The sequence below is a fragment of the Paenibacillus agilis genome (genome assembly GCF_007786455.1).
Lineage (GTDB): Bacteria > Bacillota > Bacilli > Paenibacillales > Paenibacillaceae > Paenibacillus_B > Paenibacillus_B agilis.
The window spans coordinates 2,233,832-2,573,667 of sequence record NZ_VNJK01000001.1 but is presented as its reverse complement, the minus strand read 5'-3'; the positions used below and the strand labels follow the sequence as shown (position 1 = coordinate 2,573,667).

The following is a 339,836-nucleotide window of genomic DNA, read 5'->3' as shown; positions in this document are numbered from 1 at the left end:
AATCAAAGCCAAGTAATACGATTCAAATGAACGCAACACCAGCTCCGCAAAATCTAGTCGTGACGAAGCAAAACAAGAGAGATGCAGAGTTTGCATGGGAAGCGGTACAATCGCCTAAACTAGCTCACTATTCCATCTACGTAAATGGCAAGAAAAATAATAAGGTAGCTAATAAAACGACGATTGCGCTGTCTGGTTTCCAGCCGGGCAAGCACAGCATTTATGTAACGGCGACGTACAAAAATGGGGATGTTTCTGGTGTAAGCAACGTGGTAACGATAACTATAGAGGGAAATACCAATACATCTATTACTTCTTATCCATATTCACAGAATCAAAATTCAGTCGAGAGTGGTCAAATGGAGAAAGAGCTCTTAGTGCGGGAGGCCTTCAAATCAATTAATTTTGAATCCATGTACACTAATTTCAAAAAAATAATATGGAATATGATGAAGATCAAATTTTTTAAGTAAATGAACATCGTTAATTGACACGCTACCTTTGAGGCTGCTTCAATCCCAGATGACTTGGGATGGCCATTATTAAAAGTATTGGCATATGACGTTGCATGGAAAATCAATTTTGTGTTATATTGGAAATAATTCATGTAAAGGGGGTGAGGTAGGTGAATCACGAAATGGTCAACAACCGTATTAGCCAGCTGCCGATGGCTATGGCTGGCATTGTTCATGTATTTTCTGCGAACGGGATAAGTCTGTCCAAATTCGACTATACGTTTGAACCATTCGCGAGAAGACGCCTACCTTAACCACAAGGGATAGCATAATTATCCTAAGGGTCGCGGGCTTGTTGCCGCGGCTCTTTTTGTGCATTCAAGATAGGGTCTTTATCTAACAGGAGGCACCTAAAATGACAATTGTAAATATTCAAGAAATAAAGAAATACCATGCAGCAAACCTTATCCTAGACGGGTTGACATTTCAGATTCAGGCTGGTGAAAAAGTAGGGCTCATCGGTCGGAATGGCAGTGGAAAATCCACGTTGCTCCAGTTAATTGCAGGTCATGAGCATATAGATGAGGGCATGCTAACTATAAAGAAGGACCTACGGATTGGCTATTTGCCGCAAATTCCTGCAGAGTTTGAATCACTGACGGTATATGATGTCTTGGCTTATGGTTACAGAGATCTAATGCTTACGAAGCAGGAAATGACGAAGATTGAGCAGCAAATGTCCACACCGGAAGCAGCCGCTAATTCTGAAAAGATGGAGCAATTGCTTGAGGCGTATGCAGCTATACAAGAGAAGTTCGAGCAGGGCGGCGGCTATGAGATGGACACAGCTATCGAACAAGTAGCGAACGGGATACAAATTAACCGCAGCAGTTATGAACGAGACTTTTCCAGCTTGTCTGGTGGCGAGAAAACACGGGTGGTTTTGGCGTCTCAGCTAGTTGTAGCGCCAGATTTGCTCCTGCTAGATGAGCCGACCAATCATTTAGATTTAAAAGGAATAGAATGGCTGGAGCTATTCATTAAACGCTATGACGGTGCATGTGTGATCGTCTCGCATGATCGATATTTCTTGGATGCTGTCGGTACGAAAATGATTGAATTAGAAGACGGCGAAGCACAAGTGTACCACTGCAATTACAGCGGCTATATGAAAGAGAAGGAAGAACGACTGCTGCAGCAATTTGCACAATATAAAGAACAGCAAAAGGTCATTAAAAAAATGAAGGAAACGATACGTCAACTAGAGGAGTGGGGGCGTATCGCAGGGGATGAAAAATTTTTTAAACGGGCATTTTCTATTCGAAAAGCGTTGGAAAGAATGGAAATTGTAAAACGTCCGGTGTTAGAGCGAAAAGCAGCAGAGTTTGATTTGGTACCTCTTGATCGTTCTGGACGACAGGTTATCTTTTTTGAAGGATTGACAAAGAAATTTGAAGGACGTGCGATACTTGATCAAGCTGAGGGAAGTCTTTTCTATGGTGAGAAAGTTGTGCTTCTGGGAGAGAACGGATCAGGTAAGACAACCCTTTTCAAGCTGCTTCAAGGCATGATTGCACCAGATGAAGGTCAGGTTCATCTAGGAGCGCGTGTAGAAGTAGGTTATTTAGCTCAGCAAGAACCTGTGTCAGATAGCAAGATGACGGTTCTGGAATTCTTTCGTACAGAGGGTAATCTGGAAGAAGGAGTGGCGCGTGGCGTCTTGGCGAAATATCTCTTTTACGGAGCTGATGTATTTAAGCCGCTGCAAATGCTTTCAGGAGGTGAGTGGTCACGTTTGCGACTCGCCTTGCTAGTGAGAAAGAAGCCCAATCTATTACTGCTAGATGAACCGACGAACCATCTTGATATCGCATCACGAGAAGCTTTGGAGGAAGCCCTGGATGATTTTCCTGGAACTGTACTAGCGATTTCACATGATAGATACTTTGTTAATCGTTTGGCGAAGCGTGTTTGGAAGATGAACGAGGGGACGCTTGCCAGCTATGAGGGAAATTACGATGATTTTAAGGCGAAGCGTGCGGAACTGCTTGCAATTAATCATAATTTAGAAAATAGTCATGTATTAGATTTACACGTGACACCCACTAAGCGGGAGAAAGCGAAAAAAACGGCTGCTGACGAAAGAATTAAACAGGTACGTACGAATGAACGACGACTTGAGCAGTTAGAGAGCGAGATTGCGGCTCTTGAATCAGACATGGCCTGTGTAGATGAGGAAATGCTTCAATTGAATCAAAGCGGGGATGCTGCCCAGCTCGAAAGCATATGGCGGAAAAAGGAAGAGCTTCAGATGAATCTTGATGAACGCTTAGAAAAATGGATAGAATTATCAAACGAATAATTAATTTGTAAGAGGGGTGCGAGAGAATCGCACCTCTCTATTATTTTAGAGGGTATTTTTGATGTAAAGGGTGTTATAGTGAGAAGGAGATAAATGATTTCATTAAGCATTACCATGAAGATTTCGCGACTATACGCAGGGAATTCGTTATGCATCAGTTCATGTTCCGAGAAAATGAAATATATGTGCTGAATCCTCAAGAAATGTGGGCAAGATGGGAAAATCTTTCGTAACCGAGGACGGAAAGTAGACAAGGTAGTGTTTCGTTTTAGTTTCTTTTAAAAATTTTTTGAAACTATTAGCCTCTTTAAAACGTCTTTATCATAAAAGGGGGCCATGCGATGAAAAAGATAGCAGTCATCGTCTTCATACTAAGCTTTATTTTAATGGCATGCACCGACGAGAAAATAAGACTTACAGCGGATCAGCTGAAAGCTACCTTAGCTGATCATGGAATTGTACTGCCTGATAAGCTCTCTTATAAGCATTCTGTTTTTACAGAAAGATATAATCAAATTTTGCCGGAGCATTATGTGATCGATGAGCATCAATCTATTAGTATTTATGTCTATCCATCCTGTGAGGCAGCTAAAGAAGGATATGAAGATTTTACAAATAAGACAGCAACGAAGAAGCTAGTACCGCATAGTACGTTCCAAGTTGCTAATGTATTGATATTTTATGTGGCGAAATACGAATATATGGACAAACGAATAAAAGACGCTGTTGAGAATTTGCCTGTAACAAAATAAGGTTTAATCCTCTAAAGTAAGTATAATCATGCGAAATGATAAGAAATCACTTGAAAAGAGAGCATTATCTCTAAATATCTCGTTCCCAGATACATAAATGGAGTTTGTACGTGGAATTCACTCATGTATACAATAGAAGCATAATGATGTATACGCTAACACAAGGGCTATGCCTTATTTAGTGTTGTGAGATTGTACGATCGACAACACCAGATAACAACCCCGTTTTCTTCGGAGAACGGGGTTGTTTGCGTTCTTGTAGTGGCACAATATGGATGGAAAGAAGGCTGAGTGAATATGCAATTAGAAGCAATTTATCACCGTTCAAAACAAGGTTGGTCCTATGCTTATGACCATGAGACGGTCCATATTCGGATTCGTACAAAGAAAAATGATGTTGCAGCAGTTGATCTGATCGCTGTTGATAAATATGCGTTTGAGCGTATGACGGAATATGTGCCAATGCGCAAGTTTACATCGGATGCATTATTTGACTATTGGGAAGCGGCGTATAAACCGCCATTCCGCCGTCTTCGTTATGCGTTTCGTTTCGTGGATGATCAGGAACAATGGTTTTTGACCGAGCGTGGTTTCCGCAAAGAGCTGTCAAAAGAATATTTTGAATCTTTCGAGTATCCGTACTTGAATAAAGTTGATATTTTCGAGCCGCCTGCTTGGGTAAAAGAAGCTGTGTTCTATCAGATCTTCCCTGAGCGTTTTGCTAACGGGGATACGTCGAATGATCCTGAAAATGTACTGCCATGGGGTGGAGAGCCTACACCGACGAATTTCTTCGGTGGAGATTTGGAAGGTGTTATTCAGCATCTCGATCATTTGAATGAATTGGGCATTACGGCGATTTATTTCACACCTGTGTTCGAGGCAACGACGAACCATAAATATGATACACGTGATTATATGAAAATAGATCCTCAATTTGGTTCTAATGAGAAGCTGAAGGAATTGGTTGAGGCTTGTCATGCTCGTGGGATCCGCGTATTGCTTGATGCTGTATTCAATCATGCAGGCAAAACATTCCCGCCGTTTGTGGATGTGTTGGAAAAAGGAGATCAGTCCGCGTATAAAGATTGGTTCTATGTACGTGAATATCCATTGCGAGTGGAGGAAGGTATTCCAACTTACGAAACGTTTGCTTTTGAACCTATAATGCCGAAGCTTAATACGGAGCATCCAGAAGTGAAGGAGTATTTGCTTGAGGCAGCTCGTTATTGGATTGAGGAAATCGGAATTGACGGGTGGCGCTTGGATGTAGCTAATGAAGTCGATCATCAGTTCTGGCGCGAGTTCCGTCAAGTTGTGAAGAAAGCAAATCCGCAAGCCTATATTTTGGGTGAAATTTGGCATGATTCGATGGCTTGGCTGCAAGGTGACCAATTCGATGCTGTAATGAACTATCCATTTACGGATGCAGTGAATGATTTCTTTGCAAAACAATTAGGAGATGCTGCAGAATTCGCAAGTGCTATCGGAACACAACTTGCTAACTACCCACAGCAAGCGACGGAAGCTGCGTTTAACTTGTTGGACAGTCATGATACGCCGCGCCTATTAACGCTATGTGATGATGATAAACGTCGGATGAAGCTAACGTCTCTATTCCAATTCACACATCCAGGTGTTCCTTGTATTTATTACGGGGATGAAGTTGGATTGGCTGGTAAAGGTGACCCAGATTGCCGTCGCTGTATGGAATGGGATGTGGAGAAGCAGGATCGAGAATTATTTGAGTTTTATCGTGATCTAATCGCATTACGCCGCAATTATGAAGCGATGCGTTCTGTAAATATACGCTTTTTGCAAGCTGAATCCGATTCGCGTGTATTGTTGTATGAGCGCCGGAGCGAATCTGGTGAACGCTTCCTAATTGCTATTAATGCTTCATCCGAGGGTACTTCCATACGTGCTGGTGAGCAGTTTGATGGTAGATCGTGGCAGACAAAATTGTCTTCAGATGCTACAATTGCACATGTTGGCGATGCATTGACCATTCAACTTGAAGCATATGGCTTTGCTGTACTGAAGCAGATTAATTAAGCAGGTGGAGCAGCGGTTGTTGGCATGCAACGTCCATTCGAACTTTATTTTATAAAACGTTCTGTATGTCTAGGGGGAAATACCTATGAAAATGTTTTCTCGTTGGAGTGCGTGGCTCTTAACGATTTCTACACTTCTATTTGTGTGGACACCACAACCGCTGCAGGCTGCACCTGACACATCCGTGACGAACCGAGCTAATTTTAGTACAGATGTGATTTATCAGATTGTGACTGACAGATTTCAGGATGGCAATCCTCGCAATAACCCGAAAGGCTCATTATTCGATGGGACTTGCAAAAACTTGAAAAAGTATTGTGGGGGAGATTGGCAAGGAATAATCAACAATATTAACGATGGCTATTTTACTGGAATGGGCGTTACTGCGTTATGGATCTCTCAGCCTGTAGAAAATATTTATGATGTCATCAACAACGCTGGTGTTCAAAATACATCGTACCATGGATACTGGGCGCGTGATTTTAAGAAGACAAACCCTGCTCATGGTACGATGGAACAATTTAAACAATTGGTTACAGCGGCACATGCGAAAAATATTAAGATTATCATTGATTTCGCACCGAATCATACCTCGCCTGCAATGGAGACAGACTCTAACTTTGGCGACAATGGAAGACTGTACGATAATGGTACATTGGTTGCGGGCTACACGAACGATACGTCCCGTATTTTTCATCATAACTTAGGCACCGATTTCTCGTCGATTGAGGACGGGATTTATCGCAATCTTTACGATCTTGCAGATTTGAACCATAACAACACGGTCGTAGATAAATATTTTAAGGATGCCATTCAACTTTGGCTTGATATGGGTGTGGACGGCATTCGAGTGGATGCGGTGAAGCACATGCCGTTCGGTTGGCAGAAAAACTGGATGTCCTCGATTAACAGTAAAGCGCCAGTGTTTACATTCGGCGAATGGTTCCTCGGGAAAAATGAGGTAAGTGCTGAGAATCATGCCTTTGCAAATGAAAGCGGAATGAGCTTGCTCGATTTCCGCTTCGCTCAAACGGTTCGCCAAGTATTTCGTGACCAAACTCAAACGATGCAAAGCTTGAATAATATGATCGTTAGTACGGCTAAAGATTATAAATATGTGAATGATCAGGTTACATTTTTAGACAATCATGATATGGAGAGATTCCATGTCAACAAAGCGAATAAACGTATGCTTGAGCAAGCATTGGCATTCACATTAACATCACGTGGTGTACCAGCAGTCTACTACGGGACCGAGCAATATATGACCGGGGGCAATGATCCGGACAACCGCGCACGTATGTCATCTTTCTCGACTAATACGACAGCTTATAAAGTTATGGGCAAGTTAGGGCCGCTTCGAAAAGTAAATCCCGCATTTGCCTATGGCACGACAAAAGAGCGTTGGGTCAATAATGATGTATATATTTATGAGCGCAAGTTTGGTAATAGTGTTGCCTTGGTTGCTATAAATCGTAACTTAAGCAGTGCTGCGCACATTAGTGGATTGGTTACAGCATTGCCAAGTGGCCAGTATCAGGATATGCTCAGCGGTTTGCTTAATGGATCAGATCTGACGATAACAAATGGATCTGTTGCACCATTCAAATTGGATGCTGGGGCTGTTGCGGTATGGCACTACACAGCGGAAGAAATAAGCCCTGTCATTGGGCATGTTGGACCAACGATGGTAGTCCCAGGGAATAAGGTAACTATAGATGGGCGTGGATTTGGTTCAGAAAAAGGAACGGTATATATTGGTGGTGTAAGGGTATTAGGGGCAGATATACTATCTTGGGAAGATACACATATTGAAGTTAAAGTTCCTCCCATTCGTCTCATTCAACCAGCGCATCGTCCGGGACATTATGACGTGGTAGTAGAAACTGCAAAACGTACGAAGAGTAGTGCTTATTCGTCGATTCAAGTGCTCACAGCACCTCAAGTGAATGTTCGTTTTGTCATTCAAGGCGCGAATACAGTTGCAGGGGAAAATGTATATCTATCAGGAAATATATTTGAGTTGGGGTCCTGGAATATTGAGAGTGCTATTGGTCCGATGTATAATCAAGTCGTGTACAAATACCCCAATTGGTATATAGATGTTAGTGTTCCTGCGGATACACAAATTCAATATAAGTTCTTGAAAAAGAATGGCAGCCATCTTTTCTGGGAAGGTGGAAAAAATCGTACCTATACGACACCAAGCAGTGGGACGGATACGGTTATTGTGAATTGGCAGCATCAGTGAATAACACTATGCATCCCTGCTATAGGGATTCGATGAAGCATAAGTGTAACTAATATCACTAGTAACATTTAAATCTTCGATCGTTGATAATCGTAAAATGAAGTAACTTGTTAACAGTAAGAGCCGGGGGAATTCCACGGCTTTTTTTGTTGTGTATAATACAATTTGACGATTCAATTCGGTATAACGATTTGTTTTACCCCTCTTCCACAATGATATTTCCGCTCAAGGTCTGCGTTTGCTAAGCTTTTGTTATAAGGATAATTTGTACCTATACTAGGAGGAATGCCATATGAGCCATGAAGATTGTGGTTTGCAAACAGCTTGGCAGGAAAGTGTGAGGGCAATTGTGCATAAGCAGGTGAATGGTTCAGAAGGGCTTTGTATGCATACGGTTGCGAATAGGCGGCCAAATGCAGGTGAAGTAAGTGTACGGATTCAAGCAGCTGGATTAAATCATCGCGATCTATTTATTATGAAAGAGCGGGGAGACCTTGATAAGTCTGTTGTGCTTGGTTCGGATGGTGCGGGTATCGTTGCTGCTGTAGGGAAGGGCGTGGAACATATTCAAGTTGGAGATGAGGTCATTATCCATCCGACTTTGAATTGGACTCGTACAAATGAGATGCCTGAGATTCTTGATATACTAGGATATCCATCGGATGGCACATTTGGGGAGTATGTCATCGTACCTTTCACAAGCATAGAGAAAAAGCCCGCCTATCTGACTTGGGAAGAAGCAGGTGTGCTGCCATTAGCCGCTCTCACTGCCTATCGCGCTTTGTTTACACGGGGACAGTTGAAATCAGGAGAGCATGTACTCATAACGGGAATTGGCGGAGGGGTAGCAACTTATGCCTTAATGATGGCTAAAGCTGCAGGGGCGAAGGTAACGGTTACTTCACGCAGCGAAGAGAAGCGATTGCAAGCGCTGAGGCTAGGGGCAGATCATGTTTTGGCTAGTGATAGCGCTTGGAGCAAGAGCTTACAGGGTGGAAAGGTCAACTTGATCATTGATAGTATTGGGACTGCGGTCTTTTCGCAATTTTTACAGGTGCTAGCATCTGCTGGGCGGATCGTTCAATTCGGCAGATCTTCAGGAGATAAGGTTGAGATTTCTCTGTCTACGATGTTCCGTAATCAATTCAGCATGTTAGCAACTTCGATGGGAAGTGCGGAAGAGTTTCGTGCAATGCTTCAGTTTGTAGAAAGGCATCGTATTCGTCCTGTGATTGATCGAATATATCCATTTGAACAAGCTGTCCAAGCTTTTAAACGAATGGAAGCAGGAGAGCAGTTCGGGAATATTGGATTGAAAATGTAGACAAATGTTGTATGCATACAGAAGGCTCCGTCCAGTAAATATGGACGGAGCCTTCAGATTTACCTGTACAAGTTTGAAATTGTATTAATATACTTCTAACTCATTAATTCGAACATAACCTTGTTGGTGGCTTGGTCCAAGAAGAGCAGAAACACGGATTTTGGTCGTATTAACAGCGTTAAAGGTATGTGTACGATTAGCAGCTGTATTTCCTGTAACCGTTGCTAGCTGCACCCAAGTAGAACCATTCCAATATTGTAGGTCGTATTTGGATATTGCATAGGTAGCTGTTGTATAGAGATCAATTCGATTAATGTTTCGGGATTGGCCGAAATCGACGTATACATATTGTGGGAGAGGTGTATGCTGGTTATTAGCCCAGCTATGGCTCTGCCCGAGAGCAGTATTACGATCACCATCCTTTATTTTAAGAACAGAGTATCCAGGGAAGGTCGAATCAGCAGAAACGGTTGCAGTTAAAGCGTAGTTTGTATTGTTTGTAGGCGGTTTTTTCTCCAGCTTAACTAGATTCCAACGGAATTCGAACAGTTTGAAGTATTTGTTGAGTACGGTGGCTTCCCCTTTTACGAGCGCATCGATGGTGAGAGAGAAGTGAGAGGACACATTCGTGTTACTTGTCCATTTCCCCTGACCTTCTATCCCGGCAAAGACACTAACCGCTATGACTTTTAACTTCGCAATTTTCAAGCTGACTTCAGCTTTTACTCCAGCCCAAGCTTTAATCTGCCCTTCAATATTGTGGGTGATATTTAGATATCTCGTGGTATTTGCATATGGTTTAAATGAAACGGGTATCCAGAAGAAGTTCTTGCCTCGAATGCCTGCTTCCACGAAGTAGCCTTGATCGACGACAAACTCAAATTTAACGCTGCCATCGACACCAATAACTAAAAATACGCCTACAGAAGCACTTGCTAGTTTTCCTGCATTAATGTTGAAGCCGAAAATAGGTACTTTTACTTCTTTGTGGAATTTGGCTTCACCCTTGAGGGTAACTTTTGCTTTTTCACCTGCAGTAAACTTCACATCGTATTTTTTGCGGTTATATACAGCAGATACTTTAGGGAATTGTAGTGTGATGCTGCCGCTAGCTTCTACATACACTTTGCCGTTAGTGCCGGTTTGGTTCACGAGTACTTTGTTGAAGTTACAAGTGAAATCATTGCCGACTTTACCACAGCCTGTGGAGGTTGGGGATAGAACAGTGAGATCGTGTTCTGCTAAGGACATTTTTTCGGCAGGCAACACGATGTTGGATTCAGCTAATTCTACCGTTTGCTCTGGAATATCGTAATATTCGAGCAGTTCATCAAGTGCAGGAGCTACATAGTCAATTCTGAAGCTCGTTCCATCTTGTATCACTTGTGAAACTTTGATTGTTTTATTGCTTGCTTCATCGAAATAAATTTTCCCTGCAGCAAGGCTCGGGTTAATTTGTCTAAACTCTTCTTGAGTCAGGACAAAGCTTCCAGATTCAGCTTCGTCTTCGAAAATATTCTCCTTGATATCTAAGCGGTTTTTGACACTAGCAGGCATTGTTACTGTCGTGCTCTTTAGTTGATGAGTAACGTTGCTGAATGAGCCTACGCTTGTAATTGGATTACCTACACCTGATGAACCGTCTGGATTGATTATGAATTCGAAGCGGAAATAAGCTTCCTTCACAGGAGACCAGTAGTTGGTGTCTCCTGGCCAAATCCACTTAGCAGCTGTATCAACTGGCATACCTTGAACAGACTTGTCCCACGGAGTTATACCGTATGATCCGAAGTCTTTCGCTCGCTGCCATGCAGCGTCGTTGAAATCGCTCAAATGCCATCCTTCAGTAAACGTGCTTGTCGACTTCCAGTTAAAATCCGTTGTGAAAATATCATCTGGCCCTGCATTAATCTCAGCAAGAAGACCTGCGTAAATTCCGTTGTCTTTCGCTTTTACTGCGATGACGTTTTTACCAGTAGTAACTTTAAGAGGGAATGTCCCAGCTTGTTTCCAGTTGGTACTTGCACCAATTCTGACCCCGTTATGATATACCTCGTATTCATCATCAGCCGTCAACGTAATACTTGGCTCATTCGGAGAAACAGCAGCAGGAGCAATAAGTGCATCTGGACCAGTAGGAATAAGAGTGCCATCAGGAAGATAGGTAGCATCGGTTACACTTGTGGGAGGAGCAACATAGGCTAGAACTTGCCCGCCAACCATCGTGATAATTAGCGTGACGAGCATAAAGGACATTAACCATTTTTTAAATACGGACTTCGTTTGTTCCACTATCATTACCTCCTAAGAATATGGTGCGTCTGAGCTTCACATGCATCATGTTCGTATTGAAGGGGTATGTAGGCATCTTGAAGAAGCATCAGTCTACTTGAAAATAGAAGATGAGCAGATTGCCATGACTGTAAATGATAGATATAACATGGAGTTTGAATGATTAGTTAAGTGAAGTGAGCTTGACCTGTACTAGTATTCGTGGTTGTTTAGACAGGTTGAATATATTGATGGAAGGGGGTGGGAAATAGCTGTGCAGTTTGTTAATAAATGATCGTTGGATTATTTTCAACATCCAATTTAGAAATTGATATAATAAAGAATTGTTTTCATATGGACTTACATGGTTATTGGAAAAGACTTTGGCCAAGGATGCAGTAATCGTTGAAGCTATGTGGAGCGGAGTAAATAAATCATAAAATGAAAGATTTGTTTAAATAGATGAGCAACTGTAGGGAATCGTACATTCCATTTGTGTAGACAAGCTATGCATATCTGGCAGTGGAGTTTCCTTGACTGAAATTGGAGTATGTTGAAGAGGTAATAGGTTTATTTACTGAAGAATGATGTTTTGTAAATCATGGGGCAATAAATCGTTGAATAGGAACAGAACTTAGTCCAGGGAGAGTACACTTTTACTGTCAGAATACGTAGTAGATTCTTTGACTCTAGACTATAAGTGCAGTTGAACTGGATCTGCTCCTGATATAAACAGTTTCACCTCCCAGCTTGATAGATTAGCCAACTTTCGACAAAGTGGAAAATTTCTGTGACCATCCACTATGTCTGTCCACTCTATAGGATGCCGGAACGCAATGAAGTTCATTGCAACATTCACTTAAGAGATAAGTTGTTCCAAGCAGTGGCTTTAATTATGGAATCGCTTACATATGTCATTGTTCAACAATTGCGTTCTTTATGATGCTTGCAAACAGCATAGCATATGGATAGATAGATGTGCTAGATCAAAAATAGTAAAAAATCACTAGAATGAGTGATTTTTAAATGAAAAAGGAATGAAACTATCGTGATACTTATGGCACAAATTGAATAGTTAAAACGATAATAAACATAATTGTCATAAGCGTATTCATAGAGATATGGAGCATTTATTTTAAAGACAATACTAGTGAGGATGGTTTTGAACTCAGTACTATAGTAGGGGAGGATGTGATATACCAATTACGTTCAACAGGACTATTTAGATATGAAGAGGCTAGGGTGGCTATATCAGTGAATAGAAACTTAAGTTTTTTGTCACTTTTTGTCGTAGTTATAGACTTATTATGACTGTTTTCCACAATTTACGCTAAGATTTCTTACTCATTTTACATATACTGTTTTGCGGAAAGCATAGTTCCAAAGTATGATAGTGTAAATGAATGTAGCTTTTTCCTTGTTTTCTGAGCAAAATATTCTAGAAAACGGTGTCATACAAAATAATTATGATAGCTCGTTGGTTATTGTCGAAAATTGTCGTATTTTATGTTGGTGCAACAAGGATGTTAGACAATATAGCACAACAATTATGGGGAAGCTAGTAAACAAAATTAGATTCAACAACACGAGCTTTATATGAATACATTCTCATATGAGTCTAATTTGGTATATCAAAGGGGTTGAACGCTTTGCCGGTTGTGGACTTAACGGTTGAAAGGCTGTACGGATACGAGGCGTATACTTTTACAATTTCCGAAATGGCTGCTGAAGCCATACGTTCGATTAGAAGCAAGCAGGACTTATCACCAGAATCTGTTGCATGTACGGCCTGGGGGATATTGTTAACACGGTATTTCAATTTGAATGAGATAAGTTTGTATATTGCAGCATGCAAGAAACCAAATCTCGCTAAAGTCATTGTTAACGAAGATAGAATAACAAGAAATATGTTAGCGGAGATGGAAGTCGGAATTCAATGTTGTGTTCAAGATCAGTACATTCATCATGTACCTGTTATGGATTCAACCTATACCTACTGTTGGATTAGTGATTATAGTAATAAACCTTCCAGTTTGGTTGCGGCCGAACTAGAAGGTGAGCTACACTGCCAATTTTTATACAACTACGGTGCTGCGGTACCACAGCAGCTTCGGGTGTATTGTAGATTAAATTATTTACAATATACAAATATGGAGCAACTGAAAAACCATTGGGAACAGCTCCTTATACAGATGGAAAGGCTTCCTAATAAGCATCTTGGTGAGCTGAAAGTGTTGACTCCAGCAGATGAACATCAAATAGTGACATTGTGGAATGATACATCGGCTGCTTTTCCGAGATTTCAAACCATTCCGGCGTTGTTCGAAGAACAGGTTATGAAGTCGCCGAACCAAGTTGCAGTCATGGAAGATGGGGAAGAGATATCCTATTTGATGCTTAATGAAAAGGCTAATCAATTGGCTCATCGACTTCGTCGTCTAGGTGTGCAAAGAGAACAAACGGTTGCCATCGTAGCTGAGCGTACAGCACATATGATCATTGGCATTTTAGCTATCCTGAAAGCAGGTGGGGTGTATGTGCCAATCGATCCCGATCATCCATTGGACAGAATCGAATACATACTGCAGGATAGCGGAGCACAGCATGTGCTGACAAGCGGACATTATGCTAGACTGCTATCCATGGAAAATAAGGCAGTAATGATCGATGCTTCCGATTTAGAAGTTGAACCAACAAGCAATCCTGAGCCGATAAATGAAGCGAAGGATCTCATTTATTTGATGTACACATCTGGCTCTACTGGGATGCCCAAAGGGGTTATGGTTACACATCGCAATGTGGCTCGACTTGTAAAGAACACGAACTTTGTAGCATTTGGACCGGAAGATCGTATTTTGCAGACAGGCTCGCTTGTTTTTGATGCATCGACTTTTGAAATTTGGGGAGCCTTATTGAACGGATTGCAGTTGGTGCTTGTAGACAAGAGCGTTATTTTGGATCCTGTTCAGTTGGATGCCGCCATTCGTAGACACAAGGTGACGACGATGTTTCTCACTACCGCGTTGTTTATTCAATTGGCAGATCGCGACCCGAGTCTTTTTTTGCCGATTAAGCAATTATTCGTCGGTGGAGAGCTTATGAGTCCTAAGCATATGCTGAGGGTAGCACAAGAGAGTGCGCCAATTGTGCTGGCTAACATTTATGGACCGACTGAAAATACGACTTTCTCGACTTGGTATGAACTCGAAAGCAGCATAGAGGGGCCAATTCCTATTGGCAAACCTATTGCGAACTCAACTGCCTATGTTGTAAATAAGTACGGTCAACTTCAGCCTGTTGGTGCAATTGGTGAACTGTGGGTTGGAGGCGAAGGTGTTGCCCGAGGATATGCAAACCGTGCTGATCTGACGGCTGAGAAGTTTATAGATAGTCCATTTGTATCCGGCGAGCGGCTATATAAAACGGGAGATCTGGTGAGACTGCTTCCAAGTGGTAATTTGGAATTCGTAGGCAGGGTTGATCATCAGGTGAAAATCCGTGGCTATCGGATGGAATTAGGAGAAATTGAAGCGCAAATTCAAGCACATGAGTCAGTAGTAGAAACGCTTGTAATCGATTTCGAAGAAACGTCAGGTCAAAAAGCTCTGTGTGCCTATATCGTTGCACAGGCTAATATATCCGAAAATGAGATGCGTTCATACTTGGCTAGCCACTTACCTGGTTACATGATCCCAACTTGCTATATGTTCTTGGAGCAAATGCCACTGACGATTAACGGCAAGATCGACCGTCAGAAGCTGCCGCATCCTATCAAACAAGACTGGATGTCAAACAACTATATAGCTCCGCACACTGAGACAGAGCGAAAGTTAGTTGGTATTTGGGAAGAGGTTCTAGGTTTTGGTCCTATCGGGGCAGGGGATCACTTCTTCTACTTAGGTGGTCATTCGCTGCAAGTTTCACGCATGCAGGGGCTAATCGCGAAAGCCTGTGGACTGACGCTTACAATTAAGCAGTTCTTTGAATCGCCTATACTTCGGGAGCTGGCGCTTCAACTGGATCAGCAGGGGCAGCGAGCTGACAATGAGATTCAAGCAGCTGATGAAAAGTCAATATATACACTCGGGCCTGCTCAGCGTCGCATGTTTGCTTTGGAGCAGCGTGAAGCCGTTGGTGCAGCTTATCATATTCCATTCCTGTATCGAATTAAAGGCAAGCTTGACCGAACATTCCTGTTGAATGCGTTAAAGAAGCTTATAAGTAGACATGAAGCTCTGCGTACATCATTCCATTATGTGGATGGGGGAATTGGTCAGCGAATAGCGGCCATAACAGATGTTGTATTTGAAATGGATTACGTTGATCGTGTGAATAAACAGTTCCATGAAGAGTCGGTTAATGAATTTGCACAATGGTTCAAACATCGATTTAAGCTTGAGGAAGCACCATTGATGAAAGCAGCGGTTGTGTCATTTGCAGGAGAAGAGCATCTTTTCTTGTTGGATATTCATCATATTGTATTCGATGGTGCTTCATTGCGCATATTTTCGGAAGAGTTGTGTGCCTTATACGCTGGCAAAGAACTAATCCCCCCGAGCCTGCAATTCAAAGATTATGCTGAGTGGCAAGCCCAAAAAGTTAACTTTGATGAACGAGCAGAACAGTATTGGTCAAATGTTCTTAATGGAGAACTACCAGAGCTGAGCTTGCCGCTGGATTTTTATCGACCGAGCATGCAATCGTTCGAAGGTGGGGTTGTTCACGCTCGAATGTCAGTTGAACAGACCGCTTCATTGCGACAGTTTGCTAAGGAACGCGGTTGCACGATATACATGGTATTGCTGTCCGTCTACCATGTGCTGTTGGCACGATATGCGGATAAAGAAGATGTCATCGTAGGTTGTCCGGCAGCGGCTCGTACACATGCGGAATGGAATGACATGATTGGGATGTTCGTTAATACGCTGCCGATACGTTCTTATCCAGAGGCATCCAAATCGTTTTCTCGTTTCTTAGAAGAAATGAAGGATACGCTGCTGCATGCTTATGAATATCAGGACTATCCTTTAGAGCGGTTAATTGAAAAAAAGCAGCTTAAACCTGATTTGAGCCGCAATCCGCTGTTCGACACTGTATTCGTTATGCAGAACATGGGTGGCATAGACATTCAGCTGCCAGGCGTAAGTTGTACAAAAGTACCTGTTCATAATGGAACGTCTAAGTTCGACTTAACCCTTGAGGCGATAGAGCAAGCTGAAACGGTGTCCCTTACGTTCGAATATGATACAAACCTGTTTAAGCGTGAAAAAATGACCCGACTTGCGGGGCATTTCGTTCAGCTCGTTCAAGAAGTAGTCGCCAATTCGCAAATAGCGATTGCGCAATTGAATATTTTAACTGCGTCGGAACGTCAGCAAATTATGCAGCAGTTTAATGATACGGCTAGAGCGTATCCACGTGATGCTTCCGTCGTTGAGTTATTTGAGCAGCAAGTGCTGAGAACGCCTAATAAAGTGGCTGTCGAGACTTACGATCGCCAGCTTACCTATACGGAGTTGAATCAGGTAGCAAATCGTATGGCACATTACTTGCGTAGTAACGGTGTTGTAGAGGAGCAAGCTGTAATCTTGTTAGCGGAGCGCTCGGCTGATATGATCGTAGGCGTTCTTGCGATTTTAAAGGCAGGCGGTGTCTATGTACCAATTGATCCTGATTATCCTGCGGAACGCATTCAATATATGATCGAAGACAGCGGGGCATCACTGGCGTTGTCTAGTAGGCAGCTAGCTCATCGCTTGCCTGTTACGGTGAACACGATTGTATTGGATGATCTCAAGCTTAATGATTATTCAAAAGAGAACGTTGGCGAAGTGCCGAGTCCTAATCACTTAATTTACATCATGTATACTTCTGGCTCGACAGGTAAACCAAAAGGGGTAATGATAACCCATCGCAACGTGATTCGTCTCGTACAAAACACAGACTTTGTTCAGTTTCAACCAGATGATTGCCTATTACAAACGGGTTCACTTGTGTTTGATGCGTCTACGTTTGAGATATGGGGAGCATTATTGAATGGGTTGCGTCTCGTGCTTGTTGACAAGACAACGATTTTAGATGCTGTACAACTAGGAGCTGCCATTCAGCGGTATGGCATCACGATGATGTGGTTGACTTCACCGTTATTTACACAATTGGCAGAGCAAGATGCCCATATTTTCAAGCCCATACGAGTATTGCTCGTTGGAGGTGACGTTTTGTCACCAAAGCATATCTCTTGCGTGCGAAATAGTTGTAAACCCATTATGATTATCAATGGCTATGGACCTACGGAAAACACAACATTTTCGACTTGCTTCTCCATTGAAGAGGAGAGAGAAAGCTCGCTACCGATAGGTAAACCCATTGCCAACTCGACCGCGTATGTGGTTAATGGTGCTGGTACACTGCAGCCGATCGGTGTTCCAGGCGAGCTTTGGGTAGGTGGAGATGGAGTGGGCCGAGGATATTTAAATAGAGATGACCTGACCGAGGCTGCATTTATCAATCGTGCATTCGGGGCTCCTGAGAAGCTTTACAGAACAGGCGATCTTGTTCGTTGGTTGTCGGATGGTAACTTGGAGTTTCTCGGTCGTAAAGACCATCAGGTGAAAATCCGTGGTTATCGGATGGAATTAGGAGAGATTGAAGCCCATATTCGCAATCATGCATGGGTGAAGGATGTACTTGTTATCGATATGGAAGAAGAATCTGATGTAAAGGCCCTTTGTGCTTACATCGTGGCAGACCGCGTGATGACGAGTAAAGATGTCCGTGACTATGCGATTGAACGAATGCCAGATTACATGATTCCAACTTACTATGTGTTCTTGGAGCAAATGCCATTGACGACAAATGGCAAGGTAGATCGTGCCAAGCTGCCAACACCCGAAAAGCAAGAATCTATGGCTTCTGGCAACTTTGTTGCACCAGCTAACGAAACAGAGCAGAAATTGGCGATGTTGTGGAAAGACCTGCTTGGTTTGGTTGAAGTGAGCGTAGAAGACAACTTCTTTGAGTTGGGGGGCCATTCTCTAAAAGCTATTTCTTTAATTGCATGGCTGAAACGTGAATATGAAGTAGAAGTGAGAGACGTATTCCAATATCCTACGATTCGCCAACTTGCACAGCATATGAAATTCCATCCCAATCATTTAAAGGACAAGCTGTCCCAATTGCGTGATCGAATGCAAGTCGGTCGGGATGAGAAAAAGCAAGGAAATGAGAGGTTAGAGGAAGAACGTCAGCAATATCAGAAAAGCATTTCTACTTATATGGCACATATTAAGCACACTTTGCAAGAAGAGAATGCTTATAGCTATATTTTGCTAACAGGAAGTACGGGTTATTTGGGAGCCTACTTGCTGCGTGATCTTCTTGAACAACAAAAGAGTTGTCAAGTTACAGTAATTGTGCGAGGCGATTCTCAAGAGCAGGCTAAGGAACGGTTGCTTCATAAACTAACCAACTATTTTGGTTTCGATTGGGTCAAGCATAATAGCGATCGAATTCGTATCGTGCATGGTAACTTGTCAGATGTAAAGCTTGGTTTGGATCATCAACAATATGCGCGATTAGCTTCGGAAGTAGATTGTATTATCCATTGCGCTGCAAATGTGAAGCATTATGGCCCTTACGAAGAATTTGTAAGCAACAATGTTACAGCTACCGAACATTTGATTCAATTTGCCATGGATGTGAAGGCTAAGGCGTTCCATCATGTATCGACGATGTCAGTTGGGATGGGAACGATAGATGATATAGAATCTGTATTCTTTACAGAATACGATCTTGATTTTGGTCAACAGCATAATAACTATTATATAGAAACAAAGTTTGAAGCTGAAAAACTTGTCCATTCAGCAAGAAAGCAAGGGCTTATTGCAAACATTTATCGTATTGGAAATATTGTATTTGATTCCGTGAGCGGAAAGTTTCAAGAGAACATAAAGGATAACGCGTTTTACAATCGGATGAAGTCATTTATCCAGCTCGGTGCCGTACCCATAACAGAGGCAGATATCGACCTGTCATATGTCGATCAGGTTAGTGGCGCTCTCCTTACATTATTCAATAAACCAGTGCTTCATCAACATACATTCCATTTATACAATCCGAATTTCGTTAGTATGTCTGATATACTCGCGGATCGAGAGGAATGTAGAGTAGAGGAGCAGTCAATTGAAGAATTTTTTGACATGCTCTATACCGCATATAATCAAGGCGATAACACGAATGCTGTTGAAAATATGCTTTTACACAGCGGATGGATGGATGAGAATGTTGACAGTAATCATTTCGAGCTGACAGCAGAACTTACACTGAACCTATTGAAGCAACTAGGCTTCGATTGGGACGTACCAGAGAACAGACATATATCAGCAATGCTTGGCCATTGCCGAAGAGTGGGCTTTTTGGAATAAGTCGAGCAGAGCGTATACATAGATGGAGTTTCAACGGACAGTACTACTTTATGCTTTATAAAAACTACCATTTTAAACCCATTTGTTTTCAGGAGGAATCTATATTATGTACGAAGTTAAATACAGAGAAGATAAAAATCGCATTTATGTAAAATTAGAAGGTCTTATGACATTAGAAGAGGCTAAAGAATACGATATAGCAGTACGTGGATGTGTAGACCAAGCTACATTAGGCTACACGTTCTGTATTGATATGTCCAAAGCTCAACCAGCACCTCCTGAAGTAAACGACTATCTTGCTAGTCTTCGTTCCTACATGGCTGCCAAGCAGCTTAATGGTTCCTCGATGATCGTTAGCTCCGTACTTACAAAGCTTCAATTGTCCCGTTTGATCAAAGAAATCGGTGGTATTTTCAATGTGTCTCAAACCTACGAGGAAGCAGATAAATATTTGGATACGATATAAAAGAGCATACTTTACGCAATCCCATTGAAAACTAAATGGTGATATTGAAAGAATTGCTCGTTCAAATAGAACGGGCCCATAGAAAAGACGGAACAGAAACTAATTTCTGTTCCGTCTTTTTGTTTACATATAAACCGTTATAACTTCTACGAGCTTATACTCACGGAATTGGCACGTATGCTTCTCAAACCAAGTCTATTCAGCGCGAACGTTAGACAGAAGTTCATACGAACGAAGCCTTGCGCCATGATCGTAAATTTGACTGTTGAGCATAATTTCATTCGCATTTGTTGCTTCTACCAGCTCGGTCAGTTTGCGCTTGACGGTAGTTGGGCTACCGATTATCGATGTTGAGAGTGTTCGCTGCACAAGCATTTTCTCATACTCGCTCCAATGCTCATCCATGCTGTCCACAGGAGGCTGCAGCTTCTGCGGCCTATTGCGTATGATGCTCAGGAATTGCTGCTGTGCTGAGGTCGCCAATCGTTCTGCTTCTTCATCGGTATCCGCTGCTATGGCATTAACCGTTACAATAACGTACGGTGCATCCAACACTTCTGATGGTTGGAAGTGATTCCGATACACTTCCAGTGCTGGGCGTGTATTCTCAGGCGAGAAATGGCTAGCGAATGCAAAGGGGAGTCCTAGATCCCCAGCTAATCGTGCGCTGAAGCCACTAGAGCCAAGCAGCCAGATCGGTATACGAAGGCCCTCGCCAGGTACGGCGCGAACACGATTTTCAAGTGGTGAAGCAGGTCGCAAATAATTGCGAAGCTCATCCAATAACTCAGGAAACTCTTGTCCATTGCGGCCTGTATCGCGACGAAGTGCTTGTGCTGTAAGTTGATCGCTGCCAGGCGCTCTACCTAAGCCAAGATCAATTCGGTCCGGGTAGAGAGATTCTAGCGTGCCGAATTGTTCTGCAATAACAAGTGGAGCATGATTTGGCAGCATGATACCGCCTGATCCTACACGAATGGTCGTCGTATTCGCAGCCACATGTCCAATAAGCACAGAAGTTGCTGAGCTTGCTATGCCAGGCATATTGTGATGTTCCGCCAACCAGTACCTTTGGTAACCCCATGCTTCCGCATGGCGTGCTAAGTCTGCAGTTCGCCGAAAGGATTCGGCAGCCGTACTGCCTTCAACGATAGGAGATAGATCCAATACGGACAACGGGATATTAGTGAGTGATTGGTTAGAAGAATGTGATGGTTGTTCCATATTTTATAGGTCACCTGCTCTCTAGGTAATCGCTTTATGGCATGTTAATAACGAAATCGTAAATGTAAGGAATGAATCCATACTCAATAACATTTTAGCTTAATACCAGTAATGTACTAACAATTATAAAGTAAACATAGGGGCATGACAACATAACTGCGCCAAACAATAAATCCCGCACGCTATAGTGTGAATATTTTTCCGTAGGACTGCAATCCAAAATCATAAAGGAGAAACCTTGTCTATATACATAACTAAACAGTAGATTCGTCGGTGAGGAGAGTCAGGAAGGCAATGATTGATATACATACACATATTCTTCCGTGCCTTGATGATGGAGCACCTTCGCTTGAAGTCGCTGTATTAATGGCACGAATTGCATATGCACAAGGTATACGCGGAATGATTGCAACTCCTCATCATCGTAACGGGAGATACCGTAACGAAGCCGCTGACATCTATATAGTTACAGCACTTTTAAACGAAGCGCTTCAGCAGCAAGGCGTCGATGTTACGGTGTATGCAGGGCAAGAAATTCACATGTACGACAGTCTGTTATTGGATTGGATCGAAGGAAAGACGCTTCTCTCATTGCATCGTTCCAAATACGTATTGATTGAGCTCCCTGCCACACATATACCGACCTCTTGTCGGGATTTGTTCTATGAGCTGAGGCTGCTTGGCATGGTCCCGATTATTGCTCATCCTGAACGTAATGCTGAAGTGATGAAGGATGTGGGACTATTGGCGGAGCTTGTTCGTGAGGGTGCATTATGTCAAGTAACGGCCAGTTCGTTAACAGGCAGATTTGGTTCGAAAGTTAGGAAATTGGCATGGAAATTGTGCAAACAGAACTTCATTCATTTTATTGCGTCAGATTGCCACAATTGTCGTTCAAGGCCGCCCGATCTTGCAAATTCCTATCAACAGATTGGAGAAGTGCTAGGCGAGCGTCACGTTCAAAATTACATGCTGAACGCGAGTAACGTCTTGCAAAACAAAGACATCGCGGTTCAAGAGCCTGTGCTATCCGGCTCGATATGGCGTATGTCCCGGTATTAGGGCATCTAACTCAAATTCAAAAATAGATGCCTCATGGGTCAAAATCATATTGGAGGGCTCAATCGACGTGATAGGAGGGTCAAAATGGAGTTGGGCGTCAAAGAGATATTACAAGTTATCCGCAAAAGAAGCTGGTGGTTGGTTACGATTGTCGTACTTGCATCCATATGTGCAGGGATAGCTAGCCTTTATTTATTACAGCCCAAGTATGAAGCCTCCGGTCAAATCATTATTAGTTCAGCTAATTCTACGGGTCAGTCTTTGATGAGTATAAATGAAGTGAATATGGATTTAAGGCTTATTGATACTTACAAAGAAATTATAAAGACAGTTGCGATGATGAAAAAGGTGACGGCGTCGAATCCTGATATTGAACATACTCCTGAAGAATTATCCCGTCGAGTGGAAGTTAACTCCACAAGTTCAACACAAGTAATAACACTCTCTTATCAGCATGAAAATTACAGCCAAGCAGCGAAGACGGTGAACGCCATTGTGCTCGCATTTCAACGTGAAATACCTTCTCTGATGAATATCGATAATGTATCCATACTAGGTCTTGCCAATGAAGAAGCAGTTCCGGCACCAGTTAGTCCGAATATTGTATTCAATGTAGCAGTTACCTTTATGATCGCATTGGTAGGTGGAATTGGGCTGTTTGTACTGCTTGAGATGCTGGATGACACCATTAAAAGTGAGGAGGAGTTGGCACGATTGCTTAACTTGCCAGTACTAGCAACTGTAAACATCATTCGAGATACAAAATTTATTAAATCGAACTCAGCAACTATCCATGGGGAAGGAACGGGGAGCGATGTCACGATTGACGCGAAAGTCTAAATTGATTACGGCATACAGTCCGTTGTCTCCGATCGCGGAAATATATCGGACGCTGCGAACGAATATCCAATTCTCCTCGATTGACTGTCCGATGAAGTCGATAATGATTACGTCCGCTCGAGAGGGGGAAGGGAAATCTACAACACTTGTAAATGCAGCGGTCGCCTATGCGCAGTCCAATATGAAAGTCGTTATTGTTGATGCGGATTTGAGAAAGCCGACGATTCATGAATTTTTCCAGTTATCCAATCGAGTCGGTGTAACGAATGTGTTAGCTCAGCAAGCTAGTTTGGAAGACGTCATTTTAGAGAGTGGCATTCCGAATTTGAAGGTAATACCCGCAGGGACGATTCCTCCAAATCCATCGGAGCTGCTGTCTTCTCCAAGTATGACGAATCTCCTGACGGAACTTAGTGAGCAATACGATCTTATCTTTGTCGATACTCCGCCAGTTCTGCTTGTAGCTGACGCTCAAATTATGGCTGCTAAATGCGATGGCGTACTGCTTGTCGTTCAATATGGCAGGATAAAGCGTGAAGAGATAAAAAAAGCTAAAGCTAATCTTGAACTAGTCAATGCGAATTTACTAGGAACGGTTCTTAACCAATATAAAGCGAAAGTGAGCAGCCGGTATCACTATTATAGGGAGTCATAAGCGAGCACACTGTGAATTGTGTGAGGTGGAACCAATGAAAGTGTTATTGATATCCAGCCTAGCTCCCTCGCTGTTAACTTTCAGGCTGGACATGATCAGAGCGTTACAGAGGAATGGTCATGAAGTTATTGCAATAGCTCCTGAGCATGGGCAGAAATGGGAATCAGAATTCAAAGCGCTTGGAATCGCTTATTACGCAGTACCCATTGCTCGCACCGGCATGAACCCCCTTCAAGACATACGAACCTTTCTTCGCCTGATTAAGTACATACATAAAATCAAGCCTGACCTTGTATTTGCCTATCAAGCCAAATCAATCGTATACGGATGTGTAGCAGCAAAATTAACAGGAGTAAATCGTATTTATGCCTTGGTTGCTGGCCTCGGGTCTATTTTGCACAGCAATCGTAAATCCTCGATAAAAGCTGTTATCGTCAAACTTATTTTAAAGCTCCAGTACAAACTTGCGCTAGCTTGCTGTAAACGGGTATTTTTTCAAAACCCAGATGATAGGAAAGCAATGCGCAGTATGAATCTTATTCGTGCGGATCAGCCTGCACTTATTAACGGCTCTGGGGTTAATTTGAGTGTTTTCACAGAACAGCCTTTGCCTGATCAAGATGTATTTTTGTTTGTTGGCAGACTTCTTAAAGATAAAGGAATTCGTGAGTATATGGAGGCAGCTAGGCTCGTAAGACAGCAGTATCCGCAAGCTCGCTGTCTTGTTCTCGGGCCGTTCGATACGAATCCCACTGCTATTCAGCAGCAGGAGCTGCAGTGCTTCGTAGAAGATGGCTCTATTGAATATATGGGTGCAACCGATGATGTACGTCCTTACTTGAAGCAATGTTCGGTGCTCGTTTTGCCTTCCTATCACGAAGGAACGCCTCGTTGTGTGCTTGAAGCAATGGCAACAGGTCGCCCCATCATTACGACAGATGCTCCAGGTTGCCGTGAAACGGTAGTCGATCAAATTAACGGCTTTCTCGTTCCACCTAAGGATACGGCGGCAATTGCTGAGAAAATGATTTGGATGATCGAGAATAGAGAGCAGCTAAGATGGATGTCACAGCAGAGCTTGCGAATGGTTCGAGATAAATACGATGTCAACAAAGTGAATCAAGTGATTATGGAAACGATGCAAATCCAACCGATGGAGGCTGTCAAATATGTTGGAGGCGATCAAAGATTATAAGAGGTCGATAGCGGTTGTCGGACTTGGTTATGTGGGCTTGCCGTTGGCAGTGGCCTTTTCCAAACACGCGAGTGTGATCGGATATGATAGCAGTGAGGCTAAAATTAGCCTTTATCATCAGGGAATTGATCCGACGAATGAGGTAGGGGGCGACTCCATTCGAGTGAGCAAAATTCGGTTTACGAGCAACTCCGTTCATCTACGCGAGGCCTCTTTTATTATTATAGCGGTGCCAACACCTGTTGATAAGCACAATAAGCCTGATTTGAGCGCCTTAATAAGCGCTAGTTCTATCGTAGGAAGTCATTTGCAAACAGGATCAATTGTCGTATACGAATCTACGGTATATCCAGGTGTGACAGAGGACATATGCGTGCCTATTTTGGAACAGCAGTCTGGTTTAAAAGCTGGCATAGACTTTCAAGTAGGCTACTCGCCTGAACGAATTAATCCTGGTGATAACGTTCACCGGCTTGAAACAGTTGTCAAAATCGTTGCTGGGCCCGATGAGGCAACATTGGAGACGATTGCTGGCGTGTATGAATTGATCGTCAAAGCTGAAGTATATCGGGCTCCTTCTATTAAAGTGGCAGAAGCAGCTAAAGTTATTGAGAATGCACAGCGCGATATCAATATTGCGTTTATGAATGAACTCTCGATTATTTTTAATCGACTTGGGATTGATACGCTGGATGTACTGAAGGCAGCGGGTACGAAATGGAACTTTCTGAACTTTCAACCGGGATTAGTCGGTGGGCATTGCATCGGTGTTGATCCTTATTACTTAACGTACAAAGCAGAGGAAATTGGTTATCATCCTGAGGTCATTACAGCTGGCAGACGAATCAATGACAATATGAGCAAGTACGTAGCGGATAGTCTTGTTAAGCAGCTGATTTATGATAATTGTTCGATTAAAGGGGCTAAAGTGCTGGTTATGGGCGTGACCTTCAAAGAAAATGTTCCCGATGTTCGCAATTCCAAAGTTGTTGCGATGATTCGGGAACTGGAACAGTATCATATCGATGTTGTGGCCGTAGATCCGCATGCAGATCATGAAGTACTAAACAACGAGTACGGGATTGAGCTGGCTAACGAAATACCGCTAGTTGATGCTGTAATTGTCGCGGTAAATCATAAGGAGTATAAGAACCTTGCCTTGGATGAGCTTCGTTCTTTGTATAAACCTCATCGTACGGTATTAATCGATATAAAAGGAATCTATGATCGACGTGAGGCTGAATCCAAAGGATTTACCTATTGGAGGCTGTAATAGGATGGGATATCGTGATGTTGCTTTTCAAGCGGGTACGCAGTTCCTTGTAACTGGAGCAGCTGGTTTCATTGGCTCCAATCTTGTAGAGGCCCTTCTCCAGATGGGGATGAAGGTGCGAGGACTTGATAATTTTTCAACAGGAAAAAAGGAGCATGTTACATCCTTCTTAAACAATCCCAACTATACATTTATAGAAGGCGATATACGTGATGCAGCTGTTTGTCGTGAAGCTTGCGAACAGGTCGATTATGTTCTTCATCAGGCAGCACTCGGATCTGTACCACGTTCCGTTAGAGAACCCATTCTCTATGATCACAATAATATTGTTGGAACGCTTCATATGTTGGAGGCAGCGCGCTTATCAGGTTCGGTGAAAAGAGTTGTCTATGCTTCCTCTTCATCGGTGTATGGAGATGCAGAGCATCTACCTAAGGTTGAAGGGCAAGAAGGGAAGCTATTGTCTCCTTATGCGGTTACGAAGGCGGTTAATGAATATTACGGCTCTTTGTACACACGACTGTATCAGCTGCCTTGTGTGGGGCTTCGCTATTTTAACGTATTTGGCAGAAGACAAGATCCTTACTCTACTTATGCGGCAGTCATTCCTTTGTTTGCAAAGCTTTTATTGGAAGGACAGCAGCCTACGATAAATGGAGATGGAAAGCAGACAAGGGACTTCACTTATATTGACAACGTTATCGAGGCCAATCTGAAAGCTTGTGTGGCTGGGGATGAGGCAAATGGCGAGGTATTCAATATTGCATGCGCTGAATCATTCACTATCGCTGATATGCTTCGCATGATGTGCGAGCAGCTGTCTATTCCGTATCGTCCGAACTTTGGACCTGATAGGGAGGGGGATATTAAGCATAGTCTTGCGGATATTTCCAAAGCCCGTTCGTTATTGAACTATACGGCGGAGTGGAATTTCCATCGGGGGTTTGACGCAGCTGCTGCATGGTATCGTGCCTATTTCAATCGCCAATTAGAAAGGGAGGTTTGATGAATGACTCATGCTCCTTATCGCGTTCTGCATGTATTTGCAAGAATGGACAAAGGCGGTGCGGAATCTCGCATTATGGATTTGTACCGCTATATGGATCGAAGTCACATTCAATTCGACTTCCTTAGTTTAGAGGGCGGGAAGCATTATTTTGATGAAGAAATTGCACAGCTCGGGGGAAGGAGATTTGTAGTTCGTCACCCAAGGGAGAGTCTGGTTGGCCATATGCAGGATCTGTATCACTTAATGAAAACAAAGGGACCATTTCAAGCCGTGCATGCTCATACGGCTCATCATGAGGGGGCGGTGGCGCTAGCAGCTCGGATGGCAGGCATTCCGCACCGAGTATGTCATGCACGAACAACGGGCACAGCACGCTCTGCATCACTGCATAAACGAGTTGGTCTTTTGTTTGGCAGATTGCTTATCGCATCTTGTGCAACACGTCTACTCGCAATAAGCCAGGCGGCAGGGAAGTATTTGTATGGCGAGCATGTCATGAAGCAGGGAAAGGTAGAGATCGTTCCCGACGCGATAGACTTGTCTGCCTATGAACAAGTGAATCAGATCGATCCGTTCGTTCTGCGACAGCAGGCAGGAATTCCGCCATGCGGTATTTTGCTAGGGCATATTGGAAGTTTTCGCACCGTGAAAAATCAAACCTTTTTAGTTCGACTACTAGGAAATTTACGAAAAACTGGCATTGATGCAAGGCTTGTTCTCATTGGAAGTGGGGATCAGCGATTAGAGATTGAACGGCAAGTCATTGAAGCTGGACTTGCTGCTTATGTTCACTTTCTCGGTGTCAGGGATGATATTCCGAGGCTCGTTCGCATGTTTGATGTTTTTGTTATGCCATCCCTTTATGAGGGATTAGGAGGAGCAGCCATAGAGGCGCAGGCTGCAGGCACAGCTTGTGTGCTGTCATCTGCACTGCCTAAAGAAGCGGATATGGGACTTGGCACGGTGCGATTTGTAGACTTGAGTGAACCAATGCCTTTCTGGATGCAGGCCATTTTCAAGCAAGCAAATGCAGTACGACCGAGTCCTGATGCGATTCGAGCGGCTTTCTTAGAAAGGGGATTTATGCTCGAACATGCTGCTGACAGTATTCAACGTGCGTATGGCTTATCAGGCAGCAGCTGTGCAATCAATGATAGTGGAAGGATGTACGAAGGATGAACAAAGAGTTGAAGCGAGTGTTGCACGTTATACCGTCAACAGGATTCGGTGGCATTACGTCTATGGTGATGAATCTGTATCGTGCGCTTGATAAAGAACGAGTACAGTTTGACTTTGCATCGTTTAATCGTGGACATTTGCATGATGATATTTTATCTATGGGCGGGCGCGTATTTTATTTTGATTATATGAAGAAGCAGGGTATTTTTCGATACATGCATGCACTTAAGAAATTAATTCATGAGCAGGGTCCTTATCACGCGATACATGTTCACAACGGCTATAAAGGTGGATTTGCTTTATTAGCCGCTCGCATGGCGGGAATCGACACGCGTATTTGCCATATTCATACGAGCAATGTTGAAGAGCGCTGGCAGAAGGCCATACTGCCCTTGCTAAAGTCAGTGTCGATAGGTCAAGCTACCGAACTGATCGCTTGCGGACAAGATGCAGGCACATTTATGTATGGAGAACGTTCATTTTCTATACTAATGAATGCGATCCAGCCCGAGCAGTATGCCAACCGTTCACCGTGGGAGCGTGAGCAGCTGAGACGAGAGCTAAATATTCCAAGCGATTGTCTTGTCATTGGTCATGTAGGCAGATTATCGCCTGTGAAAAATCATCATTTCATGCTGGAAATTGCAGAGCAATTGAAGAACCATCATACAAATGTACCGTTTCGCTTCGTATTCGTAGGAGATGGACCGCTGCATTCCGAGCTGGAGGAAACCATTCACAAGAAGGGGCTGGAGAAGTATGTCTTCATGATTGGTTCCCGTGAAGATATACCTGCATTAATGAATGTATTCGACTTATATTTGCTGCCATCTCACTTTGAAGGATTGCCTGTTACGCTATTAGAAGCACAAGCCGCTGCGATCCCATGCCTTGTATCCACAGGGGTAACTCGGGAGTCAGATATAGGCGCGGAAATGGTCACCTTTATGGATTTATCCGCTGGAGCGCAGGCATGGGCTTATGAATTACTGAACTGCATCGATAGGGGCCAAGGTAATCAACAGGAAGCCGGAGCTAAGCTGACTGAGCGGGGTTATGATGTGAACAGCAGCCTGACCAGACTTTTACAGATCTATAATGTATAAGGGCATTAGCGTGTATTGCATAAATATCGCGCTATGCGCTCGCGTCAGAAGGGAAGATGTGCAGTGTCGCAACGTTCCGTAAAGGGCAGTCACGAGCTAAGAGGAACAGAACTACGCAATCGCACGATGTCAATTGCAGGCCGGTTTCCTCTACTAGGTTGGTTCTATCCTAGCATTACAATGCTGCTAATGCTCTACGCCGGCACTCAACAAACCTCGCTGCTTCTTGTGGCCATGTTGTGCATGGGCATTTACATAGCTATCTCTTCCGCTGAATCTAACTTCTACTTACTCGTATTTCTGCTTCCATCATTAAGCTTGTTTGTAACGGAGCAGGCAGATTCCTCTTATGCAACCATGCTGTTTTTAGCTGCTCTAGTGAAACATGTCGCTTCGAGAATAAGCAGCATGAAGCTGCATGTAGCCGGATTGCTGGGCGTGCTGGGCATTATAGTGCTCGAATTACTGCATTTGTTCACTTATTTATCGGATTGGCTGAGTCCGACTGTAAGATGGATCGCGTTGATGCTGTATGCAAGTTTGCTAATTATCGATATGAGCTTCAAACCAAGTTTCAAGCGTGCTGTCTACACGTTTACTTGCGGTATTTTCGTATCAAGTGCTTGCGGTTTGGTAATGAGTGTAACAAGTGAGCTGACTTCCGCACCATTTCGCAGGTTTGAAGGTGTAGGTGGTGATCCAAACGGTTTCGGTATGATGGTGTTAATGGCGGCTTTTTTCCTCTTACATCTGTACAAGCAAGCACGACAGCCGAATACACTTTTAGTTTATAGTTCACTTGGGTTGTTGTTGCTGGGATTAACGACATTATCTCGGACCTATTTTCTTACCATGGGATTTATGGTGCTCTTATTGCTCGGTTATATGGCAGTTACTGCCGATCGGAACAGTATAAGGATGCGTTCGAAGATGATCGCGGCAGTAGCAATTTTAGGAGCTGTATTTGCCATTCCTGTTATGAATTTGGTGCAATCCATTATTGAGCGGATGTCCATTGGAAGCAGCTTGGATAAAATGACAGGTTCCCGTTCCTTTCTTGCTGAGCAGTATTGGACGGTCTTCAGGGATTCTTCTTTGTGGGAATTGTTAGTTGGGAGAGGGATTATTGGTTATTTGCCGCAGAGCCGTATTTCCGTTCATGGTCAGCAAATGGGTCCACACAATACCTATTTAGAGTCACTTGTTGCATGGGGCTTGGTGGGGACAGTTATCTTTATTGCATTTGTATTGCTGTTGGCTTATGTACAGCGGATTAAGTCTGGGACAGTAGTTGTACGCACAGAAACATGGTTGGAGAGTTCACGATCAAAGCCAAGCTTTCTCGCGTTTCTTCCCATCATCTCCACGATGATTTTTTTGCTGTCTCTGCATTCGCTAGGAATGTATACAACCTACTTCTATATCGTGCTGCTTATTATGAATTTGTACTATACAGAACCGGAAAGCGTTGAACGGATGGAAGGTATCGGCAGCAGTGGTACTGTGCCAGCTGAGCGAGGGAGCGGGAGAATATGAGAAGCAAGCTGGCGCTGTACAATCTTTCGGCGAGTCTAGCTTTGCAATTCGTTACGGCACTTGTCGGTATTTTGCTGCCGCGCTTTATCATTGAGGCATATGGTTCGTCTATGAATGGGATGATTGCTTCCATTACGCAGGTGATGCGTTATTTATCTATGGTGGAAGCTGGCCTTGGAGCTGCATGTATTGCGGCTTTATATCGTCCGCTAGCGATCAATGACACGAACCAGGTGAGTGCCGTTCTGTCGGCGGCGCGAGTGCTCTATAACAGAACGGGCAAGGTGTTTGCTATTTTTGCTGTAGGGGCGGTGCTTGTTTATCCTTTTCTCGTCTACGCTCAAATTTCTGTATTTACGGCAGGGGCGATGGTGTTCATTATGGCGGGAAGTGGCTTGACAGAGTATTATTTAATCGGCAAATATCGTGTGCTTCTTATCGCGGATCAGAAAAGCTATATTCTCTCACTGATTCAAACTGCCGGAGTTATACTTAATGCTGTCGTATGCATTTTACTGATTACATTTGGCTTTGATGCGCTTACGATGCAGGCCGCTGCGACATTTATTTTCGCCTCAAGGGCTATGTTTATTAAGTGGTATATTACTCGAAAATATAAGCAGATCGACTATCGAGCCATACCTGACATGAAGGCGCTGAATCAGCGAAAGAATGTATTTATTCATCAGCTTAATGGAATCGTTGTATTTGGCTTAGCGCCTATTATTATCACGATATTTTGCAATCTAAAAGAAGTAAGCGTCTATTCGATATACAGTATGGTTCTTGTCGCTGTGAATATGTTTATCTCCTCTTTCTCTTCTGGATTAATGGCGTCATTTGGGCAAGTGCATGCTAAAGGCGAGACAGCGGTGTTGAGGCAGAGCTTCAAAAGCTTTGAGTATTTGTACGGTATTGTGCTCACTTGGGTGTACACATGCACGGCACTGCTCCTTATTCCCTTTATACAAATATATACCGTCGGCATTCAGGATACGGACTATCTCCGACCAGATCTTGCTGTCTTATTTATTGCGGTTGGGATCGTAAGCAATCTGCGCACGCCGCATCATATGCTCATTCAAGCGGCAGGTCATTTTAAAGAAACGAGAATTCCTTCTATTATTGAGGCTGCGATCAGTCTGGCTGCTTCTATTTTATTCGTGCAATGGTTTGGCGCGGCAGGGGTATTATTAGGAATGTTCTGTGCTCATCTGTATCGAACACCAGAGCTTATTTGGTACACGTCAAAAACGATCTTAGAGCAATCTCCAAGGTATGGATGCATTCGAAGTATTCGCAACATGGGGCTGGGGGCTGCTGCTATCCTAGTGTGTACGTTCTTTTTTGCAATGGGAGTAAGCTCGTTAGGGGAATGGTTCGTCTCGGCGGTCATTACAGCACTTGTCGTACTTATTATCGTGGTAGCAGGGAATCTTGTTTGTGAACCGAGTTCAGCTAGAACGGTGTTGGCGAGAGGAATGGCCGTGTATCGAGGGATACGAAGTAAATCGGAATGAGCTAGTGCTGTTTGGCTTTTAGAGTCATGCATAACTTTTTATAGGTATTGAGATATGAAAAAAAACATGCGTAAGAAGGTTTGGGAGTATTGCGAAAACAAGCTTTCTAATGTATGTTTTTCGTGTATATTGATCGATATGTAGCCAACACAAGCTGGATAATGGTACAATAACTTAAACGTTTAAGTTGCGAAGAGGATTGGAAAGTTAGGCTGGAATATAAGAACTAGGAGATGAGTAGGTGATTGCTTGAAGAAAGTGACGATTAAAGATATCGCGAAGGAAGCAAATGTGTCCACAGCAACCGTAAGCTACATATTGAACAACGTCCCGAAGCAGACGATTACAGATGAAACACGCTGTCGGGTGCTGACAGCAGCAGAGCGCTTGAACTATGTACCCAATCTCGCGGCTCGATCTCTTGTAAAGCGCAAGACGGGTTTAATCGGTATTTTGATTAATCGAGCTGCAAATGAACCGTGGTGGAGACAGCTTCGTTATGCTGACATGGTCAATCAATTGGAGCAGTTGTTAACCGAGCGGGGTTATCACGTTGTGCTATCTAGCATAGAGGCAGAGAAACCCAAAGTGGGGATTATTGCTGAGCGTAAGCTGGATGGTGTGTTCTTAATCGATGTAAAAGAGGAACATTTTTATTCCATTTCGTTTCATTTTCCTGCTGGTGTGCCTTTGGTCGTGGTTGATAGTTTGGTAGAGGATTCGTTGTTTTATAAAGTCATTCATGACTATGAGTTAGCGCTCCAAACCGCACAATCATGGAATGTGGGTCATGCTTGTTATTATGTTATAGAACCTTATTACAATGAGCCTTATGTGCAGGCCATCAAAGATGCAATTGGTGTCGAGGATAGTCAACTGTATGTGATGGAGGATGAGGCGCAGTTAACTGAATTTATAAGCAGACAGCCTGCCGGGAGCAAAGGTATTATTTTCAATGAATTTATAGGAACGCTTGCCGCCAAATATGCTGACCCAGCTGATTTGACGATTGTTTGCACATCAGGTTGCCCTGAGATGGTTCCTGCACGAGCCAAGCGAGTGTCTGCGATAGAGAATAAATCACAAATTAGCTTTGAATTGATGATACAGCTGCTGAAGCTGGATGGGGAGCTTCCTATCGATAAATATATAAAAGTGAAATGAGGATGAACAAAAAAGCAGAGTGACATCTGTTTTTTATTTCTAAGCTTAAACGTTTAAGTGTCATGTAGGGGAGACTTGATGATGGAATTAGCAAGAGAAGAAGTAGGTATTCGTCAGGCGAATACATCGTTATGGCGCAATCGTACGTTTATTGGATTGTTTGCTAGTTATGCGGTTTCTTTGTTTGGAAATATGTTTCACAATATTGCATTAAACTTATGGGTGCTGCAGACTACAGGCAGTGCAAAGCAAATGTCTGTCATTGTCATTTCACATTTAATCGTGGGTGTATTATTCGGCTCTTTCGCGGGAACTTTTGCGGATCGAATCGATCGTCGCGCACTAATGATGATCTCGAATGTATGCCGTTTAGTGCTTGTGTTAGGGATTGCTTTTGTCATGACGCAGCCAGATGTACCTTTCTATGTACTTGTCATACTGACGACATTAGTTGCATTTGCTGGCGTGTTCCACGGACCGGCATTTCATTCATCACTTGCCGATATTGTTGGCAAGGAACAGATTCCACAGGCAATAGGGATTATTAATATTGCGGATAACATTATTCGAGTATCTGGGTTTGCTTTTGGTGGAATGGCCGTTGCGTTGTTCGGCGGCGTTGTCGCGATATTAATTGATGCGGGGGCATTTCTCATATCTACGTTATGCTTGTTGGCGGCAGGTCAGTTCCCTCGTAAAATGGAGCGCAGTACAGGGCAGAAATCCAGCTTTATTGAAGATTTCCGTGAAGGATTCAAGGTTGTCTTGCACAATCCGTATGCCAAAGCAGGTCTCATTCTAATGCCTGTATTGTCTTGCAGCTTCATGTCATCCTTTATGATTATTCAAGTTATGGCTGTGCAGGTATGGCATGCGGATGGATTTGTATTTGGGCTGATTGAAGCATCTATTCCGTTAGGTTATTTAATAGGTTCTATCGGTATTATGTCGTTTAGTGAACGGCTTGGTCGAAGAGGCTACTGGGTGATTGCGGGAGCAGTTGGGATGGGCCCGATCTTCTACTTAATTGCACAAGCTGATTCAGCGGCCGCAGCTCTGCCTTTAATTTTGATAATAGGGTGTTTGTTTGCGTTTAGTACGCTCATTATCAATATTATGCTGCGGGTTGAGATCGATACAGCGGTGCAGGGGCGTGTATTTGGCATTCTTGGTTCGATTATTGGTGTTACGCCACCAGTTGGGATTGCAATTTGTTCGGCGATTTCGGATAGTTACGGTCCAGAGACAGCGCTTACGGTTAGTGCGATTGCGACGCTGGTGGTGAGTCTTGCTGCGGTAGCTTGGAATAAGCCGATGAGGGAATATCGCTAGAAGAGATAAAGAGAGTGACGATGTAAGTTCAGAATAATTCATGTTTAAAACTAGATTATTTTGGACTATCATCGCAAAATCCTAGCTCCTGACTATTGGTTTTGAGGCATTGCTTTTTGTGAGGCTGAGTTCCTGATATGAGATTATGGGATCTTGAAACATCCAGCAGGCAGATAAACGACCACTACAAGCAATTGCAATCTGAGTCACTCCAAATTTTAAAATATAAACTGTAGAAACGTGCTGTTTGCTGATCCAGATCTACCCGATAGTGAATTTGCTTTAGTTATTTTAGGAGGAGTTCCGTTCATGGATGAAAGGAATGAAAGCGCAGGGATATTAGTTCCCTGCGCTTTTTTAAATCGTTTCTTATATTTATGTTTAATTTATGCCTTGCTTTGAAAGGTATCGTATGTACGGATATAGCTTGAGCAAAGAAGTAAAGAAAAGGAGTCACAACTCATTTGAAATTCAAGAAGGAACGCTGTATTTATCGTTCAAACGACTCGAAAAAAACGGATATGTTACTAGCCATACATGCACATTCTGCCGTATGATCGGACAAACAGATATAGAAATAAATCGTGTGAAGAGTGGTTCCGTCAATGACGATACCATGAAATGGTATACAAATAGTGTCGCTTTTGTCATAATGAAAAAGGCTATGTCAGGGTAATAGGTATAAATCTACATATGTTACAAAAATAAATAAGCAGAAGAGTGGACTCTTCTACAAATATGATACAAGGGTGAACAAATGGAAACAGAAACGATAGAGAAAAAGATAGAAGGCTTAAAGAAATTTGAGTACAAGATACAAGGTTTGGGTGGCTGGCTCGTTGTTGTACAAATTATGATTTATCTCAATCTAGTGCTTATTCCGATTGGATTGCTGGCATTAATGTCAGATACGATGCAAGAACAAATGGAATATATTAAGTTAGCATTTCCTGAATACATGTGGCTCATCTGGTTTGGGACCGTATTCAGTATTATTATGATCGTAGTATTAATTTGGGCGCTAATTTGTATGTATCGTAAAAAGAAAATTTTCCCTAAATTGATGATCGCTATTAATATTGCAACTTTTGTAGTTGATTTCTTAGAGCCGATCGCGATAATTTCTCTTATGAATACTAACGGTGATTTTGAGATTTGGAAAGACACGATACGAAGCGGTATTTATTGTGCCATTATTATTCCCTACTTCTTGAAATCAACACGTGTTAAAAATACGTTCGTAAATTAATTCAGTACATCCTGACATAGCCTGCACAAAAATAAATATGACAACAGAACAGGTGTTAATACCAGAGTAATTCTACGTAAGTATTGCCTATTGTCGAAATATCGGTGATAATGAAACATGTTGGAAAAAGGGTTTAACTGGAAATTTTTCATGTGGAAGGGGAAAGATCAATGAGTATTACTTGTTCGAATTGTCAACATACGACGGACGAAGGCGTGTTCTGCATCCATTGTGGTGCTAAATTGCCAGAAAAGATACAAGGGGAAGCGCATTCGTCTCAACCATTATCGTCATCACAGCGAGTTTCTTATGGTGAAGCGCAGTTAAACCAAGGGACAGAACCAACCTCTAATTCCATGCTGACGAAAGAGCGTATGCAGAAGGCCAGCGAATCCTCAAAAATGTATGCTAGTTACGTTATGGATAACATCCGTTCACCTTATCAGCGATTGCAAACGATATCCCAATCACATCTTATTCAAGCACTTGTTACGATGGGCATCTATGCTTTACTTATCCCGTTAATTTTGTATATTCAACTCCAGTCGAGCATCGGTTTGTTTGGTGATGTGCCGTTTTTTGAAACAGTAGTGAAGCCATTTCTTGGTTATATTGTATTTTTGCTTTTGATTGGAGCGATTACGTTTGGTGTTATTGTGCTGAATCGTTATCAAGCGAGTTATACAGAGGTTATTGCGCGTTTTGGTACGATACTGCTGCCGTTTGTGGGGTTGCTTATTCTTGCAATATTGATGTCACTTTTAAATATTGGTATGTTTATACTTCCTCTCTTAATCGCTTTTACAGGTGCAATTTTTGTAGCACCGTTGCTTGTATTGCTAAGTTACCATGAGCCCGGTTGTGAGCGGATTGACTTGATGTATAGCATTTTACTTATTATTGTCGGCGCTTATGTGACGATTCGTATCATGTCAGAGGTTCTGCTGTCATTTGTTAGTCAACTATTTAGATTTTAATGAGCGTTCAGTGTTCATAGTTCACTATCAAGTTTTAGCATTGAAATAACGTTATCACCATCTCGTGCTTGGTAGCGTGCCGAGTAATACTATATTAAAATGACTTGCTCATAATCCAACAAAAAACGAAGCTGGAGACGGGATGTACTACATCCAAGTCCCAACTTCGTTTTTTCGTTTATATTATGCAGAACTAGGTTAACCTACGAACTGAATGGTTTTCCAGTAAGAGCTCTGACTAATGATAACCCAGCCAGCTGATATTGAAGAAAGACCATGAATCTGTTCTGTTTGTCCATAGAGTAATTTCTCCAATGAACCAATCATTAGGAACAAGGCGACTAGAAGTAAGGATACCTTTTTAACATAGAGAGTCTCCTTTCCATTCTAGTTTTGTAGATGATTAATCTGCTAGATACTATTACATAGTAAATTTATATTTTGGTCCTACAGGACTTTTTTTAAAATAAGAAATCATAAAGATGGATAATTCTCTAAAGAATGGGTCAGTTTCTTTCTTTACAGAGAATTTCGGTGGTACAAATATAAGCTAGCTGTAATATAACTCTATATGGATAGATTAAGCCCTGTTCTCAAATAGTAAATACTAACAAGAAAACAAACTTAATTGAAGCAGATGAACAGGGAGGATTTGAGAACGAATGGAACAGCATATTCCACAGCCGAAGTCGTTTGGTCCATTAGGCAACTTGCCACAATTGGATTTGGAAGCACCTGTGCAGTCTCTAATGCGACTAGCGGAGGAATTAGGGCCTATTTTCCGTTTGGAATTGCCAGGGGGAAGAAAAGAATTATACATATCTGGTCATGAGCTTGTTGAGGATGCTTGTGATGAGACACGTTTTGATAAAAGAGTGTGGGCTCCGCTGCAAAAAGTAAGAGCGTTTACCGGCGACGGATTGTTTACAAGTGCGACGACAGAACCGAACTGGCAGAGAGCCCATAACATTTTGCTGCCGAGCTTTAGCCAAATGGCGATGCGTGGTTATCATGAGATGATGGTGGACATTGCTGTGCAGTTGATTCAAAAATGGCTGCGGCTGAATCCAGATGAGAGCGTAGAGGTTGCTGAAGATATGACTCGACTTACGCTGGATACGATCGGGCTGTGCGGGTTTGACTATCGTTTCAATAGCTTCTACCGGGAGCAGTCACATCCATTTATTACGAGCATGACTCGCGCATTGGATGAGGCAATGGGTCAGCTGCAGCGACTTAACATTCAACAGAAGTTGATGGTCGTTACAAAGCGCCAATTTCAGCATGATATCCAAGCTATGTACGCGTTAGTGGACAAAATCATTGCAGAGCGCAAAGCACATGGACAGGCAAGTGGAAATGATCTGCTTGCTCATATGTTGAACGGTCGGGATCCTGAAACGGGCGAGCGATTGGATGATGAAAATATTCGGTTTCAAATTATTACGTTTCTGATTGCAGGGCACGAGACCACCAGTGGATTATTATCCTTTGCCCTATATTATTTACTGAAAAATCCAGATAAGCTGCAAAAGGCGTATGAAGAAGTCGACCGCGTATTGGTCGATGCGGTTCCATCCTATACGCAAGTGCGAGAGCTATCTTACATACGCATGATTCTAAATGAATCGTTACGCTTATGGCCTACCGCTCCAGCGTTTGCACTCTTTGCGAAAGAGGACACGATACTGGCTGGAAAGTATCCAATGAAAAAAGGGGATAGTGTCAACGTATTAGTTCCAATTGTTCATCGTGATAAGGCTGTATGGGGGGAGGATGTTGAGGCATTTCGCCCAGAACGCTTTGAGGATATTAGCAAAGTACCGCATCATGCTTTTAAGCCATTTGGTAACGGACAGCGAGCTTGTATTGGGCAGCAGTTTGCGATGCAAGAGGCCGTGCTAGTGTTAGGTATGGTGCTGAAGCATTTTGAGATTATTGATCATACAAATTATCAGTTAAAAGTAAAGGAATCGCTGACATTGAAGCCAGATGGCTTTACGATGCGGGTCCATCCTCGAAGCGAGCAAGGCTTTACGATAGCCGGGGTTGACGAATCTGCTCAACCAAAACAAGCCGATACGGCAGTAGCAGCTAAAAATCGAGTAGAGGGCCACAACACGCCATTGCTTGTTTTATATGGATCGAATCTCGGCACAGCCGAAGGAATTGCACGTGAACTAGCAGACATGGCGCGTAATCAAGGTTTTCGTACGGAAGTGTCGCCCCTGAATAATTGGGCTGGTAAGCTGCCTAAAGAAGGTGCTGTCTTTATCGTTACTGCTTCGTATAATGGCAAGCCGCCGAGCAATGCGAGTGAGTTTGTAAAATGGATTCAGGAAGCTGACCCATCTGAATGCGAAGGTGTGCGATATGGGGTATTTGGCTGCGGTGATCATAACTGGGCAAGTACGTATCAAGAAGTACCTAGACTTATCGATGAACAGCTAGCTGCAAGAGGGGCAGTGCGTCTTACTTCGCTTGGTGAAGGGGATGCAAGCGGTGACTTTGAAATACAAGTCGAGACTTGGCGCGAGCAAATGTGGCAGGATGTGATGTCTGCTCTAGGATTGCAACTAAATGAGGAGACAGCTAAGGAAACGAACAACCTCACTGTTCAGTTTGTTAGCGGTATTGTAGGTACACCGCTTGCAGAATCGTATGAAGCGTTTCATGCCAAGATCGTAGATAACCGTGAGCTGCAAGGTCCAGATAGCGAACGAAGTACTCGTCATATCGAAATTTCGCTTCCAGAGGGAGTTACCTATAGCGAAGGGGATCATATTGGAGTGCTACCTGTAAACCGCAAAGAATTAATTCTACGAGTATTGCGCCGTTTTAAGCTGGAGGCTACTGATCATCTAATATTAAGCGCAACAGGGCGCAGTGCTGCTCATTTGCCGTTAGAGCGACCTGTCAGCTTGCTCGATCTGCTTAGTCACAGTGTTGAATTGCAGGAGGCTGCTACACGTGCGCAGCTTCGTGAACTTGCTTCTTCTACCGTCTGTCCGCCGCATCGTCGAGAGTTGGAAGTGTTATTGGAGGAAGAGGCATATAAGTCGCAAATTAAGCAGAAGCGGGTAACGATGTTAGATCTGCTGGAGCGCTATGAAGCTTGTGAAATGTCATTTGACCGATTTCTAGAGTTGCTGCCGCCGCTTAAGGCAAGATACTACTCGATATCCAGCTCACCGCGTGTTCATGCTAATCAGGCGAGCATCACCGTTGGTGTTGTTCGTGAAGCTGCATACAGCGGAGAAGGTGAGTACAGAGGAGTCGCGTCAAACTATTTGGCGGAACGCCAGGCGGGAGATTCGATCGTTATTTTCGTGCGCACACCGGAAACTGAATTCCAACTGCCGAACAATACAGAAACACCAATCATTATGGTTGGCCCAGGTACAGGCCTTGCTCCTTTCCGAGGGTTTTTGCAAGCACGGAGTGCTCTCAAGAAGGAAGGTCATCCGTTGGGGCCCGCTCATTTGTACTTTGGCTGCCGTAGTGAAAGCGACTTTATTTATCACGATGAACTGAAGCAATATGAGGAAGAGGAGATTGTTACTCTACATACCGCAATGTCCCGCAAAGAAGGCGAGCCAAAGACGTATGTTCAGCATTTAATGGCTCGTGATGCAGAGCAGCTAATCCGTATTCTCGATGAGGGCGGACACTTGTATATATGTGGAGACGGCAGCAAGATGGCACCAGATGTGGAGGCGACGCTGCAGCGTGCATGGGAGGAAGTGCATGGGGAGAATGATCGTGAATCAGCGGCTTGGCTTGAAAAACTGCTGGAAGAAGGACGATATGCAAAGGATGTATGGTCTGGGATTTAAGTGATACAAGGGTTGTAAATGTAAGGTTTATTAGTGAGCACCTTCCATGTTCGTTATGGAGGGTGCTATTTAAGCGTTCTTTAATCAAATGACATGTTGTAAAAATAGCAGTGATACTAGATGATTTCATAACTGCTTTAGGGTAATGAGTAAATTGAATATTCTAGCTCACTATTTATGAATATAATATCATATAATCATATTTATAATATTTTACAAAAGGGGCTCCAGCATGAATAACTACGATGTTATTTTAAGTAGAGTGATTAAAGGAATTCGGAACGTAAATGAATTTTACGTAATAGTTACAGAAGATAATGAAGTTTTTCGCTGCAATCAACTACCCGCTTCAGTACCCAGTATTACTTTAGATAAAATGGCTGATGCTTTCTATGAATCGTGCCGAGATCATCTCACTAAATTTGCTGCATCTGAAGATAACAAAGATGTGTATGCGATATCCGTGTATACAGATTATAATCATTTATTTGCCTTCTATGTAAATACGCTTGAAGGTTTGGGAGAGACGTATAAAAATAACTCTGACGTTAAGTATGATGAAGCATCTTTTGAGTATATTTTTGAGATTTTCAATGATGAATTTGAACTTATGCGTGAAGGATATATTACCGCATATCATACGGTATTTGACAGTAATTTGGGATATCATCTACCAGAGTACGTGGGGGACTTTAAAGATATTAAGTGTGCATTAGAGAACATTATATTTCAAGAACAAAGCTATTTCATCGCCCTAGAAACTGCCAAGCGACTTAAAGAATTTGATATTGAGCAACTGAACACAACAGAAGATTTCGTTATTTATGCAAAAACTGGACAGAACGAGGGTTTAGATTACAGTTTGACAATGAGACAAACCGTACCGCTTTCGCTTCTTTATCGTATTTTTCCGGAAATTCAAACTGGTGATGAACAATTTGAGCAATTAAAAGCAGAGGCTAGAGCTCTTCCATTAAAAAAGCAAATTGAATATTGGCTAAAAGAATTCAACAAAGAAAGGCATGGAATGAATCATAACAGCAAAATAGTTCGATGTTTGAAATCCGATTATGAAGCAGTTCTAGCACTTGTTGAAAATGGAGTGGCCATTATTCCAGAATTATATGAAGAATTTAAAACCGCGTTTATCGAATCGGATGATTCAAAAGAAAGTAATAATCGAATTTATTTCCTGAACTACACGTTAGGGGAGTTTACTTTATATCCCAAAGAAATGGTTGATGATTTCCGTGCATTGCTAAGTAGTGAGGAAGTTCAAAAAATAAACGAATACACGGTGGAGGATATTAAGCAAACCTTCTATTATATGCAGCGAAATCAAGATTTCTAGGATTTATATATTTCTAGATCGGGCGAAACATCAATAGAGCACTTATTTATGGATAATCCTGTTCATGTTGGTCAACAGTAAGAAATGGAGTTTGACGATATGAACGGAGGTCTTAGGCAATGCCCGGTGAATTAGAAATATTATTAAGAACGCTATCTGCTGTCGTGGTGCTGTTTTTAATGACGAAGCTGTTGGGTAAACGACAAATTTCTCAGCTATCTTTATTCGAATACATAACGGGGATTACGATTGGTAACTTGGCAGCATACATATCTTTAGACTTGGATGCACAGTGGTATTACGGTCTTATTTCCATTGTCGTGTGGGTGGGGATATCCTTGCTTGTTGACTACCTCCAGTTAAAGAGCAAAACAGCGAGGGACTTTATTGATACGAAAACGACGGTTCTCGTAAGAAGTGGAAAAATTTTAGAGCATAATTTGCGTAAAGAAAGAATCACTGCGGACGAGCTTATGCAGCAATTGCGCAAAAATAATGCCTTTAGTCTTGCTGATGTGGAATTTGCGAGTATAGAGCCGAGCGGGGAGATTAACGTACTCCTTACAAAAGAGAATCAACCACTAACGGCTAAAGATCTTGGGCTATCTATCCAAAATGAACATGTGCCGCAAATTGTCATTATGGATGGAGAAATATTGGACAAGCCACTTAAGGAAATGGGACTGGATCGTAACTGGCTTAAAAAGAAGCTGGATGAATACAGCGTCAAACAAGATGAAATTTATATTGCGCAAGTGGACTCCAAGCAAGAGATGTACTTGGATCTGTACGCCGATCATATAAACGTCAACAAGAAAAAGACATCGCCGCCAGGTGAATTACTTGCATTGCTGAAAAAATGCGAGGCAGATTTGAAATTGTATGCGGACAAAACAAAAGACAAAGAGATTAAACAGCTTCATGAGCGCTTCTCCACGGATTTGGAGAATGTGCTATCTGATATGAACCCTATGGCAAAATAGGCAAGGGAATATAGACATAACTATGTACCCCCGGTCAATTGTTAAGCAATTGTCTGAGGGGTATTTCATTTCAATGGAGTCGTTTATCGTCTTCCATACAATATGCTGCTGTGCAAGCTTTAAGTAGTTTATCAATGCCAATACTGTGACTCGCACCATCTATTTTTCTCTGATTTGCAGACATGTTATGATGTTATTTATACATATATCAAGCTAATAGTATTTATTTAATATTTGGCATGTAAGGAGTGAAGCAAATGATTCTAAAAGAGAAAACAGCATTGCTTGTAGGCGCAACAGGATTAGTCGGAGGACATTTACTGCATATATTGTTGGAGCAGCCAGCTTATGACAAAGTCAAGATTTTTACACGAAGAAATATACAGCTCGATCATCCGAAGCTGGAGCAGATCGTGGTTGACTTTGATCATTTGGAGCAATATGTCGATCATATGCATGTAGATGATGTATACTGCTGCCTGGGTACAACAATCAAGAAGGCAGGCTCAAAAGAAGCATTTCGTAAGGTGGATTTTGAATATCCGCTAGTGATGGCAAAAATGGCGAAGCAATGCGGAGCGAGCAAATTTTTAATGGTTACTTCTATTGGTGCAGACTCGAAATCTTCTTTTTTCTATGTTCAAGTTAAGGGGGATGTGGAGGAAGAAGTTAAGAAAGTAGGCTTGTCATCTGTTCATGTATTCCAACCGTCGCTATTGCTTGGGTCACGGAGTGAATCACGACCTAGGGAACGTGCGATTATGATGGTAAGCCCGCTAATTAAGCTGATTGCACGTGGAAAATGGAGCCAATATAGCCCGATTCAGGCTAAAGATGTGGCTGAAGCTATGTACCGGGTGGGTCAAAGCCAAAGGCAGGGGAACCATGTTTATCATTATGAGCAAATCATGAGCAAGTAAGTGGTGAAGTCGTTTCGTTCGAATATCCTAGACACTTCGTTTATGAAATGAATTGGAACGGTTCATAAAAGTAACTATATACATACGGGGAAGGGCTTGTTCTGTGCATGGAACAAGTCTTTTTTGTATTGAATGAGAAGGGGAATCTATCCAATGTTACCAATAGTAACAATTAATTAATTGTTATGAAACCATGTTGTCATTCATTTGCAGATCAAATTATATATATTCATATCCGGATTGAAAATCGGAGTGAAGAGGTTGTCACATTTGAGTATAGGGGAGAAATCATGGGACAAATTCAACAAGGAAAGACTACACGCAAAAAATACATGTTCATGCTGCTAATGGTATCTTCATTGGCGATGACCAATGGGTTGAGCATTTCGGCGCTCAACGACAGTAAACAGAGAGAAATAAGTACGAATGCAGCAGCGATACAAACAAAAAACCAATCGAAGACCAAATCCAAGTCTGCGACGGTAGCTCCTGCCAAAGTCATAGCCAGCTTCTCCACCAAAATTGCACCGGGCCACAGAGGGCGCACACATAACATTAAATCAAGTACAAAAGCGCTAAATAACATCGTGCTGCAACCGGGAGAATCATTAAACTACAGCGATGTGGTCCAAAAGACGAAGAAGTCATATGGTTTGAAAAAAGCACCAGTTATCGTGAATGGCAAATTCGTTGAAGGGTATGGGGGAGGGATTTGCCAGACGTCATCAACGTTATACAATGCAGCTCTTCTCAGTGGACTTGAAATTGTAGAACGTCGCAGTCATTCGCTCCCAGTAGGCTACGTTGCGCTAGGGCGGGATGCGACTTACGCAGATAACAGCATCGAATTTACCATTCGAAATAATACCGAAGCTAATGTTACGATCCAAACGAAGACTGACAACAGCAAAATCACAATCAGCATCCTTGGTCAAAAAGAAGAAGGGGTCACGTATGAAATAAAAACGCGAGTTTTGAAAAAGATACAGCCTAAGACTGTGTATAAGAGCAATAGTATTTCACGTTCGAAGCAAACAAAAACGATTCAAAAAGGAAAACCTGGCTATGTCGTGGAAACGAAGCGCGTAAAGAAGAAGAATGGAGTTGTCGTTGAGGAAGAACTGATGAGCAAATCCAATTATCGCGTTCAGAACACGATTAAAGGCAGACCGTAAGCGGGAATAAAGTGAAACATAGTTAATAATCGAATCTTGTACAGTTGTTCCGTAGTCGGCTTAGGTTGTTTGCATGCAGTGCAGCGTTTGCATATAACCCTATAAGCTACTATTTTATACGGCTATCCATAGTGATGTTGGCCTCATCTCCTGTTCGTATACGCTTGCATAGAATAACATATAGAGCTTATCGGAAGGGAGCCAGCCGGGTGCGGAACATGCTGGATATTTTTATACACATTCCTAAGACAGGCGGTACATCATTTAACAGACTAATCCAAGATCACTATAGCGCGAACCGGATTGCATTTCTGCACGATGACCCGGAATGGTCTTTTGAACGGTTAATTGAGAAATGCAAAGATAAAAATCAAAAAATAAAAATTGTATCGGGTCATTTTCCTTATGGTATTCATGAGTGGATTGGACGTCCTTATCGATACATTACAATTCTTCGTAATCCGGTCGAATTAGTTATCTCTTTATATGACTACATTAGAAGCATTCCTCTGCATCAATATTATCATTTGGTAGTGGACAAAAGTTTGCATGAATTTATTTCAGACCAGCAATTTGATCTATTTACTAGCAATTTGCAATCCAAGTTATTGGGGTTGGCAACGGTATTTCCTTATTTTCCAGCACTTCATAATGAGGTGGGGGTAGAAAATGCGATCTTTCCCGATCATGCAAGTGTGCAGCAGCATTTGAGGCGTCATTTTGCATGTGTTGGTGTCACGGATAAGTATAAGGAGTGTTTGCAACCGATGCGCGATGCGCTCGGCTGGAAGAGAAGCCCGAAGTTATATCGGGAAAATAGCAACCCGAATCGGACTTCCTTGGACACGTTAGATAGAGATACCATCGAAAAGATTGCACGCAAAAATTCATTGGATATACAATTATATTCAATAGTAGTTGAGCGATGGTATTCATCAAAAGGAAAATAATGAGTAGTTATTTTTAAATAGTATGTGAATGAGCGGCATGTCCATCATGCAGAATCCCCTTTCTGTAGTGAATGAAGTAACTTAATCTACTAAGAGAGGATTCTGTTCTTTAGTTTTCAGAGTATTTACTCATTATTAATTACTCTATCAAATTCAACTTTTTGCATAGACGATATAAATAATGAGTGCCTCGAAGCTGATCTTTGTTCAACTTATGTAAATGCTGCAGTGAATCATAGGCGATCTTTCTCGCTTGCTCAATATTGTTATGATCCAATCCTTGAAGTGCTTCTTTAATAGTATCTAGTGAGTATATCGCAGTTCGCAAAGAGCGAATAAGCAGTACGCGCTTAATATGAGAACGATTGTACCTGCGATAACCATTTTGTGGGTCACGTTCTACGGTTATAAGTCCTTCTTGTTCCCAATGTCGAAGTACAGAAGTTGGGATCGATGTTTCTTCTGCAATTTCCCCAATTGTCATCCACTTCGTTCTGCCTTTCGTATTCCATTCATCCATTTCCAATTCATCCAACAGTTGAATTGTTTTCTCAGCCATCAATTTGTCTTGATATAGGGATGCTTGACGCTCATTAACCATCCATAGTGCAGCATCCATTTCTTCTGCTTGTAACTTTCGCATGACATCTGCTGTGAGCTGCATACCGAATCCAGCAGACAAAGCTCGTATACATTCGAAGTAAGCGACATGCACTTCGGTATAGATCCGATAACCATTTGCTCCGCGCTCGATGGGCGGAACAATGCCCCAATCCTCATAATGCCGCAAAGCACTTGTACTAATATTTAGCTTTCTAGCAATATCGATAGGTCTTAATTTCATCCTACACCTCTTTGGACAAAGTTCTAAGTTGGTCGTCTGATCGTAAACCCAATGCTAAAGTTTTGTCAATTAACCTGTATCAATTCCATTTTATTAACGAAGTAGTCCAATCACACAAATATTCAAATAATCGTTTGATTTTTGATATGTACTGCGATAAAATACATACATTAGAATAATCATTTGAATATGCAGATGAGAATGTAATAGGCGGGTAATCATCGCAGCATACTATACAGGTTTCTTATAAGGAGTTGATGAAAGTGGGTCGGTCACAAGCAGGCTCCATCGCGCAAACTCAACTAGAGCTTGAAGGCGTGCACTGTGCAGGTTGTGTAGCTAAGATTGAGAATGGACTGCGTCAGATTGAAGGAGTGACGAGCTGTAATCTTAATTTTGTGAATCAGACGTTAGTGATTGAATCCTCTCAATCCGTATCGAATATGGTGGAAACAGCGAAGAAGGTCATTCGTGATATCGATCCATCGATCAAGGTAAAAGAAAAGGTACCATTGCAGAAGATGAAGCTCACCATCGAAGGGATGGATTGTGCGGGTTGTGTGGCGAAGATTGAAAAGGGTGTAGCGACGATCCCCGGTGTACAATCTGCAAGTGTTAACTTTGTAGCGAAGCAGCTAACGATAGAGGCCAATGCTGAACAATTGCATCATGTTGCTGTGCAAACTGAGCAATTTATTAGGCAGCTCGATTCCAAATTCACGGTTCATAGAGAAGGAGATAGCAGCGCTGAGAGGCAGTCCCAGTCTGTGTCTGAAGGAAAGAGCAAGCTTCCTTATGTAAGGTTAGCAGTGTCCATTGGCTTGACCTTTGTGGCTGTATGGGGTGGACTATCCAGCAATATTTCGCTTGCTTTGTTCCTCATTGCTTATGTGCTGGCGGGTGGCGACGTTCTATATAAAGCATTGCGAAATATTACGCGTGGACGTGTATTTGATGAGAACTTCTTGATGAGTATTGCTACAATCGGGGCGTTTATTATTGGAGAGTACCCTGAGGGTGTAGCGGTTATGATCTTTTATCAAATAGGCGAGCTATTCCAAAGCATTGCAGTTAATCGTTCTCGCAAATCTATACGTGCGTTAATGGATATTCGTCCAGACTACGCTAACTTGAAAGTAAATGGTGAACTTCGCAAAGTATCACCAGAAGATGTACAGATTGGTGATGTTATTGTCGTTAAGCCAGGTGAGAAGGTGCCGTTGGATGGTAAAGTGATTGACGGTATATCCATGCTCGATACTTCTGCACTTACGGGTGAATCCATTCCAAGGGAAGTGGAAGCGGGTAGTGAAATTCTTAGCGGCTCTATAAATAAGAATGGTGTGTTAACCGTAGCTGTAACGAAAGCTTACAAAGATTCAACCGTGTCAAAAATATTGGATTTGGTGCAAAATGCGAGCAGCCGCAAAGCGCCGACCGAAAATTATATTACGAAATTCGCTCGCTATTATACACCTGTTGTCGTGATTACAGCAGCGCTAATTGCTCTACTACCGCCATTATTTTTCGCAGGTGAGGCATTTTCAGATTGGTTTTATCGGGCACTTGTCTTTCTTGTTATTTCTTGTCCATGTGCATTAGTAGTGTCGATTCCATTAGGATTTTTCGGAGGAATTGGCGGAGCTTCCAAAAACGGCATTCTCGTGAAAGGAAGCAACTATCTTGAAGCGTTAAACGATGTGAAGTATGTCGTATTCGATAAAACAGGTACGTTGACAAAGGGAATTTTCGTCGTAACCGATATTCAGCCGCATGGTGACTTAACGAAAGAAGAGCTTATGCGCTATGCTGCTTATGCAGAAGTGTATTCCAACCATCCGATAGCCGCCTCTATACTGAATGCATACGCGCAGTCTGTCAATAAAGATGAACTGAGCGAGTACGAGGAAATATCCGGACACGGCATATCTGTGAACGTGTGCGGGCAGCATGTGTTAGCTGGAAACGCAAAGCTAATGAGAAGAGAAGGGATTTCCTTTGCGGAGCCTGAATCGGCAGGTACACTTGTCCATGTTGCGGTCGATCAGCGCTATGCAGGATATATCGTTATTGCGGATGAAGTCAAGGAGGATGCAGCAGCAGCCATCCAGGAATTGAAATTACTTGGCATCAAGAAGACAATTATGCTGACAGGGGATGTAAAGCGTGTAGGAGATGCTGTGGGGCAGAAGCTAGGATTGGATGAGATTTATTCTGAGCTCTTGCCACAGCATAAGGTAGAGCAGTTGGAGCATATTGATGCACAGAAGCTGCCTAAGGAAAAAGTCATTTTCGTAGGCGATGGAATTAATGACACGCCAGTGCTTGCACGAGCGGATGTCGGTGTTGCAATGGGTGGATTGGGTTCGGATGTAGCGATTGAAGCTGCAGATATCGTCATTATGACGGATGAGCCATCCAAAATTCCAGCAGCCATTCGTATGGCGAAGCGTACGAGAAAGATCGTATACCAAAATATATTCTTTGCCTTAGGTGTAAAGGCGTTATTCCTATTGTTAGGCGCATTTGGTATCGCAACGATGTGGGAAGCTGTGTTCGCTGACGTGGGTGTTACGTTGTTGGCCGTATTGAATGCGATGCGCGCGATGAAGCCGATTTGAATGGATAGAATTGCGTAACAAACAATAAAAATATACTGGCTTGCTTGCACATAGTTTTGGTGTTGTTCAGCAAGAAATATTTAAGGGCACCCAATGGGTGCCCTTAATCATGTCCATTGAGTATCGTAGGAAATATTCGCTGTAACGAGGATATGCTCGATAATTGACTCTATTCCGATAAGGACTTCTCATCGTCCCGTTTTCTAACACGCTTCTCAATTAACGTTAACCCTTCATAAATATGAAGAATGTATTTCAGTGACTTCATCAATCCAACGAGGATGAACAGGAAGGCATAGGTCGCCACTTCATCCACATTTTTCGTCACGAATCCTTCTATAATTTCATACACACCCGTGCCAATAAATAACACAGCTGCCACAAGCTCGAAATAGTGATTTTCCAGTTTCACAAACCATCTGGGAAGCTTATTGTGATTGGACTTTGCCAAATGGTGAACCCCTGAATAAATAAGTGGGAGTGTCTTCGCTACAAGTAAAAAACCATACAACATAAATCCGTGATGGATGTCGACATCTTTCTGGGACCATTCATATAACACGCTGTGCTCTGCCTCCATAAAGGCGGTGACGATATAGATGATGCCGATGATGCATTCAGATAGCGTATGTGAAGTAATATGATGCAGGGAATGAAGCCATCGAGTCAACTTGGAATCGCTGGTGCTGGCTTTGTGCAAATGATGAATCCCGCTAATGAAAAGGGGAAGTATTTTCAGAACATTCCATATGCCGAACAGAAGCAAGCCATGATGCACGCCGAACTGATTGATTTCTTCAAGTTCAATGATAGCAGTCAAAATAAAGCTAATCCCTACAATGACAGAGATGTAAGGATTATGAAGGAGTTGAAGTAAGATGAGAGTCGCCTGCTTGGTCATCTATGCACCGTCCTTATAAAAGAAGCCCCCTCTTTTGCAAAAGGGGACTTATCGTATCGTTTAGACAAATGTAGCGGAATCTGCGAAATGATTGTTCTCAAACTTGCCGCTAATTGCAGCGTTGGCGCCTGATATGGTGATCTTACAGTTGCTGGATAGCTTCTGGAACTCAAAAATGATGGTTCGAATACCGGCATCGTCTGCCTCTTTAAGATTGGAAACATCCAATGTTACGGCTGCTGGATGACAGTTTAGCAATTCATCTAAAGCTTTTTTGAGCGATGGAAGAGATGATTGATCGATTTCTCCTGCTAAATAGAGTGTTGTACGCTGATTATCAACATCCAGACGGGTTAACAATCGCTGTGCGGCATCAACAGGGGTTAGAATGACACATACTTTCACATGATGCTTCACATCGGGCAGTTCAATCGTTAGTGCTTCTGCATCGAACTTATCATATGCTTTTCCATCGATCGTAACCGCTGTAATCTGAACGCTGCCTGCTGGCAGAATGTCTGGCTGTACGCGGAGAATTCGATTCTCAAGTCCAGCTGGATTTGGCTTGAAGAAGAACTGCATCGGCTGCTTCGTTACAAGCAAATTACTGTATACACTAGCCAAATACGTTAACTCAAAGGAATGATAGCCGCTCATGGAATGGCTGCCTTTGTTTCTTTCCGTGCCAAGCAAATAAGGGAGACCGTTCGCCAACACGTTAAAGTACACGCCACCAGACTCATGATCAAGGAACCAAGCGTTATAGAACGAGGAGGATTCTCTTGCTAGTTTTAAGTACTCCTCTTTATTTAAAATTCCAGCGAGTATCAGGTAAGCCAAAATGCCTTGCTCCTGCTGCCACCAAGCTTTGCGGTCATGCCATGCAAATCGGTGATAGGTCTCGCCTTCAGCCAATGTTCTCTCCACTACGTCATACCAACCGCCACGCTGCTGATCGCCTCCGGCTTCAGGCATGAGTTCGGCAATTTTCTCCGCCAAGGCCACATATTCATCTTTGTCAAACATACTGTGCATCCGCATCAGGTTCCATGCAATCTTGAGATTATGGCCGACGACAGCGCGATTTTGCTGCCAGCCCCATGTTTGGTCATGGCTCCAATCTTCATGGAATTTCTCTTGTACAAATGGGCTATTCGCGTAATCAGGAAAATACTTTGTAATCGTATCGGCTGTATACTCCAACATTTGTTTGTAACGATCGTTGTCGGTTGCGAGTACGAGATTAATCAAATAGGCAGGAGCATGATCGCCTACCGAGTTCCAGTTTTTTCGCGCACGGTTATGGCCTAGTGTCTCATTTCTCGGATCAAAGTTGATTGGATCAATATGTGAGAAATAGCCTTCACGCTCTTTATCTAAAAAGTATTTATCGAATAAGTTAATTGTCTTTTCAATGACATCTAGAATTTGAGGATTCCCTGTAATCCGGTACGTTTGAGTTGGACCTGCTAGTGCATAGATTTGCTCATAGGCAGGAATTGCATCATAATCATCACCGAATTCCGAAGCAAATATTTTCTTTTCCTTATCCGGTGCCTGATCCAAAGCATGATACCAAAATGCCGTATTATCATCCGGTTTACTATTGCACAGATGTTTGATCAAGTACTCCGTTCCTTTGTCTGCCGCTTCCAAATAACATTCTTCACCAGTCATCATGTAGGCCGTTGCAAAACCGTAGACTAGCCTAGAAATCGTATCTGTCTCTTGCCGAAAATTCGTTGTATGCTGGCCCTCTAAATTAAGCGAAGTACGGTAATTTTTATAATCAATTTCATCCGTGCCGAACTGTGCATGCAAGTAAAAGTCCCCGAGTTCTTTAATTTGCTGAATCCACCAATCCTGCTGCTCAAATCGATATTCAGCGGCATCATTACCGACAAATACGATATGTTTTGCTTCAAATGACAAACTGTCGTTAGGACCATCCGTATAAAAAATGCCGTAAGCGTACAAGTATCGTCCTTTTTCAATCTTATTTCTAAGCTCGCTAGTATTGTCCAAGAAGGGTTCACCCAGATTACGAAGCAGCTCTGCATATACGTTCGCGGAAAGCTTCACTTGGAAGGAGCGTCCGTCGGACGTTTCCAACGTAAACACATCATCTTTCAACTCCGTACTAGTTACATAACCTGCAATTAAATCCGAAAACGTAAATTTAGGATTTTTCATATAAAACCTCCTATATCTTTTCAAGGGTTAAGATGAGCACACTATGATATTGAACCTCGATTTCTTGTGCGTGTATGATCTCTCCATCTTCATGCAGAAAGGAAGAATCACTGTAAACTTTCCACGCACTTCCTGCCGGGGCAGGAGGAACTTCAAATGCTAATAGTTGCTGCTCCATATTGAGCGCTACGTATAGATCGGGCTCATCTGACACAAAGGAACCAAGCGTTAATGCCAATACACGAGATGACGGATTGTTCCAACCTGGACTGTACAGCTTACAGCCATGCCAATCTAAATCTTTAAATCCGCGATCATTGACAGCTCCGGTAAAGAACGTCTTTCTGCGCAGGCTCTTTACTGATTTGCGTAGATTTATTAGCTTCTTGCAGAAATGAATGAGACTCTCGTTCGTCTCTGTGAGGGTCCAGTCGATCCAACTAATCTCATTATCCTGACAATAGGCGTTGTTATTGCCATACTGGGAATTTCCCATCTCATCACCTGCGAGCAGCATGGGAACACCTTGGGAAATCATGAGGATCGAAATGAAGTTTCTTACTTGTTGCAAACGAAAAGCTTGAATGCCTTCGTCCGAAGTGTCGCCTTCATATCCATAATTGGCGCTGTAGTTTTCATTAATTCCGTCTTGATTGGACTCGCCATTGGCCCAGTTATGCTTCTCGTTGTAAGATACAAGGTCCATCATCGTGAATCCGTCATGGCAGGTAATGAAATTTAAACTGTTGATAGGTCCGTGCAAGTGGTGGTTATACAAATCGGAACTGCCGGAGATGCGGGTTGCGACGTCATTAACTATGCCAGCATCTCCGCGCACGAATCGGCGTATGTCATCGCGGTAACGCCCATTCCATTCTGCCCAGCTGTAGCCTGGGAAGGAGCCGATCTGATATAGGCCTGCTGCATCCCATGCCTCTGTAAATAGCTTTGTATTGGCAAGTGAGTCACTAAGCTCGATGTTCCACAGAACAGGGGGATGTTGAGTTGGAATGCCATTTTCATCTCGGGTCAACACGGAGCCTTCATCGAATCGGAATCCGTCGACATGCATTTCTTTGACCCAAAACTCTAGACTGTCGAGAATCAGCTTCTCAACTACAGGATGATTGACATTGAAGGTGTTGCCGCAGCCGGTGTAGTCCATATAGTAGTATTTATTTTGCGAGGAGAGGTAGTAGTAGGTAAGATTGTCGAAGCCCTTGAAGCTAATAGCAGGGCCTTCGTGATTGCCTTCGTTCGTATGATTATAGACGACATCGAGGATGACTTCGATTCCTGCTTGATGCAGTGCCTTGACCATGTCACGAAACTCATTAATATGTGATCCAAGCTGAGGATCTACGCAATATCTAGAGTCCGGTGCAAAATATCCAATTGTACTGTAACCCCAATAATTGTAGAGCTCATGCCCGTCAACGACGCGAACAATTTCTTTATCATCGAATTCAAACACAGGGAGCAGCTCTACTGCGGTTACACCTAGTTGTTGAAGATAGGGTATTTTCTCAATCACACTACGGAATGTACCCGGATGCGTGACGTTGGAGGTAGGTGAGGCAGTGAAGCCTCTAACATGCATTTCATAAATGATACAATCTTGAATCGGACGCTGCAGCGGTTTATCGTCTTCCCAATCGTAATCTTGGTAATCGATGACTACGCTGCGCATAGAAGTATGTAAATTATCTTCTGCATGGCAGGCGTCCACTCGTTCCCATAACGTATCAGAGTTCCCTTTCGCATAGGGGTCAATCAGTACTTTATTGGGGTTGTAACGCAATCCAGCTTCGGGTAGATTCGGACCGTCCACTCGATATGCATATTGAACTCCCGGCTTAAGATAGTCAACAAACACATGCCAAAAACAAGACGTTCGGTTCGTTATTGGGTCCAAGCGAATTTCCTGTATGGGCTCCAAGTCACCGTCTTGCTGAAATAGGAGTAGCGTTACCGATGTGGCATGTTCGGAATATACAGAAAAATTGACGCCGTCGTTGGTGACGGTTGAACCCAGCGGATGAGCGTTTCCTTCACGAACACGATAGGGCAGAGGAGCTAACGTCTTAAACTCGCTCATTTTCCAACGCCTTCATCGTTTCTGCCATTATGAACTGAACCACTCCGCCAGGTGTCAGTAACTTATCGGAAGCATCTCGAAGATAAGGCTCGAATAAGTCTTTCGGAAGCGTCATGTCGACTTCGCCTTCAATGACATCAACGAATAGATGGACGGGTTTGCCACTTGATTTCAGTATAGGAAGAATGACTTCTTTAACTTTCTGCGCAACTTCTTGACGGTAAGGGGTGTATACGGCATTCGCCAACAGTAGTACATGAACTCTTGCCGTTACCGCATCCGAATCGACACGGCCTCTGACAGCCCAGCGAGCTTCCTCCAGTGTGATCCAAGTCCAGCCCGGCATAATGTTATGCGCAATCTGTCGACAAACCTCGAATTCTTTAGAGCCTTCAGTGAAGCCAAGCTCTATCGGAAAGACGTGGGAAATTTCTTCTTGCAAGGCTGAGGTTAATGACGATTCCACAAGTGTATGGAACTCTTCTGTAAGTTCGATTCCGCTAATTTTAATTTCTACACATGGCATAGGATATGCTCCTTTATTTATGATTTTGAAATATACTCGAGCAGTTCCGGTGGGGCAAATACATCCCGATAGAACGTCAATTGTTCACTCTTGTAGTAACAAGCGCCGCGATGTCCTCTGCGCACCCAGTTGACTGTACCTTTAGCAATCGTTTCATTCGTTTCAAGATCAATGCAGTTCCACTCAAAATGAACAAACTCACCGTGGAACATGACGATCGGCCAGGTCATTTCAACGCCAGGTTGTGCCAGCAGCGCCCACCAGTGCTTCTCTCTTTCTTTCTGCTGATCCAGTCCATAAAAAGGACCATCCTGACAAAAATAAACCAGATCCTCTCGGTATTCTTCTGTCAATATATCGCCGCGCCCTTGTCGAAGCGCCTCACAATGTGTTGGCCACCAATCTTTATTCTCTTTTTCAATCTGTTCAAGGGTATAATCCTTATCGACAACAGGAAGCACTGCTTCTTTGAGAGCGGCATATTGTAAGGCAAAATGTATGAGCTCATCCTGCTGCTCGATAGATACGAGTCCAGGTTTGGAGTAATTCGCTGCCAATCCTTGATAATAATTCACTCTCTTTTTCATGGCGTGATTACTCTTCCTTCCTGTTTTAAGATGCTGCTTGCGAACTTTTCTACAAATTCACTAACCACTTCCGGGTGCTTTCCAGTAATGAAATGACCCTCTTGAATAAGCTCACTGGTCTGATTGCCATCGAAAACTACAGTTGCTCCTGCATTTTGCACATCGTACAAAATGTTATGGGAACAGGTAACTCTTCTTCCGCGCAGCAAGGCAGGATCCGCACAAAATAACCATAAGCTATGGCAAATGGTACCTACAAAAACTTTTCCCTCATCCATGACTTTCACGGCTTCACGCAGAAATTGTACAGCAGGTGCTTGGTTGCTCTGCCCTTGAACGGGGTTCGCTTCATAGCGGAGTCGGTCCATTGCATATCCACCAATAAGAATAATTCCGTCATAGTCAGTTGGCTTACGTGCTGAAACATCGACTTGTACGGCAACCTGACTTGTCATATCATTACCTGTGAAGATGAGCTGTCCATTCCCCCACAGGTTACTAATGTACTCGACCTCAAAGCCTTGAGATGGAAAGTACGCATTAAATACTCGGAATTCGGTTTCGTCATAATGGGACTCGATAAGTACTCCGATTTTGCCTTTTACTTTTCCTTCAGCATGATAAAAACCAGGTTGCACGTTAATGGATCATCATCTCCTTCTCATGATTAGAACAGCCGCTCGCCATTTTTCTAGGTAAAAAGTTGCGTGCTTTCTTATGAGGATTTGAAATAGTTGGACGACCACTATGTTAGAAGAAGCGTTGGGTAGATGAATGCAGACAATATAACAAACTATGGACCCATCTTTTCAGTTCATATACCTTAAGAGAGTGTCTCATTCCAAAAGGCTGCGGGCAAAATTACTGTTCAAGTATATTCTAGACAAAGGTGATTAGAACGGCGTGTTTAAAGGGGAATTACGGCCAAGCTTTAGCTCTGCTTGCTTGCTCGAAGTGACTCGGAAAGTGATCCGTCAAATGCGAATATTGGCATAGTAAGGTTGAGTGGTGTGTGCAACAAACGGAGGCGTGATTTTACAAATAGGAACAAAAAAAGCCCCGTCCGTTTCACTTAAGGGTACCGGACAGGGCTAGTGTTTGCGTTAACACTTATTTATCATTTTTCTTCAACAAAGGAGGAAGCTGCATGTATGTGACTGCTCGCCACAGCCATTCCATCGGTCCCATTTTGAAGAATCGTAGCCAAGCCATGCTCAACATAATCAAAATAAAATGGATCGCGAGACAAATATAAAATGTTTCCATGTACGTGATGGTGCCAGATTGCTGAAACCATTGAGTAGCCAAAAGAATGAGAGCAGTTTGGCTTAAATAGTTCGTTAACGCCATACGGCCATAATACTTTAACGGTGCCAGCAACGTTTGAACAGCTTTCATTTGCAGCAATAGGATCAACATACCTACAAATGCTGCAGATACGAGGGGACCAATCATAATTCCTATGGTTAAAAATTGATTCACTTGTATAAGAAAAGGATCGAGGTCGCCTGCTATCACGTAAGGGATGAACGGTTCGCTAGGAAGATATTGAACCTGATACCATAGGCCAGCTGCTGAAAGCAGCATCATGATGATCGTAAAGCCCCAGACTTGCTTCTGTAAGCTAGCCAGCCGCTCAAAGATACGATACTGGCCTACTGCGAGTCCTAATAAAATCAACGGGAACGTTAGCAATAACTTATCGCCCAAGTAACCGAATAGGCTAATGCCAGCAAGGGCAATTAATAAGTTAATGTGCTTAGACAGTTTGTAAAAAGGAATGAGAAGCAGCCCACAAATGGCATATAGAGCTAAGGCTTCACCAGGTTGAAACATTTGATGAATAAATCCAATTGCAAATAATGCGACGATACGACGAAGGAACAAGATGTAACCGTTGTTGCCCTTTGCTAATGCACGAGTCATAAAAATATAAAAGCCAATGCCGAATAGAAAGGAGAATATCGAGTAGAATCGTCCCTCTACAAATAAATAAAGAAATCGCTGATAAGCTGCATCCATCGTATTTACGGCAGGAAGATCAGGGGATATCAGACCAATGATATTCATAAAGATGATGCCGAGTAAAGCAAAACCGCGTAAATAATCAAGGGTATCAATTCTGTGCTGTAATTGTGTTTTTTCCATAAGACAACTCCTAACATGCATGAATTACTTGGTTTATTATAGAAAAGTTATCTTATCGTTCCCATTCATTTTACTTTCAATAAGGTGACAACCTTGTAAGGAAACAAAAAACGAGAGTGCCACACATCGTTTATGTGCGGCACTCTCGTATCTTTTGAAAAGGGACGGGAACTAATTGCTGCAACCTATTAGTTAAATAGGTTTTCTGACACTGTAATATCTCATTGCTCGTGGTATTCCCTTAATCTCAAGCTTGCCAGCGTATATGAGCTCGCGCAATCGATATTCGAAATAACAGTCGCTTACATATTGTTGTGCCGAGCTTAATGCTTGACCGATAACGCGGGCAGATTTTATAAAATTATATTCTTCTTGCTGTTGATGCAGTTGTTCTACCGTTTGAAGCAAGTAGGCATCATAGGAGTCCGCTGGCACATTTGCCACTTTTCCGTCTTGGATAACACGTAAACTTCCGGTATCTTCTGCGAGTACCAGCCACTCTTGCTCCAACCCCAGTCTTTCCTCAACATCAATAGGCGTATAGGCCTGGCTAAGTTCCAAAATAGGTACTAACTTCTCCGTGTTCAATTCTCCAGAAGTATACCATTGCTGAGTAGGGGGAGGCGTATGAAATAGCTGCTGCTCGGCATCAACGGCGTCACATACAAATATCTTGTTTGATTTATCGCGCAGCATATAGATCGCATATCGTAATCCACTTTGCTCGTGTGCATTGTTTGCTCCCCACACATAGATGGAGGCAGAGGGTGGAATGCTATCAAATTGCTGCGCTAATTGTTCATTTGAACGGAAAATAGTATCTCTATCATCATCATCAGATTGGATATGATTTTGCAGCCATTCCTGCCTTCGAAGCAGTCCTTCTTTTTCATGAAAGTGCCACAATGGACCATACGCGTAATGATCCCGCAAGCAAATGAATGTATCACTGTGCTCTCGCCCTAACTTGCGTAATGCATTTTTCATACTCCCAGCAAATGAGTCGCCAACAACGATATGTACACGTGCACAGTTCTCCGTTGGTTCCCAACGATGTGTCACTCTTGGAGCCGTCATTTTTTCATAGATTTGAATGAGCCAATCATAGCCTTGTTCTTGTACATCTTTATTTTCTTTCATCGTCTCTACAATACTCATCACATGCATCAGGTGAAGTTTGCTTTCTTTCTCCGTTTGAGCTCTGATCATATCGATTATTGCTTTTTTCGGCAGCTGAATGATAGACACTTCCTTTAGATTTTACAAATTTGAGAGATTAACTAATATAACCATATTATAAAATAACATACAAATTACAAAACAACATACTACTAATTTCGAACGGTTATGTTCTGCTTTATATAAAGCTATGTATGGAATTATGTATTAAAAAGTTATCAAAGTCTATAGTAACAAAGTGTTTATCGTATAAAAAGCGTACGTTTATACATTTTGATGTCATTAATATTAAGATTTGATTAAATATTGATTTTCAAGAAAAAAGGATCTTGAGGAAGAAAATGCCTGAAAAATGGGGATGTATTCGTTTTCTTCAAAATTAATGCGGTTTTACTTTCGGAAATCAAAAAAGTAGTTTGATAGTAGTAGTGAAAATTACCTAATTCTTGGTAGGGAGAGGTGGGCGAGCCCGAGCAACAAGTATTCGCAGCACGTGAGGTTATCGTTTTATCGTAAAAATAGAGAAAAGGAGTGAGAGACATGTCATATTTTCTTTATGTAACAACAATTACCTTTTTAGTCTTTCAAACGCTCTATACATTCATTCCCCTTTTTGCAAGCAAAGTGAAGAAACTGAAGCCTAAACTTGCGGAAAAGTCGATATCTGTACTCGTGCCTGCCTATAACGAGGAGCTTACGATTAAGAACTGTATCGATGCGGCGCAAGGAATACGTTATAAAAACTACGAACTTATCATCATTAATGATGGCTCAACAGATGGTACTTTATCGAAGCTCGATGAGTTGTTGGATTTGCAAATATATCGTCGTAAAGCAGACGAACGACTAGCCTATCAGCCGATTAAACAATTATATCGCTCGAAGAAACACCGTAATATTTATGTCATTGATAAACATAATGGTGGTAAAGCCGACTCTCTTAACGCGGGAATTGATTGTGCCCATGCTGATATTGTTATCACCTTGGATGCAGACAGCATGCTGGAAGTAAACTCGCTTAAATATATTAATCAGTATTTTCATGATCAAGTTGTAGTCGCTGTGGGCGGTACAGTCAAGATCGTACAGGGTGCTGAGAAGAAAAACGGCGTCATCTTTGAGAAGTTTACAGGGAAAGGCATAATTAAAAGCCAGATTATAAGCTATATTCATGGTTTCTATGTACGGAAGTTAACGCAGTCTGCCTTTAATTCGATTGTTGTCATTTCCGGTGCATTTGGGGCTTTTTATAAAGATCTCTTAATGGAGGTTAATGGATTCCGCAGCACAGTAGGCGAGGATATCGATATTACACTCAAAATTCACGAGTATTTGAAAGCGAACAACCTCAAAAAACGTCTTGTCTACGCACCTGAGGCGGTGTGCTATACGGAATGCCCTGAAAATATTAAAAACTTCTATAAGCAAAGAATTCGATGGCAAAAAGCTTTTATCGATTGCATCTTAATTTATTGGTCGAAGCTGTCCCAGAAGTTCAGCTTTGGCGTAAGTATCTTTTTTGCTATCGATGGTTTTATTTTAGGAACCTTAACGGCGTTTACAACGATCTTCTTTATTTTACAAACGCTGCTTATTGGCGGTAATTTATTCGTCGCGTTCCTATTGTTTTTCATGTCTATATTTGTAAATGCGATCCAAATCATTATCTCGCTATATTTATGCAAAAAATATGGAAGCAATTATACGTGGAAAGATTACATTCACATGTTTATATTCAGCCAGGTCGAAATCTTTACGTATCGTAATCTGTTAACGTACTTAACAATCGTTGGAACGTTCAAATACTTCGACAACGATGAAGGCTGGGGCTATGTAGAACGAAAAGGTGTAGCTTCTATTAGCTAAAATACCAACACGAGACTGTTATATGAGCAACTAGGAGGAAAGAACAATGGAGCCCGCTGCAAAACCGAATCGAATTATTTATATAGATATACTCAGGATTTTGTCGATTGTTGCGGTTATCGCACTGCATACGACTGCAGATTTATTAATACGATCAACTGACTTTAATTCTTCATCATGGTGGTTCAGTAATATATTGAACTCGATTGCAAGATTTGCAGTACCCGTATTTTTTATGATTAGTGGGGCGATGATGCTTAAGGTTAATGTCACATCCTATCGTTCCTTTTATATCAAAAGAATCTTGCCGCTATTTCTCGCATTGGTGAGTTGGTCAATCATATATGACCTTTACAATCAATTTTACATATTAAAATATGAGCTAACATTGTGGCAGTATGTTCCAGGATTCGGCTATCGATTGATTATGAATCAGAACTATGTCCATCTATGGTTTCTTTATGTGATTATTGCCATCTATATGACGGTTCCATTAATAAGTAAATTGGTAAAAGTATGCGGCGAAAAAGATTTAAGATATTTCATTATTGGCTGGTTTACGATTAGTATCGTTTATCAGCTTATCTCTGATACTGTAGTTCGAGTAACAGGCCAATCTCTTTATATTATTAGTATGAATATTCCTCTTTTCACGGGTTTCCTCGGATATTTTGTCCTCGGTTACTACTTATTCCATTATGAACTGCCCCAACGGGTAAAACATGTGTTGTTTAACATCGGTGTTGCCTCATTTTTTATTACTCCAATAGCAACTTATTTTGTATCCCAATACAAAGGTTCATTGGATGAAATGTTCTATGGTAATTTTTCGATAACGACATTTTTTATGGCTGTGGCGGTTTATCTATACTATCAGGAAAAGGAAACCTCCATGCATGAGAATCTCAATCATAAAATTCATATTGTAATCGGTTCTTTATCCAAAGCAAGCTTTAGTATTTACTTAATTCACTTGCTCGTGGAACTGGCCATTTCTCGAAGAGTCGAAGTGGATGCTTCCTTCTTGCGTGTAAGTGTTAGTTTGGTATTCAATGTTGTGGCTATATTCTTAATCAGTTACGTAACTGTCAAAGTCCTGCATCTCAATAAATACGTAACCAAGCTGCTGTTTGGTGGAAGAGGGTAATCAAGCATGAAGGTTAGTATTTTTACGAAAATTTTTATCGCCTTATTAGTAATTGGGATGAGTGCTTACATGTATATAACTAACACGAAAGATGAAAAGGTGACTGCAGCCTATATCCCGATTTATAAGACGATTGATGAAACACAGTTGGATTACGTCGACATTGCTTATATTTCCTTTGCGAATATTGATAAAAATGAAATTTATTTTAGCAAAGACAAAAATGCCGACGAGGAGATAAAAAACACGATTAAAAGATTGAAGCAGGAACATCAAAAGACACGGTTTGTGCTTGGAGTAGGTGGTTATGCAGTTGACGGATTTTCTGATGCATCGCTCGATGAGAACCGTGGTGAGTTTACTGATAATATTATTAATATGGTTAAAGAACTCGGTCTGGACGGGGTTGAAATTGATTGGGAGTACCCGGCGTACGATGCCTGGAACACGCAAAAGGCTCGTGACATTGATACGGTGAACTTTACAAGTCTGATGAAAGAACTTAGAGAGAAGCTGGACAAGCTCCCGAAGAAGAATAAGAACTATTTGCTCAGCTTTGCCGCTGGTACACAAGAATGGTACTTTACCAATGTAGAGGTTAAAAAGGTAGAGCCGTATGTCGACTATATCAATGTGATGAGCTATGACTTAACAGGGGAATGGTCAGACACAACCGCCTATAATGCCAATCTCTACGTTGACTCCAAAGGAATAGCAACGAACAGTGTCGATGAAATCATGAATCGTTATTTATCACGTCAAATTGACAGTAAGAAAATACTCATGGGCATTCCCGCTTATTCCTACGGATGGAAAAATGTACACCGAGATAAGGAGAAACAGCTACAGGGACTATATACGGTTGGGTATCCAATCGATATCGACAAGTTCGATATAAGCTACAAGTCTCTTGTCTCCACATTTATGGATAAGCAAGGATATAAGCGTTACTACGATGATAAAGCCAAAGCAGCTTATTTATACAATGGGGATATATTTATTACGTACGAGGATAAGCAAGCACTGGAAGCAAAAGTAAAATATATCAAGGAGAAAAACTTAGGCGGCGCAATGGTGTGGGAATACTCTCATGATACCAAAGACGGAATTATGAAATACTTGTTCGATCATTTAAACTAAAATGTGAAAAAAGGATGAACATTGGTGGCTGTTTCCTTGAGCGGAAATGGCCACTTTTTTTGCCGGACGTGGATTTATTGGGATTGGTGCTGTAGCTACACTCGATGATATTCCTCGTCAGTATGTTGATTTTAAAGTCGTATTTACAAGCTGGTAATTCCAACATGAATAGGAAAATTTTTAAGATAGCTACATCTTCACCGGACCTTCAACTACGCCGCGCCCTGATGCTCCATCTTTTCCATTTGATCAACTTCGCTCGCAATATAACAAAGTCGTCTATATTTCCACGGGCAGATTTTGAACAAAGATATCGAATTCTATAAACTTTGATTTGAGGCATTTAAAGATATACCAGCCCAATTTGTACTTGTTAGTGGCAGAGATACGGATATTACATCACTCGGGGATAGCATTCCAAACAATTTCATCATACAGTCTTGAGTTCCACTATTAGAGATTCTACAACGAGCAATTGCTTTTACGACACATACGGGTATGAAGAAACATCTAGAGCTGAAAAAGTCAAAACAATGTTTACGTTCCTCCAATATAAACAAGTCTTGCAAGGTAATAGGTGCTCATGTCGAATGTAGGACATAGGGAGTTCGTCTCGTAATTGTTGGTCTGGTTTAGTTGCTTAACCAATTCGAGATTTGGGGAGGTACTCCTTTTTTTGTGCTTGAAGACCTTATTACATCAAGGGTTGAAATTTGAAATAGATTCAAATAGTGTTAAAATATCAAAAATTGTTGTTTTGTCATATGTTGTTGTGTTAAAGATAGAGGTATAATTATTGAAAAGGATATATTTACATTAAAAACCCTAATACTTCCTTGTATATCACATCCTGTAATAACTTCCTAATTTGTTCTGCCACTATTAATTATTTCATAGATTTTAATTAAAGACTCACTTTGATTTGCATACGTTACAAATTTTCGAATTAGCCAGCTTTCTTTCTTCATTAATCTCGTTCGACCCTTTACATAATTAATAAGACTTTTTAAGTAATCAGCCCTATCAGTATCAATAATCTGTACTTAAGAATTCTCTCATCTTTTCGTGTATTAGTTCAGCTCCTTCTTTCTAGCAAAGAAAACACCACTGCATTTACAATCAAATTAAACTTATTTTCATCTCGTTAAACTTTATAGGTGTTTGTCCCTATGGCCACGTGATCAATATCAGACTTGACGATGTTCGAAGCAAACTCCTTGATCGATTGTAGATATCCTTGCGGATTTAATGATGTGATTCGTCTTTAAGCCAATGATGGTGTGAAAGCGCTTTATGAGGCGCAGTTATTAAAGAAGGAAATAGATAGTTAGCATGCAATTATGATTATATGAGCTAGATACCGTATTGAACTTGGAACTGCCGTCTTAACTAAGCAACCTTCGCGATTTCACTTAGACGATTTGGGTCACGCTCTAAAGCTAATGAATACGATATCACCGAAACGGAGCATAGTACTGACAAGCACATGACCACAGACTATTTTCAGAAGAGAGTGATGATAGCTGGCTCATTGCATCGAGCACGTTGCATGTGACAAAGGCTTTGTTTTTACGCATACCGTATCATCTGCAACTCGTCTGCAAAGTGAATGATATGATTACATACAGTTATGAATAATACGAGGGTAGCTTCTATTGTACAAAGATATTGTTCCAACTGCGTTGTTCTGCGTGAAGTTGTCGGTTGAGCTTCTATTTTACACAGAGGATTAAGGATATCTCTTTTTCAATTTAATTTAGAAAGGAATTGTATCTCTATGCAAAATCATAATCTAGAAATTAAGGACCTGCTAATAGATATACTTGAATCCGATCAAACGGATATTCAATCAATTGAAGCGGATGAAAACTTAGTGGAATCAGGTTTAACTTCACTTAAAGCCATTTCTTTGGTGATTCTCATTGAAGAAAAATTCAATATTGTTTTGGAAGATGAAGATTTATTGTTCGAGAACATAAATTCTATATCTAAAATAAATATTATTATCAATAAATATCTGGTAAATACCTAAAGATACTGTATTGAGTTTTGAGCATGATATGGAGGAGATCGAGTGTGCTAAAAATTGAACCAATTTATGAGTATTTACTAAGAAAGCAGGATAAATCTACAGTTGAAAGAAATCAGATGTGGTATGAGCAACTGACTCCATTCTTTCAAGATATGCTTGAAGTTCCTTATGCAGTACTAAAAGGTGATGTCTTATCTATATTTGCTTATGGGGGTTCAGGTTTCAGAAATTCTCATGACATAGATATCCTTGTATCAAGAAAAGATTTGACAAAACTTCATGAAATATGCGATAAACACGATTTTAAACAAATTGTTCTTGATGATAACGGAAATCCAAGACCATTATCCCGTCAAGAAAAGATTATGTTTAAAAATTCTCATCAAGTTGTGCCATATTTCAAAAAGTTGGAGAACGGAACAACTATTGAATTGGATATTAACTGTGACTTCTTTTGGGCTGAATTTAAAGGCACTAGAATAAAGGTTGATAAAATTCTTGAAGAAGCAATTGATTTTAACTTACATGATTGTCATGTAAGAGTGTTGACACCTTTAACAGCATTTGTTCAAATGTGTTTACATCACTACAGAGAAATGAATTCTATCTACATCTATAAGCTCAAAAATCCTATTACAGTAGCAATGTTTCAAGATATTTATATGTTTTATAAAAATCATTATAAATTTAACATTACACAGCTATTAGATTATACCAAGGAACATCGTATTGAACCTTATATGTATTATCTTCTTTTTTATTCAAATTTGATATTTGAAGATGAAGCTCTCTCTGAACATGTAGAGTTGTTTCGAACTCCAGAAGGAGAATACCTTTTGAACTGTTACGGCCTCACTGAGACTGAACGGAAAAAATGGAAGTGTGATTTCATAAATAGGCTGAATAGGATCGATTTATTTGAGCTTGTTGAAAATGATTTAAATGAAGACGATAAGAAAAAGATAGAGCTGAGTTTGAGTATAAAGTAAAGGTCAGGTGGTATCTAGCAATGATGGTAGGTTCAAAGGCAGATACATTAAAACGACTTGCTGACCAAGTTCACAGGGCTGTAATTTTGCCGCAATATGTTTTTACTGTCGGAGAGTGGACTTTAGATAGAAATGAAATTCTTGAACGGTTACTGAAACTTGAATGGATTACTAAACCAGTAATCGTCAGGAGTAGCGCTTTAAATGAAGATACTATTCAGGCTTCAATGGCAGGAAAGTATATTTCATTACCAAATGTTTTTGGAGTTGATGCTATTGAGCAGGCTATAGGAGATGTCATTTGTGCCTATGATCTTATAAACACAAAAAATCAAATTCTTATTCAACCCTATTTACAAGATTTGCTTATGAGTGGTGTTGCTTTCAGTATGAATCCCAATACGGGTGGCAATTATTATGTCATTAACTTCGATGATTATTCAGGCAAGTCATCGTCTGTCACATCTGGAACATCTAATCACAAAACGTTATATCACTTTAAAAAGTCTCCTGTACCTGCTGTAGGATCATTATCTAAAATAGTTAACTTGATTGAAGAGCTGGAAAGTATATTCTCTATTCCGATTGATATAGAGTTTGCAATAGATAAGGAACAAAATCTTTATTTGCTGCAAGCAAGGCCTCTTGTGATGCAGTACAAGTTGTTTGATCCTGATTCGCAGTATCAAACTTTACTCGATATTTCTAATAAATTCAGTGCAGCACAGAACAAAAAACCATATTTGTATGGAAAAGAGACAATTTTCGGTATAATGCCGGATTGGAACCCAGGTGAATTAATCGGTATTAGACCAAGACCACTTGCACTTTCCCTCTATAAAGAGCTGATAACTGATAGCATATGGGCGTATCAAAGAGACTACTATGGTTATAAGAACTTGAGGAGTTTCCCGCTACTTATCAGTTTTTGTGGAAGCCCTTACATTGATGTTAGAATAAGTTTCAACTCTTTTTTACCAAAATCGATTAATTCAGAAATATGTGAAAAACTCACTAACTATTATATTCAGAGATTAAAAGAAAATCCTACGCTGCACGACAAGGTTGAGTTTGAAATTGTCTTCTCCTGCTTTACATTCGATTTACCTGAACGGATTCAGTTATTATTACAGTATGGATTTACAGAAGAAGAAATTGATTCTATTTGTAAAGGGCTGCAGTCATTAACCAACCGTATAATATGTATGGAAGATGGATTACTTTTAACTGACTATAAAAAGGTAGAGGAATTAGAAATAAGAAGGGAAGAGATCCTGAAAAGTGATCTAGACAAAATATCAAAAATTTATTGGTTGCTTGAAGACTGTAAGCGTTATGGAACATTGCCATTTGCAGGTCTTGCACGCGGAGCCTTTATCGCTGTTCAGATGCTGCAGTCATTAGTGAATAAGGGAATTATTTCTCATGAAGATTACCAAAATTTCATGTCAGAACTCGATACGGTTAATTCTCAGATGCAACGTGATTTTTTCGATCTAGATCAAGCTTCTTTTTTGAAGAAGTATGGACATCTTAGACCTGGTACATACGATATATTATCAAAACGGTATGATGAAGATCCATCAAGATATTTTGATTTTGAGAGTGTGATCGCGAAGAATAAAAAAAGAAATCCTCCATTCTCATTATCGCTTGCTCAGTTAAATGCAATTAGTGAATTAATGAAGGATTTCGAGATGTCCGGCAGTGTATTACAACTTTTTGATTTTATAAAGAAGGCTGTTGAAGGAAGGGAATATTCCAAATTTATTTTTACGAAAAGCGTAAGCTATATTTTAAAACTGCTTACAGAAATTGCACAAGAACAACATTATACAATAGACGAAATTTCTTATTTAAACATCAGTGTCATTAAACAGTTTTATGATTCTGAAAAAAGAATGGATGAATTATTTTTGAACAGTATTAAGGAAGGTAAAAATACTTATAAAAAATTGCTAGGGATCAACCTTCCTCCATTAATTACTTCAGCAAATGACATTTGGAGTTTTTGTCTACAACAAGGAGAACCAAACTATATCACAATTGAATCAGTATGTGGTCGAACAGTTAAAGTAGAGGATTCAAATAAAAATTATGAAGGGAAGATATTATTAATTCCAAATGCTGATCCAGGATATGATTGGATATTTTCTCGGAATATCGCTGGTTTTATTACGATGTATGGAGGAGTTAATTCACATATGGCCATTAGAGCTAATGAATTATCAATACCAGCTGTTATAGGTACAGGTGAACAATTGTTTGCTCAACTTGAAAAAGCAGAAGTTTTGGATATTAACTGTGCTCAAGGTCAAATAAGGGTTATTCAATGAAACTAGCCTTTATGACTCAACGAACGGATTCTTCAAACACCTATCTTGAAAAACGAGATGTGCTAGATCAGAGATGGATTGATTTTGTTCTTCAATGCGGTCTTATACCGGTTATTGTTCCTAATAACTATCTTGCTGCCAGTAAGCTGCTAAAACATTTTGGGGATAACAATCATATTGGCGGCATTATATTAACAGGTGGAGGTCATCTGAGTCGGTATGGTGGAGATGCTCCTGAAAGAGAAGAAGTTGAGCACTTCTTAATAGAGTATGCGATAATTACAGACACACCTTTACTTGGAGTTTGTAGAGGTATGCAAGCTATTCAGCATTTTTTTGGGCAAAAGCTTATTGAAGTAGACGGGCATGTAAGCTTGCAACATCATGTGATTGATAATAATGGATATTGTAACTACAAAAATAGTTATCATCACTGGGGAACAAAGATATCTGTTCAGACTTTAGTACCGACTTTTAAGTGTATAGATGGAGTAATCGAAGCGATTGAGCACCTGCAGTATAAGATAAAAGGAATTATGTGGCATCCTGAGAGAAATTATCCATTTGATCCATCTGATATCGATCTTTTTAAACGGTTTTTAAATCCACAATGGGTAGAAAGGAGGAGCGATGAACCATAAACCTCTTTACTTAAAAGCGATCAATAGTATTGCGCATATGGAGGAAATTTTAAAGTGCAATAAAGTTGTGATATTAGGTACTGGATATTCTGGACGAGTTATTGGTTATATGATATCCGAGAGTTTGAAAAACGGATGTTTTGAATCTGAACTTACTGACATCTGTTACCTAGAGCGAACACAACTGAGCAGATCGTGTGAGGATCTACTTTATCCGGTTATTCACGAAATCCCGGTTAATAACGAAGAATCTATTCTGATCACAGCGGATGAATTTCAGGTAATGGATCGAGATGTGGTCAAAATTTACAGGTCTGGTTTTAAGAAAATTATTGATGGTACTTCTCTTGCTAACTGTGGCTATCATCCTGTGTTTTTTAATATAGGTGATATCGGTACAAAAAATCTGGATTTACAAGTAGTCGCGAAGAAATTTGATAAACAACTGGAATTAGAAGGAATACCGACATCATTGGCTGAAGTTTTATCAAGAAGACCAGACGATAAAGATGTCATTATTAAAATGGTTGAAACCTACCATCAGCATGGGAAGGAACTGCTGGCCAAAGATTACTGCAACCGAATTCAGAAAAGAGAAAATGAAACAGTTAGATCGCAGCAATGTGAAAAGCTAATTACCGATCCTCCAGAAGCTGATGAAGAATGTCCATTGACAATAATAGACTCAATGGAGAAAGCGTTATCCTTAAATTATTTAGGGAGAAGTGGATCAATTTATTTCGGAAGTTTGCTTGATAGTCATGATGAGATTATCGTATTGCCACCGGGCATCTTATATGATCCATTTCCATATTTGTATACTCAATTCATTTCAAGAAAAGCTGAAGTTACACTTGATCAACTGATGTCTTGTTTTAGCTTCAACCAACCTTTATTCGGAAACTACGACGAATGGATAAAAATGAAATATTCTGATGGTAATAAGTTTTATGATGATGATTATAACAATCATTTTGTAAGTATAATGAAACGAGTTCTGTCCTTGAAAATAAAGCAAAGTAAAGGATTTGTTTCTGAAAAATTTTTGATCAAAGCGATGTATTACGCACATCATAAAGTCTCTGGAAAAGAACAAATATTTAAAAAAAGAGTTCCTTACATTCTTAATCAATTTCATACATCTGATGCAATGAGCATAAAAAAATTTTCTGCATTATTTCCTACTACAGTAATCTTAATGACAATACGAAATATTATCCAGTCAATGGGAAGTGCTATGGCTGCTTTACAAAGGGAAAATAAAGGTGAATTACATGGGAGATCAGTCATTAATTTACTATACTACTTCTCTGAAAACATAATCCTCAGAGAATTATCTAAAACGAATCGCGTAATTCTCGTTCAGATTGAGAATCTCAATATCTGTCCTGTCGATACGATGCGTGATATTGTTAAAAAATTATGTATTGATTGGCAAGATTGTTTGCTTCAAAGCACAATTTTAGGAAGAACATTGTATGATGGCTACGTTGATACTTCAAATGTCCAATATGAAAATGGTCCTCGGTTGACTGGGATATCAAAACATTATGACGAGTATTTTAATCCGTTCGATCGATATCGTCTGGAGTCCTTATTTCTGCCTTTACTCAAGCAATGGGGTTACACAGTGAAAGAACGAAGGGATGATAATGATTGGGAGGAACTCAGTAAGATTCCATTTAAATTTGAAGAGTATTTAGCAATTAGTTCGGATAAGTGTCATATATTTCGTGAGCAATTTTCTAAAGCATACTGCAAGGTTATGGATGAATTGAAGCTAGAACCAGACTACTTAAAAAGGCTTGAGCTAGCGCTGGGTGATATTTCTTGATTCATGTTGCTTTTATTGGAATAGATGGTTCAGGAAAATCTTCTCTTTCAGCAGTAGTAGCTCAGGAGCTCGAAAGACAGGGAGTACAAACTAAAGTCATCCATATGAAAAAAAACAATAATGAGGTTATCTTGAACTTAGAGAAAATGAATCCATCTATTGTTTCGGAAGAGATGAAGCTACTTGGATATACTTTTGATTTGTTAAGTCAGTACATCGATACGAGTCATATGAATGAAGAAGTTATTGTATGGGATCGTTATTCTTATTGTTTAAAAGCGTATTTTTCTGAACTAAATATCGTATTACCGTGGCAGCAAAAAATGCTTCTTGCCATGGAAAAGCCAGACCTCACCTTTTTATTAGATATTGATTCTCAAACTGCTGTTAAACGAATATTAAAGGGTAACCGACTTCTCAAACCACTCGAAAACGAACAATATCTCGGTTCGGTACGCGAGCATTATTTGAAATTGCATCGAGAGAATGACTTTATACTAATGGACGCACATAAGCCATTACATATATTGAGAGATGAAGTTCTTCGACGTTTGTACGGTTGCATGCGATAGGAGGAATAGAATGAAGAATCATAACGGGGTCGTATTAATTATTTCAGGGCCGTCGTCAGTTGGTAAATCCAAAGTTATTACCAAGATTATTGAAAGTGATATTAGATACATAAAAGCAATATCCTGTACCTCCCGAACTAGAAGGGTGGAGGAGAAGGAAGGCGAAGATTATTATTTTATTTCCGAGCAGGAGTTTCATCGCAGGATTAAGGCGAGTGAATTTTTGCAGTGGAAAAAAAGTAAATACGGTTATTATGGTACCCCATTGGCTAGTCTTCAATTGGAAATAGGTCAGATTTGTATTGTTGATGCGGATCCTGATAGCTACTATGTGTTCAAGGCGATGGGGTATGAGGTTATAAGTATTTATTTATTACCAAACTCATTAGAGACTATAAAAAAACGCCTATATTCTAGAGGCCCTGACAGGGGAATAAAAACAAGTGAAGATGCAAGATTACGCTTTAATTCTTCTGTTGAGTCAATAAAATCATGCTACACATATGATTATCTAATTGTAAATGACGATGAAACGACAACTACTGATACCATCACTCGTATAGTCGATACCGAAATATTAAAACTAGAAAAGGATAACTTGTATAAAAAATGGTTTTCTCTAATTCAAAATTATTACACAGAGGAGGGGGAAGATGGCAAACTTATTGTATGAGAACCCTGATAATTCAAGCTATATTAAAAAATCAATGAGAAGTGGTCTTGAATTTATTGAGTACTATAAAAATGGATTGTTTTATTCAGGGATATATCCTGAGGCTCCTCTCAAAATAAGTTTTACGCTGATTCCTACAATATACAGCCTTATCCATACAAGCAAAAGAGTGCTGATTTTAGGTACTGGTACGGGTGGGCTGGCAATTCAATTAAAAGAATTAAACTCCGATTGCATGATTACGACGGTTGATATAGATGAAAATGTTGAGCATTTGGCCAAAACATATTTTGGATTGGAGCGTTATCCTGATGTACACTTTGTGTCGGAGAATGCTATTACATACGTAGCGCAATCTGACCAAAAATTCGATTATATTATAATTGATATATTTGACGGAGATAAGATACCTGCAGGCATTATATCACAGAATTTTATTAATCAATTAGAAGGTCTTTTAGAACAGGATGGAATGATCGCAATAAACACGAATATGAGAGAGCTCCGTATGCTTACACCGTACGCTATTGGTGTGAATCCTATGAAATATATATACAATCTTGTTTTTAATTCTGGTTTTAAAGCGATTTTTCAAAATGATTTTCATAATAGTGGTTGGCTATTTGCATTTAAACAAGGTAAAAATTTGAAAGATCTAAAGGATATATTTTTTGAAAAATTTCTTGAGGTTCAAGACATTTTTCAAAAATGTGGAATAGCTATACAACTTCTTTTTCTCTCTCAGATTGATAGAGAAGAAGTTCGTAACACAGAATTTGTTCATACGGCTGAGTATAAATCTGACATTATATCACAGTACAGACAATATATTTTCAAGTCAGTTATCAGTCTTTCTCGAATAAAAGTGAACAACAACATTTCTGAGCAGGAGCTTAGAGAAGCGACTGTTCGCAGTCTAATCCGAAGGATTAAAGATACATTATCTAGCGAAGCAGGAAAAGATTTTTTTAAAAGCAAAGATGAGGTTTATTACCAGGAATTGAATGATATTGGGATGAAAATGACGAATAAACAGCAAATTTCGTTATATTTGAAGGAAATATTACTACCAAATGATGTTGAGTTGGCTATTTTTAGTCTACCAACAGAAAAGTCCTTTTTTCTAAAACTAGTATATGCGCTAGGTTGGTATTTAAGAGATGACTGTGAACAGGCTGCTATAATCATTGAAGCTGTTCATACTCTATATGATCCTAGTTGTCAGGCGGTGAACAACTGAAGAGATGATGTATTGTGAATTAACGGATAAAAGTACGATGTTACCTGGCAAGGAAAGATTACTTGAAGTGTTAAATAAACATTTAAGATTTGTTCCCGGTTTCAGTATTGGCATTATAAATGGTGATGACTACTATTTTTATAGCGCTGGCGAAACTATATCTGGCTCCAAGCAGAATGTGGGTATTGATACAGGTTTCTCGATTTCATCCTTGACTAAAGTTGTTACTGCACTATTAACAATTAAATTGTTTGATGAGGGGAGACTAGACTTATTTCGTTCTGTTTATGATTATTTACCCGATTTTACATTCAGAAACCACGCACACGGCGATGAAGTTACATTGTTTCATTTATTAACACATACAAGTGGGATGGCAGCGATTTTCCCCAATTTTTATATATCAGATGATAGCTCGTTAGAACAGCATGTATACCAAGAAGTATCACAAGTAAAAATGATAAATAATAATAATCGCATTTTTAATTATAGCAGCGCCAACTATAATTTATTGGGGTACATTTGTGAGAGAGTGACAGGTTTATCATTTGATCAATTAATCAAACAGTTTACATGCAAAGTCCAAATGGAAAAAACGGTATTTAATCTAGAAACAGCCTATAGTCTTAATAACTTTGCATCTGGACACATGGTTAATATGAAGTTGTTCACACCGACTCCTAAGATTGCATTTGTACCAAGCTACCATCCATCAACTCAACTCATTTCAAATGTTCGAGACCTAGCGAATATTGCACATATTTTACTCAATGAAGGAAATTTGAATGGTGAAAGATTGATAAGTCAATATCTATGGAAAGAGATGTTAACACCCAAAGTAAGTATGTATTCTGAAAGAGGAGACTTTTTCGGAATGGGACTTGGTTTTAAGGGGAAACATGCAGATCGTGTCGTTCATGAGGGAATCGGACTTGGTTATTTCAGCCGATTGTATTTACGCCCAGAAAAAAGATCAGGTGTTATATTGCTTGCAAATTCGCAACTGTATGGGCATACAAGTAAAATCACTCATTTAATTATTGATGAAATGTTAGAAGACAATAAAAGAGTATTTATCCCACAACCTCCATGTGTATACACTGACAATACTGATATTCGGAAGATTTCATTTTCGGACAGTTATTACTCCATGTCAGGCAAACCATCCAAAATTGAAATTACTAAGGAACAAAATCAATTAACACTATTATATACTGATCTTTCCAGTGGAGTCTGCACAAAGTCTGAAATTCGCCAAAAACAGCTAGGATTAGCCGTTATTATTTCTAACGAATGCAAAAAAATTGGATTCGTAGGCCAAAAAGACGACGATCATATTATTGAGACCGTCATCATTGGGAATACACTGTATACTGCCACCGCACAATGGGCAGCTACTTACTGTCCAGATCGATTTGTAGGGACTTTTGTTGGTTTTCTTGAAACCAGTGAGCAGCTAGAAACGATTTATATTACTCTAACAAGCGAGAGTGAATTAATCCTAAAAAGCTATGAAAAGAGTTATAAACTATTTAGTCTGCAAAATGATAATAAAAGTTTCAGCTGTGGAATTGGTCACATTGAGTTCTATAAAGCAGATAATGTCGTTAATGGTTTTTCGTTGAACTACTGTTTGAGATTTATAAAAGTGAACGATGATTTTATTCCGTGTTCGGAGTGATTGAATGAACAATAATTTCGAGTTTTATACTGATGTAGATGTTACATTGTATGGTTCCAATGCAATGGAGTCTGATATAAAAACAATATTAAAAAATCATGTTTGTATGGCAGAAAAATTCAATTACAAAGGAACCTTGATTACAACAAGCTCTACTACACTTGATCCATGGATGATTGCCAGTCATATACTTGAAAACACACAGGATTTTACGCCGTTATTAGCGTTACAACCCTATACGATGCCGCCTATCACGGCAGTAAAAATGGTACAAACGCTTGAAGTACTTTATGGCAGAAGAATTGGTATTAACTTCGTTACGGGTATCAGCACTAAAGGTTTAAGTGAAGCGGGAGTTACATTGAGTCACGATGAGCTGTATATAAGGTTACAAGAGTATATAAGCTTATATGATACCCTCATCCGCTCTGGGAATGATTCAGTCACATTTAGCGGTAAGTATTATGAATTAAAGGACTATAGAGCCAAGCCCAATATTCCATTTACGTTGTTTAACGAAAATGATAGAGTTCCAGAAATTTTTGTGTCTGGATCTTCAGATAACGCTATTAAAACTGCAATCAAATATGGAAATGTATATCTAACGCATCCAGGCCCTATTGAGCGATATCGTGATAAAATACTAGAAATTAATGGTGATGAAACGAAGCTTGCTATTGGAATAGGTGTTATTGCACAAGCTGAAGAGAGTAAAGCTTGGAGTTACGCTCGCTCTGTATTTAAGCCAAATCGAAAAAGCATTATAGAAGCAGCAATGAAACGAAGTTCGCATTCGCAATGGATTAAAGATCAAGCCGATCTCTCAGTTGAAAAAGACGTATTTGACCACGTTTATTGGACAGGGGCATTTAAAAGCAACTCTTTATATCCCTATATAGTAGGGGACTATGATCAGGTTGCAAGCTATTTACAACAATACGTTGATATTGGTGTCCAAACCTTCATCATTGGTGGACCATACACGGAAGAAGATTATGTTCATCGTCAAAGAGTATTCCAACGCCTAAAGAAAAAAGAAGGGAGTTGATATTGTTTTGTGACACAACATACGAGTAGCTAACGCTCAGATTGTTTATAGCGGTGCCATTAACTAATGATTGGAGATGTCATATTGGATCTTTTAATGAAAAGAGAAGATTTTACAACGTCATATCCTCCATTTAATGTACTAAACATTAAAGACACTTCAGCACTTTGGGAGAAAAAAAGAGTAAATGTTTACGTCCATCTTCCATTTTGTCCGACAAGATGTGATTTTTGCTATTACCGTGTAGAAGAGCCAAAAGGTAGAGATGAGATCTCAGATTACGTCGAGCTATTGCTGAAAGAGATTGAAATCATGTCCCAGCGACCAGAATTTAATACATATACCATGGAATCGATGTATTTTGGCGGGGGCACACCAACGATGCTGTCAGCTGACCAAATCGTGACGATCACAGAGGCGATAAAAAAAGTATTCCCTGTAACCGATGATTTTGAGTTTTGCGTAGAGGTTAGGCCTGGCGGCGAAGCAACAACACCTAAACTGGAATCGATGAAGAAACTCGGTGTTCATAGGGTAAGTATGGGAGTGCAAAGTTTGGATGAGAAGGTGCTGGAACTTAACGGACGAAATCACTCCAAACCTCTGTTCTATAGTACTTATGAACGGGTTCGTAAAGCCGGTTTTGATTGGGTGAGCTGTGACATCATGTCGGGAATGGTAGGAGCGACTGATGAGAATTGGATAAATACCATTAATGAGATGGTTCAACTGAAACCAGAAAACATTGCCTTGTACAAAATGGAGGTTTATTACAACACAAAATTATTCCGAAAGGTGAGAAAGGACCCGGATTTGTTGATTTCGAATGCAAAGGAAGTACAACATTTTGAGTATGCTCGTGAAACTTTCGGGCGTAATGGGTATTCGATGTGGGATTGCTTCAGTTTCACTAACAACGATCGTTATATTCATCGTCATCGTCTAAATGTACAAAGTGGTGGTGAAATGATTGGAATTGGTCTATCCTCACATTCCTATGTGAACGGTTATATCTATCAAAATGCATCTCAACTAAATGAGTATAGGGATTTTGTAAACAATAATAAATTGCCAATCAATCGAGCATACAAAATGAGTCAGCAGGATGAAATTATACGTTTTATTACGATGGGATTGAAAAATTTATCTTTCAGCGCTAGCGATTTTTTAAATCGATTTGGTTTTGAGGTTCAGGATTTGTATGGCAAGCAGATGAGCTATTTAATGGAAAAGGGAATAGTAATTAAGAATGGGGACAATTTTATTGTTACTTCTTCTTACTACGGCTATGCTGATGACATTGGAAGATATTTCTATCCCGAAAACAAAAAAGAATCTATGCTTGCACATATTTCTAGAGGAGGCTAACGATTATGGAAAAAGAGATGATTATAGAGGAAATTAAGGAGATGTTACGTTCAGGACTCGCATCTTCGACCATAACAGATGAAATTCATGAGGATACTTCCTTATTAAGGGATGTAGGACTAGATTCAGTTCAACTAATCGAATTGGTCGTTGTTATTGAAGCTAAATTAGATCTACCGATCTTTAATGAGGATTTAAATGCGAGTCTTTTTGATCGTTTTGGTAGTTTGGTAGACTTTATTCACTCCAAACTATTGCAAAGGCAGGTGTAAGGGAATATGAAAAGCACATACACAGGTGTGGCCGTTAATCCTGGCTATGTAAAAGCAAGGGCATATGTGGTGTCCGATGAAAATACTCGCCCTTTTACTAAAGGCGATATATTAGTCGTCCCATACAGTCATCCTCGATACTCCTTGATGCTCTTTGATGCAGGGGGACTTGTATGTGAGACTGGTGCTGTAATGGCACACATCTGTATTATTGCAGGTGAGATCGGTTTACCTTGTTTGACTCAGGTTGCTGATGCCACTCGTATTGCAGATGGTAGTTTAATTGAGGTTGATTCAGAAAAAGGAGAAGTGAGGATCGTTGAATGATTCGATTCTATTGGAAAAGTATCGGGATTCTTTGAAGGTAGCATGGGGTTACAATGATTATAATGATTGGCCGATCAGGATTTCGTCAATTATGCATTTGTTCGCCGATGCATTTGCAGAAGAGTTTGTTAGTGACCTTAATATGATCTGGGATCGTACTGAGGATGCTGCTGAAATAATTGGTAAGGCGTTTAAGTTCCCTGGAAGAATTTTTAGACTAATTGATGTCGTATTGTTTGGCCTACGTAGAAAGCGAATCCCATTAAGTGAACAACATCAATTTATTTTTAAAATGATCAAAATCGCTGAAACTTTAAAATTGAGTGATACATTCAGCGAACTTGGAACAAATCTTCTAAAGGGTACACACATTCCAACTGAATTAGATAGGATAAATTCAAATGTTGTTCATCGACTGCAAGCTGCACTATTCGCCTATACTGAAGCGACATTATTTAGAGGACATGATGCAACTAAATCGGTCCATGGTCCATATACAGACGATAACAGTTGCTTTATATTCCGAGAATATTACAATCTAAGACCAACGGAACTATGGGAGAGAAAATTATTATTGCCTGTCGAAAGTATTCGAACGATTTGTAACTATAACTCAGATGTTGAAGTTAGGGTAGATAATTTTGATCATATTTATCATGAGGGAATTCTAGGTAAGAGCCTTATCGGGAGTGTTATAGAGATAAACGGTGTAAGAGAGAAAAATGATCAGGTTATTATTGAACTGACTGATGAAATTATTCAAAAGGCACGAGCAGTTGCCGCTATTGTGGATAGATGGGAATGGAGACAAAAGGCAGAAAAGTATGCTGAAATTTTTTGGATTAGAAAATATCCATTGAGTAATTTATGTGGAAGGACCAAATCGCCTCCGTCGCATGTGTATCACCAAATTTTACAAGGGAATATTAACAAAGTCAGACAAAAGTGTTTATCTCCTGATGAAGTAGCTAAGCTGATTCGACTTGTATTGTAACACTGATGACAATTTGCAAGGAGGTAATAAGCGTTGAATAACTTAACCATACAACTTGCTGATGTTATCCAAGAATTTTCTAAAGAACAGATTGGTGGTAAGGTTTGGCGACTAAGCGCTGCTCTTGCAAAAGGAATGTCGGTGCCTAATGGCATCGTCATTCCTCATTGGGTAATTGAAAATGTTGCTATAACCGATCGTAGAATCTTCTTAAAAGATATTTTAGAAATGCTAAATGAAATTAATTGTTATGCTGTAAGATCAAGTTCTACTTTCGAAGATAATCCAATCGCTAGTGGTGCGGGTATTTTTAAAAGTATTTTAGCTGTAAAGGGCAAAGATCAGATAGTTGAAGCAGTGTTAGAATGTTGGAATGAGCTTTGTTCTCCATTAGTCCTTCGATATACAGAGCGTTTGGGAGCTTCAAACCTGATGCTTCATATTTTTATTCAAGAAATGGTAATGCCAAAACGTTCAGGAGTTGCTATCATTGGTCGTCCTGAGCCTAATCAGTGCATGATAGAAGGAGTTTGGGGATTAGGCGCGGGTGTTGTTTCAGGTGAGGTAAGTCCTGATTTTGTGTCCGCTCAGTTAAAGGATGCAAACATTATAACTTTGCGCAGAGGTAATCAACAAACCGTTATGTCCGCTTCTTCAGAAGGCGGAATTTACTATAAATCAATAGTGAAAGAGAACGAAGCTCCCGTATTTGATCAAAAATTTGTAAACGAATTATCGCATTTTTTGAGAGAGCTAGTATCATTCTTTGGAAGCGAACAAGAAGTAGAATGGGCTGAAGATGGGCAAGGGAAGATCCGACTACTACAAATACGTCCTTTAACAAGCAAAACCGCATTCAAGTCATGCTGATTTAATGTTTTCATCTAAAGTTTATTTATTCCCATTTCTTTTTAGTTGTATTTACTCTAACTATAGGAAGAAGGATTATCAATGGATGCCCGTCGATTAGGTCATTCGGGACTTAAAATATCGCAGATTGGTATTGGTACATGGATCAATTTTTCATCAGTGGAAGAGAATCATCGATCGTTAATCGCTTCAGCCATGAAAGAAAATATATTTCACTTTGATACAGCGGATCTTTATGGTGCTATGCCTGGCTGGTCAGAGGAGCTATTAGGAAAAACATTAAAAGATATTCGGAGATCCTCATACGTACTAGCAACGAAAGTTTGCACGAAGGTAGGAGAAATGCCCAACGATAAAGGTCTCTCACGTAAACATATAATGGAGAGCTGCGATCGCAGCCTGAGGAGACTCCAAACAGACTATATAGATATTTATTATTGTCATCGATTCGATCCAGAAACCTCACTTCACGAAACGATGGATGCATTTTCTACTTTGAAAAAACAAGGGAAAATTTTATATGCAGGAATTAGCATGTGGAAAGCTGACCAAATAAAAGAATTTTGCGAACTGGCTAAGGAATATAAGGTACAAGTGATTGCGAATCAGTTGCTATACAATGTATTACAACGCCCATCGAAAGAAGTGTTAGAAGTTTGTGAGCAATACGGTGTTGGGCTAGTACCTTATTCACCTCTTGCTCAAGGATTACTAAGTGGAAAATACATGAATGGCTTGCCAGAATCATCAAGAGGGGCAAAACCTTATCGTAATAAATGGATTCTCAAGTTGCTTGAGGATGATCAACTAAAGGTAGGTATGCAGCAATTTCACAAGATATGTAATGAGGCTAATATTCCGCTAATTGCAGCCGCATATGGATGGTTACTTTCTCAACCTAACGTCTCAGGAACCGTCAGCGGATTTAGCAGCAAGGAGCAGCTGGATGAATTATTGAGCTATTCTTTTGAATTATCTGAAAACGTCATACATGAGTTGAACGAAATATCCTATCAGATTAAATGAAAGGATGAGAACTATTATTAAAAAAAAAATACTCCATGTCTTGGAGTCGAATAAGTTCCGATTTTCAAATAACTTGGACATATGGTTAGACACTCATGATTTACATATAAGTATTCAGAGAATTAAACAAATGCTTTCGATAATACCCAAAGGACCAATTGGAATCGTATGCTCTGACCGGATTGTCTTCTTGAGCCTTGTAATAGCTGCTACCTTAGACGATAGAGGTATCGTTCTGTTTGGTGACAAGTGGACACCCGCAGAACTTGAAGGTCATTTTCAGAAGAGTCCGTGTTGTGCATTAATCTCGGATAAACCTTTTAAAGCGTGCCGCATGATGGATCCTCATGATCCTATTTATGTATTGGAAAAGGATCAGTTGCATACTGCATCTAGCGGAAGCTGGATCGGACAATATACATCAGGGACCACTGGTAGAAGTAGATTAGTGATCCGAGACTGGGAGGCAGTTTCAGAAGAAATATCGGCTTTACAACAGTCAATGGCTGTATGCGAGGGCGCAATTTTCCTGAATATGACTCCTCTTCACCATTCATATGGTTTTTGTGGTGGGATGATGTGGCCATTCTTTCAACAATACAGAGTTTTCTTAATTCAGTCATTTTATCCATCCTACGCTAGAAAAATATGGAGTGTTCTAGAGCCGGATGTGGTATATGGTATTCCTTATCAGTATCATTTTATAGCAGATGCTCCAGGTCCAGATATCACACAACCACAATATGCGTTTTCTGCTGGGGCGCCACTTACTAGGGATGTTAGACAGTTGGTACAGGATAAACTTTCTTTAAAACTTACAAATAATTACGGGAGTACTGAAACAGGTACTCTAGCGATTTATCCGAACATGACACCAGAAACTAATAACCATGTTGTAGGTTGGCCTTTGCAAGGGAGAACATTTTCGACAGATGAAAAGAAGCAGCTTCACGTGTGTTCAAAAGGAAATATGAAAGGTTATTATGACGGATTGGAGCAAGACGGGCCGTTTGCTACAGGAGACTTTGGTGAGATAAGGGAAGATGGGTGTGTCGTTGTCTTAGGAAGGATAAAGCCTGTTATAACAATTGGTGGTATAAAAGTAAGCATTGAGAAGGTTGAAAACGTTTTGAAAAGCATACAAGGAGTAAAAGATGTTGTTGTTATCCCAGAATCGGCTGAAGGATTTTATGAGCTCATTAAGGCATTTATCGTGTTAGAAGAGCCATCGATTCATATTACAGATAAATATATTAAAGAGTACTGTAAATTAAATCTACAGCCTGTGGAAATACCAAGAAGGTTGATATTCTTAGATAAGCTGCCGACCTCGGATACTGGAAAAATTCAAGGGAAATATCTTGTAGAGATGTAAAACTACAGGAACGAGGAGAGAGGCTTTTATGAATGAAATAATAGGGTATAGCGATATATTGTTGGCGTTAAAGCGAATTACGGATGCAGAATCTGCGACAATGTTGTTAATAAGCGACCTTTCACTTGAACCTATTTTAAGCCAGACTCTGAAGGTGACAATTTATGATGCGTTGTCTGTAAATATGAAGATGAAACATATTGGCCTAGATGATTTTTTTCAGCATAATCATACTGAAATATTATCAGAAGCAGATTACATTGTGATGCACATTGATATGAAAAGCTTACTAAGCTCGGTTATGGGAAACGAAGACTTCTTAGATCTGAAGCTATGTTTTTGGAATTCTGTTATGGAGAAAATAAGAGAATTAACCCAAGCACCTGTTTTGGTGCTGATTCCTGAACAAAGTTATCGAGATATAGAGAAGACTCAAGTTGAATATTTACGAGAGAAATTAAGGATATTTTGTTCAAGACAAGGTGGTTACGCTATCGATTTAACGAGTGCCTTAACCCAAGTTGGTACTAAATTATTTTACGATTACCGAGCATTATATGCCTATCATCTACCTTATTCATTCACAGGATGCTTGGCTATTGCACAAGTGATTGTAAAGGAAGTGAAGAAAATTCAGGGGAAATATAAGAAGTGCATCGTTCTTGATTGCGATAATGTTTTATGGGGCGGCATTCTTGATGAAGTTTCAATAAACGGTATTAGTCTAGACACAACTTATCCAGGAAATCAGTATCTACACTTTCAAGAATACTTATTGAAATTGCACGCCTGCGGGGTCATATTAACAATATGCAGCAAAAACAATGAAGAGGATGTACTGCAGGTATTGCGAAGTCATCCATTTATGCTAATCAATGAATCTCACTTAGCCACTTTTCGGATTAATTGGTTTAACAAAGCTGATAATATCATAGCAATTGTAAATGAAATAAATATATCTATGGATAGTGTTGTTTTTATTGATGACTCGTCTTTTGAAATAAATCTTATCAGAGAGGCTGTACCAGAGGTGATTCCAATTCAATTTGACATGAAAAGGCCGTATGAAATGACAAACCTTCTGGAACGGCTCGATTTATTTAAAACTGATCGTCTGACAAATGACGACTTAACAAGAAACGCAAGTTACATTGCGGAAAGAAAAAGAAAAGAGGAGAAAGAGAATTACATTGATTATGAGCAATATATAAAATCACTTCAAATTCGTATAGAAACAGAAACACTAAATACTTTTAATGTGTCCAGAATGTCACAATTGACGATACGGACAAACAAATGCAACTTATCTATTCGTAAATATCAAGTTTCAGAGTTATTGGAAATGACCGAAGACGAAAATTATTGGATAAGATGTTTTAAGCTATCTGATAGGTTTGGGGATTATGGATATATCGGTTTTTTGATCGTACATATTAAAAATTGTCAACATCTTCATGTAGACGGATTTTACTTGTCTTGTCGAGCCTTTGGTCGGAACGTTGAACATTATATGGTGGATTTTATGAAGGACTCATTTCAAAGTGAAGATGTAAACATCACTTATAGCTATGTGTCGAATGGGAAAAATGAAGAATTCAGCTGGTTTATGCAAGAATATTTGAATAGTAAGTCGGAGAGGGGGTTACATGTTGTGGAATAATCAAAAATATCGTATACATATTGTCTCATTTTTGAAGCATTATTTGAACAATGTCAAACGTTATGTAGTGGGTCTCTTTTTGCTAAGTATTATCAGCGTGATGGTTACCTTCTTGCCACCCGTGATCTATCGAATTTTTATTGATGATATTATCGTCGGAGGTCAGTTCTCTAAATTTTTTTCAGTGGTGTTGATTGGATACTTAGGGATACAACTTGTGAAAACAATTTCTAGCTACCTACATCTCTACTGCAATAACCGTTTAAGTTACCATTTGTTATTCAATATTAAAAGCAAAATTTTCAGTGACTTTGTGCGAAAAGACCTTAATGGTGCGTGTGATGACAGCATTGCGAATGTGAAAATGAATATTGAAGATGACACTGCATTTATTAGGGGATTTGTTGAAAAACAAATAATTCACTATATTATTTCTGCCATTTCGATTCTTATTTCTTGCAGTCTGTTGTTCTCGATTTCATGGAAACTTGCTGTTATTGCTGTACTTATGATTCCATTGACGTTGTATTTTGATCTATTTATTAGTAATAAAGAAAAAAATATTGTGGAGCTTAACCGAAAAAACGATGAGCAAATGATCTCGTGGTTTTATGCATCTCTTAGCGGCTGGAAAGAAATCAAGGCGCTTAATTTAGAAAAATACGAGAAACGAAAATATGTTAGATTCTTGAATAAGTTTGCTAAATTGCACACGCTCAGAATTCAATTTTTTGTAATACGTAGTTTAGTAATGCCATGGGTGAAAGATAAGTTTGTAATGCAGTTGTTATTGTACTTTATTGGTGGTTTATTCGTAATTCAAAGTGATTTGACCATAGGGTTATTGGTCATGTTCATTCAATACAATACGGTTTTAGCAGATTCGGTTAAGGAGTTGTCTACAGCCGATGGAGAGCTAAGAAACCAAAAGTCGATTATTGATCGAGTTATAAAGCTTCTTACTCAAAAAACCTTGCAACGTCAAAGTACCAAGTGGAGAAAAAAAACAACGATAGAGCTAAGTAATGTAAGTTTCAGATACCCTGATCAGGGTCGTTTAATATTGAATAACATCAATTTAACAATCCAGCCTGGGGATCGTGTTGTCATTTCTGGAAAAAGCGGGGAAGGAAAGTCCACACTTCTAAAAATGATAACGGGAATGATAGAACCTGTTGAAGGAAGTGTAGCAATTGCAGGCATATCTATTCAAAATATTAACAAGCGCTCGTTATACAAAAAACTGGGATATGTAATGCAGGAAACGTCACTATTCCATATGACGATTCGTGAATACTTTTTGTTTATTAAACCACATGCAACGGAAGAAGAAATCACTATGGCATGTAAGAAAGCACAAATTTACAATGACATACAGCTAATGTCGGATAAATTAGATTCTAATATGGGTGAGGGCGGAAGCAAACTTTCTGGCGGTCAAAAACAACGGATTATTTTAGCGGGGCAACTTCTAAAAGATGCGGAAATTATTGTTTTAGATGAAGCTACTAAACATCTTGATCAGCAAACCGAGGATTTACTTTATACTGCTTTAAATGAACTCTCACAAGATAAAATTATCATTTACATTACACACCGTAAATCCGTAGTTCCTTTTGGAAATCGTTTTTTATACGTTAAAGATGGCAATGTGATAGAAAATGCTTTGTTGATGAATACATAGCACAGGGGGTTTGGTATGGTTATTGTTATTGATAACTACGATTCCTTTACTTATAACATCGTTGATTACTTGAAACAATTATCTGCTAATGTCAATGTCATAAAAAATGACTCAGTTACTATTCAAGAACTGCAAAATTTACGGCCGAAATATGTTGTTGTTTCACCTGGACCACATTCCCCTGAGCGGGCAGGAATTAGTGTGGAGGTTATAAGAAAATTAGGTCACACCATCCCTACTCTGGGTATATGTTTAGGACATCAAGCAATAGGTTATGCCTTTGGAGCAACGATTGCTAAGGCAACTAAGCCTATGCATGGAATGCAGTCGAAATTGTACCATGATGGCAGAACTATATTTAATCAAATTCCGTATCCTTATACGATTGGGAGGTATCACTCTTTAATTGTAGATAGACTAAACCTTCCAGAAGAACTTGAAATATCTGCATATTCTGAGGATGGAGAAATAATGGCCATACGACATAAGATATATCCAATTGAAGGGATACAGTTTCATCCTGAATCTTTTCTGAGTGGTTATGGCTTACAGTTGCTTAATAATTTTATGGAGTACTATGCCTAAATAAAGGGTGAGTTTATGAGTGAATTTTCTTTGAATGAAATAATGCTTTTTGATTTTGCGAACAACCAAGGGAAGCGTGAGCGACTTGTTTTTACGGAACCTCTTAGGATTTTTGAAGCATACACATATGAAGAAGTTTCTAATGCATGGGATGAAATCAATGTATATGTTAATAAAGGTTATTACGCTGCCGGTTATGTAGCCTATGAAGCTGCACCTTTCTTTGATCAAAAATTGAAAATCAAAGATAATATTGAAATTCCTCTTTTATATTTCGGTATTTATACTGCTCCTTTAAATACATGCAAACCAAAAGTATGTTTTAACGAAACTGAAGCAATAAATTGGTCTATGAGTTTAAATGAAGATCAGTATTATAATTCTATAAAGCGTATTAAAGAGCATATAGCTGAAGGAGACACATATCAGGTTAATTATTCGATGAGACTGTACAGTGATTTTAATCAGAACGATTTAAAATTTTATGAGCAATTGATGGAATCACAAAATTCTAAATATAGTGCTTATTTAAACCTTGGGCGTTATCGAATTTTGTCAGCTTCTCCAGAACTATTTTTTGAACTAGATGAAGGGGTTATTACAACTCGACCCATGAAAGGAACATGCAAAAGAGGGCGCTGGAATGAAGAGGATACAGCACAGAAGGCTCTATTAAAAAATTCTCTTAAAGATCGTGCAGAAAATGCAATGATCGTCGACTTACTTCGAAATGATCTATCTAAGATAGCTAAAGCAGGTTCAGTTACAGTAACAGAAAAATTTACGATTGAAAAGTATCCTACTGTATATCAAATGACATCTACTATAACTGCCTCAATCTTGGATGGACTTACGACAGAAGACGTATTTCATGCATTGTTTCCATGTGGATCTATCACTGGGGCTCCAAAAAAAAGTACCATGGATATTATTGCGGAGATAGAAGATAGCCCAAGAGGTATTTATTGCGGTTCTATTGGGTACATAACTCCTGATCGTCGCTCTATTTTTAATGTAGCAATACGCACTGTTATGATTGACACTTGGAAAAGGAAAGCGGAGTATGGGATTGGTGGCGGAATTACATGGAATTCGGATAGGAAGAATGAGTATGAAGAAGCACTCATAAAGGCAGTTATTCTGCAAGAGAAACCCCTGCGGTTTGAACTTCTCGAAATAGTAAAGTTGGAGCAAGGACAGTTTATACAATTGGAATTACACTTGAAAAGGTTGGAGCAAACCGCAGATTTTTTTGATTATCTTTTTGATCACGATAATGTAATTTCTGAGCTGTTGTCATATTCTTTTACGTTAGCACATGATAAATCATGGGAGATAACCATTTACATAAACGAAAGTGGTGTAACAAGGTTAGCCTCATCACTATTTAAAGAACTTGATAGTATTCAAACTGGAAAACTGGCTCTTCGAGCAGTTTGCAGAAAATCTAAACACCTATTTCATAATACAACGATTCGTTTGAAAAACGAGCAAATTCAAATCGAAGATGAAAATTGTTTTGAAACTTTGCTATGGAACGAAGAAGATGAGTTAACTGAATTTACTTCTGGGAATCTTGTCGTTAAGTTTGAAGGACAGTATTACACGCCTCCCGTGGATTGTGGATTGCTTCCTGATATCATGAGAGCAGAGCTTCTAGCTACTGGAAAAATATCTGAGCGAATTTTTCTAAAAGACAAAATTCTCGAGCTAGATGAAATATGGATGGTTAATAGTTTAAGAGGTTGGGTTCGAATTCAGTTATTAATATCTAGCGAGGAGGGAGCTTTTGGCTAAGAAGATGCGTTTAGGTCAGCGATATGCTCGTATAATGACGAGAACATATACTCCATTTGCAATGTACGTGACATTCTTTATCGCATTAATTATTTGGTCCAGCTCCTCTGTAGATACGAATGTATTTCAAACATACAAATCATCCATACACGAAACAAAAGCATCCATTTTTATTGATGACGAAATTAAACCTTCATCAGACATTATTTATATTTACACCGATAAGAATCAAAATCTATACAAGTTTCAAATTAAAGATGTGACACAAGTAGATGGTGCCACATATGTGAGTGTGCATGAAATTGATAAGTTGCTCAGCTTGACATCGGAATTTATGAACAAACAATTGTATGCTGAAATACCAAGCGGCAAAGTATCTTTACTAAGAAGAATGGTTCCGTTAGGAGAATGAATCCATGAAGAAGGATGACAATCATTTTGGTATCTTAGATAGTATCCGATTTTTGCGAGTGTACCTTAAAAATTATAAAATAAGTTTTGTTTTATTTGCAATAGGATGGATGCTTGAAGGTTTGCTACAGTTGCTTCTCCCAGTATTATTTGGTGTCTTAATTGATGAAATGGTCTATTACAAAAATATCGATGTGTTTTTAGACATTAGTCTAGTCATTATGATTTTTTCTCTCTTTTTATGTACATTATATTTTGTTATTTACACTTACTTTAATCAGATAGTTGGAAAATATACATTTGATATCAAAATGGATTTATACGATCACTTGCTTTCAGTTAAAAATAATTATGTTGATGATTCGAGGGCAGGCGATATTATTACTACAATTCAAAATTACACACATGAATGTGTCTTGATCATTACCCGTAATCTTGTATATACGATTTATTGCACGTTGATGATCCTATTGTTTAGTACGTATATATTTTTTGTGAATTGGAAAATTGGTGTACTGTTTATGGTCTTTGCTCCTATTTCAACCTACATAACATTAAAAAGTGGAAAAAAAATAAGGGGTTATTCCAATCAGTATCGTTCCGTTTATGGAAGTTACATTGGATGGTTGTTTGAAATGCTGAATGGAAAAAAAGATGTTAGGTTACTGGGAGCACAAAATATTGTTCGAAAAATGTTTACGCGCCGCCACAAAGAGTTGTTCAGCCTAGAAATAAAAAAGAATATGTATAGTTTAAATTTAACTAATTCAATTGAAATTGTAAATGTTCTAATGCAAGTGTCAATATTTGGTTTTGGGGCGTACCTTGCCAGTAAAGGAGATTTAACAGTCGGTGCACTTATAGTTATTATCGCTTTTTTTGCTGAAATCAATAGTAATATCCTTTTCCTACATGGTTACTATGTTGATTTGCAAGATAGGCTGACAGCGGTGAAATATATTAAAAACTTTAAGGACTTACCAACGGAGTCCGAAGCAGGAGAACGTTCACTTGTTGTTCACGACGGTGAAATCGAATTTCAAGACGTTCAATTTACTTACTCCAGCGAAAACATTTTAAATAATTTATCGTTACATATTAAAGCAGGTGAAAAGGTTGCTATAGTTGGGAAAAGCGGAAGTGGAAAGTCAACTTTGGCCAATATGCTGATTGCTTTTTTAAAGCCTAGTAAAGGTAATATTTTAATTGATGGACAACAATTATCTGATTGTTCTCATAAATCTATTCGCAGTTGTGTTGGTGTAGTACAGCAGAGTGTTTTAATGTTTGACGGAACAATTCGAGAGAACATCCGATTAGGAAATTTAAAAGCAACGGATATAGAACTCTTAGAAGTTTGTGAAAAAACGGGCATTATGGAATTTGTCAACAGTCTCGAAAAGGGGCTTGATACTGTAATTGGATCGAAAGGAGTATCATTATCTGGCGGGCAAAAGCAGATGATTGCAATTACGAGAATTTTTTTGAAAAATCCGAAAATTATAATTTTTGATGAAGCCACAAGCTCTTTGGATATGGAAACTGAAAGCAGATTACATGAGTCTTGGAGTAAGGCGTTTACAGACCGAACAATTATTGTAATTTCCCACAACTTAGCCTCTGTTAAGCTTTGCGATCGCGTTATTTTATGTGAGGGTGGGCAAGTTATTGAAGAAGGAGAGCCTAACGAGATGCATCGAACCAGCCAACGATATAGAGAATTATTCTCCTTAAATATGTAGTGTGAGGGTGTTTTACATGTCAGTATATTGGATAACGGGTTTATCTGGGGCAGGTAAGTCGACAGTAGCTGCAGCTCTCTATGAGCGACTGAAATGTATTGAAAGCGTAGTACTTTTAGATGGAGATTCGCTTCGTGAAGTTTTTGGTGATGATATTGGTTATACTTACGTGGATAGAAAGAAAAGCGCTATGCGCAATTCTCGATTGTGTAAATTGATTTCGGATCAAAACATAAGTGTTATTTGTGCAACAATATCGATGTTTGATGTGGTCAGAGCTTGGAACAGGGAAAATATTCTTGATTATTGTGAAATTTATTTAAATACTCCAATGGAATTGCTCTACAGACGTGATCAAAAAAAATTGTACAGTAGAGCTCTACTAGGACAGATTACTAACGTTCTTGGTGTGGATATGCCTTTTGAGGAGCCCAAGAAGCCAGATGTCGTAATCCTTAATGATGGAGTCTTAACACCTGAAGCTATAGTAGAGCAAATAATAGCTAATCGCGTTTTATATGAGAGAAACTAAATATCTCAAAGGAGGAAAAAAATGAAAACAGAGTGGGATTACACAGAAATGGCACGCACTTACTTGAAACGTCCGGATTATGCGAAAGATGCTATTCAAAAAATGATTCAGATTTCGAACGTTAAAAAAAGTGATTTGATATGTGATATTGGTGCAGGTGCAGGCCATCTTACCGTGATGCTTACTGAAAGGGGGTTCCAAGTCTGTGCAGTTGAGCCAAACGAAAGTATGGCTACTCACGGAAAACGACGAACGCAACTGTATAATCCAAAAGTATTATGGATTAATGCTATTGCTGAGAATACGAGTTTAAGTAATGATCAATTTCAGTTGGTAACATTCGGTTCTTCTTTTAATGTAACTAATCAAAGTGAGTCATTAGTGGAAACAAACAGAATATTGAAGCGGGATGGTTGGTTCGCGTGTATGTGGAATCACCGTAATTTAGAAGATGAAATACAACAACAAATAGAGAAAATAATTAAAACTCATATATCTGAGTATGATTATGGATCTCGTAGGCAGGATCAGACAAACACGATCAATGAAAGTAAATTGTTTGATAATGTGACGCTTATTGAAGGTGCTGTGGAGCATACGATTTCAGTCAGTAACTGTATTGATGCTTGGAAATCTCATGCAACACTTCATCGTCAAGCTGGTGCCAAATTCGAAGAGATTATTGCTCATATTGAAGATTTCTTATGTAGTTTAAACCTTGAAGAGCTTGTTGTGCCATATACAACCAAGATATGGATGGCTAGGACGAAGAAAGGATAGTGCTAATTTGTGAGAGCAATAATATTAGCAGCAGGCAGAGGCAGTCGTATGAAAGAATTAACAAATGATATGCCAAAGTCTTGTTTAGAACTTTGGGGTAAACGTTTGATAGATTGGCAGCTCGAAGCAATAAGGAATGTAGGGATAAGAGAAATTGCTATAGTTACTGGCTATCGGAGAGAGTTTCTGCAATTAGAAGGTGTGACAGAATTCTATAATTCGAATTGGTCTAAAACAAATATGGTAAGTTCTTTAATGATGGCCAAACCGTGGTTGGAATCAGATGATTGTATTATCTCTTATTCTGATATTTTTTATACTGAAAGAGCAGTTTCAGCTTTACTTAATGATAATTACTCCTTTTCAGTCGCGTATACTACTCATTTTATGGATCTGTGGAGTCAACGCTTCTCAGATCCGTTGGTTGATTTAGAGACATTTAAGCTCAGCGAAAATAATTTAATTAAAGAGATAGGTGGGATTCCAACAGTCACCTCAGAAATCGAAGGGCAGTTTGCTGGACTCTTTAAAGTGAACCCGAAAAGTTGGAATAAAATTAAACAATTTTTAAATATGCAGCTCGAAAGCTACATTGCTAAGTTAGATGTTACCTCATTATTAAGTTTGTTGATTAAAAATCACTTTGACATTTCTGGCGTTCCCATTGAGGAAACATGGTTAGAAGTAGATACTCCTCTAGATCTAACGTTGTACAATAGCTGGACCAATAACCATTAAAGGGGTGTGTTCATGGAAATCATAGAAAAGCCAATTTTTTATAATTATCTGGCCTGCTCGAAGTCACAAGCATTAAAATATTTGGCACTCAGAGTAGATATTACTCCACTAATGTGGAACGCTTATGAACCGGTCACCTCTATTTATGAAGAAATGGTGGTTAATAGACTTACCCCTTGGGAATATAATTGGGAGCTCAAGCCATTTAATGATGAGGTGGGTATTTTTAAAGAAGATATAGTTGTTGAGAATTTTCAAAATGGAAAAGCAGACATTATTCAATTATTGAACGAAGGGTATACTGTTCAACTTAGCGTTTTAAATCGCTTTATTCCACATATGGTGCAAAGTCCACAAGATGGTAATCATTCTCTAGCTATTATCTCTTATGATAAGCATAAAGACACGTTTAAATTATTCGATTATCCATATGAGTATGAGTATGATGCGAAAATTATTCAAGATGGTTACAATCATGTCGAAGATAACTACTATTTATATTATCGAATTCAGGAAACTGGTCGAAGGCCAACATTAAAACATCTATTCCAAGAGAGAATGTTACAAATGTCTGATGACTTTAGTTGCTATGCACATTTAAAACGGCAGATACTAGATCGTTCTATTGCAACTGATAATCTAATCTTTTTCTTTGGAGTAGCATCTTTATCTAGAGAATTAACTTCTACGTTTATCAGTAATAATCAGTACTCCAACTACCTTGTAGAGATTTCTAATAAAATATATAGGCAGATGGAAGTGCTAAAGCAGCTCTATTTAAAAATGTACTTGAAAACGAGTGTTTCAAACCAAGAACTCTCTAGCATTGCTCAAAAGATAGATACGCTTATCACATTAGAAGTTGAATTTTTGAATGGGATTAAAAATGAAATATTAAGCGGTAATAAAATTGACTCTCTGATTATGAATCCTGACCCGCCATCAGAAGTTTATATAAAGTATAGGACTGACACTAGTGCATGGTTAGTATGGAGTGATCTTGAAGTTGAGAAACTTGAGAACATGACATATGAAATTTATATTAACTCAGAATTAATAGATGTTTGTAAACAAAACACTTATATTATTAGTGAATTACTTCCTGAAACGAACTATGTCGTACGTATTAAAAGTGTAAATAAATATGGTCTGAAGAGCTTAGTTGACAAGGAAGTGTCGTTTAGAACAACTGCGAAAAAAACATTTGGTAATTTGTCGTATGGTAAACCTGTTATAGCTTCTTCTTTTGAAGATTTAGATCGGCTTCATTATCATATCGTTGATGAAGATACGAGTACAAGATGGGGTAGTTTATACAACGATCATGAATGGATTGTTATTGACTTAGGATTTCCAAAAGAATTTAATCGAATTAGGCTGCATTGGGAAGCGGCACATGCCATTAAATATCGTATCCAAATTTCGAATGATTTTGAAAACTGGATAGATTTACATTATGCAGAGACATGTAAAGGAAAAGAGGAAGAGATAACTAAAATACCGAATCAGGCACAATACATTAGAATTTATTGTGAAAAGAGGGCCACGAAGTTTGGCTACTCTCTTTGGGAGTTTTCTGTATATAACGATAAATAAGGCTTGGGGTGGTAAAATGAACTGCGAAAAACCAGACAAACTATCTTGGAATCTAGTTGATGATTTGGAAAAATTTCATATCGGCACTTCTGGAGCAGTTAAATCATCGTTTAAAGGAAAAGAGGCGCTTTACTTTGAAGAAGGCGGAACTGCTGTTTTGCTAAAGGAAGAGATTAACTATCATTCATTTTTACTTCAAGCAGAAGTTGCTATTCCAGAAGATGTCGTAGCATTTATCGGCTTAGTTTTTGGTGCTAAAGATCAATCTAATTATGAACTTATTTATGTTTCTCCAGGAAACAAAGGAATTGGTGAAATTCAGTATGATCCTTATATGAATGGATCTTCTACTTGGCAAATTTATAATGGACCACATTATCAAATTGATATCCCTTTTTTTACTGGTGAATGGACCAAGCTAACACTTAAAGTAGATCCCGACACCGTGAGTGTATTTGTCGGTGAAACAACTTCACCGCAGCTTATTATTCCTAAGGTTCAACTAGGCAGTTCTATTGGGAAAATAGGAGTATGGGGCTATTTACCGTGTTATATCCGTAATCTGTCTATTTTAGAAATCCCCACTGAAAATAATATTTCGTGCGCAGTAAGGAAAAATGAACTGGATATTGATTTTTTAACTGAATGGTCAGTATCACAACCCTACTTTAATCAAGATGATGCAGCTAATTTTGAGGAACTTGCTTGGACTAAAGTAGTTGTTGAGGATAATGGAACGATTAACTTTAACAGGCTCTACTCTTGCGAGAAAAACAATGTAATACAAGCCATAAGTTCATTCTATCTGCCTGAAGCAACTCAATCAGACATGTCCTTTGGATATAGTGATGTACTCCGGTTGTGGGTAAATGAAAATGAAATTTTTAAAGGTACTTGGAAGTGGGATCCACCTAATTATGATGGTCGAATCCGTGCAAATCATACTTCAATACGAGTAAAATGGAAATCTGGTATAAATGTGGTCAGAGCAGAAGTGAAAAATGAAGAAACTGTCTTTGGATGGGGGCTAGCCCTTCGGACAGGAATTATTACTGATATTAATTTAAGTTAGGATTTTAGAGGGTTTGAGTCCTACTAATGTTCGACCGATATCCCTTCTCACGAGATGTGCCCACAAGCGAGCTGTACAAATTGATTAAAAAGTATTGACTAGGTCTGTTGTTTCTGTGAAAGTAGCTGATAACCTCAAGCTAAGAAATAATGGTAACGAAAAAAACTAATTAGATTCTTCCAGTTTTGTTTCGTAGCTTGAACAGATCAAATAGGTACAAAAATGATTGGTTTCAATAGCTGGATGAGCTAGGAATGTTCCATACAATACTACCATATCTTCATTGAACAAGTGAAACAGAGGCTAGGCGGGCTGCATTACGCAAAGTGTATAATGCACAGTGTTGATTTTGATGAAATTGCACGTTTTAAGACATAGGATGACTGGGAAGGTGCGGGGGAGTGTTTAGACGAAACAGCCAGAGCTCAACGGCGGGCAGGGGCGGCTTTATTTTAATCGTAGCCGATACCATGCACCAGGCCAACGAAGCAGTTGTGGAGAAGATTACAATTCTTGTCCTCCAAATTGCAGATGCAACTGCCAATCAGATTAAAAAGGCGGGTCTACAAAAGCTATGTTACTAGACACTATTTATGCGATGGAAGAAGATTTTTTGTTATCAGGGGAAGAGTTTTATGAAATAAACATTATCGTAACTGAAAAAGAAGACAGGGAAAGGTTCACCACATTATTTATAAAGAGTTATGCCGTGGTCAATTCAACACGTTGTTGAGGGACTGTAACCATTTCAACCAGATTATTTTCGGTCTGTACGGTGATAACAAAACCAATTCTAGCCGATTCTGGTTCTCACCCTGAAAGGCTGCAGCAAAAACGAGTATGATGAATCCGGACGTTATCCAACACCATCACGATTTTTCTGATTAGTTAGGCACAAAGGATCTATCGGAAAAAAGTTGAAAAAGTCTCGGCATTATATTGCTCATCTTCGGTCCAAAGAATCTAACCCGTTTCATAATTGTGTGTAGCCAGTAGTTTCACGCCCCGATAGTTTGCTGGTCGAGGGAATGATTCGCTATTCAGTCGGTTTGCCCAATTGGCAGCACCTTGAAGCGAGTATGTCAATTGAAATTCGCATTTGATGTACCTTCAAATGCAGCGTCCAGTTAAATTTGGAGGTAAACCGATCTCATGCGGAGAAATGCTTGATCACCGTATGTTTGAATTGCTCTTCCTGCTCGAACGTCAGCTGCCGCGGCGTATCAAGACTATCTTTTCATTTTTACCAATAATAGATGCATTTTTTCTATGTTTTACTCGCGAGTATATAGGATACGGCCTGGCAGGCTCAAACCTCTTCATTTGGTGTTTCGATAAATTCTTCCCCCGTCGGTTTCGGCTATCTACTACATTTCCACAACCGCTGGAGTTGTTTCCCTCCATTGTCGTGGGGGAGGCGATCTGAAGTTATATTGAAGTGGATTTTTCTGTAAATGGAGATTTGTGTTTTCGATTATTGGAAAGCTTGAACATATGCCCGAACTGATATATGCTCTAGGAGCGTCTTCAACATTGCTTATGGAAACGGGGTCTTGCTCACGTTATAGGATGCTCCTCAACTAGAATTACATAGTGAACTTGCCCCATAAATTAATGGAGGTGGAGTAAGTGGCACGGGTGTTATACGTAACTATTCCAGCAGAAGGTCATGTGAATCCAACATTAGGATTGGTGAAGCAGCTAGTCGACAACGGAGAAGAAGTTGTTTACATGAACGTAGAACCATTTCGACATAGGCTGGCCCAGACAGGGGCGGAATTCCGAGCCTATCCAATCAATGAACAACTATTTGTAGAACTTGGCCTTAGTCCAACCGAATATACACATCCACATCACCTCACCGAATTTGTACTCCGAGGCATGATTGAACCCATTATTCCAGAAGTGTTACGATTAATTGAAAATGATTCCTTTGATTACGTCATTGTTGATTCCTTATTTGGGTGGGGTGGGGCTATATTAGGAGAGAAGCTAGGTATCCCACTTATTTGCTCCGCTACAAACTTTGTATTTGATAAGCCTGTATCCCATGTTATTAAAATGAAAGAAGCAGACGATAACCTTGATGTTGAAGCTCTATGCGAGAGATTAACGGATACAGCGGAAAGGGTAGCGTTAGCATGCAATGTGGCTGTACCTACGTTAGATGATATTACTCGTCAGTATGGTCAACTGAAAGTCGTATTTACAAGCCGCTATTTCCAACCCGAATCGGAAAAGTATGACGATAGCTACATCTTTACCGGCCCTTCCATTTCACCGCGCCCTGATGATCCATTGTTTCCACTTGAACAACTTCGCTCGCAATATAATAAAGTCGTTTATATTTCCATGGGCAGCATTTTGAATAAAGATATCGAATTCTATAAACTTTGCTTTGAAGCATTTAAAGACATCCCGGCTCAATTTGTTTTAGCTTGCGGAAGAGATACAGATTTGTCCACGCTCGGAGAGGATATCCCTCATAATTTTATGATTAAGCCTTACGTTCCTCAGTTGGATATTCTTCAGCGAGCAGATGCTTTCATTACCCATGCAGGCATGAACAGTGCAAGCGAAGCTTTGTATTATAGTGTGCCGCTTGTCGCGATTCCACTAAGCTCAGATCAGCCAGCTGTAGCACAGCAGGCAGAGAAGTTAGGAGCCGCTATTACGTTAGACAAAGAGAAACTTACAACTGAAATGCTTAAATTGGCAGTGCTGAAAGTGTTAAATACTCCAATTTATAAACAGCGTGCGAAGATGGTTGCAGATTCTTTCCGAAGTGCTGGTGGATATCAAGAGGCTGCTGATCGTATTATGTCTCTATTTTCGAAAGTGTAACAAATAGAATCTTGTAAGCTACTATGAACCATTATTACTACTTCATGTCCAAGATAAAATAACAAGAAATGCTATATTTGATCATAACGGTGGCTGTCCCCTAATTGGGATGGCTATTCTATCTGTCAACAATTCCCATGCTAGAAAATGGAGCATGGAGAGCAATTCATAGTGATAAGCTTGATCATCGTTACAACCTGATCTATCATAATATGGTGACTATTTACATTGAAGTGCTAGAAAGATGGGAGACTTGCTCACGAATAGAATTGGTATTACAACATGATATGCAAAAGTGAACTTGCCCCATACATTGATGGAGGTGGAGTAAGTGGCACGCATACTGTATGTAAACATTCCTTCAGAAGGTCATGTTAATCCGACAATCGGATTAGTGAAGGAGCTAGTCGACAACGGAGAAGAAGTTGTTTATCTGTGCACGGAAGGTTATAGGAAGAGGATTCAACAGACTGGGGCGGAGTTTCGAACCTATCAAGTAAATGAAAATTTATTTGATGAACTTGGTTTTACGCCTACAGAAGCGAGGCATCCGCTTCAATTCGTCGATTTTATTCTCCGTGGCATTATTGAACCCCATGTCCCTGAAATATTGAGGCTTGTGCAGAATGAATCATTTGATTACTTTATTTATGATTCGATGTTCGGCTGGGGTGGATCTATTTTAGAAGAGAAACTTGGAATTCCAGCCATATGCTCAATTACACATTTTGTTTTTACGGAACCGCTGGAACTCGAAGAATCCGCAGATGCTCATGGCGACTTGGATATTGAAGCGCTGCATAAACAGACAACAAGTACGTTAGAGAGAATTGCCAATACGTATCAAGTTACCATTCCAGCAATTGAAGATGTATTTTTCCATCATGGCGTAAGTAAGCTAGTGTTTACGAGCCGCTATTTCCATCCAGATGCAGATAAGCTAGATGATAGCTTTATATTACCTGGACCTTCCCTTACTCCTCGTCATGACGCTCCTGAATTTCCATTTGAACTGCTTCGATCCCGATATGAGCAAGTCGCATACATTTCCATGGGCACTATAGTGAATAAAGATGTGGAATTTTACAAGCTCTGCTTCGAAGCCTTTCAGGATATTCCGGTTCAATTTGTATTATCTTGTGGCAAGGAGACTGACCTAGATCCAATCGGAGATTGTATCCCATCTAACTTCATTATCGAACCTTATGTTCCCCAATTAGAAATTTTGCAACGAGTGGATGCTTTTATCACTCATGCTGGTATGAATAGTACTAGTGAAGCGCTCTATTATGATGTGCCGCTTGTCACAATACCACTAACTTCGGATCAACCCATAGTGGCTAAGCGGGTAGAGGAGTTAGGAGCGGGAATTTATTTGGACAAGAATAGCCTTACTCCTGAAGGATTAAGATCCGCTTTGCTACAAGTGCTTCAAGAGGAGTCGTATAAAAAGCAGGCTAAACAAATCGGGGATTCCTTCCGCGAGGCTGGTGGCTATAAAGAAGCTGCCAATCGTTTGATGTCTTTATTTTTGAAAGTATAGCTGCACATCGTGAACATCTATGGCTGTCTCCTATTAAAAGGGAGATAGCCATTTTGCTTATATTCCTTTACATAAATGAGGCAATGACAGTGAGGAGCGTGATGAGGTTGATCGTTCCTTCAAGCTGATCTATCATAGTATGGTGGTCATTGCCATAATTGTATCTAGAAGCTGGGGACTTGCTCACGCATAGATTGAGAATTACAACTTCATAGGTAGAAGTGAACTTGCCCCGAAAATAATCGGAGGTGGAGTAAGTGGCACGCATACTGTATGTAAACGTTCCCTCAGAAGGTCACGTAAATCCGACATTAGGATTAGTGAAGCAGTTAGTTGAGAATGGTGAAGAAGTTGTCTACATGTGTACGGAGGAATATCGGAACAAGCTAGCGCAGACCGGAGCCCAATTCCTGCCGTATCAATTGAATGAGGAAATATTTAAAGAACTAGGTTTTAGTCCTACAGAAGTCAAACATCCACTGCAGTTCACTGAATTTATGTTACGCGGCATTATTCAGCCTCATATTCCTGAAATATTAAGGCTTGTAAAGAACGAATCTTTTGACTTCGTCCTATTTGACTCCATGTTTGGCTGGGGAGGTCATATTTTAGCAGAAAAGCTCGGTATTCCATCGATTTGCTCGATCACACATTTTGTTATCGCGAATGTACCAGATTTCGAAATGCCGTCTGATGCTATTGATTTGGACATGGATGCTTTACGTGACCGAATTACAAATGCTGCACAAGAAATAGGGGCCGAATACAACGTTGATGTTCCTTCTTTCGAAGAGGTCTCACGCCAAATCGGGCAATATAAGCTCATATTTACCAGCCGATATTTCCAACCTGACGCGGATAAGCTTGATAATAGCTTTATATTTACGGGCCCTTCCATTATACCTCGTCAAGATGCTCCTGATTTTCCTTTTGAGCAGCTTCGCTCCCGTTATGAGCAAGTCGTATACATTTCGATGGGTACGATTTTGAACAAAGACGTGGAATTTTACAAACTTTGCTTTGAAGCCTTTAAAGACATTCCAGCTCAATTTGTGTTGTCCTGTGGCAAAGACACGGATTTAGATCCGCTAGGCGATTGCATTCCTCATCATTTCATCATTGAGCCTTATGTTCCACAGTTGGAAATTTTACAGCGAGTGGATGCTTTTATTACACATGCGGGTATGAATAGTACAAGTGAGGCTTTGTATTATAATGTCCCACTTGTTATGATCCCATTAAGCTCCGATCAACCGGTTGTAGCGAAACGGGTAGAGGAGCTAGGAGCAGGGATTGCACTTGATAAAAATAACCTTACTCCTGAATTGTTGAAGGCTGCTTTGCTGAAAGTGCTAAATGAAGCTTCTTATAAAGAGAGCGCTAATCGAATCGGAGACTCTTTCCGGGATGCAGGTGGCTATCAAGAAGCTGCGAATCGCATTGTGTCATTGTTCTCAAAAGTTTAAAAGGTCTAATACTTTAAACGAAGGCTGCCTTCTAAGCGAGGGTGGCCGTTTTTAATTGCTAGATTGTGAACATTTTCGCAATATAACATAAATCAGTGCGCAAAATGGGGGTGATCATATTGCTTCATATATTCAACATCATTTATCATTGACATATGGAGATATTATCCAATGCAAGCATTTGAATGGTGGGGGCTTGATCACGTTATTAATGAAAGTTCAATAGGATGTGCAGATGTGAGCTTGCCTCATCAAAATTATGGAGGTGGAGTAAATGGCACGCATACTTTATGTTAACATTGCAGCAGAAGGTCACGTTAATCCTACATTAGGGCTTGTAAAGCAGCTTGTTGAAAACGGAGAAGAAGTCGTGTACATGTGTACAGAGGAGTTTCGCAATAAGATTACCTCTACTGGGGCCAAGTTTCTGCCGTACAAGTTAAATGAGCAGGCCCTTGCGGAGCTAGGATTTAGTCTGACAGATGTTAAGCACCCGCTCCAATTCACGGAATTTATGCTGCGTGGCTTTATCGAGCACAGTGTTCCGGATATTTTGAGGCTAACGAAAGATGAGTCCTTTGACTTCCTTATGTTTGACTCCATGTTCGGCTGGGGTGGTCATATTTTATCCGAGAAGCTGGGCATCCCATCCATTTGCTCACTTACACATTTTGTTGTTCCTACATTAGCAGTTCAAGAAATGCCGCCAATAGACCCAGGTGATTATGATGTTGCCGCTCTATGCGAAAGAATTATGAATGCTGCCCAGCAAGTCGCTGCGGAACTTCATGTTGATGTACCATCCTTTGAAGATATAGCTGGAATGATCGGTCAGCATAAAATTGTGTTCACAAGCCGTTACTTCCAACCCTACGCAGATTTGATTGACGATAGCTATGTATATACGGGCCCTTCCATTGCATCTCGTGAAGATGCTCCTCATTTCCCGCTCGAACAACTTCATTCCAACTATGAACAAGTCGTCTATATTTCCATGGGTACCATTTTAAATAAAGATATAGAGTTTTATAAACTTTGTTTTGAAGCCTTTAAAGATATCCCCGCTCAATTTGTACTGTCTTGCGGCAAAGATACCGATTTAAGCGAGATAAGCGACAGCATACCTCCTCAATTTATAATTGAACCGTATGTCCCGCAATTGGAAGTTCTTCAGCATGCAGATGCTTTTATTACACATGCTGGCATGAATAGTACAAGTGAAGGGCTCTATTACAATGTTCCACTTGTTATGCTTCCCTTAAGTGCAGATCAGCCATATGTGGCAGCTCGGGTTCAAGAATTAGGAGCAGGAATCATGCTAGACAAGGGCAGTCTTACACCTGAGATCTTAAAGTCCGCTTTGCTCCAAGTACTAAACGATGCGTCTTATAAAGAGAACGCTAAGAAGATCGGGGATTCTTTCCGTGAAGCTGGTGGTCACCATGCAGCTGCGAAGCATGTCATGTCTTTATTTTCTAAAGTATAAATAGGAGCAAGGAGTCCATCCTAATGTACGGAATCTAATTTACTTCATGGAAGGATGGATCTGCGAATATGACACAAACACATTCCAGCAATCAAGTATCCAAAGCAGAAGTACAATCTACGAAATTAAATAAGTTTCCAGGCGTAAATATTGAAGAGACACAATCCGAGTTTGCTTCGGAATTGTCTGCACAGGGTACAGCTCAAGGCATTTCTCAGGGTGCACAAGGGGCATCCGCTCATATTGCACCTGCGACAGCAGACGAGGATTGAGCTGTTCATTGCAGTTAATTAGAAATAAAGTTAGCAATTAAACGTCGACAACCTGAATAGGCATTAATCATTTTCATGAGCAAAGGGCTTTCCCATGTGGGAGAGCCCTTTTTAGAAATTTCAGAATATAGAAATATAGTGTTTCTTTTGTCTAGTGCTTGGCTTGCTATTGAAGATTGATCCACACTGTTTTGACTTCGGTGTAGTTATCTAAAGCATAGGAGCCCATTTCACGACCTAAGCCTGACTGCTTGTAGCCTCCAAATGGAGCAGCAGCATCGAAAACATTGTAGCAGTTTACCCATACGGTACCGACTTTTAGCTTAGCGGCCATTTCATGTGCGCGCTTAAGATCTTGTGTCCATACACCTGCCGCCAGACCATAGTCAGAGCGATTTGCTTGCTCAACTAAGTCATCCAGTGTATCGTATGGCATCGCTGCAACTACAGGACCGAATATTTCTTCACGAGCGATTGTCATAGATGGATCTACATTTGCAAAAATAGTAGGTTCCACAAAGTATCCGTGCTCATACGGAACTCTTCCTCCTGTAAGCAACTCCGCACCTTCAGAACGCCCCTTATCAATAAAGTGCTGAACCGTTGCGTGCTGCTCTGCCGAGACGAGCGGCCCCATCTCCGTCTTTACATTCAGCCCTGAGCCTAGCTTGATTTTCCTTGCAGCAGTTACCAGTTCAGACACAACGTTGTCATATTGCTTCTTCTGAACAAAGAGCCGGGACCCTGCCGAACAAACTTGGCCTTGGTTGAACATAATGCCTTGTAAGGCGCCTGGAATTGCTTTTGTGAGATCAGCATCTGGGAAAATAATATTAGGTGATTTACCACCAAGTTCAAGCGTAACTTTTTTTACTGTATCTGCCGCACTTCTCATAATGAGCTTGCCTACAGAAGTGGATCCTGTAAATGCGATCTTATCGACTTGTGGGTGACGAACCAGCGGAGCTCCAGCCGTCTCTCCAAAGCCTGGAATGACGTTGATAACGCCTTTAGGAAAGCCAGCTTCATGCGCCAAGTGTGCTAAGTACAGCGCGGATAACGGTGTCTGCTCAGCAGGCTTTAATACAACCGTACAGCCAGTTGCAAGCGCAGCTCCTAACTTCCAAGCAGCCATGAGGAGCGGGAAGTTCCACGGAATAATTTGCCCAACAACCCCAACCGCCTCATGTCTAGTATACGTATGGAATTGGTTACTTGTTGGTATCGTTTGACCAGTCATTTTCGTTGCCCAGCCTGCGTAGTAACGGAAATGCTCAATCGTGAGCGGAATATCTGCAGCCGTTGTTTCACGAATCGGCTTACCGTTATCCAACGTTTCTAATTGAGCGAGTTCTTGCTTATTTTCCTCAATTAAATCCGCAAGCTTATAAATCAAGCGGCTGCGATCAGCAGGCTTCAGGCGGGACCATTCACCGTGATCGAATGCTTCTCGCGCTGCCTTTACCGCTCTGTCCACGTCTTCTTCTTGAGCTTCGTAAATTGTAGCGAGAACATCGCCAGTAGCGGGGTTTACAGAGGTAAATGTTTTTTGTTGTGCAGATTCCACCCATTCACCGTTTATGTAGAGCTTCTTCGTGCCTTGTAAAAAGGATTGCAGTTTTGGACTGATTGTCAGTTGTTCCATAATATCCTTCGCTCCTTATCAAAAAGAATTCATTCGAACGAATAGGCTTGTTTTCAGGAAAGACCTACATCCATACTTATTAATTGTTCAAATGAATTTAGAACGAAAATAACGTAATATTTTACTAAATCATGGACATACGAATTACGTTTACATAAAAATTGACCAAGAGTTACCCATGCATGTGCTTCGACTTAAACCTGCTTTCTTGGCATACATATGTAGGCAAGGAGCGTGAATATAGTGGACCAGAAAGTACAGCGATATTATGAATTGAAGCAGCAGCAGAAGGAAATCGAACAACAATTGTCGGAATTACGAAGTGAAATCGTAAGCCACTGCTCGGAACGGCATGCTTCCGAATTGGAATTCGATCAGTACAAGGTGAAGATCGTTCACCAAGAAAGAAAAGAATATGATGATAACAAGCTTTATACAGCAGTTGTTGATCCTAGTGTTTGGCGTATGCTATCAAAAGCCGATCCTTCCAAAATTGCAAGTCTCATTAAACTAAACTTTATTTCAGAAGATAAGATCAAAGATACGTATTCGATTAAAAAGATCTCGCTGCTCCAAGTGGATAAAAAGTAGGCTAACGTGATGATAATGTAGCTCCCTTTCCGCTAAAGAGTGGATAGGGATTTTTTTGTTTGCGGCTAGCTACTTGTTTTTTTTTCAGTTGAGGACATATGTCCTACCTCCTTTGCGCCGATCTCCTTTTAAATAGAATCAAAACCAAGTGGGGGAAATGGAGCATGCGAGGGATCATATTTGCAATTGCAGGGGGAGCTTTAATTACGCTGCAAGGTGTGGCTAATGCTCGTATTAGCCAAGACATTGGCAGTTGGCAAGCGGCTAGCATTACGCAGCTTACAGGATTTATAACGGCATTGCTTATTTTCCTTATTGTCCGTGATGGGAAATGGCAGAACTTTAAACAAGTAAAGCCTCTATATGTAACAGGCGGTGCTTTAGCAGCACTTATCATTTTCGGAAATATTACGGCGATGGAGCAAATTGGCGTTACGATGACGGTATCCGCCGTTCTCATCGCACAGCTTGGTATAACTTTTCTAATCGATAGTACAGGGGCGTTCGGTGTAGTGAAGCAGAAAATGAGGCTGCCGCAGTTTATCGGAATCGGCATGATGATAACGGGCGTTATTCTTCTCGGAATTTGATAAAATAAAGGAGACGACATTGATAGATAAGGGTGGGGGCGGATTAACACGATGCAAGAGGCGAAGGATCGAGAGCAGCTTGAGCATTATTTGCAGGCATATCAATTGAAAGCTATTTTTAATGAATCGTTACTGCCGCATTTATCGCTGTTTCATTTTAAACAAGGCGAGTCTATTTGCACTCAAGGGGAATCCTCGCACTATTTGTATATCCTTGTTAAAGGAAAAATAAAAGTATATACGACCTCAGCAGAAGGGAAAGCGCTTATTCTGTCTTTCAAAACACCGCTGGAAGTGATCGGGGATATTGAATATTTGCGTAATATTGATTTTATCAATACGGTCGAGGCAGTTTCTCCGGTCAGTATGATTGCTATCCATCATCGTTGGCTGCGAAAATATGGGCAGGATTATGCGCCGCTGCTGAATTTTTTACTCGACATTATTACGAAAAAGTTTTGCGTGAAATCGAATTCGATGAGTTTTAATTTGATGTATCCAGTTGAAGTGAGATTGGCCAGTTATTTGTTGTCCATTTCTTCTGATGAATCTGGCTATCTGTTTAATGGTCAACTGGGAACGATCAGTTTAAAAGATGCTGCGAACTTGGTAGGAACAAGTTACCGCCATTTGAATCGGGTCATTCAGCAGTTTTGTGCGGAAGGGTTAGTGGAGCGGAATAAGGGTGGCATTTTGATAAAAAATCGTGATGGACTGCGTGCGCTAGCAAGCGAGAGTATTTATGAGTAACCTGTTTTTATTTGATAGAAAAATAGGTTGAAAGCAGGAGGGTTGTACCATGATCGTAGGAATCATACTGGCATTGTTTGCTGGTTCATTGGTTGGTCTGCAAACTATATTTAATAATAAAGTGAATGAACATATGGGCTCATGGGCTACGACAACGTTAGTATTGGGTATGGGGTTTCTTGCTTCCTTCTTGATCGGCCTATTCGTTGAAGGTACGGGTCTGTTTACCTTGCACAATATGCAGCGATGGTACTGGTTTAGCGGTATGATAGGAGTAGGTGTTGTTATTAGTATCGTGAAAGGAGTTAAGCAGCTTGGGCCGACGTATGCGATCTCGATCGTATTAACTTCACAATTGGCATTTGCGTTATTATTTGATTCACTTGGCTGGTTCGGACTTGAGCAAGTTCCTTTTACCTTTAAACAGCTGCTCGGCGTGTTGATTATCGTTGGTGGCATTTTAGTATTTAAATTAAGCGGTGGGACGGAAAAGGATCAGAAACAGGTTGCCAAAGCGGTCTAACCCCATTTTTATAGAAATAGTTTGTAATTGTTTATAGCCAGTGGGAGATGGAGAGATCATGTTGAAAATGTATAGGACTTTATTATTTGATGTAGATGATACGTTGTTGGATTTCGGTGCAGCTGAAAGATTAGCGCTTCGCTTACTGTTTGAAGGGCAGAACGTTGTGTTAACGAATGAAATCGAAGCGAAGTATAAAGTAATGAATCAGCAATTGTGGCGTTCTTTTGAGGAAGGGAAAATAGATCGAGATGAGGTTGTAAATACTCGATTCTCGCGCTTATTTCAGGAATGCGGGCAGGAAGTAGATGGGGCTTTGTTAGAACAAAAATATCGCGGATACCTGGAAGAAGGACATCAGCTTATTGACGGGGCGCTAGCGTTGATAACCAATTTGCACCGTACATTTGACCTTTATATTGTGACGAACGGAGTATCTAAAACGCAGTATAGACGGTTGCATGATTCGGGGCTGCTGCCTTATTTCAAATCTATTTTTGTATCTGAGGACACAGGATACCAGAAGCCAATGAAGGAATACTTCAAATTTGTGCACGATCGAATCCCTGAATTTGATAGAGAGCACACTTTAATCATTGGAGATTCGTTAAGCGCGGACATAAGAGGCGGGCAGCTTGCAGGTTTGGACACATGCTGGTTCAATCCAAGTATGAAGCCGATTGAGATGGATATGGTACCTACTTATCAGATCCAGAAACTAGAAGAGCTCTATTCTATTTTGCGTGTAGAAAGAGATTCGGCAGTTGGCATTTAGTTCAGTGAATGGAATAATATTTTTTATAATTCGAGGAGGAAACGTATGGGAAATAATCTAGTTACTGTTACATTAGATGAGGTTGAATTTCAATTACAGAACGAGCATGATTTTGGGTGGTTAAGTAAACTGGGGCGAGTATTTAAGGTGTTCGATAAACAGGATTCTGGCAATATTAGCTTTGGCGTTGAACGGAACGGTGAAAAAATATTCGTTAAATATGCGGGTGCCCAGACTGAGCATTATTCGGGGATTACAGATACGGCAGTAGCTAGTTTGAAGGCAGCCATTCATTTGTACGAGAAATTGCGTCATCCGACCTTGATTAGACTAATCGATCATTTTGAAGTGGGTTCAGGCTATGCGGCCATATTCGAATGGGTCGAAGGCGAATCGCTGCATCCGCATTGGGCTTTTCCTCCGCCTGCAAAATACACGCATCCAGACTCGCCGTGCTATCGATTTAAGCAGCTGCCAGTAGAAACGAGACTAGCTTCATTAGAACGAATCTTTGATTTCCATGTTCATGTGGAGGCAAGCGGATATGTAGCTGTGGATTTCTATGACGGAAGCCTTCTCTATAACTTTACAACGAACGAGATGAAAATTTGCGATATTGATTATTATCAAAAGAAGCCTTTAATCAATAAGATGGGCAAGTTCTACGGTTCGAAACGATTTATGTCACCTGAGGAATTTACATTAGGGGCACCTATTGATGAACGCACGAATGTGTTTACGATGGGAGCAATGGCATTCGCGTTACTTGGTGGTGAACTAGATCGTTCTTTCTCAAAGTGGGATGCTGGAAAACTGCTGCATGAGGTTGCAGTTCGTGCTGTAAATGAGGATCGGGAGCTTAGATTTGCTAGTGTTGCGGCGTTCAAGGCAGCTTGGGATCATGCGATAAAATACGTTGACTAGTCCAGAATTTTCTGTAATAGTAACGAAAACCACCTAGATTAGATTTGGTTGTAGAACGAATGCTCAGAGTGGATGGAGGGGCTATACATGAAAACGATTGGACTCATTGGCGGGATGAGCTGGGAGTCTTCCGCGCTTTATTACCGTATCTTTAATGAAGAAGTAAAGGTACGGCTAGGCGGATTACACTCAGCAAAATGTTTGATGTACAGCGTTGATTTTGATGAAATTGCTCGTTTTCAAGTAAACGGTGATTGGGAAGGAGCAGGCGAGCTTTTAGGAAATGCCGCACAAGGATTGGAGCGAGCAGGCGCAGATTTTATTGTAATCGGTGCCAATACGATGCACAAAGTTATTGCCTCAGTAGAAGCCAAACTGTCTATTCCTGTCTTACATATTGCCGATGCAACCGCTAATCAAATTCAACAAGCCAACTTCCAGACTGTAGGCTTACTCGGTACCATGTATACGATGGAGCAAGATTTTGTGAAATCACGGGTAGAGTCGCATGGAATTAAAGTTATCGTACCTGAGAAAGAAGAGCGGGAAGCTGTTCATCGCGTTATTTATGAAGAACTGTGCCGTGGGGAATTTAAGGAGTCGTCAAAGCAGTACTATATCGATGTGATGAAACAGCTAATCGAAGACGGCGCAGAGGGAATTATATTGGGCTGTACAGAAATTGGATTGCTAGTAAAGGCCGATGATATAGATATTCCACTATTTGACACTGCGATTATACATGCTTTAGAATCTGTAAAAATGGCATTGGAAGTAGAATAGAAAGGCAGCTAGTACTGGATGAAAATGATGCTCATTTTATACGGAAGTCGCCGTTCATTTCAAATTAGCCTTACTATATTGAGCTATGTTATACATAAATACAAAATCAAATACGGGACTCCTTTCTAGTGAAGAGGAATCCCGTTATTTTTCTATAGTTGAAGTGAATTACCTCGATTTACGCTCGTTGCGAAGTGGAACAACGAAACTAACTTCAGTTCCTTCCCCAAGTCTGCTGTGTATATGCAATCCATTTCCATAAGCTTGCTTTAATCTGCGATCTGTATTTATAAGCCCGATTCCTGTTGATCTGTTCCCAGCAGGTTCGAACAACATACGCACGTTTTCTTCCTCCATACCGATTCCATCGTCGATGATGGATATGTTTACGCCATCTGGACAACTCGCAATTCGAATCGTAATCGTTCCGCCTTTCATACGTTTCATAATCCCATGTCGAACTGCATTTTCAACAAGAGGCTGAATCGATAAAGGAGGAATATGAATATTCACAGTATCATCAACTTCCCATTGGATATGCAACCTGTCTTCGAACCGTTCCTTTTCAATGTACAAATAAGAATGTACGAGTGAAATTTCATGCTCCAGTGGCACAAGTCGCTTTGCATTACGAGAATCGTAGCTGGCACGCAAGTAATGGCCGAATTCCTCCAATAGTGCTCGCATACGATCGATGTCAATATCGCTAAGCGCGGCAATGGAATTCAACGTGTTGAATAAGAAATGAGGCTGGATTTGCGCTTGCAGCCAAGCTGCCTCCATCTTCAATCTTTCATTCACAGAATGCTTGAAATCAGTTAAAGCACGTACTCTTGAGCGCAATTCCATCGAATCCATCGGCTTAATGACATAATCATTGGCTCCAGCTAGGAAGCCAGTCTCGATATCGATGTGCGTGCTGCGTGCCGTAAGCAGTAGGATAGGAAGCTCTGAAATAGAATAATGCTGGCGAATGTTTCGAGTTAGCTCATAGCCTGAAATCCCCGGCATCATGACATCAGCAATAACAAGATCAACATCATTCTCTTGTATCATCGTCAACGCTTCATTACCGTTTGTTGCTGTGATGACTTGATAATGTTCTGCTCTTAAAATTCTAGAAAGGATATCTAAATTCACCGAATCATCGTCAACGGCAAGCACCGTAATACCGACACCTATGTGAGTAGGCCTATCTGTATTATCAATCGAAGCAGCGATCTCATGGTCAGAATCTACTGAAGCTGGCAAGCGTACAGTACTTGCAAGTGGTCTTGATGACTCAAATGGAACAAGATTGGCTTCTACATGATCACTGCTATTTACGAATTCCGCTAGCGGTAACGTGAAGGTGAATGTAGAGCCTTTCTCTGGGACAGAGCTGCAGGAAATCGTTCCGCCGTGCAGCTCAACTAGCTGTTTGCTTATATGCAGGCCTAATCCTAGTCCGCTGGAAGAACTGTTTTCTCCCTGTTCGTAGGGTAGAAATAGCAGATGCTGCATACCGTCTTCTATTCCTATGCCTGTATCTACAACATGAATGTACGCGGTGTTGTTCCGCACTTCTGCTCGGATAGAGATGGTACCTGCACTTGTATGCTTAATTGCATTATGGAGCAGGTTAAACAAAATTTGAATGACGCGCTCCTCGTCCGCCTGCACTTCAGGAAAGTCAAACGGGATCTCATTAATGAGACGAACAGGCTTGCCTGCTGTCATGTGCTTCAGCATATCCAACACACCTGTGGCAACCGTCTGAACTGCAATCGGCGATGCATGGAGCTGAACTCGGTTCTCTCTCAGACGGGCTACATCAAGCAGGTCTGTGAGCATGTTTGACATTCGGCGTCCGACGGTAACAACCAGCTCTAAATGTTTCTTGCTTTCATCGCTAAGCGTTTCCTTATCTGAATCAAGTACATCCTGAGATAGGTTGATAATACTATGCAGTGGATTTCGCAGTTCATGCGACGTATTGGCCAAAAACTCGTCCTTTAGCGTGTGCTCCTTTGTTAGCTGTTCTGTCGTATGCGCGAGTTGTACAGTAGTGCTAAAATATTTTTTAATCCAGAAGCCGACAAAAGCCAGGAACGAAATAATAATGTCGATCGGATAATAATACATGTCGACGTAACCTTCATTTTTTGCTATTCCCCATAGCAAGTTGGCTGCTACACAAACGATCCCTATAGCTAAATATATGGCATCTTCTTTGTCTAAAAAAACGTCCTTCAACGCTGCCCATACCGTAATAAGAAACGGGGTATACAAAATGAGTGTGTATACCGGAATGATCGGTGTGATCAAATCGATTGGAGCAATAAAAATATATAAACACATAAGGAGACACATCAAGGTAAACCATCGGATTAAAGTTGGTCGTTTGAAGCTGGTAAATAAAGACTTGGACATTTGCAGCAACGCTATCGATGAACCCAAATAACCCAAAAACTGTATTTTGATAGACCACCAATAATCGATATTTACAAACTGAAGCAGAAGCCTGTGATCGTCTACTAATATCGAAATACTTGTGCTAAACGACAAGAGTGCGAAATACACTAGGCCCTTAATCCGTATGCCAATCCAATAGACAAGTACAACATAGATGGTATGGATGATCATAATGATGAACACCGTCATCTCAGTTCCAAGGGCGATCCACATTCTTTTCTGAATCGCATCGCTTAGTCCAAGTGTAATTCCTTGCGTTATCCCGCCTGAATATGCATTTTCATAGTTTGCTATATGTATGACAATATCCACTACTTTACTATCCGTTTGAAAGTTTGCGATATAAGGGACACCCCACGGCTTATACAAATGAGCGGAGGCAGCTGGTTTTCCCGAGTGTGCGATTTGTTTACCGTCTACATACACCTCTGAAGAGGTGGGTAAGGCAGGAACGTGCAGTGCAAGCATTTGATTATCGCTGTCGTTCAATTTGATGCGTAATCGATAACTGCCATATCCTTGCGGGCTTCCTTTTGGCGGTGTATGTGCATCGCTCCAATTACCTGGCACATCAATATATTCCGCTTCAGGTGCATGGTTAGAGTGTGGATCTAGCAACTCGTTTGGATGCCACTCCCATTCTCCGTTTAATTTTAAGTTCCCGTCTTGCTCAAAATTCCAATCTGTTAAATCAAACTGCCCATGAGCCGCTATCGGCTGGTTCGGGGTGGAGAGGGCATACAGCCACAATAGACGGATACCAGTAATTACGACTAAAAATAACAAAAGAATAAATAATTTTTTTCTAATTTTCATCATAATTCTTCCTATTCGACAGAAACATAACGGTTCCTGCCATCGTATTCACTATAAGATAGGTAGATGGTCCTTATATCTTTGGAAGGAGTTCTCGTTCACATGAAAGTTTTACTGGTAGACGATGAGAAGTTAGCATTGCATAGCTTCAACCGTCTTTTGAAGGATTATAACGATATTGATATTGTAGCCATGACTCAAGATCCACGAGAGGCGTTAATTCTGGCTGAGCATGGGGCAATTGATGTTGTTTTTTTAGATATTGAAATGCCTGAAATGAATGGGATGGTTTTGGCTGAGAAGCTGATGGAAATAAAGCCTGAGCTGCGGATTGTATTTGTGACAGCGTACAATGAATATGCGATTCAAGCTTTTGAGGTAAATGCGTTGGACTATTTACTAAAGCCTGTACAGCGCAATCGCCTTGCAGTAACCATACAAAGACTTCATAAGCAGTTTTTATCTGTGACCGAAGATAACAAGACTCCGCAGTATGTGTTATGCTGCATGCAAAGCCTTTATTTGCGAGACGATCAGAATCAAGTACAGTCCTTTCAATGGCGTACACTAAAAGCGCAGGAATTATTTGCATACTTGCTGCATTATCGCGGTCAAACGGTGCAAAAGGATTCGATCCTAGAAGTGCTGTGGTTTGATAGTGATCTAGAAAAAGCTTCAAATTTGCTGCACACAACGATGTATCAAGTGCGAAGAACATTGAAGCGGCTCAATGTGGATATTCAAATTAAATATATAGACAATGGCTATCGACTAGAAATAGGCACCGTTTCATTAGATATGGATCAATGGGAGCAAGCTCTGGTAGAGTCTTTGCCTGTTCGTACAGATACGATTGATCGCCATCATAGGCTGTTTGCTCAATACAATGGAGATTATTTAGAAGCTTATGATTACATATGGGCGGAAAGCGAACGTGAACGGTTGCGAGCCCTATGGCTTATACTTGCTAAGCAGCTCGCGCAATATCATGTTCAGACAGGACAGCTTCTCGAAGCATTTCATTTCTATGTAATCGCGTTGGAGCGTTTTCCGTTTAATGAGGAAATTGCATGGGAAGCGATGAAGCTGCAGGCAGAGTTAGGAAATACATATGAAGTGAAAAAGTTGTTTGATAAGCTATGTGAAAATCTTTCGAATGAGCTTGGGATTGTGCCTAACGCCAATATCCAGCAATGGTATGATCAACTTATAATGCGTACATAATTTGAAAAACCGCTCTTAATATGAACGATGGTCCTTATTGTTGATGATGTCTAACATTTGGAGGTGCAGTTCAAACCTAGAGCGGTTTTCGTTTTTATTTTTACGAAATGGAAACATCGTTTAGAAATTGTCCAGACCGATTGTATACAATAAGAGCAGGCTTGCATAATAGGAGGGAGAACATTGAATATAGGCCAACTTGTACTTGGCTTGATCTCCATAGGTATCGTTACAGCGTTCAACTTATATTTATTTGCAATCGATCGTCTTTCTAGCTCTTTTGCTATTGTCTCAGGTATTTGGATTGTCATGTCTTGGGCTCTAGGCAAGTATATTGATCTGCTTCGTTATACAATTACGTACGATTCTTTAACAAGCGCTTATAGTCGGACAGTTGCAGTCAAACAATATCGCAGGCTTTTGCATCGAGCGAAACGAAAGAATGGGGCAGTCGCCATTTATTTCATTGATGTTGATAATTTTAAACAGATTAACGATAACTATGGTCACAACATAGGTGATAAGATGCTGTCTAAGATAGCAGACCAATTGTTACAACTTCGTATTCCAGAAAAAGTTGTTGTTCGCTGGGGAGGGGATGAGTTTGTTGTCATGGTTCCTTGCCAGAGTGAACATGAAGTAGAGGCCGCACTTCACCTGATGAATAAGTCTATCCAATCGATAAATCAACAAGGTACTATAAGTTTATCGATATCTCTAGGAACTGCCGTTTATTCTCATAGAGGTTCTCATCAGGGTGCTAGACCGAAACAATTAGAACAGCTAGTAGATATGGCTGATAAGCAGATGCTGTGGAATAAGCAGCGGAAGAAAATGAATATGACCGTGATATCCAAGCATACTGGAACGGGTAGGTATTATCCAAATCTATGTAGAAAAATGTTTTAGAGCGCGACTACTTGCAAGGATATTTTATAAATAAATGGATCTATTATTTCCTCTTTTAATTATGAACATATGTTGTTAATATAGATAAGCTGGACAAGTAGAAGAGCTGCCTTCCATGATAAATCATCACTAGATAATGGAAGGGGCTTTTTTGATGTGAAAAGAGATTGTACAGTAATTGTTCAGTCATGAATGTTACTATATGTGTCGCTACCAGCATTACTATACGAGGGAGTAGAGTCTATGACAGAAAAGCAACAAAGCAAGTCAACTCTAAAAAGAAAGGGGGCGTTGGGAAAACGGATCGGGGCACTATTAATGACTTTTGTACTCCTCTGCGCTCAGTTAATGGTTCCGCTAGGACCAGTTAAGGCAGCGGTTCCAACTTCAGTTGACGGTGGCACGTTCTTCGTAGATTCCGATAACTGGGGCGGCGGAGCAAGTAACTCTGCGGCTGACGGGGATTTGGATCTTGGCTTGAAGAATCAAAATAAAACCGGTGATAACTATAGCAAGTATCCAGTCGAGTTTAAAATTCCAAACGTCAATAAAATTCCTACGAAAAGTGCACAACTGCTCATTCGAGCATTGGATGTGGATGAATATAATGCAGCCGCGAATAATAACGGGGAATGGGACCGCGTCTATTTCTCTTCAAGTGCTAGCGATATCGCATTAGGTAGTCCATATACGCCTTGGAAAACGACCGCTGACTGGAATAACAGTATTGCGGGATCGGGTATCTCTCCAAATGGGACGGGCTACAAAAAAGAGATTACCGAGGGAGCATATCTAGGTACACTGTCAGGTCAAAATGCTAAATGGAATACGACCGTATTGAATTTCAAACCGAATGAATTTCATCGCATCACTCAGGGCGATAACTATGTAGGGATTACGATTCACCATTATTATCAAGATGTGCGCCCGGATGCACCTAACACGAACTGGCAGATGACAGTTGACTGGGCACAGCTTATTATTGATGGCGGTTCCCGTAAATCCGGTGAAATTGATAAGGCTGACTTAAAAGTAGAGCCAGGTAAAGTGACAATTGACACGGGCTTTATTCCAAAAGTGCCCGGAAATTATGCGATGGAAGTCAATGTCATTGAGAAATCAAAAGTAGGTAATCAAGAGGTAGAACGAAATCTAGGTCTTTCCCAGAAGCTGTTTCCAGGAGCAGATACAGGCAAGACAGAGAACTGGAACAACATCGTAATTACTGATGGAACCATAGACCCTTCGAAAGAATATGTCGTCAATGTAATTTTGTTCGAAGACAGAGGCAATGGGCGTCAGCAAGAGGGTAACACAAATGCAGGCGAGGCGCAGCATGTCGTAACCTTCTCCACACATGATCCACTCGTGGCAGATATCGCAAAGTCCGCTTATCGCTCTGTCCCGACAGCGTTCTCCGCAAATGACTTCAAGTCAAAGTACTTCAAAATAAACGGTGGCGCTCCTAACGGGGACAACTTGCAAAGCGTTAAGATTGTAACGCTGCCAGATTCGACAAAAGGGCAGCTGCAATTAAACGGTGTAGCGGTAACAGCTAATCAACTTATCCCTGTAAATGAGTTGGACAAACTCGCATTTGTGCCGGTAGCAGCTGGGTTCGACGGTACAGTTGATTTCCTATGGAACGGATACAACGGGACAAAGTTTGCTGTAGATGATGCCAAAGTTACGGTCAATAGTTCACCTGAAGTAAAGGATATTCGCAAAGTTATGAAAGCAGGAGATGCGGAGCTTCCATTTACGAACGCGGGGGATTTTGCACCGAATTATATCGATCCAGGTAATGAGCCGCTAGAAAAAGTGCGCATCGACACACTGCCTGATCCTACAAAAGGGAAGCTAGTTCTAGTTCCTTCATCTGGTCCAGCAGTAGATGTAACGGTAGGACAAGAGATTGCTGCGGCTGATATTGATCGGCTGAAGTTCATTCCAGCCCCAGATGCTGCAGGTACTGTTGATTTCAAGTGGAGCGGTTCTGATGGACTGCAATATTCACTCGAATCGAAGACGGTAACGATTGTAATAAATACACCTCCTGTTATCGGACAAGTGAACAAGTCTGGCACGATAGGGGCAACGATTGATTTTGCAACTGCAGATTTTTCAGCAGCTCCTGCCTATAACGATAAAGATGGTGACTTGCTAGAGAAAGTTCAAATTCTGGTTCCGACTGATTTGGCGAGCAAGGGAAGATTGAAATACATGTCCAGCGTAACCGGTGCGGTATACCTCAATCCGGGCAGTACGGTAACTTTGACAACGGCAGAGGTAGGCAGCTTGCAATTCGAAACATCTCCTACATTGCCGGAGGGCAGTATCGTATCCATCCCTTGGCATGGATTTGATGGTATGCACCAATCAGAGCAATCAGGAAGCATCAACATTTCTTACAACGGTATTCCTGTTGCGGAGTCCGTAACGGTTGAAGCAAATGAAGGCCAACCTTCCGTTTCTATCGTCCTGCGTGGAACGGATCGTGAGAGCGTAACAGGAATTACGTACGGGATTATCACTAACCCGATAAACGGAACACTCACGAAAGACCCAGCAGATCCGACAGGTGCGACTTGGATTTATACACCAAACGTTGGTTTCACATTTGGCCAAGATAGCTTTACATACGGAGTGACTGACCAAGATGGAAACACGAGCGTATCACCTGGAATGGTAGCAATTACACTCCATAAAGCACTGAATGGATGGACAGGAAATAAGCAAGAAGGCGATGCGGAACCAGCTAGAGCGATTCCTAATCAGCCATTGAAACTTTCTGCTGTTAGCTCCATTGCAGCGGAAGGTGTAACAGCCACTGTGAATGGTACTTCCGTTCCACTCACACTCAGTAATGCAGCTACATGGGCTGCAGACGGATTTAAGAAGTGGGAGAGCACTGATTATATCGTTCCTGCAAACTTAATTGGAGGCAAGCATACGGTTACGTATGTAGCGATTAATGGAGCAGGCGCTGTAGTGCAGACAGAAGCAGTGGACAAGCTTGCTGATAATGACTATAAGGTAGCAACATCGAGCCTGTCGCTTATAGCTAATCCAGCTAGCATTTTGGGAGATGGTAAGTCTTCCACGGTGTTAACAGCGAAGCTGCAAGATGAGAGCGGTAAACCTATCGCAGGTGTTGAAGTTGTATTTAGCGCTCCATCGAATACAGGTCAATTTGTTGGAGGAAATAAAGCGGTAACGAATGCAGAAGGTATTGCGCAAGTAACGTATCAATCAGGAAAGATTACTGGCGTAGCATCACAAGAGATCCCGCTTAAAGCGGTGGTAAATGACACGAAACTTGGATTATCTGCTGAAAAGGAAATTAAGATCACGTTCCTGCCAGCTTCTATTAAAGGAGTTGTGACATCAGGTGACAGCAATAAGCCAGTGGCAGGGGCAAGTGTTAGAGTGACACTTGATCTGAACGGCGATGGCGTAATTACACCAGGTGTTGACTTTGATGAAACCGTAGTAACGGATCAACATGGTGCGTACAGCGTCGTAGTTCCTAAAGGCGATGTGACCTATGATTTAACGGTCACACAGCATGTCATGATCGGCGGCGTATCAACGCCAGTTAGCTACAAGCAAAAGGCAGCAGTTGGCGAGGTAACTGGAGCAGGCAATCAAAGCTTTGATTCGGATAGAACAGCGACAGGTATCGTTTTGTTCAAGCAGCCGAATGGCAGCACGTCTTTACTTGCTCCAGAAGTACTAAACAAAGCTAGTGTTTATCTGAAGAAACAGGATGGCACATACGTGATGCACAATGGGGCGCCAAAAGCGTTTCCACTGCAAGGACAGGGCGTATTTAGTGCTGATGGCATTGCAATCGGTGAATATGAGCTAGAGGTGCGCTACGAAGTGGCTCCTGGCCAATCTATCATTGTGAGCCGTGGTCCTGTTAAAGTAACGGCATCAGGAGAAATGAATATTTCAACTGAATTGATCGATCCATACGGCACGATCACAGATGCGGTTACGAATAAAGTAATTGAAGGTGCAAAAGTCACTCTTCAATATGCGAACACACCTAGAAACATCGCGAAAGGGCTTGTTCCAGGACAAGGTGTCAAGCTGCCTGCTATTGCAGGATTTGCACCTAATGATAACGCGAGTCCTGAGCAATTGAGCGATGCAAATGGCTTCTATGCTTACATGGTATATCCAGAAACCGATTATGTTCTTGTCGTTACGAAGAGCGGTTATGAATCGTATACGAGTCCGGTATTGTCGGTCGAACGTGAAATCGTGAGGCATGATCTAAAGCTAAAGCCGATCAACAGCGGCAATAATAGTAATGGCAGTGACAACAGTAATAATAACGGTGGCAATCCGGTATCACCTGTGCCGACACCGGATCCAACTACGAAGCTCGCGCTTCAAATGGAGATCGACAAGAACAAAGTCAAAGAAGGGGAGAAATCCCATCTGACGATTAGTTATAAGAACGCATCTACAAGCCCTGTTTCTTCCGCGGAAGTTCGCATTACGCTTCCAGAAGGTGTTGTAGTTGTAGATGCTGCTGGTGGAGTAGTGACTGGAAATACAATTGTATGGAAAGTATCTAATATTGCTAGCGGCAAAGGCGACAGCTTCAAACCAGTGATTCAATGGCCGCAAATGAAAGCAGCGGACACGATCTTCGACATTCACGGTGAGTTTGCTGTTAACGGCAATAACGACTCAAAAGCCAAAGCAGTAATTAAAGTGAACGTGTTCTCTGATCGCTTCGGCACACTTAAGCATCCACGTTATATCGTTGGTTTCCCGGACAAAGAGTTTAAACCGAATGGATATTTGACTCGTGCGGAGCTTGCTGCTATCGTAGCACGCCTCACTGAGCCAGGTGGTGTTAGTAACGACAAACTATCTTATACCGATATTCGTTCAGGACACTGGGCAACCAACTCGATAAAAATTGCAACGAAGCATGGCTATTTCAGCGGCTACAAGGACAACACATTCCGTCCGGACGCGCCAGTAACACGCGGTGAGCTTGCTTCGGTTATGTCTCGTTTCTTGAAGCTTGACGTGTATGCACCTGTATCGCATCACTTTACAGATTCGTCCGAGCATTGGTCAGGCAATACGATCGAAGCGCTATATCGCGGTAAATTCCTAGGTGGATATACAGATGGTACGTTTAAACCATCTCAGCATATTAATCGCGTTGAAGCTGTTACGATGATTAACCGCATGCTGTTCCGCGGACCGTTGAAAGGACTTGATCCTTTGTTCCCTGATATGCCAATAAGCCATTGGGGCTTTGGAGATGTTCAAGAAGCAACCGTATCACATGAATCGACACGCAACGAAGATGGCAGCGAAACGTGGAAAAGCACGTTGAGCAGTCCAATCAAGTAAAAACGTAATACAAGATTATAACTTGAGAATGATAACACATCCGGCAGCGATTGGAATGAAATCGCAGTGCTTCATTCTTGAATGAAATGGAAAGGACGTCCCTTAAGGAAAGGAGGGGCGTCCTTTTTATGTACAAGTAATGCATTTAATTTGTTCAAATATGCACTCAAATTGGAAATGAAGCTAAAATAACTACATTTTTGCGGATCATATCTTGCATAGGCACATTTTTAGGTTAAATAACTGCATAATTGTCTCTATTTTCAACTGGGAGCTCCCCATTAGTGATTTGTGAAGCTTAGGTTACTCCCGGTTTACCGTCGGAACACATAATGTCCATGTAGTACGTCATAATTTGTATAAATAGTTGATTGTGAGAGGAGTGGATGCCTCATGAATGATATCCCCCATCAACATAGGAAGATACCAATCCCACAACCGATTCGCAGCGATGGAGCGGGGGCTACCGACTTAGGACCTCGCAATATTATGCTTGATATGCAAAATCCAGATATGCTAGTGCCGCCAGCAACCGATGCGGGAACCATGCCTAATATGAGGTTTTCTTTCTCAGATGCACCCATGCAGCTGAATCATGGAGGTTGGTCGCGGCAGGTCACGATTCGAGAGCTGCCAATCGCAACGACGATAGCAGGCGTAAATATGCGTCTGACCCCAGGAGGTGTGCGTGAGCTGCATTGGCATACGCAGGCGGAATGGTCCTTTATGATTTTAGGAAGAGCTCGAATTACAGCAGTCGATCAAGACGGGCGCAATTTTATCGCGGACGTTGGTCCAGGTGATTTGTGGTATTTCCCACCTGGAATTCCCCATTCCATTCAAGGATTAGAGGAGGGCTGCGAATTTCTGCTTGTTTTTGATGACGGGCATTTTTCTGATTTTGATACGTTATCGATTTCGGATTGGTTTGCTCATACACCGAAAGATGTCCTATCCGCTAATTTTGGTGTGCCGGAAAGTGCCTTTGCCAATATTCCTAAGGAGCAAAGATACATTTTCCAAGCAGAGGTGCCTGGGCCAATCGAATCACAAGAAGTGCCTGATCCATTTGGCACGGTACCAAAAACGTTTGCTCATCGGCTGCTAGCCCAAAAGCCATTAGTTACTCCTGGTGGCAGCGTTCGTATCGTCGATTCGAGTAATTTTCCGATATCCCGTGAGATTGCAGCGGCTTTGGTAGAAGTGAAACCAGGAGCAATGCGTGAATTGCATTGGCATCCAAATAATGATGAATGGCAATATTACCTGTCAGGAACGGGGCGTATGACCGTATTTGCAGCAAATGGGGTTGCACGCACTTTTAATGTGAGGGCTGGCGATGTGGGGTATGTGCCATTTGCTAATGGCCACTATGTGCAGAATACTGGTGAACAGAGCCTTTGGTTTCTTGAAATATTTAAGAGCGACCGTTTCGCGGATGTGTCATTGAACCAATGGATGGCGTTAACACCGCATCAACTTGTAGAGGATAATTTACATGTAGGGCCTGAGTTAATCAATGCTTTGCGCAAAGAGAAGTATCCTGTTGTTAAGTATCCTGGATTTTCGTATTATCCAAAGAAAGGGGAATGAAAATATTCATTTTTAAGGGGCCGTAGGGAACGCTGCGGCTTATTTTGCATGTGTATAAAGAAGTATTTCAGCCTCACTATGTTATTTATAAGGTAATTGTATTGACGTATTTAGGTAAATTCTGTAATGATAAAATGAAATACTTATATAGGACTATGGGACAATAAATAATGGGAGGACACCATTTGCAAATTACGTGGAATGAAGAAACCAAGCACTTATCCGATGTATTGAAAAATGAAAAGATTCATAGTTGTTTGATTAGTAGAGACGGCACGCTCGTATTTCAGCATTTTAAAAATAGCAAGTCTGAGAAGAAGCTTCATAAGATCAATTCATGCACAAAAAGCTTTACTTCTTGCTTGATTGGCATTGCAAAAGATAAGGGATTGCTTCCCGAACTTTCTACTCCTATCATTGAATTATTTCCTGAATTGAGACGTAGCAGCGATTCTAGAAAGCAATTGATCACGATCGATCATCTTCTTACGATGAGTGCGGGCTTCGATTGGCCAGAGCTGAGTGAATGGGATGGCTGGCCAGAAATGATTCATAGCCCGAACTGGGTTAAGTTTGTGCTGGAGCGACCACTGATAAGTAATCCCGGTGAATCTATGAATTATAACTCAGGATGCAGCCAGCTGTTGACGGCAATTTTACATAAAGTAACGAATGTGCGTGCGAATGAATTTGCTGATAAGCATTTGTTTTCTCATTTGCAGTTTAACAATTACATTTGGCATGATGATCCGCGAGGAGTCAATATCGGGGGATTCGGCTTGCATCTATCCGTACAAGATATGCTCAAATTTGGACAGCTGTATCTGAACAAGGGAAGATGGGGCAAGAAGCGGCTTATAAGTGAAAACTGGATTTCGTTGACGACACGACCTGAATATTTAACTTACAAGAGTTTTGGCTATTACGGTCGGCACTGGTGGATTTCAGAGACTGTGGCTGGTGAGCCATTTTATTTTGCAATGGGGATGGGCGGCAATTATATTTGTATCGCACCAATGAAAAATATTGTAATTGCGATTACGAATGATACCTATGGAAATACGTTGGTGCCGCTCGATATCATTAAAAGTGTATTGTCCCTAGAAGGATGTTAAAGTAGTACATACAGAAATCCGTTTAACGATATGGAAAGCTAACAATGATTCGATTATGTACCATGTCTAAGCCCCGTTCCTTGATAGGAACAGGGCTTTATTATTTTTATAAACGGCATTACGGCATTAAATAATAGTTTGTCGAATGTTCTCCGCGTGTAGTTGAAATACGATGTTATATAATATAAAATACGATCATATGATAGAATGATCTATCATTTTTAAACAACTCGTACGAAAGAAGGGAACAAAGTGAGCGATAGCAGGTCTGTCACTAAGGAGAATAAGCTGAATGCGATACTGGATGCGGCAACGGAAATTTTGGTCAACAAGCCTACCGCGTCTATGAATGATATTGCTGATTACGCAGGTATTGGAATTGCTACACTGCACCGTTATGTAGAAAGCAGGGAACAGCTGTTTGTGCAGTTGGCTTTACGTTCGATCAAGGTAGTTGGAGAAATCCTAAGCCAAATTCCGAAAGATGATGAACATATTGAAACCTACATTCCAACCGTGGTTGAGGAGCTTATTCCATATGGAGATAAGATATATTTTCTTATTCAGGACCACCAGCATTTTTGCAATGAAGAAATACTTGAAGCTGAAGCTATAATATTGGAGCCAATACGAGAAGTGATAGAAACCTTACAGCAGCGTGGAAGTATTCGGCAGGATATGAGCAGCGATTGGATATTAAATGTGTTCTATTCCATACTCATTTTGACGTGGCAGCAAGTACAAAATGGGCATGTTGCGAAGCGATCAGCGGCAAAGCTGGTCATAGATACATTATTTCATGGTGTAAAAGCAACTGGATCGAGCAGTTAATGTAATGAAATAAATTGATTTAAGTTTACCATCAGACCATTTGTGAATTACTCAAATGATTTCCTACCTTCATAGTAAGTCACCAGCGTATATCAAACGAATCTTGTACGTAAACCATTCGGAAAGGATGTTTATGATGATAAGAGAAGCCGGATATATTCCTCAACCAAAATCATACGGACCCCTTGGTAACTTGCCTTTAATTAATAAAGATACTCCTATATTATCTCTCGGAGAGCTAGCGGAGAAATACGGGCCCATCTATCGCTTTAAAGCGCCGGGATTGAATACGTTAATGGTGTCTGGTCATAAGCTAGTAGCTGAATTATGTGATATTACGCGATTTGATAAACATCTCGGTAAAGAACTGTTAAATGTCCGTGCTTTTGGTGGCGATGGTCTATTTACAAGCTGGACGACTGAGCCGAACTGGAGAAAGGCCCACAATATTCTGCTTCCTACGTTCAGTCAGCAAGCGATGAAAGGTTATCACACGATGATGGTCGACATTGCTTCACAGCTTGTTCAGAAATGGGCACGGTTGAATCCGAATGACACGATTGATGTAGCGGATGACATGACTAGGCTTACGCTCGATACGATTGGGCTGTGCGGATTCAATTACCGCTTTAACAGTTTCTATAGAGAAGAGCATAGTCCGTTTATTTTAAGTATGGTGAGTGCACTGAATGAAGCGATGCGAAGAAGCAATCGGATAGAGCTTCAGAACATGCTGATGGTGAAGACAAGGAAGCAATACGAAGTAGATATACAAACGATGTTTAATTTAGTAGACACCATTATTGAAGAACGAAAGACAAGTGGAGGATCTGGGGAAATTGACTTGCTCGCACGTATGCTGGAAGGAAGAGATCCTGATACAGGTGAACAACTGGATGATGAAAATATTCGCTATCAGATTATTACCTTCCTTATTGCAGGGCATGAGACGACGAGTGGCTTATTATCGTTTGCTATTTATTATTTGCTCAAAAATCCAGATGCACTAAAAAAGGCGTATCAAGAAGTTGATCAGGTGCTCACGAGCCCAACTCCGACTTATGAGCAAGTTCTTCAATTGAAATATATCCGTATGATTCTTAATGAAGCTTTACGTTTATGGCCTACAGCACCAGGTTTCGAGGTTTCGGCTAGAGAAGATACCGTATTAGGCGGCGAATATCCGTTAAAAAAAGGGGACAATCTCGTCGTACTGCTGCCTCAGCTTCATCGGGACAAAGATGCATGGGGAGAGGACGCAGAACAGTTTCGTCCAGAGCGCTTTGAGTATCCGGATAAAGTGCCGAGTCATGCTTTCAAGCCATTTGGCAATGGTGAGCGGGCATGCATAGGCATGCAGTTTGCACTTTATGAAGCTACGTTAGCGCTGGGCATGATTCTCAAACATTTTGAACTGATTGATTATCGTAATTACCAGTTGAAAATAAAAGAGACGTTAACGCTTAAGCCAGACGATTTTAGTATTCGAGTGAAGCAGCGGGAGCGTATACAGGATGCAAGCATATCTTCTCAGCAACGGATAGTAGGAAATGAGACGGTGAGTACTAGCGAAAACATAGCTGCGAATCTCCAAACAAGGGCTGTTACTCGAACAGACGTCAATTCGTCCTCCTTACTTGTGCTTTACGGCTCCAATTTAGGCACGGCAGAAGGGATAGCGCGAGAGCTAGCAAATACGGCACGCTCATTTGGAATAAGTAGTGAGGTTGCTTCCTTAAATGAATCAATTGGCAAGCTTCCGCAAGATGGTGCTGTTGTCATCGTTACCGCTTCTTATAATGGGAAACCGCCAAGAAATGCAGCACAGTTTGTGAAATGGCTGGAAGAAGTAGAAGATGGTAAACTCGATGGTGTTCAATATGCTGTATTTGGCTGTGGTGACCGCAATTGGTCCAATACTTATCAGGATGTGCCTCGATTTATCGATGAGCAGCTTGCGCGAAAAGGTGGGGTAAGACTCTCGTCTCGTGGTGAGGCAGATGCCGGCGGTGATTTTGAACTGCAATTGGAGCAATGGCGTGAAACGCTATGGGTGGATGTCAGGAATGCTTTAGGAATCAATGTAGTGTCTGAAGCGGAGTCTGTACAACCTGCTCTTCATGCCCAGTTTATTAATAGGCCAGTTGCCGAGCCACTTGTGCGAGCGTACGATGCTTTTTATGCAATTGTATTGGATAATCGTGAACTTCAATCCACAACTAGCGAACGGAGTACAAGACATATTGAGATTCAATTGCCACAAGGGATGGCGTATCGTGAAGGGGATCAATTAGGGGTACTGCCGCGTAATAGTAAAGAAAATGTGGATCGGGTGCTGCGGAGATTCCGACTCCAGGGGGACGATCAACTCATACTAACTGCAACCGGCTTAGACATGGCTCATCTTCCTATGGATCATCCGGTAAATATTCGTGATTTGCTTTGCCATAGCGTTGAAATGCAAGAGCCTGCTACTCGGGCTCAAATACATGAGCTCGCAGCTCATACCGTATGCCCCCCGCACCAACGGGAGTTGGAAGCTTTGTTAGAGGAGGGTGTCTATCAGGAACAAGTGCTGAGCAAGCGACTCTCCATGCTAACGTTATTAGAAAAATATGAAGCCTGTGAGCTTCCATTCGTGAAATTTCTGGAGCTGCTTCCACCTCTACAGCCGAGATATTATTCCATATCAAGTTCACCACGAAAATATCGGGATAAAACGAGTATAACCATAGCGGTCGTGAACGGGCCAGCAAAGTGCGGCAATGGTGAATACAAAGGCGTTTCTTCGACTAGCTTAGCTTCAAGTAAGCCTGGAGAGGAATTACTCATATTCGTTCGGACGCCTGAATCTGGCTTCCAGGGGTTAGTAACACCTATGTACAGCATTTGATGGAACGGAACGCAGCTGAAATCATTCATAACAATCTAGGTTTCTAGATTATTTCTCAAGAAGATTCCTAATGAAGCAGGCTGTCAAATCGCAGACAGCCTGCTTTGTTTAATGTGTGAATAAATGGACAGACTAAGCGCGGGACAATAGCTACATATACAGTAGTAAAAATATGAATAGAATTATTCGAAATTTTGTAAATTGTTAATATGTAAGCGTTATCATATAATAAAGGTAGTTGACGATGAGGAGTGAATTCACCATGCATATTCAAGCAGCAATTGTAAACGAAAAAGGCGGCAATATTACTATTCAGAATGTTCAACTCCAACCGCCGAAATCCAACGAAGTGCTCATAAAATTAGTGGGCACAGGCATATGCCACACGGATATCGGCGTCCAGCTTCAGCATACTCCCACTCCGATGCCAATTGCTCTCGGTCATGAGGGTGCAGGTATTATTGAGCAGCTTGGACCGGATGTGACTGACTTTGAAGTGGGTGACCATGTCGTTATTTCTTTCGCTTATTGTGCAAAATGCAAAAACTGTCTCGAAGGCCATCCAGCGAGCTGCAATCATTTTGGTGAGCTTAACTTTGGCGGTCATTTGCTAGATGGAACGAGTCGTCTTACAAAAGAAAATGAAGAAATTGCTACGCTTTTTGGTCAATCCTCCTTTGCAACATATGCAGTTGCGCATGTAAACAATGTCGTAAAGGTCGACAAAGAACTGGATTTATCGCTTCTCGGTCCTCTCGGGTGTGGAATTCAAACAGGGGCAGGAACCGTGCTAAACAAGCTAAAGCCTGAGATTGGTGATTCCATCGTGATCTTTGGCTGTGGCGGGGTCGGATTAAGTGGAGTAATGGGAGCAGCGATTACAGGTGCAAAGACGATTATTGCGGTTGATATAGTACCAAGTCGATTAGAACTAGCCAAGGAATTAGGTGCAACGCATGTCATTAACGGCAAGGAGCAGGATGCTAAAGAAGAAATTATACGAATCACAGGCGGCGGAGCAGATTACGTTCTGGAATCGACAGGTGTTCCGGCCTTAATTCTTCAAGCGATCCGCAGTCTTCGTGCACGTGGGACAATGGCATCAGTGGGGGTAGGTCCTGACGTAACATTAAACATACTTGAAGAATTAATTATGTACAATCGAACATTGACAGGAGTAGTGGAGGGAGATTCGATTCCGAAGCTGTTTATCCCTCAATTGATTGACTATTATAAGCAGGGCAGATTCCCATTTGATAAATTGATAAATAAATATAAATTTGAAGAAATCAATGAAGCTATCGCAGATATGAAGAGCGGCAAGACGGTGAAGCCAGTTATTTTATTTGAGTAAAAAAGATATTGATTTACGATGGTTCGGCCATTGACGTCTATGAAATCAAGCCCCAAGTTACCACTATTCGAAGTGGAACTGGGGCTTTTTATAGTGTGAATGTATAAGAAACGGGTAGTAGTTCTCCTCGAATTATAGTTCTTCCTAAAGCTAAAATTAAATCCAGGTCATCTAAGAGATAGTTATCATTCAAGCAGGTTAAGAAATAACACTAGCGTATCCAAGGAAAAAACGGTCTAAGAAAGGCTTTTTTTGATCATTCGTAACAGTATCAAACAAAACAAAAAAAATATTTTTCACATCATGTCACAAAATGAAAGGCTGTGATTGTTATATCGGTAAACAACAGGACAGGAGGTGATTTCTTGCAGACAGCTAGCCCAGGGGATATAGATAGCTTGCGAAAAAGGGAGGCAATCGAAGCGATTGTTGACCAAGTCAAGGCAGGAGATGTACAAGCATACAGAACGATTATGATTCAATTTGACAGGCAGATGTATACATATTGCTATTATATTTTGAAAAATCATACCGAGACCGAGGACGCGGTACAGGAAATCTTTATTCGTGCTTATGAACATCTTCACCAGTATACGAGACAAGTCTCATTCTCGGCTTGGCTGTACAAGATGGCTTATCATCATTTAATGAATATAAAGAAAAAGCAAAGCCGCTGGTTCAAGCTGATTGAACGTTGTAAAGAACAGGTTCAGCCTATGCCGGGACAGTCATTCTCTCAACATGAACCCGTTATCCATGAGCTGCTTACTCATCTTACTTCTGAAGAGCGTCACATTTTACTACTGAAAGGCGTCGAAAAGTATACCTTCGATGAAATCAGTGAAATCATGGAACTTAAGCCTGCCACGGTACGGAAAAAATATGAGCGGCTACGTCGCAAGCTACTCGAGCGTAACGGTAAGAAAGGAGAGGTGGTACATGGCACATTTACGGCGACAAACGGAATGCACTGAGATGGAAGCGATTGAAAACATGATCGGGGATTCGAAGTTACCTAACGAACAGCTGCGTGATCGGATTATGAGCCAAATAGAGGAGAGATCGATTCCACAACGATCCAGAAGACGATCAAAATCGAAGCCTAGTTTGCTCAAACGAACGGCCATAGCTCTATCAGCTGCGAGCTTACTCGGTATCGGAATCATTTTCTCAGGCTATGTATCTCCGGTAATGGCTGCTACTTTAAAAAACATTCCCGTTATCGGGGTACTCTTCAAAGGGACTAGTGAAGAAGCAGTTCGAACTGCCATTGATCAAGGCATTGTATCTCAGCCAAACTTACGTGTAACCCATGATGGCGTTACACTAACATTGACGAATTTGCTCTATGATGGAACGCGCTTATCCTTTTTGGTCGAACGTGAAGGCAAGGATTTACCTTTTAATACTACCTCTCCGTACGATAAGGAAGATACGAAGATCGTCTACGCTGCTAGCAAGGAGTATGAAAAACCAAACATTGTACCGGAAAACGAGAAGCTTAAGGGATATATTGAAAAGCCAATTTTACTTGTTAATGGTCAAGAATTGCAATTAAGTACAGGGAGTCATGGGGATCGTCCTTTAGATGGGGGGCTAACTGCGTTTGCCGTTCAATACACTCGTCTTGAACATTTACCAGACGAATTTGAACTCACGGTCCAACTGAAAGTTACTAGAGTAAAGGAAATCTTTGAATTTAAAATCCCTGTGAAGGTAGAAAACAAGTCTTTTGTGTTAAAGCCGGGCGTTACCCAATCAAACGGAACGTTCAGTTATACTGTGAAAGAGCTGACGCTGTCACCCGTGTCCACTCGGCTTGTATTAGACAGCAAAGGCCCGGTTCCAAATTCATCAGAACAAACAGGAAAGTATCATGCAAGTAAGGTGTACTATGAACTTGTGGACGACAAAGGCAAAGTTGTGGAACAAAGTATGTTTGGGTATTTCCATCGTTTGCCTGAATCTGAATACAAAAATGATGATTTGTATAGTCCATTTGAAGGTACACCAAAATCAATTACGATCAGGCCGTTTACGCTTACCGTAAAAACAAAAGATTGGGCTGTCATGGATCTGGATCAGGATGGAGAACATGATAGAACTTATCTAACAGATCTGGAGCTGACCATCCCGATTAAGAAGCAATAATTATATATAGAGAACCTAATGTTACAGCGTATAGTCGACACATTCAATACACGGTCAATGGAAAGCTTACAGCCGTGCTTGTAGATTATTATGATGTGTTTCTCTTGGAACATGTGACGGATGACTATCAACTTGCGGCGCGAGTAGTTGGAGCAGTCATGGGAGATAGCAATCTTGTTGTTGGTGATATGTATTTAGCATTCGGTGTACGTCAGTTGATCGATGAGGGCAAGCTGGATTATAGAGGCGAGTTAGGGTCACTAAGAGACTATGAAATTCGATTAAAATAAAGCTAACTAACATTTCTAATGTTAATATGAAAAAAAGCAAGTCCATAACGGACCTGCTTTTTTTCTTTTTTACTCATTGATAATAAACGATTGTCAAGTCTATAGATGAAGTTGCTGTCGCTGAATTGTATCTGCATTAACATAGAACTTCGACGGTAAATCCACCTGGTGCTGTTACATAAAAGGTCCAAGCGTGCCATCTTTGTGGTGGCTCCACCTCAAATCCATCTTCCTTTAAACGCTGATTAATCTCATTTACCCTTTCCTCGCTGTCTTGGATAAAGCCGACATGAAATGTACTAGGGTAATTTACTTGTGCACCTTTCATCAAGGTAAGAACGAATCCATCTTTGTCCGAAAGAACAGCAAATCCGTTACCGCGTGTACCCTCCGTTTTTAGATTGAAATATTTTTCTAAAAACGCTCTCGCTGCCTTTACGTCAGTGACCGTGAGATTAAGGTGATTAATTTTCACAGACGACACGTCCTTTCCAGCATTATTAATGATTTTCATTTCTTGCTTCTTGATCATAGCAAGTTCATGCAAGTGCTAACGTTTTGTCTTAAAGGAGCTGTTATATGGAATCTAACACGAGACACTGGTTGAAGCTTTCGTGATAAGCACTCTTATATAAAAAGCCTCCAGATCCCAATTATCCAGTGGATATTGAGTATTGGAGGCTTGCTCGTACATGTGCAGAGTGTGGAGAGAGCGGGAAATAGGGAGGCGCATTTTTATGAACGTCTTCTTGTGCTTACCTTAACGGGATCAATTGGAAATCGCCCTTCCAAATCAATGACCTGCTTCGAGTCAAATAAATCAAAAAATAGATTGCGTTGACGACTTAGGGATATCCCATCAATATGTCTGCGATCTTGAATGATTTTATTTTCAAGACGTCGTTCATAGGTTACATTGCCTACATGACTGAATACGGTGTAGCCTTGCTGCTCAAGCCATTCAAGTCGAGGATCTCCCAACTCATATCCTTCTCCAAATGGATATATGTAAATGTTCGTATCGCCAACAAGTGTTCCGACTTCTCGCTTCCACTTTCGTTCATCTCTTTTTAATCTTTCTAAATCCATTTTCAAATGATGACGATGACCATAACTATGTGATGCAAACTTCCAACCAGTTGCTTTTAACTGTGCCACGACTTTTTTTGCTTCATAACGCTCCCTGGACCAAGTCGGTGAGGTAGATTGTGTACGCCAACCCAATATCCCTTCAAACCCAGTCACGGCCAGCGTACCTTTAGCACCCTGGTAGGAGAAATCCGGATGCTGCTCGACAAATCGATCAAGAATAGGGACGATATCCAAATCGTCTGACCACACAACATTGCCTTTTAAATCGTGAGATTCCGATACCACTTTACCTTCGTCATTCAAGCGAAGCTTATTTACTGTGCCGTATTTTCGCATGTATGTATAATAGTTCGGATCATCAATCGATATGACCAGCGGTTTTTTGCCTGCTGTTAGAGGAAAGTGGCGGCGGACAGCCTGTTTTTTACCGTTTATCATTTTAAACTCATATACATCCTCCAAATGAACCAACATATAGTTATTGTCATATAACGATTGAAGAATGCGTTTGAACTCCAGAACGGTTACAAACCAATCAAACATTTCTTTTGATTGTCTGTCGCCGATAAAGGCGCGCTGCGGATATGCAACTAGTGGATGAAAGAAGATATGTTCCACTAGAGGTGGACGAGCAGAGCTATTCTGCTTCATAGATCTTCTATCGGATGCTGTGCGATCAACAGGTTCAGCAGCAGCCAGCTTAATGCTGCTTAGCGAATTGAATCCAATAAGAACGAAACAAAGTACCAAAATGATGATATTTCTCAGCTTTTGCTTATGCACGGTGCAGTACCTCCGATCATTCAATATTACCGTTTTGAATAAGCGTACATTTTGTTTTGTTAGTATTGGTTAATGTCAGGAAAAAAATGAAATGTTAATTTCCAAATTATGATATTGGATGTATCATAGAAGGGTGAATAAGTCCGGAAGGAATTAAGGAGTTTTTAAATGAATATTCGGAATGTCCTTGAGTCTGATTATATCCCTATCGTAGCTGTTATCGATGAATGGTGGGGCGGTAGGAAAATGGCAGATATGCTGCCGAAACTATTTTTTCAACATTTTACGCATACGAGCTTTATTGTGGAGCAAGGCAAGGAGAGGATTGGCTTTTTAATTGGGTTCGTTTCACAAACGGATATGAATCAAGCCTATATACACTTTGTCGGCGTTCATCCATCGTATAGGAAAGCTACAATTGCCACACAGCTATATGAAAAATTTTTCGATAAGGTACGAGAGCTTGGTTGCACAGAGGTTCGCTGCGTAACTTCTCCTGTTAACCGTACATCGATTGCTTTCCACACTCGCCTCGGCTTTCGAATGGAAGCGGGGGATCGACTAGTCGACGGTATTTCCGTCACGACGAACTATGATGGAAAGGGGCAAGATCGAGTTCTATTTGTAAAGAAGTTTTCATTGCTTGATAAGTAAAGAAAAGAAATAGGTTCAAAAGACTCATAAAAAAGGACCCCTCGGGAGAAGTCCTTTCCAGTCCTTACAATCAGATCAATACCGATGTTTTTATCAACTATAGTATCTGAACTTATATTCCATTTCACCAGCTAAAGCAGCAGGGGTATCCCCGGTTTTTCTAAAGTCATGCGTATAGATCGTTTCATATGGGCCAAAGTTGGATTGCTTATAAAACTCAAAGCAGGGGAATCCATCATGCTCACCAGTCATGGATACCGTGCCTTCGCGAGTTATATTTACCCTTAGTAAGTAGTCGACTGGAGGTGCTGAATCGTTCAAGGGATTACTGGCACTAGCGCGCATTTTAAAGCACACATCGTCCTCTCTCCATTCAATATCTGTACATTGGATACCATCAGTACTAGCTTTGCCTTGTCTTCGTTGAATAGAACCATTTGAATGAGTGATTTTCTCCGTTGTAATACCTGTGTTTTTGTAGGAAAACACGTCTCTTTTATAAAAATCTACAGTGACTTCTTGCTCCACTCTAGAGCGCATTGTGTTTACGGCGTAGGGGGTGAATTCACGTGAATCCCCTTCAAACTGTTTAACGATTCCGGTCTCCATATCCTTTACGGGATCAGTCCAGGACATTGGAATAAACACACTTGCTCTAATCTTGATAATCATATTGAACCTCCAGAGGTGTTTTTATCTGGCTGAATAAATTGAATGGCAATGAAAAACAAAAAAAGTCAACTTGATTGACTATATATCAGACTGTACAATGATAATCAGAGAAAGTCAACTTGATTGACTATATATGAGGGAGAGAGCGTATATGAATGAGCAAACAAATGCGGAGTCCGACCTTACTGCATTATTAGCAGGAAGTATTAGTATATTGATCCGGGAACTTCATGAACAACTGCATGAAATAGGATATGAACATATTAGGCCTGCACACGGCTTTTTGTTTAAACGCATCACGCCTGATGGTGCAACAGGAATCGAGATCGCAGAGTACTTAGGAATTACAAAGCAAGCTGTTAGCAAAATGGTTGATCACCTTGAAGAAAACGGCTATGTGCAGCGGACCAATCATCCCACCGATATGAGAGGGAAATTAATAGTGCTCACTGAACACGGCAAGTTAGCCATTCAAGCAAAAGAAAAGATTGTTGCAGAGATCGAGCAGCGTTGGGCGGAACGAATAGGTGTGGAAAGAATGAATATGCTCAAGAGGGATTTAATAACGTTAGTGGGTGAATCTACTGGAGGGCAAGTTCCATTTAGAGCAAGGCCTGTGTGGTGAATGGATAGTCGATTCGTGTGCTAACATCATCCTAGCTTATATGCATATTTGATAACTATTTTAGAACCCTCTAAATCCTCAGCAACTGATGAGGTTAGAGGGTTCTATTTGTTCAATCATCTTACTTATATGCTCTTTCCTCGATAATTCGTGCCGACTCAAATTCATAAATAGAGCGTAATTGTTTTGCTATCTCTTCAGGGGAAAGTGGTGGGTCTTGATCGAGCCAGTATTTTAAAATGCCCATAAAAGAAAATAGTCCGTAGTGGACAACAAGGTCTTTGTTAATATGATTGGTCGTCTTGGAGGTCAGCTTCATTTCTTCAATGCTTTGTTCGAAATGATTCTTCAATAGCTCTATAAATCGGGTATGAAAATAAGGGTTTGTAGCATCCTCAAACATCAGTTTGTAGAAGTCACGATATTTTTGAAAGTGAGAGAAGGATTGGATGATTCGTGGTTCCATACATGTAAATGATGTTTGGTTTATCGCATAGTCAAGGGGGACTGAAGCAATCAGCTCCGCGAGTATATCATCTACTTTACGCTCGAATAGATCATATTTATCTAAAAAGTGCAAATAGAATGTTCCACGGTTAATATCGGCCCGATCTGCAATATCTTGTACCGTTATTGCCTCAAACCCTTTCTCCTTCAACAATTCGCTAAACGCTCGCTTTATATTTTTCTTTGTTCTTATAACCCGCCGATCCGTCGTATTGGCCATCATCCATCACCTTCTTATCAACGAATAATAACACGTTCCTCAACAATTTAGCTTCTTCTGTCTGATAACGAACGAAACGCAACAAGCTGCTTATTGAACAGATTCCAGTACTTAGTAAAATTATAAGCATCCAATTGGAGATTTATCAATTATTTAGCTACTAACTGGTAATATCGTGTGTGTAACCATGATGAGGGGGTTGAGAACATTGTCTTATGTTTTGCATTTGGAAAAAGTGAACCGAGCCCATATTCATAAGGTTGGCGGTAAGGGATCTAATTTGGGTGAGCTGCTGCAAGCTGGTTTTCCTGTTCCGCCAGGATACTGCATTACGACGTCTGCTTATGAGAAGATTGTAGGGCAATCTCCTGCAATGGCTTCCTTTTACGAACAACTCAACCGTCTAAACGCATCTGACATCGAAGAAGTCAGGCGTATTAGCAAGGAAATAAGAGAACACATCATTGGACTGACTGTTCCAAGTGACGTAGAAGAAGCAATTTTGAGCGCATGGACAGAATTAGGCCCAGGTCATCGATATGCTGTTCGTTCCAGTGCGACGGCAGAGGACTTGGCGACAGCTTCCTTTGCAGGGCAACAAGATACCTTTTTAAATGTAAAAGGTGAGCAGCAATTGCTAGATGCAATCCGTAAATGTTGGGCATCCCTATTCTCTGAACGTGCCGTCGTATACCGCATGAAGCATGGCTACGATCATCAAGCTGTTCAACTGGCTGTTGTTATTCAGCAGATGATTGAGCCAGATGTATCTGGGGTGATGTTTACAGCTGATCCGGTTACAGGAAACCGAACGATTACTTCGATAGATGCGAGCTTTGGCTTGGGTGAAGCACTCGTGTCAGGCATCGTCAATCCTGATATGTATCAGGTTAGAAAGGGCGAGATCGTAAAGAAACTAGTAGCGGATAAGCAAAAGGCTGTACGATCACTCACTGATGGTGGTACCGTTGTTGAAGCTATTTCAGCGCAACAGCAAAATCAACAAGCTTTGTCGGATGAAGAAGTTATTGCTTTGGTTCAAATAGGTGAGCGAATTCAAGCTCATTATGGAACTGAGCAGGACATTGAATGGTGTCTAGTTAACCGGCAATTTTATATCGTACAGGCTAGACCGATTACTTCACTCTTTCCCATACCAGAAGCGCCTGATGATGAGCTGCATGTGTATATTTCTAGCGGGCATATGCAGATGATGACCGATGCAATGACGCCAGCTGGGATATCGATGTGGAAGCATCTTACGCCAGCTGATCAGGGTGCGAATGTTGAATCGCAAATAGAACTTGCCGGTAGATTGTATGCCGATGTAACTAACGTTCTTCAGTCTAACATAGCACGCAAAGTATTTCTGTTTATTATTGATAAATTTGAGCCTTTAATAAGCAGTGCGACCCGTCAGGTTCTGCCTCGCTTTCCGATCAAAGAAGGTCCTCTTCCAGGCATGGAGCAGTTCAATCAAATGATTCCTTTCCTTGCAACAAAGGTCATGAAAGACATGCTTGAAGGAGATGGTGAGACGGCTTATACAGAAGTGAAAACATATGCAAGTCAATGCTTAGAGCTGTGTCGACAGGCACTGAATGGATGCAACGGTGCAGAAAGAATTTCCTATATCCAGAAAAACTGCGGTTCGCTCATGCAAGGTTTAATGGCAATAGATATGCATTATATGGCAGCTGCTTCTGTTGCAAAGGAAATGCTTACATTACTTTCGAAGTGGTGGACATTCGATGAGAACGATCTCCTCACCTTAAATAAATCATTACCTTATAATGTCACGGGAGAAATGGGATTGCAACTAGGGGACTTGGCGGATCTCGCTCGCGAGCATCCAGAGCTAGTAGCTTACCTAAGAAATGCAGGCGAAGATGGGTTCATGGAAGGGTTGAACGCGATAGCTGGGGGCAAGGAGTTCAAAGCTGCATTTGAACAGTGGCTGGACAAATATGGAGCCCGTTGTCCAGGCGAGATTGATACGGCTAGAACGCGTTGGTCGGAGCGTCCGTATATGTTGATTTCATCTATTGTGGGGCACTTGGACAGTGTGAAGCAAGGAGAGCATCGTGAGAGATTCCGTCAAGGGGAGCTTGAGGCTGAAGCAGCAGCGGAACGTATTCAAGCACAGGTTCGTGCAGCAGACGATGGTGCGTTTAAAGAGAAGGTTGTGTCACGACTAATGACCGTTTATCGCAGCTTTATGGGCTTGCGTGAGCATCACAAGTTTGTACTAGTGCGTCATTTTGCGCTTTATAAGCAAGCATTGCTGGAAGAAGCTGATGGCTTGGTGGCGAAAGGAGTTCTATATGAACGTGACGACATTTTCTTCTTGAGCTTGCCTGACATGCTTGAAGTCATCAACGAGTCATTTGATCAGGATGTTCAGCAACTGATCGCAAGCAGAAAAGAGGACTTTGAGTACTATAAGCGATTAACGCCACCGAGGGTAATGACGAGTGAAGGAGAAATTATCGAAGGCAGCATTAAGGGAGGAGATGCGCCTGAAGGAGCGCTGATTGGCACGCCGGTTTCTCCCGGAATCATTGAAGGAAGAGCCAAAGTCGTGCTTGATCCAACTACAGCTGCATTAAAAGAAGGTGAGATTCTAGTTGCACCGTACACGGATCCAGGCTGGACGCCATTATTCCAGCAAGCGAAAGGACTTATTACAGAGATGGGCGGGTTAATGACACATGGTGCGGTTGTTGCCCGAGAATACGGGTTACCTGCTGTTGTCGGAATTGAGCGTGCAACGAAGATTATTAAAGATGGCGATCTGCTTCGACTTGACGGCAGTAAAGGATATGTAGAGGTGCTGAAAGAAGCGAGCTTAGTAGAGTGAACCTATTTATTCAATAAATAAAATCATCATAAATAACAAATAAAAAAGAAAGGGTCAACAAATTGGTACTAAGATTTGTTGACCCTTTAAATAAATCGATCACAAAGTGCTCTATGTGGATTGGTATACAAATCCCGAGGGGAACTTTGTTTTTTATTGTCGGACTAAAAATTCATGGATAGGACTTGCAGGTAATGATTGACAATTGGATAGATTTGGTTTACTCTAAATGCGACCAAGTGGTCATATTTTGAATCGACAGGTCAATCATTTGTTTAAAGAAGCGTTTATTTCATGAAGAGGAGTTGGTTTGTTGTGAAAATTAAGGCTTGCCGCAACAGCATTTCATGGGTGTTAGCTATCGTTTTCATTATCGGTTTATTTGGTAATGCAGGACTGTCTCATGCCAGTTTGGAACCGTCAACGAAGAGCAAGCATTCGCTAGTTATTCAACATGCAACAGTAGTTGATGTACGCAGCGGGAAATTGATTCAGAATCAGACCATCATTGTAAATGGAAATAAGATTAGCTATATCGGTAATGGTGAAGATGTTACATTGCCTAAAAATGCGAAAGTCAGGGATGCGACTGGTCAATATGTAATTCCGGGTTTATGGGATATGCATGTCCATTTGCTAAAAGACTATAAGCATGCTTTTCCGCTATTTCTCGCTCATGGGGTCACGGGAATAAGAGATTTAGGAACGGATATGAGTCATATCGAGTTGTGGAAGAAGGCTATCCAGAACGGAATGCCAGCCCCAAGGACCGTGTACACAGGGGCCATTTTAAATCAAGGAGTACATGTGCCGTTTCATTTTGATTTGAAAACGGAACAAGAAGCACGTAAAGCAGTGCGCAGCATTGCTGAAAAAGGAGGGGATTTTGTAAAAGTATATTCCGGTCTGCCACGTTCTATTTATAATGTGGTCATTGATGAAGCGCGTAAGTACAGACTTCCTGTTACGGGGCATTTGCCTTTCCAAGTTAGAGCCATTGATGGGGTTCGAATGGGCCAAAAGAGTATGGAGCATCTAAATGGCTTATTTATTGCTACTTCAAGCAAGGAAGCTGAGCTGCTAAAGAAACCAGATCTTCCTAAACGATATTTTGAATATGAAATGATAGCTAACAAACATTATGATTCTAAGGTCGCAGCGAAGTTATTTAATGAGTTTGCTGAGAATGAAGTGTGGCAAGTTCCTACTTTAATCACCCCCATAAACATGGCGAAACTAGAGATTGATCCACGTGCCAAATATGTGCCGCCCGCAATTCAAAAAGAATGGATTACTTTTATAAAAACAATGAAAGATACAAAAGAATTAAAATTAAATGTAGAATACGCTAAAATGATGGGCGGATTGGTCGAGAAAATGAACGATGCAGGTGTTCCTATCATGGCTGGTACAGATTCTGCGACCTTAATTCCTAACTCTATATTTGGTAGTTCCTTGCATGACGAGCTACAGCTGCTTGTGAAGAACGGATTAAGCCCGCTGCAAGCATTGCAGACAGCAACAATCAATCCTGCTCGTTATTTCGAAAGAGTATATGAACTAGGAACGGTAGAAGAGGGGAAGCTCGCTGATCTTGTAGTGCTGGAAGCAAACCCATTGGAGGATATTCGAAACACAGCGCGTATCTCCGCAGTTGTTTTCAACGGAAAGCTGATGGAGAAAAAGGAACTTGCGAAAGCAATAAAGACGTACGATCTTGTCAAAATGGAAGATGTAAAACTTGAACCTAAACAGACTAAGCCATCGAACTCATCTCTGCATCATCATGGATTGCATGCGCATTAAAGAAGGAATCGGAGATTGCTCACACATTCATTTATTTGTATAATGATGGATGAATGTCACAACTTTGTCAGAGGTACGATATGAATATCGAGATGTTTGAGCGATTGCCACAAGAGAAGCAGGATAAAATTTTTCAAGCTGCGTTGTCCGAGTTTGCTGCTTATGGATTCGACGCTGCTTCTACGAACCGGATCGTGAAGCAGGCAGGAATACCAAAGGGCTCGTTGTTTCAATATTTTGGTGATAAAGAGTCGTTGTTCTTTTATGTATATGGAAAAATAGAGCGCGATGTTGAGGAACAGCAGGATTACACGAAAAGAAACTTGCCTTCTGATTTTGTTGAAGCCACTGTCTATCTACTTGAGAGAGACCTTGATTATATGAAATCCAAACCTAAATACCTTCAATTTATTCATATTATAGTAAGTCAACCGCTCCATCCTGTCTATCAAAAGCTTGAGGAACGGACCCAAGGTAAAGAGCCGGCTGTTGAGATTCAGAAATTTATTTCTAGCATCCCCCGAGAGCAGCTTCGTGAAGATATACATTTTGAGGATATTTTACAAGCGGTTACTTTTATTATTAGTTCAGCTGCTCAAAAGATTGAGAAGCTTATTATTGCAAGTGATGCTAATCTAGGTAGTATAGATGCGGAACTAAGTGTAGTCATTCAAGAGCTAAGAACGTGTTTAGACTTGTTCCGCTACGGGATTTACAAACCATGATCCAGCGACGATGCTGGCTCACAGATCTATATAAGCCTCCAATGTTTTATAACGTTGGAGGTTGTTTTGTGCTGTAATAAGATTGTTATGTAGACCATATCAATGGAGGAACTTCCATGTATCGCATTTTTATTGTCGAGGATGATAACCAGATTGGTAATGTACTGAGCAGGACAATGGAGAAGTATGGCTTTGATGCGAAATGTGCAGCAGACTATAGGGATATTGTAACTGAATGGGAAGCGTACGAACCGAATCTCGTGCTGCTAGATATTAACTTACCATACTTCGATGGCTATTACTGGTGCAGGCAAATCCGTAAGAGCTCAAATGTTCCGATCCTATTTATATCTGCTAGAGAAGGCGAGATGGATCAAGTTATGGCAATTGAGCATGGCGGGGACGATTACATTACAAAGCCTATACCCCTCGATCTGTTAATGGCAAAAATAAAAGGTGTGTTGCGGAGGGTGTACGGGGAATATGCGGATACTTCAACGCTTGCTCCTCCTGATTCCGAATTAAACTTGGAAGGTTTGCGCCTTAATCTTAGTCGAAATGAATGGATTTGGAAGAAGGAAAAGGTAGTGCTTACGAAGAATGAGCAATTGTTGGCGGAATGCTTTATGCAGCATCATGGCAGGACGATTACACGTGATCGATTGCTAGAAGTATTATGGGATAAAGCACAATTTGTAGATGATAATACGTTGACGGTGAATGTGACTAGGTTGAGGAAAAAGCTAGAGCAGTTAGGACTGCCACAGGTCATTGTAACGGTACGTGGTCTAGGTTATAAAATGGTGCTCGAAACAGAGAATGAGAATAAGTTGGAGGCGCAGGAGTTACATTTATGATGAAAAAGGTAAAACGAAACACAGCAGTTCTCTTTATACGTGATCGGTTGCCTTATCTTGTAACGGGCATCGTCATTATTGTGTTTGGCGCAGCGCTAATGATAATAGACAAAGCGCGCTTACGTAAGGGAATCAATGATACCGATACCACAATGTATTTTATTATTGTAGCCCTCTTCTTTATTTGTGTATGGCTAGTGGTAGACTACATACGACAGCGTATTTATTATCAGCAAGTAAGCATGGCAATCGAATGTTCAGGCGAACTGCAAGCAGCTGCAATTGTACAATCTACCGTGACACAGGAACAGCGGCTTGCTGTCCGTTTGTTAGAACAACAGCAAACAACTTACTTGAATGAGCTTCGCAACTTTCGCCGTCAACAAGAGATACATAATCATTTTGTATTGCAATGGGTTCACCATATGAAGACGCCCGTTTCCGTCATGGATTTACTTATGCAGGAAGCATTGCAACAGATGCCTTATACCGAGCAAGAGCAGCACCAGTTTGTTTCAAATATGAAGGATGAGGCCGAGCGGATGACGAAAGGTCTAGAAATGCTGCTATATTCAGCGCGGATTGATAAATTCGAGTTCGATTTACATATTAAACGGATAGCGATACATGATTTGATTCGTGATGTAATTATTGCTCACAAACGTCTCTGTATCCGTCATTCCATCACCCCTCAAATAGACGGCGAGGCATGGGTAGAAACAGATATAAAGTGGATGACGTTTGTGCTCAATCAATTGGTAAGCAATGCAATCAAATACAGTAAGGGCATATCAGGCTCGAAACGTCTAACCTTTCAAATGAAGCAGACAGCAAATGAGGTAAAGTTGAGTGTAATAGATGAAGGTATTGGCATACCTTCGCATGATTTGCCGCGAGTATTTGATCCGTTCTTTACTGGTGAAAATGGGCGAGCTGCCGAAGAATCTACAGGGATGGGATTATATTTGGCACAGCAGGTATGCCATAGGCTTGGTCATCGCCTGAATGTACGTTCCGAAGAAGGCAGCGGAACAACCTTTACGGTTTCATTCGAGACCAAGAGCATTCAGCGACTCGATTAAGAAGTAAAAATGAGCAGCTTCTATCTGTCCGTGATCCACAGTAAAGTGACAAATTTGTAAGGTTCGTTTTGATTCTTTTGTCATCTAAATCGATGGGACCTGCACTTTCGGAAGCCTATACTTACGTAGTAACCGTACCCGATACGAATATAGCGCAGGGAGAGGGACTAGAGGATGACCGTACTAAAAGCGCAGGGGCTTGGAAAAATATACAGTTCCAAGGGCAACATCTTGACTACTGCACTAACAGATATTGATTTAGAAATAGCGGAAGGGGAGTTCGTCGGCATTATGGGACCATCGGGAAGCGGCAAAACGACTCTTCTTCATTTATTGGCTACCATTGATAGGCCAACGTCGGGAAGCATCGAAATTAATGGAGTTAACCCTGTTGGCTTTGACGATAAAGAACTGTCTTTATTTCGCCGTCGTCAGCTGGGCTTTATTTTTCAGGACTTTAATCTCGTACAGACTCTATCGATAAAAGAAAATATTATTCTTCCTCTTGTGTTGGAAGGAATGGTACCTGAACAAATAGAGCAGCGATTACGACCATTAGCTGAAAAACTCCAAATCGCCCATCTCCTGAATAAGCGGACCTATGAGCTATCTGGTGGTCAGATGCAGCGGACAGCCATTGCGCGTGCTTTTATTCATAAGCCTTCCATCTTACTTGCCGATGAGCTGAGCGGAAATCTGGATTCCAAATCAGCAAAGGACGTAATGGGTTCACTTCAGCTCATGAACGAAATGGATCGAGCTACCGTACTGATGGTAACGCATGATCCATTTGCAGCAAGTTATTGCAAACGAATCGTGTTCATAAGAGATGGGAAAATGTTTATGGAAATAAGGCGGAAAAATTCAAACCGTCAAGCCTTTTTCCAACAAATATTGGACGCACAGAGCGTGCTGGGAGGAAATTTCAATGACGTTCCGTTCGCTCGCAATTAGCAATATACGCGGTAAATGGCGGGCGTACAGCGCATTTTTTATGAGCTGCGTATTTTCTGTCATGATTTTTTACATGTACACGGCATTTATCGTTCATCCTGACATGTTGAAAGGTCAAATGATTGAAGCTTTAGAAGTTAGACAGGGGCTCATATTTTGCCAGTATATCGTTATTATTTTCTCACTGCTGTTTGTACTCTATTCCAATGCGGCATTTTTGAGGACAAGGAAGCAAGAGTTTGGTCTTTTCAAGATGTTTGGTATGACGAGTATGCAGCTTCGCAAATTAATTGTTTTTGAAAATGCTATCATTGCAGCTTTGGCTGTAGGAGTTGGTATTGGTCTAGGCATCATGTTTAGTAAACTATTTTTTATGATGCTTGAAGTGTTGCTGGAGATGAATGATCCTATCCCATTTACTGTCCCGCTCCGTGCGATTTGGCAGACGGCAGGAAGTTTCTTTATCTTGTTTGGATTGATCACGCTGTGGACTGCCTATCAAGTTGGGCAAACGGAAATTATCCATATGCTTAAAGCGCAAATGCAGTCCAAGCAGCAGCTTATTCAATCACGGTCACTCTCTATACTTGCTGCCGTCTGTTTAGGGCTCGCGTATGGTCAGGCACTTATTGTTGATGCATTCAATTTTGCGCTGCTAGCACCGATTATTATGGTAACGGTTATTATCGGAACATATTTTTTGTTTACTCAACTTAGCATTTACATACTGCAGCTCGCTCAAGGAAATTCTCGCTTCTATTATAATCGTACCAATATGATTATTATTGCTCAGTTAGCTCACAAATTGAAAGACAATGCGCGTATGCTATTTATCGTGTCGATACTGAGTGCGGTTATCCTTACTGCATCAGGTGCGGTTTATACGCTATTACGAAGCGTGCAGTTGGATGGTGCACAAACGCAATATGAAGATCCTGAAGGGCTATTTGCGCTGATTTTATTTATAGGGATGTTTATCAGTGTACTGTTCTTCATAGCAGCAGGCAGTATGATTTATTTCAAACTGTTTACAGAATTGCGTGAGGATCAGGAGCAGTATAAAGCGTTGACTCGTATCGGCATGACCCAAGACGAAATAAGAAAGATAATCGTAACCCAATTGGGAATTATCTTTTACGTGCCTTGCATTGTCGGAATTATTCATGCTTCGTTTGCGATGAAAGCGATGGATAATGTCCTTCAGCTCGCACATTGGAGTTATTCTTTTGGAGTTATCTGTATTTATGTTGCGATGCAGACGATATATTTCCTAGTGACTTGTCATGATTATATGAACAACGTTTTGCGCAGTAATGAAATCTAATAGATGACGAGGAGTAGGGATATGACCATTAAACCGACTAGTAACTTAGTTAAGAGCGTTGCGAAAAGGAATACCCGAATTATGACTCACAATCTAGCCGTAACTGCATTGAAGAAGCCTTTCTTTATATTAATGGCGATAGCGTTTATTGGTGGTATGCTGCCGCAGTCTGTTACGGCACAAGATTTCTTATCTAAGAAAGAGAAGACGAAACAAATAGAGCAGTTTATACAGAATCGGATGCAAGAAAGCCGTATTCCAGGTGTTTCATTGGTTATTGTAGAGAAGGGTACTATCGCATATCAAAATGGCTTTGGATATGCGGATGTTGCAGCGAAGAAACCGGTGACTGGTGAAACGTTGTTCGAGCTCGCTTCTACAAGTAAAGCCTTTACCGGATTAGCCATTTTACAGCTGGAGAAGGAAGGGAAGCTGAAGCGAACGGATCCTATTACAAAGTTCGTCCCTTGGCTGCAATTATCGTACAACGGAAACCCAGCTTCGATCACAATCCAAGATTTGCTTTATCATACTAGCGGAATCCCATCAACATCGATTCAGTATTATCCCGAGAGCGATGCTGATGATGCGCTTGAACAAACCGCAAGAACGTTACTTAACCAACCTTTGAACCGTGAACCAGGGAGTTCCTTTGAATATGCGACTATTAATTATGATATTTTGGGCCTTATCATAGAAAAAGTGACGGGACAGTCCTATGAAGCGTATATGCAGCAGCATATTTTACAGCCGCTTGGCATGAACGACTCGAAAGTTGGCGTAGCGCAAATCCCTCCAGCTCATATGGCTACGGGTTATCGACTGCAATTCACGGTGCCTACTCCACATACGCCAGCGATCTATCGTGGCAATACACCAGCTGGATACGTTATAAGTAATGCGAACGATGCTGCGAAATGGATGAATGTGCAGCTTGGAAATGTACAGCTTCACGGTATTGATCAGCAGCTTATAAGGGATTCGCATATGCCCGATCAATCCGTTAAGCCATTTGACGAGCATACATACTATGGGGCTGGCTGGGCTGTACAGGAAGGAGACGATAAATTCGTCTATCATGCAGGTACAAATCCAACCTTCTCTTCTTATATCACATTGCTGCCGAAAGAACAGATAGGAGTAGCGGTTTTATCGAATATGAGCAGCATTACAACGACAACGATGGCTCAGGGCGTTATGGATATATGGAATGGTAAGGAGCCAGAAGCGAATAGTCAACCAGACGGCATGCTAGTGGTGGAGCAAATTGCAACCTACGTGTTTATTTTGATGAGCTGCCTTGGATTTGTCGGACTGATATTAATCGTTGTATGCATGAAAAAATTAATTAAACAGCAGAGAAGTTGGGCTGCTCTTAAAGGGAAAAGGCCGCTATTTCTCGTGCTGCTCATTGTACTTTCTGCCGCAGCCATGTTCCTTATTGTGAACCTTCCGAGTATATTGCTTGATGGTATGTCATGGTCGTTTGTTGCTAGATGGGCACCGGCTACAATTATGCTTACGATTTATAGTCTTATTGCCACATTAAGCGTGTATTCTGTTTATGGGCTGATGCTAGTCTTGTCTAAGAAACGATCAGTCTTACAAAAAGAGTTGAAGGTTCAGTAAATGTATAAGTGATAAGACGTGATAGGAGTGAAGTAGAAAGCAGCTGGGTTATTAAAAACTCAGTTGCTTTTTTTATGAATTAGGATAAAGATCTTGAATAGAAAAGATCATCTAAATCTTCTATATGTGAGGTGTAATGAGTATGGAAAGCAATAAATCGTCTATACGAACGATTGCGCTTGAAGAACACTTTGTAACGGCGGCGTTTATGGAGGGGCCAGGGTGGATTATTAAGGATCAAGCCCAAGCGGCTCGTGCACATCCCCAAGTCGCAGCGGGGATCACGAAGCTTATCGAAATGCTGTCTGACATAGGTGAAGGCAGAATTACACATATGGATGCAGCTGGTATCGACATGCAAATATTGTCGCTAACATCTCCAGGGGTAGAGCAGCTAGACGCCATGGAAGCTGAAACACTTGCCCGTGAAGTAAACGATTGGCTTGCTGATGCGGTGCGGCGATATCCGGATCGCTTTGCTGGCTTTGCAGCACTCCCAACTTCTTCTCCCAGCAAAGCGGCGGATGAACTGGAGCGTATGGTCCGTACACATGGATTCAAAGGAGCATTAATTAATGGTCACACCCAAGGCCGTTACTTAGACGATGAATTTTTCTGGCCTATACTTGAACGTGCTGAAGCTCTGCAAGTCCCACTATACCTTCATCCAACTTTACCTTCACAATCCGTAATGAAGGAAGTTTATACAGGAAATTATAGCCCGGAAATAGCAGGAGTATTTGCAACCGCAGCATGGGGCTGGCATATTGACACAGCGAATCATGTACTTCGACTTATACTTAGTGGCGCTTTAGATCAATATCCGAAATTACAAATTATCGTTGGTCATTTAGGAGAAACCCTTCCCTTTATGCTGCCGAGACTTAATCGAAGTTTGCCTCCAGAAATGACAAAGCTGAAAAAGAGCGTAGGGGCTTATTTGCGTGAAAATGTTTATTACACGGTATCAGGATTCAATTGGACGCCAGCATTCCTTGACCTCTTCCTCCAAGTCGGCGCTGAAAAAATAATGTTTTCTACCGACTATCCATACTCATCCATGCACGAAGCTCGTGCATTTCTCGATCAGCTCCCAGTGAGCCCCGCAGATAGAGCACGCATCGCACATCGCAATGCCGAACAATTATTGAGGATTTGAGTTATCTATATTCTATAAGGTCATGCAATTCATCTTAGGAAATCGGATGTTCTAACATGTACAAATAGGTGCTTATGCTGTGATAGTCCTTTAAGGAATGACCAATTGTGGGATAGTCAAGCGAGTTTAATGGAGTTCCGGGCCCTTCTTGTACGAAACCGAATAACTCGCCAGGGAGTTTTGGTACAATATCAGGTTCATTGTACACCCGATAATTGGCTGAGACGGACTGACAGTAAGCGGCGGAAAATGCAGAGTCTCCCGCCATAGGCGCAGCATAAGTAAAGACCTCCGTTTGAGTTGAGTTTGCACTGCATATTCCCGCTAAAATAGCCAGTGCACCACCTAAGCTATGACCTGCGATGGTAACCCTAGCACCACTTGAAGTGAGTTGAGCAAGAACATCTGCGAACGGAGTTTCGTTGGAGCCGTCTGTGTTTGTTCCATATAACGAGCGATAACATTCGGTAAATCCGACTTCTGTTTCCCCTGCATTCGGCACTTCGCAAAAATTAACCAAGCCAAACTCGGCATCGAGCACCCATTCCAACTCGGTTTTTGTTCCTCGGAATATGATGGCAACAAGGGTAGGGTCAGTTTTGGAGCGGGCTATATACCCGATGAATTTAGTTTCGGTGAAGAATACGACAACGGGATGGACAATCAATAGACTTTCGATCTCCCAATCAACGGGGAAATCAGCTGGTGGCTTAGGAGTAAGGTTAGAAGGACACGCATCATACATCTCATAAGCCCAATTCACCATGTTGCACCAAAACAAAGCTTCCGTCCAATTGATGTCTGTTGCTGTTCCAGCGGATGAGGAGCTCATTACTATACCTCCTTTTAAATTGGAATCTATTTTCAATCTATTGCTGGCACACTGGTTTATGTCAGTTTTTAAGCGGCTGCTTATATCCCTCCCGCCGATTAAACCGAATGAAAAAATATCGTTAAGGAAAACGTAACAAATATGTAAATGGTGATTCGGAGGGTTCAGGATGAAGCAAAACGATGAGAAGCGGCTAGTAATTGCAGCATTAGGCGGAGTTAATGAGATAGGCAAAAATATGTATCTGGTACAGTATGGGGATGATATTGTCGTCATCGATTGTGGATCGAAATTTCCAGATGAAAGCCTACTGGGTATTGATCTGATTATCCCTGATATTAGCTACTTACTATCAAATAAAGATAAAGTCCGCGCACTAGTGGTTACACACGGACATGAAGATCATATCGGGGGAATCCCTTATTTTTTAAAACAAATGCCGGTGCCAATTTACGGCTCAAGGTTAACGCTGGGGCTTATTGAAATTAAGCTGCGAGAGCATGGGATTCTTCATGAAACGAGCATGACATGCATCAATGCAGATTCACAAATTGAACTGGGCACGATAATATGTTCTTTTTTTCCGACCAATCACAGTATCCCGGACTGCCTTGGTGTCGTATTCGACACACCTGAAGGAACGATCGTACATACAGGTGACTTTAAATTCGACATGACACCCGTCAATAAGCAATATCCTGATCTTCACCGGATGGCTGAAATCGGAAAGAAGGGTGTGCGTGTGCTTTTGTCCGAAAGCACGAACGCCGAGCGGCCGGGCTTCACAGCATCGGAAAGTACCGTCGGGGCACATCTGCTAGAAGCATTCAACAAAGCAGAAGGTCGAGTGTTTGTTTCGACATTTGCCTCGAATGTGTACCGGCTTCAGCAGGTTATCGACGCTGCTGTTCAAACGAACCGTAAGCTAAGCTTGCTAGGGCGTACTATGGTTAACGTTGTGTCAGTTGCACAAGAACTTGGGTATTTGTCAGTACCGTCAGGAATGATTATCGATGTACAAGAGGCTGCTAAACTTCCACCTGAACAATGCACGGTACTATGTACAGGCAGTCAAGGTGAGCCCATGGCTGCGCTTGCTCGATTAGCCGCTTCTTCCCATCGCCAAATGAAAGTGGATATTGGAGATACAGTGATCATTGCAGCTAACCCGATACCAGGAAATGAGCGTAATGTTGCTCGCATCATAGATAATTTGTACGCATTAGGCGCTAAGATCATCTATGGTTCTCGCAGTGAATTGCATGTTTCCGGGCATGGCAATCAAGAAGAATTGAAACTTATGCTCACCTTGATGAAGCCTGAGTATTTTATTCCTATCCATGGTGAATACCGCATGTTGTATTTGCATCGTGAGCTTGCTGAATCTGTGGGAGTGCAGCGGGAAAACGTATTTATTTTAAAAAATGGCGAAGTTGTCGAATCTGTTAATGGAGTTGTTCGTCAATCCGGCCATATTTCAGCTGGTCAAACGTTAGTGGATGGCTTTGGCATAGGTGACATCGGCAATATTGTGCTGCGTGATCGCCGCCAGTTGTCGGATGACGGTATTCTAATCGTTGTTATTACAGTAAGTAAAGCAGAGGGCAAGCTGTTAACGGACCCGGATACGATCTCAAGAGGCTTTGTTTATGTCCGTAACTCCGAAGAGCTTATTGAAGATATTAACCAGCTCGTCATTGGAACCGTTGAAAAAATGCAGCACGAAAAAATCAATCAATGGAGTGTAATGAAGAAGACATTAAAGGATACACTAGGACAGTTTCTGTACGCTCGTACCCAAAGACGTCCGATTATTTTGCCTATTATCATTGAGGTGTAGGTTTCCGGTTTTTATGAAACAACGAATCATTTGACTTTAAAATCTGATGATGGAACTGCCCACAAGCAGCCTCAGTGAACAAGTTGGGGCTGCTTTTATTTGTAGTTCAAATATTTGGAACGAATTTGACTCTTGTGCTCAATATACAGATTGACTTCATAAAAGGGTGTCCATATAATTGTCATAACAACTATATTGGATGTTAAAAAATGGAGGTTAATCTTTGGAGTTAGAAAAGTATATAGGTGTCATCGTTCACCGGGCAGACTTGAAGCTTAATCAGTATTATCAGAAAGTATGTGACCCATTTGATATTACAGTGGATCAGTGGGAAATTCTCGTTATTTTGTGGGAGAAGGAGGGCATAACTCAGAAGGAATTGGCAGAAAGATTGTATAAAGACCAAGCCAACATCGCCCGTATGCTTTTCAAGCTCGAAAAGAAGGGATTTATCCACCGCGTTACTCATGAGACGGATAGGCGCTCATTACGAGTGTTCTTAACGGATAAGGGACGTTCGATAAAAGAAGATATTATGGAGCCGTCGATTGAGGCTTTTAACAAAACCATTGCAGGGCTAACGGAAGAGGAAGTCGAAAATTTCCGAAGAATGCTGGCGATTATGTACAACAATGTAAAGGATCTATAACTACGTGACGTTGTTATTGATCCTCCATTTTTTAGACATATAGTTGTTATGACAATTACCGTTACGACAAGTATAAAGGGAGCGATCGGATATGACATCGACATCGGAAGCGATAAAACCAAGTATCTTTGGTGCTCCATACCGCGCATTGACGATTGGCATTATATTAGCCATTTCAACTGTAGCCTTTGAAGGATTAGCGATCACGACAGTTGCACCGACGATAGCACAAGAGCTAGAGGGTCTTCATTTATATGGTTGGATATTTAGTGCTTTTCTGTTGAATCAGATCATCGGCACGATTGTTATGGGCAAACGGATCGATAAGCACGGGGTCTTCAAAAGTATGATCTTATCATTTGTCATTTTTGTGATAGGGATACTGGTGGCGGCTTTATCTTCCCATATGTTCATTCTCATTATCGGGAGGGCATTGCAAGGTTTTGGAGCTGGCGCCCTTATTACGTGTGTATATTACAGTGCTGCTGTTCATTATCCAGACGCACTTCGAACGAAAATTCTTGCCTCTTTTTCCATGGCATTTGTGCTGCCCGCATTAATCGGACCGTACATTGCTGGATATGTAGCTGCACATGTATCGTGGAGGTTTGTATTTTTAATGGTACTCCCCATCATTGTACTCGCTCTATTATTAACGCTTCCCACTTTTCGCACGTTACCCTCACCTAGACCTTCATCATCGAGTAAACAAAATTATAAAGAAGTACATGCGATCTTACTCGCCATTGGAACAGGCGCATTATTAACTGGATTGGGCTGGATACCAGATTGGAAAGGCATATTGCTTGCCATGATTGGCGTGCTTATTATGATGAAGCCTTTGCGCAAGCTGCTTCCAGAAGGTACATTTTCAGTAGCAGCTGGTTTGCCTGCAACCATTGCTACACGAGGAATGTATGTGGCCTGTTACTTTGCTACAGAAAGCTTTGTCGTATTGGCCCTTGTTGAAGTGAAAGGTTTATCTGAAGATCTGGCAGGTTTAATCGTAGCTGCAGGTGCATTAAGTTGGTCTGGCGCAGCTTGGCTGCTGTCTGTGCTTGATGCAAGAGATGATGGCAAAGGCAGGAAGGTAAGGATCCACGTTGGCGTCAGCTTTATTATTGCTGGTGTAGCGCTCGTTATTGCAGCTATCGCTTCTACAGGCGGTGGAATCGTTATTGCAGTTATTTCACAAATCATTATCGGCTTCGGCGCAGGCTTGGCCAATCCAACTACAGCAGCGATTGCCTTGCAGTACACAAAAGCTGGGGAAGAAGGGGAGGTTTCCGCTATTCTTCAATTTATAGATTCATTTAGCATTGGATTAAGTATTGGAATTAGCGGAGCTTTAGTAGCAATAAGTGATACATTCGACTGGGGCATAACCACAGGGATTGTTATGGTGCTATCTCTTCAGCTTCTGTTTGCTGTTGTAAGCTTCATTACGTCTTTCCGGATTACAAAGAAGAATGGAGTTGCTCCCACTGGAATCCCCCACAACATGTCCTAACATTCTTCGTTACGGAAATATTCTAGTCTAGCTCAGGTTCTACTATCAATCAACGTAGTCAGCATATCAAACTTAATCCTATATTGGAGGCGACGTTCATATGGCACGCGTGTTAATTGTTAATATCCCTGCTGAAGGACATGTTAATCCTACTCTTGGTTTAGTAAAGCAGTTGATAGACCGGGGTGAAGAGGTCGTATATGTGTGTACAGAGGAGTATCGAAATAAAGTGCTTCAAACCGGAGCAGAATTTCGATCATATCCATTTCAAGTAGACCCGTTTTCCTATGATCCTGACTTGAAGCCTGCTCCCTATAAACACCCTTCCCAGTTTGCTAACATGGTCGTTCGCGGCATTATTCAGAAAATTGTTCCTGAAATCCTACAAGTTATCGAAGGTGATAAGTATGATTACTTTATCTTTGACTCGCTGATGGGTTGGGGAGGTACGATAATTGCTCAGAGGCTTGGAATTCCTGCTGTATGTTCCATTGCTTCCTTTGCTTTCGTAGACCCGCTTGGTTCAGAACAAGGACTGATTGATGATGATATTGAAAATGTGTATGAATCAACGCTGGAATTGGCACAGCAGCTAGCCACTCAGTTTAACGTTCCAGCTCCATCGATACAGGAACTTACGAAGCATGCCGGCCAACTTAAGCTTGTATATACAAGCCGCTATTTGCAGCCTAAAGCGGATCAGCTGGATGACAGCTTCTACTTCGCAGGAACTTCCGTTGTACCGCGTAAAGATGCGCCCAACCTTCCATTGGCACAGCTCCTAGACCCACACAAACAGACCGTTTACATTGCTATGGGGACGATTCTGAATCGAGATCTGGCTTTCTATAAGCTGTGTTTTGATGCATTCCAACATTTGCCGATCCAATTTATCCTGTCTTCAGGGAAAGATACAGATATGGGGTCTTTGGCTGATTGTATTCCTTCCAACTTTATTGTTCGTCCTTATATTCCACAGCTTGAGGTACTTGAACGTGCAGACGCGTTTGTCACGCATGCAGGGATGAACAGTGTGAGCGAAGCTCTATATTATAATGTTCCGATGGTTATGATTCCGTTAACATCAGATCAACCACTTGTCTCGAATCGAGTACAGGAGCTTGGAGCGGGTATCACACTCGACCATCATACACTTACCGCTGAAGTCCTGAGAGAAACATTAATGCAGGTATTGGGCGATTCGAGCTACAGACAGCAAGCTGGCCATATTGGCGAATCATTGCGACAGGCAGGGGGATATATTCAAGCGGCAGATACGATTATCCGTCAATTCTCCAAAATAAAACAGCAAATATGATTGTTCGTCATTAAATAAACAAGCATGGAAATCATCCATCGACGCCGGAAAACCGTTCTGGCGTTTTTTGTTTGTTTTATCATTGGAACTTTGTGGCATATTAATAAAGGTAAAAGATACTTATTGCTTATTAGAAATAAACTATATGAAGTTCATCGGGAAAGTGTTAAGATTAAAGATAGCCTTTTCTTAATAACCAGGTACAGCGAGAGAAGCTGCTATAAATACAAATTTGGTTGAATAGAAGGGGAGAATGAAAACATGAGAGTTGAATTGACATTTACGAACAAGGGAAAGTTAGCAATCGCTAATTTTAGCAATGAGGAACTGCTTGAAATCTTTTCAAGATACATGAACACATTAAAGAAAAAATATGATATTGAGGTAGCTGTTGATCATGAGTCCAACCAAAATATCATTACTGATAACGTTCTATTCGTTAATGCGAGCAATGTAAATTGTGATGCAGAAACATTCTTCAAAGAACTGAGCAGAGATGTAAAAGTTCCGTTGAAGAAAAGACTTGATGGGAACTTAGACAATGTATTTAAAATAAAAATCAGTGAATAAGACAAATGAAACAAACAATAGAGCATCTTCAAAAGGCCTTGTGCTTACGAAGATGCTCTTTAGCTTTATATTAGGAAGGGGGTGAAACGGGGATAGCACTCTGTTCTACGGAAACCATCCATGTCTCGCTGTAATAATAGGTGAACTTAGCCGCAGTCCTCTTCACTACGAAGATTGAACTGCCACTCAATGCCAAACTTATCCGTTAAGCTGCCGTAACACTTACTCCAGAAAGTTTCTTGAAGTTCCATCGCTACCTTGCCGCCTTCTTTAAGCTTATGGAATGCAGATTGAATTTCTTCGATATGATCTCCGACAAAGGTAAGGCTGACGTTGTTACCAACTACGAACGGCATACCAGGGAACACATCGGAGAACATAACCGTGCTGCCTTTAATGTTAATGCGAGTGTGCATGACTAGATCCTTTGCTTCTTCTGGAAGCGTAAAGTCAGGGGATGGTGGGGCATCACCAAAAGCCATAATTTCAGGTTGTTCTGTTCCAAATACCTCTGCATAAAACGTTACTGCTTCACGACAATTTCCATTAAAATTAAGATATACCTCGATTGACATCACATTCACTCCTCAAATTAATATGTAGTGCTTCATTTCGAATTTCGATCATATTGTATCACGTAAATTCAAAAATGCAAATATATGTTCGCATTTAGATAAATTCCAAACCTCTCCTCCAAGTTATAGTTTTATCCGATCCGACCGTAAAAATACCGTTGCAAAAAAGGGCGAAGGAAGAAATAGAGCGTACTTTGGCAACTTCTACGGCATCCTTTCAAACGTCATGGGCGTGAATAAAATATGCTGTGCCTGCTCTTATGGAATTATCGATTTCATGCGAGCGAAGAGAGCTTCCATGTCTTTCTGGAGGAGTTCAAACAGTTATTGGACAAGCATTTTACCATGCAAGGAGCTGAATCCAATATCGACTTACAGTCAGATGAAGAGAAGAGCTACTATATGTCTTTAGTTGCATTTCAAGATGACAATGGAAACATTAGCATTCAATAATTATGCAGCCGTGGAGGGAATACATATGCAAAGCACTCAGTATCCTATCGTGATTGATGATCCGTGGTTTACGGTTTCGAAGCTGGATGAGACGACATTCGCAATTAGTGAATATGGACATTGGGAAAAAGTCCATTCGTTCTTACTTATTGGTCAGGAGCGTGCAGCTCTTATTGATACCGGACTTGGGATCGATAACATGAAGCGGATGACTGATCAACTGACGGACTTGCCTATTATCGTGCTGACAACACATGTTCACGCCGATCATATCGGTAGTCACGGGCAGTATGAAGAGATTTATGTACATGAGGCAGAAGAAGATTGGTTAGTTAGTGGCATTAAAAAATTGTCAATTGAGCAAATTCGCAAAGATATATCACGTGATATTACAAGACCAGTTCCAGCTTCGTTTGATCCAGAAACATACACACCCTTTCAAGGAAAACCGACAGGGCTGCTGCGTGACGGGGACGTTATAGAGCTAGGGGAGCGAGCATTGAATTTATATCATACACCCGGCCATTCTCCTGGCCATATTTCTATCTATGATACGAGCAGAGGATATTTATTTACTGGGGATTTGCTGTATGATGAGACACCTGTCTATGCATTTTTTCCAACAACAAGCCCAGAGGATCTCGTAAACTCGCTGGAGAGAATTGCAACGAAGATTACTGGGATTCAAAAAATATTTGGCGCTCATAACCGAATTGGGTTGGAACCTGAATTGCTTGAAACGGTGAAAGAAGCGGTGGGCGAGTTACGGGGAAAAAAGCTAGTTCGCTTCGGTACCGGCGTTCATCAATTCGATGGATTTTCGGTGAGGTTTTAAGTTTGAATTAAGCGATAAAGGACTTTGTTATGTAATTTGAAAAATCATCCAAATAGATGAAGGTCTGTTCCCGTGCGCCTGCGTCTTATTTTCGATCTTACATTTCCAAACACCTACCATCAGGAGGTAAGCACGATATGTATATTCGGACAAGAATGATGCTCACTTTGACAGTCTTAGTAACGAGCGCACTATTGGTTTCAACTGGTAAAGGCCTAGCGCAGGCAACAGTGGGAGCAGAGGCAAGTGTACATGCAAAATCGAGTAAATCAACTGTTCAGAGCAGTCATCAAGATAGTAAAAAGAATTTCTTCATTGTTGAGGCTATGGAAGAGGGGGTTGCTAAGGGGATACCCGGAATTCTCTTGCAGACACGTAAAGATGGGGTCGTGCAGCACTATACAGCTGGAAAAGCGAGCATTTATGCAGAACGGAGCATGCAGTCTAATTTTCATTTCCGAATTGGAAGTGTAACAAAAACGTTTGTTTCTGTCACAATGCTGCAGCTCGTAGGTGAAGGCAAGGTGAGCTTGAATGATACCGTTGATAAATGGCTGCCTGGACTTGTCCAAGGAAACGGATATGATGGGCAGCAAATTACGATAAGACAACTGCTCAATCACACGAGCGGAATCGCTAGCTACACGGACGATGTTTTTTTACAGAAAGTATATGAAAACCGTTTTAAAAGCTTCTCGTCTGAGGAGCTTGTACAAGAAGGATTACGGCAAAAGCCCCTATTTACACCAGGCACCCAAGCTTCCTATTCCAATACGAATTATATTATTGCAGCCATGATTATCGAAAAAGTAACGGGAGATACATACGCGAAGCAAATCGAAGAGCGTATTATTAAGCCGTTGAAATTGAACAACACGTTTATACCAGGGACTTCTACAAAGCTGCCTAAGCCGCATGCAAGAGGCTACTATCAGTTAAAGCTAGGTGGACCGCTTCAAGACTTCACAGAGTTGAATGCAACTTCAGCTCATGCATCAGGCGGAATGATTTCGACTGCAGATGACTTGAACCGCTTCATATCGGCACTACTCTCCGGCAAGCTGCTGAAGCATGAACAAATGAAGCAGCTATTAGACACGGTGGAATTTCAAGATCAATCTAAGTACGGTTTAGGTCTTTTGCAAGTTACATTGTCGAATGGAGTTCAACTATGGGGACATACGGGCGGTGTTCATGGATTTAAAACGTTTACTTTTGCGACGAGTGACGGAAAGCATGCGGCGACACTCAGCATGAACTATCACGGAAAAGATTTGGAGAACATCATTTTTGAGATGATTATGAAAGTGTATGAAGCTGAGTTTCCAGCTAGCGTTTAAATCCGTCAAAGTCTATCCATTGTATTTTCCTATGATAACAATAGGGAATTTGTAATTGATGCTTCTTACTCGCGCTCCTATAATCATAAGTGTAGCAATGCTACATAATATAAAAATTAGGAGTGGTTGAGAATGTCTAAAGCGGTATACTATCATGCAGGTTGTGCTATTTGTGTAGAAGGAGAAAGATTCGTACTACAATTCCTTGATACAACAAAAGTGGATCTTGAAATTGTTCATCTTGGTACAGATCGTAATCGCATTGAAGAGGCAGAGCAAGCTGGAGTCAAATCCGTTCCTGCGCTAGTTATTGATGGCGGCGTGTATCACATTAATTTCGGCGCTAGTATGGAAGATGTAAAACAAGGATAAGTTGTACCTGAAGGGGGCGCCTGCAATTTGGCTCCTCCTTTTCCTTTTAAGCAGCCATGTTTGGATGTAAAATAGATAAGAATAAACATGGAAGGTACGAACTCAATGATCTTTGATCCCAACCAACGACAAAACAATCGCTCTGCCCGTATAAGTATGGCTTTATTTCGCATGACGCAAGCCATTAAGAAGATGACACAGTTAGAAAGCGACGCCGCAGGCTTTACCCCGATACAAATACAAGCTTTATTGTTCTGCTTGCATACACGTAGTGATGCAGCAACGGTGGGCAATTTTGCGCATGCCATCGGAACGACTCATGTGACTGCGGTTAAGGTCATAAACGGACTTGTTCAAAAAGAACTGATTAACAAAGCTGCGAAGCTCGAAGATCGTAGAGTTACATTGCTTCAGCTTACATCAGAAGGGCAGCTAGCAGCAGCTAAACTCGAACAGTGGGGTCAGTCGCTTGAGGACCTACTTCTTACCATCCCAGAAGAGACATTAGCCAGTTTAGAACTAGGTCTTGGCTCTGTGATTGCTGCTATGCAGCAGGAAGGTCATGTCGTCGTCGCGGAACCTTGTTTAGGTTGTATTCATTTTCATCCAAATGCTAGAGAAGGATCTGAGCCGCATTATTGCGGACTGGTGCAAAAACACCTTTCAAACGAAGCTTCTTTAAAAGAATGCCCTGAGCATACTTCCTCTGAAGGCGTCTAACGTTGACGTCTTATTTGGCTGTATAAATGATACTTGTAACTGCATGCACATGAATGGCTGTCGTGCACTCCGCATCATATAGCGTAACAGCTCCCCTTATTTATCCATAGGAAAAACCTATCGTTATCATATAAATAATAGTATTGAATGATTAATCATTGGATTTTATACTGAACCCAAATCTGAGATTTATGAATGAATAGAAGAGTATGGGTAGGGGGAATCTTCTGTGAAATCGAAACTTAAGCGAAATGATACCAATGCCAAAGCGGCATATGAACGTGCAATACGAGTTATTCCCGGTGGAGTAAACAGTCCGGTACGTGCCTTTTCTTCTGTAGATATGACCCCGATTATCGTCGCAAGTGGTCAAGGATCGCGAGTGTTAGATGTCGATGGCAATTCATATATAGACTACATTGGCTCGTGGGGCCCACTAATATTGGGGCATGCCCATCAGGAGATGGTTGAAGCCATTTGGAAAGCTGCAATACGAGGAACGAGCTTTGGGCTATCTACAGAGATCGAGACGAAAATGGCAGAGCTAATCTGTGAGGCCGTACCGTCTGTGGAAATGGTACGGATGGTGAACTCCGGTACGGAAGCAACGATGAGTGCTTTACGCTTGGCGAGAGGATATACGAATCGAGCCAAGATTATTAAGTTCCAAGGCGGCTATCACGGTCATGCCGATGCGATGCTAATTAAATCGGGTTCTGGTGTAGCAACATTAGGTTTGCCAGATAGCCCAGGAGTGCCTAAGAGTGTTGCAGAAAATACAATCACCGTACCGTATAATTCTTTGGATAGCGTGCGAATGGTATTCGAACAGCTTGGCGAACAAATTGCAGCCGTCATTGTCGAGCCTGTTGCAGGGAATATGGGAGTTGTACCGCCGTTGCCGGGTTTTTTACAAGGATTGCGGGACATTACGATCCAATACGGCAGCTTGCTCATATTCGATGAAGTAATGACGGGTTTCCGTGTGGGCTATAATGGAGCGCAGGGCTTGTACGGGATTAAGCCTGATCTCACATGCCTCGGTAAAGTCATTGGCGGTGGACTTCCTGTAGGAGCGTATGGTGGAAGCCGTGAAATTATGGAGCAGATTGCACCAGTTGGACCTATTTATCAGGCGGGAACTTTATCTGGGAACCCGCTCGCTATGGCGGCTGGTTACGCAGCTCTAAGCATACTTGGAAATGATCCGACAATTTATACAGAATTGGAACGCAAATCAGCGCGGCTGGCAGAAGGTTTTTTGCAAAATGCGAAGCAGACAGGAGTTCCACTGAAGGTCAATCGGGTTGGCTCAATGCTTTGTTCTTATTTTATGGAGCATGATGTTGTTGATTACGAAACTGCCCAATTATCCAATATGGCGTTATTTAAAAAGTACTATGCAGCCATGATTGAGCGAGGGATTTTGACGGCCCCGACACCGTATGAAGTGATGTTCGTTTCCAACGCACATTCGGATGAAGATATTGAAACAACGATTGAAGCTCATTATGAAGCTTTGAAACAGTGTGGCGGCAGGCTGCAATAATTCCATACTGCTGCTCACTTAAGCAGCTACAAGCGAAGTGTGTCATCGATAATACGAAGGTACTTAGGATGTGGCGATTAGGTATGTCGTATATGCCTCCACATCCTAAATACGTTGCCGCTAATGATTATTTTAGATTAAATGTTCATTTTTAATGGTTGCGAGCAATTGCTCCATAAATACGCGGCTTGCTGCGCATAAATATTTGTTTTTCCGATATACAAGACCTATTTCAGTTGTCAGCGCAGGCTCTTGAATGGGAATCGTTCGAATATGCGGATTGGCGATATAGTCGAGATAGCCTTTCGGCAAAATGGTAACGCCAACACCTTGGCTAACCATGTTAATGATGGACTCCATCGTGGTCATTTCAATGACTTGCTTAGGTATGCAATCAAGTGCGCGGCATTGCTCATTAATTAGCTGACGTAAAAAGTAGGTATCGGGCAGCAGCACACTCGTCGTTTCTTTTAAACATTCAAGTGTCACAAATGGCTGCTGCGAGATGGGATGATCGATTGGCGCTGCTAATGCAAGATTCTCCTTAAACAGCGGAATCGTTTCCAAATCATCATGTTCCATGGGAAGGAATACAATGCCTAGATCTAGCTCGTTTTGCAAAATAGCCTCAAAAATATCACCTGTGCGCATCCCCAATACGGACAGTTCAACATTCGGATAATTGTTATGAAACCCAATGACAGTAGGCGGAAGTAAGTAATTTACAACGGTTAGGAGTGCGCCGATTTTTAACGTTCCACGTTTCAATCCTTGCAGTTCGCTAATGGCGGCACGTGCTTGAGACAATTCGTGAAACACATTGTAGCTGTGATGCAGCAGTGTTTTGCCTGCCTCTGTAATAACCGTTCGTTTACCGATGCGATCAAATAAAGGCATGCCGATCTCATGCTCAAGTAAACGAATCTGCTGGCTTAGAGAAGGCTGTGCAATGCCGAGTTTTTCCGCGGCACGAGTAAAGTTTAGCTCTCGGCATAAGGCCATAAAGTATTCTAATTGCTTTAGTTCCATAGGTTTTCCTCTCTGTCCATCCATGATCGAATTCCACGTAAAGAAAATTACTATCATTATGAGTGATATTTCTATAAATAGCTATTAGATATGAATGGAATGCGTAGATCGACACAAACGATAGGTAATACCTATCGTTTCTATATCAATAATTGAATTGTTAATCGAAATAAGCATCTTTATACTCAGTTCATAGGATGGTTAAGTAATGGGGGAGTCAAACATGAGAATACATTATTTGCAGCACGTTCCCTTTGAATCGATCGAGCAAATAGGAGTTTGGGCAGAGGAAAAGGGACATACCATAACAAGTACGATGGTGTATGAAAATCAACATTTTCCGTCCGCAGCGGAGTTTGATTTGCTTGTCATTCTCGGCGGTCCGATGGGGGTATATGATGAATCGTCGTTTCCGTGGATTGTTGAAGAAAAACAATTTATTCAAGAAGCGATTCAGCAGCGCAAGTTCGTGCTTGGAATATGCTTGGGCGCACAATTGATTGCGGAAGTAATCGGTGGTCAGGTGTACAAAAATGAACATAAAGAAATCGGATGGTTCCCCGTAAAGCTGACTGAAGAGGCGAAGCAGTCTACAATTTTTAAATACTTTCCTGATGAATTTGTACCTTTTCATTGGCATGGGGATACGTTCAGCCTTCCAGACAAAGCGAAGAAAATGGCTTTTAGCAAAGGCTGCATAAATCAAGCATTTGTATATGAGGATCATGTCATTGGTCTGCAGTTTCATTTGGAATCCAGTGACAGAAGCATTCAGAAGTTGATTGAAAATTGTGCTGACGAAATTGAAGCGGGGATGTATGTCCAAGCTGCACATGAAATGGCTGCACAGCCACGATTGTTAATTTTATCGAATGCCGTATTGTTCACTTTGCTAGATACACTGGAAAGTAGCTGGAAAGTAATAAAAGGCACAACAAATACGTATAACAACGTATAGGCATGCCTTACTAACATTTATGTATGGTATAGACCGCGATTATCGCGGTTTTTTTATTTTGGAAGCAGTCTTATTTCAATAAAACTCGCATAAGAAATGTAGCATTGGGAAGACCGTAGCCATCACTTTCCTGAACTTGCAGCATTAGACCGCTAATGAGGGCGAAGTACCAGAACAACAGCTGCTGAGGATCGCCAGCGATAAACTCTCCTGCATCCTGTCCTTTTATGAAAATAGAAACTAATTGATCGATAATAGCTTGATTCGAATACTGTTCAAAAATCTGTTTCACACGCTCAGGCATATTTTCGGACGTACGTGCTTGCTGAACCAACATAAAATAATACTTGTTATTTTCTTCGAGCATTCCCTCTGTAATCATAGCCATTAACTCCGTCGGTGTTCCTGGTTGCTCGCTAACATATTTGACCGCTTCCAATGCTTCTCTCATCGCTTCTTCAATCAATTCAACGAACAGCTCATCTTTTGACTTAAAATAGCGGTAGGAGAGCCCTTGGCTTACGCCGGCTTCGCAAGCAATCATACTCATTTTTGTACCACAGAGGCCATAACAGGCAAATACTCGTAGCGCTGCATATTTAATTTGCTCTCTACGTTCATCGCGGAGCTGGTCTAATTGTTCTTCATTTAATGGGGGCATCCATTCTCACACTCCGGTTCACAGGTCATGTTGAGGTAATTTAAACATATTTGGATCATCAAATCAATCTGTGTAACAGGATAAAAAAGGATTGACGGATAGAAAATAATGCCTATACTTAAAAATGAATGAATTGTTCATTCATAAATTAAAAGGTCTGAGCACAGGTCAGTCACACTTTCTTCAACTTCAATCTACATGTTCAGATTGTCGAAATGGAGTGGGCCTAGTTATGAGTCAAGAAGGATTAAAGAAAGCTGCACGAGGGGCGGTAGCACAGCATGAACGTTCAATCGCACCTGATTTGGCGAGAGGAATGATGCTCTTACTAATTTGCATTGCCCATGTACCTTTGTACATTTCAAACAATGCGGAATATCGAACTTTGAATCATCCATCAGGAGGAGACCTGCTGGATAATATCATCCAATTTGCAACGATGATGATTGTGGATCTTCGCTCTTATCCGATGTTTGCTGTGCTCTTTGGATATGGTCTCGCGATGATTGTAACTCGTCAGTTAGCTGCAGGTACTTCGCAGCAAACCACTCGCAAACTGATACGCCGTCGATGTTTGTACATGATATTGTTTGGAGCTATACATGCTTTGATCGTATTTTCATTTGATATTCTTACCGTGTATGGACTCGTTGGATTACTATTCGGATTTTTGCTGTTTGCCCCGAAAAGAAAACTGCTTCGTGTTATTGGCTGGTTAAGCCTCATTATGGTTAGCCTTTTACTCACTCAAGCCTGGTTATTATCAGGAGGAGCTGGAGCTCCGATGTTGGATTATTCTACACTAGCAACTTCGTATGGAGGGGCTATTGAGAAGCGCTTATTTGAATACCCATTCTGGGTCGTCTATTCATTGATAGCTATGCCGCTTATCATTCCGGTGCTGATAGGAGTTTGGGCAGGCAACAAACGCTTGCTTGAAGCTCCGCAACAGAACCAGCGTTTGCTTAAGAAAATAAGTATTATAGGTATCACGGTATCAATATTAGGTGCATTACCATTGGCGTTAACGGTATTTGGTTTCTGGCAGAAATCCACTTATCTCACAGCTTTGCACTCCATTAGTGGAATATTCGGGGGAATCGGATATATAGCTTTGTTCGGTTTGATCAGTGCCCGCATCAGCGCAGCTGGCAGTCGCGGAAAGATTGTTCAGGCATTAGTTGCAACAGGTCAGCGTTCGCTTACAAGTTATTTGCTTCATTCCATTATACTTGCCTTATTACTTTCTAGCTGGGGTTTTGGATTAGGTAAGTACTTTCACAGCTTCGAAATCTTTTTCATTGGCATTTTAACTTGGCTGATTCTTGTAGTTATTTCTGTCTTGTTAGAAAGAAAAGGGCACCGAGGGCCTGCTGAAGTGCTGCTTCGCAAACTCGTTTATCGTAAATCCTATTAAACGATAGCAGGACCTACGTGTATGAATGGTCATGAATTCCTTCAACTCATTTAGGGCAACCTATGCCGTGGAACTACGATGCCAAGCATGAGTATCGTAATTCTTCAAATGATAACAATGGAGGATGAAAGGAATGTCTAAGAAACACGAGCATAATCATAACCACAACAACCATAACCACAACCACAATAATAATCATGTTTCTGATCGTGATGCGGCCGATGCAGCTGATATGAATGCAGGAGAAGTTGCAGGAACGGTTGGCGGTGGTGCGATAGGCGCCGTAGTAGGCTCTGTACTAGGTCCTGTAGGTACAGTTATAGGCGGCGTTGCAGGTGCAGCTATTGGTAATATGGCTGGCGAAAGTATGGAAGATGCTGTAGACGATACTGTATAATCGGCGCTAGAATTTATCATCCAGCGAAACTAAGGTGTATTTGAAGGGAGGCTCTTGGGCCCCATTCAAATACACCTTTTTTAAACGGAATTTAAATTTGCTTGAGCCTTCTCTTAACCTTGGCTGACTATGATAGGTATAGAGGTGAGAGAAACATGGAACATATCGTACAAACAAAAAAGAAGAAAAATAAAGCATGGACTATAACTAGAAATACGTTGCTTGTAATTGCTGCATTCCTGTTAGGCTGGGTTGGTTTTCATCATGCAATGACTGCTTATGAGCAAAGTAAGCATCCAGCCCCAGGCCATCTTGTTGAAGTAGATGGGAAGAACATGCATGTTTACACAAAAGGGAAAGGTGAACATACTATCGTATTGTTGCCGGGCCTAGGAACATCGGCACCTGTATTGGACTTTGAGCCGTTAATAAATGAACTGGCAAGGAGCAATCAAGTGGTTGTTGTAGAGCCCTTCGGATATGGTTGGAGTGATCAAACGAATAAGGAACGAAGTGTGGACAATATTGTAGAGGAACTAAGAATGGCTTTGCAGAAAGCTAATATTGTAGGGCCCTATATTTTAATGCCTCATTCCGTATCTGGCATATATAGTATGTACTATGCGAATCAATACCCTGAAGAAGTCGAAGCCATTATCGGGAATGATATTACTTTACCACAAGCGCTGGAGTATTTTAATGAACCTGCTCCAACTATGCCTTCGTATATGGGTATGCTTGCTCCAGCTGGGGTTACAAGATTGCTATCCTATACTTCGCCTGATCAGTTTCTGCCAGAAGCAGAGCAAGGAACGTATTCGGATGAGAATCTTAATATGACGACACTCCTTTCTGCATGGAAAGGTGCTAATAATAATGTGGTCAATGAAGCAAACGAAATGCAAAATACCATTGTAAAGACGAAAGGCATGTCATTTTCTCCAGATCTACCTGTTATGCTCTTCGCAAGGGAGAGAAAAGACAAGGTAAGCGTGGAAGGGAAAACAAATCTGACCTTCTATGAATCACAACTAAGTCATGTGAAAACGAGCAAACTGATCCCGCTAGAAGGGCATCATTATTTGCACTGGACGCAATATAAAGAAATGTCTGACCAGATTAATCGTTTCATAGACTCGATCGAGCATAATTAATCAATGTATACCTCCTTTCCGATGACTGGAATAGGAGGTTTTTTCTCTAGAAAGATAGGAATTTTTATTGAAATTATTACATATAGAGGTTACTATTTTTAGATATGCCTATATAACTAAATAGAGATCATGAGAATTTGGGGGATTTTTGGAGTGGAGCAGCATTTGAAGAAGCATAAGAGGATCTATGCTATGCAGTTGGCTACGATCTTTCTAGGCTTCATTATATTTGGCATTTCAGAAAATATTAAAGGACCGGCAATACCACGTATTCAATTCGACTTCATGCTTAATGAAGCGCAGTTGGGCACATTATTGTCACTCAATGCATTAGGTTACTTGCTAGCTTGTTCGTTCACAGCATTTTTAACAAGAATATGGGGTATTAAAATTGTAAGTATTACTGCCTTTGGCGCGATGCTTCTGTCGGGAGTTTGTATTTATTTTTCGCATAGTTATCCGTTGTTCGCCTCATCATATTTTCTAATGTATATTGGGAATGGCATGCTGGAGATTGCGCTGGCGATACTTGGTGCACGCATTTTCGTTAAAAATACAGGCATGATGATGAATTTATCACATGGTTTCTATGGGCTTAGCTCTACGGTGGCGCCATTGATGGCTACTGGACTTATGTCAGTAACGGTGTTCGGTCATACGCTTGATTGGCGTGGCATGTACCTGATCATGCTGTCGTTATCTATTCTGCCGATTATATTAGCATGGCGGAGCTCATTTCCGGGAGATGATCTCTCACAAGAGGAGCGGGTACCGTTTAAACAGTTAATGCGAGATCCGGTGTTGTGGTTTATGGTGCTGATCTTGTCCTTTGGCGTTGTGTCTGAGCTTGCGGTAGGAGGCTGGCTGGTTAATTTCCTAGAGAAAGCATATCAGTGGGATACCGTGGCTGCTTCAGGCTTGCTTTCTGCCTTTTTCTTATGTTTTGCACTGGCGAGAATTGTGTTGGGTCCCGTGACAGATAAAATAGGGTTCAATTTATCGTTGATCATCTTTTCGGCATTTTCGGCCATCTGTACGTTTTTGGCAATTTGGGGAGGAGAGAAGTTTGCGTTCTTATTTGCTGCTGCTGGCATAGGAATCGCGATGATTTACCCAACCGTTATGGCGTTTATTGCAAAACGATATCCGAATGAAAGTGATACAGCGATTACGTTTACCGTCACGTTGATGGGAATCGGATGCGTCATCGGCAATTACATGATTGGCGGTATTATTGAGCTTGTTAAACAGTTGTATGGTGCCGATACTCAAATTGGCTTAATTCGTGGCTTGCAGGCTGGCTATGGCTTTATTGGATTATGTGCTGCGATTTGCGCAGTATTCAGCTTCATTTTGTACGTACGATTAAAACAGCGAAAAGAACTGATATAAGCTGTATTGAGGTACAGTTGGGGAGCGGGCTTTGTGAAGACGGAACCTTTATGGTGGCTAAAAGGGCTCGCGATGTACAATTTTATACTGTGGTACGTCATTCCGTTGGCGATTATTATCTTTGCTTAAACGTGATAGGGTTGCTTCCAATTGAATAAGTAGAGAAAAAGGTTGGCGCTTAATTGTGCCGGCTTTTTTGTTTGGTGGCGATTATCAAACAAGGTTCAATATGCGAAATGAAGTAATCAGCATCCCTTTAATGGGATTTAGTTCAATATTACTGAACGTAGTAATTCCAACTGTAGCGCCTGCATTGAGTACACCTTGTTTTCCAATATAATTTATTTTTTCTTTGAAGTATATTTATTATAGTGCTATAGTAGTAATTGATTGAATCATATGGATTAACTTACTATTACTAGGAGGTGCTTCTCGTATTAAAAAGGAGCATGTAAACAAGCTTATCGTTTTGTTTGCGATTCTTATTTTGGTAGCAAGTGCAACTTGGTTTGCAAAACTATTGTTTGATCTACGAAACACCAACCCGTTAACCCCACAAGAAGTGAACCCTAATCACCAATCTGCATCAATTGTTATACATAGTTTAAACTTTACTTTTCCTAAAGGAATGGACGAAAACAACAATCCATACTTACATTATATCGAGGACAAAACTAACATCGACATTCGGGTTAAAATGCCGCCTGTAACTACGTATGAAGATACCCTTAAAGTGGAATTATCCAATGCAACTCCTCCTGATATGCTTACTACATATGTCCCTAAAACCTTTTATGATTTAGTAGAACGTGGCGAGCTAGCGCCATTAGATGAGCTTATTGCGTCGTATGGAGCTGATCTGCAAAAGTATATTCCAGAAGAGGCATGGGCTACCGTTCGTGTTAATGGTCACATTTATGCAATCCCAACTTCGAATGATGCAAGTGGTGAAGAGGTGATTTATGTTAGAAAAGATTGGCTTGATAACCTCAATTTAGACATTCCGACAACGATAGATGAGATTGCACATGTCATTCATGCTTTTACGAGGCAAGACCCTGATCGCAACGGGAAGGCGGATACCTACGGTATAACGTGGATGCCACATTTAAATCAAACTAGTCCGTTATTAGGCGCTTTTGGTGTTCAATTTGACCACTGGATAAACATTGATGGTCAATTAGCATATGCGAATATTTTGCCAGGAATGAAAGAAGCCATATCCTTTCTTGCAGCATTAAATAAAGAGAAATTGGTAAAACCGTTTATATCATTTTCGTCAACAAGAACAGACTGGCTGCATCATACGATCGTTGATAATAACGTTGGTATGTTTTCTGGCTCGTGGGATCACCGAATATTAATTCATGATCTTCAACGTAAAAACGGAGTTGAAGCGGAGTGGATAGCAATTGATGCTCCGATTGGAAGGAATGGAGAACGGAGCACGAAGGCGCTCCCTTTAGTCAAAGGATATCAACTTGTACCTAAAAATAGTGCCAATAAGGCCGAAGTTATAAAATTGTTAAATTTTATCGTTGAAGAAGGCAGAGAAACTTTAGATATGGGCTTTGAGCATCAAGTGTGGCAGCGACAGGGTGAAGAGATTGTTTACGATTCAAATGAAAATAAAAAAGCAGGATATCGCGGCATGTATGCCATCCTTGCTAATGTACAAAATCGAGAAGTATACGAAGTGAGCTTTAAGAAGAACAAAGCGCTGGTTGAAAATTTACGTAAGGCGGAACGTTTCGCTGTTGAAAGTGAATTTACATCCTATCAGACACCGACGATGAAGTCGCAACATAAACAGCTTGAGCAGTTGAAAGATGTATTCGATGAAATGATTAGTGGACAAGCTTCAATGGATGAGTTCGATCGTTACGTTAACGAGTGGAAAGCGCTTGGTGGCGACCAAATTACGAAGGAAGTGAACGAATGGTATGCATCAAATCGTGCAAACAAAAAGTAACGCGATTGTGGTGCAAAGCGAGACAACAATATTTAAAACGGACACAATTGCGCCTAACCGTTTATTTTTTAATCGTAATTGTACCGTTAATCGTTGTAAGTTTATATACTAATTTTCGCACACAGCAAATTGTAAACGATGAAACAGATGCAACAACGAGCATCCAACTTGATATGCTAGCTATGTCTATCGACGATGTGGTGGAATCAATAGAAAGTTTGTCATTCGATTTTGCAAGAGATGAAGACACGATTGCGAAGCTTAAAATGATGAAGCTTCAACCATCATCATCTCCTGTTGATGAGAGAGATCTGCTCGATCATTTAGAAAAAGAATTGTCTCCGCATGCTATTTTTTCGCACATATCCATCATTGATGTTCAATTGGAAACGATTTTTTCAACTAAATTTGGCGCGCGGCGAGAAAGTAGGTGGAAGATACAGCTAAAAGCTTCCGAAATTTATAAAATGATAAATCGTGGTCCTATATTTATAGATAACACAGAAAGTCTTCTATACGGATCTCCAGCACGTGTATCTGATGTAGAGGGCGTTTCAATTATTCGAAAAATGACCGATTACGATGAGGAAAATGCGGAACGTTATTTGTTTGCGACTATAAAAGAGAGCGTGTTAAATGAGAAATTAAGGCCACTTCAACGACATGAATCTGTGCGCATTGATTTGTATTCAAAGCAGGGTATCCTTATTACAGGTGTTGGACCTGAACCACCTCCAGGTCATTTCAATGAAGAATGCGATGAAGTGGTATACACCGATAATTATCATTGGCGCATCGTATATCACGATCCAACGAAGCAATCGTTAGCTCAAACCGAGCATATAAACTTTTTCACAGTACTCATTATTATCGTTAGCGTTATATTGGCAATCTTGATTGCTTGGGGAGTGTATACACGTATTGTTGCACCGTTAGATAAATTAACGCGCGCGATGCGTAACATGATGCGTGGCAATTACGACGTTCGACTAGAGAGTGATCGCGAAGATGAGTTTGGTTTTCTCATGGTAGCTTATAACCAGATGGCGGCGCATCAGAAAGAGCTTATTGAAGGTCATTATGAGCAGCAATTGCAGCTTACACAGGCAGAGCTCAAATTCTTACAATCACAAATTAATCCTCACTTTATGTACAACACACTCGATTCGATCTATTGGATGGCTAAACATTACGATGCAGACGAAATTGGGGACATGGTACTAAACTTGGCGGCTTTTTATCGTGCTAGTCTACATAAAGGCGCGAGTACATGTACAGTCGAAGAAACGATGACACAGTTGAATTATTACGTTCGTGTACAGCAAATCCGATTTTTGGACAAATTTGAAGTGGAGTACGATATTTCGGATGACAGTAAATCCATTCCTCTATTAAAACTGCTGCTGCAACCTCTAGTTGAAAATGCAATCCTACACGGTCTAAACTCTAAAATTTCAGATGGTAAGTTAACGATTTCTGGTTACACGATAGACGATCGTCTCATCCTGCGAGTAGAGGATAATGGTAAAGGGATAACACCAAACAACCTTGCGATGATTCAAGATGTGCTACATACGATACAAACGCCAACATGTGCTGCAAGCATGAAGCAAGTGGACGATGGGCAATTTTATGGATTAAGAAACGTGATGTCACGGCTTAAAATGGTTTATGGTAATGATGCGACGATGAACGTCCATAGTGAAGAGAATCAAGGTACATCCATTACGATTGAACTTCCGCTCAAGCAATGTTGGGCTGCTGTTCATTACAAATAACGGGTTCTATTTATATGATTTGCGTTAAACATAGAAAATGGGGGCGCATGTATGAACTTGCTTATCGTAGAAGATGAAGAGCGACTTCGCAACAGTCTAGTTTATTACATTCCGTGGGAAGAGCATGGTATTCAAATTGTAGGCGCAGCCGAAACAGGTGCACAAGCGCTCCAATTAATCGAACGAAGACAGCCAGATATCGTGCTGCTCGATATTGAGATGCCAGATTTAAGTGGATTGGTCGTTGCAAAACATGTGTGTAAGCATCATGAGCATATTAAAATGATCGTACTGAGCGGGCATGACGATTTTCAATCTGCTCAGAAAGCGATGGAGTTCGGTGTTAGTTTGTACTTGCTTAAGCCGGCAGGTGCAGAGCAAATATTAGACTACGTGTTACATGTCGCTAATCAATTAAGAGAGACGTGGGCGCAGCAGCGTGAGCAGTTGTTGCTTCGAGAAAAATGGGAATATTACTTGCCTAGTGTGCGAGATCGTGCGATTTGCGACATTTTAAATGGAAAGTATGAGCGTGAACGATTAGGAGTGTTAAATAATGACCTGCAGCTTGGGTTCATGATGGATTGTTATTACGCGGTTGCTACGATTGAATTGGACGATCCATTTACGGAACGTAGTGACGTTGGGTTGCGTTCACAGCTAACATTTGTGCTTTCTTCGATGATGCAGACTTGGCTTGCGGGGCATCAATGTTGGGTTTATGCGGAGCAGAATGGCAAGGTTGACATTATTTTTTTGTTACAAAATAATGTTGTAGACGGCCTCATTCAAGTTCATGCTTTATTGGAAAAATTGTTAGGTCACATCCGTGTATGCTTACAGTTGTCGGCAAGCGCAGGTATTTGCGGAAGTGTTGGTACGGTTGAAACGATTTGTGCACAGTATAATGAAGCGCGAGCCGCTTTGAAGCAGCGCCATATTTATGGCAGCGGGATCGCCATACCGTACCAAGCGGCATACTGTGCGGGACAAGGTGTTCGAAATAAGACAGTGCAATGCATTGTCCAAATTGTAAATGAAGAGATGGAGCAGGAAGTGACGCTGCACGGGGTCGCTGAACGTTTATTTGTTAACGCTTCCTATTTGAGCAGATTGTTTAAGCAGGAAATGGGTACCTCGTTCTCGACCTATGTTATTGAGCGTAAAATGGAGCGGGCGAAGCATATCTTGTTAGAAGGCGCTAAAGTTTATGACGCTGCCTACCGCGTCGGTTACCGCGACGTTAGTTACTTCACCAAAGTGTTCCGCAAACATTGGGGCGTAACCCCAGGCAACGTGAAGCAAAATCAAGGCAACGGCGTGGGGGCACGGTAGCTGCGTTGTGGGACTTACTATTAAACAATATCCTTCCCAAAACAGCCCAAAAGTCCATTTAACGGATCACATATCCGTATGCTAGCAGATAATGACACGTACAATTATAGCTTGTACTCACAAAGAGGTAATCAAACTACCAAATAAGGTCATATTAGTCTACTAATCTATTTAGTGGATCTATATTAATATAAAGCCAAGGAGCAATCCTTAATCTTAGTGAAAATGATCAGGAGGTCTTGGCAATGAAAAAAATGTTATTAAGCGTGTTAGGTGCAGTGATGATTGTGGGTTCAGCAAGTACGGCGTTTGCGGATTATAATTTTGGGAGAGCTGTACAAATTCACTTAGGCTCTGAAGTGGCACGGTCGATTTATGATACACAGGAGCAATATTTTTATTTTATTCCTTCTGAAAGTGGTAGGTATCGTATTACACTGTCTGGAATATCTGCTAGTGAGGACGCTGACCTGTTTCTTTACAATGAAAGCGAAGTTCTACTGGACAGCTCAAGGAATGGTAAGGGCCAAGATGATCAAATTAGTGCAGACCTGATTGCTAATCAAAAATACTATGTTAAAGCTAAGGGTTATGTTAACGATACAAGCTATAGATTATTGATTGTTAAACGTTCATAATGACAAAGAAAGAGCCAATTTTTGCGAAAATCAAAGATTGGCTCTTTGACTTTTGAAAGTAACCTTTTTAGTAATGCCTGAAGCGTTTCGCTCTCCACAATCGTAGACAATCTGAATACAATCCGACTGAACGTAGCCTCCATGAGGTGGACAAAAGATGGATAACCTATCAAAGATTATTGCCGAGTCAATCATCCATGACCTATAATTACCTAATTGAGGGAAAGTAAGGATGACGAAGGAGGCAGCCTATGCGCTCGTATTGGATATGGCTCTTATTTCTAATGGCGACTTGGCTGTGCGCCTGGTTAAGCATGCCGATCGAAGAGGCGATGATGCCTTGGAGGCTCGCTGTAATTGCAGCATTTTTCACTTGTTACTTCTTGGCTGCGCTGCTGCGCAAGCATCCATATGGATTAACTGCGATGCTAATTGCGGCTTCTCTTTTATCTACAGTGGGGTTATGGAAGGGGCAGTCTGGAGAGCAAGTACTCTACTTGCTATTAATTTATTCCTTGCTTGCAGGGAAGGCCGTCTATCAATTGCCGCCACTATATGCGAGCATCGTTGGAATGGTGCTAGCAGGAAATCTACTAGTTCTCGGATGGATAGGCTACTCTGCTTATCCTACGATGTTTGCTGTACTGTATACGGGTATGCATGCAGCTGGACTTGCCGTATATCATGTGGTGAAAACAAAAATGGAAGAGCTGGAACAGCGCAATGATGCGCTGCTCAGTGAATATCGTAGAATGAAACGGCGCCTTGCCACGGATGAGGAAGTGGCAAGGCAAGAAGAACGCACACAGATCGCGAGAGATATTCATGACTCCGTCGGGCACAAGCTGACCGCTTTGCTGATGCAGCTGGAAGTATTTCGATTACAGAATACGGATAGTCAACTCGTCCCACGGGTTAATGAGCTCAAGGAGCTTGCCAAAGAGAGTCTGGAGGAGACGAGAAGCGCGGTCAAATCACTGAAGCAGCAGGAGACAGGGGGACTCACAGCGATTCTTAATATGATTCGGCGCTTGGAAGCCGAGCAATTTATGCGGGTCAATTTTACCGTAAAGCATGGTGCTTTATCCGCTCCGTTAAATGCTGCGCAGTCGTTTGCTGTGTACAGGGCAGTGCAGGAGGCCTTGACGAATCTGATGAAGCACAGCGAGGCAAGAGAAGCAACGATTACTTTCGAAGCTCCTGGCGGCGGGATTTTCCGATTTGAAGTAATGAATCGTCTGAAAAGTAAAGTCGTCGTTCGTGAAGGATTTGGTCTAAGAGCGATGCGGGAGCGAATGGAAGAAGTGGGCGGTACATTGGAGGCAATTGCTTATCCAGATTCTTTCATCATACGTGGTGTCATTCCTATCCTAAAAGAGAGAGGTGGAGTCGAGTGATCCGAATTTTATTGGCAGAAGACCAAGCAATGGTAAGGCATGGCTTGAAAATGATGATTGAAACGGACAAGGAACTGTGTGTTACCGGTGAAGCAGCGAATGGCAGAGAAGCAATTTCACTTTGTGAAACGCACTCGTTCGAAGTCATCGTGATGGATATTCGCATGCCGGAAATGAACGGGCTGGAAGCAACACGAATTATCCATTCGCGCTGGCCTAACAGCAAAGTACTCATCCTAACAACATTTAATGATGATGAATATGCGCTCGAAGCGCTTAAAAGCGGTGCGAGCGGTTATATGCTCAAGGACGCAGACCCTTCGGAATTAATACGTTCGATTCGTAGCTGTCTATCTGGAGGTATGGCTTTGCAGGATGATGTCGCCGCTAAAGTAATCCCGAGACTACTGCAATCTGAGCGCGAGCAGCGTAAGGTAGATTCGTCGATTACACCGCGAGAACTGACAATCCTTCGTCTTATTGGCGAGGGGCGCAGCAACAAAGAGATTGCGGAACAGCTGGCATTATCTATCGGTACGGTGAAAAATCATGTCAGTCAGATTATGGAGAAGCTGGAGCTTCGAGATCGGACGCAGCTAGCGATTTACGCCATTAGGCATAATGTTGTCTGAACGACCATGACTAAGGTCATGGTTCTACATAAATGTAATGACGGGAGACAGTGGGAGCACTGTCTTTTTATTTATAAACTTGATTCATAAAGCGGTACAACATCATTTTTAAAAGGAGGATGTCATGTGTTAGAAACGGTTGAGCTGAGTAAAAGCTTCAAAGGTAAAAAGGTAGTAGACAATGTAAATCTCTATTTGGAACGGGGAGAGTCGATTGGATTATTAGGCCCTAACGGAGCGGGGAAGTCTACTACCATTTCTATGATTTCGTCCCTGCTAGTTCCCACACATGGGGATGTACGTCTGCATGGCAAGAGCATTGTTAAAAATCCTCAAGAAATTCGCAAAGTGCTTGGTGTAGTTCCGCAAGATATTGCACTGTATGAGGAGCTAAGTGCATATGAGAACTTGGTCTTTTTCGGCCGGATATACAGACTGCCCAAATCCATGCTGGAACACAAAATTCAGGAGGTACTAGAAATCGTAGGGCTTCGGGAGCGGCAGAAAGAGCTTATTAAGACGTATTCTGGCGGCATGAAGCGGCGAATAAACATCGCTGCGGCATTGCTGCACAATCCGCAAATTGTCATTATGGATGAACCAACGGTAGGTATTGATCCTCAGTCTCGCAATCATATTTTAGAAACGGTCAAATTGTTGAATCGAGAAAAAGGTACGACGGTTCTGTACACGAGCCACTATATGGAGGAAGTCGAACAACTATGTAATCGTATGTACATCATGGATCATGGCAAAGTAATCGCGTCTGGTACAAAAGAAGAACTGGGTCGCATCTTGTCCAGCGAGGATACCATTTTGCTTCAATTGGACGGATACAATGAAGCCGTTATAGCTGGGATACAAGCCATTGATTCCGTGCGTCACGTCGAAGAAACCGTGCAGGGTCTAAAGCTAATCGTCACGAAACAAAGCCGAGTTCTTAGTGCGATTGTACAGTGTACAGAACGTCATGGTGTACAGATCAACAATATGCATGTGCAGACGCCGAGCTTGGAAGATGTATTCCTTCATTTGACCGGCCGAACCCTGCGCGACTAGAGGGGGATACAGATGAATGCATTTTTCAAGAAAGATATACTTGTCTTTTGCCGGGATCGTAAGCAAATACTGATTCCACTTATCCTGCCTATTATTATGATTGTAGTTATGGGATTTCTATTACCTAACTGGATGGGAAATGCAACATCATCGATAAAAGTGAAGGTTGGATATGTTGTAAAGGATGACGTGGAAAATGGACTGAGGCAATTTCAAGATTCACTAGCAGCTAGAGGGATATCAGAAGAGAAAGCGGTTCAGCTAATCGGCGTTGCGAAAGAGATTCATCCTGCCAATCTCCTAAAGTACGTGTTTGCAAATGAACAAGTTGCAGAAATAATCGAACTGACCCAGTTAAATGAAGAGGAAGCGCTGTTGAAGCTGAAGGCAGAAGAGATTCATGCCATTGTTACTTTACCGGAAGGCTTCACAAGAAATGTATTGGATAAGATGCTTCTCGGCGCAGGAGAAGGTGCGGCGATCAGCCTCATAGCTGAAGATCCTACTAAAGAGGTAAGTGTTCTACAAGGTATGATTGAAGGCTTTATGCGTCAGGTGAATGCTGATGCGGCGATTGCCAACGTTGGATCTGAGGCTGTAAAGCAAGGTCAGATGGCTTGGAAACCCGTTATCGCAGCAGTAGGTGGTGTGGAGCAAATTGAGGGAATAGACACTGTAACAACCTCGCAATATTTCACCCTTTCTATTACCCTCATATTTACGTTGTTCGGTGCTGTAGCGATTGCAAGTAAAGTAATAACCGAAAAGAGAGAGCAAGTGTTTCAGCGAATTTTGCTGTCAGGTAGTCATCCGCTATCCTATTTAATGGGTAAAATAAGTGCGACATTTATTTTTGCCTTTTTGCAGCTGCTGCTTGTCTTCACTGTATCTCATTTCACTCTGAATGTATTTCCAGATTTTCCTCTGCAATTTTGGATCGGATTCATCTTGCTAACGGTCATGCTGTGCGTATTTATTGCCGCGATGTCGGGGTTATTTACAGCTCTCATGCTGCGCATGAATGCCGATATAGCATATGGAATTATTAATACATTTATAATTGTCCTTGGGATGGTAGGTGGAAATTTCGTTCCCGTATATATTCTGCCAGATAGCATGCAGCAATTGTGGGGATGGACACCGAATGGACTTTGGCTGTCGACGATGGTCCAGTGGATTCAAGAACAGTCGTGGGCAATAGCGGTAGAAGGCATAATGGGTCTAGTCGCATTCACGACTGTAACGGTTGCACTTAGCGTCTGGATATTTCCAAAAAGGGGGCGAATCTAGATGGTACCCGTATTTTTGGCGCAATGGATGAAGGAAAAACGCTCCCCTTATATCGTACTAATCTTCTGCGTACTTTCGATTGTGGCGTCATTACTATTTGGCTCCAGTACAGGTATGCAAATAAAGATCGATGCGTTTACCGGGGAAGGATTGACAGAAGTTGAAGCAAAGCAGTGGGTGGATCGTTTAAATGAAAAAGGATCATTTGACTTCACACTGCGAAGTGAAGAAAAGGCGCTGGCCGATGTCAAACAAGGTCGCTCGGATATGGCGGTTAAATTGCTAAAAAACGACTATCGCATCATTTCGATTGTGGAGGGCGGAAATGCAAATTTGGTGCAGCAGCATCTGCAGGTCATCTATACAGAGGAGCTTAAGTTCAATGCAGTTACGCAGCATTCAAATGATGCAGTACAGTTCCGTGAGTCGATGAAGGTATATCTGGAACAACCGCCTTTAACATTGCATTCCAGCAATCCAACTGGCGAAGAGTTAAAGAGCTACAATATGCGTTTGCAGCTGCTGTTTGGATTCACGTTATTCCTCGTCATGTTCACAGTAGGATTTAAGGTGAATGCGGTAACGGCCGAAAGAGTATCCGGTATTTGGAATCGGGTTATCTTGTCGCCTGTAACAAAGACAGAAATGTATCTTGGTCATTTGACGTACAGTACAATTATAGGGATTATTCAAATTGCGATTATATTCGTCATATACAAATACGTGCTAGGATACGATCTTGGAGTAAACTTTGTGTTTTTATCAACGATAAGTGTACTGTATATTCTTAGCGTAGTTGCCATGAGTATGCTGTTTACGGCTATGTTTAGGAAACCTGAACAGTTTAAAGCATTCTTCTCGTCCGTCATCCCGATTATGCCCCCGCTGAGTGGGGTCTACATGCCTCCAGGCACGATTACAAGCGAGATTATGCTCTTAATTAGTGAACTATTCCCAATCAAACATGCAATGGATGCTTTTATCGGCGTATCTATGTATCAGCAAGGTTGGGAGGATATCTACTTGCCGTTGGCGAAACTGCTGCTGATGACCGTGATTTTCTTCGGAGTAGGTATAAATTTAGTGGAACGCAGGAATGCGTGAATGTGAAATAGGATTAAGTTGAACCTTTAATAACGGAACTAACAAAATTAAATAACAATGCTGACTAAGCAATCTTATTCCTGTTCTAGCGGGGATAAGGTTGCTTTTGTTTGATTTGCAGCAGTTTCCAAATATAATCCACGAAAAGGAAAAAAACATATTGACCGACTGGTTATCATAGAATACAATCATGTTGACCGATTGGTTAGTAAAAATGATTTCTCAGTAACGAAGTTCCCATTTGAGGAAGGAGAAATGATAATGACTTACAACGGAAAAATTGGTGACGGTGCTGCTGCGTTTGATCTTACTCATTGGCAGCAGCGATTGGATGAACTGCGTATTGCGTATCGCGTTCCTGGAGCGACATTGGCTGTGCTTACAGGTGGGAACATTTATGAACTGGCAAGCGGTGTGCTGCACCGTGGGACTGGGGTCGAAGCAACAACGGATTCGGTATTTCAGCTCGGTTCAATTGCTAAGATCTATACGGCTACACTCGTGATGAAATTAGTTGATTCCGGTGCTTTGGATTTAGATGTACCAGTAAAAAAGGTGCTGCCTGAATTTGAGGTTGCGGATGAAGAGGCAACAAATACGATCACGGTTCGTCAGTTACTGAGTCATACCAGCGGGTTGACCTGTGACTTCAACTATAACAGCGGACGTGGAGATGATTGCTTAGCGCGCTATGTTGAGGCTTGTAAAGGCGTGGCTTTAGATTGCCCGCCAGGAACGGCTACCTCATACAGCGGAATAGGATATACCGTATTAGGGCGCATAGCAGAAGTGTTAACGGGTCTAACTTGGGACGAAGCACTGAAAAAGCTGCTGCTTAGCCCGCTTGGACTTACGAGGACAATGACTTTGCCTGAGGAAGTATTGCGTTTTCGAGCGGCAATGGGTCATTTAGGCAAGGCGGGAGAGGAGCCAGAGCCTGCATTCTCATGGGACCCTATGCCGCGTTCGCAAGGTCCAGGAGGTAGGGTTTGTGCAACCGCAGCAGACGTGGTAAGGCTCGCACAAATGCATATGAACAGCGGTATTGCGCCAGATGGTACACGCGTGCTAAGAGCTGAAACAGTTGCGGCGATGCAGCAATGTGAAGTCATAGTGCCTGATAAGTGGACAGTTAGTTCCGATGGATGGGGGCTTGGTTGGACCTTATATGATTGGGACGGTATTAGGGGATTTGGACATGATGGCGCATCGATTGGACAGTACGGATATTTACGTGCGGTACCAGAAGCAGGTGTGGCTATCGCCTTGTTGACGAACGGTGGAGGAGCACGTATGCTTTATGCGGCATTGTTCCGAGAATTGCTTGACGAGCTGGCTGGCGTGAAAATGCCGGAAGCTTTCGCCCCAGCAGCACAACCACCAGTAGTGGACTTTACGCCGTATATCGGTACTTATAAACGTGAAGGTGTAATTATCACAGTTACAGAACGAGAAGGTAAACCGCATCTTGTATACGAATTTGTCGATGGGATGAAGGACCTTTCACCACCGTTAGAGATGGAGCTAGTACCCGTGTCAGATACGGTCTTTGCGGGTGCAGGCGCAGGTCCTTCCTTCAATGAAGCGTGGATGCCTGTCATCTTCTCGAAGCTGCCAGATGGCACGTTATATTGCTACATCGGTTTGCGCGTAGCTCCAAAGGCTTCATAAGCCAGTCACTCGCAGCATTCCTAGTATTGGTACGAAATATATGCTCTCCTTGATCAGTTGTCGTATACTGGTAGATAGATTGACCAATCGATCATCTTTGTTTACAATGCTATCGAATGATCGGTCAGTACATGAAGTAGGAGATGAAGCACTTGCCAGTACAGCTCTATGAACGGGATAAAATCTTGGAAGCGTGTCTGTCTGTATTTGCTCGTCATGGGTATAAACATACATCGACTGGAATGTTGGCAGAGGCAGCTGGTATTTCTAAAGCGTTAATATTTCATCACTTTCAAAATAAAAAAAAGCTCTATTTAAGCCTGCTGGAGCATTGCTATGAAAAGGTAGGCACTTCGCTCGATACGGGTTCGATTTCTGAACAAGAAGATTTTTTCGCGGCTCTTCATCTGTATATGAGCAGAAAGTTCGAGTATTATCGCAAGCATCCGGATGAATCCAAGCTCGTATATGAAGCGTTTTATACGATACCTGATGAGTTAAAGGCAGATATGGAAGAAAAGTTTGGTGATGTGCTCGCGAATAAAGATCAAGTCTGGGATCAGTTGTTTGAAAAAGTCCCTCTACAAGAAGGGATACCGAGAAAGTATGCGCTCGATCTCATCCGAATCACATTTGAACATTTAGATACTGCCTTTTTTGCGGATTTAACGAATGGGATTATCATAGATGAGCCGTACATGGACAATTTGTTCGAGAAGATAAAACATTTCTGCAGCATCATTAGAGATGGAATGGAAAAGGAGCCCTCGTGAATCTTATCATGAGGGTTTTTGCCATGCTTCGTTAATAACGTAAGGTATATGTTGACAACTTTAATTGGTGAGTGTAATCTTGGAAAAAATAAACTATTACACTTGTAATAAAAGTTGGGGAGGCAGCGAAGTGAAGGAAATACCACGAATTTCAGAAGCGGAATGGGAAATTATGAAGATACTATGGTCTAAGGCGCCAACGACGGCAAATGAGGTGATCGAAGTACTAGCAGACAATAAGGAATGGAAGCCTGCAACGATTCGTTCCTTAATCAGTCGACTGCTCAAAAAGAATGCGCTTGGATTTCATCAAGACGGGAAGACCTATCTCTATTATCCTTTAGTGAGTGAAGAGGAGTGCATCAAAGCGGAAAGCAGTTCATTTTTACGTCGGTTGTATGGCGGGGCTTTAAAACCGATGTTTGTCAATTTCTTAAACCAGGAAAAGTTAACGGAGGATGAAGTTGAAGAGCTGAAAAAGCTGCTCGATGAGAGGAAGAAGAAAGAATGAATGTTCATTTATTTGTTGACTGATCAGTACAAAATGTGTATGATCTCTGTACTACCTTGAAATGGAAGGAGAATACCATTGAGTAAACGCGGCAGACCTCGAGATTTTGAGCACACCTCCATTGTAGATATTGCTATGAAGACATTTTGGACAAAAGGTTATGAAGGTTGTTCTACGCAAGATTTATGCAATGATACGGGGCTTGGCAAAGGCAGTTTGTACAACACGTTTGGCAGCAAGCAGGAGCTGTATAAGCAAGCAGTTGAGCGTTATCATGAAACCGGGATTAAAGAGCAAACGGCGATCTTAGAGAGTACAGGTTCTGTTAAAGAAAGACTACGCTATTTTTTGAATTGGGGAATGGTAGAGGATTTTGAATCAACAAGTCCTAAGGGCTGTTTGTTGATTAATGCCGGTTTGGAACGTGCCAACGAGGACCCGATAGTTGAGGGCATTGTTTCTAGGCATATTGAATTACTTAAAGCAGCGATGGAAAAAATCATGGAAGAAGGATTGCGAACGGGTGAAATTCCAAGGCAACGATCTGCAGTTGATCTGGCAAGCTTATTTTTAAGCAGCTACTACGGATTCCGTGTTCTGAACACATCTACACAAAATCGAACATTGGCGGAACAAATTATGAATGGAACTATGGAATCGATATTTGGCGCGTAAAGCGCTCTTTTTTCGCACTATTTTTGTACCGAACGTTACAATATTAAGTGGGGAGTGTATGAAATGCCATCGATAATTTATTTGTTAGCTTTAGTGATATTTGCGATGACAACATCTGAATTTATGGTTGCAGGGATGATGAATGAGCTCGCCAATGAATTTAAAGCTTCGATCTCATCCATTGGGTATTTAATTACAGGCTATGCGGGTGCCATGGTGGTGGGTGGTCCTATTTTAACGGCAACGCTGCTGCAAATACGAAGAAAGCAAGCACTATTGGCTTTAATTGTCGTCTTTTTCCTTGGTCAATCGTTAGGGGCATTAGCTTGGAATTATGATTCTATGATGATCGCTCGAATAATTACGGGAATTGCATCATCCGCAGCTTTTGGAGTCTCGGTAAGCATTTCGGCAACGTTAGTTCAACCGAACGCGAGGGGAAAAGCAGCTTCGATCGTGCTTGCAGGCTTAATGATCGCCACCGTGCTAGGATTGCCGATGACAACGATAATCTCTCAACATGTAGGTTGGCGGAGCAGTTTTTGGGCCGTCGCATTTCTTGTCCTTCTTTCTGGAATTATGATTCAATGGTTGCTTCCTTCCTCCTCTAGAACTAATCAAATGAATCTGAAACAAGAATTAGCTGGTTTTAAAAATCCTCACCTATGGTCCGCCTATGCGACGAGCATGCTAATTATTGGCGGTACATTTGCAGCATTTAGCTACTTTACTCCTATTCTAACCGATGTGACGGGGTTTACAGATGCAAGTATTCCATATTTGCTTGCTCTTTATGGATTAGCTACGGTAATTGGCAATATCGTAATCGGCAAATTTGCTGATCAATATACGATGCCAATTCTATTGTTAGGATTAGTCTTATTATTGGCTTCATTAGTTCTATTTGCTGCAGGTGCAGAAAATCAATTGGTGGCTGTTATTTCAATCCTATTCATTGGTGTGACTGGGGTGGCGATGAACCCAGCGATGATTACACGCGTTATGAAAACGGCGGGCAGTGGAACGATGGTAAATACGGTGCATACTTCGTTTATTACTTTTGGTGTTGCGGTCGGTTCTTCATTGGGCGGCATTGGGATTAGTGCTGGCTATGGGCTGACATCGCCATTATGGGTAGGTGCTGGTTTGTCCGTACTAGGTATTGTTTCTTTAATACCTTATTTACGAATAGGAAAGAGAAGCAGGACGACGGATGAAGAAGTTACTTTATAGTAGTTTTATTGTAAGAAAATTGTCAGCATTGGAGAATAAGTTTTAGACTGACTCATGATTATGTTTCGTAAAGATGTAAACAGAAAATAGACTATTAAACTGAACTTGTTTAACATGGTTTTCAGTCTTGACACAAATAAACGGTGGGCTATATCATAAAACCAGTAAGTATATCCATGTGAAGGGTGTGGTACTTTTGAAAAGTTCAAACTCCCAATCTTTTTCCACAAGCTTATTGTTAAGTGCCTTAGTATTTGTGATAATTTCTATGGGTATCATCTTTACTTCAGATGCGGGAGTGAAGCATACTGACACTGGCAATCAATTATTTATTGCATCAGATAGACAAACGGGTACAGTTAAAGTCTAATATACTTATTTAAAAAGAGGGACTCAGTCCCTCTTTTTGTATTTCAAACAAAATACATATCATTTATGTGATAATATGAGTGCCAAATCGTATAGATAGTTCGTAGAATTATTATTTTTATAAAAGAGTATCTCATATATTGGTAGCTCACCAAATAGAAACTATTTTGCTCTCGTAAATAAGCAGGGTATCCGTATCGTACGAGGATTGAAACGTAATAATATAAAGGGGAAGCAGAAGTCTGCTTTTACTAAAGAACAAAGAGCACGAATTCAAGGGTATCGGTAACTCATCATGAAGGACGATTAGCCGTAGCGCTAATAAACACAATGAAGTAGGGAAATTGATAATGGAATTCGATATAAGAATTCTGTAATCTGGCAAAAATATAGTTGTATTGATCGTTGGTGTATGAAGATATACAGAGGAAGGTGAATATGAACATTACATCTTGGATGCTTGGGCTCATCATTTTATTAAATATTATATTTGCTTTTATCGTTATTTTTCAGGGAAGAAGAAAAGATATAGGTTCAACATGGGCATGGCTCATGGTGCTGTTGTTAATTCCTATCGTTGGTTTTGTGCTCTATATATTCTTTGCCCAGAACTTCAAACGCACGAAATTGTTTTATTGGGATGATATTAAAAAAAGAGGCTTGGATCAGGGATTGCAGTCCCAAGTCTTACAATTTCGAGCACAGCAATTTCAATTCCGTAATTCCACATCAGCTGAGTATAGAGACTTAATTACGATGAATTTGCTTAACAATCAAGCGGTTCTTACAGAAGACAATCAAGTGGAAGTGTATACGGACGGCAAGGAGAAGTTTGCTGCCTTGTTCAAAGATATTGAGCAGGCCACAGAGTCTATTCATGTTCAATATTATATTATCCAGAAAGATAATTTGGGCAAGCAGTTGATGGAGCTGTTGACCAAAAAAGCTAAAGAAGGAGTTATGGTTCGAGTACTGTACGATGATCTGGGATCGAGACAGCTCACTAAGAAGTTTCTGAGCAATCTACGTGCTGCTGGCGGACAAGTTGAAGCCTTTTTCCCATCCCGGTTTAGACTGATTAATCTTCGCTTGAATTATCGGAACCATCGCAAACTGGTCATTATAGATGGAAAAATCGGTTATGTGGGAGGATTCAATGTAGGTGATGAATATCTCGGGCTAAGCCCCAAATTCGGTTATTGGCGAGATACGCATCTTAGAATTGAAGGAGCGGCGGTATACTCGATCCAGACGCGATTTATACTTGATTGGAATCAAGCTTCCGAGCATCATGATATTACGTACGTTCCCAGCTTGTTTCCTCCTATCCCTTCCAAAGGAGAAAAGGGTATACAAATTGTTTCAAGTGGACCTGAATCGGAGTATGAGCATATTAAAAACACGTATTTGAAAATGATCACATCAGCTCGTTCGTCCATCTATATTCAAACACCGTACTTTATTCCAGATTCAAGCGTGCTTGACGCATTAAGGATTGCTGCTTTATCTGGGGTAGAAGTAAATATAATGATTCCAGATAAGCCGGATCATATGTTTGTCTATTGGGCTACGCTTTCGTATATTGGTGAGATGCTAAAGACGGGTACAAATGTATACTTGTACAGCAATGGTTTTGTACATGCTAAGACGCTTGTTGTTGATGATCAGGTTGCATCGGTTGGAACAGCCAATTTTGACTTCCGCAGCTTCAAGCTCAATTTCGAAGTTAATGCGTTTGTCTATGATAAAGGAATCGCACAGCAGTTAAGTCATGCGTTCAAAGAAGATATTAACGTCTCCACATTGCTGACGATGGAGAAATACCAGCAGCGCTCGCGCTGGGTGCGGATGAAAGAGTCTATATCCCGTCTGCTGTCACCAATCTTATAACTTGTAACGGGCTCGCTTTGGAGATAGTTGACATTTTATCCGCTCAACTATATACTAATGACATTTCAAATGGACATGCGAAGAAGCACCTCGCAGGATAGGCCAATCGGTCTTTCTTGTGAGGTGCTTTTTTGTTTCGTTTGAAGAAAATTTGAATAAGGAGATGGTATTGTTGTTTGAACGAAGAGGTTACGTAAAGAGGTTAGTCGTTGTAGGTTTGTCATGCTTGATGTTGTTGTTCAGTCCTGCACATGCATCAGCTTCTAGTGTCGGTTGGGAAGCTGCATTGAGTACCGTTGAGCAATTACATGACAGCTTGAGTGCCTTGGAGTTAGCTAATCAACTAGACAAACAGAAGATCCAACTGCAGCGTAAGCAAAATAATGAAAAGCGTAAAGAAGTGGACAGGAAAATTCAACTTATCGACAAGGTAAAGGTAGATCATTTAAAGACAGAAGCAGAACGCACCGAGAACAAACATGCTCCTCTACTCGCAAAATATAAGGAGCTCGGCAAGAAAGCGTCAGAGGCTAGGAAGCGCAAAGATAAAAAGGCTGCACTGCGATATGACCTTGAAAGGAATCGTATAAAGGCCTCTGCAAATACGGCACGCCAAGAGATTAAGATGAGAAAAGATACGTTAACAGCTGCCAAGAAGCAGGTGCATACAAAGGCCAAACTAGTTAGGGAAGCTCTAGAGCCGATACAAACGATAAAGAAGCAGATCACGGCCGAGAACAAAAAAATGACAGATATATTCAGTAAAAATAAGACCGCAGCGAATAAACGCTACCGAACTGCTATTAAGCAAGGGGATGCTGTAACAGCAGCTGTAGAATTGAACATCATTGTCGCAGAACTTGCCCGAATCCATGCTTCACAGAAGAAAATTTATGAATGGGAAGGGAACATCCATAATATGATTCGTGCTGCCGATGCCAAGCTGTAATACACTCTAAAATTACCTATTTCAAACCGATGATCGTTGAATGATCTGATAAGGTATTTGTAACTTTTGATTGGATTTACAAATAATTAGTTCACATGCCTGCTCCCCAACTTTGGTCAGCTGATGATCGACAGTCGTAATTCCTAAGCCTACACCAATCGGTTGATTTTCTTGACCAATAACCGCTAAATCACTAGGTATATCCAGATTTATTGACTTTGCGTACATATGAATGCCGCCAGCCACTTCATCTCCGTTGGCAAAAATAGCGGTAGGTCTATTAGGTAGATGCAGCAGCTTCTTAGCTGCTGCCACACCATCATCCAGACAATTGCACCCGGTCAAATAATATTCGGGTATAAATGTGCCAAATACCTCTTTGTATGCCGTTATCAAATGTTGTGTACTCATACTTTCCGTTTCTCTCGCTGTCGTAAAAGCAACATGTTCATGTCCTTTATCTTTCAATAGTTGAAATGCCTCAACGTAGGATGAATACCTATCGATATAAGAACATCCGATTGCAGGATGGGAAGTGAAATCGTACGATACGATTAAACCATAGTCCGAATACGGAATAATCGTATCCCAATCATTTGCTCTAGAGGTAATAATGATGCCATCGAGCTGTTTGTTTTTTAATTTTGAAAGATATTCAATTTCTTTTTCTTTATTATATTGAGTAGGTAGAACGATAACCGTATAATCCTTTTCAACAGCTTTGTTAAGCACTCCATTTAACAATTGATCAAAACAAGCATTGTTGTTGTAAGGGATAATTAGGCCAATCATCTTTGTTTCGCCCCGAGTTAAGTCAATAGCACTTTGGTTAGGAGCATAATTTAGCTCATCAATAATCGTAAGTACTTTAGTCCTCTTATCAGCTGAAACATATTTATGGTTGTTTAGAACTCTAGAAACGGTGGTAACCGAAACACCAGCCAGTTTAGCTATATCATGAATATTCGCCATGGGAGTGAGCTCCTGTAACATTATGATGTGGTTGATTCGCATTTCATTCAATCAAGGATAGGATCGATTGTTGAAGAAGGGATCACCTACATCAATTGTAAAATATGAAATGGGTTTCAGGTCAAGGACTTGGAGACTATGAGTGATTTCATTTACTTTGTAGTTCGTGATTAATCAACCACTCCTTTCGTGACAGTCCGCCTCCGTAACCGCCAAGATCTCCATTGGCATTAATTATGCGATGACAAGGGACGATAATGGCAAGCTGGTTAGCGCCATTTGCTCGAGCCACAGCGCGATAAGCCGTTGGATGGCCGATCAACGATGCTAATTCAGAGTAGGATTGTGTTTCACCATGAGGAATTTTTCTTAAATGCTCCCATACTTTTTGCTGAAAAGCTGATCCAAGATAACGAATTGGTGTTTGAAATTCGATGAGTTTTCCGTCAAAATATTGATTAAGCTCCATTTCGATAGAGTGTATGGGCGATGCAGCTCCTGGGATAATCGCAGACTTTGTTCGCTGCCTAAGTCGTTCAACCTCTCGTTCCAAACCCCGACGATCCACAAATTCCAACAGATACAGTGCTTCGTCATCGGCAATAGCAATCATGGGCCCTAAAATTGTATCTAACCAAGCTGCTTTCAGAATGCGAATGTTGCCGAGCGAGCTAGGGGCGGTACCCATAATTCGTGAAAATGCATCTCTAAACCCGCTACTTGATTCATAACCAACCGAAAGTTGTGCATCTATGACATGTTCGCCTTCTCTTATTTGCTTCATGGCAATTCCCATGCGTCTTGCACGTGCGTATTCCACAAATGTCATTCCGAATCGCTTTTTAAATTGACGACGAGCTGTAGAGGCATCGATAGATATCTGCTGAAAGTCTGCATCTTTCCATCTTTTTTCAGGATTCGTCTCAACAGCCTCAACAAGAGTACGAACGATTTCTGAGACATGGTTAGGATGGGAAAGAGGGCGACATCTTTTGCAAGGGCGAAAAGAGGCCAGCAGCGCTTGTTTCGCTGTCTCAAAAAACTCACAATTTTCAAATTTAGGTTTTCTAGCGGGACAAGTTGGACGGCAAAATACGCCTGTTGTCTTCACTCCCACATAAAATAGACCTTCGTATTCCGTTTCTTTATCAATCAACGCTTGATAATACTCCTGTTTACGCTCAATTTTAAATGTCATTTCGTTCACCCTTATTTCAAATTGACTAGCTTTATTTATGATCATTATAGCCATCCAACTAAAGACTGTCCGCCGAAAATCAGGCATTGATTTTAGTTTACATAATAAAATTTCCGTAAACAAATAAAAGGTTTGTAAATGAACGACATAATCAAGTGAACAAAGGAGTTCATCCTATTGGCAATAAGCAAAGAGCAAATCATAGAAAAAATGCAGCAGCAAGCTATTCAAAGAGAGCATATTATCGGTGTCGCTGTGGGAGCGGGAATATCAGCCAAATACGCGGTAAAAGGCGGAGCATCCAGTATCGAGCGTTTTGCAGCGGAGGTTGGTATTAAGCAGCAAACGGAAGCTTTTAAAAATATATTGAGATAGGAAAATAGATGTACAATTAAGATATAATCACATAAACAAACCAAATATAAGCCATGACTATAGAGATTACTCGTGATAAGTGATATCTCAAGGTAGAGTAGCTATGGCTTTTTTTGTGCTTATTAAAGGAGATTACTATTATCGATGACTAAGAGAGAACTAGGGCAGGTACTGAAATCCTAATAAATTATTTCTATATATTCAACAAAAAGTATTAAATATTATTTATCGAAATAAGGTGATGAAATACCAATAAATAGGTGATAAGGAGTGTGTGTGAATGACTTCTTCTTTATCCAAACATTTTATGGTATTCGCAGCGAGGGAATGCAAGGGATCGAGCAGCTTGTACGAACACTTGTCTGAAAAAATAGCGATTGATGATGAATTGCTCAAATTGGCTGCTCATGCAAGACAAGGGCAACCTGTACCCAATCTTTTCTTTGGGGCGGTTCATTATCTATTGCTGAAAGGTTACGGTCATGAATTAAGAGAATTTTATGCAAGCCTTGTCAACTATCCTAGAAAGGTCACAGAGGCATTTCCTCACTTCAAGGAATTCTGCTTAACGAATCAGCTCGATATGATACCGTTATTACAGAACAAGCTTGTACAGACAAATGAAGTTAGACGCTGTTCTTATCTGTATCCGGCTTTTTGTTATATGTATGAGAAAACGAAGCGACCATTAGCATTAATTGAAATGGGGACAAGCGCGGGTTTGCAACTGCTGTGGGATAAATATAGTTACTCCTATAACTCAGATAATGAGATTTATGGTGGTGCACGTTCTGAGTTGCACATTCATGCCGAAATAAAAGGAGCTCGACGTCCTGTTATTTTTGAACAAAGTCCTCCAGTTACGAGTAGAATAGGACTAGATTTACATATTAATGATCTAAATGATCCAGAAGATTATTTATGGCTAAACGCATTGATATGGCCAGAGCATCTGGAACGGAGAATCCATTTTGCAAAAGCTGCGCAATGTGCAAAAGAGCAAACGCTTCAATTCATCGAAGGTGATGGTGTGAAGCTGCTTCCGGAGATTGCTTTGCAAATACCTAAAGAGTCTGTGCTTTGTGTGTTCCACACGCATGTAGCCAATCAAATACCAACAGAAGGTAAGCAAGAACTGGAAAGGTGTATTAAGAAGCTTAGCGAAGAGAGGGATGTTTTTCATCTTTACAATAATATGTGGGATTCGGGACTACTCCATCTTGATTATTATGTCGGAGGAAAGGAGTATAAGGAAACGTTAGCCGAAACGGAAGGACATGCTCGTTGGTTCCAATGGAAGCTTTGAGATTTAAGATTGAATAGGAGCAACCTATGTTCGAGGCCAGTAGAGATACTTGTTTGAGCCGAACCTAAAACAAGTAAGGTTCGGCTCATATTGTGCAGATTATGTATCGCATTTCTATTAAATAGTGGAATTTTAAGATTTAATTATTTTCTTTTTTGTATTTTTAGACAAAAGCCAACCTGCAACTCCGGATATCGCTATCACTCCCAAAACAATGGATTTTTCGAATGTATCAAAATGAAAATAGGAAGTGAGTGAATTTTGAGCAGCGCGCATACCAATCACAGCAGCGTAGGTCACGACCCAACCGATAGCCATTCCGAGTAATGTAAACTTTACTTTGTTGTCTGACAGCTTGTGTGTTACGAATTTGTAGCCAATAATAATGAGAAGCAGCGGAATACAGTCTAACATTATTTGTATAAAAGCTGAATACGGAACAAATCTAAAAAGATACTCATTTACTAATGTATACAGCCATAATCCAAGCACACCTCCGACTGCAATCCCACGCACATTAATGTTCCCATACCATTTGAAATAAATAATGCTCACTAAAATAGTAAGCACGGGAAATGCGATAATTCCTGTGGCGTACACTAGAAATCCAGGTGAAAACGTCTCTTGCGGACTAAATTTACTAAAATAAAATATTCCTATTAAAATATAAACGACTAGATAACTAGCTATTATCGTAACGACGCTTCCGAGCATAGCATATAAACTTCTCATAAGCTCCTCCTTATATAATATGATAGATGTATCATAAGCTGAGAATCTTTGGAAAATGAATTCTTAATAATTATGTAACCATGTCAGTGATCCATGCTGGCGATATGTAGTTCTAAGTATCACTAATAAAATACATAGTTACACATTGAGTTATAGACCCGATAACGTTTATAATAAGTCGAGTAAAAAGTATATTAGAAAAGGTGTCATGGATGAGCATATTAAACGTAGAGAAATTAAGCCACGGCTTTGGAGATCGTGCGATCTTTAAAGACGTTTCCTTCCGCCTGCTTAAAGGCGAACACATTGGACTAATCGGTGCAAACGGTGAAGGTAAGTCCACTTTTATGAACATTATCACAGGCAAGCTTCAACCAGATGAAGGTAAAGTCGAATGGTCCAAACGCATGCGTGTTGGATATTTGGATCAGCATGCTGTACTTACAAAGGGATCGTCCATTCGTGATATCTTAAGAAGTGCTTTCCAATATCTATTTGATATGGAACAAGAAATGAATGATATGTACGGCAAGATGGGGGATGTAACGCCCGAAGAGCTGGAGAAGCTTCTTGAAGATGTCGGTACGATTCAAGATACGTTGACGAATCAAGACTTCTACTTGATCGATGCTAAAGTCGAAGAAACCGCTCGCGGACTTGGACTTAATGATATCGGACTGGATAAAGACGTTCATGACCTCAGCGGCGGACAACGTACGAAAGTATTGTTGGCGAAGCTATTGCTTGAGAAGCCGGACATCTTGCTATTGGACGAGCCGACGAACTATTTGGATGAGCAGCATATCGAATGGTTAAAACGCTACTTACTGGCGTATGAGAATGCATTCATTTTGATTTCACATGATATCCCGTTCCTTAACAGTGTAATTAATATGATTTATCATATGGAAAATCAAGAGTTGAACCGCTATGTTGGTGACTATGATAAATTCCAACAAGTGTACGAAATGAAAAAGCAGCAGCTTGAATCTGCTTATAAGCGTCAACAGCAGGAGATTGCTGAATTGAAAGACTTCGTTGCCCGTAACAAGGCAAGTGTAGCGACTCGTAACATGGCGATGTCCAGACAAAAGAAGCTGGATAAAATGGATGTTATCGAGCTTGCTCAAGAAAAACCGAAGCCACAATTCAACTTCAAGGATGCTAGAGCTTCCAGCAAGCTTATTTTCGAAACAAAAGATCTTGTTATCGGCTATGATGAGCCGTTGTCTCGTCCGCTTAACCTGCGTATGGAACGCGGTCAAAAGATTGCTTTTGTGGGTGCGAACGGTATCGGTAAGACTACCTTGCTGCGCAGTATCTTGGGTGAAATCAAAGCGATTTCTGGTTCTGTCGAGCTTGGTGAAAACTTAGCAATCGGCTATTTCCAACAGGAAATGAAAGAAGCAAACACAAACACTTGTATCGAAGAGATTTGGGGCGAATTCCCATCCTTCTCTCAATTCGAGGTGCGTGCAGCGTTAGCGAAGTGCGGACTTACGACGAAGCATATTGAGAGCAAGATCCAAGTTCTCAGCGGTGGCGAGAAGGCAAAGGTACGTCTATGTAAGCTTATTAATAACGAGACAAACTTGCTCGTACTCGATGAGCCGACGAACCACTTGGACGTTGATGCGAAGGATGAACTGAAGCGTGCGTTGAAAGCATACAAAGGCAGCATTCTGCTCATTTCCCACGAACCAGAATTCTATCGTGATGTTGTTACAGAAACATGGAACTGTGAATCCTGGACGACAAAAGTATTTTAATACATGTTAACAGAGCCGGTTCTGTCGCATTAGCTGTGATAGAGCCGGCTTATACTATCTACATACATTTCTGGATCAAGAACTCAACTCATATGTAGGAAAAAATACCACCTCTTAGAAACCACAAACACTACTATTTTGCCATCATGGAAAAACATATAGACTCGAAGCAAGAAGCTTTTGATATATACGGAAACCATTGTGAATATACTAGAGATGTAGCTTTTTGCATCTATGGAAATGAGAGATATAATAATCTTAGCTTTGTTTCATTAACCAAAGAACATGGCCAAGCTCTGTTCAATTTACCTCTTAAAGATCTCGTAAGAAGTATGAAAGAAGTTTTACTATCTCACATTATTGGGTATCAAATGAACAGAGTACCGTCTAATTTAGCAACATCCAAATGAGGTGGCTTATGAATAGTGAGCAATGGAGGAGGGCTGAACACGCCCTGTCTCGAATGGAAGTCATTAAGCAAGGTGTCAATGATCCGGTGACGATTGAAGGGGAATCGGATGAATTGCACTGTATAGGGATCGGTACGGATGCTGCTGTATTTGTCCATAAACAGATGCCGCAATACGCATATAAGCTCTACGCAACTGAGGCACTTCCTAAGAAGGAAGCGGAGATAAGCGTGTATGAAGCGTTGAAGGGCAGTCCGTATTTTCCTGTCTATTTCGGCGCTGGGGATCGATATGTAGTTATTAGCCATGAACGAGGAATAACACTGTACGATTGCTTGCTCCTGGGAGTTCCTATACCTAGACAAGTTGTAGATGACGTAGAAGCAGCACGAGCATTTGTCCGGGAACGAGGATTGAACCCACGAGATATCCATTTGAAAAATATATTGCTGCAGGACGGTCGAGGAAAGGTACTCGATGTATCCGAATATATACAGCCTGGCAACGACAAGCGTTGGGAGCATCTCGTCTGGGCTTACGATAATGTCTATCCTTTGCTAGAAGGTGAGAAAGTATCGAGCTGGCTGCTCGAAGCGGTGAAAAACGGATATTACCGTTTTGATCCGGCAAGTGGAAGCCTGCAGGATTTTGCAGAGCGCATTAGAAGGCTGTTTTTTGGAAAATAGGATAGCTTTATGTTGACCCTAAAGAGGTCGGTCTCCTGTACGTGAAGGGAACCGACCTTTTGTTCGTTGTACAAAGATTTATCTGAGGCTGCCGAAAATTACGGGTCTCTAACATGAAACTTGAATGATTAGTTATCTTGGTACATCATCAAAATTCCTTCCGCATGTTTGCGCATGCCATCTATTAATTCCTGCGGTTCTATAACACGTGCATGAGGACCAAGTCTATAAAATAGGGGCATTGAAAAGTCAATCTCACCTTTGTCTATAGGTGAATCAATATATCCCGTTCCATCTTCATGAATGATGACAATCCCCTCTAAGCTAGGGACGCTTTTGCACTGCCGCACGCCTTCTTGCGTCAATTGGACATGGAGCCGAACAGGTTGCTTTATTTCATAGGAGCCAAACCATTGTTCTAAATTCATATATTCATCTTTGTTTTCTTCCGTCGAAATGATGGAAAGAATTCGATCGATACGATAAAGCAGTACTTTTTGCTTCGTATAATCAAATGCAGGCAAATACCATAAACCATCATGCGCGTACACCCCAATAGGTCGAATGTGCTTGGTCTTTGTTCCTCCTTTTGATTCATAGTGCATATGTATATTTTTATTTTCAATGGCAGCTTCTAACGTGTCTTTTAAAAAAGGAGTATCAATCGTCCGTTTAGGATTCCAAAAAGCGATGTAGGAGCATACTTTATCTACTTTACCTTTGGCATCAACTTGTAAGGAACGATATAGCTTTTGGGCAACGGAGCTGATTTCAGCATCAAATGGCAAATCACGATAGTAGCTTAAAGATTGAAAGGCAAAAAAGATGGCAACCGCTTCTTCTTCCGTAAATAAAATAGGCGGCAGCATCTTGCTCGAAAGTACGGTATAGCCTCCGTTCCGGCCCTGCTCCGCGTAAACGGGTAGACCCATATCGCTCAAATCCAATATATATCGGTGTACCGTGCGAACAGATATGCGGAATTCATCTGCGATTTCCTGTGCAGTAAACTTCTTTTTCGCGCTGGCAAACAAGAGAATATCTAATAATCGTTTTGCTTTAGACAAGTCCTTCACCTTTTCTTTTTTATCATGACATTAGTTGTCATGTTTTATGGTTAGTATAGAGGATACCTAATGCGGTTATCAATTAGGATGATGCAAAGATTCAATTAAAGATGGATGATTTGAAAAGCGAAAAGGAGATGGATGATTTGTCACGTGAAGTTATTTTGTTTATTGCAGCTAGTTTAGATGGTTTCATTGCGAAAGAAAATGATGATTTGCAATGGTTAATGGAAACAGAAGGCGAAGGCGACAATGGATATAGCGAGATGTATCAATCGATAGATACGACGATTATGGGGAAACGAACCTATGACTGGGTAATGAAAAATATCGAAACGTTTCCTTATGCGGATAAAAAGAACTACGTATTTTCGACGACGGAGACAGGTTCCAATGAATATGTGGAGTTTGTAAATGAAGATGTAGTCGAGTTTACGAAGAAGCTTAAAGCGCAAGAAGGCTCGAAAATATGGATGGTAGGCGGAGGGGTAATCCTCGATGCTTTCATCAAAGAAAACTTAATTGACGAGTATATGATTACGATCACGCCTCACATATTAGGCTCAGGCATTCCATTGTTTAAAGAAAAGAATCCACAAATCGACTTGCAATTAATGAGTACGCGACGGTTTGGGCAGTTTGTAGAAATGCATTATAAGGTGAAATAGGGCGCTCTTCATGAGCGTCCTTTTAATTTTTCCTTTTTAGGGAAAAGTAACATTAACACTTGCTATGTACGGGTCATCAACGAGGAGGTGACAGATGATATGGTATTTTCAAGTATTCCATTTTTGTTTTTATTTTTGCCGGGTGTATTGGCTATTTACTATGGATTGTTGAGAAAGCGTCAAGCGCGCAACGTATTTCTGCTTATAGCAAGCTTGGTATTCTATGCATGGGGAGAACCCGTCTATGTACTGCTGATGATTGTGAGCTTCATGGGTAACTATTTATTTGGCTTATGGGTGCACAAGTACAGAGATCACTTGAAAATGAGCCATATCATCATTACGGCAATGTTAATATTTAACCTCGGAATCCTCGGTTTTTTTAAATATTTGGGGTTTTTAGTTGGCATTATTAACAACCTGTTGAATGTGCAGTTGGATGTACCTCATTTAACGCTGCCTATAGGGATTTCATTTTACACCTTCCAAGGGATATCCTATGTCATCGACATTTATCGACGGGACGCACAGCCATTAACCAATCCATTGGATGTCGGATTATATATTGCTTTATTTATGCAGCTTGTTGCGGGACCGATTGTTCGGTTTAAGACCGTTGCCAAGCAAATTTATGAAAGGCAGGAGAACGAGAGTGATTTTGTAAGCGGAATCTCCCGTTTTATAGAAGGATTGGCTGTTAAGGTACTGCTAGCCAATAACTTTGCGCTTCTCGCGGATACAGCTTTTAGTCTTGAAGGATATGAGCTATCCGTTATGCTAGCATGGATGGGAGCAGTAGCATACGGTCTGCAAATCTTTTTCGATTTCTCCGGCTATTCTGCAATGGCGATCGGACTTGCCAAAATGTTCGGTTTCCACTTTGAAGAGAACTTTAATGCTCCGTATATTTCACGCACCGTGTCAGAGTTTTGGCGCAGATGGCATATTTCCTTAGGCACTTGGTTTCGAGACAATGTATACATTCCGTTGGGCGGCAGTCGAGTATCCAAGTGGAAAGTCGTACGCAATTTGTTTGTTGTGTGGTTGTTAACGGGGCTATGGCATGGCGCAGATTGGACGTTTATTGCATGGGGAATTCAATTTTTCCTGTTTATTATGCTGGAGAAGCTGCTAGCTTTGGAAAGCTTCTTTGCTAAAAACAAAGTATTGGGGCATATGTACGTTATATTCGTTGTCCTATTTGGTTGGGTATTATTTAGATCTCATAACATTGCACATGCTTTTGAATATATGCGTTCTATGTTTGGACTAAATAGTAATGCTGCTATTGGAGACAAAGCCATGTTCTATGCTAGCGAATATATGCTTCTGTTCATCATCGGTATTATTAGCTGCTTGCCATTGAAGAAGTGGATACTCAAACGCCACGCTAACCTGTTAAGTAGACCTGTAACCTATACGTATCAAGTCGTCATGGCAGCTCTCTTTATTTTCTCAATCGCTTATTTAGTGAAAGGGAGCTACAATCCGTTTATTTATTTTAACTTCTAACTGAAGGAGGGCATACCATTGATTATGGAAGATGAACAGCAGACAAAAGATCGTAATAATGAGAGTAGTGGCAGAAATAAAGTTATCATTGCCGTGTTCTGTCTGTTCCTATTTCTCAGTGGTGTGCTGACCTTGGTATTGAACTCGACGAAAATAAGTGCAACCTTAACAAGGATCATCAAGGATAACGATAAGCAAGATGGTGGAATAGAGCGAGGCATTCGAGGACTTACGAAAGGGCTCGAAGAAACGATTTCAAGCGGATTTATTGCGAAAGAGAAGTATATTGACCTTGTCGGATTAGCAGATCGTATGTTAGGAAGGCAATACATTAACGATGTTGATCCAAAGAGGGACGTTGTGAAGGACAATCATGAATTATTACATTTTTTAACACGTAGGATGAAGACGAGAGAAGTTACCGATCAGCTTATTCAGCTAAATGAAATTTTGAAGGACAAGCGTATTCCACTCCTATATGTACAAACTCCGATTAAAGTTATGCCTGGATTTACAGAGCTGCCTCCTTCCATTGAGGATTACTCGAATTCCAATTCGAATACGTTCCTCGCTGGATTATCGATTGGAGGCGTGGATTACTTTGATTTACGGAGTGAAGCTAGCAAAGTACAAATGAACCCATCATCGATGTTTTATCATACCGATCATCATTGGACGAATCAAACGGCATTCTGGGCAGTAAGGGAAGTGGTTAAGAAGCTGGATGCAGATTACAGTTTACGTTTAGATCCTGACCTTTTTTATACAGATTCAGCGAATTACTCCTTTATTACTTACGAAAATGTATTTTTAGGGTCGCAGGGAAGACGCGTTGGCAGATATTATGCGGGAGTCGATGATTATACATTGATAGTGCCTGAATTTACGACTCAGTACAAGATTGGCATTAATAAAAATGGCCGATCTTTATCTATGAGGGAAGGGACTTTCGAAAATACGATACTACATAAAGAGCTATTAGATATGTCTAGTTCCGTTTACAAGAACCGTTACGCAGCATATTTTGGTGCAGATTACCGCGAAGTACAAATAACGAACAAGAAAGCACAAAATTTGTATAAAATTCTCGTTGTAAAAGATTCTTTTGGGCTTCCATTTACAGCTTTTTTGTCAACGATGGTAAGCGATATTCGCATGATTGATTTGCGATATTTTTCTCATGAGCATGTAGTAGCCTATATCGAGGAGTTTAAGCCTGATGCTGTCCTGTTTGTGTATAAAGGATTAGGAATACGTTATAATTTGATCAGCGAAATATTGAGGCTATCGCGTAATCTTGTTCAGGAAGAAAGCGATTCGAGGTGACTTGGTTGAGAAGTAAACGAGAAATGATGGCGTTAGGAATGAATTTTGCACGTAGCTGTGAACAAATTAGAATATTCACGCTTGAAGGTTCATTGACAAATGTGAACATTCCGAATGACGAATTTCAAGATTATGATTTTAGTTATTTTGTTACAGATATGGAACACTTCAAGCAGAACGATGAATGGCTGGACTACTTTGGCAAAAGGATCATGATGCAAAAGCCAGAGGCGATGGAGTTATTCCCGCCTGAGCTAGGGAATTGGTTCTCTTATCTTATGATTTTTGAAGACGGTACGAAAATAGACCTGACTCTCATCCCACTGCATGAGTATGAAGACTATTTTGCGAACAGCGATGGGCTAGTTGAAGTACTATTGGACAAAGATAATCTCATTCATGAGCCTGTTATAGCTACGGATAAGATGTATCATATTGCCAAGCCTAGTCAACAATCATTCGATGACTGCTGCAATGAGTTCTGGATGTCATCCACTTATGTGGCAAAAGGACTGGCGAGAAATGAATTTTTATTTGCTGCGGATATGATGAACCAAGTATTTCGTCCAAATTTGCTGACGATGCTGCGCTGGAGAGTGGGTATCGAAACGGAATTTTCGTTAAGTATCGGAAAGTCGGATAAATTTTTAGAGAAATATGTGTCAAGCGAAACATGGACTACTTTACTTGCTACATATGATATGGGTTCCAAGCAGAACATGTGGGAAGCACTATATACGAGTTATTCCTTGTTCAGAACAACTGCTCAATTTGTTGCAGAACAGCTAGGTTACACCTATCCTAATTATGATGAAAACGTAAGCCCTTATATCGGTTCAATACGTCAAAGATACGCACCATGTAACATATAACAATGCTCCGAACATCTATCATCAAAAGTATCTCTGGGAGTCGGGGGTGCTTTTTTTATTTTTAGCCCACTGTAATACATGTTTCCAAGCTTGATTGCTAAAGTTAAAGAGCAAGGTGTTGACATGAGCAAAAAAGCACATTATATTAAATGCATGCACATGCATGTAAATAATTATTGACTATACATTGATACCAAATAAAAGGAGAGTTATCATGGAACATTTATTTAGCCCTTATGAAATGATGGATTTGAAGTTGAAAAATCGTGTTGTTATGCCCCCAATGTGCCAATATTCCGTCACGAACAAAGATGGGATTGCAACCGACTGGCATTATACACACTATGTAAGCCGAGCGATTGGTGGGGCAGGTTTAATCATTATTGAAATGACCGATGTAGAGCCAGACGGTAGAATTTCAGATTATGATCTTGGTATATGGTCTGACGAACATATCGCGCCATTGGCAAAAATCGTTGAGGCTTGCCATGCTTATGGTGCCAAGGTTGGGATTCAAATTGCTCATGCAGGACGCAAAGCAGAGGATGCAGAGGTCCCTGTCGCTCCATCAGCCATTCCGTTCGGTCCCGAGTCTAAAACACCTAGGGAATTGACGACGGTAGAAGTGAAGGAAATGGTCGAGAAATTCCGACAAGGTGTAGCGCGAGCTGTCAAAGCCGGAGTAGATGTCATCGAGCTGCATGGCGCGCATGGTTACTTGATTCATCAATTCCACTCCCCGTTGTCCAACAAGAGAACGGATGAGTACGGACAAGAGCGGACGCTCTTCGGAACGGAAGTTATACGTGCTTCCAAGAGTGTAATGCCAGCTGGCATGCCGTTGATCATGCGTATTTCCGCTAGGGAATATGTAGAGGGCGGATACGGTATTCAGGAGAGCTTAGCCTTTAGCAAGGCGTATAAAGAAGCAGGAGTGGACATTTTCCATATTAGTACAGGTGGCGAAGGAGCAATTGGAGTTGGACCTATCGCTATGAATGATAAGCCAGGGTCTCACGCCGCATATCAAGTACCTCTGGCGAGAGCAATCAAGCAAAGCTTAGATGTTCCTGTTATTGCAGTTGGAAGGCTGGATGAGCCAGCACTTGCTGATGCGGTTATTGGCAATGAAGATGCTGACCTCGTTGCAGTAGGCCGAGGAATGTTGCGAAATCCATATTGGGCGTTGGAGGCTGCTGCCCAGCTTCATAAACATACGGATGTCCCTCGGCAATATCAATTTAGCTTCCCTAGAAAGAACAAATAACGTAGTATTTAGAAATCTAAATTAGAGGCCTGTCAATCATGTTGACGGTCTCTTTTTATCCCATGGAATACTATATTCGCAATTAAAAATTGTTCTTTCCATAGTATCGACTGCTCGTTTCTACTTGACGGTTAATGTTATAATTTTATCATGTAAGGATAGAGTAATGTATGATAATGCTCAGCAACTTGACCTTCAGGAAGGAACTGTGAGATGGACAACGTTCTTAATAATGATCCCAACCTAATATCGAATTGGTTGACTTTAACACATATACAGATGACCGTAGCCAATGAATTAGAAGCGAATCTACTAGAGAATTATCAGTTGTCGTTAAAAGAATTTTATTTGCTGTTATCATTGTCTGAAGCTCCAGACAAAAAACTTAAGCTGCAACAATTGGAATCGATGGTTGGTTTAAGTCAAAGTGCGGTATCAAGGCTTGTTAGCCGTTTTGAAGCGAAAGGCTGCGGGGCTTTACAACGGATTTCCTGTAATGATGATCGCAGAAGTATTTACACTTCACTTACACCTTATGGACAAGATAAGGTAGACAGGGCATTAGTGACGTTTGAAGAAGTTTTGTCAGCAGCTTTCCCCGAACAGCAAGTAGAGCAGTTACTGCAACAAATGCTGCGCCTCAAACAGACAGATTCGAAATAAGCCCGCTTTGGGCTTTTTTTGATTGACAAAGTGATAAATCATTTTAACAGTTAAATATATGATAAGGAGGAATGAGATGAGTAACATCGATAACTACCACATCCTAGTTGCTGATGATGACGATGAGATTTGTGAGGTAATCGAGCTGCTGTTAAGCGGTGAGGGCTTTCGCGTATCTAGGGCCTCCAATGGGATACAGTCTATTGAAAAAGTAGATCAAACGGTAGATTTAATTATTCTTGACGTAATGATGCCTGAGAAATCTGGTCTATTTGCATGCGTAGAAATAAGAAAAAAGACATCTGCGCCAATTTTATTTCTAACTGCGAAAACGCAAGATTCTGATAAGGTACTCGGATTCTCCGCTGGAGCAGACGACTATCTTTCAAAACCATTTTCAAATGTAGAATTGCTTTCTCGTGTGAAGTCGTTGCTGCGAAGATACTATATTTATCAGGGCAAGAACGATATATTCCGGAATCAAGCGTTGGTTCTTAAAGATTTGACACTCGATTCTGATTTCAAAGTAATATTGAGGAATGGGAATCCGATTCATCTAACAGAAACCGAATATCAAATTTTATATTTAATGATGAATCATCGAAATAAAATATTCTCCGCTGAAAACCTTTATGAAAGCATCTGGAACGAACCGTATTTTTATGACGCGAACCAAACCGTAATGGTACATATACGAAACATTAGAAAAAAGCTTGGTGACGATCCAAAGCGCCCTCGATATATCAAAACTGCATGGGGGAAAGGCTATTATGTTGATTAAAAAGAAACACACCTCTAAGTTGAGCACTACGCTAGCCCTCTATATGCTTCTCTCTGCGGCAATCACAATGGTTTTCGTGTTACCTATTATCGCATTCATTTCTTCATTGGAATTAGAAGCTGTTTCAATTGCATTTATCACAAATTTAGATGCGTTGAAATGGTTTGTTACAATTATCGCCTACGTGATATTTTCCTTTATCCTATTCGCACTAATCGGGAACAAAATACGCTATATCGTGAACATAGAAGAACGAATCAGTAAAATAGAAACAGGCGATTTGCACACCAGTATTCCCGTCCACGGCAATGATGAGCTTAGCTCTCTCGCAGCCCATGTAAATACTATGACAAACATACTGCGAGAGCGATTTGAGATAGAAGAGCAGTTAAAGCAGGAAAAAAGTGAACTAATTAGTGCGCTTTCTCATGATATACGTACTCCTTTATCTATAGCGATTAGCTATTTAGATCTTCTAACGGAGAGCAACGTGGAAAGCGAAGAAAAGCGACAACAATACATCCATCATATTCGCAGCAAAGCTTACTTGATTAAAGAGCTCACAGACGAGTTGTTTTATCATTCTCTATCTTCTCATTCAAGTGCTCCGCATAGTTTCGCGATCGTAGATGGAAGGGTACTGTTCGGACAACTGTTGTCTGAATTTATTTTCATTTTGGAAAATGAAAATTTCGCGGTACAACTAGACGAGCATATGCCAGAAGCGTTCTTAATCCGCGCTGACATTAACCAATTACTGCGTGTTTTAGACAACCTATGCTCAAATGTTATCAAGTACGCCGATTTCCATACGCCCATCCAACTTTCTGTTAAGTTACACGAAAATAGCTTTGAGCTTAAACAAATCAATACTGTTCGAAACCAACAGATTGATAGTACCGGTCATGGTCTAGGTATCAATACCTGTAAAAAAATTATTACAAGACATGAGGGAATGATGAGCACACAAATGGTTGACGCTCTGTTTTCTCTTCATATTGTTTTGCCTCTCTATAAGAGCGAAGAGTAAATGAAAGGGAAATTTGCAACGGTCCTTCGCCACTTTTGTGTGCTTATCTTTAGAAACCTTAAGATTTGATTTAGATTCTATTTACATTTCCTTTTTATGCTGTTGATGTCTAACGACAATGACGTGCAGAAAAGGAGAATATGAAAATGAATATGAGAAAGAGAGTTATGGCAGTTGGCGTGACACTGTGCTTATGGATTGTAATGGGAAGTATGAATCACGCTAAGGCGACGGAGAGGATACCGAGTCACGATCGAGCTGTCGTGCAAACAGATGTGGGTCCTGTTAAAGGTAACGTATTGAAAGGCTACCGCCTGTTTCAAGGCATTCCGTATGCGGCAGCTCCGGCAGGTGAACTGCGTTGGCAATCACCGCAGCCAGTGAAGGCATGGACAAATCTGTTCGATGCTACAAAGCCGGGTAACCTATGTCCGCAGGAAAGTGCCATTTATTCTGGAGTTGCAAGTTTAACGGAGGATTGTCTGAACCTTAACGTCACCGTGCCGAATTCATTGGATAATAAGAAGCTCAAGCCAGTCATGGTATGGCTGCACGGTGGAGGCGGCTTCAACGGAGCCGGAAGCCTGTACAATGCGAGGCGATCAGCTGTTGATGGAGACGTTATGGTTGTGACGATAAACTTCCGATTGGGTATATTTAGTGGCTTCGCGTATGATGGGCTGCAAGGCTCAGGTACTTTCGGCCTGCAGGATCAACAGGCTGCTTTGCAATGGGTAAAGCGTAATGCAGCTGCATTTGGAGGCGATCCGAACAATGTGACGTTATTCGGAGAGTCTATCGGCGCAGTTTCCGTTGCAGCGCATCTGGTCTCACCAGCCGCTAAAGGTCTGTTCCACCGAGCTGCGATACAAAGCGGATTCCCATTAATGGATGTACCAACAGGCACGTTATATCCCAATGTGCCGTTCTTGTTTCCGTCGCTGGCATGGATGACGAAGGAAGAGGGGAAGGTCATGGGCTCCCAAGCTGCAACGGATCTTGGCTGTAATGATCCGAAGACTGCATTGCTATGTATGCGTAAGCTTCCTGTGAAAGCTTTGCTTGCCAAATCGCCGCAGTTCACCAGATTCGAATTCGGAAATAATGTCCTTCCGGAAGATCCCGTGCAGGCATTACGGGGAGGAAGGTTTCACCGCGTGCCTGTCATAAATGGAGGAACACGAGACGAAGCTAGACTGTTCGTCGCTCTTTTCTTTGATTTGGCTGGCCAACCGGTGACAGAAAGAGCATATCCAGATATGCTGAAGAAAGCTTTCGGAGCAGCAGCAGATAAGATTGAAGTGGAGTATTCGCTCGACGATTATGCAACACCTAGCATAGCGTGGGCATCTGTCGTGACCGATAGACTGTGGTCGCTAAGAACGATGCAGCTCAACGAATATTTTGCGAAGCATGTCCCGACCTATGCTTATGAATTCGCGGACCGAAATGCGCCAGCGGTTACTCCGTTTCCCGAAGGATTTCCACCGGGAGCGTTCCACTCTTCAGAATTGGCCTATCAGTTTGATATTGCTGATACGGCAATTAATTTTAGTAAGGCACAACGCCAGCTTGCCAAACAAATGAACCGATACTGGGCGAACTTTGCACATAGTGGCAATCCGAACGATGAGCATTCTCCGAGATGGAAGAAGTTTGACACGAATGCAGTTATACCGTTTGTACTGTCTCTAGCCCCAGGAGAAGGCGGAATCGGTCCTGTTAATTACAGTGACGAGCATCGCCTCGATTTTTGGAGAAGTATCAAAGCAGACGATAGAGTAGCGATGCTAAACATATTAAATAAAGAACTTGTTCACATGTAAATGCATGTTTTGAGATAGTGCGATAACTATATTTTTCACAGAAGTAGTTCATCATTAATATCTATGAATGAGCGGTACCTGTACAGGTACGTAATTGGATGGTTAGGATGAAGGGAGGAAGACGCGAATGACGATTGTCCATTCAACGGATACTACCTTTAAAAAAGACTTGAAGAGCAAGGGCTATACGCTGGTTAATTTCTGGGCACCTTGGTGTGGGCCTTGTCGATCACTGGCGCCTATTCTTGAATCATTTGCTCGGGAAAATAGCAGCGAAGTAAAGGTGCTCAAAGTAAATGCAGATGAGCAATCCGAAATTGCAAACCGATTTGCAATTAAAGGTTTACCCACAACAATCCTATTCAAGAACGGTAAACAAGTCGAGAAATTAGTTGGACTAGTAACACTAGATAAGCTGGAGCAATTTATAACGGCTCATAAAAAGTAGTACCATCGAATCTCGTCTGTATGGATCTTCACCCATCAGGCGGGATTTTTATTTTTACTATCTTGACTACTGGTAAAAATTGATCTATATTCTTACTGACCAATTGGTTAGCAAGAAATGGGAAGTAAGTGGGAGGTGGGAGATTGCCTTTACAACTGTATGACAAAGCGAAAGTATTAGAGGCTTGTATGTCTGTGTTTGCGCAGCATGGATATAAAAATACCTCAACTATCATGTTGGCGGAGGCAGCCGATATTTCGAAAGCTTTGATCTTTCATCATTTCAAGAGCAAAAAGAATTTGTATCTTAACTTGTTAGAGCATTGTATTACAAAAATACGATTTGAGCTCGGTGTAGACGCTATTATCGAACAAGGTGATTTTTTTGAAGTAATCGAAAAGATTACGCTTTTAAAATTCGACTATTTTCGAAAGTATCCAACTGAATATAAGTTTGTATTTGAGGCGCTTTATACTGTACCTGAGGAAATAAAGGAAGAGATTGCAGAGAAATACGGCAAAGGATCTGCTGAAAGGCATCAACTATTAGAGCAGTTATTTGATAAGGTTGTCCTCAAAGAAGGTGTGGACCGTAACTATGCTTTTGAACTTGTCTTGATTACAATGGGGCATTTTGAGAAGAAGTTTATAGCGGAAGTCACAGATATTGAAACCATGAATGAAGATTATGGTCAACATTTTTTTAAGGAAATGAACCTTTTTCACCGCATGATTCGCCTAGGAATTGCAAAGTAATACTAGCTCTAGTGTACTTATCCTTATTGTATGAAAGGGGTATTCCCATGAGACAGTTTACAAGCTCCGAATTTATCTCTCCTGAAAATATGCGTGATTTTAGTTCTCTGTACAAAAAACTTTCTGAATCAGATGAACCGCTCCATCGAATGGATGACTTTTTTGGCATGGGAGCAGCGTGGGTCGCGTATAGACATGATGATGTAGCTATGATTCTCAAAGATCATCGTTTTGTAAAAAATATGAAGCATCTCGCTTCAAAAGGTCAAAATACAGCAAGTCCAACGGTACAATCACTATTGCAAAGATTTATAAGCATGCCAAACATGGTTACTGTAGATCCTCCCGATCATACACGCTTGCGTAGGTTAGCTTCCAAAGCATTTACTCCCCGTATGATCGAAGAATTACGACCTCGTATTCAACAAATCGCAGACGAGTTATTGGATGCTGTACAGGCGCAAGGGAAGATGGATATTGTTGAAGATTATGCTTATCCGCTTCCAATTAAGGTCATATCCGAGATGTTGGGCGTCCCTGCCGCTGATCATATTCGATTCCGTGAATGGACAAAAACGATTAGCAATTCTACTTTGGACCCGAGCAAATTAGTAGAAGTCGAAAGCGCTTTGGAATCTTTTATGGACTACATCAGATCATTACTGGAAGAGAAACGAAAACAACCTTGCAATGATGTAATAAGCAGCTTGATTCAAGCATACGACGAGGGGGATCAATTCACCGAAAATGAAATTATATCGACGGTATGGCTTCTCATTACCGCTGGGCACGAAACGACAGTTCATCTCATTACAAATGGTACGTTAGCTCTTATGCAGCATCCCGAACAAATGAAGCAGCTTCGTAATGATCCTTCTTTATTGCCAAGTGCTGTTGAGGAAATGCTGCGTTATGCCGGTCCTGTCCTGTTTGGTATGAGGATTGCGGGTGAGGATTTGATCCTTCATGGTCAGGAAGTTTGCAAAGGTGAAGTCGTTGTAGTATCTGTAGCAGCAGCCCATTTGGAAGCGAGTAAGTTTGAAAATGCTGAAGCCTTCAACATTACACGTGAAGAGAACGATCATCTTGCATTCGGAAAAGGGATTCACTTCTGTCTCGGTGCACCTCTAGCTCGTTTGGAAGGTCAAATTGCTTTTGGTACATTGCTGCGGAAATTTCCTAATTTGCGCTTAGCCGTCGAACCGGAACAGTTAGTTTTTAAACAAAATTCAATGCGTGCTCTTGAAAGCCTGCCGGTCGAATTTTAATGCTATGCTTTTGTGGCATTTGCTGCTTGACTTGATAGGATCATCAATACCGATGTCTTAACAGAGTAGACTATACAATTGAACTGACGATATGGGTTAACAATCATATGAAGAGGGTCGGATGACGATGAGTCGTTCGACCTTTTTTGGTGACTCTTGTAATTTCATTGCATTTTCTTTGAAAAGTATTCCAGTATCACCCGTTCTCTACTATACTGAATTCACTAGGCATATCGTTCTACTTGGATTTATAAGGCTAGGGGGGATGGCAGTTCTTACATACGATTTGCAAGAAGTTGCTAGTGCTAAAGGTAAACTTAAAAATGAGGTGAGCGGATTGTATGATTAGAAAATGTTCGATGGTGTTGGTATTTTTGCTTGTTTTTCAGTTGGTTCCAGTGGGGAGCGTTACCAGAGAAGTACAGGCAGCTGGGGGAAGTGTGACTTATACGTTAAGACCTGTGGCTGCGGGGTTTAAAGATATCAGTGGTTATTATCCTGATGGTTTTGGTGGTACACATTATATTGGTTATAATGGTTCCCAAGGTTTGGGTAAAAGTGTTGGAGCCTTACGCTTTGATTTGTCCAGTGTTAGTGGAAAGGTTATCGATGTTCGATTGAGACTTAAAGTAGATAATATTTTGACTTCAGGTTGGCCAGTCCATGTTGATCTGAAAGTGGCTTCAGATGATCGGTGGTTTCGCGATCTGCCACAAACACATACATGGACACCCATTTACAGAGAAAGTAATTTCTATAATCCGGGGCCACACGTGTTTGAGTTTCTCAACTCTGCAGCACTGATACCACATGTGCAGAAAGAAGTAGCCGGGGACGGGATCATTTCAATTGTGTTAGACAATGATTTAAGGGTTAATCCGCCGAACTTTGATTCAGAGATTCAATATTCGGGAGCCGAATTGCTTATCGTTTCTGAACCACTAGTGAACCATGCACCAGTCGCAAATAATGGAAGTCATACACTTCATGAGGATACGATGGCAAACGGTGTGTTGTCTGCAACAGATCCTGATGGTGACCCACTTACATATAGTGTCATTACACAGCCGTCTCAAGGCGCGGTCACGATCAGTAATGCATCCACAGGTCAATTTATATATACGCCTTACGCGAACGTATCAGGTAGCGATTCATTTACCTTTAAGGTAAATGACGGTTCACTGGATTCTGCGCCAGCAACGGTAAATATAACGATAAATCCAGTGAATGACGCGCCGGTTGCAATTAATGGGACTCTGTCAGCAATTAGTGGTTCTCCTGTTAACGGAACGGTCACAGGCAGCGATGTCGAAGGGGATAGCTTGAGATTTATTTTAATTACAGGTGCGAGTAAAGGTACAATTGTTTTAAATGCACAGGGAACCTTCACATACACACCGAATTCAAATGCAACAGGTACGGACTCATTTACCTTTAGAGCAAACGATGGAATGTTGAACTCGGCTATAGGGACAGTGATGATAACGCTCAATCCTCCAGCAAACACGATTCCTGTGGCTGTTGCAAGTACAATAAGCACAACAAAAAATACAGCAGTAACTGGTACGTTGTTGGGTACTGATGCTGATGGTGATAATTTGACGTACAGCATCGTACAGCCACCAGGTAAAGGAACTACAACTCTTAATACAAGAACAGGATCGTACACCTATATACCGAACAATAATGCAACAGGAAGCGATACAATCATCTTTAAAGTGAACGATGGTACGGTTGATTCACTTCCGGCAATAGTCACGGTGACGATTGTAGCAGTCAACAGTGCGCCTGTAGCTGATGATGATACACTGTCGGTTACTGAGGATACGCCGAAAGCAGGTAAAGTAACTGCCACGGATATCGATGGAGATAGCTTAATTTACAGCGTGCTTGATAATCCAAAGAAGGGTACAGTCACCTTCGATGCGTCGGGAGCATTTACGTATACACCACATACAAATGCAACGGGAACGGACTCCTTCATGTTTAAAGCCAATGACGGCACGGTTGATTCTAATCCAGCTACGATTGCAGTAGCTATTGTACCGGTTAACGACACACCCGTTTCTGTGAACAGTACATTGTCAGTAACGGAAGATACGTATGCAGAAGGAATATTGTCAGCAGCAGATGTTGATGTAGATGTATTGCAGTACAGCATCGTGACACAACCTGCAAAAGGTACAGTAACCATTATCGACTCAGCAACAGGAGCATACAAGTATGTGCCTAATGCTAATGTCACAGGAATAGACAGTTTCACCTTCAAAGCCAATGATGGAGCAGTCGATTCAAATACTGCATCGGTAGCGGTTACAATTACAGAAGTGAATGATGCTCCGATTGTTAACCATGTGACGGTTACAGGAACGGCTCAGGTAGGGAAGACATTGGCTGGTAATTATAGCTATGCAGATGTAGAAAATGATCGTGAGGGCACTTCTATATTCCGTTGGTATGCAGCAGATGCAGGCGGAGTCAACAAAGTCGTCATTCCAAATGCAACAGAAACAACATTCACATTAACATCAGCACAGAAAGGCAAGTATATTACGTTCGAAGTGACACCAGTAGCAGCCTTTGGATCCGAAAAGGGAACAGCTGTGGAGAGTTCGGCAACAAGTATAGTAGCAGCAGCTCCTAGCATCCCAAGTGGATTTATTCCTGTTACTGCTCCAGGATCTGTCATCGATAAAAATGGTGAGACCCTTTATCCGGAAAATATCGACACAACGAAATCGTCTATCACGCTTGAAGTAGCTCCAAAAGATGGTGGCGCTTATGTCACGATTCCTACGAGCATTTTAAAACGTCTCGAGCAAAAAAATAATCGCTTTATGATCGAGATAAAAGCTCCTTACGGCAGCTATAGAGTTCCTGTTAACGCAGCATCGCTCATTCCCAATCTTCAGGAATTACTGAAAGCAAATAAGCTGAAAGAAGAGGATGTCAGCTTCAAATTCATATTGAAAGATAAATCCATAGACAAGGCTGTACAAGCAGCACTGTATGCAGAACTACCTGATAGTAAAGTTTTAGGTATACTCGTGGACTTTTCGATGCATGTCGTTAACAATCATACAGGGAAAATGGTTGGCAGCGTCGATCAGTTTAGCCAGTCATTGACCAGATTAATCCCGGTACCGAAAGATATTGCGAGCCTGCCAGCACAATGGGGCGTCTTCCGTTACGAGGAATCAACAAAGAAATTTGAGTTTGTCCCTGCCAAAAAGGTACAGATCGATGGTGTATGGCATGCATCCATTCACTCCTATTCAAACAGCGTTTATGCTGTGGTTGAAAATGCGGTTAGCTTTGCCGATATGCACAAGCATTGGGCAAACTCTTTTGTTCAAATTGCTGCATCGAAAGGACTTATAGATGGTATTGGGAACGGCCAATACGCTCCTGAGAAAGCGGTAACGAGAGCGGAATTTGCTGCTATGGTCGTTCGAGCACTTGGGCGCGGCGCAACTATGGAAGATCGTACTGGACCCTACAATGATGTTAGATCTGATGCGTGGTATTTTAACGCAGTAGCGCTTGCAAAAGAGTATGGATTGTTGGGCTTTGCAGAGGGTAAATCATTTAAACCTAATCAGCCAATTACGCGTGAAGAAATGGCAAGTATGCTGTCTGCCGTCATTTCTTTAGAAAAATTACCTATGACAACGGAGTATGTCAACTTGGATGGCTTCAAAGATATCGGCAGTGTAGATGCAGCTTTCCTGGAGGATGTTCGAATGATGGTGAAGTTGAACATTATGTCAGGCAAAGATAAGCATACATTTAGTCCTAAAAGTGAAACGACACGCGCGCAAGCTGCAGTTGTTCTAGTGAAGACATTGCGAGCGCTAGGATCATTAGAATAAAACAATAGACTAAAGTGGATAAGTAAAACGAAATCTATTTAATTATTCTGTTTGGATTTGAGATGTTGCTGATCAGCTTGTTATTCGAACATTAATGGTAGGTTTTTTACTATAGTTGAATTTTTCTATTACCTTTTCTATTACCAGTGAGATCGTTTTGTTATTTCATTATGAATAAGGAGATGTGTCCAATATGAAAACTGAACAAGTCCAAACCCTGAACATCAATGAAAAAAAGCTGGTTGGTTTCTCTGTCACGGTGTCATTAAATCAAGATTTAGAAAATGGGATTGTCATAAATTTGCGTGAACAACTCATTTCTAAGCGTTCTGAAATTATAAATCGAGTGAATGACGGGATATACTTAGTTCAAGTTTATCCGGATTGTGAATGGACAGAGGATGTTCCGTTTGAAAGTATTGTTGCAGTCGAAGTTACTGAATATTCCGGTACGCCAGAAGGATTCATTCAGTATACGATACCGTCTGGAGACTATGCAAAGTTTACACATAAAGGACCAGAATCCGAATTAGGAGAAACCTACGATACCATTCGTGAGACAGGTATTGCAGCGCTTCGTCCATTTGATTTCGAATATTGGGCAGATAGTAGTGTGCTAGAGCAGGAAGAGAGTACAATCGATATTTACTTGCCTTTGGAAGCTTAGAGAGCAAGACCTCACCAGCGCAGTGAGTGAGTCTCAGCTTTGAACGTTTAATCATACGAAAACCAGTCTAACACCCGATTGTGGTGTGGAGACTGGTTTTTTTCTGTTGCGATTATGTACGAAAATACGCGTCCAATCAGCAGATAGCGGCTTCGGATGTATGCTGTAGCTGAAGTATTTTCGCTATTTTGAGTTGAGCGATTGTTTTTTATCCAACGCAATGATGCTAGCTGGTGATTTCTCTTTTAAACGAAGCGCGACTAATTTAGCGCCTGCCGTTTGCCAATTATAATAAGTTCTCTCTGGTACATACGTGCGAAACCATGCTAACGCTTCCAATGCTGAAGCATCCAGCTTATCCGATGAATACCGCATACTGTATGGCTTAATTCCGACAATGTAAGGAAAATAAAGTGCGTTATAATAACGCCATTCATCTGAAGTGCCAAAATCCTCATCTTGTCTAGGCTTTAAATATCCGATGCTTTCAAGGAGGATGGATTTCAGCTCAATGGCTCTTTCCACAACGTCATCATCAGCGCCGCGATCGTGCAGTCGGGTATCAATTAGCTTTAGCTTCGTAAGTGGACTGGCCGCGAGACGCTGTAGATCACCGAATTGGCTTAATGCACGTCGTGTATGGCGATAAAGCTCCTCTTCATCCATTTCTTCTGGCTCTGCTTCATCATCTAATCTCGTTTGAACATCTTCAACCATACGTAAGTGGGCACGTTCTTCACGAAGCTTTGGAAACATGAAAAATGCAATGCTGTCCAAGATTGCGCGAAGTGGATACACAAATACTTGGAAGGTAATCGATATGCAAATGCTTATTAGCAATAGAAATATTGTCATGCTGTTCCAAGAAGAACTGAGTTGGATAAGCAGGGCAATTTGCCCAGAGAAAATGGTGGTGAATATGACCGAGTAATCCAAGGACCGAAGAAAATCGGGTAGGTACGCTTCGCCTTGTGCTGCTAGTTCTTTTATCAATAGACGAACCGCGAATAAAAGGAGTGCAGCTCCAAATAAAATCCAGTTCCATTCAAAAGAATAATCCCATGACAGAAATCTTCCTTTAAGTGATATAAGTATATAAATAAAAATAGGGAATATCGTGATTATTCGATCAATGACAAGCATGTTATTCCATTGAAAGACGCGTTTCTGGGTTTCATCTTCAATTTCAGTGGTAGCTCCTAGGGCAGCAATCATCCATGTTATAAATGTAACGTGCAGAAATAGTGCGGAAAATAGCTGGGTCTGATCAAGTAAATCAGTGACAGAAAGCACTAAGGAAGCGCCGAGTCCTAAGGCAGCTAATAGCAAGCTTAAGCCAGTAGTTAAAAATAGTTTGTTGTATTTATCGCGGTTACAAATATATAATCCTAGCCAAAAAAGAAGACCGAACATAATATAGGTTAATACCATCCGACCGTATCACCTCGTCATCATTTTCCCCTGAGCTAACAGAATGGAGTACAAACTAACAGTTTTCACGTCCAAATTATACCATGAACCTGCCGTGTATAATTCATATTCGTGGGACAACGAAAGATATTTTTTATCAACAGCTCTTCAACGAATTGTAACGCAGAAGATTCCTTTACGTATTAAAATATGAGAAAGTATATATAACGCAGTAAATTTGTTGAAGCACATAAAAAGACGATTCCATGTAATTGCGTATTCTCGTTCATCCTTATGGATGTATGTTAAATAATAAATAGAAGCTGAGGTAATCCATCATATGCGTGAGGAATTTACAGATCATGCCGATACTTGGTATCGACCGCATGAGCAGAAGGCAGCTCAATATTTTGCATCACTTCATGCTCAAATAAAGGAAAAAACATATGTAGCATCATTGATTGACGATTTTCATTTGTGGAAAAAGAATCATATTCATCATTATTCCTTGCTTTCTTTATTGTCACGAGGGAAAAGAAAACCCGATTCCAAGGACTATCATCGCTATATCCAATGGTTGAATCATATGGGAAAGTTGGATGATTACTTAGATCGAAGCATCTCTTATATTTACATGAGGGATTTAGGCAAAGCGCTGCATTCTCCCGATACACAGGTTAGCATTCAACGCCTGGTGACGAATATCAAAGATCATTTAATTCGTACTACTTCTAGCAGTGATCATAATCAATCTGAGTTTATGAGTATAGCAGGTGTATACCGTTGGGGGCAGAAGGAAAACGTTGAGCACGCAGTGATCTGGGTGTTAGATAAAATTAAGGCAGTTTCCGCTCATATTCCGAAAGAGATGAATGCAGAACATGCTATTCGCAAGCTAATCAAAATTATTTTAGGCGTTATTCTTCATGTACTTGATGAGATGGACGATACCACACCGCCTGTCGAGCGTGCACGTTCACTGGATGAAGCGATTCGACTCGGTTATTGTTACGGATTGACGTATCCCTTTATCGATGATCTGCTGGATTCAGACGCCTTAAATGGATATGAGAAAGAGCAATATTCTAATATGATTCGTACAGCGATCATGAGTGGAACCGTACCGGAGCTAGGGGAATGGACGGGAAATAACGCGGACATTATCCCTTTCATACATGCGGAGCTACGCGAAGCTTTTGAGTATATTAAGAACCATCAACGATCTGAAACGTTAAATACGTTTTTTGAGCAATCTTATGTGTTTTTTCATTCACAGGACATAGACAGAGTTAAGGTGCTTACGAATACAAGCTACACAAATGAAGATCTGTATGTGCCTATCATTTTAAAATCAGCTTCTTCTCGGTTGATTGTCCGTTCTGTTCTAAGTGCGGCAATAGATGACGGCTTCGATAATCGAACGTTCTATTATGGCATTTACAATCAGCTTGCTGATGACTTTGCAGATATGTTTGATGATATGAAAGAGGGAGCGGTAACACCGTACACGTATTATTTAACATATAGGAATCAGCGACCTGATTTGATTAATCCATTTGAAATGTATTGGGCAGTCATTTCGAATTTGATACACAACGTCTATCAGTCTGATGCCAAGACACGAGAGGTAATACTGGATCGTGCCATCAATGGCTTAAAGCGCTGTAAAGAACGTGTTGGGCTCGAAAAATACAATGAAATTATGGATATATTCGCCTCTGGAATGCCAGAACTCAATCAGTTGATTCAACATATGGTTCGAAAAGCGGATGATGTTGATTTCTTTGATAAACTAGTTCGTGATCAGATGGTAACCACACTGAGAAATAATCGAACAGAGAAGGATCACTTTTTCAATACGATCAAATCAGTTCGTAATCAAATTAACACGCTGCTGCACATTCCCAAGCATAACGGGATACCAGAGATGAAAGAATCAATTATCGATGCTGCCAATTACAGCCTTGAAAGTGGAGGCAAACGGTTAAGACCGATTATGGCTTGGGTGATGGGTGTAAATGAATATGGGCTTCCATCTACAGCAATTATGCCCTTGCTGCGATCATTGGAGTATATGCATACGGCATCTTTGATTTTTGATGACTTGCCGTCTCAGGATAATGCTTCTACGCGTAGAGGACGTCCAACGTTGCATCATATGCATAATAGCGCTATTGCTGAACTAACCGGACTATTTTTGAACCAGAAAGCAATGGGAGAGCAAGCATCGCTAAACGATTTTGATGCAAAAGCCGTGCTCACATTGATTCAATATTCGTCTGAGCGGGCAGCAGATATGTGTGCAGGTCAGGCGATGGATCTGCAGTCTAAAGGAAAAGCGCTCACGCTAGAGCAGTTGAATACAATATGCTTCTACAAAACGGGAATTGCATTCGAGGCATCACTTGTCATGCCTGCCATTCTGGCTCAAGCGCAAGAAACAGAAATTAGCACGCTGAAAAAGTTTGCTTATCATGCGGGCATTGCTTTTCAAATCAAGGATGATTTGCTTGATCTTGAAGGGGAGCAGCACTTGCTTGGTAAGCCGGTGGGTCAAGATGCACACAATAACACTTCGACATTCGTAACGATCCTTGGTAAAGAGGGCGCTAGGAAAGAGATGTGGGAGCATTTCTGCTTGGCTACAGAAGCTTTGAAAGATATGCCGCGCAACACTACATTTTTAAAGCATTTATTGAATTATATGATTCATAGGGAATCTTAAAGGTAACGGATGTTGGCATACAACATTCTAATGGCTGCGAACGAATTTGTTCGCAGCTTTTGCTGTAAAAACAACTACACGATCTGAAATCACATTTTAGTAGAAGTAGAATAAGCGGAAATCATAGATAAGAGAGCCCAACCTATAAAATGGTCAGACTCTCTTTATTTGTTTATGAATAATAACTGCTAATTTTTACAAGTGTTTGATAATATGGAAATATGATGATAATATTTAATTCGGAGCTAGAATCATATCTTTACAATAAATGGTTAGATGTATAGCTCTGATGCTCAAATTGAACTTGATAAAATGAGCTATTGAGGTATTTTAACAGGTGAGAGTAAGCTTTTGTTTATAGGAGTTGAAATACTAGCGATTGTAAAATTGTACGTAGCTTCCGTTTCGTGTGAAGTTCCCCAGAAAGCCCCAGTTAATCCAACCACCATCACCTTTGTTTCTAAACGTCCCACTCTCAAATACCCAAACGTAGTAATTAATAGAACCATAGTTTACGATAGCAGATTCTTTCACACCATGAAAACTACGCTCATAACCTAGTTGTGAATTAAACACTAACACATTATAACGGTTTCCCCATTTATTATTGTAGAAATAAAGCGTATCTTTCACAAATTGCTCACGAGCGTTCATCGTTGTAATGTCACCATCAACTAAATTGGACACATTCGATATTGTCGATTGTGCAGCAGGAGTTGGTGCGACATCGGATTTGGCAAAAGCGGCGGTCACTCCAGATGATAACATGAGCGTTAAGCTCAAACTGGATAGTAGCATCAGGCGACTAATTTTTTTCATTTTAATACCTCCTAAATTGTTTTTTGTGATATCCACATGTTCATATTAAATCTAGTATGTGTCTGGCGTGTGTTCAATTTAACAAAATGTGTACACATAGCAGACATAAAGGAGTGTTTGTAGTGAGCTATAGCGTGCTTTTAATAGAAGATGATGCTAATATTCGCAATATAATGTGCCTATATTTCGAGAAGGAGCAATGGCAGGTACATGAAGCAGAAGACGGAGAAACGGCACTAGATATGATAAGAACTTGCTGTGTTGATTTGATCATTCTTGATATTATGTTGCCAAAGCGGGATGGCTGGAGTATTTGTAGATGGATTCGAGGATTTTCTTGTGTGCCTATTATAATTGTAACGGCGTATTGTAATGATGATGCTCAATTAATGGGATATGAATTTGGTGCGGATGATTACATAACGAAGCCATTTAGTCCTAAAATATTAGTTGCACGCTCTACGATGTTAGTAAAGCGCGCGGAAGGAACAGTAGGGTTGGATCAGCAGATCATTTCATTTGGCCATGTGACTATTCATAAACAAAGAAAGTACGTCGAAGTGAATCGTTCCGAAGTAGGATTAGCGCCAAAAGAATATGAATTACTAGAATACTTGGTGAGAAACAAAGGGATTATTTTGTCGCGAGAAGCGATACTTGATCATGTATGGGGATTTGATTTTTATGGAGATCATCGTGTTGTAGACACACATATTCGCAAGATTAGAGCAAAGCTAGGAGTGGAAGCTCGACATATTCATACCGTGAAGGGGGTCGGGTATATGTTGGAAGTCAAAAATATGGAGTAGTCCCACAACTACATTGTTACATGCGTATGTATAAGCTAATAGCGGAGGGGTAGCTCGGAGGTTATCGCGTTTTTCGAATTATTTTACGATTCCATTTCATAAATTTCTTCACTTGTAGTGGCATTGTTTTTCAGATCAAAAGCCACCAGTTGGGTGGCTTCGTTCATAAATGGAACGGATCAGATGGAGCTGAGCACCTTATCGATAATCCCGTACTCTAGAGCTTCTTCCGCAGACATAAAGTAATCTCGATCCATATCCTTTTCTACCCTTTCCATGGACTGTCCCGTCCGATCAGCGGTGATCTGGATCAACTTTTCGCGAGTCCTAAGAATTCGTTTTGCACTGATTGCAATATCACTTGCTTGCCCTTGTGCTCCTCCATGAGGCTGATGAATCATGATTTCACTGTTGGGCAAAGCGAAGCGTTTGCCCTTAGCTCCAGCGAGCAGCAGCATAGCCCCGAAAGATGCTGCAAAGCCGGTACAAATCGTATGGATTTGCGGCTTAATGTACTGCATCGTATCATAGATACCGAATCCAGCACTTACCGAGCCTCCAGGGCTATTGATGTACATATAAATATCTTTATCAGAATCTTCGGCCGCGAGTAGAAGCAGCTGTGCAATAATGCTGTTAGCAAGCGGATCGTTAATTTCTGAACCGACAAATACAATTCGATCCTTAAGCAATCTTGAGTAAATATCGTATGATCTTTCACCGCGATTGGTTTGTTCCACCACATATGGGATAAAACTAGACATGGCATTACCTCCGTGTTTAAGTTTAAGTCATGTAACAACAGGTAAACGAATCCACGCTGTCAAAAGGTACGGAGGTAGTGTAAATAAATGATGTAAGAACAGCGTAACGTAACACATACGTTATTCGTTTACATATAAGATAATCTAAACAACGTAACGGATAAGGAGATGACTGTGAAGATGAGCCATTCATTGATGACATCGCATGAGACGTTGAGCAACGAACTGGAACAGCTGAATGCTTTGCTCAACCGATACTGTCTTTCTATAACCCATTCTGTGTGGGATTCCGAAGATCTTGTGCAAGATACATGGGTGAAGGTTTTGGATAGAAAGCGGGAGCTAGATCTGGATCATAACAATCCTGAAGCGCTATTGCTGCGAACAGCTAAAAATACGTGGATCGATCAAGTGCGCCGCAGAAAAGTACTGGATCGAATTTTGAATCAGGAAAGAGATCAATTAGCAGAAGGTGAGAAGCATCTTACTGGAGAGAGTAGTAAAGTTGACATCGAAATCGCTTTTTATTATTTGATGAAATACTTGTCTCCACTGCAAAGAACCGTCTTCCTGTTACGAGGGACGCTTGGTTATTCTGTTGCAGACACTGCTAGCAAGCTTCAGACGACAGAGGGGGCAGTCAAGGCAGCTTATCATCGTGCGCGAAAAGAGCTGCAATCATTGAAGAACGATGATCATGCTTTAGATGAAATAGTTATCAATGACGAAGAGAACGCCGAATGGAATCTAAGTGCTATGGTTAGGGCTTACATTAATGGTGAAGTAGAAGAGGTATTACGACTTGTCCAAGGAGATCAAGGGATGCATTATGTATGTAATGTTTACTCCATGGCCTCGATTCGTGCACAAATGAAAAATAAAACCCATCATAAATGTTTATCAAACGTATATGCATCAATGGCTGCGTAGTTATATAACTACGCAGCTTCTTTAATTGCTCCATCATAAAAGGAGATAGTTGTCAGCCTCTATACATTGACAGGTAAGAGCAGCAAATGTTACGATTTCCATACTAACAGTAAGGAGGCTCGTTATCTATGACTCATTCTATACGATTAAGATAAGCTGGCAATAAAAAAGCGGGGTTTCCATCCACTTTGGTGGGCTTTTTTTGAGCTGCTTATTTTTACGTATGATGACATGGATTGTGGGCTAATCGGGATCTATTTTATGTACCTACTATCTACCATGTTTCTTTCGTAATCGTTGCAGATCTGTGCCCACATGCCGGCTTGGATCTGTATTTTTTATTGCCTAAAGCAAATAAACAATAAAAAATACGGGGAGAAAATGAAACATGAATAAACAACATTGGAAACGAAGTTTCTTTACGATTTGGGCAGGGCAGGCAGTTTCACTTATTACTAGTGCAGTTGTACAAATGGCCATTATATTGCATCTTACCGATACAACAGGGTCTGCTATGGTACTTTCAATGGCTACGATGGTAGGTTTTTTACCACAAGCTGTATTGGGGACGATGATTGGCGTGCTTGTAGATCGCTGGAATAGAAAATTGGTTATGATTGGTGCAGATCTATTTATTGCAGCAGCAGGTGCTGTCTTAGCACTTGTAGCACTTACGGTAGACTTGCCAATCTGGGTCGTCATGGTCGTTCTATTTGTACGCAGTGTCGGCACCGCTTTTCATACACCTGCATTAAGTGCTGCAACACCATTGTTAGTACCGGAAAATCAACTAACCAAATGCGCTGGGTATAGCCAATCCGTTCAATCGATCAGCTATATTCTAAGTCCTGCAATCGGTGCTGTTCTATATGCAACATGGGAATTAGGTGCAATTATTGCGCTTGATGTAATTGGTGCGATCATTGCTTGTATAACCGTAGCGTTGATTAAAATCCCAAATCCAGACTCACAAGGTGAAAACGCAAAAAGCAACTTTATTGCGGAAACAAAAGAAGGTTACCGTGTATTCAAACAATCAAAGGGACTATTTGCTTTACTTTGGATTGGTGCTTTATATGCACTTGTTATTATGCCGATCAATGCTTTGTTCCCACTAATGAGTATGGGGCATTTCGGAGGAACATCTGTGCATGTCTCGATTGTTGAAATTGTATTCGCAGTAGGTATGCTTGTAGGTGGCTTGTTGCTGGGAGCTTGGGGTGGTTTTGAAAAGCGTGCATGGAGTATCATTTTCTCTATTGCATTAATGGGGATCAGCTTATTGATTTCTGGTCTGCTGCCGATAGATGGCTTTGTTGTTTTTGTATTATGTAGTGCTTTGATGGGCTTTTCTAGCCCATTCTACAGTGGAGTGCAGATGGCACTCATTCAAGAGAAGATTGAGCCAGAATATTTAGGTCGAGTATTTGGTCTCTTAGGCAGTATTATGTCCTTTGCTATGCCATTCGGATTAATCTTGTCGGGTATTTTCGCAGATCAAATTGGCATTGCGACGTGGTTTGCGTTATCAGGTGTAGGCGTATTGGGGATTGCAGTACTATGTGTTTTGATTCCATCTATTCGAGAGTTGTAAGACGATTTTATGAGTTGTTTTTTTATTATAGTTGCAGTAGAAGTGACCGCGATTTATTACTGCAAGGAATAAATGATAGAGGATCATCCGTTTAAACGGGTGATCTTTTTTATACAAATAAAATGGAATTGCTTTACAACCAAAACGATACTTAGTATAATTATTATGTAATTACGTAATATCGTAATACATAGTTACATAAATTCGGAGGTGGTCCACATTAGCGAAGAATTGCGCAGCGAGATTGATACGTTAAAGACACAGATGTCCGAGCTTCAAGCTCTTGTTAGGAGCATCGTTACCAATCAGTCATCTGTTGAGTTACCGATTCAACTAAAAGGTCCACAAGTCTTGCGAACAGATGAAGAGAACTTTTCAGAGTCAGCAGGCCACGTTTATTATGCTGGCCAATATCAAGCAAATGGACAGTTACTTCGTTGGGAACCTAAGGATAAACAGCTGGAGCAATTACTGCAAATAAGCACGGAAAAAAGCTCGAAAATATTAGCTGCCCTAGGCAGCAAGCCCCGTCTCGATATTATAATAGCCATTTTAAATGAATCCCTTACAGGGGCTGAAATTGTTGAAAAGTTAAACATGGGTACGACGGGGCAGCTGTATCATCATTTAAAAGCTTTGAATGGTGCTAACTTGATAGAACAAGATAAGAGTGGGCGTTATACAGTGCCAGATCATCGCAAGCTGCCCCTTCTTTTGTTGTTGTCAGCTGCTGCTGATATGATCGATACGAGCGATTATTTAGATATGGTTCAGGTAAGAGATTCCGCTGGAACTTATTTGGGGAATGCTAATACAGAGTGTTATGACGCCAATTTGCTGTTATGGGCAGTCGTTGAAAATTCAATTCTCGAACACACGGCAGGCTATACGACGGAAGTGCATATGTTCTTGCATCAAGATGGCAGCGCAACCGTGAGTGATAATGGTAGAGGGATTCCGATCCAAGCCTTTCAAAATAGCAATTCATCGCATGTACAAACCATATTGACAGATATTCATAGATTTCGAAATGAAGCACCTTATCAAGTACCTGGGGCAGAGCAAGGAATAAGTATTGCAGTCGTTAATGCGCTAACCCATAGCCTCACCGTTGAAGTGCAGCGAGAAGGATACACGTATCGTCAGCAATATAAGCATGGAATCCCACAAACCGATCTTCTAACAGTAGGTAAAACTTCATTAACGGGCACAAGCATAACGTTTAAAGCGGATCTGGAATTATTTAGTCAAGACTTTAACAGGAATGCAATTCAACAACAAATAGAACAATTAGCCTTTTCTTATCCAAACTTGCTCATTAGCCTGCATTAGCACATATTCTTCAAAAAGGGGACGTTACGGTGGAGACGATTCATAATCATGATGATATCCTTAGCATGCTTGATACTTTTTTAAGAGAGCAATCTAGTTTTACTTGGGATACTTTTTACTCGGATCGAAATAAAGCGATTCCATTTTTCGTGAATGCACCAGATGAGAACTTAGTTCAATATGTGAAGCAGCAGCAGTTACCAACAGCAGGCAGGGTTCTTGAATTGGGATGCGGACCTGGAAGAAATGCTATTTATTTAGCCAAGCAGGGGTACCAAGTTGATGCTGTAGATCTATCGAGTGAAGCATTGCAATGGGCAAAGGATAGAGCGAAACAACAGGAAGCTGATGTCAATTTTATTTATAGAAATATATTTGATTTGGACATTGAAAATGCTGCCTATGATATCATTTATGACTCAGGATGCATGCATCATATACCCCCTCACCGTAGAATCGATTACGTACGTCTAGTGAACAAAGCTCTGAAACCAGGAGGGATGTTTGCTCTTACTTGTTTTGTTGAAAATGGTGTACTCGGTGGAGCTGATATAAGTGATTGGGAGGTTTACCGTCAACATTCGCTTAGAGGTGGTCTTGGATTTAATCCTGATAAATTAAAAATGATCTTTAAGGATCTTCATGCCGTCGAAATTCGAAAAATGCTAGATATGGAGCAGTCTAGTGATTGCTTTGGCAATTCAGGTTTATGGGCGGCATTGTTTCAAAAGAAAGAATGATACTGCAGCCAACCAAGCTGGTAAAAATCTTGAATATAGGTATAGACAGGATAAAATGAAAATGGCCTCTTCTGAGGTCATTTTTTAATATGATGCACCATCTACTAGGTACAATTGTAAAGAAATATTCTTTCTGCTTACTTCTAGAAAAACCCGTTGCAGGATAGGCTGTAGCGGGTTCTTTGTTGTTCTACAGGTTACAGAGCAAGACGAGATTAGAGGTTTCGCCGACTTCGTAATTATGTGTTTTTAATCCTTACCACTTTTATATTGACTAAACGTTCATTCAATAATAAACTGTGATCATCTTCTCATTACCAATTTGTGGAGGTTTGCCGGGTGGATTTGTATTATGAAGTACATGGTGAAGGAGAGCCTGTTGTCCTTGTACACAGCGGTGCTGCTGATGTGAGAGATTGGGCCTTTGTCACGCCAATTTTGGCAAGAAAATATCAGGTCATTGTCTTCGACGGTCGCGGATGCGGCCAATCGCCTTCACCAACAGAACCAGCTAACTACGTGGAAGATTTGCTTGCCATATTAAATCATCTGCAACTTGAGCAGGCAACGATTGTAGGGCACTCAATAGGAGGTCGGATTGCTACCGATTTTGCCTTAACTTATCCGCAGCGCGTTACTAAACTTGTGCTCATAGCTCCAGCCTTGTCCGGGTTTCAACATAGTGAGGTATTCACGAGAAACATGCTGGACATACAAGGGGCAGCTCCTGATGTCGATAAAATGATTGAGATATCCTTGAACAATTGTATGTACCGTCTTGTATTGGCTAGCCCGCAACGAGAATACTTCATAGATATGCACAAATTCAATATGTTAAAAATGTTCCACTGGAAGACTTGGGAGTCCATATGGCCGCAGCCTCCGGCGATAGAACGCCTGGAGCAGCTTACAGCTCCAGCTTGCTTTATTATTGGTACAGAAGATTCTTCAGATCTACATCGAATTGCGGATCATTTTCAAGTTGTCCCAGATATACGATTTGTTGAAATGAACGGAGTCGATCATAAGCCGACGCTGACTCATCCGGAAGAACTTAGCCGTCACATACTTGAATTTTTGGAGGATTGATTGCAGCCGTGCCTCGTACCCCAGAAGAAAATGAACGCATCCGACAAGCTGCTAAAGAAAAAATTCACGCAGCGGCGATGACGCTTTTTGTTAAAAAAGGTTACCATGCTACCTCGGTTGAAGATGTAGCCAAACAAGCTAACATATCAAAGGGCTTACTTTACAACTATTACAAAGGTAAAGAAGATCTCCTCGCAGCTATGATCCAAGTTCGGATCGAAGAAATTTCCGAAGTGATAGAAACAGCCGCTGCGATAAAGACACCGATTGAACAGCTCCGCTATATCGTAGATGGTGCACTAGATAACGTGTATCAGCGCCCTGAAGTATATCGATTTTACTTAAACCTACAAACACAGCCGGAAGACGATCGGGTGCTTGCCATCTATAGACAGCAGCTGAATGAGGAATCTCGTAAGCAATTTGAAGTACAGTGTCAAATCTTTGAGGGACTTGGGGTAAAGGAACCGAGAATGAGATCGCTCTTCTTCTCGTCTGCGCTGCATGGCACCATGTTGATGATGGCTACTTATACGAAGGGATTTCCTGTAGAGAAGATGAAACAGCAATTGATGCGAGAATATGGAAGCTGCAAGGGAGAGTAAGAGTTTGCTGTATAGGCAGGTACGAACTCATTAAACCATATAATGCGGCAGTTAAAGTATATTTCCCGTACTCTAATCTGCCGCTATTTTATGTGAAATACTCTATTTTTGCTTGTGGAAAATAGGTGTTAATTAAACTCCCTAACGTATCTTTTATTTCTTCTTGCTCCGTATCGGTATAAACGTATTTTCCAATCCCATAGCGACCCCATTTCCATTTTCGCTTTGACTCTTCTAGCTCTAATTTTGTCATAGGATAATTTTGCTGGATTACACGTTTGGCTGGCTTGGTAAAGCGATGCTGAATCATTTCAAAAGTTACATTGTTTTTTGCAGAAGCAGGGAGAGAGGACTCAAGATTTTGGATTAGCTCTGTATAACCTTCCTTCCAGCCTTCATGCAAATAGATCGGAGCAATAATAAATCCTAATGGATACCCAGCACCAGCAACCTTGGCTGAAGCTTCAATTCGTTCTTGAAGTCTGGACGTTCCAGGTTCAAAATTTTTAATGATGTAGTCAGCATTGATGCTAAATCGAAAACGCGTTCTTCCATTATGCTTGGCATCAAGCAAATGATCCACATGCGCAAACTTCGTCACAAACCGAAGCTGACCATGCTCAGACTGACCAAAATGCTCAATCGTTTTTTTCAATGTATGTGTCAAATGATCTACACCTACAATATCTGACGTACACGACGCTTCAAAGCGAGTTGGCTGTGGGGCACGCTCCAGCATATACTTGTCAGCTGCTTCTAATATATCCTCTACGTTCACATAGGTTCGAATGTATGGTTTACTTCCCATTGTAGTTTGCAAGTAGCAATAGTGGCAGTGGCCCATACAGCCGGTTACTAATGGAATCGCATACTCTGCAGATGGCTTGGATGTATCAAATTTTAATGTTTTACGAACACCAAGCACGAGTGTTGATTTCGCAATACGGTATCGTTGAAAGTCATTTTCTCCAGGCAAGTTACGAATTTGGTTATGGGAAGTCGTTTGTCTAATTTCTACACCCATCTGTTCAAATTTGTGGACCAATTGTTTGCCTAAAGGATAATCCAATGCATTAGGCTCCACATAAACAAGCTGCGGTACAAACGGCTTAACCATAGTAATTCCCCGTGTCTCCGATACCAAAGGCCTCTTGATATGCCAGTTCAGCATCTTCCATAGAAGAATATACAGCAACTTCATTTGTTAGCGGATAATAGGTTTCATATAAAAAGAGGGCCAGTCCGCTCGGTACTTCAGGATTGTGGACAACAGCGGCTTGCTGCACGTTAGCTACATCTTGAGAATGGGGGTTCCGAATAATGACATATACAATCTGACCAGGTGAAAAAGGGATGCTTTGTTCCATATTTATCTTACCTTTCTAAAATCAAATTCAGTTTCTATATTTTACTTACCAGTATTAGTGTCCTAATCCACATCATTTATGCTTGCAGCGCAATTCGATTTCATTTTCAGATGAATTTTTTGCAGGTGAATAACACCATAAACGAGAACAATAAATGGAAGTTATACATGCTCTATGAGGTTCAGTAGATGCAAAAGGAAGGTGCGTAAAATGTCGAAGCAAGTATGGTCACAAGCAGGACTTGAGCGATTACAAGCAGTGGTTGCTGCACAGGTAGAGCAAGGGGCGCTTCCGGGCGTCGTCTACGCGGTAAGCCGTCAAGGTGAATCCCACTTTGAAGCGATCGGCACGATGGAAGTAGCAGGTGAGCGACCGATGACGAGGGATGCGATATTTCGCTTGGCTTCGCTTACGAAGCCAGTGTCTGCCGTCGCGACGATGATTTTAGTTGAACAGGGGAGATTGAAGCTTGATGATGCTATCGATCGTTGGCTTCCCGAGTTGTCAGAACGTCGTGTTCTGGTTCATCCCGATGGGCCAATTGACCAAACTGTACCTGCCAAACGCTCGATCACCGTACGCGATTTATTAACACTAAGACTCGGAATTGGTCTTGTCTTGAAAGCACCAGGCAGCACGCCAATTCAACGTGCGATGGAGGAGGCTGGCATTGCACCAGGCCCACATCGTCCTGTGTTACCGCCTGATGAGTGGTTAATGCGGCTTGGCAGCTTGCCGCTCATTTATCATCCTGGGGATGAGTGGATGTATGAAACAGGAAGCGAGATCCTTGGGATATTGATTGCACGAGCATCTGGCCGCTCGCTAGAGGGATTTATGCGCGAACAGATCTTTGAGCCGCTTCAAATGAAGGATACCGCATTCGGTGTGTCTGCTGAGCAAGTACATCGTCTGCCCACCAGCTATATGACGAATTGGGAAACAGGTGGATTAGCGATTCACGACGAACCAAGCAGCAGCCGTTGGCTCGCACCTTCTATTTTTAATTCGGGGGCTTCTGGACTTGTATCTACAGTAGATGACTATTTCGCGTTCTATCATATGCTGATGAACAAAGGGGACTTTGAAGGAGAGCGTATTTTGTCTGCTTCATCGGTAGAGATGATGACTTCTGACCAGTTGACCTTATCTCAAAGGGTAGCCAACCGATTCATACTAAATGAAGGGGGAAGTTGGGGCTTGGGCGTAGGAATCGCGGTTGAGAGCACACGTTGGTTTGAAAAAGGCAGCTTTGGATGGAATGGTGGCACTGGTACGAGTGCTTATATCGATCCTGAAAATGAAATGATCGGCATTTTGCTTACACAACGAATGATGGATTCCGCCGAACCAACACCTATATTTGATGATTTCTGGACTCATGTTTATAAAGCTATTCCTAACTAAACGATTAATAAAAGAACCGTCCTTATAATAGGAGGTTCTTTTTTTGTAAGAGAGGGTGGGGAGTTGAGATAATCTCAAATCGAAATTGAATAGTTCGAATTTTAATAAAAAGCGACACTCTAAAGGGTAATTATGGTAATCTATTTGTCATATGTACAAGGAAAGGGACGACTAGCATCATGACAAATGACACACTTCATACGATTTTGAATAAATTCGACATCTGCGAGTCAACTATTACGTTTTTAAGACATAACGAGAATAGAACGTATAGAGTGGATGACGCTCACGGTACTTCCTATTTGCTGCGCATTCATCAGCCAGTGAAGGAAAGCATGGCAGGCATGCAGCATACCTATGATGGATTGCTTGCCGAGCTGAAAATGCTAGATGCACTCGCAAATCAGAACCATCTCATTGTTCAGGCCCCGCTTCGTAATCGTGAAGGGGAGTTGATTACGGTATTGGAGCACGAAGGCCAACAGCTAAACTGCTCTATACTAACATGGCTTGAAGGTAGAGATCTCCAGAAGGAGGATGTCACGAACCGTGAAGTCGTACAGCAGCTAGGTTTCCAGCTTGCTGAGCTTCATTCGTTCTTTCGTCAATATCCACATGAAGGTATGGAGACGCGTCCTAGCCAGGGAATTGCCTATAATACTGGAATGATTGACACGATTAAGAAGGGCCTGGTACTAGAATTGTTCACGGCTACTGATGTCTCCATAATAGAAAAAACAATTTTGCTCATTAATTCTCGCTTAGAGGGCAACGGGTTAACACCGGAATCGTGGGGATTGATTCACGGGGATTTAGGTTTAGGCAATATTATCGTCACGCCAGAAGGAAAGTTGAGCTTTATTGATTTTGGCTTTTTCGGGCCGGGGTATTATTTGACGGATGTGGCTATGGGAGCTTCTATGATTCCCGTAGAGCACCGAAATCTATTTTTAGAAGCTTATTATGGGCACAAGCATGTGCATGAAAATGAACTACTTTTAATAGAGGGCTTCATGCTACTTTCAATTATTGGCTTTTATGCTTTTATGATGGGGAATGAGTCTGTCCATGATTGGATGCGTGAACATATGCCGCAGCTCTGCACCAAGCAGTGCCTTCCGTATTTGTCAGGTGAACGGATATTTTATACCAGCTAGCAGAGCGTATTCTAACGAATTCAACACAGATTCTTGTAAACTAACATAGTGAAACAACAAGTTGGTTGAAACGATTCATTTAGTTCTTATCTATAAAAAAACGAACTATTCTAGCAGCTTAATCTGTGAATAAAGAGAGGTTAGAAAAAGGAAGACCCCGGAGCTGGCTTGAGGTCTTCCTTTTTTCTGCCGTCTATTTTATGCGTATAGTCCTATCATGTATCAGCGTATGATCTTATTTAACGAATATACGAACCGTTGATTCATCTATTCGCTCCATGACACGATAGCCATCGCTTGCGGACGTCGCTATGCCTTGATCATTCGATTTACAATATCCATCAACTGCGCAAGTACCGTCATCATAAACAACGAGCTTGCCTAACATTCCCACGGCTACCCATTCCGGTCGTTCTCTGCGGGGGACATAGGTAAGAGTAGGATTGTACTTAGGATTCAAGATGCGTTCCCCGTTCTCATCTCCTAGAACTCTCCCTAATTTATCTCTTACAAATAAATCATGCCAACGCAACTCGGAGCAATCTGCAATAATAGCGGGGGCCGCACTGGTAACGCCTAGTATATACGTATCATTAGCGTTAGCTAGTCTAATTTTTTTGCCTTGTAAAGTGACAAAATAGGCGGGTTCAATGGATTGACCATCAATCGTCTCAAACATTTCCGCATAATCTGCTAATGCCGGACTCATTACGGTTCCATCCAAAAATAAATTCCCACCTGGACCGTCTAAAATGACCGAGTTCAGGGTTGGGCCAACTGCCATGCCATTTGCAACATGGAACGAATTTGCGAAACGAGCGGTCCCATTTTGACCCATAATGTAAGCTCCTGTTAATCCGCCCGTGTTCGTATTAAGACCTCCTGCAAATGAGTTTAAGGCATCAGCAGCGGTACTATTGCCTGTAGTAAATGAATTCATTCCACTTGCTCTTGTAATTTGCCCTTGGGCGTGGCTGTTTTCTCCGCTTGCGACACAGCCGTTGCCTTCTGCATGCGAGTTAGCGGCGCTAGCGACACTCGAAATTCCTTCCGCGTGCGAATTATCCCCATTGGCAAAGGTGCCACTGCCTTCGGCATGTGAATTGTTACCATTCGCTTGTGTGCCAAAGCCTTCCGCATGCGAGTTCGTGCCTGTTGCGTTCGTACTTTGACCTTCCGCATGCGCACTCGTTCCGTTGGCTACGGAATTGGAACCTTCCGTGTGTGAATTGTCACCATTGGCAACCGTTATGTTGCCTTCTGCATGGGAGCTTACGCCATTTGCCTCGGAGCCAAACCCTTCGGCATGGGCATTCATACCACTAGCAATGGCGCTGGCACCTTCCGCATGCGAATTATCTCCATGTGCCCCGGTCGAGCTGCCTTCCGCGTGAGCATTATTACCAAGGGCAGTAGCCGAGCTTCCTTCTGTATGTGAATTAGCTCCGAATGCGCTAGTCATGTTGCCTTCGGCATGAGAATTATTACCGGATGCAACGCAAAAGTTACCTTCCGCATGACCATTTACACCAAGTGCTTGCGTGGCGAAGCCCTCTGCATGCGAATTAATCCCATTCGCAACTGTAAAGTTACCTTCTGCATGGGCATTGGCTCCTGCGGTGACCGTGCCAAATCCCTCGACATGGCTATTAAGGCCACCTGCGAGGGAGCCAAAGCCTTCGGCATGCGAGAAATCGCCATTGGCTTGCGTTAAAAATCCTTCTGTATGCGAGCCGATGCCATTGGCCTTGCTTCCGAATCCTTCCGCATGGGAAGCATTGCCCGTTGCTAGAGTATCCTGTCCCTCCGCATGTGAATACAGGCCGGATGCGATCGTGCCGCCACCCTCGGCATGAGATGTGGTACCGCTAGCTGTAGTAAAGTATCCCTCCGCATGCGAAGCAATTCCGCTAGCGGTTGTAGAAATTCCTTCCGCATGAGCAGTGTCTAGACTCGCAACGGTTTTGTATCCTTCCGCATGCGAGGCTGGCCCGCTAGCCTGCGTACTTCCGCCTTCCGCATGAGAGGCGACTCCATTAGCCGTAGTAAGAAGGCCTTCCGCATGCGAAGCAATTCCACTGGCTGTAGTAGCAACTCCCTCCGCATGGGCCGCAGCATTACTAGCAGTTGTTATATATCCTTCGGCATGAGAGGCAACACCGCTTGCAGTAGTAGAAGTTCCCTCTGCGTGTGCCGTATCTGTATTTGCTACCGTTAAGTATCCTTCCGCATGGGAAGCAGATCCAGATGCTAGAGTCGTGCTTCCTTCTGCATGTGCAGCATCTAGGCTCGCAAGGGATTGATAGCCTTCCGCATGAGAAGCGGGTCCACTGGCCGACGTATTCAATCCTTCTGCATGGGATGCCGTTCCGCTGGCTGTTGTGTTCTGTCCTTCAGCTGTAGAACAAGCTCCTGTCGCATTTGTATTACACGGGCCCGCCATAAGATCACCCATCCTTTTAAAAGTCTCTCTTCTCAATCATATGAACATTTTTCTTGCATGCACATAATGAAGTGGCACATTCTATAAGCCTTATTTTTGATAGGAGAGAATTCAAGTACTCTAGCTACCCATTCATTTTTTAGATTACTAAATATATATTTGAGTATAAAAAATATATTTATTGACGATGAGGTTCATTTGGGTTAGCATTTGCTCAAGAACATATTATACCTTTTGGTATAAATAATGAGTTAATCTTCTATTTATGAGGTGAATACGATGATCGAAATTAGTGATAATGCTGCTGCCCAAATTAACGAAATGCTTAGCAGTTTGGATTGGCAGAACGTATTTTTACGTGTTGGAGTCGTCGATGGAGGGTGTAGCGGTTTGTCCTATGACTTGCGCCCAGACGATACAAAGACGGAAGACGATCTTACATTTGAGGAAAAAGGGGTGCCAGTTATTATGGATGCCAAGAGCGCCGAGTTCCTCGTCGGATTGAAAATTGACTATAAAGTGCAAGGTATGACAGGGGGATTCACCATGGATAACCCAAACGTGAGAGCGAGCTGTGGATGTGGGGCAAGCTTTAGAACAGCTACATATCGAGGCAATGTGAACAAATGCTAAAGTCTACTCAGAACGAACGTGCCTTCACTTAGAGATAGATGGTTGTATCCATATGTAATCTAGTCTTTTATACGGAAATTTTTTAATGGAGCCGAAGTGAAAAACTGAGGTTCTTTTTTTCGTTCATTACAATACAAAATCGTCATGAAGGATAAATACCATTCTGAGTCGTCCATTATAAGCAGCACATCTACGTGCATGAACATGAACAACGATTAGACTCTCTTCATTTGCCTCAGCACTACGATTCTTCTACATCTTCTGTATGATCTTACACATCAGTCACATCAAGAAAGCAGCTGCATGACATAGATGTTAGGTCTCAACATTTCTAGCAGTTACTTTATTAAAATGATTCTCTATCCTTGAAACAACCTAAAAGAAATGGGGTACTCACGTTGCGCACCAAGGCAGAAACATTTCATAAAGCTTTTTTATGCGCTCTAATCGTAAGCGTTATTGCCGCACTAATTCCTAACGGACTTACAAATTCGGCATTTGCAAAATCAGCGGCCTTCAGGGAGGAGAGAGTTACTTTCGTGAGTGGCACAGGGGAATTCGAAGAAGTCATCGAAGGAACCATTTTAATCCCTAATCATACATCTTCCGCCTATCCAGGTATTGTACTTGCGCATGGCTCTGGTATCAACAAAGAGGGGGGAGGAGGAAATCAAACAGCAGTCCGCAAAGAAGCCGAGGTATTTGCTAAAGCAGGATTAATCACTTTACTATACAACAAACGCAGCAAAGGCTACTCCAAAACGAATCGATCCTATGAGCTGCTAGCGCAGGATTTAATAGCAGGGGTCCGGGCTTTACAAAAGAGATCAGATGTGATCAAGAACAAAGTTGGCGTTTGGGGGCTTAGTGAAGGAGCCTGGGTAGCTCCGATTGCAGCAACGAAGTCTACAGACATTGCTTTTGTCATTACGAGTGGAGGACCAGGAATTTCTCCGATACAGCAGCAGACATGGAATGTGGAAAATCGCCTACGCCATCAAGGAATAACGAATCAATCTGCCATTCAAGCCCTAGTACGCAATGGGGCTGGTATTATGCTGTCATTATCTCGATCCGAATCAGATAGGCATGATCCCGTACCGGTGCTCCAGAACGTTCATCAACCTTTTCTAGCGCTATGGGGCAGCATTGATCGGCAGGTCCCGCCTGCAGAAAGTGCACAAATTTTTAAAGATGCTTTTGAGAGCTCTGGAAATCGGTATTACACGCTGCAATTTATTGAGGGAGCCGATCATTCGATTTACAACAATACAGATGATGGATTTCGGACACTAAAGACACTGTATCCTGGCTATGCAGAGGCAATGACATCTTGGATACAACAAGTAGTTGAAGATAAACCTCCTGTGGCTAAAATGATAGGGAAAACACCCGTGCAGATGAGCTCAAGTCCGGAAGAAGTAGTGAAAATAGACTGGTATGATTTATATTGGCTGCATTTAAGCGTTTCAGCATTTATATTGATCATTTGCTTGTTTGCACTCAGTGTATCTCTTGTAAATAAAATTCGAAATCATAAGCCGCTGCTCATTAAAGGGTATAGCAATTGGATCTGCTTGTCAGCTATGATTTCAATCATTGGCTTCTGGCTGTATCTTGTATCGATTTGGATGAACGGTGGAAGAGATGTCGGATGGGTTGTGTTCGGAACCCCATTCCTGTGGCTGCTTCTCCAAACCGTATCTACGGCAGCTGTTATTCTAACTGTTATATCAATTGTGCATACTCTACGAAAAAGGGAACGGCAAGGAAGGAATAAGATGGAGCTTCTTGTTATTGGGACAGGTATCATCTATATACCATGGGCCTTGTACTGGCATCTTTGTTTCTTTTAAGGGAATAGGGCAATAAGCTAAATAAGTTGAGGCGCTTCCAACAGATGGAGCGCCTTGTTTCGTTTACTTTTCATGTTCTTCTAATTTAATAACAACGATATTCGAACGAATACTTAATGTGTCCGTAGAGCCAACAGGTCGATAGCTTACGGTGGCATGATTGCGTAGCTTGTGATTTTTAGGCAAGCTAATTTGCTTTACGCAGTAGGAAATCTCAACGGATTGCCCCGATTCAAGGTTGAGCAGCGAGATACCAGCTGCTGGCTTTGACTTAGGGTTGGACTTGCCATTGATGTTCACACTTCTAGGAATGAATTTCGTTCCGTCTTCAAAATTATTGGTGAATATGACATGTTCGAGAGGTGAGTCGCTCGCGTTAGTCACTTTGAATGTGAAGTATAAAGTGTCTCCTAAATATGCGGATTTGTTCGCTATTTTCTGTTTAACTTTAAGTGGAATAGGGCTACCTTTTACTACTGCCTGCGCTTTTTGCGGCGCTTGTATCACGAAGAATACTTCATTAGATGAAATATTTCCTTCTACGATAGGGCCATCTGCTACACTGCGATATTGAAACTTGGCGAATGCTTTATTAGAAATAGAAATCGTGTCACTATGCTGAGAATGTGCTGGCATTTTTACTTTATAGATGACAGTAATCGATTGTTCTGGAACTAATGTGCCGACAAAAATACCGTCCGTAGGATTCATGTCAGGCGGAGCAAGCTTTCTATTGATACATACACTTTCAGGTATGAGTAGCGTGTGATCAGCTAAAGAGTCGGTAATGATTACGGATTCGACTGAGGTCATGCCTGTATTTTGGACAACGATGGAATAGGTTAAGGCTTGCTCTTCTAGTTTATCTGATCGATTTACACGCATAGTAACTTCTAGTTGAGGTTGGTTAATATCAATACTGATTCCGGCAGCGTATAAGTTGTAAAAATCGCCTGTAGTGCGGAATTGAAACATGGCAGATGTCTGACTGTTTGATAGGGATTGAGAAATATCTATATTGGAAATGTCCCAGCGGCGACTACTGACGATCTTTGTACCTGTTTCATTTTTATAGTTATAGGGCATAGCCAATGTGCTGTGTGTAGTTAGGGCGTTGCTATTTTCCACTTGCAAAGAATTGAAGAAATGAGCAAAAACATCGTTAGGGTTGGTAAGATCGATTGGATTCGCTGTAGCAATTTCAAGAAGATCTGAATGGTGCTCATCTCTTTCCCCAATACACATGGCTAATTTCCCAGCTACTGGACCGCTAAGGGGTGTACCGAAACCGCTAATTGTTGTCGTCACGGATGATGAAGGATTAACGCGAACTCCGCCCACATTTAAGCTTAAGTTTCTTAACGGTAAAGTAGTGTGTTCATAAATAACACAAAGTGTCCATCCGATTAACTTACATGATGTATCTTTATGACGCATACTCGTAGAGGTACTGTTTACAATGTACGCTCCTGCGCCTCCTACTTGAATAATATCGGTGACGTTAGCAGATCGAAAATACTCATTTTCTCCGATATAAGAAGCCGTTTCTGGATCGGCTTGAATACGGAATTTAGTTCCCTCTGGAGTTGTTAAATGAATAGGCGCTTCTTTGGAAATATGTAAGTTACTTCTAATATGGGTAAGTGATCCTGCCCAAACAAGTTCTGCGTACAGCACACGGCTCTCTGGAGGTAGAAGCAGCTCAGCAATGGAGCTCACACCTAATGCATTGCCTGCAAAGGTAAGGTCTCCTGAAGCATTACCCGAAAATCGAAGCATTAATGTCATAGTCACACCTCCTTATAATGCTGCACGTAGCCTGCTTTCTGTTACATACGTATGCAGCTAGATCGTGTAGATGCATGATTGCAACGCGCTTATTTCATTTATATGCCTTTCATTGTAATACGAATACGATCATGAATTTAGCAGCATAATGAATAATGTTCATGTTCTGTTAAGCGTACCCAAACTGAAAAAGGTTCTCATTTTATAATCATTATAAATAGCTTGACAGATTGCATCGTCTAGTAAATAATAATGATTATAAAGTGAGTTCGACAGCTATTTTTTAGCATGTCCTGAACTTGCTCTATATTTAATAAAAATAAATTGAGAAGTCAAAGGAGATATAAACATGTCACTAATCGGAACAGAAGTACAACCATTTAAAGCACAAGCATTCCAAAACGGTAAATTCCTTGAAGTTTCTGAGCAAAACTTCAAAGGTCAATGGAGCGTAGTTTGCTTCTACCCAGCTGACTTCACGTTCGTTTGCCCAACAGAGCTAGAAGATTTGCAAAACCAATACGCAGAGTTGAAACAACTTGGCGTTGAAGTATATTCCGTATCTACAGATACTCATTTCACACATAAAGCTTGGCATGCAAGCTCTCCTGCAATCGGTAAGGTTGAGTACATTATGATCGGCGATCCATCCCATGTGATCTCCCGTAACTTCGATGTATTGATCGAGTCCGCTGGTCTTGCAGATCGCGGAACGTTCATCATCGACCCAGACGGTGTTATCCAAACAGTTGAAATCACTGCTGGTGGTATCGGCCGTGATGCAAGTGCACTTATCAGCAAAATCAAAGCAGCACAATACGTGCGCAACAACCCAGGTGAAGTTTGCCCAGCGAAATGGCAAGAAGGCAGCGAAACGCTTAAGCCTAGCCTTGATCTTGTAGGCAAAATCTAAGGTGGGATAATAAATGGCACTCGATCATGACATCAAACAACAGCTAGTACAATATCTTCAACTCTTAGAAGGGGATATCGTTCTGAAAGTTAGTGCGGGCAATGATCCTGCATCTATGGAGATGATGTCTCTAATAGATGAGCTTGCCAGTATGTCCACGATGATCACAGTCGAAACAGCACAATTACCTCGAACACCAAGCTTTAGTGTGAACCGTGTAGGTGAAGAGACGGGCGTATCCTTTGCAGGTACGCCGCTCGGGCATGAGTTTACTTCTTTAGTATTGGCTTTGCTACAGGTAAGTGGAAGAGCTCCTAAAGTAGATCAAAGTATCATCGATCAAATTAAGAGCATTGAAGGCGAGTATAAGTTTGAATCTTATATTAGTCTCAGCTGTCATAACTGTCCTGATGTGGTACAAGCACTAAACTTGATGAGTATCTTTAATTCTGGCATTTCGCATACGATGATTGACGGTGCAGTATTCAAAGAAGAGGTAGAAACAAAGAACGTAATGGCGGTTCCAAGCGTCTACCTCAACGGCGAGTTTTTCGAAAGCGGTCGTACGACAGTCGAAGAAATTCTTGCGAAGTTGGGTACGGCTCCAGATGCATCTGAGTTTGATAAGAAGGAACCGTATGATGTACTCGTTGTCGGCGGCGGCCCAGCAGGTGCAAGTGCAGCGATTTACGCGGCTCGCAAAGGGATTCGCACGGGTATTGTTGCTGATCGTTTCGGTGGTCAGGTCAATGATACGTTGGGCATCGAGAATTTCATTAGTGTGAAATACACAGAAGGTCCTAAGCTTGTCGCTAGTATCGAAGAGCAAGTGAAAGAGTATGGTATTGATGTTATGAAAACACAACGTGCGACACGTCTAGACAAGAATGATTTCATTGAAATTGAGCTTGAAAATGGTGCTGTTCTTAAGAGTAAGACGGTTATCATTTCGACGGGTGCTCGTTGGCGTAATATCGGTGTTCCTGGGGAAACAGAATTCAAGAACAAAGGGGTAGCTTACTGCCCGCATTGTGACGGTCCTCTGTTCGCAGGCAAAGATGTTGCGGTTGTTGGCGGTGGCAACTCTGGTGTTGAAGCAGCGATTGATCTCGCTGGTATTGTAAGACATGTAACGGTACTTGAGTTCGCTCCAGAACTCAAAGCCGATGCTGTGTTGCAAGATCGCCTGTACAGCTTACCGAATGTAACGGTTCTGAAAAACGTTCAAACGAAGGAACTAACGGGAACTGATAAGTTAAACGGGATTTCTTATATTGAACGTGATTCAGGAGAAGTGAAACATATCGAGCTGCAAGGTGTCTTTGTCCAGATTGGTCTTGTGCCAAATACAGATTGGTTAGCGGATACGGTTGAACGTACGCGTATGGGTGAAATCGTTGTAAACAGCCATGGAGCAACAAATATACCTGGTGTATTTGCTGCTGGTGATTGCACGAACAGTCCATACAAGCAGATCATCATTTCAATGGGATCTGGTGCGACTGCCGCTCTAGGTGCGTTTGATTACTTAATTCGCAATTAGTCTGTATTAAATGAAAATGACAGCCCTCACTTATTATGAAGTGGGGGCTGTTGCTCTATAAATGAATCACTATTGAATAACATTTTAAAATGTAAAGAAGACGCGTCCCTTTCTGTAAAAAAGCAGGAAAGAGAAGCGTCTTTTACTATTTGTGCACTATTCTTTATCAAATGTCACGACAAATTTGCAGAAGTTATCTCCATCTGTGCGACAGCAGGTTCTCGATATATCATCAGCGTCTAGTACATGCTTCAACATATCGGTTTCGCAATGACAAGCAGTCTTATATTCTCTTGCAACAGAAAGAATAGGGCAGTTGTATTCCACTAATTCATAGGTGTTGTCATCAATTTGCGAATACCCAGCCATATATCCTTTTTCATTTTGAATGTGAACCATCTCTGTCATTTTCTCGGAAGCGGTCTTGCTATGCATTCTTGTATGATACTCATTCGTCAGCCGCTCCTGTCTCTTGTCAAAGAGGCGCTGAATGGCTTCGTTACCATACAGCTCTTTAATATCATGAAGAAATTCAATACTAATTCCATCATAATTTTTAGGGAATAATGCCTCCGCCTTTTCCGATAAGGAGTAGGTTTGAATTGGTCTCCCCATTGGCTGCCTGACCTCATTCGTTACAAGCAGTCCGTCTTTTTCCAGAACAATTAAATGCTTTCTTACAGCCATATGGGTTATATCTAGAAGTTCTTTAAGTTCATTTACAGTTAAGACGACTTCTTTTTTTAACAAGTTCACAATTTTATCTTTTGTACTTTTTTTTGTAATATCCATGCAACTATCCCTCCAATAAACAGGTGGAGTTAACTATCAATAAACACCGTAGTTTTCACTCAAATTTTAATTTTATAATTATACTATAAAGTATAAAATATGAATAGATAGCTGAAAATATAAGAGGCAGTCGGTATATATTCACATAGAAGTTTATTGACTATTTTAATTAAAAGATATTATACTTAAAAATATAAAAAGTATAGCATAATCATAGAATAGTGAGAAGATACACAATAAATGAACGAGCCATTTGTAAGGATGGCGTGGATAAACAAGAAATGGAGTGAAATCACCATGGAAATCATTGTGTCTGAAAATGCGATCCGTTCTTTCCAACAGGAATGGGGGCTGGCAGATGGCCAGTATGTGAGAGTATATGCAAAATACGTCGGTGCAAGCGATGATGCGTTCTCTATTGGAATAAATGCGAGTGCAGACCCCATTGATCCTGCTCTTGTGAAATCTATTGGTGGTTATCAATTTTTTATTGAGCATAGTGACGCATGGAAGTTTAAAAATAGAGTGTTGAACATAGACAGTAACGAAGATGGGATCTTCTTTCAGTAAGAGCATTTCGTGTCTGTAAGTATGTATGCTTTGCTAATAAAAAATATATAAGGTATACATATTGATTACATGAAGTGAAGAGAAACCATTTTGTGTTACTGTGAGAGGAGAAACATCATGCAGGAGCAAAAAACAAATGAAATCGTGGATATGATTATTATCGGTGGAGGTCCAGCAGGTATGTTTGCCGGGTTCTATGCGGGCATGCGAAGTGCAAGTGCGCGAATTATTGATAGTATGCCGCAATTAGGAGGCCAACTGGCAGCTCTATATCCGGAAAAATATATTTATGATGTTGCAGGGTTTCCTAAGGTTACAGCCCAGGAGCTTGTAGATCGGTTAAAAGATCAAATGAGTGCTTTCCCTGTTGATGTAAAGCTGGAGGAGAAAGTGCTGCAAGTCATAAAGGAAGATGAACGTCAATTCAAAGTGGTTACGAATAAAGGGGAACACATTGGTCGTTCTGTTATTATTGCAGGAGGTGTGGGCTCTTTTGAGCCAAGAAAGCTTGATCTTCCTGAAGCAGCTACGTTTGAAGGAAAAGGACTTCACTATTTCATTGGTGACTTACAGTCCTTTGCTGGACAAGACGTAGTCGTATGTGGAGGGGGAGACTCTGCTGTCGACTGGTCCCTAATGCTTGAAGGCGTTGCTAATAGCGTAACGATTATTCATCGTAGAGACAAATTCAGAGCTCATGAACATAGTGTTGAGAATTTGATGAAATCGAGCGTTAACGTTCTGACTTTCATGGACGTCAAACAGCTTGGTGGCGATGATCGCTTAAAAGAGATTACGATCGCAAACAATCGTACGGGTGAAGAAAAGCGCATTGCTTGTGATGCGTTAATCGTGAATTACGGCTTTGTTTCTTCCCTAGGCCCTGTCTCTGAATGGGGATTAGATATCGAAAAAGGTTCCATCTGTGTCGATACGAAAATGCAGACAAATATACCAGGTATTTTTGCTGCAGGAGATATTACGACATACCCTGGTAAATTGAAGCTTATTGCTGTTGGGCTAGGTGAAGCGCCAACGGCGATTAACAACGCTAAAGTGTATATTGATCCAAGCGCAAAACTATCACCAGGTCACAGCAGCAATATGAAGTTTTAACGATTAGGTAAATACGTCGTCAAATAGCTTAAATTTGCAAAAGCCCGCAAGCATCTTGCGGGCTTTTTTATATGCGTATGCGAAAGCGGGTTACCCTTCCATTGCAGTTCCAGCTGGATTCCAATCGAATGGCAGGCCGTTCGGTGTTACGTTTGCCGGAACGGCCTTTAGCGAACCAACACTCATTCGTATTGCTTATGCGTTCGAACAGAAAACGAAACATAGAAGAATGCCAGAGCTAAAGTGCTGAAAATTTCTATGTTATCGCAAGGGGTGCTGGAAGTAGGCTGGTTCATTTATGTATGTATTAATCGTAAAGCATTCCATTTGACAGCTCGTCCAATCGTTCCCAATCCAACACGTATAGCTTTTTCTTTTCTTTACGAATAATATTCATCTCATTCAGCTTTACAATTACACGATTTAGATGTCGTGGCGTCGTTCCTATTAAAGATGCAATCTCAGAGATATGTGGCGTGAGCATCTCCTTGCCGAACTCATTTTTAAGACGAGTCGTTAATAGGTAGCTTGCAAAGCGCTCTTCAACCGAGGCTAGCAAATTTATTCTTGAAGCGGTCGTACAAGTTTGAAGTTTATAGGAAAGATGCTTAAGCAGCTCATGTAAAAAGGTATAGCTTGTCATCAGTTCTGTTTCGACGGTACGCTTGTTAATGAATAAAAAAGTTGTCATTTCAACCGCTTCCACCTGAGACTGAATCACTACCTGTTGAATTAATTCAATATCACCGAATACAGATAATGGGTGGCAGAACCGCAGCAGCAACGCTTTCCCTGTCTCTACACTGGATGACACTTTTGTTTTTCCTGCAACTTGAAAATATATTCCGTCAAGCTCTTCGCCTTCTCTGAGTATGAGCTCATTGGGCTCATATATGCGAAGTTGTAGTGGCACGGAGTTGGGTTGTGATTGCATGAATAGATTATCGAGCTGGTATTTCACAAGATAATGCTGAATTGTATCTCCATCATGAATGATTTTCATCGTTTTCTCCTCATTTGAGACATCTGTCCTTTTTATTATACAAGCAATTGCTATGATAAATATCAGAAAAGGAAGGAGAATAAACGATGAAAATTGTTTTTGATTTGGACGGGACGATCTGTTTTTCAGGAAAGCCGCTAAGCGAGAAAATGATTAAAGCTCTCGATCTCCTCGTGAATAAAGGTCATGAAATTATTTTTGCCTCAGCAAGACCGATTCGTGATCTGTTGCCCGTCATTCCTGAGCATATGCATCATTATCCGATGGTTGGTGGGAATGGGGCATTTGTGGCAGCAGGAGGAGAGATTCTTTCTGCCGTTCATTTTGATAAGGATACAACGGACAGTCTGCTTCAGTTAATAAAGAAATACGAGGCAACTTATTTAATAGATAGCAAATGGGACTATGCATATACAGGCGCCGAGGATCATCCGATTAGGAGAAATGTGGACCCAGAGCAGCGGGCACAACTTAGACGTTTAGAAGAGCTAGAGGAGATTGTGAAAATAGTCATTTTACATAGCCTTGATCAGCAAAGTTTACTAAGTAAGCTGCAGCAGCTTCCGATCGTTATTCATATGCACGGATCTGAAGACATCATAGATATTAGCCCCGTAGGTGTTGATAAATGGGCAGGGCTACAAGCATTGGGACTGCGGTCACAAGAATTTATTGCGTTTGGCAACGATGCCAATGACATGTCCATGTTCAAGCACGCTCAACGCTCCATTTGTGTAGGGAATCATCCTGAGCTTGCGAGCATGGCAACCGAAAAGATCATTAATGAGGAAGAACGAGTGGTCGACAAAGTTATACACTTATTTCACGAACGTGTAGCTGTGGAGTAGATGGTAAGTTGCCTCTTCTTTTGTACGATGATGTACTTCACTTTCTTTAGGATGAATTACTGTTATGATGATGGTTGTTGTTATCTAAAATCAATCGTTCATGTTATGCTTTTAGGCATAATTCGCTATAATGGATACATGGATTTAGGAAAGGAATGCAATCATAATGAAAGTCATCATAGTAGGAGCAGGAATTCTAGGGGCATCTACCGCATACCACTTAGCAAAAATGGGTGCAGAGGTTCTGGTCGTAGACCGTAAAGATAAAGGACAAGCTACGGATGCAGCAGCAGGTATTATTTGCCCATGGTTAACTCAACGACGTAATCAAGCTTGGTACCGTCTAGCGAAGGCTGGTGCACGTTTTTACCCTGAATTGATTGAACAACTCGAGAGCGAGGGGGAAAGCGAAACGGGCTATGCTCAAGTTGGATCGCTAAGTCTTCATCATGATTTGGACAAAATCAACAAGATGGAAGAGCGAGCACATCTCAGAAGAGCAGATGCACCAGAAATCGGTGAGATTACCCTGCTTGATGAAAATGAAAGCCGTGAGCAGTTTCCTCTGTTAGCAGAAGGGTATCATGCTGTGCATATTAGTGGTGCTGCCCGTGTAGATGGTCGTGCACTGCGAGATGCTCTTATGCAATCTGCACAAAGAAACGGGGCTGTCCTCATCCACGGGGATGCCACGCTGCAATATCAGTTGAACTGTGTAACCGGAGTAACAGTTGGTGCAGAAAGCCACTCTGCTGACGTAGTCGTCGTTTGTGCGGGGGCGTGGGCCAAACCACTTCTACAACCTTTAGGCATTAACTTTAAGGTAAGTTATCAAAAAGCGCAAATTATGCATGTACAAGTTCAAGACGGACAAGATACGAGCACGTGGCCTGTCGTTATGCCTCCTTCTGATCAATATCTGTTAGCATTTGATAATCAGAAGATTGTAATTGGGGCAACACATGAAGATGATATAGAAGGCTACGATACAAGAGTAACACCTGGTGGCATGCAGGAAGTTCTGAACAAAGGATTAACTTTGGCGCCTGGGCTAGCTAGCAGTACATTTGAAGAGGTACGTGTTGGTTTTCGACCGTTTACACCCGGCTTTCTTCCAGTTATCGGGGCATTTCCAGCGTGGGAAGGTCTTATCGCTGCGAATGGTCTTGGTTCGTCTGGATTAACAATGGGGCCTTATATAGGAAGCCAGCTAGCAAAATTAGCACTTGGATTGGAACTAGATATCGATATAAATGATTACGATATTAGTAAAGCAATAGAAGAAGGTTGAAGTTGTGAAAAGCAGGAGAAGATCTTCTGCTTTTTTTCATTTTTTTCTCTTTAAAGCAAATTACGTCACAATTGCACTAGTTGATGGTGTTATACATCATGAGACCCTACTGAAGAGAGGAAAAACAACCATGAAAACGACAATGAAATTAGCAATTGCGACGCTTAGCGGATTACTGCTGTTCAGCTCTATGAATCTAGCTGCGGAGGCGGCAACCTCGTCAACGTCAGGAAGCAATGTAAAGTGGAAGGAAATAGCGTCCAAGCCAAAATCTGAATCCAAAGCAGATAAGTTAGTAAAAGAAGAGTTGGACAAAATTGAGGAACTAGTCAAGAAAAATCCTAATGATATGTATATCGTATATGTCAGCAACGATTTAACGAAAAAGAAAACGAACGAGGTTTTCTCGATGGGAGGTTCAGTATTAGAGTTTTCTACATACAAAGATTATTGGAACAAAGCTTCTACGTTGAAAGATATCGTGCTGCAGCAGCCTGCTGATCTTCCAGAAGGATATAATTTTACGCATGGAGAAATTTGGGGACCGTACAGTACGGAATTAAGTGCTGAATTGAAGGCAGAAGCCAAAAAGCTGGGAAAACAGATTCACTGGAAAAAAGTAAACTGGACGCGTGCGAACTCAATCGAGTTAGAGTATAAGAGTGAAGAGCATTATATTAAATTTAGATACATTCTGGAAGATAAGAAGGATGCTAAAGCTTCTAAAGGTTTCACTTATGAATCAGCGGATGAGGCTATGAAGAAATTTCCTAAACTGAGCAAAAATCATGAATATATAGTTAACACTCTTTATTGGACTGAAAAAGGGAAGTATTATTCCATCACAACAAATCCAGACAGTCCATTAACAAAGGAAGATTTAATAAAATTGGCTAAAACGATGGTTAAAAAGTAGATCTTAGTCATTCATTACGGCTTCATTTTCATTGTATACAAATATAATCTCATGCGACGGATACTCAGGCTTATCAGGAGTATCCGTCTTTTCGCACCTATTCAATGATCTAGCCTAATCATCCAGCTTTGGATTATTTCTTCTTTTTTCTTCGTTTGTTTACCCACTTGTTCTTAGCTGTTCCACCTCCACCGACAGCATGCTGTTGTTTCGTTCCTGCACTCTCAATGGCAGAGTTCGTCCCGCCAGTGCTGTATTTTCCAGCGCCGCTTGCCACTTGTGTAGCAGAAGCATTAACAGCATTGGCAGGTAGCTTCACAATTTGATCGTTGAGCACGACAACAATTTCTTTGAAGGGACGACGTGTTTTTCCTCTATTGTTTATACGGTATGGTTTGAGGTCAGCAGCCTTCAACCATTCATTCGTGGCCGTTCCTCCAGCGCCGACACTTTGCTGCTGCTGTGTATAGGGTGACTTGATAGCAGCATTGTTCCCAGCGGCGCTGCTGCGGCCTGCACCGCTTGCGATTTGAGTTGTATTGGGTGCGTTCGTAAACTGATGATTTACAACGAATACCAACCTATCAACCCCGGCCAAGGGTGTTCTAGTAATAATACGCTTTTTTCCTTTTTCTATAATAATAGTGAGTCGATCTGTTTTCCTAACCACGGAACATCCTCCTTATCACTATAGATTTTTAAGTTTTTAATAAGTATATGTCCTTATGATGAAACGGTAAGGGATAGGTGCCAAGTAGGTTATGGTATACTTTTAAAATATAGATGAGATAATCCCTGTTCTGATAAGCTAACCCTTATTGGACGGGGATTTTTAGTGGATAGCAAAGAGTGCTCAATTACAGCATTTAGCAGAGGGCTGATTGAAATATGGCGGATAACTTCATTTGAATTTTGGTGTTGACCTTGCCCTTAGGAGAAGGTGTACAGTGAAATGGAAGCAAGTTCCGGTAGGAAGATGTATCATGCAGCTTACATTACATGACAACGTAGAATGGAGGCGATTTAGTGCTATCGATAGGCGAATTCTCAAAAATTTGTGAAGTATCTACAAAAACGCTGCGCTATTATGCCGAAATTGGCTTAATTCAACCTGAAGAGATTAACCCTGAGAATGGTTATAGATATTATTCCATCAACCAGCTCAAGAAGATGCTCTTCATTAATCGATTGAAATCTTATCAATTTTCGCTGGAAGAAATAAAAGCTATTTTGGAGTTGGAAGAGGATCAAGCAGAAGAGGAGCTCTGTTCTGTCCTTAATCGCAAACGAAGAGAGATAGACGACAAGCTAAGTACTTTGAAATATACCCTAAAACAAATGACCCATGATATTTCAAATTTAGAAAAAGGTATTCCGATTATGTCTTACTTTGACCAAATAGACGTACAGCTTGTTGAGATACAACCGTTGAATATTTTGTATATACGCAAAATGATGAGCAAGGATGACTATGCTGCTGGATATGGAATGTATTTTAACAACCTGTACGAAAAGATTTCGACCGGACGATTAACGATTCTAGGTGCACCGATGACGATTTATCACAGTCCAGACTATAACCCTGCAGGCAATGATACGGAGTTTGCTATTCCAATAAAAGAGGCGGTAAAGGGAACAAGAGATTTCTCTGGTGGTCTCTGTGCAAAGACGATACTAAACGGTCCTTATTCAGAGTTGACATCGGTTTATGCAAAGTTAAGAGAATGGGTGGAAGATGAAGGCTATGAATTGGTGTATTCACCTTATGAGATATACGCAACTGATCCTAAACAAGGCGCAGCACCTGAAGATATGGTCACTGAGGTGTATTTCCCTGTAAAGAAAAAGTAGTCGCAATATTTGATAGAAGATCAGCACTACTATCGTCACTCTAGGAGGTATGCACACATGGAGAGAAACAATTGGCCAACGACAGAATGGCAAACCGAAGACCCGACCGCTTTGAAGATGGACGCCAACAAGTTTATAGACCTTGAACGTTTGATCAAAACCAATCACCAGAACATAAACGGTATCGTTGTCGTGAGAAATGGTTATATCGCTTTCGAAAACTATTTTAATGGCTATGGCCAGAATGATACGCATCATGTAGCATCTGTGACGAAAAGTATCGTATCTGCGCTCGTTGGTATTGCTGTAGATCAGGGTTACATTAAAAATGTAGACCAAAAGGTTTTGGATTTCTTCCCTGAATATGTACCTGATCCAGCAGATAGGCAAAAACGAGAAATCACGATACGACATCTTCTTACGATGACAGCTCCGTATCCATTTGAGGATTGGCGTGAACCGCTGGATAAGTTATGCATGCAGCCTGATTGGGTATCTTATACGTTGAATATGCTTGGCCAAAATGGTGCAATCGGCGCCTTTAAGTATTCTACCGCCGGAGCGCATTTGCTCTCAGCTATCCTTACACGCAGTACAGGAAAAAGTGCTCGTGAATTTGCCAACAAGCATTTATTTTGCCCCATCGGCATGAAAGAAATTCCGCAGTATGAAATGGAGTCATTTGGCTTTGAGGACTTATTTGGGAATAAGGTGAAAGGGTGGGTTCATGACCCCAATGGCTATTCCACAGGAGGTTGGGGGCTTACACTAACTCCACGTGATATGGCACGTTTCGGATGGTTGTATTTGAATAGCGGCAGGTGGGACAATCAATCGCTCATTTCGGAAAAATGGATAGATGAATCAACAGTGATGAACCCTAATCATTACGGCTATCTATGGTGGCTACGAGAAGAGGATGGTGTTCGTGCATACTTAGCACTTGGGGATGGAGGCAATGTCATTTGCTGCATGCCAGAACTAGACATAGTCGTAACTATAGCATCATCATTTATGATGAATTCGAGCGATAGGTGGGCATTGATTAAAGAATGCATTCTTCCGGCAGTTATAGCGTAAATTCAAGTATATAAGCGTAGAAGTTTAGTAAATCCATCCTAAAGGAATCATCACAGGATGGATTTTTTTGTCGTGTCTATGCTTGAATGAATATTCCATGCATCTATAATCCATATTTTATGAGATTGACTATTTTAAATTAGCGTACTATGATTTATGTGTAAACGGTTACACAAAGTAAAGCACATTTTGATATAGACAAGGGGTGCAAGCATGAAGAAGCCCAAAATTACAGTTGTGGGAAGTTTAAATATAGACATGGTCACGGAAACAAACCAATTTCCGAATCAAGGTGAAACCGTAATTGGAACCGCTTTCTATAGCTTTTTTGGCGGGAAAGGTGCGAATCAAGCAGTAGCGTGTGCACGTCTTGGCGCGCAGGTAACCATGATTGGCGCAGTTGGTGAAGATCTTTTTGCGAAACAGCTTTTAGAAACATTAGATAAAGAAGGCATTCATACGAAATGTGTGAAAACGGTTCCACATCAAACAACAGGTGTTGCAACGATTACTTTATATGATAACGATAACCGAATTATTGTTACACCTGGTGCCAATCACAGCTTGCTACCTGAAGATGTAGTGTCCCTAAAGGAAGTTATCGCTGATTCCGATATGGTGCTGTTGCAGCAGGAAATTCCTTTTGAAACCGTAGAAGCAACGATAAGGCTTGCGAATGAATTACAAGTCCCGGTAATGTTGAATCCCGCACCAGCGATTGAGCTGCCTAGTGAGCTGCTGAAGCAGGTGGATGTCATTACGCCTAATGAATATGAGCTTGCTGTATTGCTGGGACTCGATGAAAAGCAGGTCCAATCGTTCGAGTACATTATTAAGTGGTATCCGTATCGCATCGTAATGACAGGTGGAAGCAGCGGAGCTTTTTATAAATCGTCTACTGGTGAGATTAAGCATGAACCAGGAAGACAAGTAGAGGTCATTGATACAACTGGTGCAGGCGATACCTTCAATGGGGCATTGGCGGTAAGACTTAGCGAAGGCTCGACGCTAGATGAGGCAGTAAAGTTTGCTGTAGCGGCCAGTGCATTATCCGTTACTAAGCTTGGCGCACAGAGTGGTATGCCTACACGCTCTGAAGTAACGCAGTTTATGGCAGAATAAGCTTACGAAATGACGTGGAGAGGGACTTAACGATGAAAAAAACTGGCATATTAAATAGTGACATTGCAGCAGTGATTGCCAAAATGGGCCATACCGACTGTATTGTAATTGGCGATTGCGGACTTCCTATTCCAGATACGGTTCAACGAATTGATTTGGCTGTAAAGCCTGGACTCCCATCCTATCTAGACACATTGGAAGCAGTACTTGCAGATATGGAAGTTGAAGCGGTTACCATTGCAAGTGAAATGACAGAGCAAAATGAAAAAATATATGAGGGCACAAAGCGACTCCTAGGCGATATTATAGTCAAGCAAGTGACTCATGAGGAATTTAAAGCATTAACCTTTCAAGCTAAGGCGGTCATTCGCACAGGCGAAGCAACACCATATGCGAACATTATTCTTCAATCGGGTGTGTTCTTTTCATAGGAGCTTTTGTTGAGCAAAGGGGTGATAAAGATGGAAGCATTATTCGAAATGAGAGGCATTCATAAATCCTTTTCTTCCGTGCAAGTATTAAAGGGAGCTGCATTTCAGCTCAAGCCAGGCGAGATTCACGCACTAATGGGTGAGAATGGTGCAGGTAAATCGACTTTAATGAAGATACTAACAGGCGTGTACAAAGCTGACTCCGGTTCAATTAAAGTTAAGGGCAAAGAGGTCATGTTCACAGACCCGAAGCAAGCTGAGGAAATGGGTGTAGCGATTATTCATCAAGAGCTGAACATTATTCCTAAGCTGACCGTTACGGAAAACATGTTTCTCGGTAGACAACTTACTTACGGCAAAACAGGGTTTGTACGAGATAAAGAGATGAAGCGCAGAACTCGCGAATATTTGCAGCGATTAGGTGTTGATATCGATCCAGATGCGTCTGCAGATACACTATCAATTGGTCAGCAGCAAATGATCGAAATTGCGAAAGCGCTATCAAAAAATGCCGAGGTCCTTATTATGGACGAGCCTACTGCGGCATTAACGGATCGTGAAATTGAAGCACTGTTTAAAATTATGAACCAGCTCCGCAGTGAAGGAGTCGGCATCGTCTACATTTCACATCGAATGGAAGAAATTTTTCTCATGTGCGACCGCATTTCTGTTCTACGAGATGGCTCGTTTATTGGAACGGAGGACATTTCTGAAACGACGATTGAGCATATCGTTCATATGATGGTCGGTCGTGAGATTGGTGAGCGGTACCCAGAGCGCAGTAGCAAGATTGGCGATGAGCGTCTTCGGGTGGAGGATTTAAGCGATGGCAAGAAGGTAAATGGCATTAGCTTTTCAGCGAGGGCTGGAGAAATCGTAGGTGTTGCGGGGCTAATGGGTGCAGGACGAACGGAAATCGCACGTATGCTGTTCGGAGCCAATAAGAAAAAGCAAGGTAAAATTTTTATTGATGGACAAGAGGTAGCGATAACGAGCCCGTCAAAAGCGATTGAATCAGGAATCGTGTTCGTAACCGAGGATCGCAAGCATCAAGGGTTAGTGTTGGGGATGTCTGTCCGTGAAAATTTATCGCTAACTAATTACAAGCATATTTCAAACTATGGGGTTATTTCGTCCAAAAAGGAAGAAGAGCTGTCTGAGAAAATGATTAAGCGCTTCCATATACGGACGCGTGATCCCGAACAGACTGTAAAATCGCTAAGCGGCGGCAATCAGCAGAAGGTAGCCATTGGTAAATGGCTCGGCGAACTGCCTAAAGTGTTTATTCTGGATGAGCCAACAAGAGGGGTAGACGTTGGAGCGAAAAAGGAAATTTATACGATGATGAACGAGCTGAGCGAACAAGGCGTCACCATCATTATGATTTCATCGGATTTGCCAGAGGTTTTAGGTGTCAGCGACCGTGTCATCGTTGTTCATGAAGGACGCATCGCTTCTATTTTGGACAAATCAGAAATGAATCAAGAAACCATTATGCACGCAGCGACAGGGGGAAGCAGCAATGGCCACTGACAAAAAACAGCTATCATCGACATTGCAAAAGCTAGGTCCACTCATCGGACTCCTTATTATTATAGCCATTTTAATTATCGCAAGCCCAAACTTTTTGACGCTCAATAACATATTGAATGTGTTCCGCCAAGTATCTATTAATGCGCTAATCGCGTTCGGTATGACCTTCGTCATCCTTACAGGGGGCATCGACTTATCCGTAGGTGCAACGCTTGCATTATCCGGAGCGCTGACCGCAGGGTTGCTGAATGGGGGGATGGACCCAGTAACCGCCATTATGATTGGACTCGCTTCCGGTGCTGTGATGGGTACAATTAACGGTGTTCTCGTTACGAAGGCTAAGATTGCTCCATTTATCGCAACGTTGGCGACAATGACTATCTACCGCGGCTTGGCACTTGTTTACACGGATGGTAGACCGATAACAGGATTTAATAGTGAATTTTTCACAATGGTGGGTGGCGGTTACTTCTTCGGGGTTCCAGTTCCAGTCATTATTATGATTATCATTTTCGCGGTATTATTCTTCCTCCTTCGCAAAACGACTTTCGGCAGAAACGTATACGCAATTGGGGGAAATGAAGAAGCTTCACTTCTTTCCGGTATCAAGACGGGCCGTGTGAAAATTTATGTCTATGCCCTGACTGGTTTGTTGGCATCGCTTGCAGGGATTATTCTAACATCTCGTCTGAACTCCGCTCAGGCAAATGCCGGTATGGGCTATGAACTTGATGCAATAGCAGCGGTCGTACTGGGAGGAACCAGCTTATCAGGAGGTAAAGGGTGGATTGTAGGTACATTAATAGGGGCACTCATCATAGGCGTCTTGAATAATGGCTTGAATTTACTAGGAGTCTCCTCCTTCTATCAACAGGTTGTGAAAGGGTTGGTTATTCTGTTGGCGGTCTTGCTGGACCGTAAGAAAGCAAATAGTTAACGTACCATACTAACAATGAAAAGGGTGGTTCAACATGAGAAAATCAACTAAACTACTAAGCATCGGTTTGACAGCAGTCCTGCTCCTTGCAGGCTGTTCTACTACGGCACCCGGATCAGGAAACAAGGAAGCTGCACCAGGCGGGAATAAAACAGATGGTTTTAAAATTGGACTAGCGGTATCGACACAAAGCAATCCGTTCTTCGTAACGTTAAGGGAAGGTGCCGAGAAAGCTGCAGCAGCAGGTTCAGCACAATTGATTACGGTTGATGCACAAGATGATGCAGCTAAACAAGCTTCTTCCATCGAAGACTTAATTCAACAACAAGTAGATGTTATTATTATTAACCCTACAGATTCAGGGGCTGTTGTTCCTGCCGTTGAATCTGCTAACGCAGCGGGCATTCCGGTTATTACGGTCGATCGAACTTCCGACGGTGGTAACGTAACGACGCATATCGCATCCGATAACAAAGCAGGCGGTGTACTTGCTGCTAAGCATATCGCGGAGCAGTTAGGCGGAACGGGTAAAATTGTGGAGCTTGAAGGGATTCCGGGATCTTCCGCAGCACGAGAGCGCGGTGCCGGCTTTAATGAAGAAATCGCCAAATCGAGCGGCATCCAAGTTGCTGCCAAACAGCCTGCTGATTTTGACCGTGCAAAAGGTTTGACGGTAACGGAGAACATTTTACAAGGAAACAAAGATATTAAAGCAATCTTTGCACACAATGATGAAATGGCGCTAGGCGCGCTTAAAGCTATTGAAGCATCAGGTGCCACTGGTATTACCGTAGTTGGCTTTGATGCAACTGATGATGCAGTGAAGCAAGTAGCTGATGGGAAATTGAGCGCGACGGTAGCTCAGAAACCGGAGAAGATAGGGACGTTGGCTGTCGAAACAGCAATCAAAATCGCGAAAGGCGAAACGGTAGAGGCCTCGATTCCTGTCGAGCTTGAACTCATTACAAAAGATACAGCTAACAAGTAATAGCAAGCAGCCAAATAAGTATGCATCCAACAAACAAGTGTGTTTATGTTCTTTGAGCGTAGCACACTTGTTTTTGTTAAGTGTCTTTCCGTATACTTTATAGGAAGGTTATTCGTGAAAGGTTTTGTTATAAATGACGACAATTAGAGATGTTAGCAAACTAGCAGGTGTATCTGTAGCAACAGTATCCCGTCTTCTTAATCAAAGCGGTTATGTAAGTAAGGAAGCTGAGATTGCAATTATGGCAGCGGTACAAAAACTAAATTATAAACCAAACAACATTGCTCGGAGCTTGGCGGGTAAAAAAACAGCTGCGGTTGCCTTGATGGTGCCGGATATTTTAAACCCCTTTTTCCCGGAAATTGCACGCGCAGCCGAAGATGCGGCAGCGGCTGAAGGCTACACGCTTGTACTATGCAATACGGACAATAGTCCTGTTAAAGAAAAGCAGTATATTGAAACACTGATCAACAAGCAAATTGATGGCATCATTATATCTTCCTATACCATTCAGCCAGAGCAGATCATTGCCTTGCAGGATCGGTCTATTCCAGTTGTAGCTATCGATAAACCTTTTCCCAATTATCCCATCGTTACGATTACAGCGGCGAATAGGCATGGAGGTGAATTGGCAGTTAGCCATCTGCAAGCGGCTGGATGCAGCAAGATTGCTCATATTTCTGGTCCAACGCATGTACATGCATCAAGAGAACGGACTATAGCCTATGAAGAAATTTGCAAGGAGCTTCCTTGGTTTACTCCAACCCTGATTGGTTATGGCAACTTTACGGTAGCAGGTGGCTATCAAGCGATGAAGGACATTTATAAGAAGCATCCTGATGTTGATGGTGTATTTGCAGGGAATGATCTAATGGCTGCTGGAGCATTGAAGGCGCTTATAGAGCTAGGTGTTAAGGTTCCTGAACAGGTGAAGGTAATCGGCTTCGATGGTGTTCGTATGGACATGGTCTATCCTGAGATCACGACTATCTCCCAGCAGATTTACTCCTTCGGTGAAACAGCAATGAACTACTTAATCCGTTTAATCAACAATGAACCAGTCGAGCGTAAAAATTACGAGTTTGATGTAGAGCTTCTGCACAAAGGAACCACTTAGTGTTACGTTAAACTTTATCGCGGAAACAGCCTCCACTGTTAGTAGGGGCTGTTTTTTGATCGATTTAAACATTTATACTGGAGTATAATGCCCCTGTATAAACGCTCGAAACGCCTGTGCGGCAAGCGACTGATAGTGTTTTTCATGCCATACTAAATGTGGAGTCCACTGACAAACTGGATTTTCAATATGAAGCAAATGAAGAGGTGGCAGTTCTCGCTTCGCAGCAGCGGGTAAAAATGCGACACCGAGGCCAGCGCGAACTAAACTACTAATTGCTGCGGGTTCGTCACCTTCGCATATGATATTCGGCACAAATCCCGCACTCTTGCAAAATTCATCTGTAATTTTCCGGAAGCTATATCCTTCTTTCAAATTGATGAACGGATCATCGGCTACCTCTCTGAGCTGAATACTATCACGATCTAGAAAGCGATGCGAATAGGGCACAGTGAGTACAATTTCTTCTGTCTGTAATGGCATATAACAAATGTCAGGTCGATGAATGAATGATGTAGCGATACAAAAATCAATTTCCCCTTTTTCCAGCAATTCAACCATTTCTTCCTCTGTAATCGCTTGAGTAATGCGAAAGTTAACATGCGGGTACATCGATATAAAAGGACCTAAAAACTCTGCGACTCGGTGTAAAGTTGTTGTAGCTAATAAAATACTGCCTTGCTCCAATCCCGCCATGTCTTTCATTTCACGACGACCATTTTCCAGTGCATCTAGCGCCTTATCCACGTTCTTGAGAAAAGCTTTACCAAATACATTGAGCCGAATTTGTCGCCCGACCCGATCAAACAACTGCACGCCCAAATCCTCTTCCAAACGGGAAATCATGACACTAAGCGCGGGTTGGGCAATATGCAGCTCTCTAGCTGCTTTCGTCATATGTTCGGTGCGAGCAACGGTTTGAAAATATTTGAGTTGCTGCAAGTCCATGCTGTTTTACCACCTTAATCCATAATAATTTCATTATTAATATGATTAACATTTATATATTTTTTATTATGTAGTTTTCATTTTACAATAATAAATGTAAGGTCACCATTAAAGTAGTAAGGAATAATGAGAAAGGGATAGGTGATAGGCATGGACGTACAAAAATACTTGGATCGCATTCAAGCTGAGAAGAGAGAGGGGCAGAGTCTTGATTATTTGGCTCACCTTCAAAAACAGCATGTACTTAACATACACTTTGAAAATTTAGACATCCTAACAAAAAAACCACTATCTTTAAAGGTTGAGAATCTTTATCAAAAAATGGTTCATGATCAACACGGGGGCGTCTGTTACGAGTTAAACGGATTATTTTATCATTTGCTAAATGAGCTTGGCTTTAAGCCTTATCTAATGGCCGGAACCGTATATGTCGGTAATGGAGTTTGGGCACTTGAAAATGCACACATGTTCACCATCGTGCCAATAGAAGGTAAAGAATATTTGGTAGATGTAGGGTTTGGAGGTAACTGTCCGCGATTACCTGTCCCGTTAAGTGGGGAAGAGGTTATTGATAGTGATGGGGTTTACCGAGTTATTAAGGATGAATCCCAGTCTTGGTTCTATCTGCAAAAGAAGAGTGACGATGAATATGAAACGCTGTATCGATTTGAAACTCCTTCGAACCGATGGAGTTTGGAGAAGATACACCCAATATGTGTGCTGACCGAAACGGCATCTGACTCTATGTTCAACAAGATGTTTTTCCTTTCTCGGGTTACAGAAAAGGGGCGAATAACTTTGTTAGGCAATACGCTCATTATTGTCAACGGAAAAGAAAAGTTAAAACAGAAACTTGAAGAACATGAGATTGCAAAGGTCGCTCGTCTCCATTTTCAGCTTACAATTTGACCTGACTACTAGTAGTTGACTTTGACACTATGTCAATGCTTATTCTATCTTCACGGGCAGTTTATTTTAATAAAGGAGTAACAACACATGAAAAAATTTCCCTTGAAAACAATAATGACTGTTGGTGTCATTTTCAGCATGGTATTCGTTTCAGCATGCAAACCTGAAGTAGGCGAGGCCCATTATGATAGTAAGGTCCCAGTAAGCAAGTTATCCAACCATGTTGTCATTAAAAATGGCACCATTTATACAGCCAACCAAGATCAAGATATGGCAGAAGCGGTAGCCATGAAAGATGGTAAAATTACATTTATTGGTACTAACAAGGATGTAGAAAAATTTATTACTGAGGATACTCAAGTTATTGATGCAGAAGGGCAGCTTGTTCTTCCTGGTTTTGTAGATAATCATAATCATATATTTGAAGCACAATCACCAGCTGCAGGGAATTGCAGTGTATCACCAGAGAATTCCTTACAAGAACAACGTCCCTATTTAAAAGCATGTCAAAAAAGCGTAAAGCAAGGAGAATGGATTAGCGGAACAGGATTTAGCATAGAAAATTTATTGCAAGATTCGGATGAAGATTCAGAAGAACAAACACCATTACAGCTCCTTGACGAGCTGTTTCCGAACAATCCTGTCGTAATTATGGAGAGAACGTCGCACTCTGTATTGGTTAACTCTAAAGCACTTGAGGAAGTCGGGATGAATACAGATGCGGAAGATCCTCAGGGGGGAAGAATTATTCGAGACCCGGAAACAGGTGAGCCTTTCGGTATTCTTTATGATGCTGCTGGTGATATTGTTATGGAAAAAGCGTGGAGTTCACAGCCAGATCTATTTGAGAAAAATGTTGAAGGTTTATTGGCTGGTCTAGATGAAGTCGCAAAAAATGGGATTACAACCGTTGGTGATGGTCGTCTCTATTGGAAACGTGGCTGGTTAGATGTGTGGGACAAAGTATATGACGATGGGAAGTTAACATCACGAGTAGTTCTTCGTCCATGGGTATACCCCAATGTAAATGAAGCAGAACAACTCGAGTATTTCAAAAAAATTAAACATCATGACACATCGTCTAGAATGCTTATTAATCAGGTGAAAATGTATAATGATGGTATTAGTATTAATAGCACAGCCAAAACATTAGACAAATACAAATTTGAATGGTTCCCAGGAACTCCATATGGTCTAAATTATATACCAGAACAAAAAATGAAATGGTGGTTGACGGAATTAAATAAAATCGGCTATGGTGCCTTTATTCATACGATTGGTGATGGCGGAGTAAGAGAAAGTTTGAATGCAATAGAGGCAGCAAAACATAATGGATCGCAGCAGCCATATACACTTACTCACGTGGAAATGGTTGAAGAGAGTGATATTCAACGTTTTGCTGAATTAGGTGTTAGTGCCGATTTTCAGGTAGGACAAGATTTTGCAGAAGATCCTAATCAAAGCTGGGCAAGTGCCTATTTTTCAAATGAGCAAATGAAGCGTATGATGCCGTTAGGGCAGATATGGAAAACAGGTGCAAATGTATCTCTTAGTAGTGATTGGGATGTAAATGAACTGAATCCACTCGTTACGATTTCTAACTCATTGAGTCTCGGCAAAAAGGGGTTGCCTAATGTATTGGCAGCCATTGACGCTTACACAATTAAACCCGCCAAATCATTGGGCCTTGATAAAGTTACTGGCTCAATTGAGATTGGTAAATCTGCGGATATTATCATATTAGATGATGATATCACTGAGATGAAAGAACAAGGAATTCCTAATACCAATGTTTTAATGACCGTGTTACAAGGAGAAGTCGTTTACTACAAAAAATAAATAGCCGTAGGTGAAAAAGAATGCAGACCTACTATCTGCATTCTTTTTTTGTCAATTTTCTCTTTATCACTTATCGATTGTTGGTTGAAATATCACTTATGTCAAATGCTCAATGATCGTACGGTATGCAGTAACTGCCTCATAATCATGAATGTTAAATACGGTAGGATCAACCCCAGATTTAACGATAACCGTTCGTTCCTTCTGATTTACATAAATATGCTGTCCATATATGCCGCGCGCCATAAACTCAGTCCCGTCACTGCCTAATGGTGCCCACCATTGATAGCCATAACCAAAGAAATCATTAGCTACCCCAGGCATCAAATCCGCTCGGTCGGGTGTAACCGATTCCTTAATCCACTTCTCAGATATGATTTGACGGCCATTCCAATTCCCATTATGCAAATACAGTCTTCCGAACTTGGCGTAATCTCGAAGTGTCGCGTTAATAAAGGTGAATGCTATTTCATTGCCATGCAGATCGGTGCTCCAATAAGCATTTTGCTCCATGCCTAGCGGCTTCCAAAGCTTTTCCTCTAAATAAGCAGATACTTTTTTGCCTGTCGTTCTTTCAAGCAGCATCCAGAGCACTTGCGTGTCCACGCTCTTATATTCAAACTGGCCTGGCTCCTGCAATTTTGTCAGCTGTTGCACATATTTGGAGATGGGCACAGCTTTTTCACCGAACACGTCACTTAAGAAGGTGTGGATTTCCGCATCCTTATCATTGTAATCCTCATTGAAGCGTACGCCAGATGACATTTGGAGTATATCTTTAATACTAGCCCCATCAAAGCCGCTCCCTATTAGTTCAGGCAAATAGGACGTTACCGAATCATGAACATCTTTCATAGCACCTTCATCAAAGGCAATGCCAACTAAGGCAGAAACGATTGATTTCGCTACAGACATGGACATCGCTGTCGACTGTTGATCGTAGCCGTTGTAATACTGCTCTGTCACAATCGTATCGTCATGAATAACGAGAAACCCTGTAGCAGAAACCTTCTGCAAGTAATCGGCTACCTTCATGCTGCGACCATTAAATTCATAATTGATTCTCGATAATGGCAGCTCATTTTTTTGAAACAAAAATGTATGCTCAGGCGCGTGAATATCGTTTCTCGGCATAATCTTGTCCATATTTCGAAAGCTCCACGCGATGTGATCCTCGTGCAGCATCGTGGCTAATTTGCTTAAATCATACTGCTGATTGTGCTCATTATTCAATGTCATCGTAACCTCCTGCTGCGAAAATATATCGAGTAAATTCTATAGTTTTCATTGTACCTTACGATTAGTGAGTATACAAATTTATAAGAAATATCTAATTTGATCAGGACAAATTTTCAAATATGCGAAATAATTCAGAGATATTAAAGTACGTTAAATAGCTGTATACTAATAGTAAGTATGTATAAGGAGAAATGATTGTATGCCATTTTTGAGGTTCAAGGGATTTAATAAAAGCATTATTGAGCAAGTGTCACCATCTATCATTGAACAGTTTTCCAATATTGTTGATATTCCAAAAGAGATTGTAAAAATAGAGCTTCTTCATGTTGATCAAATCGCCAATTCACCGTTATCAGTAGAAATTTATATGTTTCAACGCGAACAAGAAATTCATGATGCGGTTGCTGCTATGATACATGCAAAGGTGAGTGAGTACGGATGTCATCGTGTACACATCTTTTATGTAATCTTATCACCTTCGCTTTACTATAAAGAAGGAAAGCCATTAAACGCTTTACCGAAAACAGCGTCATCAGCCAAATGAGTGGAGCAGCATTGCATTGATATAAGAAGCAAGGCGGTTTTTAAAAAAATGAGCATTGAAATCATTAGATTTAAGAACTCCGATATGAAAGAAATAATTGAGCTATTTTATGAGACGGTACATTCCATCAATGCTCGAGATTATTCGCCAGCACAATTAGACGTATGGGCACCCAAAGACGAACAAGTACGTAAAGAACAGCTCTGGTTGGAGTCTTTACGTAACAACATCTCATATGTTGCTCGTATGAACGGTATAATTGTAGGCTTTGTTGATATGTCCCATAGTGGGTACTTGGATAGACTGTATATTCATAAAGACTTTCAGCGGCAAGGAATAGCGTCTGCTTTAGTTAATGCGATTGAGTCTGAGGCACAGAAACTTACCCTCAAGGAACTAAGTGTGGAAGCGAGTATTACAGCGAAGTCCTTTTTTATGAATCGAGGATACCAGATTGTTCAACAACAGAATATGGAGCGAAAAGGCGTTACACTAGTAAACTTTAAAATGATAAAACAATTAAGGTAATAAATGATTAGGAGAAATTATACATGAACGTAAAAGAGTTCGATACGATCTTTGAGATTATGCAAGACTCATTTCCTGCATATGAGCGGAGAACATATGATGGACAAAAGGAACTGCTAAACGATCCCTATTATCGTATTATTTCAAAAGTTAATGACACTAATCAAGTGGTTGCTTTTATAGCCGTATGGGAATTTCCTTTGTTCCGCTTCGTTGAACATATAGCTGTCTCGCCAGCTGGACGGGGAAGTGGTATCGGTGGAAAGTTAATGAGCGATTATATCGAAGAGTCACAAAAGCCTATCATATTGGAAGTAGAGCTGCCTGATACGAACTTGGCTGAGAGAAGAATAGGTTTTTATGAGCGTTTAGGTTTTAAGCTCAATCATTTCAAATATATACAGCCTTCACTTCAGAAAGGGCAGCCTGATGTTCCGTTAAAGGTGATGAGCTATCCTCAAATGCTTACGGAAGAGGAGTTTACTCTGTATGAAGATATTTTGTATACAAATGTATATAAGATACATCGTGTACAGGATTGAATCGAGCATGTAGGAAGCATAGAATCTGGAACGCGTAGAAAACCGTCCTTCCATTAGGACGGTTTCTTTATGTTTCTATGTCACGTTTCTTCTTAAGTGTTTGATTTCAATCTAATTTGGATCTTTTGTCAATTGAAGTAATGGATACAAGTAGGATATACCGCGCATCTGGGACTCAATGATTGTATCGAAATAAGAACGGATATTTTCGGCAAGCTTTAGGATTCGGGTGAAATCCGTATGATCGATTGAGACAATCGTTTGTTTGAAATAAACGGTATCCTCTGAATAAACGGTGTTTTGCAGTACTTGCAGTAACCTGATTTTTAGCATATGTGACCCGGTATATTGACGATATCGGTTAGTGGGGTCTCTGTCTGCCGTCACATAGCCAGCTTGCTCCCAATAACGGATCGCTGTTTTGGAAACCTGCGTCATTTCTGACACTTCTTTAATGGTGAACCACTTGTCATTAAGGTGAATTTGACTTTTTTTAGCGTACCTCCTAATATCCTCGATCAATTTTTCCAATCTCGCTTTTTCAGCATACAAAGCGACCTCTTGTGCCCGCACAATCCACAAAGCCTCGGAAGGCTTTCCTTGATGGAGTTCATTCAGAACTTCCGTTGTTACTTCCATCCCGAAAGCTGGAGCCATTGCTTGAATACATGCCAAGTAGGTCTCATGTAAATCGGTGTAAACACGATAGCCGTTTGCAGAGCGTACTGCAGGGGGAATGAGGCCATTAGCTTCATAATTCCGCAAGGTGCTGGTGCTTATCATGAATTTAGATGCAAGTTTCTTAGGACGCATCGTCAATTTGTGCCTCTCCCTTTAATATAATCCTAAAATTAAAACTATTTATAAGGTTTTCGAGAAATACCCCTAACTATCCTGCTCCTTGACGGGTGTACGAATTGGCGATGGGGCCATTATTAGCGTGGGAGCAGTGGTAGTAAAGGATGTTGACTCGCATACGATTGGAGGGAATAAGACTTCTTACTTGAATAGATATAGCATCGTACCTTAAGCGGTATCATATAATCCTTCGTGAGTTACTCTCATACAGTCCCATTAAAGGTACATAAAGGAGGAGAATGATGGCATCCATTCGTACAGACTTGAAATTAACCAACAATACTCCCTTAAACATCGCACGAATCTGGGTAAACGAAACAGATAACTATGATTGGGATGGGGGATCACGGCCTGATCATAATTTTCAAAATGTAAACCTCGGATCTTACGCAAGCCGTGCGGAGCGAGAAGAGCTTAACTATTGGGCTAGCTCAGCTTGGTATAGACTTCATATCGAATTCCAGAATGGCGATACAATCTCATTTAGAAACGATCAGTACGATGCCCGCCATGATCATAAACGCGAGATAGGGCTGGATGGTGCAAGTGCGGACAAGTATTTAGCGACTCAAATTTCTGGAGATGATTGGAACAAGATTACGATTTCTTTGCGGATGCCAACGAACGGTTGGATGGACAAAATAGCCGGCGATCGAAAGTTATTTGAGCTTAACATTCCTGGTACGCATGATACTTGTGCATTATACGGTGGAGATTTGGCGATATGTCAAACACAAACGCTTCGAGAACAATTGGATTCAGGTATTCGTTTTGTTGACATACGATGTCGACATATAGAGAACCGATTTGCGATCCACCACGGCATCATGTACCAGCACTTAATGTTCGGTGGTGGAGTTAGGGATGTATGTTTGAAATTTTTAGAAGATCATCCACGAGAGACGATTATTATGTCTGTTAAACATGAATACGATGATGCGGATAATACTAGAAGCTTTGAAGATACGTTTAGATGGTATCTTGAGGGCAATGAATCTATGTGGTATCTAGACGAAACGTTTCCGAGTTTGGATGAGGTACGGGGAAAAATTGTACTGTTGCGCCGATTTAAGGCGAATACTACTCTAGGTATAGATGCAACTGCTTGGAAGGATAATGCTACGTTCTCCATCGTAAATACTCATGAAAAACTGTGCATTCAGGACGAGTACAAAGTACCTACTGTGTTTCATATCGGAAGAAAATGGGATCGTGTGAAATCTCTATTAGAGCAAGCTCAAGAGGAAAAAGTAAACGAGTGGTATTTAAACTTTACATCTGGAACATCTGCTGGTGCGTATCCGTATACCGTTGCAGAAGGTAGCCCAGGTATTGAAGGACTTAATTCACATCTGTACAGTTACTTGGATCAGCTTGCAACGAAGAGGATAGGCACTATTATTATGGATTTCCCGAACAAACCGATCCCGAGCTTAGTTGAGAGGATTATTGCATCCAACAAATTTTCGTTCTAGCTAGTCATAGGAAAGAAGGACATTTTAGAGAGCGTATTACTTGAGCAAAAATGCCTATACGTAGTAGAAGCCGCCCTATTGGCGGCTTTTTTTCGTTTTAAGTCATTAAATAAGAGGTATCGCTGTCATCATTGGTTAATTTCTTACAGCATGATGATAGATAACGCTTCATGATAAGGAGAACTTGTTCATTATAGTGAAGAAAAACATCCTACCTTTATTGTTGAATATGCCGATTTTCAGTCGAGCACTTCACTATAAAGGAAGGATGTGGGACAGATTAGGGGTTACTGGTTTACATGCTTGCGCTACTTGAACGTTTTTTGAATAGCAGGATCGCAAGAAGTAAAGCTATGGATACAGCAGCAAGACCGAGCCAATTTAAATACAGGACGGTTGTACGGCTAATGACAAGCCCGCCTAATCCAGATCCCAGCGCGAAACCAAATTGGATGAAGGAAGTATTTACGCTTAGGGCAATGTCTGGATTTCGAGGTACCAGCGTGACCAAATATAGCTGTTGGGCAGGGGAGATGCTCCAGGTTGCCAACATGAAAACCATAAGAACCAATATCAAGATCATAAGATTAGCACCGGAAAGAGCTAATAAAATGAGCGTTATTCCTTGTAACAAGAGTCCGAGGCAAATTGTAAATTTTGATCCCTTTGCATCTGCTAATTGTCCGCCCATTTTTGAACCAACAAAGCTGCAAATTCCCGCTAGGAATAGAATGACGCTAATTTCGGTTATGGAAAGAGAGGATATGGCTTGCAAGTAAGGCGTAATATATGTAAATAGTGTAGAGTATCCTCCGATATAAAATAAAGTAATAGCCAAAGCAGTCAAAATTTTTGAATCTTTTAAAATGGAGAGCTGCATCCTGAGGCTAACCGCTTCTTCTTCTTCTTTGATTGCCGGAACCTTTTTATAGACGATAAGCAACGGAAGAATGGTTAATAAACCGATCAAAATAAACAAAACTCTCCATCCAAACATCTCGCTAAAAAACGTACCAATGGGAACTCCCAGCACGAGCGAGCTGCTGAGGCCCATCAAAATAATGCCGATAGCACGGCCTCTTCTTTCTTTTTCAACGAGTCGTGTCGCTACTGCCATGGCTACTACGGTAGCAATACCTCCGCTAACCCCTTGAATAATTCGTATCCATAGTGCTGTTTCATAAGAAGGGCTTATAAACATCAGTCCGTTGCTGGCAATGAACACACCAAGGGAAACCATGAGCAGCTTCTTGCGATCCATATTTATCGTTATAGCAATCAGAATTGGAGCGACGATGGCTGCCGCGAGAGCAAATACAGTTACCAATAACCCAACTTTGGATGTAGATACGCCCAAATCCACGGCGATCATTTCAATAACTCCTGTAATAATATATTCAACCGTTCCGATTAGAAAAACAGCAAGTGCTAGAACATAGATGATCAGGTTATTTTTCAATTCAATCTGCTCCTTTTCCAGTTATACTTCATTCAAGTAAGAAATTTTGTAGCCTGCGATCTATAAATTCAGAATCTGGTTCATGTTGTCCAATACCTGCGCAATGCCCCCACTTCGATTCTATTGGGATGAATAGCGCATTGGGCATATGTTGTGCCTCATACTTGTTGTCTTGGGGAGGAAAGAAAAGATCTGTACTTCCGGGCATGACCAGTGCATGTGCTGTAATTTTGCTTAATGCAAGTTCAAAATCGCCGTCATACACCGGATTTGAGCTAATATCACTGCTGATTCCGGTATGCAGCATGGTGATCAGGTCATTGGCATCGAAGGTCAAAAACACTTGATCCCAGTAATCCACTAGATATTCCTCCAGTGTGTGGTAACCCTCTTGCTGATAGAGATGCTCCAGATAATAAGCCTGAGAGAAACCCCAAGCTGCATAGACTCGACCCATGGCTGCCAGTCCCGTTTTGGGCTGCTGCGTATAATAGCCATTCTTCCAAACAGAGTCAGCCTGAAGGGCAGCGATCATTCCTTCAAATACAACCTTTGCATGCGGCCGAAACTTGGCTGTCCCTCCGAATGGAGCGATTCGTTCGACCATATCCGGGTAGCTTGCTCCCCACTGAAAGGTCTGCACGGCTCCCAGTGACCAGCCTACGACGAGGGCGATTTTCGTAATACCGAACTTTTGGGTAACCAGTTGATGCTGCAGCCGCACATTATCATATATCGAAATCTGTGGAAAATTAGCTTGGTGATAGGGCGGAGGCGTATTGCTTGGCGAAGAGGATAGCCCATTGCCCAACATATTAGGGATGATGATAAAATACTTTTCCGGGTCCAGCGCCTTACCAGTTCCAATTAACCATTCATTATCGGTATGCTGACCTGCAAACCAAGTGGGGTACACAATAACATTATTTTTCGCTGCATTTAGCGTTCCGTAAGTTTTATAGGCGAGAACGGCATGTGGCAGGGTGTCACCGGATTGCAGCAGAATATCTCCCAGTTCATAAATTTCATAATCTCTCATGTGAATCTCTCCTTTTTATAGCTAAAGATGAATTGTGTCTTTCTTGTCATCACTCTACGACGATGTTATTGTTAAGTCAAAGAAACGTTTATGAATAAAACGTTCAATTTTTTTGAATTAAGGGGTGGGAAGTACCATGGATTTGCGCCAACTAAAGACCTTTCATACGCTTGCTTCCACACTCAACTTTAGCCGCGCTGCAGAAGTGCAAAACTATGTACCCTCCACGGTTACGATGCAGATGAAGGCATTGGAGGAAGAGCTGGGTGTCAAGCTGGTGGATAGATTGGGTAAAAAAGTAATCCTGACCGATGCGGGGAGAAGCTTTCTAGGCTATGTAAATAATATATTATGCGAGCTTGAAGAAGCACGCCATGCAGTCAAGCAATCCGGCGAGGTGACGGGTACGGTGGTCATTAGTGCGGATGAAACGTTGTGCACGTACCGACTCCCGGCTGTACTGCGCCGATTCCGCTTGCGCTATCCAGGGATTCGGCTGATGTTTCGGCCGCTCGCTAGTCCGAACCTCAAACAGAGCTTGCGGGAAGGGGGCGCGGACATTATTTTTATGCTGGATGAGGATAAGGGCGAGACAGGATATTGCGGAGAAAAATTACGGGATGAGCCCTTTTATGTATTGGCAGCACCCGACCATCCATTGGCTGCACGTAGTGCGTTGACCATTGAAGATTTTAATGGCGAGACTTTTTTGTTGACGGAGAAAGGATGTTCCTATCGCACGTTTTTTGAGCGGAGTCTTTCACAGAAGGGCATGGGTGGAATTACTGAATTGGAATTTAACAGCGCAGAAGCTATTAAACAATGTGCAAAAATAGGAATGGGTATCGCCATATTACCAGAAATGGCCGTGACAGCAGAAGTGAATCGAGGAGAACTGGTTCCGTTGCCGTGGGATCTGATGGCCACATCATTTGCGACTCAAATGTTTTGGCATGAAGAGAAGTGGATCTCGCCAGCGATCGAAGCCTTTTTGGGCTTGACTAGAGATACATTTTTGAAAAACAGCACCCTGTAAAGTTCTACTGAATTTCACATAGTATTACATAGTAAGCATTGGTTAAAAAATGAGTTTGAGAAGTTACAACAAAAGAAAATAAATTTGAAGGAGAGTGTAACTAGTGCGCGACACCTGTGTTCCTACTGGCGTGGGGCTGAAAGACACTGGCTTTGGATATACGTTGTCCTTAATAGGCGGTAAATATAAAATGATCATTATGTATTGGCTGTCTGAAAATAAGGTTATGCGGCATAATGAGCTGAAGCGAAGTATCGGTTCCATTTCCTTCAAAACACTAAGCATCATGTTAAAAGAGCTAGAGTCCGATGGCCTTATCATACGCACAGAATTTCCCCAAGTACCACCAAAAGTTGAATATACATTATCTGAACGCGGTCTTTCTCTCGTTCCAGTGCTAAATATGATGTGCGAGTGGGGAGAGAAAAATAGTTTGCCAGCTATGGAGCCTGTACAGCGGTAAGCATAGCTATTTTGTTTAAAGCAAAAGAAGTATCTCCTGAGCAAGGAAATACTTCTTTTTTAGCTAAAAAGTTATCTATTACATGTTGTCAATAAAATTCACATAATCTTGTGCACTTGTTTCCAAATCACTTGCAGACGTTCCACTTTCTGCGCCATACAACGCATAGAATGAACGGTAATCTGCATTGCAGTATAGGAAGGAAGTTTCAAAAGGAGATAATAAATGTTCAAGCGTGTAGCGATATCTTCCTTCTTCCGTATAATCTTCTTTTTTAATTCCTGCAGATACAGCTAAAGCAATTTTGCGATTTTTTAACTTATCACCTCCATTTGAACCATAAGCCCAACCATAAGCAAAAACATCGTCAAGCCATTTTTTAAGAAGAGGTGGACAATTAAACCAGTAGAAAGGGAATTGAAGAACGAGATTACTATGCGATTCAATTAATCGCTGTTCTTTGGCCACATCAATGTTCCCGTCAGGGTATACCTTATGCAATTCGTGTACCGTATACTTTTCCGGATCGTTTTTCAGTTCTTCTACCCATCGTTTATTTATGACGGAAGTTTCTATGCTGGGGTGCGTAACGATAACAAGAGTTTTCAAAGATTTGTCCTCCTAAAAGTAATGTTTATCATTTATGTCTTGAGTATAAAGTGCATACTAAAAAAATGTAAGTATGCACTTTTAGTACAGGTACTTACATAAAGGTTAGTGTTAAATCAGTCATGGAGTAAAAAATTCAGTTATCTAAAACATACAGTACCAGTACCTCTACAGAGATGCTGGTACTTTTTTTCTTAAAATAGAGGACAACGACACAATCATTTACGGATACTCTTTCGCTTAAAAATATGTTGGGGAACAAGGTAAGTAAGTTGCTAAAAGGATCTTTAATACAAAATAAAGGAATAGATATATTGACTCACAAGTGAATAGTGTATATATTGTATATACACGGTAGTTAATCGATTAACATAAGCCAGGGGATGGAACATGAATATTATCATATCCAACGCATCAAGCGATCCGATCTACACTCAGATCATGAACCAGATTAGACAGAGTATTCTGAGCGGTGAATTGCAAGCAGGAGATAGCCTTCCGTCGATTAGACAGCTAGCTAAAGATTTGCAAGTAAGTGTCATTACAACGAAACGTGCCTACGAAGAGTTGGAGAAAGAGCAGCTCATCGATTCTGTCGTAGGAAAAGGTTGTTTCGTATCAGGAGCCAATAAAGACTTTATTCGGGAGCAGCGAATGAAACGACTAGAAGAGAAGCTATTAGAAGTCATCCAAGACAGCAAAGAATTAAGCATGAGTCAGCAAGATGTAATTGAGCATTTGACAATTTTGTTCGAGGAGGATCAGACATCATGAATGCAATCGAATTACGTAATTTAACGAAAACATATCCTCAATTTACAGTTAATAATGTATCTTTGGATGTGAAGCGAGGGTATATTACCGGACTTATTGGTCCGAATGGAGTTGGTAAAAGTACTTTAATCAAGATGATACTCGGAATGGTTCGTCCCGACTCTGGCAGCGTAAAAATATTAGGCTGCGATATGCCTAAACATGAAGTGGACATTAAGCAGCGCATTGGCATCGTGTCGGATGATTGCTTTTATTATGAAGATGTTTCGATTCGTGATATGAAGCGGATAATCGCGCCTTTCTATAAGAAGTGGAATGAACAGAAGTTTAACAGCTATTTGGAACAATTTGAGTTGTCACCCAAAAAGAAGATTGGACAATTGTCTAAAGGGATGAAGATTAAGTTTGCCCTGGCTGTTGCTTTATCTCACGAGGCGGAGTTGCTCATCATGGATGAGCCGACTTCTGGGCTTGATCCTGTGTTTAGAAGAGAATTGCTTGATCTGCTTGCGGATATGATGCAGGACGAGCAAAATACGATTATTTTCTCGACCCATATTACAACCGATTTAGATCGTATTGCTGATTACATTAGCTTTGTCAACCGTGGGCAGCTCGTATTTAGTGAACCGAAAGATGAAGTGCTCGATAGGTACGCAATTGTGAAAGGTGATAGGCAGCTGCTTGATTCGGACATTCGCAAAAAGTTTGCGGGAGTGCGTGAGACTGCTTTTGGGTTTGAGGGATTAGTTGAGGATAGGCAGGAAGCTGAACGATTATTCGGCAATCTCGCTGTATTTGAAAAAGCATCCTTAGAAGACATCATCTATTACAACGCCAAGGGAGGCCGCGTTCATGCTTAACTTGCTTCGTAAAGACTTAATAGCGGCAAAGATATCTTTAGTAATGAGCGTCGGGATTTTTGCTGTATTTTGTATCTTCTTTATGAAAAAAGAAATGTCTATGCATCTTGTCGGTATCATTACAGCTTTCGCCACAATTAGCAGCCTTACTCTCAACGATACTAAAAATCATAATCATCAATTTCTAGTTACATTACCTGTTAGTCGCAAGCATATTGTGCAGGCCAAATATGTGCTATCTCTCATTTGTATAATTATTGCAGTCCTTGCTTCGTATGGGGTTCACTCGCTTGTGAAAATAGCCGTTCCAGGGTACATCCCCGTAGGTTATACCATTATAGACATTTTGGTCCCTATCGCTATTATGCTTGTTCTAACTTCCATATACTTGCCGTTTTTTTACTCGCTCAGTGAGAAAGGGGCACCTGTTTTAAATGTTATATTTTTGTTCCTATTTCTTATAATGGGGGACCCAGTAGCTCGTCTTATTCATATGGCATCTTTAAATGGAATTAATTATCCACTCTTATATGGTGCTCTGCTTAGTACCGTGTTGTTATATGTTGCATCGTGTTACTTAACGGTATATCTGTTTACGAAGAAAGACTTATAGCAGAAGCCATTCAAAACTTGTCTGGCTGAAGCAAATAAATTGAAAAGGAGAGTTAGCTATATGAAAAAGATGAAATCGATACATTTACTGCTCGCGGGGTGGGCGACATTAGTCTTTGGCCTGTTCCTTGCTATTTTTTTCACCGATATTGCTGGGCAGTTGTTCGGCTTATCAAGACAGTCTGAAAAATGGATTTCTGCTATTTTGATGACTGCGCTGGTCGTTCCTACTATTTTGTATTTGTATCGATATGTTTATCAAATGACCGGAGTTTCACCTAAGACGCCAGAATATTCGTGGAAAAAGCTATATCACTTTTTTACGGGGATGTTCTTTGCAATAGCACTAGCTTCATTAGGTTTCTTTATTGCTAATTCGCAAGGGTTATTATCCATTACACAATGGCATGCACCTGATCAGTGGTTTGCTGCGCTGTTCATAAATATTATCATTGCTTTCTTATACGAAGCTTTCCCAGAGGAATTAGCTTTGCGGGGACTGTTATATGATGTGCTGCGTCATCGATTCAAGGCATGGCTCGCCGTACCATTGCAAATGCTTCTATTTATCTCTGTTCCTATTTCGGTTTCTCTGCTTCAAGAACTTTTTGGAATGGCTCCGGGCAACATCATTAACATGGGGTACGTCATCACGATAATAAGCTTTGGATTCGTTTTGCAGTTGGTCCGTCTATGGAGCGGAAATATATGGGCATCAATGGGTTTTCATATTGCATATTTAGAAATCATGAGATTTGTTGTTGTAGCAAAAGGGTATGGAGCTTCACCGATCCTGACTTATCATGAATCCGTACCAGGGATTATAATCATCATTCCTGCTGTGGTGATTTTGGGAGGCGGTGTTGCATCCCTCGTTATATTAGGAGTTAAGCATCTCGTACAGAAAAGGAAAATGAAGCGAGCTGCTTCTCTTACAAACTAAATTAATGAATATATGATCATTAATAAATAAATTAGTCTTCAGAGTCGATTGCTAAAGCTTTTTAGTAGTCGGCTTTTTTTATAGCGTCAAGCAAAGTCATTGTACGTCATTGGCGCTTTCGATACGTTTCATTCTGATATTGTTCATTAGAATTATTTGTAACTTGGTGATAAACTCTAAGTGCTGGCTATACGAATCGCATCTTGCTGCTGCATACAGATTTTCTTATTGAAAAATAATTCTCTATTGAGGTGATCTGTAATGATTGAAAAACTTTATTGGCTTCCAGCAGGCAAACTTTCCATGGATAGTTCCGCATTTAATAAAAGTGTACAGAAAGGACAGATGATATCCATCCAAATCTGGTCTTATCTACTTGAGACCAAGGCTGGGCCGATCCTCCTTGATACTGGCATGCCTGAATCCTTCATCCATAACCCAGATTATTTTAAAGGTACTCCATACGAGGGAATAATAATCCCACTCATGGAGCCAGAGGATCACATCGTCTCCATTCTAAAACAAGTAGGATATTCTCCTAACGATATGATTGCTGTCATAAACTCGCATCTTCACCTGGATCATGCTGGAGGAAATCCTTATTTCCCTGATACCCCAATCTATATTCAAGAGAAAGAATGGGAGATTGTAAATAAGGGGGATACTTCCTATGCTCCTCCAGAATGTTTGCTGCCAAACCTGAATTACAAAGTCGTGGAAGGTGATGTTGAGCCTTTTCCAGGGATACAGCTGCTCTCTACGCCTGGACACTCGCCCGGGCATCAATCCGTACTTGTGACTACGGAGAAAACGGGTCCGATTCTAATAACCGTTGATATGGCTTATACGCGGAGCAATTACGAAGACAAAGTTCCATTTTTTACATTCGATAGCGTGCAAGCGGATCAGTCTATTGAACGAATCAAACAAAAAATGGAGGAGATTCAGCCGAACATTATTTTCTTCGGACACGATAATGAGCAGGGGATGAAGCAAGAGGTATATCCGCAGTTCTTTTAATTAACATAAATTTGCGTTTCTTTATTTTTATCGTTAGCCGATCCTGTGTGAATAGGGGTCGGCTATTTATGCATGATGGTGCATTTATCTTCGTATGAACAAAACCTATTTATAATTATTCTATAAATTTTTAGCATTGAAATTAATAAAGTGTGTAATTATCATTCCTTTTTGTGAAATTGGTCTCTGTCGCGTTATTATTTTTTAAGTGTATTATGAAGATGACGGAGGTGCTAATTGTGTGTACAGGCATTGCGCTATACGGCACAGAAAAGTTTACGCCGGCTGAAGCTTTTGATATCGGAAGCTTTCCGCATTTGAACGCTCTTTGTGAGTTTTCACTTTATGAGGTGTACCTCCCAGTTAAAGCATGGCTTACAAATTTGACGCAGCAGTAGCCTCAGTTTTCATATGGTATTGTTTACGCTGCCCATCAAATGACAAAAACCCATTCTTATGCGGCAGGTAATAATGGAGTTACTATGTTTCCATATGAAGCTGGTTTTGCCTTCAATAAAGAAACTCCTGGCAAGTTTGAAGGTAAGGGGCGATATACGAGTAAAATGCTTCGTATGGTCTATCCCTTAAATATAATGAACAGTCAACATTTGAAAATGGAAGTGAACGGAGTCAATCTGAAAGAATGGATTACAGATAGTGAAAAGCGTGGCCAGCTAACGGATATCGGTAACGATCTTTGGCTATGGGAAGTGGAAATGGAACAGCTTGAACAAGTAAATCAAGTGTGCGGAGAAGCTGGGGTGCTGGTGGCCTGGTCACCTCGTATCCCGAAAAAAGCGCCTAAAAGGCTGCCTTGATAAAATAGTTGCGATAAAAAAGCAAGACATTTAAATAAATAGGAGGCGTATTTCGATGGATGCGAAAGCAAAGAAAATATTGATAAATACGTTTTGGAGCTCTGGCGGATGGAGGTCGGGCGGTTACTCCTGTGCGGATGAAGATCTCCAATATGCGAAAAGCAAGGGGCTTATGTTCGACCCGATAACCTTGTCACACGAGGAATGCGTTCTTAAAGTAAGAGAGCTACACGAGCAAAAAATAACAAAAGAAACAGCAGTTCGTGCCTTTCTGCACAGTTTGTCCACACGCAAGGTTTATTTGCGCAGTGCTTTGTCCAGCTATGCATTAACGTATGATATACCAATACATACTTTTGCAGAGCGGCCGGCAGAACAAATAAGCTACTGTGCTTGCGGGGATTGTAATGACAGAAAGCTGATGGCGAAGGAACATTATGCCGATGAAAACTTAAATGTACTTAACTTTGAGCGAATCAAATGGGGCGGCGTCCGGTTGAACTGGCTGATCTATTGCATGATGGACTTGGATCTCCTCAGTAAGGACATGGAGTTTGAGGTTAGAAGTGAGGATATTGACATCCTCAAGCAAATGATTGAAGCCGTAGAGGCGTGCGAGGAAAAGGATGCAGCCCGACAGCTGGAGAAGCGTTGGAAAGAGATTTTCCCTAGCAACCAGCATGAACGGGACTGCGTGATGGAAATATGGGGCTACGCTGGTCTGCTGCAGTCTCAGAATGATTACCGCAAGGAGCGCGGTCGTGGAACCGACTTTATGTCGATGGCAACTTGGAGAGGCGAGGATAGGTATTGTGCTGATAGGCTGAAATACTATTTTGGGGAGTATTTGTAGTCTACTAAATATTATGTTATTACGAAGTTAACGAGAGTTTAAAAAATGTAAGAGGCGGGATTCCATTGATAACCATTAATGAAATTGTTGCAATCATCCGCACAGACAGCTTCTTTGAAAATGTCTTCGATAAAGAAGTAGACTGGGACGCAGAGTTAGACGCGAGAGATGCTGATGAATTTGATAGAGAATGGCGTTCTAGCTATGAAAAATTATATCAACTCGTTCCCGATGAAAATGAGATGATTCAAGATATTAGGGAATTTACGTTCAAGCAAACGTTTCGGATAACGAAAAATCCAGAGCTGGCAGGGTATACGTCGGACGATTTAGGCCTAATTTCTCAAGCATTTGACAACAAGATCGATATTCCATTTATTCATGACTTATGGAAGAGCTACATCCAAGGGAAATTTCCAACCTGAACCTATTTCAGATGAAATTTGTATAATTTTGGAGGGGGAGAAACCGTTGAATCAGGCTGTAGAAGCTTTTTTGAACGATGTATGGCAGGAAGTTACGTCAATATATGCAAAAGAAAGCAAAAGGATCAATGAATTAAAAGACCAAAGCAGGCTGCAAGCGGGAATCATGGACTATATTCAGGTTGCGTGGCGCAAGGGTAAGTTTGCATGGGCAAATGGAAAGGTTCATATCGATGTCTATGAACCATTTTCTTGGAGTGACAGCTCGTATAAAATCGAAGCTGGCTCCTATATCACGGAGTTAACCGACGAGCTTTTGACCGAACAGTTTTTCCCTGCTTTGTGCGGACGTATAGAGCAATTATTTCTTTCAGAGAAATTAGGACCCCGGTTCTTTGATTACAAGTTTGAAGTCGTATTTGAATTTGAGTGGGAGCAGTCGAAAGTTACACTAAAAAAGAAGCTGCTGCATAAGCCTAAGTTGATTCAACTCCAAAAAACCTTGGATCAATTTATCCAAACGAAGATTTTTCCCGATCCGCCTGTGCTGCCAAAAGAAAATGACCTGTTCTTCTTTGCCTATCATCTAGTCAATCCAGATATTATGCAGCAAAAAGTAGAAAAGATTGAGCCTCTGATTCGTCGGCTCTCTGACAAGCTTAAGACGAATCAAGATCGAAAAAATGATTGGCTCAGGCAATATACAAGAGCCTTCATCCAATGGTCTGAGAAGTGTTTTTTATCGCAGTATTTTAATCGTTCTGAAGATTACGGATCCAATTGGGTCATGAAGGAAGAAGACGATCATCCTTCTGTGGACATAGGAGAACTGGATTTCTTTTTATATGCAGCCTTGCAGATTGGCTTTACCGAACCGGATACTCGGCAGAAGTATCTGGAGCTTGCTGTCCTTTTAGGTTCCAAGCAAGCAGCTGACTATTTAAAAATAGGCAGCGGAAAATTTGAGAGTACCTATCGGGGAGGAAGGATAGAGGCTCGAAACAATGACGTCATGCAGACGATCGAAATCCGAATCCTTTCAGAAGAAGAGACGGCTTACGAGGAAGCACTCGATTATATCATCCAACTTTTGCGACAGGATTTTCCGAGGGGCTATAATTTAAAGTTAAAAAGCAGTCAAAAGCATTTTTTACCGTTGAAAAAATTGGCGAAGTCCAAGCTCCATCAGTTTTTTGCCAATGCGCTCAGCTATCCAAACCTATTCCCTAAGCTTGCGGAATATGCGGATACCGCGATGGAGAAGTTCGCATGGTACAACGATGTGGAGCCAGGAGAGAGATCAGTCATGCCGGGCACCTACGCCGTTTTGGGCCTCGGATTGTACAGCGAAGCTCATTTTTCGTTAGTAGGCCGTTATATGGAGCTGGTGGATACGGAGCATCAAATGGTGCAGGATAGTTATGCGCAGGCATTTATTGAAGCACATGGTGTAAAGGCGGAACATATGCCAGTGCTTGTATCCATTTTATTAGGAGGCAATGAAGAAGGAAAGCAGGTCAAAAATCTGACCATCGACCGTCCTGAGCTTGCCGATGCACTTGTCCAAGCTCTGAAGGGCAAAGAGATTTATGAAATGGAGCTCGTCGTGTGCCGGATTTTCGGAAGTGTGAAGAAACTGACCGCAGCAGCCAAAAAAGCAGATCCGCCTCTAAACGAAAGGCTGGAAGAACTGTTGGGACAACTCTAAAGTTAGCCCTTTTGGAATAATTGATGTTGAGCCTATAGAACCTCATAGAACTATGAAGAAGAGCCTGCTTCAAATGTGGGCTCTTCTCTTTTATACACAAGCACACGATTATCTGCAAATATAGTAGCAAAATCTAAGCACGAGCGTGCGGTTCGGTATGCGAAATAAGTCCGTAACGATTAACAGGCCTTCCGACATTACCATAACGTATGTCAAGGCGAACACTGCCCGATTGAACCAAGTAGTCTAAATAACGGCGGGCCGTTACCCGCGCTAGGCCAACGCCGTCCGCTACTTCCTCGGCCGTCAAACATGATCGCTGCTGAAGCAGCAATTGTACAATTTGCCGCATCGTATTCGATTGCAAGCCTTTCGGCAGCGCAGATGCTGCACCTAATGCAAGAGCGGAAGTCATGTCCATGGCGGTGTCGACAGATGAACTGGTTGTTTCACCTGTAGAGCAACTTGCTGGAGTTGGAGCCACCGTCGATATTTTCGTAGAAGCTTTTCCTAGATCGCCACCACCACTGGCAGCTTGCAAATAGTTGGCAGTACTTGCTTCAACAAATGTTGGGTTCGAGTCTGGCGCCGCCAATCCAGCTTCATGATTGTGTCCCACAGACATGCTGGATGAGCTTTGTGAAGGTGAAGGCGTGCTGCGCAAAATAACATCCAGCTCGTCCTGTGTTACATGGCGCTCTTCATTCAGTGCCTGCCGATACGCTCGATATTGCTCCAGTGCTGCCGCTATTCGCTCGAATTTAAACGGCTTTATAATATAGTCGAAGACACCTTTTTGCATAGTCTGCTTCACAGTAGGTAAGTCTTTAGCTGCTGTCACGACGATGACATCGACATGAAGTGCCTCCGCCCGTATTTGCCGCAGCGTTTCGGCACCATCCTGCACAGGCATGAACATATCAAGAAATACGAGATCCGGCTTCAGCTCCCGTGCCAATTTCAAACCCTCCATACCGTTGCCAGCTATCCCTTTAACATGAAACCCAGTCACATTTTCGATAAACTGCCGATTCACTTCTTGGACCATCGGATCATCTTCAATTAATAAGACGCGGTACCCATTTGCTTGAGCTTGCTTCGCATCCATCCCATTTGACTCCTTTCACATGTACATCGTTTAGACAGCTATATATGGTCGTGAATTGCAGATAATGATGCCATTTCTTGCATAGGGAAGGTGATAATCATCGTTGTTCCATTGCCAAGAGACGTGTGGCAGATGAGCTCTCCACATCCTTTTTCAATGATGTTGCCAATTAAGTACAGACCGATGCCGCGCCCGTCGGCAGCCTTGGTGGAAAAGCCATTCTCCAGCATATGCTGCTGTGTAATTTCGTCCATTCCATTCGCATTGTCCTCAACCATAATTGACAGAACCTCATCATCTTGCTCAATGCTAATTACAATTTCTTTGTCTTCACGATCTGAGATCTCCAACGCATCGAAAGCGTTTTCAATTAAGTTTCCGAGCAGTAACACGAAGTCGTGCCGATCTAACTTCGGTGGAAAATGCGTCAATCCGCTGCGCTTGTCTAATTCTACGTGAATACCGAGTTCTTGACCACGTGAAACTTTACTGAACAGCAGCCCGCCAATCCCTTCATCTGAGAAGCGCTCTTTGACAAAGGAGAGCAATTCTTCCTGTCGTTCAGACACCTCAAATAAATAATCGAGCGCTTGCTCATAATGTTCCAATTGAATAAGGCCTGCTATGGTATGCAGCTTGTTCATATATTCATGATTTTGAACACGCAGTGCATCTACAAATGCTTTAACACCTGTTAGTTCTTCAGCCATGTGTGCTAACTCAGTTCGGTCTTGGAAAATGGCGATCGCTCCGACGGTTTGCCCCTGAACGGTAATCGGAATACGATTGCTCCATATAACCGCATTGCGCACAATTAGCTCTCGATTATATATCGGCTGCTGCAGTGTCAAAATTTCTGGCAGTCGCGTATCCGGAATCACATCGCGAATTGGCAGCCCAACGGGATTGCCTTCAATATCAAAAATTTGCTTCGCGCGCTCATTAAAAATCGTAATGCGTTCCTTGTTATCTACCGCAATAACGCCTTCGTGCATCGCTTGAAAAGCAGCTGTGCGCTCTAATAAGATGCGCGCAATTTCTTGCGGCTCCAAATTGTACATTTGCCGCTTAATATTTCGGGACAGCTGCCATGCTCCGAGCAATCCGAATAAGAGCGCGAGCATTAGCGTTGCCGCAATGGGCCCACGCTGATCCCAAATCATTTGGCCAATGCTTGGCAGCAGCATGCCAGCCATAACAACACCTACTTGATGATGCTGCTCATTCATAATCGGTACATAAGCACGCAGCGCGGAGCCTACTTCGCCTTTTACTTTAGATAAGTATGAATGCTCCGCGAACGCGGGCTCCACATCTTTATCCGCGATCGGCTTGCCGATCCGATCGGTAATTGGATGCGAATAGCGAATTCGCTCCATATTGAGCACGACGATATAGGATACATCATTGATAACTCGAATATTTTCGGTTTCGTAGGCGATGTCTTGAGCATTTGCTACGGGAAGTTGTACCTGCTCGCGAATATGCGGCTGTTCAGCTACGGTCCGTGCCGTCGTCATTAATCGGCGTCCGAGCTCATCCTCGGTCATGCGTGTCATAATGCCAAGAACAATGATTCCGCCTATTAAGAGCGAGAACGATGTTAAGCCAAATGCAAGCAGCGCAATTTTACCGTACACGGGCAAATTGCGGATATGGCGCAAGTGGCGAATGCTGATTTGAGGCATGACTAGTTTCGCTCCCTACCATTTACGTCGTGATACCATTGTGAAATAATGGGTGAAAAGAATCAACAGGAAAGGAGCAAATAAATGAAATCTTTCATCAGCATTGGATTATTTGTTCTTGTTGGTCTCATTACCGCGATTTTGATCGGGTTTCCGCCAAATATGTCGAAACCGTTGCCCTTTGATGCGGAACAAACAGGGCTAAAAGATCGCATCGTCATCAAATTCAGCCACGTTGTTGCTGAGAACACGCCCAAAGGACTGGCGGCTGAACGCTTTGCTAAGCTCGTGCGCGAGCGATTGAGTGATCGCGTCGAAGTGCAAGTGTACCCGAATGGCATCTTATATTCGGATAAACATGAATTGGACGCCCTTAGCCGGGGAGACATCCAAATGGTTGCACCGTCGTTTTCGAATCTAACGAATGCATTTCCCAGTTGGGGAGTTTTAGACTTGCCGTTCGCTTTTCCTAGTCAGCAAGCGGTAGATGAAGCGCTTCAAGGCGAAATTGGTGAGCAGTTGCTTGCTGAATTGACTGATGCAAACATGGCGGGTATATCCTTCTGGCATAACGGATTCAAGCAGATGACGAGTGCGCAGAGACCGTTAATTCACCCATCCGATTTCACGGGTCAGACGTTTCGTATTTTACCGAGCAAAGTAGTGGAGGAGCAGTTTCATGCACTAGGCGCACAAACTGCTATGATGCCCTTCACGGAAGTGTATCGAAGTGTAGTGAATGGGGATGTCGAGGGGCAGGAAAATACAATTTCGAACATATATAGTAAGCGTATTTATCAGGTGCAGCGGTATATGACAATTAGTAACCACGGTTATTTAGGCTATACCGTTATCGTCAATCAGTCATTCTGGGAGGGGCTGCCGGCTGATATTCGCAGCGAACTGGAGCAGATATTAGCAGAGACAGCACAATGGAATCGAGGACTTGCACAGCAACTGAATCATGAACAGCTCGACGAAATTAAGAAGAGCGGGATAGTGAATATTCATCAGCTTAGTGCCGAGGAAAGAGATGAGTGGATAAAGGCGTTAGCGCAAGTTTACATACAAATGGAGCAAGAGATCGGAGCACCATTACTCGCGCAAATTAAGGAACTTGGACAAAAATATGACGCTTATCGTTACTAGCAATTAAAATCATATAACCGTTAGTCAGCATAAAGAAGCGTAAGACCAAAAAGACCAATATGACCATATTATTGAATGGAACCGCTTTCTTTTCTACAATGAGGACACAATTTCACAATCCCTTCACATTGTAGACCTTGACAAGAAAGGATGTTCCCAATGAGAATCAATTTTAAAAACTTAACAGTACAAGTTGTAATCGCAATTATTCTCGGTATTTTGGTCGGTCATTTCTTCCCAGCCTTCGGCGAGAAGCTTAAGGTGCTCGGAGATGTCTTTATTAAGCTGATTAAGATGGTTATTGCACCAATTGTCTTGTTCACGGTTGTAAATGGTATCGCCAGCATGGGGGATATGAAGAAGGTTGGCCGCATCGGGGGTAAAGCGCTGCTTTATTTCGAAATCGTTACGACAATTGCGTTGGCGATCGGACTTATCGTGGTCAACGTTATCAAGCCAGGTGAAGGTTTCGATACGGCAGCTGTGCAAGGTGACGTAAGTACGTATGTGCAAAAGGCAGAGGAAGGTAATCAGACCATGATGGAATTCGTCGTTTCTATCGTGCCTGAAAATGTAGTAGGAGCTTTGGCAAAAGGGGACTTGCTGCCGATCTTGTTCTTCGCGGTATTGTTCGGCTTGGCATTAACAGCGATGGGCGAGAAAGCAAAGCCAGTCATCGACTTATTTGAACGGCTTTCACACGCGTTTTTCAATGTTGTAAATATGATTATGAAAGTGTCTCCTATAGCTGCATTTGGTGCAATGGCGTACACGATTGGCAAGTTCGGTATTGGCTCCTTAACTAAGCTAGGTTTGTTGATGACTTGCGTGTACATCACAATGTTTTTGTTTGTCGTATTTGTTTTGGGTGGTATAGCACGACTGTACGGCTTCCGTCTTTTCAAATTTATTCGCTACATCAAAGATGAAGTATTACTCGTACTCGGTACATCTTCCTCCGAGTCGGCACTGCCTCGCATGATGGATAAACTGGAGAAGTATGGTTGTTCGAAGTCCGTTGTCGGTCTAGTTATTCCAACCGGATATTCTTTTAACTTGGACGGGACATCCATTTACTTGTCCATGGCTGCAATCTTTATTGCACAAGCGTACGGTGTTGATCTCACTGTATGGGAGCAGCTCGTGTTGCTCGGCATTTTGATGCTGACGTCTAAAGGTGCAGCGGGTGTAACGGGTTCAGGGTTTATTACACTTGCAGCAACGCTTGCAGCGTTCCCGACGATCCCAATTGCGGGTCTAGCAATCTTGATTGGTGTAGATCGCTTTATGTCAGAAGCACGTTCGATTACGAACTTAATCGGAAATGGTGTAGCTACGGTTGTAGTCGCGAAAATGGAAAAAGAATTTCATCCACCTGCGGAATATGCAGCCGATAGTGATTTTAGAAATCACGCTACTATCGCCAAAACCCCAATAACGGAAGCGAAATAGGCGACATATTGCCCCCCCATTACCACGTTGCAGTGGAATGGGGGTCTTTTGACGAAGTAAGAGGAACAATCCTTTAACTAGCCCTTAACTTCTAAATTAAATTTCTCTAATTCTATTAATTAATTCAAGCGTGAATTGATCCGCTAATCGCAAGCGTCCATCTTCCTGTAGGATCCGGCCTTCATTTATACGATGTTCCAGCCATTCAGTAATCCATGCTGGAGCGTAACCGCCTTGACCAAATTCGCCGCCGAAGGCGATCATTTTATCATACATATTCAAGTACTGCTCGCGATTCGTGTTTGGATGAGACTTTGTATATAGCCAAAACTGCACATCATACATCAGATACGATAATTCATCAGCATGAAAGGAAAAATGGCCTTTTTCTTCAACAACTTTTGTACAGACAGCGCGAATTTTCATTTCAACCTGGTCAACCTCTGTTACTTGAGAGCAAAGCTCCTCCAATAAGGGCGAAAATTTTCCGTGGGCTATTTTATAAAGATCCTCTGCCTTATCCTCCTCAGAAGTATCATATTCCTCTTCGCTCACAAGTCCGCTAATAAAGGTCTCAAAGTTTTCAGCCAGGAACGTAATTTCATAATCGTTCTCTTGATCGACGTGAATTACTTCTGGTTCGCCATCTCTCCCGCATGCTCGGTAGTCTAACATCACGACGTCATGTCCTGCCGAAGGACAGTCGCATATGACTACGCCTATGTCGGGATACCCCCATTCCTCGATCATAAACGGACTGCCAAACTCCCCACAAAGGGAATAGCTTTTCTCACGGCCAATACCCATGATACCTGTAATTGCAATATGATCCTCAGCCCAGGAAGTGGGTTCCTCTGTTGGGAAGGAGGTATTTTTCGGGATACCTCCATTCTGTTGCTTCATCAACGCGATGTAAGAGGAGGGGAGCTTATATCCAAGCTCTTCCTCGATCGAGACGATCATTTCATCAGTCGGCGGCTCGGAAAGATAAGATTTCTTCGCATACTCGCTGTCTTCCCAAAAATCATCCAAGGACATGTTTGCGAAAGGAACATAATCACCTGTCGATCGGTTCGATTCCATAGCATTTTTCCTTTTCGCGGCAATCCGAAGCTCTTGTCTATGCTGTTTTTCGGCTTTTTGCAAACTCAAGGTTAACAAGTATTCGATATTCGGATCGCCGGGTTCTAGCATGTCAGCGGTACGCAGTACCTGAGACGCATCTTCATATTTTTTCAGATGAAATAGCGCAAAACCTACCCGATAATGCCAGAGTGGATCTTGTTGGCCTTGTTCAGCTATTTTTTCAAAATGGTGGAGTGCCTCTTCATAAAGCCCTAGATTGTTATAGGCTCTTCCTAGTCGGATGAGCGCCTCATAGTCCCATTCATCCTTGGGGATGGCTAGCAGTGTGTCCACGATATACTGATGTTTGTCATCCTCATGCCATAAGTTTAATTGTTCAATAAGGGATTGGTTCATTTCTTCCTCCAGTCTGTTATATGAGACTTGTCTTTCTATCTTAGCCATAACGTATATCTTCAGCCGAAATAGTACCTTGGCACAGCTCTATAAATGTCTCGGCTATGTGTACTGCATCTTCGTATCCTAAATTTCCTGAGTGCGAGACGAGAATAGGATACTCATCTTGATCCTTGTTGCTTCTCATGTCCCATGCATAATGATGGCCGCATCCATCCATGGCGAATGGTACGGCTCCAGGCATATATTCGGGAAATTCATAGGCAAGCATCATAGCTCTGAACTCAGCTGTGCTAAAAAATTGAAAATACCGTTCACCATTGCCGAATTCACCGCCGTTGGAATAACGAAGCAATTCTACGTAGGTAGCTGGTAAGCGTTTATTCGGGATGATCCATTTTGCTGGATCAAACGGCTGGTATTGCTTATGTAAAGGGTCTGACACAGGGAAGGGATTGCGCTGTCTTTCCACGATCTCCTTGATTTCATGCTCGGATAGAGGTCGATGCCAATCATTTATCAACATATCTAACTCTTGTTCTGTCGCTTCAGGACACTTTTCGTAACACACTTCGAAAACAGCTTTCCAATTCATGTTACTGCTCCTCCTTTGGCTTACTACAAAAATATGTACAAAATTCTATATCATTTTAACGTAAAGTGATTGACGATTAAATCCCACTATTATACTATAGCAAGAATACTTTTTTATCGGCGCTGAAAAAATGTGTAACATATAGAGGAGAAAGAGCTATGTACAATGAAAAGAAAAGAACAATCACAACTGAGAGATTGCTGATAAGACCGTTTGAATTATCGGATGCACAACGTGTCTCAGAGCTATGCAATAATTATAATGTTTACAAAAGTACATTGACGCTGCCTTATCCCTATCCGATAGAGAGTGCGAGAATATGGATTCAAACGCATGAAGAAAATTTTAATAATAATCGATATTATGAATTTGCCATTACGGATAAACATACACACGAGCTTTATGGAGCAATAGGCCTGTCAAACCACCCAATACATAGAAATGGTGAGTTTGGGTACTGGATCGGTGAGGAATATTGGGGCAGGGGATATGCAACAGAAGCCACCAAAGCGCTTATTTCATTTGCCTTTTCAGAAAAACATTATCACAAAGTATACGCGAGATTCTTTGCTTCCAATCCTGCCTCTGGACGTGTAATGCAGAAAGTTGGCATGGTGGAGGAAGGTAGACTCGTACATCATGTTTATAAGGAAAATAAATATGAGGACCTCATTCATTATGGAATCTTGAATACTGGAGTCTGAAAATGAAAACGGTAGAGGTAGACAATCAAACAACTTAGTTATACGATTATCGTATGGAAAATAAATATCTTTGTTGTGCGACATGCCAAAACTTTAGAGTCATCAAAAAAATTGGAGCTAGAGTTACATACAAATGCGAAAGACTAGGGTATGAAACCCATCCAAAATATCAATTTAATTGCTGGCAGCCCAAACCTGCTATCATAAGCAAATGCCAAAAAAATTAGATCATGATCCTCAGTAACTAAATTTAACGCAAAGAAAAGCCCTCATTCCCTGAGGGCTTTTCTTTGCAGCCACATTCAACAGCACTATTAATTGCTCGAATTTTCTCTCCAAAGCCTTGATTATTGATGATAGCATGATGAGCTGTCATGTTCCTGCACCAGTGGGGGGGAACCAGCATTAAAAACCCCATAACAATCGTCAGCATAAATGAAATCTTACTCATTTTTCCGCAAGATCTACTAGACTTTCAATAGAATTGGGGGTATATTAATCCCGAGCGAAATGATAATTCACAAAAATAGCCCCGAAGTAAATTTTTTCTGCAAAACTCCCTCAAATAAACTGCGAAAGATGAGGTGAATACGAGGAACAACCAACTTTCCTGAAGCACAGCACTCAACATGTTATTTATGAATTGGAAACATTCAGAACGTATTTTTATCTTTGAAAAGTGGCCAAGCTCTATTTTGCTATGCCTAGAGTAGGTTTGAAAGCTTATTCAAATTGTATTAACCACATAAAATGAATAATGGAGGTAACATGTATGAAAAGTATGTTGACCTTGAAACCTAGAAAGCCTCTCATCCTCTTTGTTGTTTTTCTCCTCTGTACTACGGTAATGATACCACTTACAGCCAGTGCGGCTTATTTCAACACTTACACCACAGTTGCAACACTTGAAAATGCTAATGGAGGTAACTCCGCACAAGGATTTGATGTGGGATCAACTTATGCCTACAGTGTAAAAGTCAGTAATGGCGATCAAAAGCAGGTCATTTACCGGACGAACATGAACACAGGAGCTACAGAGCTCATGAAAAACGGTGATAACGGAACTACCTACAGAACCGATCTGGGCCATGCAAACGATATCGTGCTCAGCACAATTGACGGAACGCATTATATGTTTGTAGCTACTATGAAGGACAGTAGTGCAGGCGTGATGAGCCTCGTAAAACTGAAATATGTTGGAGCAACCTATTACAAAGTTGGCAGCTACACAATCAAAAGGGGTGGCGCAAACGAATCGGTTTCAGGTGTGAAAATACTTAGCAAAGACGCAAATAATATAAACTTTCTATTCAAAAAGGGAGTAAACTTTTATAAGGGTACACTTCCACTGACCGCAAATAGCGGCACTATTAATATTTCCCCTGCCTTTAGCATTAATGTTCAAGGATCATTGGTCAATGGCAGCCCAATACCTGATATCACGTATACACACCAAAGCTTCGCTATTTATAAAAATACTATTTTTGTACCCATAACAAATAAAAACGTCAGCATCGTACTTGTGTATCGTAATGTATCTACTGCATCGGGGACTATAACGTCAGATCCTAATCTGTCATTCCGTATAACATCCGCTGCATACCCTGAGCTTTTTGAGATTGAAGGCGTGGGCGTCGCTCATGGGGATAAACTCTGGTTCAATACGAATCGCAAAAAAACAACGACTGATCTCCTGCATGACGGTGTGCACTATTTCAATGATTTCAATGCTTCTCAATTCATCCAATAGTTTATCGAAATTGCTAATTGGCTTGAGATGGTTAGTGGCGAGGCATCCTTATAACGATTCTACAATCTTTACTCCTCATACACATGTATGGGGAGTTTTTTCGGTTTTGAGGCGTAGGGAATTAATAATACAGATAGGAAAATTACATGCATAAAGTAAAGTAAATTTTTCTAGAAAATAGGTTGACATATTAAAACTACAGTTGTAGTATTGTCATTACAACTACATTTGTAGTTTTAAATTAAACAGATTAAGGAAGGAGAATTTTCAACATGAAAGCAGCATCAAAAGCAGCAATCGCAGTATTTAGTGGAGTCTTATTACTAGGTTCGACCGCTTACTTTACAGCAGAGGTGTCAGCTAATGATGTCACTCAACAAAAGCCTGCCAAAAAAGCATCAAATGCATCTAAGTCGACGAAAGCTATACCTGAAAAGGACAAAGAATTTATCGAAAAAGAAATGAAAAGAGTGAAGGAATTAGCTGAGAAGTCTGGTGATATGTACATTTTGTATCACAAATACAAGCAGCTAAATAGCGGGCTCGATATTAGCTATTGGGGAGGTATTCATCATTACAAAACCTATGAGGAATACTTGAAAAAAGCTTCTACGTTGAAGGGCTCCATTTTGCAGCAACCTGCTAAACTTCCAAAGGGTTATTCGCTTTCTGAAGCAAAAATTGAAGGTCCAACGGAAGGGAAGTTCGTTGCTGATGTGAGAGCCGAAGGTAAAAAAAGTGAAAAGCCTCTTTACATTAAAAAGATAGATTGGAAAGAGGCAGCCACGATTCGTTTAAAATATACAAGTGGAAAAGAGACCATTACATTTTCTAAGTATATGTTAGACGCAGATTCAACGAAGAAAAAAGGGTTTTATGAAGATGAGCTTCCTGCCCATATTTACCCTAAATATATATATTGGCAGGATGATAAATTCGGATACAGTATTTCTACGACCTTTGCTATGCCAAAAAAGCAAAAAATTGAGTTGTTGAAAGCGGCGATTAAAAAATAAGTTCAAATTTGGCTGTATGAGACTACATATACGGGAGTTTACTCTACTAAATAGGTTGACATTACCAAACTACAAATGTAGTATTTAATTATAACTACATACGTAGTCAGAGTAAATTGACGGTGGAGGTTTCATACATGCATCATATACCATCCATTACCGATGCTGAACTAGAAATTATGCGTATCTTGTGGGCAAATCCAGATTTCCTTTCCAGCGAAATTGTGAAGATAATGGCAGAGCGGATGGGTTGGAGCCCAAATACAACCCGAACGCTTCTCAATCGATTGGTGCAAAAGAGCGCTGTAGGTGTGAAAGTTGAAGCCAATGCGACACGGTTTCAACTGTTTTACCCGCTCATAAGTGAACAGGAGTATTTACAATTCGAAACAAGATCATTTGTAAAAAGGCTTTATGGAGGATCATGGAGACCAATGCTGGCCCATTTTTTAGAGGATGAAAAGCTGAATGCCAAAGAAATCGAGGCTCTGAAGTCTTTATTTGACGATAACGACAGTGACAAACAACAAGAAAAGAGAGATACGTGATGAGTCCTTCCATATATGTAAGTCTTTTATCCATTTTCGAGTGGGTCATTCAGACATCTTTCATGGCCAGCATATTAGTTGTCATTGTTCTGATGTTGCAATTTGTAATGAAAAACAAACTTGAGGCAAGATGGCACTATTTACTTTGGATGCCTGTCGTAATTCGTTTGCTGCTCCCTTGGGCGCCAGAGTCTTCGCTTAGTCTGTACAATATGTTTTCACTGGATGGCATAGCGCCTAGTATTCATGAGCAAGTCCAAGACTCAGCTGCTTGGCATAGTTGGAGCAAGGAAGCGAGAGGCATAACGGAAAATCCCGCTCATTCTCAAGGGCTTTCTTATTGGGAAGTGGCGAATGCAATTAAGCAGCCTCATTTATCAGAATTTGAGCCTAAAGATAAGCCATGGTGGAGCACGATCAAACAATGGAGCTTCACGAATATATTCATATTCGTATGGCTTGTAGGTATGCTGCTGTTAACGCTAAAGACGTTGTATGATTACCTTCGCTTAAAGCAAATGCTGCGTGCAAGTCGAGCCATTGAGATGCCTTATTTATCATCTCTGTTTCAAGAAACAAAGCAGCTATTCGATTTTAAACGAAATATTCGCTTTGTCGCATCTGAACAAATACCAGGACCAGCTGTGGTTGGATTACGAAACCCTGTAATCGTTATCGCACCTAGCCTGCTTGCTACCCTACAAAAGGATCAGCTTAGGTATATTCTCGTGCATGAATTTGCACATATTAAGCGCTGGGATGTGGCAGTAAATTGGATCATGCACATTCTTGTTATTGTCCATTGGTTTAATCCTTTATTATGGTTTGCTGTACAAAAGGCTAGGCAGCATCAAGAAATCGCATGCGATGCTTGTGCACTGGATCGACTGAGCCCGAAGCAAAACTATGCATACGGACAAACCATTTTACACGTGTTGGAACATTTTTCGGCAATCCATCATCAGCCGGGGCTTGCCGCCCTGTCCGCTACCCATAAACAAATGAAAAGGAGACTTATCATGATTAAACATTTTCAAAAGAAATCATACAAATTATCCATTTTAGGATTAACGATGCTTCTTGCTCTCGGCAGTGTGTCGCTAGTAAATGCCAAAGAAAGTGAAGCAGTGAAGGCATCTCAAATAGAAATTGCTTACCCAGAAGGGATAGATTCTGCGGAGGAGCGCGCTAGCTATAAGAAAGGAATAGAGGAAGCGCAAAGAAAATACGATGAAGCAGCCAAATCTATACCTGCAGCGGATCTAAAGTTTATTGAAAACGAACAAAACAGAGTGAAGCAATTGCATAAGGAAACAGGCGGCATGTATATTTTGTACCATAAGTACAAGGGCATTAATAACGGGCTCGACTTAAGCTATTGGGGTGGAATCGATCATTACAGCAGTTACGAGGACTACTTGAAAAAGGCTTCTACGCTGGAAGGCTCCATCTTGCTTCAGCCGTCGAATTTACCCAAAGGCTTTACGTTCTCAAAAGCTAGAGTTGAAGGTCCCATTCAAGGGAAGTTCGTCGAGGAAGTAAGGAGCGAAGGCAAGGAGAGCGGCAAACCTCTCTATGTGAAAGAAATTGATTGGAAAGAGGCAGCAACGATTCGTTTGGAGTACACGAACGGCAAAGACACGATTGCGATTTCTAAACATTCTCTAGATTCAGAAACTCTTAAGAAAAAAGGATTTTTTGAGGATGATCTCCCAGCACATATTTACCCAAAATATATGTTCTGGCATGATGATAATTATGAATACAGCGTTTCAGCCACATTTGACATGTCTAAGGAAGACAAGATTAAAATTTTAAAAGAAGCGGTTAAAAAATAAGTTATGGCTTAAGTCATAACTATGGCGAGATGAGCCCATGCAATCTAGGTGATAAGATTGCATGGGTTCTTTTATTTGTTTATCAGAATGAATCTTAAGGCACGGTGATTGGTGTCGTAGCTCACTTATGGGTTACGCTCTCGATAGGCATCCTACATGAAACTGTTGTGTACGATGAGCATAAGCTGCTCGTTAGCATAATTTTCTCATTAGCAGCTCGATAGGGCCTCTTGATATCTGTTTTCTCCACATGTACGAGAAGGCAATGGCCATAACAAAATATAAGCTTCCGTATGCCACAGCAAATGCAAGACTGCCATTTTCCAAATAGCCTATTAGTTGCAGCAGTCCCAATCCGATTACTACATGTCCGTAATAATGAGTGAACGATAACTGACCGGTATAAATAATCGCCTGCGTCAGCGCAAATTTCTCCCATTTATCGACGATATACAGACTGACCGCTATAATTGCCAAAGCCGAACTTATACCAGAAAGAACATACAGCATGGTAGGTGGCATCGGTTTTGTTCCAAACAAATAAAGTGCAGCTTCACTACCCAGTGATGGGGAAGTCCATTTGACCAAAATATAGGACATCGATTCAAAAATAACCGTTCCAAGCAAGGCGTTTAACAAGAGCTTTGATCGGTTTTTATTCGTTATCCAACCCTTTCTACCAATCCACAAACCGATGAGGAAGAAGCATAGCCACGGAAAGAGTGGATGGAATCCGTTAAATAATAGATTGCGAGCGAACCCTTCTAGTGTCCAAAAATCTGTGTATACGGTGAAGTTCGAATTCCACCCTTTACTGTAGTCGAATAGCAGTAAAAATACCTGAGATAATGACAGGATCGTTAAGAACAATACGATGATAAGACGATCTGACACCGTGATCAATACAGCTGCAACAAGCATAAATACCGCGTAGTAATGCAAAATGTCGGCACTCCATTCCATGAACAACAAAAGTACACCAGCAATAAAGAGGAATGCCGCTCTCTTGTATAAGCCCATTCGGGATTGACGAATCAGCTCCCTGCTCATGGAGCTTCGGGCCTTTGAGGTCATTAACGCAACTCCGATGCCAGCTAGTAGGACGAACAATGCAGATGCTCGACCCTCAAATAGACCTGCAATCGATTGTAACCATTTCGGACCGCTATGCTCTGCCTGCATAGCTATTTTATAATTCACGATAATCATTCCGAAGATCGCCAATGCTCTTGCAAAATCAAAGGCAGTGATGCGCGTTTTCGATTGATTCATTAGACTTCAACCTTTCGCTGTTCTATACAAACTTGCAGCTCATAATGAAGCTTTTGTTCGCTAAATAAGGATAAATAAGATTTCTCAGTTAGGAGCAGGGGTCCTGATGTAACAAATGATTGTGATGCTGCATAGGCATATAACTGCTCAATTGCTTGCTCAAGCTCATCATCTGCATTGATTAGAGTTTGCATCGAAAGATAGTTACCTTGAGGCAAAGAATGATCGGCAGGCTCTTTTGTTTCCAAGGACAGGCTAATTGTATTGGAGCCATCATAGATACAATGAAAATCCATTTCGAACAAGTTTGGAATGCGGTTCGCTTGTGCAGCCAAGTGTCTGGCAGTCAGCTGTTCACTGACGTCCATTTTAATCCAAGTTGTAAAATAAGTAGTGTCTCGCCATTTTATTTGAAATTGCTTGGACTTTGTCGTTGCGTCCTGCTGTTCCTGCAGCACCTTTTTGATGAAATGCTGTGTTTCCTTGAGACGTCTAAGCTCTGCTTCTATTTCTTGTAGGGAAGTATGAAATAGATCTCGATATTGATCAGCAGAATAGGAGGTCATACATTCCTTAATCGTTTGAACAGACACGCCCAGTTTACGGAGTAGTAGAATATGTGACAGCTTGTAAACTTCCTCTATTCCGTACATTCTATATTGATTCTCATCGGTGTAAGCGGGTTGAAGAACTCCCTTCTCTTCAAAATAGCGAATTTGGTGTACCGATACGTTCATAAGCTTGGCTAGCTCACTAATTGTAATTTCATTTTGCATAACGTTCACTCCTGATGATCATCTGGAATATCTCAACGATACACCTTAGGTCGGACCTAAGGTCAAGTGTTTGCGAGAAAATGATTTATTAGACCCCTAATAGTGAATAAATGTTGGAATATAAGGACTCTTATGGTGTATTGTCTAATGTAGAGTTACAATTTTCCAAGTAAGTTGAACTCTTCCGTCATAAAATAAGTGTACTATATATGGGAGTGAACATAATGACAATGGAATCCATTCAAGCACATAGCATGCCTTTATTTTCTCAGGCGATAAGCGACTTTTGGTTGTCTCCCTTTATGAAAGGAAACGTTCTCTATAGCGATGAAGTCTTTATGGTAATCATTAATCCTGAACTGAATGAAGACAGTCGAGTTATGGTAGTGGAAACCTTCGATGGGGGAGTTATGGCAGTGTTGACACCTGCTATGGCTACTAAGGCGGGTTTCTTTGAGAAAGAAGAATTGTCAGAGTCAACCTTTCGCCAGAAGTTAAATAAAGCAGGAATCACGCTGCATGGTGCAGACTATCTTTTTTATTTTTCGGAAGCGGAAAAGAAAGTACTGATGCAAGAAAGTCTGGATGGTGTGGTGCGTCCGTTAACAGAGCAGGATGAAGTGAGGTTCTCAGAATTCCAATCCTCCGCCTCGGAACAAGATTTGGATGACGCTTATGTAGAACTGGATCATTGGGCGGTGTTCGGCTCATTTGATCAAAATCGTTTAGTGAGTGCTGCCAGCATGTACCCATGGCAAGCTTCGAAAATGGCAGATCTCGGAGTACTCACTTTGACATCTTATCGAGGAAAAGGTCATGCCCGAAAAGTAGTTCGTTCCATTAGCAAATACGCGTACGAGCAGGGGTACGAACCCCAGTATCGTTGCCAGCTCGACAATCTTACATCTGTATCATTGGCTAAGGCAGCAGGTTTAACGTTGTTTGGAAAGTGGGAGGTCATTTCCCCTAACTCAGCAAACTAAATATGATCCCAAATGAAAAAGGACCGGTTAAGGTCCTTTTCTGATTGTATTAAACAGCTTATTTGTATAATAGAGAAGGTGCTTTAATTATTTGTACTCGAGCCCTAGCTGATAAGCGCGATCCAGCAAACTTTCAATATGTTGCTTGGATTCTGAAAGGGTATCGTGCAACAGCTCAACCTTGGATTCCTTCACTCGAGCGTAGCCGGAAACCAACACATTAAGATAATGCGTAAGTATTTCTTCCCGCTTATATTTCAACATATGGGCTTGATCTCCTCCGGTAAGGCAGATCCATAGCACCTTTTTCTCACCCATTTTTCCAAAGAGTCCCATGTTCCATATTTTGTCCAAATACGCTTTAAGCATCGAAGGTACGCTGTACTGCCATAACGGGAATACGTAAATAAGTGTGTCTGCTGCTGCAATTCGGTCCATTTCCTTTCGAACCTCAGGAGAATAAATTTTGTCAGGACTCATCCAATCTTTCTCATCATTAACGGTATAAATAGGATCGAAGCCATCGTGGTCTAAGTGCAACAAATCGATTTCGTGATTGTTTTGTTTCAGACCTTCGACAAAACGATCCATCACTGCATACGTAAGGGAATCTTTGCGAGGGTGAGTGACGGTAACAAGAGCTTTCATAGGTTAACAACCTTCCTTTGCATCATATTACCGGCGGATTTTTATGATTGATTGTATGAAGCGGTATTCATTGGCCGGTTATAGATGCTATTGTGCGGGATATTGGATTTATTGTGAAGTACGTACTTAAAAGTGCTGTAGGCACTTCTAGGTGCTATAGGTACTTTAAAGTTCTATAAGGTTATATTTATATATCCAAAATCTACTTTGGGGTGCATTGTGACTCGATTATAGTCAAGAAGGGTTGCCAGTCTCAGCAAGATTGTATACAGGAAGCGGATATTCTTTGTGACATTCCTAATGCATAGAAACTTTCATGAACGATGATGCGTCTATATATATAAATACATATAAAACACTAACCCGGAGGTACGTTATGAAGAAAAGATTTCTAGCTATTATGGCAGCAGCGCTTGTCTCGGGAACGATTTCAACGGGAGGGGCTGTACAAGCATCTGGTGCACAACCTTCTCCACAAGTTTTTATCGACAGTACTTGGCAAAACGATATTTTGACCCTAGAAGGCCGAACGCTGGTGCAATTGGTTGCGTTTAATGATCCTACGTGGGCTAACTATTCTTATGATAAACAGAAAAAGACGATAAATATTACGAATAAAGCTAAGTCAATAGACATCCAGCTTACTGCTGGTAAGAAAGAGGCCCTAGTCAATGGAAGTAAAAAAACATTGGATGTTCCTGTAACGATCCGTAATGGTCGCACTTATGTACCACTTCGTTTTCTGTCTGAACAACTAGGGGCTAGCGTTTATTACCATAAGCCGAGCAAAAATACGATCGTTCAAACACCTTCCCGCATGAAGCAACTCGAAACGTTAGTGAACGGGAACTTGGCTGATGCTCGAAAGATCGCGACTTCGTTACCCGTTTTTCGTGAGAAGGGCGCCTTAGAATCGACTGGTGAAGGGTTCACCATCCGTTATATTTTCCCAGAGGGTGAGTCTCTGCGCTTCATCAGAGAGCATAAAGGTCTTAGAGAATATATTGAAATCAGTGAACATGGATTTTCTGAAGTAGAATGGGCGGAAGATATTTACGATTCGTCAGACACTAAAAAACGTGAGTGGGGTACGAAGCCTGCTGCGTTTGGAAATGCTGTTTACTTTACAGATATTGTAATGATGGACACTACCGAATTCGGCAAAATTGACAGCTCTGGTGCCGAGACGCAGCTTGGACGGATTGATAGGTCACAACCTGAAAATAAAAATAAGATTATCGTCTCTATTGAAGGTGAAAAACGAAAGGATGCCAAGTAAATATCGGACAACCAAAAGTCGATTTCCTTTACAAGGAATCGACTTTTTTATATTTTCGCTTTCATTTTGTATCACGACAAATGTAATAATAGTGTATCTTGAAGTCTCCTTGAGTAGGTAATTTTCCTACGAGGGGGAAAATTTTCGCAAGTTAATATAATCATATAGACGAAAGTATAAATTTATCGTTATATAATAACACGGTACTGATCATGCAGCTAAGCCTGCCATTTTTATCGTCTTAGCAAAATCGTTGTACAAATTCGTAGAGAAAATTTAAAACTGCTGTAAATATAATCGCTAACATACTTATAGCTTTAATTGGACTTATCAAAAGGGGAGAAACCTATGAATGTTGTACAGCTTCCGGTGTTTAATCCACCACTTAAAGGGTTTTTACGGTGGGCCTATACGCTTTCAATTACGAGTGGTCATGAAGAATCGATGCCTTGGTATTACAGCAATTTTATTCAATGGTCCTGCACAAGCAAAATTCTAGATGGCGATAGGCAATTCTATGTCGATTTTTTCAGGGGGAAGCCCAACGAGCTCAATTTTAATAACCCATTTCTACTCACATGCTCCGTCAATTATTCGATTTTGGACAGTTTAGCAGTGGACGCTTGGCCCAAATTTTTCGCGGATCAAATCCGCAACGGCTATTACTGTGTCGTGTTTTTAGACGAATCTAAGCTCTCGACAGCGGCCTGCTATCAAAAGCATCATTTCCCTCATCATCTTTTTATATATGGTTTCGATTGGGACCAACGTATCTTTTATGTCTCCATGTTCGATAATAAAGAAGTTTACCGCAATTTACAAATCTCGTTCCAAGAGTTTCAGGATGCTATCCACTCCATGCGACATCTTCTCAAGGAAAAGTATACAGATGATCACCATACGTATTTTTACAAATACGAGCCGCATTTTCCTTATCCTTTTGATACAACATCTGTGATCGATCAACTTCAAGATTATTTAGACGGAGAGACCCATTTAAACCGAATCAATTACATTTATGACAATGAACAAGCGTTCGGAATTAAAGTATACGATTATTTGCAAATGTACTTTGATGCCGCTGAGAAAAACGATCCTCGGCTCAAAGACCGAAACGATTTGAGGAACCTTCATGTAATTTGGGAGCACAAAAAAATGATGAGTGATCGGATCGGATACATGGTAGAAAAGGGGATCATCCCGTACGACGAAGAGCTTGTGGAGGGATGTAAGGATATAGCGAAAAGAGCAATGAAGCTGCGGGATCAATACATTCGTCACAAAATTCGCGAAGACAAAAAAATGTTCGAAATGGTGAAGATTCGGCTCGACCAATTTAAAAATGAAGAATTAGTTCTATTGCAAAAACTAATTAACATGCTTGATAAAAAATTAGTCGTCATCTGATTGACGATGTACAGTAAACAGCCCGAACCATTTCAGGCTGTTTTTTATCTTTGTTATGCCTGCTCAGTATTCCAATATTACTATCATTAATCACGTAGATGTGGAAAAATAATAAGTAGCACGTGGTAACCTTTTAAATCATTAACAGCACTTTACTTATAGATACACCGTTAAAGGAGGTTCGTAAAAAGTGCTTCAGTGGATGGAAGAGGCCAAGCGAGGCAATGTGGAAGCCTATGACGAATTGGTTAAGCATTACAGCGGTATGGCTGTAGCTGTCGCTTATGAAAAATTACACGATCTCCATTTGGCAGAAGATGCGGTTCAAGAAGCATTCGTTGAAGCCTTCGCCAATCTGCAAAAGCTCCAGGATCCCAGACGTTTTCCGGGGTGGTTCAAAGTAATCGTAGAGCGCCAGTGTTATCGCTATTTGCGACGCAAGTCATTTCAAACGTCTCCGCTTCATGAGCTTGAGCTGCCAAGCGATAATCAGGGAAGCCTGGAGACGATTATCGAGAGAAGAGAGTTATTCCAGACTCTTCATGCAACTGTTGCACAACTGCCGTCACATTTGCGTATTGCGGTACAGCTTTATTATTTTCAAGGCTACAGCATCCGGGAAATATCAGAGACGTTGGAGATATCCTCGACAGCATTGAAGAAGAGACTCTTTGATGCGCGGAAGAAGCTAAAAAGCACTTTGCATGTAGCCGATTTTGTTTCGGTATTTACTGATTTGTATGAAGGAGGCACACGAATGCTTCATATTGTTAATGGAGATGTAGTAGCAGATAAGCTGCGCAAGGGAAATATTCAAGGGGAGATATTAGTATGGCGAGAGCTCTATCCGTTCGGCCCGGTATTTAAAGAAATGGACGCGTTCACTAACAGAGAGCTGCGGGCGAAGTACCTAGAGCGCACACTTGGGATCCCGGAGTCCGAATATATCCGGATCGGCAAAGAGCAGGAGCAGAAGCTTCACCAATTTCACAATTATGATGAAGTCGTGCTTTGGTTTGAGCATGATCTTTTCGATCAGACCATGCTAAGTTATTTGCTCAATTGGTTTAACGGAAGGCCGCTCGGCAATACAAAACTTAATTTGCTGTGCATCGGATCTTATCCGGGAATCCAACTATTTCGTGGATTAGGCCAGCTGAGCACAGAGCAGCTTGAAACGTTATCCGGAACATGGACTCCTATTGGAACTGCTGAGTTAGAACTGGGCAGTAAAGCATGGGAGGCATACGCAGCGGAAGATCCTAATAACATGATGGAGCTGCTAGTACAGGACACTTCGGCTCTGCCTTTTCTACACCATGCTTTCGAGGCACACTTGGCACGTCTGCCTTCGGTGTTGAATGGTCTAGGAATCATTGAGCAGGTTACATTGGAAACGATAGCAAGTGGAATTCACACACCTATTGAGGTGTTTCAACATGTCGGTGACCGGCTTCATGAGCTTGGGATGGGCGATCTGGAGTTTTGGTACCTACTAAACTCACTTATTGAAGTATCGAATCCCTTGTTGGAAGTTAAGAAGGGGATTGTGCCGTTTGCTGATTTGAAGCAGTCTTCGCTGCCGTTTCGAGAAAGTGTGCTGCAGGTAACGGCACTGGGACAGGACATGCTAGATGGGAAAACAGAATATGCAGAAATAGAGCAGTTGGATAGGTGGGTAGGCGGCATTCATTTGCAAGGGACTCCGTCTTGGCGCTGGGATTCGAAACTGAAGATTGTGGTAGAAGCATAGAACTGGTGAATTACATAAGTACAGCCAATAAGAAAGCCTCAATTTACAAAGTTAACTGTGCGTAGGTATTCGTCCAATCGGATGCATTCACTCCAACATACATTGTTTTAGCCTATCTTTAAAAGGAGTGAAATCAAATGGCATTTGTACCATTGCCAGGACCAGGTCCATCTGGACCGTTAATGCCTCCACCAGGCCCGCCACCAGGTCTAGGACCTGGACCGTCATTCCCACCACCTGGACCAGGACCTGGACCCGGAGGCGGAGGACATCAGGGACCAACGGCGCCACCTCCACCATTTGTCCCTCAAATGTCTCCCTTGGCTGTTGACCCCGGAGCTATTTCTAGATGTTTGTTTCGGAATACGTATGTTTGGCTGAGAAATGGAGATAGCTTCTGGTTCTTTCCAACCTTTGTAGGACGAACTTCAGTGTCAGGATTTAGATTTTTCCGTGGAAGGTGGATGTTTTTCGGCGTTGACTTGAGGCAAATTGTTTCATTTACTTGTTTTTAACTTCATCTCATCATATATTCAAAAAGGCTGCCTTTATATGAAGGGCAGCCTTTTATTATTAGGGGCGTGCTAACTAGATAGGATGTTACTTATAAACCTGAATCCCTGCTACTAGAAGGGTTCACCTATATGAAAACTTACAATAAAAAAATATCGATTCCTATTAAAAAATAGAATTGTCCTGGAACTCAAACAAAAACCACATTTTGGATGAAAAAATGTAGCTAAAGCCTTTCGTATCCTGTACAATGAAACTATCTTTATACATGAAGGGACTGAACTATGCGCAGATGGTCAATATTCCAACACCAACTATTTTAATATAAGGGAGGTGAAAATATTGATTGTAGAGTTATATACAGATCGCTTGCATTTGAGAAAAATGAAAGTATCCGATTCGTCTAGTTTATTTAGCATTTGGTCTGATCCGGATGTCACCAAATTTATGAATGTCACTTCCTTTACGGATGAAGATCAGGCTAAGGATATGATTAAACTACTGGATGAACTTTCTCAGAATAACAAAGCCATTCGTTTCTCTATCATTGAGATGGAGTCGAATGAAATTATAGGTTCATGTGGTTTCAACTACTTAGATTTTGAGCATGCAAAAGCAGAAATCGGCTATGATATTGCTAAAGCATATTGGGGAAAAGGATACGCTTCCGAAGCTGTCCGCTCGTTGCTAGATTACGGCTTCTCAGATCTACAACTGAATCGAATTGAAGCCAAAGTAGAACTAGACAACGTGAGCTCCATAAAACTTCTTCAAAAGTTAAACTTTACGTTTGAGGGAACACTCAGACAATATGAAAGAGTAAATGGAAGATTTAACGATCTCCACATGTATTCCAAATTAATATCCGATTGATAGGACGAAGGCAGTAGAACCACCGTAGGATGAAAAATCCAATGCGGTGGTTCTTTTTTTCTCTCGCTTCGTATGCCATCATTGTAGATGGGGGCGATGAAGGATGTTCCAAGATTTTAAAGTCGTTCGTGACCGTCCGGTCTCGATACAAGTGAAAGAATACGTCAAACGTTTAATTATAAAAGGGGCATATCAATCCGATCAGAAGCTGCCCGCTACAAGAGAAATGAGCGATTTGCTAAAGGTGAGCCGCAACACAGTCATTGCAGCCTATGAAGGTCTAGAAGATGACGGATTTACATATACGATTCCCGGCAAAGGCAGTTATGTGGCTGCAATGGTACGTCATTCGAATGCAGATAACGAAGCAACTGCCAGTAATCCTACCTGGCAGATCGACTGGAAAGCACGAATAAACGAGTACGCAGCATCGGCTGTGGAGCTGGATTTGATGAAACAGGGGATTCGCGCCCAAAAGGGTACGATCTCATTTACAAGCATTGCTCCAGATGAGCAGTTGTTTGACTTGGGTGATGTACGGCGAGCCTTTATGGATCGAATGGCCATCGAAGGGCAGGTACTGCTCAATTACGGCTATGCGAAAGGCTACAAGCCGCTGATCGATTATTTGATGCGATACATGGAGAATAAAGGTGTCGATATAACCGGCAAGGATATGCTGATTACAAATGGATTTACGGAGGGTTTTGATATTGTTCTGTCTGCACTACGTCCTTCGGGGCGCCAAGGTAGAGCCATTTGTGAAAATCCAACCCATCATACAGCGATCAAAAATTTGAAGCTGCAAGGATTTGAGATTACAGGTATTCCGATGGAGCGTGACGGTATTGATGTGGAGCAGCTGGAATCCGTATTGAAACAGCAGTCAGCCAGCTTTGATCTAGCTTATTTGACTCCTTCTTATCATAATCCTACAGGCGTCGTGATGTCGCCGGCGAAGCGCAGCGCCGTAATGAAATTAATGAGGCGCTATCAGATTCCCGTAATTGAGGATGGATTCAATGAGGAGCTGCGTTATTCGGGAGCGCATGTTGCGCCTTTAATCGCGACAGCAGGGCAAGGGAACGGAGTCATCTATATTGGCAGTCACTCTAAGGTGCTGTTTCCTGGCTTGCGTGTAGGGTGGGTACTTGGAGATAGGGCGCTCATCGATCATTTAGAAAGTATAAAGCGCGCTCGTACCATTCATACCTCAACATTCGATCAGGCTATATTGTATCAATATTTGCTCAATGGAAATTTCGATAAATATGTAAAAAAAGCGCGCATGGAATATAAGCGTAAATACGAGCTGACGAAGGCATGCTGTGAAGCCTATCTCCCTGAAGCACAGCTATCTGGTGACGGGGGATTACATTTGTTTCTTACTTTCCCGCCCAGCGTAAATACACGTCAATTGCTAGAAGCTTGCACAGAACAAGGCGTTATTTTTACACCAGGAGATAAATTTTTTATTCAAGAAGGTGAAGGAACGAATACATTGCGGCTGGGGTTCTCGCGAGTGTCAGATGAAGATATTAAGCAAGGTATTCAAATCATCGGCGAACAGGTACGAAGACTTTTAAAGTAATTACGATAATTAAGATCATTAATTAAACGGTTTAGAAACACGTACAATAAAAAAACGAGGTGTCATCATGAGAATCGGCGTCATTATGGGTGGTATTTCTTCTGAGCGTGAGGTTTCTTTACAGACAGGTCAAGAGATGATTAAGCATTTGGATCGCAATCGATACGAGGTTATTGCAATCGTGATCGATCAGCGAGCAGATTTAATCGGTCAAGTGCAGCAGGCTGGCATCGATCTCGCACTATTAGCGCTGCATGGTCAATATGGAGAAGATGGCACGGTTCAGGGAGCACTAGATATACTGGGCGTTCCTTATACAGGCAGCGGTGTTCTAGCAAGCAGCTTATGTATGAATAAGCAGTTGTCAAAAATGCTGCTGAAGGCAGGAGGCGTAAACACTCCTGCAGGTCTGTGCTGGCAGGGGATGGACGATTATAATCCGCAAGCTGTGGCAGCACTGGATTTCCCTGTTATCGCAAAGCCTAACATGGGAGGGTCCAGCATTGGCATCCAGCTTGTGCATAATGAGCAGGAGCTGTTGCCAGCTGTTCAGGAGGCTAGTCGTTTGGACCAAGCGATCTTAATTGAGCCATACATTAGAGGAACGGAGCTTACCTGCTCGATCGTGGATGGCGAGGTATTCCCGATTATTGGTATTCGTTCCGTACATTCGGAGTGGTTCGACTATAAAGCGAAATATGAGACTGGTGGTGCTGAGGAAACAGTGATTCAGCTTCCTCCTCATGTTGAGCAGCGAGTACGCGATGCGGCGCTAGCCAGTTATCGGATGCTGCAGTGTAAAGTATATGCCAGGGTCGATATGATTTTGTATCAAGATATACCGTACGTACTGGAGGTCAATACGTTACCTGGAATGACCGCCAACAGCCTGCTTCCGAAGAGCGCAGCTGCAGCTGGTTTGAGCTTTACTCAGCTGCTGGATCGTATTATTTCTAGCTCGCTTCATGAACGGAAACAGGAATGGGAGATGGTGCAGTATGTATAGGGAAGAGGGATCAGAGCGTTTTTTATCCTCGCGCGTACGAGATATTCGTCCATCAGGAATTCGCGCATTTTTCGATCTAAATACAGCAGGCGGAGATACCATTGCACTAGGTATCGGAGAGCCAGATTTCATTACACCAGAAAGGGTACGCGAAGCATGTATTCAAGCTTTGCATGAAGGGCAGACGAAATACACTTCAAATGCTGGTTTGATGGAGCTGCGGGAGGAAATCTCAACTTATCTCTCCAACAGCTTTGAACTATGCTACGATCCAGTACAGGAGATTATGGTAACGGTAGGGAGTAGTGAGGCCGTTGATTTAGCACTGCGAGCAGTAATTAATTCCGGTGATGAGGTACTGATTCCCGCGCCTAGCTATATCGCTTATGAGCCGATTTCCCACTTACATGGCGGTAAAGTTGTAGAGGTGCCCACTACTGTAAAAGAGCAATTTAAACTAACCACTCAAGCACTGAGCAGGGTGATTACGCCTCGTTCGAAGGTTTTGATGATTAATTATCCGTGTAATCCGACCGGAAATGTCATGACTGAGCAAGACTGGCTGCCGATAACAGAGCTTATAATCAAGCATAATCTGGTGGTTATATCGGACGAAGTTTATGCCGAATTGACTTATGGAAAAAAGCATGCTAGTATCGCATCGCTGCCAGGCATGAAGGAGCGGACGATTGTTATCAGTGGTTTTTCCAAAGCGTTCGCAATGACAGGCTGGCGGGTAGGTTATGCTTGCGGACCAAGTGAGTTGATAGCTGCTATGCTAAAAATCCACCAGTATACAGCGATGAGCGCTCCTACCATTTCCCAAATTGCTGCACTCGAATCATTGCGTCATGGCTTAGCAGCTAAAGATGAGATGATGGCGAGTTACAATGAACGTCGCAAGCTGTTTGTAGCTGGATTGAATACAATTGGACTAACTTGCCACGTGCCAGAGGGGGCATTCTATGCCTTTCCTTCCATAGCTTCAACAGGCATGTCATCTGAGCAGTTTGCTCTTCGGCTACTAGAGGAAGCGAAGGTGGCGGTCGTTCCAGGACATGTATTTGGTTCGGGAGGAGAGGGCTTTATTCGCTGCTCCTATGCAACATCGCTCGTTGATTTGGAAAGAGCGTTGGAACGGATGGGGAAATTTATGCGAGTCATGCAAGCTGTGTGATGAATACGAGAATTATTCCTGTGACATTTAAAATTCAAAATTATATTGAATTTTTTATATAACCTTATCCGAAACGAAAGCAGGCGATCTTTGTCTAATGATCGCCTGCAAACAGATTAACTTGTTCCAAAAGTTTATTTTTTAGAACGTAAACTGATGTCACATAAATTGATGTAGGAATTATACTATATAAACAAATGTTAATACCCGTGGTAGCCATCCTTATGGCAAAATGGACATAATATATTGCAGGTGCCGCTCAAAGTATTCTGAATATATTGTACGTGAGGAGGTTTGTAGGATGAGTACAGTTATTTCTCATTTTTATAATGAAGAATATTTACTGCCATGGTGGTTAAAGCATCATGTCCCGTTGTTTGAGCATGGTATTCTCATTAATCGGGGTTCTAAAGATCGTTCAGTTGAAATTTGTAAAAAACTTGCTCCTCACTGGGAAATTCGAGATTCAAAAGTCGAAGAGTTTGATGCTTTGCTCGTAGATCGTGAAGTGATGGAAATTGAAGCAGAATGCAAAGGCTGGAAAATGACGCTGAATACAACGGAATTTCTTTGTTCCCCTAATATAAATCAATTTTTTTCAAAACTTAAAAATTTAGACAATAATATGTATCATCTCCGAACGATATTTCTTGTCGACGATCCCACCTTTGGGTATACAGCACCTGACCCTGATATCCCTCTAGTTAAACAACGTCATCATGGCTTTATACTTCCACACGCCGGAAGGTTGATTCACCGCCATACACATGGAAATTACACGATTGGCAGGCATTCGACGAATTATGAGTTTGCCTATTTTCCGTTCATTGATGTTCCCGATCCTGCTTTTATCATTAAGTTTTACTTCAGTCCATGGACTGAGGAAATGAAGCTCCGCAAACTTCAAATTGGACCTACGATGTCAGCTAATAGTATTCACAGCAGGCTAGGGTTCCAACATCTTGTAAATCGCGAAGAACTTGATCAGGCATATTTGCATTATGTTCAGCAAGCAAGCGATTTGCGACTTCATGCAGTGTATAATTGGCTGTGGGAGCTAGCATAACAGAGACAGGATAATAATAATTTAAAATAGGCAATTTCCTGGCTAGCCAATGGGTAATTGCCTATTTTAATCTAAAGGAATTGTGTTCTATGAATTATTACGATAAAAAAATAATGCAGTAGTTTATATGCAAAATAATTTACATAATAAAAGTTTGTATACTAGTAAAAACAGTGTGTATGTTATCACAGCCCTATGTGTCGATCTATACCAACATAAACCTGAAAAGTTGCGAGAAAAAGAAAAAAAAGTGTCGGTTGACATTGCTAAGCATGGTTTATATAATTTACATTATCTAGGACATGACTTCATAACAAAGGCATAGATTGGAAAACTAGATCGCAGCTATTTTATAGTACATCGCATAAATTCCCCTTTCTGTTCCTCGAAAGGAAGCAGGTAGAACGAATCCATTCAGGCTATAGAAGCCATCTAATCAAAGTAGAACTACATCAATTAACCAGAGCAGCAAACAGAAAAAAACGATTTTTAATGCGGATTATGAACAGGAAATTGCTGTTCCTTACAAGCTACTATTCCAACCAATCATTCTGAAAAAACTAATCGTTGTTTAGGCACGTTAGTTTTTCTTAGTGAAAATAGTTATCGTTCGCAGAGGCCTATCTTTATATACGATAGATCAGTGGCGAAGCTATGTCTTTTTAAGTAAAAAAACGGAATTCTATTAAATATTTATAAAGAGGATGAGGGATAGATCATTATTTCCTTATCCTTTTTTATTTAGTATGAATGTTCAACTGCATAAATTATTAATTTCATCAAGAACAATCATGGTTAAACTTCGAGGTAGAACTGAATATTTAAATACCGTTCACAAAGGAGCTATAGTATGAGCTGGTATGCACTTTTTGTTGAAACTGGCAGTGAAGACATTGTTCAGAAATGCTTGAGGATACAATTCTGCCAAAAAGATTTATACTCATGTGTTCCGAAGCGACTAGTCCCTGAAAAAAAAGGAGGGGAATTTTACAGCGTCGTTAAAACGTTGTTTCCAGGTTACCTTTTGATTAATACGAAGATGACCCCAACAATGTATTATGATCTTAAAAAACTACCTAGATATTATCGATTGCTTCGTAATTCAACATTTTTACTGGACAAATTATATCGACGCTCTCAAACATTGAGTGATCCACGCATCATAGAAGGAACAGATATTTATAATTATGACGATTTTTTCAACAAAATAGAGGAGGATGAAATACGACAAATCCTACAGCTTTGTAATCATGAAAATATTATTGAGTACTCCAATGTAATTGTGGAAAATTCTAAAGTTACCGTTCAATCAGGACCGTTATTTGGCCTAGAAGGTATCATCAAAAAACTTGACAAGAGGAAGAGAAGAGCTCAAATTGCAATCAATTTTTTTGGTGGAGAGAAATTAATTGAAGTAGGGATCGAAGTACTTGTACCGGACAGCCAAGGTATGAGCGAGATTCGTGAAAACTTCGGTTGATTTTAAATTACATACACTGCTAAGAAATGGGGTTATATTTTGTATACTGAATGTATTGCACTTACAGCTGAGCAATTGGAGAAGCAAGAAGAATTCAAAGCATTTGTCGATTCTGAAATTGTGCCCGTGGCAGGACACATTGATCAAGAAGCGTATGTGCCAGATTCTGTCCTGCAAAAGATTGTTGATAAAGGGTATTGGGGAGCCGCCTTACCTGCTGAATATGGTGGAGCCAATATGGATTATGTTACTTATGGACTTTGGAATGAAGAAATAGGTCGAGGCTGTGCAAATTTGCGAAATATTATTGGTGTTCAAGGAATGGTAACATCATCTATTCTTCGCTGGGGATCTCAGGAACAAAAGCAGTATTGGCTTCCTAAAATGAGTTCTGGTGAACTAAAGACCGCTTTTGCAATAACGGAATCTCAAATTGGTAGTGACATAAAAAATCTTCAAACCAAAGCTATACAAGTAGGTGCTGAGTATGTAATATCGGGACAAAAAAAATGGATAACGTTCGGTCAAGGAGCTGATGTCTTTTTAGTATTTGCTCAATGCGAAGGTCAGGGCATTGCCTTATTAGTAGATCGAAATACTCCAGGCCTAACTATTCGTCCGATATCAGGTTTAGTAGGATTCAGGGGTTCTATGTTAGCAGAACTCATTTTTGAAGATTGCAGAGTGCCTACAGACAATTTAATTGGTAGAGTTGGTTTCGGAATCGCACTTGTAGCGAACAACGGTTTGACTCATGGGCGATACAGTACAGCCTGGGGAGCCGTAGGCTTGGCCCAAGCTTGCCTAAATGCGAGCTTAGACTATATTAGTGAAAGAAAACAATTTGAACATTATTTAAAAGATCATCAATTGATTCAACAAATGATTGCAAATATGGTAACCAATACGGTAGCAGCAAAACAACTATGTTTTCGAGCAGGTCAGTTATGGGACCAAAATGAGGTAAACGCTACATTTGCTACTTCATTAGCTAAATATTTTTCTTCCGTTCATGCCTTTAAAGCTGCTACAGATGCGGTTCAAATTCATGGAGCTAACGGCTGCAGCAGTAATTATCCTGTTGAAAGACATATGAGAGATGCCAAGATTATGGAGGTCGTAGAAGGTAGCACTCAAATTCAACAGGTATTAATTGCGCAGGATGCTCTGAACATAATGAAAAATTAAGTACCAAGAAATAGGTTCCCTATATGTCCATTTTAAACATAAAAAAAGCCGCTCAGGTCAATGACATGATGTTGTGTTATACCCGTGAGCGAAGCGAAAAGGAATGGTTAAAACGATGGAGAACGTACATTACATTCAGCTAGAGCAACCGATTCCAATTAAACATGATGAGGAATTGGAGAAAAGGATTTATTTTATATCAGCCAGCATTCAACAGTTTAAATTGATAAAAGATGAAAGCACGATCAAAGGTTTAGAAGTTAGTCTATTACCAGGAACTGATCCTTCAGAAATTAAAGAAAAACTAGTATCTGTAATTGATAATGAAATATTGCTCCAATTTGTTGTACCAGCGCGAGTCATTTGGAAATCAGAGAACATTCACAGCAATTATCAAGACGACCTTTTTGATCAATTACTTGAAAAAGAAATGGTTTATGAAATGGGAGAAGGTCAAGTATGCTTTGGTGATAAATTAATTTTCTTAATGGACGCCTTAGATAAAATATTTAAAGAGATGACAATTTCCCATTTTGGTGCAGTCGAATATCGATATCCTACTTTAATACCTACCAAAACTTTAGAGAAATGCGGTTACTTTAATTCGTTCCCACATTTCTTAATGTTCGTCACGAGATTGCATAATGATATTGATAACTATCGCAACTTTCTCGAAGAATATAAATCTAATGATAAAATAGATTCTTACTTACTTCACAACTGCCACAATGTGGATTACTGTTTACCCCCAACTATGTGTTACCACACTTATCATCAATTCCAAAATACTCAACATGATGAAACACAAAATCGAGTCATAACATCAATCGGCAAATCATTTCGTTATGAATCGAAATATCACCGCACTTTGGAAAGGCTGTGGGACTTTTCTATTCGCGAAATAGTTTTTATGGGATCAAAAGATTTCGTTTTGGAAAGTCGTCAAAAATTTATGGAAGCATCCTTTTCTATTTTTCAGAGATTGGGTCTGCAAGGACACTGCGAAGTCGCAAGCGATCCGTTTTTTTGCAATGAAGATACGGCCGCAAAAATATTTAATCAAAGAATGCAAGAATTAAAATACGAGCTTCGGTTAAACGTTGCAAGTGATCGTACGATTGCGGCAGCATCTTTTAATTTTCACGAGCACTTTTTTGGCGAACAATTCAATATAAAACGCGGCGAAACAGAATGGATGGCAACTGGTTGTGTCGGGTTTGGTATTGAAAGGTTAGCATATGCGTTTATTAGCCAGCACGGTTTGGATGAAAAAGATTGGGCGAAGGTTTTATCAAACGGATATCCAGAAGCTGTCTTCGCCGAACAAATCTAAACTTACTTATCATTCTAAAATTATGGGGGACTAGATGGAACAACAACGTCTATTTCAAATCTTAGAACTCGATGGCACATTGCGTGATGATAGTATGGTTATAAATGAAAAACTAGCCATAGAAATGTACAAGCTTCTTGTGCTCAATCGGGTGTTTGATCGAAAGTTAGTGAATATGCAGCGTAAGGGTCAAATTGGCACGTACGCTCCGTTCGAAGGACAAGAAGCGAGCCAAGTTGGCAGTGCTCTTGCTCTTTCAAAGCAGGATTGGATGTTTCCTACCTATCGGGATCATGCAGCAATGCTGACATTTGGATATGAGATGGTAAAAATTATTTGGTATTGGATGGGCAGAATTGAGGGATGTATTCCTCCTGATAACCGAAATATTATGCCGCCATATGTGCCAATAGCTACACAAATTCCTCAAGCAGCAGGGGCTGCCTGGGCTAGTAAATATAAAAATGAAACGGCTTGTTCTATTGCCTATTTTGGCGATGGAGCCACTTCAGAAGGAGACTTTCACGAAGGCTTAAATATGGCCTCTGTATTCAAGGCTCCGGTGGTGTTTTTCTGTCAGAACAATGGTTACGCAATTAGTGTACCGCTATCTCGTCAAACATCCAGTGAAACTATTGCTCAAAAAGCGATAGCTTATAATATGGAAAATGTTCGAGTGGACGGAAATGATGTGTTCGCTGTTTATGTGGCAACCAAAAATGCATTGGAAGCCGCAAGAAGCGGTAAGGGGCCAACTTTAATAGAAGCAGTAACTTATCGATATGGTGCACATACAACAGCTGATGATCCAAGCCGCTATAGAAGCATTGAAGAGAGCGAATCTTGGAGACCACGAGATCCTATTTTGCGCTTAGAAGCTTATTTGTTCAAACAAGGTATGTTAGATAAAGACATACAAACAAGAATTGTTGGAGAAGCAGAGCGGCTAGTTAATGATGGCATCAAATTTGCTCTTACTATTTCCAAACCTGATCCAACTATCATGTTTCAGAACGTGCTTGCTAATAAACCATGGAATATTCAAGAGCAGGAGAGCAACTTTAATAGCTTTATAGAACGTTATCATCATCAATAGATTTCACGGAGGGACTTGGTATGCATAGAGAGTTAAACCTGGTTCAAGCGTTAAATGAAACGTTAGATATGTTATTGACCGATGATGACAAGGTTCTTCTTTTAGGACAGGATATCGGTAAAAACGGCGGTGTTTTCCGTGTTACTGAGAACTTATATCATAAGTTTGGTGACGAACGTGTAGTAGATACCCCCTTGTCAGAAGCAGGTATTGTAGGCTGCGGAATTGGGTTAGCGCTGAACGGTCTTAAGCCTATTGTTGAAATTGAGTTTTTTGGATTTATTTATCCTGCACTTGAGCAAATCTTGTCGCATTTAGCAAGATTGCGGATGCGGACACAAGGTAAATATGAAGTGCCGTTAATTATAAGAGCTCCTTATGGAGCTGGTGTTCGTGCACCTGAGCTGCATTCGGAGAGCATAGAGGCCCTGCTGTTTCAATCGCCAGGCTTAAAAGTTGTTATACCGAGTAATCCCTATGATGCCAAAGGTCTTCTCACTGCAGCGTCAGAAGGCAGCGATCCTGTTATTTTCCTTGAACCTATGAGAGTTTATCGTAGCATGCGTCAACCTGTACCACAGCATCGATATACGGTACCACTAGGTAAAGCAAATGTAATGAAGGAAGGAAAAGATATTACCGTAATCGCGTGGGGCGCTATGATAGGGAATGTAGTTAAAGCCGCAGAACAGCTTGAAAAGACCCAGGGAATTAGCCTGGAAATTGTAGATCTTCGTACGCTGTATCCATTTGATATAGAGACTATTCAGGAATCTGTAAGTAAAACACACCGAGCCGTAATTGTACACGAGGCTCCATTAACAGGCGGAGTAGGGGCAGAGCTTGCTGCTGTGATTCAAGAGCGCATGTTTGGTGATTTGAAATCTCCAGTAAAACGAATTACGGGTTTTGATGTTCCCGTACCGCAGTTTTCTATAGAAGATTACTATCTTCCTTCTCAAGACAGAATTGTGCATGAAATAGAGCAGATGTTAGTTTCTCTTACGAGGTGAGTGATTATGAAATATGAATTTCTTTTTCCGGAACTTGGTGAAGGATTAATTGAAGGGTTTATTGTTGCTTATCTAGTCAAAGAAGGAGAACGTGTTGTTGAAGATCAACCGATTGTAGAAGTTCAGACGGATAAGGTAACAACCGTGCTTCCTTCGCCGATAGAAGGGGTAATTGATAAACTGCCTTATAATCCTGGGGATGTCATTCATGTAAACGATGTAATCATCGTTATTAATCAGAGAAAAGGAGATGAGTCGGACGGATTCAAGCATGAATGGTTGAATGAGGATGTATCCAAGGATAGCCAGCACTTATTGAATGACTTTGGCATAAACCTTGGTACCTATCCAAGCACAGCAACAGACAACTCCAACGATGATACGATTGTAAAACTGACCTCTATGCGCAAAGAAATTGCAAACATCGTAACAAAGTCGGCTCAAACCATTCCTCATGTAACGGCATATGCTGAGGCAGATATAACAAATCTGCTGCTGTATAAAGAAAAATTAAAAATGAATCAGGGCTTAAGCTTGACCTTAACACCTGTATTCGTTAAAGCATTGTCTCAAACACTCAAACAACACCCACTATTTAACTCCAATGAGATCAATGGTTCATTAAAGCTATTTTCAGCCCACAATATCGGAATTGCTGTAGATACGAACGATGGAGTCGTTATACCCAACGTTAAACAAGTAAATGAAAAACCACTTGATGCATTGTCCAATGAGATCACTGATCTCATTGACAGAGCAAGGTCAAAAAAGTTGTCATTTACAGATACACGCGAGGGTACGATTACGATAAGTAATGTAGGGGCCATTGGCGGGGGATTCGCTACACCTATTATTTTTTGTCCCCAAGTCGCAATAATTGCCTTGTATCGTGCAGATAAGAAAGTGGTCGTTACAGAGAATGATGAGCTTGTCATTAGAAAAATGCTCCCAATCACCTTAACATTTGATCATCGTTTCTTCGATGGTGCAGATGGGCTGCGCTTTATTAACACTTTTAAAACAAATCTAGAAAATCATTATGAAGAATATTTTTCTTAACACAACTTACGCAATATGATATCTAAATCCAAGTAATAAAAAATCAAGATGCTTAGTAATATAATATATTGTCCCTTGATTATATCCCTGAACTATCAATTAATGGATCAATTACCCTGCTGAGAATGCCTGAGGGGTTCTCCCTCGGGCTGCTTACCTAATTTCTCATGCATCCTGAACGGAGCCAATGTTCTTTGATAACGGAAGATCTTCAGTAATCCCCGTATCCGTTTACACAATTTTGTTCCAACTATCATGGTACATAGCGATCTATCCCTTTCCAATACGGGCGGGGATTATATAAATACGCTCATTCATTAATTTAGCAAATAGATAGCATAAAATTAAGTTTGACTTTTTTCATCTCCCAAGAAACGGGAAGTCGAGTCAAACCCAGTTCAGAAATATTTTACGAGGAGATGTAAGAAGTGAAAAAGCTAATCGAGTTTAAAAACGTAATGAAAGAATACAAAATAGGTGAAGTGCCGATCAAGGCTCTTGCTGGTGTTGATTTTTCCATATCAGAGGGAGAGTTTGTTGTAGTTCTAGGTGCTAGTGGCGCAGGAAAAAGTACAATTTTAAATATTCTTGGCGGTATGGATACAGCTACTTCAGGAAACGTACTAGTTGGTGATCAAGAGATTACGAAGTTTAATGAAAAAAAATTAACCGAGTACCGTGCTCAAAAAGTTGGATTTGTATTTCAATTCTATAATTTGATTCCGAATCTAAACGCGCTGGAGAATGTCGAATTTGCAACGGAAGTGTGTAAAAACCACTTGGATGCTAAAGACATTTTGTATAAGGTCGGATTAAAGGAACGTATTAAAAATTTCCCTTCTCAGCTTTCTGGAGGAGAACAACAACGCGTTGCGATCGCGAGAGCTGTTGCCAAAAATCCTCTGCTTTTACTCTGTGATGAACCTACTGGAGCATTAGATTATGTGACAGGTAAATCTGTTTTAAAACTTCTTCAAGATTTGAACAAGGAAACGAAGAAGTGCGTGATATTGGTCACTCATAATACAGCGATTGCTCCTATGGCAGATAAAATCATCAAAGTTAAGAGCGGGATGATCGAAAGTGTGACGATCAATCATGACAAACAGAATGTCGAAGGGATCGAGTGGTAATTATGAAGTTATTTTCAAAATCTTTAAGGGATATTAAACAATCAATCGGGCAATTTATTGCTTTTGTATTAGTTATCGCAGTAGGAGCTTTTTTCTATGCGGGACTGGTTACATTAAGCAGTAATCTCGATGCATATACGAAAGCTTACTTTAAAGAGCATAATTTAAGTGATTTACATGTAAATTACGAGCAAATTTCTCCTCAGGATGTGGAAAGGCTAAGGCAGGTCGATGGGATTAATAAACTCGAAGGTCGCTATACTCTTCATGCCACGCAAACTTTTGAGGGGTTGAAATCTACGTTAAAGATTCATTCTATTCCTGTAGACAATGCAATCAATACGTCTAAATTGATTGAGGGAAGCATTCCAACACAAAAAGATGAAATTTTACTTGATTCTCATTATGCCAAGGAGCATCAGTACAAAGTCGGTGATCAAATTCAAATAAATGTGAATGACAAAAATATGACGTTCACGATTAGCGGCTTGGGTGAGAATGTAGAATATGCGAAAAAGAATGCCATCCAAGATCATAAATCATTCGGTGTAGCGTATTTGACCGAAATGGCTATCCCTCAAATCGCTGGCGGCTTTTACTATAATGAAATTTTGATTGATGCCGAGGAAGGGTATGATATTGAAAAATTAAGCCAATCCATTGAAGCACAATCAAAAGAACTATCCTACGTTAGCCAAATGAGTAAAGAGCGGATGTTCAGTTATTCACAGCTTCAACAAACGATCCATAACAACAACTTAATGAGCAAAGTTATCCCGTTGGTTCTATTTATCATCGAAGCGATTATTCTATTTCTTACAATGTCGCGGATTATTGATTCTCAACGAAATCAAGTAGGTATTATGAAAGCGCTGGGTATTAAAAATAGAAATATCATGCTTCATTATATGGGATATCCTGTTCTGGTAGGGATTATAGGCTCCATTTTAGGTTGTATCCTTGCTGCGAATGTATTTATTCCAATGATTAGAGCATCAAATGCGAAAGCCTATGCTTTGCCGGACATTATGTTCTCCCTATCCTTTACTTCTGTGATTCCACCTATCCTTTTCTCAAGCGCATTCGGCATATTGTCCTGCTACCTAAGTGGTAGAGCCATCCTAAAAGAACGTGCAGCTCAGGCGATGCGTCCTAAACCACCTAAGAAGATGAAGAAGCTGCTCATCGAAAGAATTCCAGGTCTCTGGAGTCATATTTCCTACAACTACAAAATCATTTTGAGAAATATATTTTTAAATAAATCTAAAGCGATAGCAAGCTCCGTAGGTGTTATTGTTAGTACCGTTTTATTGATTACTGCTTTTGGTACGATGACATCCTTGCAAAAAGTAGCTGACCAGATTGAAGAGGTAAATACTTATGAGCTGAGAGTTGACTATAAGAAAGGCTCATCTCTAGATACGTTGCAACTACCTGCTGGTATCAAGAGTAGTTATGATTTATCCAATATTCCTGTCGAATTTATCAAAGGTGATACTAAGCAAAATGCCGCGTTAGTTGTTACTGAAAAAGATAACAATCTCATTCATTTCTTTGATGAAAATGCCAAACGGATTGTATTGGAAGACGGTGGTGTTCTTGTACCAAAATCCTATGCTGACAATTATAAAATTGCACTGGGGGATACAATCCAAATCAAGTTCACCGAGCCTGAGTATGCAAATAAAACGATCGAAATGAAAGTGGTGCAAATATCCAACCAGTATTCGAATCCATCGTTTTATAGCACACCAGCGTATCTGGATAGTTTTGGCGTCAAGTACAATCCAAGCTCGCTTGTAGTAGAGACCAGTGGCACTGCTGAACTTGCCAGTGTCCGTACTTTCTTTGAACAAGATCAGCAGGTGGATGCCATCGCAGACAAGGAAGATTTAAAGGCGTCGGCACAATATATTTTGAAACAGAATAGTTTTATCTTTATTATGTTTATCATCTGTGCGGTCGTACTTTCCTTTGGTGCCATTTATACGATATCCTCCATAAATATTTATGAAAGAAATCGTGAGCTGGCGACACTGAAAGTATTAGGATATCCGAAGTTTAAAATTAACCGGCTGATTTTCTTTGAGAACATTATACTCACTAGTTTCGCTATTATTATTGCATTACCGATAAGTGGTTATATGTACTCATTAGTAGTTAAGTCACTATCAAGCGCCCATCAGCAAATTCCAAATCAGTTAAGTCTGTTTGTCATGTTGATAGCTGTTATTCTTGCTTTCGTGCTCACCATTCTCTCAAGCTTAATGCTTCGAAGAAAAGTGACACGAATAAATATGATTGAATCGTTAAAAAGTGTAGAGTAGTGAAAAACAGCCTTTGGTTCATTTGAACCTAGGGCTGTTTTTTATATAGTAAGGTACCCTGAAGGAGATGAGACAAAATGAATTCAGAAAAAACGTTCACAAAGCCTGAAATTATCGCGTTTTTAGCAGACTTGGTGGAAGATATTTTGGATGAAACAGTTGTCGATTATAATGAGCCATTTATCAGCTTAGGATTAGTATCGGTTGACATACCATTATTTACAAAGAGAGTATCGAACCAATTTGGAATCGATGTTGAAGTAGCATCGATATTTGAAAATTCAAATATCAACTTGTATGCAGACTTTCTATTCAATACATTAAACCATGTAATAGTATCAAGTGATGAAAGTACGGATAGTAACAAAGAAGTAAGTCATGCGCAAGAAGATATAGCGATTGTAGGGATTAGCTGTCGTTTCCCAGGAGGAGCTAATAGTCCCGATGAATATTGGGAAGTTTTAATGAAAGGCATTAATGGGATTTGTGAAATGCCAGCGGATCGATGGGATGTTGATAGCTATTTTAGTGATGATAAAGAAGAGCCTGGAAAAATGTATTCTAAAAAAGGCGGATTTTTAAACGTACCTATCGATCGCTTTGACCAGAAATTTTTTAATATTTCCCCCAAAGAAGCCAAATCACTAGATCCACAGCAGCGATTACTGCTTGAGCTGACTTGGGAAGCTTTTGAAAATGGCGGCATCAACATTGCGCAGCATTATGGAAGCAACACAGGTGTTTATATTGGTATAGCAGGGGAAGAATATTCGTTCGCCCACTATAAATCAGGAGATTTAAGTAAAGTAGACGCTTATTCGCTTACAGGAACAACATTTAGTACGGCTTGTGGCCGAATCTCTTATACTTTTGGCTTTGAAGGTCCATCCTTTTGTGTCGATACGGCATGCTCTTCCTCCCTTACAGCCTTACATTTAGCTAGCAGAGCTATTAAATCTGGTGAGGTTGACACTGCGGTCGTAGGAGCCGTGAATTTGATGATTTCACCAGCCGTTCATGTGTGCTTCTCAAAGTTAGAGGCCATATCCGTCGATGGGCAAAGCAAAAGCTTTGATGCGTCAGCAAATGGGTATGGGCGAGGTGAAGGCGGTGGGGTGCTAATCCTAAAACGTCTAAGCGATGCAATAAAGAATAACGATAACATACTAGGTATCGTTAAAGGAACCGCGATCAATCAGGATGGCAAGAGCAACGGATTAACAGCTCCTAATGGATTAGCTCAAGAGAAAGTAATCACCAAGGCACTTAAGGATGCTGGACTAAATTATTCTGATATTGATTATATGGAAATGCATGGTACAGGTACAAAGCTGGGTGATCCTATTGAGGTAAAGGCTGTTGTAAATACTTATGGCAAAGACAGAGCTATGGATCATCCTCTGCAAATTGGTTCTGTTAAATCGAATATTGGCCACTTAGAGGCAGCAGCAGGAGTAGCCAGCATAATTAAGGTACTGTTAGCATTCAAACACGAAATGATACCTGCGAATTTGAACTTTAATGAGCCGAACCCTTTTATTCCTTGGGAAAAATCACCTGTATCCGTCATTGCAGAACATACAGCTTGGAGCAGCGATGGCAGATTAAGAAGAGTGGGCGTAAACGGATTTGGCTTTGGAGGCTCAAATGCCCATATCATCTTGGAAGAGCCGCCAAAAAGACAAAAGCCACATACAAAGGATATAGATCCAATTTCTATCGTTAAAATATCAGCCAAAAATGATAAGTCATTACATGAAAATATTAAAAATAATCTTGAATATTTAAAGAAAAATTCTCAAATTCCTATTAAAGATTATGTTCATACGAATAACTTGGCCAAGGTTGATTTTCCACACAGGTTTACTGTATCTGCTAGAAATCAAGAGGAACTAGTAAATAGACTTCAGGCCTATTTGGATACGAACAACAAAGCTGGAATTTCTAAGCGGCATAATGAAAAAATCGATATGCATCAAGAAACGAAATTGGTGTTTTTATTTACAGGACAAGGGTCCCAATATTTAGGGATGGGAAAAGAATTATATGATTATAATCCTTCGTTTAAATTAGCATTTGACGAGTGTGATCAATTATTTACGCCATATGTAGATAAATCATTAGTAGAAATGATTTATAGCGATAAATATTCTAGCAAGGATATTGAAAGAACTCGCTATGCACAGCCTTTAATATTTTCCATCGAATATGCGTTATTAAAATTCTGGGAAAGCGTAGGGGTTACTCCTGAGGTCGTTCTAGGACACAGTATTGGGGAGTTCGCGGCTGCTGTCGCAGCAGACATTATGAGTCTTGAGGATGCTGTAAAGCTAGTTGCACTTCGTGGCAGATTAATGGATTCAGCTCCGGGAACAGGTGCGATGTCTGCTATTTATACAAATCAGGCAACGATTGAAGCGCTAATAAAGGGTTATGAGGACAAGCTATCGATTGCTCTTCATAATGCAGAGGAAAGTATCGTAATATCCGGAGATTTGGATGCGGTTGAGGAAGTTTCCAAAGAAGCGGAAAATAGAAAGATAAAAGTAAATCGACTGCATGTATCCCATGCTTTCCATTCTCATTTAATGCTTCCGATATTGGAACCATTTAGAGAGGTTGCAAAAAATGAAGTTGAATTTAAAACCAGCAAGCTGAACTATATATCGGCTACCCTTGGAAGAGCTGTGGATAAAGACGAATTATTAGACGCTGACTATTGGACAAATCATATTAAGGATAGAGTTAATTTTTATCATGCTCTTTCCCAATTAAAAGATGTTCAAAATACGATTTTCCTCGAAATTGGAGCAAACAAAACGTTATGCTCACTTGGCAAACTCATTCTTAATGAAGAAAAAATGCTTTTAAATTCGCTGGATATGAAAAAAGATGCATGGGAGCAAATTGCGCATTGCCTAGGAGAACTATACTGCCATGGTGTAACCATTCATTGGGCAGGGCTTGAGACCAGCTTTGAACAAGATTACAATCGTGTGACATTACCAACGTATGCCTTTGATCGAGAATCATATTGGATGCAGCCCGTTTGTTCTCATGAAGATAATGTGTCTTCTATTTTGAACAAGGATTTTCATCCGCTCATTGGCCAAAGAATCAATACACCTTATTTTAAAAATGGAACCATCTATCAGAGCACTTATAGCGTAGATACTCCTTACTTTATGCATGAACATATTATTTTCGATACGGCGATAGCTCCTGCTGCGGCCCACATGTCCATGCTTTTATCGATCGCTAAAGATTTCCGTAATCCGCGAAGATGCATAATATCCAATGTGGAATTTCATGCCCCTCTAACGGCTGTAGAAGACGAAAAGCGGGTTGTTCAGTTTCTTATTGAAGATACAAATCAAGAGCAAATGAAATTTGAACTTGTAAGTACAGACAAGCAGTTACAGCATGAAAATTGGATGAAGCACTGCAAAGGCAATATTACTATGTCCCAGCAAGAACGAGAACATGAGAAGCATGTATCGATTGATGAGATAAAAGACAGATACCCTGAAGTGACCTCGGGATTCAGTGCTTATGATGTGATGAAGAAATTTGGGTTCAAATTAGGAGATGGCTTCACACGAATTTCGAAAGTATGGAAAGGTGATGCTGAAGGGCTCTGCTATATTGATCCTAAAAAGGATATTCCAGGTGGCAAGGATTATATCGTTTATGCTGGTACGATAGATTCTATCTTCCAATCTATATTTTTTGTATCCGAATTGAGTATGAGAATGAATTCACAGAGTGAAGAGTATGCACTAAAAACGGCCATTCCTATATCATTGGGTAAATTAACATATCACTATAGGGATGCTGAAAGCTTCTGGTGCCATATTAAGGTCGATGATTCTCAGCAATCTGGAGTTGTAGGCGATATCGATGTGTACAACGAAAAGGGAGAAATCGTATTTGAGATTGAACGGCTAATGGCGAAAATAACTGAGCGTGATACCTTACTTAAAGAGTTAAATAGTAATGGTGATCGCATGCTGTATAACGTGGATTGGATTGAAGAGGCGAGAATTAGCAAAGATGTAAAAGTTAATGGAAATGAAAAAGTCGTGTTATTCGGAAATGATCCAGATGTAGTTGATCGATTCCATGAAAGCTTGAATCGCAATGGTGTATCCTCCATACGAGTTATACAAGCTGATAAATACGTTGAGCATGAACAGGATTTATTTTTTATGTCGTATACGAATAAAAATGATGTTAAGAAACTTATAGAAAATATCGGAAGTCGATTTGAAAAAGAAAAATGCAAACTAATCTATATAAGTACAACCGATGAAACGAAGCTAAATCGTCTACATGCAGAAGATTTACTAACTACAGTGGAAAAGGAATGCAGTGGTCTATTGTACCTCGTGCAATCCATAACAGAATTAAATTACTCTCATAAAATGATGATCAAAGTCGTAACGAATAATGTGCATCAGGTAGATGGCGCGGCTACATCAACTTCCCTCTATCAGGCCCCAATATGGGGATTTAGCGAGGTCATTCGACTCGAGCATACTCCGTTGTGGGATGGCATTATAGATGCAGATCTTCATGTGTTGGAACACCATATGGATAAAATTATTAATGAAATCATCTATGGAGAAGATAAACAGGTTGTGCTCAGGGATTATCATAAGCGATATATTCCTAGACTAATAAGAAACTCCAAAAGCCGTACTAGCAAGGAAGATCTCGCAATTCAGATCGATGATGAAGCCGCCTATGTAATTAGCGGAGGAACAGGAACAATCGGTCAAATCTATGCAGATTATTTGATCCAGCAAGGTGCTAAAAACATCGTACTTCTAAGTAGAAGCGATGCTTCGAACGAATTACTTGAAACGGTGAGCTTGTGGAGTGAAAAAGGTGCCCGGATTATCGTTGAAAAGGCTGACGTGAGCAATCAAGCTGATGTAATTTCAGTGGTACAAAAACTGAAAAAGAACAACATGAAGATTAAAGGTGTCGTCCATGCCGCTGGAATTATTGAAGATAAGATGATTAAAGATCAAACGTGGACCAGCTTTGAAAACGTACTTAAGACTAAGGTGGGAGGAACTTACCACTTACATCATGCATTAAAGGATGAGAGCTTGGATTTCTTCATAATGATGTCATCTATTTCCTCTGTAGTAGGAAATATGGGGCAAGCCAATTATGCGGCAGCTAATTATTTTATGAATATGTTTGCAGAATATAGAAGAAGCCTCGGTATGCCAGCAATGTCAATCTGTTGGGGGCCATGGGAAGAAGCTGGAATGGCCACGAGTAACAGCAATATTTTAAAGAACATCGAGAATAAAGGACTTTATGGAATGTCTAAAGAGATTGGAAAGAAAATGATAGACAGAGTATTTCAAAAAGATCATTCTTCAATTGTCGTTGTCGATGCGAATTGGGAGTTATTTAGTCAAAGAACAGGTGTAGATGAAGTAACTGCGTTTTTGACAAATTTCATTTCAAACGATTCTGATTTTGGAGGACAAAGTGTAAATACGGCTTTGAAGGAAGATGTTATCGCCAAATTGCAAAGTTTAAGCAAAACAGAGCGAAGTGAGTATTTATTAGCTCTATTGCATAAATCAGCAGCTGACATTATTGGGTTTAATGACGCCAGTCAATTATCTGTCGATAGTTCATTTACCGAACAAGGGGTTGATTCCTTAATGATCTTCTCCTTAAGGAATGAAATAAAATCTTTACTAGATGTGCAAGTCGATATTTCTGTGTTCTTCAACTACCCGTCTTTACGAAAATTAAATGGTTATTTATTGACGGCAGCTATGAGCTTTGAAGAGGACGAAGAGAATGTCATCGTTGACAGTAATACACAATCCGTAGATGATATTTTGTCTGAAATTAATTCCTTAATTAATTAAACAATGATTATTTACTTGCTACTTTGAAGGAGCACATGCCAATGAGATTGTATTGTTTGCCGTTTGCAGGTGGATCCAAGCGTGCATATTCACATTGGAACACATATACTAGTCACGCTTTGGAAATAGAAGGTGTTGAACTAAAGGGAAGGGGGGAGAAATTCGGCCAAGGCTTTTATCATGATATATCAGAAGCTGTGGATGATATATATTCGATGATAAAAGATAAAATTAGGGATGAAAAATATGCCCTATTCGGTCATAGTATGGGGACGCTGTTGGCTTATGAGCTGTACTATAAAATTATAGAAGAAGGACATCCGAGGCCACAGCATATCTTTTTCTCAGGGAGACAATCACCCATTGTGCACAATAATATGTATGTCAACTTTACCATGTCAGATGATGAATTTATTTCAAAAATAATTGCACTAGGTGGTATTCATGAAGAGCTGACACAGAGTAAAGAACTAATGAGATTTTATTTACCAATTCTTAAAAATGATATTAGAATCATGGAAACTTATGAGTTTAAAGAACGACCAGAACGATTAAAATGTAAAATTACAGTATTAAATGGACTAGAAGATAAAATTGATACCATTCAAAAGATTACCTGGGATGATTTATGCGAACAAAAAAGCAAGTCTTATTATTTTACGGGCAGCCACTTTTTTATTAATGATCATGTCGAGCAAATCGTAAAACTGTTTGAAGGCGTATTATGCCAAGATAATGAGGTTGGTGAACATGTTAAGCAATAAAAAACGGGCCTTTCTTTTTCAGGGTGTTGGAGCAGACTATCGTAATTTTTTGGATAAGTTTGATGATGATCAACTTCATACCCTTGAACAATACTGTTCCACTGTAAATGAACAAATTGGAATTGATTTGCATGGTTATTTATTTACATCTCATGAACTGAAACATACGGAATACGACCAGATGTTCTACGATTGGATTGCCATTTATACGTGTGATTATATCGTTTACCAGCAATATGTTAATTCCGGCATAAAACCTGCGATGATGGTAGGTTATAGTATGGGCTTGATCACCGCTATGGCGTGTGGCAAGTCCATTTCTTTTGCCGCTGGACTACAAATGCTGCAAATAATTTACGAATATCCTAAGAGTTCCGCAGATTCATGCGGTATGGGGGTCATCGTAGGCAAGACCTATAGCGAGGTTTACGATATGATAGCCAATTGCAAGGCGGAAAATGATGTTTTTATCGCAAGTGAAAATAATGAAACATGTCTCGTTATTTCAGGAATCAAAGACAGCGTGATTCAAGTCTTGAACACTGCTGAACTACAGGGAGCAATAAAAGCATCAACGATCCATACACCATATGCGTTTCATTCACCATATGCAGCAAAAGGCATTGAGATGTTCGTCAATCTGGTTGAGGACACTCCTATTTATGATGGAGAAGTACCCATTATATCCGTCTTTACTCAGACTATCATCCAAAGTGCTTCTGATTTAAAGAATGAGCTGATCAAAAATATGGCTAGTCCCATGAATTGGAATGCCTCCATTCTAAAATTAGGCGAGTGGGGGATAGACAGTTTTGTTGAAGTTAGCTTGGATGATTCCCTTACGAAAATATCTAGAATCATCAATTTGGATTATGAGTTTGTAACGTATAAAAAATTTATACGTTTAAAAAGCGCCATGAGCGCTCTATAACTAAAAAACTATTAAATAGAGGTGTATATCCATGGAAGAAATAAAAAACCGTACACGTGCATTTTTAAGTAAATATATTAAAAGTAAGCAGCTAGAGGATCACGATGATATTTTCGCTATTGGAGAAGTCAATTCTCTCTTTGCTATGCAGTTGGTTATGTTTATGGAAAAAGATTTTGGCGTCCAAATCGATAATAATGACTTAGACTTGAACAATTTCAGGTCCATTCAAGCTATTTCTTCGCTTATTGAGCGTAAAAGCGCTCCAGTCGGCCAATAAAATAAAGATAGAAGCGACAATAGAGCAGTACAATTTAACGTAGCGTAAGGAGAGAAGATATATGAAGGTCATTGGAGTCATTGGTGCAGGTGTAATGGGGACTGGAGTTGCACATAATTTTGCACTAGCTGGGTATGATGTTGTACTCGTTGATATTTCAGAGGAGATTCTTACAAAAGCCAAAGCGCAAATCGCGAACAACATTCGTTTCCAAGGCTTGTACAATAAAGATTTCACAGCTGAGAAGCCTGAAGCCATTCTCAATCGTATCAGCTTTACCGCTGATTATGGTTTATTAAAAAATGCAGACTATGTTATTGAGAATGTGCCAGAGAAATGGGAGATTAAAAAAGAAGTATATATAACGCTTGATAGCGTATGCCCAGAGCATTGTATCTTTTCTGTCAACACTTCATGTATTTCAATCACCAAAGTCGCTGCACTAACAAATCGACCAACTAAAGTTATCGGTGCGCATTATATGAATCCAGTCATTATGAAACCAGTAGTAGAGGTTATCAAAGGTTTCCATACTTCGGAGGAAACCATAGAAGCTACTATTAATCTACTTGCTACTTTGAATAAAGAGGCTATCATTGTTAACGACTTACCAGGTTTTGTGTCCAATCGTATTTCTCATTTAATGATGAATGAGGCTGCATTCGTCGTTCAAGACCAGATTGCAGAACCAAAAGACGTTGACGATATATTCAAAAAATGCTTTGGTCACAAAATGGGGCCACTTGAAACAGCTGACTTGATAGGCCTGGATACTGTCGTACATTCACTAGATATTTTATACGATAGCTATCAGGATCCAAAGTTCCGCGTATGCCCTCTTCTTAGGAAAATGGTAGAGGCAGGAACACATGGCAGGAAGACCGGACAAGGATTTTATTCGTACCCGATATACGAACAGAGCTTGGTGAAAAGTTAAGAACGGTTAATGTGACTTGGATTTAAATCATTTAAAGGCAAGCATGGAAAACAGAAATGAATAGATCTTGAACAAGAGAATCGTGTTCGGCGAGTGAGCGGGTTACAGCTCCGAACTGAGCGCGATTCTTTTTGTTTTAGCTCTCGACTGGAGGAAAAATGGAAAACACAAGCGAACCAAAACAGCGATTATGGTCCAAAAATTTCTTTTTGCTCTGGCAAGGACAGCTGGTTTCTGCTTTAGGCGATTCCATTTATGAAATCGCATTAACCTTTTGGATACTGTACGAAACAGGCTCACCTGGTTTGATGGGTGCACTGTTAGCGGCATCTTTGCTTCCTAAAGTCCTCATATCTCCTTTTGCAGGCGTAATCGTAGATCGTACCGACAGAAAGAAAATGATTTTGTTAATGGATTTCATTCGAGGGGTTTGTATTACTTTTGTTGGTGTTGCAGCTATTTTTGGTTTTCTTGAAATTTGGATGGCTTTTGTTGCCGGGATTACGCTTGGCATATGCGCCGCATTCTTTAATCCTGCAGTAACATCCACGATCCCAGATATTGTTCCTTCGTCTCGAATTGTACAGGCCAGTGCCAACTTAAGTATGTTACGTGCCGTTTCTCAGATTATAGGACCTTCATCCGGCGGTGTACTGTACCATCTCGTAGGTCCGCCAATTTTATTCTTATGTAATGGCATTTCCTATATTATTTCATTTATTCTCGCATTGTTTATGAAAATTCCTAAGTCAACAAGTCAGGATCAACAATATAATTTCTGGGAAGATATGAAAGACGGGTTTGCGTACGTCTGGAAGATGAAAGGGCTTAGAGACTTAATTATATTAGCTGGTATTTTAAACTTTTTTGCCACAATAAGTATTGTATTGCTCGCACCGATGTTTAAAAATGCTGAACATCTGGGAGAAGTAAAATACGGAATCGCTTTGGCTATTTTTACATTAGGTATGCTTGCGGGAATGATTTTTACTTCTGTATTTCGTATCAAGCCTGAACACAAAAGTATGATTCTTACGGCTTCAGGGCTGCTGCAAGGGATTATTTTATCAACGGCAGTCTTGATGAATGATTTCATATTTATGGCCATTTTGTTGTTTTTCGGTGGTATATGCAATGCGATCGTAAATGTATTGATTGAATCGACGATACAACTAACGGTGACTCAGGAAATGAGGGGGAAGGTATCGTCACTTAAGGGAACGCTCACAATGGGGCTTGCGCCGCTGGCTATGTTCTTAGGAGGTATTTTAGGCGAGTTTTTACCGATACAATACATTGTATATTCAGGTTTCATGGCCATTACCGTATTGTTTATACCTCTAATCTTCTTAAAATCATTTAAAACCTTTATACAGTACAATCCAGAACAACAAAAAGTGGAATTGTAATCAGTAGTGGAAAAGGGAGTGAGTGTATGGAGCAAGAGATTGATAAATATAAACTGGCATTAAAAAAAGCGGCGACCAAAATAGAAGAACTGTCTACGATCATACATGATCAAAAAAGCAATGAAGAGGTTGCTGTAATCGGTTATTCGTGTCGATTTCCAGGTGACGCTTGGAATATTGAAGGCTTTTGGCATGTATTGGTTAACGGTAAAGATAGCGTCACTGAAATAAAACCGGATCGTTTTGATTACAACGACTATTACAGCGACAATCCTGATGCTGAAGGAAAAATGGTTACCAAAAACGCATCATTTTTGCGTAATGACATAAAAGATTTTGATAATCTCCATTTTGGCTTATCTGCCATTGAGGCTGCATCGATAGACCCCCAGCAAAGGCTTTTGCTGGAGGTTAGCTGGGAAGCTATGGAGAATTCAGCTCTAAATATAGAGAAGCTGAAAGGAAGCAGAACAGGTGTATTTATAGGAATGAGCGCGTATGAATATGCCAATGCCGAATTGTTTTCAGGTGATGCATGCGATATAACACCGTACTCCACAGTAGGCGTCTCCATTGGTTCGGCAGCAGGAAGGTTATCGTATTTTTATGATTTCAAAGGGCCAGCGGTAACGTGTGATACGGCATGCTCGTCGTCCATTTCAGCCTTAAATATGGCCGTGGATAGCTTGAGAAATAACCAGTGCGACATGGCTATAGTTGGAGGTTCCAATCTGTTGCTTACACCAGAGCCGTTTATAGGACTTTCCAAATTCAATGGTTTATCTAAAGATGGACAATGCCGAGCGTTTGATAATGACGCAGATGGTTTTGGGAGAGGTGAGGGCTGCGGCGTCATCATCCTCAAAAGGTTAAAAGACGCTAAGAGTGATGGAAATAAAGTTGCAGCTCTAGTAAAAAGTGTTGCTATTGGTCAAGATGGCAAGTCCAACGGTTTTACGGCTCCTAACGGCCTATCACAACAAAGCGTAATTAGACAAGCACTACATAATGCAAAGTTAACAATCGATGATATCGATTATATTGAAACACATGGAACGGGAACTCCATTAGGTGACTTAATTGAAGTTCAATCACTAGCTGAGGTATTTAAGAACAAAAAAGATACGCTCCTGATCGGATCTGTTAAACCTAATATCGGCCATTTGGAAGCTGCTTCTGGGATGGCGAGTTTGATTAAAGTCATTTCGTCTATAGAAAACAAGAAAATTCTGCCCAACATCTACTCTAAAAATCCTAATCAGAACATTTCATGGGAAAAAGTCAAAATTGCAGATGAATTTAAGGACTGGCATAAGTCAGACGGAGTCAGAAGAGCAGGCATTAGTTCTTTTGGGTTTAGTGGAACCTTGGCGCATGTCATCCTTGAGGAACCTCCTCAGGAGAAGGAAGAGCAATTCGATGAATTGCCAACTCATTTGTTGACTTTGTCTGCTAAAAATGAAAAAGCATTAAAAGAATATGTAGGCTCCGTCAAAGAGCAGCTGTTAAAGGAAGAGAGCTCTATCGCAGATATCTCGTATACGGCCAATATTAGCCGCTCATTTTTAAACTACAGATTCTCTGCAGTCGGAAAAAGCAAAGAGGACTTGTTAGATACGATGGAAGAGGTTCTCAACCATACCAACCTTGAGTTTCTCATTCAAAAGAGTACAACCAAAGATAAAAAAATCGCCTTTCTATTTACAGGCCAAGGATCAATCTATGAAGATATTGCTAGAGACCTATACACAACATCAACTACATTTAGAGAAACAATGAATCTCTGTAATGAAAAGTTTAACGAGATACTTGGCCTTTCAATACTTGATGGCATTTATGGGGAAGACAAGACGCTGCTCAGCAGACCGTTATATTCACAAGCTGCCATATTCTCGATTGAGTACGCTTTAACCAAGCTTTGGGATTCGCTTGGCGTTAAACCGACCATAATTATTGGTCATAGTATAGGTGAGTATGCTGCTGCATGTTATGCAGGACTAATAAGCTTAGATGATGTCATCCTGATGATTGCACAGCGTGGAAGAATGATGGAATCCATTGATGTGGAAGGCAAGATGGTCGTCATCCTTACGAATGTGGAATACGTGAAAGCTGCCTTAGAGGAAAGCGGATGCAAAAATGTTTCCATTGCTGCAGTAAACGCTCCAGACAATGTTACGATATCAGGCCGAAGCGATGAAGTGGATATTGTTATTGATACACTACAAGCCAAACAAAGAATCTTTTTTAATAAGCTCAATATTCCTCATCCTTATCATTCCTTATTGATGAAGGATTACGAAAGCATGTATGAGAAAAGTATCGGTGATATTACATTCTCAAAGCTGCAAGTAGCGATGATATCCAGCATTACGGGAAAATTGGAAAATGAAGAGGTGCTGGGCAATAGCAAGTATTGGGTTGAGCATTTATCAAATACAGTTGATTTCCAAAGTGCCGTTCAAGAAGCGAAACGACTCGGCGTAGATATTTTTATTGAAATTGGTGGAGATGCGACCCTAAGTGGGTTGGCAAACCAATGTATCGATGATGAAGACATCTTGTTTTTACCTTCTATGAGAAGAGAAGCGGACAACTATACACAATTTTTCAACTCTGTTTCTGCTCTATTTATGAAAGGAATGGATTTGGATTGGCATTCATTTTATAAATCCTATAGCAAAAGAAGAGTAACCCTACCTAATTATCCATTTCAAAAGAAGGAACTGTGGAGAGAGGTAAAAAGAATGGATCGTAATGCTGTCAATCAAGAGCAACCTTCAGCATCAATCATCGAGATGAAAGAAACTACTCAAGACAGACAACTGCCTCAAAAGACGCAAACTCGCAGTAGTCACTCCCGCACAAACTATAAAGAGAAAATCAAATCTGAATTAAAAGAAATGATAAAAATCTTAACTGGATTAAAGATCGAAGAAATCGAAGATGACCTCAATCTGCTAACGCTTGGTTTTGACTCTTTAGTACTCATACAGCTTAACAAACAAATTACGAATAAATTTAACCTATCGATCACATTGAATGAGTTTTTTATAAGCTTGGATACCGTCGAAAAAATAACCGAGCATATTTATACTCATATGGATTGGTCTGAAGAAATAGAAGAAGCAGAAGAGAGTGATGTTGTATCTGAGCCGCAAACTAATGGCTCTGAGCATACGCTCACAAATAGTGTGCAGGTAAATAGCTTGCCAGTCGTTAGTCAGGTACAGAGTTCCTCATTAGGCTCGCTCGATGGTATGGGCACCATGCAGAGTATTTTTACTGCACAGATGAAAATCATGGAGGAACAGCTTGGAATACTAAAAAATCTAACGAATCCCAGTAACTCCAGTAGTAGTCCCAGTAGTATTCAAACAGTAGCTAAAGATAATAAGCTGCCAGCCGCAACAAATAATCAAGTCAATGTAAGCAGCTTGAAGGCCGCTCCTTTAACGGTGGACACGAAAAACCACTATGTTCCCTACAAAAAACTGGATTTAATCGATAATGAAAATTTCGATGAATTGCAGTTGACCTATATTCGAAATATCGAAAAAAAATATACAAACTACACTAAAAAATCAAAATCGAATATTCAAAAATATAGAAAAGTGTATGCGAATAATCGTAATGTCGCGGGATTCCGGCCTGTAATGAAGGAAATGATTTATCAGATTGTAGCTGATACTGGACAGGGATCGAAGCTCCGCGACATAGACGGTAATAACATTGTAGATTTAACAATGGGATTTGGGGTTAACTTACTTGGTCATAATCCGAGCTTTATCAATCAGGCATTGACAGAGGAGCTTGGCCGAGGAATGCCTTTAGGTCCAATGGGGAGACTCGCTGGAACCGTTGCAGAACAGATCAGCCAATTAACTGGCGTTGAGCGGGTAGCTTTCTACAACTCGGGTACAGAAGCCAATATGGTGGCTGTGCGAATAGCTCGGGCAAGTACAGGCAAGAAGAAAATTGTTACGTTTGCTGGCTCCTATCATGGTACCTATGATGGGCTGCTTGGCTTGTCTTCCATTGGAGATGATGGAAACCTGACGACGATTCCATTAGCACCAGGCATTATGGATAGCGTAGTAAGTGACTTAGTTATGTTAAATTACAATCAAGAGGCTTCTCTAGAGTTCATTAGAAATAACGCGCATGATATAGCTGGTGTCTTAGTAGAGACGGTTCAAAGCAGAAGACCTGATGTTCAGCCTAAGGAATTCCTCAAGACATTAAGACAAATTACCGAGGATAATGGAATTGCGCTTATATTCGACGAGATCATTACTGGCTTTAGAATAGGTCCAGGAGGAGCTCAAGAGTATTTTGATATTAAGGCAGATATCGTTACTTATGGAAAAGTGCTTGGGGGCGGAATGCCAATTGGGGTTGTATCTGGAAAGTCAGAGTTTATGGACTGCATTGATGGAGGAATGTGGAGCTTTGGTGATACCTCGGTTCCACCTTGTGAAAATAAGAGAACATTTGTAGCAGGAACCTTCTCTCATCATCCGTTGGCCATGGCTGCAGCTCACGCCTCATTAACGTATATAACGGAGAATAAAGATACACTTTATGACAAGCTGAATCGTAGAACCACAGATTTTGCGTATCGAGTAAACGCTTATTTTGAAGCTAATCATGTTCCAATAAAAGTTGTGCACTTCGGTTCATTATTCCGTTTTGTGTTTCGAGGTGATTTTGAAATATTCTTCTTTGGCTTATTGGAGAAGGGTGTTTATGTTTGGGAGGGAAGGAACTGTTTCTTCTCTACCGAGCATACGGATGAGGATATCGAATATATATTTAATGCCATTAAGAAAACGATAGAAGAGATGGCTCATTTCGGATATTTAAGCGATTCACCATTGAGTCAGCACACAGATCTTGTAACGAACTTCAACCAAATTGAATTGCAGGAACCTATACTTCCCATGTCCATGATTCAACAGCGATTGTTCACCTTAAGTTCAATCAGTAAAGATGACCCCTACAATATGGTGACGGTTCTGAAGGTAAAGGGGATATTGGATCGACCAAAATTTGAGTCCGTACTTAATGAAATGGTTAGGCGTCATGAGAGCTTACGAACACGCCTTTTTCTTGAGGATGGGGAGTTTAAGCAAGAGGTGCTTGAGCATGTGGAATTTAAAATTGACATTGTCAAAAAAGGTTCCCAAGAGGATTTAGATGAATTAATAGACAAATTAGTAACACCGTTTGACTTAACGGAAGCTCCTTTATTTAAGGTCATCTTGATTGATGAGCAAGAAAATGAAGGCATGCTTATTTTTAATTTCCACCATACGATCGCAGATGGAATTTCGATGAGCATATTTGTGCAAGAGTTTATGCAATTGTATGCAAATGAACGTCTATTGCCTGTCAACAAGCAGTATAGAGATTTTGTTGAATGGGAAACGCAGTATCTGATGTCGAACGAGAAGAAACTAAGCGAGCAATATTGGCTAAGTAAGCTATCGGGAGATATGAACGTATTGAAGCTGCCATCTGACTTTCCAGCACCTGCAGAATCAGATTTTACGGCAAACACGGTCCATATGAAAATTGATTCAGGGCTGGTGCACAACTTGAAATCAGTCTCAATGCGTAATAAATGCTCTTTATTTATGCTGCTAGCTGCAGGGTTTAATCTTTTGCTAAAACAGTTAACCGGCAATGAGGAGATATGCATAGGTACCCCTGTGACCAATCGAGCGGATGGATCTTTTAATGAGAGTATTGGCATGTTTACAAATACGATGGTTCTTAAAAACAATCTAGCAGATGAGAAAACATTTGAGGCATTTTTAAATGAAGTGAAACAAAATTGTTTAGAAGCATATTCTCATATGTATTATCCTTTTAACTTTTTGGCGAACCACATGAAAAAAGAAAGAAATAGTAGAGAAGGCTTTCTCAATGTGAGATTTGTCTATGAGAAAATAGATGAAAGAGTATTAACGATAGATAACTTGGAAATTGAGACTTATGAATATAAGAGTAAGTTATCCGATTTTGATTTTGTCATTGAAATTCTCGAGGAAAATGGCGTGTTTCATATTGGTATGACCTATAAAACAAGTCTATTTAAAGAAACAACAATCGAGAGATGGGGACAAAGCTACAAAGAGATTTTAGAGTTTATAACCCATAATGATAATGACGATAACCGAAAGCTAAAACTAAAAGATTTTTCGCTGATCGAAATAGGGGAAGCGAATAAATTAACTTCGGATGGAAAAGGTGAGCGTGATGTTTTGCCGGTGCCTACAGCTCATGCCGGAACAGGTATAAGTTACGAAGCTCCACGAAATGAAATCGAAGAAGTGCTGATCAAAATATGGGAAGTTACTTTGGGCTCAAACCCTATCGGAATCAACGATGACTTCTTTAAAATGGGAGGAGACTCGATTAAAGCCATCCAGCTTATTTCACGAGCCAGAGCCAAGGGCTACAGCTTTGAAGTTGATCATTTATACAAGAACCCTACTATTAAGCAGCTAGTAACCTTAGTGGAGCAGCAGCATGCAAAGAACTCACAGGAACCGCTAGCTGGAGAAGTAACGTTAACGCCCATTCAAAGATTGTTCTTTGATCAACAATCTATGGAACAGCATCAATGGGGTCAATCAAGAATGTTATATAAGGCAGATGGCTTTAAGACTGACACCGTAAAAGAAGTGTTTAATAAACTAGTCGCTCACCATGACGCATTAAGAATCGTGTATAAGCATAACAACGGCAATGTCATTCAAATCAATCGCGGGATCGATCACAGCCTGTATGATTTGAGTGTATATCAGTATGCAACTGATCAAGAAGTGTTAGAAGCTTGCAATGAGATTCAAAGCCGCATAGATCTTGAAACAGGACCATTGGTCAAGCTTGGATTATTCAAAATGGACGGAGGAGATCAACTGTTCATCGTAATCCATGGACTTGTTATCGATGAAGTGTCTTGGAGAATCCTGCTTGAAGATTTCTCACATGCATACGATCAGGCCGAGAAAGGATTGGACATTGTTTTTTCAGAAAAAACGTTATCTTTCAAAGAATGGTCTGAGAAGTTGGAGAAACACGCGGATTCTTATGCTATTAAAAAGCAAGCCGACTATTGGAAAGGTTTACGCGAAATGAACATCAAAAAATTGCCAAGGGAAAGAGGTAAGCTTGCATGGATTTGAACAAACAAGTTCTAGAGCTTGGTGAGCAATTTACCGAAGCTGCACTTGAAGAGATAAATAGAGCATTTTGTACAAATATTCTTGATATTTTATTATCTGCCCTGGCTTTGACGATCCGTGATTGGACGAAAGATGAAAATACGCTTATTACTTTGATTGGCCATAGTAGGGAAGAGTCAACCAAAATGATGGACATTAGCAGAACCGTGGGGTGCTTTAGCGCCCCTTTTCCGGTTGTTCTAAAAGCTTTCGATGATCTTGGCGACACGATTAAATATACGAAAGACATGCTGCGTCGAATTCCGAACCAGGGTAGATTTTATGGAATGATTAAACTTTTATCTAGTGAAGAACTGAACGATGTAGAACCGGAGATTTGTTTTAATTATACAGGTAAATTGGATAAAGCTACTCGAGAAAATGGCTTTGAAATTACGAGCCATGGATATAGGCAGAACACGATTAAACATTTTTCTGGTATACATCCTCTAGACATCGAAGCTGTTCTCATTGACGAAAAATTAACAATTTCAATCGCTTACCAGCAGGATGAATTTTATGTTGAAACCATTGAGAAATTGCAGGCCACGTATCAAGAGCATTTGCTTCGTTTGTTCCATTATTGTACAACCAAAGAGGAAACTGAAATCACCGTAACGGATATAACGCTAGAAAATATAAGTATGGATGAGCTGGTCGCATACAAAGATGTACTCTCCAATTTGAAAAACATATACCCTCTTGCTCCTATGCAAGAGGGTATGCTTTATCATGCCTTAACGGATGAGCTGGATACGTATATTAAACTCTCGTGTTTCCAGATTGAAGGGCAAATTGATTTGGAGCTGTTAGATAAGGCTTTTAACACGGTTATAGAACGACATGATATTTTAAGAACCGTTTTTGATTACTCTTCATTTAAGCAAAATATGCAAGTGGTTTATAAACAACGAAAAGCAGCAGTAGAGTACATCGATATTACGGATCAAGGTGATAATAGCGATGCTTATTTAAAGCAATTAATGAGGCAGTATCGCAAGGAACGATTCGACTTAAATAAAGATGTGCTGCTGCGAATTGTGCTCGTTCGAATGAATGATAATACATACAGCATGATATTCCATCTTCATCATATTCTTATGGATGGTTGGTGTAATAGCTTAATATTAATTGAATTATTCAAAATTTATAATGAACTAAAGCACGGCATAAAAGTGAGTCTAAACGAGGTAGTGCCTTATTCTACCTATATAGACTGGTTGAAAAACAAAGATAGAGATGAATCAATCGCATATTGGAATGATTACTTGCTGGAATGTAATGAGGTTACAAAAATACCTTACGAAAAAGAACAGATTACGAATGATGCATTCATCAATAAAGAAATGAAGTTGGTTCTGGAGGAGGAAAAAACATCATCGATAGCTCGCATCGCTCAGAAATGCCAAGTCACCGTGAATACAGTGATACAAAGTATTTGGGCTACACTACTTAGCAAATATAATAATTCAGATGACATTGTTTATGGATACGTTGTGTCAGGAAGAAATGCTGAGATTGCAGGTGTTGAGGTAATTCCGGGACTATTTATTAACACGATACCGCTTCGAGTGAAATTTACAGAAAGTATGTTGTATCCAGACTTACTGGAGCGTATAAGCAACATCACTTTGCAAAATACGAAGCATGATTATGTTAGTCTGACAGAAATCCAGAACTTGAGCGAGATTAAAAATGATTTGATCAGCAGCCTTCTAGTATTTGAAAATTATCCGATTGATGAGAAGCAATTAAACGAAGAAATTTTGAAAAATAACGATTTGAAAATACTTAATTCTGTCTTTGTTTTACCTCATCAGCTTATAGAGGGCTCAAACTATAACTTAACGCTGGTTGTTAATCAAGATAACAAAACATTGATCAATTTCATTTATAACGGAAACGTTTATGCTGAAGAGGGGATATCCAAAATAGTCAATGGGTTTGAGGCGATTGTTAATCAAATCATTGAAAACGAACAAATAAACATTGAACATCTAGAAATCCTTGGTGATAACGATAAGAATCAAATTCTCTATCAATTTAATCAGACGAAAAGCCTTTATCCCAAAGATAAATCCATTGTTCAGCTGTTTGAGGAACAAGTAAACAAAGTGCCTAATCATACAGCATTAATCCATCAAAATGAATACGTAACCTATCAAGAACTGAATGAAAAAGCCAATCGTCTGGCGCATCATTTAAAGCAAAAGGCTGTAGGAAAAAATGTTTTAGTCGGTATTATGGGCGAACGATCTGTGGAGACGATCATTGGTATTTTGGCAATTTTGAAGGCTGGTGGAGCTTATTTGCCTATAGATCCTAAATATCCGACAGAACGTATAAATAATTTGCTGAACGACTCCAACGCGAAATTGCTGCTTGCCCGATCCACCTATACAGAAGCTTTAGGATATGATATCGACAGTGAGATTGAAATCTTACATATAGATCAAGTTACTGAAGAGATGTCGGTAGAAAACTCAAATAATCCGCAATGGATAAACAATTCCTCAGATTTGGCCTATGTTATGTATACATCAGGTTCCACAGGAAAACCAAAAGGGGTCATGGTCGAACATCAGAGTATTGTGCGTCTTGTGAAAAACACTAATTATGTAGAGTTTGAGGAAGGTGATCGGATTTTACAAACGGGAACCATGGTTTTTGACGCTTCTACATTCGAACTGTGGGGAGCCCTTCTAAATGGAATTGGGCTGGTTTTGGTTGAGGAGTATACTCTTTTGCATGCAGAAAAGTTAGGGCAAGAGATTAGAGAGAACCAAATTACAACGATGTGGCTAACTTCGCCATTATTTAATCAACTTGTTCAACAAGATGTGACAATATTTGCAGGACTAAAAACGCTAATTGTAGGTGGAGATGCACTTTCTTGGGAACACATTAACCAGGTAAGGAAATCGCATAAGTCGTTGAAGCTTATTAATGGATACGGACCAACGGAGAACACAACCTTCTCGACTTATTATGCTATTGAAGAGGAATTTGACAAAGCGATCCCAATTGGAAAAGCAATTAGCAATTCAAACGTGTATATCGTTGATCGTCACAATCATCTCCAGCCTATTGGTGTTGCTGGTGAACTATGCGTTGCGGGAGACGGTTTGGCTCGTGGCTACCTGAACAATGAGGAATTAACTGCAGCGAAATTTGTACCAAACCCGTTCGAACCTGGCACAAAAATGTATAAAACAGGTGATTTAGCTCGTTGGTTACCTGATGGGAATATCGAATATATGGGGCGAATTGATGAACAGGTCAAAATTCGGGGATTCCGCATAGAACCAAATGAAATTGCACAGCATTTAATGCTTCACCAGCAGATTCAAGATGCCGTTGTAGTGGCTCGTAAAGGTGAAGATGGACAGGCATATTTGTGCGCGTATGTTGTAGGCGAAGCTATACTATCGCCATCAGTACTGCGTGAACATGTATCTGCATCGCTACCAAGCTATATGATACCGTCGTACTTCATACAGCTGGACAGATTGCCATTAACCCTCAACGGTAAAGTAGACCGTAAAGTGCTGCCAGAACCTGACGGTGAAAGACACACTGGTGTGCAATATGAATCACCTCGCAATGAAATGGAGCAAGCCATAGCACAGGTGTGGGAAAAAGTACTTGGCATTAAAAATGTTGGGATCAATGACGAATTCTTTTCCTTGGGCGGAGATTCAATTAAAGCCATTCAAGCTATCGCTCAAATGAACAACAAAGGATATACGTTTGAGATTAAAGATTTAATGAATAGTCCAAGAATTAAAGACTTGATCGTTCATCTCAAATTCGCGAAAAATATTGTGGATCAGAGGGAAGTATCAGGTGAAATCGAACTGACGCCTATCCAAAGATGGTTTTTGGAGCATGAAGATATAATGAAGGATCAGTTTAACCAGGATTTAATGCTGTTCAGTGAAAATGGGTTTAGAGAAGACTGGATTGAGCGAGCTTTTGATCGTATTGTACAGCATCATGATGTACTAAGAGCGGTCTTAGTTGACCAACATTTGATAAATAGAGAAGTAAATAATAAATTATATGATTTTCGAATTTATGACCTTAGAGGAAAGCAGATTGCAAACGAATATATAACAAGTTTATGCTCTGAATTCCAAGCAAGTATGAAATTAGAAAAAGGCCCGTTGGTCAAATTGGGGTTGTTTAAAACAGACAATGGGGACTATTTACTTATTGCTATCCATCATATGGTTGTAGACGCCGTATCTTGGCGAATTATTATGGAAGATTTCGAGACGCTTTATCACAATCGGGAATCGAAATTACCTTTAAAAACGACTTCCTTCCAGGAATGGGCTTCTAAACAAAAACAATATGCTAGTGGTTCTATAGTAAATAATGAAATAGCTTACTGGAATCGTATCAGTCAATGGGAAATTAAAGATCTTAACAAAGACCATGTACCTATGCGTATACAGGGTGCTGAGATTGTTAAAAAGACGATTGTATTAGACCAGACCTATACCGAGAATCTATTAATGAAAGTAAATAAGGCGTACTCCACGGAAATTAATGATATCCTTCTATCTGCTTTGACTACAGCGATGAGTATCTTCAACCAAAGCGAACGAATACTTATAAATTTGGAATCGCACGGCAGAGAGCAAATCGTAGAGAATATTGACATAACAAGAACCGTTGGTTGGTTTACTAGCCAATATCCAGTGGTATTGCATAACAAAGGCTGTGTATCCAATCTGATTAAAAATACGAAAGATACCCTTAGAAGGATTCCTCGTAAAGGTATTGGTTATGGGATCTTAAAATATTTATCACCTTTTGAATGGAAAGATACACGCAAACCAGAAATCAGTTTTAATTATTTGGGACAGTTTGACGAGAATATTTCAGGTGACCACTTTACGCTATCCGATATTTCACCAGGAGATTCGGTAAGCAAAGACAGTGGTGGATTGTATCCGTTGAATATTTCAGCAATGGTACTCCACAAGCAATTTCATTTGACATTGAGCTATATTAGGGAAGAATTTAATGATGACACGATTGATAATCTGCTAGCAAGCTATATCGAAAGCTTACAACAAATTATTGATCATTGCATATCCAAGAAGTTTGTGGAAGTAACTGCTTCGGATCTTACAGATGAAGACATATCATTGGATGACTTAGCTCCATACAACGAGCAAATCGACAATGTAAAGCGTATTTATCCACTCACTCCGATGCAGGAAGGACTGCTATTCCATTCAATGGCAGATAAAGGCGAATACTATCATGTAAATATGGAACTTAGGGTGAAAGGTGAACTCAATAAAGAGTTATTTAACAAAAGCTTTAAGGAGCTCGTCGCTAGCCATGACGTCTTAAGAACCAATTTTGACAGTGATCGTTTTAAAAATAATATGCAGATTGTTTACAAAACTAAAGAAACGGATATTACCTATCTCGATATAAGAGACTTGCAGGAAAGAAAAGAGGCATATATCGAGCAGCTTGTCAAAGAGGATAGGAAAAGAGGCTTTGACCTACTAGAAGATAACCTAATTAGACTGTTTGTGGTGAGAACTGACGAGCAAGAATATAGCTTGATGTTAAGCAATCATCATATTATTTTGGACGGATGGTCTTTTGGAATCATTAGTAGTGAATTATTCGATATTTATAGACGTCTTTTGCAAAATTCTCCTGTAGAAGTGAAGAAAGTTAAACCTTACGAAGAATATATCAAGTGGATAGGTTCGCAAGATAAAATGGCAGCGCTGAGCTATTGGTCGACGTACTTGAAGGGCTACAATACGACGATCGAAATTCCGTTTAAAAAAGTTGTAGAAACCGATGGTAAACCACAAGAAGTCACTCTAAACTTTGGTCAAAGTCTGACCAAACAAATTGAGATACTGGCTAAAAATAATAACGTTACTATTAATACGGTCTTCCAAAGTGTATGGGCGATCCAACTTCAGAGATACAATAATGTGGATGATGTCGTATTCGGGTTTATTGTATCTGGTAGAACAACGAAAGTAAGTGGAATTGATGAAATGGTAGGATTGTTTATCAATACCATTCCATTGCGAGTAAATACATCTCATGAGAAGAAATATAGCGAAGTACTGCAAAAAATAAAATCAGATTTCCATGAGAGTGAGCCTTACCAATATTGCTCGATAGCTGAAGTGCAAAAGCATACAGAGGTTGGTAATGGTCTCATCAATGGACTAATGGTATTTGAAAATTATCCGATCGATCAAGATATGATCAATAAGGATATTCAAAATCAGGTCAATCTTCACATTCGTTCTGCTCGAATGTTTGATGAAACGAATTATAGCTTTAATATCAAAGTCATTCCAGGGGATGAACTGGTTGTTAAATTTGATTTTAATGATGGAATTTACGAACAAGCAGCAGTCAATAAAATCAAAGGCCACTTCATTCACATACTAAACCAGGTTATTGCTAATCCCGATATTCGTATCGACGATATTGAGATTGTAGGAACCGATGAGCGAAACGAACTATTAGTCGACTTTAACGACACTTATATGGATTATCCAAGAGAAGAAACCATTCAGCAGCTTTTTGAAAATCAAGCTATAAAAAAACCAGATACAACTGCGGTTATTTGTGGTGAAGCAGCAATAAGCTATGGTGAATTAAATAAAAGAGCCAATGCATTAGCCAAGCATCTTAGAAGTAAAGGCATACGTGCAGAGTCTATTGTACCAATTATGATCGATCGGTCCATCGATATGGCTGTCGCTGTACTTGCGACTTTAAAAGCAGGCGCTGCCTATCTACCTATTGATACGGGCTATCCTGAAGATCGAATCAATTATATTTTACGAGATAGTAAAGCTGAGTTTATGCTTTCTACTCATAAACTCATGCAAATGAGAACACTTGAAATTAAAGAGGTTATTGATTTAGATAATAAGGAGTTATATACGCACTCTGTTGAACAAATCGATAACATTAACTGTTCCTCTGACTTAGCTTATGTTATTTACACTTCAGGCACTACCGGAAAGCCTAAAGGAGTTATGGTAGAGCATAAAGGAGTCATTAACTTAAAACATTGGTTTGAGCATGATCTTGGAATCGGAAATGATGAGAAGATTTTGCAGTTTGCAAGCATTGCGTTTGATGCATTCTCATGGGAGCTGTATATGGCGTTATTGCTTGGTAATACGCTCTGTATACCTGATAAAGATACTCTACTTAACGCAGAATTGTTAAACGAGTACATGAGAGCACACGGCATCACTACGATAACGCTACCTCCATTTGTAGCCGCCAATTTGGAAGCAGGTAACAGATTGAAGCGGGTAATTACGGCAGGTAGTGAACTCAAGTACGAACAAATCTCTCATCTACTTGGAAAAGTAGAAGTTATAAACGCATATGGTCCGACAGAAGACACCGTTTGTACGACAACATGCAAGCTAACCCAAGACCATGAAGCGAAAATATCAATTGGAACTCCGATCAAAAACCATCGAGTCTTAATTCTGGATATCCAGAATAAAGTAGTTCCAGCAGGTGTAAGCGGTGAATTATGCATTGCAGGTGTGGGATTAGCAAGAGGCTATTTAAACAATGAGGCATTAACGAAAGAAAAATTTATTAATAATCCGTATAAGCAAGGTGAGATCCTTTACAAAACAGGGGATATAGCAAGATGGTTGCCGGATGGAAATATAGAATATATTGGAAGAATTGACCATCAGGTTAAAATTAGGGGCTATCGAATTGAAATAGGCGAGATTGAACAAAATCTATTACAGCGGCCTGAAATAACGCAGGTAGGCGTTGTTGATAAGGAAAAGGATGGAGTTAAGTTCCTCTGTGCTTATTATGTATCAGAAAAAGAATTATCCATTCAGCTATTGCGGGAGTCTTTAAGCAAGCAGTTGCCCGCCTATATGATACCTGCATATTTCATGAGAATGGATTCGTTGCCTTTTAATTTAAATGGTAAAGTTGATCGCAAGTTATTACCTGAGATGGAGGGCATTATTAATACGGGTACTCATTATGAAGAAGCGGAGCATGAAATTGAATCTGTGATGATAGACATTTGTAAAAATGTATTAGGGTTGCAGCAATTAGGCGTAAGAGATAACTTGTTTGAAGTTGGTGGAGATTCGATACGAATTGCAAAAATATATACAGAGCTAAAAAAGGTGAATATTCATATTTCTATTAAGGATATTTTCTATTATGAAAATATTCGTGATATATATCAACATTGCGTAAGTAAACAAACAAATTTCCAGGAAGAAAGCCATGAAAGCAGCGAATTTAATTTTTCAAGCTTAACCGAATGGAAGCAAGCACTTACGGACCAGCTCAACGAATTTAGCAGTACAATAATTAATCGTAAGGAGATTGCGAGCGTTTATTCATTATCAGCAATGCAGAAAATCATGTTGGATACGAACCAAACATATAGTGGAGCAACTATAGATTTTAATCATCACGTCAATGTTCAGCTGCTGAAAAATAGCATAAAGCAAGTCATTAATGAGCAAGGCTTATTAAGAAGCATT

The 339,836-nt window shown here is 41.1% G+C and carries 274 protein-coding genes and 4 pseudogenes (1 of these 278 cut by a window edge); 229 read left to right on the top strand and 49 right to left on the bottom strand.

The features are described 5' to 3' along the window. The 8 genes and pseudogenes from FPZ44_RS11455 to FPZ44_RS11425 form a co-directional block, all read left to right on the top strand. The coding region (locus FPZ44_RS11455; RefSeq protein WP_186786011.1) for a fibronectin type III domain-containing protein at window positions 1–473 on the top strand (473 nt) is incomplete at its 5' end. A 152-nt stretch (window positions 474–625) separates the two neighbouring features. Further along, window positions 626–769: an RAxF-45 family protein gene (locus FPZ44_RS26455; protein WP_186786010.1), complete on the top strand. Its 144-nt coding sequence runs from the start codon at window positions 626–628 to the stop codon at window positions 767–769. A 101-nt stretch (window positions 770–870) separates the two neighbouring features. Next, window positions 871–2,817, top strand: a complete 1,947-nt coding sequence (abc-f, locus tag FPZ44_RS11450; protein ID WP_144990275.1) for a ribosomal protection-like ABC-F family protein — start codon at window positions 871–873, stop codon at window positions 2,815–2,817. A gap of 74 nt (window positions 2,818–2,891) precedes the next feature. Next, window positions 2,892–3,050, top strand: a pseudogene (locus FPZ44_RS11445) (DUF2087 domain-containing protein); the annotation flags it as partial. A gap of 108 nt (window positions 3,051–3,158) precedes the next feature. Further along, complete coding sequence (locus tag FPZ44_RS11440) at window positions 3,159–3,569, top strand: hypothetical protein (RefSeq protein WP_144990273.1); 411 nt, start codon at window positions 3,159–3,161, stop codon at window positions 3,567–3,569. A 297-nt stretch (window positions 3,570–3,866) separates the two neighbouring features. After that, window positions 3,867–5,624, top strand: coding sequence for a glycoside hydrolase family 13 protein (locus FPZ44_RS11435; RefSeq protein ID WP_144990271.1), 1,758 nt, complete (start codon window positions 3,867–3,869; stop codon window positions 5,622–5,624). Window positions 5,625–5,709: 85 nt separating this feature from the next. After that, on the top strand, window positions 5,710–7,875 hold the full coding sequence (locus tag FPZ44_RS11430; RefSeq protein WP_144990269.1) for an alpha-amylase family glycosyl hydrolase: 2,166 nt from the start codon (window positions 5,710–5,712) through the stop codon (window positions 7,873–7,875). 337 nt (window positions 7,876–8,212) lie between these two features. Continuing rightward, on the top strand, window positions 8,213–9,199 hold the full coding sequence (locus FPZ44_RS11425; protein ID WP_144991798.1) for a zinc-binding dehydrogenase: 987 nt from the start codon (window positions 8,213–8,215) through the stop codon (window positions 9,197–9,199). Between the two features lie 84 nt (window positions 9,200–9,283). Here the strand turns inward: FPZ44_RS11425 and FPZ44_RS11420 are convergent, their stop codons facing one another. After that, window positions 9,284–11,491, bottom strand: a complete 2,208-nt coding sequence (locus tag FPZ44_RS11420; protein WP_186786009.1) for a discoidin domain-containing protein — start codon at window positions 11,489–11,491, stop codon at window positions 9,284–9,286. Window positions 11,492–13,128: 1,637 nt separating this feature from the next. Between FPZ44_RS11420 and FPZ44_RS11415 the strand changes: the two genes are divergently transcribed. Together FPZ44_RS11415 and FPZ44_RS11410 are read left to right on the top strand one after the other, a co-directional pair. Continuing rightward, entirely contained in the window at window positions 13,129–19,893 is a 6,765-nt protein-coding gene (locus FPZ44_RS11415) for a non-ribosomal peptide synthetase (RefSeq protein WP_261378382.1), read from the top strand. Between the two features lie 106 nt (window positions 19,894–19,999). Beyond that, window positions 20,000–20,359 (top strand): protein kinase, encoded by a 360-nt coding sequence (locus FPZ44_RS11410; protein WP_144990263.1) that lies wholly within the window; start codon window positions 20,000–20,002, stop codon window positions 20,357–20,359. Between the two features lie 195 nt (window positions 20,360–20,554). On the opposite strand, the gene FPZ44_RS11405 is transcribed toward FPZ44_RS11410, so the two are convergent. Beyond that, window positions 20,555–21,583 (bottom strand): LLM class flavin-dependent oxidoreductase, encoded by a 1,029-nt coding sequence (locus tag FPZ44_RS11405; protein ID WP_144990261.1) that lies wholly within the window; start codon window positions 21,581–21,583, stop codon window positions 20,555–20,557. 294 nt (window positions 21,584–21,877) lie between these two features. Here FPZ44_RS11405 and FPZ44_RS11400 point away from each other — a divergent pair, with 294 nt between their 5' ends. The 21 genes from FPZ44_RS11400 to FPZ44_RS11300 all read left to right on the top strand — a co-directional run bounded on the left by FPZ44_RS11400 (window position 21,878) and on the right by FPZ44_RS11300 (window position 46,895). Beyond that, entirely contained in the window at window positions 21,878–22,645 is a 768-nt protein-coding gene (locus tag FPZ44_RS11400) for a tyrosine-protein phosphatase (RefSeq protein ID WP_144990259.1), read from the top strand. An 84-nt stretch (window positions 22,646–22,729) separates the two neighbouring features. Further along, window positions 22,730–23,485, top strand: coding sequence for a YveK family protein (locus tag FPZ44_RS11395; protein WP_186786008.1), 756 nt, complete (start codon window positions 22,730–22,732; stop codon window positions 23,483–23,485). Next, complete coding sequence (locus FPZ44_RS11390) at window positions 23,460–24,140, top strand: CpsD/CapB family tyrosine-protein kinase (RefSeq protein WP_144990255.1); 681 nt, start codon at window positions 23,460–23,462, stop codon at window positions 24,138–24,140. The genes FPZ44_RS11395 and FPZ44_RS11390 overlap by 26 nt, the downstream gene beginning before the upstream one ends. A 34-nt stretch (window positions 24,141–24,174) precedes the next feature. Further along, the gene (locus tag FPZ44_RS11385; RefSeq protein WP_144990253.1) at window positions 24,175–25,335 is read left to right on the top strand and encodes a glycosyltransferase family 4 protein; all 1,161 of its coding nucleotides are present in this window, start codon (window positions 24,175–24,177) and stop codon (window positions 25,333–25,335) included. Beyond that, the gene (locus FPZ44_RS11380; protein WP_144990252.1) at window positions 25,310–26,608 is read left to right on the top strand and encodes a nucleotide sugar dehydrogenase; all 1,299 of its coding nucleotides are present in this window, start codon (window positions 25,310–25,312) and stop codon (window positions 26,606–26,608) included. The genes FPZ44_RS11385 and FPZ44_RS11380 overlap by 26 nt, the downstream gene beginning before the upstream one ends. Before the next feature lie 4 nt (window positions 26,609–26,612). Next, window positions 26,613–27,614, top strand: coding sequence for an SDR family oxidoreductase (locus FPZ44_RS11375; RefSeq protein WP_144990250.1), 1,002 nt, complete (start codon window positions 26,613–26,615; stop codon window positions 27,612–27,614). 3 nt (window positions 27,615–27,617) lie between these two features. Further along, complete coding sequence (locus FPZ44_RS11370; RefSeq protein ID WP_144990247.1) at window positions 27,618–28,796, top strand: glycosyltransferase family 1 protein; 1,179 nt, start codon at window positions 27,618–27,620, stop codon at window positions 28,794–28,796. Then, a complete protein-coding gene (locus tag FPZ44_RS11365) occupies window positions 28,793–29,902 on the top strand; it encodes a glycosyltransferase family 1 protein (RefSeq protein ID WP_144990245.1) in 1,110 nt (369 codons plus the stop codon). Before FPZ44_RS11370 ends, FPZ44_RS11365 begins: the two co-directional genes overlap by 4 nt. A gap of 63 nt (window positions 29,903–29,965) precedes the next feature. Further along, a complete protein-coding gene (locus FPZ44_RS11360) occupies window positions 29,966–31,438 on the top strand; it encodes an O-antigen ligase family protein (RefSeq protein ID WP_186786007.1) in 1,473 nt (490 codons plus the stop codon). Then, the gene (locus tag FPZ44_RS11355; RefSeq protein WP_144990241.1) at window positions 31,435–32,958 is read left to right on the top strand and encodes a lipopolysaccharide biosynthesis protein; all 1,524 of its coding nucleotides are present in this window, start codon (window positions 31,435–31,437) and stop codon (window positions 32,956–32,958) included. The genes FPZ44_RS11360 and FPZ44_RS11355 overlap by 4 nt, the downstream gene beginning before the upstream one ends. A 258-nt stretch (window positions 32,959–33,216) precedes the next feature. After that, entirely contained in the window at window positions 33,217–34,122 is a 906-nt protein-coding gene (locus FPZ44_RS11350) for a LacI family DNA-binding transcriptional regulator (protein WP_261378381.1), read from the top strand. Window positions 34,123–34,200: 78 nt separating this feature from the next. Beyond that, window positions 34,201–35,454, top strand: a complete 1,254-nt coding sequence (locus FPZ44_RS11345) for an MFS transporter (protein WP_144990237.1) — start codon at window positions 34,201–34,203, stop codon at window positions 35,452–35,454. Window positions 35,455–35,842: 388 nt separating this feature from the next. Next, on the top strand, window positions 35,843–36,130 hold the full coding sequence (locus tag FPZ44_RS11340) for a helix-turn-helix transcriptional regulator (RefSeq protein ID WP_144990235.1): 288 nt from the start codon (window positions 35,843–35,845) through the stop codon (window positions 36,128–36,130). 81 nt (window positions 36,131–36,211) lie between these two features. Continuing rightward, window positions 36,212–36,703, top strand: a complete 492-nt coding sequence (locus FPZ44_RS11335) for a DUF2569 domain-containing protein (protein ID WP_144990233.1) — start codon at window positions 36,212–36,214, stop codon at window positions 36,701–36,703. A 170-nt stretch (window positions 36,704–36,873) separates the two neighbouring features. Next, window positions 36,874–37,680, top strand: coding sequence for a zinc ribbon domain-containing protein (locus FPZ44_RS11330; RefSeq protein WP_144990231.1), 807 nt, complete (start codon window positions 36,874–36,876; stop codon window positions 37,678–37,680). Window positions 37,681–38,342: 662 nt separating this feature from the next. Further along, window positions 38,343–41,516 carry a bifunctional cytochrome P450/NADPH--P450 reductase gene (locus FPZ44_RS11325; protein WP_144990229.1) on the top strand — a complete coding sequence of 1,058 codons (3,174 nt, stop codon included), beginning with the start codon at window positions 38,343–38,345 and terminating at the stop codon, window positions 41,514–41,516. 232 nt (window positions 41,517–41,748) lie between these two features. Beyond that, window positions 41,749–42,867 (top strand): hypothetical protein, encoded by a 1,119-nt coding sequence (locus FPZ44_RS11320; protein ID WP_144990227.1) that lies wholly within the window; start codon window positions 41,749–41,751, stop codon window positions 42,865–42,867. Between the two features lie 119 nt (window positions 42,868–42,986). After that, window positions 42,987–43,850 carry a DUF421 domain-containing protein gene (locus tag FPZ44_RS11315; RefSeq protein ID WP_144990225.1) on the top strand — a complete coding sequence of 288 codons (864 nt, stop codon included), beginning with the start codon at window positions 42,987–42,989 and terminating at the stop codon, window positions 43,848–43,850. Between the two features lie 257 nt (window positions 43,851–44,107). Continuing rightward, a complete protein-coding gene (locus tag FPZ44_RS11310) occupies window positions 44,108–44,770 on the top strand; it encodes an oxidoreductase (RefSeq protein ID WP_144990223.1) in 663 nt (220 codons plus the stop codon). A 290-nt stretch (window positions 44,771–45,060) separates the two neighbouring features. Then, window positions 45,061–45,945 (top strand): VanW family protein, encoded by an 885-nt coding sequence (locus FPZ44_RS11305; protein ID WP_186786006.1) that lies wholly within the window; start codon window positions 45,061–45,063, stop codon window positions 45,943–45,945. Between the two features lie 218 nt (window positions 45,946–46,163). Further along, window positions 46,164–46,895 (top strand): sulfotransferase family 2 domain-containing protein, encoded by a 732-nt coding sequence (locus FPZ44_RS11300; protein WP_261378380.1) that lies wholly within the window; start codon window positions 46,164–46,166, stop codon window positions 46,893–46,895. 139 nt (window positions 46,896–47,034) lie between these two features. Here FPZ44_RS11300 and FPZ44_RS11295 read toward each other — a convergent pair whose 3' ends face one another. Next, window positions 47,035–47,739, bottom strand: a complete 705-nt coding sequence (locus FPZ44_RS11295) for a MerR family transcriptional regulator (RefSeq protein WP_144990217.1) — start codon at window positions 47,737–47,739, stop codon at window positions 47,035–47,037. Window positions 47,740–48,002: 263 nt separating this feature from the next. Here FPZ44_RS11295 and FPZ44_RS11290 point away from each other — a divergent pair, with 263 nt between their 5' ends. Continuing rightward, window positions 48,003–50,360, top strand: coding sequence for a heavy metal translocating P-type ATPase (locus FPZ44_RS11290; protein ID WP_261378294.1), 2,358 nt, complete (start codon window positions 48,003–48,005; stop codon window positions 50,358–50,360). Window positions 50,361–50,529: 169 nt separating this feature from the next. Here FPZ44_RS11290 and FPZ44_RS11285 read toward each other — a convergent pair whose 3' ends face one another. From FPZ44_RS11285 to FPZ44_RS11250, 8 genes are all read right to left on the bottom strand, one after another. Next, the gene (locus FPZ44_RS11285) at window positions 50,530–51,261 is read right to left on the bottom strand and encodes a hypothetical protein (protein WP_144990213.1); all 732 of its coding nucleotides are present in this window, start codon (window positions 51,259–51,261) and stop codon (window positions 50,530–50,532) included. A 60-nt stretch (window positions 51,262–51,321) separates the two neighbouring features. Continuing rightward, window positions 51,322–53,454, bottom strand: coding sequence for an AGE family epimerase/isomerase (locus tag FPZ44_RS11280; protein WP_144990211.1), 2,133 nt, complete (start codon window positions 53,452–53,454; stop codon window positions 51,322–51,324). A gap of 10 nt (window positions 53,455–53,464) precedes the next feature. Next, window positions 53,465–55,552: a glycogen debranching protein GlgX gene (gene glgX / locus FPZ44_RS11275; RefSeq protein ID WP_144990209.1), complete on the bottom strand. Its 2,088-nt coding sequence runs from the start codon at window positions 55,550–55,552 to the stop codon at window positions 53,465–53,467. Continuing rightward, window positions 55,539–56,078 (bottom strand): hypothetical protein, encoded by a 540-nt coding sequence (locus tag FPZ44_RS11270; RefSeq protein WP_144990207.1) that lies wholly within the window; start codon window positions 56,076–56,078, stop codon window positions 55,539–55,541. The genes glgX and FPZ44_RS11270 overlap by 14 nt, the downstream gene beginning before the upstream one ends. Before the next feature lie 17 nt (window positions 56,079–56,095). After that, window positions 56,096–56,665, bottom strand: coding sequence for a hypothetical protein (locus tag FPZ44_RS11265; RefSeq protein ID WP_144990205.1), 570 nt, complete (start codon window positions 56,663–56,665; stop codon window positions 56,096–56,098). Further along, a complete protein-coding gene (locus FPZ44_RS11260; RefSeq protein WP_144990203.1) occupies window positions 56,662–57,303 on the bottom strand; it encodes a DJ-1/PfpI family protein in 642 nt (213 codons plus the stop codon). The genes FPZ44_RS11265 and FPZ44_RS11260 overlap by 4 nt, the downstream gene beginning before the upstream one ends. Before the next feature lie 472 nt (window positions 57,304–57,775). Continuing rightward, window positions 57,776–58,813 (bottom strand): DUF418 domain-containing protein, encoded by a 1,038-nt coding sequence (locus FPZ44_RS11255; RefSeq protein WP_144990202.1) that lies wholly within the window; start codon window positions 58,811–58,813, stop codon window positions 57,776–57,778. 192 nt (window positions 58,814–59,005) lie between these two features. After that, complete coding sequence (locus FPZ44_RS11250) at window positions 59,006–60,022, bottom strand: DUF1835 domain-containing protein (RefSeq protein ID WP_144990200.1); 1,017 nt, start codon at window positions 60,020–60,022, stop codon at window positions 59,006–59,008. 510 nt (window positions 60,023–60,532) lie between these two features. On the opposite strand from FPZ44_RS11250, the gene FPZ44_RS11245 reads away from it, so the two are divergent. The 37 genes from FPZ44_RS11245 (at window position 60,533) to FPZ44_RS11065 (ending at window position 103,631) form a co-directional block, all read left to right on the top strand. Continuing rightward, a complete protein-coding gene (locus FPZ44_RS11245) occupies window positions 60,533–61,858 on the top strand; it encodes a glycosyltransferase family 2 protein (RefSeq protein ID WP_144990198.1) in 1,326 nt (441 codons plus the stop codon). Between the two features lie 46 nt (window positions 61,859–61,904). Then, complete coding sequence (locus FPZ44_RS11240) at window positions 61,905–63,005, top strand: acyltransferase (protein ID WP_144990196.1); 1,101 nt, start codon at window positions 61,905–61,907, stop codon at window positions 63,003–63,005. A gap of 6 nt (window positions 63,006–63,011) precedes the next feature. After that, window positions 63,012–64,145, top strand: a complete 1,134-nt coding sequence (locus tag FPZ44_RS11235) for a glycoside hydrolase family 18 protein (protein ID WP_144990194.1) — start codon at window positions 63,012–63,014, stop codon at window positions 64,143–64,145. Window positions 64,146–65,922: 1,777 nt separating this feature from the next. Then, complete coding sequence (locus tag FPZ44_RS11230) at window positions 65,923–66,177, top strand: acyl carrier protein (RefSeq protein ID WP_144990192.1); 255 nt, start codon at window positions 65,923–65,925, stop codon at window positions 66,175–66,177. Window positions 66,178–66,221: 44 nt separating this feature from the next. Beyond that, complete coding sequence (locus FPZ44_RS11225) at window positions 66,222–67,166, top strand: nucleotidyltransferase family protein (RefSeq protein WP_186786004.1); 945 nt, start codon at window positions 66,222–66,224, stop codon at window positions 67,164–67,166. 20 nt (window positions 67,167–67,186) lie between these two features. Next, window positions 67,187–69,502, top strand: coding sequence for a PEP/pyruvate-binding domain-containing protein (locus FPZ44_RS11220; protein ID WP_144990188.1), 2,316 nt, complete (start codon window positions 67,187–67,189; stop codon window positions 69,500–69,502). Continuing rightward, window positions 69,499–70,143 (top strand): gamma-glutamyl-gamma-aminobutyrate hydrolase family protein, encoded by a 645-nt coding sequence (locus tag FPZ44_RS11215; protein WP_144990186.1) that lies wholly within the window; start codon window positions 69,499–69,501, stop codon window positions 70,141–70,143. The genes FPZ44_RS11220 and FPZ44_RS11215 overlap by 4 nt, the downstream gene beginning before the upstream one ends. Beyond that, window positions 70,133–71,977, top strand: a complete 1,845-nt coding sequence (locus FPZ44_RS11210; RefSeq protein WP_144990184.1) for a hypothetical protein — start codon at window positions 70,133–70,135, stop codon at window positions 71,975–71,977. The genes FPZ44_RS11215 and FPZ44_RS11210 overlap by 11 nt, the downstream gene beginning before the upstream one ends. Further along, window positions 71,974–72,549: a nucleoside/nucleotide kinase family protein gene (locus tag FPZ44_RS11205; RefSeq protein ID WP_144990182.1), complete on the top strand. Its 576-nt coding sequence runs from the start codon at window positions 71,974–71,976 to the stop codon at window positions 72,547–72,549. Before FPZ44_RS11210 ends, FPZ44_RS11205 begins: the two co-directional genes overlap by 4 nt. 10 nt (window positions 72,550–72,559) lie before the next feature. Next, a complete protein-coding gene (locus FPZ44_RS11200) occupies window positions 72,560–73,222 on the top strand; it encodes a guanylate kinase (protein WP_186786003.1) in 663 nt (220 codons plus the stop codon). After that, complete coding sequence (locus tag FPZ44_RS11195; RefSeq protein WP_144990178.1) at window positions 73,203–74,462, top strand: spermidine synthase; 1,260 nt, start codon at window positions 73,203–73,205, stop codon at window positions 74,460–74,462. The genes FPZ44_RS11200 and FPZ44_RS11195 overlap by 20 nt, the downstream gene beginning before the upstream one ends. A gap of 37 nt (window positions 74,463–74,499) precedes the next feature. Next, a complete protein-coding gene (locus FPZ44_RS11190) occupies window positions 74,500–76,143 on the top strand; it encodes a serine hydrolase domain-containing protein (protein ID WP_186786002.1) in 1,644 nt (547 codons plus the stop codon). 4 nt (window positions 76,144–76,147) lie between these two features. After that, window positions 76,148–77,191, top strand: a complete 1,044-nt coding sequence (locus tag FPZ44_RS11185; RefSeq protein ID WP_144990174.1) for an LLM class flavin-dependent oxidoreductase — start codon at window positions 76,148–76,150, stop codon at window positions 77,189–77,191. A gap of 84 nt (window positions 77,192–77,275) precedes the next feature. Further along, the gene (locus FPZ44_RS11180; protein ID WP_186786001.1) at window positions 77,276–78,559 is read left to right on the top strand and encodes a coproporphyrinogen-III oxidase family protein; all 1,284 of its coding nucleotides are present in this window, start codon (window positions 77,276–77,278) and stop codon (window positions 78,557–78,559) included. Between the two features lie 5 nt (window positions 78,560–78,564). Beyond that, on the top strand, window positions 78,565–78,831 hold the full coding sequence (locus tag FPZ44_RS11175) for an acyl carrier protein (RefSeq protein ID WP_144990170.1): 267 nt from the start codon (window positions 78,565–78,567) through the stop codon (window positions 78,829–78,831). A gap of 6 nt (window positions 78,832–78,837) precedes the next feature. Continuing rightward, window positions 78,838–79,158: a PEP-utilizing enzyme gene (locus FPZ44_RS11170; RefSeq protein ID WP_144990168.1), complete on the top strand. Its 321-nt coding sequence runs from the start codon at window positions 78,838–78,840 to the stop codon at window positions 79,156–79,158. Next, entirely contained in the window at window positions 79,151–80,152 is a 1,002-nt protein-coding gene (locus FPZ44_RS11165) for a hypothetical protein (RefSeq protein WP_144990166.1), read from the top strand. Before FPZ44_RS11170 ends, FPZ44_RS11165 begins: the two co-directional genes overlap by 8 nt. Window positions 80,153–80,185: 33 nt before the next feature. Then, window positions 80,186–81,022, top strand: coding sequence for a PEP/pyruvate-binding domain-containing protein (locus tag FPZ44_RS11160; protein WP_144990164.1), 837 nt, complete (start codon window positions 80,186–80,188; stop codon window positions 81,020–81,022). An 81-nt stretch (window positions 81,023–81,103) separates the two neighbouring features. Beyond that, the gene (locus FPZ44_RS11155; RefSeq protein WP_144990162.1) at window positions 81,104–82,048 is read left to right on the top strand and encodes an aldo/keto reductase; all 945 of its coding nucleotides are present in this window, start codon (window positions 81,104–81,106) and stop codon (window positions 82,046–82,048) included. Between the two features lie 4 nt (window positions 82,049–82,052). Then, the gene (locus FPZ44_RS11150) at window positions 82,053–83,423 is read left to right on the top strand and encodes a class I adenylate-forming enzyme family protein (protein WP_144990160.1); all 1,371 of its coding nucleotides are present in this window, start codon (window positions 82,053–82,055) and stop codon (window positions 83,421–83,423) included. 28 nt (window positions 83,424–83,451) lie between these two features. Continuing rightward, complete coding sequence (locus tag FPZ44_RS11145; RefSeq protein ID WP_144990158.1) at window positions 83,452–85,083, top strand: HAD-IIIC family phosphatase; 1,632 nt, start codon at window positions 83,452–83,454, stop codon at window positions 85,081–85,083. Beyond that, complete coding sequence (locus FPZ44_RS11140) at window positions 85,070–86,767, top strand: ABC transporter ATP-binding protein (RefSeq protein WP_144990156.1); 1,698 nt, start codon at window positions 85,070–85,072, stop codon at window positions 86,765–86,767. Before FPZ44_RS11145 ends, FPZ44_RS11140 begins: the two co-directional genes overlap by 14 nt. Window positions 86,768–86,782: 15 nt before the next feature. Further along, entirely contained in the window at window positions 86,783–87,352 is a 570-nt protein-coding gene (locus tag FPZ44_RS11135; RefSeq protein WP_144990154.1) for an anthranilate synthase component II, read from the top strand. Window positions 87,353–87,367: 15 nt separating this feature from the next. Then, complete coding sequence (gene pabB / locus FPZ44_RS11130) at window positions 87,368–89,149, top strand: aminodeoxychorismate synthase component I (RefSeq protein ID WP_144990152.1); 1,782 nt, start codon at window positions 87,368–87,370, stop codon at window positions 89,147–89,149. Beyond that, a complete protein-coding gene (locus tag FPZ44_RS11125) occupies window positions 89,142–89,561 on the top strand; it encodes a hypothetical protein (protein ID WP_144990150.1) in 420 nt (139 codons plus the stop codon). The genes pabB and FPZ44_RS11125 overlap by 8 nt, the downstream gene beginning before the upstream one ends. Before the next feature lie 4 nt (window positions 89,562–89,565). After that, window positions 89,566–91,302 (top strand): ABC transporter ATP-binding protein, encoded by a 1,737-nt coding sequence (locus tag FPZ44_RS11120; RefSeq protein ID WP_144990148.1) that lies wholly within the window; start codon window positions 89,566–89,568, stop codon window positions 91,300–91,302. 16 nt (window positions 91,303–91,318) lie between these two features. Beyond that, entirely contained in the window at window positions 91,319–91,834 is a 516-nt protein-coding gene (locus FPZ44_RS11115) for an adenylyl-sulfate kinase (protein WP_144990146.1), read from the top strand. Window positions 91,835–91,855: 21 nt separating this feature from the next. Further along, window positions 91,856–92,614: a class I SAM-dependent methyltransferase gene (locus FPZ44_RS11110; RefSeq protein WP_144990144.1), complete on the top strand. Its 759-nt coding sequence runs from the start codon at window positions 91,856–91,858 to the stop codon at window positions 92,612–92,614. Between the two features lie 9 nt (window positions 92,615–92,623). After that, window positions 92,624–93,352: a phosphocholine cytidylyltransferase family protein gene (locus FPZ44_RS11105; protein WP_144990142.1), complete on the top strand. Its 729-nt coding sequence runs from the start codon at window positions 92,624–92,626 to the stop codon at window positions 93,350–93,352. A 12-nt stretch (window positions 93,353–93,364) separates the two neighbouring features. Beyond that, complete coding sequence (locus tag FPZ44_RS11100; RefSeq protein WP_144990140.1) at window positions 93,365–94,948, top strand: discoidin domain-containing protein; 1,584 nt, start codon at window positions 93,365–93,367, stop codon at window positions 94,946–94,948. 16 nt (window positions 94,949–94,964) lie between these two features. After that, entirely contained in the window at window positions 94,965–96,020 is a 1,056-nt protein-coding gene (locus tag FPZ44_RS11095; protein WP_144990138.1) for a hypothetical protein, read from the top strand. Window positions 96,021–96,421: 401 nt separating this feature from the next. Continuing rightward, window positions 96,422–96,604 (top strand): hypothetical protein, encoded by a 183-nt coding sequence (locus FPZ44_RS11090; protein WP_144990136.1) that lies wholly within the window; start codon window positions 96,422–96,424, stop codon window positions 96,602–96,604. Between the two features lie 1,045 nt (window positions 96,605–97,649). Then, the gene (locus tag FPZ44_RS11085) at window positions 97,650–98,864 is read left to right on the top strand and encodes a macrolide family glycosyltransferase (RefSeq protein WP_144990134.1); all 1,215 of its coding nucleotides are present in this window, start codon (window positions 97,650–97,652) and stop codon (window positions 98,862–98,864) included. Window positions 98,865–99,195: 331 nt separating this feature from the next. After that, window positions 99,196–100,407, top strand: coding sequence for a macrolide family glycosyltransferase (locus tag FPZ44_RS11080; RefSeq protein WP_144990132.1), 1,212 nt, complete (start codon window positions 99,196–99,198; stop codon window positions 100,405–100,407). Window positions 100,408–100,664: 257 nt separating this feature from the next. Continuing rightward, entirely contained in the window at window positions 100,665–101,873 is a 1,209-nt protein-coding gene (locus FPZ44_RS11075) for a macrolide family glycosyltransferase (protein ID WP_144990130.1), read from the top strand. A 274-nt stretch (window positions 101,874–102,147) separates the two neighbouring features. After that, complete coding sequence (locus FPZ44_RS11070) at window positions 102,148–103,359, top strand: macrolide family glycosyltransferase (protein ID WP_144990128.1); 1,212 nt, start codon at window positions 102,148–102,150, stop codon at window positions 103,357–103,359. A 68-nt stretch (window positions 103,360–103,427) separates the two neighbouring features. Continuing rightward, window positions 103,428–103,631, top strand: a complete 204-nt coding sequence (locus tag FPZ44_RS11065) for a hypothetical protein (protein WP_144990126.1) — start codon at window positions 103,428–103,430, stop codon at window positions 103,629–103,631. A gap of 166 nt (window positions 103,632–103,797) precedes the next feature. Here FPZ44_RS11065 and FPZ44_RS11060 read toward each other — a convergent pair whose 3' ends face one another. Then, on the bottom strand, window positions 103,798–105,276 hold the full coding sequence (locus FPZ44_RS11060) for an aldehyde dehydrogenase family protein (protein WP_144990124.1): 1,479 nt from the start codon (window positions 105,274–105,276) through the stop codon (window positions 103,798–103,800). A gap of 243 nt (window positions 105,277–105,519) precedes the next feature. On the opposite strand from FPZ44_RS11060, the gene FPZ44_RS11055 reads away from it, so the two are divergent. From FPZ44_RS11055 to FPZ44_RS11025, 7 genes are all read left to right on the top strand, one after another. Next, complete coding sequence (locus FPZ44_RS11055) at window positions 105,520–105,867, top strand: hypothetical protein (protein WP_144990122.1); 348 nt, start codon at window positions 105,520–105,522, stop codon at window positions 105,865–105,867. Window positions 105,868–106,031: 164 nt separating this feature from the next. Next, window positions 106,032–106,457, top strand: a complete 426-nt coding sequence (locus FPZ44_RS11050; protein ID WP_144990120.1) for a DMT family transporter — start codon at window positions 106,032–106,034, stop codon at window positions 106,455–106,457. 51 nt (window positions 106,458–106,508) lie between these two features. Further along, window positions 106,509–107,207, top strand: coding sequence for a Crp/Fnr family transcriptional regulator (locus tag FPZ44_RS11045; RefSeq protein WP_144990118.1), 699 nt, complete (start codon window positions 106,509–106,511; stop codon window positions 107,205–107,207). Window positions 107,208–107,256: 49 nt separating this feature from the next. Then, window positions 107,257–107,730, top strand: a complete 474-nt coding sequence (locus tag FPZ44_RS11040; RefSeq protein ID WP_144990116.1) for a DMT family transporter — start codon at window positions 107,257–107,259, stop codon at window positions 107,728–107,730. 61 nt (window positions 107,731–107,791) lie between these two features. Then, window positions 107,792–108,505, top strand: coding sequence for a YjjG family noncanonical pyrimidine nucleotidase (locus FPZ44_RS11035; protein ID WP_144991797.1), 714 nt, complete (start codon window positions 107,792–107,794; stop codon window positions 108,503–108,505). A 45-nt stretch (window positions 108,506–108,550) separates the two neighbouring features. Further along, window positions 108,551–109,429, top strand: coding sequence for a protein kinase family protein (locus FPZ44_RS11030; protein ID WP_144990114.1), 879 nt, complete (start codon window positions 108,551–108,553; stop codon window positions 109,427–109,429). 87 nt (window positions 109,430–109,516) lie between these two features. Beyond that, window positions 109,517–110,212, top strand: coding sequence for an aspartate/glutamate racemase family protein (locus FPZ44_RS11025; RefSeq protein WP_144990112.1), 696 nt, complete (start codon window positions 109,517–109,519; stop codon window positions 110,210–110,212). A gap of 168 nt (window positions 110,213–110,380) precedes the next feature. On the opposite strand, the gene FPZ44_RS11020 is transcribed toward FPZ44_RS11025, so the two are convergent. Next, window positions 110,381–113,485: an ATP-binding protein gene (locus FPZ44_RS11020; RefSeq protein WP_144990110.1), complete on the bottom strand. Its 3,105-nt coding sequence runs from the start codon at window positions 113,483–113,485 to the stop codon at window positions 110,381–110,383. A 99-nt stretch (window positions 113,486–113,584) separates the two neighbouring features. On the opposite strand from FPZ44_RS11020, the gene FPZ44_RS11015 reads away from it, so the two are divergent. The 11 genes from FPZ44_RS11015 (at window position 113,585) to FPZ44_RS10965 (ending at window position 131,230) form a co-directional block, all read left to right on the top strand. Then, entirely contained in the window at window positions 113,585–114,706 is a 1,122-nt protein-coding gene (locus FPZ44_RS11015) for a response regulator (RefSeq protein ID WP_261378292.1), read from the top strand. Between the two features lie 183 nt (window positions 114,707–114,889). Beyond that, window positions 114,890–115,615: a GGDEF domain-containing protein gene (locus FPZ44_RS11010; RefSeq protein ID WP_144990108.1), complete on the top strand. Its 726-nt coding sequence runs from the start codon at window positions 114,890–114,892 to the stop codon at window positions 115,613–115,615. Window positions 115,616–115,858: 243 nt separating this feature from the next. Beyond that, a complete protein-coding gene (locus FPZ44_RS11005) occupies window positions 115,859–121,003 on the top strand; it encodes an S-layer homology domain-containing protein (RefSeq protein ID WP_186786000.1) in 5,145 nt (1,714 codons plus the stop codon). A 393-nt stretch (window positions 121,004–121,396) separates the two neighbouring features. Continuing rightward, a complete protein-coding gene (locus FPZ44_RS11000) occupies window positions 121,397–122,596 on the top strand; it encodes an oxalate decarboxylase family bicupin (RefSeq protein ID WP_144990104.1) in 1,200 nt (399 codons plus the stop codon). 185 nt (window positions 122,597–122,781) lie between these two features. Continuing rightward, window positions 122,782–123,711 carry a serine hydrolase domain-containing protein gene (locus tag FPZ44_RS10995; protein WP_261378291.1) on the top strand — a complete coding sequence of 310 codons (930 nt, stop codon included), beginning with the start codon at window positions 122,782–122,784 and terminating at the stop codon, window positions 123,709–123,711. 252 nt (window positions 123,712–123,963) lie between these two features. Further along, the gene (locus FPZ44_RS10990) at window positions 123,964–124,542 is read left to right on the top strand and encodes a TetR/AcrR family transcriptional regulator (protein ID WP_144990100.1); all 579 of its coding nucleotides are present in this window, start codon (window positions 123,964–123,966) and stop codon (window positions 124,540–124,542) included. 136 nt (window positions 124,543–124,678) lie between these two features. Continuing rightward, window positions 124,679–127,435, top strand: coding sequence for a bifunctional cytochrome P450/NADPH--P450 reductase (locus tag FPZ44_RS10985; RefSeq protein WP_144991795.1), 2,757 nt, complete (start codon window positions 124,679–124,681; stop codon window positions 127,433–127,435). Between the two features lie 262 nt (window positions 127,436–127,697). Continuing rightward, the gene (locus FPZ44_RS10980) at window positions 127,698–128,789 is read left to right on the top strand and encodes an NAD(P)-dependent alcohol dehydrogenase (RefSeq protein ID WP_144990097.1); all 1,092 of its coding nucleotides are present in this window, start codon (window positions 127,698–127,700) and stop codon (window positions 128,787–128,789) included. Between the two features lie 365 nt (window positions 128,790–129,154). Continuing rightward, window positions 129,155–129,763 carry an RNA polymerase sigma factor gene (locus FPZ44_RS10975; protein WP_144990095.1) on the top strand — a complete coding sequence of 203 codons (609 nt, stop codon included), beginning with the start codon at window positions 129,155–129,157 and terminating at the stop codon, window positions 129,761–129,763. Further along, complete coding sequence (locus FPZ44_RS10970) at window positions 129,729–130,940, top strand: DUF4179 domain-containing protein (protein ID WP_144990093.1); 1,212 nt, start codon at window positions 129,729–129,731, stop codon at window positions 130,938–130,940. The genes FPZ44_RS10975 and FPZ44_RS10970 overlap by 35 nt, the downstream gene beginning before the upstream one ends. After that, window positions 130,937–131,230, top strand: a complete 294-nt coding sequence (locus FPZ44_RS10965) for a DUF3658 domain-containing protein (RefSeq protein WP_144990091.1) — start codon at window positions 130,937–130,939, stop codon at window positions 131,228–131,230. Before FPZ44_RS10970 ends, FPZ44_RS10965 begins: the two co-directional genes overlap by 4 nt. Before the next feature lie 136 nt (window positions 131,231–131,366). Here FPZ44_RS10965 and FPZ44_RS10960 read toward each other — a convergent pair whose 3' ends face one another. Next, window positions 131,367–131,705, bottom strand: coding sequence for a VOC family protein (locus FPZ44_RS10960; RefSeq protein ID WP_144990090.1), 339 nt, complete (start codon window positions 131,703–131,705; stop codon window positions 131,367–131,369). Window positions 131,706–131,965: 260 nt separating this feature from the next. Continuing rightward, window positions 131,966–133,105, bottom strand: a complete 1,140-nt coding sequence (locus FPZ44_RS10955; RefSeq protein WP_144990089.1) for a polysaccharide deacetylase family protein — start codon at window positions 133,103–133,105, stop codon at window positions 131,966–131,968. Between the two features lie 168 nt (window positions 133,106–133,273). Between FPZ44_RS10955 and FPZ44_RS10950 the strand changes: the two genes are divergently transcribed. Beyond that, on the top strand, window positions 133,274–133,759 hold the full coding sequence (locus FPZ44_RS10950; protein ID WP_144990088.1) for a GNAT family N-acetyltransferase: 486 nt from the start codon (window positions 133,274–133,276) through the stop codon (window positions 133,757–133,759). 93 nt (window positions 133,760–133,852) lie between these two features. On the opposite strand, the gene FPZ44_RS10945 is transcribed toward FPZ44_RS10950, so the two are convergent. Beyond that, window positions 133,853–134,431 (bottom strand): DUF3238 domain-containing protein, encoded by a 579-nt coding sequence (locus FPZ44_RS10945; RefSeq protein WP_144990087.1) that lies wholly within the window; start codon window positions 134,429–134,431, stop codon window positions 133,853–133,855. 151 nt (window positions 134,432–134,582) lie between these two features. On the opposite strand from FPZ44_RS10945, the gene FPZ44_RS10940 reads away from it, so the two are divergent. Then, window positions 134,583–135,056, top strand: coding sequence for a MarR family winged helix-turn-helix transcriptional regulator (locus FPZ44_RS10940; protein WP_144990086.1), 474 nt, complete (start codon window positions 134,583–134,585; stop codon window positions 135,054–135,056). 121 nt (window positions 135,057–135,177) lie between these two features. Here the strand turns inward: FPZ44_RS10940 and FPZ44_RS10935 are convergent, their stop codons facing one another. Next, a complete protein-coding gene (locus FPZ44_RS10935) occupies window positions 135,178–135,786 on the bottom strand; it encodes a TetR/AcrR family transcriptional regulator (RefSeq protein ID WP_261378290.1) in 609 nt (202 codons plus the stop codon). Window positions 135,787–135,991: 205 nt separating this feature from the next. On the opposite strand from FPZ44_RS10935, the gene FPZ44_RS10930 reads away from it, so the two are divergent. The 9 genes from FPZ44_RS10930 to FPZ44_RS10890 all read left to right on the top strand — a co-directional run bounded on the left by FPZ44_RS10930 (window position 135,992) and on the right by FPZ44_RS10890 (window position 148,179). Then, on the top strand, window positions 135,992–138,643 hold the full coding sequence (locus FPZ44_RS10930; protein ID WP_261378289.1) for a phosphoenolpyruvate synthase: 2,652 nt from the start codon (window positions 135,992–135,994) through the stop codon (window positions 138,641–138,643). A 315-nt stretch (window positions 138,644–138,958) separates the two neighbouring features. Next, on the top strand, window positions 138,959–140,449 hold the full coding sequence (locus tag FPZ44_RS10925; protein WP_186785998.1) for an amidohydrolase family protein: 1,491 nt from the start codon (window positions 138,959–138,961) through the stop codon (window positions 140,447–140,449). An 80-nt stretch (window positions 140,450–140,529) separates the two neighbouring features. Then, the gene (locus tag FPZ44_RS10920) at window positions 140,530–141,174 is read left to right on the top strand and encodes a TetR/AcrR family transcriptional regulator (protein WP_186785997.1); all 645 of its coding nucleotides are present in this window, start codon (window positions 140,530–140,532) and stop codon (window positions 141,172–141,174) included. Window positions 141,175–141,290: 116 nt separating this feature from the next. Further along, window positions 141,291–142,031: a response regulator transcription factor gene (locus tag FPZ44_RS10915; RefSeq protein ID WP_144990083.1), complete on the top strand. Its 741-nt coding sequence runs from the start codon at window positions 141,291–141,293 to the stop codon at window positions 142,029–142,031. Continuing rightward, window positions 142,028–143,113 (top strand): sensor histidine kinase, encoded by a 1,086-nt coding sequence (locus FPZ44_RS10910; RefSeq protein ID WP_261378288.1) that lies wholly within the window; start codon window positions 142,028–142,030, stop codon window positions 143,111–143,113. The genes FPZ44_RS10915 and FPZ44_RS10910 overlap by 4 nt, the downstream gene beginning before the upstream one ends. Window positions 143,114–143,287: 174 nt before the next feature. Next, complete coding sequence (locus FPZ44_RS10905; protein WP_144990082.1) at window positions 143,288–144,067, top strand: ABC transporter ATP-binding protein; 780 nt, start codon at window positions 143,288–143,290, stop codon at window positions 144,065–144,067. Then, window positions 144,042–145,391 (top strand): FtsX-like permease family protein, encoded by a 1,350-nt coding sequence (locus FPZ44_RS10900; protein WP_144990081.1) that lies wholly within the window; start codon window positions 144,042–144,044, stop codon window positions 145,389–145,391. The genes FPZ44_RS10905 and FPZ44_RS10900 overlap by 26 nt, the downstream gene beginning before the upstream one ends. Before the next feature lie 21 nt (window positions 145,392–145,412). Continuing rightward, window positions 145,413–147,020 carry a serine hydrolase domain-containing protein gene (locus tag FPZ44_RS10895; RefSeq protein WP_261378287.1) on the top strand — a complete coding sequence of 536 codons (1,608 nt, stop codon included), beginning with the start codon at window positions 145,413–145,415 and terminating at the stop codon, window positions 147,018–147,020. 142 nt (window positions 147,021–147,162) lie between these two features. Continuing rightward, complete coding sequence (locus FPZ44_RS10890; protein WP_222429800.1) at window positions 147,163–148,179, top strand: amidohydrolase family protein; 1,017 nt, start codon at window positions 147,163–147,165, stop codon at window positions 148,177–148,179. Window positions 148,180–148,213: 34 nt separating this feature from the next. Here FPZ44_RS10890 and FPZ44_RS10885 read toward each other — a convergent pair whose 3' ends face one another. Further along, on the bottom strand, window positions 148,214–149,011 hold the full coding sequence (locus tag FPZ44_RS10885) for a lipase family protein (protein WP_186785996.1): 798 nt from the start codon (window positions 149,009–149,011) through the stop codon (window positions 148,214–148,216). A gap of 169 nt (window positions 149,012–149,180) precedes the next feature. On the opposite strand from FPZ44_RS10885, the gene FPZ44_RS10880 reads away from it, so the two are divergent. From FPZ44_RS10880 to FPZ44_RS10860, 5 genes are all read left to right on the top strand, one after another. Then, a complete protein-coding gene (locus FPZ44_RS10880) occupies window positions 149,181–150,851 on the top strand; it encodes a ribonuclease J (RefSeq protein WP_144990078.1) in 1,671 nt (556 codons plus the stop codon). Window positions 150,852–151,074: 223 nt separating this feature from the next. After that, on the top strand, window positions 151,075–151,500 hold the full coding sequence (locus FPZ44_RS10875) for a MarR family winged helix-turn-helix transcriptional regulator (protein ID WP_144990077.1): 426 nt from the start codon (window positions 151,075–151,077) through the stop codon (window positions 151,498–151,500). Window positions 151,501–151,591: 91 nt separating this feature from the next. After that, window positions 151,592–153,010 carry an MFS transporter gene (locus FPZ44_RS10870; RefSeq protein ID WP_144990076.1) on the top strand — a complete coding sequence of 473 codons (1,419 nt, stop codon included), beginning with the start codon at window positions 151,592–151,594 and terminating at the stop codon, window positions 153,008–153,010. A gap of 100 nt (window positions 153,011–153,110) precedes the next feature. Next, window positions 153,111–154,328 (top strand): macrolide family glycosyltransferase, encoded by a 1,218-nt coding sequence (locus FPZ44_RS10865; protein WP_144990074.1) that lies wholly within the window; start codon window positions 153,111–153,113, stop codon window positions 154,326–154,328. Window positions 154,329–154,589: 261 nt separating this feature from the next. Then, window positions 154,590–154,898: a hypothetical protein gene (locus FPZ44_RS10860; protein ID WP_144990072.1), complete on the top strand. Its 309-nt coding sequence runs from the start codon at window positions 154,590–154,592 to the stop codon at window positions 154,896–154,898. Between the two features lie 146 nt (window positions 154,899–155,044). Here the strand turns inward: FPZ44_RS10860 and FPZ44_RS10855 are convergent, their stop codons facing one another. After that, complete coding sequence (locus tag FPZ44_RS10855) at window positions 155,045–155,473, bottom strand: VOC family protein (protein ID WP_144990070.1); 429 nt, start codon at window positions 155,471–155,473, stop codon at window positions 155,045–155,047. Window positions 155,474–155,800: 327 nt separating this feature from the next. Here FPZ44_RS10855 and FPZ44_RS10850 point away from each other — a divergent pair, with 327 nt between their 5' ends. From FPZ44_RS10850 to hemL, 6 genes are all read left to right on the top strand, one after another. Beyond that, window positions 155,801–155,926, top strand: a complete 126-nt coding sequence (locus FPZ44_RS10850; RefSeq protein ID WP_261378286.1) for a hypothetical protein — start codon at window positions 155,801–155,803, stop codon at window positions 155,924–155,926. Between the two features lie 25 nt (window positions 155,927–155,951). Further along, window positions 155,952–156,761 (top strand): MBL fold metallo-hydrolase, encoded by an 810-nt coding sequence (locus tag FPZ44_RS10845; protein ID WP_144990068.1) that lies wholly within the window; start codon window positions 155,952–155,954, stop codon window positions 156,759–156,761. Between the two features lie 137 nt (window positions 156,762–156,898). Then, complete coding sequence (locus FPZ44_RS10840) at window positions 156,899–158,101, top strand: serine hydrolase domain-containing protein (RefSeq protein WP_186785995.1); 1,203 nt, start codon at window positions 156,899–156,901, stop codon at window positions 158,099–158,101. A 132-nt stretch (window positions 158,102–158,233) separates the two neighbouring features. Then, a complete protein-coding gene (locus tag FPZ44_RS10835) occupies window positions 158,234–158,473 on the top strand; it encodes a thioredoxin family protein (protein WP_144990064.1) in 240 nt (79 codons plus the stop codon). Window positions 158,474–158,578: 105 nt separating this feature from the next. Continuing rightward, complete coding sequence (locus FPZ44_RS10830) at window positions 158,579–159,193, top strand: MarR family winged helix-turn-helix transcriptional regulator (protein WP_144991790.1); 615 nt, start codon at window positions 158,579–158,581, stop codon at window positions 159,191–159,193. Between the two features lie 229 nt (window positions 159,194–159,422). Continuing rightward, window positions 159,423–160,742 (top strand): glutamate-1-semialdehyde 2,1-aminomutase, encoded by a 1,320-nt coding sequence (hemL, locus tag FPZ44_RS10825; RefSeq protein ID WP_144990062.1) that lies wholly within the window; start codon window positions 159,423–159,425, stop codon window positions 160,740–160,742. Window positions 160,743–160,874: 132 nt separating this feature from the next. Here hemL and FPZ44_RS10820 read toward each other — a convergent pair whose 3' ends face one another. Beyond that, on the bottom strand, window positions 160,875–161,771 hold the full coding sequence (locus FPZ44_RS10820; protein ID WP_144990060.1) for a LysR family transcriptional regulator: 897 nt from the start codon (window positions 161,769–161,771) through the stop codon (window positions 160,875–160,877). A gap of 223 nt (window positions 161,772–161,994) precedes the next feature. On the opposite strand from FPZ44_RS10820, the gene FPZ44_RS10815 reads away from it, so the two are divergent. After that, the gene (locus FPZ44_RS10815) at window positions 161,995–162,729 is read left to right on the top strand and encodes a type 1 glutamine amidotransferase (protein WP_144990058.1); all 735 of its coding nucleotides are present in this window, start codon (window positions 161,995–161,997) and stop codon (window positions 162,727–162,729) included. Between the two features lie 70 nt (window positions 162,730–162,799). On the opposite strand, the gene FPZ44_RS10810 is transcribed toward FPZ44_RS10815, so the two are convergent. After that, window positions 162,800–163,390, bottom strand: a complete 591-nt coding sequence (locus FPZ44_RS10810) for a TetR/AcrR family transcriptional regulator (protein ID WP_144990056.1) — start codon at window positions 163,388–163,390, stop codon at window positions 162,800–162,802. Window positions 163,391–163,622: 232 nt separating this feature from the next. On the opposite strand from FPZ44_RS10810, the gene FPZ44_RS10805 reads away from it, so the two are divergent. The 20 genes from FPZ44_RS10805 (at window position 163,623) to FPZ44_RS10710 (ending at window position 187,026) form a co-directional block, all read left to right on the top strand. Next, entirely contained in the window at window positions 163,623–164,807 is a 1,185-nt protein-coding gene (locus FPZ44_RS10805) for a DUF418 domain-containing protein (protein ID WP_186785994.1), read from the top strand. Between the two features lie 133 nt (window positions 164,808–164,940). Beyond that, entirely contained in the window at window positions 164,941–165,204 is a 264-nt protein-coding gene (locus FPZ44_RS10800; RefSeq protein WP_144990052.1) for a glycine zipper domain-containing protein, read from the top strand. Window positions 165,205–165,359: 155 nt separating this feature from the next. Next, the gene (locus FPZ44_RS10795; protein WP_261378285.1) at window positions 165,360–166,358 is read left to right on the top strand and encodes an alpha/beta fold hydrolase; all 999 of its coding nucleotides are present in this window, start codon (window positions 165,360–165,362) and stop codon (window positions 166,356–166,358) included. 192 nt (window positions 166,359–166,550) lie between these two features. Further along, the gene (locus FPZ44_RS10790) at window positions 166,551–167,750 is read left to right on the top strand and encodes an MFS transporter (protein WP_261378378.1); all 1,200 of its coding nucleotides are present in this window, start codon (window positions 166,551–166,553) and stop codon (window positions 167,748–167,750) included. Window positions 167,751–168,270: 520 nt separating this feature from the next. Continuing rightward, window positions 168,271–169,722 carry an extracellular solute-binding protein gene (locus FPZ44_RS10785; protein ID WP_144990048.1) on the top strand — a complete coding sequence of 484 codons (1,452 nt, stop codon included), beginning with the start codon at window positions 168,271–168,273 and terminating at the stop codon, window positions 169,720–169,722. Beyond that, entirely contained in the window at window positions 169,689–171,500 is a 1,812-nt protein-coding gene (locus FPZ44_RS10780) for a cache domain-containing sensor histidine kinase (RefSeq protein ID WP_144990046.1), read from the top strand. The genes FPZ44_RS10785 and FPZ44_RS10780 overlap by 34 nt, the downstream gene beginning before the upstream one ends. Before the next feature lie 51 nt (window positions 171,501–171,551). Next, on the top strand, window positions 171,552–172,835 hold the full coding sequence (locus FPZ44_RS10775) for a response regulator transcription factor (RefSeq protein WP_144990044.1): 1,284 nt from the start codon (window positions 171,552–171,554) through the stop codon (window positions 172,833–172,835). Window positions 172,836–173,080: 245 nt separating this feature from the next. After that, window positions 173,081–173,473, top strand: a complete 393-nt coding sequence (locus FPZ44_RS10770) for a PPC domain-containing protein (protein WP_144990042.1) — start codon at window positions 173,081–173,083, stop codon at window positions 173,471–173,473. A gap of 251 nt (window positions 173,474–173,724) precedes the next feature. Next, the gene (locus FPZ44_RS10765) at window positions 173,725–174,870 is read left to right on the top strand and encodes a sensor histidine kinase (RefSeq protein ID WP_261378284.1); all 1,146 of its coding nucleotides are present in this window, start codon (window positions 173,725–173,727) and stop codon (window positions 174,868–174,870) included. Beyond that, window positions 174,867–175,502 carry a response regulator gene (locus FPZ44_RS10760; RefSeq protein ID WP_144990040.1) on the top strand — a complete coding sequence of 212 codons (636 nt, stop codon included), beginning with the start codon at window positions 174,867–174,869 and terminating at the stop codon, window positions 175,500–175,502. The genes FPZ44_RS10765 and FPZ44_RS10760 overlap by 4 nt, the downstream gene beginning before the upstream one ends. 126 nt (window positions 175,503–175,628) lie before the next feature. Then, window positions 175,629–176,561 carry an ABC transporter ATP-binding protein gene (locus FPZ44_RS10755; RefSeq protein ID WP_144990038.1) on the top strand — a complete coding sequence of 311 codons (933 nt, stop codon included), beginning with the start codon at window positions 175,629–175,631 and terminating at the stop codon, window positions 176,559–176,561. Window positions 176,562–176,573: 12 nt separating this feature from the next. Beyond that, entirely contained in the window at window positions 176,574–177,851 is a 1,278-nt protein-coding gene (locus tag FPZ44_RS10750; protein ID WP_144990036.1) for an ABC transporter permease, read from the top strand. Then, window positions 177,852–178,955, top strand: coding sequence for an ABC transporter permease (locus tag FPZ44_RS10745; RefSeq protein WP_144990034.1), 1,104 nt, complete (start codon window positions 177,852–177,854; stop codon window positions 178,953–178,955). A 261-nt stretch (window positions 178,956–179,216) separates the two neighbouring features. Then, window positions 179,217–180,626: a serine hydrolase domain-containing protein gene (locus tag FPZ44_RS10740; protein ID WP_222429799.1), complete on the top strand. Its 1,410-nt coding sequence runs from the start codon at window positions 179,217–179,219 to the stop codon at window positions 180,624–180,626. 143 nt (window positions 180,627–180,769) lie between these two features. Beyond that, on the top strand, window positions 180,770–181,399 hold the full coding sequence (locus tag FPZ44_RS10735; protein WP_186785993.1) for a TetR/AcrR family transcriptional regulator: 630 nt from the start codon (window positions 180,770–180,772) through the stop codon (window positions 181,397–181,399). A gap of 130 nt (window positions 181,400–181,529) precedes the next feature. Next, window positions 181,530–181,910 (top strand): BlaI/MecI/CopY family transcriptional regulator, encoded by a 381-nt coding sequence (locus tag FPZ44_RS10730; protein WP_144990027.1) that lies wholly within the window; start codon window positions 181,530–181,532, stop codon window positions 181,908–181,910. Window positions 181,911–181,988: 78 nt separating this feature from the next. Continuing rightward, window positions 181,989–182,585, top strand: a complete 597-nt coding sequence (locus FPZ44_RS10725) for a TetR/AcrR family transcriptional regulator (RefSeq protein WP_144990025.1) — start codon at window positions 181,989–181,991, stop codon at window positions 182,583–182,585. A gap of 63 nt (window positions 182,586–182,648) precedes the next feature. Continuing rightward, window positions 182,649–183,818, top strand: coding sequence for an MFS transporter (locus FPZ44_RS10720; protein ID WP_144990023.1), 1,170 nt, complete (start codon window positions 182,649–182,651; stop codon window positions 183,816–183,818). Between the two features lie 807 nt (window positions 183,819–184,625). Next, window positions 184,626–186,077, top strand: a complete 1,452-nt coding sequence (gene cls, locus FPZ44_RS10715) for a cardiolipin synthase (RefSeq protein WP_144990021.1) — start codon at window positions 184,626–184,628, stop codon at window positions 186,075–186,077. Between the two features lie 172 nt (window positions 186,078–186,249). Further along, window positions 186,250–187,026, top strand: a complete 777-nt coding sequence (locus FPZ44_RS10710) for a hypothetical protein (protein WP_144990019.1) — start codon at window positions 186,250–186,252, stop codon at window positions 187,024–187,026. Between the two features lie 21 nt (window positions 187,027–187,047). Here the strand turns inward: FPZ44_RS10710 and FPZ44_RS10705 are convergent, their stop codons facing one another. Continuing rightward, window positions 187,048–187,998 carry a LacI family DNA-binding transcriptional regulator gene (locus FPZ44_RS10705; RefSeq protein ID WP_144990017.1) on the bottom strand — a complete coding sequence of 317 codons (951 nt, stop codon included), beginning with the start codon at window positions 187,996–187,998 and terminating at the stop codon, window positions 187,048–187,050. A gap of 148 nt (window positions 187,999–188,146) precedes the next feature. Then, window positions 188,147–189,196, bottom strand: coding sequence for a bifunctional transcriptional activator/DNA repair enzyme AdaA (locus FPZ44_RS10700; protein WP_144990014.1), 1,050 nt, complete (start codon window positions 189,194–189,196; stop codon window positions 188,147–188,149). Between the two features lie 177 nt (window positions 189,197–189,373). Here FPZ44_RS10700 and FPZ44_RS26850 point away from each other — a divergent pair, with 177 nt between their 5' ends. After that, window positions 189,374–189,571 (top strand): hypothetical protein, encoded by a 198-nt coding sequence (locus FPZ44_RS26850; protein ID WP_186786109.1) that lies wholly within the window; start codon window positions 189,374–189,376, stop codon window positions 189,569–189,571. Between the two features lie 280 nt (window positions 189,572–189,851). Continuing rightward, window positions 189,852–190,877, top strand: a complete 1,026-nt coding sequence (locus tag FPZ44_RS10690) for a DUF2332 domain-containing protein (protein WP_144990012.1) — start codon at window positions 189,852–189,854, stop codon at window positions 190,875–190,877. 132 nt (window positions 190,878–191,009) lie between these two features. Here FPZ44_RS10690 and FPZ44_RS10685 read toward each other — a convergent pair whose 3' ends face one another. After that, a complete protein-coding gene (locus FPZ44_RS10685; protein WP_144990010.1) occupies window positions 191,010–191,609 on the bottom strand; it encodes a hypothetical protein in 600 nt (199 codons plus the stop codon). A gap of 212 nt (window positions 191,610–191,821) precedes the next feature. Between FPZ44_RS10685 and FPZ44_RS10680 the strand changes: the two genes are divergently transcribed. Continuing rightward, window positions 191,822–193,378 carry an ABC-F family ATP-binding cassette domain-containing protein gene (locus tag FPZ44_RS10680; protein WP_144990008.1) on the top strand — a complete coding sequence of 519 codons (1,557 nt, stop codon included), beginning with the start codon at window positions 191,822–191,824 and terminating at the stop codon, window positions 193,376–193,378. A gap of 418 nt (window positions 193,379–193,796) precedes the next feature. Beyond that, the gene (locus tag FPZ44_RS10675) at window positions 193,797–194,474 is read left to right on the top strand and encodes a protein kinase family protein (protein ID WP_144990006.1); all 678 of its coding nucleotides are present in this window, start codon (window positions 193,797–193,799) and stop codon (window positions 194,472–194,474) included. Window positions 194,475–194,602: 128 nt separating this feature from the next. Here FPZ44_RS10675 and FPZ44_RS10670 read toward each other — a convergent pair whose 3' ends face one another. After that, on the bottom strand, window positions 194,603–195,541 hold the full coding sequence (locus FPZ44_RS10670; RefSeq protein WP_144990004.1) for a helix-turn-helix transcriptional regulator: 939 nt from the start codon (window positions 195,539–195,541) through the stop codon (window positions 194,603–194,605). Between the two features lie 146 nt (window positions 195,542–195,687). On the opposite strand from FPZ44_RS10670, the gene FPZ44_RS10665 reads away from it, so the two are divergent. From FPZ44_RS10665 to FPZ44_RS10595, 15 genes are all read left to right on the top strand, one after another. Then, a complete protein-coding gene (locus FPZ44_RS10665) occupies window positions 195,688–196,209 on the top strand; it encodes a dihydrofolate reductase family protein (protein ID WP_144990002.1) in 522 nt (173 codons plus the stop codon). 99 nt (window positions 196,210–196,308) lie between these two features. Further along, window positions 196,309–197,721 (top strand): MBOAT family O-acyltransferase, encoded by a 1,413-nt coding sequence (locus tag FPZ44_RS10660; RefSeq protein WP_144990000.1) that lies wholly within the window; start codon window positions 196,309–196,311, stop codon window positions 197,719–197,721. Between the two features lie 24 nt (window positions 197,722–197,745). Then, window positions 197,746–199,047, top strand: coding sequence for an alginate O-acetyltransferase AlgX-related protein (locus FPZ44_RS10655; RefSeq protein WP_261378377.1), 1,302 nt, complete (start codon window positions 197,746–197,748; stop codon window positions 199,045–199,047). A gap of 5 nt (window positions 199,048–199,052) precedes the next feature. Then, window positions 199,053–199,919, top strand: coding sequence for an aminoglycoside 6-adenylyltransferase (ant(6), locus tag FPZ44_RS10650; RefSeq protein WP_144989996.1), 867 nt, complete (start codon window positions 199,053–199,055; stop codon window positions 199,917–199,919). A 214-nt stretch (window positions 199,920–200,133) separates the two neighbouring features. Next, complete coding sequence (locus tag FPZ44_RS10645; protein ID WP_144989994.1) at window positions 200,134–201,186, top strand: NADH:flavin oxidoreductase/NADH oxidase; 1,053 nt, start codon at window positions 200,134–200,136, stop codon at window positions 201,184–201,186. A gap of 213 nt (window positions 201,187–201,399) precedes the next feature. Beyond that, window positions 201,400–201,849 carry a MarR family winged helix-turn-helix transcriptional regulator gene (locus FPZ44_RS10640; protein WP_144989992.1) on the top strand — a complete coding sequence of 150 codons (450 nt, stop codon included), beginning with the start codon at window positions 201,400–201,402 and terminating at the stop codon, window positions 201,847–201,849. Between the two features lie 76 nt (window positions 201,850–201,925). Beyond that, window positions 201,926–202,630 (top strand): response regulator transcription factor, encoded by a 705-nt coding sequence (locus FPZ44_RS10635; protein ID WP_144989990.1) that lies wholly within the window; start codon window positions 201,926–201,928, stop codon window positions 202,628–202,630. Further along, window positions 202,620–203,660 (top strand): HAMP domain-containing sensor histidine kinase, encoded by a 1,041-nt coding sequence (locus FPZ44_RS10630; protein ID WP_144989988.1) that lies wholly within the window; start codon window positions 202,620–202,622, stop codon window positions 203,658–203,660. The genes FPZ44_RS10635 and FPZ44_RS10630 overlap by 11 nt, the downstream gene beginning before the upstream one ends. 146 nt (window positions 203,661–203,806) lie before the next feature. Next, on the top strand, window positions 203,807–205,486 hold the full coding sequence (locus FPZ44_RS10625) for a carboxylesterase/lipase family protein (protein WP_222429798.1): 1,680 nt from the start codon (window positions 203,807–203,809) through the stop codon (window positions 205,484–205,486). Window positions 205,487–205,613: 127 nt separating this feature from the next. Further along, a complete protein-coding gene (gene trxA, locus FPZ44_RS10620) occupies window positions 205,614–205,934 on the top strand; it encodes a thioredoxin (RefSeq protein WP_144989986.1) in 321 nt (106 codons plus the stop codon). 143 nt (window positions 205,935–206,077) lie between these two features. Beyond that, a complete protein-coding gene (locus tag FPZ44_RS10615) occupies window positions 206,078–206,689 on the top strand; it encodes a TetR/AcrR family transcriptional regulator (protein WP_144989985.1) in 612 nt (203 codons plus the stop codon). Between the two features lie 47 nt (window positions 206,690–206,736). After that, complete coding sequence (locus tag FPZ44_RS10610; RefSeq protein ID WP_144989983.1) at window positions 206,737–207,957, top strand: cytochrome P450 family protein; 1,221 nt, start codon at window positions 206,737–206,739, stop codon at window positions 207,955–207,957. 127 nt (window positions 207,958–208,084) lie between these two features. Beyond that, on the top strand, window positions 208,085–208,306 hold the full coding sequence (locus FPZ44_RS10605) for a hypothetical protein (protein WP_144989981.1): 222 nt from the start codon (window positions 208,085–208,087) through the stop codon (window positions 208,304–208,306). Further along, complete coding sequence (locus tag FPZ44_RS10600) at window positions 208,299–211,829, top strand: Ig-like domain-containing protein (RefSeq protein WP_144989979.1); 3,531 nt, start codon at window positions 208,299–208,301, stop codon at window positions 211,827–211,829. The genes FPZ44_RS10605 and FPZ44_RS10600 overlap by 8 nt, the downstream gene beginning before the upstream one ends. A 193-nt stretch (window positions 211,830–212,022) precedes the next feature. Then, window positions 212,023–212,496 (top strand): GyrI-like domain-containing protein, encoded by a 474-nt coding sequence (locus FPZ44_RS10595; protein WP_144989977.1) that lies wholly within the window; start codon window positions 212,023–212,025, stop codon window positions 212,494–212,496. Between the two features lie 183 nt (window positions 212,497–212,679). Here the strand turns inward: FPZ44_RS10595 and FPZ44_RS10590 are convergent, their stop codons facing one another. Further along, on the bottom strand, window positions 212,680–213,927 hold the full coding sequence (locus tag FPZ44_RS10590) for a hypothetical protein (RefSeq protein ID WP_144989975.1): 1,248 nt from the start codon (window positions 213,925–213,927) through the stop codon (window positions 212,680–212,682). A 319-nt stretch (window positions 213,928–214,246) separates the two neighbouring features. On the opposite strand from FPZ44_RS10590, the gene FPZ44_RS10585 reads away from it, so the two are divergent. Continuing rightward, window positions 214,247–216,631 carry a polyprenyl synthetase family protein gene (locus tag FPZ44_RS10585; RefSeq protein ID WP_186785992.1) on the top strand — a complete coding sequence of 795 codons (2,385 nt, stop codon included), beginning with the start codon at window positions 214,247–214,249 and terminating at the stop codon, window positions 216,629–216,631. Between the two features lie 372 nt (window positions 216,632–217,003). Here FPZ44_RS10585 and FPZ44_RS10580 read toward each other — a convergent pair whose 3' ends face one another. Then, window positions 217,004–217,450 carry a hypothetical protein gene (locus tag FPZ44_RS10580; protein WP_144989972.1) on the bottom strand — a complete coding sequence of 149 codons (447 nt, stop codon included), beginning with the start codon at window positions 217,448–217,450 and terminating at the stop codon, window positions 217,004–217,006. A gap of 122 nt (window positions 217,451–217,572) precedes the next feature. Here FPZ44_RS10580 and FPZ44_RS10575 point away from each other — a divergent pair, with 122 nt between their 5' ends. Next, the gene (locus FPZ44_RS10575; protein ID WP_144989970.1) at window positions 217,573–218,259 is read left to right on the top strand and encodes a response regulator transcription factor; all 687 of its coding nucleotides are present in this window, start codon (window positions 217,573–217,575) and stop codon (window positions 218,257–218,259) included. Window positions 218,260–218,438: 179 nt separating this feature from the next. Here the strand turns inward: FPZ44_RS10575 and clpP are convergent, their stop codons facing one another. Next, on the bottom strand, window positions 218,439–219,023 hold the full coding sequence (gene clpP / locus FPZ44_RS10570; RefSeq protein ID WP_144989968.1) for an ATP-dependent Clp endopeptidase proteolytic subunit ClpP: 585 nt from the start codon (window positions 219,021–219,023) through the stop codon (window positions 218,439–218,441). Between the two features lie 180 nt (window positions 219,024–219,203). Here clpP and FPZ44_RS10565 point away from each other — a divergent pair, with 180 nt between their 5' ends. The 6 genes from FPZ44_RS10565 to FPZ44_RS10540 all read left to right on the top strand — a co-directional run bounded on the left by FPZ44_RS10565 (window position 219,204) and on the right by FPZ44_RS10540 (window position 225,313). Then, window positions 219,204–219,953 (top strand): RNA polymerase sigma factor, encoded by a 750-nt coding sequence (locus tag FPZ44_RS10565; protein ID WP_186785991.1) that lies wholly within the window; start codon window positions 219,204–219,206, stop codon window positions 219,951–219,953. Between the two features lie 388 nt (window positions 219,954–220,341). Then, window positions 220,342–221,547: an MFS transporter gene (locus FPZ44_RS10560; protein ID WP_144989964.1), complete on the top strand. Its 1,206-nt coding sequence runs from the start codon at window positions 220,342–220,344 to the stop codon at window positions 221,545–221,547. Between the two features lie 210 nt (window positions 221,548–221,757). Continuing rightward, window positions 221,758–222,879, top strand: coding sequence for an ATP-binding protein (locus FPZ44_RS10555; RefSeq protein WP_261378283.1), 1,122 nt, complete (start codon window positions 221,758–221,760; stop codon window positions 222,877–222,879). A 65-nt stretch (window positions 222,880–222,944) separates the two neighbouring features. Then, window positions 222,945–223,619, top strand: a complete 675-nt coding sequence (locus tag FPZ44_RS10550; protein WP_144991785.1) for a class I SAM-dependent methyltransferase — start codon at window positions 222,945–222,947, stop codon at window positions 223,617–223,619. Between the two features lie 339 nt (window positions 223,620–223,958). Then, entirely contained in the window at window positions 223,959–224,708 is a 750-nt protein-coding gene (locus tag FPZ44_RS10545; RefSeq protein WP_144989962.1) for an alpha/beta fold hydrolase, read from the top strand. 8 nt (window positions 224,709–224,716) lie between these two features. Continuing rightward, on the top strand, window positions 224,717–225,313 hold the full coding sequence (locus tag FPZ44_RS10540; RefSeq protein WP_144989960.1) for a TetR/AcrR family transcriptional regulator: 597 nt from the start codon (window positions 224,717–224,719) through the stop codon (window positions 225,311–225,313). Window positions 225,314–225,401: 88 nt separating this feature from the next. On the opposite strand, the gene splB is transcribed toward FPZ44_RS10540, so the two are convergent. Continuing rightward, the gene (gene splB, locus FPZ44_RS10535) at window positions 225,402–226,430 is read right to left on the bottom strand and encodes a spore photoproduct lyase (protein WP_144989958.1); all 1,029 of its coding nucleotides are present in this window, start codon (window positions 226,428–226,430) and stop codon (window positions 225,402–225,404) included. Next, window positions 226,423–226,680, bottom strand: coding sequence for a transcriptional regulator SplA domain-containing protein (locus tag FPZ44_RS10530; protein ID WP_144989956.1), 258 nt, complete (start codon window positions 226,678–226,680; stop codon window positions 226,423–226,425). The genes splB and FPZ44_RS10530 overlap by 8 nt, the downstream gene beginning before the upstream one ends. 210 nt (window positions 226,681–226,890) lie before the next feature. Between FPZ44_RS10530 and FPZ44_RS10525 the strand changes: the two genes are divergently transcribed. Both FPZ44_RS10525 and FPZ44_RS10520 read left to right on the top strand, forming a co-directional pair. Continuing rightward, window positions 226,891–228,087, top strand: a complete 1,197-nt coding sequence (locus FPZ44_RS10525; RefSeq protein ID WP_144989954.1) for a serine hydrolase domain-containing protein — start codon at window positions 226,891–226,893, stop codon at window positions 228,085–228,087. Between the two features lie 179 nt (window positions 228,088–228,266). Beyond that, window positions 228,267–229,244, top strand: a complete 978-nt coding sequence (locus FPZ44_RS10520) for a phosphotransferase enzyme family protein (protein WP_144989952.1) — start codon at window positions 228,267–228,269, stop codon at window positions 229,242–229,244. Window positions 229,245–229,479: 235 nt separating this feature from the next. Here the strand turns inward: FPZ44_RS10520 and FPZ44_RS10515 are convergent, their stop codons facing one another. Continuing rightward, window positions 229,480–231,687 carry a peptidase G2 autoproteolytic cleavage domain-containing protein gene (locus FPZ44_RS10515; protein WP_261378282.1) on the bottom strand — a complete coding sequence of 736 codons (2,208 nt, stop codon included), beginning with the start codon at window positions 231,685–231,687 and terminating at the stop codon, window positions 229,480–229,482. Window positions 231,688–231,966: 279 nt separating this feature from the next. Here FPZ44_RS10515 and FPZ44_RS10510 point away from each other — a divergent pair, with 279 nt between their 5' ends. Together FPZ44_RS10510 and FPZ44_RS10505 are read left to right on the top strand one after the other, a co-directional pair. Next, window positions 231,967–232,320: a HesB/IscA family protein gene (locus tag FPZ44_RS10510; RefSeq protein WP_144989948.1), complete on the top strand. Its 354-nt coding sequence runs from the start codon at window positions 231,967–231,969 to the stop codon at window positions 232,318–232,320. A gap of 539 nt (window positions 232,321–232,859) precedes the next feature. Next, window positions 232,860–234,176, top strand: coding sequence for an alpha/beta hydrolase family protein (locus FPZ44_RS10505; protein ID WP_186785990.1), 1,317 nt, complete (start codon window positions 232,860–232,862; stop codon window positions 234,174–234,176). A gap of 63 nt (window positions 234,177–234,239) precedes the next feature. On the opposite strand, the gene FPZ44_RS10500 is transcribed toward FPZ44_RS10505, so the two are convergent. Next, a complete protein-coding gene (locus FPZ44_RS10500; RefSeq protein ID WP_144989944.1) occupies window positions 234,240–235,964 on the bottom strand; it encodes a DUF11 domain-containing protein in 1,725 nt (574 codons plus the stop codon). A 349-nt stretch (window positions 235,965–236,313) separates the two neighbouring features. Between FPZ44_RS10500 and ahpC the strand changes: the two genes are divergently transcribed. Both ahpC and ahpF read left to right on the top strand, forming a co-directional pair. Further along, window positions 236,314–236,877: an alkyl hydroperoxide reductase subunit C gene (gene ahpC / locus FPZ44_RS10495; RefSeq protein WP_144989943.1), complete on the top strand. Its 564-nt coding sequence runs from the start codon at window positions 236,314–236,316 to the stop codon at window positions 236,875–236,877. Window positions 236,878–236,890: 13 nt separating this feature from the next. Continuing rightward, window positions 236,891–238,420, top strand: a complete 1,530-nt coding sequence (ahpF, locus tag FPZ44_RS10490) for an alkyl hydroperoxide reductase subunit F (RefSeq protein WP_144989941.1) — start codon at window positions 236,891–236,893, stop codon at window positions 238,418–238,420. A gap of 156 nt (window positions 238,421–238,576) precedes the next feature. On the opposite strand, the gene FPZ44_RS10485 is transcribed toward ahpF, so the two are convergent. Further along, on the bottom strand, window positions 238,577–239,212 hold the full coding sequence (locus tag FPZ44_RS10485) for a helix-turn-helix transcriptional regulator (RefSeq protein ID WP_144989939.1): 636 nt from the start codon (window positions 239,210–239,212) through the stop codon (window positions 238,577–238,579). Window positions 239,213–239,452: 240 nt separating this feature from the next. Here FPZ44_RS10485 and FPZ44_RS10480 point away from each other — a divergent pair, with 240 nt between their 5' ends. From FPZ44_RS10480 to FPZ44_RS10470, 3 genes and pseudogenes are all read left to right on the top strand, one after another. Next, complete coding sequence (locus FPZ44_RS10480; RefSeq protein WP_144989937.1) at window positions 239,453–239,782, top strand: HesB/YadR/YfhF family protein; 330 nt, start codon at window positions 239,453–239,455, stop codon at window positions 239,780–239,782. 117 nt (window positions 239,783–239,899) lie between these two features. After that, window positions 239,900–240,898, top strand: coding sequence for an NAD(P)/FAD-dependent oxidoreductase (locus tag FPZ44_RS10475; RefSeq protein WP_144989935.1), 999 nt, complete (start codon window positions 239,900–239,902; stop codon window positions 240,896–240,898). A 79-nt stretch (window positions 240,899–240,977) separates the two neighbouring features. After that, window positions 240,978–241,148, top strand: a pseudogene (locus tag FPZ44_RS10470) (amidase); the annotation flags it as partial. Window positions 241,149–241,205: 57 nt separating this feature from the next. On the opposite strand, the gene FPZ44_RS10465 reads toward FPZ44_RS10470, so the two are convergent. Next, window positions 241,206–241,901, bottom strand: coding sequence for a Crp/Fnr family transcriptional regulator (locus FPZ44_RS10465; protein ID WP_144989933.1), 696 nt, complete (start codon window positions 241,899–241,901; stop codon window positions 241,206–241,208). 86 nt (window positions 241,902–241,987) lie between these two features. On the opposite strand from FPZ44_RS10465, the gene FPZ44_RS10460 reads away from it, so the two are divergent. The 3 genes from FPZ44_RS10460 to FPZ44_RS10450 all read left to right on the top strand — a co-directional run bounded on the left by FPZ44_RS10460 (window position 241,988) and on the right by FPZ44_RS10450 (window position 244,956). Continuing rightward, entirely contained in the window at window positions 241,988–242,749 is a 762-nt protein-coding gene (locus FPZ44_RS10460; RefSeq protein WP_144989931.1) for an HAD-IIB family hydrolase, read from the top strand. A gap of 163 nt (window positions 242,750–242,912) precedes the next feature. After that, a complete protein-coding gene (locus FPZ44_RS10455; protein WP_144989928.1) occupies window positions 242,913–244,040 on the top strand; it encodes an NAD(P)/FAD-dependent oxidoreductase in 1,128 nt (375 codons plus the stop codon). Between the two features lie 130 nt (window positions 244,041–244,170). Beyond that, a complete protein-coding gene (locus FPZ44_RS10450) occupies window positions 244,171–244,956 on the top strand; it encodes a hypothetical protein (protein ID WP_144989926.1) in 786 nt (261 codons plus the stop codon). Window positions 244,957–245,089: 133 nt separating this feature from the next. Here the strand turns inward: FPZ44_RS10450 and FPZ44_RS10445 are convergent, their stop codons facing one another. Continuing rightward, window positions 245,090–245,599, bottom strand: a complete 510-nt coding sequence (locus tag FPZ44_RS10445) for a hypothetical protein (protein ID WP_472795739.1) — start codon at window positions 245,597–245,599, stop codon at window positions 245,090–245,092. A gap of 383 nt (window positions 245,600–245,982) precedes the next feature. On the opposite strand from FPZ44_RS10445, the gene FPZ44_RS10440 reads away from it, so the two are divergent. The 8 genes from FPZ44_RS10440 to FPZ44_RS10405 all read left to right on the top strand — a co-directional run bounded on the left by FPZ44_RS10440 (window position 245,983) and on the right by FPZ44_RS10405 (window position 254,015). After that, window positions 245,983–246,807 carry a MerR family transcriptional regulator gene (locus FPZ44_RS10440; RefSeq protein WP_144989922.1) on the top strand — a complete coding sequence of 275 codons (825 nt, stop codon included), beginning with the start codon at window positions 245,983–245,985 and terminating at the stop codon, window positions 246,805–246,807. 57 nt (window positions 246,808–246,864) lie between these two features. After that, window positions 246,865–247,887: a serine hydrolase domain-containing protein gene (locus FPZ44_RS10435; RefSeq protein WP_144989920.1), complete on the top strand. Its 1,023-nt coding sequence runs from the start codon at window positions 246,865–246,867 to the stop codon at window positions 247,885–247,887. A gap of 213 nt (window positions 247,888–248,100) precedes the next feature. After that, window positions 248,101–249,009 (top strand): ribokinase, encoded by a 909-nt coding sequence (rbsK, locus tag FPZ44_RS10430; RefSeq protein ID WP_144989918.1) that lies wholly within the window; start codon window positions 248,101–248,103, stop codon window positions 249,007–249,009. Window positions 249,010–249,041: 32 nt separating this feature from the next. Next, a complete protein-coding gene (gene rbsD, locus FPZ44_RS10425) occupies window positions 249,042–249,440 on the top strand; it encodes a D-ribose pyranase (protein ID WP_144989916.1) in 399 nt (132 codons plus the stop codon). 30 nt (window positions 249,441–249,470) lie between these two features. Continuing rightward, a complete protein-coding gene (locus FPZ44_RS10420; protein WP_144989914.1) occupies window positions 249,471–250,973 on the top strand; it encodes a sugar ABC transporter ATP-binding protein in 1,503 nt (500 codons plus the stop codon). Continuing rightward, complete coding sequence (locus FPZ44_RS10415; RefSeq protein WP_144989913.1) at window positions 250,963–251,910, top strand: ABC transporter permease; 948 nt, start codon at window positions 250,963–250,965, stop codon at window positions 251,908–251,910. The genes FPZ44_RS10420 and FPZ44_RS10415 overlap by 11 nt, the downstream gene beginning before the upstream one ends. Window positions 251,911–251,944: 34 nt before the next feature. Next, a complete protein-coding gene (locus FPZ44_RS10410; protein WP_144989911.1) occupies window positions 251,945–252,898 on the top strand; it encodes a D-ribose ABC transporter substrate-binding protein in 954 nt (317 codons plus the stop codon). A 133-nt stretch (window positions 252,899–253,031) separates the two neighbouring features. Further along, window positions 253,032–254,015 (top strand): LacI family DNA-binding transcriptional regulator, encoded by a 984-nt coding sequence (locus FPZ44_RS10405; RefSeq protein WP_144989909.1) that lies wholly within the window; start codon window positions 253,032–253,034, stop codon window positions 254,013–254,015. A gap of 72 nt (window positions 254,016–254,087) precedes the next feature. Here FPZ44_RS10405 and FPZ44_RS10400 read toward each other — a convergent pair whose 3' ends face one another. Continuing rightward, a complete protein-coding gene (locus tag FPZ44_RS10400) occupies window positions 254,088–254,963 on the bottom strand; it encodes a LysR family transcriptional regulator (RefSeq protein ID WP_144989907.1) in 876 nt (291 codons plus the stop codon). 150 nt (window positions 254,964–255,113) lie between these two features. Between FPZ44_RS10400 and FPZ44_RS10395 the strand changes: the two genes are divergently transcribed. Further along, a complete protein-coding gene (locus FPZ44_RS10395) occupies window positions 255,114–255,872 on the top strand; it encodes an arylamine N-acetyltransferase family protein (RefSeq protein ID WP_144989905.1) in 759 nt (252 codons plus the stop codon). A gap of 87 nt (window positions 255,873–255,959) precedes the next feature. Further along, window positions 255,960–257,711 (top strand): amidohydrolase, encoded by a 1,752-nt coding sequence (locus FPZ44_RS10390; RefSeq protein WP_144989903.1) that lies wholly within the window; start codon window positions 255,960–255,962, stop codon window positions 257,709–257,711. A gap of 96 nt (window positions 257,712–257,807) precedes the next feature. Here FPZ44_RS10390 and FPZ44_RS10385 read toward each other — a convergent pair whose 3' ends face one another. Further along, entirely contained in the window at window positions 257,808–258,950 is a 1,143-nt protein-coding gene (locus FPZ44_RS10385; RefSeq protein ID WP_144989902.1) for a serine hydrolase domain-containing protein, read from the bottom strand. A gap of 199 nt (window positions 258,951–259,149) precedes the next feature. Between FPZ44_RS10385 and FPZ44_RS10380 the strand changes: the two genes are divergently transcribed. From FPZ44_RS10380 to FPZ44_RS10370, 3 genes are read left to right on the top strand one after another with little or no spacing between them, the layout of a single operon-like run. Then, a complete protein-coding gene (locus tag FPZ44_RS10380) occupies window positions 259,150–259,494 on the top strand; it encodes a DUF1904 family protein (protein WP_144989900.1) in 345 nt (114 codons plus the stop codon). A gap of 54 nt (window positions 259,495–259,548) precedes the next feature. Continuing rightward, a complete protein-coding gene (locus FPZ44_RS10375) occupies window positions 259,549–260,022 on the top strand; it encodes a GNAT family N-acetyltransferase (RefSeq protein WP_144991784.1) in 474 nt (157 codons plus the stop codon). 23 nt (window positions 260,023–260,045) lie between these two features. After that, complete coding sequence (locus tag FPZ44_RS10370) at window positions 260,046–260,564, top strand: GNAT family N-acetyltransferase (RefSeq protein WP_144989898.1); 519 nt, start codon at window positions 260,046–260,048, stop codon at window positions 260,562–260,564. Between the two features lie 111 nt (window positions 260,565–260,675). On the opposite strand, the gene FPZ44_RS10365 is transcribed toward FPZ44_RS10370, so the two are convergent. Continuing rightward, window positions 260,676–261,377, bottom strand: a complete 702-nt coding sequence (locus FPZ44_RS10365) for a MerR family transcriptional regulator (RefSeq protein WP_144991783.1) — start codon at window positions 261,375–261,377, stop codon at window positions 260,676–260,678. Between the two features lie 88 nt (window positions 261,378–261,465). Here FPZ44_RS10365 and FPZ44_RS27110 point away from each other — a divergent pair. Continuing rightward, window positions 261,466–261,555, top strand: a pseudogene (locus tag FPZ44_RS27110) (acetyltransferase); the annotation flags it as partial. Between the two features lie 106 nt (window positions 261,556–261,661). After that, window positions 261,662–262,897 carry a phosphatidylinositol-specific phospholipase C gene (locus FPZ44_RS10355; RefSeq protein ID WP_144989896.1) on the top strand — a complete coding sequence of 412 codons (1,236 nt, stop codon included), beginning with the start codon at window positions 261,662–261,664 and terminating at the stop codon, window positions 262,895–262,897. A 295-nt stretch (window positions 262,898–263,192) separates the two neighbouring features. Here FPZ44_RS10355 and FPZ44_RS10350 read toward each other — a convergent pair whose 3' ends face one another. Both FPZ44_RS10350 and FPZ44_RS10345 read right to left on the bottom strand, forming a co-directional pair. Beyond that, window positions 263,193–264,356 (bottom strand): MFS transporter, encoded by a 1,164-nt coding sequence (locus tag FPZ44_RS10350; RefSeq protein WP_144989894.1) that lies wholly within the window; start codon window positions 264,354–264,356, stop codon window positions 263,193–263,195. Between the two features lie 28 nt (window positions 264,357–264,384). After that, entirely contained in the window at window positions 264,385–265,395 is a 1,011-nt protein-coding gene (locus FPZ44_RS10345; protein ID WP_144989892.1) for an alpha/beta fold hydrolase, read from the bottom strand. Window positions 265,396–265,531: 136 nt separating this feature from the next. On the opposite strand from FPZ44_RS10345, the gene FPZ44_RS10340 reads away from it, so the two are divergent. Together FPZ44_RS10340 and FPZ44_RS10335 are read left to right on the top strand one after the other, a co-directional pair. Continuing rightward, window positions 265,532–266,431, top strand: a complete 900-nt coding sequence (locus FPZ44_RS10340) for a LysR family transcriptional regulator (protein ID WP_144989890.1) — start codon at window positions 265,532–265,534, stop codon at window positions 266,429–266,431. 103 nt (window positions 266,432–266,534) lie between these two features. After that, complete coding sequence (locus FPZ44_RS10335) at window positions 266,535–266,894, top strand: winged helix-turn-helix transcriptional regulator (RefSeq protein WP_144989888.1); 360 nt, start codon at window positions 266,535–266,537, stop codon at window positions 266,892–266,894. A 78-nt stretch (window positions 266,895–266,972) separates the two neighbouring features. Here the strand turns inward: FPZ44_RS10335 and FPZ44_RS10330 are convergent, their stop codons facing one another. Continuing rightward, complete coding sequence (locus FPZ44_RS10330) at window positions 266,973–267,503, bottom strand: NAD(P)H-dependent oxidoreductase (protein ID WP_144989886.1); 531 nt, start codon at window positions 267,501–267,503, stop codon at window positions 266,973–266,975. A 390-nt stretch (window positions 267,504–267,893) separates the two neighbouring features. Here FPZ44_RS10330 and FPZ44_RS10325 point away from each other — a divergent pair, with 390 nt between their 5' ends. The 10 genes from FPZ44_RS10325 (at window position 267,894) to FPZ44_RS10285 (ending at window position 275,519) form a co-directional block, all read left to right on the top strand. Continuing rightward, entirely contained in the window at window positions 267,894–268,277 is a 384-nt protein-coding gene (locus FPZ44_RS10325; RefSeq protein ID WP_144989884.1) for a GntR family transcriptional regulator, read from the top strand. After that, window positions 268,274–269,140: an ABC transporter ATP-binding protein gene (locus tag FPZ44_RS10320; protein ID WP_144989882.1), complete on the top strand. Its 867-nt coding sequence runs from the start codon at window positions 268,274–268,276 to the stop codon at window positions 269,138–269,140. Before FPZ44_RS10325 ends, FPZ44_RS10320 begins: the two co-directional genes overlap by 4 nt. Beyond that, window positions 269,133–269,753, top strand: a complete 621-nt coding sequence (locus FPZ44_RS10315) for an ABC-2 transporter permease (protein ID WP_144989879.1) — start codon at window positions 269,133–269,135, stop codon at window positions 269,751–269,753. Before FPZ44_RS10320 ends, FPZ44_RS10315 begins: the two co-directional genes overlap by 8 nt. 60 nt (window positions 269,754–269,813) lie before the next feature. After that, window positions 269,814–270,695 (top strand): CPBP family intramembrane glutamic endopeptidase, encoded by an 882-nt coding sequence (locus tag FPZ44_RS10310; RefSeq protein ID WP_144989878.1) that lies wholly within the window; start codon window positions 269,814–269,816, stop codon window positions 270,693–270,695. A gap of 261 nt (window positions 270,696–270,956) precedes the next feature. Then, window positions 270,957–271,715, top strand: a complete 759-nt coding sequence (aiiA, locus tag FPZ44_RS10305; protein WP_144989876.1) for a quorum-quenching N-acyl homoserine lactonase AiiA — start codon at window positions 270,957–270,959, stop codon at window positions 271,713–271,715. A gap of 239 nt (window positions 271,716–271,954) precedes the next feature. Next, window positions 271,955–272,113, top strand: a complete 159-nt coding sequence (locus FPZ44_RS26445; RefSeq protein WP_186785988.1) for a hypothetical protein — start codon at window positions 271,955–271,957, stop codon at window positions 272,111–272,113. A gap of 84 nt (window positions 272,114–272,197) precedes the next feature. Next, window positions 272,198–272,533 carry a hypothetical protein gene (locus FPZ44_RS10300; RefSeq protein ID WP_144989874.1) on the top strand — a complete coding sequence of 112 codons (336 nt, stop codon included), beginning with the start codon at window positions 272,198–272,200 and terminating at the stop codon, window positions 272,531–272,533. 55 nt (window positions 272,534–272,588) lie between these two features. Next, window positions 272,589–273,386, top strand: a complete 798-nt coding sequence (locus FPZ44_RS10295) for a hypothetical protein (protein ID WP_144989872.1) — start codon at window positions 272,589–272,591, stop codon at window positions 273,384–273,386. Between the two features lie 65 nt (window positions 273,387–273,451). After that, window positions 273,452–273,811, top strand: coding sequence for a hypothetical protein (locus FPZ44_RS10290; RefSeq protein ID WP_144989870.1), 360 nt, complete (start codon window positions 273,452–273,454; stop codon window positions 273,809–273,811). 46 nt (window positions 273,812–273,857) lie between these two features. Then, complete coding sequence (locus tag FPZ44_RS10285) at window positions 273,858–275,519, top strand: DUF6138 family protein (RefSeq protein ID WP_144989869.1); 1,662 nt, start codon at window positions 273,858–273,860, stop codon at window positions 275,517–275,519. A 133-nt stretch (window positions 275,520–275,652) separates the two neighbouring features. Here FPZ44_RS10285 and FPZ44_RS27105 read toward each other — a convergent pair whose 3' ends face one another. The 3 genes and pseudogenes from FPZ44_RS27105 to FPZ44_RS10270 form a co-directional block, all read right to left on the bottom strand. Next, a complete protein-coding gene (locus FPZ44_RS27105) occupies window positions 275,653–275,871 on the bottom strand; it encodes a helix-turn-helix domain-containing protein (protein WP_418789175.1) in 219 nt (72 codons plus the stop codon). 294 nt (window positions 275,872–276,165) lie between these two features. Next, a pseudogene (locus FPZ44_RS27100) lies at window positions 276,166–276,627 on the bottom strand (response regulator); the annotation flags it as partial. 38 nt (window positions 276,628–276,665) lie between these two features. Then, window positions 276,666–278,315 (bottom strand): ATP-binding protein, encoded by a 1,650-nt coding sequence (locus FPZ44_RS10270; RefSeq protein WP_144989867.1) that lies wholly within the window; start codon window positions 278,313–278,315, stop codon window positions 276,666–276,668. Window positions 278,316–278,399: 84 nt separating this feature from the next. Between FPZ44_RS10270 and FPZ44_RS10265 the strand changes: the two genes are divergently transcribed. Together FPZ44_RS10265 and FPZ44_RS10260 are read left to right on the top strand one after the other, a co-directional pair. Continuing rightward, window positions 278,400–279,464: a DctP family TRAP transporter solute-binding subunit gene (locus FPZ44_RS10265; protein ID WP_144989865.1), complete on the top strand. Its 1,065-nt coding sequence runs from the start codon at window positions 278,400–278,402 to the stop codon at window positions 279,462–279,464. Window positions 279,465–279,623: 159 nt separating this feature from the next. Beyond that, entirely contained in the window at window positions 279,624–280,916 is a 1,293-nt protein-coding gene (locus FPZ44_RS10260) for a dicarboxylate/amino acid:cation symporter (protein ID WP_144989863.1), read from the top strand. A 96-nt stretch (window positions 280,917–281,012) separates the two neighbouring features. On the opposite strand, the gene FPZ44_RS10255 is transcribed toward FPZ44_RS10260, so the two are convergent. Beyond that, complete coding sequence (locus FPZ44_RS10255) at window positions 281,013–282,398, bottom strand: SMI1/KNR4 family protein (protein WP_144989861.1); 1,386 nt, start codon at window positions 282,396–282,398, stop codon at window positions 281,013–281,015. Between the two features lie 40 nt (window positions 282,399–282,438). Next, window positions 282,439–282,993: an SMI1/KNR4 family protein gene (locus FPZ44_RS10250; RefSeq protein WP_144989859.1), complete on the bottom strand. Its 555-nt coding sequence runs from the start codon at window positions 282,991–282,993 to the stop codon at window positions 282,439–282,441. Between the two features lie 158 nt (window positions 282,994–283,151). Between FPZ44_RS10250 and FPZ44_RS10245 the strand changes: the two genes are divergently transcribed. The 5 genes from FPZ44_RS10245 to FPZ44_RS10225 all read left to right on the top strand — a co-directional run bounded on the left by FPZ44_RS10245 (window position 283,152) and on the right by FPZ44_RS10225 (window position 288,849). Beyond that, window positions 283,152–283,697 carry a GNAT family N-acetyltransferase gene (locus FPZ44_RS10245; protein WP_144989857.1) on the top strand — a complete coding sequence of 182 codons (546 nt, stop codon included), beginning with the start codon at window positions 283,152–283,154 and terminating at the stop codon, window positions 283,695–283,697. Between the two features lie 772 nt (window positions 283,698–284,469). Continuing rightward, on the top strand, window positions 284,470–285,447 hold the full coding sequence (locus FPZ44_RS10240; RefSeq protein ID WP_144989856.1) for a hypothetical protein: 978 nt from the start codon (window positions 284,470–284,472) through the stop codon (window positions 285,445–285,447). A gap of 272 nt (window positions 285,448–285,719) precedes the next feature. Continuing rightward, window positions 285,720–286,463: a hypothetical protein gene (locus tag FPZ44_RS10235; protein ID WP_144989854.1), complete on the top strand. Its 744-nt coding sequence runs from the start codon at window positions 285,720–285,722 to the stop codon at window positions 286,461–286,463. Between the two features lie 137 nt (window positions 286,464–286,600). Then, the gene (locus FPZ44_RS10230; protein WP_144989852.1) at window positions 286,601–287,011 is read left to right on the top strand and encodes a BlaI/MecI/CopY family transcriptional regulator; all 411 of its coding nucleotides are present in this window, start codon (window positions 286,601–286,603) and stop codon (window positions 287,009–287,011) included. Beyond that, window positions 287,011–288,849 carry a M56 family metallopeptidase gene (locus FPZ44_RS10225; RefSeq protein WP_144989839.1) on the top strand — a complete coding sequence of 613 codons (1,839 nt, stop codon included), beginning with the start codon at window positions 287,011–287,013 and terminating at the stop codon, window positions 288,847–288,849. Before FPZ44_RS10230 ends, FPZ44_RS10225 begins: the two co-directional genes overlap by 1 nt. A 192-nt stretch (window positions 288,850–289,041) precedes the next feature. On the opposite strand, the gene FPZ44_RS10220 is transcribed toward FPZ44_RS10225, so the two are convergent. Further along, complete coding sequence (locus FPZ44_RS10220; RefSeq protein ID WP_144989837.1) at window positions 289,042–290,121, bottom strand: DUF418 domain-containing protein; 1,080 nt, start codon at window positions 290,119–290,121, stop codon at window positions 289,042–289,044. Next, complete coding sequence (locus FPZ44_RS10215; RefSeq protein WP_144989835.1) at window positions 290,121–290,897, bottom strand: helix-turn-helix domain-containing protein; 777 nt, start codon at window positions 290,895–290,897, stop codon at window positions 290,121–290,123. The genes FPZ44_RS10220 and FPZ44_RS10215 overlap by 1 nt, the downstream gene beginning before the upstream one ends. 224 nt (window positions 290,898–291,121) lie before the next feature. Here FPZ44_RS10215 and FPZ44_RS10210 point away from each other — a divergent pair, with 224 nt between their 5' ends. Then, entirely contained in the window at window positions 291,122–291,880 is a 759-nt protein-coding gene (locus tag FPZ44_RS10210) for a GNAT family N-acetyltransferase (protein ID WP_261378281.1), read from the top strand. An 87-nt stretch (window positions 291,881–291,967) separates the two neighbouring features. Here FPZ44_RS10210 and FPZ44_RS10205 read toward each other — a convergent pair whose 3' ends face one another. Then, window positions 291,968–292,528 (bottom strand): NAD(P)H oxidoreductase, encoded by a 561-nt coding sequence (locus tag FPZ44_RS10205; RefSeq protein WP_144989833.1) that lies wholly within the window; start codon window positions 292,526–292,528, stop codon window positions 291,968–291,970. A gap of 376 nt (window positions 292,529–292,904) precedes the next feature. On the opposite strand from FPZ44_RS10205, the gene FPZ44_RS10200 reads away from it, so the two are divergent. The 25 genes from FPZ44_RS10200 to FPZ44_RS10080 all read left to right on the top strand — a co-directional run. Continuing rightward, the gene (locus FPZ44_RS10200) at window positions 292,905–293,807 is read left to right on the top strand and encodes a copper amine oxidase N-terminal domain-containing protein (RefSeq protein WP_186785987.1); all 903 of its coding nucleotides are present in this window, start codon (window positions 292,905–292,907) and stop codon (window positions 293,805–293,807) included. 348 nt (window positions 293,808–294,155) lie between these two features. Continuing rightward, entirely contained in the window at window positions 294,156–295,214 is a 1,059-nt protein-coding gene (locus FPZ44_RS10195; RefSeq protein ID WP_144989829.1) for a hypothetical protein, read from the top strand. A 190-nt stretch (window positions 295,215–295,404) separates the two neighbouring features. Further along, window positions 295,405–296,967, top strand: a complete 1,563-nt coding sequence (locus tag FPZ44_RS10190) for a sigma-70 family RNA polymerase sigma factor (protein WP_144989827.1) — start codon at window positions 295,405–295,407, stop codon at window positions 296,965–296,967. Window positions 296,968–297,104: 137 nt separating this feature from the next. Next, window positions 297,105–297,482, top strand: coding sequence for a collagen-like protein (locus tag FPZ44_RS10185; protein WP_144989825.1), 378 nt, complete (start codon window positions 297,105–297,107; stop codon window positions 297,480–297,482). Window positions 297,483–297,822: 340 nt separating this feature from the next. After that, window positions 297,823–298,353, top strand: coding sequence for a GNAT family N-acetyltransferase (locus FPZ44_RS10180; protein WP_144989823.1), 531 nt, complete (start codon window positions 297,823–297,825; stop codon window positions 298,351–298,353). 103 nt (window positions 298,354–298,456) lie between these two features. Beyond that, window positions 298,457–299,944 carry an aminotransferase-like domain-containing protein gene (locus FPZ44_RS10175; RefSeq protein ID WP_144989821.1) on the top strand — a complete coding sequence of 496 codons (1,488 nt, stop codon included), beginning with the start codon at window positions 298,457–298,459 and terminating at the stop codon, window positions 299,942–299,944. A 67-nt stretch (window positions 299,945–300,011) separates the two neighbouring features. Continuing rightward, window positions 300,012–300,950: a D-alanine--D-alanine ligase gene (locus FPZ44_RS10170; RefSeq protein ID WP_144989819.1), complete on the top strand. Its 939-nt coding sequence runs from the start codon at window positions 300,012–300,014 to the stop codon at window positions 300,948–300,950. Beyond that, the gene (locus FPZ44_RS10165; protein ID WP_144989816.1) at window positions 300,943–302,127 is read left to right on the top strand and encodes an aminotransferase class I/II-fold pyridoxal phosphate-dependent enzyme; all 1,185 of its coding nucleotides are present in this window, start codon (window positions 300,943–300,945) and stop codon (window positions 302,125–302,127) included. The genes FPZ44_RS10170 and FPZ44_RS10165 overlap by 8 nt, the downstream gene beginning before the upstream one ends. Window positions 302,128–302,428: 301 nt before the next feature. Next, window positions 302,429–303,193 carry a glycosyltransferase family 2 protein gene (locus tag FPZ44_RS10160; protein WP_144989814.1) on the top strand — a complete coding sequence of 255 codons (765 nt, stop codon included), beginning with the start codon at window positions 302,429–302,431 and terminating at the stop codon, window positions 303,191–303,193. Window positions 303,194–304,043: 850 nt separating this feature from the next. Beyond that, window positions 304,044–304,673, top strand: a complete 630-nt coding sequence (gene loaP, locus FPZ44_RS10155) for an antiterminator LoaP (RefSeq protein WP_144989812.1) — start codon at window positions 304,044–304,046, stop codon at window positions 304,671–304,673. 75 nt (window positions 304,674–304,748) lie between these two features. After that, window positions 304,749–305,861 carry an acyl-CoA dehydrogenase family protein gene (locus FPZ44_RS10150; protein ID WP_261378280.1) on the top strand — a complete coding sequence of 371 codons (1,113 nt, stop codon included), beginning with the start codon at window positions 304,749–304,751 and terminating at the stop codon, window positions 305,859–305,861. A gap of 115 nt (window positions 305,862–305,976) precedes the next feature. Then, window positions 305,977–307,194, top strand: a complete 1,218-nt coding sequence (locus FPZ44_RS10145) for a class-II aminoacyl-tRNA synthetase family protein (protein ID WP_186785986.1) — start codon at window positions 305,977–305,979, stop codon at window positions 307,192–307,194. Window positions 307,195–307,228: 34 nt separating this feature from the next. Beyond that, entirely contained in the window at window positions 307,229–308,290 is a 1,062-nt protein-coding gene (pdhA, locus tag FPZ44_RS10140) for a pyruvate dehydrogenase (acetyl-transferring) E1 component subunit alpha (protein ID WP_144989808.1), read from the top strand. A 20-nt stretch (window positions 308,291–308,310) separates the two neighbouring features. Next, window positions 308,311–309,303, top strand: coding sequence for an alpha-ketoacid dehydrogenase subunit beta (locus FPZ44_RS10135; RefSeq protein WP_144989806.1), 993 nt, complete (start codon window positions 308,311–308,313; stop codon window positions 309,301–309,303). A 6-nt stretch (window positions 309,304–309,309) separates the two neighbouring features. Further along, complete coding sequence (locus FPZ44_RS10130; protein ID WP_144989804.1) at window positions 309,310–310,362, top strand: dihydrolipoamide acetyltransferase family protein; 1,053 nt, start codon at window positions 309,310–309,312, stop codon at window positions 310,360–310,362. A 428-nt stretch (window positions 310,363–310,790) separates the two neighbouring features. Beyond that, window positions 310,791–311,495: an ABC transporter ATP-binding protein gene (locus tag FPZ44_RS10125; protein WP_144989802.1), complete on the top strand. Its 705-nt coding sequence runs from the start codon at window positions 310,791–310,793 to the stop codon at window positions 311,493–311,495. Window positions 311,496–311,497: 2 nt separating this feature from the next. Next, window positions 311,498–313,822, top strand: coding sequence for an ABC transporter permease (locus FPZ44_RS10120; protein WP_144989800.1), 2,325 nt, complete (start codon window positions 311,498–311,500; stop codon window positions 313,820–313,822). A gap of 77 nt (window positions 313,823–313,899) precedes the next feature. Next, entirely contained in the window at window positions 313,900–319,725 is a 5,826-nt protein-coding gene (locus FPZ44_RS10115) for a type I polyketide synthase (RefSeq protein ID WP_144989798.1), read from the top strand. 41 nt (window positions 319,726–319,766) lie between these two features. Beyond that, window positions 319,767–320,489 (top strand): thioesterase II family protein, encoded by a 723-nt coding sequence (locus FPZ44_RS10110; RefSeq protein ID WP_144989796.1) that lies wholly within the window; start codon window positions 319,767–319,769, stop codon window positions 320,487–320,489. Further along, a complete protein-coding gene (locus FPZ44_RS10105; protein WP_186785985.1) occupies window positions 320,476–321,420 on the top strand; it encodes an ACP S-malonyltransferase in 945 nt (314 codons plus the stop codon). The genes FPZ44_RS10110 and FPZ44_RS10105 overlap by 14 nt, the downstream gene beginning before the upstream one ends. A 31-nt stretch (window positions 321,421–321,451) precedes the next feature. Then, window positions 321,452–321,700: an acyl carrier protein gene (locus tag FPZ44_RS10100; RefSeq protein WP_144989793.1), complete on the top strand. Its 249-nt coding sequence runs from the start codon at window positions 321,452–321,454 to the stop codon at window positions 321,698–321,700. Window positions 321,701–321,761: 61 nt separating this feature from the next. Continuing rightward, entirely contained in the window at window positions 321,762–322,637 is an 876-nt protein-coding gene (locus tag FPZ44_RS10095) for a 3-hydroxyacyl-CoA dehydrogenase family protein (protein WP_144989791.1), read from the top strand. Window positions 322,638–322,795: 158 nt separating this feature from the next. Further along, window positions 322,796–324,046 carry an MFS transporter gene (locus FPZ44_RS10090; RefSeq protein ID WP_144989789.1) on the top strand — a complete coding sequence of 417 codons (1,251 nt, stop codon included), beginning with the start codon at window positions 322,796–322,798 and terminating at the stop codon, window positions 324,044–324,046. 26 nt (window positions 324,047–324,072) lie between these two features. Further along, a complete protein-coding gene (locus FPZ44_RS10085; protein WP_144989787.1) occupies window positions 324,073–331,242 on the top strand; it encodes a type I polyketide synthase in 7,170 nt (2,389 codons plus the stop codon). Next, window positions 331,233–339,836: the 5' portion of a non-ribosomal peptide synthetase gene (locus tag FPZ44_RS10080; protein WP_144989785.1), read on the top strand. Its footprint extends 1,089 nt past the window's final position; only the first 8,604 of its 9,693 coding nucleotides appear in the window; its start codon is at window positions 331,233–331,235; its stop codon lies beyond the right edge, outside the window. Before FPZ44_RS10085 ends, FPZ44_RS10080 begins: the two co-directional genes overlap by 10 nt.

Coding starts and splice junctions, on each gene's coding strand:
- abc-f (WP_144990275.1), top strand. CDS start 871: ATGACAATTGTAAATATTCAAGAAATAAAGAAATACCATGCAGCAAAC.
- FPZ44_RS11440 (WP_144990273.1), top strand. CDS start 3,159: ATGAAAAAGATAGCAGTCATCGTCTTCATACTAAGCTTTATTTTAATG.
- FPZ44_RS11435 (WP_144990271.1), top strand. CDS start 3,867: ATGCAATTAGAAGCAATTTATCACCGTTCAAAACAAGGTTGGTCCTAT.
- FPZ44_RS11430 (WP_144990269.1), top strand. CDS start 5,710: ATGAAAATGTTTTCTCGTTGGAGTGCGTGGCTCTTAACGATTTCTACA.
- FPZ44_RS11410 (WP_144990263.1), top strand. CDS start 20,000: ATGTACGAAGTTAAATACAGAGAAGATAAAAATCGCATTTATGTAAAA.
- FPZ44_RS11405 (WP_144990261.1), bottom strand. CDS start 21,583: ATGGAACAACCATCACATTCTTCTAACCAATCACTCACTAATATCCCG.
- FPZ44_RS11400 (WP_144990259.1), top strand. CDS start 21,878: ATGATTGATATACATACACATATTCTTCCGTGCCTTGATGATGGAGCA.
- FPZ44_RS11395 (WP_186786008.1), top strand. CDS start 22,730: ATGGAGTTGGGCGTCAAAGAGATATTACAAGTTATCCGCAAAAGAAGC.
- FPZ44_RS11390 (WP_144990255.1), top strand. CDS start 23,460: ATGTCACGATTGACGCGAAAGTCTAAATTGATTACGGCATACAGTCCG.
- FPZ44_RS11385 (WP_144990253.1), top strand. CDS start 24,175: ATGAAAGTGTTATTGATATCCAGCCTAGCTCCCTCGCTGTTAACTTTC.
- FPZ44_RS11380 (WP_144990252.1), top strand. CDS start 25,310: ATGTTGGAGGCGATCAAAGATTATAAGAGGTCGATAGCGGTTGTCGGA.
- FPZ44_RS11375 (WP_144990250.1), top strand. CDS start 26,613: ATGGGATATCGTGATGTTGCTTTTCAAGCGGGTACGCAGTTCCTTGTA.
- FPZ44_RS11370 (WP_144990247.1), top strand. CDS start 27,618: ATGACTCATGCTCCTTATCGCGTTCTGCATGTATTTGCAAGAATGGAC.
- FPZ44_RS11365 (WP_144990245.1), top strand. CDS start 28,793: ATGAACAAAGAGTTGAAGCGAGTGTTGCACGTTATACCGTCAACAGGA.
- FPZ44_RS11355 (WP_144990241.1), top strand. CDS start 31,435: ATGAGAAGCAAGCTGGCGCTGTACAATCTTTCGGCGAGTCTAGCTTTG.
- FPZ44_RS11345 (WP_144990237.1), top strand. CDS start 34,201: ATGATGGAATTAGCAAGAGAAGAAGTAGGTATTCGTCAGGCGAATACA.
- FPZ44_RS11340 (WP_144990235.1), top strand. CDS start 35,843: ATGCCTTGCTTTGAAAGGTATCGTATGTACGGATATAGCTTGAGCAAA.
- FPZ44_RS11335 (WP_144990233.1), top strand. CDS start 36,212: ATGGAAACAGAAACGATAGAGAAAAAGATAGAAGGCTTAAAGAAATTT.
- FPZ44_RS11330 (WP_144990231.1), top strand. CDS start 36,874: ATGAGTATTACTTGTTCGAATTGTCAACATACGACGGACGAAGGCGTG.
- FPZ44_RS11325 (WP_144990229.1), top strand. CDS start 38,343: ATGGAACAGCATATTCCACAGCCGAAGTCGTTTGGTCCATTAGGCAAC.
- FPZ44_RS11320 (WP_144990227.1), top strand. CDS start 41,749: ATGAATAACTACGATGTTATTTTAAGTAGAGTGATTAAAGGAATTCGG.
- FPZ44_RS11315 (WP_144990225.1), top strand. CDS start 42,987: ATGCCCGGTGAATTAGAAATATTATTAAGAACGCTATCTGCTGTCGTG.
- FPZ44_RS11310 (WP_144990223.1), top strand. CDS start 44,108: ATGATTCTAAAAGAGAAAACAGCATTGCTTGTAGGCGCAACAGGATTA.
- FPZ44_RS11305 (WP_186786006.1), top strand. CDS start 45,061: ATGGGACAAATTCAACAAGGAAAGACTACACGCAAAAAATACATGTTC.
- FPZ44_RS11300 (WP_261378380.1), top strand. CDS start 46,164: ATGCTGGATATTTTTATACACATTCCTAAGACAGGCGGTACATCATTT.
- FPZ44_RS11295 (WP_144990217.1), bottom strand. CDS start 47,739: ATGAAATTAAGACCTATCGATATTGCTAGAAAGCTAAATATTAGTACA.
- FPZ44_RS11285 (WP_144990213.1), bottom strand. CDS start 51,261: ATGACCAAGCAGGCGACTCTCATCTTACTTCAACTCCTTCATAATCCT.
- FPZ44_RS11280 (WP_144990211.1), bottom strand. CDS start 53,454: ATGAAAAATCCTAAATTTACGTTTTCGGATTTAATTGCAGGTTATGTA.
- glgX (WP_144990209.1), bottom strand. CDS start 55,552: ATGAGCGAGTTTAAGACGTTAGCTCCTCTGCCCTATCGTGTTCGTGAA.
- FPZ44_RS11270 (WP_144990207.1), bottom strand. CDS start 56,078: ATGCCATGTGTAGAAATTAAAATTAGCGGAATCGAACTTACAGAAGAG.
- FPZ44_RS11265 (WP_144990205.1), bottom strand. CDS start 56,665: ATGAAAAAGAGAGTGAATTATTATCAAGGATTGGCAGCGAATTACTCC.
- FPZ44_RS11255 (WP_144990202.1), bottom strand. CDS start 58,813: ATGGAAAAAACACAATTACAGCACAGAATTGATACCCTTGATTATTTA.
- FPZ44_RS11250 (WP_144990200.1), bottom strand. CDS start 60,022: ATGATCAGAGCTCAAACGGAGAAAGAAAGCAAACTTCACCTGATGCAT.
- FPZ44_RS11245 (WP_144990198.1), top strand. CDS start 60,533: ATGTCATATTTTCTTTATGTAACAACAATTACCTTTTTAGTCTTTCAA.
- FPZ44_RS11240 (WP_144990196.1), top strand. CDS start 61,905: ATGGAGCCCGCTGCAAAACCGAATCGAATTATTTATATAGATATACTC.
- FPZ44_RS11235 (WP_144990194.1), top strand. CDS start 63,012: ATGAAGGTTAGTATTTTTACGAAAATTTTTATCGCCTTATTAGTAATT.
- FPZ44_RS11230 (WP_144990192.1), top strand. CDS start 65,923: ATGCAAAATCATAATCTAGAAATTAAGGACCTGCTAATAGATATACTT.
- FPZ44_RS11220 (WP_144990188.1), top strand. CDS start 67,187: ATGATGGTAGGTTCAAAGGCAGATACATTAAAACGACTTGCTGACCAA.
- FPZ44_RS11215 (WP_144990186.1), top strand. CDS start 69,499: ATGAAACTAGCCTTTATGACTCAACGAACGGATTCTTCAAACACCTAT.
- FPZ44_RS11210 (WP_144990184.1), top strand. CDS start 70,133: ATGAACCATAAACCTCTTTACTTAAAAGCGATCAATAGTATTGCGCAT.
- FPZ44_RS11200 (WP_186786003.1), top strand. CDS start 72,560: ATGAAGAATCATAACGGGGTCGTATTAATTATTTCAGGGCCGTCGTCA.
- FPZ44_RS11195 (WP_144990178.1), top strand. CDS start 73,203: ATGGCAAACTTATTGTATGAGAACCCTGATAATTCAAGCTATATTAAA.
- FPZ44_RS11190 (WP_186786002.1), top strand. CDS start 74,500: ATGTTACCTGGCAAGGAAAGATTACTTGAAGTGTTAAATAAACATTTA.
- FPZ44_RS11185 (WP_144990174.1), top strand. CDS start 76,148: ATGAACAATAATTTCGAGTTTTATACTGATGTAGATGTTACATTGTAT.
- FPZ44_RS11175 (WP_144990170.1), top strand. CDS start 78,565: ATGGAAAAAGAGATGATTATAGAGGAAATTAAGGAGATGTTACGTTCA.
- FPZ44_RS11170 (WP_144990168.1), top strand. CDS start 78,838: ATGAAAAGCACATACACAGGTGTGGCCGTTAATCCTGGCTATGTAAAA.
- FPZ44_RS11155 (WP_144990162.1), top strand. CDS start 81,104: ATGGATGCCCGTCGATTAGGTCATTCGGGACTTAAAATATCGCAGATT.
- FPZ44_RS11150 (WP_144990160.1), top strand. CDS start 82,053: ATGAGAACTATTATTAAAAAAAAAATACTCCATGTCTTGGAGTCGAAT.
- FPZ44_RS11145 (WP_144990158.1), top strand. CDS start 83,452: ATGAATGAAATAATAGGGTATAGCGATATATTGTTGGCGTTAAAGCGA.
- FPZ44_RS11140 (WP_144990156.1), top strand. CDS start 85,070: ATGTTGTGGAATAATCAAAAATATCGTATACATATTGTCTCATTTTTG.
- FPZ44_RS11135 (WP_144990154.1), top strand. CDS start 86,783: ATGGTTATTGTTATTGATAACTACGATTCCTTTACTTATAACATCGTT.
- pabB (WP_144990152.1), top strand. CDS start 87,368: ATGAGTGAATTTTCTTTGAATGAAATAATGCTTTTTGATTTTGCGAAC.
- FPZ44_RS11120 (WP_144990148.1), top strand. CDS start 89,566: ATGAAGAAGGATGACAATCATTTTGGTATCTTAGATAGTATCCGATTT.
- FPZ44_RS11115 (WP_144990146.1), top strand. CDS start 91,319: ATGTCAGTATATTGGATAACGGGTTTATCTGGGGCAGGTAAGTCGACA.
- FPZ44_RS11110 (WP_144990144.1), top strand. CDS start 91,856: ATGAAAACAGAGTGGGATTACACAGAAATGGCACGCACTTACTTGAAA.
- FPZ44_RS11100 (WP_144990140.1), top strand. CDS start 93,365: ATGGAAATCATAGAAAAGCCAATTTTTTATAATTATCTGGCCTGCTCG.
- FPZ44_RS11095 (WP_144990138.1), top strand. CDS start 94,965: ATGAACTGCGAAAAACCAGACAAACTATCTTGGAATCTAGTTGATGAT.
- FPZ44_RS11070 (WP_144990128.1), top strand. CDS start 102,148: ATGGCACGCATACTTTATGTTAACATTGCAGCAGAAGGTCACGTTAAT.
- FPZ44_RS11065 (WP_144990126.1), top strand. CDS start 103,428: ATGACACAAACACATTCCAGCAATCAAGTATCCAAAGCAGAAGTACAA.
- FPZ44_RS11060 (WP_144990124.1), bottom strand. CDS start 105,276: ATGGAACAACTGACAATCAGTCCAAAACTGCAATCCTTTTTACAAGGC.
- FPZ44_RS11050 (WP_144990120.1), top strand. CDS start 106,032: ATGCGAGGGATCATATTTGCAATTGCAGGGGGAGCTTTAATTACGCTG.
- FPZ44_RS11045 (WP_144990118.1), top strand. CDS start 106,509: ATGCAAGAGGCGAAGGATCGAGAGCAGCTTGAGCATTATTTGCAGGCA.
- FPZ44_RS11040 (WP_144990116.1), top strand. CDS start 107,257: ATGATCGTAGGAATCATACTGGCATTGTTTGCTGGTTCATTGGTTGGT.
- FPZ44_RS11030 (WP_144990114.1), top strand. CDS start 108,551: ATGGGAAATAATCTAGTTACTGTTACATTAGATGAGGTTGAATTTCAA.
- FPZ44_RS11025 (WP_144990112.1), top strand. CDS start 109,517: ATGAAAACGATTGGACTCATTGGCGGGATGAGCTGGGAGTCTTCCGCG.
- FPZ44_RS11020 (WP_144990110.1), bottom strand. CDS start 113,485: ATGATGAAAATTAGAAAAAAATTATTTATTCTTTTGTTATTTTTAGTC.
- FPZ44_RS11015 (WP_261378292.1), top strand. CDS start 113,585: ATGAAAGTTTTACTGGTAGACGATGAGAAGTTAGCATTGCATAGCTTC.
- FPZ44_RS11005 (WP_186786000.1), top strand. CDS start 115,859: ATGACAGAAAAGCAACAAAGCAAGTCAACTCTAAAAAGAAAGGGGGCG.
- FPZ44_RS11000 (WP_144990104.1), top strand. CDS start 121,397: ATGAATGATATCCCCCATCAACATAGGAAGATACCAATCCCACAACCG.
- FPZ44_RS10985 (WP_144991795.1), top strand. CDS start 124,679: ATGATAAGAGAAGCCGGATATATTCCTCAACCAAAATCATACGGACCC.
- FPZ44_RS10980 (WP_144990097.1), top strand. CDS start 127,698: ATGCATATTCAAGCAGCAATTGTAAACGAAAAAGGCGGCAATATTACT.
- FPZ44_RS10970 (WP_144990093.1), top strand. CDS start 129,729: ATGGCACATTTACGGCGACAAACGGAATGCACTGAGATGGAAGCGATT.
- FPZ44_RS10950 (WP_144990088.1), top strand. CDS start 133,274: ATGAATATTCGGAATGTCCTTGAGTCTGATTATATCCCTATCGTAGCT.
- FPZ44_RS10945 (WP_144990087.1), bottom strand. CDS start 134,431: ATGATTATCAAGATTAGAGCAAGTGTGTTTATTCCAATGTCCTGGACT.
- FPZ44_RS10940 (WP_144990086.1), top strand. CDS start 134,583: ATGAATGAGCAAACAAATGCGGAGTCCGACCTTACTGCATTATTAGCA.
- FPZ44_RS10935 (WP_261378290.1), bottom strand. CDS start 135,786: ATGATGGCCAATACGACGGATCGGCGGGTTATAAGAACAAAGAAAAAT.
- FPZ44_RS10920 (WP_186785997.1), top strand. CDS start 140,530: ATGAATATCGAGATGTTTGAGCGATTGCCACAAGAGAAGCAGGATAAA.
- FPZ44_RS10915 (WP_144990083.1), top strand. CDS start 141,291: ATGTATCGCATTTTTATTGTCGAGGATGATAACCAGATTGGTAATGTA.
- FPZ44_RS10910 (WP_261378288.1), top strand. CDS start 142,028: ATGATGAAAAAGGTAAAACGAAACACAGCAGTTCTCTTTATACGTGAT.
- FPZ44_RS10905 (WP_144990082.1), top strand. CDS start 143,288: ATGACCGTACTAAAAGCGCAGGGGCTTGGAAAAATATACAGTTCCAAG.
- FPZ44_RS10900 (WP_144990081.1), top strand. CDS start 144,042: ATGACGTTCCGTTCGCTCGCAATTAGCAATATACGCGGTAAATGGCGG.
- FPZ44_RS10895 (WP_261378287.1), top strand. CDS start 145,413: ATGACCATTAAACCGACTAGTAACTTAGTTAAGAGCGTTGCGAAAAGG.
- FPZ44_RS10890 (WP_222429800.1), top strand. CDS start 147,163: ATGGAAAGCAATAAATCGTCTATACGAACGATTGCGCTTGAAGAACAC.
- FPZ44_RS10885 (WP_186785996.1), bottom strand. CDS start 149,011: ATGAGCTCCTCATCCGCTGGAACAGCAACAGACATCAATTGGACGGAA.
- FPZ44_RS10880 (WP_144990078.1), top strand. CDS start 149,181: ATGAAGCAAAACGATGAGAAGCGGCTAGTAATTGCAGCATTAGGCGGA.
- FPZ44_RS10870 (WP_144990076.1), top strand. CDS start 151,592: ATGACATCGACATCGGAAGCGATAAAACCAAGTATCTTTGGTGCTCCA.
- FPZ44_RS10865 (WP_144990074.1), top strand. CDS start 153,111: ATGGCACGCGTGTTAATTGTTAATATCCCTGCTGAAGGACATGTTAAT.
- FPZ44_RS10860 (WP_144990072.1), top strand. CDS start 154,590: ATGAGAGTTGAATTGACATTTACGAACAAGGGAAAGTTAGCAATCGCT.
- FPZ44_RS10855 (WP_144990070.1), bottom strand. CDS start 155,473: ATGTCAATCGAGGTATATCTTAATTTTAATGGAAATTGTCGTGAAGCA.
- FPZ44_RS10845 (WP_144990068.1), top strand. CDS start 155,952: ATGCAAAGCACTCAGTATCCTATCGTGATTGATGATCCGTGGTTTACG.
- FPZ44_RS10840 (WP_186785995.1), top strand. CDS start 156,899: ATGTATATTCGGACAAGAATGATGCTCACTTTGACAGTCTTAGTAACG.
- FPZ44_RS10835 (WP_144990064.1), top strand. CDS start 158,234: ATGTCTAAAGCGGTATACTATCATGCAGGTTGTGCTATTTGTGTAGAA.
- FPZ44_RS10830 (WP_144991790.1), top strand. CDS start 158,579: ATGATCTTTGATCCCAACCAACGACAAAACAATCGCTCTGCCCGTATA.
- FPZ44_RS10820 (WP_144990060.1), bottom strand. CDS start 161,771: ATGGAACTAAAGCAATTAGAATACTTTATGGCCTTATGCCGAGAGCTA.
- FPZ44_RS10815 (WP_144990058.1), top strand. CDS start 161,995: ATGAGAATACATTATTTGCAGCACGTTCCCTTTGAATCGATCGAGCAA.
- FPZ44_RS10810 (WP_144990056.1), bottom strand. CDS start 163,390: ATGCCCCCATTAAATGAAGAACAATTAGACCAGCTCCGCGATGAACGT.
- FPZ44_RS10805 (WP_186785994.1), top strand. CDS start 163,623: ATGAGTCAAGAAGGATTAAAGAAAGCTGCACGAGGGGCGGTAGCACAG.
- FPZ44_RS10800 (WP_144990052.1), top strand. CDS start 164,941: ATGTCTAAGAAACACGAGCATAATCATAACCACAACAACCATAACCAC.
- FPZ44_RS10795 (WP_261378285.1), top strand. CDS start 165,360: ATGGAACATATCGTACAAACAAAAAAGAAGAAAAATAAAGCATGGACT.
- FPZ44_RS10790 (WP_261378378.1), top strand. CDS start 166,551: ATGCAGTTGGCTACGATCTTTCTAGGCTTCATTATATTTGGCATTTCA.
- FPZ44_RS10780 (WP_144990046.1), top strand. CDS start 169,689: ATGGTATGCATCAAATCGTGCAAACAAAAAGTAACGCGATTGTGGTGC.
- FPZ44_RS10775 (WP_144990044.1), top strand. CDS start 171,552: ATGAACTTGCTTATCGTAGAAGATGAAGAGCGACTTCGCAACAGTCTA.
- FPZ44_RS10770 (WP_144990042.1), top strand. CDS start 173,081: ATGAAAAAAATGTTATTAAGCGTGTTAGGTGCAGTGATGATTGTGGGT.
- FPZ44_RS10765 (WP_261378284.1), top strand. CDS start 173,725: ATGCGCTCGTATTGGATATGGCTCTTATTTCTAATGGCGACTTGGCTG.
- FPZ44_RS10750 (WP_144990036.1), top strand. CDS start 176,574: ATGAATGCATTTTTCAAGAAAGATATACTTGTCTTTTGCCGGGATCGT.
- FPZ44_RS10745 (WP_144990034.1), top strand. CDS start 177,852: ATGGTACCCGTATTTTTGGCGCAATGGATGAAGGAAAAACGCTCCCCT.
- FPZ44_RS10740 (WP_222429799.1), top strand. CDS start 179,217: ATGACTTACAACGGAAAAATTGGTGACGGTGCTGCTGCGTTTGATCTT.
- FPZ44_RS10735 (WP_186785993.1), top strand. CDS start 180,770: ATGAAGCACTTGCCAGTACAGCTCTATGAACGGGATAAAATCTTGGAA.
- FPZ44_RS10720 (WP_144990023.1), top strand. CDS start 182,649: ATGCCATCGATAATTTATTTGTTAGCTTTAGTGATATTTGCGATGACA.
- cls (WP_144990021.1), top strand. CDS start 184,626: ATGAACATTACATCTTGGATGCTTGGGCTCATCATTTTATTAAATATT.
- FPZ44_RS10705 (WP_144990017.1), bottom strand. CDS start 187,998: ATGGCGAATATTCATGATATAGCTAAACTGGCTGGTGTTTCGGTTACC.
- FPZ44_RS10700 (WP_144990014.1), bottom strand. CDS start 189,196: ATGACATTTAAAATTGAGCGTAAACAGGAGTATTATCAAGCGTTGATT.
- FPZ44_RS10690 (WP_144990012.1), top strand. CDS start 189,852: ATGACTTCTTCTTTATCCAAACATTTTATGGTATTCGCAGCGAGGGAA.
- FPZ44_RS10685 (WP_144990010.1), bottom strand. CDS start 191,609: ATGAGAAGTTTATATGCTATGCTCGGAAGCGTCGTTACGATAATAGCT.
- FPZ44_RS10680 (WP_144990008.1), top strand. CDS start 191,822: ATGAGCATATTAAACGTAGAGAAATTAAGCCACGGCTTTGGAGATCGT.
- FPZ44_RS10675 (WP_144990006.1), top strand. CDS start 193,797: ATGAATAGTGAGCAATGGAGGAGGGCTGAACACGCCCTGTCTCGAATG.
- FPZ44_RS10660 (WP_144990000.1), top strand. CDS start 196,309: ATGGTATTTTCAAGTATTCCATTTTTGTTTTTATTTTTGCCGGGTGTA.
- FPZ44_RS10655 (WP_261378377.1), top strand. CDS start 197,746: ATGGAAGATGAACAGCAGACAAAAGATCGTAATAATGAGAGTAGTGGC.
- FPZ44_RS10645 (WP_144989994.1), top strand. CDS start 200,134: ATGGAACATTTATTTAGCCCTTATGAAATGATGGATTTGAAGTTGAAA.
- FPZ44_RS10640 (WP_144989992.1), top strand. CDS start 201,400: ATGGACAACGTTCTTAATAATGATCCCAACCTAATATCGAATTGGTTG.
- FPZ44_RS10635 (WP_144989990.1), top strand. CDS start 201,926: ATGAGTAACATCGATAACTACCACATCCTAGTTGCTGATGATGACGAT.
- FPZ44_RS10630 (WP_144989988.1), top strand. CDS start 202,620: ATGTTGATTAAAAAGAAACACACCTCTAAGTTGAGCACTACGCTAGCC.
- FPZ44_RS10625 (WP_222429798.1), top strand. CDS start 203,807: ATGAATATGAGAAAGAGAGTTATGGCAGTTGGCGTGACACTGTGCTTA.
- trxA (WP_144989986.1), top strand. CDS start 205,614: ATGACGATTGTCCATTCAACGGATACTACCTTTAAAAAAGACTTGAAG.
- FPZ44_RS10610 (WP_144989983.1), top strand. CDS start 206,737: ATGAGACAGTTTACAAGCTCCGAATTTATCTCTCCTGAAAATATGCGT.
- FPZ44_RS10605 (WP_144989981.1), top strand. CDS start 208,085: ATGAGTCGTTCGACCTTTTTTGGTGACTCTTGTAATTTCATTGCATTT.
- FPZ44_RS10600 (WP_144989979.1), top strand. CDS start 208,299: ATGATTAGAAAATGTTCGATGGTGTTGGTATTTTTGCTTGTTTTTCAG.
- FPZ44_RS10595 (WP_144989977.1), top strand. CDS start 212,023: ATGAAAACTGAACAAGTCCAAACCCTGAACATCAATGAAAAAAAGCTG.
- FPZ44_RS10590 (WP_144989975.1), bottom strand. CDS start 213,927: ATGGTATTAACCTATATTATGTTCGGTCTTCTTTTTTGGCTAGGATTA.
- FPZ44_RS10585 (WP_186785992.1), top strand. CDS start 214,247: ATGCGTGAGGAATTTACAGATCATGCCGATACTTGGTATCGACCGCAT.
- FPZ44_RS10580 (WP_144989972.1), bottom strand. CDS start 217,450: ATGAAAAAAATTAGTCGCCTGATGCTACTATCCAGTTTGAGCTTAACG.
- clpP (WP_144989968.1), bottom strand. CDS start 219,023: ATGTCTAGTTTTATCCCATATGTGGTGGAACAAACCAATCGCGGTGAA.
- FPZ44_RS10565 (WP_186785991.1), top strand. CDS start 219,204: ATGAGCCATTCATTGATGACATCGCATGAGACGTTGAGCAACGAACTG.
- FPZ44_RS10560 (WP_144989964.1), top strand. CDS start 220,342: ATGAATAAACAACATTGGAAACGAAGTTTCTTTACGATTTGGGCAGGG.
- FPZ44_RS10550 (WP_144991785.1), top strand. CDS start 222,945: ATGCTTGATACTTTTTTAAGAGAGCAATCTAGTTTTACTTGGGATACT.
- splB (WP_144989958.1), bottom strand. CDS start 226,430: ATGGTTAAGCCGTTTGTACCGCAGCTTGTTTATGTGGAGCCTAATGCA.
- FPZ44_RS10530 (WP_144989956.1), bottom strand. CDS start 226,680: ATGGAACAAAGCATCCCTTTTTCACCTGGTCAGATTGTATATGTCATT.
- FPZ44_RS10525 (WP_144989954.1), top strand. CDS start 226,891: ATGTCGAAGCAAGTATGGTCACAAGCAGGACTTGAGCGATTACAAGCA.
- FPZ44_RS10520 (WP_144989952.1), top strand. CDS start 228,267: ATGACAAATGACACACTTCATACGATTTTGAATAAATTCGACATCTGC.
- FPZ44_RS10515 (WP_261378282.1), bottom strand. CDS start 231,687: ATGGCGGGCCCGTGTAATACAAATGCGACAGGAGCTTGTTCTACAGCT.
- FPZ44_RS10510 (WP_144989948.1), top strand. CDS start 231,967: ATGATCGAAATTAGTGATAATGCTGCTGCCCAAATTAACGAAATGCTT.
- FPZ44_RS10500 (WP_144989944.1), bottom strand. CDS start 235,964: ATGACATTAATGCTTCGATTTTCGGGTAATGCTTCAGGAGACCTTACC.
- ahpC (WP_144989943.1), top strand. CDS start 236,314: ATGTCACTAATCGGAACAGAAGTACAACCATTTAAAGCACAAGCATTC.
- ahpF (WP_144989941.1), top strand. CDS start 236,891: ATGGCACTCGATCATGACATCAAACAACAGCTAGTACAATATCTTCAA.
- FPZ44_RS10485 (WP_144989939.1), bottom strand. CDS start 239,212: ATGGATATTACAAAAAAAAGTACAAAAGATAAAATTGTGAACTTGTTA.
- FPZ44_RS10480 (WP_144989937.1), top strand. CDS start 239,453: ATGAACGAGCCATTTGTAAGGATGGCGTGGATAAACAAGAAATGGAGT.
- FPZ44_RS10475 (WP_144989935.1), top strand. CDS start 239,900: ATGCAGGAGCAAAAAACAAATGAAATCGTGGATATGATTATTATCGGT.
- FPZ44_RS10465 (WP_144989933.1), bottom strand. CDS start 241,901: ATGAAAATCATTCATGATGGAGATACAATTCAGCATTATCTTGTGAAA.
- FPZ44_RS10460 (WP_144989931.1), top strand. CDS start 241,988: ATGAAAATTGTTTTTGATTTGGACGGGACGATCTGTTTTTCAGGAAAG.
- FPZ44_RS10450 (WP_144989926.1), top strand. CDS start 244,171: ATGAAAACGACAATGAAATTAGCAATTGCGACGCTTAGCGGATTACTG.
- FPZ44_RS10435 (WP_144989920.1), top strand. CDS start 246,865: ATGGAGAGAAACAATTGGCCAACGACAGAATGGCAAACCGAAGACCCG.
- rbsK (WP_144989918.1), top strand. CDS start 248,101: ATGAAGAAGCCCAAAATTACAGTTGTGGGAAGTTTAAATATAGACATG.
- rbsD (WP_144989916.1), top strand. CDS start 249,042: ATGAAAAAAACTGGCATATTAAATAGTGACATTGCAGCAGTGATTGCC.
- FPZ44_RS10420 (WP_144989914.1), top strand. CDS start 249,471: ATGGAAGCATTATTCGAAATGAGAGGCATTCATAAATCCTTTTCTTCC.
- FPZ44_RS10415 (WP_144989913.1), top strand. CDS start 250,963: ATGGCCACTGACAAAAAACAGCTATCATCGACATTGCAAAAGCTAGGT.
- FPZ44_RS10410 (WP_144989911.1), top strand. CDS start 251,945: ATGAGAAAATCAACTAAACTACTAAGCATCGGTTTGACAGCAGTCCTG.
- FPZ44_RS10405 (WP_144989909.1), top strand. CDS start 253,032: ATGACGACAATTAGAGATGTTAGCAAACTAGCAGGTGTATCTGTAGCA.
- FPZ44_RS10400 (WP_144989907.1), bottom strand. CDS start 254,963: ATGGACTTGCAGCAACTCAAATATTTTCAAACCGTTGCTCGCACCGAA.
- FPZ44_RS10395 (WP_144989905.1), top strand. CDS start 255,114: ATGGACGTACAAAAATACTTGGATCGCATTCAAGCTGAGAAGAGAGAG.
- FPZ44_RS10390 (WP_144989903.1), top strand. CDS start 255,960: ATGAAAAAATTTCCCTTGAAAACAATAATGACTGTTGGTGTCATTTTC.
- FPZ44_RS10385 (WP_144989902.1), bottom strand. CDS start 258,950: ATGACATTGAATAATGAGCACAATCAGCAGTATGATTTAAGCAAATTA.
- FPZ44_RS10380 (WP_144989900.1), top strand. CDS start 259,150: ATGCCATTTTTGAGGTTCAAGGGATTTAATAAAAGCATTATTGAGCAA.
- FPZ44_RS10370 (WP_144989898.1), top strand. CDS start 260,046: ATGAACGTAAAAGAGTTCGATACGATCTTTGAGATTATGCAAGACTCA.
- FPZ44_RS10365 (WP_144991783.1), bottom strand. CDS start 261,377: ATGCGTCCTAAGAAACTTGCATCTAAATTCATGATAAGCACCAGCACC.
- FPZ44_RS10355 (WP_144989896.1), top strand. CDS start 261,662: ATGATGGCATCCATTCGTACAGACTTGAAATTAACCAACAATACTCCC.
- FPZ44_RS10345 (WP_144989892.1), bottom strand. CDS start 265,395: ATGAGAGATTATGAAATTTATGAACTGGGAGATATTCTGCTGCAATCC.
- FPZ44_RS10340 (WP_144989890.1), top strand. CDS start 265,532: ATGGATTTGCGCCAACTAAAGACCTTTCATACGCTTGCTTCCACACTC.
- FPZ44_RS10325 (WP_144989884.1), top strand. CDS start 267,894: ATGAATATTATCATATCCAACGCATCAAGCGATCCGATCTACACTCAG.
- FPZ44_RS10320 (WP_144989882.1), top strand. CDS start 268,274: ATGAATGCAATCGAATTACGTAATTTAACGAAAACATATCCTCAATTT.
- FPZ44_RS10315 (WP_144989879.1), top strand. CDS start 269,133: ATGCTTAACTTGCTTCGTAAAGACTTAATAGCGGCAAAGATATCTTTA.
- FPZ44_RS10310 (WP_144989878.1), top strand. CDS start 269,814: ATGAAAAAGATGAAATCGATACATTTACTGCTCGCGGGGTGGGCGACA.
- aiiA (WP_144989876.1), top strand. CDS start 270,957: ATGATTGAAAAACTTTATTGGCTTCCAGCAGGCAAACTTTCCATGGAT.
- FPZ44_RS10300 (WP_144989874.1), top strand. CDS start 272,198: ATGTTTCCATATGAAGCTGGTTTTGCCTTCAATAAAGAAACTCCTGGC.
- FPZ44_RS10295 (WP_144989872.1), top strand. CDS start 272,589: ATGGATGCGAAAGCAAAGAAAATATTGATAAATACGTTTTGGAGCTCT.
- FPZ44_RS27105 (WP_418789175.1), bottom strand. CDS start 275,871: ATGCGGCAAATTGTACAATTGCTGCTTCAGCAGCGATCATGTTTGACG.
- FPZ44_RS10270 (WP_144989867.1), bottom strand. CDS start 278,315: ATGCCTCAAATCAGCATTCGCCACTTGCGCCATATCCGCAATTTGCCC.
- FPZ44_RS10265 (WP_144989865.1), top strand. CDS start 278,400: ATGAAATCTTTCATCAGCATTGGATTATTTGTTCTTGTTGGTCTCATT.
- FPZ44_RS10260 (WP_144989863.1), top strand. CDS start 279,624: ATGAGAATCAATTTTAAAAACTTAACAGTACAAGTTGTAATCGCAATT.
- FPZ44_RS10255 (WP_144989861.1), bottom strand. CDS start 282,398: ATGAACCAATCCCTTATTGAACAATTAAACTTATGGCATGAGGATGAC.
- FPZ44_RS10250 (WP_144989859.1), bottom strand. CDS start 282,993: ATGAATTGGAAAGCTGTTTTCGAAGTGTGTTACGAAAAGTGTCCTGAA.
- FPZ44_RS10245 (WP_144989857.1), top strand. CDS start 283,152: ATGTACAATGAAAAGAAAAGAACAATCACAACTGAGAGATTGCTGATA.
- FPZ44_RS10240 (WP_144989856.1), top strand. CDS start 284,470: ATGAAAAGTATGTTGACCTTGAAACCTAGAAAGCCTCTCATCCTCTTT.
- FPZ44_RS10235 (WP_144989854.1), top strand. CDS start 285,720: ATGAAAGCAGCATCAAAAGCAGCAATCGCAGTATTTAGTGGAGTCTTA.
- FPZ44_RS10230 (WP_144989852.1), top strand. CDS start 286,601: ATGCATCATATACCATCCATTACCGATGCTGAACTAGAAATTATGCGT.
- FPZ44_RS10225 (WP_144989839.1), top strand. CDS start 287,011: ATGAGTCCTTCCATATATGTAAGTCTTTTATCCATTTTCGAGTGGGTC.
- FPZ44_RS10220 (WP_144989837.1), bottom strand. CDS start 290,121: ATGAATCAATCGAAAACGCGCATCACTGCCTTTGATTTTGCAAGAGCA.
- FPZ44_RS10215 (WP_144989835.1), bottom strand. CDS start 290,897: ATGCAAAATGAAATTACAATTAGTGAGCTAGCCAAGCTTATGAACGTA.
- FPZ44_RS10210 (WP_261378281.1), top strand. CDS start 291,122: ATGACAATGGAATCCATTCAAGCACATAGCATGCCTTTATTTTCTCAG.
- FPZ44_RS10205 (WP_144989833.1), bottom strand. CDS start 292,528: ATGAAAGCTCTTGTTACCGTCACTCACCCTCGCAAAGATTCCCTTACG.
- FPZ44_RS10200 (WP_186785987.1), top strand. CDS start 292,905: ATGAAGAAAAGATTTCTAGCTATTATGGCAGCAGCGCTTGTCTCGGGA.
- FPZ44_RS10195 (WP_144989829.1), top strand. CDS start 294,156: ATGAATGTTGTACAGCTTCCGGTGTTTAATCCACCACTTAAAGGGTTT.
- FPZ44_RS10185 (WP_144989825.1), top strand. CDS start 297,105: ATGGCATTTGTACCATTGCCAGGACCAGGTCCATCTGGACCGTTAATG.
- FPZ44_RS10175 (WP_144989821.1), top strand. CDS start 298,457: ATGTTCCAAGATTTTAAAGTCGTTCGTGACCGTCCGGTCTCGATACAA.
- FPZ44_RS10170 (WP_144989819.1), top strand. CDS start 300,012: ATGAGAATCGGCGTCATTATGGGTGGTATTTCTTCTGAGCGTGAGGTT.
- FPZ44_RS10165 (WP_144989816.1), top strand. CDS start 300,943: ATGTATAGGGAAGAGGGATCAGAGCGTTTTTTATCCTCGCGCGTACGA.
- FPZ44_RS10160 (WP_144989814.1), top strand. CDS start 302,429: ATGAGTACAGTTATTTCTCATTTTTATAATGAAGAATATTTACTGCCA.
- loaP (WP_144989812.1), top strand. CDS start 304,044: ATGAGCTGGTATGCACTTTTTGTTGAAACTGGCAGTGAAGACATTGTT.
- FPZ44_RS10145 (WP_186785986.1), top strand. CDS start 305,977: ATGGAGAACGTACATTACATTCAGCTAGAGCAACCGATTCCAATTAAA.
- pdhA (WP_144989808.1), top strand. CDS start 307,229: ATGGAACAACAACGTCTATTTCAAATCTTAGAACTCGATGGCACATTG.
- FPZ44_RS10135 (WP_144989806.1), top strand. CDS start 308,311: ATGCATAGAGAGTTAAACCTGGTTCAAGCGTTAAATGAAACGTTAGAT.
- FPZ44_RS10130 (WP_144989804.1), top strand. CDS start 309,310: ATGAAATATGAATTTCTTTTTCCGGAACTTGGTGAAGGATTAATTGAA.
- FPZ44_RS10120 (WP_144989800.1), top strand. CDS start 311,498: ATGAAGTTATTTTCAAAATCTTTAAGGGATATTAAACAATCAATCGGG.
- FPZ44_RS10115 (WP_144989798.1), top strand. CDS start 313,900: ATGAATTCAGAAAAAACGTTCACAAAGCCTGAAATTATCGCGTTTTTA.
- FPZ44_RS10110 (WP_144989796.1), top strand. CDS start 319,767: ATGAGATTGTATTGTTTGCCGTTTGCAGGTGGATCCAAGCGTGCATAT.
- FPZ44_RS10105 (WP_186785985.1), top strand. CDS start 320,476: ATGTTAAGCAATAAAAAACGGGCCTTTCTTTTTCAGGGTGTTGGAGCA.
- FPZ44_RS10100 (WP_144989793.1), top strand. CDS start 321,452: ATGGAAGAAATAAAAAACCGTACACGTGCATTTTTAAGTAAATATATT.
- FPZ44_RS10095 (WP_144989791.1), top strand. CDS start 321,762: ATGAAGGTCATTGGAGTCATTGGTGCAGGTGTAATGGGGACTGGAGTT.
- FPZ44_RS10090 (WP_144989789.1), top strand. CDS start 322,796: ATGGAAAACACAAGCGAACCAAAACAGCGATTATGGTCCAAAAATTTC.
- FPZ44_RS10085 (WP_144989787.1), top strand. CDS start 324,073: ATGGAGCAAGAGATTGATAAATATAAACTGGCATTAAAAAAAGCGGCG.